Raw genomic sequence first — 447,928 nt, forward strand, 5'->3', positions numbered from 1 at the left:
GGTTGACCACCCGGTCGAAGGCCGCCGCGATCAGGAAGGCGGCGTCGGGCTGCGCATGGCGCACCTCGATCACCTGGCCCAGGCCGCCGCGCACGGCGCCGATGCCGCCGGAGTCGACGCGAAATTCCTTGCGCTCGAACACGATGGGCGCCTGCGTCTCCAAGATTTCGAGCGACACGTTGCGCACGCCGCTCGGGTAGGCGGTGACCGAAAGCCCGTCCTTGCCGGGCCGCGCGCCGGTGCCGCCGGTGGAAAAGCTGATGACGTTGAAGCGCGCGCCGCGGCGCACGGCCTCGGCGTCGGCCTGGCCGGTGCCCGCGAGCACTTCGCCGCCGACCAGCTGCAGGTTCCACAGCGACGAGGCACCCTCGGCCGGCACGCGGTCGGCCCGGGCCTGGCGCAGCGCGCCGAACACCGCATCGGGCAGCAACTGGCCGACGACATGGCGCGCCGTCACGGCGGCGGGGTGCAGCGCATTCAGGATGCAGCCCGCGGGCGCTTCCACGCGAATGAGCGCGAGCGAGCCCGCGTTGTTCGGCACGTCCGAGCCCACGAGGCAGCGGATGCCGAAGGAGGTGTAGGCGTCGGTGTACGCCTTGACCACGTTGATGCCGCGCGCCACCGTGCCCGAGGTGCCCGCGTAGTCGACCACGATGCCGTCGTCGGCAATGGTCACCGACACCTGCAGCGTGATGGGCGCGTCGTAGCCGTCGGCCACCAGCGTGTGGTGCCAGGTGCCGCGCGGCCAGTCGCGCAGCGCGTCGCGCATGGCCTGGGCCGAGCGGGCAATGACGAAGTCGCCCAGCGCCTCGAGGTCGTCGAACTTGAACTCGCGCAGCAGCGTGCGCAGCCGCCGGCCGCCCACCTCGTTGCAGGCCACCAGCGCGTACAGGTCGCCCTCGACCTGCTCGGGGTCGCGCACGTTGGCGCGGATGATCGCGCGAACGGCCGCATCCACCGTGCCCTGGCGCACGAAACGCAGGATGGGCAGGAACAGGCCTTCGTGATAAATCTCGAGTCCGTCGGGGCTGGAGCCGATGCCGCCGATGTCCACCACGTGCAGCGTGGAGGCGAACAACGCCACGGGCTTCTTCGCTTCGCCTTCGCCATGGAAGACGGGCGTGACCATCGTCATGTCGAACAGGTGGCCGGTGCCCTTCCACGGGTCGTTGGTGAGGAACACGTCGCCGTCTTCCATCGTGTCGATGGGAAAGCGTTGCAGAAAGTGCTTGACCGATTCGGCCATCGAGTTGACGTGCCCCGGCGTGCCGGTCACGGCCTGCGCGATCATGCGGCCGTCGGGCAGGAACACGCCCGCCGACAGGTCGCCGGCCTCGCGCGTCGATGTGCCGAAGGCGGTGTGGATCAGCACCTGCGCCTGTTCCTCGACCACGGAGAGCAGCCGGTTCCATGCGAGCTGGTTGCGGATGAGCTGGCTGCTGGCCAGCGCCTTGGGGGTGGGGGTGGTGCTCATGCAGCGGTTCCTGCGAAATCGTTGGTGGGGGTGGTGGCGGCCTGTGTGACCAGCCCCGCCTTCAGGTCGCGCGCCACCCGTGCGGGGTCGCGCTCTGCCGGGTTGCCCAGACCCGCGCCGCCGGGCGTCTCGACCACGAGCACTTCGCCGGCCGGAATGACCTGGCGGCCCTTGCCGCGCAGCACGGTGCCCGAATGCTTGAGCCGCGCGGCGCCCGGTGCGCCGTCGCCGCCACCGAGCGCGCCGCGCGCGGGAAAGCGGATGCGGTCCCAGGTGGCCGACAGCACCATCGGGTCGCCGTCGGCGTTCTCGATCTCGATGACCTGCCCGAGGCCGCCGCGCGATGCGCCTGCACCACCCGAGTCGGGCCGGTACTCCTTGCGGCGGAACAGCAGCGGGGCCTGCGTCTCGAGGATTTCCAGCGACACGTTGCGCACGCCGCTCGGGTAGGCCGTGGCCGAAAGCCCGTCCTTGCCCGGCCGCGCACCGGTGCCGCCGGTGGAAAAGCTCACGATGTTGAAGCGCCGCGCGCGCCGCAGCGCGTCGTTGGGCCCGCCCTCGATCGGCTGTCCGCCGAACAGGCGGATGTTCCACAGCGAAGACGCGCCTTCGGCCGGCACGCGGTCGGGCCGCGCCTGGCGCAGCGCGCCGAACACCAGGTCGGGCAGCATCTGCCCGATGGCCGCGCGCGCCGCCACCGCGGCCGGCGGCAGCGCATTGACGATGGAGCCCTCGGGCGCGACCACGCGAATGGGGGCGAGCGAGCCCGAGTTGTTGGGCACGTCCGCGCCCACCAGGCAGCGGATGCCGAAGGAGGTGTAGGCGTCGGTGTAGGCCTTGGGCACGTTGATGCCCCGCGCAATGCTGGCCGACGTGCCTGCAAAGTCGACCAGGATGCCGTCGTCGGTGATGGTGACGGCCGCATGCAGCTCCAGCGGCGTGTCGTAGCCGTCCACCGTCATGTGGTTGCGCCAGGTGCCCTTGGGCCATTCGCGCAGCGCCTCGCGCATGGCCAGCCGCGAGCGCTCGACAATGTAGTCGCCCTGCGCCTGCAGGTCGGCCAGCCTGAACTCGCGCAGCAGGCGCTGCAAGCGCACCGCGCCCACGGCGTTGCAGGCCACCAGCGCATGGAAGTCGCCCTCGACCTGTCCGGGCTCGCGCACGTTGGCGCGCACGATGTCGAGCACGGCCGCTTCGATCACGCCCTGGCTCACGAAGCGCAGCGGCGGCAGGAACAGGCCTTCATGAAAGATCTCCAGCGCATCGGGCCCGGCGTTGACGCCGCCGATGTCGACCACGTGCACGGTCGACGCGAAGAGCGCCACGGGCTTGGCTTCGTGGAACACCGGCGTGACCATGACCACGTCGAACAGGTGGCCCGTGCCTTTCCAGGGGTCGTTGGTGACGAACACGTCGCCGTCGCGCATGGTGTCGATGGGAAAGGCGCGCAAAAAGTGCAGCACCGAATCGGCCATCGAATTGACGTGGCCCGGCGTGCCGGTGACGGCTTGCGCCACCATGCGCCCGTCGGGCAGGAAAACGCCGGCCGACAGGTCGCCGGCCTCGCGCGTCGGTGTGCCGAAGGCGGTGCGGATGAGTGCCTGCGCCTGTTCCTCGACCACGGCGAGCAGGCGGCTCCAGACCAGTTGCTGGCGCAGTTGTTGGCGTGCGGGCGCGGTGCTCATCGGTATGCCTCCCTCCCCTTCCGGGGGAGGGCCGGGGTGGGGGTGCGCGGCGCTTGTTCTTGCGCTGCGCCAGTCGGGGAAAGCCCCCATCCCAGCCTTCCCCCAGCGGGGGAAGGAGCTAGACCGTACTTGCTCATGCGGCGGCCTCTTCGGTGATTTCCGCTTCGGCGTGGCGCACGGAGGCCGTGTCGTCCAGCACCAGCGCGCCCAGCCGCGTCGCGCGCGCCTCGAAGCCCGCGATCACGTGCGTGGTCGTCTCGTCTTCGACGATCAGCGCCGGGCCTTCGATCCACTTGCCCGCGCCCAGCGCGCTGCGTTCGTAGACGGGCACCTCGGCCCACCGGCCCGCTTCGGCGTCGTACACGCGGCGCGTGCCCGAGGGCGCCGCGCGGCCGGTGTCGGCCACCACCTCGTCGGGCTCGGGCGCCGCACGGCCGCCGGCTTCCACCGCGACCGACCAGCTCACCGCCTCGGCCGCGATGTGCGGCAGGCTGCGGCCGTACAGCGCGGCATAGCGTTCCTCGAATCGTTCATGCAAAGCCGTGCTCGCAGCCGCGTCGAACGGGCCTTCGGGCAGCTCGACCGGAATCTCGTGCCCCTGGCCGGCATAACGCATGAACGCCTGGCGATGCCGCACCAGCGCCGCACCGGGCGCGGCGCGCAGCACCACGTCGTCGGCAGTCGCCGTCAGCTCGCCGAGCAGCCTGTCGACCGCCGCATGGTCGATGCGGTCGAGCCGCTGCGCCAGGCTGCGCACCGTCTGATAGGCCACAGGCGCCCACAGAAAGCCGAGCGCCGAGCCCACGCCGGCCGAATTCGGAATCACCAGCCGCGCCACGCCGAGCTTGCGCGCGAGCAAGGCCGCATGCAGCGGCGCCGCACCGCCGAAGGCGATGAGCGTGCTTTCTTCCGCCACCTTGCCGAGTTCGGACGCATGCACGCGCGCGGCGTTGGCCATGTTCTCGGTGACGATCTCGATCACGGCCTGCGCGGCCGATTCCACGTCCAGGCCGGTCTGCGCGGCAAGGCCCTGCAGCAGCGCGTCGCGCGCACGCTGCGGGTCGAGCCGCACCTTGCCGACCGCGAAGCGCGCCGGGTCGATGGTGCCGAGCGCGGCGTGCGCGTCGGTCACCGTGGGCAGCTCGCCGCCCAGGCCGTACGCGGCCGGGCCGGGAGAGGAGCCTGCGCTGTCGGGACCCACCTGCACCACGCCCAGGTGGTTCACCCGCGCGATGGAGCCGCCGCCCGCGCCGATCTCCACCATCTCGATCACCGGAATGCGGATCGGCAGGCCCGAGCCTTTCAGGTGCCGGTGCACCCGGCCGAACTCGAAGCTGCGGCTGATCTGCGGCTGGTAGTCGTCGATGAAGCAGATCTTGGCCGTGGTGCCGCCCATGTCGAACGAAAGCGCGCGCGTGGCGCCGATCTGCTCGGCCACCTGGCGCGCCAGCACCGCGCCGCCGGCGGGGCCCGATTCGACCAGCCGCACCGGCTCGTCGATGCCGGCCTGCAGCGTGGTGATGGCACCGCCCGAAGTCATGAGGAAGGGTTCCGCGCGCAGGCCGCGCGCCGTGGCGCCTTCCTGCAGGCGGCGCAGGTAGCCCGCCACCTGCGGCTGCACGTAGGCGTTGGCGCTGATGGTCGACAGGCGCTCGTACTCGCGGATCTCGGGGCACACGTCGGAAGCCAGCGACACCCACAGGCCGGGCGCGTGTTCGCGCAGCAGCTCGCGCACGCGGCGCTCGTGCGCGGGGTTGGCATAGCCGTGCAGAAAGCACACCGCCACGCTCTCGATGCCGTCGGCCAGCAGCTGCCTGGCCAGCACGGCCACCTGCGCTTCGTCCAGCGGCGTGATCACGCGGCCGGCCGCGTCCACGCGCTCGACCACGCCGTGGCGCCAGTGGCGCGGCACCAGCGGCGCGGGTTTTTCGAGGAACACGTCGTACTGGGCAAAGCGGTCTTCGAGGCCGATTTCCACCAGGTCGCGAAAACCGTGCGTGGTGAGCAGCGCCGTGGGCGCGCCCTTGCGCTCGATCAGCGCGTTGGTGGCCAGCGTGGTGCCCAGGATCAGCAGGTCGACGTCGGGCCAGCCGGCGCCGGCCTGCTGCAGCACTTCTTCGACCCCGCCGAGCACGGCCTGCTCGGGCGCGGTCGGGGTGGTGAGCACCTTGAGCGTGTGTTTCTCGGCGCCGCGCAGCAGCACCACGTCGGTGAAGGTGCCGCCGACGTCGACGGCGACGCGCACGCGCGCATCGAGTGCTGCGGGAGATGGGTTGGAGTTCGAGGACATGAGGGAAAGGTGTTCTTGTTGAATGGAATCAGCGCTGCGCCGTGGCGGCCGCAAAGGCCTGCGACAGGTCGGCCATCAGGTCCGCCGGGTCTTCGAGCCCGATGTGCAGACGCACCACCGGCGCGTCGCCGGTCCATTGGCGGTGCTCGCGCAGCCGCTCGGGCTGGGCGACCAGTGCCAGGCTTTCGTAGCCGCCCCACGAAGCGCCGATGCCGAAGAGCGCGAGCGCATCGACGAAGGCGTTGGCCGCGGCTGGCGTGGCATGGCGGAACTCGAAGGACACGAGGCCGCTGGCGCCGCTGAAGTCGCGCTTCCACAGCGCATGGCCGGGGTCGGAGGGCAGCGCGGGATAGAACACGCGCGCCACCTGAGGCTGCTGCTGCACAAACCCGGCCACCTCGGTGGCATGGCGCTGGTGCTGCGCGAGCCGCACGGGCAGCGTGCGCAGGCCGCGCAGCGCGAGGTAGGCGTCGTCCGCGCCGATGGTGAGGCCGAGCGCCTCGTAGGCGGTCGAGAGCTTGGCGGCCAGCGCCGGGGTGTCGACCACCACGATGCCCTGCATCAGGTCGGAGTGGCCCGAGATGTACTTGGTGGCCGCCTGAATCGAGATGTTCGCGCCCAGCGAAAGCGGTTGGTGGAACCAGCCGCCGCTCCAGGTGTTGTCGGTGGCGACCGTCACGCCGCGGTCGCGCGCGATGGCGGTCAGCGCCGGCAGGTCGAGCACTTCGAACAGCAGCGAGCTCGGCGATTCGAGGTACAGCAGGCGCGTGTTCGGCCGGATCAGGCTCGCCAGGTCGTCGTGCGCGGGCGAGAAGTACTCGACCTCCACGCCCAGGCGCTGCAGCAGCGTGCTGTCGACGCGCCGCAGCGGCGCGTACACGCCGTCGGCCACCAGCGCATGGTCGCCGGGCGACAGCAGCGCGAGCAGCACCAGCGTGATGGCCGAGAGGCCCGAGGGCGTGAGGAAGGCGCGATGCCCGCCTTCGAGGGCCGTCACCGCGTCTTCGAGTGCGCGGTGCGTGTCCAGGCCATGGCGTCCGTAGGAGGCCACGCGTTCGCCGGCGCTGCGGCGGTGGTGGTAGTCCGCGTGCGCGGCGGTGTTCTCGAAGCGCACGGTGCTGGTCCGCACCACGGGCACGTTCACCGGGCCGCTGCCGTCGCGCAGCGCAGGCGCGCCGGCGTGCAGCAGCCTGGTGCGCGCGCGCAGCGTGTCGCCCTCGCTCATGCCGCCACCTTGCTCGGCTTGAGCTGCGTGGCGTTGTAGTTGACGACCGCACCGGTCTCCAGGTTCACGCCGATGCGCTGCGACAGCGTTTCCAGCGGCCGGCCGTACAGGTGGAAGTGCAGCGTGGGCTGCTCGCCGATCACGTGGATGCTGTGCAGGTCGTCGGCCAGGAAGCCGATGGACGTACCGGGCTGCACCGTGACTTCGCGGTCGAGTTCGAGCGTGGCCACGGCGGGGTCGCTGCCGTCGTCGGTGCGGCGGTAGACGCGGTTTTCTTCCTGGCCCTCGACCGCCACGATGGTGGCCCAGGTCGTGTGGTTGTGGGGAATGGAGGTCTTGCCGGGGTTGATGGAGTTCAGGTAGAGCGCCACGCCGTCTTCACCGTCCGCGGGGTTGAGCCGGTAGCGCGTGGACGCGCCCACGCCCTCGGTGATGGCGGGCGGCGGAAAGTCGGCGCGCGTGAACAGCGCGGTGTGCGACGCCAGTTGTTCGAGCCGCGCCGTGATGCGCGCGAGCACTGCGCGGTCGAAGGGCTGCGTGGACGCGATGGAGGCGATGGATGCGATGGCGCGCACGTCGTTCAGGGCCTGGTCGACGGCCGCGCGGCGTTGCGTGGCGATGTCCGCAGAAGTGGAGGAGGTGGCGAGGGTGGAGGTTGCTGTTGTCATGGTTCTCGGGAGAGCAAGGTGGGTTCAGAGTGCGAAGCGCAGCCGCTCGAAGGGCAGCACCTCGGGGAAGGGGGCCGGCAGGGCGGCGGGCGCCAGCGAGGCGCGGGGGCCTTCGCCCAGCGCGCGGTGCAGGAAGGCGCGGGTGCGCTCGCTCTCGGGCGCGCCGAAGATGCGCGCGGCCGGCCCGTGCTCGACGATCACGCCGGCCTCGGTGAAATACACCTGGTCGCTGATCTCCTCGGCAAAGCGCATCTCGTGCGTCACCAGCACGCAGGTCAGGCCGTCGCGCACCAGGTCGCGAATGACGGTGAGCACTTCGCCCACGGTCTCGGGGTCGAGCGCGGAAGTCACCTCGTCGAACAGCATCAGCTCGGGCCGCATGGCCAGCGCGCGCGCAATGGCCACGCGCTGCTGCTGCCCGCCCGACAGCTCGCCGGGGTAGGCCGCCTCCTTGTGCGACAGGCGCACCTTGTCGAGCAGGGCGCGCGCATCGCGCTCGGCGGTGGCGCGGTCGCGCCCGGCCACGCGGGTGGGCGCGATCACCAGGTTCTGCAGCACCGTGAGGTGCGGGAACAGGTTGTACTGCTGGAACACGAAGCCCACGCGCTTGCGCAGGGCAATCAGCTCGGCCTCGGTGCGCAGCGTGTCCACGCGCGTGTCGGCCACGCGAATCTCGCCGTGCTGCGGGCGCAGCAGCCCGGTGATGCAGCGCAGGATGGTCGACTTGCCCGAGCCCGAAGGCCCGATGATCGACACCGCCTGGCCGCGCTGCACGTCGAGGTCGATGCCGCGCAGCACCGCGTTGTCGCCGAAGGCAAGCTGCACGCCGCGCAGGGCGACGAGGGGAGACGATCGGGCGTTGGTGTCAATGGCGGGCATGGCGGCGCTCCAGCGCGCGCGTGGCGCGGGCAATCGGGTAGCAGTAGGCGAAGAACACGCCGAGCAGCGTGAAATAGACGAGCACCGTGAAGTCGGTGCGCGCCACGGTGTTGCTGGCGATCTGCGCGGTGTCCACCACGTCGTGGGCGCCCACCAGCGAGGCGAGCGCCGTGCTCATGGTGATGCTGGCGTACAGGTTCATCCACGGCGGCAGCATGCGGCGCAGGCACTGCGGCAGCACGATCAGCCGGAAGATCTCGGTGCGGCGAAAAGCCAGCGACTGCGCGGCCTCCCACTGCGCGCTGGGAATCGACTGGATGGCGCCGCGAAAAATCTCCGCCACCACCGCGCTGGTGGGCAGCGCCAGGCCCAGCACCACCTTGATCCAGTCGGGAAAAGGCACCGTCCACCTGACGATGTGCAGCTCGAACGGAAACACGTAGGTGGTGAAGTAGATGAGCACCAGCACCGGCGCATTGCGAAAGAACTGCACGTACCAGCGCGTGAGCAAGCGCAGCGCGCGCACCGGCGAGAGCGACAGCGCCCCCACCACCAGGCCGGCCAGCGTGCCCAGCGCCATGGCCAGCACGCTGATCTCGATGTTGGTGAGCAGGCCCCACAGCAGCGCGGGCGTCCATTGCCACAGAAAGACGAGCGCCACCGGCGTGGTGCCCGTGGCGACCCAGGTGGCGATCACCGCGAGCACGGCCGCGAGCGCAATGCGCCACGGATGCCGGCGCAAACCGAAGCACGTGCCGAAGCGCCGTGCGGACACGGCGCGCACCGCCAGCGCGCTCACCGCGGCTTCATTGGCCATAGCCGGGCATCCTCAGTCGGCCTTCGAGCCAGCTGCCGGCCCGGCTGACCAGCCAGGTCAGCGCGCCGAAGTACAGCAATATCAACAGCAGCAGTTCGAGCACGTTGTCGCGCTGCGTCCAGATCATGATCGACTCGTAGGTCACGTCGCCCACCGCGATGGCCGAGGCCACCGCCGTCATCTTCACCAGGTCGACCAGGTTGTTGACCAGCGAGGGCAGCGCGAAGCGCACGGCCAGCGGCAGCTCCACCCGCCACAGCAGCTGGCGCTGCGAAAAGCCCAGCGAGCGTGCCGCCTCGAGCGTGACCTGCGGCACCGCCTCGATGCCCGCGCGCAGCGCCTCGGCATGGAAGGCGCCCTTGTGGATCGCCACCACGATCACCACCCAGACGAAGGGCGTGAGCGGGTTGCCGCCCACGCCTTCGAGCTGTCGCGTGATGAGCATGTTCAGCACCAGGAACGCGCAGTACAGCTGCACCAGCGTCGGCGTGTTGCGCGTGACCTCCACGAAGGCGCGCGCGGGCAGCGCGAGCCAGCCTCGGCCCGAGGTCAGCGCCGCGGCCATCGCCACGCCCGCCGCAAGGCTGCACGGAACGGTCAGCAGGCAGAGTTCGAGCGTGACGACCAGCCCGCGCAAAAAGGCCTGCCGCTCGCCCAGGTCGAGCAGGAATGCGTAGTTCAGGCCCAGCGGCTTGATGGCCGCCACCGCCTGTGCGAGCAGGCCGGGGTCGCTCATGCAGCGGCCTTCAGCGCGGCGACCGCGCGCGCGATGCGCTGCACGGCGTCGGCCAGCACGGCATCGCCGGCCGCGATCGACAGGCGGATGTAGGGCGACAAGCCGTAGGAAGGCCCGTCGACCACCGCCACGCCCTCGGCTTCGAGCAGCCAGTCGACGAAGTCGGTGTCGCTGGCAATCGCGCGGCCGTCGGGCCGCAGGCGGCCGATGAGCGCGGCGCAGTTCGCGTACACGAAGAACGCGCCCTGCGGCGGCAGCACGGCCAGGCCCGGCACCGTGGCCAGTGCTTCGGTCACGAGCGCGGCGCGGCGTGCATAGGCCGCGCGCGCCTCGCCCACGAAGCGCTGGTCGTTCGACTGCAGCGCGGCCGCGGCGGCCGCCTGCCCGATGGCGTTGGCGCCCGAGGTGGCCTGCGACTGGACGACCGTCATCGCGCGCGCCAGCGGCTCGGGCCCGGCGCCCCAGCCGATGCGCCAGCCCGTCATGGCGTAGGTCTTCGACACGCCGTTGACCAGCAGCGTGCGCTCGCGCAGGTCGGGCGCGGCGTGCAGCAGGTGCGGCGGCGGTGCGTCGCCGAACCAGATGTGCTCGTACACCTCGTCCCACAGCACCGCCACGCGCGGGTGCCGGCGCAGCACGGCGGCCAGCGCCTCGAGTTCGGGCCGGCTGTAGATGGCACCGGTCGGGTTGCCCGGCGAATTCAGCACGAGCCAGCGCGTGCGCGGCGTAAGGGCCAGTTCGAGCGCTTGCGCGGTCAGCTTGAAGCCGCTGGCCTCGTCGCACGGCACGATGACAGGCGTGCCGTCGTTCACGCGCACGATGTCCGGAAACGAAGGCCAGTAGGGCGCGGGCACGATCACCTCGTCGCCGGCGTCCAGCGTGGCGGCGAAGGCCTGGAACACGATCTGCTTCGCGCCGTTGGCCACCACGATCTGCGCGGGCGTGTAGGCCAGGTCGTTCTCGCGCCTGTACTTGGCCGCGATGGCCTGGCGCAAGGCGGCGGTGCCGGGCGTGGCCGTGTATTTGGTCTGGCCGCGCGCGAGTGCGTCGGTGGCGGCCTGCTTGATGTGTTCGGGCGTGTCGAAGTCGGGCTCGCCCGAGGTCAGCGTGAGCACGTCGCGCCCTTGGGCCACCAGTGCGGCGGCGCGCGCGCTGGCCGCGGCGTTGGCCGAGAGCTTCACGCGCGATGCGCGTTGGGAGAGCGCCAGGGCGGGGTTCGCGGGCGTGTTCAAAGCGGCGCCTTCGCGAACCTGGCCTTCAGCTCATGCAGCAGCGGCGTGGGCGTCATGCCGTTCTTTTTCTCGACCTCGATGAGCCAGCCGGTGCGGTGCCAGTTCTGCACGATGCGGTCGATGGCGCTTTGCGTGTCGGCCTCGCCCTTGCGCACCCAGATGACGGAGGGCGAGGGAATCAGGTCCGACGGCGAGACGATGGCGTAGTCCTTCCAGTCGGCGTTGCCGGCGGCAAGTTCGCGCAGCGTGGGGCTCACGTGCACGGCAGCCACGCAGTTGCCGCCCTTGAGCGCCAGCAGCGATTCGGGCTGTCCGCGAAATGCCTTGATCTGCGCGCCGTACTGATCGGCCAGCGGCTTGGTGAAGTTGCTGCCCTGCGACACGCACACGGGCTTGCCGCGCAGGTCTTCCCATTTCGAAAGGCCGCTGTCCTTGCGCGCGATGGCCGCGCCGCCCACTTCCTCGAACGGCGTGGGCACGAACGAGAGAATTTCGCTGCGCTCCTGCGTCCACTGCATGTTGGCGATGAGGATGTCGACCTTGCCCTGCTGCAGGAACTGCACGCGGTTCGACGGCTGCACCTGCACGGTTTCCAGCCCGACGCCCAGGCCCTTGGTGACGCCCTCGGCCAGCTCCACGTTGTAGCCCACGGGCTTCTGCGTCGCGGGGTCGATGGTGCCGAAGGGCGGCCCCGACAGGATGACGCCGACGGTCAGCTTGCCGCGTTGCTTGATCTTGTCGAGCGTGGCGTCGGCGTGGGCCGCGCTTGCGGTTGCTGCCAACAGGAAAGCAGACAGCAGTGTGGGTAGAAAACGGTGCGTCATGGCGTTGTGTCGAGAAGAGGGGAGGTCTGTGGGGCGCTCACGCCGACGGGGTGCCTTGCTCCGCGAATGTCCTCCGGGGCTGCGCCCCTCCTCCTTTGTTTCGCTGCGCAAGGCACCCCATCGACGTGAGCGTCTTCAGGGCGGTCGTCGATCAGCGAAGAACCCGGCGTTCTTCGCACGCGCCCCGAACAAAAAAATCAGGGCGCGGCGCGCAGCTTCGCCTGCAGCTCAGGCAACAGCGGCTGCGGCGGCTCGATGTGGTTGCGCTTCTCGGTCTCGATCAACCAGCCCGTGCGGTGCCACTGCTTCACCACCTTGTCGACCGCCGCGATGGTGTCGGCCTCGCCCTTGCGGGTCCAGACGACGGAAGGTGCGGGCAGGATCTCTTCGGTGATCGGCGCTGCATAACCGGCCCATTCGGCGTTGCTGCGCAACAGCGGCTGGATCAGCGTGGAATCGTGCACGGCCGCCACGCAGTTGCCGCCGCGCAGCGCCAACAGCGATTCGGACGACGTCTTGAAGCCGCGCACCTGCGCACCGTACTGCTCCTGCAGCGGCTTCACGAAACTGCTGCCCTGCGACGCGCAGACGATCTTGCCGCGCAGGTCTTCCCACTTGGCGATGCCGCTGGTCTTCAGCACGGCGGCCGTGCCGCCCACGCGGTAGAACGGCGTGGGCACGTAGCCCAGGATCTCGCCGCGGTCGGCGTTGTATTCCATCGAGGCGATCAGCAGGTCGACCTTGCCCGATTGCAGGAACTGCACGCGGTTCGACGGCTGCACCTGCACCAGCTCGACCTCGGTGCCCAGTTGCTTGGCCAGGTCGCGCGCCAGGTCGGGGTTCCAGCCGATCAGTTGCTGCGTGGCGGGGTCGATCGAGCCGAAAGGCCCGCCGTTCACCATCACGCCGATGGAGACCTTGCCGCGCTGCTTGATGCGGTCCAGGGTTGCGTCGGCATGGGCCGCGCCCGCGCCGATGCACAGCAGCGTGGCCAGGGCGATGGCGATGCGGGAAGAAGGAAAGAAGGGGCGCGGGCGGAAAGTCATCGAATGGGAAGCCTGAAAAAAGGCGTAGCGAGGCAAGCGGCAATCTTCCAGGGCCGCGCCCGCGCCCACAACGAACGCCTTCGACTATCGATATGCGGTTTTCAGTGCGAACTTGGGTGCGCACCCTCGGGCACGCGGAACGCGGCCAGTTCCTCGGGCGCGCACTGGGCAATGAGGCCCAGTTCCCAGTCGAGGTAGCGGCGCGCGGCCTCCAGGTTGCCGTCGTGGCGGTCGTGCACGAAGAGCAGGTAGTCGATGGCCTCGGCATCGGGCGGCGACGCGGGCGTGGCCTGTTGTGCCCAGCCCGCGGACTCGACCGCTTCGGCGCGCGCCCACCAGAGCTGCTGCCACCCGGCCTCTCGCAGGTCTTGCGCGGCCAGGCGTGCGGCGGTTTCGTCGGGCGCGATCAGCAGCACCGGGTGCTGCAGGTCGCCGCCCGTCGCGGCCTGCGCATCGGCCACCACGCGCGGGCGAATCGACCAGGCCGCGCCGCGTGCATGTCGCGCGCGGTAGGCGGGCGAGGGCCGCAGGTCGAGCACCGCGGGCGGCGCGTCGGTGTCGTCGCGCCAGGCGGAGAGCGCTTCGGCGTCCGCGCCTGCCACCACCGGCGGCAGCCGCACGGGCGCACGCACGGGCACGCGCAGGTCGGCGGCCAAACCGTCTTCGACCAGCGCTGCATCGAAGCCGAGCCGGCGCAGCCACAGGGCCACCACCGGCGCGCGCACGCCGTCGTCGTCCAGCACCAGCACGCGGGCGTGGCGCACGCCGACCTGCAGGTCGGTGGCCTGCAGCAGCTGGCCGCCGGCCGCATGGCGCGCGCCCTGCAGGCCGCCCGCCGCGAATTCTTCCGCCGTGCGCACGTCGAACACGAAGGTGGTGCGGGTGCCGTCGTCGAGCCAGGCCTGCGCCTCGGTGGCGGTGAGCACCGGCACGTTGGCGCGCCGGGCCGCCGCCGCGGCGTCTTCGCGCGCGGCCTGGCGCTGCGCCGCATCGGGCGGCGGTGGCAACGCCCGGGCGCTGCCGCGTTCGAGTTCGAGGCCCGCGAGTGCCCACCCCTGCGTGCCGTTCTCCAGCGCGAGCACCGGGTTCGGCACGCCCAGGTCGCGCAGGATCTGCGCGCCGACGATGCTGCGCGTGCGGCCCGCGCAGTGCACCACGATGGTCGTGGTCGCGTCCGGCACCAGCGTGCGCCAGCGCAGGGCCAGCTCGCCGTTGGGCACGGGAATGGCGCCGGGCAGCGTCATCTTGCGGTGCTCTTCGAGCGTGCGGCCGTCCAGCAGCACCAGCGGCTCGCCCGTGCGCTGTCGCTCGGCCAGTTCGCGCGCGCCGATGTGCGGCACCTCGAAGGCGTGTTCGGCGATTTCGCCGAAGGTCTTCGAGGGCAGGTTCACGCCCTTGAACAGCGTGTGGCCCGCGCCTGCCCAGGCCGGTGCGCCGCCGGCCAGCACCGACACATCGTCGTAGCCCAAGGCCGCGAGCCGGCCGGCCGCGCGCTGCGCCAGCGCCGGGCCTGCATCGCCGTCGTCGAACAGCACCGTGCGGGTGGCGCGGCGCGGCACCAGGCGCGCCACCTCGGTTTCGAGGCGGCTGTAGCCGGCATGCACCGCGAAGAAGGGATGGCCTTCGCCGTACTGGCCGTGCTCGCGGATGTCGAGCAGCGCGAGTTCGCGGCCGTCCTGCAGCCATTGGTGCAGCGTGGCGGCGGAGATCGCCGTCGCCGGGGTGGACGTGGCCGCCGCGGCGGGCTGAATGATTTCTGCGGTGAGGGACATGGGTGCGCTTGAAGAGAGATCGGCGGCACCATAGCCCCGCGGTCACGGGCGTGGCTACGAAGACTTCCGCATAAGCAAGCACGAAAGCGGTCTGCCGCCCCGATGCGCCGCCGGCCAGCTCAAGCTGGCATTCGCGGGGCCCGGATATCGCCGAGGATGCGGGCCGAATCCTGTGCAGGCGGAAGCCCGAACGCGCGCGCATATTCGCGGCTGAACTGGTTGGGGCTTTCGTAGCCCACCTCGAAGGCGGCCGCGGTCACGTTGCGGCCGCCGGCCACGAGCAGCGTGCGGGCCTGCAGCAGCCGAACGCGCTTCTGGTACTGCAGCGGGCTGAGCGCGGTCACGGCCTTGAAATGCCGGTGAAAGGCCGACACGCTCATCGCCGCCTTCTGTGCCAGGGTCTCCACCCGCAAAGGCCGCGCGAAGTTGCGCCGGATCCACTGGATCGCCAGGCTCACCCGCGCCATCGCGGTGTCGGGCGTGGCGATGTCGCGCAGCATGCCGCCGTGCGGTCCCTGCAGCACGCGGTAAAGAATCTCCCGCTCGTAGGCGGGGGCCAGTGCCGCGATGTCGGCCGGGCTGTTCATCAGGCGCAGCATGCGCACCCACGCGTCCATCAGCTCCGGCGTGACGGCGGCGACCGAGAAGCCTTCCCGGTCGTAGGCTTCGGCAGCTTTGGGCAGGTCGGTCAGCAGGGCCGACACGATGGCCGGGTCCAGCGTCAGGCTGACGGCGAGGTAGGGCTGCCCGGTACTGCTCGCGCGCACCTGGCCGATGGCGGGCAGGTCGATCGACATCACGAAGTAGGTGGCCGGGTCGTAGTGCAGCGTGCGGTCGCCCACGGTCATCGACTTGCTCCCCTGAAGAATCAGGTTGACCATCGGTTCGTAGACCGCCGCGAGCTGGTGCTCGGGGATCGCGCCCTGCACCATCGCCACGCGCGGGATGCCGGTTTCCGTGCGCCGGTTTTGCGCTCCAGCGGCCAGCGCCCTGAGCTCCTTCAGTTGTTCCTTCATGGCGTGCATCAGACCGCAAGGAGACGCTCGGCGCAAGAAAAAGCAGGAACAGGCAGCCTTGAGGCAGGAACCGGTGGGCTCGAAAGTGCTGTGCGGCCTATCGTCCAGGCTTACCTCATCGGACCTGGAGCAACACATGAAAGTCATCCTCATCACTGGCGCAAGCCGCGGCATCGGCGCCAGCACCGCCCTCGAATGTGCCCGCCGCGGCATGGGCGTCATCCTTACCTGGAACAGCAACCCGGCTGCAGCCCGCGCGGTGGTCGAGCAGATCGAAGGCGTCGGCGGCAAGGCCGTGGCGCTCGCGCTGGACGTGGGCGACGCCGCGAGCTTTGCCGCCTTTCGCGACAGCGTGCAGCACGCACTGGCATCGACGTGGGCGCGCACGACATTGGACGGCTTGGTCAACAACGCCGGCTACGGCCTCTTCAACCCGATCGAGACGGTGACCGAAGCGCAGTTCGACGGCCTCATGAACGTCCATCTGAAAGGCCCCTTCTTCCTGACCCAGGCGTTGCTGCCGCTGATGGCGCAGGGCGCGAGCATCGTGAACCTCACCAGCGCGACCACGCGCGTGGCCACCGCGGGCGTGGCGCCGTACGCCGCCTTCAAGGGCGGCCTGGAGGTGCTGACGCGCTACATGGCCAAGGAGTTCGGCGAGCGCCGCATCCGGGCCAACGCGGTGTCGCCGGGCGCGATTCGCACCGAGCTCGGCGGTGGTCTCACCGACGCGTTCGAAGCGGTGCTCGCAGCGCAGACCGCGCTCGGCCGCGTGGGCGAGGCGCAAGATGTGGCCCGCGTCATCGCCCACCTCCTGTCCGAGGACAGCGGCTGGATCAACGGGCAGTCGATCGAAGTCGCCGGCGGCTACAACATCTAGAACAGCGAGGCTTTCACATGCTCGACCATGTCTTTCTTTCCGTGGGCGACCTCGGCCGCTCCATCGCCTTCTACACGGCCGCACTCGCCCCCCTGGGCATCACCGACCGGCTCGACTACGACGGCAGCGACGGCCCGCCCGGGCACCCGGACCTCAAGGGCTTCGGCGCCAGGGGGCGCGTGTTCTTCTGGCTGCGCCAGGGTGTGGCGCAAGGGCAGGCGGTTCACGTCGGGTTCGTGGCGGCGGGCACGCGCGAGGTCGATGCGGCCTACGCCGCGTCGATAGCGGCCGGCGCCACCGACAACGGCGCGCCGGGCGCGCGCCTGCACTACGACCCGCGCTACTACGCCGCCAATGTGCTGGACCCGGACGGCTACAGCCTCGAGTTCGTCTACAAGAGTTGGCAGAACGCCTGATTCGTCGCGGCTGCGCCCGGCACGCCGATCACCGGCGCAGCGTCTCGGCCAGGAAGGCCTCCACCGTGCGCGGTGCGCGACCGAGCACATCGACGACCGTGCCTGTCACGGGCGCGGCTTCGCCCGCGGCGATGAGTTCGGCGAACTGCGCGTGCACGCGCGCGATGTAGGGCGACGGTGCGTTCGCGGCCTGGCGCTGCTGCAGTGCTTGCGCGGACAGCGGCGTGGCGACGATGGTGCGGCCCGTGAGCGCGGAAGCGATGCGCGCAATGTCGTCGTAGCCCACGGCCGTGGCGCCCGTGAGCACCCACGGCGCGGGTGAGGCCCCGGGTGCGCTGTTCTGTTCGAACAGCGCCTCCACCGCCACGTCCGCAATGTCCCGCGCATCGATGAAGGCCACGCGTGGATCGCCCGGCGGCGCATGCAGCACGTCGCCGGCCGCCAGCTCCGCGGCCACGCGCGCCAGCATCACCTGCAGCCAGGCGTTCGGGCGCAGCACGCGGTGCGCGATGCCCGTGCGCGCCAGCGCCGCCTCGATCTGGCCGTGCGCGTCGCCCGACAACGATCGCCCCGGCGGCGCGATGGTCCAGTGCGAGCCCGACAGCTTGACGATGCGCTGCACGCCGGCTGCCGCGGCGGCTTCGATCACCGCGATCTGTTGCGCCGCCAGCGTGGGCGTGATCGGCGACAGCAGGAAGAGATGCGACACCTCTCGCAGCGCATGGCGCAACGCAGCAGCGTCGTCGAAGTCGGCGACGGCCGCCTCGGTGCCTTGCGCGCGCAGCGCGCCGGCCCGTGCCGCATCGCGCGTCAGCGCGCGCACCGTGGCGCCGCGCGCCAGCAGGCGGGGCACGAGCAGCTGGCCCAGGCGCCCGGTCGCGCCCGTTACGAGGATGCGGGGCGTTGCACTCATGCGGCGGTCGCCCATGCAGCGGGTTCGGAGGTTTCGGCAGTCTCAGTGACGGCCTTGTGCGCTGCCTGCGCCAGCAGCGTGCGCAGCGGTGCGTGGTCGACCCAGGCATCGAGGTCGAAGTCGGCGGGCAGGAAGCCCCATTCGAGCAAGAAGTCCTTGAAGTGCCCGATGGCCGCGACCAGCGGTGCGTCCAGGCCGATGCCCAGGTGCCTGTGCACCTCGGGCCCGTTCGATGCCAGCACCGCCTCTTCGCTGGTGGAGATCTCTTTGGCCACGAAGCGCAGGGTCTCGTCCGGGTGCGCCTCGGCCCAGCGTCCCGCGCGCGCCACCACGTCGAGCAGGCGCACCACCAGGTCGGGGCGCTGCTGCGAGAGCGCGTCGTCCACCGTCAGCACGCGCGGCGTGCCGTTGTTGATGCGCACCTTCGGGTCGGGGTGGTTGCCGAACTCGGCCACCACCTGCGCGCCGATCAGGTTCGCCACCACCACGCCTTCGGCGCCCTTGAGGAAGATGGCGTCCACCTCGCCGCCGACCAGCGCCTCGACCTCGCGAAAGTACGGATGGCGGCGGCGCAGCCCGAACAGGCTGGGCTCTCCCTGCGCAAGGATCACCGACTCCTCGATGGGCAGCTCCACCAGCGTCAGGTCCTTCGTCGTCAGGCCGGCCAGCGACAGTCCGGAGACCACGCCTTTCAGCGCGGTCGCGCGGTGAAAGTCGATCAGGTCGTTCACGCGGCGCGGCACCGCGAAGCGCCGGCCGGCGAGCTGCTCGATGGACGCGATGCCGCGCCCCGGCAGCGTGACGATGGCCTGGAACTCGTCGGTCCAGGTGATGGCCACCAGCCGCGTGGCGCGCCCCTTGGCGCGCGCCCAGATCGGCGGAATGTTGCCGCCCTGGCGAAAGGACCACGCCAGGTGATGGTCGAAGTGGCTCTCGCGCACGCTGCGGTCCTTCGAGTCGATGATCGATTCGATGGCGATGCCTTCCTCGGCGAAGGTCTGGGCCAGCCAGCCCTGGCGCGCGGCGATGCCCAGTGGGGAAGGCACGGGGCAGCGGGTGTACCAGAGGACGTCGGGGCTTGTGGGGGGAGTGGATGAAGTCATGGAATGTTCTCCTGTCTGGTTGACCGGTGCGTGTCGAATTTGCTCCTTCCCCCTCTGGGGGAAGGCTGGGATGGGGGCAGGCAGAGCGCCCGGTGGATACGCCGCTTGCCCCCACCCCAGCCCTCCCCCGGAAGGGGAGGGAGCAAGACGGGTGCGTTCACGCGGCTGTCCACGCACTGGCCAGGTTCCCCGCAATCCCGTCCGCACTCACCGTGTGCCCGCGCACGCGGCGGTCCGCGATGGTGTAGTTGTCCAGCGCCAGCAGCGTGATGTCGGGCAGGTCGCGCACGATGTGACGCTGGAATTCCGTGAAGGCCGCGCGGCGGCGCCCCTCGTCCACCTCGACGGCGGCGGCCTCCAGCAGCCGGTCGACCTCGGGGTTGTTGTAGCCCGAGCCGTTGGAGAACGGCAGCCCCTTCTTGAAGTTCTTCGACCAGTACAGCCGCTGGATGCCCACCGTCGGGTCGAAGGTGTTGCTCATCACGCTCACGTGCAGGTCGAAGGCGCGCTCGGTGTACACGCGCCGCACGTAGGTGGCGAAGTCCTGCGAGTTGATGGTCACCTCGATGCCGATGCGCCCCAGGCTCTGCTTCAGGTACTCGGCGGTGCGCAGGCCGCCTTCGATGGGGATGGGCGTCACGGCCAGCTTCAGCCGCAGGTTGGGCCCGGCCTTGCCCCGCGTGAGGCCTGCGGCGTCGAGCAGGGCCTCGGCCTGCTTCACGTCGTGCGGCAGCACCGGCAGGTCGGGCACATAGAACTTCTTCAGCGCCGGGTGCACCGGGCCGGGAATCAGCCGGCCCTGGCCGTACCACACGGTCTTCTGAATCACCTGCCGGTTGATGGCGTGCGCAATGGCCTGGCGCACGCGCAGGTCCTGCAACGCGGGGTTCTCCAGGTTGAACTCGATGCGCGACACGTTGTTGATGTACTGGTAGCCGTTGGGTTCGAACACCAGGTTCGGCTTGGCGCGCAGCCGCTCCACGTCACCCAGCGGCACGGGCGTGCCGGGGCTCAGGTGCACCTCGCCCTTCTCGATGGCCGCGGCGCGCGCGGCGGCGTCCGGAATGAAGCGCACGATGAGCCGGTCGACATAGGGTTTGGGACTGTCCCAGTAGTCGGGATTGCGCTCGTAAGTCACATGGCTGCCGCGCACCCACTCCTTGAAGACGAAGGGGCCCGTGCCGACGGGCGCGTTGTTGGCCGGGTTGGCGTCGGCCTTGCCAGTGTCGTACAGGTGCTTGGGCACGATGGGCGACTCGGAGGCCGACAGCGCCGTGAGCAGGTAAGGCACGGGTTTGGACAGCACCAGCACCGCGGTGTAGGCGTCGGGCGTGCGCACCTCGGCCACGCTCGAGAAGGTGGCGCGCCCGCGCGGGTGGTACTGCTTGAGCAGGCCGATCGAATGCGCCACGTCGGCCGAGGTGAAGGGCTTGCCGTCGTGCCACTTCACGCCCTTGCGCAGCGTGAAGGTGTATTGCAGTCCGTCGCTGCTCACGGCCCACGCGGTGGCCAGCTGCGGCTGCGGCGTCAGGTCGAAGTCGTAGGTCAGCAGGCCTTCGGCGGTCTTGGCCGAGATCAGCACCGACGCGCCCGCCGAATGCGCGATGGTGGTGAGCGTGGGCGGCTCGGGCTCGATCAGCACGGTGAGCGTGCCGCCGCGCACGGGCGCGATGCCGGTCGTTGCCGCGGGGGCTTGGGCCCATGCGGATGGGAAGCCGGCGAGGCCGGCAAGGCCGAGGCTGGCGCCGCCCTGAAGCAGCAGTCGGCGGGGAAGGTCGGGGTGGTTCATGCGCTGGCTTTGATGTGGATGTCGGCGAAGTTGCCCGAGAGCCCTTCGGCGCCGACCGTGTGGCCGCCGATGCGCCGGTTGGCGACCGTGACCTGCGCGACGGCCACCAGGCCGATGGTTGGCAGCTCGGTGGCGATCACGCGCTGGAACTCGCTGAAGAGCGCGCGCCGTTTCGAGGCGTCGTTCTCCACGGCCGCGGCTTCGAGCAGCCGGTCGACCTCGGGGTTGTCGTAGTGCGCGCCGTTCGAAAACGGCACGCCGGGGCGGAAGTTCTTCGACCAGTAGAAGCGCTGGATGCCCACCGTGGGGTCGAACATCTGGCTCATGCCCTGGTTGTTGAAGTCGAAGTCGCGCTCGGTGTACACGCGCTTGATGTAGCTGCCGAACTCCTGCGTGCGCACGGAAACGTCGATGCCCACGCGCGCCAGCGCCTGCCGGATGTACTGGCCCACGCGGTTGCCGCCGCCGTCGAACACGTCGTGGCTCACGCGAAAGCGCACCCCGTCGGTGCCGCGCGGAAAACCGGCCTCGTCCAGCAGCGCCTCGGCGCGCTTGCGGTCGAAGCGCGGCACCGCCACCTTCGGGTCGTAGAAGCCCTTGAGCACCGGCGAAATGGGCCCGGGCGCGGCCACGCCGTAGCCGTACCACACCGTCTTCAGGATCACGTCGCGGTCGATCGCATGCGCCACGGCCTGGCGCACCTTGGCGTGCCTGAAGTAGCGGTTGTCCAGGTTGAACTCGATGCGGGTGGTCGAGTTGTTGAAGTATTCGTTGCCGCGCGTGTCCAGGCTGAGGTGCGGCACGTCCTTCAGGCGGTCGAGGTCGGGAATGGGCACGGGCGTGGCGCCCGCCAGGTCGACCGTGCCGCTCTCCAGCGCGGCGGCGGCCGCGGCGGGGTCGGGAATGAAGCGCACCACCAGCCGGTCGATGTACGGCTTGCCCGCGTCCCAGTAGTTCGGGTTGCGCTCGTACAGCACATGGCTGCCGCGCACCCACTCCTTGAAGACGAAGGGGCCCGTGCCGATGGGCGCGTTGTTGGCCGGGTGGCTGGCCAGGTCCTTGCCCTCGTAGAGATGCTTGGCCACGATGGGCGACTCCGCCGCCGCGAGCGCGGTGAGCAGGAACGGCGCGGGCTTGCTCAGCACCAGCACGGCGGTGTGCGCGTCGGGCGTGCGCACCTCGGCCACGCTCGCGAAGGTGGCCCGCCCGCGCGGGTGCGAGGCCTTCAGCGCGAGGATCGAGAAGGCGACGTCGGCCGAGGTGAAGTCCTGGCCGTCATGCCACTTCACGCCGCGACGCAGCCTGAAGGTGTACTGCAGGCCGTCGGGCTGCACCTCCCACGCCACGGCGAGTTGCGCGCGCGGGCGCAGGTCGAAGTCGTAGCTCAGCAGGCCTTCCACCGCCTTGGGCGACACCAGGAAGGTGCCCGCGGCGGAGTTGACGAGACCGACCAGCGTGGGCGGCTCCAGCGCGGTGAGCAGGGTGACGACGCTGCCCGGCGTGTGCCGCGGAGGGGCGGCCGGCGCCGGCGTCGCGGCGCGAGAGAGCGCGGGTGCCGCGAGCGGCAGGCCCAGCCCGCCGAGCAGGCGCCGATGAAAGCGCCTGCGGTCGATCGGCGGCGTGGGGCTCATGCCGCCGTGTCCACGTCGTAGCCGGGTGGCGCGACGAAACCGCCGTACACCTGTTCGAGCAGGTGCGCGAAGGCGATGGTCGTGCGGTCTTCCAGGTACGGGCCCACGGCCTGCGCGCTCACCGGCAGGCCCTGCGCGTCGAGCCCGATGGGGAAGCTGGTGGCCGGCAGGCCCGGCAGCACGGGCAGGCCGGCCCAGTGGAACAGGTCGAGAAAGCGCACCTCGCGCGTGCCGTCCTCGAACTCGACCGGGTAGGTGCGCGCGTCCTTGGGCTCGCTGTGGTTGTGGGTAAAGGCCGGCAGCGGCGCGACCGGGGTCACGACCACGTCGAAGGTTTCGAACAGGCGCTCCCACTGGTGGCGCAGCGCATGGCGGGTTTCGTTGTCGCGCAGCCATGCGCCATGGCGCAGCGTGGGCGCGCGCAGCCAGGCGGCGTCGGCGCTGTCGTCGTCGGCGGAAAGCGCTTCGAGCCGCTTCTGCGCCGCGTCGCTCAGTGCCGGCGGCGACGCCAGCGACGAGCCCAGCAGGCTGCGGTACACGCGGTGCTGCAGCGCCAGGTCGGGCAGCAGGCCGGCCGGCACTTCGGCCGTGCGGCTCACCTGCACGCCCTGCGTGCGCAGGCGGTCCACCACGCGCTCGACCACCTGCTGCTCGTGCAGGCTGCGTTCGGTGCCCGGCCACTGGTCGATGACCAGCACCCGAAAGTCCTGCAGCCGCGTGTGGCGCGCGGGCGGCAGCGTGGCCGTCCAGGCCTTGGCGGCCAGCGGCTCGCGGTTGAGCAGCAGGTCCAGTGCCAGTTCCAGGTCGGCGGCGGTGCGCGCCAGCGGTCCGGCCACGGTCAGGTCGCGGTCGGCCACGCGGCCCGAAGGCACGCCCGTGCCGCCCAGCGCGACCAGCCCCGCGGTCGGCTTGTGGCCGTACACGCCGTTGAAGTGCGCGGGAATGCGGATCGAGCCGCCGATGTCGGTGCCCAGCTCCAGCGCCACGTAGCCCGCCGCCAGCGCGGCGGCCGAACCGCCCGACGAGCCGCCCGGCGTGCGCGCGAGGTCCCACGGGTTGTTGCTCACGCCGTAGATGGCGTTGTAGCTCTGCAGGTCGGCCAGCGCGAGCGGCACGTTGCTCTTGCCGATGATCACGGCGCCGGCTTCGCGCAAGGCGGCCACGGCCTGTGCATCGGCCTTGGCGACGTTGTCGGCATAGGCCGGGTTGCCGCTGCTCGTGACGAAGCCGGCCACGTCGAACGATTCCTTCACGGTGATCGGCACGCCCAGCAGCGGCCGGCGCTCGCCGCGTGCCAGGGCGGCATCGGCTTCGCGCGCCGCGGCGCGGGCGCCTTCGTCGTTGCGCACCACCACCGCGTTGATGTCTTGGTCGAAACGCTCGATGCGCGCGAGCACGTGCTCGAGCAGGTCGACGGCCGACACGCGGCCGTCCGCCAGCGCCTGTGCTTGCGCGCGGGCGCTCGCATAGGTCAGTGAATGCAGATGGGGGGGCTTGAGGTCCTGGGTGGTCATGGCGGTTCCTTGGGCGTTCGTTGTCTTGTGCGCGCCGTCTTACTTGCGCGGCTCGATCCAGGTGTCGGCCAGGTCGCCGGCCATCAGGTCGATGCTGTTGTTGAGGTTGTGCACGCGTGCGCTGTACACCTGGATCAGGGGCACGCTCACCAGCGGCAGCACGGGCAGCTCGCGCCCGACGATCTGCTGGACCTGCTTGAACTGCGCCGCGCGCTTGCCGGCGTCGAGTTCCACGGCGGCCTGTCGGAACAGCTCGTCGACCTGCGGGTTGTCGTAGTGCGCGCCGTTGATCCAGATCAGCGGGTTGCGCACCCCGTCGCCCCAGTAGAAGCGCTGCACGCCCACCGTCGGGTCGAACAGGCGGCCCAGGCCGTTGATGTTGATGTCGAAGTCGCGCGTGCTGTACACGCGCTTCAAGAAGGTGGGCAGGTCGCCGTCCACCACCTCGACCTTGATGCCCACGCGCGCCAGCGCCGAGCGCAGGTAGTCGGTGGTGCGCTTGAACTCCGCGCCGGGGATGTAGCTCAGGCGCAGCGAAAAGCGCTGGCCGTTGGCCTGCCTGGGCTGGCCCGCTTCGTCGAGCAGGCGGTTGGCGGCTGCCACGTCGAAGGGGTAGCGGAAGGTGCTGTCGTCGTAGTAGTCGCTCAGCACGCGCGGCACGGGGGAGTTCACCACCTCCACGCGCTTGTAGTAGATGGTGTTGCGAATGAAGTTGCGGTCGATGGCCTGTGCGATGGCGTGGCGCACCTTCACGTTGGCCAGCACCGGATTCTCGAGGTTGAACTCCAGGAACGAGGCGTTGTTCAGGAAGCCGTCGTAGGTGTCGTCCACCTTGAGCTTCGGGTTCGCGGACAGCCGCTCCAGGTCGGCCAGGCCCACGCCTTGCGCCACGTCGACTTCGCCGGTTTCCACCGCGGTGGAAATGGCGGCCGGGTCGCGCACGAACTTCACGATCACGCGGTCCAGGTGCGGGTAGCCCTGGCGCCAGTAGGTCGGGTTCTTGCGCAGCACCAGGTGGCTGCCGCGCACCCACTGCTCGAACACGAACGGGCCGGTGCCCACGGGCGCCGTGGTGTTGGGGTTGCCCAGCGGCTCGCCGTCGGCGTAGCGGTGCGCCGGCACGATGGGCAGCTCCGCCGACGACAGCGACTTCAGCAGGAAGGGCGCCGGCTTGGACAGCACGATCACCGCGGTGAGCGGGTCGGGCGTGTCCACGCGCTCGACGTTGGCCAGCGTGATGCGCCCGCGCGGGCCTTGCTTCTTTTGCGTGAGCACGGAGTAGCGCACGTCTTCGGCGGTGAAGTCGCGCCCGTCGTGGAACTTCACGCCGGGGCGCAGCTTGAAGCTGTACTTCAGGCCGTCCGCGCTCACCTGCCACGCGGTGGCCAGCAGCGGCTGCGGGGTGAACCTGGCGTCGTAGCGCAGCAGGCCTTCGGTGACCTTGGCGCTCACGTTGCGGTTGTCCGTCTTGGTGTCGAGGAAGGACACGAGCGACGTGGGTTCCTGCGACACGGCATAGGTCAGCGTGCCGCCTTGCACGGGCGCCTGCGCAGCCGCCGTGAAAGGCAGGGCCGCCAGCGCCAGGTGAACCAGCCGGCGGTCGAAACGGAGTTTCTTGAGCAATGAAGGAAGCAGCAGAGAGAGCATGAAATGGAGCGCCGTACCGGCAGATGGAAGTGGTTGAAAGTCCAACCGATGGTCTTGGAAATTCACGCTCGCACTTAGCATTTTTTCGATCTTCGAAATGCGATGCGCCGTGAAAGCGAGATGCGAGATCGAAACGACAAATCCGAGTTTGGTTATGCGAAAAGCAACGCCCGCGCGAGCCTATATTCGCCACCCTCGACCCCTTCAGGAATTGCAATGAACGCCGTCCTCCACGCTGCGCCCGACCCGGCGCAGGCACCGGAACTACAGGCCCTGCTGCAGCGCCTGCCCGCGCTGGCCGCATCCATCGCCGAAGGCGCGGCGCAGCGCGAGCGCGACCGCACGCTGCCCTTCGAGGCCTTCGCGCTGTTCCGTGCCTCCGGACTCGGCGCGCTGCGCGTGCCGCCGGAGCGCGGCGGCCCGGGCGGCACCATCGAAGACCTTGTGCAGGTGGTGGCCACGCTCGCGGCGGCCGACTCCAACGTGGCGCATGCGCTGCGCACCCACTACAACGCCATCGAGCTCTGGACCAGCGCGCTGCCCGACGCCAACAGCGAGCGCCAGCTGGCGCGCGTGCTCGACGGCGCACTGTTCGGCGGCGCCTTCACGGAACTGGGCACGCCGCGTTCGGGCACCGTGACCACCGCGCTGGAGCGGCAGGGCGACAGGCTGGTGCTCAACGGCAGCAAGTACTACGCCACCGGGACCGCCTTCTCCGATTTCGCCAGCATCGCGGTGCGCGACGAAGAGGGCCGCGACGCGAGCGTGATCGTGCCCACCGGGCGCGAAGGCCTGCACGTGAAGGACGACTGGGACGGCATGGGCCAGCGCCTCACGGCCAGCGGCAGCCTGGAATTCAACGGCCTGGAGGTCCACCCCGACGAGGTGGTGCACGCGGCGCAACGCAGCCTGCAGCGGCGGCATGCGTCGTCGCTGCGGCAGCTCTACCTGGTGGCGGTGGCCGGCGGCATCGTGCGCAACGTGTTCAGCGATGCATTGCACTACGTGCGCCAGCACGCCCGGCCGGCAGCGCACAGTCCGGCGGCCTCCGCCCGCGAAGACCATTTCACGCAGTGGGTGGTCGGCGACCTCGCCACCCACACCCACGCGGTGGACGCGCTGATCGCGGACAACGCGCGGCGCCTCGACCGTTCGGCGAACGCGCTGCGGCGCGGCGACGACGAAAGCGCCGTGCAGCTGGTGCTCGACGGCGCGCTGGCCACCGCCAAGACCCAGCTCGCGGTCAGCCGCATCGCGCTGCAGGCGGCGGAGCGGCTGTTCGACGCGGGCGGCGCATCGGCCACCTCGCGGCAGCACAACTTCGACCGGCACTGGCGCAACCTGCGCACCATCTTCAATCACAACCCGCTGCAGCAGAAGGCGCGCGTGATTGGTGACTACCACCTCAACGGCACGACCACGCACCTGGAAGAAGGCAGGGTTTTCTGAGCGCCGCGCGCATTGCACTTTCGTGAATGTCGATATGCGAATTCCGGGCGTGCCAACGGCGCGTCGGCTCGCCAGAATCGATGAACCCCTGAGGTAATTTCCGTATGTCCATATCCAACCGGCCCGGCGCCATTGCCGGGTGGGAGCGCTTCGTCGCGCCTACCGAATTCAGCGAGAGCCCGATTTCGCAGGCCTTTCGCCAGCCCGTGCTGCTGGGCCTGTTCCTGCCGATCCAGGCGGGTGGCTGGAGCGCGTCGACCCTGCCGCGCACCACCGACTGGCGCTTCGACTACAACAAGAACCTGGTGCTCAAGGCCGAGTCGCTCGGCTTCGACCTGGTGTTCGCGCTGTCGCAGTGGCTGCCCAAGGGCGGCTACGGCGGCGTGTTCGACGGCAACGCGCTCGACTCGTTCATGACCACGGCGGCGCTCACCGCGGTGACCCGCCGCATCATGCTGATCTCGACCATCCATGTGCTCTACGGCCCGCTGCATCCGCTGCACCTGGCCAAGTACGCGGCCACGCTCGACCACATTTCGGGCGGGCGCTGGGGCATCAACGTGGTGACGGGCCATCGCGCGGTGGAGCACGAGATGTTCGGCTCGCACCGCATCGAGCACGACCGGCGCTACGCGCTGGCGGCCGAGTTTCTCGAAGCGGTGCAGCGCCTGTGGGCCGACACCGAGAACTGGTCGTTCCAGGGCGAGTCGCCGTGGAAGCTCGATGGCGCCTTCGTTTCGCCCAAGCCGAACTTCGGCCGCCCGGTGCTGGTGAACGCCACGGGCTCCGACGCGGGCATTGCCTTTGCGGCGCGCTACTCGGACATCGTTTTCATCACCAGCCCGAGCGGCTCCGCCTTCGCGAGCGCCATCGAGGCGCTGCCCGCGCACACCGCGCGCGTGAAACAGGCCGCACGCGACGTGGGGCGCGAGGTGCGAACGCTGCTCAACCCGATGGTGGTGAGCCGCGAGACCGAGCGCGAGACCTGGGACTACCACGACGCCATCGTCGCGCACCTGGACGCCGACCCCAAGACCAGCTTCAACCGCTTCGACAGCGACGCGCACGCCTGGCGCGGCCGCGTGGGCAACGACGCGCCCAAGCGCCGCGCCATCGGCGGAAACATCGAGGTCATCGGCACGCCGGAGCAGGTGGTCGAGCAGTTCGTGCAGCTGAAGCGCGCGGGCGTCGACGGCCTGCAGCTGAGCTTTTTCGACTTCAAGCCCGACCTCGAATTTTTCGGCGACCGCATCCTGCCGCTGATGAAGCAGGCGGGGCTGCGCTTTTGAACGCCATTTCCTTCAACCGACGCCACACCGCGAAAGCCTTTACTTCATGAGCACCATCGACTACCGACCCCTCGGGGGCAGCGGCATCCTCGTGTCGCCGCTGACCCTGGGCACCATGATGTTCGGCGGCCAGACCGACCGCGCCACGGCGCAGCGCATCACCGACCGCGCGCTGGAGCAGGGCGTGAACTTCATCGACACCGCCAACGCCTACAACAAGGGCGAATCGGAAACGGTGGTGGGCCAGCTGGTGGCCGCCCATCGCAACCGCTGGGTGGTGGCGACCAAGTTCGCCAACGCCGACCCCGACATCGCCGGCCCCAACAACAGGAGCACCGGGCGCCACGGCATCGTGCAGTCGGTCGAGGCCAGCCTGAAGCGACTGGGCACCGACCACATCGACCTGCTGTACCTGCACCGCGAAGACCGCGCCACGCCGGTGGCCGAGACGGTGCGCGCGTTGGGCGACCTGATTCGCGCGGGCAAGCTGCGCAGCTACGGCCTGTCCAACCACCCCGCCTGGAAGATCGCGGAGTTCGCGCGCACGGCCGACGCGCTGAACGTCGACCGTCCGGCGGCGAGCCAGCCGCTCTACAACCTGGCGAACCGGCAGATCGAGGCCGAGCACCTGCCCGCGGCCGAGTACTACGGCCTGGGCGTGGTGTCCTACAGCCCGCTGGCGCGGGGCGTGCTCACGGCCAAGTACGAGCCGGGCAAGGCACCGCCTCCGGGCACGCGCGCCGGACGCGACGACAAGCGCATCCTGCAGACCGAATGGCGGCCCGAATCGCTCGAAATCGCCCAGCGCGTGAAGCAGCACGTGGAAGGCCGGGGCATCACGCCGGGGCAGTTCGCGCTGGCCTGGGTGCTGAACAACCGCCTCGTCACCTCGGCCATTGCCGGCCCGCGCACGCTGGAACAGTGGGAAGACTACGTGCCCGCGCTGCAGTACCGCTTCACCGAGGAAGACGAGGCGCTGGTCGACGCGCTGGTGACCACCGGGCACGCGTCGCTGCCGGGCTTCAACGACCCGAGCCATCCGTTTTACGGGCGGCTGCCGCGGCATCGCACGACGGCATGAACGCCGTGCTTGCCTCGGTGAGCCAGCGGCCGGCGGACCACCGCACCGCGCGCGCCGTGCAGGCGGCGCAGGTGCTGGGCTCCGACGCCGACGTGCTGCAGGCGGCCCGCCGCGTTGCGCAGTCGATCGCCGAAGGCGCGGCCCTGCGGGACCGCGAGCGCATCCTGCCCGCGCGGGAGCTCGACGTGGTGTCGGGCGCCGGCCTGTGGGCCATGAACGTGCCGCGCGGCCACGGCGGCGCGGGCGTGTCGTATGCGACCGTGGCGCAGGTGTTCGCCATCCTGTCGGCGGCGGACGCATCGATCGGCCAGGTCCAGCAGAACCACAACAGCGCGGTGTTCTGGCTCTCGACCGTCGGCAGCGCGGCGCAGAAAGACTTCTTCCTCGGCGAGATCCTTCGCGGCTGCCGCTTCGGCAATGCCAACGTCGATGCGGCGCCCGTGCAGCCCACCGTCATCGCGCGCACCGCGCGCGGCCATGTGCTCAGCGGCGAGAAGGTCTATGCGACGGGCGCGCTCTTCGCCCACTACGTCACGGTCATCGGCCAGAACGAGGCGGGCGAAAAAACGGTCGCCATCATCCCGGCGGGCACGCCGGGCCTCACCATCGAGGACGACTGGCAGAGCTTCGGCCAGCGCACCACCGCCAGCGGGCGCGTGCGGCTCGACCGCGTCGAGCTGCCCGAGTTGTGCGTGCTGCCCATTCACCGCGCCTACAGCGAGCAGCCGATGGGCGCCGTGTCGCAGCTCAGCCATGTGGGGATCGACCTGGGCATCGCGCAGGCGGCGCTGGACGACACCGTGCGCTTCCTGCGCGGGCCGTCGTCGATCAGCCAGCCGGCGGGCTCGCCGCGCGCGGTGACCGACGCGCTGGTGATTGCGCAGGTCGGCGAGATCCAGACCCGCATCCATGCCGCCGAGGCGATGACGCTGCGCGCGGGCCTGGCGGTGGACGCCGCCATCGCCGAGCCCGACAAGCCGCGCAAGGCGGCCGCGTCGCTGGCGGTGGCCGAGGCCAAGTGGCTCACGTCCGAGGTGGCGCTGCACGCGTCGAGCAAGCTCTTCGAGCTGTGCGGCACGCGCGCGGCGCAGCACCCGCACGCCTTCGACCGCCACTGGCGCAACGCGCGGGTGCACACGCTGCACGACCCGGTGCGCCACAAGCTCACCGTGGTGGGTGACCACCTGCTCAACGGCATCGGCCCCGAAAGCGCCGGCGCGCTCTGACGCCACACACCCTTCGCACCATGATCTTCCGACGGCATGTCGCCCTTGCGGCCGGCGCCGCGCCCGTCGGCCTCTGCCCGCGCCTGGAGCGCCAGCGGCTTCAAGGGGTCTCCCTTGACGCTGGCCTACGACCCTGAGCTCAGGCCTCCAGCGCCAGCACCGCGAAGCTCGCGAGCCAGTGCTCGCCCATGTAGTCGCCCGCGATGTGGGGCAGCCCCGCGGCGAGGTGGTCGTCGGCCGCCTGCAGTGCCACCGCACGGCGCGCATCGCCATCGGGCAGCGCCGACGCGATGCCGCGCCAGCACCAGGCGCGGCTGAGGTTCAGGCCGTCGAGGTGCGCGAGCTTGCCGTCGGTGCGATCGGAAACGCTCGCCGGGCGAAAGAGGGTGGCCGGCTCGTGCAACGCGATGCGCGGCAGGAAGCGGTCCAGCCAGGGAACGAATTCGTCGGCCGGCAGAAGGCGCCGCATGCATTCGGCCTCGATGAGCGCGGAAGACTGAAAGTCGTCACCGCTGGGTTCGCCCCAGGCCGGGCAATCGGTGTCGTCGCCGTACCAGCGCCTGCCGGTGCCCAGCAGCAGGTCGGCCAGCGCGGTGTCGGACGTTGCCTGCGCATAGTCGGCGGCCATGCGAAGGCCGAAGGCCGTATTGAAATGGGTGCCGACGCGCACCGGGTAGGTGGACAGGGGCAGGAAGTCGCGGTAGCGCTGCGCGAACACCTCGGCCAGCGGTGCCAGCGCAGTGGCCCACCGCACCGTGGGGTGCTGCGCAAGTTCCGAGGCCAGCTTGAGCAGCCAGCCCCAGCCGTAGGGCCGCTTGAAGCCGCGGGCCGTGGGTTGCGCCAGGTAGGCGCATTCGACCGCGACCTTGTCGTGAACCAACTGCTGGTCGAACAGGCGCTCGATTCTTTCTGCCGGCGCCATGCCTGGAAAGCGCCGCAGCAGATACGCCAGCATCCAGTAGCCGTGCACGCAGGAGTGCCAGTCGTAGCTGCCGTAGAACACCGGGTGCATGTCGCTCGGGGTGCGCGCGTCCAGCGGACCTGCCAGCGTGTGGTCGGGCTTGTTGGGGTACTCGCGGGTGACATGGCCGAGTGCGATGTCGGCGAAGCGTGCGGCCATGTCCGCGGTGAGGGTCTGTGGCATCGGTTGCTTGCGTGGTGTCGTTGCCGCACATCCTCGCAGAAGCGGGCAGCCCCTTGCATGCGGCCTTGCTCCCAAAACACATAAGCAACCGCCAATTCATCGCTTGGGCGACGCACGCCGCGCCACTAACCTGCGCGGCGTTACACCAACTTTCTTCGAGGGAACCCAACGATGCCGATTCCATTTCAACGCGCGCTGTCCGTGATGGTGCTTTCTGTCGCCGGCCTGGGCGCCTCCGTGCATGCGCAGGACGTGCTGCGCGTGGCCGCCTCGCCGGTGCCGCACGCCGAGATCCTCGAATTCATTCGCCCGCAGCTCAAGGCGCAGGGCGTGGACCTGGAGGTCAAGGTCTTCAACGACTACGTGCAGCCCAACCTCGCAGTGAGCGACAAGCAGTTGGACGCCAATTTCTTCCAGAACCGGCCGTACCTCGATTCCTTCAACAAGGACCGCAAGACCGACATCGTCGAGGTGCCGAACAGCGACGTGCACATCGAGCCCTTCGGTGCGTACTCGCAGAAGATCAAGAAGACTTCCGAGCTGCGCGACGGCGCGGTCATCGCGATACCGAGCGACCCGTCGAACTCGGGCCGCGCGCTGTCGCTGCTGGCCAGGCAGGGGCTCATCAAGCTGAAGGACGCGTCGAACATCAAGTCGACCGCGCGCGACATCGTCGCCAACCCGAAGAAGCTGGTGATTCGCGAGCTCGAGTCGGCCCAGTTGCCGCGTGCGCTGCCCGACGTCGACCTGGCGCTGATCAACACCAACTACGCGCTCGAAGCCAAGCTCGATCCGGCCAAGGACGCGCTCTTCATCGAGAGCGGCCAGAACTCGCCCTACGCCAACTTCATTGCGGCGCGCAAGGACAACGCGGCCTCGCCGGCGGTGAAGAAGCTGGTCGCGGCCCTGCACACGCCGGAGGTGCGCAAGTTCATCCAGGACAAATACAAGGGCGCGGTCATTCCCGCGTTCTGAGCGCCGCGTGCGCGTCCCGGCGTGAGGGCGCCGCGGCTTTTCGACTCTCGACTCCACACAACAGCGACAGGTTCACATGAAGCAATGGAAAGGGGCACGCTCGGTCGTGCGCCACGCGGCGGTTGCCGTGCTCGCGGTTTTCACCGCATGGACGGCAGCGGCGCAGCCGCGCGCGGGCGGCACACTGACCTGGCTGGTCAACCCGGTGCCCGCATCGATCGTGCCGCTGACCACCACGGCCGGCGGCAACGCCGAGATCGGTCCGAAGATCGTCGAGGGGCTGCTCACCTACGACTACGACTTGAAGCCCAAGCCACTGCTGGCCACCGCCTGGTCGCAAAGCAAGGACGGCCTGCAATACACCTTCACGCTGCGCAAGGGCGTGAAGTGGCATGACGGACAAGACTTCACCTCGGCCGACGTCGCGTTCTCGATCCTCACGCTCAAGCAGGTGCACCCGCGCGGGCGCGGCACCTTCGCCAACGTGGTGGACGTGAAGACGCCCGATGCGTACACCGCCGTCATCGTGCTGAGCAAGCCGTCGCCGTTCTTGCTGACCGCGCTGGCGGCCACCGAATCGCCGATCGTGCCCAGGCACCTGTACGAGGGCACCGACATCGCGTCGAACAAGTACAACAGCGCGCCGGTGGGCACCGGGCCCTTCGTCTTCAAGGAGTGGGTGCAGGGCAGCCACATCATCCTGGAGCGCAACCCGAACTACTGGGACAAGCCCAAGCCCTACCTCGACCGGGTGGTGGTGCGCTTCGTGCTCGACTCGGCGGCGCGCGCGGCCGCGCTGGAGTCGGGTGCGGCCGACCTGGCCAACGGCACGGGCGGCATTCCGCTGTCGGACGTGGAGCGCTTCGGCAAGCTGCCGGGCGTGCAGATCGACACGCGCATCTCGCCGTACCTGGGCAGCCACCAGCAGATCTACTTCAACCTGGACACGCCGGCGCTGCAGAAGATCGAGGTGCGCCGCGCCATTGCGCAGGCCATCGACGTGAACGCCTTCGCGAAGACGGTGTGGTACGGCTACGGCACCTTGTCCGCATCGCCCATCGGCAAGGGCATCGGCCGGTATCACGATGCGAGCATCCAGCCTTACCCCTTCAACCCGAAGGAGGCCGAGGCGCTGCTGGACGCGGCGGGCTTCAAGAGAGGTGCAGGTGGCGCAGGCGGCACGCGGCTGAAGCTGCGCGTGCTCTACAACCCCTTCCAGGAACGGCGCGCGGCCGACTTCGTGCGGCAGTCGCTCGGGCGCATCGGCATCGACGCGGCGGTGGAGAGCTACGACTTCGCCACCTACGTGACCAAGGCCTACACCGAGCGCGCCTTCGACATCACGCTGGAGAGCCTGACGAACCTGTTCGACCCCACGGTGGGCGTGCAGCGCGTGTTCTGGTCGAAGAACTTCAAGATCGGGCTGCCGTTTTCCAACGCGGCGCACTACGTGAACCCCGAGGTCGACAGGCTGCTGGAAGCCGCCGCCGTCGAGGTGGACGAGGCCCGGCGCCGGCAGCTCTTCATCGACTTCCAGCAGGCCGTGCACCGGGACATTCCGTCGATCGAGCTGGGGGCCAACCCGGCCATCACCGTGGCGGCGAAGAAGGTGCGCGACTATGCGCCCACGGGCGAGCACATTCGCGGCAGTTTTGCCGACCTGTACTTCCAGCCTTAGCGGGCGCAACCCCGCCGCTCAGCGGCAGGCCCGAATGAGGCTGTGCAGCTCCGCGTCGCGGTCGTGCTCGTGGGCGCTCGCGTAGCGCGGCTCGGGGTACACCGCCAGGTTCACCACCACCAGCTGTTCCTGGCGGTGCACGTAGATGCGCTGGCCCGAATGGCCCATGGCCATCATCGCGCCGTCGTCGCTCAGCCACCAGCCCAAGCCGTAGCCGGTGAGGCCCAGCGAAAGGCGCGACGGATGAAAGCTCTGCGGAACCTCGAAGGCCCGGCGCGCCGCGCTGTCCACCCAGCCGGGCGCGAAGAGTTCCGTGCCGTCGACGAAGCCGTCGGCCGCCACGAGCGACGCGAAGCGGGCCATGTCGCGCAACGACATGCCGGCCCGGCTGCCTGCGATTTCCTGGCCGTTGTCCGACTCGAGCGTGTAGTAGCCCTCGTCTTCCATGCCGCAGGGCTGCCAGATCTTCTCGGACATGCAGTCGGCCAGCGTGCGGCCGGTGGCGGCGCTGATCACGCAGCCCAGCAGGTAGGTGTCGCCGGTGTTGTAGTGCCACACGGTGCCGGGCGCGTGCACCGAGGGCAACTGCTGCAGCATGCGCAGCACGCCGCCCGGCACCTTGTCGGCCAGCGACTTGCTGTAGCGGTTCACGTCGGACTGCTTGTCGGCATACACCTCGGACCACGCGACGCCCGAGGACATGGTCAGCAGGTGCCGCACCGTCACCCCCGCATAGCCCGAGCCGGCGAGCTGCGGCAGGTAGTGCACGACGGGGTCGTCGATGGACGCGATCGCGCCCTCGCGCAGCGCCGCGCCCACCAGCATCGCCGTCATCGATTTCACCGTGGACATGGTGCTCCAGCGCTCGCCCGGCGCGAACCCGAGCCCGTAGCGCTCCAGCACGACCCGCCCGGCGCGCATCACCAGCAGGCCGGCCACGCTGTTGCGGTCCATGAAGTCTTCCACCGTGCGTGCGTCGCCCGCGTGCGTGTAGTGCAGTTGCAGTTCGGGGCCGCGCGGCAAGGCGCGCACGGCATCGGCGCGGCGGATGGCGCGGGTGGCGAAGAGCTGGTCGACGATGCGGTAGCCGTACGACTGCAGGCACGGCGGCCACAGCAAGAAGTCTTCGCTGCGCGGCAGGTGCGTTCTCGGCTGCGACAGGGCCGCGGCGGTGTCTTGCCGCTCAGTCATTGCTGATGCCCAGGCGCGTGATGACCGGGCCCCACACGGCCGCCTCCTTGCGCATGGTCTGCGTCACCGCGTCGGGGCCGAGCGCGGTGGGCGGGTCCATGTAGAGGGTGTCCATGCGTTGCCGCAAGGAGGGGTCGGCCCAGAACTTTCGCGTTTCTTCGGTGAGCAGCGCAATCGCCGCGCCCGGGGTGCCCCTGGGCACCATCAGGCCGTACCAGCCGCCCGCGGGAAAGTCCTTCAGGCCGGCCTCGTAGACCGTGGGAACGTGGGGCATGGCCGGCGAGCGCTGGCTGCCGAAGACCACCAGCGGCACGACCCTGCCGCCTTTCATTTGCGGCACCACGCTGACCACGGCGTCGGACACGAGCTGGGTCTCGCCGCCGATCAGGCCGACCATGGCGGGCGCCGCGCCCTTGTAGGGCACATGCGTCATCTGCAGGCCGAAATGCTGCGCCAGGAATTCGACATTCAGGTGCGTCGAGTTGCCCTTGCCGGCCGACCCGTAGTTGAGCTCGCCGGGCCTGGCCTTGGCGCGCGTGACGAGCTCGTCGAGCGACCGGATGCCCGATGCGGTGTTGGTCACCAGCACCTGCGAGGTGCCCGCGAGCATCGACACCGGGTCGAAGTCTTTCAGCGGGTCGTACGACAGCGACTTGTACGAGAAGGGGTTGAGCGACATGTTCGACGTGCTGCCGAACAGCACCGTGTAGCCGTTGGGCGGCTGCTTGGCCACGTAGGCCGCCGCCACGCCGCCGTTGGCGCCCGGCTTGTTGTCGACCACCACGGGCTGGCCCAGCGACTTGCCCGCATGGTCGGCCCAGGCGCGCGCCAGTGCGTCGGCGGCACCGCCCGCGGCCACCGGCACCACCAGCGTGATGGCCCTGGACGGGTAGGCCTGCTGTGCGTGCGCAGGCGCGCAGGCCAGCATGAGCAGGCCGAGCATCGGGCCGGTGGGCCAACGGAATGAAGTCATTGAAGCGCCTTCTGGGCATGGGATGAACGCGATGCTAAGAAGCCGAAGACAGAACGTCCAATGCATAATTATTTGCAAATGCATTACTTGCACTCATAAAAAGAAGGCCGGTCCCACCATGAATCTCCAGCAGTTCGAGCACCTTCTCGCGGTGGTGGACACGGGCTCTTTCAGCCGTGCGGCCGACAAGCTCTTTCTGACGCAACCGGCATTGAGCCGCAGCATCCAGGCGATGGAAGACGAACTGGGCGGCCCGCTCATCGAGCGGGGCGGCCGTCACAAGACGCTCACGCCGCTGGGCGTGCTCGTGGCCGGGCGGGCCCGGCGCATCGGGCTGGAGCTGTCGGAGCTCAAGCGCAGCGCCACGCTGCTGGCCGACCTGGCGGTGGGCTCGGTGAAGCTGGGGCTGGGCCCCGCACCCGCCTCGGTGCTGGCCGTGCCGCTGCTGCAGCACATGGCAGCGCAGTACCCGCACATCAAGGTGGTGCTGTCGGGCGGGCCCGCGGAGCTGCAGCTGCAGGGCTTGCGCAGCCGCTCGCTCGACGCGCTGGTGGCCCACCGCCGCTCGCTGCCGCCGCACGACGACCTCGACATCACGCTGTTTCCTGAGATGCGCATCGGCTTCGTGTGCCGGCGCGGGCACCCCCTGTTGCGGGCCGGCCCGCTGTCGTTCGCGAAGCTGCGGGCCTATCCGCTGGCCGCCAACGGCAACGGCCTGAGCGACGAGATCGTGCTGAGCCTGAATGCCTACTTCGGCGATGCGGTGCATTTCAAGGACGCGCTGCAGTTCCAGTCGGACGACACCGCTTGCCTGCTGGAGCTGGTGCGCAGCAGCGACACGGTGTTTCTGGGGGTGGTCGAGGTGGCGCGCGCGCTGATGGACCAGGGCACGCTGGTCGAGATCAAGCTGCCGCGCCGCCCCCGGTTGACCTCGCAGTTCGCGTTCATCACGCTCGAAGGCGTGGCCGAGGCGCCCGCCTTGAAGATGGTGCGTGCCTTCTGCGCCGAGCGCATGCACGACCGGGTCTAGCTGTCGGCGAAGTCCTCGCTGCCGATCATGGCCTGCACCCGGGCCGCGAGCTGGGTGCGGTTTTCGACATGCAGCTTGCGAAACGCATTGCCCAGGTGGAAGCGCACGGTGGGCAGCCCCACGGCCATGCGCTTGGCGATGAGCTTGTCGGGGCACCCCGAGACCACCAGCGCCGCCGCCTCGGCCTCGCGCTGGCTCAATGCCGACTTGCGCCGCAGCAGCTCGCCCACGCCCTCGTGCGCCCTGGTCGAGGCGCTTGGGCCCGCCTCCCATTTGAAGCGCGCCAGCGCGCCCGCGAAGGCGGGTTCGACCAGACGCAGCGCCTCGATCTCGTTCGCGTCGAAGTTGCCGCGCTCGCGGTGGCGCCAGATGCGCATGTCGCCGGTGCATTCGCCGTCGGCGAAGACATAGACGTTCACGCCCCAGTGCATGCGGTCGCGTTTCAGGAAGTCGTTGAAGAACTCGGTGCGCGACAAGTCTTGCTGGCAAAGGATCTGCGTGGCCAGCGTGGGGTGGCGCCGCTCCATCATCGGAAAGGTCAGCGGGTCGACGAAGCGGTAGTACTCGTCCCAGCTGCGCAGGTTCTCCACCGACATGTTCAGCGCCTTCACGCGCGCGAAGCACTGCGCGGCGGCGTCCCAGGTGAAGGACACGTAGGTGTCGGCGTGCAGCAGGTCGAGCATGGGCAGCGCCAGGTCGGCGCGCAGGGCGTCGGGGTCGGTCGCTTCGGCCAGCAGCCGCATGACGTCGCCCAGGGCGCGCGTCTGTGTCGTGGAGAGGTGCATGGCGGGGGTCAAGCAAAGACCGTGCGAACTTCAGTGGTGGCGATGCTAGCCCCGGCAATCTGCCCGGGTATCGGGGCCGACCCGTAGGCCCCCTATCTATCGTGCTAGGTGTGAGCGGGCCCCGCGATTCCTAGCATCCACCGGATCGATACGGGAACTCACATGAACCTCACACAACTGGGCGTCGCGCAACTGCGGCGCGAACTGCGGTCGGGCGCGGTGCGCAGCATCGACGTGGCCGACGCGCTCATTGCGCGCACCGAGGCGCACGCCGCGCTGAACGGTTACGTCGCCTTCGATGCCGAGGGCCTGCGCGCCCAGGCCAGGGACGCCGATGCGCGCATCGCGGCGGGCGAAGACCTGCCGCTGCTGGGCGTGCCGGTGGCGTTGAAGGACAACATCGATGCGGTCGGGCTGCCCAGTTCGGCGGGCACACGGGCGCTGCTCGGCCTGCATCCCCCGCAGGACGCCGAAGTGGTGCAGCGGCTGCGCAAGGCCGGTGCGCTGATTGCCGGCAAGGCGAACATGCACGAGCTGGCGATGGGCATCACCACCAACAACGGCGTGACCGGCGCCGCCCGCAACCCGTGGGATGCGTCGCGCATTCCGGGCGGCAGCAGCGGTGGCTCGGGCGTGGTGGTGGCGGCCGGCCTGGTGCCCGCGGCCATCGGCACGGACACCGGCGGTTCGGTGCGCGTGCCCGCCGCGCTGTGCGGCGTGGTCGGCCTGCGCCCGACGACCGGGCGGGTGCCGGGGCGGGGCATCGCGCCCATTTCGCTGACCCGCGACGCCGCCGGGACCATTGCGCGCAGCGTGGAAGACTGCGCCCTGCTCGACGGCGTGCTCAGCGGCAGCGCACAGCCGCTGGCGCCTGCGTCGCTGCAAGGCGTGCGGCTGGGCCTGCCGGGGCCGGGCTTCTGGGAAGGGCTGGAGCCTGGCGTGCACAACGTGGCGCAAGAGGCCATCGAGCGCCTGCGCACGGCGGGCGCGCAGTTGGTCGAGGTGCCGCTGCCGGCGTTGGCGGGCTTCAACGAAGCGGCGGGTTTTCCGATTGCGCTGTATGAATTCGTCAGGGACATGGGCGACTACCTGCAGTACGCGCAGCGCGGCGTGAGCCTGCGGCAACTGGTGGACGCCATCGGCAGCCCCGACGTGGCCGCCATCGTGCAGCCGCTGCTGGGCGAAGGCGCGGTGCCCGAGGCCGTGTATGCGCAGGCACTGCAGGCGCGGCGCGGGCTGCAGGCCGTCTATGCCGAAGCCTTCGCCGCGCATGGCGTGCGTGCGCTGCTGTTCCCCACCACGCCGCTGACCGCCGCGCCGGTGGGCCGCGACGTGACCGTGCTGCTGAATGGAGAAGCGCTGCCCATCTTTGCCGCCTTCATCCGCAACACCGACCCGGGCAGCAACGCCGGCATTCCCGGCGTGACCCTGCCCGCCGGCCTGGCAGGCGGGTTGCCGGTGGGGCTGGGCCTGGACGGTCCGGCCGGCAGCGACCGCGGGCTGCTGGCGCTGGCCGCTGCCGTCGAGGCGGTGCTGCCGCCTTTGACATCCGCGCCCTGGATGCGCTGAGCGCGCCCGGCCCGATTCCGTCTTTTTTTATTGCAACCAGGAGTTCCCATGGACCGTCGTACCTTTCTCCACGGCATTGCAGCCGCAGCGGCCGCAAGTTCCGCCGGCGTGCGGGCGGCCTCGCCGCTCAACGTGGCCGTGATGCTGCCGATGAGCGGGCCGGCCGGGCTCTTCGGTCCCTCGGCCAAGGCCTGCGCCGAGCTGGCCGTGCAGACGATCAACGCACGCGGCGGCGTGCTGGGCCGCACCCTCAAACCGCTGTTCGGCGATGCCGGGTTGCCGCCCGCCGAGGCCTCGCAGACCGTGCTGAAGCTCTGGAAGGGGCAGGGGGCGCAGGCGGTCGTCGGCATGCACGACAGCGCGGTGCGCGGCGCGCTGGTGGGGCTCTTCAAGGGGCAGGTGCCGTACTTCTACACGCCGGTGTACGAAGGCGGCGAATGCGCGCGCGGCACCTACGTGAACGGCGAGACGCCGGCGCAGCAGCTGGCCCCGGTCATTCCCTGGCTGGCGGCGGAGCGCAAGCCGAAGAAGTGGTACCTGATCGGCAACGACTACATCTGGGGCCGCAACACCAACGCCGCGGCCAAGGGCTACATCGCGCAGACCGGCGCGCAGGTGGTGGGCGACGAGTACCTGCCTTTCACGGCCGACAACTTCGACTCCAGCCTGGCGCGCATCCGCGACAGCGGGGCCGACGCGGTGCTGGTGTCGCTGGTGGGCGGTGCGTCCGTCACGTTCAACAAGGCCTTCGCGAGCTTCGGCCTGGCCGACAAGGCGATTCGGCTGGGCTCGCTGCTCGAGGAGAACACGCTCGCCGGCATCGGCCTGGCCAATGCGCGCAACCTGTATTCGAGCGCGGGCTACTTCGCCAACATCGAGACGCCCGCGGCCAAGGCCTTTTCGGACGCGTACTTCAAGCGCTTCGGCGCGCAGGCGCCCGCGCTCAACGGCCTGGCCGAGTCGGTATACGAGGGCTTCCTGATGCTGGAGGCCATTGCCGCGCGCGCCAAGTCGCTCGACGTGGCGAAGATGGAGCCCGCCAGCGAAGGCGCGACCTACAGCGGCCCGCGCGGCACCGTGACCATGCACGCGCGCCACGTCGACCAGGACATCTACCTCGCCGACGTGGGCGACAAAGGCTTTCGCGTGGTGAAGACCTTCCCGCACATCGCGTCCGGCCAGACCTGCAAGGTGTGAGCGCGGCCATGGACACCAGCTGGTTGCTGCACGCGCTGAACCTGGCCTACGCGCTGGCGACGCTGGGCCTCACCACGCTCGGGCTGGCGGTGGTGTTCGGCCTGCTCGGCGTGATGAACATGGCGCATGGCGAGTTCGTGATGCTGGGCGCCTATGCGGTCGTCACCGTGCAGTCGTGGGGCTGGCCCATTGCCACGGCCATGCCGCTGGCCATGGGGGTGTGCGGCGTGCTGGGCTACGCGGTGGAACGCTGGCTGATCCGCCCGCTGTATGCGCGGCCCTTCGACACGCTGCTGGCCACCTGGGGCCTGGCGATGGTCATGCGCAAGACGGTCGAGGCGGTGTACGGGCGCGGCTACCGCAACATCGAAAGCACGCTGGGCGCGCCGGTGTCGCTGGGCGGCGTGCAGTACCCGGGCTACCGGCTGGCGCTGATCGCGCTGTCGGTGGTGCTGATGATCGGGCTGGCGCTCTGGTACCGGCGCAGCACCATGGGGCTGCGCGTGCGCGCGATGACGGGAAACCCCGTGCTCGCGCAGGCGCTGGGCATCGACACGCGCCGGCTCGCGTCGCAGACCTTCGTCATCGGCGTGGTGCTGGCCGGCGCGGCGGGCGTGCTGCTGGCGCCGCTGGTGCGCATCGAGCCCGGCATCGGCGTCGACTACCTGCTCGATTCCTTCTTCGTGCTGGTGGTCGGCGGGCTGGGCACGCTCGGCGGCTTCGGCGGCGGCGTGGGCGTGATCGGCGGCACGCAGTCCGTCGTCAGCAGCCTCTCGGGCCAGGCCAGCGGCTACGCGGTGGTGCTGGTGTTGTCGATTCTCTTTCTCTGGTTGAAACCGAATGGACTCTTTGGACGCCGTTGATTCTTCGCTGGTGGCCCGGACGGCACTTGCGCCTGTCTCGCCTGCCACGCCCGCGCGGCGCTGGCGCCTGCCCGTGCCCGGACCGTGGCTGCTGGGCGCGGGGCTGGTGGCGCTGCCGTTCGCGTCGAACGACTTCATCGCCTACCAGATCGCGCTGTTCCTCATCTACGGCATCGCGACGCAGGGCGTGGCACTGTGCTGGGGACGGTTGGGCTTCCTGCCGCTGGGGCATGCATTGTTCTTCGGGCTGGGTGCGTACCTGGCCGGCGGCCTGCTCAAGGCGGCGCAGCAGCAGCCGGCGTGGTTCGCGGCCTTGCCGCTCGCGTTGCTGCTGCCCGCGGCGCTGGCCTACCTGACGGCGCGGCTGGTGTTCGCGCGCAGCCACCGCAGCGGGCCGTTCTTCTCGCTGATCACGCTGGCGATGACGATGCTCGGTTTCCTGGCGGCACAGCAGTGGAGCGCGGTCACGGGCGGATTCAACGGCATGGCCGACATTCCGGAGTTGCCCGGCACCGAGCGCTACAGCACCTTCTACTGGGTGGTGGCCGTGTGCGCGCTGTGCACCACGCTGCTGCTGGCCGGCGTGCTGCGCCGGCCGCTGGGCCTGTTGTGGAGCGCGCTGGCGCAGAACGAAGAGCGCCTGCAGCTCTTCGGCTACGCCACCGACCGCATCAAGGCCGTGGCGTTTGCGTTCTCCGCGATGCTCGCCGCGCTGGCCGGTGCGCTGTTCGCGATGCACCAGGGCATCGTCACGCCGCTGACCATGGGCTTCGTGCTGTCGACGGAGTTCGTCATCTGGGCGGCGGTCGGGGGCAAGGCGAGCCCGCTGGGCGCGCTGTTGGGGGCGGTGTTCGTGGGCTATGCGTCGTCTGAATTGCGCGACCACTTCGCCTACTGGGAAGTGGCGGTCGGCGCGATCTTCATCGGGGTCGTGCGTTTCCTGCCCGACGGACTGGCGGGGCTTGCCGCGATGGGGCGCCGGTTTTCCGGGCGGACCGACGATGCGCCCGCGCCGCCCAGAATGCCGGCACCGCCGGTGCAAGCGCAGGCCGGCAACGTGAGCCTCGCGTTCGAGCAGGTCGCTTGCGCGCAGGGGGGCGTGCGCATCCTCGACGGCCTTGCGTTCGACCTGCAGGGCCCCGGCCTGCGCTGCGTGATCGGTCCCAACGGCGCGGGCAAGACGTCGGCCTTCAACGTGATGACCGGCCGCCTGCCGCTGCGCGCCGGGCGCATCCTGCTCGACGGCGTGGACATTTCGGGCGCCACCGCCTGGCGCGTGGCGCGGCAGGGCGTCGGGCGCAAGCTGCAGATTCCGTCGGTGTTCCCCGGCCTGAGCGTGAGCCAGAACCTGGACGTCGCGTTGTGGGCCGGACGCCTGCGGCCGGCCGCAACGCTGCAGCGCGGCGCGCTCGCCTGGGACAGCGCCCTGCGCGGCGAACTGCTCGACCTGTTCCCCGCGCTGGCCAGGCAACTGCATGCGCCGGCGGGCAGCCTGTCGCAGGGCGAGCGCCAGGCGCTGGAGTTCGTGATGACCATGCTGCCGCAGCCGCGCCTGGTGCTGCTCGACGAGCCGTGCGCGGGTCTCTCGCCCGGCGAGACGCACCACATGATCAAGGCCATCAAGACGGCGACCGGGCGCCTGGGCGCGGCCGCGCTGGTCATCGAGCACGACATCAGCGCGGTGGCCTCCATCGGCGGCGAGGTGTACGTGCTGCACCAGGGCAAGCTGCTGGCGCGCGGACCGCTGGCGCAGATCCAGTCCGACCCGGCCGTGCGCGCGGTCTATGCGGGAGCACGCAAATGAGCGCGGCCTTGCTCGACTTCTCCGGCGTGGTCTGCGGCTACGGCGACACCATGGTGCTGCGTGGCCTGAGCGGCGCCGTCGGCCCTGGCCGCGTGCTGGGCGTGCTCGGGCGCAATGGCGTCGGCAAGACCACGCTGATGCGCGCGCTCACCGGCTTCCTGCCGCTGAAGCAGGGCCGCGTCGCGCTTGCCGGACGCGACCTGGCGCGCGTGCCGCCGCCGCAGCGCCTGGCCGCGGGCATGGCCTACGCGCCGCAGGAGGACGTGGTCTTCGGCGACCTCAGCGTGAGCGAAAACCTGTGGCTGCACCTGCGCGGGCGAGACCCTGCACGCTATGCCGACGGCCTTGCCGAATTTCCGCGGCTGGCCGAGCGCATGGGCCAGCGCGCCGGCTCGCTCAGCGGGGGCGAGCGCAAGCTGCTGTCGTTCACGCGCACCCTCGGGCTGCGCGCACCGCTCTGCGTGCTCGACGAGCCGACCGAGGGCGTGCAGCCCGAGAACATCGAGCGCATGGCCACGCTGGTGCGCGCGCGCAAGGCAGAGGGCGCCGCATTCGTCATCGTCGAGCAGAACCTCGAGTTCCTGTTGCAGGTGGCCGACGACATCTTGGCCATCGACCACGGCGAATGCTCGCTCGCGGGCGCCGCCGCCGACCTGCCGCGCGAGACGCTGGAGCGGCACCTCGTGGTTTGACCTTGCGCCGGTGCTTGCGAAGCGCTGAGCGTTCGGCGGCCTAGAAAGCAGGCATCGCGCCCAGCGCCTTGGCGGAACGCGCGAGCCCTTCAAGAATCCTGCCCGATACCGCCGTCGGAAAGTGCGGCGGCAAGCGCGCGCCGATCCGGTCGATCACGCCCGGCGTTGCCGCGAGCACGCGCTGGATGAGGTTTTCGGCATCTGGCCCGTAGTGGCACTTCTGCGCCATCGCATTGAAATGGCGCCGCTGGACGGTCTTGAAGGGGTAGTGCTTGCTCTTGCCTATCAAGGCCATGGCCAGCTTGGCCTCGTGCTTGGAAAACTGGTTCGGCCCGCTGCCCTCCACAGGCCAGATGGACATCACGTCGTAGATGGGTGTCAGCCGGTAGCGGCCCCTCGGCAGCCAGGCGATGCTGAAGTTCTTCGCGTGGCCGTCGGGTGCGCCGAGCATCCAGAAAAGCAACTGCGCGGTGAGCAGCGTGGCCAGGTCTTGCCGGGCGTCGAGCGAGCTCCTGAGCACGTCCGCCAGGTCGATCAGTCCGGGTCCGCCGTCGGCCTCGTACTTCAGGTGCGACGGCTTGCCCAGGGCCTGGCAGAAGTCTTCCTGCGGCAGGCGCAGCCACCAGTTGCCCGATGAGTGCAGCCTGCGGTCGAAGCGCTCGACAGCCAGCACTTTCTGCGACCCGAAGCGCAGCATGGCCGTCAGCGGCACGGGAACTCCGTACTCCTGCAGGATGTTCAGGCAGAGCCACTCGTTTTCCACCGAGGTGGTGAAGTCGGCCTTGCGATGACCGACCAGGCCCAGTGGCAACTTCAGGATGTGCGTGGTGGGCGTGGAACCGTGCGGGCGCACCCATTGGCCTTCGTGCCAAAGCAGCGCCGTCTTCTCCTGGGCGCCGGCCAGGGAAATGCGCAGTTCGTCTTCGGGTGCGGTTTGCGCTGCGAACCTGCCCGGATCGACAGTTTGCTGCAGCAGCCTTTCGACATCGGCCTCGGTCATCGGCTCGCCCTCGATGTGCTCTGCATGCGCTGGACCATCGTCCTCGCCCAGCAACTGGATGGCGCCCACGCAATCGCGGCCGATGGCTTGCAAAAGATCGAACGGCTGCGTCGTGCGCGTCCTGAAGCGGCTCGCGATGCGCTCGCGAATGGGCTGGCTGTCGGGCAGCAGGTTGTCGAAGTAGTTCTGCACGACCGGGCCCTTGTGGGTCAAGCCGCCGACCAGCGGCAACGACAGCGAAAGCGGGCGCGCTGCCTGCGAAGCAATCCAGGCGTCGTCGTAGAGCAACTCGTCGGCCCCGCGCTCTGGAATGCGCCAGATGCCGACACGTTCGCCGTTGGCCCAGATGGAGAGCGCCGGTATGTTCGGTGTGCGCGCCACGCTCACCACTCCGAAGCAGGTGGAGGCTCGTTGACGACATGCCGTGGGCCTAAACGGTCTGCGTCGGTCGAGTAAGCTGAAAACATCGCCGGGTTCTTCGAGTCGACCAGCATCTCGAGGTCCAGTACGCCGAAAAGGGCCAGCAGTTGTTCCAGGCTCACCGAGCCGGGGTTCAGCTCCATGTGGGACATGCGGCTCTGGCTGATGCCGAGCCGCTCGGCCAGCTTCACCTGGGAGATGCCCGCTTTCTTGCGGGCGGCCTTGAGAATGAAGCCTAGCTGCGAAGGGACCGAGAGGACTTGCTGCATGAGGTTACCGATGTGGTTGGTAACCTTTATGTTATCGATGTGATGGGTATTTGTCAAAGTACCTATCAAATAGGTAATTTGAAGAATACCCATTTAATGGGTATGCAACCTGGGCGGTTGTGACGCACATCGTCGTCGTGCAGGAAGCCCTGCAGAACTCACGCCGCGATGCGCATCGACACTTCCACGTCCCCGCCGAACGGCGTGGACATGTAGCCGCCCTTCGGCGAGCGCACGCGCGCAAGGTACTCGGGGCTGTGGTCGGCGTTGTCGGCGACGACCAGCGCGCCCGGGCGCAGGCGGCTTTCCACCAGCGCCAGGATGTCGGGGTAGAGCGCCTTGGCGCCGTCCAGCAGCAACAGGTCGATGGTGTCGGGCAGGTCGGCGGCGAGCGTCTTCAGCGCATCGCCCACGCGAATTTCCACCAGGTCGTCGAGGCCGCCGGCCTTCAGGTGGGCGCGGGCGCGCGCTACCTTGGAGGGCTCGAACTCGGTGGTGACGAGGCGGCCCCCGCCGTTGTCGCGCAGGGCAGCGGCAAGGTGCAGCGTGGAGATGCCGAACGACGTACCGAACTCGACGATGCTGCGCGCGCCGCCGCTGCGCGCCAGCATGTAGAGCAGCGTGCCGGTCTCGCGCGACACCGGCAGCGGCAGGTCTTTCAGGCGGGCGTAGAAGTCGAGGTACTCGGTCTTGCTGTGCATGAGGCGGGTGCGCTCGGCGGACGAGAGCGCGGAAAGCGCGGCGCTCGTCGCGGGCGATGCCTCGGCGGTTTCCCGGAACAGGCGCTCCAGCAGGGGCGCGAGCGGTGCGGTCGTCAGTGTGGTCATGGTGAATTTCCTTCTGTAGATGAATACGGAAATAATATGAAGGAACCTTCACATTTCCTATTCGCGTTGAAAGCCGTACCCCATGACCGACCGCCGAAGCGCACCGATCTCCTCGAGAAGAAAGCCCAAGCAGGCCCGCTCGACCGACCTGGTGGCGGCGATTCTCGAAGCAGCCCTTCAGGTTTTGGCGAAGGAGGGCGCGCACCGCTTCACCACCACGCGCGTGGCCGAGCGCGCCGGCGTGAGCGTGGGCTCGGTCTACCAGTACTTTCCGAACAAGGCCTCGATCCTGTTCCGGTTGCAGAGCGACGAATGGCGCCAGACGGGCGACATGCTCGGCGGCATCCTCGAGGATGCGGGCAGCCCGCCGCTCGCGCGCCTGCGCACGCTGGTGCACGCCTTCGTCCGCTCGGAGTGCGACGAGGCCTCGATGCGGCTTGCGCTCAGCGACGCGGCACCGCTGTACCGCGACGCGCCCGAGGCGCTGGAGGTTCGGGCGTCCGGTGAGCGCACGGTGCAGGCTTTCATGCGCGAGGCGCTGCCGCAGGCCTCGCAGGCAATGCGGGCGATGGCCGGCGAACTGGTCACGGCCACGCTCGGCGCGGTGGGCAAACAGTTCTCGGAGAACCCGCGCACGCCCGCGCAGATCGATGCCTATGCCGACGCCATGGCCGACATGTTCTGCGCCTACCTGCAAAGCCTTGCGCCGCCCGGGCGCCGGCGACGCGCCCGGGGCTAGCGCCCGGCCTTCAGCCGCGCGGCCGCCGAGTGGTGGTCCGCGCCCACGGTCTGCACCGTGCCCGCACGGGCGAGCCCGAACGGCGGCATGTTGACGTAGATGTTCTCGTAGTTGCCGGGCGATATCGCATAGGTCTCGTGCCAGATGCCCACCGAGCCGTCGGTGCCGACGGCCTTGTTGAACGCCTTCCAGGCGGGCAGGTGCTCTGCCTGCTTGTCTTTGGCGTACGCCAGCAGTTGTTCCATGGAGCGCCAGTACTGCAACATCAAGGTCGTGCGGCCGACCCACATTTCGCCGTGCAGAAATCCGCGCTCGGGCTGGCGGTCGAGTTCCTTGAGCATGCGCGGCATGGCGGCGATCACGGGCAGCCATTTGTGTGCCTTCAAGGGCTGGTTGATGCGCATGCCGATGAGGAAGACGACGAAGTCTCCTTCGAGCGTGGCGGTAATGCGTTCGCGGCGGATCATGGTGGGCGAGCTCCTGAGGCTGCATCGAAAGGGTTGACTGCGTGATCCTGCCACGCGAAGTGCCAGGCCGATGCGACGCGGCGTACGCGGGCGGCGCGAAATGCCTGTGTCGAACAAGCATCGCGTCGAGGCACGTCAAGGCGCCGCGTCGAACACCCCCTTGCGCAACTGCAGCGCGACGTCGAAGAACGAGGCCAGCACGCGGCTCTCGCGCCGGATCTGCAGGCAGTAGAGGTACGTTTGCGTGACCGCGGGGTCGCCCTCGATGCGCACGGTGCGCAGGCGCTCGTCGGGAATGAACTCGGCTTCCGACACGGCGCCGATGCCGATGCCGCGCGCGGCCGCTTCGCGGATGGCTTCGCGGCTGCCGATCTCCATGGCCACCTTCGGCCGCACGCCGGCGCGTGCCAGCGCCTCGTCGAGCGCGCGCCGCGTACTGGAGCCGCTTTCACGCTGGAGCAGAGGTTGGCCATGCAGTTCCTCCAACCGGATCTCGCCGCGGTTGGCAAAGGGGTGGTCGCGGTGCACGAACAGAATGAGCGCATGCCGCGCATAGGGCGTGGCGCTGAAGCCCGGCGCCTCGTGAAAGCGCGCCAGCACGCCGATGTCGACCGCGTACGTTTCCAGGTCCTTGAACACCGCGGACGAATTGCCCATGCGAATGGACACGTCGAGCCGCGGGTAGCGCTTGCGGTAGGCGTCGACCATCTCGATGACATGAAAGGGGCCGACGGCGCCGAGCCGCAGTTCGCCGGACTGCAGGTCGCCGCTGTCGTGCAGCAGGTTGTACGAATCGAGTTCCAGCGCCGCGATCTGCCTTGCGATGGGCAGCAGCCGCTCGCCCACGCTGGTGAGTTCGATGCGGTGGCCCTGCCGATGGAACAGCACCACGTTGTGTTGCCGCTCCAGCGCCTGGACCTGGGTGGTGAGCGTGGGCTGGCTCAAGCCCACGGCGCGCGCTGCGGCGCTGAAGCTGTTGTGCTGCGCAACGGCAAGGAAGGCGCGGAGTCTGGCTGCTGACATCCATAGATTGTGTGAATTGACATGTGACAAATCCGTGATCGTTTTGATATGCGGCTGTCACATGGCGTTCTTAGCCTTGCGGTAGTTCTTCAAGCCCCCCTCACACCTCCACCCGACGGACAACGCCATGACTTCTCCTTTTTGCCTGCGCCGAAGCCTGATTGCCCTGACCCTTGCCGCGGTCGGGGCCGCCGCCATGCCCGCGCTGGCCGCGCCACCCCTCACCATCGGCCTGATCCCCGCCGAGGACTCGCAGGCCATGATCGAAAGCAGCCGCCTGGTGCTCGACAGCCTGCAGCAGCAGCTGGGCATGCCGGTCAAGCCCTTCGTCGCCACGGACTACAACGGCGTCATCGAGGCCCTGCGCTCCAAAAAGCTCGACGTGGCCTACCTCGGCCCGTTCTCCTATGTGCTGGCCAACCAGGTCGCGGGCGTGGAGGCCTTCGCGGTCGCCGTCACCAAGAAGACCGGCCAGAGCGCGTACAAGAGCGTGATCATCGCGCGCAAGGACAGCGGCCTGGCCAAGACCGCCGACCTGAAGGGCCGCACCTTCGCCTTCGTCGACCCGACCTCGGCCTCGGGCCACCTGTTCCCCAAGGCGGGCCTGCTGCAGGCCGGCTACGACCCCGAGACCTTCTTCAGCCGCGTGATCTTCTCGGGCTCGCACGATGCCAGCATCCTGGCCGTGGCCAACAAGAAGGTCGATGCCGCGGCCGTGGCCGACCGCATTCTTGCAAGCGCCATCGCCAAGGGCCAGGTGAAGGCCGACGAGCTGGAAATCGTGTGGTCGTCGAACCCGATTCCCGAGTCGCCGATGGTCTGGCGCAAGGACCTCGACCCCGCGCTGAAGGCGAAGATCGCCAAGGCCCTGGCCAACGTCAAGGACCTGCCGTGGGGCGACCAGGGCGTGCTGAACGGCTTTGCGCCCACCAACGACGCGGCCTACGACGTGGTCCGCGACACCGCCAAGGCGCTCAAGCTCGACCTGCGGAGCATGAAGTGATCCGCATCCGGCAACTCACCAAGCGGTATGGCGACAACGCCGTGCTGCGCGGCGTGGACATGGAGGCGGCGCCGGGCGAATTCGTGGTGGTGCTCGGCGAATCGGGTGCCGGCAAGTCGACCCTGCTGCGCTGTGTGAACCGCCTGGCCGTGGCCGACGGCGGAGAGCTGAACGTGGCCGGCATGGACGCGGTGGGGTGCTCCGACACGCGCGCGCTGCGCCAGCACGTGGCCATGATCTTCCAGCACCACAACGTGGTGCCGCGCCTGAGCGCGTTGAAGAACGTGCTGACCGGCCGCCTGGGCGCGGTGTCGACGCTGGCGTCGGTCTTGCACTTCTTCAGCCGCGAAGACATCGCGCTGGCGCACGAATGCCTGGCCCGCGTGGGCCTGTCGCACAAGGCGCACGAGCGCACCGATTCGCTGTCGGGCGGCCAGATGCAGCGCGTGGGCATTGCGCGCGCGCTGGCGCAGCGGCCACGGGTGATCCTTGCGGACGAGCCGGTGGCGAGCCTCGATCCGCAGACCTCGCGCAAGGTGCTGCAGTACCTGCACGATGCCTCGCGCGAGCTGGGGATCACCGTGCTGTGCAACCTGCACCAGGTCGACTACGCGCGCGAGTTCGCCGACCGCATCGTCGGGCTGGCGCAAGGCCGCGTGGTGTTCGACGGCGCGCCGCAGGCCATGGGCACCGACGACATCGACCGCATCTACATGCCGCAGCCCGCGCTCGACAGGAAAGACGCGGCCGCCCCGGCTGCACTGCCGATGCCCCTGGTGGCAGGCACCCAAGGTTGACCATGAAGAATCCCTCCAATCCCTCTGCCTCCTACGCCTGGACCGGCCCGCTGCCCGAAGGCCGCCGAAGCTGGTTCAACCTGCTGGTCTGGCTGTGCGTCGTGGCCTGGGCGCTGCAATGGAGCGCCGAAGGCGCGCAGCTGAGCTGGTCGGAGCTCGCGGGCGGCCTGCCGCAGATCCTCGACTTTCTGGGCCGCACGCTGCCGCCCGACACGCACATCCTGGGCCGGCTGGTGGCGCCCGCGCTCGAGACGGTGCAGATCGCCATGTGGGGCACGCTGCTGGCGGTGCTGCCGGCCATTCCGCTGTCGTTTCTGGCGGCGCGCAACCTTCAGAGCAACCGCTGGGTGTACCAGAGCACGCGGCAGGCATTGAACGTGGTGCGCAGCATCAACGAGCTGATCCTGGCGCTGGTGTTCGTGTCGGCCGTCGGCCTGGGGCCGTTCCCCGGCGTGCTGGCGCTGGCATTGCACGGCGCGGGCATGCTGGGCAAGTTCTTCGCCGATGCCATCGAGGAAATCGACCAGGGCCCGCTCGAAGCCCTGCGCGCGACCGGTGCACGGCCGCTGCAGGTCATCGTTTTCGGCGTGCTCCCGCAGGTGGTGACGGCGTGGATCGCGGTGGTGCTCTACCGCTTCGAGGTGAACCTGCGCTCCGCGACCGTGCTGGGCATGGTGGGCGCGGGCGGGCTCGGCTTCGAGCTGGTGAGCAGCCTGAAGCTGTTCCGCTATCCCGAGACGGCCACCTGCATCATCGTCATCACCGTGATGGTGATCGTGGCGGACACGCTGTCGAGCCAGCTGCGCCATCGCATCCAGCGCAACGGGCGGCATTGAGCGAACCATGTGGACTTACTTCAACCCCGTCGACGTGCATGCCGGCTGCGGCTCGCTGGAGGCACTGCCCCGGCTGCTGGGCCGGCGCCGCGCGATCCTCGTCGCGTTTCCCGAGGCGATCGCGCTCGGGCTGGTCGATCGCATCCGCGGCTTGCTGGGCGAGCGGCTCGCCGCCGTCGAGACCGACGTGCTCCCCAACCCCGACGTCGCATGGCTGGGCCCGATGTACGAGCGCCTGTGGCGCGACCACGCGGACGTCGACTGCGTCGTAGCGCTCGGCGGCGGCAGCGTGATCGACTGTGCGAAGGTCATGCTCACGCGCACGGCCGCCGGCCGGTTCGACGAACTGCTGGCCCTCATGGAGGGCGCCCAGCCCGCACCGGGTGGGCGCCATCGCCAACTGCTGGCCGTTCCGACCACGGCCGGCACCGGCAGCGAGGTGACGCCGTGGGCCACCGTGTGGGACCAGGCGCGCGCACGCAAGCTGTCGCTCCACCTGCCGTGGACGTGGCCGCAGGCGGCCATCGTCGATGCCGACCTGATGCTGAGCCTGCCGCGAGCGGCCACCCTGGCCAGCGGGCTCGATGCGCTGTCGCACGCGCTCGAATCGCTGTGGAACGTGCACCGCAATCCGGTGTCGGCCAGCCTGGCGGTCAGCGCGGCGCGCAGCATCGTGGCGACGTTGCCGCAATTGCTGGCGCAACCTGGCCGGGCCGAACTGCGCGAGCGCATGGCCACCGCGGCACTGCAGGCCGGGCTGGCCTTCTCGAACACACGCACTGCGCTCGCACATTCGCTGTCCTACGACATCACGCTGCAGCACGGCACGCCGCACGGCATTGCCTGCTCGTTCAGCCTGCCTCGCATCATGAAGCTGGCGGCGGGGCGCGACCCGGTGCTTGACGCGCTGCTGCTGTCGGTGTTCGATGTCGGCCACATCGACGCCGCCGTCGCTTCTCTTTCCGCGTTTCTCGAAGGCCTGGGCGTGAGCGTCGATCCCGCGAGCTACGGCATTGCCGAAGCGGACTGGAGCGACCGCATCGCGCAGGCCCTGGCCGGGGCACGCGGGCGCAACTTCATTGCCGCGGCCTGAACTCTCAACCTCCACACCTCCTGCACTGACACCATGAACACATCTTCGACCCACACCCCCCTGCCATCGCACCGGCTCCAGGCCGTCATCTTCGACTGGGCCGGCACCCTGGTGGACTTCGGTTCGCTGGCCCCCACGCAGATCTTCGTGGAATCGTTCGCGAGCTTCGGCATCGAGATCAGCCTGGCCCAGGCGCGCGGGCCCATGGGGCTGTCCAAGCGGGACCACATCCGCACCTTGCTGGAAGAGCCCGCCATCAGCGCCCAGTGGCAGGCACGCTTCGGCGCGCTGCCCGGCGCGGGCGACATCGATGCGCTGTACGAGCGCTTCATGCCCATGCAGATCGAAAAGGTGGGCGCCTATTCGAAGCCCATTCCCGGCGCCGTCGACACGCTGGCGTGGCTGCGCGCGCAGGGCCTGAAGATCGGCTCGTGCTCGGGCTACCCGCGCCAGGTGCTCGACGTGCTGCTGCCGCTGGCCGCCCAGGCCGGCATCGTGCCCGACCATGTGGTGGCGGGCGACGAGCTTGCCGCCGGCGGCCGCCCCGGGCCCTACATGGCGCTGGCCAATGTGCTGGCGCTGCAGGTGAGCGACGTGCGGGCCTGCGTCAAGGTCGACGACACCACGCCCGGCATCGAGGAAGGCCGCAATGCGGGCATGTGGTGCGTGGGGCTGACGCTGTCGGGCAACGAGGTCGGCCTGACCGAGGAAGCGCTCGGCCGGCTCGCGCCCGAGGAAGTGGCAGAACGCCGCCAGGTGGCGGAGCGCCGGCTGCGCGCTGCCGGAGCACATTTCGTCATCGACAGCGTGGCCGACCTGCCGCGCGTGATGCACGAGATTGCGCAGCTGCACGGCGGCTGAGGCGCGCGGAGGCGGTGGGGGTCGGCTTGCGGCCCGCTCGCTCGCCGCCGCCGCGAGTGCCTTGGGCATATAGCACTCATATGCGCATGGAAATTGCGGTGCGTCGGGGCTGCATTACCCTGCGCATCCAAGATGAAAAAAGCCTACCGCGCCTCCCTCCTGCGATTCGACGCCGCCGGCCAGCCCGTTTTCGATGAAGACGGCCTGCTGGTGGTCGCCCCCGACAGCACCGGCCGCCATCGCGTGCTCGATGCCGGCAGCCACGCCGCTGTCGCGCCGCGCCACACCGACGCCGAAACGACCCACCTGCCCGGGCGCATCCTCGCACCGGGCTTCGTGGACATGCACATCCACTTTCCGCAGACCGACATCATCGGCTCGCCCTCGCCGGGGCTGCTGCCCTGGCTCGAAAACTACACCTTTCCCGCTGAAGCCAGGTTCGCCGACCCCGCGCATTCGAACGAAGTGGCCGACGTGTTCTTCGACGAGCTGCTGCGCAACGGCGTGACCACCTCGCTGACCTTTGCGACCTCGCACGTGGCCTCGGTCGACGCCTTCTTCGAGGGCGCGCAGCGCCGCGGCCTGCGCATGATCACCGGCAAGGTGCTGCAGGACCGCAACTCGCCCGACGGCGTGCGCGACCAGACCGAGCAGAGCCTGCTCGACACCGAGGCGCTGATCCGCAAATGGCACAACGTCGACCGGCTGGGCTATGCCATCACGCCGCGCTTCGCGCCCGCGAGCACGGACGCGCAGATGCGCGGCGCGGGCGAGCTGGCCGCCAGGTACGCCGACACCTGGATCCAGTCGCACGTGGCGGAAAACCGCGACGAGGTGGCGTGGGTGCGCGAGCTGTATCCGCAGTCGCGCTCCTACCTGGACGTGTACGCCGGCTTCGGCCTGATGCGCGAGCGCGCGGTGTACGCCCATTGCATCTACCTGGACGACACCGACCGCGCCCTGCTGCGCGACACCCGGACGGCGGCAGCCGTCAGCCCGACCAGCAACCTGTTCCTGGGCAGCGGCTTCTTCGACTTCGGCGCGGCCGACCGTGTGGGCTACCCGTACGGTCTGGCCAGCGACGTGGGCGGCGGCACCAGCTTCAGCCCGTTCCACACCATGATGGCCGCCTACTACGTCGGCCGCGAAGGGCAGACCAAGACCGGCCTGAGCATCGCGCCCTCGGAACTCTGGTGGCGCCACACCGGCGGCGCGGCGCGCGCGCTGGGGCTCGACGGCGTGGTCGGCAACCTGCAGCCGGGCTGCGAGGCCGACTTCCTGGTGCTGAATCCGGGCGCCACGCCGCTGCTGGCGCGCAAGACGAAGCTGGCGAACACGCTGGAAGAAATGCTCTTCGCCATGATCGTGCTGGGCGACGACCGGCTGGTGGAACGCACGGTGATCTCGCAGGCGGGTTGAAGGGCGCCGGGGGAAGGCGCGCAGGGCGCCCATGCCACAATTCGGCCCCGATTCCCCCGCAGCAGCAGCGAGCGCATATGAGCATCAAGAGCGACAAATGGATCCGGCGCATGGCCGAGCAGACCGGCATGATCGAGCCCTTCGAGCCCGGCCAGGTGCGCGAGGCCGCCGGCCACAAGATCATCAGCTACGGCACCTCGAGCTACGGCTACGACATCCGGTGCGCGCCTGAATTCAAGGTGTTCACCAACATCCACAGCACGGTGGTCGACCCGAAGAACTTCGACGAGAAGAGCTTCGTCGACATGCACGGCGACTACTGCATCATTCCGCCGAACAGCTTCGCGCTGGCGCGCACCGTGGAGTACTTCCGCATTCCGCGCAACGTGCTGACCATCTGCCTGGGCAAGAGCACCTATGCGCGCTGCGGCATCATCGTCAACGTGACGCCCTTCGAGCCCGAATGGGAAGGCTACGTGACGCTGGAGTTCAGCAACACCACGCCGCTGCCCGCCAAGATCTACGCCGGCGAGGGGTGCGCGCAGGTGCTGTTCTTCGAGAGCGACGAGGTCTGCGAGACCAGCTACAAGGACCGCGGCGGCAAGTACCAGGGCCAGCGCGGCGTCACATTGCCGAAAGCCTGACGCAACCCCGGGCCGGCCGCTGACGCCCGGTTACCCCGCGGGGCGCGGCGCCAAGTACCATCCTGCGAACGCCGGCAAACACGCCAGAACCCCCCCGAAATAAGCCGGCAAGGAGAGCGCGATGAGATGGGAAGGCAATGATCAATCGGACAACGTCGAAGACCGTCGCGGCGAGGGCGGCGGCGGTGGCGGTGGCGGCAGCTTCTTCGGCGGGCGCAGCATCGGCATCGGCACCATCGCGGTCGCGCTGATCGCGGGCTGGGTGTTCGGCATCAACCCGCTCACCGTGCTGAGCATGTTGAGCGGCGGCGGTGGCCCCGCCCAGGTGCAGCAGCAGCCTCAGCAGGGCCCGGCGCCCAAGCCGCCCTCCGGCGACCGCGAGGCGGCCTTCGTCTCCACGGTGCTCAAGAACACCGAAGTGGTGTGGACGGACATCTTCAAGAACAACGGCGGCACGTACCACGCGCCGCGCCTCGTGCTGTTCCGCAACGCCACGCCCACCGCCTGCGGCACCGGGCAATCGGCCATGGGGCCGTTCTACTGCCCGGGCGACCAGAAGGTCTACATCGACCTGGCTTTCTACGACACGCTGAAGAACCAGCTTGGCGCGCCGGGCGAGTTCGCGCAGGCCTACGTCATTGCGCACGAGGTCGGCCACCATGTGCAGGACGAACTCGGCGTCACCGCCAAGGTCGACGGCATGCGCAGCCGCCTGAGCCAGACGCAGAACAATGCGATGAGCGTGCGCGTCGAGCTGCAGGCCGACTGTTTCGCGGGCGTGTGGGCCCACCATTCGCAGGAATCGAAGAAGTGGCTCGACCCGGGCGACATCGAGGCCGCGATGAACGCCGCGCAGAAGATCGGCGACGACGCATTGCAGCGTTCCGCGGGCCGCGCGGTGGTGCCCGACAGCTTCACCCACGGCACCAGCGCGCAGCGCCAACGGTGGTTCGGCGCGGGCTACCAAGGTGGCGACATCAAGGCGTGCGACACGTTCAATGCACGCAGCCTTTGAGTTGCATGCGCTTGAAACGGGCATGAATGCTCACTTTGTTGCTATTGAATAAGTAGCAATTTCGCCGGCACGGGCGTTGTCATGCCGCCGTCACTGCCGTTTTTTGCGGCAGTGCGACAATAGAAGGCTTAATGACAAGCTCCTTCTCCAATCTGATGCTGGCGGAACCGCTGGCACGCGCCGTAGCCGAAATGGGCTACGAGACCATGACACCCATCCAGGAGCAGGCCATTCCGGTCGTGCTTTCGGGCCAGGATGTGATGGGCGCCGCCCAGACCGGTACCGGCAAGACGGCCGCGTTCTCGCTCCCGTTGCTCCAGCGCATGCTCAAGCACGAAAACGCCTCGACCTCGCCCGCGCGGCATCCGGTCCGGGCCCTCGTGCTGTTGCCCACGCGTGAACTCGCCGACCAGGTCGCGCAGCAGGTCAAGCTGTACGCCAAGTACACCAACCTGCGCAGCACGGTCGTGTTCGGCGGCATCGACATGAAACCGCAGACGCTGGAACTCAAGAAGGGCGTCGAAGTGCTGGTCGCCACGCCGGGTCGGCTGCTCGATCACATCGAAGCCAAGAACGCGGTGCTCAACCAGGTCGAGTACGTGGTGCTCGACGAAGCCGACCGCATGCTGGACATCGGCTTCCTGCCCGACCTTCAGCGCATCCTGAGCTACCTGCCCAAGCAGCGCACCACGTTGCTGTTCTCGGCCACGTTCTCGCCCGAAATCAAGCGCCTGGCCGGCAGCTACCTGCAGAACCCCGTGACGATCGAAGTGGCGCGGCCGAACGAAACGGCCTCCACCGTCGAGCAGCGTTTCTTCAGCGTGAGCGACGACGACAAGCGCCGCGCGCTCACGCAGATCGTGAAGCAACGCGGCATCACGCAGGCCTTCGTGTTCGTCAACAGCAAGCTCGGTTGCGCGCGCCTGGCACGTTCGCTCGAACGCGACGGCCACCGCACCACCGCGCTGCACGGCGACAAGAGCCAGGACGAACGCCTGAAGGCGCTCGCCTCGTTCAAGGCCGGTGAAGTCGACCTGCTGGTGTGCACCGACGTCGCGGCCCGCGGCCTCGACATCAAGGACGTGCCCGCCGTCTTCAACTTCGACATTCCGTTCAACGCCGAAGACTACGTGCACCGCATCGGCCGCACGGGCCGTGCCGGCGCGTCGGGCTTGGCCGTGAGCTTTGCCAGCGGCGGCAACGACGCGCGCCTGGTGGCGGACATCGAGAAGCTGATCAAGAAGAAGATCGAGCTCGAACCCGTCGAGTTCGAGGAAGACCGCCCGCGCGGCCGCATCAACGACGGACGCCGCCACTGGCGCGAAGAAGGCGAAGCCGGCGATGCGCGCGACGTGCTCGACCAGCCGCGCGAACGCAGTCCGGCCCCGAGCGGCGTCGGCGGCGACGCCCGACGCGGCGGCGGACGCCCGCACCGCGCGCCGTCCGCGTCGCGCGATCCGTTCTTCGACAAGCCTTACGAACCCGGCGCGCCCGACGCCACCCCGGCGTGGGAAGCCTCCGCAAAGGCCGGTCCTGCACGCGGCGTGTCCAGCAACATCAAGAGCAAGCGCAAGGTGGCGGCGCTGTTCAAGAGCGCCGAGCCGAGCTGATGCGTATGAACTGCGGCGTCATGCGCCACAGTTCGATCGATCACCTCCACCCGCGGTGCCAGCCGTATTGCGGGTGGTGCCAGCCCCAGCCATAGCGCGGGTGGTAGGCCCACGCGAACCCGATGCCGGGCGATACATAAGTAGGCGCAACGTAGGCAACGCCCGGAGGTGCGGCGTAGACGGGTTGAGCCGGTGCCACCACGCAGCCGGTCAGGGCGGCTGCCAGCGCGGCGGCAGACAGGGCAAGAACAGGGAATCTCATGGCGAAGGTCCTGGGAGTTGTTGTCGGTATGCACAACCAACGTCCCGCCGCTTCGCCGGATGACGGCCCCGTCCCCCTTTACCCGGGCGCAACAGTGTCACCGTCCTGTTGTCATCCTTTCAAGCCGCTTTCGCTCGCGTTGCCTGTGCGTCAGACGACGTTGAAATGATGCGTGCCGTCGCGCCCGAGTTGTGCGACCAGGCCGTACTCCCAGTCCAGGTAAGCCTGCATCGCTTCGGCGGGCGCATCCGTGCCTTCGTAGGGCCGGCGGTAGCGGTCGGTGCGCGGCGTGGCAAGACGCGTCTCGCCGGTCTCTGCCTCGAGGCCTGCGGCGAACCATGCCGTGTTGCCGCCGGTGAGCACCAGCACCTGCGCATCGGTCTTGCCGCGCGCATCGAGCAACGCACGCAGGTCCGCGGCGGCATAGCGTGCGAGCAGGCTGCTGCCGCAGGTCAGCACATAGCGCGGTGAAGGCGGGATGAGCGCATCGATCGCGCCCGCAAGCTGCGCGCGAATCGCATACCAGGCGCCCGGAATGTGCCGCTTCACGTAGTTGGCGCTGGTGGTCACGTCGATCAGCGCCGTGCCCCGTTGCTTCAGCAGCGCGGCAAGTTCCACGGGCGTGATGTTGTCGAACACCGCAGCGACCGGCGGATGCGCCGCGGCAGGCGCCGCGGTCTCGGTGAAATCAGCCGCAGTCGGAACCGCGTCCGGGACATACACCTCCCAGCCCATCTGCGCGAGCCACGACGCGCTCATCGACGCGCGCACGCCGTCGTCGTCGGCCAGCACGATGCGTGCGCCGCGCACCGGCACCTGGTGGTCGGTCTCCTGCACCAGCTGCCCGCCGGGCGCGCTGGCAAAGCCGGGCAGGTGGCCCGCCGCGTATTCCTCTGGGGTGCGCACGTCGAAGCGGTACACGGTGCGCCCGGGGGCTTCGAGCGTCTGCAGCGCATCGAGCGCGATGCGCCGCACGCCGGCCAGGTCGGCCACGCGGCGCGCATCGGCCTGCGCCTGCGCGCGGTGTGCGTCGGACACCGCGGCGGGTGCCTGGCGTGCGGCCCCGTGGTCCAGCACCTGCCCCGCCAGCTTCCAGCCGATGGTGCCGTTGCGCAGCGCGGCCACCGGGTTCGGAATGCCCGCGTTCACCAGCGACTGCGTGCCGATGATGCTGCGCGTGCGGCCCGCGCAATTGACGATCACCTGCGTGGCCGGATCGGGCGCCAGCTCGCGCACCCGCAGCACCAGTTCGGCGCCGGGCACGCTGGTGGCCGACGGAATGCTCATCGTCTGGTATTCGTCGAAGCGGCGCGCATCGAGCACCACCACATCGGCCTTGCCGTCGACCAGCGCCTTCACCTCGGGCGCGGAGAGCGAAGGCGTGTGCCGCTCGTGCTCGACCAGTTCGCCGAACGACTTGCTCGGCACGTTCACGTCGCGGAACAGCTCGCCTCCCGCCTGACGCCAGCCTTCAAGGCCGCCCTCGAGCAGGTGCACGCGGGTGTAGCCCAGCGCGGCGAGCGTCTTCGCCGCCAGCGGCGCGAGATCGGCGCCGCCGTGCTCACCATAGAGAACGATCAGCGTGTCGCGCCGCGGAATGCGCCGCCAAGCCTCGATCTCGATGCGCGACAGCGGCAGGTTCGCGGCCCACAGCGGGTGCTCCTGCGCGAACGGGTCTTCCTCGCGCACGTCGAGCAGGGCGGTTTCGTCGCGTGCGACGAGGCGCGCGCGAACCGCGGCGAACGAGAGAACGGGAAAGGCGGCAGTCGTCATGCGGATGTGGAAGCTCTGAGTTCGGCGCTACGGTCCCACAGGTTGGGCAGCAGCGCGTTGGAGTAGCCGGAGACGAAGGGCTTGCGGCCGCCCTCCGTCGGGTAAGTATGCCGCCGCACGGCGCCGATGTTCGCGCCGTACACGTGGATGCTGATCGACACGCGCTCGTCATGCGCGTTGTGCACGCGGTGCAGGTCGCCGACGGTGGGCGACACAGCTTGCACGTCGCCCGCGTCGAGCCGCACCGCCGCGCCGTGCGGTTGCGCATGCCCGTTGCCGTCGAGCGCAAAACCCTGGCTGTATTCCGCGCCGCGCAGCATGCCGATCAGCCCCCACACCGTGTGGTCGTGCACCGGCGTGGCCTGACCGGGGCCCCAGACGAAGCTCACGACCGAAAAGCGCTCGGTGCTGTCCGCGTGCAGCAAGAACTGCTGGTAGCGCGCGGGGTCGGGTTGCGCGAAGGCCTCGGGCAGCCAGTCGTCACGGGACACGAGCGTGCGCAGCAGCGCGCCGCCTTCGGCCAGGATGCGAGGCTCGTCAGGCGCGCGGTCGAGCAGCCGCCCGAAGGCCCCGACGAATTCGCGCAGCGGCGCGACCGACAGCGGCCCGCTCACGCCGCGCCCTGTTTCAGCGAGGTGCGGCCAGACGCTCGGGAGAACAGCAGACCGGTCATGCGGCGGCTCCCGAAGACAGCAGCGCACGCTTGCCCGCCGCCACCAGGATCGCGTCGTTCTGCGGCGTGTGGATGCGGCTGCACAGCACGTCGCGGTAGTGCCGCTCCAGTGGGTTCTGGCGCGTCAGGCCGTGGTTGCCGCTGAGCTGCAGCGCCAGCTCGACCACGCGCACGGCATTGCCGGTGACGGTGTACTTGAGCAGCCCGCTGTCGGCGGAAGCCTGTGCGCGGCCGCTGTCGACCGCAGCGGTCGCATCGTCGATCAGCACGCGGTTGGTGCGCAGCAGCGCCTCGATCTCGCCCACATGCTCCTGCACGCGCGGCAGGCTCGCCAGCGGCGCGCCCAGGCTGCCCGGCGCGCGCTGGTTCAGGAAGCCCACCAGCCAGTCGCGCGCGGACGCGGCCACGGCGTCGTAGAGGCTGCACAGCAGCACCGTCATCCACGCCTGCTGCGTGGCGTGGGCGTCGATGTCGGTCTGGCTGCCCGCGTCGGGCGCCCAGTCGGCCGGCGCGCGCAGGTCGACCGCATGCTCGAGGCCGATGGCGACGTTTTCGAACACCACCTCGTGGCTGCCCGAGGCGCGCAGGCCCAGGTGGTCCCAACTGGCGATCACGCGCACGCCGGGGGCGTCGCGCGGCACCAGGAACACGCCGGTGCGCGGCACCGCCTCATCCGTGCGGGCCCATACCGACAGCCAGCTCAGGCCCTCGATGCCGGTGGTGTAGAGCTTGTGGCCGTCGATCTTCCAGCCCTCGCCGTCGCGGTGTGCCACGGTGGCCGGCAGGCCGCCGCGCGCGGGCGAGCCCAGCGCGGGCTCCACGCGCAGCGCGTTGATCAGTGCGCCGCGCTCCACGGCGTCGCGCGTCACGCGCTCGCGCAAATGTGCCGGCCAGCGGCTGTCGGTGCGCGTCAGTGCGTGGTGCTGCAGGTAGGTCATCGTGAGAATCAGCGCGGTGGCAGGCTCGCCGCGCGCCACCGCCGCGATCACGCGCCGCGCCGTGGCCAGCGTGGCGCCGCCGCCGCCGTGCTCGGCGGGCGCCACCAGGCCGATGAGCCCGTGCGCCTGCAGCGCCGCGAAGTTTTCGCGGGGAAAGGCGCCGCTGCGGTCGTGGTCGGCCGCAGTGGCGGTGAACTGGGCCGTGAGGCGGGCCAGCGCGGTGTCGTCCACCTTGGCGGAAGAGGGGGCTTCGGTAGTGGCCGGCGCGCGGCGCAAGGGGAGTGCACTCATGGTTCCCGCACGGTAGCGGCCCGCTCGGGGCCGGAAAACGACGCATCCTGCATATGCAAACTCGTTTTTCTGAGTTCGCTTCCGGGCCCTGGCTCGGTACGGTTCGCCCCATGAACCCAGATGTCTCCCTGGACCGCCGCCGCCTGCTGCAAGCGGCCGCCGCACTCGCAGCCACCGGGGCCGCCGGTTGGTCACGGGCCGCCACGCCTGCCCGCGACCTGTCGGGTGTCACGCTGCGCGTGGGCACCTACAAAGGGCTCTGGCGGCCGCTGCTCACGGCCTCGGGGCAGGCGAACACGCCCTACAAGATCGACTGGCGCGAACTCAACAACGGCGTGCTGCACATCGAGGCCATCAACGGCGACGCGCTCGACCTGGGCTCGGGCAGCGAGATTCCGCCGGTGTTCGCGGCGCGGCAGAAGTCCAGCGTGCGGCTGGTGGCCGTGACGCACGAAGACCTGAACAACCAGGCCACGCTCGCGCGCAAGGACGCGCCCATCCGCACCATCGCCGACTTCAAGGGCAAGCGCGTGGGCTACGTGCGCGCCACCACCTCGCACTACTACCTGGCCAAGCAGCTGGCCGAGGCGGGCCTGTCGTTCAGCGACATCCAGGCCGTGAGCCTGACACCGTCCGACGGCCTCTCGGCCTTCGCGCGCGGCGACCTCGATGCCTGGGCCATCTACGGCTACAACGGCCAGCTGGCACGCACGCAGTACGGCGCGCGCACCATCAAGACCGGCGTGGGGTACCTGTCGGGCAACTTCCCCATCTACGCCAACCCGCGCGCGCTCGACGACGCATTGCGCCGCGCGGCGCTGGGCGACCTGCTGCAGCGCCTGCAGCGCGCCTTCGCATGGATCAACGGCAACTTCCTGGCCTATGCGCGCGCGCAGTCGGCCGAAACGCGCGTGCCCATCGGCGACATCGTGGAGCTGTTCAACGGCCGCAGCGGCGACTACAGCCTGGGCCCCGTCAGCGACGCGGTGGTGCGCAGCCACCAGGACGTGGCCGACACCTTTCTGAAGATCGGCGTGCTCGACGGGCCCGCCGATGTGAAGCCCCTGTGGGACCGCAGCTTCGAGAGCCTCCTGCGTTTGCCCGCCGCCTGATCCCGCCTTCCACTCGAAAAAGGAAAACACCATGAGCCAGCCACAGCAAGACGGCGTCGAATTCATCGGCATGATCCAGGGCCAGAAGGTCTCGGAAATCCACGCGGCCAAGGGCCCGTCGCTCGACCGCGACTATGTGCGCGCCTTCGCGCAGGCCCACGAGCAGGCCGGCTTCGACCGCGTGCTGGTGCCCCACCATTCGACCAGCCCCGACGCCACGCTCACGGTGGCCTATGCCGCCTCGGTGACCGAGCGCATCCACTTCATGCTGGCGCACCGCCCCGGCTTCGTGGCGCCCACGCTCGCGGCGCGCCAGTTCGCCTCGCTCGACCAGTTCAGCGGCGGCCGGCTCGGCGTGCACTACATCTCGGGCGGTTCCGACGAAGAGCAGCGCCGCGACGGCGACTGGCTCGACCACGACCAGCGCTATGCCCGCACCGACGAATACCTCGAGGTGCTGCACAAGGTGTGGACGGCCGAGAAGCCGTTCGACCATGAAGGCGCGCACTACCGCTTCGAGAATGCGTTCTCCGAGGTGAAGCCGCTGCAGACGCGCAACGGCAAGCCGCATGTGCCGGTGTATTTCGGCGGTGCGTCGGAAGCCGCGATCCCGGTCGCGGGCAAGTACGCCGACGTGTACGCGCTGTGGGGCGAGTCGCTCGACCAGGCGCGCGAGCTGACCACGCGCGTGCGGGCCGAGGCTGCGAAGCATGGCCGCAGCGTGCGCTTCTCGGTGTCGTTCCGCCCGATCGTGGCTGACACCGAAGAGGCCGCATGGGCGCGCGCCGAAAACATCCTGGCCGAGACCAAGCGCCTGCGCGTGGTGCAGGGCTACAACCGCGGCGGGCCGCAGCAGAGCGAAGGCGCCAGGCGCCTGCTGGCCGCGGCCGACAAGGGCCCGCGCTTGGACAAGCGGCTGTGGACGGCGGTCGCGCAAGAGATCGGCGGGCGCTCGAACAGCACCGCGCTGGTGGGCACGCCCGAGCAGGTGGCGGATGCGCTGCTCGACTACTACGACCTGGGCGTGACGACCTTCCTGATTCGTGGGTTCGATCCGCTGGAGGACGCGCTGGACTATGGGCGCGAGCTGATTCCGCGCACGCGCGAGTTCGTGGCGCAGCGCGCTGCTTCCATTCGCAAGGCCGCCTGACCGGTCTTTGTCTTTCTCCCTCCCCTTGCGGGGGAGGGCAGGGGTGGGGGCTCGCAGCCTTTGGCACTGTCACAGCGTTTGAAGCCGTCGTGCCCCCATCCCAGCCTTCCCCCGGAAGGGGAAGGAGCAAAACCGAAACCGAAATCGAAGACCCGATACGAGGAATCCCCATGAGTGCCGTCCTTTCCATCGACCGCCACGCGTCGCTGAAACTCAACCCGAACCCGCAGCAGAAATACTGGTTCGACCCCGTCCCCCCGCGCCCCACCGTGCAGGCCGAGCGCCGCCACCGGCAGGAGCGCCTCGCGGGCGCCTTCCGCCTGTTCGCCCGCTTCGGCTTCGCGCAAGGCCTGGCCGGCCACATCACCGCGCGCGACCCCGAGCTGACCGACCACTTCTGGGTCAACCCGCTGGGCATTCATTTTTCGCGCATCAAGGTCTCCGACCTGCTGCTCGTCAACGCGAAAGGCGAGACCGTCATCGGCGACCGCCCGCTCAACAAGGCCGCCTTCGCCATCCACGCGGCCATCCACGAGCACAACCCCAAGATCATTGCCGCGGCCCACACCCACTCGACCTACGGCAAGGCCTGGTCCACGCTGGGCCGCAAGCTCGACACCCTCACGCAGGACGCCTGCGTGTTCCACGACGACGTGGCGCTGTTCGACGACTTCACCGGCATGGTGGTCGACACCAGCGAGGGCGAGCGCATCGCGCAGGCGCTGGGCGACAAGAAAGGCGCCATCCTGAAGAACCACGGCATCCTGACGGCCGGCCCCACGGTGGAGGCCGCCGCGTGGTGGTACATCGCGCTGGACAACGCCTGCCACACGCAGCTGCTGGCCGAAGCCGCCGGCAAGCCGCAGCCCATCGACGAAGACACCGCGCGCCACACGCACGCGCAGATCGGCGGGCCCGAGGGCGCCATCCATTCCTTCGACAGCCTGTACGAAGGCCTGGTCGAAGCCGAACCCGAGCTGCTGCTGTGAGCGCGCGCCTTTCACGACGCAGCGTGCTGCGCGCAGGCGGTGCCGCCGCCGTGGTCGCCTCGGGCGGGCTGATCGCCTCGCAGGCCTTCTCGCAGCAGGCGCGCAAGCTCACCTTCGCCTGGAACGCCGCCGCGTTCTGCCTGTCGCCCGTGGTGGTGGCGCAGGAGCGCGGCTACTTCGAGCGCAACGGCCTGCAGGTCGACCTCATCAACTACACCGGCTCCACCGACCAGTTGCTGGAGTCGCTGGCCACCGCCAAGGCCGACGCGGCCGTGGGCATGATCCACCGCTGGCTCAAGCCGCTGGAGTCGGGCTTCGACGTGAAGATCGTCGGCAGCTCGCACGGCGGCTGCGTGCGGCTCGTGGGCGCGAAGAGCGCGGGCGTGACCGACATCGCCAGCCTGAAGGGCAAGAGCATCGGCGTGTCGGACATCACCAGCCCGGGCAAGAACTTCTTCTCGATCCTGCTCACGAAGAACGGCATCGATGCGGACAAGGACGTCACCTGGCGCCAGTACCCGGCCGACCTGTTCGACATCGCGGTGAAGAAGGGCGAGATCCAGGCCATTGCCGACGGCGACCCCAACATCTACCTGATCGAGAAGCGCAACAAGGGCGCCTACGTCGAGGTGGCGAGCAACCTCACGGGCGAATACAAGGACAAGGTCTGCTGCATCGTCGGCGCGCGCGGCGAGCTCGTGCGCAAGGACAAGGCGAGCGTCGCCTCGCTGGTGCGCGCCATTGCGCAGGCCTCCGACTACGTGGCCGAGAACCCGAACGAGTCGGCCAGGCTCTTCGCCAAGTACTCGCCCAACGTGCCGGTGGAAGACCTGCGCGCCCTGCTCGGGACGCTCACGCACAACCACCACCCGCTGGGCCGCAACCTGCGCGACGAGGTGGAGTTCTACGCACGCGACTTTCGCGGCGTGGGCGTGCTCAAGAAGAGCACCGACCCGGCGCGCTTCGCGGAGCACGTGTCTTTCGATCCATTGGCATGAAAAGCAGCAATTCCATGACCCACAGTTCACGCCGCCGTTTTCTCGTCCAGGGCGCCTCGGCCGCTGCCGCGGTGTCACTGCCCGGCGCGGCCTTCGCGCAGGGCCGCCCGGTGCTCAAGGCCGGCGACCAGAAAGGCGGGCTGCGCGCGTTGCTCGAAGCGGCGGGCGGCCTCGACGGGCTGGGCTACGACATCCAGTGGTCGGAGTTTCCGGCTGCCGCGCCGCTGGCCGAGGCACTGAACGCCGCCGCGGTCGATTCGGGCCCCATCGGCGACGCCCCGCTGATCTTCGCGCTGGCCGCCGGCACGCGCGTGAAGGCCATCGGCGCCAACCGCTCCGACTCGTACGGCACGGCAGTGCTGGTGCGGCCCGATTCGCCGCTGAAGACCGCCGCCGACCTGCGTGGCAAGAGCATCGCGACCAACCGCGGCTCCATCGGCCACTACGTCACGCTGAAGGCCATCACCTCGGCCGGCCTCAAGCCCGAGGACGTCAACATCCGCTTCCTGGCGCCGGCCGACGCCAAGCTCGCGCTCACGCAGGGGTCGGTCGATGCCTGGGCCACCTGGGAGCCCTACACCGCACTGGCCGAGGTCAGCCACCATGCGCGCGTGCTGGTCAGCGGGCGCGGGCTGCTGCCGGGCCTGAGCTACCTCGCGGCGACCGACAGCGCCATCGCGGCCAAGCGGCCGGTGCTGCAAGACTTCTTGCAGCGCGTGGTGAAGGCGCAGATCTGGTCGTACCGCAACGCCGATGCCTACTCGGCCGCGCTGGCCCGCATCATCGGCATTCCGCCGGAGGCCGCGAAGCTGCAGTTCGAGCGCCGGCAGCAGAAATGGGTGGCCATCGATGCGCAGGTCATCGCCGACCAGCAGGGCACGGCAGACTTCTATCGGCAGGTGGGGCTCATCAAGCAGCCGCTGGATGTCAAAGGGACTTTCGATACCGGGTTTGGCGTGGCCGGGTGACTTTGCGTGTCGGGTCGCCGTCGGGTGGCGCGCCCTTGCCGCCGGCCCTTCCCTCGTCCGGCAACAGTGCCAGCAGCGCCTTGACCAACGGCGACTCGTCCGATTTTCGCCAGACCACCAGCGTATCGACGTAGGTCTTCTCACCCCTCAACGACCGGTAGACCACGCCTTCGCGGTGCAGCGCCTTCACGCAGGCCGGCACCAGCGCAATGCCGACGCCGCCCGACACCAGGCTCACGATGGTGTTCATCTGCCGCGCCGGAAACATCAGCGGGCTGAAGCCGCGCCGCATGCAGGTCGAGACGATGGCATCGAACATCTGCGGACCGATGTGGCGCTCGAAGCCCAGAAAGCGTTCGTTCGAGAACTTCTCCAGCGCCACGGGCCCCGCGCCCGCGAGCGGGTGCGCCTCGGGCAGGGCGAGGATCAACGTGTCCTTCTGCACCAGCCGCGAGCCGAGCGTGGCCGGCATGTCGGTCGGCTGCAGCACCATGCCCACGTCGAGATGGCCGGCCTCCACGTCGGCCACGATCTGTTCGGTGATGCCTTCGCGCAGCGCCACGCTGGCCCGCGGGTGCGCCTCGTTGAAGCGCCGCAGCGTCGGCGGCAGGAACGAATAGGCGGGCAGGCTGATGAAGCCGACCGCGATGGAGCCCATGACGCCGGCTGCGCCGTCGTGCGCACGGCGACGCATGGTTTCCAGGCCCGCGAGCACGGCGCGCGCATCGTGCAGTGCGTCTTCTCCCGCGCGCGTGATGGCGATGCGGCGCGAGGTGCGCTCGAACAGCGCCACGCCCAGTTCGTCTTCCAGCTCCTTGATCGCCAGGCTCACGGGCGGCTGCGACAGGTGCAGGCGTTGCGCCGCACGGCCGAAGTGAAGCTCTTCGGCGACCGCGACGAGGCAGCGGAGGTGACGCAGCTCCATTGATCTGAATCCTGTATTGATCGATCTGAATTGTAGATTTGTTGCTATGAATTTCCAATCCTAGACTTTGCCCGAAGGCGCCGGCGATACCCCTGCCGCGCACCCAGGAGACAAAGACATGATCGAGAAAACGACGGCCCTGCCACGAGCACGGACCGTGGTTCACCCCGGCCCCTACGGGCCTGTGCGGATCGCCCACATGCACGCCGACAAGGGCCGGCACTTTCGCCTTTCGCTGCCGGCGGGGCGCACGCTGTACGACAGCCTCGTGCAGGCGCTGGCTGCCGAGGGCGTGGCCAGCGCATCGATGACGCTCATCGACGGCGAACTCGAGCACCTGAGCTTCTGCATGGCGCTGCCCGACCCCAGCGGCCGCGTGCTCGCCACCTACGGCGCGCCCGAGGCGCTGCGCGGCGCACGGTTGATCTTCGGCAACGCCACGCTGGGCCGCTCGGCCGACGGCACCCCCGTCGTGCATTGCCACGGCGCGTTCTGCGAAGCCGACGGGCGGGTGCGCGGCGGGCACATCCTGAGCGAGCGCACGGTGGTCGGTTGCATCCCCGTCACCGTGGTGGTGACCGCGCTCGACAGCTTCGAGCTGCGCGTGTCCTACGACGAGGAAACACGCATGCCGCTGATGCGCCCCGAAGCACGGGCGGTCGCCCATGTCTGAGGTGCGCCTGCTGGAGCGCGGCCGCATGGGCCGCGTGGCCTACGCCCGCATCGGCCCCAACGAAGACCTGGTGCAGAGCGTCGAAAAGCTCTGCGTGGCGCAGGGCATGCGCAACGCCTTCGTGCGCGGCGCGCTCGGCAGCCTGATCGACGCCTGCCTGGAGCGGCCCGACGGCACGTGCCAGGTGATCCGCGGCCCCGCCGTGGAAATCGTGAGCCTGGCCGGCGAGGTGCGCCTGCAGAGCGACGGCACGCTGCGCGCGGCCCTGACGGGCGTGGTCGCCGACACCAGCGGCCATGTGTATGGCGGTCCGTTCGTGGCCGGCGCCAACGCTGTTTGCGTCACCTTCGAGATCACGCTCGAAGAGTGGCTTCCTTCCGACGATTCCTGATTTCGAGAACCCCAAGACAACCATGACAGACAAACCCTCTTCCCCCCGCGTCGCCGTCGTCACCGGAGGCGCGCGCGGCATCGGCCTGGCCATCGGACAGTGGTTCCTGGCGCACGGCTACCAGGTCGCGCTGCTCGACAACGACCACGCCACGCTCGACGACGCCGTCGCCGAACTCGCCCTGCCCGAACGGGTGCTGGGCGCGCACTGCGACGTGTCCGACCCGGCGCAGGTGGCCGCCGCGGCCAAGGCCGTGGTCGGTCGCTTCGGCCGCGTCGATGCGCTGGTCAACAACGCCGGCGTGGCGGTGTTCAAGCGCATCGCGGAAACCACCTTCGCCGACTGGCGCGCGGTGCTGGGCACCAACCTGGACGGTGCCTTTCTCTGCACGCAGGCCTTCGGTCCGTCGATGGTCCAAGCCGGCAAGGGCGCGGTGGTGAACGTGGCGTCGATCTCGGGCCTGCGCGCCAGCACGCTGCGCGTGGCCTACGGCACCAGCAAGGCGGCGCTCATCCACCTGACCAAGCAGTACGCGGTGGAGCTCGGCAATGCGGGCGTGCGCGTGAACGTGATCGCGCCCGGCCCGGTCGAGACCGAAATGGCCAAGCTGGTGCACAGCGTGGCCATCCGCTCCGACTACGTCGACGCCATTCCCCTGGGGCGCTACGGCAGCGTCGAGGAAATGGCCAGCGCGGTCGGCTTCCTGTGCAGCGACGCGGCGAGCTTCATCAACGGCCAGGTGATTGCGGTGGACGGCGGCTTCGACGCCGCCGGCGTCGGCCTGCCGACGCTGCGCCGGGGAGTTCCCGCAGCCGAAGCCAACATCGCCTGAGGAACAAGCACCATGAGCAACGACAGCTGCATCATCGGCTGGGGCCACACGCCCTTCGGCAAGCTCGACGCGGCCGACAGCGAGCAACTGATCCGCGACGCGGTCGCGCCCGCGCTGCAGACCGCCGGGCTCGAGGCCGCGGACATCGACGGCATCTTCGTCGGCCACTTCAACAGCGGCTTCCTGCCGCAGGACTTCAGCGCGTCCCTGGTCGCGATGGCCGTGCCCGGCCTGCGCCACGTGCCCGCCGTGCGGCTGGAGAACGCCTGCGCGACGGGCTCGGCAGCCATCTGGGCCGCGCTGGACGCCGTGCAGAGCGGCCGCGTGCGCCACGCGCTGGTGGTGGGCTTCGAGATCATGAACGCGGTGCCCGGCCCGGTCATCGCGCAGACGCTGCTGCGCTGCTCCTACGTGAAGGAGGAAGGCGCGACGCCCGCGGGCTTCGCGGGCGTGTTCGGCCAGATCGCGGGCGGCTACTTCGAACGCTTCGGCGACCAGAGCGATGCGCTCGCGGCCATCGCGGCCAAGAACCACGCCAACGGTGCGCACAACCCGTATGCGCACATGCGGCGCGACCTGGGCTTCGACTTCTGCCGCACCCCGTCGGACAAGAACCCCTTCGTCGCCGGACCGCTCAAGCGCTCGGACTGTTCGCTGGTGTCCGACGGCGCGGCGGCGCTGGTCATCTCGGCCGCCCCCGTGGCCTCGGCCACGGTGCCTGCGGTGCGATGGCGCTCGCACACGCAGGTCAACGACTACCTGCCGCTGTCGCGGCGCGACCCGACGCGCTTCGAAGGCGCCGCGCTGGCCTGGCGCCGTGGCCTGCAAGCCGCGCAGCTCACGCTCGACGATCTCGGCTTCGTCGAGACGCACGACTGCTTCACCATCGCCGAGCTGCTGGAGTACGAGGCCATGGGCCTGGCGCCGCACGGGCAGGGCGCGCGCGTGATCCTCGACGGCATCACGCGCAAGGACGGCCGGCTGCCCGTGAACCCCTCGGGCGGCCTGAAGTCGCGCGGCCACCCCATCGGCGCGACGGGCGTTTCGCAGCATGTGATGGCCGCGATGCAGCTCACCGGCACGGCCGGCGGCATGCAGGTGGGCACGGGCAAGCCGGGCGCCGTGTTCAACATGGGCGGCGCCGCCGTCGCCAACTACCTCAGCGTGCTGGAGGCGGCGTGAGCCACGCGCAGGCGGCGAACCTGTCGGTGTTGCTGTCGCAGACGGCGGCGCTGTTTCCCGGACGCGCCGGCCTGATCCTCGAAGACCGCAGCTGGACCTGGCAAGAGATCGACACGCGCGTCGATGCGCTCGTGCAGGGCCTGCGCGCGCTGGGCTTGCAGCCTGGACACAAGTTGCTCGTGCAGTCGCGCAACAACCTTGCGCTGTTCGAAAGCTGCTGGGCCGCGTTTCGCATGGGCGCAGTGTGGGTGCCGGTCAACTTCCGGCTCACGCCGCCCGAAGTGGCGTACCTGGGCAGTTCGAGCGAAGCCGCGGTGATGCTCGCCGAAGACGGCTTTGGCGCGCATGTCGATGCAGTGCGCGCTGCCAGCGCGCATTTGCGGCACGTCGTCACCATCGGCGCGCCGCGCCCGGGTGAACACGGCTACGAGGCGCTGATCGCCGCCCATGCCGGCGCGGCAAAGTCCGTTGCCGATATCGAGGCCGACACGCCGCTCTGGTACTTCTACACCTCGGGCACGACCGGCAAGCCGAAAGCGGCCGTGTTGACGCACGGCCAACTCGCCTTCGTCGTCGCCAACCATCTCGCCGACCTGATTCCCGGCACGACCGAGCGCGACTGCTCCATCGCCGTGGCGCCGCTGTCCCACGGCGCGGGCATTCATGCGCTGCTGAACGTCGCGCGCGGCGCGGCCACGGTGCTGCCGTCGTCGGACAGGCTGGAGCCGCGCACCTTCTGGTCGCTGGTCGAGCGCCACAAGGTCAGCAACGTGTTCACGGTGCCGACCATCGTCAAGATACTGGTCGAAGACCCGTCGGTCGACGAGTTCGACCACCGCTCGCTGCGCTACCTGATCTACGCCGGTTCCCCCATGTACCGCGCCGACCAGAAGCGGGCGTTGCAGAAGCTGGGGCCTGTGCTGGTGCAGTACTTCGGCCTTGGCGAGGTGACGGGTTGCATCACGGTGCTGCCGCCGTCGATGCACTCGGCCGACGACGCCGATGCCAATGCGCACATCGGCTCCTGCGGCCGGCCGCGCACCGGCATGGAGGTCGCGATTCTCGACGGGCAGATGCAACGGCTGCCGGCCGGCGCTGTGGGGGAAATCTGCTGCCGCGGACCGGCCGTGTTCGCGGGCTATTTCAACAACCCCGAGGCCACGGCCAAGGCGCTGCGCGGCGGCTGGTTCCACACCGGCGACCTGGGGCGCATGGACGCGCAGGGGCTGCTCTACATCACGGGCCGCGAGTCCGACATGTACATCTCGGGCGGCTCCAACGTCTACCCGCGCGAGGTCGAGGAGATATTGCTGACGCACCCCGCCGTGCGCGAGGCCGCCGTGCTGGGCCTGCCCGACGCCAAGTGGGGCGAAGTGGGCGTGGCCGTGCTCGTGTGCGACCGCGAAGGCGTGACGCCCGAGGACATCCTGGGCCACCTCGACGGCCGCTGCGCCAGGTACCGCTGGCCGCGGCACGTTTTTTTCTGGGAGTCGCTGCCCAAGTCAGGCTACGGCAAGGTCACCAAGAACGAAATACGACGGCTCCTTTCGGAGCGCGGAGAGATCGGGGAGGCTGCCACGCACTGAACCTGCCCTTTCTCCCCGGACGATCGAATTCAGAACAAACCAAAACCAAGACAGCGAGACAAAGAATGAACATCAACCGCCGCACCGTGCTGCGCACCGCCGCCGCAGCTTCCAGCCTCGCACTGCCCCTGCGCCACGCCTTCGCGCAGAAGAACGTCTTCAACTACAAGTACGCCAACAACCTGCCCGTCTCGCACCCGATGAACATCCGGGCCAAGGAAATGGCCGACGCCATTCGCGCGGAGACCAACGGGCAGGTCGACATCCAGATCTTCCCGAACAACCAGCTGGGCTCCGACACCGACGTGCTGAGCCAGTTGCGCGCGGGCGGCGTCGAGTTCTTCACGCTGTCGGGGCTCATTCTGTCGACGCTGGTGCCTTCGGCCTCCATCAGCGGCGTGGGCTTTGCGTTCGCCGACTACGCCAGCGTGTGGAAGGCGATGGACGGCGACCTGGGCAGCCACATTCGCACGCAGATCGCCAAGTCCAACATCGTGGCCATGGACAAGATCTGGGACAACGGCTTTCGACAGATCACGTCGTCGAACAAGGCGATTGCGACGCCGGCCGACCTGAAGGGCTTCAAGATCCGCGTGCCCGTGTCGCCGCTGTGGACCTCGATGTTCAAGGCGCTGGACGCCGCGCCCACGTCGATCAATTTTGCCGAGGTGTATTCGGCGCTGCAGACGAAGATCGTCGACGGGCAGGAGAACCCGCTCGCCATCATCTCCACCGCCAAGCTCTATGAAGTGCAGAAGTTCTGCTCGATGAGCAACCACATGTGGGACGGCTTCTGGTTCCTGGCCAACAAGCGCGCATGGGACAAGCTGCCGCCCGAACTGCAGGCCATCGTCGCGAAGCACATCAACGCCGCGGCCCTGAAGGAGCGCACCGACGTGGCCGAGCTCAACGGCAACCTGCAGAAGGAGCTCGCGGCCAAGGGCATGCAGGTCAACCAGCCCGACCCCGGCGCCTTTCGCGACCAGTTGCGCAAGGCCGGCTTCTACGCCGAGTGGAAGGCCAAGTACGGCGACGAAGCATGGGCGTTGCTGGAGCGCAGCGCGGGCAAGCTCGCATGAGCGCGCCGCGCCCGGCGGCGCGGCCGCCCGCGCGGCGCGCAGGCACCCCGACGGCGCAAGACGCGGCCGGCGCGCACGGCCACGGCGATGCGGCCAACGAGGCCAACCCGGCCTCGTTCACCTCGCGCACCGAGCGGCTGCTCGGCACGCTGGTGGACGGCGCGGCCGGCGCGCTGGTGCTGGCCGACGTGGGGGTGCTGCTGGCGGGCGTGGTTGCGCGCTTCGTGCTGCACAAGCCGCTGATCTGGTCGGACGAACTCGCGTCGATGCTCTTCATCTGGCTCGCCATGCTGGGCGCGGTGGTGGCGCTGCGGCGCGGCGAGCACATGCGCATGACCGCGGTGGTGTCGAAGCTGTCGCCGCCGCGGCGCCGCTTTGCCGAGGCGGTGTCGCTCTACGCGGCCCTGGCCTTCCTGGCGATGGTGGCGTGGCCTGCGTGGGAATACGCGTCGGAAGAGCGCTTCATCACCACACCGGCGCTGGACATCTCCAACGCGTGGCGCGCCGCCGCGCTGCCGGTGGGCGTGGTGTTGATGGCCGTGTTCGCGGCGCTGCGGCTGTTGCGCGACTTCGACTGGAAGACTTCGGTGCAGGCCCTGGCGATCGTCGTCGTGCTCATCGCGGCCTTCACGCTCGGCCGCGCGGCGTTCGAAGACCTGGGGCGGCTCAACCTGCTGGTGTTCTTCGTCGGCGTGGTGCTGGCCTGCGTGCTGTGCGGCATTCCGATCGCGTTCGCGTTCGGCCTGGGCACCTTCGGCTACCTGGCGCTGACCACCGACACCGCGCTGCCCGTGATCGTCGGGCGCATGGACGAAGGCATGTCGCACCTCATTTTGCTGGCGGTGCCGCTGTTCGTGTTCCTGGGCCTGCTCATCGAGATGACGGGCATGGCGAAGGCGATGGTCGCTTTCCTCGCGAGCCTGCTGGGGCATGTGCGGGGCGGGCTGTCCTACGTGCTGGTGGGCGCGATGTACCTGGTGTCGGGCATCTCGGGCTCGAAGGCGGCGGACATGGCCGCCATCGCGCCCGCGCTGTTCCCCGAAATGAAGAAGCGCGGTGCCGCCGAGGGCGAACTGGTGGCGCTGCTCGCGGCCACCGGCGCGCAGACCGAGACCGTGCCGCCCAGCCTGGTGCTCATCACCATCGGCTCGGTCACGGGCGTGTCGATCGCGGCGCTGTTCACGGGCGGGCTGCTGCCGGCCGTCGTGCTGGGCCTGATGCTGTGCGTGGTGGTGTACCTGCGCAACCGGCACGAAGACCTGAGCCAGGTCGCACGGCCCGCGATGCGGCAGGTGCTGAGGCTGGCGCTGGTGGCGCTGCCCGCGATGGCCTTGCCTTTCGTGATTCGCGCGGCCGTCGTCGAAGGCGTGGCCACGGCGACCGAGGTGTCGACCATCGGCATCGTCTACGCCGTCGTGGCCGGGCTCGTGGTGTACCGCCAGTTCGACTGGCGGCGGCTCGGCCCGATGCTGGTGGCCACCGCCTCGCTGTCGGGCGCGATCCTGCTGATCATCGGCACGGCCACCGCCATGGCGTGGGGGCTGACGCAGTCGGGCTTCTCGCGCTGGCTGGCCGAGGTCATGGGCAGCCTGCCGGGCGGTGCGCCGATGTTCCTGGCCGTGTCGCTGGTCACCTTCGTGGTGCTGGGCTCGGTGCTCGAGGGCATACCGGCCATCGTGCTGTTCGGGCCGCTGCTGTTTCCAATTGCTCGGCAGCTGGGCATCCACGAAGTGCACTACGCCATGGTCGTCGTGCTGTCGATGGGGCTGGGCCTGTTCGCGCCGCCGCTGGGCGTGGGTTACTACGCGGCATGCGCCATCGGCCGCGTGCGGCCCGACGAAGGCATCGGGCCCATCGCCGGCTACATGCTGGCCTTGCTGGTCGGCACCATCGCCGTGGCGGCCATTCCGTGGCTGTCCATCGGGTTCCTCTGACATTCACAGCGTTCAGCACCCCAAGGAGAAAAAGCATGGAGACAAAGACAAGCATCGCCCGCAAGACCGTGGCCGTGGACGGCGACGTCAGGCTGAGCTACCTGGAGGCCGGCACCGGGCCGACCCTGGTGCTGATACCGGGCTGGTCGCAAACGGCCGAGCAGTACAGGCACCAGCTCGAAGGCCTGGCGGGCCGGCACCGCGTGATCGCCTTCGACCTTCGCGGCCATGGTGACTCCGACAAGCCCGGGCGCGGCTACCGCATTGCGCGCCTTGCCACCGACCTGCAGAACGCGCTCGTCGCGCTCGACCTGACGGACGTCACCATCGTCGGCCACTCCATGGGATGTTCGGTGCTGTGGTGCCACTTCGACCTGTTCGGCGCGGGGCGCATCGCCCGCTACGTGTTCTGCGACCAGGCGACATGCCTCACGCGCAATCCCGAGTGGACCGAACAGCAGGCCGCCGACTACGGCCCCATCTTCACGGCCGACAGCGTGACCGAGACCGCCAATGCACTGCGCGGCCCGGGCGGGGTGGAGGCCACGGTCGGCTTCCTGCGCTCCATGGTCACGGCCGACATGCCCGCCGAGGACTTCCAGTGGATCGTCGACATGAACATGAAGATGCCGCGCGCCGCGGCGGCCGACCTGCTCTACAACCACTGCCACCAGGACTGGCGCGAAGTGCTGCCGCGCATCGACCGGCCGACGCTTTTCGTCGGCGGCAAGGGCAGCCTGGTGCCGCACAGCTGCATGCGGTGGGAGGCGACCCAGGTGCCCGGCGCCAGGGTCGAGATCTTCGATGACGGGGAGGCAGGCTCGCACTTCATGTTCATCGAGAACGCGCGGAAGTTCAATGCGTTGCTGGCAGGGTTCGCGGGTTGAGGCCGAAGGCCGCAGGCGTGCGGCGTGCGGTGGGTACTTGTTCAGAGCGATGGAACGAAGCGCGAAATCAAAATCGTAGCCAAGTCCAAGTCTCGCGTAGATGCGTCCCCTGCAAGCGGCACAGCCATGGCTAGAGTCGTTGCATGACTTCAGCCACCGACACCCTCTACGCCATTGCACCCGCCCCGGTCCACTCGCTGCCCATCCAGGGCGAGCGCGCGCGCTTCCCGGTCAACCGCATCTTCTGCGTGGGCCGCAACTACTCCGAACACGCCCGCGAAATGGGCCACAACCCCGATCGCGAGCCGCCGTTCTTCTTCATGAAGCCGGCCAGCGCCATCGTGGCCGACGGCGGCGAGTTCGCCTACCCCACGCTGTCGAACGACGTGCACCATGAAATCGAACTCGTGGTGGCGCTGAAGACCGGCGGTTCGAACATCGCCGCATCGGCCGCGCTCGACCATGTCTACGGCTACGCCGTGGGCCTGGACATGACCCGGCGCGACCTGCAGGGCGAGGCCAAGAAAATGGGCCGCCCCTGGGACACCGGCAAGGCCTTCGACGGTTCCGCGCCTTGCGGCGAACTGGTGCCCGTGGCCAAGGCCGGCCATCCGGCAAAGGGCGAAATCCGCCTCGAAGTGAACGGCGCCCAGCGCCAGGTCGGCGACCTGGCCGGCATGATCTGGAACGTGCCCGACACCATCGCCTACCTGTCGACCCTGTTCACGCTGCAGCCCGGCGACCTGATCTTCACGGGCACCCCCGCGGGCGTGGCGGCCATTCAGCGCGGCGACCGCATGCGCGGCACGGTGGCGGGCGTCGGCGCGCTGGAGGTCGTGGTCGTCTGACCTCTCTCCGTGAGGTTCGTGCATCGGACCTGTAGGGCCGCAAGTTGGCGTACCCTCGCGGGCTGCAGCCTGCCGGACCCAGTGACACGCCAGCCCCGATGCGCCCCTCTTCCTCCACGTCCGTTCGCACCTACGGCATGCACGAGCGTGCCGACCACCTCGACTTCGACATCCGCTTCCAGGGTGCGCGCAACGAGCTCACGCTGCCGCACCGGCATGCGTACTTCCAGATCCAGGTCGGCATCGAGGGCCGCTCGCAGCAGGCCATCGGCGGCGAGGTGCGCCCCTTCGGGCCGCGCCACCTGAGCTTCGTGCTGCCGTACCGGGTGCACGTGATTCCGCACCCGCCCGAGGCGCTGTACTGCATCGTCAACTTCGACCAGCGCTTTCTGTGGCCCGAGCTCGAGGTCGATGCGCTCGACCTCGACGACGTGTCGCTCGCGCGGCATCCCGACCTCGCACCCTTCCTGTTCCAGGAGTACGTCGACTTCGCCTTCGACGAGGCCGACTTCGCGCGCATTCGCGGCTGGCTCGACGAGCTGCATGCGCTGAACACCGGCCGCAACTTCGGCGCCAAGATCGCGATGCGCGGCATCGTGCAGCAGATCATCGGCCTGGCCTGCATGCGCCAGGAGCAGGCGCTGATGCGGCTCGCCCTGCAGCACAACGGCAAGACCTCGCAGCGCGACGCGTTGCAGCGCGTGGTGCGCTATGTGCGCGACAACCTCGACAAGCCGCTGTCGCTGACCGACGCGGCCGCGGCCGCGTTCCTGTCGCCCAACTACCTGGCCAACCTGCTGCGCAAGGAAACCGACCGCACCTTCACCGACCTGGTGACCGAGCGGCGCATCGAGCGCGCGAAGGAGCTGCTGTCGTCCACCTCGCTGCTGGTGCGCGAGATTGCGCACCAGTGCGGGTTCACGGACGAGGCCTACTTCAACCGGCGGTTCCGGCAATGGGTGGGCAGCACGCCGCGCAGTTTCCGGCGCGACCATGTGGCGAGCGCGCGCGGTTAGCGTTTGGTGGTCGACGGTCAGCTGCGCCCGGCTGCGCGCGCCAGCTGCGACAGGCGCTTGACCAGCGGCTCGAACAGCTCCGCCGACGTGTTGCCATAGCCCAGCACCAGCCCGTTGTCGGTGGCCAGCGGCTGCATCGCGAACCCTGACAGCGCAGAGGGCGCGATGCGATGGCGCAGCGCTTCGGCAGCGATCTTTCGGTCGTCGAACTGCGCGGGCAGCCGCACGGTCAGGTGCAGCCCGCAGTAGCCGCCCTCTATCTCGTGCGGCACCTCCAGGTGCGTTTGCAGCGCCAGCCGCAGCGCCTGCTGCCGGTCGCGGTACAGGCGGCGCATGCGGCCCAGGTGGCGGCTGAACTGCCCGCTCTCGATGAAGTCGGCCATGGCGAGCTGCTCGTGGCGGTGGCCGCCGCGCAGCATCTCTTCGAGCGGCACGCGCACGCTGGGCACCAGCCGTTCGGGCAGCACCAGGAAGCCCAGCCGCAGCGACGGGAACATCGTCTTGCTGAAGGTGCCGACGTAGAGCACGGGCGCATCGGCCACCAGCCCCTGCATCGCGCCGATGGGCTCGCCGGTGTGGCGGAACTCGCTGTCGTAGTCGTCCTCGATGATCCACGCGCCGTGCGCGCGTGCCTGCGCGATCAGGTCGAGCCGGCGCGCGATGCTCAACACCGAACCGGCCGGGTACTGGTGCGACGGCGTGGTGTACACGAGCCGGGGCGCCTGTTTGCGCCAGTCTTGCGCGCTCGCGCACAGGCCTTCGGCGTCGACCCGCACCGGCACCACGCGCATGTCGCCCGCATGCATGGCGGCCTTCACGCCGCGGTAGCCCGGGTCTTCGACCCAGCCGGTGTCGCCGGGGTTCGACAGCAGCCGCACGCACAGCGTGATGGCCTCCTGCGCGCCTTCGGCAATGACGACCTGGTGCGGCTCGCAGCGCACGCCGCGTGCCACCGACAGGTGCCGCGCGATGGCCGCGCGCAGCGCCGGCTCGCCCAGCGGATCGCCGTAGCCCAGCGCGGTCGCGCCGGCGTTGCGCAGGGCGCGGTCGAGCGCGCGGCGCCAGGCGGCCAAGGGAAAGTGCGACAGCGCGGGCACGCCGGGGCGCAGCGCCGCTTCCATGTCGGCACGCGATGCGCTCGGCTGGAGCTTTGCGAGGCGCAGCGCCGTGGCGGGAACGCCGGCCGGCATGCCGGCGCGTCTGGGGAGCGGGGACGAGAGCGCGGTCACGCGCGTGCCCTGGCGGTCGGGTTGCACATAGCCTTCGGCGGCCAGGTGCTCGTAGGTCGCGGTGACGGTGTTGCGCGAGATGGCGAGCGCTTCGGCCAGCGCGCGCGAGCCGGGCAGGCGGCTGCCGGGTGCCAGGCTGCCGTCGAGGATGGCGCGCTTGAGTCGCTCGTGCAGCTGGCGCTGCATCGAGCCGGCGTCGCGGTCTTTCAGCAAGGAGGATTCGAGCAGCGCTGTGGCGGAAAGACGAGGGGAGGGGGCAGGGCGTGGCACCATGAAATCGATCATTCGTGGCGCTTTCGTTGGAGCCACGTTGTGGGTACTTTACGTGCTCCGGCCCTGCCGTTTCCATTTTTTCCTGAAAGACACCCGCATGCCAGCCCGCCACAACGAATTCGGCCAGTCCATCGGTCCCGACGTGCCCGATTGGACGCCGCGCGCCCTGCCGCCGCGCCAGAGCGTCGAGGGCCGCTTCTGCACGCTGGAGCCGCTCGATGCGGCCAGGCACGCCGACGACCTGCATGCCGCCTATGCGCAGGCGCCCGACGGCCGCGACTGGACCTACCTGGGCGTCGAGCGGCCCGCCGACCTGGAGAGCACCCGGGCCTACGCGCGGCGCGCCGCGCAGAGCGCCGACCCGATGCATTTCGCCGTCGTCGACAAGCAGAGCGGCCGTGCGGTCGGCACGCTGGCGCTGATGCGCATCGACGCGACCCATGGGGTGATCGAAGTGGGCAGCGTCAATTTCTCGCCTCTGCTGAAGCAGACGCCCGTGTCCACCGAGGCGCAATACCTGCTGATGAAGCTGTCGTTCGACACACTGGGCTACCGCCGCTACGAATGGAAGTGCGACAACTTCAACGAGCCCTCCAAGCGCGCTGCACTTCGATTGGGCTTCCAGTACGAGGGACGGTTCCGGCAGGCGGTGGTCTACAAGGGGCGCACGCGCGACACGGCCTGGTTCTCGATCGTCGCGGGCGAGTGGCCCGCCTTGCGCACCGCCTTCGAGCGCTGGCTCGCGCCCGAGAACTTCGATGCGCAAGGCCGCCAGCGCATGTCGCTGGACAAGTTCCGCCTGCCGTCCTGAGCCGGCTGCATTGCAAAAAAGGCAAGGGTGGCGCTGGAAATCGGCAATTGTTCAAAAGCGCGGGCTTGCCTAGACTGCCGCTGAACCGTCACAAACTGGACCGCCCCATGTCTTCACAGCCCCGAACCTCGCGCGGCCCGCTCGCGCTGCTCCCCCTGGCCCTGCTGGCGGCTGCCTGCATGGCCGGCACGGCCGGCGCGGGCGAACTCTCCGCGGCCGATGCCGAGCGCCACGCGCAGGCCACCTACCGCGAGTACTTCGAACTGCTGTCGCTGCCCAACGACGCCATATCGCCGGAGGACATCCGCAAGAACGTCGAGTGGCTGGAGCAGGCCTTCCGCAAGCGCGGCTTCACCACGCAGCAACTGCCCAACGACGGCAAGCCGATGCTCTACGCCGAGTACCCGGGCAGCGACCCCGCGCGCAAGACGGTGCTGTTCTACATGCACCTGGACGGCCAGCCGGTCATTCCCGCGCAGTGGGCGCAGAAGAGCCCGTGGACGCCGGTGCTCAAGCGCAAGGCGGCGAACGGCGACTGGGAGGAGATCGATTCGGCCCCGCTCTTCAGCGGCCCGCTCGACCCCGAATGGCGCGTGTTCGGCCGTGCGTCCGCCGACGACAAGGCGCCGATCATGATGATGCTCGCCGCCATCGACGCCTTGAAGGCCGGCGGCGCTCAGCCGGCGGTCAACGTCAAGGTGATCCTCGACAGCGAGGAAGAGAAGGGCTCGCCTTCCATCGGCAAGGTGATGCAGGCGCACCGCGACCTGCTGCGCTGCGACGCCATCGTGATCCACGACGGCCCCATGCACGCCACCAACCGGCCCACGCTGGTGTTCGGCAACCGCGGCGCGGCCAAGGCCCAGCTCACGGTGTACGGCGCCAAGGTGCCGCTGCACAGCGGGCACTACGGCAACTACGCGCCCAACCCGGCGCAGCGCCTGGCCAACCTGCTGGCCTCGATGAAGAACGACGACGGCCGCGTGACGGTGGCCGGCTACTACGACCACGTGAAGATCGCCGAGGCCGACCGCAGGATCATGGCCGCGGTGCCCGACGACGAGGCCGCGCTCAAGCGCCGGCTGGGCATTGCCCGCACCGACAAGGTCGGCGCCAACTACCAGGAAGCGATGCAGTACCCCTCGCTGAACGTGCGCGGCATGGCCGCTGCGGCGGTGGGCGACAAGGTGGCCAACATCGTGCCCGACAAGGCCGTGGCCGAGATGGACCTGCGCACCACGCCCGACTCCGACCCGGCCTACCTCGGCCAGCTGATCCGCAAGCACATCGAGCGCCAGGGCTACCACCTGGTCAAGGGCGAGCCGACGGACGAGGAGCGCGCCCGCCACGACAAGCTCGCGAGCTTCTCCTACCAGAGCGAGGGCGGCGACGCGGCGGGCTCGCAGATCAACTCGCCCGTCGGGCAATGGGCCTACAGGGCGCTGAGCGAGACCTTCGGCGCCAAGCCCGAGCCGGTGCGCATCCGGATGATGGGCGGCACGGTGCCCACCGCCGAGATCGTGCGCGTGCTGCCGGTGCCCTTCGCGATCATTCCGCTGGTGAACGCCGACAACAACCAGCACGCGGCCAACGAGAACCTGCGCATGGGCAACTACGTGAGCGGCGTGCGCACCGTGTACGGGCTGGTGACGCAGGCGTTCTGATGCCGTCTGGCGGAGTGCCTTGGCCGAAGTCCTTCGGGCGAGTGCTTCAACCGGCCTTGCCGGGCTTCTGCGCCTGCTCGCACTCGACCTGGATCAGCTCGCGCTCTTCCAGCGTCGCGCCGATGCGCACCGCGCTCAGGCAGCCGCCCCACACGCAGCCTGTGTCGGTCGAGAGCAGGTCGGGCCGCGAGAGCCAGCCCAGCGTCGACCAGTGGCCGAAGGCAACCGTGGCCTTGAGCGTCTTGCGCCCCGGCACGTCGAACCAGGGCATAAAGCCTTCGGGCGCGGTGGCGGCGCTGTCCTTGGCCTCGAACTCCATCAGGCCGTCGGCCGTGCAGAAGCGCAGCCGCGTCAGCGCATTGACGATGGCCCGCAGCCGGGCGCTGCCCGTGAGGCTGTCCTGCCACTGCGCGGGCTCGTTGCCGTACATCGTCATCAAAAATTCGCCCAGCGCCGGGCCGCGCAGCACCGATTCGACCTCCGACGCCAGCACCAGCGTGTCGCTCACGGTCCACTGCGGCAGCACGCCCGCATGCACCATCAGCAGGTCGCCGGTGCCGATGCGCATGTGCAGCGCCATGTGCTGCTGGCGCACCCAGTCGAGCAGCGCCTCGCTGTCGGGCGCGGCCAGCAGTTCGGCCAGCGTGTCCTTGCGCCCGGCCTTGCGCGCGCCGTGCGCCACGCCCAGCAGGTGCAGGTCGTGGTTGCCCAGCAGGCTCAGCGCGGCGGCGCCGTAGCCCTGCACGCGGCGCAGCACCGCGAGCGAATCGGGGCCCCGGTTCACCAGGTCGCCCAGCAGCACGAAGGTGTCGCGGCTGGGGGAGAAATCGATCTTTTGCAGCAGCCGCCCGAGGGGGGCGTCGCAGCCCTGCAGGTCGCCAATCAAGTAAAGTGACATTCCTTCATTCTCTCCCTCAGTTCATGGATGTTCTCCTCCTGGCCTTGTTGACCACGCTCAACGCGTTGTTCGCAATGTCCGAAATGGCCCTTTCCACCAGCCGGCGCGCACGTCTCGCAGCCTTGGCCGAAATGGGAGACACCGGCGCGGTGGCCGCGCTGAAACTGATGGAGTCGCCCACGCAATTCCTCTCGACGGTGCAGATCGGCATCACCTCCATCGGCATGCTGAGCGGCATCGTCGGCGAGGCCGCCTTCGCCGCGCCGCTGGCCGTGTGGATGGAAAGCGTGGGCATGGGCGCCGGCACCGCCAGCGTGGCGTCCACCGCCTGCGTGGTCACCTGCATCACCTTCTTCACCATCATCTTCGGCGAGCTGGTGCCCAAGCGCATTGGCCAGCTCTACCCCGAGCCGGTGGCGCGCTGGGTGTCGCGCCCCATGCGCGGGCTGGCCAAGGCCGCCAAGCCCTTCGTGTGGCTGCTCGCGGGCGCCACGGCCACCATGCTGAAGCTGCTGCGCATCGACGCCAACGCGGCGCGCCACGTCACGGAAGAAGAAATCTCGGCCAGCCTGGAAGAAGGCGTGGACGCCGGCGTCATCGAACACCACGAGCACCAGATGGTGCGCAACGTGTTCCACCTGGACGACAGGCGCCTGTCGTCGCTGATGATCCCGCGCGCCGACATCGAATGGCTGGACGCCTCGTTCACCGTGTCGCAGGCGCTGCAGAAGGTGGCCGACGCGGCCGCGCTCAACCTCGTGCATTCCTGGTACCCGGTGTGCCGCAACTCGCTCGACGACGTGGTCGGCGTCATCAGCGTGGCGCACCTGCTGCGCCTGGGTTCCGCGCGCCCCGGCGCGCTGGGCCCGGAAGCCTTGCCCGCGGTGTTCGTGCCCGAAACCCTGACCGGCATGGAACTGCTGGAGCAGTTTCGCGAGCGCGCCGGCCGGCTGGTGTTCGTGGTCGACGAATACGGCGTGGTGCAAGGCCTGATGACCCCGCGCGACCTGCTCGAAGCCATCACCGGCGAGCTGCAGCCCGGCATGCAGACCGACGCCTGGGCTCGCGAGCGGCCCGACGGCGTGTGGGAGCTCGACGGCCTCATGCCCGTGTCGGAGCTGCGCGCGCGCCTGGGCATTCGCGAGCTGCCCGAGGAAGAGCGCGGGCGCTACAACACCGTGGCCGGCCTGCTGATGTCGGTGTCGGGCCATCTGCCGGAAGTGGGCGAGCTGATCGACTGCGCCGGCTGGTGCTTCGAGATCGTCGAGCTCGAAGGCCGCCGCATCGACCGTGTGCGGGCATCGCCCGACCCGGCGGCGCCCAGGGACGCGTAGGGCGCGGCCGGATGCTGTCGCTGCTCGCACTCAGCTGCCCCCAATGTTCCGCGCCGCTGCCGCGTGCGGCACGTTGGCGCACGGTCGACTGCAGCTACTGCGGCGCCACCATCGTGCGCGGCACGGAAACCGTCGAGCGCGAGAGCTTTCGCGCCGCGCTGCGCCGCGCCAACGCCGACGTGCCGGGCGGACGCATCCTGACCTGGCGCGGCGCGCGCTACCGTGTGCTCGCGCCGCTGGCCACCGGCGAACACAGCGAGGTGCTGCTGGCCGAACGGCTGGGCGCACTGCCCGAGCGCGTCACGCTCAAACTCGCGCGGGATTCGGCCGCCGGAAAGGTGCTGCTGCGAGAGGCCACCGTGCTGCGGGCCCTGCAAGACCTGTCGGTGCCCGGCGCGGCCTACTTCACACGCCGCTTGCCGCAGCCGCTGGGCACGGGCCTCGCCGAAGGCCTGGGTGATGGCGCCCGCCAGGCGCTGGTGCTGCGTCACCCGACCGGTTTCTGGGGCAGCCTGCAGGACGTGCAGCAAGCCCAAGCCCAAGGTGCCCAAGGCATCGACCCGCGCCACGCGGTGTGGCTCTGGCGCCGCGTGCTCGAGGTACTGGCCTTCGTGCATGGCGCCGGCTGGACGCACCGCGACCTGTCGCCCGCGCATGCGCTGGTGCATCCGCGCGACCACGGCGTGCTGCTCATCGGCTGGTCGCGCGCGCAGCACGCCACCGGCCCGGCCCATACCGCCGCCGTCGCGCGCGACCTGATGCAGGCGGCCTGGACCGTGCGCGCCGTGCTGCATGGCGTGCTAGACGCAGGCTTGGGCGAGCCCGGCGTCGGCATCCACACCCCCGCGCCGCTCGCGGCCTTGCTGCGCCAGTGCAGCGAAGACGCGGCCACCTGCGAACGCCTGGGCGCGCAAGGCATCGAGCAAGCGCTTTCCGCCGCGTCGCGCGAAGCCTTCGGCCCATCGCGGTTCGTGCCTTTCGATCCCGCGCCGCGCGCCGGCAACTGAACAACAGCTACCAAGGAGGTCATTCATGGGCTACGGAAACTACTCGCACGCCGCACACACGGCGCTGATTGCCGACCGCGCCGCCAAGCCAGGCGCTGAGGTCTTCACGCAACGCGCCACGCACGCGCTGATGAATCCGCACGGGCTCAAGGTGCGCGAGTCGCGCGACAACGCCGACCACCCCAACTCGCTGGGCATCGTGTTCGCGCTCGACGTCACCGGCTCCATGGGAGACATTCCGCAGACCCTGGCGCGCCGCGAGCTGCCCAATTTCATGAAGCTGCTGACCGACTGCGGCGTGCCCGACCCGCAGCTCATGTTCATGGCCATCGGCGACGCCACCTCCGACGGCGCGCCGCTGCAGGTCGGCCAGTTCGAGTCGACAGCCAACCTCATGGACCAGTGGCTCACATGGAGCTACCTCGAGGGCGGCGGTGGCGGCAGCGGCGAAGAAAGCTACGAGCTGGCCTTTTATGTCATGGCGCAGCACACCGACATGGACTGCTGGGTCAAGCGCAAGAAGCGCGGCTACCTGTTCGTGACCGGCGACGAGCTGCCGTACCCCGCCGTCTCGCGCCACCAGATCGAGGGCCTCATCGGCGAGAAGCTCGACGAGGACATTCCGATCGAAGAGGTCATCGCTGCCGCGGCCGAGACCACGAATTTGTTCTTCCTGATTCCCGACGCCCAGCGCCGCCGCCGCTGTGAGCCGCGCTGGCGCGAGCTGCTGGGCGATCACGTCATCTGCATGGACTCGCCCGACGACGCCTGCGCCGTGGCGGCCGGCATCGTCGCCCTCACCGAGAAGGCCGTGCCCAGCCTCGAGGCGCTGGCCGGCGTGATGAGCGGCACCGGCATGGCCAAGGAACGCGTGGGTGGCGTGCTGCACGCGCTGGACGCCTACGCCGCGCTGCTCGACCCCAGCGCTTCGCGCCGCGCACCGCCGGCCGTGGCCGCGGCGGCCGCCGGCCCGCGCTCGTCGTGGTGGAAGCGCCTGTTCGGCTGATGGCCGGGTGACCGCCACCACCGCAGGGGCCACGCGCTACGTCTCGTTGCTGGGCCTGGGCTTTGGCGACTGCGGCAAGGGGCTCTTCGCCGACCACCTGTGCGGCGCGTTGCAAGCCCACACCGTGGTGCGCTTCAACGGCGGCGCGCAGGCCGGGCACAACGTGGTGCTGGCCGACGGGCGGCACCACACCTTCTCGCAGTTCGGCGCCGGCAGCTTTCATGCGGGCGTGGGCACGGTGCTGGCGAGCCCGGTGGTGGTGCACCCCACTGCGCTGCGGGTCGAAGAGGCTGCATTGCGCGCAGTGGGCGTGCAAGACGCCTTCTCGCGCCTGCTGATCGACGCGCGCTGCCGCGTGACCACGCCGTTCCACCAGGCCGCGGGCCGGCTGCGTGAATGGTCCCGGGGGGAGGGCGCGCACGGCAGCTGCGGCGTGGGCGTCGGCGAGACCGTGCGGCACGCGATCGGCTCGCCAGACGACGCGCTGCACTACGGCGACTTGCTTCGCCCCGCTCGCGCGCTAGAAAAACTGCAGGCCTTGCGCACGGCTCTGCTGCGTGAGCTTGCCACTGCAGTCCCTTTGCATGCCGATGCCGCGCAAGAGCTCGCCATGCTGCACGACAACTCGCTCGCTCAGCGCTGGCTCGACGCCGTGGCGCCCTGCCTGGCGCAGGCGCCGCCCGCCGCTGCGGACCGCATCGCCGAGCGCCTCGCGCGTCCGGGCGCCGTGGTGTTCGAAGGCGCGCAAGGTGTGCTGCTCGACGAGTGGCGCGGTTTTCATCCGCACACGACGTGGAGCACGGTGTCGACCGGCGCGGTCGAGGCGGTGCTGCGCGATGTGGGCATCGGCGCGCGCGTGCAGCACCTGGGCGTGCTGCGCAGCTACCTCACGCGGCATGGCGCCGGACCGCTGCCCACGCACGATCCTGCGCTGGACGCACGGCTGGCCGAGCCGCACAACGCCAACGAAGGCTGGCAGGGCGCGTTCCGGCGGGGGCATCCCGATGCGGTGCTGCTGCGCTATGCGCTGGAGGCAGTGGGGGCGGTCGATGGGCTGGTGGTGAGCCATCTCGATGCGGTAGAGGGCACGGGCTTGCGCTGGTGCTCAGGGTATCGTAGTGCGGATGGCCTGCGCGTGGACACATTGCGTTGCAGCGATGTGCCCGATCTCGCTCACCAGCAAGGGCTGACGCAACAGCTGCGCACGGCGCAACCCCTGTACGAGCCCGGCGCCATCGCCACGCCGCAGGCATGGATCGAACGTGTCGAAGCCCTCAGCGGCCTTGCAGTGCGTTACGGGGGCTTCGGGCCGACGCGCGATACGGTGCGCGTGCTGCGGACATTCGCGCGTTTTTGAAAGTTTTTTGTGTCCTACAACATTCCCTTGATCGCCGGGGCCGTGCTCAGTGCCATTGCGGCGCTGCTGCACCTCTGCATCATCGTTGGCGGGCCTGCCTGGTACAGGTTCTTCGGGGCTGGGGAACGCATGGCCGCAGGCGCGGCTGCGGGGCACTTGTATCCGCCGGTCGTCACGCTGCTGATCGCGTGCGTGCTGGGCGTCTGGTCGGCGTATGCGCTTTCGGGGGCCGGGGTGCTGCAGCCGCTGCCATTGCTGGTGTTCGTGCTGCCTGCGATCACGGCGGTGTACCTGCTGCGGGGGCTCGTGGCGCTGGGGCTGTTCGTCTTCGACCGGCGACGGCTCAATGCTTTCTGGGTCTGGAGTTCGGTGGTTTGCCTGGTGTTCGGAGTCGTCCACCTGGTGGGGCTGATTCAGGTGTGGGACGGACTTTGAGCGCTTGTGCCTGAGGCATTCAAACAGCCAGCAGCGGTGACGAAAAACAGAGTAGAGGAGCACGACATGAAGAAATTCGCGGTTTCGGACGTGGAGGTGGGAAAGCCCTACGAGACGCTGGACGCGCAGACCGGGATTCGGAACCTGCTGTCCAAGCCCATGGAGGCCATGCACTGCGCGACCGCTCGACTGGTCTCGTGCGATACGCAGCATGCTTTCGTGAAGGCGGCGCACGACGCCTTCTACGATCACCATCCATTACTCATCCGGCCGGACGACATCTGGTTCTGCATTGCCCAGGGCTTTGCAATCCACGTGGGGCAGAACGCCGAGGCCCTCAGATCCCGCTTCGTTTCGCACCAAGGCAAGCAAACACTCGTCGTCGAAAGAGCAGATTTCGTTCTCGGCCAACCGAATCCGTGGCCTGAAGTTTTCGATGCCTTCTCGGTGCAGATCGGCGATCAGGTGGGCGAGATGAAGGACATCGTCAGTGCGCGGTTCTCGACCACCACGCTCGCCGAAGCAGCGGCTTTCGACGTTTGCCTGATGGACTCCTTCAAGGGCTACTTCGACTACGAGCTGCGGTTCGGGTGCGGCATTCCGGAGATCCGATTGCTTGGAACGCCGCAAGACTGGGCCTCGATGATCCCGCGCCTGAAGCGCCTTGCCGCTTACGGGCTGGAAACCTGGGGCGAGACACTTTGCGCGGTCATCGAAAAGATGGAGCGCGCGGCCGCGGGAGAGGTCGATGCCGATTTCTGGCGCTCGTTCTTTCGGGACGAAAGCGGCTCCGGTCCGGCGGAATTGACCGGCTGGATCGTCACGCTGTTTCCTTATCTGATCGTCAATTGGCAAACCGGAGAACTCGGCCCCAACGAGTACCTGGGCAGCTGGAAGGCGCGTTTCGACGCGGCGAACGCGCGAACCAGCGGACTGCGCATGGACGTTGCCGCGCAAGGCCCTGGCATCGGCGCGGTGCCGCAGGCGCTGGCCAGCGCGCCCGTGAGATGCGTCGACATGCGAACCGGCCTGGAGCAAGAGTTGCGGCTCGTGGCGGGCATGTTCGGGGTTGCCCAAGACAGCGCCACCGGTGCACTGTCTCCCGCGTTCGGGTGGGCCGTGGTGTACGACATGCCGCTATTGAATGCCGTGCCCGTGCGGGTCGTCGACGAAGTCACAGGGACGCCTGTCGAACCGCAGTAGCGCGGCCGGTCCATGTACCGGGCGGCAACGCGTCGCTATCGGTCAGGTCCCCAAGCTCGCCTTCACACGCTTGCGACATGGCGTTACATTTGTGTCCCAGGAGGCACGACATGACCGGGTTTTGGCGCAGAAGCGAGGCTAAGTCGCAGACGGAACAACCTGCAAAGGCGCAACCGCTTGCAGATGGAGGCGCACAACTCGCACCGCAGGCGCATTGGTCGGCCCAGGTGTTCGACGACATCGAATGGCGCCGCTTCGAGGCGCTCTGCGAAGCGCTGTTTGCACAGGCTGGCGTTCGCACGGAAAGCCAGTCGCACGGTGCCGATGGCGGCATCGACATCTGGCTTTACTCAGCCAACAGCCCCAAGCCGATGATTGTTCAGTGCAAGCACTGGAAGCGCAGCCCCGTCAGGGTGCAGCACGTGCGCGAGTTCTTCGGCGTGCTCAAGTCGCATGACCTGCAGTACGGCACTTTCGCTACGAGTTGCACATTCACTGCCGACGCACTGGAATTCGCGAAGACCAACGGCATCAACGCCCAAGACCGCCACGGATTGCTGCAGTTGATTTCCAGGCGTACGTCCGAGCAGCAGAAGGCGCTCCTGGCAGTCGCCTACGAAGGCGACTACTGGCGCCCGACGTGCGTCAAGTGCGGCGTGAAGATGGTGGAGCGGCAGCCGAAGGAGGGCGGCACGCCGTTCTGGGGCTGCACCAACTTTGCGAAGCTGCGTTGCATGAACAAGATGAAGATGGCGGCCGCTTAGCCGCTCGCCATCGGTCCAAACATTGTTCTATGCGTCGTTCATGAACGTCACCACGCATACCCGTTGACTGGCATGTCAGCCGGCGTCCATTTGCTGGTCGATCTGGAGAATGTCCAACCGTCTCCGCAAGAGGTGGAGGCCTGGCTTGGCGAAACTGGCAAGGCATGGGTTTTCTACGGCCCGCACCAGCACAAGAAGAAGGCGGGCTTCGAGGCCGGCAGCCCACGCTCCACGCTCGTTCCGATCTCGCGCACAGGCGCGAACTCGTTGGACTTTCATCTGATCTTTTATCTGGGCTACCTGGCGGCCAGGTATCCCAAGTACCGCTTTGTCGTTCTCGCCAAGGACACCGGCTACGACCCTCCAATCGCACACGCACGAACATTGGCGTTTTCCGTCAAGCGACTGCAGTCGTTGTCCCCTGCAGTGCAACCGTCGGGCGCACCGAAAAAATCTGCTGCGTCGCAGACCGAAAAGAAGGGACCGGCTGCACCCCCGAAGAAAAAAGCGGTCGCGTCTTCCAAGGTATCAGGCGCGCAAAAGACCAAGGGCGGCGCAATGCCCAAGGTGCAGGTCGCGCAACAAGTCGCTGCCAAGAAGGCGCGTGCCCCGAAGTTGCCGATTGCGGTCTACCGCGACCTCTTGACGGATCTGCGGGGGCCGCACCGGCCCGGCAGTCTTGCGGCACTGCAACGCCACATCCAGACAAAGTTCGGGCCGACTGCCATGCCGGAAAAAGTGCAGATGCTTGTGGAGCGGCTGCTGACGACCGATGTGATCCATGTCGCAGGCAGCAAACTGGTCTATGGGCCCCCACACGTGTGGAAGCCAAGTGGAAGCGGCTGTCAGTGACAGAGGCACGCCGCCAGCCTCAACCCTTGCGAAACATCACTTGACCCTGCGCCGCCCGCGCCCGCAACTGCCCGCACCCGCCCTCCACATCCTGCCCCGCCGAATTGCGCAGCTTCGTCAGGATGCCCCGCTCATGCAGCGTGCGGGCCATCTGCTCGCAGCGCTCCCACGACGGGCGGTTGAACGCCACGCCGTCCACCGCGTTGAAGGGAATCAGGTTCAGCACGCCGTATTTGCCCGACAGCAGCCGCACGATGCCGTCGAGCTCTTCAGGCCCGTCGTTCACGCCTGCCAGCAGCGTCCACTGGTATTGAATCGGGTAGCCGGTGGCGCGCGCATAGCGCTCGCCGGCTGCCACCAGTTCCTCGGGCGTCATGTTCGGCGCGCGGGGCAGGAGTTCCTTGCGCAGATCGGCATTCGTCGTGTGCAGCGAAAGTGCCAGCGCGGGCCGCACGCGCGCCTGCAGCAGCCTGTCGAACACCCGCGGGTCGCCCACGGTGGAGAACACCAGGTTCTTGTGGCCGACGTTGCCCACCGTGCCGAGCAGGTCGATCGCCTCGATCACGTTGTCCAGGTTGTGGGCCGGCTCGCCCATGCCCATGAACACGACCTTGCGCACGGGACGTCGCATGCGCGCGAGGGCGACCTGGGCGATGATTTCGGCGCTGCCCACCTGGCGCAGCAGGCCGTCCCGGCCCGTCATGCAGAACTGGCATCCGACCGCGCAGCCCACCTGCGACGACACGCACAGGCCGTCCCGGGGCAGCAGCACGCTTTCCACGGTCTGGCCGTCCGCCAAGGCGACGAGCAGCCGCTCGGAACCGTCGGCGCCGGGGTGCACGGCATGAATGCGCGCCAGCCCGGCAAGCTCGGCTTCGATGGCCGGCAGTGCCTCCATCAGCGACGACGGGAAAAAGCTCGCCGGCAGGCGACGGCCGCTGTCGCGGGGCAGCGCGTGCGACCACAGCCGCAAGATCCGCTGCTCGTGGCTGGGGCCTGCGCCGGCGTCGCGCAGGCGTCGTTTCAGTTCGTGGATTCGCATGGGGTGAGGCTCGGGAAGCCGCCGATTGTGCCCGTCTGCCACGGTGCGCGCCGCGCCGAAGCCGCCGCAGTGCCCCATTCATGGGAGGTCAGAAGCACTCGTTGATGCAAGACTCGCTCCCCCGGTTTCAAGGTAGCGCGCATGCCCAGTCTCTCCCTTTACATCACTCGGCGGTTTCCCATCAAGTTGCAGGCGGACATGGTGCGCCACGAGGTCAGTTTCCTTCCCGATGGGTCGAAGCGCGCCATGACTCCGGACCTGACCCTCGACGAATGCCGCCAGATCGTCGACGAGAACGTGCTGACGCCAGCCGCGGGCAATCACCGCCACGTTCGGTTCGTCGGTTTCGAGCAGGCACGGGTCGACGAGCTCGGTGCCTGCTTCGACACCGCGCTGGCGATGCTCACCGAAGCCCGGCGGCATGTGGGCCTTCATACCTGGCGGGGCAAGACGCCCTACGAATCCGTCTTCGGCGCGCATGCATGGCACGGCAGCAGTGCCACGCGCAAGGCCGGACTTGCGCTGGGCAACGCGAATGCCGAATCGGGGTTCGCCTCGCGCGCGAGCTACGTGCGCAGCAAGATCGACCAGATGGCGACTGACATGAGCGATGCGCGCTGGCTGGTCTGCAAAAGCAACGATGCCGACGACGTCGCGGCGTTGAAGGGTGGCGTGGGCGGCTACCTGATGGAGATCGGCGCGGGGTTTCCGCTCGGGCCGGCCGGCCACTACCACGCCGGCGCGCTGATTCACGAGGTGGGTCACAACCAGGGGCTCGCCGACGTCTGCGACCAATGCCAGCATCACAGACAGTTGCTCGAGAGCGCCCACTTCATGCCGCACGCGGATGCCAACATTCCGCAATGCACGGGCAACAAGCCCCATGGGCACATGGCGGAGTTGGGCAGGGGGCACTTCATCGGTGCGAAACAAGTCAAGCGCCTTGCGGAGAATCACAAGAACGCCACTGTCTACAACACGGACTCGTACCGCTGGTACTGCTACGCCTTCTGCAAGAGCGAGGTGGACGCCGGCATCGCTGAGCACAAGCGCCTGTTGCCGCCCAAATGAGGCCGCGCCGGCCGCCGCTCACCACGCCGCGCCGTTCCCCTGCAGCGCCCGCTTCGCCAGCAGGAAGGTCGCCGCGTTCCAGCTCTGCCCCGCCATGCCCATCGGCGCCAGCGTGCGCCCATGGAACCACTCCGTGAAGCGCCAGCCGTCCAGTGCGTTCGCCCGCGCCAGCCGCTCGAGCTCGGTCCATCCCTGTTCGTGCAGCCCCAGCCGCGCCAGCGCCATCACCCAGAACCCACCCACGAACGGCCAGATTCCGCCGTTGTGGTACTGATGCACGATGTTCTGCTGATGCCGCCCCATGTACGCGCGCCACAGTTCATGCTGCTGAGACAGCGGGTGCAGCACCACGCGCACCGGGTAGGGGTCGCACGCACGCGCCGCGTTCACGGTCTGCACGATGCGGTGTGCCATCTCGGTATCGGCCAGGCCGCTTTGTATGGCCAGCACGTTGCCGAACACGTCCCCTTCGTCGCCGACGACCGCGAGGTTGACGAAGCTCAGGTACAGCCCGGGGTCGCGCCGGCCGCGCCGCGCATAGTGCCGCAGCAGCCGCGCCCGGTGGTACTCGGGCAGGTCGCGCTGGAACGGGTTGAACAGGTGGTTGAAATGGTGCTGCGTGGCCTCGGCCTGGTCGAGCGCGAAGCGGCGCTTGACGTCGTACCAGAGCGCGTTGGTGTACAGCACGTAGCCCGAGCGCGGCATGATGTCGGCCCAGTCGCTGGCCTCGTTCTGCTGCAGCAGCCGAAAGTGCTGGTGCTCCTGCGCATGCAGCCATTGAATGGCGCGCGCCACCTCTTCATGCCAGTGCGACGCGCCCACGCTGCCGTGCCGGCGCACATGGTCCACGGCAATGAGCCACCACAAGGTGGCGTCGATGCAGCCCAGGTACCAGAAGTCGGCGTCCTGTCCTTCGGGGTCGACGTACTTCGGAATCTGCCCGTTGGCAGCCTGCTGCGCCGCGAGCGCGTCGAGGCTGGCCACCGCGCCTTGCTCCAGCGCGCGAACGCCGCTGCCGCACATGGCCATCACGCAGATGGCGGCGTCGCGCCCGAAGATGCGCGTGTAGCGCCTTGCCACGGCGGCCTCGGTGCGGCTGGCGGCCAGGATGCCGTGCGGTGTCAGGTTGCTTTCCAGCAGGTCGAGCGAGGCCTGGGTGCAGGTGTCGATGAGTGCGAGCGTGGAGGGGGCGGAGTTGGTCATGGGTCGTCTGTCGTCGCGCACCGGTGTGCCGGCTCGGAAAATTCCCTGCGGTGCATCGGGTGTCCGATTGTCGGACCCCGCGACGCGCACGGCATGCACCCGGTGCTGTCCGAACGCATCCCGAACGTACCCCGAGCGCAACGATTGACGCGACGGCCTGGCGCCGTCAGGCTCGCGTCATGCGCGCGGCCCGATCATCCCTTCGCTGGCGCGCGCGCCCACCGAGACGGGAGCAGGAAAAAATGACGACAGCTTGCTGGGCCGATGCATCGCGGCGCGATCGGCAGGGCGCTTTTCGTGCCCACGCGTCGGGCCGCCCGCTGCTCGCGGCGTTGATGCTGGTTCTTTCGTTGTTGATGACTGCGTGCGCCAGCCTGCCGCCGCAGGTGCCGACGCAGCCCGTCGGCGCCATCACCGATTTCCAGACCACGCCTTTGGGCACCCTCACGCAGAGGGTGCTTCCGCCGGACAGCCGCTCGGGCTTTCGCCTGCTGCCTTACGGCCCCACTTCTTTCGCCACCCGCATGGAACTGGCCCGGCTCGCCACGCGCAGCCTCGATGTGCAGTACTACCTGCTGGCCGGCGACAACACCGGCCGCGCCCTGATGGGCGCGCTGCGCGACGCGGCGCAGCGCGGCGTGCGCGTTCGCCTGCTGGTCGACGACCTCTACACCACTGGCGAGGACGACCTGCTGCTCGCGCTCGCCAGCTACCCGAACGTGCAGGTGCGCCTGTTCAATCCGTTCCCGGCCGGGCGAGGCAGCGACGTCACGCGCTTCGTCAGCTCGGGCTTCGACTTCGCCCGCGTCAACCGGCGCATGCACAACAAGCTCTTCGTGGCCGACAACGCCGCCGCCGTGGCGGGCGGGCGCAACATGGCCGACGAGTACGTGATGAATGCGGCGGGCAGCAATTTCGTCGACATGGACGTGTTCGCGGCCGGACCGGTGGTGCGCGACCTGTCGAGCGAGTTCGACCACTACTGGAACAGCGAGGTCGTCTACCCCGTGGGGCGCATCGCCGGCACCTCGCTCACGCAGGCGCAGTTGCGGCAGAAGTTCGACACGCGGGTCGCCGACGCCAGACCGCCGCAGGCGCCGCGCATTCCGGCGAACGGCAAGATCCACGACCCGCAGCCCGGCGAACCCGTCGAGCTGCCGCTGGACCTCGTGCCCATGATGAACCTGCCCTTCGAGCTGGCCGACCGCGCGCTCGGGCCGCTGCTGTGGGCCGACGCACGGGTGCTGTTCGATCCGCTCAGCAAGACGCTGGGCCTGAACGAGCGCGAGAACTCGCTCAAGGGCACCGTCACGGAAGGCGTGATCCGCTGGTTTCGCACGGCGCGCAGCAGCATCAAGATGGTGTCGCCGTACTTCGTGCCGTCGGACGCCTCGGTGGCCAGCCTGGCCGGCGCGCAGGCCGAGGGCGTGAGCGTCGAGCTGATCACCAATTCCCTGGCATCCACCGACGAACCTTGGGTGTACGTGGGCTACTGGCCGCACATCCACGAGCTGCTCAAGGCCGGCGTGGGCATCTACGAACTGAGCCCCACCTTGAGCGTGAAGCGCGGCAAGCTCGGCATCTTCGGCCACCGCACGGGCGCGCTGCACATGAAGACCGGCATCGTCGACCGCAAGCAGGTGTTTCTCGGCTCGATGAATCTCGACCCCCGCTCGGCGCGGCTGAACACCGAGCTGGGCCTGATCATCGACAGTGCCGAGATGGCCCGGCAGCTGGACAGCTTCTCGGACGCGGGCAGCTCCTACCGCCTGCGGCTGGACGCCAGCGGCAAGAACGTCGAATGGGTCGAGCAGGACAACGACGGCACGGAAACGGCCTACGACGTGCCGCCCGAGACCACGGCGTGGCAGCGCTTCAAGCTGCGGCTGGTGGCGCCGTTCATTCCAGTGGACGAGCTGTAGCGCCCACGGACCGCGTTCACACGTTGCTGGTCGCGCGCACTTCCTCGATGCTGGTGTGCCCGGCCAGCACTTTCTCGATGCCGTCCTGGCGCAAGGTGCGCATGCCCTCCTGCAGCGCGGCCACCTGCAGCTCTTCCGCGCGGGCACCTGTCTGCACCATGCGGCGCAGGGTCTTGGACATCACCATCAGCTCATGGATGCCCACGCGCCCCTTGAAGCCCGTGTTGCCGCAGTGCTTGCAGCCGGCGCTGGTGTGGCTGTGCAGCTTGCCGTCGTGGCCCAGGCGCTGCAACCAGTCGTCGTGCACGGCCTTGCGCCGCGCGGGCGCGTCGTCCTGCGAGCCGAAGGCGTGCATGTAGTCGTCCAGCAAGACCTCGACCGCTTCGGCGCTGGCGGGCTTGCTGGTCGTGCATCGCGTGCACAGGCGGCGCACCAGGCGCTGGGCCAGCACCGCGAGCAGCGAATCGGCGAAGTTGAACGGGTCCATGCCCATGTCCAGCAGCCGCGTGACGGTTTCCGGCGCGCTGTTGGTGTGCAGGGTCGACAGCACCAGGTGGCCGGTGAGCGACGCCTCGATGGCGGTGCGGGCGGTTTCGCCGTCGCGGATTTCCCCGACCATGATCACGTCGGGGTCCGCGCGCACGAACGCACGCAGCGCCTTGGCAAAGGTCCAGTCGATGCGCGGGTTGATCTGCACCTGCCGCAGGCCGGTCTGGGTGATTTCGACCGGGTCTTCCGCCGTCCAGATCTTTCGCTCGGGCGTGTTGATCTGCATCAGCGCCGAGTGCAGCGTGGTGGTCTTGCCCGAGCCCGTGGGGCCCACGCACAGCACCATGCCGTAGGGGCGCTCGACCGCCTTCGTGAGCTGCGCAAGGTTGTTCGGTGACAGGCCCAGCTGGGCCATGGGAATGGGCTTGGCCGAGGCCAGGATGCGCATCACCACGTCTTCAAGGCCGTTGTTGGTGGGAATGGTCGCCACGCGCAGCTCGATGCGGTGCTGCGGCGAGTACTTCGCAAAGTTGATCTTGCCGTCCTGCGGCATGCGCTTTTCGCTGATGTCCAGGTCGCACATGATCTTGATGCGCGCGACGACGGCCGCGCGGTAGCTCGGTGGCAGCTCCAGGTAGGTGTAGAGCAGGCCGTCGCGGCGAAACCGGATGCGGGTCTTTTCCTGTCCGGGGTAGCTTTCGATGTGGATGTCGGAGGCGCCCTCGCGGTGCGCCTCCAGGATCATGCTGTTGATCATGCGCACCAGCGAGTTGTCCGACTGCTCGATGGGCGCGTCGGTGGTGGGCGCCGCAGGGCCTTCCCGCTCCAGCGTCTGCAGCAGCTCGGTGGTGCCGGCCATGTCGAACTCCAGCGGCCGCATGGGGTCGAGGTTGGACGCAAAGGCGCCGGCACCGCCGAGTGCGGTGTCGCCGATCTTCTCATAGGCCACGTGGAGCACGGCGTCGAGGTCCAGGCACTGGCCGATGACGGGAATCACCTTCGCCTGCGCGATGAACTCCACCTCTTCGAGCGCCGAGTGCCGGCTGATCGGGTCGTCGATGGCCACGATGAGACGGCCTTCGTGCAGCATCAGCGGCATGACCTGCAGGCGCCGCGCCACACCGTGGCCCACCTTGCGCAGCGCCTCGGCAGCGGCCGGAAACAGCTGCAGGTTCACCAGCGGGTAGCCCATCTTGCGCACCAGCGCGGTCTGCAACTGGCCCTGGGTGACGATGCCCATGCGCACCAGCGTCTCGCCCAGCGGTATTTGCGGCGCGCGTTGCTGCTGCGCAAGGCCTTCGCGCAGCTGGTCCTGGCTGACCATGCCCAGGGATGTCAGCGCTTCGCCGATCCGGGCAATCGGCATGCGGCTCTGGGCCGCGATGGCGCTCAAAAGCTGTTCGGGCAGGACGACTTCGATGGGGGACATGGGCTCTTCTCCTGTCTTGATGGCGTGGGCGTGGCGCACCGAACTGCGGCGCGCCGATGGTGCATCGTAGGGCGAGGCGGGAGAACCCGCCATCCGTGCAGCGCTTGAGTACCCAAGTTCTCAGCGACCGACAGGTGGCGCGCGCCAGGGCCTTTGGCGCAGCGCGTCGACGCTCCCACGCGTACAGCCCGCCGCGCGTGGGCAGCCCAAGGGTGATGCAGTTGTGCGCCGGCAGGCGAGTGCCTTGCAAGGGAGCGGGCCGGTTTGACATCGACGCCGAAAGATTCATGAATCTGCCTCACCAGTGCATGCGCATTCGGATGGCTAGTCGGGGGAGTGCCGCGTCGCCAGAATGACGTGAACACACAAGGAACACACCATGGACTATCGAAGACTGGGCCGCAGCGGCCTGAAGGTGTCGCCGCTGTGCCTCGGCGCCATGATGTTCGGCGGCGAGACCGACGAGGCCACGTCTGCGCGCATCGTCGCCAAGGCGTTCGACCAGGGCATCAACTTCATCGACACCGCCGACGTGTACCACGCGGGGCGCTCCGAAGAAATCGTCGGCCGAGGGTCCGAACGAGCAGGGCCAGTCGCGCCGGTGGATCGTGCAGTCGGTCGAGGCGAGCCTGCGGCGCCTGAAGACCGACTACATCGACATCCTGTACTTCCACCGCGCGCTGGCCGATGTGCCGCTCGAAGAGGGCCTGCGCGCCATCGGCGACCTGATCCGCCAGGGCAAGCTGCGCTACTACGGCGTGTCCAACTTCCGCGGCTGGCGCATTGCCGAGATCGCGCGCATTGCCGACCAGCTCGGCATGGACCGCCCGGTGGTCAGCGAGCCGCTCTACAACATCGTCGACCGCACGGCCGAGGTGGAGCAGCTGCCGGCGGCGGCGCACTACGGCCTGGGCGTGGTGCCGTACAGCCCGCTTGCGCGCGGCGTGCTCAGCGGCAAATACGCGGTGGACGCACCGCCGCCGCCCGACAGCCGTGCCGGCCGTGGGGACAAGCGCATGCAGCAGACCGAGTGGCGCCCGGAATCGCTGAAGATCGCGCAGGCCGTTGCCGCGCATGCCAAGGCGCGGGGCACCACCTCGATCGCGTTCGCGCTGGCATGGGTGCTGCACAACCGGCTGGTCAGCGCCACCATCGCGGGGCCACGCACCGAAGCGCAATGGGACAGCTATGCCGATGCGCTTCGCCTGGAACTGGGCCCGGACGACGAGAAGTTCGTCGACGGCCTGGTGCCGCCGGGCCATGCCTCCACGCCCGGCTACTCCGACCCCGGCTATCCCGTCGAAGGGCGGGTGGCCGGCTGAGGCCCGCGCGCTTTTCTCCACCTTTCATTCCCCTTTTCGAAAGCACCACCCCATGACGCTTGCCCATGCCTACGCGGCCCGGTCCGCCACCACGCCGCTGGCGCCCTTCACCTTCGAACGCCGCACGCCCGCCGCACGCGACGTGGCCATCGACATCCTCTATTGCGGCGTGTGCCACTCCGACCTGCACACCGTGCGCAGCGAATGGGGGCCGGCCGCCTACCCCTGCGTGCCGGGGCACGAGATCGTCGGGCGCGTGCGCGCGGTCGGCAGCGACGTGTCGAAGTTCAAGGTCGGCGACCTCGTCGGCGTCGGCTGCATGGTCGACAGCTGCCAGCACTGCCAGCCCTGCAACGACGGCCTGGAGCAGTACTGCGACAACGGCATGACCGGCACCTACGACAGCCAGGAGCAGGTGTCGCGCGCCAACACGCTGGGCGGCTACTCGGACCACATCGTGGTGTTCGAGAAGTTCGTGCTGAAGATCTCGCACGACGAGAAGTCGCTGGCCGCCGTGGCGCCTTTGCTGTGCGCGGGCATCACCACCTATTCGCCGCTGCGGCAATGGAAGGTGGGCCCGGGCTCCAAGGTGGGCGTGGTGGGCCTGGGCGGGCTGGGCCACATGGGCGTGAAGATCGCGGCGGCCATGGGCGCGCACGTGGTGCTGTTCACCACCTCGCCCGGCAAGACCGAGGACGCGAAGCGCCTGGGCGCCGCGCAAGTCGTGGTCTCGAAGAACGAGAACGAAATGGCCGCGCACCGCAACAGCTTCGACCTGATCGTCAACACCGTGGCGGTGTCGCACGACCTCGACCCCTTCGTGCAGCTGCTCAAGCTCGACGGCACGCTGGTGCTGGTGGGCGCGCCGAGCACGCCACATCCGTCGCCCGGCGTGTTCGGCCTGATCACCAAGCGCCGCCGCATCGCGGGCTCGATGATCGGCGGCATTGCCGAGACACAGGAAATGCTCGACTTCTGCGCGGCGCACGGCATCGTCTCGGACATCGAGACCATCGCCATGCCGAAGATCAACGAGGCTTACGAGCGCATGCTCAAGAGCGACGTGAAGTACCGCTTTGTGATCGACATGGCCACGGTGGCGCAGTAGTTCAGCTTGCCGAAGGCGCTGCGGGCCGCAGCCGGCGAGGGGCCGGGTGGCGGGGGCTGCGTGTGCATCGTTGCGTCCTTGGCGGTTGTCAAAGCATAGCCTTTGACATCTGCGGTTGCAGTTCGCGGCCCGAATCTCCTTGCGTCCTACGCCGATCGCGCCGCCCATGGCAAAGCATCGAAGCAATGCATAAATTGATACTTGTGACAACACTGGGGTTGAGTGCGTCTTGCGCACTCGTGCAGGCCGAGCCGATCAAGGTGCCGGTCGACAGCGACGACAAGGGCACCGTGTACGTGGCGCCCAACGTCAACCCGACCGAGCAGGCTGCCACCGTCAACGGTGCGACCGTCGGCGTGCAGCGGGCCGACGGCAGCGGCACCTACATCGGCACCGACACCTCCACGCCGCGGCCGACCTATTCGCTGGGCGCCAGCACGGGCGGCAACGTGTCGCTCAACGGCGGCGTGTCGTCCGACGGCAAGGCCAACAACGGCGTGAAGGCCGGGGTGACCATCAAGTACTGAGCGTTGCTCAGACCGAGGTGCCGTACACGATGAAGCCGTCGTGGGTGGCCACCTTGTCGTAGAGCAGGCGACCCGCAGCGTTGGTCACATGCGTCTGCCAGTACACGCGGTGTCCGCCCGCGCGCTTGACCCGGTCGTACACGCCCTGTATCAGCTGCCGCCCCACGCCCCGTCCGCGCTCCGAGGGCAGCGTGAACAGGTCCTGCAGGTAGCAGGTCGGCTCGATGCGCGTGGTGCTGCGGTGGAACAGGTAGTGCGTCAGGCCGACCAGCTGCCCATCGCGCTCGGCGACCAGCGCATGCACCGGCTCGTACGCATCGAAAAAGCGCTGCCAGGTGATCTGCGTGATTTCTTCGGCCAACGCGGTCGGGCCCTCGCGGCCATAGAAGGCGTTGTAGCCGTCCCAGAGCGGCTTCCATGCCGTGTAGTCGTCCGGCGCCGGAGGGCGAATCGAAAGGGAAGAGGTCGTCATGCGTGTGCTGCCTGCGCGTTGAAAAAGCGAAGGCCAGATTGCAACACGAATCGGCTTCTCGCTCGGGGATGCGGGCTCGCCGCACGCACGCGAGCAGCTACCATCGCCCCAGCGCGAACCGTGCCGCAAACCTCCAGATGACCGTTTCAAACACCCCGATCGATGACCCCGTCATCCAGTCCGAAGCATCCATCTCTCGCATGGGTGAAAAGTGTCCTTGAGACCTGACGAGACAGTCGCCGCCGGCCGCAAGGAAGCCTATCGCGAGCAGACGCTCAGGCGCCTGCAGCTCACCGCCGTCGAGATGGGCGTGACGGCGGTGCTGGGTTCGGCGGTCGCTCTGCTGGCGCGGCTGCTGATACCCACGCCAGAGTACGTCTGGCTGCGGGTACTGCTGCTGCCGCTGACGGCGTTGTTCGCCTGGATCATCGTCAAGGCGCCTTCGGTAAGGGCTTACGGTGTCGCCTGCATGGCGACCATTGCCACCGTCAGCCTCAACAGCTACCTGGGCGCGCTGGGCACCGACCGGCCGCTGATGTACTTCCTGCCGGCGGCCACCATCATCGTGCTGGCCACCAGTTTCTTCTGGATCACGTGGGGCCAGTGGATCGGCGGGGCGCTGGCTTGCTATGCGCCGTTCGTGCCCTTCGTGGTCGACCACACCGCAAACCGCACCGACACCGTGTTCAGCCTGCTGTTCGCGGCGATGGCGCTGGTCACGGGTTTCGTCAGCCACCTGCGAATGCAGGACTACCAACGCCGCGCGTTCGATCAGGAATGCCGGCTGGCCGAGCTCTCCGTCACCGACACGCTCACGGGTGCCCGCAGCCGGGCCGAGTTTCTCCAGCAGGCTGAAAACGCCGCGGCCAGCGCCCGTGTGTCTGGCGCGCCGCTCACGCTGCTGTACCTGGACATCGACCATTTCAAGCGCCTCAACGACGCGCACGGCCATGCGGCGGGCGATGCGGTGCTGCGCGGCATGTCTGACGTGCTGCAGCAGGCCTTGCGCGACAGCGACGTGTTCGGCCGACTGGGCGGAGAAGAATTCTGCGTGCTGCTTCCCGGCCAGGGCGAAGACAAGGCCCGGGCGCTGGCGGATCGCTTGCGCATCCTGCTGGCGGCGGTGCCGCGGCCCGACGGGCAGCTCACCGTCTCGGCCGGCATTGCCGGCATGCGCGGCGGCGAATCCGTTCTGCAGACCCTGCACCGGGCGGACCTCGCGATGCTCCAGGCCAAGCAATCCGGCCGCGATACGGTGTGCGTCGCAAGCTAAGCACGGTAACGGCCGTTGTGATTTTTGCGTAGCGGCCCAAGCGGCCAGCCAGGATTTCTGGCATGTGTTTGTTCCTGCGCCGCAACGCGCCTTGACACGGGAAGAGCCTTCAGGGCGCGAAGAATTCCCTCAGCGCGCGTTCAGGCAAGCGCCCCCGCAGTCCGATGGCGACCACACCGGCGCGCGCGTCGCCTGCAGGCGGCAATGCCTTGCGCAGTGAGCCGTGGCGGCCGGCAAATTGCACCTCCGACCATTCGGCTTCGCCGGTTCGCAGCAAGCCCTTAAGCCGCAGCACGCCCGGCGGCATCCGGCGCAGCCAGGCGCGCAGCGTGGCCGCGGCAATCACGGCGTCGGGTTGCACGCTCCAGGTCTGGAACATGGCGCCGTGGTCGGGAGCGCCATGGTCGTGGTGCGCGTGACAGTCGTGGCCGCAGGCATGCGCCACTTCGGGCGGCACTGCTTCCGCGTGCAGCGACCCGGACAGCAGCGCCAGCGGCACCGCCGATTCGGTGGTCTGGATGCACGGCGTGTCGGGCACCGTCGCCTCGACCCAAGCCATCGCCGCAGCCAGCGCCCCGGCGGACGCCAGGTCGGCCTTGTTCACCACCACGAGGTCGGCCGATTTCAGCTGCCGCACCAGCGTGTCGGCCAGCATCGGGTCCTGGGCCTGCTGCGCCGCCGCGCTCGCATCCACCAGCACGATCACGCCTTCCAGGCTCAGTTCCGGCGCAGCCATGCCGATCTGCGCGATGCGCCAGGGGTCCGACACGCCGCTCGCCTCGATCACCACCGCGTCGAACGGCGGGCTCGCCTCGATCACGCTCACCAGCGCGCGCCCCAGGTCGTCGCCGATCTGGCAGCACACGCAGCCGTTGGTCAGCGCGGTGGTGTCGCCGTGCGTGGCGGCGATCAGGTCGGCGTCGATGTTGAGCGCGCCGAAGTCGTTCACCAGCACCGCCATGCGCAGCCCGTCGGCCTCGCGCAGCCAGCGGTTGAGCAGCGTGGTCTTGCCCGCGCCCAGGAAGCCGCCGATGACGGTGAGGGGCAGGCGCTTCTTGTGTGAGGTCGTCACGCGGTCTTCAACCCCTCAGCCTCTTTGTGCCTCGAACACGCGGCCCGACAGCACGGTGCCCCAGACGCGCGCGTCCTTCAGGGCCATCGGGTCCATCTCGAGCGGGTCGTCTTCCAGCACGCAGAAGTCGGCGCGCTTGCCGCATTCGATGCTGCCGATTTCGCCGTCGAGCTTCAGCGTCCACGCCGCGCCGAGCGTGACGGCGCGCAGCGCCTGCGCCACGGTGATGCGCTCGGCCTCGCCCAGCAGCCTGCCCTTGGGCGTGACGCGGTTCACGGCGCACCACGCGGTGAACAGCGGCCCCAGCGGCGTGACCGGCGCGTCGGAATGAATGGCCAGCGGCACGCCCGCGGCCAGCGCGCTGCCGCAGGCGTCGAGCCGGTTGGCGCGGTCGGGGCCCATGGTCATTTCGTAGTGCTGGTCGCCCCAGTACCAGATGTGATTGGCGAACAGGTTGGCGCACAGGCCCAGTTGCGCCATGCGGCGGAACAGCGGCGCATCGATCATCTGGCCGTGCTGCAGCGTGTGGCGGTGGTCGGGGCGCGGTGCGCGCGTGAGCACGCGCTCGATGGCGTCGATGGCCACCTCGCTGGCCTCGTCGCCGTTGGTGTGCGTGTGGATCGTGAGGCCGGCGCGGTGGTAGGTTTCGAAGTCGGCCTCGTACTGCGCGGGCGCGGTCACCCAGATGCCGTTGGGCGCGCCGTTGAAATGCCCGGGCCAGCGCAGCCGCGCGGAAAAGCCCTGGATCGAACCGTCGAGCATCATCTTCACCAAGCCGTAGCGCAGGCGGTCGGTGTTGCGCGGCAGCAGCGCTTTCACATGCTCGGCGCCCTGCGGTGCACCGTGCGTGCCATGGAAGGCCTGGAACGCAGGCAGTATGCGCACGCCGAAGCCGTCGTCCTGCGTCACCTTTTCCAGCACGCCGCAGTCTTCGGGCGTGAGCTTGTTGACGAGGTCGGTCGCGGTGGTCACGCCCTGCAGGCAAGCCAGCCTGGCGAACGAGCGCACGCCGGCCTCGGTCATCGGCGCGAGCAGGCCGGCATTGCCGATCTTGCGCAGCACCAGGAACATGGCGGCCGGCTCCTGCAGCTCGCCGGTGGGCTCGCCTTCGAGGCCTTCGCCGGCGCCTTCGCCGAACTTGACCACGCCTTCGACCTCGTTGTCGCTTGTGATCTGCGCAATGCCCAACATCGCGCTGTTCACGTTCATCAGGTGTCCGTTGGCATGGCCGATGACGACGGGCCGCGTGGCGCTCGCACGGTCGACGTGCTGCACCGTCATGCGTTCGCCGCCGAAATAGATGGGGTCGAAGCCCCAGGCGACGAGCGGCTCGGTGTCGGGCACGCCGTCGGCGTTCATTTGCGCGGCCACTTCGGTGAGGCGCGACACCACCTCGTCCATGGAGCGCAGGCCGCTCCACACCTTGCCCGCCGGGTCGCGGCGGTCGAACCAGCCGAGGTACGTCCAGTCCCACATGCTGCCTTCCTTCAGGTGGCAGTGGCCTTCGACGAGGCCGGGCATCAGCACCTTGCCTGCAAAGCGTTCGTCGAGCGTGAACGATCCCCAGGCCTGCATGTCCGCCAGCGTGCCGACGGCCAGCACGCGGCCGTCGCGCACCGCCACGTGCGTGGCGTGCGGCTGCATCGGGTTCATGGTGAGGATCTTGCGGGCCGTGTAGACGGTGGTGGTTGCGTTGTTGGGGCTCATGGCGATTCTGGAAGCGAAAGGGGCGGGCGCGCCAGGCCGTCGACCACGTCGACGCGCCGGCAGCGCACCCAATGATCGGGCGCGACTTCGCGCAGCGGGGGCAGCTCGGCCGTGCAGGCCGGCTCCGCCACCGGGCAACGGCCGGCAAAGCGGCAGCCCTTGGGCGGGTCGATGGGGCTCGGTGGATCGCCGCTCAGCTTGATGCGGTGCGCCGCGCGCCGGCGCCCGCCACTCACGGTCGGCACCGCCGACATCAGCGCCACGCTGTACGGGTGCAGCGGGCGCGCGAAGAAGCTGCGCCGCGGCGCGCGCTCGACGATCTGCCCCAGGTACATCACGGCGATGTCGTCGCAGATGTGCTCCACCACGGCCATGTCGTGCGAGATGAACAGGTAGGTCAGCCCCAGCTCGCGCTGCAGCCGTGCGAGCAGGTTCAGTATCTGCGCGCGAATGGCGATGTCCAGCGCCGACACCGGCTCGTCGCACACCACCAGCTCGGGGTTGGTGGCCAGCGCCCGCGCGATGTTGATGCGCTGGCGCTGCCCGCCCGAGAACTGGTGCGGAAACAGGTGCTGCTGCTCGGGCCGCAGGCCCACCGCCTCGAACAGCTCGGCCACGCGGCGCGTGCGCTCGTCGGGCGTGCCCACGCGCATCAGGTCCAGCGGCGCGCGCACGGCGGCGCCCGCGCGCTCGCGCGGGTTCAGCGAGGAAAAGGGGTCCTGGAAGATGATCTGCATGCGCGTGCGCGCCTGGCGCAGCGCCTCGCCCTGCAGCGCGCCCAGGTCGGTGTCGCCCAGCCGCATGCGGCCCGATGTGAAGGGCGCAAGCCGCATCACCGCCAGCGCGGTCGTGGTCTTGCCCGAGCCCGATTCGCCGACCACCGCCAGCGTGCTGCCGCGGCGCACCTCGAACGAGACCCCGTCCACCGCCTTCACCACCTCGGGCGTGCGGCCCCAGCCGGTCTTGCCGCGCGGAAAGTGCACCTTCAGGTCATCGACCGAGAGCAGGGTGTCGGTCTTGCCGATGAATGTCATGCGGCCACCTTGTCGCGTTGTTCGAGGGATTGCGATGGCGCTTCGGCATGCAGCCAGCAGGCCGCGCCGTGCGGCAAGCCTGACGCCACCTCGCCATGCACCGCGAACATCGGCGGCACCTCGAGCGCGCAGCGTGCCATCGCACGCGGGCAGCGCTCGCGAAAGGCGCAGCCCGTGCCCAGCTCCCAGATGGACGGCACCACGCCCGCGATCTCGGCGAGATCTTCGCGCGCACCGTCTCCATAGGCGGCGCTGCTGCCCAACTCCGGCAGGCAGTCGATCAGCCCGCGCGTGTAGGGATGGCCGGGCTCGGACAGCACCTGCTCGGTGGTGCCCTGCTCGATCACGCGGCCCGCGTACATCACCATCACGCGGTCGGCCATTTCGGCGACCGCGCCCATGTCGTGCGTGATGAGCACAATGGCCGTGCCCTTCTCGCGCTGCAGCTCGCGCAGCAGGTCGAAAATTTGCGCCTGCACCGTCACGTCGAGCGCGGTGGTGGGCTCGTCGGCAATCAGGATGTCGGGGCGGCAGGCCAGCGCCATGGCGATCATCACGCGCTGGCGCATGCCGCCGGAGAGCTGGTGCGGGTACTCGTCCACGCGCCGCTCGGGCGCCGGAATGCCCACCTGCCGCAGCATCTCGATGGCGCGCTGGTGCGCCTCGCGGGCGTTCATCCCCGCATGCAGCTGCAGCGACTCGCCGATCTGGTCGCCCACGGTGAACACCGGGTTCAGCGATGTCATGGGCTCCTGGAAAATCATCGAGATGCGGTTGCCGCGCACCTCGCGCATGCGCGCTTCGCTGGCCTGCATCAGGTCTTCGCCCTGGAACAGCACGCGGCCCTGGCGAATGCGCCCCGGCGGCGACGGAATGAGCCGCAGCAGCGCCAGCGCCGTCATGCTCTTGCCGCAGCCCGACTCGCCGACCACGCACAGCGTTTCGCCGGCGCGCACCTCGAAGTCGACCCCGTTGAGCACCAGCGCCTGGCCGCGGCGGGTCTTGAACTCGACATGCAGGTCCTGCACGCGAAGCAATGCTTCGTTGTGGGTTGCCATCAGCGCTCCCTCAGCTTGGGGTTCAGGGCGTCGTTCAGGCCGTCGCCGATCAGGCTGACCGCCAGCACGGTGACGAAGATCGCCGCACCCGGGAAGGCCACCGCCCACCAGCAAGACAGCACGTACTGCCGGCTGGAGCCGATCATCAGCCCCCAGCTCATCTGGTTCGGGTCGCCCAGCCCCAGGAACGACAGCCCCGCCTCGAACAGAACGGCCGCGCCGATGGCCAGCGTGGCCGACACCACCAGCGGCGGCAGTGCGTTGGGAAGAATCACCTTCCAGATGATGCGCGCGTCGCGCGCGCCGATGGCCCGCTCGGCCCGCACGAACTCCAGCCCGCGGAACTTCATGAACTCCGCGCGCGTGAGGCGGGCGGTGCCCGTCCAGCTCACGATGCCGATGGCCAGCGTCACGGTCACCAGCGTGGGCGAGAACAGCGTGACCACCACCATCGCGAACAGCAGCGCGGGCAGCACCTGGAAGAACTCGGTCAGCTTCATCAGCGCCGCGTCGACCTTGCCGCCGTAGTAGCCGGCAAACGCGCCCAGCGTGATGCCGATGGCCACCGACAGCAGCGCGGCCACCGCGCCCACCAGCAGCGTGGCGCGCCCGCCGTAGATCAACGCGGTGAGCACGTCGCGGCCCAGGTAGTCGCTGCCCAGCCAGGCGTCTTCGCTGAAGGGCGGCGTGAGCGGCGCGGTCTTGATCTCGAACGGGTCGGCCGGGTAGAACCAGGGCCCGGCGATGGCCACCACCAGCACCGCCAGCAGCATCGCCATGCCGACGATGGCGGCGGGGTTGCGCAGGAACATGCGCAGCGCCTCCACGCCCGGGTGTTCCACGCGCACGGCGGGTGCGGCAACGGAAGGCATCGCAGTCACCTTGTTCATGAGGCCTTGATCCGTGGGTCGATGAAGCGATAGCACAGGTCGGTGAGCTGGTTCATCACCACCACCACGACCGAGGAGAACAGCAGCACGCCGAGGATGGTCGGGTAGTCGCGCCGCAGCACCGACTCGAAGGCCAGGCGGCCCAGGCCCGGCCAGTTGAACACCGTCTCCACCAGGATGGCGCCGGCCAGCACGTTGCCGAACTGCAGCCCCAGCACCGTGACCACCGGCAGCAGCGCGTTGCGCAGCGCATGCTTGTAGAGAACCACGCGCTCGGCCAGGCCCTTGGCGCGTGCGGTGCGAATGAAGTCCGAGCCCAGCACGTCGAGCATCGACGAGCGCGCCAGCCGGCTGTATTGCGCCAGGTACACCAGGCTGAGCGTGAGCGTGGGCAGCACCAGGTGGTAGGCCACGTCGATCATGTCCGCGAGCCCGCCGGTGCCGCTCGAGTCGATGGCGCGCATGCCCGACACCGGCAATATCGGAAACACTGAGGCCAGCAAGATCACCAGCATGATCCCCAGCCAGAACACCGGCGCCGCGAAGCCCACCAGCGACAGCACGGTGATGAACTGCGACAGCCAGCCGTTCGGCTTGCGCGACGACAGCACGCCCAGCGCCGTGCCCGCGAAGAAGGCGAGCAGCACCGAGCTCAGCACCAGCAGCAACGTGGCCGGCACGCGCTCGGCGATCAGGTGCGTCACCGGCAGGTTGAAGAAGTACGAATAGCCCAGGTCGCCTCGCGCCACCTTGCCCAGGTACACGCCCAGCTGCACGGGCAGGGATTTGTCGAGCCCGTACTGCGCGCGCAACTGCGCCATCAGCTCGGGCGACATGCCGCCGCTGGCCCCGGCAATGGTTTCCACCGGGTCGCCCGGCGCGGCGTGCACCAGCACGAAGTTGAGAACCACCACCGCCGTCACCAGGCCCAGCGCCTGCAGCAGTCGCGATGCGATGTAGCGCAGCATGCCCATGACCCGCGCCTTACTTGAAGTACACCTCGTCCATGGGCGACATCGGCCCCCAGATGGTGGTCGGCACGTTGCCGAGCTTCTTGCTGGTGATGGTGTGGTACGGCACCTGGTTGATGAACGCGATGGGCAACTCGTCGGTCACGATCTTCTGGAAGGTGGCGTAGTAGGCCTTGCGCTGCGTGGGGTCCATCAGGCTGCCGGCGGTATTGAGCAACTCGTCCACCTTCGGGTTGGCGTACGACTGGGTGTTGGTCCAGACGATGGGCTTGATGTTGGTCGACAGGTAGGTGCGGTGCACGCCGATGATCGGGTCGCCCCAGTTGAACACCGTGTCCATCGACAGGTCGAAGTCGTGCGAGGCCAGCCGCTTGGCCCAGGCCGGAAAGTCGGCCGAGGCGCGCACCTCCACCGTGATGCCCACCTTCTTGAGCTGCCCGCGAACGTATTCGGCCACGTTCTTCTGCTGGTCGTCGGCGCCGGGCAGGTAGTCGATGGTGAGCTTGAAGCGCTCGCCGCCGGCCCCGGCCTTGTAGCCCGCGGCGTCGAGCATGTCGGCCGCCTTCTTCAGGTCGAGCGGGTAGCGCACCAGGTCAGGCACCGCGAACGGGCTGCTGCCCACCAGCGGGCCGTCGGACACGGTGGCGAAGCCGCCCATCAGCGCCTTGGTGATGAAGTTCTTGTCCAGCGCGGTGGCAATGGCCTTGCGCACCTGCACGTCGGACAGCGGCTTCTTCGCCGTGTTGAAGGCCAGCCAGTTGAGCGCGCCGATGCCGTCGTAGCCCTTGGGCGTGAGCGACACCTTGGGGTCGTTGGCCAGGCGCTTCAGGTCGGTGGGCAGCGTGGCGAAGGGCACCATCTGGATGTCGCCGCGCTCCAGCCCGAGGATCAGGCTGGCCGAGTCGGGCGTGATGTTGACGATGATCTTGTCGAGGTAGGGCCTGTTCGGCAGAAAGAACTTGTCGAAGCGCTCCAGCACCACGCGCTGCGCGGGCTTGAAGTCGGTCACGCGGAAGGGGCCCGAGCCGATCACGTCGGTGCTGTTGCGCGGATGGTTCTTCAGGTCCTGCCCGTCGCCGTAGATGTGCTTGGGAAGAATGGGGCACAGCGCGGGCGACATCGCGAGAACGATGGCCGGGTGCGGCACGCTCATGCGCACGATGGCGGTGTAGGCGTCGGGCGTTTCCACCTTCTCCACCGGGCCCATCATGGTGGTGAACGGGTGGTTGGCCTTGATGGCCATGATCGAGAAGGCCACGTCGGCCGAGGTGACGGGCTTGCCGTCGTGGAACACCGCGTCCTTGCGCAGCTTGAGCGTGAGCGACTTGCCGTCGTCGGCCAGCTTCCACGACTCGGCGAGGTAGGGCTGCGGGTTCCACTTGTCGTCGAAGCGCAGCGGGCTCGCGAAGATCTGCGTCGAGGGCAGGGCGGTGGCAATGCCCGACTGCACCGCGCCGTTCAGGTGCCGGGGCGTCTGCGTGCTGCCGATGACCAGCGTGCCGCCGCGCTTGGGCTCGTCGGCCGCGAACGCGGACAGCGGCAGCAGCCCGCTCGCGGCCATGAGCGTGGCGGAAAGCAGCGTGGTGCGGCGCGTGAAGACCGCATCGGCCGCGAGCGAAGGAATCGAGGGCAGCGAGGGAAGCGTGGGGATCGGCATGACAGGACCTCAGGGAGTTCGACACAGGCAATCGGTTTCGGTCCGCGGCGTTGCATGACCTCGGTGTCGAAGATAGGCGCTTGGTGCGCGCCGGCGAAGAGCCAACGCCGCGCGAGTCACAGGGCCAGAAGGCACGGGTTTGCCCCGTTGTGCGACGGGGCCGTGCGCCACATCGGGGAATGCGCGTGCGCGGTGCGTTTCCCGATGAGGCGAGGCGCCGCGCTGCCTACTTCTCGTCGCGCAGCCAGTACCACTTGTAGAGCATGCGTTGCCCCATGCGCCGGAACGGCGCGAACGCGCGCGACTCCACCATGCCCAGCACGTTGGGAAAGGGCAGCGGCGAGCCGTAGATGGGCAGTTCGAACACGTCCTTGCCCGTGTCCTTGCCCGCCACCCGCTCGGCCAGCCGCTTGCCGGCCCAGGTCGAGAAGGACACGCCGTTGCCGCCGTAGCCCACCGCGTACCAGACCTTGCTGTGCGCCTCGGGCTGCGTGATGCGCGGCATCATGTCGTGGCTCATGTCGACCCAGCCCCACCACGAGTAGTCGATGCGGATGCCCGCCAGCGGCGGAAACTTGCGCGCGATGGCGTCGGTCAGCAGCTTCAGGTGCACCGGGTCTTCGGCGTCGGCGCCGGTCACCGCGCTGCGGCTGCCGATCTGCAGCCGGTTGCCCTCGAGCAGACGGTAATAGAAGCGCAGCGTGCGTGTGTCGGTCAGGAAGGTCTTCGAGCGGAAGCGGGTGGCCTGCAGCTCCGCATCGGTGAGCGGCCGCGTGACCACCGAGTTCGACAGGATCGGCATGAGCCGGTTCTTCAGCAGCGGGCTCAGCGCCTGCCCCGTGTAGCCGCCGGTGCACACCGCTACGCGGCGCGCGCGCACCACGCCGGCCGGCGTCTGCAGGTGGTGCACGCCGTCGACGGTGTGCCAGCCCTGCACCGGACTGGAGGTGTGCACCTTCACGCCCAGCGCGCGGGCGCGCTGCATCAGGCCGAAGGTGAACTTCAGCGGGTGGATGCCGATGCCTTCGGCCTCGAACATCGCGCCCACGGTTTCGCGCTCGTCGCAGTAGTTCTCGCGCACCTCTTCGGCGCTCATCATGCGGGTGGCGTAGCCGAACTTCTCGCGCATGAGCCGCGCCTCGGCGTCAAGCACCGGCAGCTTCTCGGGCCGGTGCGCCAGGTAGAGGTGGCCGCCGTCGTACGCGTCGCAGTCGATCTGCGTGGTCAGGTGGCGAAAGTTCTCGAAGCCGCTGCGAATCTCGGCGTCGAGCCGCCTGGCGGTGTCCATGCCCCAGCGCTGGATCCATTGCGAGCGCTTCAGGCGTCCGCTCGCGTTCTGCCCCTGGCCGCCGCTGCGGCTGGAGCAGCCCCAGGCGGCCTGGTTGGCTTCGAGCACGGTGGCGCGAATGCCGTGCTCCTGCGCCAGGTAGAGCGCGGTCGACATGCCGGTGGCGCCCGAGCCGATGATGGCCACGTCGACATCGATGTCGGTCACCAGCGGGCCGTCGTCTTCCGGTGGCGTGCCGGCGCTGGCCACCCACCAGGTCGGTGCATAGGCGCGGCCCGCGCCGGGGTCGGGTGCGTGCAGCGGGTCGTACTGCGGGTCGTAGGGGCGCATGGGCACCTGCAGCGGCTGCGGCTCGAACGATGCGGCGTCGATGGCTGCGCTGGCGGTGGCGAACTGCACGGTGCCTGTCATGGTCATGAAGGGCTCCAGGAAGGAAAAAGAAAGGGTTCGGCTCAGTTCGCGGCGGGCAGGTTGGGCCGGGCCTTGCGGAACACGTTCTTCAGGTGGATCTTTGCGCCCCGGAAGGTGAACACGTCGATGCCGTCGGTCTCGATGCGGCTGCCGTCGGCGGCGGTGCCGGTGAAGGTCCATTGCGAGGTGCCGAAGTCGCCATGCACAAAGTGTTGGCCGTTCACCCACTGCGCGTCGGGCACCGCGGCCCACGCGGCGGCGAAGGCCTTGCGCACCGCCTCGGTGCCCACATTGCGCGTGCCGCAGGCGTCGGGGCCGGCGGCGGTCTGGAAGATGCAGTCGTCGGTCATGAAGCCCATGAGCGCGTCGATGTCGTGGCGGTTCCAGGCGTCGCTGAAGGCGGCGAGGGTGTCGGTGGTCACGGTAGAGGCAGAAGATTCGGTCACGCGGGAGCTCCGGAAATTGATGGGCAAGCGTAGGCAGCCCGCTGCCCGCGCGATAGGGCCAGTTGGGGGGATTCGACCGAGCCAGAGCGCCGGCCAAAGGGCACGAACGGCATCGGCTGCCCTAAACTGCGGCGCACCATGCCCCCGAACCCGCGAGCCACTCAATGGGCGCAGCTCTTCGCGCTGCCCGACCAGCCGGCACTGCCGTTGCAAGCCCGCTTGCGCACCGCCGTGGTTCAGGCCATCCTCGAAGAACACCTGAGCCCCGGCGCGCCCTTGCCTTCGTCGCGCGAGCTCGCGGCGCTGCTCGGGCTGAGCCGCAACACGGTCACCTCCGCGTACCTGCAACTCATCGACGAAGGCTTCCTGGAAGCGCGCCCGCGCAGCGGCGTGTTCGTGGCGCGCAACGCGCGGCCGGTGTCCGCCGCACATGCGGAGCCGCTCGTGAGCCGCAGCGGGCAGGCCAGCCAGCCGCCGGACTGGTCGGGGCGCGTGCTGCGCTCGCTGATGGACAAGCCCACGCTCTCCAAGCCCGACCGGTGGCGCGACTACCCGTACCCCTTCGTCTACGGCAACTACGACCCGCAGCTGTTTCCCACCGAAGACTTTCGCGAGTGCTGCGCGCGCAGCCTGGCGCGCTCGCAGCTGCCGCACTGGACGCCCGACTTCGAAACCGACGACGTGCCCGACCTGATCGAGCAGATCCGCACGCGCCTGCTGCCCAAGCGCGGCGTGTTCGCGCTGAAGGAAGAAATTCTCGTGACCATGGGCGCGCAGCACGCCTACTACCTGCTGGCCGAGGCGCTGTTCGACGAGCAGACGCGCGTGGGGCTCGAAGAGCCGGGCCATCCGCATGCGCGCAACAGCTTCTCGTTGCGCCAGCCGAAATGGGTCGAGGTCGATGTCGATGAAGACGGGCTGGTGGTCGATGCGCTGCCCGCCGCCGACTACCTGTTCGTGACCCCGTCGCACCAGAGCCCCACGACGGCCACGCTGAGCCTGGAGCGCCGGCAGTGGCTGCTGCGCAAGGCGGAGCTGCAGGACTTCGTGATCATCGAGGACGACTACGAGGCCGAGAACCTGTACGAAGGCAAGCCGATGCCCGCGCTCAAGAGCCTGGACAAGACGGGGCGGGTGATCTACGTGGGGTCGGTGTCCAAGAGCCTGTCGCCTGCGCTGCGGCTGGGGTTCATCGTGGCGCCGCGCGCGTTGATCAAGGAACTGCGCGTGATTCGCCATGCGATGGTGCGGCACCCCAGCGCCTTCCTGCAGCACGCGTACGCGCTGTTCCTGTCGCTGGGGCATCACGAGTCGCATGCGCGGCGGGTGAACCACGCCATGCAGGAGCGGCTGGCGCTGGCGGCCCAGGCGCTGCGCGACCATTTGCCCGATTTCGAATTCCGGCTGCCGTCGGGCGGCGCGTCGATCTGGGTGCAGGCGCCGACGTGGGTGGACGCGACCGAGCTGTCGCTGATGGCGCGCAACCATGGCGTGCTGATCGAGGCGGGGGACGTGTTCTTTGCCAAGCCGCCGTACCCGTGCCCGTTCTTCCGGCTGCGGTTGTCGTCCATTGCGGCAGCGCAGATTCCTGCGGGCATCCGGGCGTTGGGGCTGGCAGTCGAAGAGCTGGCGTTGGCGCGGGGCGAAACGCGGCCGGCGGGTGGCCGCACGCACTGAGCCTTGCGGCCCCGGCTGAAGGCCGAAGCGCACCGCTGGCGTGCGGCGCGCACCAGAACGAGGGTAAGTCCCGAGCCACTGGCTCTACGCACGCACAAGCGCTGGCACTTCCTGGCTGGCGGTGTTGGGTGCAAAGTCCGCTGCGAGATTCACCCTCCAGGAGAAAACAGATGACCTTGTCCCGACGTCTTTCCCTCCAGTGCGCAGCCCTCGCGGCGGCAATGACCCTCGGTGGCGCAGCCTTCGCGCAGACCAAGGAGGTCACCTTCGCTCACCAGGACATGCTGGTGCCGCTGCGCCTGGTCATGGAGTCCGGCGAGGTCGAGAAGGCCACGGGCTACAAGATCAACTGGCGCATGTTTTCGGGCGGTGGCGACGTGATTCGCGCCATGGCGTCGGGCGACGTGCAGATGGGCGAAACCGGCTCCAGCCCGCTGACGGCCGCGGCCAGCCAGGGGCAGGACATCAAGCTGTTCTGGATCTCCGCCGACATCGCCGACGCCGAGGCGCTGGTGGCGCGCAACGGCTCCAACATCAACAGCATGAAGGACCTGGCCGGCAAGAAGGTGGCCACGCCGTTCGTGTCGACCGCGCACTACCAGTTGATGGCCGGCATGAAGATGGACGGCGTCGACCCCAAGAGCGTGAACGTGATGAACCTTCGCCCGCCCGAGATCGCGGCGGCGTGGGAGCGCGGCGACATCGACGCCACGTTCATCTGGGACCCGGTGCTCTCCAGGATCAAGGCCAACGGCAAGACCATCGCCACTTCGGGCAGCATCGGCAAACGCGGCGCGCCCACGTTCGAAGGCATCGTGGTCAACGCCAAGTGGGCTGCCGCCAACGAGCCGTTCATGGTCGCGTTCGTGAAGGCGCTGAACCGCGCCAACGACGAATACAAGGCCACCGGAAAGAGCTGGACGCCCGACTCGCCGCAGACCAAGGCCATGGCCAAGTGGACCAAGGCCGACCCGAAGGACGTGGGGCCTGCAATGGCGCTCTACACCTTCCCGACGATGGCCGAGCAGCTCTCGCCTGCGTGGCTCGGTGGTGGTGCTGCGAAGGCGATGGCGAACACGGCGGCCTTCCTGAAGGAACAGGGGCGCGTGCAGGAGGTGAAGCCCGACTACAACGCTTTCGTGACCACTGCTTATGTCGAGAAGGCGATGGGCAAGTAGGGGGTGCTGTCGGTTGGACACGCCGCTGTTCAGGGCGTAGCTCACGCCGACGGGGTGCCTGTCGATCAGAGCGGTCGTTGACCGGGGCAAACCAGCAGCGTGCCCACGTGCGAAGAGCATCGGGTGCTCCCCGCAGCGAAATAAAGGAGGAGGCCGAAGGCCGGGGGACATTCGCGGAGGGGAGTACCCGGTGTTCTTCGCACTCGCCCTGAACGTGCAGCCTCGAACACTCAACGGAGAAACGAACATGCCCACGCTAGACATCCGGGACCTCACGGTCAACTACGCAGTCAAGGGCGGCACGCTGCAGGCGCTGGCCCCGGTCAACCTCACCATGCACGACGGCGATTTCGTCGTTGCGTTGGGTGCGTCAGGATGCGGCAAGACCACGCTGCTCAACAGCATCGCCGGCTTCCTGCCGCCCTCGACGGGGGAGATATTGCTGGACGGCAAACCGGTGGTCGGCCCCGGGGCCGACCGTGGCGTGGTGTTTCAGAAGCATGCGCTCATGCCCTGGCTCGACGTGCGCGACAACGTGGCACTCGGCCTGCGGCTGGCTGGTGTGGGAAAGGCCGAGCGTGACCGCATCGCCGAAGAAAAGCTTGCCCTTGTCGGCCTGGAAAAGTACGCCGGCCGTGCCGTGTACGAACTCTCCGGTGGCATGCAGCAGCGCGTGGGCATTGCGCGCGCACTGGCCAGCGACCCCGCCGTGCTGCTGATGGACGAACCCATGGGCGCGCTCGATGCGTTCACGCGCGAACAGGTGCAAGAGATTCTTCTGCACGCCTGGTCCAAGTCCAACAAGATGGTGTTCTTCATCACGCACTCGGTGGAAGAGGCGCTGTTCCTGGCCACCCGGCTGATCGTGATGAGCCCCAGCCCCGGGCGCATTTCGCATGTGTACGACGACGTGCCCTTCTCGCGCCAGTTCCTGTCGCACGGCGATTCACGCAAGGTGAAGTCCGAGCCCGAGTTCATCCGCATGCGCGAAGAAGTGCTGTCCATCATTCACCACCGCGAGGCCGTCCATGCCTGAGGTCACCATCGCATCGCCCCGTGTGGTCAACGCTGCCATGACGCCACCGTCCAAGCCCGCCGCCACGCCGCCGCCCGCAGCCGGCACCAAGCTCAAGACCAGCGCCTTCAAGGTGCCGGGCGAAGGCTCCAGCGTGGTCATCAGCGTGGTGACCGTGACATCGCTGATCGCGCTGTGGTTCCTGGTCACCAACATGGGTTGGGTCAAGCCGCTGTTCCTGCCGACGCCGCAGGCCGTGTTCCAGCAGTTCTACGAATACCTGACCGGCCAGGCCAACGACAAGCCGCTGTGGCAGCACTTTCTGGCGAGCATGTTCCGCGTGTTCTCGGCCTTTTTCCTGGCCTGCGCCACCGCCATTCCGGTGGGCATTGCCATGGGCATGAGCCGCTTCTGGCGCGGCATTTTCGATCCGCCGCTGGAGTTCTACCGGCCGCTGCCGCCGCTGGCGTACCTGCCGCTCATCATCATCTGGTTCGGCATCGACGAGCTGCCCAAGGTGCTGCTGATCTTCTTGAGCTGCTTCGCGCCGCTGGCACTGGCCGCGCGCTCGGGCATGCGCAGTGCGTCGCAAGAGCAGATCAACGCGGCGTACTCCATGGGCGCGAGCTACATGCAGGTGATTCGCCATGTCATCCTGCCCTCGGCCCTGCCCGACATCCTGGTGGGCATGCGCATCGCCATCGGCTTCGGCTGGACCACGCTGGTGGCCGCCGAGATGGTGGCGGCCAGCGTGGGGCTGGGTCAGATGGTGCTGAACGCGTCGAACTTCCTGCGCACCGACATCGTCATCATGGGCATCATCGTCATTGGCGTGGTGGCTTATCTGTTCGACCTGCTGATGCGGTGGCTCGAGCGACGGCTGGTGCCCTGGAAAGGGCGCATGTAGGCGCAGCAGAGATCGGCGACAGCGGCGACACCTGCAATGCGGGCGGCAAGGTCGGCATCGCCTGGCCGGCCGGCGCCATCGACTGCTCCAGAAAGTCGAGCATCGCGCGCATCGCGGCGCTGTTGTGGCGGCGCTGCGAGTAGGCCGCATACAGCCAGTGGTCGCGCGGCATGTGCTCGCGCAGCACCGGCACCAGCGCGCCGCGCTCCAGGTGCGACTGCGCCAGCGGCTCGGGCACGTAGGCCACGCCCACGCCGCGCAGCGCCAGCTCGATCAGCGCCACGGCGTCGTTGGCTTCCATGCGGCTGTGCACTGTCACGTCGTGCGGCTTGCCGTCGGTCTCGAAGGGCAGGTGCGTGGTGGGCATCGACGAATAGCTCAGCATCTCGTGGCGGCCCAGGTCCGCGGGCACCTGCGGCATGCCGCGCTGGGCCCAGTAGGCCGGCGTGGCGCACACCACCATGTCGTACTGCACCAGCCGGCGCACGATCAGGTTCATGTCGTCGATGCGCCCGCCGGTCAGGTGGATGTCGATGCCTTCCTCGATCAGGTCGATGTCGCGGTTGGTGAACACCAGGCTCACGTACACGTCGGGGTAGAGGCGAATGAACCCGGCAATCACGTCGGACAGCCAGCCCGCGATCAGGCCGTTGGGCGCGCTCATGCGCAGCCGCCCGCGCGGGTGCGAGCCGTGGGCCTGCAGGTCGTTCAGGGTGTTTTCGGCCATGGCCACCAGCTCGGTGCTGCGGTCGAGCAGCACCTGGCCGGCGTCGGTCAGGCTCAGGGAGCGGGTGGAGCGGTTGAGCAGGCGCACGCCGCTGCGCTCTTCGAGCTCGGCCACGTAGCGGCTGACCGTGGCCTTGGACATGCCCAGCGAAATCGCCGCGCGGGAGAAGCTGCGCCGGAACGCGACTTCGCGGAATGTTTTGATGAGATCGAGGCCGTCCATAGATGGGCGGATTGTTCCAGCTTCCGGGGCTGGGGTCTTTCCGCGGGGCATCGCAGGTTTCCCCCTCGAAGCGGCGATGACTGCGTGGCTATACTGCCGCCGTCACGCCAAAAAAAGAGCGTGATCGGGATTGGTCTCCTGAAGCATCTCTGCGACGAAAGCCGCAGTCACCCGCAAGGTCTGCGGCTTTGTCGTTCGTGCCTCCAGTTTTGGCGGCTCGACGGGCGGGCGCAAGCCCGGCCGGTTCTCGCAAGAGGTGCCCGGTAGACCAACTCGTCGAGCTGCCGCCTCCGATTGGTCTCGGGAGCGGTGGTTTCAGTAAACCGCACCTCTTGGAGGCCATTCATGGCTCATGTTCCCCCGTTCCCCGAATCTTCTTCGGCAACCGCCCGCGCCGAAGCGCTCGCGCTGCAGGCATGCGACGGCGTCGACAGCCTTCGCGTCGTGCAGCGTGCGTATGCGTGCATCGAAAAGCTCATCGATCCGCAGCGCGTGCAAGACACGGAAGAGGTCTGTCCGAACCGGTCCGAACTCAGTGCGCTGGTGCAAGTGGTCAATGAAGAACTGCATCGACGGATCGAGACGGCCGATGCCGCGGTGCGGTCGCTGCGCGTTGCTGTGAGCGAAGGCGGGGCGACATGAAGACCTTCGATGCCGATTTGACGTATCGGCTCTCGTCCGAGGAGTGAGGGGTTTTGAGGTCACAAACTGTGACCTCAAAACGCAGGCCAGAGCATTGCGCTCTATGCGTTCAACGAACAGGGCGTAGCGACGTTGTCATCGGTGCTGCGCTTGGCAGGCGCAGTCAGGCAAGCACTTTCAAGCCGTGTTTTTCAACGACGGAAAGCAACTTGAGCGCCATGCCGCTGGGCCGCTTGGTGCCGGCCTCCCACTTTTGAACAGTCGATTCGCTGGTGTTCAGATAGCGCGCGAAAACCGGCTGACTGACATGCGCAGCTTCGCGAATCAGCTTGATCTGCTTGGGCGCGAAGGCTGGCGGAGCGACGAGGCAGGTTTCGTCGAACTCGCGCATGGTGGCCTTGTCGATGGCGCCAACTTTTCGCAAGGCGCTCGCAGAAGCGTGAATGGCCTCGAAAGCATCGCTCTTGAACTTAGGCTTTGTCGTCATGGCATATCTCCACAAAATGTTTGTCGCTCACCAATTGAGCGATCTGTAAATCCGTCAGCCCGGCGTAGCTCTTTGCCAGCAAACGAAACGCAGCCAGTTCGTCGTCTTCGATGTTGTCGCGATCCTTCTTGGCGAACAGGTACTCGTAAATCCAATACCGTCCGCCTTTGGCGAGCACGATGGAGCGATGCATGTTGTCGTTCAACCGCTTCTTGAAGACACCGCCGCCCAGGTCGTCTGCTTGCCCAGCCATCACTTGGTCGATGGCCTCGCACAAATCCTCATCGCTGATTCGAGCCTTCTTCGCATCCTTCCCGAACCTGGTCGTCTTGAAGACGCGCGTTTTCTTTTTCTGCTGCATGTTTTAGTGTATCACCGGGTGCTACTTTTCCAGGGCAGGCACCTCGCAGCAGGTCAATTCACGGGAGAGGATTTTCGACTCAAGGCCAGCTTGGCACGCGGCGAGAGGGTTGCATGAATCCTTGTTCAGAGCGCGCTACTTCGGCCGGCGTAATCGCACCGGCCCACCCTTGGACGTCGCATCCACCTCGTCAGCCCCCCGCGTGACCCGCAGCGTTCCCTGGGCCGCCAATTTCGCGGCCACCTGGCGCACGGCAGGCATGAGAGCGCGCCAACCAGGATCGTCGCTCGCCAGCGCGCGCGCAACCTCCGACGGGCAGATCGAAGCGGACGCATCGCGCCGGTCGAGCAGCGCAAAGATGGTCTGCTCGACCTTCGGGTCGGTCGCAGCAACGGACGCATCGCTCGTCATCGCGGTGCGCCCTACAGCGACTCCGGCCGCGCGCGCATGCCATCCGCAGTGCTTCGAATCGCGGCCCGCTCCTCATCGCTGAAGCGCTGCAGGTTGCGGGTCATCATGACCGTGCGCGGGTTCTTCTCCAGCAGCGGCTCGTGCCGCGCCACGAAGTCCCAGTACATCACCGTCATCGGGCATGCGCCTTCGCCGCTGCGCTTGGCCGGCTTGTAGCGGCAGCCGTCGCAGTAGTTGCTCATGCGCTTGATGTAGGCGCCGCCCGCCGCGTAGGGCTTGGTCACGAAGCGCGCGCCGTCTGCGAAGAGCGACATGCCCACGGTGTTGGGCAGCTCGACCCATTCCACCGCGTCGACATACACCGACAGGTACCACGCATGCACCTGCACCGGCGCCACGCCGAAGGTGAGCGCGAAGTTGCCGGTGACCATCAGCCGCTGGATGTGGTGCGCGTAGCCTGTGCGCAGGGTCTGGCCGATGGCCTGCTTCATGCAGTTCATGCCGACCTTGCCGGTCCAGTACCAGTCGGGCAGCTTGGTGTGGTGCCCGAGCGCATTGGCCTCGGCCAGTTGTGGCATTCGCCACCAGTACACCCCGCGCATGAATTCGCGCCAGCCGAGTATTTGCCGCACGAAGCCTTCCACCGACTCGATGGACACGGCGCCCGCGCGCCACCGCGCGACCGCCGCATCGATGACCTCGCGCGGGTCGAGCAGCTTCAGGTTCAAGGACGACGACAGCAGCCCGTGGTACAGAAAAGGCTCGTCGGTCCACATGGCGTCCTGGAAGCGGCCGAAGTCCTGCAGCCGCACGGCCATGAAGTCGTTCATTGCCACGAGGGCCTGCTCGCGCGTGACAGGCCAGTCGAACTGCGCCGCGCTGCCGTAGTGGTCGCCGAAGTGCGCCTCGACGTCGGCCAGCACCTCGCGCGTGAGGGCATCGGGCGCGAACGAGGGCGGCGGCGGCAGCATGCCCGGGCCGTTGCGGCCGAAGGCGCCGCGGTTGTCGTGGTCGAAGTTCCATTGGCCGCCTTCAGGTTGGCCGCTGTCGTCCAGCAGCACCTGGTGCTTGGTGCGCATGCGCCGGTAGAAGGCCTCCATCACCAGGCGTTGCTTGCCCTGCGCGTGCTCCGCGAACTCGGCGCGCGACGCCATGAAGTGCAGGTCGTCCCGAACCACCAGCCGCACGTTCGCCGCCTGGCAGACCCTGGCGATCGCCTGTTCGAGGCGCCATTCCCCGGCATCGACCGTCACGACCGCGCCGGGGCGGTGGCGCGACAAGGTGTCGGTCAATGCGTCCTCCAGCGAGGCGAAGGGGTGGGTGCCCAGCTTCAGGTAGTCGAGGGGCATGCCGCGCGCGGTGAGCGCCTCGGCGAAGTGGCGCATGGCAGACAGGAAGAGGGCGGTGCGCATCTTGGTGCTGGGCACATGCTGCGACTCTTGCGGCACCTCGGCCATCCACACACGGTCTTGCGCGGGGTCGAAGCCTTCGAAGGCGACGCTGGTAAGGCTCAGTTGGTCTCCGAGGACCACGATCAGGTTGCGCATGAGGGGTACCGATGTACGGGCCGAAAGATGTCGGCATCGGTTGTATCGTAGCCAAGGTCGCCCCTGCGCGCCGGGGTTGCTGCGTCAGGGTTGTCGCGTCAGGGTCGTTCGCCCGCCGGCACCCGCCGTTCGTTGTCAGCCCGTTCGTTCAGCCAGCCGATCAGGGCGGTCTTGTCCATGGGCGGGGCGATGAAGTAGCCCTGGCCTTCGTCGCAGTCCATGGCCAGCAGCGCGCGCAGGGCGGCCGCGTCCTCGATGCCTTCGGCCAGCACGTGCAGGCCGAGCTTGCGGCCCAGCTGCGCGATCATCTCGGCAATGCGCGCGCCTTGCGCTTCGCCCAGACGGCGCACGAAGGTGCCGTCGATCTTGATGCGGTCCAGCGGCAGCCGCTCGAGGTAGCTGAGCGACGAATAGCCGGTGCCGAAGTCGTCGATGGCGATGGAAATTCCCTTGGCCCGCAAGGCCGCCAGGGTGGACTCCAGCAGCTGCGTGGGCAGCGCGGCGACGGACTCGGTGATTTCCAGTTCCAGGTGATGGCCCTGCAGCCGGCTGTGCGCGAGCGCCGCGCACACGGTGTCGTAGAACGCCGGGTCTTGCAGCTGCACGCTCGACACGTTGACCGCCATGCGCAGCGGCGCGCGGTCCGCGTCCAGCAGTTCGCGCATGGCCATGCAGGCGGTGGACAGCACCCATTGCCCCAGCGCCACGATCAGGCCCGAATGCTCGGCCACCGGAATGAAGCGGTCCGGCGGTATGAGGCTGCCGTCTTCGGCACGCCAGCGCACCAGGGCCTCCAGGCCCACCAGCGCCTGGGTGTTCAGGTTGACCTGCGGCTGGTAGACCAGAAAAAGCTGCGCGTTGTCGATGGCCGCGCGCAGGCTGGACAGCAGCAGGGCGCGGTCGCGCGCCTCGGCGCCCATGTGGGCCGAGTACTGCAGGTGCTGGCCCCGGTGGTCGCGCTTGGCGCGCTTCAGGGCGATGGTGGCGTCCTTGACCAGGTCGGCGCCGGCCTGCGCGTCTTCGGGCAGCAGCACGTAGCCACAGGTCAGCGACACCTTGTGCGGCACGCCGTCCACCGCCAGCGGCTGGCGCACGCAGTCCAGCAATTGATGGGGCGACACCTGCTGCAAGGGCCCGAGCACGCCGAAGGTGTCGGCGCCCAGGCGGGCGAGCAGCACGCCGGCCGGCAAGGCGTCGGCCAGGCGTTGCGCCACTTTCTGCAGCACGCGGTCGCCGAAGCGGTGGCCCATGACGTCGTTGGCGGCACTGAAGTCGTCGATGTCGACCAGCGCCAGGATGTGCTCCCGCATGCCTTGTCGTGCGCAGTCGTCCACCTTCTCGACGAAACGGGTGCGGTTGGGCAGGCACACGAGCGGATCGAAGTAGGCGTATTCATGCAGCCGCTCCATCAGGCCGCGCTGGTGCAGCAAGGTGCCCAGGTGCAGGCAGAGCATGTCCAGCAGTTGCCGGTCGGGCGCGTGGTGCGTACCGGTGGTGTCGATGAAGACGGCCATGGGCTGCTCGCCCTTGCGGCCGATGTGCAAGGCCAACCCGCCGCCTTCGGCGCCCTCGCCGCAGGTGGTGCAGCCGGACGCCAGAGCGCGGCGCAGCAACTGCGCCGCCGGCTGCTCGGTCACCGCGTCCAGCGGCAGGTCGAGCAGGGGAGCGAAGCGCCCGGTCGCCGCCAGCACCCGGTAGCCGTTCGATGGCGTCGGCTGCGGCGCTTCCGGTGCGCAGACCAGGCCGTCGCCGCGAGCGCCCCACAGGGCGGTGAGCTGCGCGATGACGCCGCGGGCAAACGCGCGCAGGTCGGTCTCTTCCAGCAGCGAGGCGCTGGCGCGCACGACGAGTTCGAGCACGCGCCGATCGGACGCCCCGCCCGGCGCGCAGAGCGGCCAGAGCGCATCAGGCTCGCGCTTCATGCCAACTGCGCGTGCGCCTGGCCGGATGCAAGCGCCACCTGGTTGCGCCCGCCGCGCTTGGCGACGTACAAGGCTTCGTCGGCCAGGCCGTAGGCCTCGTCGAAGCTGCTGCCGTGCGGCAGCCAGCTCACGCCGAAGCTGGCGGTGACGCCGCTGCCGTCGGGCAGGTCGAACGCAAAGCCCTCGATGGCGCGCCGCAGTGCCTGCGCAACCTGCCCGTCGGCGTCGCTGCCCGGCCCGGGCAGCACCACGGTGAACTCTTCGCCGCCCACGCGGCCGATCTGCGCCGCGGCCGGCGCCGCGTTCTTCAGGCAGGTGACCACGCCCTGGATGACGCGGTCCCCCGTGGGGTGGCCGAAGCTGTCGTTGATGCGCTTGAAGTGGTCGATGTCCAGCACGATGAGCGCGAGGTCATGGCGCTCGAAATGGCGGTTCACCAGCTCGATGACGGCCGCCCGGTTGAGCACGCCGGTCAGCGGATCGTGCGTGGCGCGGTACTCGAGCTCGGCGGCCAGCACCTGCAGGCGCAGGTTGAGCTGGTTCATCTCGAGCTCGGCGCGGTCGCTGCGCCGCACCAGCCGGCGCGTTTCCCGCAGGAGCCGCTCGTAGACGGTGAGCAGCTCGCCCAGGGCCTGGCGGCAGGGCGAGGGCTGCCCGTTCGAAAGGGGGGCGCAGTCGTCGTAGGCGGCGCGGGCGGCTTGCAGCGCCTGGTGCTCGGCATCGAACAGGTCCGGGGGCGTGCCGGTGGCAGGGGAGGTGTCCATTCAGGTGGGCCTCACGGGATGGCTGGCGAAGTCGATCGCGGGAAAGTCTTCGCTGAGCTCCTGGCCGAATTCGAGAATGGTGTCGTCTTCTTCGTCGTGGTACCAGTTCAGGGCCACGCGGTTGCCCGCTTTCACGGCGTCGTTGAGCGCCGCAATCAGGTTGAACAGCATCTTGGTGCTGGAGCTGTTGAAGTAGGCCAGCGCGATGTTGACCTCGATGCGGCTGCCGCTCTGGCCGGCCAGGTAGTCCTTCAGGCGCGCGATGATTTCGCCGTAGAAAGCCGCGGCGTTCTCGGGATAGGACTCGCCGCGCAGGCTGAGCGTGCGGGTGTCGAACCTGAAGTCCACCTGGGGGGAGCTGGGCGTCGGGGCAATGTAGAGGTTTTCCATCTGTGATCTCGATTCGTTGCCGGGCGTGGCGCGCATCAGATTGCGGCCTTCAGGTAGAACACCGGGGGGCCGCCGGCGGTGTCGGCCGCGTCGAAGTCGAACTCCAGCGGCTCCCGTGCATCGCGCGCGACCGTCAGAAGCCCCATGCCCGCGCCTTTGCTGCCTTCGGGCGTTTCCTCGCGCAGCGTCTGGCGGTAGGCCTGCTTGATCTCGTCCATCGTCATGCTGCGCAGCATTTCGAGTTTCACGCGCAGCGCATGGGCGATGTCGGGCTCGACCGGGTTGGCGCACAGCAGCAAAAAGCCGCCGTCGCTCTCGCGGCGGATGCACACCGAGCCGTGGCGCAGTTCGCCGCTTTGCAGGCTCGCGGGGGTCAGCGTGTCGGCCGAGTAATGAATGATGTTCTGCGCCATTTCCACGAACGACGAGAACAGCCTGCGCCGCGTGGGCCCGGCCACGCCGGCCACCTCGAGCTGCAGCTTCACGGCGTCGGACATGGCGGCCACGATGTGCTGCGAAAAATAGCCCACGTAATAGAAGATGACCTGGTGCTGCCGCGCCAGGTTGAAGAAGGAGCCGTACTTGTCGGCGATCGGGGGGAAAGGCATGGGTGAACTCCCCGTGTCAGGTGCGGAAGCAGAAAAACGTCAGGTCGTCTCGGCGGTGGTGCTCGCCCTGCCACAGCCGCAGCGCCTCGCGCACGGCCTCGTTGATCTGCGCGGCCGTGCGCTCGCGCTGCGCGAGCAGCAGTTCGCGCACGCGCCGCTTGCCCAGCGCAATGGCGCGCGGCCCGCCGACCTGGTCGACCAGCCCGTCGGTGCTCACGAACACCACGCTGCCGGCGGGCAGCGTCAGTTCCTGGTTGCTCCAGGCAAAGTCGAACTCGCTGTCCATGTAGCCCACGCCCTTGCGCTGGCCTTCGACCACCTCCACCGCATCGGCGTCGGGGCGCAGCACGAACAGCGACAGCCGCGCGCCGGCGAACACCAGCCTGCCGTGCGCGGGCTCGAACCAGAAGCATGCGGCGTCCATGCCGTCGTCGGAGCCCGGCGTGGCGTCGTGCTCGCCCATCTGGCCCAGCATCTGCTTGATGCTGCGGTTGACGCTGCCCAGCAGCAGCGCAGGGTCGCGCGCGCCGTGCTGCTCGATGGCCTGGGTCAGGCTGCTGGAGGCGATCAGCGTCATGAAGGCGCCGGGCACGCCGTGCCCCGTGCAGTCGGCCACGGTGGCGAACCAGCCGTCGGCCGCGGTGCTGAACTGGTAGAAGTCGCCCCCGACCACGTCGCGCGGCTCCCACACCAGGTGGGCCTCGGGACAGGCGCGCGCCAGGGCGTCGAGCGAGCTGCGCAGGGTCGACTGCTGGATCACGCTCGCGTATTCGATGCTGTGCATGATCTGGCGGTTGCGCGACACCTGCAGGTCGGCCACCACGCGCATGAGCTGCAGGCCGTTGCCCACGCCGGCGAACTGGCCGTCGCGGGTGATGATGAAGCCGTCGGTCAGGGCCTTCTCGCCGTATTCCACGGTCTTGAAGGTCAGCGACTCCAGGTCGAGCGCCGCATCGACGATCAGCGGGTCCTTGTCCATGAAGGCGATGCAGCTCTTGCGGCCGTACAGCTCCACGCGGAACGGCTGGCTCATCTGCGACAGGAAGATGTTGCGGTTGATCAGGCCGATCGGCTGCTGCCCCTCCACCACCGGCAGGCTGACCAGGTCGCGGTGCCGGCTGAAGACGTCCATCACCTTCTCGTTCGTCTCCTCGGTCGTCATGCACGGCACCGTGGTGCAGAGGTCGCCCGCGCAGGGCTGGCGAAACCGGGGCCGGAAATCGCTCAAGTACTCGGAGGTTTCGGGCATGGGAAACGGTGTTCACGAAATAAATGTGAACTTATGTTATGTTTTTAACATTTCGTATCCATGACAACCGGTGGCTGTCGCCGCGCCAAGAATGCAACCGCCTCATCCAAAACCGACACCGCCGCGTACAGGTGCCTATGGCACGCGCATCGACGTGCCCCCATTCGAGGAACAGAGTCATGCCGCAGGACATCGCATTCGCCATTCGCTGGGTCGAAAAGGGCCTGGTGCCCGACACCGTGGTCCGCCGCGGCATTCGCCGCCTGCTGAAGGAACGGCTCACTGAGTTGCATGCGGGCAACGCCCTGGCCGTGGCCGACCTGACGCAAGACTTCGTCGCCGGCATGGGCAAGGCCCACCTGGCGCCGCTGCCCGAAAAGGCCAACGAACAGCATTACGAAGTGCCCGCCGCCTTCTTCGGCGAGGTGCTGGGAAACCACCGCAAATACAGCAGCTGCTACTGGCCGGAAGGCACCCAGACGCTGGAGCAGGCCGAGTCCGCCGCCCTGGCCGCGACCTGCGAGCGTGCCGGCCTGGTCGACGGGCAGGACGTGATGGAGCTGGGCTGCGGCTGGGGCTCGCTCACGCTGTGGATGGCCTCGCACTACCCGAACAGCCGGATCACCGCGCTGTCCAATTCCAATTCGCAGCGCGAGTACATCGAGACGCAGGCGGCCCAGCGCGGCCTGCGCAACGTGCGCGTGCTGACCCGCGACATCAACGTGTTCGACACCGACCAGCGCTTCGACCGCGTGGTCTCGGTCGAGATGTTCGAGCACCTGCGCAACTGGCCGCAGGCCTTTGCCAACGTGGCGCGCTGGCTCAAGCCCGGCGGCCAGTTCTTCATGCACGTGTTCGCCCACCGCGAGGCGCCGTACCCGTTCGAGGTGCGCGACCCCAGCGACTGGATGAGCAAGTACTTCTTCTCCGGCGGCATGATGCCCAGCGACGACCTGGCCCTGCACTGCCAGGACGACCTGCGCCTGCTGCGCCGCTGGCGCTGGGAAGGCAGCCACTACCAGCGCACGGCCGAGGCCTGGCTGCGCAACATGGACGAGCGCCGCGACACGCTGCGCCCGCTGTTTCAGGCCACCTACGGCGCCGACGCCAACATCTGGTGGACGCGCTGGCGGCTGTTCTTCATGTCGGTGGCGGAGCTGTTCGGTTTCGACCAGGGCCAGCGCTGGTGGGTGAGCCACTACCTGTTCGAGCGCCGCGCATGAACAGTTCCATGGACGTGGCCCTGGCGGGCCTGGCACTGACCGCATCGCTCGCATTCCTGACCTGGGTGGCCAGCCTGGTGCGTCGCGACGTGAGCCTGATCGACCGCATGTGGCCCTTGTGCATCGTGGGCGCGGGCATCGTGTATTTCGCGTTGCTGCCGGTGCAGACGCTGCGCGGCCTGTGCATGGCGGTGATCGGCGCGGCGTGGGCGGTGCGGCTGTGCCTCTACATCACTTGGCGCAACTGGGGGCACGGAGAAGACCGGCGCTACCAGGCGATCCGCGCGCGCAACCAGCCGAACTTCGGCTTCAAGAGCCTTTACCTGGTGTTCGCGCTGCAGGCGGTGCTGGCCTGGGTCGTGTCCGCGCCGTTCCTGCCGGGCATGACGGCGCCGCGTGCGCTGGGCGTACTTGACGCGCTGGGCATCGTGCTGGCGCTGTTCGGCACCTTCTTCGAGGCGGTCGGCGACGCGCAGATGGCGCGCTTCAAGGCCGACCCGAAGAGCAAGGGCCAGGTGATGGACCGCGGCCTGTGGCGCTACACCCGCCACCCCAACTACTTCGGCGAAACCTGCGTCTGGTGGGGCCTGTGGCTCATGGCCATGGGCGGGGCGGGCTGGGGCGGCGCGTGGAGCGTGGTGTCGCCGCTGCTCATGACCTGGCTGCTGCTGAAGGTGTCGGGCGTGCGCATGCTCGAAGTCGACATCGGCGAGCGCCGCCCCGCATACCGCGACTACATCGCGCGCACCAATGCCTTCGTGCCGGGGCCGGTGCGCAACAACCGCAAGGCGTCATGAGAAAAAACAAGCACTGGGTACTCGCGCTGGCCGCACTGGCCGGACTCTGCAACGAGGCGGCCACCGCCGCGGCCGCCGGGCCCGCCGGCGGCGAATGGGACTTTCGCGTGCTGCTGGACGACTCGCCCATCGGCGAGCACCGTTTCGCGCTGGCCACCGCGGGCGACGAGCGCAAGCTCACGAGCGAAGCGCGCTTCGCGGTCAAGCTGCTGGGCGTGACGGTGTACCGCTACCAGCACAACGCCACCGAAATGTGGCGCGGCGACTGCCTCAAGCGCCTGAGTTCGAAGACCGACGACGACGGCAACCCCGAGCGGGTGAACGCCGAGGCGGCGGGCGACAACGCGCTGGCCGTGACCACGCCCAAGGGCACGCAGTCGCTCGAAGGCTGCGTGATGAGCTTCGCCTACTGGAACCCCGCCATTCGCACGCAGGACAAGCTGCTGAACGCACAGAGCGGCAAGTTCGAGGCGGTGAAGGTCAGCCGCGCCGGCAGTGGCACGGTCGAGGTGCGCGGCCAGCAGGTGGCGGCCATGCGCTGGCGCATTGCGACCGACGCCCAACCCATCGACGTCTGGTATTCGCAGCAAGGCGAATGGCTGGGGCTCGATTCCACGGTCAGCGGGAACCGAAAGCTCAGTTATCGGCTCAAGTAGGCATGCATCAGTACCTGCAAACCCTCTGCAATGCCGAAAGGGAAGCGATGAACGTCTCTAAATTCCAGTTGCTCGACAGCTACTTCGACGCAAGGCTCCTGGAGCCGCGCCAGGACACTGATGTGGCCGACCGGGCCCGGCGCGCGCGGCGCATGGCGCAACGGCTCAACGAGCTGGCCTACCCGGTCTTTTGCGAGTTCGCCGACTACTTCGATACCAAGCTGGGCGATGCGGCCGAGTGCTACGTCGACCGGGAAGAAGGGCTGAACCGCGACATGCCGCCCCACGTCGGCTTTCGCTGGGGGCCGCAGGGCGGGCGGCTCAACGAGGTGGTGTTCACCGGCAACGTCGAGACCGGCGAAGTGCACGCCACATGGCGCTGCTGGCGCAACGGCATTCCCGCGCTGGGCGACAAGACCCTCGACCCGTTCTGGTCGCCCGAGCTGGTCCATTCGATGCTGCAGGAGCTGATCTTCCAGTTCCCGCCCGTTTGATCGGGCATTGACCGTGCGCATCGCCCTGGGCGCCGCGGCCGTTCTGGCGCTGGCCGTGCTCGTGGGCGTGGTCTATGAGCAGGCCGGCCGCTTCCGCGCCGCGCGCGATTTTCCGCCGCCGGGCCGGATGGTCGACGTCGGCGGGCGGCGCATCCAGCTGGACTGCCGGGGCTCGGGCTCGCCCACCGTGGTGTTCGAGGCGGGTCAAAGCGTGGACGGCGCGCTGAGCTGGTCGGCCGTGCAGCCGAAGGTGGCCGCGCACACGCGCGCCTGCGCCTACAGCCGCGCAGGGCTGATGTGGAGCGACCCTTCGGATGGGCCGTCCAGCGCGAAGCAGGTCGCGCAGGACCTGCATGCCGCATTGACCCGCGCGGGCGAGCACGGCCCCTTCGTGATGGTGGGCCAGTCCATCGGCGGACCTTATGTCGTTACTTTCACGCGGTACTTCGGCGCCGAGGTGGCGGGGCTGGTGCTGGTCGACCCCTCGCATCCGGACCAGGCGGCGCGCGTTGCCGGCTACATGACGGAGTCGCGCTCGCTGCTGTCGCGCGTCGTGCTGAACCTGGGGTGGTCGGGCCTTTTGCGCGTGGCGGCCCCGGTGCTGCTGCCGCAGGCGCCGAACCAGACGGCCCGCGACGCGCAGGCGGTTCGCGCCTTCGCGCCGCGGTCGTTCGGCACGCAGCTCGCCGAGGGCGACGCGACCGACCGCACGCTGGCCGAGGCGGGCGCCTTCCGCGACCTGGGCAACCGCCCGCTGGTGGTGCTCACCGCCATGGCGCCCTACACCGAGGGCGAGTTGCGCGGCATGAAGATCACGCCCGGGCAGGGGGCTCAGGTGCAGGCGCTGTGGAAGCAGATGCACGACGACATCGCAAGCTGGTCCACGCGCGGCACGCACCGGCTGTTGCCCGGTGCGGGGCACGACATCCAGTTCGACGACCCCGATGCGGTGGTCGATGCGGTGCTGTCGGTCGTGCAGCAGGTGCGCGCGGCCGCCCCCGCCACGGCCTCACCGTGACGCCACGGCCACGGGCGCATCGGCTGGTGAAGGCGCTCGCCCGATCATCCACGCGCACACGGCGGACACAGCGCCCGCGAACAGCACATACATGCAGATCTGCCACGGCTGGCCGCCGCCCGACTTGAGCAGCGCGGTCGCGATGATGGGCGTGATGCCCGAGGCGAAGATGCCCGAGAACTGGTAGACGAAGCTGATGCCCGTGTAGCGCACCTTCGCGTCGAACAGGTCGCAGAACAGCGCCGCCTCCGGCCCGTACACCGACGCATACAGGATGCCGAAGGGCACGACGATCGCGAGCCAGATCAGCAGCACGTTGCCCCCGCTGTGCGTCATGAGCCAGAAGCCGGGGAAGGCCGACACCGCCGTGATGATCGATCCCCACATGTACACCTTGGGGCGGCCCAGCCGGTCGGACATGCGCCCGAAGAAGGGAATGAAGAAGATCATCACCACCGCCGCGGCCATCACGCCCAGCAGCGCGTCGGTGCGACTGATCTTGAGCGTGCCGGTGAGGTAGTTGATGGAGAACACGCCGAAGATGTTGAAGAACACGCCGTCGATGTAGCGCGCCCCCATGCCCTTCAGCACATTGCCCGGGTAGCGCCGGATCATGTCCATGAACGGAATGCGCAGCTCGGCGTTGCGCGCCTTCACGGCCGCGAACTCGGGCGTTTCCTGCACGTGCAGGCGGATGTACATGCCCACCATCACCATCAGCCCCGAGATGAGGAAGGCGATGCGCCAGCCCCAGGCCAGGAACTGCTCGTCGGTGAGCAGCGACGACAGCAGCGCCACCACGCCCGAGGCCAGGCACAGGCCGATGGCCAGCCCGATCTGCGGCAGCGAGGCATAGAAGCCGCGCTTTTCCTTCGGCGCGTACTCGTACGCCATCAGCACCGCGCCGCCCCATTCGCCGCCCAGGCCGATGCCCTGTGCAATGCGAAGCAGCAACAGCAGGATGGGCGCCGCGATGCCGATCTGCGCATAGGTGGGCACCAGCCCGATCAGGAAGGTGGCCACGCCCATGATCATCAGCGTGATGACCAGCATGCTCTTGCGCCCGATCTTGTCGCCGAAGTGGCCGAAGATCACGCCGCCCAGCGGCCGCGTGACGAAGCCCACCGCAAAGGTGGTGTACGCCAGCATGACCGACACCACCGGGTCGCTGCCCGGGAAGTACAGCTTGCTGAACACGATGCCGGCCACCACGCCGTACAAGAAGAAGTCGTACCACTCGATGGTGGCGCCCACCAGGGCCGAGATGACCACCCTGCGAATCGCTTTCTCGTCGGTTGCGCTCATGTGTTTGTCTCCAATGCGTTGTTGTCGTGGCGGCCTCTGCGGGCCTTTTTTCAGGAAGCCCTGGCGTCCTCTCTGATCAGGTCGACGGCCTTCTCGGCCATCATCACGGCGGGTGCGTTGGTGTTGCCCGACACCAGCGTGGGCATGGCCGAACAGTCGATCACGCGCAGGCCCGCGATGCCGTGCACGCGCAGGCGCGCGTCGACCACGGCGAGCGCGTCGCTGCCCATGCGGCAGGTGCCGGTGGGGTGGAAGATGGTCGCGCCGTTGTTGCGGCAGAACTCGAGCAGGTCGTCGTCGCTGGCCGCGGCGGGGCCCGGCTTCACCTCGCGCTTCACGTAGGGGCGCATCGCGGGCGATTCGGCGATGGCGCGCGCCGCCTTCACGCCGGCCACGGTGGTCGCGCGGTCGAGTTCGGTGGCCAGGTAGTTGGGCTGCATCTCGGGCGGCTCGGCCGCGTCGAGCGAGCGTATGCGGATGTGCCCGCGCGACGCCGGCCGCAACTGGCACACCGACATGGTGAAGCCCGAGTACGGATGCACCTTGCCGCCCGCCATGTCTGCCGACAGCGTGGCCACGTGGAACTGGATGTCGGGCGTGGCCGCCACGGGCTTGCCGCTCGGGTCCTTCAGCGCACGCATGAAGCAACCGCCCTGGTTGATGCCGACCGCCAGCGGGCCGGTGCGGTGCAGCAGCCATTCCATGCCCATGCCCACCTGACCGAACCAGGAGTTGAGCTGGTCGTTGGTGGTGATGGGCTTGGTGCACTCGTAGCCCAGGCGAATCTGCAGGTGGTCCTGCAGGTTCTCGCCCACGCCCGGCAGGTCGTGCACCAGCGGAACACCCACGCGCTCCAGCAGCGCGCGCGGCCCGATGCCCGAGAGCTGCAGCAACTGCGGCGACTGGATGGAGCCGGCCGCGAGCAGCACCTCGGCGCGGCAGCGCGCGGTCTTCACCGCGCCGCCTTGCCGGTAGCTGATGCCGACTGCGCGCCGGCCCTCGAACACCAGCTTGCCGGCCAGCGCTCCGGTCTCGATGCGCAGGTTGGGCCGTCGCTTCACGGCAGGCGTCAGGTAGGCCGTGGCCGTGCTGCAGCGCCAGCCCTTGTGCGTGGTCAGCTGGTAGTAGCCCGCGCCTTCCTGCGCGGCGCCGTTGAAGTCGCGGGTGCGCGCCACGCCGACCTGTTCGGCGCCGCTGATGAAGGCCTCGATCAGCTCGTGCTTAGCGGCGATCTCCGACACCTTCAGCGGCCCGTCGCCGCCGTGGAAGGCGTCGCCGCCTCGCTGATTGCCCTCGGACTTGATGAAGTAGGGCAGCACGTCGTCGTAGCCCCAGCCGGCGTTGCCGAGTGCGGCCCAGTGGTCGTAGTCCTCGCGCTGGCCGCGGATGTAGATCAGCCCGTTGATGGCGCTGGAGCCGCCCAGCGTCTTGCCGCGCGGCCAGTAGATGCGCCGGCCGTTCATGTTCGGGTCGGGGTCGGTCTCGAAGCGCCAGTTGTAGGTGGGGCTCCACATCGTCTTGCCGTAGCCGATGGGCAGGTGGATCCACAGCGAGCGGTCGGCCGGGCCCGCTTCGAGCAGCAGCACGCGGGTGGCCGGGTCTTCGCTGAGCCGGGCGGCCAGCACGCAGCCGGCGGAGCCGGCGCCGACGACGATGTAGTCGAACTCTTGTTCAGGCATTCGGCAAGGTCCGGGAGGATCCTGTGGTGAGGGAGTGGAACAATCGCAGGGCTCGGCCGCATCCTAGGCCAATGATTTTCGGAACGCAATGTTCCACTTTTAAGGTTTACCCGCATGCCCCGTCCCGCGAGAGCCGCTGCCGCCTTGATGTCCGCCGAGGAGCCCGAGCCCGGTTCCGGTTCCGGCTCTTCCGCCGAGCGCAGCCTGCGCCTGCTGGCGCTGCTGGCCGACGAAGGCCGCGCCCTCACCCTGGCCGAACTGGCCGCGCAACTCGGCCTGCCCAAGGGCACCGCGCACCGCATCTGCACGCAACTGCTGGCCACCGGCTTCCTGGCGCGCGACGTGGACGAGCGCTCCTTCAGCGTGGGCCCCGCGTTGCGCAAGCTGGCTTTCGACACGCTCAACCACGGCGTGGTGCGCGGCTTGCGGCACGAGGTGCTGTCGGAACTGGTGCGCCAGGTGGGCGAAACCTGCAACCTCACCACGCTCGACGGCGCAGGGGTGCTCTACCTCGACCGCGTCGAGGCGCAATGGCCGCTGCGCCTTTCGCTCGACGTGGGCTCGCACGTGCCGTTGCACTGCACGGCCAGCGGCAAGCTGTTTTTGGCGCTGATGCCGAACAAAGAGCGCGATGCGCTCGTCGACCGCCTGCCGCTGGAGCGCATGACGGCCAACACGCTGACGACAACCGATGCGTTGCGCGCCGAGTGCGAGGCCATTGCGAAGCGCGGCTACGCGTGCGACCGCGAGGAGTTCATCGCCGGCCTGGTGGCGGTGGCTGTCCCGGTGCGCGATGCAGCGGGCGCGGTGCGCGCCGCGCTGGCCGTGCATGCGCCGACGGCGCGCATGTCGATGGACGATGCATTGAAGCGCATCGATGCGCTGAAGACCGCTGCGGGCAAGATGACCGCACTGCTCTGAGCCGCACGGTCCGCGCGCCCGCAGAGACGGCTGCTTCACCGGGCGGCGAAAAATTTCTTGTGACCGACGTCGTGGGTCGAGAATCCGGCCTGTCCGAAATGGGGAACGCCATGCTTAACGTCGTCGACGCCATCCGCAACTTCAACACAGGCCGCGACCCCGAGCGCCTGGCGATGAAATACGCCAACCTGCGCAGCAACGCCTTCGTCTTCCTGCGGGGCACCTGCCATCTCTTCTACGACCGCTTGCCGAAGGATGCGCTCTTCGCCAAGGCGCCGGCGGGCTGGCTCTGCGGCGATGCGCACCTGGAGAACTTCGGCAGCTACAAGGGCGACAACCGGCTTGTGTACTTCGACCTCAACGATTTCGACGAGGCGGCGCTGGCGCCCGTCACCTGGGAGCTGGTGCGCTTCCTGTCGAGCATTCTGGTGGCGGGCGACAGCCTGTGCGCGACCGGCGATGCCGATGCCCTGTGCAAGGCGTTCCTCGACGCCTATGCCGACGCGCTGGTGCTCGGCAAGGCCCGCTGGGTGGAGCGCGACACCGCGGACGGGCTGATCCAGCAACTGCTGGACACCCTCAAGGCGCGCACGCGGCCGGCCTTTCTAGACCGGCGCACCGACAGGAAGGGGCGCGGCCGTGTCATTCGCTGCGACGGCAAGCACGCGCTGAACGTGAACGACGACGCGCGTGCGAAGGTGACGAAGCTCATCGACACCTTCGCGGCCTCGCAGGACAAGCCCGGCTTCTTCAAGGTGCTCGACGTGGCGCGGCGCATCGCGGGCACCGGCAGCCTGGGGGTCGAGCGCTACATCGTGCTGGTGGAAGGCAAGGGCTCGCCCGACGGCAACTACCTGCTCGACCTGAAGCAGGCGCTGCCTTCTTCGCTCGCGCCGCACCTCACGCTGCAGCAGCCCGCGTGGCCGTCGCAGGCACACCGCGTGGTGGGGCTGCAGCGGCGCATGCAGGCGGTGTCGATGGCGTTCCTGCACCCGATCGTGGGGGCCACGGCCACGTCTGCCTCCTACGTGCTGCGCGGCCTGCAGCCGAGCGAAGACCGGGTGAGCCTCGATGCCCGCCGCAACAGCCTCGCGCAGATCAGCGGGGTCATCCGCGAGATGGGGCAGCTCGTGGCGTGGGCGCAGCTGCGCAGCGCGGGGCGGCAGGGCTCGGCCGTTGCCGACGTGCTGGTCGATTACGGGGGCTCGGCCAAGTCGTGGCGCAACGACCTGCTCGAAGCCGCCCACGAATGCGCCGCGCAGGTCGAGAAAGACTGGAAGGCCTACAGCGCAGCTTTCGATGCGGGAACGATGGCCTCGTGAGCGGACCGGCGGGGGGCTCAGGGTCGGCGCAGGGGTCAAGTCCACCCGCTGGCCACCGCCCGCACCACGCTGACCGTCGCGAGCGCAATCAGCAGGTTCAGCACATGCCGCCTGAACTGCGCCGGCGACACGCCCTTGAACGAGCGCTGCCCGTACCAGATGCCCGCGAGCATCGCCGGCGCGAGCCACAGCGCCCACTTGAGCGTGTCCGGCCCCAGCAGGTTGCCCGAGGCGTGCGCCGAAGAGGGCATCAACGCCGCGCAGATCAGCGACACCACGTCGCTGAACAGCAGCAGCGCAATGAGCGTGGCGCGCAACGCGGCCGGCGCCATCTTCGCGGTGCTCAGCAGCACCGCGACGGCAATGCCGCCGATGGCCGCCACGCCGTTGATGAACCCCGACGCCAGGCCCGCGGCCAGCCGCACGCCGCGCGTGGGCACCAGCGTGAGGTGCGCGCCCCCGCGCAGCAGCAGCGCTGCCGCCATCAGCAGCACACCGATCAGCAGGCGCAGCTGCGTCTCGGGCAGCCACGCGAGCAGCGCCACGCCCAGCGGAATGCAGACCAGGTTGCCCAGCATCAGCCAGCTCAACCACGGCATGTCGATGTCGCGCGCAATGCCGCGCAGCTGGCTCAGGCTCGCAAGAATCTCCAGCATGAAGATCGCGGGCACCACCAGCGCGGGTGACACCACCAGCGACATGCCGGCCACCGTGATGGCCGAGAAGCCGAAGCCCGCGAAGCCGCGCACGATGCCGGCCGCGAACACCACGCACAGGCTGTAGGCCAGCGTCGCCGGGCCCAGCGGCGGCACCAGCAGTTCGGCCGCCGTCATGCCTCGAACAGCGGCAACAGCTTCAGGCGCTGCACCTTTCCGGAAGGGCCGCGCGGCAGGTCGCGCACGAAGCGGTAGTGGCCGGGCGTCTTGTAGCGGCCGAGCGCGGCGGTGCTGAACTCGCGCAGTTCTTCCTCGGTGCAGGCGCAGCCTTCGCGCAGCACGATGCACACGCCGACTTCCTGGCCGTAGTGGCGGTCGGGCACACCCACGGCGGCGGCTTCGCGCACGGCGGGGTGGCGCAGCAGCGCCTCGTCGATCTCGCGCGGCGCGATGTTCTCGCCGCCCTTGATGATCAGTTCCTTGATGCGCCCGGTGACGAAGAAAAAGCCGTCCGCGTCGCGGTGCCCCAGGTCGCCGGTGCGCAGCCAGCCGTCGGGCGTGAAAGCGGCGCGGGTGGCTTCCTCGTTCTTGTAGTAGCCCAGCATCACCTGGGGCCCGCGGATCACGAGCTCGCCGGTCACGCCGTCGGGCACGGCCGCCAGCTTCGCATCGACCACGCCGGCCATGCAGCCCGAGGCGCGGCCCACCGAGCCGAGCTTGCGCGCGGCCGGGTCCATCGGGTTCGAGAACGAGGGCGCGGCCGTCTCCGTGAGCCCCATGGTCTCGACGATGCCGATGCCGAACGTCCGCTCGAAGGCGCGGTGATGCTCAGGCGGCAGCGCGGCCGAGGCCGAGCGGCAGAAACGAATGGCCAGCGTCTGCGCCAGCGGCGGCTTCGCACCTTCGAGCAGGTACGAGATCATGGTGGGCACCACGTTGATCCAGCTGCACTGCGTGTGCGTGGCCTGCGCCCAGAAGCGGCCGGCCGAAAACTTCGGTGGCATCGCCAGGCTGCCGCCGTGCGCCAGCGGCGCAAGCATGGTCACTGCAAAGGCGTTGATGTGATACAGCGGCAGCACCGCGAGCACGCGGTCCGACGGCTGCAGCGCATGCTCGGCGCTGATGGCGTGCGCATTGGCCGCCAGGTTGCGCTGCGTGAGCATCACGCCCTTGGGGCTGCCGGTGGTGCCCGAGGTGTACATCAGCAAGGCGACGGCGTCGGGCGAGGGCGCCGAGGCAGCCGCCGCCATCTCTTCTTCACCAGGCAACGCATCGCCTTCAGGGTCGGCCACGATCACCTTCACCGGCCGGTCGAAGCCGTGCACGATCTCGCGCACGCGCGCTTCCCATTCGGGCGCGACGCAGACCACGCGGCAGTCGGAATGCGCGAGCACGTAGCGCATCTGCTCGGGCTGCGACAGCAGGTTGACGGGGTTCACGCAGAAGCCCCCGTGCATCGCGCCCAGCAGCACCCGAAGGGTCTGCAGGCCGTTGGGCATGACGACCGAGACCGTGTCACCCGCCTGCATGCCATGGCCCTCCAGCACCGCGGCAACACGGCGGCACGCGCGCGCGAGCTCTCCGAAGGTGAGGTGCCGCTCGGACTCGGTGGCGCGCGCATACACCGCGTTCGGCTGGCGAAGCGCCTGCTGCTCGATCAGCGCATGAACCGTGAGGGCTGCCGCCATGCTCAGTTCGCTCCGTGCGCGCTGAAGAACGCGCCGAAGATTTCGTCCTCGGTCGGCACCACCTCCGGAATCGGCCGCGACACGCGCGTGATGTTGAGGTAGTGGCGGTAGTTCATGTTGTCCGAGAAGTTGTTCTTGCCCCAGGTGCCGCAGCCCATCGACAGCGAGAATGGCAGGCCGTTGTCGAAGCTGCCGCCGGCGGCGATGCAGTGCGCCTGGTCGACGATCACGCGAGCCACCGGCAGCGTGAGACCGAGCGTGAGCGCGCGTTCGGGCACCGCGCTGTGCAGGCCCACCGAGTGGCCCGCGCCTTCGTAGGCGTAGATGCGCGCGACGGTGGCCATGGCGTGCGCGAAGTCGCTCGCGGCGTACACGGCGAGCACCGGGCTGAGCTTCTCGCCGGAGAACGGGTGCTCGTGGCCCACGCCGTCTTCGGCCACCATGAGGATGCGCGGGTCGGCTTCTGCAATCGCTTGCCACGCCGCGCGGTTGGCGCCGTCCAGCGCCGCCGCGCGTTCGGCGATGGCGCGCGCCGACTGGCCGATGACGGCGGGCGAGAGTTTTCCGTCGGGCCACATCAGCGCCTGCAGCGCGGCTTTCTGCGGGGCAGCAAGCATGACCGCGCCCCGGTCCTTCAGCGCGGCGAGCATCTGCGCGCGCACTGCATCGACGATGACCAGGCTGTTCTCCGACGAGCAGCTGGTGGCGTTGTCGAAGGTCTTGGAGCGCACGATGCGGTCCGCGGCGGCCACGACGTCGGCCGTCTCGTCGACGATGCCGGCCACGTTGCCCGCGCCCACGCCGAAGGCCGGCGTGCCGCTCGCATAGGCCGCGCGCACGTTGGCCTGCGAGCCGGTGGCCACCACCAGGTCGCACAGGCGCATCAGCTCGGCGGTCGATTGCTTGTTGACGGGCGAGGGCAGCAACTGCACCAGGTCGCGCGGCGCGCCGATGCGGTCGAACTGCGCGTGGATGAATTCGATGAGCCGCGCCGCCGTCGACCAGCCCTTGGGTGAGGGCGCCACGATGACCGCGTTGCGCCCCTTGAGCGCATTGATGATCTTGTTGGCCGGCGTGGCGCCCGGGTTGGTCGAGGGCGTGACGGCGCACACCACGCCCACGGGCCGTGCGATCTCGACGATGCCGCGTGCCGGGTCTTGCGCGATCACGCCGACCGAGCGCGCCCCGTGCAGGTCGCGCAGCAGGCCGAAGGTCTTGCGGTGGTTCTTGCGCACCTTGTCCTCGACGTTGCCCACGCCGGTGTCGGCCACGGCCAGCTCTGCCAGCTCGCGGTTGCGCGCCGGCTCGACGATGGCCCAGCCGGCCGCGACCACGGCGGTGTCGACCTGCGCCTGCGACCAGGTTTCGTAGATGCGCTGCGCGGCGCGCGCGCGCGCCACCAGTTCAGCGATGGGGGAAGAGGGGGAGGGGTTCGCATGTTCCATGGCGTCTGTCCGTGTCGGTCAATCGACCTTGATGCTGGCCTCTTTGGCCAGCTTTTGCCAGCGCACGAGTTCGGTGGTGACGACCTTGCCCAACTGTTCGGGCGTGCCGCCGACGCCTTCGCTGCCTTGGGCCAGCAGCTTGTCGCGGATGTCGGGTTCCTTCACCACGGTGTTGATCACGCGGTTGAGCTTGTCGATGGCGGGCTGCGGCGTCTTCGCGGGCACGAACACGGCGTACCAGGAGTCGACGTCGAAGTCGGCAATGCCGGCCTCCTGCATGGTGGGCACGTCGGGGAAGGCCGCGCTGCGCCGGGTGGTCGACACCGCGAGCGCCTTCAGCTTGCCGGCCTTCACGAACTGCGCCGCGGCGGGAATGGACACCCACAGCAGCGGCACCTGCCCGCCCATCACGTCGGTCACGGCCGGTCCGCCGCCGCGGTAGGGAATGTGCGTCATCTGCGTGCCGGTGCGCAGCTTCAGCAGCTCGCCGGCCAGGTGCCCTGGCGAGCCGTTGCCGACCGAGGCGAAGGAGATGCTGTCGGGCTTCGCCTTGGCCATGGCCACCAGCTCGGCCACCGTGCCGGCCGGGAACTGCATGTTGGCCACCAAAATCTGCGGCAGCGAGGCGACCATGGCGACCGGCGCGAAGTCTTTCGCGGTGTCGAAGCCCAGCTTGTTGTAGATGGCCGGGTTGATGGTGTGCGACGACAGCGTGAACAGCACCGTGTAGCCGTCGGGCGTCGACTTGGCGACCAGTTCGGTGCCGATGGAGCCGGCCGCGCCGCCGCGGTTGTCGATGAGCACCGGCTGGCCCAGCAGCGTCTGGAAGCGCTCCTGCACGATGCGCGCGATGACGTCGGTGCCGCCGCCGGGCGGGTAGGGCACGACCAGGCGGATCGGCTTGGTGGGGTAGTCGGCGACGGTGTCGGCGTGTGAAGCCAGGGGCGCCAGCATCGCGGACATCGTCACGGTGGCCAGCAGGCCGGCGCGCAGCCAGGGAGCGGGGAGCAGCGTCATTCGAGTCTCTTTTTCTTCGGGGTGTTCGCCACGGGGCCTGCCGCTGCGCTCGCGCGGTATCCCAGCGTGATGCTGGCGTCGCGCGCGCAGGCCGTGATGCGCCCTGCCAGCACGCGGGCCTGCGTGCGCGCGAAGCGAATCGACGGCACGCTCATGCCCACGGCCGCGACCGCTTCGCCGCGCGCATTGAACACCGGCACGCCGAGGCCGCACACGCCCAGGCGCCATTCCTCGCGGTTCTCGGCATGGCCGCGTGCGCGCGTGCGCGCCAGTTCCAGAAGAAGCAAGTCGATGTCGGTGATGCTGTTCTTGGTGTGTGCCACCAGCAGGCCCAAGCGCTGCCGCAGCGCGTCGGCATCGAGCGACGCGGCCGCCAGCAGCGCCTTGCCCGAGGCCACGCAGTACGCCGCCGCCCGTCCGCCGACGCGCGAGTACGCGGCCACGGGCAGGGGGCTGTCGAACTTGTCGAGGTAGACGATGTCGGCGCCGTCGAGCACCGCCAGGTGGATGGTCTCGCCCGTGGCCTGCGCCAGCGCGGCCAGGTGCGGCCGCAGCAGCGCGCCCACATCGGCCGCTTCACCGACCAGTGCGCCGATTTCGAAGAGTTTCAGGCTCGGCCGGTAGGCACTGGTGCCGGGGTCTTGCACGGCCCAGCCGCACTCCACCAGCGTTTGCAATGTGCGGTGCGCGTTGCTGCGCGCCATGCCGAAGGCCTGGGCCAGGTCGGTGACGCGGCAGTCGCGCTGCTGGCGCGCCATCCATTCGAGGGCGGCAAGGCCCTTGGCAAGCGTGGAGTCCATGGGGTCGTCTCTGGTGTTCCAAATGTTGGAACAACGTTCTTGGATTTGAAACGCACTGTAGGAAGGTCAGTGGCGCTTTGTCAACCAGGGACTTGGATGCAGTGCCAAACGCTTCAGCGCCGATAACGCCCAGCCATCAGTTCGATCACTTCGCGAAAGATCGTGTTGCCGCTGGAGGCCGCGAGGTCGAGCACATGGCTGCGGCTGTAGTACGGACTCAGGTCCAGGCCCACGCCGATGCCCGCGATGGCGATGTCGCCACGCTGCTCCTGGCGCGCCACCACGTCGCGCAGGTGGTGGTCCAGGTAGTGCGCGTCGTTGGCCAGGTGGGTGGCGCTGTCCATCGGGGAGCCGTCTGAAATGACCAGCAGCAGCTTGCGCGCCTCGCTGCGCGCGCGCAACCGCGAGCAGGCCCAGTCGAGCGCCTCGCCGTCGATGCCTTCGCGGAACAGGTCGGGCTTGAGCAAGGCGGCCATGGCCGGGCGTGCGCGCCGCCAGGGTGTGGCCGCAGCCTTGAAGACGATGTGGCTGCGTTCGTTCAGGCGCCCGGGGTGGGCCGGGCGGCCCGCGCGCACCCACTCGCGCTGCGGGCGTCCGCCGTTCCAGGCACCAGTGGTGAAGCCCAGCACCTCGCTCGCCACGCCGGCCTGTTCGAGCGCGCGCGCGAACACGTCGACCATCATCGCCACCGACTCGGCGTGCTCCTTCATCGAGCCCGAGCAGTCGATGAGAAAGCTGACCATGCAATCTGCCACCGGTTCCATGCGCTCCGTGCGGAACAGGCGGCGCTCGGTGGGCGCGGCGACGAGCTGCGCGAGCCTGCGGCCGTCGATCAGGCCTTCTTCCTGCCCGCCGCTCCAGCCGTCGCGCTCGGGCTCGGCCAGCAGGGCGCGCAGCTCGCGCGCCAGGCGGGCGATGTTCACGCCCTGCGCGGCGATGCGGCGGTCCAGCTTGTCGCGGTGCTCTGCCAACACCTCCTTGCGCGCCAGCGTGGCGGCGTCGTGCTCGCGGTCGCAGGCGGTGCTGAACACGCGATAGGCGCCGCCCGCACCGTCGAGCACCGCGCTGCGGCCCGACTCCGCCGTGGTGAAGCGCTCGATCACCTCGCGGTCCATGTCCGTGACCAGGCTGAACACGCTGCGCTTGTCGTCCACGTGCGGGTCGCGCGAGTCGCTGCTGTCTTCGCCGGCCTCGTGCAGCATCGCGGCGACGGTGCGCGCGATGGCCAGCGCATGCACCGCGTAGGCGGCCTGGTCGGTGCGGTCGCGGCGCAGGCCCGCCAAGGCGTGGCCGATCAGCGGCGCGAGTGCGAAGCGCGTGGCTTCGAGCATGTCTTCGGTTTCTTCCACCACCTGCTGGCCGCTGACGCGGGCGCGGCAGATCTGCGCCACGGCGTACAGCAACAGGCCGCGTGCGGTGTCGGTCAGGCCCGAGTGATGGAAGGCCAGCGACCACTGTTCATGACGGTGCCGCAGGTTGCGGTGCATGCCGGCCATGACCTCGGGCGCCATCGCCTCGACGCGGAACTGCTCGAGCATCTCGAACAGCATGCGTTCGACGGGTTCTTGGGGGCGCAAACTGTCGTGCAGCGCCGCCTTCGATTCGGTGAGCCGCAGCGCCAGGCCGTCGGCCACGCCGCGGAACGAGGCGAAGTCGTCCGTGTCCGGCGACGGATGCAGGTGCGGCGCGAACCACGGGAGCACCACACGTCCGCGATGCAGCCGCCGTCCGCGAAAGTGCAGGTCTCGCTCGCCGCTGAAGGCCCGCACCACGCCTGCGCACAGCTCGGCCACCAGCTCTTCCTGGCGCACCTTGCGCTGCATCGCGCTGGCTGGTGCAGGCGCCTCGCTCATTCGGGCGAGCCTGCCGACAGCTGGTGCGACTCCTGCAGTTCACGGTCGAAGCAGCGCTGGAAATACTCGGCGACCAGGGGCCGCTCGGCGTCGTCGCACTTGTTGACGAAAGACAGGCGAAACGCCAGCGCCGGGTCCTTGAAGATCTCGACGTTCTCGGCCCAGGTGATGACGGTGCGCGGCGACATCAGCGTCGACAGGTCGCCCGCGGCGAAGCCCTTGCGGGTGAGGTCGGCCACCGCGACCATCGAGGCGACCAGCCGGGTGCCGGCCTCGTCGGCCAGCGACGGCACGCGCGCCTGCACGATCGCGATCTCTTCGGCGGCCGGCAGGTAGTTGAGCGAGGCGACGATGTTCCAGCGGTCGATCTGCGCATGGTTCAGGCGCTGCGCGCCGTGGTACAGCCCGTTGAGGTTGCCCAGGCCCACCGTGTTGGCCGTGGCGAACAAACGAAAGAGCGGGTGCGGGCGCAGCACCTTGTTCTGGTCCATCAGCGTGAACTTGCCGTCGCGCTCCAGGATGCGCTGGATGACGAACATCACGTCGGGCCTGCCCGCGTCGTACTCGTCGAACACCAGCGCCACGGGCCGCTGCAGCGCCCAGGGCACGATGCCCTCCTGGAACTCGGTGACCTGCTGGCCTTCGCGCAGCACCACCGCATCCTTGCCCACCAGGTCGAGCCGGCTGATGTGGCCGTCCAGGTTCAGGCGCACGCAGGGCCAGTTCAGCCGCGCCGCCACCTGTTCGATGTGCGTCGACTTGCCGGTGCCGTGCAGCCCCTGCACCATCACGCGCCGGTCGCGCGTGAAGCCCGCGAGGATGGCGAGCGTCACGTCGGGGTTGAAGCGGTACACCGCGTCGACCTCGGGCACGTGGTCTTCGAGGCCATCGAGTCCGTCGCGATGGCTGAAGGCGGGCACCTGCAGGTCGGTGTCGATGCCGAACACCTCGCGCACGCTGAGCATTCGGTCCGGCCGGAGGTCTGCGGTATCGGTCACGGTGGGCTTTCTGTGAATTCTGTGAATTCTGTGGAAGAAGTCAGGCCTGCGCGCGGTCGGCGGCCGCGTCGGTGCCGATGCGGCTGAGCGCGAGCGCCGCGCGTTGCAGCGCGGGCAGCAGCGCCTTCGCCTTGGCTGCGTCGAGCCGCATCACCGGCGCCTGCACGGCAATGCACAGGTTGGAGGGCGCATCGTCGCCGGACGGCACCCGCGTGGCGATGCACAGCAGGCCGGGCAGGAACTCTTCATGGTCGATGGCGTAGCCGTCCTTGCGCACGCGCTGCACTTCTTTCTCGAGCGCGTCGGGGTCGGTCAGCGTGCGGGGCGTGTACACCTCGAGCGATGCGTTCGACAGCAGCCGGCGGCGCTGCGCCGGGCTCATCTGCGAGAGAAAGACCTTGCCGCTGGCCGAGCAGTGCACCGGCACGCGCGAACCCGGGTGCAGGTAGAAGCGCAGCGGCGCGGCGGTTTCCACGCGGTCGAGGTACACCACCTCGCTGCCCGACAGCGCCGTGAGGTTGCAGCTTTCGCCGATTTCTTCCACCAGTTGACGCAGCACCGTATGGCGCGCACCGTGCAGGCTGTCGTTGAAGAGCAGGTTTTCCGAAAGCCGCCGCAGCCGCGTGCCGATGCCGTAGTGGCGCCCGTCGCCTTCGCGCTGCAGCAGGCCCGCGCCTTCGAGCTGCTGCAGCATGCGGTGCAGCGTGGGCTTGGGCAGGCCGGTCTGCTCGACCAGGCCTTGCAGCGAATGGCGCTGGTCCTTGGCGGCCATGACTTCGAGCAGCGCGAACAGGCGCATGGTGGGCGAGTCGCCGTCCAGGCCCGCGGGTTCGGCGGTGTCGGTGGCTTCGGATGCTGCCGAAGGGAGCGCTTTGACGATCTTCATGGCGCGGATCATATGCGCTTTACAAAAAAAGAGACGTGGCGTATCGAATTTTGTAAATTGTTTGACGGGAGGCCAGCGGCGTCCTATATTCCGCCGAAACGAATTTCTGGAATTTTGGAACAAGGTGTTCCGACTTTCAACTTTCAACCAACCGCCCCATCCCATCAGGAGACGACTTCCATGAGCCAGAAGCAACCCGCCGCCCCCGTTCGAGCCTCGCGCGAAGCCGTCACCGGCGTGCAGAAGATGACCCCCTCCGAGGCCTTCGTCGAGACCATGGTCGCCAACGGCGTGACCGACATCTTCGGCATCATGGGCTCGGCCTTCATGGACGCGATGGACATCTTCGCGCCCGCCGGCATCCGCCTGGTGCCGGTGGTGCACGAGCAGGGTGGCGCGCACATGGCCGACGGCTATGCGCGCGTGTCGGGACGCCACGGCGTGGTGATCGGACAGAACGGCCCTGGCATCAGCAACTGCGTGACGGCCATTGCCGCGGCCTACTGGGCGCACAGCCCGGTGGTGATGATCACGCCCGAGACCGGCACCATGGGCATGGGCCTGGGCGGCTTCCAGGAGGCCAACCAGCTGCCGATGTTCCAGGAGTTCACCAAGTACCAGGGCCATGTGAACAACCCCAAGCGCATGGCCGAGTACACGGCGCGCTGCTTCGACCGCGCCATCTCCGAGATGGGCCCGACGCAGCTCAACATTCCGCGCGACTACTTCTACGGCGAGCTCACCACCGAGATCCCCAAGCCGATGCGTGTGGAGCGCGGCGCGGGCGGGGAGAACAGCCTGAACGCGGCCGTCGAACTGCTGGCCTCGGCCAGGTTCCCGGTGATTCTTTCGGGCGGGGGTGTCGTGATGGGCGACGCCGTGGAAGAGTGCAAGGCCCTGGCCGAGCGCCTCGGCGCGCCGGTGGCCAACGGCTACCTGCGCAACGACTCGTTCCCCGCGAGCCATCCCCTGTCGGCCGGCCCGCTGGGCTACCAGGGCTCCAAGGCCGCGATGAAGCTCATCGCGCAGGCCGACGTGGTGCTGGCGCTCGGCTCGCGCATGGGCCCCTTCGGCACGCTGCCGCAGCACGGCATGGACTACTGGCCGAAGGACGCCAAGATCATCCAGGTCGAGGCCGACCACACCAACCTCGGGCTGGTGAAGAAGATCACCGTGGGCATCCACGGCGACGCCAAGGCCACGGCCAAGGAACTGCTCAAGCGCCTGCAGGGCAAGACGCTGGCCTGCGATGCCACCAAGGCCGAGCGCGCCGACAAGATCAAGGCCGAGAAAGCCGCGTGGGAGAAAGAGCTCGACGAGTGGGCCCACGAGCGTGACCCCTACAGCCTGGACGCCATCGAGGAAGCCAAGGGCGAGAAGACGCCCACCGGCGGCACCTACCTGCACCCGCGCCAGGTGCTGCGCGAGCTCGAAAAAGCCATGCCGCCGCGCGTGATGGTGTCCACCGACATCGGCAACATCAACGCCATTGCCAACAGCTACCTGCGCTTCGAGGAGCCGCGCAGCTTCTTCGCGCCGATGAGCTTCGGCAACTGCGGCTACTCGCTGCCGACCATGATCGGCGCCAAGTGCGCCGCGCCCGACCGCCCGGCCGTGGCCTATGCCGGCGACGGCGCCTGGGGCATGAGCATGTCCGAAATCATGACCGCGGTGCGCCACGACATTCCGGTGACGGCCGTGGTCTTCCACAACCGCCAGTGGGGCGCGGAGAAGAAGAACCAGGTCGACTTCTACAACCGCCGCTTCGTGGCCGGCGAGCTCGAAAGCGAAAGCTTCGCGGGCATCGCCAAGGCCATGGGCGCAGAAGGCATCGTGGTCGACAGGCTCGAAGACGTGGGCCCGGCGCTGAAGAAGGCCATCGACATGCAGATGAACGAAGGCAAGACCTGCGTGATCGAGATCATGTGCACGCGCGAGCTGGGCGACCCGTTCCGCCGCGACGCGCTGTCCAAGCCGGTACGATTCCTCGACAAGTACAAGGACTACGTCTGAACGCATGACCGATTCGCTGCTGACGCTGAACGCGGGCTCCTCGTCCATCAAGGTCGCACTGTTCGGTGCGGCGCAACCGGGCGGCGACGGCGCGTTGCCGTCGGCACGCTGGTCGGGCCAGGCCGACGGCCTGGGCGCGGGCCTGAAGGCGCGGCTGCGCGTGCACGACGCGCAGGGGCAGCCGCTGCTCGACGAGGCGCTGGACGGCGCGCAGGCCTCGCACCAGGGCGCGCTCGCCGCCCTGCTCGAGTGGCATGCGCACGAGGCCGGCAGCGGGCGCATCGCGGCGGTGGGGCATCGCATCGTGCACGGCGGCACGGACTTCGTGGCGCCGGTGCGTATCGATGCCGCATTGCTCGACGAACTCGCCAGGTTGGAACCCCTCGCGCCGCTGCACCAGCCGCACAACCTCGCGGGCGTGCGCGCGGCGATGAAGGCGTTCGAGGGCGTGCCCCAGGTGGCGTGCTTCGACACCGCCTTTCATGCGGTGCAGCCCGAGGTCAACCGGCGCTTCGCGTTGCCGCGTGCCCTGCATGAGGCGGGCGTGCGGCGCTACGGTTTCCACGGGCTGTCGTACGAATCGATCGTTGCGCAGTTCACCGCCCTCGCGCCTGCGCTGGCGCAAAAGCGCGTGATCGTCGCGCACCTGGGCAACGGCGCATCGATGTGCGGCATGGTGCGGGGCCGCTCTGTCGCGACAACCATGACTTTTTCGCCGCTCGACGGGCTGACCATGGGCACGCGCTGCGGCCACATCGACGCGGCCGTGGTGCTGTACCTGCAGCGCTCGCGCGGCATGTCGGCCGACGAGGTCGAGACGCTGCTGTTCCGCGACTCGGGGCTGCTCGGCCTGTCGGGCGTGTCCAGCGACATGCGTGCGCTGCATGCCTCCGCGGAGCCTGCGGCGGCCGCGGCCATCGAGCATTTCGCAGAGCAGGTCGTGCAGCACATGGGCAGCCTTGCGGCCGCACTGCGTGGTGTCGATGCCATCGTGTTCACCGGGGGCATCGGAGAGAACGACGCGCCGCTGCGGGGGCGCATTCTTGAAGGCTGCGATTGGCTGGGCGTGAAGGTCGACGCGGCTGCCAGGGACGGCGCCGCTGCCCTTCTCACTACAGCAGGAAGCCCCGTCAGCGCATGGGTGCTGCGCACCGATGAAGAAGCGGTGATCGCCCGGCACACCGCGCGCGTGCTGCACGCGGGCTGATCACTCAACGCGCCGTGGCCGCGCGCGGCACGCTGGCGCCGCAGTGGCGAAGAAAGTCGGCCGTCGCCCTGCCCAGCAGCTTGTCGCGGTGCATCACCGTAGCGAGCTTGCGCACACCCGCGGGCAAGCGCGTGCGCAGCTCGACCAGGTGCCCGTCTTCCAGCGCCTGCGCCACCGTGTAGCGCGACAGGCAGGCCAGGGCCGTGCCCGAGGCCACCACCCGCTTGATGGCCTCGGTGCTGCCGAGCTCGAAGCCGACGATCACCTGTTCGAGGTTCTGGATCAGCCATGCGTCGGTCACCTGCCGGGTGCCCGAGCCGTGTTCTCGCAGCACCCACGTGGCTTGCGACAGCTGCCTGTGCGTGGCCACGCGGCCCGCCAGCGCATGGCCCGGCGCGGCCACGATCACCAGTTCGTCGCTGCGCCAGGCGCGCACCACCAGGTCGGGGTGCGTCTGCGGTCCCTCGATGAATCCGACGTCGACGTCGAAGCCCGCCACCGCCTCGATCACGTCGCGCGTGTTGGCGATGTGCAGGTGCACCTGGCTCTGCGGATGCAGCGCCGTCCACTGCGTCATGCGCTCGGGCAGCAGGTATTCGCCGATGGTGAAGCTCGCCGCCACGCGCAGCGGTGCCGCATGCTCGCCGCTGAACAGGGCCTGCACTTCGCCGGCCTGGTCGAGCAGCGCCTGGGCCTTGGGCAGCAGGGCGCGGCCGTTCTCGTTGAGCACCAGCCGCCGGCCGATGCGGTCGAACAGCAGCACGCCGACAGAGCCCTCCAGGTCGGCCAGCGCGCTGCTGGCGGCCGACTGGGAGCGCGCGATGCGGTCGGCCGCAGCGCGCGTGCTGCCGCCGCGCGCGGTGGCCACGAACACCTCGAGCTGGCGCAGGTTCAGGCGCAGTCTCTGCGCTGGAGATTGATCTGTTTTTCCGGTCATGGTGAAAGATATTCTGCGCTTTTCCGATTGATGACGGACCCCTAACATCGGCTTTGTCACGAATGAAAACAAAGGACCGTCCGTGTTCAAGTTCCTGTCTCGCGAGCCGGTGCACGATCCGCTGTCGGCACCCACGCCCACGGCCGAGACCACGGTCAAGACCACCACCTGCTACATGTGCGCGTGCCGCTGCGGCATCCGCGTTCACCTGCGCGACGGCGAGAAGGGGCCCGAGGTTCGCTACATCGACGGCAACCCGGATCATCCGCTGAACCAGGGCGTGATCTGCGCCAAGGGCTCGTCGGGCATCATGAAACAGGTGTCTCCCGCGCGCATCACGCAGCCGCTGCTGCGCAAGGCGGGCAGCGAGCGCGGGGCAGGCGAGTTCGAGCCGATCAGCTGGGAGCGCGCCTTCGACATGCTGACCGAGCGGCTCGGCAAGATCCGCGCGACCGATCCGAAGAAGTTCGCGCTGTTTACCGGCCGCGACCAGATGCAGGCGCTCACGGGCCTGTTCGCGCGGCAGTTCGGCACGCCCAACTACGCGGCGCACGGCGGCTTTTGCTCGGTGAACATGGCCGCGGGAATGATCTACACCATCGGCGGCAGCTTCTGGGAGTTCGGCGGACCCGACCTGGAGCGCGCCAAGCTGTTCGTGATGATCGGCACGGCCGAAGACCACCACAGCAATCCGATGAAGATCGCCTTAGCCAAGTTCAAGCGGGCGGGCGGACGCTTCATCTCCATCAACCCGATTCGCACCGGCTACTCGGCGATCGCGGACGAGTGGATTCCGATCAAGCCCGGCACCGACGGGGCGCTGTTCATGGCGCTGCTGCATGAGCTCATCGGCAACGAGCTGGTGGACCATGCGTTTCTCAAGCGTTTCACCAATGCGCCGCAGCTCGTGGTGCTCGACGATTGCGACCGGCAAGGCCTGTTCGCGTTCGACCCTGACCCTGAGCGCGGGCCACCGGGCGACGGCCGCAACCCGCACAACAAGCTGGTGTGGGACGCGGCAAGCGGCAGCGTGAAGAACGCCTACCCCGAAGGCATTGCCGACGGCTGCGACCCTGCGCTCGAAGGCCACTACACGCTGGCCGACGGCACGCGCGTGGCGCCGTCGTTCCAGTTGCTGCGCGAGCGCGTGGCCAGCTGCACGCCCGAGTGGGCGCAGGCCATCACCGGCATCGACGCGGCGCGCATCCGCCAGCTGGCGCGCGAGATGGGCGAGACGGCGCTCAAGCAGGCCTTCGAGCTGCCCATTCCATGGACCGACGCATGGGGCAAGAAGCACCCGAGCACGCAGGCACGCCCCGTGGCCTTCCACGCGATGCGGGGCCTGGCGGCGCACTCCAACGGCTTTCAGACGGTGCGCGCGCTCGCCGTGCTGATGAGCGTGCTCGGCACCATCGACGCGCCGGGCGGCTTCCGGCACAAGGCGCCGTATCCGCGCCACATCGTGCCGAACTACCGGGCCTTCAACGACCCCGGCATGATCCAGCCGAACACGCCGCTCAACGCCGCGCCGCTGGGTTTTCCGGCCAGCCCCGATGAGCTGGCCATCAACCCCGACGGCTCGCCCATCCGCATCGACCATGCGTTTTCGTGGGAGCACCCGCTGTCGGCGCACGGGCTCATGCACAACGTGATCACCAATGCGGTGAAGGGCGACCCCTACCGCATCGACACGCTGATGATCTTCATGGCCAACATGGCGTGGAACTCCAGCATGAACACCATGGGCGTGCGCGAGATGCTCAACCGCAAGGACGAGAAGGGCGAGCACATGATTCCCTTCCTGGTGGTGTGCGATGCCTTCCAGAGCGAGACCGTGGCCTTCGCCGACCTGGTGCTGCCCGACACCACGTACCTGGAGCGGCACGACGTGATGGGCATGCTCGACCGGCCGATCTCGGAGTTCGACGGGCCGGTCGATTCGGTGCGCGTGCCGGTGGTGCCGCCCACGGGGGAGTGCAAGCCCTTTCAGGAGGTGTTGATCGAGCTGGCCTCGCGGCTGAAGTTTCCGGCCTTCACCACGCCGGACGGCGGGCGCAAGTACACGGGCTATCCGGACTTCGTCGTCAACTTCGAGCCGCAGCCGGGCATCGGTTTTTTGATGGGCTGGCGCGGCAAGGACGGCACCGAGCACCTGCGCGGCGCGCCGAACCCCAGGCAGTGGGAGGCCTATGCGCAGAACAACTGCGTGTTCCAGTACCACATGCCCGAGACCATGCACTACATGCGCAACTGGAACCGGGAGTACCTGGACTTTGCAAAAGACAAAGGCTGGCGCCAGCGCAACGACCCGGTGCAGCTGGCGCTGTACTCGGACACGCTGCAGAGCTTCAGGCTCGCGGCGCAGGGCAAGAGCGCGGGGCGCCAGCCGCCCGATGCGTTGCGCGAGCGCATCGACACGTACTTCGATCCGCTGCCGTTCTGGTATCCGCCGCTGGAAGAAGCCGCGACCGATCTCGATGCCTTTCCGCTCAATGCGCTCACGCAAAGGCCGATGGCGATGTACCACTCGTGGGACTCGCAGAACGCGTGGCTGCGGCAGATTCACAGCCACAACTACCTGCATGTGAATCCGCTCACGGCCGAGGCTGCCGGCATTGCGGACGGCGGGTGGTGCTGGGTCGAGAGCCAGTGGGGCAAGGTGCGCTGCATGCTGCGCTACAGCGAGGCGGTGGAGCCCGGCACGGTGTGGACGTGGAACGCGATCGGCAAGGCCGACGGGGCCTGGCAACTGGCGCCGGGGTCGGACGAGGCGCGCAAGGGGTTTTTGTTGAACCATCTGATCAGCGAAGAGCTGCCGTGCGAAGGCACGGCGAGCGGACGCATCAGCAACTCGGACCCGATCACCGGGCAGGCGGGGTGGTACGACGTGCGGGTGCGCATACGGCCTGCCGAAGCGGGCGAGCCCGAGGAGACGTTTCCGCAGATGGCGAGCATGCCGAGTGTGCCGGGGGTGTTGGGGAAGGCGGCGAGCGTGTTGACGTACTTTGCGGGGAGGGGGAAGAAATGATGCAGTGGCTCAAGGACTTGATGGCCCCGGTATTGCTCCCTCCCCTTCCGGGGGAGGGTTGGGGTGGGGGCACGACGGCCTTCATCGAGCCGCGGCTTCCAGTTCCAACGCCGCTGCCCCCACCCCAGCCCTCCCCCGGAAGGGGAGGGAGCAATACCAACACCCAACGCGCCGAGCCCGGCGAAACCCTCGCCAAGCAACTTGCCCTCGTCATCGACCTCAACGTCTGCGTCGGTTGCCACGCCTGCGTCACCTCCTGCAAGCAATGGAACACCTCCGGCAGCGCCGGTCCGCTGGCCGACGAGCGGCCCTACGCCGCCGACCCCACCGGCACCTTCTTCAACCGCGTGCAGACCTACGAGGCCGGCGCCTTCCCCGCCACCGAGACCATCCACTTTCCCAAGAGCTGCCTGCACTGCGAAGACCCGCCGTGCGTGCCCGTGTGCCCCACGGGCGCGAGCTACAAGCGCAAGGAAGACGGCATCGTGATGGTCGACTACGACAAGTGCATCGGTTGCAAGTACTGCGCATGGGCGTGCCCCTACGGCGCGCGCGAGCTCGACGAAGAACGCCAGGTCATGACCAAGTGCACCCTGTGCGTGGACCGCATCTACGACGAGCAGTTGCCCAAGGAAGACCGCAAGCCCGCCTGCGTGAAGGCCTGCCCTACGGGCGCGCGCATCTTCGGCGACGTGAAGGACCCGGACTCCGATGTCTCCAAGGCCATCCGCGAGCGCGGCGGCTACCAGCTGATGCCGGAGTGGGAAACGAACCCGGCCAACCAGTACCTGCCGCGGCGCATCACGCGGCCGACGCGGGCACCGGAGTAGCCGCATGCATCCCGCGTTTTCGATCCTTTTCTTCACCACGCTGGCAGGTGCCGCGCAGGGGCTGGTGTTCACGCTCGCGCTGGCTGCGCTCTTCGGACTGGAACTGGCGCCAGGCTTCCTGGGCGTGGCACTGGGCGTTGCCGAGGCGTTGCTGGTGGCCGGCCTGGCCGCGTCGTTCATGCACCTGGGCCGCAAGGCACGCGCATGGCGTGCGGTGCTGATGTGGCGCACCTCGTGGATGTCGCGCGAGGTCATCGTGCTGCCGGCGTTCATCGCGCTGGTGGCGCTGTGGTGGCTGTCGCTGCACTTCGGTAGGGCTGCGCCGTGGTCGTGGCTGTTGCCGCTGGGGGTGCTGTGCGGCGCGGTGCTGCTCTGGTACTGCACCGCGATGATCTATGCGTGCCTGCGCTTCATCGAGGAATGGGCGCATCCGCTGACCGTCGTCAACTTCACGCTCATCGGCCTGTCGTCAGGGCTGGTGCTGGCCTGTGCGATGGCGGCGCTGGCCGGCGAAGCGCGCTTCGTGCAGGTGTTCGGGCCGTGGGCGCTTGCCGCCACGCTGGCCGCATGGGCCGCGCGCGGCAGCGCATTGAAACGCAACGCCGGTCTGCGCCACAAGTCCACGCTGCAGTCGGCCACCGGCATCCGCACGCACAAGCTGGTGCAGAAGTCGATGGGCATGTCGGCCGGGTCGTTCAACACGCGCGAGTTCTTTCATGGCGCGTCGCTGGCCGCGCTGCGGAACATGAAACTGGGGTTCCTGCTGCTGGCCTTCGCGCTGCCCGCGCTGTTGTCGGTGTGGGGCATTGCCAGCGCAGGCATGCTGCCGTGGCTGCTCGCCGTGGCGGTGCAGGCGCCGGGCCTGCTGGCCGAGCGCTGGTTCTTCTTCGCGCAGGCGAAGCACCCGCAGAACCTGTACTACCAGGTGGTGTCGTAGGCCTTGCGGCCTGGCCCGTTCGTCAGTTCTTCACCAGCCCGCCGTCGACGATCAGGTTCTGGCCGGCCAGTTTGCTACCCGCCGGCTGCGCCGTGAGGTTCGTCGTGCGCTTTTCTTGCACCAAGTCCTACGCCCGCCCCTGCTCACGAACAGTCAGATGGAGGCACCATGCAAGAAAGCCTTCTGGACCACACGCTCCTTCTTCTTCAGCAGCATGCTTATGCAAGGGTGCTGTGCGAGTTTCATCGCATCGAGGAGGCACGGTGTCGGGCCGTCGATGTGGCGGCCCATGGCAGGGTCCGGGCGCAGGTTCGACTGGCAGTCTGCGAGCGTCGTCTGGCGGCGTGCCGGGCCCAACTGACCGATCCCGACAAGGCGGCGGCTGTTCGGGTGGCGCGGGCGCTGTACCTGCGGTTTCTGCTGAGCAGCGCGGGTTCCCGGTTGCAGCCTTGGTGCGACGGCGAAGACTTGTCGCACATGCCGCGTTCGCACATGTTCGAATGGATTGCGCACGACTACGAGCAATTCGAACTCGCTGCGCTGGAAGACGCAATGACACCCGCTGAAACGGGCTTGTACGCACGTTCCCTCGAGGGCGTGGACGACTGAAGTCCGGGTGGTTCCTGGGCGGCGCTACCAGCGCTTCCACCAAGGGTTGCGCGCCTGGCGCAGTTCCAGGTGGCGGGTGTCCAGTTCGTGCCTCGGCGGCGGTGGCGCACCCGCCAGGCGCCTCACCTCGACCTCCAGCGCATGTGCGATGCCACGTGCGTTGTGATCGCCTCGCAAGGCGCGCTTGCGCCACTCCGCGGCGAGGGCCGCAAGGCCGTTCTGGTCCAGGTTTTGTGCTTCCACCATGGGCGAAGAGTCTTCCATGCGTACCGGCGCGTGCTTGTAGGCGCAACGGTCGAGCGGGCGTGCGAAGAAATTACATGGGGCTACATCTTGGCCAGCGGGCGAGTTCGCTACAATTGAGAACCATTCGTATTAATCCAGGGCGCAGTTCATTCCACTGCGCGGAGAACCCATGCCGGCCGCCGAGTTCGTGTTGCAGCGCGAGGTGCAATCGCTTTACAGCAATCACCACGGGTGGCTGCACGCCTGGCTGCGCAAGAAACTGGGCTGCTCGCACCACGCGGCCGACCTGGCGCACGACACCTTCGTGCGGGTGCTGAGCAAGACCGGGCCCGTGGCCGCGGCCGAACCGCGCGCCTACCTTGCGACCATCGCGCACGGGCTGGTGGTCGACTTCCACCGGCGCCGCGCGCTTGAACGCGCCTATCTCGAGACCTTGGCCGCGCTGCCGGAGCCGCAGACGCCGTCGCCCGAGGAGCGCGCCCTGGTGCTGGAGGCGCTCACCGCCATCGACGCGATGCTCGACGGCATGAAGCCGCCGGTCCGCCAGGCCTTCATCCTGTCGCAGCTCGACGGGCTGACCTACAAGGAGATCGCCGCGCAGCTCCACGTGACGGTGCGCACGGTCAACAACTACATGCTCAAGGCGCTGGAGCACTGCTACCTGCTGGCACCGTGAAGCCCGTGTTCGAACGCACCCCGGGCAGCGGCGGCATTGCGCTGCAGCCACCCGGCGAAGCCGATGTCCGCAGGCACGCAATCGCCTGGTACGCGCGCCTGTGCTCGGGCGAGGCGACACAGGCCGACCGCGAGGCGTGGCAACGCTGGTACCAGGCGCATCCCGACCATCAGCGCGCCTGGCAGCGGCTCGCCTCGATGCAGACGACGCTGCGGCGCGTGCCCGGGCACATCGCCGCGCCCACCTTGCGCACGGCCCAGCCCGAGCGGCGCCGCGTGCTGCGCGGCCTGGCGGTGCTGGCCTCCGGCGGCTCGCTCGCGTACCTCTCGTGGCAGGTGGCGGACACGGGCGATGGGCAAGGCGGCTGGCGCGCGTGGCTGGCGGACTACCGCACGGGCACCGGCGAACAACGTGCCGTGCGGCTCGCCGACGGATCGCGGCTGATGCTGAACACCCGCACCTCGGCGGACGTCGCCATGGACGCATCGCATCGGCTCGTGACGCTGCGCGACGGCGAGATCCTTGTCGAGACGGCCAAGCCGCAAGCGCCCGCCGCCAGGGACGCGCGGCCGTTCATGGTGGCAACGCCGCAGGGCCGCATCCTTGCGCTGGGCACGCGCTTCACCGTGCGCACCCAGGGCGAGCGCACGGCCGTCACGGTGCTGGAAGACGCGGTGGAGATTCGCGCCGCGCAACGGCCCGGGCAGGTGGTGACGCTGCGCGCGGGCCAGCAGCTGAGCTTCGGCACCGACGGCATCGGCGAGCCGGGCCCGGCCGATGCCGGCGCGGCCGACTGGGCGCAGGGCAGCCTGGTCGTGAACGACTGGCGGCTCGACGAGGTGGTGGCCGAACTCTCGCGCTACCGGCGCGGGCGGCTGGTGTGCGACGCGGCGGTGGCGGGCATTCGCGTGTCGGGCGCGTTTCCGCTGGACGACACCGACAAGGCGCTGGCCGTGCTTGCGCGGGCGTTTCCGGTGCGGGTGAGCGGCATGACGCGCTACTGGGTGTCGCTGGTGCCGGCCTGAGCGCGGGGCTGCTTTTGCCGCGTCTCACAAATATCTTCGCCGTTTCTTTCATCTTTTTCGGTTTCGTTCGGCCTACCAATAAGAACCATGGCGAGTGCCATGGACAGCCCTCCATGCCGAAGGAAGCCCGAATGCCCGTGCACCCGTACCCGTACCTGTATCCCAACCCCGTTCGCAAGGCGCTGTGCCTGCTGGCAGCCGCCCTTGCGCTGCCGCTGGCGGCCGCTGCCGCCGAGCCCGCTGCCGGTGCCCCTGCCCAAAGCGCCGCAGCCAAGGCCTACCGCATCGATGCCGGACCGCTGGCGTCGGTGCTGGGGCGCTTCGCCGCGGCCTCGGGCGTGGCGCTGTCGTTCGACCCCGGGAGCACGAGGGACCTGAAGTCCGGCGGCCTGCAAGGCAGCTACACGGTGCGCGCGGGTTTCGCAGCGCTGCTGTCGGGCACGGGCCTGGAGGTCGTGGAGGGTGGCGCGGGCGAGTTCACGCTGCGCAAGGCCGCACCGCCCGCGGCTGCCGCGGCGGACGCCGAAGACGCCGACGGCACGCTGCCCGCGGTGCGCGTGGTGGCCCGCGCGGCGCCCGCGCCGTCGGACGCCGACGACCGCTACCAGCCCACGCCCGACGCATCGACCCTGCGCACGACCGCGCCGGTGCTGGAAATTCCGCAGGTGGTGAACGTGGTGCCCGCGCAGGTCATTCGCGACCAGCGCCCGCGCAACATCGACGATGCCCTGGCCAACGTCAGCGGCATCAACCAGGGCAACACCCTGGCCGGCACACAAGACACGATCATGAAGCGCGGCTTCGGCGGCAACCGCGACGGCTCGATCATGCACAACGGCATGCCGCTGGTGCAGGGACGCGGCATGAACGCGGCGGCCGAGAGCGTCGAGGTGCTCAAGGGCCCGTCGTCGCTGCTGTACGGCCTGATGGACCCGGGCGGCGTGGTCAACGTGGTCAGCAAGAAGCCGCAGTTGCGCCAGCACACGTCGCTGTCGCTGCTGGGCTCGGGCTACGCGGGCGGGCGCAACGGCAGCGGTGCCACGCTGGACACCACCGGCCCCATCGGCGAAAGCGGCCTGGCCTACCGGCTGGTTGCCGACCATGTCGACGAGGACTACTGGCGCAACTTCGGCAAGCACCGCGAGACGCTGGTGGCGCCGTCGCTCGCCTGGTACGGCGACGACACGCAGGCCGTGTTCTGGTACGAGTACCGCAAGTACGTGACGCCCTTCGACCGCGGCACCGCGCTCGACCCGCGCACCCAGCGCCCGCTCGCGCTGCCCAAGACGCAGCGGCTGGACGAGCCCTCCAACGAAATGACCGGCCAGACGCACCTGGCGCAGCTGTCGGTCGACCACCAGTTCGGCGGCGGCTGGGCCGGGCATGTGAACCTCAGCTACAACCGCGAGACCTACGACGCCAACCAGCTGCGCGTGAACGGCATCAACACCACGCGCGGCACGCTCACGCGCAGCAACGACGCCACGCACGGCGCGCTGAGCACCGACAGCTACGCCACGGCGTACGTCGACGGCACGCTCGAGGCGGCCGGCATGCGCCACGACCTGCAGTTCGGCTGGGACGCGGAGTACCGCAAGATCTACCGCGCCGACCTGCTGCGCCAGGCGACCACGCGCACCTTCAGCTACATCTTCCCGGTGTACGGGCTGGAGGTTCCGTCCAGCACGGTGTCCGCGAGCGACAGCGACCAGACCGACCGCCTGCACAACCAGTCGCTGTTTCTGCAGGACTCGATTCATCTGAGCGACCGCTGGATCGCCGTGGCCGCGCTACGCTACCAGGCCTGGAGCCAGCTGGCAGGGCGCGGGCGTCCGTTCAAGGTGAACACCGACACCGACGGCTCCAAGGTGCTGCCGCGCGTAGGGCTGATCTACAAGTGGAGCGACGCGGTGTCGCTGTACGGCAGCTACACCCAGTCGCTGAAGCCGGCCTCGACCATTGCGCCGCTGTCCAGCGGCTATGTGCTCGATGCATCGGTGAAGCCTGAAGAGGCCAAGTCGTGGGAGGTGGGCGCCAAGCTCGACCTGCCGGGCGGCATGACGGGCACGGTGGCGCTGTTCGACATCCACAAGAAGAACGTGCTGGTCTCGCAGTTCAACGACGTGACCAAGCTGACCGACTGGCGCACCTCGGGCGCTGCCCGTTCGCGCGGCCTGGAGGTGGACGTGGCCGGCCAGCTGAGCAAGAACTGGAGCGCGATTGCAAGCTACGCCTACATCGATGCCAAGACCACGGAAGACCCGTTGTATGCCGGCAACCGGCTGTGGAACGTGGCGCGGCAGACGGCGTCGGTGTCGGTGGTGTACGACTTCGGCCAGGTGTTCGGCGGCGAAGGCCGGCTGCGCCTGGGGGGCGGTGCGCACCATGTGGGCAAGCGCGCGGGCGATTCGGCCAACAGCTTCGAGTTGCCGGGGTACACCACTGTCGATGCCTTCGCCACCTACGACACGCGCCTGTACGGCAAGAAGGTGAAGTTCCAGTTGAACGTGAAGAACCTGTTCGACAAGACCTACTACCCGTCGGCTGCGAACACCTATTTCATCTCCATGGGCGATGCGCGGCAGGTTTCGGTTCTGACCACGTTCGAGTTCTGAGGATGAAGGCCGTGTTTCATCCCGAAAAAATCAACCGGCGCCTCGCCGTCTTCCTGCTGGCGTGCGGCCTTGGCGCCGGCGTCCATGCCGCGCAGCCGGCGGGCCAGGAACGCAAGTTCGTCGTGATGCTGGTGCAGCGCGACGGACCGAACCTGCCGATCGACGAGAAGGTCAGGCAACACCTCGAGAGCCGCGGTTTTGCCGTGGCATTGCAAGACCAGTCGGCCGCGCCTACCGTGGCGGCCGGCGCGGACCTGGTCGTCATCTCGTCCAGCGTCGCGGCCAAGGACGTGAACCCTGCCTGGCGCCAACTGCCCGTGCCGCTGCTCACCTGGGAAAACGACCTGCTCGACGACCTCGCCATGACCGGCAAGCGCCACGACACCGACTTCGGCGAGGCCGCGAAAGAACGCTACGTGTGGCTCGTCAATGCGCCGCATCCGATGGCGGCGGGTTTGCCGGCCGGTGTGACCAACGTCTACGTCAAGCAGGCCGGCATGAGCTGGGGCAAGCCCGGGCTGGGCGCCACCACCATCGCCACGCTCTACGGCCAGCCCGACAAGGCGGCGATCTTCGGTTACGAGAAAGGCGCCACCATGGACTACGAGTCGCTCGCGCCGGCGCGCCGGGTGATGTTCTTCCTCGGCAACGACACCTTCACCAACCTCTCGCCCGCGGGCCGGCTGCTGTTCGACGCGGCGCTCGACTGGGCCGCCGGCATCCGCTGAAACATCAGATGAAATTTCCCTCGCTGCGCCAGCTCTGGTTCCAGCTGCACTGGTTCGTCGGCATCACCGCCGGCACCGTGCTCGTCGTCATCGGCCTGAGCGGCGCGGTGCTGTCGTTTCGCGAGGAAATCATCGATGCCCTCAACCCGCACGGGCGCCATGTGCCGGCGCAGGCCGTGCAGCCGCTCGCGCCGCCGCAACTGCTGGCGGCCGTGCGGCAGGCGTGGCCCGAGCGCCAGGTCGGCACGCTCGCGCTGTTCGCCAAGCCTGGTGCTGCGGCACGGGTGATCTTCGCGCCGCCGAAGGGCGAGCGGCGCGGCAACACCGTTTACCTCGACCCCTACACGGCCACCGCGCTGCCGACCCTGGCTGGCGCGGAGTTCTTCGAATGGGTCGAGGCGCTGCACCGCTGGCTGCTGTTGCCGCGAGAACCCGGGCGCGTGGCCACGGGCGTGCTGGCCGCCGGGCTGCTGCTGCTGTCGCTGTCCGGCCTGTACCTGCGCTGGCCGCGCCGCGTGCGCGACTGGCGTGCGTGGCTCACTTTCGACCCCGCGCTCAAGGGGCGCTCGTTCCTGTGGGGCCTGCATTCGGTGATGGGCACCTGCGCGCTGCTGATGTACCTGGTGTTCACCACCAGCGGGCTGTACTGGGCCTTCGACGGCCTGCGCGATCGCGTCGATGCATGGGCGGGATACCCGCGCGTGGCCGCGCAGCAGGCGCGCACGTCGGCGCCGCGCGTGCGCAACATGGCGCGCGACGATGCCGCCGCGGTGGACATCGCACCGGCATGGGCCACCTTCGAGCGACACGCCAAGGAGACCGGCGGCTGGAGCGAAGTCATCCTGCGCCTGCCTGCTGGCGCCGCGCCGTCGGTGCTGTTCACCTGGCTCGACATGGCGCCTGCGCACGAACGCGCGCGCAACCGCATGACGGTGAAGCTGCCCGGCGGCGACGTCGCGCAGGACGAACGGCATGCCGCCAAGTCGGCCGGCGGACGCTTCCTGGCGGCCATCTATCCGCTGCACATGGGCACCTATTTCGGCCTGCCGGGACGCATCGCGATGATGCTGGCGGCCTTGATGCTGCCGGTGTTCTCGGTGACCGGATGGCTGCTGTACCTGGACCGGCGGCGCAAGAAGCGCGTGGTGCGCGCCGCAAGGGCTGCGCTGTCTGCAACGGTGCGACCCGCCGATGCTGCCGCGTCCGCACCGGAGCGCGTGCTCGTCGCCTTCGCGAGCCAGTCGGGCACGGCCGAAGGCATTGCGATGCGCAGCGCCGCCGCCCTGGAAGCGGCCGGTCTGCCCGTGACCGTGGCATCGATGGCGCAACTCGACCCCGCGCAGCTGCGCGATCACCAGCGCCTGCTGATCGTCGCCAGCAGCTTCGGCGAGGGCGGCCCGCCCGACGCCGCACGGCGCTTTGCACACCGGCTTGCGCAGGTCGGCGGCGAGGCGCTGTCGCACCTGCGCTATGGCCTGCTCGCGCTGGGCGACCGGCACTACGATCGCTTCTGCGGCTTCGGCCACACGCTCGACCACGCGCTGGTCTCGGCCGGCGCGCAGTCGCTGTTCCCTATGGTCGAGGTGGACAACGGCGATGCCGGGGCGCTGGCCCTGTGGCGGCGGCAGCTGGGCGCGTTGCAGGGTGTGTCGACGGGCGCCGGCCGGCCGCTGGACGACGCGGTCGATGCCGTCGAGCCCTTCGCGGTGTGGACGCTGGCCGCGCGCCGCCTGCTCAACCCGGGCAGCCTGGGCCACCCGCTCTACGAGATCGAACTCGCTGCCGGGCAGGGCGGCTTGCCGAACTGGCAACCCGGCGCGCTGGTCGAACTGCGGTCGAGCCCCGCGGTCGCACCACGGCGCTACTCGGTGGCGTCGGTGCAGACCGAGGGGCACCTGCGGCTGCTGGTCCGCCAGGTGCGCCGTGCGTCGGGGTTGGGCCTTGTCTCGGGCTGGCTCACCGCGCAGGCGGCGCCGGGTGCGCAGGTGGAACTCCGGCTCGTGGCCAATCCCGGTTTCGAACTGGTGGCGGACGAGCGCCCGTGCATCTTCATCGGCAACGGCTCGGGCTATGCGGGCCTGCGGGGGCATCTGCGTGCGCGCGTGGAGCAAGGGCATCGCCGCAACTGGCTGCTGTTCGGCGAGCGGCAGCGCGCGCACGACGCCTTCTTCGCGCAGGAGGTGGCGCAATGGCAGGCGCAAGGCCGCATCGAGCGCGTGGACCTCGCGTTCTCGCGCGACCAGCCCGAGCGCATCTACGTGCAGGACCTGCTGCACCGCGCCTCTGCCGAATTGCGCCGCTGGATCGACGAAGGCGCGGTGGTCTTCGTGTGCGGCAGCCTGAACGGCATGGCCGGCGGGGTCGATGCCGTGCTCGAGGACATGCTGGGGCGCGCCGCCCTCGACGACCTCGTCGCGCAGGGCCGCTACCGCCGGGACGTCTACTAGGTACTGGACCGGCCCACTCGGACGGGCCAGGTTGGTTAGCATCGGCAGCCCATTCCGCCGCAGCCGCCAGGCGCCTCTTCGATGACCCCACCGCGGCCCTTTCTCGACATTCGCAACCTGAGCACGCGGGGCCGGCCGCCGGTCGACCTGCAGGCGCAGCGGGGCGAGTGCATCTGCATCATGGGCCAGTCCGGTTCGGGCAAGAGCGTGCTGTTGCGGCTGGTGGCCGACCTCGATCCCGGCGAAGGCACCGTGCTGCTCGACGGGGTGGACCGCAACGCCGGCTCCGGCCCCGCATGGCGCCGGCGGGTGGTCTACCAGGCGGCGGAACCCGCGTGGTGGGGTGCGACGGTCGCCGAACATTTTCCCGACGGCATGCGCGAATCGCTTGCCGGCTGGCTCGGCGAGGTCGGGCTGCCGGGCGACATCCTCGCTGCCGACATCACGCGCCTGTCCACCGGCGAACGCCAGCGGCTGGCGCTGCTGCGGTCGCTCGCCCGCGAGCCCCTGGTGCTGCTGCTGGACGAACCCACAGCCTCACTCGACCCCGCCACGACGCTGGCGGTCGAGGCCTTGCTGTCGCGCCGGCTCGCGCAGGGCCTGGCGATCCTGATGGTCACGCATTCGGTAGAGCAGGCACAGCGCATCGGGCACCACCGTTTCGACATGGCCGACGGCCGGTTGCGTGGCGCATGAACACGATCCATCTCCACGCCACCGACCTGATGCTCGCCACCTTGCTGGTGCTGCTGAATGCGGGCGCGTCGCTGCTGCTTCACCTGCGGCTGCATCGGCAGGTGCTGTGGGCCGCCGCGCGCATGGTGGTGCAACTGCTGCTGGTGGGCCTGGTGCTGCGCTTCGTGTTTGCCGCGGCCTCTCCGGCCGCGACGCTCACGCTCGTGGTGCTGATGATCCTGGCGGCCGCACGCGAGGTGGCGGTGCGGCCGGCGCAGCGGCTGCAGGGCGGTCGCAACTTCGCCATCGGCGCGGCGGCGGTGGGCGTGTCCAGCGTGGCGACCGTGGTGCTGGCGCTGATGACGGCGATACAGCCGCACCCTTGGTACGACCCGCGCTACGCCGTTCCGCTGATGGGCATCGTGCTGGGCAGCGTGCTCAATTCCGCCAGCCTCGGGCTCGACAGCTTCTTCGAAGGCGTGACCACGGGGCGTGCGCGCATCGAGGCGCAACTGGCGCTGGGCGCGACCATTCACGAGGCGCTGGCGGAGCTGATTCGCGCGTCGATCCGTCGCGGAATGATCCCGATCGTCAACCAGATGTCGGCCGCCGGCATCATCACGTTGCCCGGAATCATGACGGGCCAGCTGCTGGCCGGCATGGACCCGATCGAGGCCGCCAAGTACCAGATCCTGTTGCTGTTCCTGTTGACCGGCGCTGGCGGTCTGGCCGCCGCGGGCGCTGTCTACATGGCCGCGCGGTCGATGACCGACGAGCGCCAGCGGCTGCGCTCGGACCGGCTGCACTGAGCGCGAGCCAGAGGCCGCACGAGGCCGCAAGATGCGCGATGGCCGCCCCGGAACGCCTCGTTGGAGGGCGAAGATTTGGCTAATTTAGCCATTTTTGCCATAATGGCGTCAAAGGAGCATCCCATGGCCGCCGTCCTGCCCAGCCTCAACGAACTGCCGCGTCAAAACGCCTCCCACGTCAAGAACCGCTGGGGCGACGTGGTGCGCCAGGTGCAGGAGTCCGGCAGCGTGGCCGTCACCAACCATTCGACGGTCGAAATGGTGCTGCTGACCGCGGCCACCTACAACCAGCTGGTGGAAGACGCCCAGGCGCTCAAGGCGCGCGAGCAGTCGGTGCTCGACGAACTCGGCCGACGCTTCGACGCACGGCTCGGCGTGCTGCAGCAGCCGGGCGCGGCGCAGCAGGTGGGCAGCTTGTTCGCGGCCAAGGGCAAGCTGGGGCGCCGCCCCAAGGCGGGTGACACCTTCTGATGGCGGCGGCCGAGCGCCCTTTCATCCTGGTGCTGGCCGGTGTCAATGGCGCTGGCAAGAGTTCGGTGGGCGGGGCCTTGCTCGCCGAGCACGGGCTGAGCTGGTTCAACCCCGACACCTGTGCCCGCGAGCTCATGGCGCAGCTCGGCTTGACGCCCGAAGACGCGAACGCCCGCGCATGGAACCTCGGCCGTGAGCGGCTGGAAGCAGCGATCGCGCAGGGCACCAGCCATGCGTTCGAGACCACCTTGGGCGCGAACACGATTCCCGCATTGCTCGCCGGTGCGGCGGCAACCCATGACGTGGTCATGATCTTCTGCGGGCTTTCCTCGCCGGAGCAGCACATCGCCCGCGTGCGCGCGAGGGTGGCGCATGGGGGCCACGACATTCCGGAGCCCAAGATCCGCGAACGCTGGGTGGCGTCGCGCGCCAACCTGATTCTGTTGATACCGACGCTGGCACGGCTGCAGGTGTTCGACAACAGTGCCGAAGCGCCGCCCGGCGGCGAGATCGACGACCCGGTATTGGTGCTAGAGATGAGCGGGGGGAACATCGACTTTCCGCAGCCCGATGACGCTGCGGCGCTGGCGGCGACACCGGGATGGGCACGCCCCATCGTTCAGGCCGCCATCGAGTTGCAGCGCTGAAGGGCCCGCAATTCAGATGCGCTGCGTTCGAAGCCTTGGCGCGCCGCCGTTGGCCATCTGGCGCAGCCACTCCAACTGGCTTTTCTCTTGCGCGTCGCGCAGGCTCTTCGCGGCGCGGGCCGCGGCATAGCTGGCAAACAGGGCCTCGATCGCCCGGTGCCAAGCCTGCATGGCCGGCCCGGGTTCCGAGGGCTGCGCCGGTGTCAGCGACGGCTCGGCAGGCGCATCCGGCACCGCGAAGCCGTTCTTGCGCAGGATGATGGCTTTCTGGATGGATGTAAGCATGAAGAAGGCATTGCGATCTTCGTGCCAGCTTTGCCCAGCGCCGGCATTCAACGGCATCAGCTGCAGGAAAGCTTCATGGCCTCGATGCGGCCGCCGAAGCCCAGCTTGCGCACCAAGCCGCCTTCGCGGCTGTTCGGCGCGAAGCTCACCGTGCGGTCCTTGAACATGGCGTGCTCGTATACCTCGAGGGTGGCGCGCGGGCCGACGCTCACGCTGTCGATGTCGCGCTTGAGCTGGCGTGCGGTGCCCTTGTCCATGCTCTGCACCTGCGCGGGGCCGACCAGCGTGACGAAGTCGCCCTGGAAATCGCGTTCCGAGTAGAACTGCGCCCAGCAGCCCGAGGCCAGGGCCGGGTCCTGGATGCGCACGGGCACCAGCAGGATGGTCGGATCGGGCTGGTTGTCGATCCCCGACGCGGTGCTCGCCGTGGGTGCATTGCTGGCGCATGCACCGAGTGCGAGTGCACCGGCGATCAGCAGGGTGCGGGAAACGAGGGAGCGGGAGGCAGAAAATTTCATGGGTCTGTGCCAGGGGCAAGCTTGCGGTTTCGAAGCCTGACACCCTACCGACCCACGGCGCGGCGAGCGTAGGAGGCAGCCCCAAAGGGCCGTGGCCGCGGCCCGCAACACGGTGTGCGCGGCACCGTCAGATCACATCCGCCGGGCCGACCACCACGCGGGCGTATTTGCCCATGGCTTCCGGGTCGATGCCCAGCCATCGGGCCACCTGCTCGAGCGGCGTGCCGCGGCGCAGCTGGCGCAGCGCAAAGGTGTGCCGCAACCGGAACGACCCGCCGTCGGCCGCTTCCACGCCCGCTTCTTCGAGCACGGCCTTGGCCGCCTTGTAGTGCGCCTCCTTGCTCCAGGGCTTGCCGCTGAGCGTCGAAGGGAGCAGGTTGTCGCCGAGGATGCGCGCCTCGGAGCGGACTTCGAGCCAGTGCTGCAGCAACTCGCCGGCCCATGGCGCGATGGGTGTCTCGCGCGGCGGCAGGTTGCCGTTGCCCGGCACAGCCACTTTCCAGGGTCGCCCGTGCACGCGCCCGCCGGCGGACACCGGCGCAGACAGCGTCAGTGCGCGCACGTCCCCCGGAGCGAGCCCGCCACCGAGTTGCAATGCCACCGCGGTGCGGTTGCGAAGCTGCTGCCAGCTGAAGGCGCGGTGGGCGTCACGCCGCGGTCCTGAAAGACCGGGCCGCGGGCGCGCTTCGGAAAGAAAGGTGATCAGCCGCCGCGCCTCGGGCACCGAGAGAAAGTCGGGCAAGGGGTCGGACTGCGCCGCTTCGGCGTAGCGGATGTCCGGATGCACCGCGAGCCAGTCGAACGCCGCGGTGTTGGGCGGCGCGCCGGTTTCAGCGGCGTGGTGGCGCAGCACCCGGTCGATGAGCCGCAGCAGGCGCAGCGCGTGTCGCGGCGAGAGCGACTGGTCGGCCGCCTTCATGCCGAAGCGCGCGGCCTGGAACGCCTCGAGATCGCGCATGTCCAGCGTGTCGAGGTCGACGACCGGCGACTGGCCCAGGCACCACGCGACAAAACTGCCCCACATGTCGCGATAGACCGCGATCGATCCCGACTGCCGCAGCGAACCCGCCGCGCGCTGGTCTGCCAGCCAGCGGTCGAAGGCCAGGCGATGGGTTTCGTCGGAGTGGGGGGCGAAGAGGGGAAGGGTGTCCATAAATACACTAACGGCCTGCGTTTTGGCTTTGGATAGCTGGGTTTCGTGCAACTCAGGATACAGAACGTTTCCCGTTAGTGTATTTAAGAAGCCCTGGCTCTGCCACGCCTTCAGCTGTCGTCGACGGTTCGGCCCGTTTCGAAAGACAGCGGCTTGGGCCCCTCGGCTCAGACCGGGCCCAACGGCAGCGCCACGCTGAAGCGGACGAACCCGTCGTGCCCCGCACTGTCCAGGTGCGCATGGCCCCCATGCATCCGCGCGATCCGATGCACCAGATACAACCCAAGTCCGGCGCCAGGCGCCTGCGCAGCCTGACGCCCGCGAAAGTACTTTTCGAACACGCGCGCCACTTCATCGGACGGAATCGCTTCGCCGGGGTTGTTCACGCCGATGCGCAACACGTCGAGCGGGGCCCGCACGATGTCCAGTTCGATCGCGCGACCGGCCGGCGTGTGCCGGTCCGCATTGGCCAGCAGGTTGCGCAGCGCCACGCGCAGCAGCCCCAGGTCGCACACCAGGTGGAGCGGGAGTTCGCGGGCCTGCAATGCGATGCGCCCGTCCGGCCAGTCGGCCGCCAGGTCCTCGAACAGTTCCATCAGTTCTTCCCGCTCGCAGGGGCGCGGCTGGAAGTGCGCATGGCCGGCTTCCATGCGGTCGGCGGTCAGGTACTCGTCCACGAGCGCGGCCATGCGTTGCACGGCCGCGCGCAGGTTCATGCAGCGTGCCAGGGTCTTCTCGCGCGCCGCATCGAGATTCCTGGCGATCTGCTGCGCCGTGGTGCTGATGATCGCCAGCGGCGTGCGGAACTCGTGCGAGACCATCGCCACGAAATCCAGTTGCGTCTGCTTCGCGCGGCGCTCGGTCTCCAGCGCGGCGCGCAGGTCAATCTCGAGCCGCTCGCGCTGCTCGATCTCCTTGCGAAGATCGGCCGTGCGCCGTCGCACCTCTTCTTCGAGCAGGTCGTTCTGCCTGCCGACGACCTGCACCACGCGCGCTTGCGCGGCCTCTTTGTCGCGGCGCAACTGGTCGTAGCGCCGGCTCAGCCGCATGCTCATCAGCAGCATGTGGAGCAGGGTGCCCAGGGCCGCGGCGTTCTGGGTCCAGGCATTGGCGGGCAGCCAGCCCATGTTGCGCACGAAGCTCACCAGCACACCCGTGTAGTAGATGCCGAAGATCAGCAGGAACGCGCGCGCCTGGCCCTCGTCACGCGGCAGCAGCCACAGCGCCGCGCCGATCAGGCACACGATGCTCAGCATCGCCGCCGACTGCATCGCGAACATGGCCGGCCCGTTGTACCCGGCCAGCACCAAGGCGGCGGCCACGGCGCACAGCAGGGTCACCGCATGCAGCACGGCGCGGGTCGGGTGCGGCCACCGCCCGTCCACGTTCAACTGCATGACGGCAAAACGGATGCCGATCGCCAGGGCGCTGCACATGGACAGGCTCAGCACCGTGTCGGACAGCCATACCGGCATCACGAGCAGTTGCTGCGCGAGTCCCGAGGTCAGCAGTTCGACCAGCAGCGCGTTGGACACGTACAGCAGGTACCACGCGCTCAGCCGTTCGCGGCTCATTTGCCAGAACAGCGAATGAAAGGCGATCAGCAGCAGGCCGAACCCGAAGCCGAGTCCATAGCAGAGGTACTCGCGCCGCGCCGCGCTGCCATAGGTCTCGGGCGTCGCGAAGCCGATGGTGGTCGACATCGCGTTCTTGGTCTGCAGGCGCAGCAGCAGCGGCGTCGGCGACGGGTTGTCGAGCAGCAACGGCAACTGCACGTTGCGCGCATCCACCGGCCAGTGCCCGCGTCCGGTGTCTTCGCCCGCGTGCTGCGCCTGCCGCCATTGCCCGGCTGCGTCCTGGCGGTACAGCCGCACATCGTCGAGCAGCGCATTGCCGAACTGGACCAGCCACCGGTCGGGCGCGTCGGCGGGCCGCTGCACATCGAGGCGGATCCACAGGGTGTCGGTGGTGTAGCCCGCGTTCACGGCGCCGGACAGCGCTTGCCAGCCCGTGGCGACCGCCGCTGCGTCGGCGCCGAGCCGGCCTGCGGCGTCGCGCAGCACCGACAGATGGCCATGGCTGTCGACGCTCGCGCGCGGGTCCAGCAGCAGCGGCGAGGCGTGGGCCGCGTTCGGCGAGACGATGCCCGACACGGCCATGAAGCCACACACGCACAGACACAAGACAAGCCATTTCATCGGCGCGGATTATCCCCGGCGTCCCCCTAGAATCCGCGGCTTTCCCCCGCTTCGCGGCGTGCACGCGCCAACCTTGTCCCGCGCTCAGAAATGCTCAGGTCCATCTTCCTCGCTGCCCCTAACCTGTTCGCATGCGTGATGTGATCCTGCTGGAAGACGAGGCCGTGCTTCGCGAAGAGTTGAGCGAGTTTCTCGTCGGCAACGGTTACCGCGTCGATGCGGAGGGCTCGCTCGAAGGCTTCAGGCGCCGCTACGACCCGCGGCGCCACGGCATCGCACTGGTGGACCTGGGCCTGCCCGACGGCGACGGCCTGGTGCTCATCCGCGAACTGCGCGAACGCGGCGAGCGCCTGGGCATCGTCGTGCTGACCGCGCGGGGCGGGTCCCGCGACCGCGTCGAGGGACTGGACATCGGCGCCGACTACTACCTGCCCAAGACCGCCGACCTCGACGAACTCGCGGCCACCCTGACGGCGCTGTCGCGCCGGCTGGGGGACGAAAGCGCCACGATGCCGGCCGACGACGCATGGGTGCTCGAACTGGGGGCGCGCCGACTGTCGGCGCCGGGCTTTGCACCCATCGCACTGTCGCAACAGGACCTCACGGTGCTGCACGAGCTGATGCGCGGTGCCGGCGACATCGCCAGCCGCCAACAGATCGTGACGGCGCTCGGCGAACACTTCCTGAGCTACGACCAGCGTCGCCTGGACACCCAGATCCGCCGGCTCCGGCGCAAGGTCAGCGAGGCCACCGGACTGACCCTGCCGCTGAACACCGCGCGCAATGCCGGCTACTGCTTCCACGCCAGGGCACTGATCCGGCCCTGATGCAGCGCGCGGGTGCCAGCGCGCAAGTGCCTCGGGTCAGCGCGCTCAGAAACGCTCAGTTTCGAGCGCGACGTTCGCCTTAACCTGTCGGCCAGGCGCGAGGCAGCACAACAGGTCGAACGCGCGGTCAGGAGCAATCGCCTTGAGGTCTGAAAAAGTGATGCATTCCAAGGGTGCTGGCGGCGGTGTCGCCGATACGCCGGGTCTCGTGGAGCGGGCCATGAGACAGCGGGACGTCGACCTGGAACTGGCCGTCGCGGCCCTGCGCGACGCCACCGACGATGCGTCCGCCGCCGTGCATTCGCTGATGCACCTGGTGCGCCGCAAGACGACGCTCAAGCCACGCCGGCGCAAGGAGCCCGAGACTCGCGCGGGCACGGGCACGCCCCACACGCTCACTGTGGCCCAACAGCTCCACCAGATCACCTGCCGGCTGCGCCTGCTCGAATCGTCCGTCCTTCGTCCGCCCCTGCGCTAGCCGCAAGCGCTGCCGTCAGCGCGTGCCCGGCGGCAATGCAAACTGAACCTGCGGCGGCCGCTGCGGATACACGGAAGTTCCGAAGGTGTTCCCCATCCGCGTGCTGGTCGCCGCGCGGTTGAACAGGCCCAGCTGGTTCGAAGGGCGCAGCACGATCGCTTCGGAGGCCAAGCCCGGCTGCGCATCGCCGGGTCCCTGCGGCGGCAACTGCGGCCTGGGTTGCAGCTTGTGCGTCAGGCACTCGAAGGAGGGTGCGCGCACGCCGTTCACCGTGACCTCCGCGCAACTCGCCTCGGCGTCCGCCTCGGCCGTCCCGGGCTGCGCTGCGGCCGCGCCGCCGCCAACGACCAAGGCACACACCCACGCGACGACCACCCTGCAGCGAACCCTCATGACGCATTCCTCCATGGGGGCGCATGCTAGCCGCGCACCAAGTCGGCAAGAAGACGGCGCGGCGACGGCCGCGGCACATGCGAACAAAACGTCACATGTCGGTCATCCCGCGCCGTTAGCCTTCGGCGCAAGCACCCGCAGGGCGAGTTTGCAGACGGCTGCGGACGCCGCATTCCATCAGCCAGCCTTCTTGCCATCGATCTCCGCCCCATGACACGCAGTTCCGCACCCGGCGGCGTCACGACCTTGCCCTGGTGCCTTCTGGTCCTCGCCCTCATGATGGGCGCGCGCCTTGCCGTGGCGCAGAACGTGGCGGCGTCGGACGACGTCAACGCCAAGGTGCTGCAGTTCGACCTGCAGGCGCAGCCGCTCGAGACGGCGCTGGCCCTGTTCGGCCGCATCACCGGCCATTCGGTGCTGGTGGCCAGCAGCCTCACCGCGAACCGGCAGGCCGCCGCCGTGCATGGCGAGTTCGCGCCACGTGAAGCCCTGCGGCGCATGCTCGACGGCACCGGGCTCGTGGCGCGCTACAGCGCGACCGACGCCTTCACGCTGATGCCGGAGCCTGCAACGCAGTCCGCCCCGCTCGAAGGCCGCGAGCGTGCGAGCGCCGCCGTCGCGGAAACCGCCCGCGCCCAGTCCAGCTATGCGCAGGTGCTGCAGCATTCGATCACCCGCGTGCTCTGCATCGCCCAGCCCGACGCCTTCGGCCGCTACCGCCTCGCGGTGCAGCTGTGGATCGACGCGACCGGGGCGGTGGAAGATGCGCGCCTGCTCGAAGGCAGCGGCAGCCGCGAGCGCGACCTCGCCGTGCTGTCCAGCCTGCGCTCGCTCGAGATGGACACCGCGCCGCCGGCCGCGCTGCCCCAGCCCGTCACGCTGCTGCTGACCCCGCGCCCGGACCCGGCGCGCGACTGCCGCCCCTTCGTGTCGCGCGCGCCGTTGCGCGCGCGCTGACCGCATCGAGGGCCACGGAATGCCGGACTCCATCAGGGCCTCGTTGCGCGCGCTGTTCCTGGCGCGCTATGCCCATTTCAGGAAGCACCTGCAGATCCGCCTCGGCTCGGAAGACCTGGCCAACGATGCGCTGCAGGAGGCCTACCTGCGCGTGGAGAACACCACCGTGCGCCACGCTGTGCGCTTTCCCTCGGCCTACCTGTTTCGCATTGCCCTCAACGTGGCGGAAGACCAGCGAAAGAGCAACGCCCGGCTGCTGAGCGTCGGCGAGGTCGAGGAGCTCTACGACATGGCCGACGAGCTGGCCGACCCGGCCCGCGGCGCCGAGGCCCGCAACGAACTCGAGGCCCTGGAGCGCGCGATGGCCGAACTGCCGCGCCGCCGCCGCGCCATCGTGTATGCGGCCCGTGTGGACGAAATGCCGCACAAGGACATCGCCACGCGCTACGGCGTGTCGGTGCGCACGGTCGAGAAGGAATTGCGCGCCGGCCTGGAGCATTGCTGCGAGCGCCTGGGAAGAAATTTTGTCCAGCGCTTCGGTCCCGGCGCCGGAAAACAGTCCAAGCGTGATGGCAGTTGAAAAAACCGAACCCTCCGCACAAGGCGAAGCGATGAAGACCCTGCAACGCGAAGCGCAAGCCTGGGTGGTGCGGCTCGGCTCGCACCAGGCCACGGAAGACGACGCGCGCGCCTTCAAGCGCTGGTGCGCGCAAAGCCGCACGCATGCGCAGGTGTTCACCCAGGCGCGAGAGGTGTGGCAGCAGATGGCGCCGGCCGCCCTGCACGTGCGCCAGGAAGAGGAACGCGCCGCGCGCCGGCGCATGCCCGTGGCGGGGCGCCGCGCGCTGCTGGGCGGCGCGGTGGCTGCGTCGGTCACTTACCTGGTGGTGTCCCCGCCGCTCGGCCTGTGGACTTCGGTGGCCGAGTGGAGCGCCGACTACCGCACCGCCACCGGGGAGCAGCGCGAGGTGGCCATCGGCGACGGCGTGGTGCTGCAGTTGAACACCCGCACGCGCGTCAACATGCCGCACGAGGGCCGCGAAGGCATCGAACTGGTGGCCGGCGAGGCCGAGGTGCTTGCCGATGCATCGAGCGTCACGCGCGTCCGCGTGGCCGCCGAAGGGGGCACGGTGTCGGCGGTGCGCGCGCGCTTCAACATCCGCAACATCGACGGCGAGGTGTGCGTCACCTGCCTGGCGGGCGAGGTCGACGTGGTGCGCGGCGCGCAGCGCGCCCGGCTCGACGCGGGCCGGCAGCTGCGCTACGACGCGGCCGGGCTGGGCCCGGTGGCGGCGGTCGACACCGGCGCGGTCAGCGCCTGGCGGCGCCGCCAGCTGGTGTTCAACCAGGTGCCGCTGGCCGACGTGGTGGCCGAGGTCAACCGCTACCGCCCCGGGCGGCTGGTGCTCACCAGCGAGGCGCTGGGCCGCAGCAAGGTGCAGGCGAGCTTCTCGATCGACCGGCTCGACGACGTGGCCTTTCTGGTGCGCGACGTCTACGGCGCGCAGCTGACGCAGCTGCCCGGCGGCATCGTGCTGCTGGGCCTGGCCAAGGCGTGAGCGCCCGGGGCGGCGCTCTGTGAAGATTTCGTGACATGGTGCAGTCGCGCCGCCGCTTCGCTGTCATAGCTCGGTAGACCACGGGCCGCCCGCCTTCCGGGCGCGGGCTTCGTGGCATCGATTCGAGCAATGAAACACGAACCCATGGAAGTCCGCATGCAACGCAGCAGCACGGTGTCCCGGCGCAACAAGAGCCCTTCTTTCTTCCATCCGCAGGCCCGCCTCACACCGCTGGTGCACGCCATTGCGCTGATGCTGGCCGCCGGCGCGTCGGTGCAGAACGCGCAGGCGCAGCAGGCTTTCAGCGCCGGCTGGATGGCGCAGAAGAACATGGCGCAAAGCACCGCCACCGCCACCGGCCGGCTGCCCAACGGCATGCCCGCCTCGATGCTCACCAGCCCGCAGGCGCAGCAGCAGCGCGCGGCCGAACAGCTGCAGCGTTCCATCGGCAACCTGAACATCGCCGCGCGCGGCATCGCGGCGCAACAAGCCGCCCAGGAGGCGGCACGGCGCGCAGCGCTCGAGGGCGGGCAGGGCGTGCCCGACGGGCTGGCCGAGGGCGGCCTGCAGGTCGACACCCGCAGCCTCACGGCAGGATGGGCCAACGCCAACGCACCGGTGCAGTCGCAGTCCGGCGGGCGCACGCAGGTCACGGTCGCGCAGACCGCAGACAAGGCGATATTGAACTGGGAGACCTTCAACGTCGGGCGCAACACCACGCTGAAGTTCGAGCAGCAGCCGGGCTGGGCGGTGCTCAACCGCGTCAACGACCCGAAGGCGCGCCCATCGCAGATCCAGGGCCAGGTCCAGGCCGACGGCACGGTGATGGTGGTCAACCGCAACGGCATCGTGTTCAGCGGCAGCAGCCAGGTCGACACGCGCAACCTGCTGGCCTCGGCCGTGGGCATGACCGACGCGCAGTTCAAGCGCGGCATCTACAGCCAGGCGCTGGGCACCGGCTTCGTGCCGACGCTGGCCAACGACCTGAACGTGAGTGCCACCGCTTCCACCAACGGCAACGCCACGGGCGACGTGGTCGTCGAGGCCGGCGCGCGCATCTCCACGCGCCAGCCGCAGACCGTGACCGAAGGCGGCGGCTATGTGCTGCTGGCCGGTCGCGAGACGCACAACCGCGGCACCATCGTCACCCCGAACGGGCAGACCACGCTCGCCGCGGGCGACAGCTTCGTGATCCGCAGGGGCCTGGGTACCGACAGCAACCAGCAGTCGAGCACGCGCGGCAACGAAGTCGTGCCGGCGCGCAACAAGGACAGCAGCGCCGGCCGCGTGAGCAATGCGGGCCTGATCCAGGCGCTGGCCGGCGACATCACGCTGACCGGCCACACGGTCGAGCAGTCGGGCGTGCTGCTGTCGAGCACCAGCGTCACCACGCGCGGCACGCTGCACCTGAACGCCGCGGGCGACGCCGATGCGCGCGTCACGCTGGCACCCGGCAGCGTCAGCGCCGTGCTGCTGGACGACAGCAACGCCACCGCGCTCGACGTGCAGCGCGACGCGCTCATCAAGGACTCGGCCAACCTCTCGGACGGCGCCTACAACCGGCGCGACCAGTCGCTGGTGCAGATCGCGTCCAGCGGCAATGTCGAATTCCTGTCCGACTCGATGACGCTGGCCACCGGCGGCCAGGTCAACGTGAACGCGGTGCGCCGCATCCAGCTGGCCGAGCGCGCGGCCATCGACGTGGCGGGCGCCGTGGGCGTGCGCGTGGCCATGGCGTCGAACAACGTCGAGGTCAACGTGCAGGGCAACGAGCAGCGCGACGCACCGGGCAACCGCGACAGCAAGAACCTCAACAACGCCACCCTCTGGGTCGACCGCCGCTACCTGGTGCGCGTGCCCGCGGGCACCAACGGCTACACCACCGACCGCTGGTACACCGGCGGCGGCCTGCTCGAAGTCAGCGGCTACCTGAACACCGGCGGCCACGGCATCGGCGAATGGGCCGCGTCCGGCGGCACCGTGGCCTTCGGCGGCGGCGAGCTCGTGACGCGCGCCGGCTCGGCCATCAACGTGTCGGGCGGTTCGCTCGACGTGCAGACCGGCATGCTCAAGCAGAGCTGGCTCATGGGCAAGGACGGCCGGCTCTACAACCTGTCGCGCGCACCGGGCGACATGCTCTATGAGGGCGTGTACCGCGGCTTCGAGAACCCGCACGCGCGCTGGGGCAAGAACACCACCGAGTTCTTCTACAACCCGTTGATCGGCGCGCGCGAGCTGCTGGAAAACGGCTACACCGTGGGCCGCGACGCGGGCCGCGTGATCGTGGGCACGAAGTCGGCCGTGCTGGAAGGCGACATCGAGGCCACCGTGTTCCAGGGCGACCGCCAGCGCAACGCGCCCGACGCGGCGCTCGACGGCTACCGGCAATTGCAGACGGCCGCGCCGCGCGCGGGCCAGCTCGTCATCGGCCAGTTGCGCCCGGTGTTCGACACCGACACCGGCATGCTGCGCGACAGCCCGCAGGCCGCGGCCGAACGCATCGACATCGGCGCCGTGCAACGCATGGCCGACAGCCTGCGGCTGGAAGACGCGCTGCCCGAAGAACTGAACGGCAAGCTGAAGATCGACGCCGGCTGGCTCAACGGCCTGGCGCTCGGCGGCGTCAAGGCCTATGCCAACGGCGGCATTTCGGTCGACGCCGACGTGGCAGTGGGCTACGGCGGCAGCATCGCGCTGCACGCGACGCAGGTCGACGTGAAGGCCAACCTCAGCGCGCGCGGCGGCAGCATCGCGCTGGGCAACATGGTCGCCCGGCTGCCGGTCGGCAGCACGACCGGCTGGCTCGACCAGCCCATTGCCACCCAGCCGCCCGAGGGCTACACGCCGGGCGTGGACGTGAGCGCGGGCGTGGTGCTCGACACGCGCGGCTTCTGGACCAACCTGCGCAGCAACCCCGCCGACATCGCAGGCCTGCCGTACCTGAACGGCGGCAGCGTTTCCATTGCCAGCACGGGCGACGTGCGGCTGCACGCGGGCACGGTGATCGACACCTCCTCGGGCGCCGCCATGATGGCCGACGCGTCGCTGCAGGGCGGGCGCGGCGGGGACATTTCGCTCAAGTCGAACCAGTACGACGACACCGGCCGCGGCGCGGGCGCGCTGCTGCTCGACGGCGAGCTGCGCGGCCACGGCATGAAGGGCGGCGGCACGCTGAGCATCGACACCGGCATCGGCGTGGCCATCGGCGGCGGCGTGCTCCTGAACCCCGGCCGGCTGTCGGCGGGCGAAGCGGTGCCGGTGCACCTGACGCTGGCGCAAGCCTTCACCATTCCCGCGGGCACCGTGCTGCCGCAGGACTTCAGCTACGTCACGAACACCGTCGCGCCGGGCGAGGCGATGAAGATCATGCCGGTGTTCTCGCCCACGCGCACCTACACCCTGCCCGCCGACTGGGTGGTGCCGGCCGCGACCGTGGCCTGGGAATACGTGTACGTCTTCAGCAAGGCCGGCAACATCTACGGCAGCGGCACCGCGGTGCCGGCGGGCACCGAGCTGGTCAACATCACCGGCAAGATGGCGCCGGGCTACGTGGTGCCCGCCGCCGCGTTCCCCAACGGCATGCCTGTGCCCGACTACACCGCCACGGTGGCCGCGGGCACGCCCTTCGCGCGCGACGTGGCGCTGGCCGAGGGCGCCCTGCTGCTGGCCGGCAACCGGCTGCCGGCCGACGTGGCGGTCAAGCCGCTGCTGGTGCTGGACAACAGCCTGTTCCAGAGCGGCTTCTCGCGCTACAGCGTGAGCGCCCAGCAGGGCGTGCAGGTGGCCGGCGGCGCGCGGATCGACGTGGCCATGCCCGTGCTGCGCGCCGACCCGGCCGCGGCCCGCGCCACGCCCACCGGGGCCGATCCGTCGGCGGTGCTGCAGCGCTGGCTGCCGCCGGTGTGGCAAGAAGACCCGCTCAAGGGCGTGCTCACGCAGCGCGCCGGCGCCGACCTGGCGCTGAGCGCGGGCTCGGTCTACAGCCAGGCGCCGCTGGTGGTGGGGCAGGGCTCCGCGATCTCGGTCGACCCGGGCCGCGCGCTCACGCTCACCGGCAACGGGCAGATCACCATCGACGGCACGCTCAACGCCTGGGGTGGCCGCATCGGCGTGCTGCCGGGCGCCCTGGGCACAGGGAACGACGTGAACCGGCCGCCCGGCGCGGCCAATGCCACCTCCATCTGGATCGGCGAGCACGCGGTGCTGGACGCCGCAGGCCGCGCCGACACGGCGGTCGATTCAAAGGGCCGCGTCTACGGCCGGGTGGGCAAGGGCGGGCGCATCGAGATCGGCGCGGCCTACAGCGCCGACGCGCGCATGGTCGACGCGGCCGACGCCTTCGTGGTGCTGCGCCCCGGCGCGCGGCTCGATGCGTCGGGCGCCTCGGCGACCCTCGACCTGCCCGGCCGCGGCAAGGTGGAGGTGGCCAGCGACGGCGGCCTGATTTCGCTGGCCTCCTACCGCGGCATGTTCCTGGACGGCAGCCTGCGCGCAGCCGCCGGCGGCGCGGGTGCGGCCGGCGGCACGCTGGCGCTGAGCCTGGAGACGCCCAACTACGGCGTGGTCGGCAGCCAGGACCTGAAGGGCATCAACGTCGACGACGCGGTGCGCGTGCCGCGCGAATTGGTGCTTGCGCAGTCGCAAGGCGACAGCGGTCTTTCGGCCGGCCTGAAGGCCGGCGAGCGTGAGGCCGCGCTGGCCTACGGCCACGCCCGCATCGGCGTGGACCGCATCGCCGCGGGCGGCTTCGACAACCTCTCGCTGATGGCCAACGGCCTGGTGAGCTTCGACGGCAGCATCGACCTGCGCCTGGGCCAGAGCCTGCGGCTCACGGCCAGCGCCATCGACCTGGCCGAAGGCGCCGCTCCGGGCGCGCAGGTCAACCTGGCCGCGCCCTACATCCGGCTGGCCGGCAGCACGCGCACGCAGGCCGACAACTACCTCATGCCGAACCCGGTGCGCGGCTCGAAGAACGGCGGCATCGGCAGCGGCGCGCTCGGCCTGCCGCTGGTGGCGCAGGGCTCGCGCCTGTCGCTCGATGCGCAGCTGATCGACATCGTGGGCCTGGTCAACACCGGCGCGCGCGGCACCATCGTCCAGAACGCGGCCGATCCGCTGAAGGTCGAGCGCAAGGCCTTCGACCAGATCGTGATGCGCAGCGGCGGCGACCTTCGCCTGTCGCAAGCGGCCACCTTCTACACACCCGGCAACCTCACGCTGGCGGCCTCGCAGATCTACCCCGCCATGAACGACAGCGGCGCCTTCTTCGTGGGCGAGCGCGGTGCCTTCGATCAGTACGGCACGCTGGTGCGCGACTTCGACCCGGCGCGCAGCCTGAACATCGAGCGCATCGACCCTTCGGCCCCGCTGCCCGCGCAGCCCTACTCGGTGTTCGGCAGCCTGCGCTTCGTCTCGGCCACGGTGAACCAGGGCGGCGTGGTGCGCGCACCGCTGGGCGAGATCACGCTGGGCGCCACTGCGGCGGCTTCGCTCACCGGCGAGGTCAACCTGCTGCCCGGCAGCGTCACCTCGGTCAGCGCCAACGGCCTCACGATGCCCTACGGCGGCACGCTCGACGGCCTGAGCTACCTGCACGACGGCAAGGACGTGGTGTGGAAGGGCGTGGGCAACGACCCCTCGGTCACGCTGGCCGCGCATGCGGTGAACGTGCGCGAAGGCGCGGTGCTCGACCTGAGCGGCGGCGGCGAGCTCAAGGGCGCGGCGTTCCTCGCAGGGCGCGGCGGCTCGACCGACGCGCGCATGAACCCGCTGGTGCAGACCACCGCGCGCGGCACCTTCACGCTGCCGGGGCTGGCCACCAACCCGGTGTACGCCATCGTGCCCGGCACGCAGGCCGGCTACGCGCCGCTGGTCGCCGAGCACGGCGCGGGCGACCCCGCGCTGGGCCGCCAGATCACCATCGGCGCGGGCGTGCCCGGCCTGCCCGCCGGCACCTACACGCTGCTGCCCTCGACCTTTGCGCTGCTGCCCGGCGCGTTCCGCGTCGAGCTCAACGGCCTGGCGCCGAACCTGCCGCCCTCGGGCGTGACAGTGCCCATGCGCAACGGCTCCTACGCCGCAGCGGCGCAACTCGGCACGGCCAACACCGCCATCCGCGACACGCTGCCCACGCAGGTCTTCCTGACGCCCGCCGGCACGCTGCGCAGCTACAGCCAATACAACGAAACCGGCTACGCCGACTTCGCGATCGCGCAGGCACAGCGCAACGGCGTGCCGCGCCCGCTGCTGGAGCGCGACGCCAAGATGCTGCGCCTGGACCTCGCCTTGCCCACCAGTGCCGGTGCGATCGGCGACGCGCCCGCGCTGCGCTTTGCCGGCCGGGCCGACTACACGCCGGGCGAGGGCGGCTTCGGCGGCAGCGCGCTGCTGGTGGGCGGCTACCGCACCAGCTACGAAGTGCTGGCCGACGGCGCCGCGCCCACGCCGGAGTTCAAGGGCGTGTCGGTCCACGTGGGCGCGCTCAACGCCATCGCCGCGCCGCGGCTGGGCATCGGCGGCCTGCCGAGCGTGAGCTACCTGGACTACCTGGGCACCTCGCAACGCGCCAACATCGCGAGCTTTCTCACCGGCGCCGCCGACATCGTGCTGCGCGAAGGCGCCGTGCTGCGCGCGGGCGAAGTCTTTCTGGTCACCAACACCAAGGCCGGCGGCATCGTGGTGGAGCAGGGCGCGGGCATCAACACGCTGGGCCGGGGCCGCGCGGCCTGGGACTCGCGCGACGGATTCGTCTACGCACCGGGCGCGTCCAGCGTGCTGGCGGTGTCCAACGGCTGGCTCGACCTGCTGGCGCCCGGCTTCAGCACCTCGCCCGACGCCGGCGCGGGCCGCATCGACATCGGCGCCTGCGCCACCGGCTCGCTGTGCCACGGCGTCACCCGTCTCTATTCCGAAGGCACCATCGCGGCCTCGACCGACCAGAGCTTCGAGCTGCGCGACGCCTCGCGCTACGGCACGCGCAACCTCGTGCTGTCGGTGGGCGGCATCAACGTCGGCAGCGAGGCCGCACTGGCCGCCGCCGCCGCGCGCAACGCCCTGCCGCCGGGCCTCACGCTGAACCAGGGCATCCTGGACCGGCTGCTGCGCGGCGACCCCGCGAGCGGCGCGCCCGCGCTGGAGAACCTGGTGCTGACCGCGCGCGACGCGGTCAACTTCCACGACTCGGTCGAGCTCTCGACCATCGACCCGGCCACCGGCCGCTCGTCGCTCGAGCGGCTGGTGCTGGGCACGCCGGCCATCTACGGCGCGGGCGGTGCGGATGCGCTGGCGCGCATTCACACCGCCATCCTGGTGTGGAACGGCGCCGCCACGTCGCCGGGCCTGGTGGCCGCGGGCGGGGCGGGCACCGGCAGCGGGCGCCTGCAGATCGACGCCAACCAGATCGAATTCGGCTACGGCCCCGGCAGCCGGCCCGACACCGTGCACGGCATGGACCGGCTGGTGCTGGGCTTCGGCGAGGTGGTGCTCAACGCCAGCGAGCGCGTCACGGCCAACCACACGGGCTCGCTGTCGGTCTACCAGTCGCAGGGCGCGTGGGACGACGCGCTGAAGGGCTACGCCTTCAGCGGCGGCAACCTGCGCATCCAGACGCCGCTGCTCACCGGCCAGGCCGGCTCGGTGCAGAAGATCAAGGCGGGCGGGGACATCGTGCTGGGCGCCCCGGCAGGCGCGGTCGCGCCCGCGCTTTCGGGCCAGGCGCTGGCCGATGCGCTCGGCGCCGAAATCGCCCTGGACGCCGGCGGCAGCCTGGTGCTGGCCAGCCGCATCGCGCTGCCCAGCGGCAAGCTCACGGCTTCGGCCGGACGCGACCTGCGGCTGGACGACGGCGCGCAGCTCGACCTGGCGGGCCGCCGCATCGACTTCTTCGACGTGCCCAAGTACAGCTGGGGCGGCGACGTGGTGCTGGAAAGCCGCGCGGGCGACGTGCGCCAGTCGACCGGCTCGCGCATCGACCTCTCGGCCGAGCAGAACCGCGCCGGCAAGCTCACGGTGCTGGCGCTGGGCGAAAGCGCAGGCACGGTCGCGCTGAACGGCGCCATTGCGGGCGCCAGCAGCGGCGGCTACGACGCGGGCGGCACGCGGGTGCCGTACGCGGCCGGCGGCGCCGACATCCGCGGCCAGCACATCGACGACTTCGCGGGCCTGAACCGCCGCCTCACCGAAGGCGGCGTCTTCGGCAGCCGCAGCTTCCAGCTGAAGCAGGGCGACCTGGTGCTGGGCAACGAACTCAAGGCACGCGAAGTCAGCGTGTCGGTCGACGCCGGCCGGCTGGCCGTCACCGGCACGGTCGACGCCAGCGGCGAGCAGGCCGGCAGCATCCGCCTGGCCGCGCGCGACGGCGTGACCGTCGGCGGCGCGGCCGTGCTCGACGCGCACAGCCGCGTGCTGCGCGTGGACAGCTACGGCCAGCCGATCGAGGCGCCCAACCGCGCCGTCATCGAGATCAACGCGGGCAGCGGGCGGCTGGTGCTGGAGAACGGCGCGCGCATGGACGTGCGCGCGGGCACCGACGGCGCGGCGCAATCGCTGGGCACGGTGGAACTCAGCGCGCAGCGCATCGGCGGTGCGCGCGGCAACGACATCGCCATCGACGCGGGCGGCCAAGTGCGCATCGACGGTGCGCGCAGCGTCACCGTGAACGGCTTCTGGAGCTACAAGGACGCCGACTACGGCACCGACGCCGCGGCCGACGGGCGCCCCTACCAGGTGGTGAACCAGGCCTACCTGGACGCCAAGCATGCCGACAGCACCGCCTTCATGGGCAACGTGCTGGCCAACGGCGACCTCATGAACAGCCGGCTCGCGGGCCTGCGTGCCTACGGCGACGCGTTCCACCTGCGCCCCGGCGTGGCCGTGGTCAGCGCCACGCCCGACGGCGACCTGCACGTGGACGGCGACATCGACCTGTCGGGCCACCGCTATGCGAGCGTCAACCCGCGCACGCAGCAGACCGGCACCTACGGCTCCGGCGAGTCCGGCGCCCTGGTGCTGCGCGCGGGCGGCAACCTGAACGTGTACGGCAGCATCACCGACGGCTTCGACACGTCCGTGCTGCAGCCCACGCCGAGCGACAACGGCTGGGTGCTCGTGAAGGGCCGCGTGCCCTGGGGCGGGGACGTGGTCGTGCCGCGCGGCGGCATGGCCGAGCTGGCCGACGGCACCTTCTTCCAGTCGGGCCGCGCGCTCAACTACGCCTTGCCGATGCAGGCCATGAGCCTGCGCGCAGGCACGGTGCTGGCGGCCGCCGCCACGCTGGCCGACGACTTCGTGCTGCCCGCGGGCACGGTGCTCGGCGGCGCGGTGCGCGACGCGGCGGGCAACGTGCTGCACGCGGCGGGCACGGTGCTGGCGCAGGCCGTCACGCTGCACAGCGGCATGAAGCTGGACGCGGGCAACCGCCTGCCGGGCGACGCCCGCGTCGCCGCCATGACCTGGCCGGCCGGCGTGCCGCTGCCGTTTCCGGCCGGCGCCGTCAACGACACCCCCAGCCCCGACTACAACGGCGACGGTGTGCCCGACAGCCTGCCCAACGGCGTGATCCTGGCCGGCTCGCTCAAGCTGGCCAAGGGCGCCGTGGTGCCCGCCGAGACGGTGGTCAAGCTGCCCGGCGACGTGGACTTCGTCAACCTGCGCCCGACCGACGCCAACGGCAACCAGGGCCGCAACCTGGCGCTGGCGCCGATGCTGGCCGAGGGCTCGCAGTCGTGGTCGATGCGGCTGGTGGCCGGCGCCGACACGCAGGCCGCCGACACGCGCGCGCTGCGTCCGCGCGGCGCAGGCGGCTTCCAGGGCCAGTTGCTGATGGCCGACACGCACTACGGCATGGGCAGCGGCCTGACGCTGCAGGCGCCGGTACCGGGCGTGGCGGGCCAGTACTACTGGATGGGCGACTCGCTGAACCAGATCGGCGCGGCGCCCGGCACGCTTGTCAACCTGGACGAGTGGGGCGGCGAAGAGGCCGTGTGGGCCATCAACGACTGGGGCCTGGGCAACCTGGTGACCTGGGCGCCCGAGGGCTCGCCGCCCAAGACCGTGCCGCTGCCTGCCACGCAGCAGCTCTTCAGCGTGCTGCGCACCGGCACCGGCGACCTCGACCTGCTCTCGGGCGGCGACTTCACGATGAGCTCGCCCTATGGCGTGTACACGGCGGGCACACAGGCCCGTGGCGTTGCCGCGGCCTACAACCTGCCGCGTTCCACGGTTGCCGGCACCGTGCTCGGCGCCGACGGCGCGGCCTACGAGCCCTTCGTCGACGGCGGGGCGCAAAGCCTGTACCGCGCCTGGTACCCCGAGCACGGCGGCAATGTGCTGGTGCGCGCGCAGGGCGACGTGCGCGGCGACCTGATCGGCCAGCGGGGCAGCCAGTTCCGCCCCGATGCCATCGGCAACATCCGTCCGATGCCCGCGAGCGCCGACGTGGGCAACTGGCTGTGGCGCCAGGGCACCGGCAGCGCGGTGGCCGGCCCCGACGGCGTGCCCACCGCGTGGTGGGTCAACTTCGGCAGCTACGTGAGCGGCCCCAGCACGTCTTACGACCTGTTCGGCAGCGCCCCGTTCATGACGGGTTTCACCGGCATCGGCACGCTCGGCGGCGGCAACCTGGTGCTGGAGGCCGGCGGCGACGCGGGCATGCTGACCCGGCGCATGGACCTGCTCGGCAACTTCGTGTCGCGCAGCTCGGGCCTCAACCTGGTGGTGGGCGGCACCGGGCGCGTGTCGGCCGACGGGCAGCGGCTCACGCTGACGGGCGGCGGCGACCTGGACGTGCGCATCGGCGGACGGCTCAATCCGGTGGCCGAGCTGCGCTCGTTCCCGAACACCACGGACACCACGCCTCAAAGCATCTACCAGGGCGCACGGTCCGACCTGAACAGCACCTTCGTCAACCTGCGCGGCGCGCTGCGCGTGGAGGCCGGCTCGGTCGGCGGCATCGAGCTGCGCTTCGACCGCGCCGACCCCGAGGAGTCGCGCGCCTACCAGGTCTACACGGCCACCTCGTCCATCGCGGGCGGCGGGCCGGTGCTGGTGCCCGGCGACGCGGCCGTGCGCATCGACGCGCGCGGCGACCTGGTGCTGGGCAGCGTGGGCGACCCGGGCCGGGTGACGCAGGTCAACAACGGCACGCCCTTCGTGGGCGAGGGCGTGCAGCGCCCGGGCGAGGGCTTCAGCTGGTTCTCGCTGTGGACCCCGGCCAGCGGCATCGACCTGTTCAGCGCCGGCGGCAACCTTGCACCGTCGACCGCCATCGTCGGCGACCGCCCGCGCAGCAACGGCCAGGCCACCGACGGGCGCTACGTGGTGCCGTCGATCTTCCGCGCGGTCGCGGCCAGCGGCAGCCTCTACTACGGCAACTCGAGCGCCGGCACCGTCGACGGCAGCAACAAGGCCGTGCAGTCCCCCGGCGGCGTGATGCTGGCGCCTTCGCCCGTGGGCCCGCAGTTCTCCCATGCGGGCGCGGGCCAGCTGGAGCTGATGGCGGGCGACTCGATCTATGCCGGCGGCTACGCTTTCACGCAGTCGGGCGCCGACCCTGCCGGCTTGCCGAGCCCGTTCAACCCGGGCTTCAGCGGCAGCCTGGAGCGCAGCTGGTTCGGCCCGCGCAAGCTCAGCAACGTGAGCCCCGACGCGCTGGCGCCCAGCGTCTTTCTGGACAGCTTCATGCCCGGGGACGGCTACCAGCAATATCCGCTGTTCAGCCTGGAGTCGCCCACCGCATCGGGCAGTTCGGTGCCTGGCCAGCAGCCCGCGCGCTTCTATGCGCTGGAGGGCGACGTGGTGGGCGTGCGCACCGGCTCCATCGTCTACCGCGGGGCGGGCAGCAGCGGCGGCATTCCGGGCGCGCTGCCCACCTGGTATGAAGGCGGCGGTCCGGTGGCGTTGCGCGCGGGGCGCGACATCGTCAACGCAGGCACCGGCCTGGGCGAGTACGAAGAGCTGCCCGTCGAGGCGCGGGGCTGGACCACGCAGATCAACCGCGCCGACGCCAGCGCGCCGCTCAAACCCATCGCGGTCGACGCCGGCAGCGCGCGCGGCAACCTGATCGTGCACAACAACCCCGACGACGTGTCGGTGGTGTCCGCCGGGCGCGACGTGCGCTACAGCACCTTCTACGTGGCGGGCCCCGGCCTGCTCGAAGTGACGGCGGGGCGCGACGTGTACATGGCCGACAAGGCCGAGCTCAAGAGCATCGGCGCAGTCGCGAACATCAGGCCGGGAGACCGCAGCAGCGGCGCGGGCATCGCGGTGGCCGCGGGCGTGGGGCGCAACGGACCCGACTTCGCGGCCTTCGCCGCGCGCTACCTGGACCCGGCCAACCTGGCCACCGCGGCCCAGGCACTGGCCGACCAGCCCGGCAAGGCCGTGGCGGTGTACAGCGACCGGCTCACGCTGGCGCGCTGGCTGCAGGCGCAGTTCGGCTACGGCGGCGACGAGGCCGGCGCGCCGGCGTTCCTTGCGGGCAAGCAGGCCGAGATCGACGGTGCCTACCGGCAGTCCGCCGGCGGCAGCAGCGGCGCGCCCAACCGCGACCTGCAGCGCGAGTACGGACTGACCAGCCAGCTGCACCTGGTCAACTGGCTCGAAGAACGCTTCGGCGACGGCAAGCGCAACGGCCTGGGCCTGCGCTTCGATGCCGCATCGACGGATGCGCGCGCCTTCTTCGCCGCGCTGCCGGCCGAGCAGCAGCGCGCCTTCCTGCGCCCGGTGTACTACGCCGAACTCAAGGCCGCGGGCCGCGAGTACAACGCCGCGGGCGGGCCGCGCGAGGGCAGCTACCTGCGCGGGCGCGAAGCCATCGCCACGCTGTTTCCCACGCACGACGCGCAGGGCAAGGCCATCGAGCGCCAGGGCGACCTGACCATGTTCAGCAGCGCGCTGTACTACGAGAACTACGTCGACCGCATCGCCACGACACGCGCGAAGCCCGGCGTGAAGTACCTCAGCAAGGAAGAGTGGATCGCCATCGGCAGCCCGGGCTACAGCGTGCCGCACTACGAGGTGAAGGACGCGGGCATCCACACCGACTTCGGCGGCGACATCCGCCTGATGGTGCCGGGCGGGCGCACGCTGGTGGGCGTGGACGGCGGCTTCGTGCCGGGCGAAGGCTCGGGCGTGCTCACGCAGGGAGCGGGCGAGATCGAGATCTTCTCGAACGGCAGCATCCTGCTGGGCCAGAGCCGCATCTTCACCACCTTCGGCGGCAACATCCTCGCGTGGTCGGCGCAGGGCGACATCAATGCCGGGCGCGGCTCCAAGTCGACCGTGGTCTACACGCCGCAGCGTCGCGCCTACGACGACGTGGGCCTGGTGAGCCTGTCGCCGACCACGCCCAACACCGGCGCGGGCATCGCCACGCTGAACCCGCTGCCCGAGGTGCCGCCGGGCGACATCGACCTGATCGCGCCGCTGGGCACCATCGACGCGGGCGAAGCCGGCATTCGGGTGTCGGGCAACGTGAACCTGGCGGCGCTGCGCGTGGTGAACGCGGAAAACATCCAGGTGAAGGGGCAGTCGGTGGGCATTCCGGTGATCGCGGCGGTGAACGTGGGTGCGCTCACCAACGCCAGCGCTGCGGCCTCGCAGGCGGCCACCGCCGCGCAGGACGCGGTGCAGCGCGAACGCGCGACACAACGCCAGGCGCTGCCCTCGGTGTTCACGGTGCGCGTGCTCGGCTTCGGCAACGAAGGCGAGGGCGGCGGCAGCAGCACCGCGCCGAAGGAGCGCGAGCAGCGCGCGGCCTACGACCCCAAGGGCGTGGTGCAGGTGCTGGGCGCCGGCACGCTCACGACCGCGCAGATGCAGTCGCTCACGCCGGGCGAGCGCGAAGGGCTCCAGCGCTGAGCCCGGCCACGCGCACGCAAGACGAAGGGCCGCCTGCAAGGGCGGCCCTTTTTTCTTGATGAAGTTTTAGTGACAAACGACAGTCGCCGCGCGCGCCGCGCGTCTAGATAACCGTACGCAGCAGCGACATGAAGGCTCTCCATCATGGGCTGCTGCACAGCGAATCATCTTTGAGAACGAGCTGCAGATGCATGACATGAAGAAGAGCGGTCCACCGATGTGCTGGAGAGCGGTGTGGCTGGCAGTGATGGCCTCGGGCGCGCCGTGCGCGGCCTTCGCGCAGGCGACGGCGCCGGCCGCGCAGGCCGCACCGATGGAGGCGCCCACCACGCCCACCACGCCCGCGACAGCCGCGCCGCCCGAAGCGCAGCGCAAGGTCGACATTGCCGAGTACATCGTGCGCGGCAACACCGTGCTCGACGCGCGCGCCATCGAGCGCGCCGTCACGCCGTTCCTGGGCCCCGAGCGCACGCTGAAGGACGTGGAGGCCGCGCGCGACGCGCTGCTCGCGGCCTACCAGGCGGCGGGCTACCAGTCGGTGTACGTCGACCTGCCCGAACAGCAGGTGGCGCAGGGCATCGTGTTCCTGCAGGTCAACGAGACCCGGGTGGGCCGCCTGCGCGTGGTGGGCGCCGAGTACAACTCGCCGCTGGACGTGCGCGACCAGGTGCCCGCGCTGAAGGAAGGTGGCGTGCCCAACTTCACGCAGGCGCAGACCGAGCTCGGCGCGCTCAACCGCGGGCCCAGGCGCCAGGTGATGCCGCTGGTGCGCCAGGGCAGCATGCCCGGCACCATGGACGTGGACCTGAAGGTCGACGACAGCAGCCCGTGGCGCGCCAGCGTGGGCCTGAACAACGACTACAGCGCCGACACGCGCAAGCTGCGCGCCAGCGCCTCGCTGGGCCACGACAACCTCTGGCAGCTGGGCCACAGCGCCTCCATCAGTTTCTTCGGCGCGCCGCAGGACCTGAGCCAGACCCAGGTGTTCTCGGCTTCGTACAACGCGCCGTTCGCCGGCACCAACTGGGCGCTGGAAGCCAGCGCCTACGTGTCCGACAGCAACGTGGCCACCGTGGGCGGCACCAGCGTGCTGGGCAAGGGCCACTCGGTCGGGCTGAAGGCGATCTACACCGTGCCCAACACCGGGAACTGGTGGCACGCGTTCAGCGCGGGCGTCGACTTCAAGAACAACAAGGAGGCGCTGCAGCTCAAGGGCTCGGGCGACACCGTGCCGCTGAAGTACGCGCCCATCACGCTGTCCTACACCGGCCTGCGCCAGACGGAGAAGAGCCAGTACGGCGTGGGCCTGTCGCTGGTGGCGGGCACGAGCAGCTCGTTCCAGTACGGCAGCGACGCGGCAGCGTTCGACTACAAGCGCTACAAGTCGTCGCCCAGCTTCATGGTGCTGAAGACCGACTTCAACGGCACCCACACCTTCGACGGCGGCCAGCAGGTGGCCTTTCGGGTGAACGCGCAAATGACCGACTCGCCGCTGGTGTCCAGCGAGCAGATCGCCGGGGGCGGCATGAATTCGGTGCGCGGCTACCTGTCGGCCGAAGCCACCGGCGACTACGGCGTGGTCGGCTCGCTCGAGCTGCGCAGCCAGCCGCTCACCTTCCTGGGCAGCACGGTGGAGAACTGGCGCGTGTACGGCTTCGTGGATGCCGCGCGGCTGCGCCTGAAGAGCCCGCTGCCCGAACAGACGGACAAGTTCCAGCTCGCCTCGGTGGGCCTGGGCACCACCTTCAAGGTGGGCAGCTACTTCTCGGGGCGCGTGGACATCGGCTACCCGCTGAAGGACGGTCCGCGCACCAAGCGGCACGACCCGAACGTGAATTTCAGCCTGACCGCGAGCTACTGACGGCGCGGCGCAACGTTTTCTTTTTTTCCATCTTTTCTCTCTACGAGTCTTCCGGAGACACCTGTCATGCGACGCATTCTTTTCGTTGTGCTCACTCTGCTGAGCACGCTCCTGCCGGGCCTGGCCCATGCCTGGTGGCAAGCCGAGTGGTCCTACCGCAAGCCCGTCACCATCGACGGCGGCCCGCAGGCCGGCGCCATCGGCAGCGATGCCGGGCGCGTGCCGGTGCTGGTGCGCCTGCACACCGGCAACTTCAAGTTCGAGGGCGTGAGCGAGACCGGCGCCGACCTGCGCTTTGTCGCGGCCGACGACAAGACCGTGCTGAACCACCAGATCGAACAGTTCGATCCGCTGCTGGGCATTGCGCTGGTGTGGGTCGACGTGCCCAACGTCTCGGCCGGCACGCCGCAGAAGCTGTGGATGTACTACGGCAACCCCAAGGCCCCGGCCTCGGGCAACGGCCAGCGCAGCTTCGACCCCGACTACACGCTGGTCTACCACTTCGCCGAAGGCGCGGTGCCGCCGCGCGACACCACCGCCTACGGCAACAACGGCCAGACCACGGCGGTGCCGGTCGAAGGCACGGTCATCGGCAAGGGGGCGCAGCTGGGCAACGGCGCGCTCATGCTGCCGGCCACGCCGTCGCTGGCGGTGCAGGCCGGCGGCACGCTCACCTTCTCCGCCTGGGTCAGGCCCGACCAGCTCGGCGCGCGCCAGGCCCTGTACGCCCGCCGCGACGGCGCGGGTGAACTGGTGGTCGGCATCGACCAGGGCGTGCCCTTCGTGCAGGTCAACGGCCAGCGCAGCACGCCGGGCCAGCCGGTGCAGGCCGGCCAGTGGTCGCACATCGCGGTGAAGGCCGAGGGCGACAGCGTGGCACTGTACGTCGGCGGGCGCCCCACCGTGTCGCTGGCGGCGAAGCTGCCGGCCATGAACACGGCCGCCGCCATCGGTGCCGATGCACCGGCTGCAGCGGTTGCGACGCAAGGCACAGCCGCCGCCGCCGCATCGTTCGCACCTTTCACCGGCGCCATCGACGAAGTGCGCCTGTCGAAGGTGGCGCGCGCCGACGCGCTGCTGCTCGCCGATGCCGTCTCGCAAGGCGCCGAGTCGCGCCTGACCGTGTTCGGCGCCGACGAGCAGCAGGCCGGCAAGAGCCACTTCGGCTTCATCCTGGCCGCCATGCCGCTGGACGCCTGGATCGTGGTGGGCCTGCTGGGGCTGATGATGGCCGTGTCGTGGGCCATCATGATCGCCAAGGGCCGCCACTACGGCGCCACCTCGCGCGCCAACGGCACTTTCATCGAACACTTCCGCGAGGCCGCCGGTGCGCCGCTGGACCGGCTGGCCACGAACAACACGGTGCCGCAGGAGGTGCGCGCCGACTCGTCGCTGTGGCGCCTGTACGAAGTGGCCATCGGCGAGATGCGCCGCCGCCATGACCGCGGCTACGACCTGAGCGCCGTGTCGAGCGCCACCATCGGTGCCATCCGCGCGGCCATGGACGGCGTGATGGTGCGCGAGATCGAGCGCATGTCCAAGCGCATGAACTGGCTGTCGACCACCATCGAAGGCGCGCCCTACGTGGGCCTGTTCGGCACGGTGATCGGCATCATGCTGGTGTTCGTGGTGGCGGCCATGGCCGGCGCGGTGGACATCAACTCGGTGGCCCCGGGCATGGCGGCCGCGCTGCTGTGCACCGCCGCCGGCCTGGGCGTGGCGATTCCCGCGCTGTTCGGCTACAACTGGCTCGCCTCGCGCTCGGACGCCATCACGGCCGACATGGCTGTGTTCGTCGACGAGTTCGTCACGCGCCTGGCCGAAGAGCAGGGCGAGGGCCGCACGCTGCCTTCGGCACCCGCCCTGGCACCGGCACGGGCCTGAGGAGCGCACGACCATGGCAACCCCGGCCAAGTTCGCGCCCCGCAGGCGCACCGGCGGCATCAACATCACGCCCTTCGTGGACGTGCTGCTGGTGGTGCTGGTGATCTTCATCCTCACCAGCAACGCCAGCATTCCCGGCATCAAGGTCGACCTGCCCAAGGCCAGCGCCTCGGTGGCGCTGGAGAAGCCCAAGACCAAGGCCATCACCATCGACAACGCGGGCAACGTGTTCCTCGATGCGTACCCGGTCACGCTGCCCGAGCTGGAGGAGCGCCTGCGCACCGAGAAGGCGCTGTCGCCCGATTTCCCGGTGATCGTGCGCGGCGATGCCAGCGTGCAATACGCCAAGGTGATCGACGTGCTCGACCTGCTGCGGCGCATCGAGCTGAACCAGATCGGCCTCGTGACCGGCAAGCAGAAGTGAGGAACGCAGCGTGAAACCTCGCGACCCGCGTTCTTCCACACCGGCAGGCCCCTCGGGTGCCCGGGCCGGGCTGTGGCGCCGCTGGGGTGGATGGGCCATCGGCCTGGCGATGGCCGCCGCGCTCGTGGCGCTGGTATGGCACCTGCTGTCGGACACCGCGAGCACCAAGCGCGTGGTGGCCGACGCACCCATGCTGATGCTGCCGCCCCCGCCGCCACCGCCGCCCGAGCCCGAGAAGCTGCCCGAGCCCGAGCCGGAAAAGGTCAAGCCCGAAGTGGTCGAGAAGGAGCCCAAGCCGGTCGAGCCGCTGGAACCCCCGAAGGACGACGCGCCGCCGAGCCCCTCCAAAGACCTGGGCGACCCCGTGACCATGGACAGCGCCGGCCAGGCCGGCAACGACGCCTTCGGCATCCAGGCCGGCAGCGGCGGCGGCATGAGCGGCACCGGCGGCGGTGGCGGCCTGGGCAGCGGCTCGTACGCGCGCTATGTGTCCAGCCTGCTGCAGCAGGCGCTGTCGCGCGACCCGCGCACGCGCCAGCTGGTGTTTGACGACATCCAGATCGACCTGTGGCTGGGCGCCGACGGCAAGACCAGCCGGGTGCAACTGGTGCGCGGCACCGGCACGCCGGACATCGACGAAGCGGTGCTCACGCTGTTGCGCGGCCTGGACCGCGTCGACGAGAAGCCGCCCGCGTCGCTGCGCTTTCCGATGCGCGTGTCCATGCGAGGGCGCCGGCCATGAACCGCAACGCCGACTGCACCGCCCAAGCCCCGTCCGATCCATTCAATCCTGTGAACGAAGCGATGAACCATCTCAAGAACCTTTCGAGCCGGCGCGCCATGCCGGCCCTGCGCCAGTGCGCGCTCGCGGCGGCCGCGGCCTGCGCGTTCGCCTTCACGGCCGGCCACGCCGCGGCTCAGGCGGCCCCTGCCGACACCGCCATGGTCCGGCTGATTCGCGGCCTGATCCAGAGCGGCACGCTCGCCAAGGACGTGGGCGAGGCCCTGCTGGCCCAGGCCCAGACCGAAGCCATGGCCGCGCAGCAGGCGCAGCGCATGCCGGCGTCCGCCACCGCGGCGTCGGCCGCCACCGCAGGCGGCATGCGGCTCGAAGCCGGCGACGTGCGCGTGCCCTACATCTCGCAGACCGTGCGCGACCAGATCCGCGACGAGGTCAAGGCACAGGTCATGGCGCAGGCCAAGGACGAAGGCTGGGCCGCGCCCAACGAAACGCCGGAGTGGAGCAAGCGCATCCGCGTGGAAGGCGACGTGCGCGTGCGCAACGAGTCGCGCGGCTACGCGGGCAACAACAGCAACATCGAGATCAACTGGTCCGAGCTCAACAAGGGCGCGGGCTACGACGTCAACCCCAACACCAACCTGTCGCTGCCGTCGATCCTCAATACGCAGCAGGACCGCCGCAACCTGTTCCGTGCCCGCGCGCGGCTGGGCGTGTATGCCGACCTCACCGAGAACACCAAGGCCGGCGTGCGCCTGGCCTCGGGCAGCGACGAGAGCCCGGTGTCGACCACCCAGACGCTGGGCGGCGGCCTGAGCAAGAAGAGCGTGTGGCTCGACCAGATGTGGATTTCGCACAAGCCCGTCGACTGGCTCACGGTGACGGCCGGGCGCTTCGGCAACCCGTTCATGTCCACCGACCTGGTGTACTCGAACGACCTGAACTTCGACGGCATTGCCGCGCAGTTCGAGAAGAAGCTCGCGTCGAACAAGGACCTCACGCTGTTCGGCACGCTGGGGCTGATTCCGCTCGAATACTCGTCCGACAACGCGCCCAGCCGCAGCCAGGAAAAGATGAAGAGCGAGAACAAGTGGCTGTTCGGCGCGCAGATGGGCGCCGACTGGAAGATCGACGAGGACAACCGCGTGCGCGGTGCGCTGGCGTACTACAACTTCCGCAACATCAGCGGCCAGGTCTCGCAGCCCTGCGCGCTGTATGCCGGCGCCGACGGCTGCAGCACCGACTGGTCGCGCCCGGCCTTCATGCAGAAGGGCAACACGCTCATGCTGCTGCGCGACATCTCGCTGGACCCGCTCAACCCGGCCGGCACGCCGCAGCCGCAGTACGTGGGGCTGGCCTCGAAGTTTCGCCTGATCGACCTGAACCTGCGCTGGGACACGGCGGTGGCGGGCAACAACCTGCGCCTGGACGCCAACTTCGTGAAGAACACGGCGTACGACGCCAAGGACATCTGGAACCGCGCAGGCAGCCGCGGCGCCATCGTCAACAACTTCGGTGCCACCGGCGGCACGGGCCAGGCCGACTTCAAGAGCGGCGGCAACGCCTACCAGGTGCAAGCCACCTACGGCAAGCCCGCGCCCACCGCGCGCGGCGACTGGAACGTGCTGGCGGGCTACAAGCGCATCGAGCCCGATGCGATGCCCGACGGCTACAACGACTCGACCTTCCACGGCGGCGGCACCAATGCGCGCGGCTACTTCCTGGGCGGCTCGTACGCGATCGACAAGAACATGTGGTTCACCGGCCGCTGGATCGCGACCAAGCAGGTCTACGGACCGCCGCTGGCCATCGACACCCTGCAGCTTGAATTCAATGCGCGCTTCTAGAAAGGAGCCAGCCGTGTCCAGAGCAAACACAATTCCGGCGCTGCTGCTTGCGCTGCTGGCGGCCACCGCCGGCACGACGCATGCGCAGGCGCCCGGCGGGCAGAGCATGGAAGAGCGGCTGCGCGCGCAACTGCGCGTGACCACCACCCAGCTGCAGCAGGCGCAAAACGAACTGGCCGCGCTGAAGGCCGGGCAGCCCGCGGGCGCGCCTGCCGTCGCGGCAACGCCCAAGCCGGAACTCGACGCGCTGAAGAAGGAGCTTGTGCAGAGCCAGTCGCAGCTTGCCGCCGAACGCCAGGCGCGCGAGGCGGCCAGCGCCGGCAGCCAGCAACTGCGCCAACAGGCACAGGCCACCAGCGAAAAAGCCACATCGCAGATCGCGCAGTACCGCAACGCCTACGACGATCTGCTGAAGATGGCACGCGCGTCGGAGGCCGAGCGCCAGCGCCTGTCGGGCGAGGCCGCGACGCAGCGCACCGCCCTCACGCAGTGCGAGGCGAAAAACGTGCAGCTGTATGCCGTGGGCCAGGAGATCCTGAAGGCCTACGAGACGATGGACGTGGGCAGCGTGCTGGCCTCGCGCCAGCCCTTCGCCGCGCAGAGCCGCGTGAAGTTCGAGCAGATTGCGCAGGAGTACGGCGACAAGCTCTACGCAAGCAAGTTCGACGTGCGGGCGGTGGGTGCGCCTGCGCCCACTGCACCGGCTGCATCCGCTGCGCCGGCCGCACCCACTGCACCGGCTGCACCCGCAGCGGGAGAGAAGCAATGACGCGCCTTCACCCGTCTTCTTCGGCCGCCGCGCTGGTGCTGCTGGCGTTGTCGGTTGGCGCCGCCAACGCACAGGCGCCCACGCCTTCGCCCGGCCAGGCCGTCGTGGCACGTGCCGGCGACCTCACGGTCACTCAGGACGAAGTCGCAAAGCTCCTGCTGGGGCTGCCCGAGGCCGAGCGTGCCGCCGTCAAGGCCGACCGCTCGACGCTGGACGGCTGGCTGCGCCAGCGCCTGCTGAGCGAAGCCGTGCTGCGCGACGCGCGTGCCAAGGGCTGGGCCGACAAGGCCGAAGTCAAGGCGAAGGTCGACGACGCCACGCGCGAAATCACCGCGCGCCTGGTGAGCAGCAGCTACCTCGATTCGGTGAGCCAGGTGCCGGCGGGCTTTCCGTCCGATGCGGACGTGAAGGCCGCCTACGAGCAGGGCAAGACCGGCTACAACCTGCCGGCCGCGTACCGCGTGGCGCAGATCTTCCTGGCCACGCCCGACCCGAGCCCTACCGCCGTCGCCAAGGTGCGCGAAGAAGCGAGCCGCCTCGCACGCCAGGCCCGCCGCGGCGATTTCGCGGCCGTGGCGCGCGCCAGCTCGCAGGACCAACGCAGCGCCGAGCGCGGCGGCGAGGTCGACACGCTGCCGCTGGCGCGCATGCTGCCCGCGCTGCGCGACACCGTGGCCGGGCTCAAGCCCGCGCAGGTCAGCGAACCGGTGCAGTCCGAGGCCGGCTTCCATGTCGTGAAGCTGCTCGACGTGGTGCCCGCGCGCACCGCCACGCTGGAAGAAATGAAGCCGCAGTTGCAGGCCGCCTTGCGCCAGCAACGCCAGCAGCAACTGGTGCAGGCCTACCTCGCGCAGATTGCGCCGGCCACCACGCTGAGCATCGATGCCGCCGCGCTCGACGCAGCGCTCAAGAAAACCAATTGAACCAACCGAACCACACACAGGGCCAACCATGAACAACTCCACCACGCCTGCCGAAGCCACCGACATCACGACGGCACCGCACCCCGACATGCTGGACGCCGTCACGCCCGAACAGGTGTCCGACGCCATCAAGGCGGCCGGCGGCGCCGTCACCACCATCGAGCAGGACGGCGTGCAGCGCCTGCACAGCGCCAGCCACGGCATCGGCTTCCAGGTGATGTGGGGCAACCCCGTCACCACCACGCAGTACACCGACTTCACGCTCAGCTGCCCGCTGCACGTGCAGGGCGGCACGCTGCCCGAGGCGGTGCTTGCCGCGTGGCACCGCACCAAGCGCTTCGCGCGCGTGGCGCAGCACGGCGACTTCGTGGTGCTGGAGATGGACGTGGTGGTGGCCGGCGGCGTGAGCCCGGCCTACCTGGCGTTCGCAGTGCGCCTGTGGATGCAGATGATGGGCGAGTTCTTTTTGCACCTGCGCAACTACGGCCCGGCCTCCGAGACGCGGCCGGAAGCCGCGAACGCGCAGGCCACGGCCCAGGGCGAAGCAGCGGCCGCCTGACGATGCGCGGCACGCCTCGCAGCGGCGGCATGGCGACGGGGGCGCGCTTTGTGCTGCCCGCCGACATCCACGATTCGCCGACCAGCCGCGCCATTGCCGCCACCGGCCGGCAGGCGCAGCGCGCACGCCGGGCAGAGACCGTGCGCTACAAGCAGCGCGCGGCCTTGATCGCGCTGCTGGCGCAAACCATGGCCGAGTTGAACATCTCGATGGCGGAGCTGGGCGCCGCGCGGCGAGCCCACGCCGGCAACGCGCCGTCGCACGACGGCGGCAGTTGAGCGGCAGCAGCGCCCTTCAGCGCGGCGTGCGCTGCGCCGGATCGTAGAAGAAGGTCTCGGCCACCAGCCGCTCGCCCTCCCAGCGCTGCCAGGCCACTTCTTCCATGTGGGTGGCGGTGCCGTCGGGCCATTCGAAATCGAACACCCAGCGGATCGCGACATGGTCACCCTGAACCAGCGCCGGCCGCACGCAGCGCGACGCCATCGAGCGGGCCCTGGCGTGGATCGCGTGCTCGCGCGCCATGGCCGTGTCGCGCCCGACGCGCGGCGCCGACTGGTTCTCGCTCACCGCAGCGTCGGGGGCATAGAACGCCTGGACGGCTTCGGCATGGGCGTTGGCTTCGACGAGCGCGATGAAGCGTTCGAGCGTCTCGGGTGTGGGCATGGCGGGTTCCTGGAAAAAGGGGAGGGGGATCACTCTGCCTCGTCGCACCGGGAACGTCGATTACCTGCGCGTCATGGCCGCCTTCAGGCGCGGGCCTATGCTGCGCCATGCACAACGACGCCATGAATCCGGCCTTCCAGTTGGGCCAGCGCCTGCGCGGCTGGCGGGAGCGGCGCGCCCTGAGCCAGATGGCACTGGCGCTGCAGGCCGAAGTGTCGACGCGGCACCTGAGCTTCGTGGAAACGGGTCGCGCCCAACCCGGGCGCGACCTGATCCTGCGGCTGGCCGAAGAGCTGGAGATTCCGCTGCGGGAGCGCAACCTGCTGCTGGCCGCCGCCGGGTTCGCGGCCGTGTTCGAGCAGCGGCCTTTCGACGATGCGTCGTTCGATTCGGTGCGCGCCATCATCGACGTCACGCTCGCGCGGCACCGGCCGTTTCCGGCCTACGTCATCGACCGGCACTGGAACGTGGTGCGCGGCAACGGCGGCGTGCCGGCGCTGTACGAAGGCATCGACGCCTCGCTGCTGGAAGCGCCGACGAACGTGGTCCGCCTGATGCTGCATCCGCTGGGCATGGCGCCGCGCGTGCAGCACCTGCCCGCCTGGCGCTCCCACTTCATCGTGCAGATGCGCCGCCAGTTCGACCTGACGGGCGACCCAGGGTTGGGATCGCTGCTGCGCGAGGCCCTGGCCTGGCCGGGCGGCATGGCGCCGGTCGACGAATCGACCGGCGGGCCCGCCATGACGCTGGACATCGACACGCGCATCGGCCGGCTGTCGTTCATCAGCGCCATCACGGTGTTCGGCAGCCCGGTGGACGTGACGCTGCAGGAGATTGCGCTGGAGGTGATGCATCCGGCGAATGCGTTCACGGATGCGGCGGTGCGCCAGGCCGAGGCGGCGCGTGCGCCGCGCCGCGAGGCACGCACGTAAGTCAATGCGACGGCCGTTCAGGGCGCTTTTTCATCGGCTATCCTGAAAGACACAATTTATCTTGAGCCTGGAAAGAACCGATGGAAGAAGTGAAGATCCTGCAAATCATGCCCGCCGACGGATGGGTCGCTGTCTACGACGGCGGCGACGACGGTGAAATGGAAGAAGCCCTGGCCTGCTTTGCGCTGGTGTCGGTCGACTACAAGAACGGCGACGGTCCTCAGACGGAAGTCCGCGGCATGGCGCCCGACGGCAAGACCATGGCGTTCGTGGAGGACACCGAAAATTTCCTTACGGTTCGCCGTGCCGAAGAAGCGGAAGAAGACGAGGACGAGGACGAGAGCGAAGACTGAGGGCCGAGGCCGCTCCTCGCCCTTTACAGCGCGGCCCACTCCACCTGCCCGCTGAGCCAGCAGCCGACCACGTCGCCGTGCGGCCCGAACCGCGCCTGCAGTTCGATGGCCGAGGGGTTGCCCATCGCTTCGCCCTGCCGGACGGTGGTGACCACCGGCGCGGCCGGTGTTCCAACGGGCACGGCATCGGTGGCGCTCAGGTAGCCCCACAACGCGGCCGCTGCAATGCCGGTGGCCGCATCTTCCGGATAGCCCGAGGAGCGCGGGAACTGCCGCGCCGCGACCACCGTCTTGCCATCGGCGGCGGCTTCCACGGCGTAGGGATAGAGCCCCGTCGAATCGATGGCCGCGCACGTGGCCTCGACCTGCGCCAGCAGGGGCGTCAATGCATCGAGCGCCGCGATGGTCGGCATGCGCACCAGCGTCTTGACGCGGCTGGTGGCGGCGTTCACGACCTGCGGGTTCCGCACCGTCGGCTGCCGCGGATTCAGCACCTGGCACACCCGTTCCCCGAAGTGCGCATCGAGGGTCGACAGCCGCACCTTCGGCTGCGAGATCCACACGCGCCCACGCGACGCGTCCCACCGGGCGTCGACCACGCCGCTCAGGGTGCGCACCCGCGCGAGGGGCGTGGTCCATTCGCCCCATTCACGCAAGGCCCACAGCGCGCCGACCGTGGCATGGCCGCACATCTCCATCTCGTGGTTGGGCACGAAGAAGCGGAAGGTCCAGTCGATGCCGGGCTCGTTCGGCGCGAACACGAAAGCCGACTCGTGGCCGTGGCGACGGGCCACGGCCTGCATGTCGGATGAGGCCATGCCGGCCGCGCTCCTCACCAGGGGAACCGGATTGCCACCGCAGGGGCCGTTGACGAAGACGCGCAGGCCCGCGACCTGTGCGGATGGTGGAGGGGTCATGTTCATGTGACGCGGTCTCCTTCGGTCAGTCGGCCGTCGCGCCAGCGGCCTGGGCGATGCCGCGCCAGAAGGGCGCGTCGCGCGCCACGGTGGCCTGCATGGCCGCCGACGTGCCGGGCGTCGCGTTCACGCCCTTGGAGGCCAGGTCCGCGGCAATCGCGCGGTCGCTCAGCACGGCGGTCAATGCGCGGTTGAACTTGTCCACGACCTGCGGCGGCGTGTTCTTCGGAAAGGCGAAGCCGTACCAGAGCGCCTGGTCGAACCCGGGCACGCCGGCCTGCGCGAAGGTCGGCACGCCCGCGAGCAGGGCGTTCGGCGCGGTGGTGGCGACGGCCACGAGCTTGTGGGCGTGGATGTAAGGCGCCAGGCCGACGGGGTTGTCGAACATGAACTGCACCTGCCCGCCGATCAGGTCGGTGTAGGCAGGGGCCGCGCCGCGGTAGGGCACGTGCACCAATGGCGCCTTTGCGACATCCTTGAACTTCTCGCCCAGCAGATGCGACACGGTGCCGGCGCCGACCGACGCAAAGCTCGCACCCTCGGGCCGGGCGCGCAGCGCGGCGATGAACGACTTCATGTCGGTCGCCTTCAGTTGCGGGTTGGCCACGAGCACATAGGGCGAGGTGCCGATGAAGCCGCCGTACGCAAAATCTTTGACGGGGTCGTAGGACAGTTTCTTGTAGACCCCCGTGCTCACGGCGTGCGTGCTCGTGGTCGCGATGCCGACCGTGTAGCCGTCGGGGTTGGCCCGCGCGACCATGCCGGAGCCGATGGTGCCGCCGGCGCCCGCGCGGTTGTCGATGACCAGTTGCTGGCCCAACTGCTTTTGCAGCGCCACCTGCACCGAGCGCACGACGAGGTCGGTGCCGCCGCCGGCGGGGAAGGGGACGATCACCGTGATCGGCTTGGTGGGCCACTCCTGCGCGAAGGCGCAAACGCCCGAAAGGGCCGGCACGGCGAGCGCCAGCGGTGCGAGATGTCGTGCCGCCGTGCGGGCGGCGCGCTGAAAGGTTGCGGGCATGGGTCGACTCCAAGGGTGTGTGGGCCGATGCTAGGAACACCCGTCGCAGGGCACGAACCCGGACGCGACGCAGGCCGATCCAGGGCGCGACAGGGCCGGCGCCGCGTGCTCAGTGCGGGATGGCGCGCAGCAGCCGGCCCAGGTGTCCGCTGCTCGCGAAGCCCAGCTGCACGCTGGTCTGTGCGAGCGTCTGCCCCTGCGCCATCAGCTCGCGCGCACGCCTTGCGAGCAGGCGGCGGCGGATGTCGATGGGCGACGCACCGAACTCCTGCCGGCAGGCGCGCTGCAGCTGCCGCTGCGAAACGCCCAGTTCGCAGGCGACCGCATCGACGAGCGGCACCTGCTGGTCCCACTCGAGCGCGAAGCCGAAACGGCGCACCATCTGCTGCCCGAGCGAGGGCCGGGCCGCGTCCGGCAGCAGCGGCAGGCTGCGCCCCACCGCGAGCTGCATGACGATGGCCTCGACCAGCGGCTCGGCGCTGCGCGGGTCCAGCGCGGCGGACACCAGCGCGTCGAGCATGGCGAGTGTGGCGCCGTCGAGCCGGAACGCACCGAAGCTGCCTCGGTCCTTGAGCACTTCGGGGGCGAGATAAAGCTCGCCGTGGCGTTGTTTCTGGGTGCTGGCCCGGGTGTTGTGCGCGGTGGCCGCGGGCAACAGGATGGCTGTCGAGCGAGACAGTTGCACGCAACCCGTGGCTGCATCCTGCATGCGCCCACCGTCGACCCACGCCGTCTTCAGGCCACCGGTCTGCGGCCACAGAAGCATCGCGCAGTCGTGCAGGTGCCAATCGCAGTGGTAGCGCGACTGGCCGCTGTAGCGCAACGCGAACCCGCGCGGTGCGGTCAGCGCGAGCTTGGGCGAAAGATAGGCATGTGGCGTCACGGGGGCAGCCTCCGGGGGGAAAAGGCAAGAAACCTCTGGCTTGCAATTATCGAACCGGGCTCCGTGAAGTCACTGACGGGCCGAGGCCGCGCCGCGCCCATCAGCGTGTGACGAATGACAAAAAGAACTCGTCCGTTCAACGAAGGTGTCTTGAATGCACGCCGTCGAGTGTGACTTCCTGCATATTTTTGGCCTTTCAATGCGTTGAATGCGACAAAGGTTACTTTTGAATGTGAATTCAAAGGCTCTGCAAAAGTCAATTAATTACAGTTCGCCTCCGCCCAGTAATAAAAACCTGCGGCAGGCAGCAAGGCATCGATTGATTTCAATGGTTGCCAATGCACATTCTCCCTTTTCGGGCAATTTAAGTGATTGATCGACGCGCCTTCACAGGGCACGTTCATATTGGAACGCCAATGATTAAAGAGTGGACGTCGCGCAATGTGGCGCTGGTGGACGGCGCGGAGGCACAGCGCGTTCAGTTGCGTCAAAGGCTTGAACGGGGCGGGTATGCGCCTGTGGTGTTTTCCGACGCCGCAGGACTGCTGGCTTCATTCGGCCTCGGAAATCGGTTCGACCTTGTCCTAGTGGTGGAAGACGATGCGTTGACGTGGTGCCAGCTGTCTGCCGTTTGCCGCGTGCTTCGCGTGCCCGCGTTTCTGCTGATCCAGGAATCGGACTGGAAGAAACGGATGGCAAGGGACCAGGATTTTCTGGCGTCGCCGCTCTTCGACTTCGCGCTCCTGAACACCGATGACTCCGAGCTCTACACCCGAATGTCCACGCTGCTGCTGCGCGCGGGCGATCGAGAAGACACCGTCGAGCGGCTCGAACCGGCGAAGCAGACGACGGTCGGCGGCTATCGGTTCGTCGAGGGACTGCAGCTCGTGGTGTACCAGGGGAAAGAAGTTCGCCTTGCATCGCGCCAGTTCGAGGTCGCGTTCGAGTTGTTCCGCAACCTGGGCGGCATGGTGGAGCGAAAGCGGCTGTGGACGTCGCTGTGGGGCGAGTACTCGCCGCGCAAAGGCACGCGGGCACTGGATGTCTGCGTGGCCAACGTGCGGAAAAAGCTCGACCTTTACCCCGAGAACGGATTCGTGCTGCGCGCTGTCTACAAGCGCGGCTACCAGCTGCAGGTCATTCAATCGCGCGCATTCGCTGCGCTGGAGGCCGAATGAACTGTTCATTCGGCCTCCAGCGCCGCCTGTCGCCCACGCGGAAGTGCCCGTGCACTCGGCGCTCCCCGATCAACGCATCGCGCCCCATGGGCTGCGTCTGGTGCTGTCGGGGGAGGGCGGCTGCAGGTTCGATCTGGCGCCGGGCCTGACGCTGACGCCCCCAGGCCCAGTCGATCTGCCAGCACCTGAAGCTCGACGTGGCACACGACGCCAGATGACGCCCCGCATTTCGTTGCTCGTCAGGGCCTCCGGCACCCAGGGCTTGGGACAGGCAGGGCTGGCGGGCTCGCTCAGGCGCCGCTTTCCGGTGGTAACGCCGACTCCAGCGCCTTGACTCGATTTGCCCGCCGAGCGGATCGGGCGTCCCGCTCCTGCCCGCTGCTCGCCATTCGGATGCGTGCGCATTACGCAATTCGTGCATGGACAGCAATCGAGAAAAAAGTAACTTTTAAAGAAATTTAAAAACGCCAGATTCCTTTCTAGTGTGAGCTTTTTCGCATTTTTCAAAATCACTAGATTCAAATGCGTCAAATTTCACTTTCAAAGAAATTCTCAGAGCGACGCGCGGACAAATGTTACTTAAGGTTCATATTTCGAGGTGGCCTTTCGCATGCCATATGGGCTTTGTGCCGACCCAAGCCAGCTTCGATTGATTCAAGCCCAACCCCTTTGGGAACTTTTTCACAAATCCAGCTTGAAAAGCCGGGCCAATTCTGGAAATCAAATGATCGGAAGATGGACTCCATGCCAAGTGGCACTGATCGACAGCATCGACAGCCAGCGCGTGCAGTTGCACGACAGGCTCGGAAAAGGCGGCTGCACGCCGGAGCTGTTCGCCGATGCATCCGGCCTTCTGACCGCGCTGAGTCGCGGAATGCGGTTCGAGCTGCTGGTGCTGGTTGAAGACGGCACCCACGCATGGAGGCAGCTCTCGGCGGTGTGCGGCGTGATCGGCATGCCCGCGCTTCTGCTGGTAAGAGAGCCTCGGAGCGATCAGTCGGCGCAGTGGCAACAGGACGTTCCCGATTCGCCGCTCTTCGATTTCGCGTCCATCGAGAGCGAGAACGGCGAGCTGTACAGCCGGGTCTACAGGCTGCTGCATCGCGCCAGTGAATTCCGCGAACCCTCCGCGGAGGCCAGCGACACGGTGTTCGGCGACTACGAATTTCACGAGAGCCAGCACGCCGTGATGCACGCAGGACGAAGGGTGCAGTTGCAGCGTCGCCAATTCGAACTCGCACAAGAGTTTTTTCGCAATCCGGGTCGCGTGCTGGAGCGTCAGCAGCTGTGGACTTTGCTATGGGGCACGGCGTTTCCGACCGAGGGCGGAAGGTCGCTCGATGTGTGCGTGGCCAGCGTGCGCAAGAAGCTCCAGCTTTGTGCGGAAAACGGCTTCGCGCTGAATGCCGTGTATGGGCGCGGCTACCAGCTTCGGGCAGTGCGGCCGCTGAGCGCATCAGCAACACCACCCTACGCCGCGGCGCCAACGCGCCTCGACTTCGTACCGCGTTCGTTTCCACCGCCCAAGCAGGCGGCTCCGGCTCCCTCGCCGCGCTGAATCGCCGACGTGGCGCGCCTGCGTGGCAGCTTCGGTACAGCCCAGAAGCTGAATCTCGGCGTGGGTGTGGGATGCGCGTAGTGAGCATCGCGAGCGAACAAAAACTCCAGGAAAAGAAAAAAGTGACAAGGACGAAGGCTTTCAGGATATCTGCCGCGTTGAGGGCAGCGCGCGGGGCCGCTTCACTGGCTGGGTGCGGGGGAGGCGAGAGCGGCGTTGCTGGTTTTCCGGTGATGGCGCAACAAGCAGCCGCAGCGCCGTCGGCGTCGATTCCTGAGCCGGAGCCAGTCCGCGAGCCGGAGCCAATCGCTGCCTCTGAGCCGGTCCCTGCGTCGGAGCCAGTCCCTGCGCCACCCGTGGCGATAACGCCAACAGTCACCCAAGTCATATTGACCGGCAAAGCCACTTACGACTCGGTGCCCAACCTGATCGGGCCGCTTGTCTACGCCGACACGGTCGTCAAGCCGGTGCGTGCCGCATCGGTGGAAGTCGTCGACGGCAAAGGTGCCGCAGTGGCCACCGCCACCACCGGCGAAGACGGCACCTACACGGTCACCGTGCCTGCCGGAACGATGCTCAAGGTTCGCGTTCAAGCGCGTCTTCTTCGCAGCGGCGGCGCGCCCTCCTGGGACGTGAGCGTGCGCGACAACACAAAGGAAAACGCCTTGTATTCGATGGACTCCGTGGCGTTCGCGTCCGGCACCGCCGCGCTCAGGCGCGACCTCCACGCAGCCTCCGGCTGGGATGGCGTCTCTGCCTACAAGAGCGTGCGCGTCGCTGCGCCCTTTGCCGTGATGGACACGGTCCACGCCGCGATGCAGAAGGTCCAGTCCGCGGCACCCGCGACGAAGTTCCCGGCGCTGAAGGTGTTCTGGAGTCCCAACAATCGACCGGCCAACGGCGTGAAAGCGGACGGGGAGATCGGGATCAGTCACTTTGTCCAAACCCTCGACGGCCCGGCGCTGTACATCCTCGGCAAGGAGGATGTCGATACCGATGAGTTCGACTCGTCCGTGATCGTCCACGAATGGGGCCACTACTACCAGGCTGTTTTCAGCCGTGACGACTCGCCGGGCGGCCTGCATGCGGGGAACGACCGCCTCGACCGGCGGATCGCGTTCTCCGAGGGATGGGGCAACGGCTGGTCGGGCATCGTGCTTGGGCGCAGCAACTACACGGATTCGTCCACGCCAGGTCAGGCGCAAGGCGGCAACATCGACCTCTCCCAAGGACCGACGGACAACCCGGGGTGGTATCGCGAGTTCACCGTCCAGTCGATCTTGTGGAACCTGAATGCGCAGGTCGGTTTCAAGCCGATCCACGACGCATTGACGAGCGAGCGATTCAAAACGCGCGCCGCGCTCACCTCCATTCACTCCTTCGTCGACGCATTCAATGCCGTGGCGCCTGCCAGCATGCCGGCCCTGGCAGCGTTGCTTCGTCCGCAGGGCATCAGCGATGCGCCCGACAACCCGTTCGGTTTGTTGGAAACCAATGCCGGCACGCCACCAGTGGCCAATGCCCTGCCGATGCACATCGAGGCGCAGGTGGGGGTTGCCAAGGCGACCTGTGTGTCGAATGAGGCAGGCACCAGGAACAAGTTGGGCAACGTCAGCTACTTCCATTTCACTGCGCCGCAGTCACGCGACTACCCCTTGGTATTGCTGCCGAGCACCGAGGGCACCAGCATGGATATCTCCGTTTTCCGCGGCGGCGCTCTTCCCCAGTTCACCATGGGTACGCCGGGTGCATCTTCTACCCCCAATGTGGCTTTGACCGCCGGCGCCGACTACATCGCAGCCGTTCGGGACCTCAATGGCACTGCGGCGTGCTTCAGCCTCACCATTCAGTAAGGAGAACAGCCATGATCAAAATTCGCACAAGCCCCGGTCTGGCGGCTGCCATCGCCGTGCTGTTCGCGACCGCTTCGCTGCCGTCCCACGCCACCACGCCGGCTCCCAGAAAGACCAACGACTCCGGGGTCACCATGACTTACAGCGTCGGCGCTGCGCCGCAGCTCGGGCGGGCGACGCCCGTCGTCCTGCAGTTCCACGGCGTGACCCATGCCGACGGCGCTGCCGTGCAACTGAGTGCCGAGTCCGGCCTCTCCATCCAGGGGCCGCCTGGCTTCGCGTTGCCTTCCGGCAAGCGCACCACAGTCACCGTGCCTGTGTTGAGCGAATCGGAAGGACGCTCGTATCTGAACGTCTTCATCACCCAGGGCGGCGGCAGGAGCGCCATCTCCATTCCGATCCAGACCGGCACGACGGCTGCACGCATGAAACCGTCTGGCGAGCTGCAGCGCAACTCACGCGGCGAGAAGATCATTTCGATGCCTGCGAAGTAGGGGATGCCGACTCGACACCCCCCGAGCACGCCTGAAGACCTGGCGTTGATCAGACAGAGTTTCGGCGTGACGACGGTCTTTTCGTCGTGGCCGAACGAGCTTCTGGAACGGTTGCTGCCTGCGTCAAGGCTGCGTCGGCACCTGCGGGGCGACCTGGTGCACAGCGAAACGCTGGACGCGCCGGAGATACTGACAGTGGTGTCGGGTCACATCATGGTGGCCCGGTTGAATTCGGGCGACTCGTACGCGCCCATCGCCATTCTCGGACCGGGCTTCGTCATCGGCATTCCGCGCGGACTGAACCCGGACGATGAAGCATTGCATGCCTACCATGCGCACGACGATGCGGTCGTGATCCACATTCCGGCAGAGGCGGTTTTTCATACGCTGGGTACCAAGGCGCAGCTCTGGAAAAGCATGGCACGGATGCTGTCGAGACAGCATCGCCAGATCGTCGCCACGGTGCTGGACCAGCTCACCGGAAGCACGCGCCAACGGCTCGCGGCCGCGATCGGCGGGCTCGCCCGGATCTACGGCATGGAAGACGGCTCGCTGCGCCTGCGCCTGAGGCTCTCGCAGGAAGACCTGGCCGCGATGCTGCAGGTGACACGCCGGTCCATCAACAGGGAGATGCGAGTGCTCGAAGAAATGGCGCTGCTGCGCTCGGAGTACAACGGCGTGACCATTCTCGATTTGTCGGCACTGCACAAGTTGGCAAACAGCACGACAGAGATCAGCGCCTGACCGTACCTCGATCTCCAGCGATGCCCGCGCCGACGATGACGAGATCGACCCGCACTCAATGCTCCTGGTGCGCCTGGACCGGAGGCGCGGCGCTGTGGCTCTCGACATTGCGGGCTGGCCGCTTCGCACCTGGAAACGCCGCGGCGAATGTCCCCGCCATGCCCGCACGGAACGAGAGAACGACGATGAAGAAGACGAAGCCCTGGACCACCGTGACCCAGTCCTGCAACCCAGCCATATAGGTCTCCATGCCGATCAGGGTCAACGCGCCCAGCACCGGCCCGATGATGGTGCCCAGCCCGCCAACCAGCGTCATCAGCACGAACTCGCCGGACATCTGCCAGGTCGCGTCGGTGAGGGTTGCGATCTGCACTGCGATGGCCTTGGTCGCGCCCGCGAGCCCCGTCACGCCGGCCGAGAAAACGAACACCGCCAGCTTGTAGCGATTGACGTTGTAGCCCAGCGACACGGCGCGCGGCTCGCTGTCGCGGATGGCCGCGATGATTCGCCCGACAGGCGAATGGACCAGTCTTGCGATCACCAAAATGGAAGCCGCACAGATCAGCAGCACGAAGAAGTAGGTCGAGATGTCGCTCTTCAGGTCCCACACACCGAAGGCCACGCCGCGCGGAATGTTCTGCATGCCGTCCTCGCCGTTGGTGAAGGGCGCCTGCACGCAGAAGAAGTAGACCATCTGCGCGAGCGCCAGCGTCGACATCGCGAAGTAGATGCCTTGCAGCCGGACGGCGATCACGCCCACGATGCCGCCCAGCACGACCGACGCAGCAGTTCCCGCAAGGATGGCCCACTGCGGCGCCATGCCAAGGACCGTCGCCACGTGCCCGGACACATAGGCCGAGAACCCGAAGAACATCGCATGGCCGAACGACAGCACGCCCATGTACCCGAGCAGCAGGTTGACGGCGCTGGCGGCGACGGCGAAGCACAACACCTTGATGAGAAACACCGGGTAGACGAAGAACGGCGCCGCCACCAAGGCCGCGACCGACACCGCGAGCACCAACCACGTCGAAGGCCCGCTGCGCTTCTTCGTCGAAGACGCCTGGCTGGTCATGGCACCGGAGAATTTCTGCGTGATCACGCCCTTGCCGAAGAGGCCTTCGGGCTTGACCAGCAACACCGCCGCCATGATGATGAAAACGACCGTGTCGGCCAGTGGCGCATAGAACACCTTCATCAGTCCTTCCGAGAGACCGAGCAGGTAGCCCGTGATGATCGCGCCCTTGATCGAGCCCATGCCGCCGATCACCACGACGGCGAAGATCACGACGATGAGGTTGGAGCCCATCGCCGGGCTGACGTTGTAGATCGGTGCAGCGAACACCCCCGCCAGTCCCGCGAGTCCCACGCCGAAACCGTAGACCAGCGTCACCATCAGCGGCACGTTGATGCCAAAGCCGCGCACGAGGTCAGGTCGTTCCATGGCGGCGCGCAGGTAGGCGCCGAGCTTGGTCTTCTCTATCACGAGCCAGGTGCCCAGGCACACGGCGAACGAAGCGAACAGTGCCCATAACCGGTAGTACGGCATGTAGCCCAGGTCGGTGCGAAAGCCGCCCGGCATCGGGTTCTCATACGGCAGGCCGGCAGCGCCGAAGCCTTTGCGGTAGAGCCCTTCGATGATCAGCGTGATGCCGAAGGTCAGCAGCAACCCGTAGGTGTGGTCCAGGTGGTAGAGCCGGCGTACGAAGAGCCGCTCCATCAGCATGCCACTCGCGCCGACCGCGAGCGGCGCAAGGACGATGGCGAACCAGTAGTTGATGCCGGCCCACTGCAGCAGCATCCAGGCTGCAAACGCACCCATCATGTACTGCGCGCCATGCGTGAAGTTCACGACGTTCAACAGGCCGAAGATGATCGCCAGTCCCAGGCTCATCATCGCGTAGAAGGAGCCATTGATCAGCCCAAGCAGGACCTGCCCGACGAGCGCTTGAGGCGAGATACCCAGAGTTTCAAACATGTTCAGATCCCTAGGTGCGCCTGGACACGCGAGAGGTTGTGGTTGATCTCGCTGCGCGAGAGCTCGTCGACGATGCGGCCGGTTTCCATCACGTAGTGCCGGTCGGCCAGCTCGCAGGCAAAGCGCAGGTTCTGCTCGACCAGCAGGACGGTGAAGCCGCGCTCCTTCAACTGCTGGATGGTCTTGCCGATGAGCTTCACGATCACGGGCGCGAGACCCTCGCTCGGTTCGTCCAGCAGCAGGAACTTCGCGCCGGTGCGCAGGATGCGGCCGATGGCCAGCATCTGCTGCTCGCCGCCCGACAGCTTGGTGCCCTGGCTGGCGCTTCGTTCGTGAAGGTTGGGGAAGAGCCGGTAGACCTCGTCCACGCTGAAGCCGCCTTCGCGAATCACCGGCGGCAGCGTGAGGTTCTCCAGAACTGACAACTGCGAGAAGATGCCGCGCTCCTCGGGGCAGTAGGCCATGCCCAGTCGCGCGATCTGCTCGGGCAGGCGGCGCGTGATGGCCGTGCCTTCGAATTCGATGGAGCCCGACTTCTCCTCGATGAAGCCCATCAGGCACTTCAACGTGGTCGACTTGCCCGCGCCGTTGCGGCCCAGCAGCGTGACGACTTCGCCGCGCTTCAGGTGGAAGCTGATGCCGTCCAGCACCTGGTTGCCCAGGTAGCCAGCGCGCAGGCCCTTCACATCGAGGACCAAGGAGTTCGTCTCAGTGACCAATGTAGGCCTCCAGCACACGCGCGTCTTCGGCAACGGTTTCATAGGAGCCTTCGGCGAGCACCTCGCCGCGGCACAGCACGGTGACGACATCGGACAGCTTCTGCACGACCTTGAGGTTGTGCTCGACCATCACGATGGTGTTCTTGCCGGACTGTTCGGCGATGAGGTCGGTCACGCGCGCCACGTCCTCGATGCCCAGTCCCGCCATCGGCTCGTCGAGCAGCGCAAGCTCCGGCTCCAGCGCGAAAGTGGTCGCGAGTTCGAGCGCGCGCTTGCGGCCATAGGGCAGCTCGCCGGCCGCCACATGCGCATACGCACTCAGGCCGAAGCGCTTGAGCAGGTCGGCCACGCGGTCTTCCATCTCGCTCAGGCATGCGGTGGACCGCCAGAAGACTCTTGTGAATCCCGCCATCCGCTGAAGCGGGATGCACAGGTTCTGCGATGCCGTGAGGTGCGGGAACACGGCCGAGATCTGGAACGAGCGCACCACGCCCTGGCGTGCGAGTTGCGCGGGCCGGGTGTGCGTGACGTCCAAGCCCTTGTAGGTGATGCTGCCTGCATCGGCTTCGAGAAAGCGGGTAAGCAGATTGAACAGGGTGCTCTTGCCCGCGCCATTCGGGCCGATCACCGAATGGATGGTGTTGCGGCGTACGTCGATGTCCACGTTCTTCACCGCGGTGAAGCCCGAGAAACTGCGGGTCAGGCCTCTTGCGACAAGAATCGGCTCGGCATCCATGTCGCTTGCAGTGGCTGCGTTCATTTCTTCTGGATGCTCGCCTTGTCCACGAGCGGGCATTCGCTTTCGCTGAGGGGCGAGAGCGCCTCGCTCGCCGGGATGATGGTGTCGACCTTGTAGTAGTCCCACGGATACTTGGAATCGGCCTTCGACTTGACCGTCACCAGCAGGAAGTCGTGGCTCAGCTTGCCGTCGGGGCGCAGCATCGCGTTCTTCACGTACATGTCGTTGACCGGCGTACTGCGCATTTTCTCGTCGACCACGTCGGTCGCATCGCTCTTGGTGGCGACCACGGCTTTCAGGTAGTGGCTCGCGGCCGAGTACATCGAAGCCTGCGTGGCCGTGGGCATCGCCTTGAAGCGCTCGAAGAAGCGGCGGCCGAAGGCACGCGCCTGGTCGTCCTTGTCCCAGTACCAGGCAGTGGTGGCCGACAGGCCTTCGATCACGTCGAGGCCGGCCGCATGCACGTCGGATATCTCGAGGATGGTGGCGACCGGCTTCTGCTTGCCGTTCTGCATGCCGAACTCCTTCCACTGCTTCATCGAGTTCACGAGCTGCGCACCGCCGTTGGCAAACATCACGGCCTTCGCGTTCGAGCTCTGCGCCTGCAGCAGGAAGGAGCTGTAGTCGGAGGTGGACATCGGGTGATAGGTCTCGCCGACGCTCTTGCCGCCATTGGCCGCGAGGATTTCCTTGGCGACCTGCACCGCGTTCTTGCCGAAGGCGAAGTCGGCCGCGACGAAGTACCAGGTGTTGCCGCCGCTCTTGAGGATGGAGCGAACGGGACCGGACACCAGCGCGTAGGAGTCGTGCAGCCATGAATAGCCGGTTTTCACGCACTGCTTGCCGGTGAGTTCCGTCGTGCCGATGGCGCCGTACATGCCGACCTTGTTCTTCTCCTTGATCACCGTCTGGATGCCGAGCGCCACGGCCGAATTGCTCACGTCCATGATCGCGTCCACGTGATCGACATCGAACCAGCGCTTGGCGATCGTGACGCCCAGGTCCGCCTTGTTCTGGTGATCGGCCACGAGCACCTCGACCTTGATGCCGCCGAGCTGGCTCTTCATGTCCTCCACCGCCATCGTCACCGCGAGCGCCGAGCCGGGGCCGCTCAAGGCAGAGTAGGGACCGGACTGATCGTTGATCACGCCGATTTTCACGACACCGTCGGAGATCTGGGCAAACGCCGGCGCGGCAGCGAGCAGGGCGGCTGCCAGCAATGCGGCTGCAGACAGGGATCTGCGGCTCGAGGAGGATGTCATGACGTTTCCTTTAAGGAAGGGGATCGAGGGATTTCATTGCCTGCGCGGCCTTGGCCGAGGCCTCGCGTCTCCTGATCAGCATGGGCTCAGCCATGGTGCGCACCTCTTCGACCAACGCGGCGGACGCGACGCGTGGGTGGCCGCTCTCGAAGGGCGGCTGGGGGTCGTATTCCATGAAGAGCTGGATCCTCTTTGCTTCGTGTTCGCCGCGCAGCACGGCCAGCACACTGAATGCAAAGTCCAAGCCAGATGTGACGCCGCCACCGGTGATCCGGTCACGGTCGATGACCACGCGCTCGTCGGTCGGCACCGCGCCGAACTGCGCGAGCTGGTCGAACGAGAGCCAGTGGGTGCTGGCCTTGTAGCCCTGCATCAGGCCTGCAGCGGCCAGAAGCAGCGAGCCGGTGCAGACGGAGGTGACGTACTTCGCGCCGACCGCCTGCTTCCGAAGGAAGGTCAGCACTTCGACATCGTCCATCAGCGCAATCTGCCCAGGGCCGCCCGGGATCATCAGCACGTCGAACTGAGGCGCGTCGGCAAAGCTTGCATCGGGAATCAGCTTGAGGCCGGTGTCGCCGGTCACGGTGTCAGTGGTCTTCCAGACCAGCTGGACCTTGGTGTTACTGGCGCGCGAGAGGATCTCGAACGGGGCCAACACGTCCAGCGAGGTGATCTGCGGAAAGACCAGCATGCCGATGCGCAACGGCGCGGATGGCTGTTGTGGTGCATTCATGACTTGAGCCTTTCAATGGCGGCCCGGGCGAGCGACACACCTTTTTCGTTGCGACCACGCACGATCGCTTCCCGCTCGGGCCCGGCCGCCGCGGGCGAGCCGCAGTCGAACGGAGGCTGGGGGTCGTACTCCACGCCCAGCTGGATCAGCCGCGCCGCTTCTTCGCCGGCCAGCTCCGCTGCGAGCGTGAGCCCGAAGTCGATGCCCGAGGTCACGCCGCCGCCGGAGATGCGGTTGCGGTCGCGCACCACGCGTTGTGCCACGGGCTTTGCGCCGAGCTCGGGCAGCAGGTGAAGCCACGACCAGTGGCATGCGGACTCGTAACCGTCGAGCAAGCCCGCAGCGCCGAGCACGATCGAGCCGGTGCAGACCGACGAGATGTAGCGCGCCTGCGCTGCCTGCTTTTGCAGAAACGCGATCGTGACCGGGTCGTTGATCAGCGGTACGACCCCCACGCCGCCGGGCACGCACAGCACGTCGAGCTGCGGGCAATCGGCAAAGTTCGTCGTCGGGTTGATGCTGAAGCCCGCATCGGTCATCACCGGTTCCATCGCCTTCCACACCAGGTGGATCTTCGCGCCCGGTACCCGGCTCAGGATCTGCACCGGGCCGGTCAGGTCGAGCTGCGTCACGTCGGGGAAGAGCAGAAAGCCTATATGCAGGGTGATGGTGGGTGTCGGGGTCACGCGTCGATGTCCTTGGTTGTTTCGGCAATTGCTTCGTCATTGACGTCTGTTCAAGGCTCGATTCTGTGGAGACGGTCTCTTGGCGTAAATGACAAAACAAAGCTAATATTCGCCAATGTCATCGCCCCGACACGTCGTGATCCTCGCCTTTGCGGGTGTGCAGATCCTGGACGTTTCAGGCGCGGCGTCGGTCTTCGCGGCAGCCAACGATGCGCATGGCGCGCCCTTCTACAAGGTGCACATCCTCTCGGCCGAAGGCGGTGTCCTGCAAAGCAGCAGCGCGGTCGAACTGGGAACGCGGCCGATCAGAAGCGTGCCTGCGTCGAACGTCGACACGTTGCTGATCGCAGGCGGCGACCACGTGGGACTGATGGCGATGGCGCACGACAAGGCGGTGCAGCGCTGGGCGGTCAAGGCATGCGGCAACGCCCGGCGCTATGGCTCGATCTGCACGGGCACCTTTGCGCTCGCGCAGTTCGGCCTGCTGCGCGGCAAGCGCGTGGCCACGCACTGGTCCACCTGCTCGCAACTATCGGAGGCGTATCCGGACACCGAAGTGGACGTGAACGCGCTGTACGTCAATGACGGCAACATCTGGACGTCGGCGGGCGTGACCACCGGGATCGACATGAGCCTGGAGATGGTGGCTGCCGACCTGGGCGGCGAGACGGCGAATGCGATCGCCAAGCGACTCGTTCTGTACGCGCGCCGGCCCGGCTACCAGTCGCAGTTCAGCCCGGTGCTCGATGCCCAGACGCATGCCGACGCGCCGTTCTCGGCGTTGATCCACTGGATGCGCGAGCACCTGTCGGAGACGCTGGATGTGCCAAGTCTCGCGGCACGCGTCGCGATGTCGGACCGTACCTTCCTGCGCAAGTTCACCCGCTCGACGGGCGAGACGCCGGCGCATTTCGTCGAAACGCTGCGGCTGGACCACACGCGCAACCTGCTGGCAGTGGGCGTATCGCTCAAGGAGATCGCGGCGAAGACCGGCTACTCGACAGCGGCCCAATTGTCCAAGGCCTTCGACCGGCGATTCGGCATGACGCCGCTCCTGTTTCGGGAACTGCATTGCCGGCGTGACGCAGCGTGATCAGGTGCAGTGCGTCAGCTCTTGACCGGATGCCTCTCGCAGTAGGCGCCGCCTGCGCAAGACGTCGGCACATAGAGTTCGCCCTGGATGCGCCAGCCCGCGTCCGAACGCAGCCATTGCGCCATGTAACTTCCGCTGACTCGCACGGGGCCATCCGGGTCGGTCCAGGTGGCGACCCAGTCACCGGACTCCAGCGCGACCTTCCATGCCGCCATGACATGCACCGTTGAAGGCGTACGTGCATAGGTCGTGTCCGGGCGCCTGGCAAACTGCGCTTCGTAGAAGCGCCGATTCGCTTCGATGCCCGAAAGCTGCAGCGACATCGAGCCGAGCACGTGAACCTCTTCTGTCCAGAAGCTGGCGATCGTGTCGACATGCTTGCGAACGATGGCCGCGTTGGAAGTCGCTCTTGCCGCGCGGATGAGTTCTTCGTCCGTCATGTCTCAGGCCTGCACGGTGTCGCGGCGTGTGATCACCTGTCCCTGGCGCGCACCGGTGTGCTTGCCGAACTGCCACGTGACGGCGCCATTGACGATCACCACCTCGATGCCTTCGGCAGGCGTGTCGGGCTTCTCGTAACTCGCCGTGTCTCGCACGCACGTCGCATCGAAGATCACGAGGTCCGCATGATGCCCAGCCTTCAGCGTGCCACGCTCATGCAGCCCGAAGTTGCGCGCGGTGAGTCCCGTCATCTTCCACACGGCCGTCTCCAGCGGAAACAGGCCCACATCGCGGCTGTAGTGGCCAAGCACGCGAGGGAAGGTGCCCCACAGGCGCGGGTGTGGCTTGGTGCCCAGCGGAATGCCGTCGGAGCCGATCATCGTTTCGTCGAACGCTAGCACGCGTTGTACGTCGTCCTCGTCCATGATGAAGTAGATCGCGCTGCCCGGCTGCAGGCGGCGCGCGGCCTCTTCCTTGCCTACGCCCCATTCGGCCGCGATGTCGTCCAGGTCCTGCCCGGCGCGTTCGGGATGCGGCTCGCTGCTGGCGATCAGCACCCGGCCACCCAGCATGCCGCGGTCGGTGCGCAGCGCGGTGGAGCCGGCGGTGTAGGGGTAGCAGTCGAGCGACACGCACTGGTGCTTCATTGCCTCGCGAATGACGGGCAAGGTCAGCTTCGTCTTGCCGAAGTTGGCCTTGTGCATGGCCTTGTGGTGCGACACGACCACCGGCACATCGAGCGCGCGGCCGATGGCGAACGTCTCTTCAAGTGCCTCCATGATCTGGTCGGACTCGTCGCGCATGTGAGTCACGTACAGCGCCTTGCGCGAACTCAGCGGCCTGCTCACCTCGATGATTTCCTGCGTCGTCGCCTTGGTCGCGGCCGGATAGAAGGTGCCGGTGGACAAGCCGATGGCGCCGGCCTGCATGGCTTCTTCGACATGCGCGCGCATGGCGGCGATTTCAGCGTCGTTCGCGGGGCGGTCGATGTCGTCCATCGTGAGAGCGCGCAACGTCGAGTGGCCAACCATCGCGGCCACGTTGACAGACGAGGGCGCGGCGCGCAGCGCGTCGAGGTAGGCGGCGAAGGAGGTGAAGCGGCCTTCGGCGGGCGAGTCGAGCAGGCTGAGTGGCATGGGCAAGTCCATGCCTTCGCGCAACGGCGCGGCGCTGATGCCGCAGTTGCCGGCGACCACCGTGGTCACGCCTTGCGAAACCTTGAAGGGCATCGTGGCGTGCGAGAGCACCGCCTGGTCGTCGTGGGTGTGGGAGTCGATGAAGCCCGGGGCGACGATGCGGTCGGTGGCGTCGATCTCATGTGCAGCGGTAGCGCCGCCGAGGTCGCCAATGATGGTGATACGACCGTCGGTGATCCCGACATCTGCTGAGAATCGGAGCGCTTTCGTGCCGTCGATCACGGTGCCGTTGCGGATGAGCAGGTCGAAGTGGTGGGGTGCGGTCATGACTCATTCTCGGCACTCGTTTTGCTGGCGTAAACGACAAATGAACTCCGAAATCCGCCAAGTGACCTTGCCCCTGGAATCCTTACCCCATAGCCAAGCTCATGAACTGCACCGGGCTGACGTAGGTCAGCCTTTGAAGCGCGCGGCAATGGGTTGACGAGCATCGACGCTTTTTCGTGGTGGGCGACTCATGCTATTTTTAACACAATGAGTGTTATGTTAATTAAATGCATTCCTGGCGATCCCCAGACATCGACCGCACCGTCGACGTAGACGCCGCCGTCGCCGTCGCCGTCGCCGTCGCCGTCGCCGTCGCCGCGGAATACCTGCCGGACGGCTTGCAGTTTTACGACTTCTGCTGAAGGAAAAATCCGCCGTCGATCTAGTGGTTTTCCTTGTGAAAAGAGGCGTACATAACGCCAAGTGAGGTAGATATTCGTCAATACACTCTACCTGCCGCACGGTTAGTAAATTAGCTTGGAGGCAGGGCGCAGGTCGATGCGGACGCCCGGAAGACATTTGGCCAACCTCCGCCGACCCAGGAGACAAGCATGCAAAAGCCACATTGATACGTTGCCCTGCCGGCAACGCATGGCGCCACTGGCCGACCAGGCTGCGCTCATGCGAGTCGGGCCATTTCTGGCGTCGACTTGCCCACGGCCTGTGTTCGTGGTCGTCGCGCCCGACAACCCATCACGTTCATCACTTAAAACGAAAATGAAACTTGCAATCGTCGGGATCGCAGCGCTTCAAGCTGCAAGCCTCGCCTCCGCGCAATCCTCCCTTACGCTCTTTGGCATCGCAGATGCAGGCATCAGCCGCTATGAGGCTACGGCGCGAAATCCCATGACCGGAGGAACAATCACACAGCGGCAATCGGGACTGTCGTCAGGCGGAAACTCGACGAGCCGACTGGGGTTTCGAGGTACCGAGGATCTAGGCGGTGGCCTGTCGGCCGGTTTTTGGCTCGAGAGTGCAATCGCGCTGGACACCGGCTCGATCGGCGGCCCGTCCACGGCTGGCGCGCCCTCTGCGACGGCCTTCTTCAATCGCAGGTCGACGCTGTCGCTCGCGGGAGGTTTCGGCGAACTGCGGCTGGGACGCGACTACAACCCGACCTTCTACAACGACGCAATTTTCGATCCTTTCGGCAACAGCGGCGTCGGGTCCAGCGTTTTGTTCACGCTGGGAAACTCGGCCGCCGTGGGCAACTCGAACTACGTCCGTGCCAACAATTCGGTCAGCTATTTCCTGCCCTCCGCGCTCGGTGGCGTCTATGGCTCCTTCATGTACGGGATGCCCGAGAACACCAAGACTTCGGGCGTCGGCGTTGCAGACGGGAACGACCGGTCGGGCGCCTACATCGGCGGCCGTATCGGCTACGCGGCGGGCTCCCTGGACCTGGCCATCGCCCATGGCGAGAGCAAGGCAAGCGACACCGAGGCGCTGCGGCGCGAGTTCCGCACGACCAACATCGGCGTCTCTTACGACTTCGGCCTGGTCAAGGCCTTCGGGGAGTTGTCCCGCACGCGAGACCAGCGCCGAACACCCTTGATTGCCTCGGAAATCCACTTCGATGGCTATCTCGTGGGCGCCAGCGTGCCTGTCGGCGTCGGCCTGATCCGCGTCTCCTATTCGGCAGTTCGCTACAAGTCGGACGAAGGCATCACGGGTGCCAGCGCGCCACGGGTCAACAAACTCGCGATCGGGTACACCCACAACTTGTCCAAACGCACGGCCGTCTATGTCACTGCCGCGCGCATCAACAACAAGAACGATGGCGCGTATGCCGGCAGCTTGCCGAACGCCGCCGTTGCCACCGGAGGGACGGCTTCCTTCTCCGGCGCGGCACAGGGCTACCTTGCGCAAAAGGCAACGGGCTACGACGTTGGCATCCGCCACGCTTTTTGAGTCCGCGTCGAGGGTCGGGTACGCGAGCGCGCTCTGACGTCTTTCGATCTTGAATCAAGAGGGCGCGCGGTTCACGATTTCCGACTGCGGGCTCCTTCGGAAAATCACAGATGTGATTGTCTGTCGCCAATGCGCCCATTCACTTGTCGGCCGGCAGGTTGATGGGCATGATGACAAACAAGCCAGCTCCCTGCCCGCGCCATCGCAGGAGAAGCCACCAAAAACACTTTAGGAGACATGCATGACACCTGCGGCCAACGCATCCAGCCTTCAATCCAAGGCAACGTCCGAAAGCACCAGACTCGATGTGATCATCGTCGGTGGCGGATTCGGCGGCATGTACGCCGTGCACAAGTTCAACAGTTTGGGGCTGAAGCTGCAGGCCTTCGAGGCTGGAAGCGACGTGGGCGGCGTCTGGTACTGGAATCGCTACCCTGGTGCGCGCGTGGATCTGCCCAGCATCGACTACAGCTATTCCTTCTCCCCCGAAATCGAACAGGAATGGACCTGGTCCGAGCAGTACGCCGCGCAGCCCGAACTGCTGCGCTACATCGATTTCGTTGCCACGCGGCTCGACCTGCGCCGCCATTTCCAGTTCAACACGCGCATCGACAGCGCCATCTGGGACGAGCACCGCCAGGTCTGGACCGTGACGACCGCACGCGGCGAGCGCTACGAGGCGCCCTACTGCATCATGGCCACCGGCCCGCTCTCGGTACCGAAGAAGCCGGAGATCGAAGGCCTGGATCGCTTCAAGGGCCAGCTGCTGCATGCCGCGCGCTGGCCGCACGAGCCGGTGGATTTCACGGGCAAGCGCGTCGGCGTGATCGGCACGGGCTCGACCGGCATTCAGATCGTGCAGGAAGTAGGTCGTCAGGCAGGTGAGCTCTTCGTGTTTCAGCGCACGCCCAGCTTCACGATGCCCATGCGCAACGTGCCGATCGAAGCGGAGTACATGGCCGAGGTCAGGCGCCATTACGCGGGCATTCGCGAAGTGGCGCGCAACAGCGTGATCGGTGGGGCGCGACCGTTGTCCACGCGCGGCTTCTTCACGGTCACGCCGGCGCAGCGCCAGGCATTGCTGGAAGACTCCTGGAAACAGGGCGGCCTGGCGATGCTGGGGACATTCGGTGACCTGATGGTCAACGAAGAGGCCAACGAGCACGTGGCCAACTTCGTGCGCGCAAAGATCTCCGAGGTCGTGACCGACCCGGCCACCGCCGAAAAGCTGAAGCCGCAGGGCTACCCCATCTTCGCGCGACGCCCCTGCCTGGACACCGGCTACTACGAAACCTACAACCTGCCGAACGTGCACCTCATGGACTGCATCGCAGACCCCATCGTGGAGGCGACCGAGAAAGGCATCCGAACGGCCGCGGGCGAGACAGAACTGGATGTCCTGATCCTCGCCACCGGCTACGACGGCCTGACGGGTGCATTGCTGGCCTTCGACGTACGGGGTCGCGATGGCCGAACGGTCCAGGACAAGTGGAAGAACGGACCGCGTTCGCATCTGGGCATCATGCTGGAAGGCTTCCCCAACCTGTTCATGACCACGGGGCCCAACGGCCCCGCCGCGCTGGCCAACATCATCCGCATGAGCGAGAACGACGTGGACTGGATCGCGGATGCCATCCTTTACCTGCGCAAGAATGGCCTGGGCAGCATCGAGCCTACCCGCAAGACAGAAGATAGCTGGATGGAACTGGTGCACACGCTGGCAAGGCCTTCGCTCATCAACAAGGCCAAGACCTGGTGGGTGGGCGCCAACGTCGAAGGCAAGCCGCAAGGCCTCACGCAGTTCATCGGCGGGTTCATGAAATACCGCGAGCATTGCGCCGCGGCGGCAGCCAACGGCTACGCCGGTCACCAGATCGAACCCGCGCGCAACGAGACGCAGGGCATTGCCGCCTGATCGCCTCCCGGTCCAGAGGACGCAGCCCCGTCGGCTTCCTCTCGGACCCTACCCGGGCAGCGTGCCACGCGGCTGCAGGGAAGCGACGGCATGGCGCAGCACCGCTGCGTACCGCTCGCGGCTTTCGCGCACGCGCTCCAGGCTTCCCCCCAAGCCGAGGACCACGGGTTGCCCATGGATGGCGACGGGCACCAGCGCGCACATCGTCGCGCCGTCGGCGAAGGGCACGCCTTCGACATGAATCTGCGATTGCCCCTTGATCGACAGGATGCGCTCGACCGTCTCGGCCACGTCCACGCGCTGAGCCGGCTCGGTGATCGCGATATTGGCACGCCGCACCAGGCGCTCGATCTGCTCCGGCGTGCGTGTGGACATCAGCAACCAACCCAATGAGGACTTCACCGCCAGTCGCATGGTGCCCTCTTGCGTGTAGAAGCGCATGGCATGCGTGGACTGGATGATGCGCACGTGCTGCACGTAGACATCGTTGAGCACCCCCAGCGAGACGGTTTCGCCCGTGGCGTTGTGAACGTCGCGCATGGCCTCGAGCAGCTGCTCGTTGCCCCCCAGCAGCGCGGGCTCGATCCACTCACCGAGTGCAGCCACTCTCAGCGTAGGAAAGTACAGGCGCTGCACACGGTCGTAGTTCAGATAGCCTTCGCTCGTCAGGCTCTTGAGCAGCGCGGTCGCACTGGATTGCGGATAGCCGAGTGCATCGACGATTGCCTTGAGCGAACGTGGCACGCGTTCGCTGCGAAAGTACTCCAGCAGTTCGAGCACGCGCGAGGCCGACTTGACGGTCATGGGAGTGACGGGCACGGCATGCGCTCACGGCTTCAGCGAAGCCAGCAGTGCATAGACAGGGTCGCTGTCGCACAGCGACCCCAAAGGCTGGCGCACCGGTCCGAAGTGCTCGGCCTCGCTGAGCCCGGGAGCACCCAACTGGCGCAGCCAGTCGTACACCACCGTGCGCGCAGCAATGCGCCACTCGTCGCCCCGCTTCTCGAAACGGTCCACGTAGCGCCCCGCGAGGAACACCTCGCGCGCGACCCCCTGGGCATCCCGGTCCCGCTGCAGCGCGAGAAAGTAGGTCTCGACGCCCGCCTGCGTCCCCGCGAGCGTGATCGACATGTTGGCAATGTTGTGAATCGAACGCTCGCTGTCCGATGCCAGCTTTTTCAGCGCCCAATCGATGAAGCCGGTCGCGCTCCCCTGATAAGGGCCATGCCGGTCGGTGGCGTCCGGCCAATAGGCGCTGCGCAAGGCGGCTTCGTCCTGGCGGTCTATCCCTCGGCAATAGCGATTCATGCATTCGCGGATCGCCTCGCGGTCCATCAGTTCAGCAACCTGGCGGCTCAGCTCCAGACTCGGCATAGGGTATCTCCTTAGCATTTTTTGACGTCTAATTTTACTTGCCGACCGGTAGAATTCAAAGCAGAAATGGAGACTGAATTCATGAAGACCCGTTTAGAAGGCAAGGTAGCCCTTGTCACCGGCGGCGCCCAGGGCATCGGGCGCGCCATCTGTGAACATTTCGCTGCCGAAGGCGCCGTCGTCGGCGTGCTCGACATCAAGGGCGAGAACGCTGAAAAAGCGGCTCAGGCGCTGCGCGACCAGGGCTCGCAAGCCCATGCCTATGCAGGCGACGTGGCCCAGCGGGCAACCTTCGAGGCCGCCGTGCACGACCTCGAGCGCCGATGCGGCCGCTTCGACATCCTGGTCAACAACGCCATCTGGGTGCGCTACGGCCCCATCGATGCCATCACCCCGGAAACCCTGGCTCGGATGACCGGCACCGGGTTCCACTCGGTCATCTGGGGCATTCAGGTCGGCGCAGCGGCGATGGCGCGTTCAGGTGGAGGGGCCATCGTCAACATCGCTTCGGCAGCGAGCTTTCTCGGCATTCCGTCAGGCATGGTCTATTGCGGCGTCAAGGCCGGGGTCCTCGGGCTGACGCGCTCGGCCGCAGTGGACCTGGGCCCGCAGAACATCCGCGTCAACGCCATCTGCCCGGGCTCCGTGGTGACGGAAGGCGTGCGCATCAACGTCCAGCCCGACATGGAGGCCAAGCGCATCGCACGCACGCCGCTGGGGCGGCTGGGCCACGTGAACGACATCGCGTCGGCCGCCTGCTTCCTCGCCTCCGACGAGAGCAGTTTCGTCACAGGCGAGTCGCTGCTCGTCGATGGCGGCGTGACGCACGCCCTGCTCTGAGAGCACGTTCATGCACTCTCTTCAGCCTTTGTTCTTTCCAGGCTCCGTGGCGCTGATCGGCGCCTCGTCCGACCCCGAGCGCATCGGCGGTCGCCCGCTGCGCTTCCTGCTGGAGGCAGGATTCAAAGGCAACCTGTATCCGGTCAACCGCAGCGGCGCGGCCGAGATCCAGGGCTTGCCGGCCTATACCAGCCTGCTGGAGGTGCCAGGCCCCGTGGACCACGCCATCATTGCCGTTCCCGTCCCCGGCGTCGAAGCCGCTCTCAGGGAATGCGCAGCCAAAGGCGTGAAGGTGGTCCAGGTTTTCACCGCAGGTTTCGCCGAGGTGGACGCCGCGGGCGGCGAACTGCAGGCGCGTCTGGTGGCCATCTGCCGTCAAGCCGGCATGCGCATGGTCGGGCCCAACGCGCTGGGCCTGCTCAATCCTTCGCAGAACTTCTACGCAACCTTCTCCACCGCGCTCAACGGCCTGCGGCCCAAGCACGGGGTCATCGGCTTGGCGACGCAGAGCGGCGCCTTCGGCTCGGCCACCTACGGCATGGCCACGCTGCGCGGCATCGGGTTGTCGCGCGTCATCGCGACCGGAAACGAGGCCGACGTCGACGTTGCGGAGTGCATCGACTATCTCGCCGAAGATCCCGACACGCGCGTGATCTGTGCCGCACTGGAAGCCTGCAAGGACGGCGCCCGCCTGCGCGCTGCACTGCGAAAGGCCGCCGCCGCCGGGAAACCGGTGGTCATCATGAAGATCGGCAGCACCGACGTGGGCGCGGCCGCGGCCGCGACCCACACCGGTTCGCTCGCCGGCAACGACAAGGTCTATGACGCCGTGTTCGCCGAATGCGGCGCGCACCGCGCCCATTCGGTGGAAGAGATGCTCGACATCGCGCACCTCTGCGCCGTCGCCGGCACCCTGCCCGTCGACGAGAGCATCGGCATCATGACCGGCTCGGGCGGTATTGGCATCCTGATGGCCGACAACGCAACCGAGCTGGGCATGAGCTTGCCGGCACTCACCGACGATGCGTCCGCCGCGCTGCGCGAGCTGCTGCCCTACGCGGTGCCGGCCAATCCCTTCGACACGACGGCCCAGGTCACGTCCGTTCCCGATGGTGTGGCCCGGACCGTCGAGATCATGCTGCGACCCGATGCAAGCTACGGCAGCCTCTTCGCCTACCTTGCACACGTGGGCCTGTCGCCCCAGCGCTTCCAGTCGACCGAGGACCGTCTGATCGCCATCCACAAGGCGCACCCCGATCGCGCGCTGGTGGTGGTGATGCTGTCCGACGAAGGCGTATCGCAAAGGCTCGAGGCAGCCGGGGTCGCGGTGTTCGCCGACCCGACACGCGCCGTGCGTGCCGTGGCAGGTGCCGCGCGCATGGCGCGCTTGCGTCGCGACATGCGCAGCGCCGACGTCGCCGTGCCGCCAGCCGCGCATCGGCTCCCCGCAGTCGCCACCGAAACGCAAGCCAAGGCGCTGCTCGGTGCCGCCGGCATCCCGGTGCTGCCAGAGAAGGCCTGCACCAGCGCCCACGAGGCCGTGGCCGCGGCGAATGCCATGGGTTACCCGGTCGTAGCCAAGATCGTCTCGGCCGACATCCCGCACAAGACCGAGGTCGGCGGCGTGATCGTGGGCCTGCACGACGCCGAGGCCGTCTCCGCCGCCTACGGCACCCTTCAGGCACGTGCGGCCGAACGCGCACCCCGGGCCCGCATCGACGGCGTGCTGATCGCGCCCATGGTGCGCGGCGGCGTGGAGACCATCATCGGCATCCACATGGACCCGGTGTTCGGCCCCATGGTGATGTTCGGCCTTGGCGGGACGGCGGTCGAGCTCTACAAGGACGTGGCCTTCGCCTCCGCCCCGCTCTCCCCGGAGCAAAGCCTGGCGCTGGTGAATTCGGTGCGTGCATCTGCCCTCCTCCAAGGTTGGCGCGGCGGCCCGGTGTACGACCTGCAGGCCCTGACCCGCACGCTGAGCAAGCTGTCGCAGTTCGCGGTGCAACACGCCAGCCAACTGGCCGGCATCGACATCAATCCGTTCGTGGTGCAGACCGAGGGCGGCGTCTGCCTCGATGCGCTGATCTCCACCCGCTGAACGACGAGGACGGCCACCATGGAGCTCCAGCACATCCAACAGCCCTTTCTCGAGAAATGCGCGCATGGCTTGCGTGGCCGCTGAAACCGCCTTCCTTCGCCCTTCGCCCTTCGTCTGTCGCATAGCACCCGCCCCATGTTCCCAAGCAAGCCGAGCGTCGCGAAAGCGGCCACCAATCCGCTCGACTCGCGCGAGAACCAGCTGCTCGCGATCGCGCGTCGGCTGTTCGCCGCGCATGGCTACGATCGCACCTCGCTGCGCGAGATCGCCGACGCGGCGCACATCACCAAGGCTGCGCTCTACTACTACTTCCCCACCAAGGATGCGCTGTACGAGCGCATCGTGCTCGAGTCCATCCAGCTCCTGCACGACGAGGTCGCACACGCGGTTGCAAAGGCCGCGGGACCGACGGCGCGCGTCAGAGCGTTCATGGAAGCCTCGGCGCACGTGCAAGACCATGGGCGCGACCGCTGGATCGCGGGTTCCAACGCGTTCTGGCAGAACGCCACGGATGGGCTGCGCATGGCGGCGCTGAAGCTGCGCGACAGCTACGAGGGCTTGCTGCGCCAGTGCATCGCCGATGGCATCGCGGCAGGCGAGATGCGCGCCGTCGACCCGGCGATGGCTGGAAGATTGCTGCTCTCGTCACTCAACCACATGCCGCGATGGCACCGGCCTGGTGGCTCGCTCAGTGCGGTCGAAGTGATGCGGCAGTTCCTCGACATGCTCCTGCACGGGCTCGCCATCGACAGGCAGGCCGCCTGCGCTTCATCGCCCGGGACATCCGCGCCGATCTAGCGGCTTCGGCTGCCCGCCGCATGAAACCACGACATGAGTTCCAGACCCAATTTTTTTCCCCCATCACTTACCTGTCGGCCAGTCACTCTGTTTCGAATCTTCCTTTCGCCATGACCTCCAGCATCCCCCACCCGCTGCCCGCAGCAGGCGCCGTCGACACACCGAGGGTGCTCGCAGTCGACGGGGGCCGCAGCGACCACTGATGAACGCCGCGGCACCACAACACCACACCCAAGGAGAACCCCCATGCAAGGCTTGATGCAACAACACCAGCTGCTGCTGTCGGGCGTGCTCGACCACGCGGCCGCATTCCACGGCGAACGCGAGATCGTCTCGCACCTGGTCGACGGAAGCATTCACCGCAGCAACTGGCGCGAGGTGCAACAACGCTCCAAGCGCCTGGCCAACGCACTGACAGCGCTCGGTGTGCAGGCAGGAGACCGCGTGGCGACGCTGGCCTGGAACACGCACCGCCACGTGGAGCTGTATTTCGGTGTGTCGGGCATGCAGGCGATTCTTCATACGGTGAACCCCCGCCTGTTTCCGGAACAGATCGCCTACATCCTGAACCATGCCGAAGACGGCTATGTGTTCTTCGACAACAGCTTTGCTGAACTTCTGGCCACCATGGCGCCGCAACTCGCGCACGCCAAGGGCTTCATCGCCATGTGCCGGCGCGACCAGATGCCCACGGTCGACCTGCCCAACCTGATGTGCTACGAGGACCTGCTGGACGCCGCGTCGCCTGACTACGCCTGGCCGCGCTTCGACGAGAACACGGCATCGTCGCTTTGCTACACCTCGGGCACCACCGGCAACCCCAAGGGCGTGCTCTACAGCCACCGCTCCACGGTGCTGCATTCCTTCACCGCCTGCGCAACCGACGGCCTCGGCCTTTCGGCACGCGACAGCGTGCTGCTGGTGGTGCCGCTGTTCCATGTCAATGCCTGGGGCATTCCCTATGCCGGGGCGATGTGCGGCGCCAAGCTGGTCCTGCCCGGACCCCATCTCTCGGGCGAGAACATCTATGGCCTGCTTCGCGACGAGCGCTGCAACTTCTCGCTGGGCGTGCCCACCGTCTGGCTGGGCCTGTTCGAGCACATCGAGCGCCATCGCGCATCGCTCGACCTGTCCGAGATCACGCTGCAGCGCGTGGTGGTCGGCGGCTCCGCCTGCCCACGCGCGATGATCGAAAAGTTCGAGACCTTGTTGGGCGCGTTCGTCATCCATGCCTGGGGCATGTCCGAGACCAGCCCGCTGGCCAGCATCGGCACCCTGCTCGACAAGCACCGCGACATCGACCTGCAGCAGCGCTTCGACCTGCAGGCCAAACAGGGCCGCGCGATCTACGGCGTGGACCTGGAGATCTTCGGCGAGGACGGCCAGCCCCTGCCCCACGACGGCAAGGCCTTCGGCGACCTGAAGGCGCGCGGCCCCTGGGTGGCCAGCGGCTACTACCGCGCCGAGGGTGGCAGCGTGCTGGATGCCGACGGCTGGTTCGCCACCGGCGACGTGGCCACGCTGGACACCGACGGTTTCGTGCAGATCACCGACCGCAGCAAGGACGTCATCAAGTCCGGCGGCGAATGGATCTCTTCGATCGACCTGGAAAACGCGGCGATGGGGCACCCCGCCGTCCAGGAAGCCGCGGTGATCGGCGTGGCGCACTCGCGCTGGCAGGAACGCCCGCTGCTGCTCATCGTTGCGAAAGCCGGCCAGCGTGCCACGAGCGCGGAAATTCTGGCCTTCATGGACGGCAAGGTCGCCAAGTGGTGGATGCCCGACGACGTGGTCTTCGTGGAATCCCTGCCGCACACCGCCACAGGCAAGCTCCAAAAACTCAAGTTGCGCGAGCAATTCCGCGCCCACACGCTTCCCACGGACCGGGCCTGAATCCGCAGCGCCCGGCCCCGGCCCACTTTCAGCTCCCATGACCACTCTCGACGAAACCCAGAGCATGCTGCGCGACAGCGTGCAGGAATTCAACCAACGCCAGCCGGCGCCCGCTCGCATTCGCCTGCTGCGCGACCAGCCAGTGCCGCTGGACCGCGCGGTCTGGCGCGCCATGGCCCAAGCCGGCTGGCACGGCGTGCTCGTTCCCGAAGCACTCGGCGGCCACGGCCTGGGCCTGGCCGAAGCCACGCTGATCGCCTGCGAGCTCGGCCGAGCCCTCGCGCCCGAACCCTTCGTGGCCAGCAGCTTGCTGGTGGTGCAGTGCCTGTTGCCGCTCGCGGCCGAATGCCATGCCGCCAAGAGGCTGCTCGCGGAGGTTGTCGCAGGCGACACGCTCGTGGCGCTGGCCTGGCAGGAAAGACCCGGCGTGCTGGACGTCGACAGCAGCCTGCTGCAGGCGCATCGGCAAGAGCAGGGTTGGCAGTTGAGCGGCGCGACAAAGCGCTTCGTGCCGCTCGCCGGCGCGGCCGACGGCTTTCTGGTCTACGCGCTGCAACAGGGCATCCCCGCTTTGTTCTGGATTGCCGCCAACGCCCAGGGGCCGAAAGTGCAGAGCACGCGCACCGTGGACGGCACGGACTTCGGTGAGCTGGACTTCGCCGGCCTCACGCTGCCTGCCGACGCCCTCATCGCACAGGGCCCGGCCGTGCAGGCGGCGGTGGCTCAGGCGATCGAACTCGCGCGACTGGCATCGGCCTTCGAACTGGTGGGCGTGGCCGAACGTGCGCTCGCGGACACGGTGGCGTACACCTCGCAGCGCATCCAGTTCGGCAAGCCCATCGCGTCGTTTCAGGTGCTGCAGCACCGCATGGTGGACATGTGGATGCAGTGCAAGCTCGCGCGCGCATCGGCAGAAAATGCACTGCTGGACTGGCGGGAAGCAAAGGACCCGGCGCAGCGCATCCAGTCGCTGCGCGCTGCGCGCGCACGCGCCGGCAGCGCAGCGCTGATGGTCGGCAAGGCGGCCATCCACCTGCATGGCGGCATGGGCATTGCCGATGAAACGGACATCGGTCTGTGCCTCAAGCGCGCACTCACGCTGTCGGCCTGGCTGGGCAATCCGCTGTGGCAACGCGGCCAGTTTCTGCAGGAGTTGCAGAAGACGGGCCGCGTGCACCAGGCCGGCACCAGCACCGCCGAGGAACTTGCCGACGGTGGAGCCGTCGACCAACTTCCCGATGCCGAATTTCGTCGTGTGCTGGCCGGCTGGATCGCCGCCAACTATCCGCCCGAGAAGCGCTTCATGAAAAAGCGCGCCTACTACGCTGACATCTCGGACTGGTACCAGTCGCTGTCCAAAAGAGGGTGGCTCGCGCCTTCCTGGCCCAAGTCGCACGGCGGCATGGGCCTGTCACCCACCAAGCAGGTGATCTACGCGGAAGAGATGGCGCGCCACGGATGCGCGCGCATCCCCGACCATGGCCTGGCCATCGGCAAGCTCCTGCTGATGCACGGTACGCCCGAGCAGATCGGCCATCACCTGCCGCGCGTGCTCAGTGGCGAGGTGATGTGGTGCCAGGGTTACTCCGAGCCCAATGCGGGCTCGGACCTTGCCAACCTGCGCACGCGGGCCGACCGCGAGGGCGACGACCTGATCGTGAACGGCCAGAAGATCTGGACCACGCTGGGCCCCGGCGCCGACTGGATGTTCGCGCTGGTGCGCACCAGCAAGGTCGAAGGCGCGAAGCAACGCGGCATCACCTTCCTGCTGATCGACCTCAAGACGCCCGGCGTGAAGGTGCGCCCCATCGTCAACCTCAAGGGCGAAGGCGAGTTCAGCGAAGTCTTCTTCGACGACGTGCGCGTGCCCGTCGCCAACGTGGTGGGCCGCATCGACGACGGCTGGAACGTTGCCAACTCGTTCCTGCGCGAGGAGCGCATCTTCTTCGGCACGCCCCGGCAGTGCGAAGGTGCGCTGGCACAGCTCGACCGCCTCGCACACGCCACGCAGGCGCTGGACCAGGCCGACTTCCGCGACCGCTATGCGCAGCTGGTGCTGGACGTGCGGGACCTGAAGGCCGCCTTCGAGCGCTTCATGGGCCTGCTGAGTGGCGGCGAGGAGCTCGGTCCCGACGTTTCCTATCTCAAGGTCTGGGGCACCGAGACCTACCAGCGCATTGCCGACGAACTCGTGCAGTTCGCGGGCGACCAGGGCGCGCAGAGGGACGACGTGGTGATCGACGGCATGGCGATCGACGTGATGGGCCAGTACCTGGACTCGCGCATGCCCGCGATCTTCGGCGGCTCCAACGAGATCCAGCGAAACATCCTGGCCAAGCAGATCCTGGCCCTGCCTTCGGGCAACCCCAGAGCCTGAGCGTCGGCAACACGCGGGCTCGGCGCCCTCTTCCTCAACTCAAAAGACATCGGAGACAGACATGAAGAGCAAGGCGACTTTCGCAACCGGCCTGCGCGCAGGCCTCGCAGCCATGGCGCTGGCCTTGGCCACCGGCGCAGCCCAGGCCCAGATCTCGGACGACGTGGTGCGCATCGGCATCATGAACGACATGAGCGGCCCCTACTCGGGCAACGGCGGACCGGGCTCGGTGCTGGCGGCACGCATGGCGATCGAGGACTTCGGCGGCAAGGTCAACGGCAAGGCCATCGAGCTGATCACGGCGGACGACCAGAACAAGCCCGACGTCGGCCTGAACGCCGCACGCAAATGGCTCGACACCGAGAAGATCGACACCATCGTGGGCGGTTCGGCCACGTCCATCGCCTTCGGCGTGCAGACCCTGATGAAGGAGAAGCAAAAGCCGTATCTGCTCGCGGGCACGATCTCGTCCGACTTCACGGGCAAGGCCTGCTCGCCGATGAGCGTGCAGTTTCTCAACGACAGCTACGCGCTGCCCAAGGCCGGCGTGCAGTTGCTGATCGACAAGGGCATCAAGGACTTCTACTTCATCACCGTCGATTACGCCTTCGGCGCCGCGCTGCAGGCCGAGGCCGCGCGTTTCATCCAGGCCGCGGGCGGCCGGGTGGTGGGATCGGTCAAGCACCCGCTGGGCGCGACCGACTATTCGTCCTACCTGTTGCAGGCGCAGGCCAGCGGCGCCAAGGCGATCGTGATCCTGAACGCAGGCCTGGACCTGTCGAACTCGCTCAAGCAGGCTGCTGAATTCCGCATCACGCGCGGGGGTCAGACGCTCAGCGTCTTCGGCATGACCATCAACAGCGTGACGGCCATGGGACTGGACGTGGCGCAAGGGCTGAACATCACCGTGCCCTTCTACTGGGACCAGAACGAGGCCACGCGCGCATGGAGCAAGCGCTTCATGGAGCGCAGCAACGGCGGCGCTGTGCCGACCTACATCCAGGCCAGCGTCTACAGCGCAGTCAATCACTACCTGAAGGCCGTGAAGGAAGCCGGCACCGACGACGGCCCCAGGGTCGTGGCCCGGATGAAAGCCACGCGCGTCAACGACTTCATGACGCAGAACGCTCCGATCCGCGAGGACGGCCAGGTCATGCGCGTGGTCTACCCCGTGCAGGTCAAGACGCCGGCCGAGTCCAAGGCCAGGTACGACTTCTACAAGCTCGGCCCGGCCATTCCCGCGGAGCAGATATTCCGACCGCTCGCCGAAGGCGGCTGCGAGTTCGTCAAGAAGTAATTCCATCAAAAAGAGCCAGGAGACAGACATGAAGCTACAGATCAATTCCAGGTGCCGCCCTTGCTTGCGGGTCGCGGCCGTGGCGCTCGCTCTCGCAGCGGGTGCAGCGCACGCACAGATCTCGGACGACGTGGTGCGCATCGGCGTCATGAACGACGCCAGCGGGCCCTACTCCGGCGCGGGTGGGTCGGGCTCGATCCTGGCCGCGCGCATGGCCATCGAGGACTTCGGCGGCAAGGTCAACGGCAAGGCCGTCGAGCTGGTGTCGGCAGACGACCAGAACAAGCCCGACGTGGGGCTGGCCGCCGCGCGCAAATGGATCGATTCGGACAAGGTCGACACCATCGTGGGTGGCTCCGCATCGTCGATCGCGCTGGGCGTGCAGACACTCATGAAGGAAAAGCAGAAGCCCTATCTGATCTCAGGCTCGATCTCCTCCGAGTTCACCGGCAAGTCCTGCTCGCCCATGAGCATCCAGTTCCTCAACGACAGCTACGCGCTGCCCAAGGCCGGCGTGCAACTGCTGATCGACAAGGGCATCAAGGACTTCTACTTCATCACGGTGGACTACGCCTTCGGCGCCGCCATGCAGAGCGAAGCCACGCGCTTCATCCAGGCCGCGGGCGGCCGCGTCGTCGGATCGGTGAAGCATCCGCTGGGCGCCACCGACTATTCGTCCTACCTGTTGCAGGCCCAATCGAGCGGTGCCAAGGGAATCGTGATCCTGAACGCGGGCCTGGACCTGTCCAACGCGCTCAAGCAGGCCGCTGAATTCCGCATCACACGCGGTGGGCAGACGCTCAGCGTCTTCGGCATGACCATCAACAGCGTGACGGCCATGGGCCTGGACGTGGCGCGAGGGCTGAACATCACCGTGCCGTTCTATTGGGACCAGAACGAGGCCACGCGCGCCTGGAGCAAGCGCTTCATGGCGCGCAGCAACGGCGGCGTTCCCCCCACGTACACCAATGCGGGCGTCTACAGCGCCGTGGCGCACTATCTCAAGGCGGTGAAGGAAACCGGCACCGACGCAGGGCCCGCGGTGATCGCCAGGATGAAGGCCACCCGCGTGAACGACTTCATGACGCTGAACGCGCCGATCCGCGAGGACGGCCAGGTCATGCGCGTGGTCTACCCCGTGGAGGTCAAGTCGCCCGCCGAGTCCAAGTACAAGTACGACTTCTACAAGGTCGGTGCGCCGATCCCGGCCGAACAGATCTTTCGCCCGCTGGCCGAAGGCGGCTGCGATTTCGTGACGAAGAAGTGAGCCGCGCCGCACCCGCCATGGCACAACTCTTCACTCCCTGCACGTTGCGCGGCATGCGTGCGCGCAACCGGGTGGTCATTCCGCCGATGCAGCAGTCCAGTGGCGTGGACGGCATGGCCACGGACTGGCACCTGGCCCATCTCGCACGTTTCGCGATGGGCGGCGCCGGCATCGTGTTCGTCGAGTCCACCGCCGTGGAAGCGCGTGGACGCAACAACCATGGGGACATCGGCCTGTGGAACGACGAACAGATCGGCCCCTTGGCGCGCATCGCCGACGTACTGCGCCAAGGCGGCGCGGTGCCCGCGATCCAGCTCGGCCACACCGGCCGCAAGGCCAGCACGCAGAAGTGGTGGAACGGGAACGGGCCTCTGACCGCGGCCGATGCCGCGCTCGGTGAGCCGCCCTGGCAAGCGATAGGCCCCAGCCCGTTGCGCGTTGGCCCTGCCTGGCCCACGCCGCAGGCCCCCGACACGGACGAGGTCGAAGCGCTGGTACGAAGCTGGGCCGACGCCGCGCGGCGCGCACGGGAGGCCGGCTTCGAAGCGCTGGAGGTACACGGCGCTCACGGTTACCTGATCCATCAATTTCTATCGCCCGTCGCCAACCAGCGCACGGACCGCTTCGGGCTGGACCGCCAGCGGTTCGCGCTCGAAGTCGCCGAGGCCGTTCGCCGCGAGTGGCCCGACGACCGTCCGCTTTTCTGGCGGGTGTCCCTGGCGGACGTGGTCGACGGCGGACTGGAATTCGAGGACATGGTCGACCTGCTGCGCGGCTTGAAGGATCGCGGCGTCGACGTGGTCGACTGCTCCTCCGGCGGCGGAATCTCGAGCTACCCCACCCAGGGCCGCTCGGTGTCCGACAGCCTGACGTTCCGCGCGGAACTGGCGGGCCGGCTTCGATCGGCCACGGGCCTTCAGGTCATGGGCGTCGGCCTGGTGATCGATCCCCGCACGGCGGAGGGCTATCTCCAGGCGCAACAGGCCGACCTGATCGCCGTGGGCCGTGAAGCCCTCTACAACCCCAACTGGGCGCTGCATGCCGAAGCGGCCCTGGGCCAGAACCAGGACTACGCCACGTGGCCCCAGCCCTACCGCGTGCACCTGTCGCGCCGCGCAGCGGCGGCCAATGCACTTCGCAATGCAGAAATGGCAAGGAGCACCACCTCATGAACGAGACATCTCCCCGCATCGAGATCCTGGGCGCCCATCGCGATCGCCTGGGGGAATGCCCTTTGTGGGATCCCCGCGAGCAGGCGCTGTACTGGATCGATTCGAAGGCACGCAAGGTGCACCGCCTGCGTGGCGACGCACGCGTCGAGTGGGCCGCGACCAGCGACATCGGCTCGATCGCGCTGACGAAGCGTGGACGCCTGGTGTTGTCGCTCGAAGACGGATTCCACCTCCTGGACCTGGGCAGCGGCGCGACGCGCCGCCTCGCCGAAGTGCAGCACAAGGGGCCTTCGATGCGGATGAACGACGGCCGCACCGACCGCCAGGGCCGCTTTGTGGCCGGCTCCATGGTCATGGGACGCCACGACCGCGACGGCGCCTATTACCGCCTCGAACGCGACGGCAGCGCGACAGTGCTTTTCGATGGCATCGCGCTTGCCAACGCCACCTGTTTCAGCCCCGACGGCCGCACGCTGTATCACGCCGACAGCTTCAGCGACGAAGTGAGCGCGGTGGACTACGACCCGGCGACCGGCGCCACAGGTCCGCGCCGGGCGCTGTTCAACACGCGGTCCCATGGATCGGCGCCCGACGGCACCACGGTCGACGCGGACGGCAACCTCTGGGTGGCCCTGGTTCAGGCGGGAAAGGTCGGCTGCTTCACGCCCGAAGGACAGCTGCTGCGCCTGGTCGACGTTCCCACGCCCTTTCCCACCTGCCCCTGCTTCGGTGGGCCTGCGCTGGATGTGCTGTATGTCACCAGCATCAGCAACAGCGGCAACCTCATGAGAAGCGAGCACCCCGATGCGGGCGCCGTCTTCGCCATCCACGGCCTGGGCGTGCATGGCCTGCCCGAAGTGCTGTTCGACGACGAAGGAATCACGTGACCACCACCACCGGCCCCGGCCCTGCAGTCGTCGACGTGATCCTGCGCACCGACGGACTGAGCAAGCAGTTCATGGGCTTCCACGCGGTGCGCAACGTCTCGCTGGCGATCAGGCGCCACAGCATTCATGCGCTGATCGGCCCCAACGGGGCCGGCAAGACCACCTGCTTCAACCTGCTGACCAGGTCCATTCCCGCGAGCGCGGGCCGCATCCACTACAACGGCCGCGACATCACATGCAGCGATCCGGCCGGCGTGGCGGCCAGCGGCATGGTCCGCTCGTTCCAGATCTCGGCCGTGTTCGGACACATGAGCGTGCTGGACAACGTCCGCGTGGCGCTGCAGCGCCGGGCCGGCGGCACCTTCGCCTTCTGGCGCAGCGACAAGGTCCTGGACCGCCACACGCCGCGCGCGAGGGACCTGCTCGCTTCGGTGAACCTGGAACGCTACGAGCGCGAGGCGGCGGCCGATCTGTCCTACGGCCGCAAGCGCGCGCTCGAGCTGGCGACCACGCTGGCCCTGGAGCCCGAAATGATTCTGCTCGACGAGCCGATGGCGGGCCTGGGCCACGAGGACATCGGCCCGGTCACGCGCCTCATTGCCGAAGTGGCGCGGCAGCGCACGGTCCTGATGGTCGAACACAACATGAAGGTCGTGGCCGAACTGTGCGACCGCATCACGGTTCTGCAAGCCGGCGAAGTTCTGGCCGAAGGCAGCTACGAGCAGGTGTCCGCGGACCCCCGCGTGCGGGAAGCCTATGTCGGGGGAGGCGCGCATGCCTGAGAACGACAACCGGCCCTGCCTGGAAATTCGCGGCCTCACCGGCCACTACGGCGAGACGCAGGCGCTGCACGGCATCGACTTCGTGGTGCATCCCGGCGAAGTGGTCTGCCTGCTCGGGCGCAACGGTGCCGGCAAGACCACGACGCTTCGCGCCGTCGTGGGGCTGCTCGCGAAGCGCCAGGGCCACATCGCGGTGAATGGCCGTTCCACGGCCGGCATGGCACCCGAAGACATCGCCCGCCTGGGCGTTGCCTACTGCCCCGAGGAGCGCGGCATCTTCGCAAGCCTGGATGTGGAAGAGAACCTGCTGCTGCCACCCGTGCTGATGCCCGGCGGCATGACGGTGGACGAGGTCTACGCGCTCTTCCCCAACCTGAAGCTGCGCCGCCGCAGCCCGGGCACGCGGCTGTCCGGCGGTGAGCAGCAAATGCTCGCGATCGGCCGCATCCTGCGCACCGGCGCCAAGCTGCTGCTGCTCGATGAATGCACCGAGGGCCTGGCGCCGGTGATCATCGACAAAATCGGCGAGGCCATTGCCGCGCTGCGCCAGCGCGGCTTCACGGTCCTCATGGTGGAGCAGAACTTTCGCTTCGCCTCGGGCGTCGGCGACAGGTTCTACGTGGTCGAGGAAGGCCGCGTGATCGAGCACTTCGACCGCCAGGCCATTGCAAACGACCGCGCGCGCATCGAGGCCCTGCTGGGCGTCTGAGCGCCGGCCATCGACGAAAAAGAACGAATTCCTGGAGACAACGACGATGCCCGACACCTTGTTCGGATACCCCATGGCCGCCATTTCAGGGCAGCTGCTGGTCGGCATGATCAACGGCTCGCTCTATGCGCTCATGAGCCTGGGCCTGGCCATCATCTTCGGCCTGCTGCGCGTGGTGAACTTCGCGCACGGCGCACAGTACATGCTCGGCGCATTCGTGGCGTGGGGGATGCTGGAGTACCTGGGCCTCAACTATTGGTGGGCGCTGGTGCTGGCGCCGCTGCTCGTGGGTCTTTCAGGCATCGCGCTGGAGCGCTTGCTGCTGCGCAGGCTCTACCACCTCGATCACGTCTACGCACTGCTGCTGACCTTCGGCTTCGCGATGATCCTCGAAGGGAGCTTCCGCTACAAGTTCGGCGCCACGGGCCAGCCCTACCCCAACCCCATCGCGGGCGGGCTGGACACCGAGATGGCCTTTTTCCCCTGGTACCGGATCTGGGTGATCGCGGCCTCGCTGGGCGTCTGCCTTGTCACCTGGTTCGTGATCGAACGCACCAAGCTCGGCTCGTACCTGCGTGCCGCCACGGAAAACCCGAACCTCGTGCGCACCTTCGGTGTCCGGGTTCCGCGCATGCTGATGCTGACCTACGGGTTGGGCGTGGCGCTGGCCGGGCTGAGCGGCGTGATGGCCGCGCCCATCTACCAGGTCAATCCGCTCATGGGCTCGCAACTCATCATCGTGGTGTTTGCCGTCGTGGTGATCGGTGGCATGGGCTCCATCGTGGGCGCCATCGTGGCGGGCTTCGCGCTCGGGGTGATCGAAGGCATCACCAAGGTGGTCTACCCGGACGGTGCCGGCATGGTCGTGTTCGTGATCATGCTGCTCACGCTGGCGGTGCGCCCCAACGGGCTCTTCGGCAGCACCAGATGACAAATTCTCAGGAGAATCTCCCATGACGGAAACCTCGTCCCGACTCGTGCGCCATCGGTGCCTGCTTCTGGCGGTCGGCGCCCTCATCCTGCTGGCGGCTCCTTGGGTGGCCTACCCGATTTTTCTCATGAAGCTGCTGTGCTTTGCGCTGCTGGCCGCTTCGCTGAACCTTCTCGTGGGCTATGTCGGACTGCTCTCGTTCGGCCACGCCATGTTCTTCGGCTCGGCGGCCTATGGCGCGGCGCATGCCGTGAAGGTCTGGGGCCTCGACCCGGCGTTGGGCGTCCTGTTCGGCGTGGCCGTGGCCGCGTCGATCGGTGCCATCACCGGCTTGCTGGCCATTCGCCGTGCGGGCATCGCCTTCTCGATGATCACGCTGGCCAGCGCACAGCTGGTGTATTTCATCGCGCTGCGCGCGCCTTTCACGGGCGGCGAGGACGGCATCCAGAGCGTGCCGCGCGGCCACCTGCTCGGGGTCGTCGACCTCTCGAACAACATGACGCTCTACTACGTCGTCATGCTGACGGTGGTCGCGGCCTTCTGGCTGGTCTGGCGCATCGTCCATTCGCCTTTCGGCCAGGTGCTCACGGCCATCCGGGACAACGAGCCGCGGGCCATCTCGCTGGGCTACCGCGTGAACCGCTACAAGCTGCTGGCATTCACGCTGTCCGCGGCGCTGGCCGGCCTGGCCGGCGGCATGAAGAGCATCGTGTTCCAGATCGCGACGCTCACCGACGTGAGCTGGGTCACCTCCGGCGAGGCCTTGCTGATGGGCATCGTGGGCGGGCTGCAGACCCTTCTGGGGCCCGTGGCCGGCGCCATCGTGGTGGTCACCATGGCCAACTCGCTGTCGTCCATCGCCGAGGCCGTGCTGATCGTGCAGGGCGTGGTCTTCGTGCTGGTGGTGATGCTGTTCCGCCGCGGCATCGTCGGCGAAATCAATGCGTTCCTGGCGCGGCGCACGGGCCGCAACACCGCACCTTGAGAACCGGAAACACCGCCATGAACATTCTTTCAAGCAACGAACGGCTCCTCGAAGGCCGCCTGGCACTGGTCACCGGCGCCGCCGCCGGCATCGGTCGGGCCATCGCACTGCACTACGCCCAGGCCGGCGCGCGCGTGGTGATGGTCGACCTGCGGGCCGACGACTGTGTCGCCACGGCGCGCAGCATCCATGACGCGGGCGGCCAGGCATGGTCCTTTGCGCTCGACATCACCGACGTGCCTGCGTGCGCGGCCCTGGCCGAACGCGTCGGCCGCGAGATCGGGCCGGTCGACACGCTGGTCAACAACGCCGGCATCCTGATCCGCTCAGGCATCGATTCGCCCGAGGTGCACAGCAAGCTGCGCAAGGTTTTCGACGTCAACGTGATGGGCGGCTTCAATGTGCTGCACGCGTTCCTGCCGGCATTGCGCCAGACGCGCGGCAACGTGATCAACATCGCCTCGGGTGCCGCCTTCATTGCGCAGGGCGGCTGCATCGGCTACTCGAGCTCCAAGGGCGCGGTGAAGATGCTCACGCAGAGCATGGCCGTGGACCTGGGGCCAGACGGAATCCGTGTCAACGCCATCGCCCCGGGCGTGATCGAAACGGCGATGACAGATGCGACCCGCGCAGACCCGCAAAGGCTAGAAGGCTTTCTGCACCGCACGCCGCAAGGCCGGATGGGGTTGCCCGACGAGATCGCCGCACCCGCGGTGTTCCTGGCCTCCTCGATGGCCAGCTACATCAACGGCGTGACACTGCCCGTGGACGGCGGCATGCTGGCCAACTAGGGCCGCAACCGGGGCCGCGGCAAGCGCGGCCCCGTGCCTTGTCCTCAGCGCCCCTGGAACACAGGCGGGCGCTTCTCGGCGAAGGCGCGCATCGCCTCGCGCGAATCCTCGGTCTGGCCCAGTTCGGCGGTCATGTTCTGCTCGAAGCGATAGCCGTCGCGCAGCGTCATGTTCTCGATGGTGGCGGCCGAATTCTTGGCCGTGCGGCTGGCGACCGGGCTCTTGGCGGCGATGCGCGTGGCCATCTCCATCGCGGTGGCCATCAGGTTCTCGAGCGGCACGCAGGCTTCGACGATGCCGCGGCGATAGAGCTCCGCGCCACTGATGCGGTCGCCCGTGAGCATCATGCGGCGTGTCAGCGAATGGCCGCAGACGCGCATGGCGTGCCGGCCACCGCCCATCAGGCCCACGTCGACCTCGGGCAGGCCCAGCGAAGCGTTTTCGGAACACATCAGGATGTCGCAGGACACTGCGATGCCCAGGCCGGCGCCCAGCGCCGGTCCGTTGATGGCCGCGATCACCGGCTTCTTGCACTCGATGATGGAATAGCTCAGTTCGCGCGCGCGGCGCGAATGGGCCCAGCGCTCGCCCGGCTCGAAGGTCTTGTTGGCGCGGCCCTTGATGTCGGCGCCGGCACAGAAGATCTTTCCGGCGCCGGTCAGCACCACCACGCGCACGTCGTCGCGGTCGCTCATCTGGTCGAAGGCCGCGATCATCTCGTCCATGAGGCCGGCGGACACCGCGTTCACGGGCGGCGCGTCGATGGTGATCACGGCGACGAAGTTCTCAACGTCAAGTTTCAGGTACTGCATGGGGTCTCCTTGGGTTTGTCGGGCAGTGGTCTATCGAATTTCAGGAAGGGGTGGCGTGCGGCCTGCGCGCCTCGCTCAGCCGCATGGATGCGAGGCCGTCGATGACGAGGCACTGGCCGGTGATGCCGTTGTTCGGCGCGGCCAGCATGCTGACGGCATGGGCCACGGCCTCGCGGTTGCGCGGCGTGTCCTGGCGCTCGGCCGTGAACTCGCTGGCCACCAGGTTCACGCACAGGCCCTCGGGCTGCAGCTCCAGGGCCATGGAGCGTGTCATGCCCACCAGGCCGGCACTTGCGGCCATCTGGTGGACACCGCCCCAGGCACCCTGGTGGCCGCGCGAGCCGACGTGCACGATCTGCGCGCCCTTGCGCAGGTGCGGCAACACGGCTTGCGCGGTGCGGACGACGACCAGCAACTGGGCGTCGAGCGCGGCCGCGAAGCTGGCGTCGTCGATGTCGTCGAACAGAAGGTTCGAGCGTGTGGCGGGTGTGAGCGTCACGAGCGCATCGAGCGACGGCGTGGCGGCCAGTGCGGCCAGTGCGGCCTGAAGCGCCGATTCATCGCCGCTGGCAACCGCCTGCACGTCGAAGCCGTCACGCTCGAGACGCCGCAGGATCGCCTCGGCAAGCGCCTCCTGGGCGCCGACGAGCAGCAGCCTGCTGCCTTGGGTATCGGTAGATGTAGACGACATGGAAGTGAGGAATTGGGACCTTGAAGCGGCGGCGATCACAGCGGCGGCATGCCCACGCTCTTGCCGCCGTCGACAAAGAGCACCTGGCCATTGCATTGCGCCGCATGCGCGGAGGCCAGGAACGACACCGCGTCCGCGATGGTGCGGGGACTGGCCGCGGCGCCCGCAGGCTCGCGCTGTTCGAGTGCACGGCGCATCTCGGGTGTGTAGCCCTCGAGCATGCGGGTGTCGACCATGCCGGGCGCGACGGCATTGACCGTGATGCCGCGCCAGCGCAGCTCGATGGCCATGGCGCGCACCATGCCCACCACGGCGGCCTTGCTGGCCACATAGTGCGCGGCGCCCGCGCCCCCCAGGTACCCACGGGAGGCGATCTGCACCACACGACCGCCCGACGGCATGCGGCGCACGGCCTCCTGCGCGACGATGAAGCTTCCCAGCAGGTTCACGCCCATCATGTGCCGAAGGCGCTCGGCGTCGAGCTCGCGAAACGGGATCATGGCCGAAGCCACGCCGGCGTTGTTCACCACGACTTCGACCGATGGCAGCCCGGCAAACAGCGCCTTGACGGCCGCGCGATCCTGCACGTCGAGTGGCGCCGCCTGCACGGCCAGGCCCTCGGCGCGCAGGCGCTCGGCCTGGGCCTGCACCACTTCGCCGTCGCGGTCTGTCGCCACCACCCGAAGGCCGTCGCGCGCAAGCTGTTCGGCGATCGCCAGGCCGATGCCTCGCGCGGCACCCGTGACCACTGCGCAGCGTGTTTCAGCAGAAGATGAGTTCGCGGCGTCCATGGTCATTCCAGCACGATGTTCGCCTTGCGCATAACCTCGCTCCACTTGCTGCGTTCCGCGGCCACACGGCGGCCCAGTTCCTCGGGCGTGCTGCCGACCGGAACGACGCCCACGGCGGCGATGCGGTCGTGCACCGAGGGCGTGGCCAGCGCTTCGTTGATCAGCTTGCTCAGACGCTCGACGATGAGCTTCGGCGTGCCGCTGCGCATGGCGATGTAGTTGATCGCGGTCATGTCGTAGCCCGCAAGGGTGGCGGCGATGGGTGGGATGTTCTCAGGGATTCCGGGCAAGCGAACAGCCGAAGACATGCCGATGGCACGCAGTCTTCCCGCCTTGACCTGGGGCAGCGCCGCCGCACTGCTGACGAAGGTGACATGCACCTGGCTGCCCATCACGCCCGACAGCGCCGGGCCTTCACCGGTGAAGGGAACCATGGTCATGTCGGTGCCGGCCAGCAGGTTGAAATACGCACCCATCAGCTGCCCCTGCCCGCCGATGCCTGCAGTGGCGTAGTTGATGGTCCCGGGCTTGGCCTTGGCCGCCGCCACGAGGTCCGCCACGGAGTGAATGTCCAGCTTCGGGTCGACGACCAGAAGATAGGTTGCCGCCACGGTCTGGCTCACAGGTGCGAAATCGGCGACCGGGTCGTACCGCACCGACTTGGGCGCGAGGTACTGCGCCGCGGGGGTGCACCACACGATGGTGTAGCCGTCCGCCGGCTGCTGCAGGGCGTAGCCCACGCCCACCGTGCCTGCGCCACCGGGCTTGTTGTCGACCACCACGGGCTGGCCCAGCTTCTCGGCGAGAGCGGCCGAGAGGATGCGGGCCACCGCGTCTGAGCCGCCGCCCGGAGGAAAAGGAACGATGAGGCGCACGGGACGGGTGGGCCACGAGGCTTCGGGGCCCGAGGCCCAGGCTGCGCCAGGCAGGGCGATGCAGGCCAGCGCAACGGCCAGCGCGTCGCGGCGGCGAAGCCTCTGGCACTGAGTGAAAGTAGGGGTCATCTTGTCTCGTTGTCTTGTGGTGATCGTTGCCCGCGCAAGGTGGCTGCGGCGCTTCTTTTCTACTGCAGCACGATGCCTGCGCGCTGGAGCGTTTCCTGAACGCGCTTGCGTTCTGCTGCGATACGGCGGCCAAGCACCTCCGGCGTGCTGCCCATGGGCGAGACGCCCAGGCCCAGCACCCGCTCGCGCACTGCGGGGGTCGCCAGCACGGCCTGGAGGGCCTGGCTCATCTTGTCGACGATGGCTTGCGGTGTCCCGGCGCGCGCAGCCATGTAGTTGATGGCCACCAGGTCGAAGCCGGGCACGCTGCTCGCGACCGCGGGGATGTCCGCCGGCACGCCCTCCATCGGCAAAGCGGCCGAGACACCCAGCGCGCGCATGCGACCGGATGTCACCTGGGGCAGCGCGCCGGCACCGCTGATGAAGGCCATCTGCACGTCGCCGCGCATCAGCGCCACCACGGCGGGGCCTTCGCCAGTGAAGGGAATCGGCGTCAACTCGCTGCCGGTGGCAAGGCCGAAAGATGCAGCCATGAAGTGGCCGAAGGTGCCCGTGCCAGCCGTGCCGTAGTTGACACTGCCCGGCTTGGCGCGCGCGGCGTCGACCAGTTCGCGCACGGTGTGCCAGGGTTGCTGGTTGCCGACGACGAGCAGGTAGGAGGCCGACACCAGCATGCTCACCGGCACCAGGTCCTTGACAGGGTCGTAGCGCACGCTGCCGGGGGGCATGATCTGCGCCGAGGGCGTACACCAGATGAAGGTGTAGCCGTCGGCGTGCGCTTGCAGCCCGACCGCCACGCCCATCGTGCCCGCAGCGCCCGCGCGGTTGTCCACGATCACCGGTTGGCCCAGCTTCTCGCTCAAGGCCTGGGCCACGATGCGCCCGACCGTGTCGGAGCCGCCGCCCGGCGCCGCGGGCACGATGAGGCGGATGGGCTTGCTGGGCCACGCATCCTGCGCCGCGCCGGCAAGCGACACGGACAACCAGCCCGCGCCAAGCACGCCTCCCAAGAGGGCTGCGCGAATGGCCTTGAGCAACGTGCGCCTCATGGTGCCGCCAACAACTTTTCCGCCAACGCCCGCGCGGCGCGGTAGTCGCCCTTCCCGCTGTCGGCGCGTGGCAAGTCCTCCACCACCAGGAAGTGCTTGGGCATCTTGTAGCCCGCCAGATGCGGCGCAAGGCCTGAACGCATGGCCTGTGCGTCGACGGATGCGCCACGTGCACGCAGCAAGGCGACGATCACATTGCCCCAGCGCTCGTCGGGCACGCCCACCACCAGCACGTCGTCCACACCCGGCAGGCGCTTCAGGGCCTCTTCGACCTCTTCCACGTAGATCTTCTCCCCACCGGAGTTGATGACCAGGCTGCCCCGGCCCAGCAATTGCATGGAGCCATCCGCGTGGCGGCGAACGCGGTCGCCCGGCAAGGCGTAGCGTGCGCCATTGATGGTGCGGAACACCTCGGCGGTCTTCTTCGGGTCGCCGAAGTAGCCCTCGGGCAGCGGTTCGCCGCGCCCAAGCCAACCCTCGCCCTCCTGGCCTGCGGGCACGATGCGGCCGTCGTCCCCCACCATCACCGTGTGCGGGCCCGGCTCGAAACGGCCCGTGGGCGTGGCTCGGTCCCTGGTGGTGATGGCATACCCCAGGCCTGCGGCTTCCGAGGCGCCGTAGATGTCGGCAAGCACCACCGAGGGCAGGTGACGCAACAAGCCGGCCTTGATCTCTTCGCTCCACATCAGGCCCGCCGAGCTGATGACCTTGAGCGAGGACAGGTCGTAGCGACCGGGCTGCTCGTCCAGCGCGGCCAGCATCGGGCGGGCGAACACGTCGCCCACGATCAGGGTCCGCGTGGCGCGCTCGCGCTGCGCCAACTGCCACAGCTCATGCGGATCGAAACTGCGATGCGCCAGCAGCAAGGCAGTGCCGCCATTGAGCAACTCGGCCAGCGTGCTGCTGATGCCCGCGCCGTGCATGAGCGGACAGGCGGGCAGCACGCGTCCCGGTGCGGCGTTGCCGGCCACCATATCGAGATGCTCGCGCAAGTCGGCGGGGCGTCGCTGCACCAGCGGCGATTCGAGTTGGCACGCACGGTAGTGGTTGCCGGGCCAGATCACGCCCTTGGGCCGGCCCGTGGTGCCGCCGGTGTACAGCAGGAGCGGATCACGCTCGTCGCGCGGCAGCGTCAGGGGGCTGGCATCACCCACCGCCGCCATGGCCTGGAAGCTGGCCGTGGCTTCGCCCTGCCCCTCGCCATCGAGGCAGATGCGCGAGCGCAGCGACGGCATCCGCGCCGCAAGAAGGGCGACCAGCGGCGCGAACTCTTGCTGGTACAGCAACGCCGTCGCGCCGGCGTCCTCGAGAACGCCGGCCACCTCGTCGACGGTGTACCGGTAGTTGAGGTTGACATGGATCAGGCGAGACTTGAGGCAGGCGACGAAGCCCTCGATGTAGCCCGGGTGGTTGCGCGAGAGAAAGCCCACGCGTTCGCCCGCTTCGTGGCCGGCCGCGAGCAAGGCGCGCGCAACGCGATTGCTGCGTGCGTCGAGTTCGCCCCAGCTCACCGTCTTGTCGCCCTGCACGATGGCCGCACGGTCGAAGGGCACACACGCTGCGACACCATCGAAGATGTCCGCCAGATTCCAGCCGGGCGCAGCGACGGCGCTCATGCGCTCAGCTCCGCGCGGACGGAAACTGCCGGCGTCTCGCGCGCGGCCGGGGCCGCCGCATCCGTCAAGGCGATGAAGCGGTCACGCTGGAAGTCGGCGTTGCCGTAGGCCGTGTCGATCATGGTCAATCGCTTGAGGTAGTGGCTCACCGCGAGTTCGTCGCTGGTTCCCACGCCGCCATGCAGTTGCACCGCCTGGTAGCCTACGTAGAGACCGCATTGCCCCACCCGTGCCTTGGCGGCAGCAATCGCTCGCTGGCGTTCGGCCGGGGGTGCTTCCAGCCCGTCCAACGCCAGTTGCAGCATGGAGCGCGACTCTTCGCAGGCAATGCTCATGTCGACCATGCGGTGCTGCAAGGCCTGGAAGCTGCCGATCGTGGTGCCGAACTGCTTGCGTACCTTGAGGTAGTCGAGCGTCATTTCGCTGACCGCGTCCATCGCACCGCAGGCTTCGGCCAGGCGCGCCGCGATCGCGTGGTCGACGGCGTATTCCAGCAGTGCGAGCCCTTCGTGCAGCGGCCCCAGCAGCGCAGACGCAGGCAGCTCCACGCCGTCGAGCTGAAGCTGGCCGATGTGCTGATGGTCGGGAGTGCGAAAGTCGGTTCGCCGCAGGCCCGACGCATTCGCAGGCACGAGGAACAGCGAGAGGCCCGAATTCGCACTGCCCTCGGCGTGCGCGGTTCGCGCAGGCACGATGAACCAATGCGCCGTGCTGGCGTCGGGAACCCATGACTTGGCGCCGCTCAGGCGAAAGCCGTTGCCCGCCGACACAGCGCGCGTCGTCACGCTGTCCAGACGGAAGCGGCCGCCGGCCTCGGCCAGCGCGGTGGCGATGCGCACGCTGCCGTCCGCGATGCCCTCGAACAGCTTGCACTGTTCGGCCGTCCCCGCGCGTGCCAACAGGCGCACTGCCAGCACGCAGGTGCTCACGAAGGGCTCGCGCAGCAGGCCGCGCCCCAGCCCCTCGGCCACGATCATGGTCTCGGCGGCTGAAGCGCCGAAGCCACCATGCGCCTCGGGAATGGCCAGCGCGAGCCAGCCCATGTCTGCCATGCGGCGCCAGTTCTCATCGTCGCAGGCGGTGCCCGCAGCGGTGAGCTTGCGCCATTGTTCGAAGCGTCCGTATTCGCGCACGAAGCGGTCCACGCCGTCGGCCAGCATCTGTTGCTCGGGGGTGTAGTGGGAGTGCATCTCTTAAAGACCCAGTGCGCGTCGCGCGATGATGTTTCGCTGTATCTCGTTCGAGCCGCCGTAGATGCTGGTCACCCGGCTGTGCAGGTAGGCCGTCATTGGCCCCGATCGGTCCAGGGGAACCGTGCCTGGCGCATCGCCCGCCGCGGCAAAGAGGGTGGCGTCATAGCCCAGGGTCTCGACCCACAGCTCTGTCGCGCGCTGCAGCAGCTCGGACCAGCGCAGCTTGAGCATGGAGCCACGCGGCCCCGTTTCCACACCTGCAACGTTGTCTGCGAGCATGCGCAGGCCCATCTGTTCGATGGCCTGCACTTCGATTTCCAGCTGCGCGAGCTTGGCGCGGAACACAGCGTTCGCGTACAGACAGCCATCCCCATCGGGCGTGCGGCGGGCCAGTTCCCGCACTTGGTCCAGCTGCCTGGCGAGCCGAACGCCCAGGGTCGCCGTCAAGGCGCGCTCGCGGTCCAGCAGCACCTTGCCATAGCTCCAGCCGCGACCCTCTTCGCCGAGCAACTGGCCGACCGGCACCCGCGCTTCGTCCAGGAAGACTTCCGACACATGCGCCTGCTCGTCGAGCGTATGGAAGGGCCGCACGGTGATGCCGGGCGTGTCCATGTCGATCAGCAACAGCGAGATGCCATCTTGCTTGCGCGACTCGTCGCTGGTGCGCACCAGGCAGAACATCCGGTTGGCGGTATGGGCATAGCTGGTCCAGAGCTTCTGGCCGGTGACCACGTAGTGATCCCCGTCGCGCACGGCGCGGGTGCGCAACCCGGCGAGGTCGGAGCCGGCTTGCGGCTCCGAGTACCCCTGGCACCACCAGTCTTCGCCCGACAGGATGCGCGGCAGGTAGCGCGCCTTCTGCTCTGCGGTGCCATAGGTGAAGATGATCGGGCCGATGAGTTCCAGGCCCTGATGGAACTGAGGCGGTGCGTCGGCGGCCGCGGTCTCCTGCTCGAAGATGTGAATCTGCACCGGCGACCAGCCCGTGCCACCATGTTCGCGCGGCCATGTCGGCGCCCCCCAGCCCTGCCGGAACAGGGCGTCCTGCCATTCGCGAAACCCTGCCGGCGTGGCGCGCATGCCCGAACGCACGCGCTTGCGCAGCGCATCGGGCACGCTCTGTTCACAGAAGCGACGGACCTCCTGCCGAAATGCGCGGTCGTCTTCGCTTTGATCCAGTCTCATCGTCATTTACCTGTCGATCGGTTAGCACATTGCATAGAATTCACGTTCTTCGCTTCGCGGCAAAATTAACTGCCGTCGACATGTTTTACCTGCCGACCGGTTAATAGTACCGCCAAAATCCAACGGCACACAAGCGTCATGCCTCGTGGATAACCCGGGCAAGCCGCTGACCAGCTACTGAGCCGAGTTACCCTCGCAGGCTCTGTCCTCACGAAAGCAATGTCATGGCACCCCGCGCAAGTCCAGCCAAAACACCATCGGAGTCCTTGCTGAACCACGGCAGCCGCGAAGATCAATTACTGAGCATCGCGCGCCATCTGTTCGCAAACAGAGGCTTCCACGCCACATCGCTTCGCGACATCGCCGAAGAAGCAAAGATCACAAAGGCCGCGCTGTACTACCACTTCCCGAACAAGGACGAGTTGTACGAGCGGGTGGTGATCCGGTCGCTGGATGCCCTGGTCCAGATGGTCGCTGCCGATGTCGCGCGAGCCAGCACGCCCACAGAGCGCGTCCGTGCATTCATGCGGTCTTCAGCGCACTTCCTCGACGAGCATCGGGAAGATTGGCTGGCAGGCGCCAATGCGTTCAGAGAGGCGGGGCAAATCGAGCGCAGGGGCGTGGCCCTCCATCTGCGGGATTCCTACGAGAAACTGCTGCGCCGCTGTGTCGCCGAAGGAATCGAGACGGGCGAGTTCCGCGAGATGGACCCGGCCATGACGACGCGCTTTCTGTTGTCCGGGCTGAACTACGTGACCCGTTGGCATTCGCCTCAGGGCAAGATGAGCGTGAAGGAAGTGATGAGTGAATTTGTCGACATGTCGCTGCTGGGCATGACATCGCGCGAACCCCTCACGCAGCGGCCCGCCGCAGGGCAGGCACCGCAAGCGGGAACGCCATCGGCTCCTCCCAAGCCTGCGGCCAAACGTGCTCGCAAGAAGGCGGTCCCAGCGCGCTGATCGTGGAGGTCGCGCGCTTTTTTTTGCACTCGAAAACTACCTGTCGACAAGTAATAAAAGAGGGATCCGATGCATCGAGCGCATGCGGGCATTGCCACCCCGAGGGCCGAATGGTTGGCGTTGCACCGCGAGGACATCATCGATCCGGAGCTCCCCATCGTGGATGCGCACCATCATCTGTGGGTGCTGCCGACGTCGACGTATCTCCATGCGGAACTGACGCAAGACCTTCGGAGTGGCCACAACATCCGCTCCACGGTCTTCGTCGACTGCCATTCGCACTACCGGACGGATGGCCTCGACGCATTGCGGCCTGTCGGCGAAACGGCTTTCGCGGCGGCGCAAGCCGACGCCAGCGCAAAGATCGACGGGAACACCCGATGCTGCGCCGCCATTGTGGGCTGGGTCGACTTGTCGCTCGGTGATCTGCTGAGTTCAGTTCTTCAGGCGCACGTCGAGGCCGGAAAGGGCCGGTTTCGTGGCGTGCGCGCGCGTCCGACCTGGCATGCAGACCCTGCGGTACACCCGGCCGGCGCCGGCCGAGAAGGAGTCCTTCGTGATGCCTTGGTGCAGCAAGGCGTACGCCGTCTGGGCGCCATGGGGTTGTCGCTCGATCTTTGGGTCTATCACACCCAGCTCGGCGATGTGGTCTCGCTCGCGGCGAATTGCCCCGACACGCTCATGGTGCTCAACCATTGTGGCGGTCCATTGGGCATCGGACCCCTGGCCAACCAGGGCGCGGAAGTGTTCGATGACTGGCTTGTGCAGCTCCGCGCGCTTGCACGGCTTCCCAATGTGCGAATCAAGCTTGGAGGACTGGCCATGCCGCGCATGGGCTTCGGTTTGGACCGACTCGCGCGCCCGGCGGACTCTGCAACGCTCGCAAGCCTGTGGAGGCCTTGCTTCGAGGCCTGCATCGAAGCGTTCGGGGCTGACCGCTGCATGTTCGAGAGCAACTTCCCTGTCGACAAGACCGGTTGCAGCTACGCCGTCCTCTGGAATGCCTTCAAGCGCGCCACAGTGACATGCAATGCCTCTGAGCGGAGTCGCCTTTTCAGCGGCACGGCTGCGCTGACGTATTCCATAGACCCTTGACTGCTCGCAACCCTCTGTGAATCGTTTCGCGCAGCGTAAGGATCCCACGCGGTCCTTAATTGATCCCAGGAGTCCGGGCGGGTAACTTCGATTCCCAGACACGGCGCCCTTTCTCCCCCTCTTGTGTTCCGGGCGCCGTCATCGGGAAAGCAAAGTCCATGACCACCTGGGACACCGCGCAACGCGCACGCAACGCACGGCTGCAAGCCGGCGCGCCTTTTGCCAAAGGCAAGCACGTCGCGGCCAGCGATGCCACTGCTTTGCTGGAGGCCGTGCTCCAGCCGGGCGACCGCGTCTGCCTGGAAGGCGACAACCAGAAACAGGCCGAGCTGCTGGCCGCCGCGCTGGCGGCCGTCGACAGCGCCAAGGTGCACGACCTGCACATGGTGCAGTCGGGCGTGGTGCTGCCCGAGCACCTGGACGTGTTCGAGCGCGGCATTGCCAAGCGGCTGGACTACGCCTACTCGGGCCCGCAGTCCCGGCGCATCGCCAAAATGCTGTTCGGCGGAAAGATCCAGCTCGGCGCGGTGCACACCTACCTGGAGCTGTTCGCGCGCTACTTCATCGACCTCACGCCGCAGGTGGCGCTGATCGCGGCCGTGAGCGCGGACCGCGAAGGCAACCTCTACACCGGGCCCAACACCGAAGACACGCCCACCGTGGTGGAAGCGACGGCGTTCAAGGACGGCGTGGTCATCGCGCAGGTCAACGAGATCGTCGACAAGCTGCCGCGCATCGACATTCCGGCCGACTGGGTGCACTTCGTGGTCGAGAGCGGCAAGCCTTTCTACGTGGAGCCGCTGTTCACCCGAGACCCCGCTGCCATCACCGAGACGCAGATCCTCACCGCCATGCTGGCGATCAAGGGCATCTACGCGCCCTACGGTGTCAAGCGCCTGAACCACGGCATCGGCTTCAACACGGCGGCCATCGAGCTTTTGCTGCCGACCTACGGCGAGCGCCTGGGCCTGAAGGGCAAGGTGGCCAGCCACTGGGCGCTCAACCCGCACCCGACCCTGATTCCGGCCATCGAATCGGGCTGGGTGGCGCAGATCCACAGCTTCGGCTCGGAGGTGGGCATGGACGACTACATCCGCGCGCGCCCCAACATCTACTTCACCGGGCCCGACGGGTCGCTGCGATCGAACCGCGCGTTCTGCCAGACGGCGGGGCTCTATGCCTGCGACATGTTCATCGGCTCCACGCTGCAGATCGACCTGCAGGGCAACTCCTCGACTGTCACCACCGACCGCGTGGCGGGCTTCGGCGGCGCACCCAACATGGGAAGCGACGCGCGCGGCCGGCGCCACCCCAGCGCCCCCTGGCTGCAGGCCGGCAAGGAGGCCGACCCCGACAGCCCGCCGGCGCTGCGCCGCGGCCGCAAGCTGGTGGTGCAGATCGGCGAGACCTTCGGCGACAAGAACGCGCCGCTCTTCGTGGAGCACCTCGACGCCCTGCGCCTGGCAGAGAAGCTGAGCCTGGACCTGGCACCGGTGATGGTCTACGGCGACGACGTGACCCACATCGTGACCGAGGAAGGCATTGCCAACCTGCTGCTGTGCCGCAGCCGCGACGAGCGCGAGCAGGCCATCCGCGGGGTTGCCGGCTACACCGAGATCGGCCGCCGACGCGACGCGAAGATGGTGCAGCGCCTGCGCGAGCGCGGGGTCATCCGCCGCCCCGAAGACCTCGGTATCGACCCGATGGACGCCGACCGCCGCATGCTCGCGGCGCGCTCCATCAAGGACCTGGTGAAGTGGTCCGGCGGCCTGTACGCGCCGCCCTCCAGGTTCAGAAACTGGTAAGGAAACACAGCGATGGAACAACTCAATTTTCGACATGCCGCGCGCCAGCGCGCCGCGGGGTCCCGGTCCCAGGCCATCGTGGGCGTGGTCGCCTCCGGCAACCTGGAAGTGCTGGTGGAGCGGCTGCTTCCCGACAGCGAATGCGAAGTCGACATCCGCACCGCGGCCGAGGGCTTCGGCGAGGTCTGGCAGGCCGTGGTCCAGGATTTCGTCGAACGCCGTTCGCCGGGCGGGCTGAGGCTGTCGGTGAACGACGGCGGTGCCCGCCCCGACACCGTCGCGCTTCGGCTGGCACAGGCGGTGCGCGCCGTGGAAGGAGACCCGTCATGAGCGCCCTGGTGCACAACGACGACCAGCGGGTTGCGGCCAGTTGGTACGAAGCGTCCGCGCGCCAACGCCTGGACGGCCTGCTCGACGCGGGCAGCTTCGAGGAATTCATCGGCCCCGAACTGCGCGAGACCAGCCCGCACCTGCCGCTGTTCGACCTGCCGCAACAGTTCGACGACGGCATGGTCGTCGGCCGCGGCCGACTCGACGGCGCGCCGGTGCTGGTGGCCGCGCAGGAAGGCCGCTTCATGGGCGGTGCCTTCGGCGAAGTGCACGGCGCCAAGCTCACCGGCCTGCTGCGCGCCGCGCGCGACATCGGCACGGTGCCGGTGCTGATCCTGTTCGACACCGGCGGTGTGCGCCTGCAAGAAGCCAACGCGGGCGAACTCGCGATCGCGGAAATCATCCGGGCCCTGCTGGATGCGCGCCTGGCCGGCGTGCCGGTGGTGGGCCTGGTCGGCGGGCGCGCCGGCTGCTATGGCGGCGGCGGCCTGATCGCGGGATGCTGCTCGGCGCTGGCCGTCTCCGAGCAGGGCCGCATCAGTGTGTCCGGCCCGGAAGTCATCGAGACCAACCGCGGTGTCGAAGAGTTCGATGCCAGGGACCGGGCGCTGGTGTGGCGCACCATGGGCGGCAAGCACAGGCGCCTGATCGGCGGCGCGGAACGCTTCGTGGACGACACCATGGCCAGCTTTCGCGAGGCGACAGGCGCGCTCGCCAGGGGCGCCACGGCGCTGAGTCTCGCCACGCTCGTGGCGGAACAAGCCCGCCTGGAGCGGCGCATCGAGCGATTCGGCGCGAGCGCCGACGCGCTGGACGTCTGGCAGGCGCTGGGCGCGCCCGAGCCCGCGGCCATTCCGGGCATGCCCTTCGAGGAATTCGTCGCACTGGCCCACCAACTGGAGGCACCCCACCATGACGCTCGCTGAAATCCTGGCCTCGCTCTTTCCAGAGGGCCACGACGTGGTGCTCGAGGGCGGCCTTCTGTCGGGCACGGGCCGGCGCGCCGACGGCACCGACATCGCGGTCGTCGGCGTCGACGGCCGGGCTGCCATCGGCATCGACGAGGCGGCATGGCTCGCGCGCAAGGTGCTCGACACCCTGGAAGCGGGCGGCACCACACCCATCCTGGTGCTGATCGACAGCGACAGCCAGCGCATGAGCAAGCGCGACGAGATGCTGGGGCTGAGCGAATACCTGGCGCACCTGGCCAAGTGCCTGAACCTTGCGGACGCGCGCGGCCATGCGACCGTCGGCCTGCTCTACGGTCACACCGCGGCGGGCGCTTTCATCGCCACCGCGCTGTCCACCCGCACGCTGGTGGCGCTGCCGGGCGCGGAGCCGATGGTGATGGACCTGCCGTCCATGGCGCGCGTGACCAAGCTGCCCCTGGAGGTGCTGCAGGAAAAAGCCAGGTCCACGCCGGTCTTCGCGCCGGGGCTGGACAACCTGATGCAGACCGGCGCCGTGGCTTCGATGCTGGACCCGCAACGTCCGCTCGCCGGCCAGCTCGACGAAGTGCTGCAAGGCCTGGCCGCGCAGGCGACCGACGCGTCTGACCTGCGCGATGCCCTCGGCCAGGAACGCAACGGCCGCCCCAAGGCGGCGGAGATCGCAAGGCGCGTGTATGAACTTGCCCGCCCTGCCCCCTGACGCGCGCTGGCCGCGGCACCAGCTGGTGCGGGTCGATCCGCACCCCTGGGCCGCGCTGCTGGGGTCGCGCGAAGATCTGGCGGGCGAGCCCTTGTTGGAAGGCTGGGCGCAGCGCGGCTGGCCGCTCATCGTGCGGCGCCGCATGCCCGGCGAAGCCGGCTGGCCGCCGTCATGGCTGGCGGTCGGGCTGCCCCTGCCCCCCAGTGCCGGCAAGCGGCGCATCGCATTGAAGCTGCAGATGGCGGACGTCGCATCGACCGCGCCCCTTCCCGGCCTGCGCGATGTCGTCTCGTCGGCGCCGCTGGCCTGGCAGCCGACCCTGCAAGCGCTCCTGGCCGCTGCCGGCCGCCACGAGGTGCACACCCGTGTCTTCGGCAGCCTGGCGTGGCAATGGCTGACCGGCCTTCCCTATCTCGGCCACGGCTCGGACATCGACCTCACGTGGACGCTGCCCCGCCGGGCGCGCATCGACGGCTTTCTGGCGGAGCTTGCCGCCATCGAATCGGCAGCACCGATGCGGCTTGACGGCGAACTGGTGCGCCCGGACGGCGCGGGGGTCAACTGGCGCGAGCTGCACGCCGGCGCCGACGAGCTGCTGCTCAAGACCACCGGCGATCCGGCCTTGTGTTCGCGCAACGCATTCGACGAGGCTTGCCCATGAAAGCCACAGTCGCCGGACACATCCCGTCGCCTGCGCAGAACATCGCGGCACTGGCCGCGCACAGCCTGCGCCTGGAGGTGCGGACCTGGCCCAAGCCGGGCCTCGTGAGCCATGTCGACACCGGCAGCCACACGGACATGGACGCCGGCACTTTCGAGCGCAGCGCGTCGGCCCTGCGGCCTTTCTTCGCCGAACTCTTCGAGGCCGGCGCGCGAAACCACGACATGCCGGCCCTGCGCAAGATCGGCCTGCGCGCCGAATGCGCCATGGTGGGCGCGACGGGCGGCGTGAACACCCATCGCGGGGCCATCTTCGGCATGGGCCTGCTGTGCGCGGCGGCCGGCCTGCGCGACAGCGGCGGTGTCGGTGCGCGCATGTCGCTGGGCGACACCGTGTCGCGGCGCTGGGGGACGGACATTCTGGGCGGCCCGCGGCCCAGCGACAGCCACGGCGAAGCCGCCAAGCGGCGCTACGGCGCGGGCGGCGCCAGGCAGGAAGCCGCACAGGGGTTTGCCAGCGTCTACGACATCGGCCTGCCGGCCTTGCGCCTGGGCGCACGCCTGGCGCCTGACGATGCGCAAGCGGCAAGGGTGCAGTGCTGCTTCGCGTTGATCGCCGTGCTGGAAGACACCAACCTGCTGCATCGCGGCGGGCCGGCCGGCCTGCGCTTCGCGCAACGCAGCGCGCAAGCCTTTCTGGCCGCGGGCGGTGTCGGGCAACCGGGCTGGCGCCAGGCTGCCGAGCAGGTTCATCGCGCCTTCGTGGCACGCCGGCTCAGCCCGGGTGGCGCGGCGGACCTGCTGGCCATGAGCGTCTTCGCGATGGCGCTGGAACCGGGGGCGGGCGCGTGATCTCGATCATCCTGCTCTGCGAACCTCGCCCTGCGCCATGACGCTCGCCATCCTGTGCCCCGGGCAAGGCGGCCAGCACGCCGACATGTTCGCGTTGACGGGCGAGGCCGCCGAGGCCGCCGGGCTCTTCACACATGCCACCGCCCTGCTCGGCCACGACCCGCGCTCCTGGGTGCGCGACGCCGGCCCCGAGGCGCTTCATGCGAACCGGCCGGCGCAACTGCTCTGCACGCTGCAGGCGCTGGGCGCGGCCGCCGCGCTGAAAGACGCCTTGCCGCCGCGCTGCAGCATCGCCGGCTACAGCGTGGGTGAAGTGGGCGCGTGGCACCTCGCGGGCCTGATCGACGGCCACGACACGCTGAACCTCGCCGCCGCGCGCGCCGACGCCATGGATGCCGCGCGCCAGGGGGAGCAAGGCCTGCTGTTCGTGCGGGGGCTGGACCGGGCCGGCATCGACCGGCTGTGCGCGCACCGAGAAGCCGCCGTGGCCATCGTCAACCCCGGCCACGCCTGGGTGCTGGGCGGCCTGCGTGACGCGCTCACAGCCATCGCGCCGGAGGCCCTGGCGCAGGGCGCGGCGCGGGCAGTGCCCGTCGACGTGAAGGTGGCTTCGCACACACGCTGGATGGCGCAGGCCACGGACGCGTTCAGGCGGGTGCTGGCCGGCGCCCGCATCGCATACGCGCCGCGTCCCGGCGCGCGTCTGTTCAGCGGCATCGACGGCGAGATGGTGCTGAACGCAGCGCAAGGCGCCGAAAAGCTCGCCCTGCAGATCTCGCACCCTGTCCAGTGGGCCGCCTGCCTGGAAGCCTGCATCGAAGCCGGCACCACCGCCTTCTTCGAACTCGGCCCGGGGCGCGCACTCAGCGAGATGGTCGCCGGCGCATACCCGGGCGTGGAAGCGCGCAGCCTCGACGATTTCAAGACCCTGCAGGGTGCGCGCGACTGGCTCCTGCGTGCCGGGTCACGCGAATAGAAGCCGGCCCGCAACGGCCGAACGCCCCGTCAGGGCAGCAGCTTCACCGGTTCGCCGGCCGCCTGCAGGCCCTCGTCGTTGCCGCGCGCGAAGTCCGCCCAGATGCGGCGCATCCGCTGGCCGAGGGGTTCGATGTCGTCCCAGCTCGCGCCGGCCAGCGCGGGCGCCGCGTGCCACGCATCGGCGCTGCCGAGCAAAAACGGCAGATCGATGCAATGGCAGGCGCCCAGGCCGGTGCCCGGTGACTGCCAGTCGAAACGGAAGAGTGAGGCACGCTTGCCCGGGGCGCTCATGTCGCGCGCCAGGCTTCGGGCGCCGCCTTCGAACAGCCCATTCATTTCGCGGGTGGCGTCCGCATGGCGTGTCTCGGTGCCCGGCGCCGGCGCGACGTGCGCCTGCAGCAGCACGAAAGGCAAGGCATCGTCCTTGCACCATCCCGCGGCGATGTCGACGGCCGATCCGATCGGTGCGTCCGGCGAAATCGGCGCCCACACGGCCAGCTGGTTCAGCGTGGCGGCCAGCCGGCCCTGGGCCGCGAGGATGGCGTCGACGCCCGCGCTTCGGGGGTTCTGCCCGAGTTCGGCGATGAACATCCGCGAGATCCTGTCGCCCTCGGCACGCGTGCGCGCCATGCCGTTGGCCCCGCTGTGCAGGATGGCGCGGTGAAACAGGCTCCCGCCGTGGCCCCATGCCAGCATCGCGACGATCGAGAAGCCGCCCGCGGACTGGCCGAAGACCGTCACGTTCTGCGGGTCGCCGCCGAAGTCCGCGATGTGCGCCTGGATCCATGTCAGCGCGGCCACCTGGTCGGCCATTGCGAGGCTGGGCCCGGTGTCCGAAGGAAACTGCAGGTAGCCGAAAACGCCGAGCCGGTAGCTCAGCGAGACCACGACCACGCCCTGCTCCGCGGCCAGCTTGTCGCCGTCGTGCCAGGGCAGCTCGCCGCCGCCGGTCACGAAACCGCCGCCGTGGATGAAGACCATCACCGGCCTCCTGCCTGCAGTGCCAGAGGTGCCTGCGGTGCCCGGCGTGAACACCGACAGCACATGGCAATGCTCGTCCTGCGCCATGGGCGCGAGCGGGCCCTGCACGATCTCGAGGCGCGATGGCGCCTGCGGACAGATCGGGCCGCGCGCCGCGTGGCGCACGCCGTCCCACGGTTGCACCTCGGGTTGTGCGAAACGGTCTGCCTTCGCATACCGGATGTTGCGGAAGATGTCGACGTGGGTCATGGGACGTGTCCTTGAAGTGTTGGGGGAAAACCGATCCAGAACACCCACTTTGCCGGCCCATTGCCACGCAATCAATCAAGCACTGCCGGGGAAAGTTAGCCTCGGCCTAACGGACCGGGATCGGGACCGGGATCGGGACCGGCGGCCCTCAGGCCATCTCGCCCTTGTGGGTGCGGCACACCGCCAGCAGGGCGAGCAGGTTGGGGTCGCGCTCGCGCGTTCGCAGGAAGGCGAGCCCCAGCGCCTGGCGCATCAGGTACTTGGGCTGCAGCGCAATCAGCTGCACCGTCTGCGAGAACACGTCGCGCACCACGCGCCCCGGCAGCAGCGTGCAGCCGATGCCGCCGCTCACCAGGTTCATCAGCGAGAAGATGTCGCCGGTCTGCATCACCACGTTGGGCGTGAAGCCGGCGATGCGAAACGCCTCCACGAAGCCGTTGTAGGTGGCGAAGCCTTCCTTCAGGCTCACGAACTTCTCGTCGGCGCAGGTGCTCAGGTCGATGCTCGCCTGGCCTGCGTAGCGCGAACCCGCGGGGGCTGCGAAGTGGATGTCGTCTTCGAACAGCGGCTCCGACACCACGTCGGCCTCGCCCTCGGGCTGCGCCATCAGGGCCGCGTCGATAGAGCCTTCGCGCAGCTTGTGCAGCAGCTCGGCGTTGGAGCCCAGCACCAGTTCGGTCTGCAACTCTGGCTTGCGCATCTTCATGCCGATCAGCGCCGCCGGCACCGCACGGATGGTCAGCGAATAGAGGGAGCCGATGCGGATGCGGTCCGCCGAATAACCGGCCAGCTCGCGGGTGGCGCGCACGCCTTCGGACATCGTGCGCAGCACCTCGCGCGCCACGTCGGCCAGCGCATGCGCAGCGTCGGTCGGATGCAGGTTGCGGCCTTCGTGGCGGAACAGCGCGCAGCGCACCCCGGACTCCAGCGAATGCAGGGCCCGGTGCACGCTGACGGTGCTCACGTCCAGGCGCTCGGCCGCGCGCGCGAGGTTGCCCGTTTCCATGAACGCGATCAGCGTCTCGAGCTTGCGGAAGGTGATCTCTTCATCGATGCGGATTGGCATGATCGGTCCAGGATGTCGTGCAGGCTCGTAGTGTGCGCGCCGGCACACCGCCATTCGGGTCGCGCTCCCGTGTGCGAAGAAAGGCCAGCACCAGGGTCCGGTGCATCCGGTAGCAAGGCTGAAGCGGAATCAGCCGCACGTTCTGAGGGAACACGCCGGCTTCCATCGACGCGAGCAGTGTCTCCAGCTTTCTGGAGGTGATTTCTTCATCGACACGGGTGTGCATGCGAGCCCCACGGATCAGGAAACGAAAGCTGGCACGGGACGCGCGCGGTGGTGCGTCGTCTCCCGCTGGAAGGCCGCCCCCAGGCGCAGCAGCAAGTGCTCGTTGAAGGGTGCGGCCACCAGCTGCACCGACACCGGCAGGCCTTCGGCGCTGAAACCACCGGGCAAGGCGATGGCGCACAGGCCGTAGTACCCCACGAAGCGGGTCATGCGGCTGGGCGCGGGGTCGTTTTCGTCGAGCGTGGCCAGTGCCGGGGCGCAGACCGGCACCGTCGGCAGCAGCAGAACGTCCAGCTGGCCGAAGATCTTCTGGAACTCGTGGCTGCGCCTCTGCCGCGCCAGAAGCGCATCGCGGTACTGCGCTGCCCCGATGTGCGCGCCCCGCCGAATCCGCGCGCGCGAAGCCGCGTCGCCGGGCGCGGCGCACCGGCTCAGCGCTTCGCCGTGGCGCGCATGGGCCTCCGCGGAAATGATGGCACCGGAGGCTTCCTGGTCCGCCGCCAGGTCGAACGCCGGCAGCGCACCGCCGGCCTCCACGCATCCGAGCGACCGGAGCACCTCGCAGGCGGCTTCGACGGCCTGCCGCACCGGGGCGGCCGTGCCTTCGCCCAGCGTCTGCGCGAGCAGGGCGAAGCGCACGCCGGCCACGCCACTGTCGAGGCCGCGAAGAAAGTCCTCCCGCACGGTGCCCAGCGTTGTCGCATCGCGCGGGTCCGGCCCGTGCATCGCATGCAGCAGGTGCGCCGCATCCTCTGCGGTCCACGCCATCGGGCCCACGGTGTCCAGGGTTTCGCTGAGCAGGTCCACGCCATGGCGGCTCACGCGGCCGGCCGTGGTCTTGAGCCCGGTCAGTCCGCAGAACGCCGACGGAATGCGCACCGAGCCGCCGGTGTCGGTGCCGATGGCGCCGGCCGCCAGCCCCGCCGCCACCGCCACGGCGGACCCGCTGCTGCTGCCGCCGGGCGCGCGGTGCACGGCGGCGTCCCAGGGGTTGCGCGGCGTGCCCATGCCCTGGTTCGTGCCCCAGCCGCCGTAGGCCAGTTCGACCATCTGGGTCTTGCCGAGCAGGATGGCGCCGGCTTCCTGCAGGCGCAAGGCGACGGTGGCCGAATGGTCCAGGGGCGGCCTGTGGTCGTGGATCGACGAGCCGGCGCGGGTCAACCGGCCGCGCACGTGCAACAGATCCTTGAGCGCAAGCGGAATGCCGTCGAGCGCACCCCACGGCTGGCCCGCGTGCAGGCGGCACTCACTGGCCCGGGCCTGCCGCAATGCGTCTTCGAACCAGACCTCCACATAGGCGTGCAGCGACGGGTCCAGCCTGGCGATCCGGGCCAGGTACGCCTCCATCGCTTCCACCGGCGACAGCACGCGCCGGCGAAAGGCGTCCGCCAGCTCGCACAGCGACATCTCGCAAAGGTCTGTGCCCGAGGCCTGTCGCATGCTCATTCGGACAGCTTGAGCCCGCGCGACTTGACCAGCGCCGCGGTCCTGGCGATCTCGTCGGCGATGAACTGGCGCGAGCCGTCCACGTCGAGCTTCATCGCATCGATGCCCAGGTCCTGGAAGCCCTTGACCACCGCCGGATCGGCCAGGGCATAGGCAACGGCCGACGCCATGCGCTCCACCGCGGGTTGCGGCGTCCTGGCCTCGAGCAGCAGCCCCTGCCACAGGAAGTACTCGAACCCCGGCAGGCCGGACTCGGCGATCGGCGGCACCTCCGGCGCCAGGCGGATGCGCTGCTTGCCGCTCACGCCCAGCAGCGTCAGCTTGTCGGGCCCGAAGCCGATCAGGTCGCTGTCGACCACCACCGTCTGCTTGAGGTAGTCGGCCATGGGGCACGAGATCAGCCGCGCGACCACGTCGGTCTGGCTGCCGGGGGTGAACGGCACGATGATGCGCACCGGCCGGCCGCCGCCGACCTGCGCGAATGCTGCGGGAACCGCCTGCAGGGCGAGTGCCGCTGCACCCAGTGTCAGCAGGAGTCGGCGTTGTAGTGGCGATGGCTTTTGCATGGGGAGCGCTCAGGGCAGTGCGTGGATGGAGAAAGGTGGGCCGAAGTGGGCGGGTGCCGCTTCAATCGAACAGGTCGGGATCGCTGCGGCAGACCGCGTCGTAGATCGGCTGGAAATGCAGCCACGCGGAGAACGGCGTGCCCAGGTGGGTGGACGAGTGCATCGCGGCTTCGGGGCTGATGAGCTTGAGCGGATGCCCGGTCGCCTCGGCCTTGAGCTGGATCTCGCAGGCACGCTCGGCGGCAATGAACCACCACACCGCTTCGTCCACGCTGTCGCGGCCCGCGGAAAAAAGCCCGTGGTTCTGGTGAATGACGATCTTGTTCTGGCCGAACACCGCGGCCACCTCCTGCCCGGCGTCGCGCTCCACCACCACGGCCCCGGCCTGCTCGGTGATCAGCGCATGGTCGCTGTAGAAGCTGGCCGCCGTCTGGGTGATCGGGTCGAGCCTGCGGCCCAGCGCGGCCCATGCCATGCCGTTGGTGGTGTGGGCGTGGCAGGACGCCAGCACATGCGGGTTGGCCTCGTGGATGGCGGCGTGCAGCACGAAGCCCGCGCGGTTCACCGCCCAGGCGCCCTCGCGCACCGTGCCCGTGTGATCGACCAGCAGCAGGTCCGAGACCTTCACGCGGCCGAAATCCATGGCGAAGGGGTTGGTCCAGTAGAGGTTGGTGTGCTCCGGGTCCCGCACCGTGATGTGGCCGGCAAAGCCGTACTCGTAGCGAAAGCGCGCGAAGACCCGGCAGGCCGCGGCCAGCCGCTGCTTGCGGTGCAGGCGCTCCTCGGCCAGCGTGGCGAAGGTGGGCGGCTGCGGAAAATGCAGGCCGGCTTGTTCGGGTTCGTAGACAGAGCGCTTCTTCATCGGCAGTTCCTTGACGTCGGGGACCTCCCCGCGGACGGCAAAGTGTCGTGTCCGGGTGCGCCTGCACGCCAATCAAAAAACAGCGGCCAGCCATAAGCCCGGCTGATGGCCGGTGTTCGAAAGCTGCGAAAAAATTGCCGGCGGGTGACCCGCCTCGAACGCTCAGCGCTGCGTGAAGGCGCTGCGCAGCTGCGCGAGGAAGTGCTCCAGCATGCGCGAGCGCGGTGCGGTCTTGTGCAGCAGGAGCAGCGTTTCCAGCTCGATGCGCGGCAGCAGCGGCCGTGCCACCAGCCCGGGCAGCGGCAGCGCGTCGAGCAGCTCCAGCTCCACCAGCGCGACGCCGGCGCCCTGGTAGGCCAGCGCCATGCCGGTGATCGACAGGCCGACCTGCACCGCGATGTTCGGCAGCACGCCCGCCTCATGGAACGCGCGGTCGATGTAGGGGCGCATCAGCGCCTGCGGCAGGTAGGTGATGAGCGGGTGGTCGGCCAGCTCGCGCACATGCACTTCGGCGCGCGACGCGAGCGGATGGTCGCTGCGCATGACGCAGCCGATCTCGTTGTGGCCCAGCACCTCGGCGCTGACCTCGGGGTGCATCACCGGCGCATAGGCGATGCCGATCTCCGCCTCGCGGTTGGCGACCCGGTCCAGCACCAGCGGGGACGCCAGCGCCTGCAGCGAGATCTGCGTGCCCGGTCGCTCGGCCAGCAGGTCGGCCACCAGGCGCGCGAGGCGGCCGTTGGCGATGGGCGACGACGCCGCGATCGACAGCGTGCCCAGGCGCCCGCCCGCCAGGTCCTGCGTGAGCCGCTCGATGGCCTCCAGCCTGCCGAAGATGCCGGCCACGTCGGGCATCAGCGCGTGGGCCTCGGGCGTGGGCTGCAGCCTGCCGCCCGTGCGGTCGAAGAGCTTCATCCGCAGGCGGCTCTCCAGGTGCTTGAGCACGCTGCTGATCGCGGGCTGCGTGACGTTGAGCATGCGCGCGGCGCCGGTGACCGAGCCGGTGCGCATGATGGCGTGGAAGACCTCGATGTGCTTGAGATTGATCAAGGTCGCTGCCGTGAAAAGGCAAGGGGCATAAGCTGGCTTTATGGCTTGCGATGATCTTCTGAATATGCCGCGGCGCCGGTGCTGCCTAGACTTTCCGCCATCACGACAAGTACACCGAAAAGGCTCTCATGGCGCACCTCATTGCAGCGAATTCAAGTCCGGGCGAGGCCGAGCGATCGGTACGCACGGTGGCCATGGCGAGCTTCATCGGCACGGCCATCGAATGGTACGACTTCTTTCTCTACGGCATTGCGTCGGCGGTGGTTTTCAGCAAGTTGTTCTTTCCGAACTACGACCCGATGGTCGGCACGCTGATCTCGTTCGCCACCTTCGCGGTGGGGTACCTCGCGCGGCCGTTCGGCGGCGCGTTCTTCGGTCACATCGGGGACCGCGTCGGGCGCAAGTCGGTGCTGGTGGCCACCCTGCTCATCATGGGCGTGGCAACCACGCTGGTGGGCCTCTTGCCGACCTACGCGCAGATCGGCATCTGGGCGCCCATCGCGCTGCTGGTGCTGCGGCTCGCGCAAGGCATCGCCGTCGGCGGCGAATGGGGCGGTGCGGTGCTGATGGCCGTGGAGCATGCGCCCGCCGGCAAGCGCGGGCTGTACGGCAGCGCCGCCCACATGGGCGCGCCGGCGGGCCTGATCCTGTCCACCGGCACCTTCGCGGCCTTTGCGCTGCTGCCGCATGACGCGTTCATGGACTGGGGCTGGCGCATTCCGTTCCTGCTCAGCGTGGTGCTGCTGTGCGTGGGCCTGTTCATCCGGCTGAAGATCACCGAGTCACCCGCGTTCGAGAAGATGAAGGCGCAAGGCGGCGCGGCGCGCCAGCCGGTGATGGAGGTGCTGCGCCGTCCGGGCAACATCATTCGCGTGGCGCTGCTGCGTTGCATCGACGGCGTGGGCTCCAGCACCTACTCGTTCTTCGGCGCAACCTATGCCGTGGGGCACCTGGGCTTTTCCACCAGCACCAGCGTGCTGGGCAACGTGATCGGCGGTGCCGTCGGGCTCATCTCCGTGCCGGTGGCGGCGCGGCTGTCCGACAGGTTCGGCCGAAAGCGCGTGTACATGGCGTACGTGGCCTTTGCCATCGTCATCGTGTTTCCGGCCATCTGGCTGATCAACACCGGCATTCCCGGCATGTTCTGGCTTGCGATGGCGCTGGGCCTCGGCATTGCCAACTACGGCCAGTACGGCTCGGTGTCCGCGTACTTCGCCGAACTGTTCGACACCAAGGTGCGCTATTCGGGCGCCTCCATCGGCTACCAGCTGGGCGGCGCCGTCTTCAACGGCACCGCGCCGCTGATTGCCACCGGCCTCATGGCGTGGGCGGATTCGCTGTGGCCCATCGGCGTGTTCATCGCGCTGGCCGGCATCGTGAGCCTGGTCACTGCAAGCCTGACGCCGGAGACCTACCGCAAGGACCTGACGGCGCAGGGCACCTCGCGGGACACCTTGCGCAACACCTCGCCCGACGCGGGTGGCATGCCACCGACTTCCTTTTCAACCTCCCCCGAAAGCAGGCCATGAAGCTCCTTCACCTCGATTCCAGCGTGCTGGGCCCCGCGTCCGTGAGCCGCCAGCTCTCGGCCGAAATCGTCGCGCGCCAGAAAGTCCTGCACCCGGGCATCGCGGTGACCTATCGCGACCTGGCGGCCGACCCGGTACTGCATCTTTCCGCCGCCCACATGGCCGTGTTGCAGGGCGGCGCACAGCCGGACGCCGCCATTGACGCCGACCTGCGCAAAGGCAGTGCCTACCTGGAAGAGCTGTTCGCCTCGGACATCCTGGTGGTCGGCACGCCCATGTACAACCTGACGATCCCCACCCCGCTCAAGGCATGGATCGACCGCATCGCGCTGGCCGGCAAGACCTTCCGCTACACCGCGAACGGCCCGCAAGGCCTGCTGCACCAGAAGAAGGCCTTCATCGCATCCTCGCGGGGTGGCGTCTATTCGGCGGGAAGCCCCGCGGCGGCGCTCGAGCACCAGGAAACCTACCTCGTCGGGCTGCTCGCATTCCTCGGAATCACCGACGTGACGGTCGTGCGGGCGGAAGGCATCGCCTTCGGTCCGGAGGCCCGCCAAGCCGCCGTCGGCCAGGCGCTCGCGCAGATCGCGGCCCTGACCGCCTGACGCGCGCGCTCGATGGGCAGGCCGGCGCGCTGCTCGACAAGGACGGCCCCTCGTGCTGCACAACATCGTCAAGCAGCCTTGAGAAGGCTCAGAACATCGTGTTGCCGTGAGGCATCTTTTCGGGAACCGGCTGCATCACGTCCCAGTGCTCGACGATCTTGCCGTTCTCCAGGCGAAAGATATCGACGATGGCTGTGGCAGGCGCACCCGGCTGCGGCTCCGAGCGCACGTGCAGAACGACCAGATCGCCTTCCACGACGACGCGCTGGACCACGGCCTTGAGCCCCGGGTTGGCCTTTTGCAAGTACCCGCCGATGAAGCCCTTCAGGCCCTCGACACCGTCCGGCGACCGCGGGTTGTGCTGGATGTAGCGGGGCCCGATGAACGCCAGCGCCGCGCCGATGTCCTTCTGGTTGATGGCCGCCTCGTAGAAGGCAAGCACCACCTGCTTGTTGGACGTCTCCTGCGGCGTCAGTGCATGCGCCGGTGCGGATGCGAGAGCGAACAGGCCGACGAGCACGGCAGAGAAAGTGGACCGGCGCCAGATCGTCGATCGATGGTCTGCGGATGGGGTCTCGAAGTCGGACACAGGCGGCACGGCCTGGTGTGGTGGAAGTCGCTGCATGTCCATGGGCGGGAAGAGAGAGAAGTGAAAAATCCATCTTCCGGCGCGAATGTGTCCACCGCGTACCCGAATCATGTCGAAGCGGACACACAAGCCCATCGACCACCGCCGCCTTCACTGCCGCGCGAAGACCACCTCGGCGCGCAGGCCGCCCTCCGGCCGGTTGCTCAGCACCACCTGCGCGCCCTGCCTGAGCGCCAGCTCGCGCGCGATGTGCAGGCCGAGGCCGGTGCCGCCCGTGTCGCGGTTGCGCGACGGCTCCACCCGGAAAAAGGGCTCGAACACCGTCTCCAGATGCGCCGGCGGAATGCCCGGCCCGCGGTCGTCCACCACGATGCGGATCTGGTGCGGTGCGGTGTGCACGGACAGCTCCGCCGCCCCCGCGTAGCGCACTGCATTGCCCACCAGGTTGCCGATCACCCGGCGCAGCGCCGCGGGCTCGGCACGCACCACCTCGGCAGTGCCGCCGTGCGATTCCCCCGCCACGCGCACCGCCTGCCCCTGCTCCGCCATGTCGTCGGCCAGCGACTGCACCAGGGCCGCCACGTCGGTGTCCTGCAAGGCCTCGGGCGTACCGAGCACATCGCCGCGGAACACACCGAGCACCGTGTCGATCAGCCGGTCCATCTCGCGGATGTCGTCGACGGCGCGCTCCCGCAGGGCCGGGTTCGACGCGCCGTCCATCGCGTCCAGCCGCATGCGCAGCCGGGTGAGCGGCGTACGAAGGTCGTGCGACATGGCCGCGACCATCAAGTCCCGGGTCCTGAACTGCTCATGCAGCCGGCGCGCCATCGCGTTGAACACCCGCGCGGCATCGCGGACCTCGCGCGTGCCGCCGCTGTCGTCGAGCACCGCGGGTCTTCGTCCGCCGGTCACCGAGTGGCCCAGCGACTGCGATGCGGCGACCAGGTCGCGCATGGGCTTCGACAACCACCGCGAACCGAGCCAGGCCGCCAGCGCGATGACGGCGATGCGAAGGCCGTAGTCGAGCAGCAGGCCCTGCAGCGGCAGGACGGCGCCCTCAAAGGGGGCGGCGTCTTGCGCGGCACGCGCGTCCGGAACGCCCGGCGTGGGCGGCAAGCTCGGCAAGGCGGAGGCCGCGCCGAACGACGAAGCGCGGTCCGACGGCACATAGATGGCGTGCACGCTCAGGTAGCCCGCCAGGTGGCTCACGACCAGCGCGACCCACATCAGGAGAAACAGCCGCTTGGCCAACGTGTCGCGCAGCATCGCCTTCATGGCCGCACCTGTGCGTCGAACAGATAGCCTTCGCCGCGCAGCGTGCGGATGAGGCTGGGGCCCTGCGCGGATTTCGCGGATTGCGCGAGCTTCTGGCGCAGGCGCGAGACGGCGAGATCGACGCTGCGGTCGTTCACCTCCACGCCCGGCGCCCGGGTGAGGTCGATGAGCTGGTCGCGCGTGAGCACGCGGCCCGGCCGATCGACGAAGGCCGACAGCAGGCGGAACTCGGCCTGCGACAGCGACACCAGCACGCCCTTGGGCGAGGTCAGTTCGCGCCGGACCCGGTCGAAGCGCCAGCCGTCGAAGGCGGCGCTGTGCGCGGCGGCCGGCCTCAACGGCTGCCCTGCCTTGCGCACACGGCGCAGAACGGCATGGATGCGCGCCACCAGCTCACGCGGCTCGAAAGGCTTGCCCAGGTAGTCGTCGGCGCCGGTTTCCAGGCCCAGCACGCGGCTGGCGGGGTCGCCGTGCGCGGTCAGCATGATCACCGGCACGTCGTGGCGCTGCTGGATCCAGCGGCACAGCGCCAGGCCGTTCTCGTCCGGCAGCATCAGGTCGAGCACCACCACGTCGAAGGCTGCCGCGGCCATGCGGGCGCGGGTTTCGCGGCCGTCTGCGGCCGCCGAGACCGTCATGCCGAAGCGCTGCAGCAGGGCCTGCAGCGCGTCGCGGATTTCAGGGTCGTCGTCGACGACCAGGCAATGAGTCATGGCACGCCCTCAGGGTGAGCTGGAGAGAACGGGAGCAGCGGGAGCGCCGGTCGGGCGAGCGCCCCGGCCCCAGGTAGCCCAAGTAGCCCAGGGCCGACAGCGTGAAGCACAGGATCGAGCACTTCGCATGCCTGTGCCATGGCGAGCAGGCGTGCATCGCTGCCACGCGGGCCCACCAGCTGGAACGCCACCGGCAAGCCGTCGATCGTTCCGCATGGCAACGTGATGGCCGGCAGCCCTGCCGCATTGACGAAAGGCGTGAAGACCGCGTCTGCGCGCGGCCCCACGGGCATGTCGTCGATCCGCTGCGGATGCGGCTCGTCGGCCGGCCATGGCAGGGCGGCCGTGGCCGGCGTCAGGATGAAATCATTGCGGTCAAACACGTCGGCAAGCGCCTGCCGCAGCCGCGGCATCGCCTCGGCCAGCTCGAACAACGCCGTGGCCGACAACGCATGACCGTCCCGGTAGAGCGCCCGCGCGGCATCGCCGCAAAGAGGGAGCAGCGCTTCGAGGTTCTCGCGCGGAAACAGGTCCGGCCAGTCGTCCGCCTTGTCGAGCATCCAGGCCAGCCCGGTGGCGGAGAGCCGGGGCCACAACGCATGGACCTGTTCGGCCCATTCGGCGCCGGCGTCTTCGGTGACGAGGTGCCCCATCTCGCCCAGCCGCGTGGCAACGCGGCGCGTGGCGGCGATCAGGCGCTTGTCCACCGGCCGTGCGCCGAGTCGCGGCAGGAACAGCAGCCGTGCGGCCGGTTCGCACGCGGCATCGAGCGCACGCGCACAGAGGGTGGCCAGCAGCAGCCGCAGATCGGCCACATTGCGCGCCAGGCCGCCCACCACTTCATGCCCCAGAAAGAGATCCGGCAGGCCGTCGGCGCGCGGCACCAGCCCGGCGGACGGCTTGAACCCGACGACGCCGCAATAGGCGGCCGGTCTGCGAATCGAGCCACCGCCATCCGTGGCCACGGCCAGCGGCGCGTAGCCTGCCGCCACGGACGTCGCGGCACCACCGGAAGAACCCCCGGGCGTGAGCCGCGTGTTCCACGGGTTGTGCGTCACGCCGGTGAGCGCGCTCATGGTGAAGCCCTGCAAGGCGAATTCCGGCAGGCTGGTCTTGCCCAGCACGACCAGTCCCACTTGCCGGCAACGCGCCACCGGCAACTCGTCGAGCGGCCGAGGCGCGCGCGACAGGAGCCGGCTGCCCCAGCGTGTCGGCAGGCCTGCCGCATGGAGGTTGTCCTTGAGGGTGAGCGGTACGCCATCCAGGGGACCCAAGGGCTGGCGATCTCGCCATCGCTCGGCGCTGGCCCGCGCGGCAGCAAGAGCGCCTGGCGCATCCACGCATGCCATGGCATGCAGGTGCGGTTCACATCGTTCGATGCGCTCCAGGCAGTCCTGCACGGCGTGAACGGGAGAGAAGGCGCCGTCGCGGTAGCCCTCCGCGAGGGCGCGGGCCGTGAGGCGCCACAGCGCTGGAGCCTTGGTCATGGAGGGCTTACTGCGGCAGCTCGCCGGCCGGCTTGCCCAGCCACTTGACGGAGAGCTTGTCTGTCTCGCCGCTCTTGCGTGCCTGCATGATGATGTCGTTGACCTTTTGGCGCAGCGCCTCCTCGCCCTTGGCCACGCCGACGAAATTGGGGGAGTCCTTGAGGCCGAACTTGTAGTCGATGCCCGTCTGCGGATTGCGCGTCGTGATGCTGGCCGCCGTGGCGATGCTGGTGGCGATCAGTTGCGTCTGGCTGGAGACGTAGGCCGACACGGTGCCGGCGTTGTCCTCGAAGCGGCGAACCTCGGCGCCAGCGGGTGCCACCTTGGTCAGCTCCTGGTCGTCCACAGAGCCGCGCGTCACCGCAATGGTCTTGCCGGCCAGGTCCGCGGGCACCTTGACCGCCGTGGCCTTCGGGCCGAACACGCTGATGAAGAACGGCGAATACGCAACGGTGAAGTCGATCACTTTCTCGCGCTCGGGATTCTTGCCGAGGGTGGAGATCACCAGGTCGACCTTTTTTGTCTGCAGGTAGGCGATGCGGTTGGCCGTGCTCACCGGCACCAGCTCGACCTTGACGCCGAGCTTCTCGGCGATGTAGCTGGCCATGTCGATGTCCAGGCCGCGCGGCTGCATGTCGGCGCCCACCGAACCATAGGGCGGAAAGTCGGTCGGAATGGCGATCTTGATGAGCTTGGACTGCATGACCTTGTCAAGCGCGGACTGCGCCTGGGCGGTGCCTGCAAACGCCGTGAGTGCGGCGGCGGCGAACAGGCTGATGCGCACGACGTGCCGTGCAGGCATGCGGCGGATGTAGCGAGAAGAGGTCATGAGAGCTTTCCGGTAAGGGTGGAGAGAGTGCGGGCGCGTTTGGGACTGCTTGGCGAGCGCGCGGGCATCGCGCGTTCGCAAGGCGGGGTGGTTGTCGAGGCAATCGGCTGAACCGGCTTCAGCGCCTGGCGCAACTGGTCGAGCGGGTCGTCGGAACTCGCGGGCACGCGCAGCTTGCTGTCCCAGCTGCCAAGGTGTTCGCCCAGGCGCTGTTCGGCCAGGACGATGTCGCCCGCCTCCAGCGCCTCGACGATCTGGGTGTGCTCGGCACAGGAGCGCGTGGCCTCGCGCTGCGACTGGTGGCGCATGGCCACCAGCATCGTTCTGGCTGTCAGGTCGCGCAGCGCTTCGGACAGCATTGCGTTGCCCAGGCAGTCGGCCAGGCACACATGGAAGTCGCCCAGCAGAAAGCTGCGCAAGCCGGCATCGTCGTCCCGAATGGATTCCGCTTGCCGCTCGACATGCGCGCGCAGGCGCTTCACCATGGCCGGCGAGACTGCCTTGATGCGGCGCAGCACGGAGGTCTCGATCACCTCGCGCGCCTCGAAGGCCTGGCGCGCCTGCTCCGCCGTCAGTTCGACGACATACCAGCCGCGACGCGCACTCGACGCGACCAGGCCACGCACGGCCAATTCAGTGAGCGCTTCGCGAACGACGGTACGGCTGCAGTCGAACAACGTCGCCAGCGGTTGTTCGCCAAGCCGGTCGCCGGCACCCAGCTTGCCGGCCAATACGGAATGAAGGATGCGTTGCGCGATCTCGGATGAACTTGCCATGCTTCATGCCAAGCACAACCTGTGCCACTGGTATTCAAGTCTGCTCTGTTCTGGTATTCCAGATTCATGACATCTGATATGCACAAAACCAGGGCGGCGCGCGCCGGGATCGTGCGCGACGCACAAGTTGGTACATCCGATTCGAACGTCATGAGCTGCCAACCGGCCCTCCGGACGGCTTTGAATCTCGCGGCAGGGCGGGTGTTTACCCTGATCCAGACCCACCGCCTTCAACTTGCGCAATCGGCTGCCGATACATGGGCAGGCATTCGCATTTCCACCGCCCGTCTCAGCTTGCTCGCGGTCCCATTCGCTCGTGCCACAAATGTGCAACGCCAGCCCGGTACATTGCCTGCGAAAGCATAAAAAGCCCCATGTCATCTCGCGTCTGGTCAGAAACTATCTACATCGCCCCCGGCAACCCGGACTGCCGCGTCTACGCGATGCCATACCCCATGCGTCCCGACCAGCGACCTTCGGACATGCCCTTGAAGGAACAAATGGACTGGCGCGAGGTGGCCAAGCTGGACCGTGGATGGGACCTGGTCTACATCGAGCCGGCATACGCCCACCTGGCCGCGAACCTTGTCGGCCGCCTGAGCGGTTCGCACTTCCAGGTCACCCGTCACGCTGATTGACCGGCGAGCTTGCCGCGCGCTCGTGCCCTGCGGCCTTGATCGCCGGCGGCTAGCGGCTGAAGTTCGACAAATCGATGCGCCGTATGAGGCGCTGCTGCTCGATGTGCTCGCAGCGAAGAAACAGGCCCGTCACGCTGAGCCCGAACGCCTGCGCGAGCTTGCGCACCGTGACGAGCGAGACGATCACCTTCGCTCTTTCGATCTCTCCCAGGTAGGAGCGATTGAGGTCCGACAGCGCTGCCAGCTGTTCCTGCGACCAGTCGCGCTCGGTGCGCAATTGACGTATGGACACGCCGAAACTCTCCACGAGGGTGTCGCTCATCGGTGCGGCGTGCGGACGAGCCCGCCGAGAAAACGGACCCGAACCCGGTTGCCATCCTGCATGTCCCTCAGAGCTTGGCGATCGACACTTCGGTGGCCTTGACCAAGGCGATCACATCGGAGCCGACCTTCAACTGGAGCTCGTCGATCGAGCGCGTGGTGATGGCCGAGGACACGATGCCCCAGGCGGTTTCCACGTCGACTTCCGAAAGCACCTCGCCGCGGTTGATGGCGCGGACCTTGCCCTTGAACTGATTGCGAACGTTGATGGCTTGAATGGTCATGGGGGCCTTCCTTGGGGCTGGATGAACTGGATGCGCAGCGACGCGGCACGAAACCCGGATTCTGGGTCTGCATGCCGAGAGCGAGAACGACCGAGTTCCCGCTTCCATATCTGGAAAACGTCTAAGCGACGCGTTCCACCATTGCCCCCCGGTGACTGCACGCACGCGATCGCGCTGCAGCCGCGCCCGTTCAGCCGCGCGCAGGAAACACCGGCTCGCCCAGGTTCAGCATCAGCCGGTTGGCCCACGCGAAGATCGCCACCGCATGCACGGTGTCCAGGATTTCGAGCGGGGTGAGACCGGCGGCGCGCACGGCATGCAGATGCGCCGCGCCGAAGCCGCCCGGCTCGCGCGTGAGCGCGATCGACAGTTGCACGATGGCGCGTTCCCGTGCCGTGGTGCCGGCCGTGTCCGGGTCGGTAAAGACCTGCGCGATCACGTCGTTGCGCCGCGCGAGCTGCTCGAAGCGCTGCGCGTGCACCGAGGCGCAGTACACGCAGCCGTTGACGCGCGACACCACCGCGCTGGCCAGCTCGCGCTCTGCACGCGACAGGCCGCCCGGCGCGTACATGATCGCGTTGAACACCGTGGCGCGCTCCTGCAGGATGCGCGGCTGGTGCACCAGCAGCAGGTAGTAGTCGGAGCTGCGCGCCTTCGGATGGCTGCTGTCGAGCACCCGCACCTGCTCGGCCGAGGCCTGCGTCAGGTCGATCACCGGCAACCAGGCCTTCCAGCCCAGCGTCTCGCTGGTGTAGCCGTCGATGCGCAGCGGCTCGCCCGGTGGCGGCAGCGTGGCCGGGTGAACGAAAGGCGCCGCATTTTCTTCCACGCCCGGCACAGCGCTGTCGCCGCCCAGCGCGGCCAGCGCCTGCAGGCCCGCGACCACGCGCACCTGGTACGCCACGAAGGCGATCAGCTGCGCCAGCGCCACGACCTCGGGCGTCGACAGCCCGGCGGCGGGCAGCTTCAGCAGCGCTTCGCGGTCGCCCTCGACCGGACGATCGGTGAGCGTGCGCGTGAACGCGAGCATTGCCTGCAGGCGCGGGTCGCCGCCGAGCGATTCGACCGGTGCACCGTCGGCGGCCGCCTGCTGCGCCGCACTCAGCGGCGCCAGCGCATCGAGCCGCGCGCGGTAGTGCGCCTGCAGCGCGGCGCTGCCCGCGCTGCGCGCGATGGCATGGGCGGCCAGCAGCCGCTCGGCCAGCGGCGGGCCCGACAGCTGCAGGTCGAACAGGGCTTCGTAGCTGCCCTGCGTAGCCGCCACCACCTTGTCGCGCTGGTGGCGCACCGCGTGGGCGGCGCTGCCGGCGGCCAGCGGCACGGCCGCATCGACAAGGTCGGCGGTGGCTGAAGAAAGATGCGGATCAGTCATGGTGGGTGTCTCCGGAGGATGCGTTGCGTGCGGCCACGGCCTGCTGCAGGAAGCGCAGCACGCCCTGCCAGGAGGCCTCGTCCGCATGCGCGTTGTTCGCGGGCGTGCCGCCCGAGGTGCTGCGCCGGCCCGACACCGGATGCGCATAGCCGAGCTGCGTGGTCGGCACATAAGGAAACAGGATCGAATGGCCGGCGCCCTCGAAATCGAGGTGCTCCACCGCGTGCGGATGCGCGAACTGCGCAAGACGTCCGGTCACCATGCGGCTGTAAAGGCTGGAGGGCCACGAGCCGTCGTCGGTGGCGGACAGCAGCAGCACCGGGCCGCGGATCCGCTCGACCTGGATGCGCGCGCGCTCCACGGCCTCGGGGTCCTGCAGCGCGGTCAGCAGCGCGTCGGCATGGCGGCGCGGCTCCGGGCCTTCGTCCCAGGGCGCCCAGGTGGCGGTGCGGTTGTGCGCCCACACATGCGGCAGCGGCTGCCCCCGGAAGATCCAGGCCGGGCCCTCGCGGCCGAGCGCCGGGTCGCAGGCGTTCTGCGCGCAGTGCACCACGGCGCCGGGCACGTAGCCGACCACGGCCGAGACCGATTCCGGAAACAGCGTGCCCAGCAGCAGCACCAGCTCGCCGCCGCGCGACTGGCCGCTCAGCGCGACGAAGCCCTGTGCCGGCTGCAACGTGCGATGCAGCCAGGCCAACGCGGTCTCGAAGTATTCGAGCCTGGTGTTCGAGATGTAGTCCGACAGGCCCGGCGCCTTGAAGTACGCGAGCGCGAAGGCTGCATAGCCGTGCGAGGCGTACAGCGCGGCGCGCGGCTCGTTGATGCCGCCGCCGGAGCCGTTCAGGATCATCACGGCCGGATGCGGCCCCGGTCCCGCGGGCAGGTAGAGCGTGCCGACCAGGCCTTCTTCGCGCACCTCGCGGCGCGTCACGCCCTCCCCCGCCAGGCGCTGCACGAAGCCGCCATGCGCTTCGGCCGCATCACCATGGCGGCGCACCGTGATGTCGGTGCGCAGCGCGGCGCCCGGCTCGGCGCCGAACTGCTCGCGCGCGCCCGGCGTGTCGGGCACCTGCGACCAGACCAGGCCCATCGCCGACACGCCCTCGTAGCTGCCCGCGAGCGGCGCGTCGCGTTGCAGGTCGACCGTGCCCTGCGCATCGGCCGCGAAACGCGCCGATGCGCGCCATGGCACGCCCGCACCGCGCACCGTGATGCTCGCAACCTCGATCTGCTCGCCCGGCGCCAGCCCTTCGACCGCGATACGCCGCGGCACGTCGATCAGCGCGTCTTGCGGCGTGATGCTCAGCACGTGCACGCCCTCACTTGAGCCTGGTGACCTGCATCGCCGTCGTGCGGTCGCTCAGCAGCGGCTCGACCTTCAGTCCCTTCTTCGCGGCCCAGATGTTCTGGTAGTGGTACAGCGGGATCTGGCCCACGTCGTCGGTCACCAGCTTGGCGGCGTGGCGGAAGATGGTTTCGCGGCGCTTGGCGTCGAATTCGACGGTGGCGGCGTCCAGCGCCTTGTCGACCGACTCGTTGCTGTAGCGGCCCCAGTTGTTGGAGCCGCGGCCGCGCCTGGCGTCGGGCGTGGTCAGGGTCTGCAGCAGGCCGTAGCCGGCCTCGCCGGTGCCGTTGCCCCAGGCGATCACGCTGACCGCGAAGTCGTTCTTGTTGGCGCGGCTCGAGTACACGGCCCACGGCACCACCTCGACCTTGGTCTTCACGCCGATGCGGGTCCAGAACTGCGCCACGGCCTGCACCGTCTCGGGCGCCTGCGGGTAGCGGTCGCCCGGCACGTGGATCGCAATCTGGAAGCCCTGCGGAAAACCGGCCTCGGCCAGCAGCTTCTTCGCCTGCTCGGGGTTGTAGGCGATGTCCTTGACGTCGGGGTTGTAGCCGAAGCTGCCCTTGGGCATCCACTGGTTGGCTTCGGTCACGGTGCCCTGCAGCACGCGGTCGACGATGGCCTTGCGGTTGATCGACAGCGACAGCGCCTGGCGCACCTTGACGTCGAGCAGCGGGTTCTTGTCCAGCGGCTTGCCCGCGTTGTCGGTGATGAACTCGTTGGGGCCGGGCTTGAAGCTCGGCTGCAGCAGCAGCACGCGCAGGCCAGGGTACGTGTACACACTGACCTTCGGGTCCTTGCGCAGCTTCTCGACGTCGGTGACGGCCACCTTGTCGATCACGTCCACGTCGCCCGCCAGCAGCGCCGCGGTGCGCGCCGCGCCGTTGTTGATGAAGCGGTAGTTCACCTTCTCCCACGCCGCCTTCGGACCGTAGTAGCCGGGGTTGCGCTCGAACACCGTGCGGTCGCCCGGCACGTAGGAGACGAACTTGTAGGGGCCCGTGCCGACCACGGCGCGGCCCGCGTTGTAGTCCTCGGTCTTGGACTTCTCGCCCACGTGCTTGCTCACGATGTAGATCGACGAGATCTCCAGCGGCAGCATCGGGTTGGGCGTGTTGGTCTTGATGATGAGCGTGGCCGGGTCCTTGGCCGTGGCCGACTCGACCGTGCGCAGCGCACCCGAATACGAGGCCACGCTGCCCGGCACGTTGCGCGCGCGCTGGAACGAATACACGATGTCATCGGCCGTGAACGGCGTGCCGTCCTGCCACTTGATGTCGGTGCGCAGCTTGAACTCCCAGGTCTTGTCGTCGAGCGTCTTCCAGCTCGATGCCAGCGCGGGCTCCAGCTTGCCGCCGTCGCGCGAGTTGACGACGGAGTCCCAGAAATGCAGCGCGAGCGAACGGTCGCCCGCGTGGTTGTTGAGCTGCGGGTCGACCGAGGAGATCGGGTCGGCGAAGCCGATGGAGAGGGTCTGGGCCGAGGCACCGACGCCGGTGGCGAGCAGCGCGGCGGCAACGATGGGAAGCAGGCGGTTCATGAAGATCCTTTGGCGAATGCGGTAAGCGGTAAAGGCGGAGAAAGTCAGTTCGTGTCGTACAGATGGCAGGCCGTGGCATGCCGGATCGCGATGCCGCGCAGCTGCGGCACCTCGGTGCGGCAGCGCGGCATCGCCTGCGGACATCGCGGATGAAAGTGGCAGCCCGAAGGCGGCGCGATCGGGCTCGGAATCTCTCCCCGAATGGCGCTGAAGGTGGTGCGCCGCGCGTCGATGCTCGGAATCTCGGCCAGCAGCGCCTGCGTGTACGGATGGGCGGGCCGTGCGAACAGCTCGGCCACCGGCGCGCTTTCCACCACGCGGCCCAGGTACATCACGACCACGCGGTCGCACAGGTGCTCGATCACGCCCAGGTCGTGGCTGATGAACAGATAGGCCAGCCCGAGCTGGTCGCGCAGGTCCATGAAGAGGTTGAGGATCTGTGCCTGGATCGACACGTCCAGCGCGGCCACCGCCTCGTCGCACACCAGCATCGACGGCTGCACCGCTAGCGCGCGCGCAATGCCGATGCGCTGGCGCTGGCCGCCGCTGAACTGGTGCGGGTAGCGATGGCGCAGCGCGGGGTCGAGCCCGGCGCGCCGCAGCTGGGCGCACACGTAGTCGTCCTGCCCGGCGGCATCGGTCAGCCCGTGCAGCAGCGCGGCCTCGCCCACGATGCGCGAGACGCGCAGGCGCGGGTTCAGGCTCGCATACGGGTCCTGGAACACCATCTGGATGCGCAGCCGCGCCGCGAGCTGCTCCTCGGCCGACAGGCTCGCCACCGGCTTGCCGCCGACGACCACCTCGCCCTCGGTCGGCGTGAGCAGGCCCGCGGCAATGCGGCCCAGCGTCGACTTGCCGCAGCCCGATTCGCCGACCAGCCCGACCACCTCGCCGGGCCGCACCGACAGGTCGACACCGTCCACCGCGTGCGTGACCACCGGCGGCTTGCTCAGGCCGATGCTGCGCAGCGTGCGGCCCACCGCGCCGGGCGGCGGCGTGGCGCCGAAGCGCTGCGCGACCTGTCGCAGGTCGATCAGCGGCACATCCTGTTCCTGCGCCGGCACGCGCGTCGTTGCGGGCAACGCGACCGGCACCGCAGGCGCGAGCTTGCCGCGCTGCGGATGAAAGCAGCGCACCTCGTGCCACGGCGCATCGTGCCGGGGGCGCGACACCTCGGGCCGCTGCTCGCAGGCGGCGTCCGCGTGCGGGCAGCGCGGCGCAAAGGCGCAGCCGGCCGGCATGTCGAGCAGGCTCGGCGTCATGCCCTGGATCTGCCGCAGCCGCGCGCCGCGTGCGTTGGCGCTCGGCAGGCTGTCGATCAGACCGCGTGTGTACGGATGCTGAGGATGGTCGAGCACGTCGGCCACCGTGCCGTGTTCGACGATGCGCCCGGCATACATCACGGCAATTTCGTCGGCCAGGCTCGCCACCACCGAGAGGTCGTGGCTGATCCAGATCAGCGAGGTGCCGGTCTCGCGCACCAGCTTCTGCACTTCCGAGAGGATCTGCGCCTGGATCGTCACGTCCAGCGCCGTGGTGGGCTCGTCCGCGATGATCAGGTCGGGTCCGTGCAGCATCGCGATGGCGATCGCCACGCGCTGGCGCATGCCGCCCGACAGCTGGTGCGGGTACGCGCGCAGCCGCTCCTCGGGGCTCGAGATGCCCATGCGCCCCAGCGTGTCGCGCGCATGGCGGCGTGCTTCTTCGGTGGACACGCGCCGGTGCGCCTTCACCGCCTCGATCATCTGCGTGTCGACGCGCAGCACCGGGTTGAGCGTGGCCATCGGGTCCTGGAAGATCATCGCGATGCGGTTGCCGCGCAGCTCGCGCCGCTCGGTGGCCGGCAGCTGCGTGAGCTCGCGGCCCTGGAACAGCACCTGCCCGCCCTCGACCCGTCCGGGCGCGTCGACCAGGCCCATGATCGAGAAGCCGGTCACCGACTTGCCCGAGCCCGACTCGCCCACCAGCCCCAGCACCTTGCCGCGCCCGAGGGTGAACGACACGCCGTCGACCACCGGCAGCACGCCGGCGCGGGTGTGGAAGCGCGTTTGCAGGTTGCGCACTTCGAGCGTCGGCACCACAAGGTCTTGCACAGGAACGGCGCTCATTTCTGCAACCTCGGGTTCAGCACGTCGCGCAACTGGTCGCCCACCAGGTTGATCGCGACGATGGCGGCCAGCAGGGCGACGCCGGGGAAGAAGCTGATCCAGTACTCGTTGGACAGCAGGTACTGGTAGCCGTTGGAGATCAGCAGCCCGAGCGAGGGCTCGGTGATCGGCACGCCCAGCCCCAGGAACGACAGCGTCGCCTCCAGCGTGATGGCGCGCGCGATCTGCAGCGCGCCGATCACCAGCAGCGGCGGCAGGCAGTTCGGCAGGATGTGGCCGGTGACGATGCGCCAGCGCGGAATGCCCTGCCCCTGCGCCGCGTCCACGTACTCGCGGCGCGCCTCGACCAGTGCCTGGCCGCGCGCGGTGCGCGCGTAGTAGGCCCACTCGAGCAGCACCAGCGTGAGCATCACGTTGCCCACGCCCTTGCCGACGTAGGCCAGGATCATCAGCGCCATCAGGATGGTCGGGAACGACAGCAGCAGGTCGACCAGCCGCATCAGCAGCGCGTCGACCTTGCCGCCCGCATAGGCCGCCACCAGCCCGACCAGCGTGCCGACCACCGCGGCGATGAGCGCCGAGCCCACGCCCACCGTCAGGCTGATGCGCAGCCCGTAGACGATGGCCGAGTACAGGTCGCGGCCCTGCCCGTCGGTGCCGAGCCAGTAGGTGTAGCCGCCCTCGCTGCTGTGCGAGCCCGGCGGCAGGCGCGCGTCGAGCACGTCGAGCTGCAGCAGATCGTAGGGGTTCTGCGGCGTGATCCAGGGCGCGAGCAGCGCGGCCAGCACCACGACGGCGAGCAGCACCAGCCCCCCGACGGCGATGCGCGAACGCAGGAAGTCGGCGGCCACGCGCCACCAGATCGAGCGTTCGTCGTAGCTTTTCAATGCGTTCATTTCGCGCCTTCCAGTCGCACGCGCGGGTCGAGCAATTTGTAGAGCAGGTCGACGACGAGGTTCAGCGTCACGAAAATCACCACCACCACCATCAGGTAGGCCACCACCACAGGCCGGTCGAGCGAGTTGATGCTGTCCAGAATCAGCTTGCCCGCCCCCGGCCAGGCGAAGATGGTCTCGGTGACCACCGCATAGGCGATGGTCGCGCCCAGCTCCAGCCCCAGCACCGTGACCAGCGGAATCATGGTGTTGCGCAGCACATGCATCAGCACCACGCGCGTGGGCGTGAGGCCCTTGGCGCGCGCGAACTTCACGTAGTCCTGCGGCAGCACCTCGCGCACCCCGGCCCGCGTGAGCCGCAGCACCAGCGAGATCTTGAACAGCGCCAGGTTGAACGCCGGCAGCAGCAGGTGCTGCCAGCCGTCGAGCGTGAGCCAGGACCACTGCACGCCGAACAGCTCGCGCGTGGCGCCGCGCCCGCTGGCGGGCAGCCAGCCGAGCTGCACGCTGAACACCATGATGAGCATCAGCGCGACCCAGAAAGCCGGCAGCGAGAAGCCGACGATGCTGGTCGCCATCAGCGTGCGCGACACCGGATGCTCGGGCTTCATGCCTGCAAAGAGCCCCAGCGGCACGCCCACCACGATGGCCATCAGCAGCGCCGCGAAGGCCAGCTCCATCGTTGCGGGCAGGCGCTGCAGGATGAGGCGCACCGCGTCCTCCTGGTAGACGAAGCTGCGGCCCAGGCTGCCGTGCAGCGCGCCGTCCACGAAGGCCAGGTACTGGCGCCACAGCGGCTGGTCGAGCCCGAGCCGGGCGATGGCGGCAAGGCGCTCCTGCTGGTTCATGTCCTCGCCGATCAGGATGTCGATCGGGTTGCCGATGGCATGCAGGCCGACGAAGACGATCAGCGTCATCGCCACCACCACGAGCAGCGCCTGCAGCAGCCGGCGCAGCAGCCAGCCGGTCATGGCGAACCCTCCTGGTACGGCGGCAGCGCCGAGGGCGTCCATTCGTCGCCGTCGAGCTCGGGCTCGGCATAGCACTGCATGGCGGCGAAGTGTCGCTCGGCATCCTCGCTCAGCAGCTTCGCGGCGAGGCCGCGCGCCAGGCGTTGCGCGCCGTCGGTGATCTGCGGAATGTCGCCGGCCGCGGCACCGTGCGAGAGCGAGGCCGCATAGTTGAAACAATGCACGCGCTCCAGGCCCGGGCAGGCGCCGGGCGTCTTCGGCTGGAACTCGAAGAGGGGCCCGAGGTCCGGCGATTCCGCGAGTTCGCTGTCCGCCGTGCCTTCGGGCGGCGTGAAGCGGTCCTGCCACACGCGCACTTGCGAGGAGAAGGCCGCGAACTCGGGCCGCAGCGCCCAGTCGGTGCGAAAGCCCGTGCTGAACACCACGAAGTCCGCCGCCAGCGGGCCCTTGGCGGTGTCCAGGCGCAGCGCGCCGTCGGCACGCTGCGCCACGCCCAGCACCGGCGTGCCGAGCTGGAAATGCGCGTTCGCATGGCGCGACACGCGCAGCGTGCTGCCGTGCGGCGGCGGCACCTGCTGCACGTTGATGTAGTGGCGCATGCGCCATTTCCACTCGTCCGGCAGTTGCCAGAAACCGTGGACCATGCCCGGGTTGCCCGCGCCCTTGCCCTTGTTGACGCGCGGCAGGTCGGCGCGGCGGATCAGCAGATCGACGCGCGCGGCGCCGGCCTCCAGCGCGGTCGCGGCAGCGTCCATCGCAGAGGCGCCGCCGCCGACCACCGCAACGCGCTTTCCACGCAGGCTCGCGGCGTCCCAGCGTTCCGACGAATGCGCCCAGCGGTCGCGCGGCAGCGAAGCCGCCCAGTCGGGCACCCAGGCGCCGCCCAGGCCGTCGCGGCCGGTCGCGAGCACCACATGGCGCGCCTGCACGCTGTACGGCTTGCCGCCGGCAGCGAGGTCGGCCAGGTCGAGCTGCACCACGCCGTCGGCGCGCGGCAGCACCGCCGTCACCTGCTGGTCGTTGCGCACGTCGAGGCCGAGCACATGGCGGTACCAGCGCAGGTACTCGGCCCACTGCAGGCGCGGGATCTTGTCGAGCGCGTCCCAGGCCGCAAGGCCCCGTTGCGCCTCGAACCAGGCGCGAAAGGTCAGCGCCGGCAGCCCGAGCGCGGGGCCGGTGAGCTCCTTGGGCGAGCGCAGCGTCTCCATGCGCGCGGTGGTGGCCCAGGGGCCTTCGAAGCCGGCGGGCGACCGGTCGTAGATGCGGGCGTGCAGGCCCAGGTGCGTGAGCGTGGCCAGCAGCGCCAGGCCCGCCATGCCGCCGCCCACGACGGTCACGTCCAGCAGCACCTCGCCTTGCGCCGGGTTCGACGGCACCCAGCGTCTGGCCGGCAGGCCGAGCCACGACAGGTCTTGCCGCAGGCGTGCCTCGAGCGCGGCCAGGCCGATGGGCGCGGCCGTGATGGGTTGTTCGGTGGGGGCGTTCATCGCAGGGGTTTTTTCAGGAAGGGCTGTCGTCGCCGGCCACGGCATCGCCGTCGCCGGGATCGTCATGGTCGGTGCCGTACAGGGTGCGCAGCAGCGCGGCATGGGCCGACGCGTCGTGCTGCACGAAATGCGGCAGCGCACGGGCGGCGGCCAGCAGCGCGTCGATCAGCGCGCGCACCGGCGGCGTGATCGGCTTGGCCTGCGGCGTGACCACGCCGAAGACGAAGGGAATGTTCGTGTCGAGCGGCCGCACGGCCAGGCCTTCGAGCGGCGCGCCGCAGGCGGTCAGCGGCTCCAGCACCGCCACGCCCAGGCCGGCGCGCGCCAGCGCCTGCGCATTGACCGAGGAGTTGGTCTCGATCAGCGCTTCCCTGCGCGCCGGGCTGTGGCCGGCACGTGCCAGCGTCGCGTCGAGCCGGTGGCGCAGGCGGAAAGGGTTGCTCATGGTGATCAGGCGGCGCTGCGCCAGCGCCGCCAGCGGAACCACCGCGTGCGCGGCGAGCGGGTCGTCATGCGGCAGCACCGCCACGCACGGCATCTCGCCGATCCAGTGCACCTCGAGGCCACGATGCTCCAGCGGCAGGCTGCTTGCGCCGAGCTGCACCGCGCCGCTGAGCACGGCGTGCACGACCTGTTCGGGCGAAGCACTGCGCAACTGGATGGGCACGGCGCCGGCCTGCGCCTCCACGCGCCGCAGCGCCTGCGGAAGGAGCCCGAGCGCCAGCGCGGAGGTGGCCGCCAGCAACAGCGGCTGCGCATTGCCGCGCGCGATCTCGGCCGCGCGCAGGTGAATCTGCTGGAGGCTGCCCAGCGCGCGGTCGACATCCTCATAGAGCAGGAAGCCCTGATCGGTGGGCGTCACGCGCGGGCCGTGGCGGGTGAAAAGCGCATAGCCGATCTCGGCTTCCAGTTCCTGCACCAGGCGGGAGACCGCAGGCTGTGAACGCGACAGCAGCCGCGCCGCGCCCGTGACGCTGCCGGTCGACATGACCGCAGCGAAGGCCTCAAGCTGCCGGAGTTCCATGGGGCTCAGTATCCATTTTCATGATCATCGGGCATTGATCATGTAAATTGCAAATACTTCCTCCTCATAAGCTTAGCCAGGGGTCGTCTAAGTGGGCGCAATGCGCATCGAGCACGGACTGAGCGACGTGCAGGGGAACGGCGACGAGCCTGCCGCCTGCGTCGCCTCCCGCCGAACAGGCGTCGCGGTGACGATGCGCAATTCAACCGCCCGGCGTTCGCAGCGCCGCGCTGCGTTGTGCGAAACGCGCGGCCCATTCTTCGGCCGGCATGAAGCTCGGATCGGATCTGACGACACCTTCGGTCTGCGCCCAGATCGCCTCGTCGGTCTCCTCCAAATCGAGCGGATCGCCGTGGGGCTGGCTCACATACCACGGTGTGTCGAGGTAGACCTCGACCGTGTTGTCCTCCGGGTCCATGCAGTAGATGGAGAGCGCGTTGCCGTGGTTCAGCCCGCGCATCTTCGTCGCGCCGAAGGACAGTGCGCGCCGGCGCGCCTCGCGCAGATGATCGATGGTCCTGATCTTGAACGACAGCTGCATCACGGTGCTGGGCGCATCGGCCCCGCGGCCCCCGGCCAGCACCAGCTGGTGGTGCTGGTCGTCGCGCCCGCTCAGGAACACGAGCTCGTAGCGAAAGGTGCCGCCGACGCCGCGGTCTGTTTCCTGCATGTCGAACACGCCGGTATAGAAGCGCTTCATCACGGCCAGGTCTCGGCAGAAGATGCCGCAGTGCGACAGGTTGGGTATGTAGGGTTCGTTCACGACGGCCTCTGCGGGTTCGGTGAAGGGGGTGGTGTTCAGGGAATCAAAACGAGCTTGCCGAGCGCGCCGCCACGGTCGAGCAGTTCGTGCGCGTGCCGTGCCTCGGCCAGCGGCATGCGGGTGGCACGCGGCGCGCGCACCTTGCCTGCCGCCATCAGGGCGATGGCCTCCTCCATCAATCCGCGACGCTGCGCGATGTCGCTGTCGACGGTGTGGATCGAAAAAGTGCGGATCGCCAGGCTCTTGCCCAGCAGCTTGCGCAGTTCGTCGAAGACATCGCTGGCGGGCGGACCCGAGAGGATGTTGTAGGAGACCGCCATGCCGAAGGGCGCGAGCGACCGCAGGCAGGCGATGAACAACGCCCCGCCGACGTGGTCGAACGCCAGGTCGGCGCCGCGCCCGCCGGTCAGCGCCATCACGCGCTCGGGCAGCGTGGCCGGGTCTGCGCCGATGACCTCGCTCGCGCCGTTCTCCAGCGCGAAGGCGCGTTTCTCGTCGGACGAAGCCGTGCCGATCACGCGCAGCCCGCGCGCACGCGCGACCTGTGCCAGCGCGGTCGCCACGCCGCCCGCCGCGCCGGGCAGCAGGACAGTCTGCGCCGGCAGGTTGCCGTTGCTTGCCAGCAAGGCGATGGCGAGCTGGAAGTTGCCCAGGCTCACGGCGTCCTCGAAGCCGAGCGCCGCCGGCAGCACGAAGGGTGCCGCTTCGCTCACGCAGATGCATTCGGCGTAGCAGCCGCCGCGCTGCGCGAGTTCGCGCGCGCTCACGAGCACGCGGTCGCCGACCGCGAGCCGCGTGACGCCGGTGCCGATGGCATCGACCGTTCCCGCCATCTCGTTGCCGGGAATGGCCGGCAGCGGCGGCATCCACTTGTAGGTGCCGTTGCGGATGAGCACGTCGGGCCCACCCGCGCCGATGGCGGCGGCCTTCACGCGCACCTGCCCCGGGCCGGGCGCGGGCAAGGGCACCTCGACCAGCCGAAGCACTTCGGGGCCGCCCGTTTCGGACAGCTGCACGGCGCGCATGGTGTTCATGCTGTTGCTCTCAGGGGTGGCCATGCTCAGCGCTGCCCGTCGTTCACGGACACCTTGTCGCGGGTCAAACCGCCCAGGCGCGAGTGGATGCGCCCGCCGTCGGCCATCACCAGCGCGAACAATATTTCGTCGGGCCGCGGCGCGTCCTGGATGCCGACCTCGACGGTATTGAAGTGGCTGCGCACGTAGGCCGCGTGGATGTAGTGCAGCGGCACCATCAGCCGGTAGCCGGTGGCAGCCACCGCCTTGGCCGCGGGCACGATGGCCTTGGGCTCGCCGAGCACCTGGCGCATGGCCCAGCCGCCCGCCTCATGCCAGACCGCGCCGTGCTCCAGCTCGCCGTTCACGCCGACGATGGCCGCCTTGCTGTAGGCCTCGACGTTGTCCTTGCCCAGCGTGGCCACCAGCTCCTCGGCCAGCAAGGTGCCCAGGCTGCGCAGTTCGGCCATGAACGGCATCAGGTCGGGCTCGTAGCGCCCGGCATAGGGGTTGCGGATGACCGCGCACGCGGCGGCGATGCGCAGCGGCTTGTCGGGCGGCGGGCCGCCCTCGTGGAAAACGGTCTCGACGGTGAGGCTTCGCTTGCGCAGCGCGATCAGTGACATGGCAGGGTTCTTTCGTTCGTTCATTGCCTGGGAATCTTTGCATCGGCGACCACCTGGGTCCACTTCTCGAGTTCCCGGGCGACCATCGCCTTCATCTCTTCGGGCGTGCTGCCGCGCGCCTCGCCGCCCATGTCCTCCAGCCGCTGGCGCACCAGCGGCGACTGCAGCGCGTGCAGCGTCTCGGCATTGAGCCGATCGACGATGGCGCGCGGCGTGCCTGCCGGTGCCAGCACGCCCGCCCACGAGCGCACGTCATACCCCGCCACGCCCTGCTCCGCAACCGTCGGCACCTTCGGCAGGCCCGGCCAGCGCTGCGGCCCCGTGGTGGCCACGGCCCGCAGCTTGCCGGCCTGGATGTTCGACACCACCGCCGTCGGCGGCGCGATGATGAAAGGCACCTCGCCGCCGAGCAGCGCGGTGACGGAGGCGGCGTCGCCGCGGTAGGGCACGTGCAGTATCGATACGCCGGCCATCTTCGTGAGCAGTTCGCCCGCCAGGTGGTGCGTCGAGCCGATGCCCGCCGTGCCATAGGCGACGGTGCCCGGCGCGGCCCTGGCCGACGCGAGCAGTTCGCCCAGCCCCTGCACCTTCGAATTGGCGTTGACGACGACGAGGAACGGAAAGTAGGTGACGGTGGAAACGGCGTCGAAGTCGCCCACCGTCCTGTAGGGCAACGTGTTGTACAGCGCCCCTGCCACGGCATGCCCACCGGTGGCCAGCAGCAGCGTGTAGCCGTCGGGCTTGGCGCGCGCCACGGTGGCTGCCGCGATGGTGCCGCCCGCACCGGCCTGCGCCTCGACCACCACGGGCTGGCCGAGCGACTTGCCCATCTCCACCCCGATGGCCCGGGCGATCGCGTCGGCGTTGCCGCCCGGCGCAAAGCCCTGGTAGAGCTTGACCGGGCGTTCCGGGTAGCCCTGTGCAAGGGCATGCAAGGCCGGCCATGCGGCGGCCGACGCCGCGCAGGCGGCGAGAAGGGTTCTTCGTTTCAAGTTTGTCTCCAGAGGCGGCGCCGTTTGCGGGCGTCTCGCACGATGCGGGGGGCGAAAGGCGCTTGCTCAGTCCTGCGCCACGACCGGGTTGCGCAGCAGGCCGATGGCTTCTATCTCGACCTCGACCACGTCGCCCGGCTTCATGAAGCGCGGCGGCTTCTTGCTCCAGCCCACGCCGGCCGGCGTGCCGGTGATGATCACGTCGCCCGGCACCAGCGTGAAGATGGTGGACGCATACGCGATGAGCCGCGGAATCGAAAAGATCATGTGGCCCGTGTGGCTGGACTGCACCACCTCGCCGTTCAGGCGTGTCTCGAGCTTGAGCTCGCGGCCCGGTGCAATCTCGTCGGCCGTGACCATCCACGGACCGAAGGCGCCGGTCGACTCGAAGTTCTTTCCCGAGGCGATCTGCTTCGCATGGAACTGCCACTCGCGCACGCTGGCGTCGTTGTAGCAGCTGTAGCCGGCCACGTGCTTCCAGGCGTCGGCCTCGCTGATGTCGCGCCCGCTCTGGCCGATGATCACCGCCAGCTCGCCTTCCCAGTCGAGCGACTCGGACACGCGCGGACGAACGATCGGGCCCTGGTGCGGCGTCTGCGAGCGCCACACGCGCAAGAAGATCGGCGGCTGCTCGGAGAGCTCGCGCTGCATGCCCGCGGCCAGCACCTCCTGGTGGTGGTCCATGTAGTTGCGCACGGCGCAGACGATCTTCTCGGGCTTCGGAATTACCGGCAGGTAATGCACGTCGGACAGCGGCACGTCGGCCGCGAGCCCCGCGACCAGTGCATCGCGGCGCGCGAAGTCGGCGCTGGCGATGAAGTCGGCCAGCGTGGCGTGGCCGGTGCGCGCGGCCAGTTCGACCACGCCGCCGTCGACGACGGCGCCCCAGGTGTCGCGCCCGGCGAGTGAATAGGACATCAATTTCATGCGTTGCTTCTTTCGATTGGGAGACGTTGCACGCCAGGTCGCCATCGACCTGCCGAATGCACAGATTAATGCACGAAGATATTTTTGTGCATAAAACAAGATTGATGCATAGTGGTTTTTACTGAGGCGGCGGCGGGCGGGCGCGGTGCGGGGCTAATGCGAAGTTCGGGCTGCGCATACCGTAAAGTCGTGCGTGCAACGCCGCTCGTTGCCTCCTCGCACTGCCGTTACAGAAAGACCTCAATGCTTGAACTGCTGACCGATCCCCAAGCCTGGATCGCCTTCGCCACGTTGACCGCGCTCGAGCTCGTGCTGGGCATCGACAACATCATCTTCATCTCCATCCTGGTCGACAAACTGCCGCCCGCCCAGCGCGAATTCGCGCGCCGGGTGGGCCTGTTCATGGCCATGTTCATGCGCATCGGGCTGCTGCTGGTGCTGGCCTGGATCGTCGGCCTGGTCACGCCGCTGTTCTCGCTGTTCGGGCAGGAGATTTCGGGCCGCGACCTGATCCTGATCCTGGGCGGCCTGTTCCTGATCTGGAAGAGCACCACCGAGGTTCATCAGTCGCTGGAGGGCGAGCACACGCAGAAGTCCAGCGCGGTCAAGGCGACCCTGGCCTCGGTGCTGCTGCAGATCATGGTGATCGACCTGGTGTTCTCGCTGGACTCGATCATCACGGCGGTCGGCATGGTGGACGACGTGCGCATCATGATTGCCGCGGTGATCGTGTCCGTGCTGCTGATGATGGTGTTCGCCGGCCCGATCGGGCGCTTCGTGTCCAACCACCCCACCATCAAGATGCTGGCGCTGTCGTTCCTGGTGGTGGTGGGCGTGGTGCTGGTGGCGGAGGGCTTCGAGCACCACGTGCCCAAGGGCTACGTGTACTTCGCCATGGCCTTCTCGCTGACCGTGGAGATGCTCAACATCCGCATGCGCAAGAAGTCGGCCAAGCGGCTGGAACTGAACCCGCCCCACATGCCGGGGAACTGAGGCGGGAGGCCGCAAGACCCGGCCTGGCGCAGTGCCTGCTAGCGCTTGCCGGCGCGCTCGGCGGCTGTGGCCAGCACCGCCAGCACGTTGCGCTCGGTGCTCAGAATGTGCTCCTGCAGCAGCGCGCAGGCCGTCTCATGGTCGCGGCGCAAGGTGGCGTCCATGATCTTGCGGTGCTCGTTCGACTTGCGCCGCGCCGTCTTGCGAAAGCGCGCGGAGTAGCGGCGGTAACGCTCCGCCTGGTCGAACAGGCTCGCGCTCCAGGTGCGCATGCGCTCCGACGGACAGGCCGCCAGCAGCGCCGCATGAAAGGCCGTGTGCACCTGCGTCCAGTCGTCGTCGAGCACCACGGGCCCGTCGCCGATGCGGCCTTCGACCTTCTCGAGCCGGTGGTAGGCGCCGACCACCAGCGCCTCCCAGGCGTCGTCGCCGTTCGCGATGGACTCGCGCAGCGCCGGCACGTCGAGCATCACGCGCATGCGGCTGATGTCCGCCAGGTCTTCCGCGGAGATGTCGGCCACCCGGAAGCCGCGCCGTTCGTCGGCGCGAATCAGCCCCTCCTGCGCCAGGCGGCTGAGCGCCTCGCGCAACGGACTGCTCGAAAAACCGTAGGCCGTCTGCAGTTCGTCGAGCTTGAGCTTTGCACCCGCGCCGTAGGTGCCCGAGAGCACGTCCTGGCGCAGCCGAATGAAGGCCTGGTCGACGAGCGGGAGCGCGCGTTCGGCGGTCGATTCTTTTTTGTACATGGTTTCGATTTTATGCATAAACTGCGCCGGCTAAAAACCAGGAGCCAAGCCCATTGACGAACGATCACGACACCACCACGCGACTTGTCGCCATCTCCGGCAGCATCCGCCGCGCCTCGAACTGCACGGCCGTGTTGCGCAGCCTTCAGCCCCGCTTGACATCGATCAAGCCCCGGCGCCGCGGGCCTGCCCATACTGGCTCGCACACCCACTCGCCCCGGAGGCATGCCATGTACCAGCGAATTCTTGTTCCCATCGACGGCAGTTCGACATCGGGCCGCGGCCTCGCCGAGGCCATCCGGCTGGCCAGGCTCACCGGCGGTCGCCTGCGGCTGGTGCACGTGATCGACGAGCTTTCGTTCGCGCTCGGCATGGATGCCTACGCGGGCTATTCCGGCAACTGGCTCGACGAGCTGCGCGCCAAGGCCGCGGCGCTCCTGCAGGAAGGCCGCGCCCAGGCCGCCGCGCAAGGCGTGGAAGCCGAGGTGGTGCTGTGCGACCGCGTGAGGGGCGCGGTGCACGACCAGGTCATCGCACAAGCCGTGGCGTCGCACGCCGAGCTGATCGTGATCGGCACGCATGGCCGCCGCGGCCTGGGCCGCTGGGTCATGGGCAGCAACGCGGAACACATCCTGCGCATGTCGCCCGTGCCGGTGCTGCTGGTCCGCGCGCCCGAGGAACTGGCGCGGGCCGAGTCCGAGCGCTTCTCGCTGCCGGTCGGCGAAGTCGCCAGCCAGTAGCCGGTCCGTCGGCGAGCCGGTCGGCAGCGGCAGCCGGCAGGCCCGCACGTGGAACTTGGAACGGGATCGACGGCATCGGTCCGTCCATGGGTATATTGGCTCGATCCCATGGCTTCCGTGCGCACGCTCATGCCCGACAACAAAACCGACATCGACCCCGAGGTCGACAACATTCGCCACGGCCTGGCGACGCTCCGCTGCCTCCGTGGCCCCGTGGAGGCCAGCACATGATTGCCATCGACTGGCAGGCCTTCACGCCGTGGTCGTCGCTGGCCGGCGGCGTGCTGATCGGCCTCGCGGCGGCGATGTTCGTGCTGCTCAACGGACGCATCGCGGGCATCAGCGGCGTGCTCGGCGGGCTCCTGCGGCCCGCGCGCGGCGACGTGGCCTGGCGGCTGGCTTTCGTGGGCGGGCTGGTGGCGGCGCCGCTGGTCTTCCTCGTGTTCGGTGCCTGGCCGGCGCTGCGCATCGACGCCGGCTGGGGCACGGTGGTGGCCGCCGGCCTGCTCGTGGGCATCGGCACGCGCTACGGCGGCGGCTGTACCAGCGGCCACGGGGTGTGCGGGCTGTCGCGCTTCTCCTCACGCTCCCTGGTCGCCACCGTGGCTTTCATGGCGGCGGGTTTCGCCACGGTGTGGGTCGTGCGCCATCTGGCCGGCGCCTGAAGGAGATCGGCATGTTCGCTCTCGCGTCCTTCTTGTCGGGCCTGGTGTTCGGCATCGGGCTGCTCGTGTCCGGCATGGCGAACCCGGCCAAGGTGCTGGGCTTTCTCGATCTCTTCGGGCGATGGGATCCCTCCCTGGCACTGGTGATGGCCGGGGCCATTGCCGTGGGCGCCGTCGCCTTCTTCGTGGCCGCGCGGCGCCCGCGTTCGCTGCTGGGCGCCCCCATGCAGCTGCTGACCGCGCGCCGCATCGACAGGCGCCTGGTGATGGGCAGCCTCGTGTTCGGCGCCGGCTGGGGCCTGGCTGGCTTCTGCCCCGGCCCCGGCCTCGTCGCGCTCGGCATGGGCGAGGCCAAGGCGCTGGCCTTCGTCGCGGCCATGCTGGTGGGAATGATGGTGTTCGAGTGGGTCGAGCGCCGCCGACGTTCCGCTCGCGCCCGGCCGCGGGCTCAGGCGTAGGACCGCAGCCGCATCGAGAAGTCGGCCAGCGGTGCGATGCCGCTGTCTTCCGCGCGTTCGCACCAGTCCTGCAGGCGCCGCACGAGCTGTTCACCCGTGGCGCCCGAGCGCGCCCACAGCACCGTGAGTTCGCGCCGCATGGCGTACATGGTCACCAGCGCGTGCGAGGCGCCCAGCGCCGCCAGCATCTGCGCCTGCCGGGACGCGTCGAGCGCCCGTTCGTCGGTGCCGAGCCAGCGCTTCACGCCGCGCAGCGCACGCGCCTCTTGCGGCGACGCTTCGCGCAGCCGGCCGACCTCGCGGGCACAGGCCGTCTTCAGCGAGCGCGTGTAGCTCGACAGCACGTCGTAGTGATGGCGAATGACCGCCTGCACCGTGTCGATGTCGACGACCGGCCGGGGCGCCACCAACCGCGGCTTCGGCGCCAGGTGCTTGACCTTCGCCAGGCCCAGCGCCTGCAGCGTTCGGATGTAGAGCCAGCCGATGTCGAACTCGTACCACTTGCTCGACAGCTTGGCCGAGGTCGGAAAGGCGTGGTGGTTGTTGTGCAGCTCCTCGCCGCCGATCACGATGCCGATCGGAAAGATGTTGGTGCTGGCGTCGGCCGCGGGCCAGTTGCGGTAGCCCCAGTAATGGCCGATGCCGTTCACCACGCCGGCCGCCCAGAACGGAATCCACGCGATCTGCGTGAACAAGATCAGCGCGCCGGGCAACACGCCGAACAGCGCCATGTCGAGCACGCCCATCAGCACGATGCCCAGGACCTGGTGGCGCGTGTACAGCCGGCGCTCGATCCAGTCGTCCGGCGTGCCGTGGCCGTAGCGCGCCAGCGTTTCCTTGTTGGCCGCCTCGTGCGCGTACAGCGCCACACCGCCCCACAGCACGCGGTTCAGGCCGTACACCTGCGGGCTGTGCGGGTCTTCGGGGGTCTCGCACCTGGCGTGGTGCTTGCGGTGCACCGCGGCCCACTGCCTGGTGACCATGCCCGTGGTGAGCCAGAGCCAGAAACGGAAGAAATGGCTGACCGCCGGATGCAGCTCCAGCGCGCGGTGCGCCTGGTGGCGGTGCAGGAAGATGGTGACCGACGCGATGGTGACGTGCGTGAGCGCCAGCGCGACGAGCACGCAGCCCCACCAGGGAAGATCCAGAACGCCGGAAAAAAGCAGTGAATGCATGCGTGCCTCTTGAACGAAGCGGCGATTCTGCGCAGCCGGGCGCGGGCAACCTTTGCGCCAGATCAAGCAGGGCGCCGCACGCCGCCAGCCGGCGCTCGGCGCATCCACCACACCGCCGGAAACCGGCGCTGGCAGCCTCGCTCGACCGGGCTTCTTCACAGGCATGCGTGCTACGCTCCCCCGGATTCCCGACGTTCCCCCTCTCGCATGAAACCCGCACCCCACATCGCGGTGCTCGACGACGAAGTCGACATCACGCAGCTCCTGGCCACCTATTTGCAGAGCCACGGCTTTCGCGTGACCCAGTTGCACAACGGCCGCGACCTCATGGCGCTCATGGCCGCCGACCCGGCCGACCTGGTGCTGCTCGACCTCGGCCTGCCCGGCGAAGACGGTTTCTCCATTGCGCGGCGCATGCGCGAAAGCTGGCGCTGCGGCCTCGTCATCGTCACCGGCCGCGGCGACGCGGTGGACAAGGTGGTCGGCCTGGAGGTGGGCGCCGACGACTACGTGACCAAGCCCTTCGACCTGCGCGAGCTGGTCGCGCGCGTGAAGGCGGTGCTGCGGCGCATCACGCCCGAGGCGCCCGCTGCTCCCGCTGCCCCCGCCGCCCCGGTGCCCGACCCCGAAAAGCTGCGCTTCGCCGACTGGCAGCTCGACACCGCCGCGCGCCGCCTCGTCGACCCGCAAGGCCGGGACGTGACGCTCACCGGGGGCGAGTTCAACCTGCTGTGCGCCTTCGCGCGTCACCCCGGGCGCGTGCTGTCACGCGACTTCCTGCTCGAACAGACCCGCGGGCGCGAGGCCGCACCGTTCGACCGCACGATCGACGTGCAGGTCGGCCGGCTGCGCAGGAAGATCGAGGCGGATGCGGACGAGCCGCAGCTCATCAGGTCGGTGCGGGGCGCGGGCTACATCCTGGTGCCGCCGGTGTCCCATGGTTGACGCGGCGCACCCGCCTTTCCTGCTGTCGCTGCCGACCGGCATCGAGGAAGGCAGCGTGTTCCGCTCGCTCTTCATCGCCTACCCCGACTCCCTGCTGCTGGTCGACCAGGCCGGCGCCATCATGCTGGCCAACCCCTCGGCCGCCGCGCTGCTGGGCTATGCCGTCGACGAGCTGATCGGCCTGAACGTCGACGTGCTGGTGCCCGACAGCATCCGCCCGCGCCATGCCTCCTACCGCGAGGCCTACGGCCGTGCGCCGCGTCCGCGCCCCATGGGCACGCACATGGAGCTGGTCGCCAAGCGCAAGGACGGCAGCGAGGTCATGGTCGAGATCGCGCTCAGCCCGCTGCAGGACCACGGCCTGCCCTTCGTGGTGGCCGCCATTCGCGACATCGGCGCCTACCCGCGCGTGAAGCAGGCGCTGCAGCGCGCGCGCTACAGCGACCACCTGGCGCAACTGGGCCGGCTGGCCGTGGACACGCGCGACCTTCAGGTGGTGCTCGAGCAGGTGCCGCACATCGCCGCCGCGGGCCTGGAGGTCGAGGTCGCGATGGTGCTGCTGCTGCAGGACAACGGACTCGAGTTCCGCGTGGCCAGCGGCGTGGGCAACGTGGTGGGCGAGGAAATCGGCGCGCGCATCGCCAACCGCCCCGACACGCCACCGGGCTACGTGCTGTCGCAGGGCCGCCCGGTGGTGATTGCGGACTACCGCGAGGAGCGTCGCTTCGCCGTGCCGCCCAACTACCTCGACGCCGGCCTGGTCAGCGCGCTCGCGGTGCCGCTGTCCGACCGCGGCCGCGTGATCGGCATGCTCTCGGTGCGCTCCCGGCAGGCCAAGCGCTTCGGCGACGAAGAGCTGCGCTTCCTGGAGTCGCTGTCCAACCTGCTGGCCACCAGCCTGCAGCGCGTGCGCACCGAAGAGGCGCTGGCCCACGCCCAGCGGCTGGAAAGCGTCGGCCAGCTCACCGGCGGCATCGCGCACGACTTCAACAATCTGCTCACCGTGATACAGGGCAACCTGCAGGTGCTCGAGGAGCTGCCCGCGCTGGCGCAGGACGCCCACGCGCAGCAACTGGTGGGCGCCGCCATGCGCGCCAGCCGGCGCGGTGCCGAGCTCACCGGCAAGCTGCTGGCCTTCTCGCGCCGGCAGATGCTGCAGCCCGACGTGGTCGACACGCACGCCCTGCTGCATTCGCTGGCCGACATGCTGCGCCGCACGCTGGACCAGCGCATTCACATCGCCATCGACACCGGCCCGGCCTGCCCGCCGGTGCTGGCCGACCCGGTGCAGCTGGAGTCGGCGCTGCTGAACATCGCCATCAACGCGCGCGACGCCATGCCCGAAGGCGGCACGCTGCACTTTCGCTCCCGGGACTGCGGCATGCTGCCGCCCGCGTTGCGCACGGAGCGCAACGACCCGAACGCCCATGCGCACGGCCGCTTCGTCGCCATCTCCGTGTCCGACAGCGGCACCGGCATGGCCGACGACGTGAAGGAGCGCGCCTTCGAGCCCTTCTTCACCACCAAGGAAGCGGGTCGCGGCACGGGCCTGGGCCTGAGCACGGTGTACGGTTTCGCCAAGCAGTCGAAGGGCGCGATCGCCATCGACAGCCAGCCGGGCGCGGGCACCACGGTGACGCTGTACCTGCCGCAGCTGGAACGCGGCAGCCGCGCCACGCCGCCGGCCGCTCAGGAAGAGCGAGCCGACGCCTTCATTCCCCCTGGCCTGCGGGTGATGCTGGTGGAAGACGACGCCGAGGTCCGCAAGGTGGTGCACACCTTCCTGGTCACGCTGGGCTGCAAGGTGGAATCGGCCGCCAGCGGCGAAGAGGCGCTGTCGGTCATGCGCACCGGCCCTGCCCCCTTCGACCTGCTGCTGAGCGACATCGCGCTCGGCGCGGGCATTCGCGGCACGCAGCTCGCCACCGAGGCGCAGCAGCTGTTTCCGCGCCTGGCGATCCTGCTGATGTCGGGCTTCTCGTCGGAGCTGCTGGACGCCGACCGCGACATGCCGCCCGGCTGGGAACTGCTGCCCAAGCCCTACTCGCGCGGCGAACTCGCGCGCGCCATCGCGCGGTTGCTGGGCTGAAGCCTCACTGCAGCATGGCAGGGGCCGGCACAGCCGCGGGCATCGGCACGGCCACCGGCGCCAGGCAGCGCTGCACGAAGGCCGACAGCGCCCGCACGTCGGGAATCTGCACGTCGCGCCGGCCCTTTTCGGCAAAGCCGATGACCTTGTCGCGCGCCAGCCGCGACAGCGCCCGGCTCACGGTCTCCAGCGTCATGCCCAGGTAGTTGCCGATTTCGGCGCGCGTCATGCGCAGCGTGATCTGGTCGGTGCGCATGCCGCGTTCGGCCAGCGACTCGGCCCAGTAGCGCAGGAAGTCGGCCACCCGTGCGTCGGCCGGCAGCGTGCACACCGACATCAGCGAGTCGCGGTCGCTCGCTATCTCGCGGCTCATGGCGGCGTGCAGCACCTGCAGCAGGTCGGGATGCACCCGGCTGGCGGCAATCAGCGCGTCGTAGGAAACCACCCAGACCTCGCCCGTGTCCATGGCCACCGCGTCACAGCCGTAGCAGCCGCCGGCAATGCCTTCGAAGCCGAGCCAGTCGCCGCGAAACTTCAGCCCCACCACCTGCTCGCGGCCGTCGGCCGTGAGGTTCACGATCTTGTAGAAGCCGGAGTTCAGGATGTACAGGTGCTCGAAGCGCTCCCCCGCCTGGTAGATCACGTCGCCGGTGTGCACCAGCCGGCGCTGGGGCTGCAACTGCGCGGCCAGGCGCTTGAGCGTGTCGGTGGTGTTCTCGGTGGCGGTGAAATCAAGCATCTGGAACTCCTTGGGCGCAACGGGGGTGTCGCGTGTCGATGAACCGATGCTAGGAAGCGCACGGCAACGCAGCGACAACGCAGCGCATCGGCCGGTAACGCTCGGTGAATGCCCCGTGTCCGGTGTGTGTCCGGGGTGTATCGGCGGCGGTGCGGCGCCCGCCCTTCCGAAAGGCCTGCCGCTCAGTGCGACATCAGCACCGGCAGCGTCATCGACTGCAGCATCGACAGCGTGGCGCCGCCCATCACCCACTCGCGCGCGCGGCTGTGGCCGTAGCAGCCCATCACCAGCAGGTCGGCGCCGAGGTCGGCGGACAAGGAGAGCAGGCGGTTGCCGACGTCGCCCTCGTCCTTGTCGCCGAAGTGCAGCGTCGGCTCGACGATGCCCTGGGCGCGCAGGTAGCCGCGCAGGCCCTCCAGCGAGACCTCGGCTTCGCGTCCGTACGACACCGCATGCACGCGCGACGCGGTGCGCAGCCACGGCAGCGACGCCGTCACCGCGCGTGCCGATTCGCGCGTTTCCTTCCAGGCCAGCAGCACCGTGTGGCCGATGGGGGCCACCGGGCCCACGCAGGGCAGCACCAGCGCGGGCCGGCCGCTTTCGACCAGCACGCTGGTGAGGAAGTCGGTGGGCAGCTCGGCGTCGAACGGGTCGTTGCGGTCGCGCTGGCCCATCACCACCAGGTCGGCGTAGAGCGCGCGCCGGGCGAAGCCCCAGGGCGCATCGGGCATCGGCTCGCGCCAATGCATGCGCTGCGAGCCCGCGCTTTCGGCCGCGAAGGCCGCATGCATGCGGTCGCGCGCGTCCTTGTCGATCGACTGCATGATCGCCACCGCCTCGGCCGCGCCTTCCAGCGCGAAGGGGTAGCGCATCAGCGACGACAGCGTGCACGGCTGCGCCGTGACCTGTGCGTCGAAGGTCTCGGCCAGCTGGCGCGCGAGCCGGATGCGCTCCACCGCGCGCGCCGAGCTGTCGAGGTGAAGCAGGATGGATCTGGGGGTCTGCATGGAGAAGCTCCTTGGGGAACATGGCGAACGTAGGCAACGGCACGGGCCGATGGCGCCACCTTAGGCCGCGCCCTCGCCGCGCCGCTTGCGCTGCATCAAGCCCGCGACGCGCCCACGTCCTTACGCTCGCGAATCACACCGCTTTTGCGCCACCGCTTTCCCGAGGAACACCCCATGCCCCCCTTCACCCAGGCCACCATCGTCGGCAGCGGCATCGGGGCGCTGAGCGCGGCCGTGCTGCTGATTCGCGATGCCGGCATGCACGGCTCGCGCATCCGCATCCTGGAGGAGTCGCCGCTGCCCGGCGGCGCGCTGGACGGCGCGGGCGACGCGAAGCAGGGCTACGTGACGCGCGGCGGGCGCATGTTCACCGACGAGACCTACACCTGCCTGTGGAACGTGCTCGACAGCATCCCGTCGCTGAACACGCCCTCGCGCACGGTGCACGACGAGGTGCGCGACTTCAACGGCCAGGTGCACTCCCACGCCAACGCGCGGCTCATCGACCGGCACCGCCGCATCCTGGATGCCAGCGACCTCGGCTTCGACCTGCAGGACCGGCTGGAGCTGATGCGCCTGCTGGCCATGCCCGAGCGCGTGCTGGGCACCCGGCGCATCGAGGAGTGGTTCTCCTCGCACTTCCTGGACACCAACTTCTGGGCCATGTGGCGCACCACCTTCGCGTTCCAGAACTGGCACAGCGCGGTCGAGCTCAAGCGCTACATGCTGCGCTTCCTGCAGGAGCTGCCGCGCATCCACACGCTGGGCGGCGTGCGCCGCACCGAGCTCAACCAGTACGACACCATCGTGCGCCCGATGGTGCGCTGGCTGCGCGCGCACGGCGTGCTGTTCGAGTTCGGCACGCGTGTGGTCGATGCGGACTTTGGCGGCACCGGCACGGACACCGGTGAGCACGGCGAACAAGGCGAACGCGGTGGCCTGCGGCTGCGCACGCTGCACTGCGTGCGCGACGGCCTGCCGGTGTCGTACAACCTGGGGCCGCAGGAGTGCGCCCTGCTCACCCTCGGCTCCATGACCGCCGACTCGCGCAACGGCGACGACCACCAGGCGCCCGAGCTGGTGCGCGTGCCGCACGACGGCGCCTGGACGCTGTGGCAGAACCTGGCGCGCAAGGCCCCGGGCCTGGGCCGGCCGGCGGCCTTCTGCGGCAATGTGGACGAGAGCAAGTGGGAGTCTTTCACGCTCACCATGCGCAGCCCGCTGCTGCTGCAGCGCATCCAGGCCTTCTCGGGCAACGCGCCCGGCACCGGTGGCCTGATGACCTTCAAGGACTCGAGCTGGCTGATGTCGATCGTGGTGCCGCACCCGCCGCACTTCGACGCGCAGCCCGACGGCGTGTTCACGCTGTGGGGCTACGGCCTGCTGCTGGAAACGCAGGGCAACTTCATCGACCGCACGATGGCGCAGGCCACGGGGCAGGAAATACTGACCGAGCTGCTCCATCACCTGGGCTTCGAGGACATCCTGGACGAGGTGCGGCGCACCACCACCGTGGTGCCGGTGATGATGCCGTACATCACCAGCGAGTTCGAGTGCCGCGCCCCGACGGACCGGCCGGCCGTCATTCCGCACGGCGCCGAAAACTTCGCGCTGCTGGGCCAGTACGTGGAGATTGCGGAGGACGTGGTCTTCACCGTCGAGTACTCGGTGCGCGGCGCGATGCACGGCGTGTACGGGCTCATGGGTGTGGACAAGGAAGTGCCGCCCATCTACCACGGCATTGCCGACCCGAAAGTGGCGCTGGCCAGCCTGCGCACGCTGATGGGCTGAAACCACGAAGCGACCGGGAGCGCACCGATGTGCCTGAATCTCTTGCGGACGCTGGCCGAGGCGGCGCCGCCTTTCACGGTGCGCGACCCCATCGGCATCGACCGGCTGCGGGTGCTGCAGGCTGCGGGTCTTGTGGAAGCCTGCCTTCCATTGCCTGCAGACGGGGACGGCATGCCGGGGCACGATGCCGCCGCTGTGCTGGCGATCACGGCACGTGGGTGGAAGGTGGTCGGCGGCCACGTTGTCGATGAGGCGCTGCCGGGCAACTGGCTGGGTCACGGACTGAAGCCGCGAAGAGACCGGGAACAGCCTTGACGCAGGAGTGACCCGGCAAAACCGCAGCGACCATCGCACGGCGCTGAACTCAGGCTCAACCGACCCCTCGATCGGCGTACCCCCCTGCTACAGTGCGCCAAAGGCTCTTCGATGCGGATCGGCTTTCGCCGGCGATTGCAGACTCATCGCACCGATGCACTCCGCTTTGCCTTTCGGTATCCGTGATCCGGGGCGCTGGTATCGCACTGCTGCGGCAAGCCCGTCTACCGCGATGGCGGCATGACCGAGCACCCCGCGCCATGGCGCCTGCCGCGCGCAGCCCGCATCGCAGGCACCGTGCTCGCCAGCGGCATCGCCCTTTGGGTCCTGATCGGTTACGCACTGGACGTGCCGGGCATGTGGCGCCCCCTAGGCAACCTGCCCGCCACCCACCCCTACTCGGCGCTGTGCCTGCTGATGCTCACGATCGCGCTGGTGCCCGGCAAGACGACCGGGCTTCCCCGCACGGTCGCGCGGATCGCCGTGGTGCTCGCGCTCTGCCTCGTGTCGATCCGGCTGCTGGTTCCCCTGACCGGCGACCGGCTCTTCAGCGCGTTGACGCCGTTTCGCGGCACGCTCGAAGCGCATCGGCAGGCCACGGGCAGCCACATCACGATGCCGCTGAACGTCGCCTGGACGCTGTTGCTGCTGTGCCTTGGAGAGATTGCGCGGCGCATGCGGCGCCCGCTGGTGTCGCAGCTCCTGGCCACGGCTTCGCTGGCCGTGCTCTTCGTGGCCCTCACCGGCTACCTCGGCGGACTGCGGGTCTTCCAGGGGGCCATGGCGCCCTGGACCGTGGCGGCGACCGCCGCGCTGGCCCTCGCACTCCTGTTGGCGACGTCGCGCAGGTCCTTCATGAGAGCCCTGACGGCCGGCTCCGAGCCCGGCCGCCTGGCACGCCGGCTGCTCGGCAGCACCACGCTGCTGTTGGCGGCAGCGGTCTGGCTCGTGTCGAGGCGGCTGGACAACCCCGGCTTCCGGCTGCCGCCGGACGGTGTGCTGCTGGTCTATCAAAGCGCATTCATCGTCGCGCTGATCTGGGCCGTGGTCACCATCGTCACGGTGCGCGCCCATGGCGTGGACCGGGCGCGCGGCATTGCCGAACGCCTGACACGGCGAGCGGCCGACCACGACGCGCTGACAGGCCTGCTCACGCGCAACAAGATGATGGACCTGCGCCGGAGTGGCACCGCGGCCGTGGACGCGTCCGCGAGCGAGGTGCTGATCGACCTGGACGGCTTCCGGGCGGTCAACGAAGCCTTCGGCCCTGAAGAGGGCGACCGCGTGCTGGTCGAAGTCGCGACGCGGCTGCGGGCCGCGGCGAACGGCGCGCCGGTGGGCCGCATCGGCGGCGATGAATTCGCCATCTGCTGCGCGGACCTGAGTGCCGAACAAGCCGAGCAGCTCGGCCATGCGGTCAGCCGCTCGCTGGCCCGGCCCTACGAGGTGCGCGGACGCAGCTTCATGCTGGCGGCGAGCGTGGGTACCGCGCATGCGCAGGAGGCTGCCGGCGCCAACCTGGCACAGGCGGCCGACCTGGCGATGTACGTGGCCAAGGCCCGCGGCGGCAACCGGGCCGTGGCGTTCGCGAACGACATGCACGACACGCGCCGGCAGGAGGTCGAGCTCGAGCAGGACCTTCACCTGGCCTTGGCCAAGGACGACGAACTCTGGCTGTCGTTCCAGCCCGTGGTGGGCGTGGCCGACCGAAGGATCATGGCCGTGGAGTCGCTGGCGAGGTGGCGTCACCCGCGGCTCGGCGCCATTGCGCCCGACCGGTTCATCCCCCTGGCGGAACGCAAGGGCCTGATCGCGCCCCTGGGCCGCAAGCTGCTCGGCCTGGCGGTCGCCCAGGCGGCGGCGTGGGAGCGGGCAGCACCCGGCGAATGGCCGGTGATCAACCTGAACGTGTCACCCGCCCAGTTCGCCGCCGGCGATGTGGTGGCGGACCTGCTGGCGCTGCTGGCACAGCACGGCCTGCCGGCCGGGCGCTTCTGCATCGAAGTGACCGAGGGCGTGTTCGCCGACGCGCATGCCGTCGCCGCGCTGGAGCGGGCGCGCAAGCACGGATTCATGGTGGCGATGGACGACTTCGGCGTGGGCTACTCGACGCTGTCGCAGCTGCCTCGCATGCCCCTGACCTCGGTGAAGCTGGACCGCAGCTTCATCGTCAACGCCGGCGAGAGCGCGGGCGACGCCGCGGTGTTCAGGTCCATCGTCCAGCTCGCGCACGCACTCGAACTGCTGGTGGTCGCCGAGGGCGTGGAGACGCAGGAACAGTTCGACCTGACCGCCAGTTGCGGCTGCGACGGAGTGCAGGGCTACTTCATCGCGCGGCCGATGGCGCCACCGGACTTCGACCGATGGAAAAGCGACGCTGCCGCCGCTTGACCGGGCGCAACAACGCGCCCGCGCACAGACCGCGCAGGGCCTGGCCTGCCTGCATCGCCGCCTTCTAGTCCGGCAGCGCCGCGAACCAGTCCCGCGCCGAGTGCCCCTGGTCCGGCCCCAGCATCGAGAAGCCGCCGTCCACCGGAATGTCCGCGCCGGTCACGAAGCGTGCCGCGTCCGAGCACAGGAACAGCACCACCTGCGCCACGTCGTCGCCGTCGCCCACGCGGCCCAGCGGGTGCATCGGCGCGCCGACGCGGTCGGCCAGCGCGCGGTCGGCGCCGGCCATGCGCGACAGGGCGTCCGACCAGGTCCACCCCGGCGACACCGAATTCACCCGCACGCCCTGGGGCGCCAGGCTGGCGGCCTGGTTGCGCGTGAGCTGCAGGATGGCAGCCTTGGCCGCCGGGTAGAGCGCCCTGCCCGCCGTGCCGAACTTGCCGCCCACGCTGCCCATGTTCACGATGGCGCCGCGCTGCGCCGCCAGCGCGGCGGCGGTCTTCTGCACCAGCATCGCGCCGGAGACCAGGTTGACGTTCAGCGCGCTCAGCCACTCGCCGCGCGCGGCAGCCAGCCCGGCGTCGCCATAGACCACCGCGTTGTTGACCAGGAAGTCGATGCGCCCCTCCACCCGCAGCACGTCGGCCACCAGGGCGTCGAGCGCGTCGTCGCTGGCGATGTCGCAGGCCACGAAGCGGCAGCGCGGGCCCAGCTCGGCCGCCAGTGCCTGGCCGCGCGGCACGTCGATGTCCACCGCCAGCACCCGCGCACCCGCCTGCACGAAGGCACGCACGATGGCGCTGCCCAGCATCGCGGCCGCGCCGGTGACGATCGCGACCTTGTCTTGCATGTTCATTGCAACCCTTTCATCTGCGCGACGGCGTCGTCCACCCGGACCACGTCCGCGAGCATCGCCAGATTTTCCAGGCTGGCCGCATGCAGGTGCGCCTGCGCGGTGCTGCAGGCGTCGGCCACCACCGCCACGCTGTAACCCAGGTCGCTCGCATGGCGCGCGCCGTGCTCGACCACGTGGTTGGTTGCGATGCCCGCCACGTACAGCCGGCCCGCCCCGGTGGCGCGCACCACCTCCTCGAGCCCGCTGGCCCAGAAGGGGTTGTTGCGCTTGTGGGTGACCACGGCCTCGCCGGGCAACGGCGCGAGCTCGCTGTAGAACTCGGCGCCCCAACTCCCCTCCTGCACCGCGCCTGTTTCCGCCACGCGGCGAAACAGCACGCAGTTGCGCAGGCAGTCCGCGTAGCCCGGCGCGAAAGCGATGCGCACGAAGATCACCGGCACGCCGCTCGCACGCGCAGCCGCGACAAGCCGCACGGCCGAGGCGATGAGCCGCGGGCGCGCCGGGTCGTCGGCGGCCACGCCCACGCGCACCTTGCCGTCGGCGTGCAGCACGTCGTTCTGGTAGTGCATGGCCAGCAGCGCGGCCTTCACATGAACACCTGCAGGGCTTCGTGCGGTGCGTCGCAGTTGACGAGGTCGACGCGCTTGGTCTGGATGCGAAAGCCGCCCCCCGCCTGTTCGTCCTTGCGCAAGGTGTGCAGCACGCTGCCACCGAAAACACGCTGCTCGGTCTTGCGCCACTCCAGCAGCAGGAAGGTCGAGCGCACCGTGCAGCCTGCCTCGTCGCGCGATTCGAGCGCGATGTTGCCCAGCACGTGCACGGTGCGCGTCGCGGGCTGCTGCGAATAGGCGCGGGCCTGCTCCAGCCGCCGTGCGCGCATGGAGCGCAGCAGCGCGTCTTCGCAGAACAGCGAGGCATGGTCGAGGTGGTCGGTCTGCCCGTGCACCAGCGGCACCCAGTACAGGCCGTCGGGCGTGAAGAGCTGCTGCCATTCGTCCCAGCGGTGCTCGTCGAGCAGGCGCGCCTCGTGGTGCAGGAACTGCGTGATGCCTTGCTGCTCTTGCCAGTCGATGAAGTTCATGCCTTGTCTCCCGCACCGGCATCCGCGCCGGCACCCATGTAGGAAGCCCAGGCCGCGAACATGTTGCGCGAGGGCATCTCGCTGTTGCCGTTGGACGCGCGCCCGCCCGGCAGCGGCTGGTCGCGCCCGGCCGCGCGGTGCATGCTGACCCAGTCGCCGCCGTCCGAGCCCAGGCCTTCCTGCACGCGGTTGTAGGCCTCCAGGTCGTCTGACATCACATTGGACGAGGGCGAATTGACGATGTTGGTGTACTTCAGCGTGCGCTGGAAGGTGGCCTCCGGCGCGCCCTTCAGGCGGAAGCTGAAGATCTCGACCAGCGTGCGGTCCACCGACAGCGGCCGTATCACCCGGATCTGCTGGAACGAGGTGTGCGGCGAACAGCTCGGGTAGACGATGGTGTTGTGACGGTTCACGCGCAAGATCTCTTGCGTGCGCTGCGCGCCGTGTGCCGCCTCCAGCGAAGCCACATAGGCCAGGCTCACCGGGTCGGTCGGCGGCACGAAGATGCCTTCCATGAAGCCGTGGCCGTTGTCGTAGCCCTTCAGCTCCAGCTTTTCCCAGAAGTCGAGCGGCTCGCCGTTGCCGTCGACGATCACCACCTCGAAGGGCTTGGGGCTGCCGGCGGGCATGGCCTCGTACTCTTCCTTGGCCGCGCGCCAAGAGGATTCGTGCGTGGCCACCGCATGGATCGTGTCGTGCAGGTTCTCGAAGAAGATCTTCCAGTTGTTGCGCTGTATCACGCGCTGCACGCCGCCGGCCACCTCCACCTCGCCCGCGGGCGCGCGGTCGCAGAAGTTGTCGAGCGACGTGGCCACGCCACCCAGAAAGTCTTTCAGCCCGGGGCCTTCGGCCGCGAGGCTCGCGAACACGAAGCCGCGGTGCGTGGCCACGCGCGCCACCTTGCGCACGCCGTACTGCGGGTCTTTCAGGTCGAGCGCGGTGTCTTCGTAGCCGCTGCGCAGCGGCACCGACAGCAGGCTGCCGTCGCACTTGAAGGTCCAGCCGTGGTACAGGCAGCGCAAGAACTTGCCCGCGCTGCCGCTGCCGTCGGGCACGATCTTCGCGCCCTTGTGCGGGCAGCGGTTGAACAGCACGTGCACGGCGCCGTCGGTGTGCCGCAGCATCACCACGGGCTCGCGGCCCAGCCGGGTGGTGAAGTAGTCGCCCGGGTGGGGCACCTGGCTTTCGTGGCCGACGTAGAGCCAGGCCTGGCCGAAGACGCGGTCCATCTCCAGCTCGAAGAGGGCGGGGTCGGTGTAGACGCGCTTGTGCACGCGGTCGGGCTGCACCAGCGCCTGGACGTCGATCGGGGCCGTGGAGGCGATCGGAACAATGGGGATCACGTGGGTCATGGCAGTCATGGGATTCATGGGATTCATGGGGATGGGCCTCCTGAAGCGTCGTCAGATGTCGAGCACCAGGTGCGGCGTCTTCGCGCGCGACACGCAGGTGCAGATGGTCTTGCCGTCCGCCTTCTCGCGCGGACTGAGGTTGTGGTCCCGGTGGTCGGGCACGCCCTGCACCACGTCGACGGCGCACACGCCGCAGTCGCCCTGGCGGCAGTCGTACAGCGGGTCGAGCCCGGCGGCGATGAGCACGTCGAGCAGGCTTTGCTCGGGCGCCACCGTCAGCGTCATGCCCGAGCGCAGCGTGCGCACCTCGAAGGGCGCATCGCCGGCCTGCTCGAGCGCGCCCGCGAAGAGCTCGAAGTGCACGTGGTGGTCGGGCCAGCGCAGCGCCCGGGCGGTGTCGACCACCGCCTGCACCATGCCGCGCGGGCCGCACACGTGCAGGTGGCGCCCCGGCACGGGCGCCGCGAGCACCGCGCGCAGGTCGAGCCCGCGCGCAGGGTCGCCGCCGTCGTGCACCAGCGTGCCGCCGAGCGCGCGCACTTCGTCGATGTAGGCCGTGGCTTCTTCGCTGCGGGTGGCGTAGAAGAAATCGAAGGCCCGGCCTTCGGCAGCGAGTGCGCGCGCCATGCAGAGCAGCGGCGTGATGCCGATGCCGCCCGCGACCAACAGCGGCGCGGCGCCGCCCGTGTGCAGCGCGAAGTCATTGCGCGGCGCGTGCGCGCTCAGCTCGGCGCCCTGCACCAGTTGATGCATCCAGGCCGAGCCGCCTACGCCTTGCGGCTCGTGCAGCACCGCGATCTCGCAGCGGTCCGATCCGTCGTGCGGCTTCACGAGCGAGTACGCGCGCTGGCCGCTGCGCCCGTTCGGCTGCATCACCTGCACGCTCAAATGCGCGCCGGGCGCGAACGGCGGCAAGGGCGCGCCGTTGGCGCTGCGCAGCACGAAGGCCTTGATGGCCGGCGTGAGCGCGGTCACCGAGTGCACGACCAACGCCAGGTCTGTCTCCAACTCCGGCATGTCGCCCGCGCCTTTCATCCGAGCGGCAGCGCCGGATCGGCGATGGTCAGCGCGGTCGACTTTTCCCAGCGCGGCATCAGCGTGTTCGACGCCAGCGTCTCGTCCACCAGCTTGCGCGCGGTCTGCACGCCGGCCACCGGCAGGCCCTTCGGGTCGAGCAGACCGATCTGCACCAGCACGCTGGCCTGGTCCCAGTAGATGTGCTCGTGAAAGAGCTTGTCGCCGCGGAACTTGACGATGGCGACCAGCGGAATCTCCACCGCGCGGCCGGTGGGTGCGATGCCCGGCAGCAGCCAGTCGATTTCCACCGTGTGGGTGAAGCAGAAAAGCATTTCGTCGACGATCTGCGTCGCGCCCACGGTGCGCGAGATGGGCGTGAGCCGCGTGTCCGGCGGCGTGGTCGGAATGAAGTGGTGCTTGTAGAAGCGCGACAGCTCCTTGGCGCCCACGCCGCCGGTCATGGTCGGAATGTGGTTGACGTAGGGCTCGCTCACCATCGTGCCCATGGTGGCGACCACGTCGCGCGTGGCGAACTCGTACTCGCAGTGCTTGTCCCACAGCGCCGACAGGTCGTACACCGGGCCGATCGCCTCCTTGAACAGCGCCATGGCGCGCTGGTGCGCCATGAGCGTGGAAGGCTTGTCGAAATGCTCGCCGCCGGTGCGCGCGAAGGCGTGGTCGACGCCGGGGTACACGAACATCTGCGCGCCCGGCTTGCCGGCAAAGGCTTCGAGCACCTGGGCACGCGCCTCGGGTGGGCAGAACTGGTCGAGCTCGGCGAAGTGCAGTGCGATCGGGCACTCGATCTTCGGAATGAGGTCGAGGGCGCCTTCGATGCCCACGCCGTAGTAGCCGACTGCCGCATCCACGCCCGAGTGCGCCGCCGCCATGTAGGCCAGCTTGCCGCCCAGGCAGAAGCCCAGCGCGCCAACCTTGTCGGTGCAAGCCGGGTGCGCGCGCAGCGCCTTCACGCTCGCCGTGACGTCGGCCACGCCGGCCTCGATGTCGAACTTCTGGAAGAAGCCGAAGGCACGCTGCCAGTCTTCGGGCGAATAGCCCAGGTCGACGTTCGGCTCCATGCGCCAGAACAGGTCGGGCGCGAGCACCACGTAGCCTTCCTGCGCGTAGAGGTCGGCCACCTCGCGCACGTAGTCGTTGATGCCGAAGATCTCCTGGCACAGCACGATGCCGGGGCCGCGCCCCGAGGCGGGCAGCGCCAGGTAGCCGCGAAAGGTGTGCGTGCCGTCGCCGGCCGGAATGTCGATGTAGGTGCTCATCGTGTGTCTCTGGAGTGGTGGGGTTCGGCGGCGATTCTGTGGACCGCCCGCCCCTGCTGTCTGTCCGTTTCGTGCAGCCCGCCCCGCTGCACGAAACGGATAGCGGCGTGCCGCGGCGGCCCACAGACTGCGGCCTGCATCGCACCCACGTTCAACGAATTTCCCCTATCGAGGAGCTTGTTCACCATGTCGCAGGAATTTTCCAGAACCGCCCTGTGCGCGCTCGCCGTCATGGCTTGCACGCTGGCATCGCCCACGCTGGCCCAGGCACAGACCGTGAAGGTCGGCCTCGCCATGGACCTGTCGGGCCCGTTCGCCGTCGGCGGCGCGGAGGCCAAGGCCGGTTTCGCCGTGGCGATGAAGCAGCTGGGCGGCAAGCTCGGCGGCGTGCCGGTCGAGTACGTGGAGGCCGACACGGCCGGCAACCCCGAAACCGCGCGTCAGGCGGTCGACCGCATGCTGATGCGCGACAAGATCGACCTGTTCACCGGCCCGGTCGGCTCGTCGGTCGCGCTGGCCGTGGGCCCGCCGCTGTTCGCGGCCAAGGTGCCTTATCTGTCGAGCAACACGGGCCCGAGCGACTATTCGGGGGCGCGCTGCAACGCCTACTTCTTCGGGGCTTCGTACCCCAACGACGCGTACCACGAGGCGGCCGGCAAGTTCGCCTCCGACAAGTCGTTCCGGAAGGTGGCACTCATCGCGCCCAGCTACCCCGGCGGCAAGGACGCCATCACCGGCTTCAAGCGCACCTACAAGGGCACGGTGGGCGACGAGCTCTACACCAAGCTCGGCCAGCTCGACTACTCGGCGGAGCTGGCGCAGATTCGCGCGTCCAAGCCCGACGCGCTCTACTTCTTCCTGCCCGGCGCCATGGGCGTGAGCTTCATCAAGCAGTTCGTGGGCGCGGGGCTGTCGAAGGACGTGGCGCTGATCTCCACCGCGTTTTCCGCCGACGAGGACATGATTCCGGCAGTGGGTGAGCCGATGCTCGGCCTGTTCAACACGGCGCACTGGTCCTTCGACCTGGACAACCCGGCCAACCAGCGCTTCGTGGCGGCGTTTCGCGAGCAGAACAACGGACGCAACCCCTCGTTCTACGCAGGCCAGGCCTACGACGTGCTGATGGCCATGGACGCGGCGGTGCGCGACGTGGGCGGCAAGGTGGCCGACCGCCCCGCGCTGCTGAAGGCGATCAAGGCGGCCAACTACAAGTCGGTGCGCGGCGACTTCCGCTACGGCGCGAACAACTTCCCCATCCAGAACTACTACCTGCGCGTGATCGGCAAGGACGCCAGCGGGCGCATTGCCAACAAGGTGATCGGCACCGTGCTGCAGAACTACCAGGACACCTCGGCTGCGTTGTGCCCGATGAAGTCCTGAGCGCTTCGGCTTCGGTTGCGTGCCGGGCGCCGCGCGGTCAGTGCCTGGCGACCGGTGTGCGCGCGGCCCCCGACGAGGTGTCGCGCGGCAACTGCCCGAAGCGCTCGCGGTAGCAGGCGGCGAAGCGGCTCAGGTGCGAGAAGCCGCAGTTCAGCGCTACCTCGGTCACGCTGGCGCCGTCGTTGCGTGCCAGCTGCGCGTGCGCCGCGTCCAGCCGCATGTTGCGCAGCACCTCGCCGGGCGACAGGTCGCGGTAGCGCCTGAACAGCAGGGCCAGGCCGCGGCGCGTCAGGCCCGCGGCCTGCGCCACGTCTTCGAGCGAGAGCGGCATGTCGAGCCGCTCGCGCATGAACTCCTCGGCCCGTCGCAGTTGCCGCAGGCCGGCTTCCTCCGAGCCGCGCCGCACGGCGGCGTGCCGCTGCAGCACCGAGTTCGGCCGGTGGCACAGCAGGTACAGCATGAGGTTGTCTTCGCAGTGCGCGAGCCAGCGGGGGTCGTAGGCCTCGAACTCGCTCGACGGCAGCAGCGACGCCAGGCCCGCCACCATGCGGCACCACTGCGTGCCGGCGGCGTCGTCCAGGCGAAAGGGCATCTCGAAATCGATTTGGCCCACGGCGTCGGTGCCGCGCAGGGCGAAGGCATTGCGCGCCACCTCCTGCAAGCGGCTGAGCTCGATCTTCAGCATCAGCTGTTCGCAGTCGGCATGCCAGCGCAGCCGCACCGGCTTGTGCGCGGAAATGACCGCGCCCTGGCCGGGATGGATCTGCAGCGTCTGCCCGCCGGTGTGGATGTCGGCATGCCCGCGCAGCGGCATCTGCACCAGCACGAAGTTGCCGAGCGCGTCAGGCTCGATGTCCACGTCGCAGCCGTAGCGCAGGATGCACAACGACAGTGCGCTCAGCTCGGCGCGGCAGAACACGGCGTCGACGTCGCCGCGCCCCCACACGCTGCGGTGCGGCTTGAGCTCGCGGGACACGCGCGCATGGGTCTCGTCCGCCTCGCGCGAGCGGAAGACCTCGCGTCCGTACAAGGGGGAAAGCTGCTGGCTCGACCATGCGTCCATGGACACTCCTGCGGATCAATGTGGGGGGAACCGACTCTGCGGGTCGATGCCGGAAATCTACGTCCGTGCGCCGCCCGCCGCCATGGGAGTTGCCCGGGCGGCAAGGCCCTTGCCGCAAGAAGCTTGCCCGCGCAGGCAGGTGCCGCCCGAATGAGCCGGTTGCCTGGCGGGGCCTTTTCGCGCAGGTCAGAATGACCGCCCGCCCATGAACCCGCCCAGCCTCCTCACCGCCCTGCTCCCCCTGATGGCCGACCTCGCGCAGGACCTGCCCGAAGCCGAGCGCCACCGCCGCCTGCTGGAGACACTGCGCGTGCTGCTGCCCTGCGACGCCGCGGCCATGCTGCGGCTGGACGGCGACTGGCTGGTGCCGCTGGCCGTCGACGGCCTGAGCCGCGACACGCTCGGACGCCGGTTCCGGGTGACCGAGCATCCCCGGTTCATGCAACTGCTCGCAGCCCCGGCCCCGGTGCGCTTCGCGGCCGACTGCGGCCTGCCCGACCCCTTCGACGGCCTGGTGGACGGCGTGCAGGGCCACCTGCCGGTGCACGACTGCATGGGCTGCGCGCTGCGCGTCGACGGCCGGCCCTGGGGCCTGCTGACGCTGGATGCACTGGACGTCGGGCGCTTTTCGCACGTGGAGCTCGACGTGCTGCAGGCCTTCGCCAGCCTGGCCGCCGCCACGGTCGCGCTGGCTACGCGCATGCACGGCTTGGCCGTGCGCGCGGAAGACGAGCGCCTGCGTGCCGACAGCTACGCCCAGGCCGCGGACCATGCCGCGCGGCAGCTCGTGGGCCACAGCGCCGCACACAAGCGGCTGATGAAAGAAATTGCGCTGGCCGCGCCCACCGACCTGTGCGTGCTGATCCAGGGCGAAACCGGCACCGGCAAGGAGCTGGTGGCGCAGGCGCTGCATGCGGCGTCGACGCGCGCCAGGCGGCCGCTGGTCAGCATCAACTGCGCGGCGCTGCCCGACAGCCTGGTCGAGAGCGAACTCTTCGGCCACGTGCGCGGCGCCTTCACCGGCGCGGTGACAGACCGGCGCGGCAAGTTCGAGCTGGCCGACGGCGGCACGCTGTTCCTCGACGAGGTGGCCGAGCTGCCGCTGCAGGTGCAGGCCAAGCTGTTGCGCGTGCTGCAGGGCGGCCAGCTGCAGCGCCTGGGCTCCGACCGCGAACACCACGTCGACGTGCGCGTGATCGCGGCCAGCAATCGCAACCTGGCCGAAGAGGTGCGCGCGGGCCGCCTGCGCGCGGACTTCTACCACCGCCTGAGCGTGTACCCGCTGCAGGTGCCGCCGCTGCGCGAGCGCGGGCGCGACGTGCTGCCGATCGGCGGCTTCTTCCTCGAAGAGGCACGCTCGCGCATGGGCCTGGGCGCGGTGCGGCTCGACGCCGGCGCGCAAGCCGCGTTGCTGGCTTACGACTGGCCCGGCAACGTGCGCGAACTGGAGCACCTGCTGGGCCGCAGCGTGGTGAAGGCGCTGGGACGGCATGCGCAGCGCCCGCGCATCCTGACGCTGGGGGCAGACGACCTGGGACTGGGCGCGGCGGCGGCGGCCGGTGATTCGCCTGGGCACCAGACCGTGGAGGCACACGCCCGCCTCGCCGACCCCACCGACATCCACGGCGCACCGCCGGACAGCGCCCAGGGTCTCGGCCTGCGCGATGCCGTGGCGGACCTGGAGCGCCGCATGGTGCTGCAGGCGCTCGAGCAGCACGGCCAGCAGTGGGCTGCCGCCGCGCGCGCCTTGCGCATCGACCCGGCCAACCTCGCGCGCATGTGCAAGCGGCTGGGCATCGCGCGCGGCTGAGGCCCGATGCCCGGTTACTCGAGCGCCGAGGCCGGCCCGAAGAACTCGAAGCGCGACTGCGCGTCGGGCACGCCCCAGCTGCGCAGCCCGCGGCGCACCTGCTGCATGAAGGGCTTGGGCCCGAGGAAATAGGCGTCGACGTCGCGCGTGTGCGTGGGCAGCCAGTCGTTCAGGCGGTCCAGGTCGAGCCGGCCGACGGCGTGCGGCGCGGGCGCTGCCGCGTCATCGCCCGCCTCGTCGTAGCAATAGAAGCGCTGCAGCCGGGGGTGGCGCGCGGCGGCCGCGTCGACCTGCTCGCGGAAGGCATGCACGCCGCCGTTGCGCGCGCAATGGATGAACACCACCTCGCGCCCGGTGGCCAGCGCCTGCTCCAGCATCGCGAGCGTGGGCGTGATGCCGACGCCGCCGCTGATGAGCACCACCGGCCGGCCGGTCTCGGCCAGCACGAACTCGCCCGAGGGCGGCGTCAGCCGCAGCGTGTCGCCCACCTGCACGCGGTCGTGCAGGTGGCCGGACGCCACGCCGCCCGGCTCGCGCTTCACGCTGATGCGGTAGGTCTTGCCGTTCGGCGCGGCCGACAGCGAGTAGTTGCGGCGGATGTCCTTGCCGTCCACGTCCACGCGCAGGCCGATGTACTGGCCGGGCACGAAGTCCATGAGCGCGCCGCCGTCGGCCGGCGCGAGGTGGAACGAGGTGATCTCGGCGCTCTCGGGCACCTTGCGCAGCACGGTGAACGCACGTTCGCCGCGCCAGCCGCCGGGCGCGCCGGCCTGCGCGTCGTACAGCTGCTTTTCGGCACCGATGAGGATGTCGGCGAGCTGGCCGTAGGCGGCGGCCCAGGCGTCGATCACTTCGTCGGTCGCCATCCCGGCGCCCAGCACGTCGCGGATCGCGCGCAGCAGGCAGGCGCCGACAATCGGGTAGTGCTCGGGCATCACCTGCAGCGCCACGTGCTTGTTGACGATCTGCGCGGCGAGCGGGCCCATCGCTTCCAGGCGGTCGATGTTCTTCGCGTACATGAGCACGCCGTTGGCCAGCGCGCGCGGCTGGTCACCCTTGGCCTGGTGGGCTTCGTTGAAGAAGGGGCGCACTTCGGGATGCTCGGCCAGCAGCATCTTGTAGAAGTGCGTGGTCAGGGCTTCACCACCCTGTTCGAGCAGGGGCACGGTGGACGAAACGATGGCGCGTTGGGCGGCGGTGATCATGGAAGCTGGGTCTCGGTTGGATGTGAGCCTTTTCCATTGCAACCGCCATGCCGTGCGCAAAGTCTTTTCGAATCAATGACTTGGCGTTGTCGATGGTCGAATTGACGTGTCGTATGTCAAAGTCATTTCGACCTTTTCATGTCGAAGTGACAAGCCCCGCAGGAGGGCTCGGCCCGGCCCACCCGGAACGGCTCGCGCACCTGCACCCATTCCGCAGGCGCGGCGAAAGGCGGGCTGCTCAGAGCCTGGCAGCCACCACCTGCCGCACCGCATCGACCAGGGCCCTGGCGGCCGGTGACGCCAGCGCGCCCTTGCGCTGCGTGATGCCGATGCGCCGCCGCGTGCTCTCCAGCGGATGGTTCAGCACCACCAGCGCGCCGGTGTCGATCTCGTAGTGCAGCTGGTGCGCCGACATGGCGGTCACCATGTCGCTTTGCAGCAGCAGGCCGCGCAGCAGCGCCAGGTCGCCGGTTTCCACCGTGGGCAGGGGGGCCGGATGGCCGGCTTCGCGGAAGGCGCGCTCCAGCAGCTCGCGCGACGGCGAGCCCGGGCGCGACAACACCCACTGCGCACGCTGCAGCGCCGCCCGCCCGATGCGCGGCAGCCCGGCCATCGGATGGCCGGCGCGCACGATGAGCGAGATGCGGTCTTCGAACAGCGGCTCCTGCACCAGGTCCCTGGCGTCCTCCGGCGGGCGCAGCGCACCGATGATGAAGTCGATGTCGCCGCTGCGCAGCGCGGCGGCCAGCGCCTCGTACGGGCTTTCGACGGTGCTCACGTGCAGCCGCGGATGCCGCGCCACCAGCGCCGCGATGGCCGACGGCAGGATCAGCGTGCGCGACAGCGGCAGCGCGCCCACCGCCACGCGGCCCTCGACCGCGCCGCGCAGCGCCGCCAGGTCCGATGCGATGCTGCGCAGCTCGGCCAGCGCGCGCTTGCAGCGAAAGGCCAGCAGGCTGCCTGCGCGCGTGGGCGTGACGCCGCGCGCCGTGCGTGTGAACAGCGCGCGGCCGGTGCGCGACTCCAGCTCGCGCACCAGGGCGCTGAGCGCCGGCTGCGTCACGCCGAAGGCGGCGGCCACGGCGGGCATGTTGTGCAGCTCCGACAGGCTGGCGAACAGCGCGAGGCGGCGCGCGCTGAACATCGCCGCCAGCAGGCTGCGCGCCTCGACGGCCTGGCCCGGCCCCCCCGGGTCGCTGCCCGCCAGCTCCTGGCAGGCCGCCGCGAACTCCTGCTCCACCCGTTGGGCGCGCACGCGCACCGCCTCGCCGTAGACGTTCATCAGCATGCCGCGGGCCTTGCGCTCGAACAGCGACACGCCCAGGCATGCCTCCAGTTCCGCCACCGAGCGCGTCACGGCCGAGGCGACACGAAACAGCGTGCCGGCCGCCTGCGTGACGCTGCCAGCGTCGGCCACGGCCGAGAAGGCCTGGAGATGCCGCAGGTTGAGCTGCAATGCGCCGCCCGCGCTCGTCGGCTTCCCGGTATCGATAAGTTTCTTTGCAGCCATGCAGCGATTCTGCCAACCACTGACAAATGCAAGCAGCTCGTTCACTGGCAAGGGTTAACCCCACATCGATAAACAGATAAGAACGCAGTGCTTGTGGAACTCAACCCGCACGGCGCCCTGCGCGCCCACACTGGCTGCATGCCTTGCGAACCCCTCCTCGATCTGATTTCGCTGCCCTGCACCTGGATGCGCGGCGGCACGTCGAAGGCGGCCTTCTTCCATGCGAAGGACCTGCCCGGCGACCCCGCCGAGCGCGACGCCACGATCCTCGCGGCCATGGGCCATCCCGACGAGCGACAGATCGACGGCATCGGCGGCGGCCATCCGCTGACCACCAAGGTTGCGATCGTCTCGCCGTCCACCGACCCGCGCGCGGATGTCGACTACCTCTTCGGCCAGGTCGTGGCCGCCGCGTCGCGCATCGACTACGCACCGACCTGCGGCAACATCCTCTCGGCAGTCGGCCCCTTCGCGCTGGACCAAGGCCTGGTGCCGGCGCAAGACGGCCAGTCGGTGGTGCGCATCCGCATGGTGAACACGGCCTCCTATTGCGACGCGGTGGTGCAGACACCCGGCGGCCGCGTGCGCTACGGCGGCGACACGGCCATCAGCGGCGTGCCCGGGCACGGCGCGCCGGTGGAGCTGCGCTTCTCCGACATCCTCGGGTCCAGCTGCGGCGCGCTGCTGCCCACGGGCGAAGCACGCGAGCGCATCGACGGCATCGAGGTGACCTGCATCGACAACGGCATGCCGGTGGTGCTGATGCGCGCGGCCGACCTGGGCGCCACCGGGCGCGAGACGCCGGCCGAACTCGATGCCGACGCTGCGCTGAAGGCGCGCATCGAATCGGTCCGCCTGCAGGCCGGCAAGCGAATGGGCCTGGGCGATGTCAGCGCCAAGGTGGTGCCCAAGGTGACGCTGGTGTCGGCCGCGCTGGCCGGCGGCACGCTGAACACGCGCACCTTCATTCCGCGCAAGTGCCACGACGCCATCGGCGTGCTGGGCGCGGTGTCGGTGGCGTCGGCCTGCGTGGTGCCGGGCACCGTGATGGAAGGGCTGTGCGCCATCGCCCCGGCGGCAACGCCCGGCCCGGCGCAACGCATGCACGACCTGTCGGTGGAACACCCGACCGGCGGGTTCATCGTGCGCCTGCTGATGGACGCGAGCGGCCGGCACATTGCCGGCGCCGCGCTGCTGCGCACCGCACGGCCGCTGTTTCGCGGACACGTTCTGGTGCCCCGCGAAGCCAACCCTTCACCCCGAACGGAGACCCCGTGATCATCGATTGCCACGGCCACTACACGACCGCCCCCGCCGCGCTGGAAACATGGCGCAAGCGCCAGATCGCCAGCCTGGGCAACCCGGCCGAAGCGCCCTCTGCCGCCTCGTTGCGCATCAGCGACGACGAGCTGCGCGAATCCATCGAGCAGAACCAGTTGCACAAGATGCGCGAACGCGGCAGCGACCTGACGATCTTTTCGCCGCGCGCCAGCTTCATGGCGCACCACATCGGCGACTTCGAGACCAGCGCGACCTGGGCCGCCCTCTGCAACGAGCTGTGCCACCGCGTGGCGCAGCTGTTTCCCGACCACTTCGTGGGCGCCGCCATGCTGCCGCAGTCGCCGGGCGTGGACCCGCGCACCTGTATTCCCGAGCTGGAGCGCTGCGTGAAGGACTACGGCTTCGTGGGCATCAACCTGAACCCCGACCCGTCGGGCGGGCACTGGACCTCGCCGCCGCTGTCCGACCGCCACTGGTACCCGCTGTACGAAAAGATGGTCGAGCACGACATTCCGGCCATGGTGCACGTGAGCACCAGCTGCAACGACTGCTTCCACACCACCGGCGCGCACTACCTGAACGCGGACACCACCGCCTTCATGCAGTGCCTCGCCTCCGACCTGTTCACCGACTTCCCCACGCTGCGCTTCGTCATTCCGCACGGCGGCGGCGCGGTGCCCTACCACTGGGGGCGCTTTCGGGGCCTGGCGCAGGAGATGAAGAAGCCGCTGCTCAAAGACCACCTGCTCAACAACATCTTCTTTGACACCTGCGTGTACCACCAGCCGGGCATCGACCTGCTCACGCGCGTGATTCCGGTCGACAACATCCTGTTCGCGAGCGAAATGATCGGCGCGGTGCGCGGCATCGACCCCGAGACCGGCTTCCCCTACGACGACACGCGCCGCTACATCGACGCCGCCGCCACGCTGGACGCCGCCGCGCGCCACCAGATCTACGAAGGCAACGCGCGCCGCGTGTACCCGCGGCTGGACCGCGCACTCAAAGCCAAGGGCCTCTGACCATGACCACCGCTCACCCCTTCCAACAGCTCGGCGTCGTGCATCGCACCATCGAACGCGCCGACCCGGCCGCCGTCGAGAAGCTCTCGCGTTTCGGCGTGTCCACCGTGCACGAGGCGCTGGGCCGCCTCGGGCTGATGCAGCCGCGCATCCGCCCCATTCACCCCGAGGCGCGTTGTTGCGGGCCGGCCGTCACCGTGCTGCTGCAGCCCGGCGACAACTGGATGCTGCATGTGGCGGCCGAGCAGATCCGCCCCGGCGACGTGGTGGTGGCCGCCTGCACCAGCGACAGCACCGACGGTTTCTTCGGCGACCTGCTGGCAAGCTCGTTCAAGGCGCGCGGCTGCAAAGGCCTGGTGATCGACGGCGGCGTGCGCGACGTGCGCGACCTCCACGCGATGAACTTTCCGGTCTTCAGCCGCGCCATTCACGCCAAGGGCACCATCAAGGCCACGCTCGGTTCGGTCAACGTGCCGGTGGTGTGCGCGGGCGCGCTGGTGCACCCGGGCGACGTGATCGTGGCCGACATCGACGGCGTGGTGGTGGTACCGGCAGCGCGCGCGCGGGAGGTGGCCGATGCGGCCGAGGCCCGCGAGTCCAGCGAAACCGCCAAGCGCGCGCGCTTCGCGGCCGGCGAGCTCGGGCTGGACATGTACGGCATGCGCGAGCCGCTGGCCCGGGCCGGGCTGCGCTACATCGACTGAAGCAGAGGCACAGGAGACACACACCATGGCTCGCATCATCGGCGCCGTCGCGTGCTCGCACACGCCCACCATCGGCTTCGCCTACGACAGGAACAAGCAGCACGACCCGGTGTGGGCGCCCATCTTCGAGGCCTTCGCGCCGGCGCGGCGCTGGCTGGAAGACAACCAGCCCGACGCGCTGTTCTTCATCTACAACGACCACGTCAGCTCGTTCTTCTTCGACCACTACTCGGCGTTCTCGCTCGGCGTGGGCGAGCGGCATGCGGTGGCCGACGAAGGCGGCGGCGCGCGCGACCTGCCCGCGCTGGCCGGCCATCCTGCGCTGGCGCAGCACATCGGGTGCTCTCTGGTGGCCGACGAGTTCGACATGTCCTTCTTCCAGGACCGCGCGCTGGACCACGGCGTGTTCTCGCCGCTGTCGCTGCTGTGCGCGCACGAACCCGCGTGGCCGGTGCCGGTGATTCCGCTGCAGGTGGGCGTGCTGCAGTCGCCGGTGCCCTCGGCGCGCCGCTGCTGGCGCCTGGGGCAGGCGCTGCGCCGTGCCATCGAAAGCTACCCCGACGACCTGAAGGTGGCCATCGTCGCCACCGGCGGGCTGTCGCACCAGGTGCACGGCGAGCGCGCGGGCTTCAACAACACGGCCTGGGACGCGCAGTTTCTGGACATGATCGAGAACGACCCGGTGCGCCTGACCGAGATGACGCAGGCCGAGCTGGCCACGCTCGGCGGCATGGAAGGCGCCGAAGTGATCATGTGGCTGGTGATGCGCGGCGCGCTGTCGTCGAACGTGCGCAAGACGCACCAGAGCTATTACCTGCCGTCGATGACCGGCATTGCCACCGCCATCTACGAGAACCTGGCGAGCCCGCCGGTTGCGGCCGAGGTGCAGCGGCACCGCCGCCACATGGACGAGCAACTGGCCGGCGTGGAGGCGCTGGCGGGCAGCTACCCGTTCACGCTGGAGACCAGCGTGCGTGCGTACCGGCTGAACAAGTTCTTGCATGGCATGACGCGACCGGCCCACCGCGCGGCCTTCCTCGCGGACCAGGAGTCCGCCTTCGAGGCGGCCGCGCTCACGCCGCAGGAACGCGAACTGGTGCGCCGGCGCGACTGGCGCGGCCTCATTCACTACGGCGTGATCTTCTTCATGCTGGAGAAGCTGGGCGCGGTGCTGGGCGTGTCGAACCTGCACATCTACGCCGCCATGCGCGGCCAGTCGCTCGAAGACTTCCAGCAGACGCGCAATGCGCCCGGCGCGCTGTATTCGGTGGCCGGCAAGGACGCCGCGCCGCAGGCCTGGGACACGGCGCCTGAAACGCCCGCCCGTTGAACACGCAACACACAAGGAACCGACCATGAGACAACTTCTTCGCACCGCCGCGTGCGCCCTCGCCGGCCTGCTGGCACTCGGCGCCCTGAACACGGCGGCAGCGGCCGACACCTACCCCTCGAAGCCGGTGAAGATTCTCGTCGGCTACAGCGCCGGCGGCGCGGTCGACGCCATCGCGCGCTCGGTCGGCCAGCGCATGACCGCCACGCTGGGCCAACCCGTCATCGTCGAGAACAAGCCGGGCGCGGGCACGAACATCGCGGTGAAGGCGCTGACCAGCGCCGCGCCCGACGGCTACACGCTGCTGCTCGCGGCCAACGCGCTGGCGGTGAACCCCTCGCTGTTCGAGCCCGCGCCCTACGACCTCGAGCGCGAAGTCGTGCCGGTGGCACTGGTCGGGCGCGTGCCGGTGGTGTTCACCGTGCGCGAGGGTTCGGCCATCAGGACCGTGGCCGAACTGGTGGCCGCTGCCAAAGCCAAACCGGGCAGCGTGACCGTTGCCACGCCGGGCAACGGCTCGACGCCGCACCTGGCGATGGAACTCTTCCAGCACACCGCCGGCCTGCAGCTGCGCCATGTGCCCTACAAGGGCGGCGCGCAGGCGATCACCGATGTGCTCGGCGGGCATGTGGACGTGGTCGCGGTCAACGCGCTCGAGGTGCTGCCGCTGGTCAAGGCCGGCAAGCTGCGCGTGCTGGCGGTGATGAGCGCCGAGCGCTCCGCCGTGCTGCCCGGCGTGCCGACGGTGGCGGAGTCGGGCTACCCCGGCTTCGAGGCCAGCGTGTGGTACGGCTTCGTGGCACCGGCCGGCACGCCCCAGCCGGTGCTGGCCGCAGTGCACGCCGCGGTGCAGAAGGCGCTGGCGTCGAGCGAGGTGCGCGAGCAACTGGCCGCGGCGGGCGGCGTGACGCTGGCCGGTCCGCCGGAGCAGTTCGCCAGGCTGCTCAAGAGCGATGCGGCGCGCTACGGCAAGTTGATTCGCGAGGCGGGCATCAAGCTCGACTGACAACCGGCAGGCCGCTCACCGAGAAGAAGAATCGGGCGACACGCGTGGCACCACGTGCCTCGCCCAGGCGCTGGCCGTGCTCAGCCCGCGAAGAACGTCGACAGCCGCGCGTTGACCTCATCCGCACGCTCGTACTGCGCCCAGTGCCCCGCCCCGTCGACGACCGCGCCCTCCCGCCCCGGCCCTTCGGCCACCAGTTGCGCCACCAGCGGGCGCGGGTCGGCGGTGACGTCGTATTCGCCCCAGAGCAGCAGCGTGGGCACGCCCAGCCCGCCCAGCGTGCCCAGCGCCTGCTGCAGGCCACCCGACTGCGACACCTCCTTGCTGCGAAAGCGCGTGCCGTGGCACGAGATGTCGTGGATCTCGAAGGCCAGCGCGTCGATGGCCGTCTTGTCGTGCAGCATGAGCGCGGCCAGGTTGTTCAGCAGCGCGGCGCGCTCGGCCTCGCGGTCGGGGGCCGCGCGCCAGTTGATCATTTGCGCCGTCATGCGCCGCATGGTGCCGTGGCCGCCGCTGCCCACCAGCGCGAAGCGGCGAACGGCGCCGCGCTGCACCGCGAAGCGCGCGGCCGTGAGCCCGCCGAAAGAAAAGCCGCCCAAGTCGATGGGCGTGCCCGCGCCTACGAGCTGGTCCAGCGTGCCGCCCAGCGCGGCCAGCAAGGGCGGCAGCGAGTCTTCGCCGGGGGCCACGCGGGCCACGGCGTCGGACTCGTTGAAGCCCGGCATGTCGGGCAGCCACAGCGTGCGGCCGGCCGAGAGCGCCTCGGCGTTGCGCAGCCAGTGCATCCAGCTGCCGTGGCCGCCGTGCAGCAGCACCAGCGGGGGTTGCGCGGTGTCGGTGCCGAAGCGGCGCCAGCGCACGCGCACGCCTTCGTGCACCGGGTCGTGGTGGGTGGACAGCGCGTCGATGCGCGCGATGACGTCGCGGGCATCGGCGTCGACCCCGACTTGGGGTGGCGTCATGGCCACATCCGCTGCAGCTCGCGCTCGCCGTCCAGAAACTGGTGCTTGAGCGCGCCCAGCACGTGCAGCGCGAAGATCGCGTACAGCACATAGCCCGCCCAGGTGTGCACGCCGCCCAGCACGGTGTGCCAGGTTTCCTTCACCGCCGGCTCGATGGCCATGATCCAGCCGATGCGCGGCCATTCGAACATGCCGAAGAGGAACATCGGGTTCGCGCCGGCGTCCTTCCAGGCCGAGTCGTGCATCCAGCCCGACAGCGGCAGCAGAATCATCAGCGCATACAGCGCGCCGTGGGCCGCATGCGCCGCAAGGCGCTCGAGCGCGCCGAACGAGCCCGGCATGGCCGGCGGCCTGTGCGTGGCGCGCCACAGCAGGCGCAGCAGCACCAGGCCCAGCACCGTGATGCCGATCGACTTGTGGGTGTCCACGGCCGGGCGCACCCAGTCGTCGGGGTAGCGCTCGACCAGCAGGATCAGGGCGATGTTGACGGCCATGAGCACGGCGATCAGCCAGTGCAGCGCGATGGCGGTTCGGGTGTAGCGGGTTTGTGCGAGCATGCGGGGAATTTTCGGGCGGGAGCCGACTCAGTCAGTGGCGCGTGCGATTGTCCCGGGTTTGTTCGGGCCTTTCGAAACCGCAGGCCGAGTTTTTGCGTATCAACGACCAGTCGCCCGGGCACCCTCTCTTGAACGATCCACTCCACAGCGCCTTCCTGGCCGCGTCGCCGCGCCTGTCTCCCCCCCGCACGCCCCTGCGCAGCTGGCTGATCCACGGCGGCGTGCTCGTGCTGTGGGTGCTGCTGTTCGCCATGGCGTTCAAGGTCGGCAACGTGCGGGCCTGGTCGGTGGGCGTGGCCTATGTGGTCTACGACACGGTGCTGCTGCTGTTCGTGGCGTGGATGACGCTGCCGATCCTGCGGCGGCAGCCCGCACCGTCCGCCGCGGCCGTTGCCGCGGGCACACGGCGCACCACGCTGGGCGTGATCGTCGCCTCGCACAACGAGGCCGCCGTGCTCCCCGTCACGCTGGCCGCCCTGCTCGGCCAGAGCGACCTGCCCGACCGCATCGTGGTCGCGGACGACGGCTCCAGCGACGGCACGGCCGAGCTGCTGGCCACGCGCTACGGCCTCGTCGCGCCCGCATTGGGCGAGCTCAGCGCGGCCAGCACCACGCACCCGTCGCTCTACTGGCTGCGCCTGCCGCACGGCGGCAAGGCGGTGGCGCTGAACGCGGCCATCCTGTGCGTCGACACCGACACGGTGCTCACGGTGGACGGCGACACGCTGCTCGACAGCCAGGCCATCGGCGCGGTGCGCCGGGCCTTCACCGAAGAGCCGAACCTGGTGGCCGCCACCGGCGTCATCACCCCGGTGTGCAGCCGCACACTGGCCGGGCGCTGCTTCCAGTGGTTCCAGACGTACGAGTACATCCGCAACTTTCTGTCGCGCTATGCGTGGATGCGGGTCAACGGGCTGCTGCTGATCTCGGGCGCCTTCGCGGGCTTCCGGACCGATGCGGTGCGCACGGTGGGCGGTTTCGACACCGACTGCCTGGTGGAAGACTACGAACTCATTCACCGCCTGCACCACCACGCCCGGGCGCACAGCCTGCCGTGGACGGTGCGCGTGCTGGGCGACGCGCAGGCGCACACCGACGCACCCAGCAGCACCGGCGCCTTCCTGCGCCAGCGCCGCCGCTGGTTCGGCGGCTTCTTGCAGACGCAGTACTGGTACCGCGCCATGGTCGGCGACCGGCGCTACGGCTGGCTCGGCGTGGCGATGCTGCCCGTGAAGGCCATCGACACGCTGCAGCCGCTGTACGGCCTGGCGGCGTTCGGGCTGCTGCTGATGTACCTGGTGCGCGGCAACTTCGGCGTGCTGGCGCCGGTGGCCGGGGTGATCGGCGCGAAGATCGTGCTCGACCTGGTCTTTCACCTGTGGTCGGTGTACCTGTACCGGCGCTGGATCGGCCAGCATAGCGAGGCGAACATGGCGCAGGCCTTCCTGGCCGCGCTGGTCGAACCCTTCACCTTCCAGATCCTGCGCCACACCGGCGCGGCCTGGGGCTGGTGGACCTTCCTGACCGGGCGCGGCACCTGGGGGCGGCAGACGCGCGTCGGGCTGGTGGACGCCGAAGGCGTGCAGCGGCGCGGCAGCTGAACTTCAGCCGCCGAGTTTCACAGGCCGAAGCCGCTGCGCCGGCGTAGCGCGGCACTCGCTTCACCGGCCAGCACCTCGACGAACGCGGCCGCCAATTCCGGCGCCTGTGCGCGGCTGCACACGGCCGCTGTGTACACCGTACTCAGCGCGTGTTCGGCGGGCAGTTCGCCCACCAGCCGCACGCCGGGCGTGTACATGATCTCTGTCAACTGCGTGCAGCCGAGCATGCCTTCGCCCTCGCTGCGCGCAAGCTCGCGCATGGCGGTGGCGCCATTCGGAAACTCGTGGATCCGGCCGGCCAGCGCCTCGACGAGCCCCAGCGCCTTCAGCATGCCGGCGATGTGGATGCCCGCGCTCGACTTGGTCATGTCAGGCACGTAGAGGCCGCGCGCGGCCGACAGCGTGGCCCTCAGCGCGTCGCCGCTGCCGACCGCCACCTCGGGCGTGCCATCGCGCACCGCGACGCCCGTGGCCACCGGGCCGATCGCGCGCGCGCTGCCGGAGACCACGTGGCCCTGCGCCGCGAGCTGTTCGATCAACGACGCCGAAAGCACCAGCAGGTCGCAGGGCTTGCCGGCGAGCAGCTTGTCGCGCATGGTGCCCACGGCACCGAAGGTCGGCGCAAGGGTGCAGGCGTGCGCCTGCTCGAAATCGTTCTGCAGTCCGGTCACCACGGCCTGCGCGGCGCCGCCGCTGAAGAGGGTCAGTTTCATTGTTGTTCCATCGATGTCAAAAGAAAAGGAGACACAGGCAGCGCCAGTTTCAGGCGTCCATGTCCTCCATGGCCTGCACGATGCGCTCGGGCAGCATCGGCAGGTCGCGCACGCGCACGCCCAGCGCGTCGAACACCGCGTTCGCGATGGCCGCGGCGGTCGGGCCCAGCGAAGCCTCGCCCGCGCCGAGCGAGGCGAAGCCGTCGGCCAGGAGCACCTGCACGTCGATGTGCGGCACATCGGGAAATCGCAGGATCGGGTAGTCCTCCCAGCCGGGGTCGCGCATGCGCGTGCGGTCGAAGTGCGCGGCTTCCATCAGCGCCCAGCTAGTGGCCTGCAGCGCGCCGCCCTCGATCTGCTGGCGCACGCCGTCGGGGTTGACGGCCAGGCCCACGTCCACCGCGATGTGCAGCCGCCGCACGTGCACCCGCTCATCGACTTCCACCTCGGCGACGACGGCGCAGTACGCACCGGTGTTCTTGTAGCGGGCAAAGCCGACGCCCCGGCCGCGGCCCTCGCCCGCCGGCACCTCGCGCGGCTGCCATCCGGCCTGCGCCGAGACGGCCCGCAGCACTGCCACGGCACGCGGGTCGTCGAGCTGGGCGATGCGGTAGTCCAGCGGGTCGGCGCCGCTGCAAAGCGCCAGCTCGTCCATGAAGGACTCGATGGCGAACACGTTCGCGAAGGCGCCGAGCGCGCGCAGCGCCGAAGTGCGCATGGGCACGTCCAGCACGCGCCGGCAGACGACATCGAAGCGGGGAAAGGCGTAGATCGGGTCGGCATTGCGGTCACCGCCACCGCCCGCGGCACGCGGCGCGTCGGTCGACGCCACGTGTTCGAAGGGCTGCGCGAGGTACCAGCTGCCCAGCAGCGTCGGCGTGGCACCGCGCCCGGGGCGCAGGCCGTGGCCCGGGCTCCAGGACTGGTGCCGCCACGCGACCACGCGGCCCGCCGCGTCGAGATCGGCCTCGAGGTCGATTGCCATCGCCGGGCCGACGGGCGACCAGCACAACTCGTCCGCGCGCGACCACTGCACCCGCACCGGCAGCCCGGCACAGGCGCGCGCGAGCCAGGCGGCGTCGAAGGCCGCGTCGTCCGCGCCGTTGTGGCCGTAGCAGCCAGCGCCCTGCACGTGCTGCACGCGAATGCATTCCGGCGGCAGGCCGAAAGCGATGGCGAGGTCCTTGCGCAGGTTGTAGATGCCTTGGCTGTGGCTCCAGACCTGCAGCCCGTCGTGCACCGACAGCGCGAGCGCGCACGAAGGACCGATGGACGCATGGCGGATGAAAGGCTTCGAGTACGACGCGCGCACGGTCCGTACGGCCGGCGCGGCGGTCTTGTCCGAACGCGAGCCGAATTCGAGCGCGGTGGACGGCAGCGATTGCAGCCAGGGCCGCAGCGCCGCTTCGTCGGGCAGCCGCTCGGCCTCGGTCCACACCGCCAGCCTGGCGAGCCGCGCGGCGACGCGCTCGGCCAGCGATTCGGTCTCGGCCACCACACCGAGCTGCGAGCCGTCGCGCAGCACGGCGAGCACGCCGCCCCAGGCGCGCACTTCGTCGAGCGGGCATTCCACGAGCTCGGCATGCGGCGATGGCGGTCGCACGATGCGCCCGTGCGCCATGCGCGGCAGCACCATGTCGTGGATGAACATGAATTCGCAGAAGACCTTCTCGGCAATGTCGTCGCGCGGCTGCACGCGCCCGACGATGCGGTAGTCGCCCGCCTGCTTGGGCATGGCAAGCGCGGTGGCGTCCACGTCCAGCAGCGCCGGGCCGGCAGCTTCGGCGATCTCCCAGTAGTCCGAAATGCGCCGCTCGCCATGGAAGATCTCGCCGCCGGCCACGCGCAAATCGGCCGAAGCGATGCCGTGCAGCGCCGCCGCCCATTCGAGATGGAGGGCACGCGCCTGCGCGCACACGTGACGCAGCGCGGCGCCCGAATGCTGCACCGACAAGCTGCCCGAGGTCATTGCCTCGTCGGGGCTGAGGCCGGTCGCGGCGGGCACCAAGCGCACCTGCGCCAGCTCGAGGTCGAGCTCTTCCGCAGCGATCTGCGCCAGCGCGCCGAGGATGCCCTGGCCGAGCTCGACCTTGCCCGAGTGCACCGCGACATGGCCCGCGCGGTCGATGCGCAGCCAGGTGGACAGCCGCGGATTGGCCTGCAGGCTCGGCGGCAGCGCGGCCGTGCCGCTCATGCGGCACGCCCCTGGCCCATCGCCGCAGCCGCACGGACGATGGCGCGCATCACCCGCGGGTGCGTGCCGCAACGGCACAGGTTGCGCGCCATGCCTTCGCGTATCTCGGCATCGGCGGGGCATGGGTTGCACTGCAGCAGCGCCACCGCCGAGACCAGCATGCCCGAGGTGCAGTAACCGCACTGCGCCGCCTGCTCCGCCACGAAGGCGCTCTGCACCGGGTGCGGCGCGGCGCGCGTGCCCAGACCCTCGGCAGTGCGCACGTGCTTGCCGGCGACCGACCACATCGGCGTGTCGCAGCTGGGCACCGCACGGCCGTCGAGCAGCACCATGCAGGCGCCGCACTCGCCCGCGCCGCAGCCGAAGCGGCTCGCGCGCAGGCCGAGGTCGTTGCGCAGCACGTCGAGCAGCGTGCGGTCGGGCTCGACCGCCAGCACGCGCGCCACACCGTTGACGGTGACTGCGATGGCGTCGCCCTGCGCCATCAGTCCACCGTGATGTGGGCCGACTCGACGATCTTTCGCCACTTCGCGATGTCCTGGTTCAGGTACTGCGTGAAGGCCGCTGGCGACATTGCCATGCCGTCGATGCCGCTCCTGGCCCACAGCGTGCGCGTGGCCGGGTCTTGCACCACCTTGGCGATCTTCTGGTTGAGCAGATCGACGATCGGCTGGGGCGTGCCCTTGGGCGCGAGGATGCCGAGCCAGATCGTCGCGGTGTAGTCGGGCAGGCCCAGCTCGGCCATGGTGGGCACGTCGGGCATCACGCTGGAGCGCGTCTTGCCGGTGGTGGCGAGCGCACGCACCTTGCCGGTGGCGATCAGGTCGGTCATGGTGCCGACGGCGTCGAACATCATGTCGACCTGGCCGCCGAGCACGTCGGTGCGCGCGCCGCCGCTGCTCTTGTAGGGGATGTGCACGACGTCCACGCCCGCCATGCTCTTGAAGAGCTCGCCGGCCATGTGGTACGGCGTGCCCGTGCCCGAAGAGGCGTAGTTGAGCTTGCCCGGGCTCGACTTGGCCTGGCGGATGAGTTCGGGCAGCGTCTTGGGCGCGAGGCCCGAGCGCACCACCAGCACCAGAGGCGCCTCGTTCACCGGCGCCACCGCCGTGAAGTCGCGCATCAGCTCGTAGGGCTTCTGGCGCAGCAGCGACTCGTTCACGGTCTGCGTGTTCGACATCATGAGCAGCGTGTAGCCGTCGGGCGCGGCCTTGGCCACGAACTGCGTGCCGATCACCGCGCCCGCGCCGGGCCGGTTCTCCACGATGAACGACTTGCCGGTTTCGCGGCCCAGCTTTTCAGCGAGCACGCGGGCGTACACGTCGGCCGAGCCGCCCGGCCCGAAGGGCACGACGATGGTCACCGTGCGCGACGGGTAGGCCGACGCGTCCTCGGCATGCGCCGCGGCGCCCTGCCCCAGCGAAAAGGCGGCGAGCGCCAGCGCGGCGAGCCCGCGCACCGATCCTTGCTTCCACATGGCTTGTCTCCTTGTGTTCTTGTGTGTGCTGCTGTGCAGGGGCGCTCAGCCGACCGTGTTTTCCAGCACGCCGATGTGCTGGATCTCGATGCGCACGGTGTCGTTCGTCTGCAAAAACTTCGGCGGCGTGAAGCCGATGCCCACGCCGGCCGGCGTGCCGGTCGCGATCAGGTCGCCCGGCATCAGCGCGATGCCGGCCGAGATGGTCTCGATGAGCGTGGGAATGTCGAAGATCAACTGCGCGGTGTTCGCGTTCTGCCGCAGTTCGCCGTTGACCCAGCACTTCACGTCGAGGTTGGCCGCGTCGAGTTCGTCGGCCGTCACCAGGTACGGGCCCATGGGGCAGAAGCCGTCGAGCGCCTTGCCCAGGAACCACTGGCGGTGCAGCTTCTGCAGGTCGCGCGCGGTGACGTCGTTGACGATGGTGTAGCCGAACACGTGGTCCAGTGCGTCGGCCTTGCGGATGCCGCGCCCGCCCTTGCCGATGACGACCGTGAGCTCGGCCTCGTAGTCGAGTTGCTTCACCACGCCCTTGTGCGGTGGGATGGTGTCGCCGGGCCCGATGACCGAGGTGAAGGGCTTGGTGAAGACCACCGGCGCCTCGGGCGCGTGCTCGCCCTCCTTGGCGCTGCTGTCGAAGCCCGACTTGCTGAACTCGGCTGCATGTTCGGCGTAGTTCTTGCCCACGCAGAAGATGTTGCGGCGCGGCTGCGCGATGGGTGCCAGCAACTTGGCACCGGCCAGCGGCTGGCCTTCGCCTTGGGCGACCAATTGGTTCTTCAGCTCGCCGAAGCGTTCGATCAGCTCGACCAGGTCGCCGGCAAAGCCCGGCACCAGGTCGGCGAGGGGCCAGAAGCGTTGCGCCTGCGTGTCGACCAGCACGGGAACGGCGCGATCGACCAGGGAAACGGATGCGAATTTCATGGGAGTGGAAGGCGTCGTCGCGACGGCAGAATAAGACAGTTGCGGGAAGCGCAATGTAGAACCAAAATGAACCATCATCAATACCAATTCCTCAAATTTAAGGACCAATTGGTACTACTAACAGCATCTACCGGGAGCAGCGAATGAGCGAGCACGAGGCCATGACGGCAGCGCCCGGAGCGTCGGCCCTGCAGCCCAAGGCCGAAGGGGCGAAGGCCCTGTCGCGCTACCTGCGCGAAGGCATTGCGAGCGGCACGCTGCAGGCGGGCGTGAAGCTGCCCGCCGAGCGCGAGCTGAGCGAGCGTTTCGGCGCCTCTCGCGGTGCGGTGCGCCGCGTGCTGTCGGGTTTTCGCGAGCGCGGGCTGATCACGCAATCGGTCGGCAGCGGCACCTTCGTGGCGGCAACCGCCACGCCGGCCTCCACGGCGGGAACGGCGGCGCTGCTGCCGGTGCCCTCGCTGCATGTCAACGTGAGCCCGGCGGAGCTGATGGTGGCGCGCCGGCTGATAGAGCCGTTGATGCCGTCGCTGATCACGCGCAACGCCACGGCGGCCGACTTCGCGGCAATGCAGCACTGCATCGAGCAATCGGAGGCGGCCGAGACCATCGAGGGCTTCGAGCACTGGGACGGCGAGTTGCACAAGGCGCTGGCGGTGGCCACGCACAACGGCTTCTTCGTGCACATCCTGGAACTGACGCAGCGCGTGCGCGACCAGGGCGAATGGGGGCGGCTCAAGGCCAAGTCGCTCACCGGGCCACGGCGCGCGCAGTACGAGCAGCAGCACCGTGCGCTGGTCGAGGCGCTGCGCGATCGCGACGAAGCCGGAGCGCAGCGCGTGCTGGTCCAGCACCTGGACCAGATCCAGCGCAACCTTTTCGGGGACTGAACGGGCCGCGCCTTCTTCGCGTTCCTACGCGGCTGCCGCGCCGAAGCGGAAGCTGGAGACGACCAGCCCGCCCATGAAGGCGTCCTCGTGGTAGACGCGCTCGCCGGCCTCGGCCTCGGCCGCGCCGACGGCCACCATCAGCGGGATCAGGTGCTCTTCGCGCGGATGCGCCACGCGTGCGGACGGCGCCGCGGCCCAGTCGAGCAACTGCGCGCTGCGCCCGGTGCTCGAACCCTTGACCACCGCGGCGTCGAGCCAGTCGTCGAAGGCCTTCGACACGCCGTGCGCCTGCGGGCCGAAGTTGCGCAGGTTGTGATAGCTCAGGCCACTGCCGACGATCAACACGTTTTCATCGCGCAGCGGCGCAATGGCGCGGCCCAGCGCCAGATGCTCCGCCGGGTCGAGCCCGCGGCGCAGCGACAGCTGCACCACCGGCACGTCGGCCTTCGGGTAGATGGCGGCCATCGGCGAGAACATGCCGTGGTCGTAGCCGCGCTCGGGGTCGATCTGCACCGGCAGGCCGGCCGCGGCAATGAGCGACTGCACGCGCTGCGCGAGTTCGGGCGAGCCGGGCGCGTCGTAACGCACGTCGTAGGTGTGCGCGGGGAAGCCGCCGTAGTCGTAGATCATGGGCGGCCGGGGGTTGCCCTGCACCGCGAAGACGGGCGCCTCCCAGTGCGCCGACACCATCAGGATGGCGGCGGGCGTGCGGCCGATCTGGCGCGGCATGTCTGCCAGCGAGGCGGCGAGCTGGTCGTAGGTGGCGCCCATTTCCTTCTTCATCCAGGGCCAGGGGCCGCCGCCGTGCGAAATGAAGTACGTGGGCAGTCGCGATGTGTTCGTGTTGTCGTGGGTCAAGTCGATGCTCCTTGAAAGCGTTGGACCGACTTTAGACATTTCCCCCAAGGAAATCGACAGGCCAGGATGCAACGAATCGGTTCCTGCCAAGAAACATTGAAGGCTCCTGGCGCCACGGCTGAGGGTCGCCGAGTTGCGCGAACGGCAGCTGCGCCCACCTTTCGTGGGCTCGGCGGCAAGTCAGCTGATACACTTTTCAGGCGTTGTCAGGTGTCCTGGCGCCCCGTGGAAACGGCGGGGTGGCCAGGGTGAAACGGGAAGTCGGTGCGCAGCGGTGATGAACACCGCGCCATGCCGACGCTGCCCCCGCAACGGTAAGCGAGTCAAAAGCAAAACCCCGGGATCCGGTCCCACGCCACTGTGTCACGAACGGCACGGGAAGGTGGTTTTTGCAGGAGAGCCGATGGCCCTCCGCTCGCAAGCCCGGAGACCGGCCTGACGACCAGCGCATGACCTTGCGGTGGGCGAGGATCGGCGGGCGACGCATGGCGTTCGGCTCGATGCATCCTCGCATCCGTCGCAGCGCATTCACGCAAGCCTCCCGATTTCTCCCTCCCGCCGGGTCTTACCGACCATCTGTCGCGCGGCGGGCGCGGAGGAACCATCATGAACGAGCGAGCCATCGCTCCAAGCAGCACTGCGCAGGCAGCGTGCACGCCGGGAACCGTGTGGTTCGTCGGCGCGGGTCCGGGCGACCCCGAACTCATCACCGTCAAGGGCCGCGGCCTGGTCGAACGCGCCGGGGCCATCCTGTTCGCGGGCTCGCTCGTGAGCGAAGCCGCCACGCGCTGGGCGCCGCCCGGCTGCGCCATTGCCGACAGCAAGGACATGACGCTCGAGCAGATGTCCGCCTGGCTCATTGCGCAGGCCGCGCGCTGCGCCACCGTGGTACGCCTGCAGACCGGCGACCCGGGTCTGTACGGCGCGCTCATCGAGCTGGTGCAGCCGCTGGATGCGGCGGGCGTGCCGATCGGCGTGGTGCCGGGCGTGTCTTCGGCCATGGCCTCGGCGGCGGCGGCGGTGGAAAGCCTCACGCTGCCCGAGGTCACGCAGACCGTGATCTTCACGCGCGTGGAAGGCCGCACACCGATGCCCGAAGGCGAATCGCTGGAGGCGCTGGCCGCGCACCACAGCACGCTGTGCATCTTCCTGAGCATCACGCTCATGGGCAAGGTCACGGCCGCGCTGGCGGCCGCCGGCTGGTCGCCCGACGCACCCGTGGTGGTGGTGCACAAGGCGAGCTGGCCGGGCGAAGAGAAGATTGTGCGCGGCACGGTCGCCACCATCCAGGCGCTGTGCCGCGAGGCGCGCATCGTGAGCCAGTCGATGATCATCGCCAGCCCCACGCTGGGCGCACGGCAGTGGACCACGCTGGCCAAATCCAAACTCTACGACGCGAGCTTCACGCACCGCTTCCGGCGCGCGAGCGTTCCCGTCGAAACCCTCCTTCAGGACACCCCATGAGCACCGAAACCGTTCTTCTGGTGGGCCACGGCTCGCGCGAAAAATCCGGCAACGACGAGATCGAGGCCTTTGCGGCGCAGTGGCGCGAGCGCCAGCCGGGCTGGCGCATCGAGGTCTGCTTCATCGAGTTCTCCGAAGTCACGATGAGCGAGGGGCTGCGCCGCGCGGCCGAGGGCGCGCCGCGCGTGGTCGTGGTGCCGCTCATCCTGAATGCGGCGGGCCACGTGAAGATGGACATTCCGCAGGCCATCGACGGCGCGCGGCTGAAGTTCCCGATGGTGCAGTTCCTGTATGCGCCGCACCTCACGGCCTGCGACCCGATCCTGGCCATCTTGCGGCGGCGCCTGAAGGGCGCGATGCAGGCGCTGGACATGCCCGACCCCACCACCACCGGCGTGGTCATTCTGGGCCGCGGCTCTTCGGACCGACAGGCCAACGGCGACATGGCGAAGATGGCGCGCTGGCTGCTGGAGGAAACCGACCACGAGCTGGTGGACCTGGCCTTCACCGGCATCACCTACCCGCGCCTGGAGAAGGCCGTGCAGCGCCAGAGCCTGCAGGGCATGAAGCAGGTGGTGGTGCTGCCGTACTACCTGTTCAACGGCACGCTGGTCGAACGCATCGCGCGCCAGGTCGAGAACCTGAAGGCGCAGTACCCGACGATCCGCTTCGTCTCGACCCGGTACTTCGGCTTCGAGCCCGAGATCTTCGGGCTGCTGGAGCAACGCGTGAACGACCTGCGCCGCGGCGCGCCGATCGCGCTCATGCCTTGCGACGGCTGCAAGTTCCGCGACTTCGCGGTGGAACACGGCCTGGGCGGCCACCACCATGACGATGCGGTGCCCCACAGCCATGGCGACGACCCTGCGCACGCGCATCCCCACCCGCACGCGCATCCGCACGATCACGACCACGCACACGACCACGCACATGACCACGCACATGACCACGCACATGACCATGCGCATGACGACGCGGCGCCGGCACCGCGATGAACCCGACGCCTTCCATGGCGGCCAACGTCGTCACCGAGCAGCTCACCGCGGCGGGCCGCGCCATCGAGCATGACTCCTTCGCGGTGATCGACCGCGAGGTGACCTCGCACCCCTACACCGCCGACCAGTGGCCCGTGGTGCGCCGCATGATCCATGCGAACGCCGACTTCGACTTCAACGGCCTGACCGACTTCCACCCCGACGCGATCGACGCCGCCATTGCCGCCGTCCGTTCGCGCGAGAGCCGCGTGGTAGCCGACGTGGAGATGATCTGCGTGGGCCTCTCGGCCCCGCGCCTGGCCCACTTCGGCATGGGCACGCACCAGTTCATCAGCGACGAGGACGTGATCGCGCAGGCGAAGGCCGAAGGCACCACGCGCGCCGTGCAGGCCATGCGCAAGGCGCACCGCCTGGGCCTGGTCGACGGCGCGATTGTCGGCATCGGCAATGCACCGACCGCGCTGATCGAGATCGTGCGGCTGATCCACGAAGAAGGCGCGCGCCCCGCGCTGGTGGTCGGCATGCCGGTCGGCTTCGTCTCGGCGGCCGAGTCGAAGGACCTGATGGCGCTGGAGGCCGGCGTGCCCTGGATCGTGATTCGCGGGCGCAAGGGCGGTTCCACGCTGGTGGTGGCCGCGATCCACGCGCTGCTGGGCCTGGCGGAGGCGCGCGAGCACACCGCATGATGGACAAGGGCGCGCCCCGCGGCACCCGCACCGGTTTCACGACCGGTGCGTGCTCGGCCGCGGCGGCGCGCGCGGCGGTGATCGGGCTGGTCACCGGCCGGGTGCCCGAAGAGGTCGAGTGCCTGCTGCCCAACGGCGACCTGGTGCGCTTTGCCGTGCAGGACGGCCGCGTCGACGGCGCGCTCGCGCATGCGATGGTCATCAAGGACGCGGGCGACGACCCCGACTGCACCGACAAGGCCCATCTCACCGCCGACGTGCGCGTGCTGCCCGAACTGGCGGGGCAGGTGCTGCTGAAGGGCGGCACCGGCGTGGGCACCGTCACCATGCCGGGGCTCGGCCTGACCGTGGGCGGGCCGGCCATCAACCCGGTGCCGCGCCGCAACATCGAGGCGAACGTGCGCGCGGTGGGCACGCCCCTGCTCGACGAAGTCGGCCTCGAAGTGGCCATCTCGGTGCCGCAGGGCGAGGAGATGGCCAAGAAAACGCTCAATGCGCGCCTGGGCATCCTGGGCGGCATTTCCATTCTGGGCACCACCGGCATCGTCAAGCCCTATTCCACCGCCGCCTACCGCGCGAGCGTGGTGCAGGGCGTGCAGGTGGCGGGCACGCTGGGCCACGGCGTGGTGGTGCTCACCACCGGCGGGCGCACCGAAAAGTTCGTGATGGCCGAGATGCCAGAGCTGCCCGAGCCGGCCTTCGTGCAGATGGGCGACTTTCTGCGCTATGCGATGGGCGCGGCTGTAAAGGCCGGGCTCAAGAAGGTCGTGATCGGCGGCATGGTCGGCAAGCTCACCAAGATCGCGCAGGGCGAGACCATCACCCACGCCGGGCGCGCCGAGGTCGACACCGGCCTGCTGGCCGACCTGGCGGCGGGGCTGGGCGCGCCGAGCGACGTGTGCGACGCGATTCGCGGCAACGAGACCGCGCGCTATGCCGGCGAGCGCATGGACGCGCTCGGCCTCGGCACGGCTTTTCACACGGCGCTGGCGCAGCGCGTCATCCAGACGCTGCGCACGCGCTACCCCGACCAGTTCGAACTGAAAGTGCTGGTCTGCGACTTTGATGGTCGAAAGATCGCGGAGGCCTCCTGAACAACGACAACATGACGAACAAGTGCCGCATCCTCGGCGTGCTGGACGACGGCGACGCGAGCCTCGGCCGCGGCGCGCTGGCGCATCTGCAGCAAGCGCAACTGGTGATCGGCGCCGCGCGCACGCTGGCCCTGTTCGCCGCGCACATCGCACCCGGCGCGGTGCAGCGCGACCTGGCCGGCGGGCTGTCGCAGGTGCCCGAATGGATTCGCGAAGCGCAGGCCGAGGGCCAGCGCGTGGTGGTGCTGGCCACCGGCGATCCGCTGTGCCACGGCATCGCGGCCTTCCTGGCGGCGCGACTGTGCCTGGAGGCCATCGAGGTGCTGCCCAACGTGTCGACGCTGCAGCTGGCCTGCGCGCGCCTGGGCCTGCCGTGGCAGGAGATGAAGTTCGCCTCCGTGCATGCGAAAGACGCGGGCGACTGGCTGCCGGGCTCGCCGCCCGCGCACGGCCTGTATGCGCTGCTGCGCGACATTCGCCAGCACGACCGCCTGGCCGTGCTCACCAGCCCCGACAACACGCCCGACCGCATCGCGCGCATGCTCGTGGCCGAAGGCCTGGCCGACGACTTCGAGATGGCCGTGGCCGAGCGCCTGTGCCAGCCCGAGGAGCGCGTGGTCAGCGGCATGCGCATCACGGCCGCGGCGCAGATGCGCTTTGCCGACCCCAACGTGGTGCTGCTCTGGCGCACCCGGCTGCGCGCGCCGCAGGTGCTGTTCGGCCTGCCGGACGCCAGCTTCGAGCAGCGCCATCCCGAGAAGGGCCTGATCACCAAGAACGAGGTGCGCGCCGTGTCGCTCGCGCGCATGCAGCTGCGCGCCGACAGCGTGGTGTGGGACATCGGCGCGGGCTCGGGCTCGGTCGGGCTCGAGGCCGCGCGGCTGTGCGCGCGCGGCCATGTGTACGCCATCGAGAAGAACGCCGACGACAGCGCCATCGTGGCGCGCAACCGGCAGGCCATGGGCATCAGCAACCACAGCCTGGTGCACGGCAAGGCGCCCGAGGGCCTGTCCGCGTGGGCCGACCCCGATGCGGTGTTCATCGGCGGCTCCGGCGGCGAGCTGGCCGAGCTCGTTGCGCTGGTGCTGCGGCGCCTGCGCCCGGGCGGCTGGCTGGTGATGAACTTCGTGACCATCGAGAACCTCGCGGGCGCGGTCGAGGCGCTGAAGGCGCAGGGCGCGCGCTGGGACGTGCTGCAGCTGCAGGCCTCGCGCAGCAAGCCGATCCTGCACATGCACCGGCTGGCGGCCGAGAACCCGGTGTGGCTGGTCTGCGCGCAGGCCGGCGTGGTCGGCCCCGAGACGGGAGCGGCGGCATGACGGCGCCCGGCATGCTCCACGGCGTGTCGCTGGGCCCCGGCGACCCCGACCTGATCACGCGCCGCGCCTGGTCGCTGCTGACCCGCGCCGACGCCATCTGGACCTACCCCGTGCGCAGCCTGCGCAAGGAAAGCTACGCGCTGGACATCGCGCTGCGCGCCGGCCTGTCGACGCCCGCGCAGCACCAGGCCCTGCTGTTCCCGATGACGCACGACACCGAGAAGCTCGCGCGCCACTGGCTGAAGGCCGCCGAGACCGTGCAGGCGATGCTCGCCACCGGGCAGGACGTGCTGTTCCTGGTCGAAGGCGACGCCTCCACCTACGCGAGTTTCTGCTACCTGGCGCGCGTGCTGCGCGAGCTCGACCCGGCAGCGCGCATCGAAGTGGTGCCCGGCGTGACTTCTTTCAACGCGGCCTGCGCACGGTTGCAGCTGCCGCTGTCCGAGCAGGACGACACCGTGGCCATCGTGCCCGCGGCCTACGGCATTGCGGCGGTCGAGAAGATGCTCGACGACTTCGACACGCTGGTGCTCATGAAGGTCAAGCCGCTGCTCGACGACCTGATCGACCTGCTGGCGCGGCGCGGCCTGCTCGAACACAGCCGCTTCATCGAAAAGGCCGGCTCGCCGGTCGAACGCATCGTGCACGACGTGGCCAGCCTGAAGGGCACCAAAGTCAACTACCTGTCGCTGCTGCTGGTGAAGAACCCGGGCCGCGAACGCGGCGAACTGGTGCGCGGCTGCCGCAAGAAGACCAGCACTGAAATCGAAGAGGAACAGACGAATGACGAATGAAGCCGCACCCCGCGTGGTGCTCGTGGCCATCACCAAGCACGGCGCGCAGCAGACCGCCGATTTGGCGCGCCTGCTGCCCGAGGCCAGCGTGTGCGTGGCCGAGAAGTTCGCGCCGCTCATGGCCGGGCTGGCCAACCCCGTGCGCGCCTATGCGGGCGCGTTTCGCGATGAAATCGCCACGCTGTTCACGGACTTCGACCAGGTCGTGTTCTTCGTGTCGCTCGGCGCCGTGGTGCGCCTGATTGCGCCGCACCTCAAGAGCAAGGACGAAGACCCCGGCGTGCTGGTGGTGGACGACGCCGCGCAGTTCGTGATTCCGGTGCTGTCGGGCCACGTGGGCGGCGCCAACGCGATGGCCGAGCAGGTCGCCGCGCTGCTGGGCGCGACCGCCGTGCTGACCACCGCGTCGGACGTGGGCAAGACCATTCCGGTGGACATCCTCGGGCGCGAGCTCGGCTGGAAGGTGGAGGCGCCCAAGATCAACATCACGCGCGTCTCGGCCCATGTGGTGAACGGCGAACCCGTCGCGGTGGTGCAGGAGGCCGGCAGCCCCGACTGGTGGACCCGCCCGACGCCGCTGCCGGCCAACATCCACCGGTTCGCGCGCTTCGACGAGGTCGACCTCGAACGCTTCAAGGCCGTGCTGTGGATCACGCAGGCCGAGGTGAGCGCCGAGCGCTGGAGCGCGCTGGCGGAGCGCCTCGTGGTGTACCGGCCGCCGCAATGAGCGCGGTGCGCTATGCCGTCGGCCTGGGCTGCGACCGCGGCACGCCGCAGGCCACGCTGCAGCAGGCGCTCGACGAGGCGCTGGCCGGCATCGGTGCGCAGGCGGACCAGGTGGCGGCGGCCGCCAGCATCGACCTGAAGGCCGACGAGCCCGGGCTGCTGGCGCTGGCCGCTGCCCACGGCTGGGCCATGCATTTCTACCCCGCCGCGCAACTGGCGCAGGTGCCCGTGCCGCACCCGTCGGAAACGGTGCGCAGGCACACCGGCACGCCCTCGGTCAGCGAGGCCGCCGCGCTGCTGGCCGGCGGCGGCCTGCCGATGACGGCGCTGGTCGTCACCAAGCACAAACACCGCGGCGCCGACGGGCGCCACGCAACGGTCTCCATTGCGCTCATGTCGCGCATGTCGCACTTGTCCTGAACCCACATCACCCCCGAACGGAACCCGCTATGAACGCCTCCACGCACCCCACGCGCCGCGTGCCGACCCCATGAGCGGCAAGATCTCGCTGGTCGGCATCGGCCCCGGCAGCCACGACCACATGACCCAGCGCGCGCTGGCCGCCATCGCCGAGGCCGACGTGGTGGTCGGCTACAGCACCTACATCAAGCTGGTGGCCGACTTGCTCGAGGGCAAGGAAGTGATCCGCAAGGGCATGACCGAAGAGCTCGACCGCGCGGTCAACGCGCTGGAGCGCGCCCGCGAGGGCAAGAAAGTCGCGCTGATCTCCAGCGGCGATGCCGGCGTGTACGGCATGGCCGGCCCGACCTACGAGGTGCTGTTCCAGGCCGGCTGGACGCCGGACTCCGACATCGCGGTGGAGGTGGTGCCCGGCGCGTCGGCCATCAACGCCTGCGCGGCGCTGGTGGGCGCGCCGCTCACGCACGACTTCTGCTCGATCTCGCTGAGCGACCTGCTCACGCCCTGGCCGGTGATTGCACGGCGGCTCGACGCGGTGGCGGCGGCCGACTTCGTGGTGGCGCTCTACAACCCCAAGAGCGGGCGGCGCACCCAGCAGATCGTGCAGGCGCAGCAGCTGTTCCTGCGGCATCGGCGGGCGGACACGCCGGTGGCCGTGGTCAAGTCGGCCTACCGCCGGCGCGAGCGCATCGAGTTCACCACGCTGGCCCACATGAGCGAGTGCGACATCGGCATGCTGACGACCGTGCTCATCGGCAACAGCCACACCTTCCTGCAGCACGGCCTGATGGTCACGCCGCGCGGCTATGCCAACAAGTACGACCTGGACGACGGCGGCAGCACGCGCAGCGGCGAGAAGCCCGGCCGCTCGCTGTCCACCGGCCTGCTGGGCTGGATGAGCAACCTGCGCGCCGACCATGCCGAGGGCGTGAGCATCGCCGCGCTCGCGGCACAGCACCGCCTGCCGGCCGACTACATCGAGGCCGTGCTTGCGGCACCCGTCGAAGAAGAGGCCGCCGTGCCCGTGCCGGTCGAGCCGGTCGAGGAGGCACAGGAATGACCGAGGTCGTCAAACCGAAGATCGGCGTCTACAAGCGCCACCTGCTGGTGTGCACCGGCCCGCGCTGCAGCCCCGACGGCGCATCGCAAGACCTGTTCGACAGCCTGGGCGACAAGTTCAAGGCGGCCGGGCTGAACGAGGGCGAACTGCGCGTCAAGCGCAGCCGCGTCGGCTGCTTCGCCGCCTGCAAGGGCGGGCCGGTGATGTGCGTGCAACCCGACGGCACCTGGTATTACAACGTCACCCCGCAGAACATGGACCGCATCATCGACCAGCACCTGTTGGGTGGCAAGGTCGTGGAAGACCTTGTGTTCCATCAGGGGCCCAGCCTGATAAGTTCGAGCTAGATCGCGCCGGGTCCGGGCATGGGGCGTCGCGAGCCGTTCACCCCCTTTTTGCGGACACTCACATGGACCGAATGACCAGCCTGCGGGTGTTTCGCGAAGTCGTCGAGGCCGGCAGCTTCGTGGCCGCGGCCGAGCGGCTGGGCATGTCGCCGCCCATGGCCAGCAAGCATGTCGCGCAACTCGAGAAGTCGCTCGGCGCGCGGCTGCTGCACCGCTCCAGCCGCCACCAGAGCCTGACCGAGGCCGGCACCGCCTGGTATGAGCAAAGCCGCCGCGCGCTCGACCTGCTCGACGCAGCCGAGGCCGCCATCGGCCAGACGCACGACACGCCGCGCGGCCAGCTCAAGGTGAGCGCGCCCGTGTGGTGTGCCACGCCGCGCTTTGCGCGCGTGCTGGCCGACTACCGCGAGAAGTACCCCGAGGTGCTGGTCGACATGCACCTGGAAAACCGCAAGGTCGACCTCGCGGCCGACGGCTACGACCTGGCCCTGCGCGCCACGCAGGAGCCCTCGCCCGCGCTGATCGCCCGGCCGCTGTGCCGCGTGCCCTTCTACCTGGCGGGCACGCCGGCCTACGTGAAGCGCATGGGCGGCCTTCCAGCCCTGCCCGCCGACCTGGCGAAGCTGGGCGCCATCGTGCCGAGCTACGTGAACCTGGAAAACCTGGCGCTGAAGGGACAGGGCGGGCGCATGTTCCCGTTGCGGCTGGCACCGGTCATGCGCTCCGACGACACCACGCTCACGCTGCATGCGGTGCACGCGGACATGGGCATCGCCTTCATGCCGCTGTGGCTGATCGAGGAGGACATTGCGCAGGGCCGGTTGCTGCGGCTGCTGCCGGGCTTCGAGTCGACACCCGTCACCTTGTTCGCCGTGTACACGAGCCGGCAGTACATGTCGCCCAAGCTGCGCACCTTCATCGACTTTCTGGGCGAACGCCTGAAGGTACCCATGAACAACGCCTGAGTGCGCCGCCCCGGGGCGCCATGCGAGTGCGGCATCATGGCGGCCTCCGGCCACCCTGAAGCACTTGCGAGGACCTCCTTGATGATCATCGGTATCGACCTGGGCACCACCCACAGCCTGGCCGCCGTCTGGAAGGACGGTCGCCCTCACCTGGTGGTGAACGCGCTGGGCGCCTGCCTCACGCCGTCGTGCGTGAGCATCGACGAGGACGGCAGCGTGCTGGTCGGGCAGGCCGCGCGCGACCGGCTGCAGACGCACCCCGCGGTGACGGCGTCGCTGTTCAAGCGCTACATGGGCAGCGACAAGAGCTTTCTGCTCGGCGCGCGCAGCTTTCGCGCCGAGGAACTGTCTTCGCTGGTGCTGCGCTCGCTCAAGGCCGATGCCGAGGCCATGCTGGGCGAGCCCGTGACCGAAGCGGTGATCACCGTGCCCGCCTACTTCTCCGACAGCCAGCGCAAGGCCACGCGCATCGCGGGCCAGCTCGCCGGGCTGCAGGTGGAGCGGCTGGTGAACGAGCCCACGGCCGCCGCACTGGCCTACGGGCTGCACCAGGACGAGGACGCGACCCAGTTCCTGGTGTTCGACCTGGGCGGCGGCACCTTCGACGTGTCGATCCTCGAGATGTTCGAGGGCGTGATGGAGGTGCGCGCCACGGCGGGCGACAACTTCCTCGGCGGCGAAGACTTCGTCAATGAGATCGTCCAGCTGTTCTTCGCCGAGACCGGCCTGCCCGAGGCCGCGCGCGCCGACGGCGGCTTCATGCAGCAACTGGTGGCACGCGCCGAGCGGGCCAAGCGGGCGCTGTCGGACAGCGAGAGCGCCACCCTCACGCTCTACTGGCAGGACCGCGAGCACACGCTGGCGCTAACGCAGGAGCGCTTTCGCGCCATCAGCGAGCCGCTGCTGGCCCGGCTGCGCGGGCCGGTCGAGCGCGCGCTGCGCGACGCCAGCATTCGCGCGGGCGATATCGACAACGTGGTGCTGGCCGGGGGCGCGACCCGCTCGCCTGTGGTGCGGCAGATGGTCACGCGTATGTTCGGGCGCTTTCCCGCGATGGACATCAACCCCGACGAGGTGGTGGCGCTCGGCGCCGCCGTGATGGCCGGCCTGAAGGCGCGCGACCTGGCGCTCAAGGAAGTGGTGATGACCGACGTGTGCCCCTACACGCTGGGCGTGGAGACCGTGCACCGCATGCCCGGCGGCGGCGAGGTCGACGGCTATTTCTCGCCCATCATCGAGCGCAACACCGTGGTGCCGGCCAGCCGCGTCAAGCGCTACGTTCCGGTGCGCGAGGGCCAGCGCATCCTTGCACTGGAGATCTTCCAGGGCGAGGCGCGGCTGGTGCGCGACAACATCAAGCTCGGCGTGCTCGAAGTGCCGCTGCCCACCGGCCCGCGCGCCGAAGCCAGCGTCGAGGTGCGCTTCACCTACGACGTGAACGGTCTGCTGGAGGTCGAGGCCACCGTCGTGGCCACGCACGAAGTGCACCGGCTGGTGATCCAGGGCAACAGCGGCGTGCTGAGCGAACTGGAGATCGCCGCGCGCCTCGGCCAGTTGGCCGAGCTCAAGATCCACCCGCGCGACAAGGCCGAGCACCGCGCGCTGGTGGCGCGGGCCGAGCGCGTGTTCCAGCAGTTGCGCAGCGATGCCCGCGAGCGGCTGGGCGACGAAATATCCCGCTTCGAACTCACGCTCGAATCGCAGGACGAGCGGCAGATTCGTCCGGCGCGCGAGCGGCTGCGCAAGGCCGTGGGCTTTTTCGAGCGCGACAGCCACTTCGATCCGGACTTCGTGTTTTGAGCGCCGTGACAGCGGCTTTCGAGCGCCTCGGCATCGCGGCGACCCGCGACGTCAAGACCATCAAGCGCGCCTATGCGGTGGCGCTGAAGGCCATCGACCAGGCCAGCGAGCGCGAGGCCTTCGAGCGGCTGCGCCAGGCCTACGAGCAGGCGCTGGCCTGGGCCGCTCGGGCGGACGATGCGGATGACGACCTGGACGGCGAGGAGGAAAAGGAAGAGGAGGAGGACGAGGAAGACGACGAGGACCAGGACGATCACGATCACGATCACGATCACGATCACGATCACGATCACGATCATCAAGGCGACTTCGACCGCCCCGGGCACCACGTGCCCGCGCCGCCGCCGGTCGATCCGCGCCGCATGGATTCGCCCTCGCCGTTGACGTCGCCCCCCGTGCAGCCGCCCGCCGCGCCCACCATCGTCGCGCCAGGCCCGGACGAAGCACACCAGGCCCTGCGCCACTGGACGGAGCAGTTGCGCGACGCGCCACCCGAGGCCGTCGCGGTCGTGTTCGAAGCGGCGCTGGCCGACCCGCGGCTGCTGCACCTCGACAGCCACGCGCAACTCGAGGCCCGCATCGCCGACCTGCTGCACGGCGATGCGGCCGGCCGGGCCGTGCTGTTCGACACCGCAGCCCTCCGCTTCCATTGGACCGATCGCAATGCCCGGCCTTTCGCCGGCGCCGATGTGGCGCACTGGATCTCGCGCGTGGTCAACCAGGGCCTGCAGTGGCATGCGCAGGCGCCGGCAGCCATCGCCCTGCAGCAGCAGGCGCTGGCCACCGCCGCGCGCGTGGCCTCGCCCGAGCCTGAGCAGACGCGCCGCTTTGCGCAGGCCCTCGCCGACATGGCGCGCGACTTTCCGGACTGGTTCGCGTTGCACCTCGGCACGCAGGGCCACGCCCACCTGCCGTCGTGGCTGGCGTTGCACGCAAAGCTCGCGCCCCGGTGGGCGCGCCAGATCGAGCGGAAGCAACGCTATTTCGGCACGCGCGGCAAGACCCTGCGCACGCTGCTGGGCGGCTTTTTCGTGCTTGTGCTGGCCACGGCCGTGCTCTCCGGCGTGATGACCCGATGGCTCGGAAACCCAGCGCCGCCAGCCTTGGCGGTGGCCGTGGGCGACATCAACGGCAAAGTCGGCGTGGGCGGGCCTCCCGCCACGCCCGAAGCCGTGCTGGCCTACGAATTCACCGGCGCCGTGACGCTCGACAGCTGCGAGAGCGCCGAGGAGTTCGTGCACGAGTCCAACTGGCTGCAGGTCGGCGACAGCGATGCGGTCGCGCTGCTCGCCACCCGCGCCATGCGCTGCCAGGACAAAGGCTTGTGGTCGCGCAAGGACGACACGCTGATGACCTGCCTGCGTGCCGAGCGTGCCGCCGCGCTGGGGGCAGGCCGGCCAGAGGATGCACAACGCTGCCTTCGGCCCGAAGCGGGAAGCCGATAGGGCACCTGCGCTGCCACAGCATGCGGTGGAGAACCGAGGCTCGCACCCTCAGTACGGCGTCTCTCCGGGCTTGATGATCATCGAAGGCCCGCCCGCAACGCCGTTGATGGTCGTTCCGGCGTTGTGGATCGACGGGAAGTAGGCCTGCATGTTCTGCGGGAACGGCGCGGTGGGCTTTGTCAGGCTCTCGAGGTGGGTCAGTTCCTCCGCGCTCAAGGTGATCTCGATCGACTTCAGGTTGTCCTCGAGCTGAGTCACGCGGCGCGCCCCGATGATGGTCGACGTGACGCCCGGGCGCATGCGCACCCAGGCCAGCGCGATGCGCGCGACAGTGCTCTCGTGCGCCTTGGCGATTTTTTCCAGCTCGTCGATGAGCGCGTACGTCTTCTCGTCGAGCGGGACCATGCCACCGCGATCCGACTTCAGCTCGCCCTGGTTCTTGCGCGTGTACTTTCCGCTGAGCGCGCCGCCCTTGAGCGGCGACCACGGCGTGATGCCCAGGCCCAGCTCCCTGGCCATCGGCACGAGTTCCGCTTCGACGCTGCGCTCCAGCAAGGAGTACTCGATCTGCAGTCCGATGAACTGCGACCAGCCGCGGAAACGCGCAATGAGGTTCGCCTCCACAACCTTCCACGCCGGCGTGTCGGAAATACCGATGTAGCGCACCTTGCCTGCGCGCACCAGGTCGTCCAAGGCCGCCATCGTTTCGTCGATCGGCGTGTGCACGTCCCAGTTGTGCAGCCAGTACAGGTCGATGTAGTCCGTCTGCAGGCGACGCAGCGAGTTTTCGCACTGGCTGACGATCGCCTTGCGACCCGAACCGCCGCCGTTGGGATCGCCGAGATAGAGATTGCTGCTGAATTTGGTCGCAAGAACAAGGCGATCCCGGCGCGAGGCGTGGCGCCCGATGTGATCGCCGATGATCGATTCCGAATGGCCCGCCGTGTAGCCGTTCGCCGTGTCGATGAAGTTGCCGCCAGCCGCAATGAAGCGGTCCATGATCTGCTGGCACTCCTCGACCGAAGAACCCCAGCCGCGGCCTTCCCCGAAGGTCATCGTGCCCAGGCACAGGGGGCTCACGCGCAGGCCCGAGCGGCCCAGGGTCACATAGTTGTCCAGGGACATGGAATTTTCTCCTTGTTGCAGTCGGTGGTGGTTTGCTGCAGAGCCAGTTCTTCAAACAACCGCGCTCTGCCATGACAGCCTTCATTGGGTCACACCTTCGGTCGAACCCGCTAGACCGAAACCGTCAAATCCATGCACAATCCCACCAATTTCATCTTGATTCGGCATGTGACACTCGCACACAGATTGCCGACACCGAAGCAATGACCACAAGTTCACTGGCTGAATTGCGAGCGCTCATCCACAAGCATGCCGGGCCGGACTCGAGGCCGCTGCGGCAGCTGCCCGGCGTCTATCTGGGCATCGAGGAAGGACCCACGCCACCCTGCCAGCTCGTCGTCGAACCCATCCTGTCTCTGGCCGCCCAAGGCGCCAAGCGGATCGAGGTCGGCAAGCAGACATTCAAATACAGCGCCGGTCAGTTCCTCGTCGTGTCTGTCGATCTGCCGGCGGATGCCAATGTCGTGGAGGCAACGCCAAAGCAGCCCTATCTCGGTTTTGCCATGACGCTGCGAGCGGAAGCCATCGCCGGCTTGCTGCTGGAGTCCGGCGGCCCGCGACCGGACAGCAACGATCGGCCGGGCATCGCCGTGTGCGACCTGTCGAGCGATCTTGTGGACGCCGTGGTTCGTCTTGTGCGCATGCTCGACCGACCCTCGGACATCCCGGTTCTGGGCCCGGCCCTCGAGCGCGAAATACTCTGGCGGCTGATCAACGGGCCGCAAGGTGCGATGGTTTGTCAGATCGGCTTGGCCGACAGCAGAATGGCGCAAGTCGGGCGGGCAATTCGCTGGTTGCGCGGCCACTTCGCCGACGCGGTACGAATCGAAGAGCTTGCGCAGATCGCCGGCATGAGCGGCACCTCGTTTCACCGGCATTTCCGCAGCGTGACTTCGATGACGCCGATTCAATACCAGAAGCAACTCCGCCTCCAGGCGGCACGCGCACGACTGCTGGCGAAGAAAGAGGACGTCGCCGAAGTCGGTCTCGCGGTCGGCTACGACAGTCCCTCCCAGTTCAGTCGCGAATACCGCCGGATGTTCGGCAAGTCGCCAGGCCAGGACGGCGCGGACTTGAGGGGCACTCAGCCGCTCGCGCGAGCCGCGACGCCCGGCGTCTAGATTTACCGACACGCGTTTTTCGTAAGCAAGGCTGTGGGTGTCGGCATGCCCGTGACGGTGGCGGTCGATGCCGGCGGCACCAGCGCGCACATCACCGGCCCGCCCCCCGACCGACAGCCACCGGTCGGTGGGCGCGGGCTTGGGTGCATTGGCTTCGTCTTTGGCCTTGCCTGGCCGGCGCCGCTACAGGCAAGAGCGATGAAATTTTCAAGGAGGCCGAATGGCTCAAGCCTGGTCGCCCTCGATGGCGCTTGTCGACCCAGCGCCCGCAGCCCTGACGGCACTGGCGAATGCGGTGATGGCGCGCTGAATGTCCGGCACGGATGCCGTCACGAAGGACAGGCGCACCGCTCGCTCATCGCCTCCATTCGCGTAGAAAGCGCTGCCCGGAACAAAAGCAACACCTCTCTCCAGCGCCAGCGGCAGCACCGTGCGCGCGGCAATGCCTGCAGGAAGCCGCGCCCAGATGAACATCCCGCCGCCCGGCATGTTCCATTGCATCGCATCGGCCGAAGATTTTCCGTCGGTGCCGAACGCCTGTTGAAGCGCGCCGAGCATGGCATCGCGTTGCGCCTTGTAGCGCTCGCGGATCGCGGCGATGTGTCGATCGAGGAATCCGTCGCGCATGACCTCGGTCACCACGTGCTGGTTGAATGTGGGCGGCTGCAGATCCGCACCCTGCTTGGCCAGAGCGAGCTTTTCAATGATCTTCTTCGGAGCCACTGCAAAGCCGAGTCGCATGCCGGGCGCGAGCACCTTGGAAAACGTTCCCAGATAGATGCAGTTCTCGGGGCTGCGTGCCGCCAGTGGAAGCGGCGGTGCTTCGTCGTACCAAAGCTCTCCGTACGGGTTGTCCTCGACCAGCGGCAGGCCCAGCGTGCGCGCGACATCCGTGAGCGCGTTGCGTTGCCCGTCGCTCATGGTTCGACCGGTGGGGTTCTGGAAGGTCGGCAGCAGATAGAGAAATCGGGCTGCGGCGCTCGAACTGCCGATGCACCTGGTCAGGTCATCGAGATCGATGCCGTCGGCGCTGCAACGAACCTCCTGAATCTGCGGCTGCGACGCGGCAAATGCCTGAACTGCCCCTGGATATGTCGGCTGCTCGACCAGCACGCGGCTACCGGGATCGACGAACGCGCGGGCAACCAGGTCCAGGCCCTGCTGGGACCCGTTGGTGATCAGCACCTGATCGGGCTCGACGGACCAAGGCAGCATGTGTGCCACGGCTTCACGCAACTCCGGCAGCCCCTCGGTCGCAGAATACTGAAGCGCTTGAGGCGCATCTCCGCGTGCCAGCACACGCTGGCAGGCTGCTGCGAATTCGGCGACCGGAAAGGTCTCCGGCGAAGGCACGCCCGCCGCGAGACTCACGATGTGAGGCGAGCGGGCGACGATCTTGTTGAGATCGCGAATGATCGACGGGCCGACGGTCTGCATGCGTGAAGCCAGGGTCCAGTTCATGGGGAGTTCCTTGTGGGGAAAGCTGCGCCACCAGGGGCGCTGCGGAAACGATTCTTCGATGGATTGCGCCGTTGTCCGGCGCGTCGCTATTCGGGTGTTGCAACGACGCAGCACGCATTGCCGGGCTCCACGCGACCCGGCTGCCTGCGCGCGTAAATCAGACCGCTGCGCCTGAACCTCAATTCGGCCGGCGCCTTGGCAGGATCTGTCAGGAAATGGATCAGGCCCGCAAGCGCACCTTCCTCGACGTGATCGCCTGTCTTGTGGCGCGGCTCGAAAACCCCGGTGTCGGTCGCGAGCACGTACGCTTTCTGATCGACGATTCGGCAGAACTTGCTGCTCTGCACTTTCGGCTGTTGTTCCCGGCAGCCGGCCAGAACGCCCCAATGCGCGAGCACGCGACGTACACCGCTGCGGCATAGGTCGAGCGCGTGCCGGTCGACCGTGCCGGCTCCCGCCATTTCCGTCGCCACGCAGACCAGGCCGGCGGCGCTGGCCGCTGCCACGCTCAGCCGGGTGTCCGGGGAAGCGCTCATCAACACATTGGTGTCGGCACCGAAAGCCAGTGCCGCACGCATGCATTGCGCGTCGCGTTCCGCGTCACCCGTGGGCTGGATCAATGTGCTCGGCACAATGTCCAGCGAAGAGCCTCCCGAGTGCAGGCTCAGAAATGCATCCGCACGAGGGATGAGTTCATCGCTGACATAGGCCGCGATCTGTTGCGAGATCGTGCCCGCGTGGTCGCCTGGAAAGACGCGGTTGAGGTTCTTTCCGTCGATGGGCGACGTGCGAAGACCGGCTGCTACCGCCGGCGCATTGATGGCGGGAATGAAGATGAGACGCCCACGGACATCGGCCGGCTCCAGCGCCCTGATGAGTTCGCCGAGCACGATGGGGCCTTCATACTCATCGCCATGATTTCCCCCTTCGAGAATGATCGTCGGGCCCTCCCCCCGGGCGATGACCGCAAGGGGCACTCGCACGGTTCCCCACGCATCGTGATGCGGCGAATGCGGCACATGAAAGAAGCCGACCTGCTTGCCCGGAAGATCGAGATCGACGTCCGAGAACACGGTGGCGCAATCTGCAGAGAGTGCTCGTACACCTCGGCGACCGGGCTTTCGTTCAGGAGGGAAACTGGTGGCGTGCATGGAGAAAAGGCAACAGGGGATCCGGCATCGTATGAATGCCTTCCCGGGGGCACAACTGCCGAATACTGATCCTTCCTATACCCTGCAGGTATGCCCATCGATCTTCGTCAACTGAAGTACTTCGAGAGCGTTGCGCGCTTCGGAAGCATTACGCGCGCCGCCCTTGAGCTGCACATCGTGCAACCGGCGCTGTCGCGCCAGATTTCCATGATCGAAGAAGAACTCGGTCAACGCTTGTTCAATCGCTTGCCCAGGGGCGTCGTACTGACGCGCGCCGGCGAAGAACTCCTCGACTACGCCAACCAGATGCTCAAGATGGCGGCTTCATTGCCCGATCGAATCGGCGGAGCGGCCAACGGATTGACCGGGAAGCTGCGGGTCGGTGTGATGCCCGGCTACAGCTGGCTGCCTTCGCTGTCGGCGTCCATCCGTTCGATGTGGGAGGCTTCGCCGAACGTCAAGACGGAATTGATCCGGTTGTTGTCGGGGCGGCAGATCGAGATGCTCAAGCGTCGCGAAATCGATGTGGGCGTCATGGCCTGGCGCTCCGCCTTCGATCCTGCGCTCACCGGAATGTCTGTCTACAAGGATCGCATGGTCGTTGCCATCCCGCGGGATCGGCCAGTGGCGCGCAAGCGCTTGTTGCGCCTGCAGGACCTGAGCGAGGAGACCTTCCTGCTGTTTCCGCGCGAGCGCGCGCCCTACCAGTACGACCGCCTGATGACCTCGTTTTCCGCCGCAGGTTTCCAGCCCAGGCAGGGCAATGTCATCATTTCCGACATCCCCACGTCGATCGATCTTGTAGACGCGGGATTGGGTTGCGGCATCGCGCCTGTCTCCAGTGCTCGCAGAAAGCTGCCGGGGGTGGTATTGCGCGAGGCCATCGGGCTGGACTTCTCTTACGACCTTGAGCTGGTCTGGCGCTCGGACGAAGAGGACCCCCTGGTCAAGGCGTTCGTTCGGAGATGGCAACTCGCCATGCCATTGACTCAGCACGCTCGAGGCTGATCAGGCACATACCGCCTGGAACCACGGCGCGCGTCGCGCAGCGGGCACGCGGGCCGGTCCCCTGACCGGTCCCGGCGCCAGCCGCGAGACATCAAGCGTCGATGCGCACCACGAGCTGCGTGCCCGTGTAGGTCGGGGTGACCTTGAAGCCCGGCACGACGATCGAAGAGAAGCGCCCGATCAACGCGCCGCTGCTGATGACCGTGAAGGTGTCGCCCACGCTCGGCGTGGCACCTGCCTTGAAGCTCAGCGTCAGAGTGCCGTCCAGCGCCGCGACGCCTGCCACGTTCAGGCGACCGCCGCCGTTGCCGGCGAGGTTCAGTTGCAGCGTCGCGCCCGCCAGTTGCGTGTAGGCGCCCGCCATGGTGACGGTCGAGGCCGCGTTGCAGACCAGCGTGCCGCCGCCGGCATACACATCGCCCTTGCCGAAAGCCGCAGCCGAATCGGCCTGCAACGTGCCCGCCATGAGCTGGGTGCCGCCCGCAAAGCTGTTGCTGCCGCCCAGGGCCAGCGTGCCGCTGCCCTTCTTGGTGAGCTTGCCGCCGCCGACGATGTTGTTGCGCCAGCTGTCCATGGCGTTGAAGCCGCCGAGGCTCGCGTCCATCGTCACGACCACGTCGCCGTTGAAGGCGCCGTAGCCGTCGGCCGCGTCGAACAGGTTGATGCGGCCCCAGCCTTCGGCATCGTCCATCACCGGGTAGCCCGAGGGCACAGCCGTGGTCTTGAGCACCACGCGGCGCTGCATCGCGTCGAGGTACGGCAGGCGCGTTTCGAGCAGCACCTCCGCGCCCTTCGGCACGACGGCGGCCTTGGTGGTGTCGGCCACCTGCTTGAAGCCGAACGTGAGGCGGCGCAGGTAGTCGGCCTTGCTGGCGTCGTGGTCCGCAAAGCGGTCGGCCGCCACCCCCTGAGAATGGGCGAAGTCGTTGAAGGCGGCGGCATCGCGCGCGCCCACGGCGGCGGTCAGCACCGATTGCGCCTGCGCGTAGGCCGCGCTCTTGCGGCTGACGTTCGCGCCGGTGGCCAGGCTGGCAGCCGCCACGGCATGGCCCTGGATGCGCCCGCCCACCACGTCCAGCGGCGAATGCATGCCCGCGACGATGCGGTTCTCGCCGAGTTCGAGCCCGCGCGCCACCATCTCCTGGAAGCGTTGCGGCACCACATAGGCAAAGGCCAGCGACTTGCGCACGGCTTCGGCCGTGTGGCCGCTCACGAAGCCGCCGTCGGTGGCGGGCGTGCTGCTCTTGGCGGGTTCGAGCGCGGGCACCACCTTCACGCTGGCGCTCCAGCGCCAGGGGCGTGCGTACTTGAAGAATCGCTTGGCGGGTTCGGTGGAACCGTTCTCACCAATGTTGTTGAGCAGATCCACCACCGTGCCGAAGCTCGGGTTGGCTGCGCCGCCCACGCCGACATCGTTGCCCCCGTCGTTGTAGAGCACAGTCGTGGCGTCGGGCGCGATGGCGGTGATGGTCGTGCTCTGCTGCGTGGCGCTGCGCCAGGCGCCGGTGAGCGGGCCCATGCCGTCGCTGATGCTGTAGCCCTTGCCGCGTCGGTCGTCGAGGTAGGCGGCCAGTTCCTGTGCGCTGGTGCGCGCGTTGGTGCGGTCGATCACGTACTGGATGTTGCTGTTCAGCACCGACGTGTTGAGCTGCTTGCCGTCGGTGGTGTCACCCGGAATGCCGCTCCAGTTGGACGCGACGACGGCCGGAAAACTACCCTGGGCAGGTGCCGGTGCGCCCGCGTCGACCAGCAGGGTGCTGGGCTGCCAGAAGTCGAGGAAGCCCGACACCACGCGCACGCCTGCGTTGGTGTCCTTGGTCGCATAGCGCGCGTCGCCACGCTGGTTGCTGGCGACGTTGTCGATGAACGGGGGCACCGCCAGCTGATCGGGCACGGGCGCGGAGTCGGTAAAACCGATGTCCTTGGGCGCACCGGCCGCGACCACGGTCGACGGGTTGGCGGCAGCAGGCTGCGTCGCGACGACGGGGAACGACACGCCCCCGCCACTGCCGCCACCGCATGCCGAAAGGCAAAGGGCCGCGAGAACGTTGATGACCAAGGGACTGCGCGATGAGACGATCGATTTCATGAATGGCTGTGAAAGGAATGAAGATGCAGTCGGACTGCACCGCCGCACTGCGGCTGATTTCACTCTATCTATTCATTAAGTCATCTCCATTAAGAAAGCCGCGCTTCCAATGGAAACCGGCGTCGTTATTGGTTTTGAATACAGCTTTGCAGGCGGTCTCGCTCCATCAGTCTCCAGCGCGCAGGCTCTCGAACGCCATCGCGACAAATTGCTCTGGCTTGACGAAGTCGCGGCACAAAAAGTTTGGCGACGACCCCGCGAAGTTCAAGCCGGGATCGACGAAGCAGACGGCCCCGATGCTGTTTGTGGAATACCACCTCTAGGGAAATACGCCAGTCCCTCGGATGCCGAATCTGAACTGAAGGAAGATCGCCGAGCGATGCAACGCCGAGCTGAGCCATCGCCACCTCGACCTCCTCGGCAAGAAGATCGATGGTGTAGCGAGCACGGTCGCGTCCCATCGCGGCCAGGCCAGTGAGAAAGGTCCGCCCGGCGAATGCAGCGTTCGCTCCCAGTGCCAGCGCCTTGGCGATGTCGGAGCCGGATCGAATGCCGCCGTCGATCAGTATCGATGCACGTCCACCGATCGCGTCGGCAATGGCCGGCAACACGTCGACGGACGCAGCGCCTGCATCCAACTGCCGGCCGCCGTGGTTGGAGACAAAAACGCCGTCGGCACCAACGTCCAGGGCGCGAAGAGCGTCGGTGGTCGACATGATCCCTTTGAGAATCAGCCTTCCCGGCCAGGCACGGCGGATGGATCGAAGATCGTCCCAGGAAAAGCAGCCCACCACGTTGTCCCGGACAAACGCCGACACTTCGTGAAGCGACGCATTCCCGGAATTCCGCAGAGACTGCGCCACCCAACTCGCGCAACGGCCCGTACACGATCCTGTCGGATGCTTCGTGAGAGAAATCCTCTTGCCGCGAAGGCACGATCACGAAGTGAAGGCAACCAATGGCACTTCGGCATGGAGGCGCACATCGCGGTCTGCAGGTGCGATTCATCACCATGCACACCATCGGCCCTCAGCGCACGCCAATTTGTGACCTGTTCAGACCTTCCCGGACTGCGCTCTGGCAGTGCCGCCCCGCGCGCCGCAAGCCGGCGGATCGCGGCGGTGATTCGGCTTCGGTGTTCTCGGGCAAGGCCTGACGAAAGCACCCGGGTCCGCCGATGGCGCAGTGATGCGGCCGGTAGTGATCGGTTGTCGAGATTTTCAATATTTCCGCAAAATTTTTGTCCAGACAACTCCATAGGGAGATTTTTCAAGAACATTTGTCAATCAACGACCGCGGCTAAAGTCCTGAGCTCTCTGGGAGACCGTCTACTTGTTCCGCTTCTTCGAAAAACTGCTTCACCCCTACCCTGCCGCCGAACCCACGCTCCCGCCGCAGGGCTTCTTCGCCTTTCTCTGGGCCTGCACGCACGGCGTGCGCGGCAAGATCGCGGCCATGGCGGTGCTCACCGCCGTCATGTCGATCTTCGAGGCGGCGCTGTTCGCCATCCTCGGGCGCATCGTCGACTGGCTCGGCGGCCAGGTGCCCTCGCGGCTGTGGGCCGAGCGCGGCGACACGCTGCTGTGGCTGGCCGGCTTTCTGGTGCTCAGCATCGGCGTGGTGGCGCTGCAGACCATCGTCAAGCACCAGACGCTGGCGGTGAACCTGCCGATGCGCCTGCGCTGGAACTTTCACCGGCTGATGCTGGGCCAGAGCATGGCCTTCTACCAGGACGAGTTCGCCGGGCGCATCACCGCCAAGGTGATGCAGACCGCGCTTGCGGTGCGCGAAACCGTGTTCGTGCTGGCCGACGTGCTGGTGGCCATGGGCGTGTACGTGGCCACCATGATCATCCTGGTGGGCGTGCTCGACGCGCAACTGGTGTGGCCGTTCGTGATCTGGCTGGCGCTGTACATCGCCGCGCTGGTGTACTTCGTGCCGCGCCTGGGCAAGGTCGGCAAGGCGCAGGCCGATGCGCGCTCGCTGATGACCGGGCGCGTGACCGACGCCTACACCAACATCGCCACCGTCAAGCTGTTCTCGCACACGCAGCGCGAGGCCGGTTTCGCGCGCGACGCCATGCGCGAGTTCATGCACACCGGCTACGGCCAGATGCGCCTGGTGAGCGCCTTCGAAATCGTCAACCACGCGCTGAGCATGGGCCTCACGGCCGGCATGGCGGGCATGGCGCTGTGGCTGTGGTCGACCGGCGCGGTCGGCGTGGGCACGGTGGCCGCGGCCACCGCGATGGCGCTGCGGCTGCAGGGCATGTCGCACTGGATCATGTGGGAAATGACCAGCCTGTTCGAGAACATCGGCACGGTGCAGGACGGCATGAAGACGCTGTCGCGCCCGCGCACCGTGCTCGACGCGCCCGGCGCCACGGTGCTCGCGGTGCCGCGCGGCGAGGTGCGTTTCGAGCATGCGAGCTTCAGCTACGGCCTGAGCAACGACGACGGCGGCCGCCGCGTCATCGACGACCTGAACCTCACGGTGAAGCCCGGCGAGAAGATCGGCCTGGTCGGCCGCTCGGGCGCGGGCAAGTCGACGCTGGTGAACCTGCTGCTGCGCTTTCACGACCTGGAGAGCGGGCGCATTCTGATCGACGGGCAGGACATCGCGCATGTCACGCAGGACTCGCTGCGCAGCCACATCGGCATGGTCACGCAGGACACCTCGCTGATGCACCGCTCGGTGTCCGACAACGTGGCCTACGGCCGGCCCGACGCCACGCAGGCGCAGATCGAGGCGGCCGCCCGGCGCGCCGAGGCGCACGACTTCATCCAGACGCTGGGCGACGCGAGCGGGCGGCACGGCTACGAGGCGCATGTGGGCGAACGCGGCGTGAAGCTGTCAGGCGGCCAGCGCCAGCGCGTGGCCATCGCGCGCGTGATGCTGAAAGACGCGCCGATTCTGCTGCTCGACGAGGCCACCAGCGCGCTCGACTCCGAGGTCGAGGCAGCGATCCAGCAAAGCCTGTACACGCTGATGGAAGGCAAGACCGTGATCGCCATTGCGCACCGGCTGTCGACCATCGCGGCGATGGACCGGCTCATCGTGCTCGACGAAGGCCGCGTGGTGGAAGAAGGCGATCACCGCACGCTGATGGCCCAGGGCGGGCTGTATGCGCGGCTGTGGGCGCACCAGAGCGGCGGTTTCTTGGGGGAAGACTCCGGGGAACAGGCGCTGCGCGCCTGAGCGCCGCGCAGCCGGGTCCGCTGTGGGCCTGCCTCGTCCGGCTCAGGCCGGGACCGAAGGCACGGAAGACTCGGCGGGCGGCCCGAAGAGTCCGACCACGCGATAACTCTCCATCATCGCGTCGAAGAGCGAGATGTCGGAGCGGCTCCTGGCGATGAGTTGCGCGCCGGCAATGGCCGCGAAGATGGCACGCGCGCGCGGCTCGCTCTCGTCGGAAGTCGTGACGCCCGCAGCGCACAGCACCTTGCCGAGCCATGCCAGGTTGATGTCGGTGAAGGTCTGGACTTCCTTCTTTACCGCCTCGGGCAGATCCTCGTGTTCAGCCGCCATGAAGCTGCACAGGCACAGCCGGTTTTCGTTTTCCAGCGAGATGCGAAACACGCTGGGATATTCGCGCAGGCAGGCCAGCGGATCCGGCGTGCTCGCGGACAGGGCCTCGAGCGTGGCCGCCGTGTCTTCCCAATACCGCTTCGCCACCGCGGCGCCCAGATCGGCCTTGCCCGGAAAGTAGTAGTGAATGCTCGAACTCTTGATGCCGACGTCCTGCGCGAGATCACGAAAGTTCAGGCCGCTGTAGCCGCGCACCTGCGCGGTTCGCCTGGCGGCCGCCAGGATCGCTTCCCGAGAGTTCAAGCTCACGTCAATGCCTTGCTGTCTTGCGTTCTGTCCGGAGCGACAGATGCGTTGGGTGCGATTTTAGTCACACATTATTTATCTATCAAGTGATAGATAGAGGTTGACCGACGCCTCTCGACTCCCTAGCATCCGCCGTCTACCAACTGATAGATAGAAAGACCCGTCATGCAATCCGACATCACCCGTTACGACGCCACCCGACTGGCCGAACTCATCCGCAAACGCGAGCTTTCTCCGGTCGAGGTCGTGCAGGCCCACCTCTCGCGCATCGAAGCCGTCAACCCCCAGGTCAACGCCATCGTCACGCTCGCGGACAACGCGCTGGCGGCGGCCAAGGCGGCCGAGGCGGCCGTCATGGCCGGCGCCGCGCTAGGCCCCCTGCACGGGGTGCCGTTCACCGTGAAGGATTCGATCGACACCGCAGGCGTGCCGACGCAACGCGGCTCGCCCATCTTCAGGGGCCGGACGCCCGACACCGATGCCACCAGCGTCGCGCGCCTGAAAAGCGCTGGCGGAATCCTGCTGGCGAAGACGAACCTTCCCGAGTTTTCCTACTGGATCGAGAGCGACAACCTGCTCTCCGGCCGGACCAACAACCCCTGGAACCTGGAGCGCACGCCCGGCGGGTCGAGCGGCGGCGAATCGGCTGCAATCGCGGCCGGCATGTCCCCGCTGGGCCTTGGCACCGACCTGGCGATTTCCGTGCGCGGGCCGGCCGCCCAGACCGGCATCACGTCACTCAAGGCGACCCATGGGCGCGTGCCCATGACGGGCATCTGGCCACGGGCGCCGCGTCGCTTCTGGCACGTCGGGCCCATGGCGCGCAGCGTTCGCGATGTCGCGCTGGCCTACTCCCTCATCGCGGGACCGGACGGGGCCGACGCTTTCGCTTCGAGCAGCGGTCCTTTCGTGGCCGGTTTCGGTGCCTCGCTGGCGCGTCCGTTGCGCGTCGGCTGGCTGGTCGAACCCGGCTTCGGGCCGATCGATCCCGAAGTCGCGGCGACTGTCCACGCGGCGGCCGCGGCGCTCGAGAGCCTGGGTTGCATCGTGGAGCCGGTGCGCATTCCGGCGCTCGAGCGGGACTTTGCCCTCGACGTCTTCAATCGCCTTCACGTGATGGAGATGAAGCCCGCGTTCGCGCAAGCCACGGCCGGTCGGGGCGACGACGAGATCTACCTGATGGCCAGGACCATGCTGGCCACGCCCGACACGTCGATGAAGGACTACATCGAAGCCGAGCAGGCCGCCGAGCGGCTGAGGGACGGCTTCGCCGACTACTTCGAGCGCTACGACGTGCTGGTCACGCCGGTGCAGCCGATTCCGGCGCAGAAGCACGGCGTCACGGAATTCACGATCAACGGCCAGAAGGTGAACGCCACCTACCTCCAGGGCTCGACGGTGCCGCTGAACCTGACGGGCCTGCCGGGCATGTCGATCAGGTTCGGAACCAGCCGCGACGGCATGCCGATCGGGGTGCAGCTGGTGTCGACATGGCTGGCTGAATCGACGCTGCTGCACGCCGCTGCACTGCTCGAATCGGTCAGCCCGGTGCGCGGCCTGCATCCGGCGATCTGAGCCCGGGGGGCAGGTCAGACGATGCCGCGCCCTCCCCTGCGCACCGGCCACTTCGCCACCGTGCCGCGCTGCATCGACTCGAGCACCGTCTGCGTGAACACGTTGATGCTCACGTGCCGCGCGAGGTAGTGCTCCAGCACCAGGCCCAGCAGGTAGGGGCTGGTGCCCGAAAAGCCCTCTTCGTCCACGCTCAGCGTGCACTGCACGCCACGCCCGTAGATGAGCGGCCCCGCGCCCGGCAGGCGCCGCGTCACTGGTTCGATGCGCGAGCCGACGAGGCTGTCGATCTGGCGGCCCAGCACGTCGTTGTCGGCGGTGACGAACAGCCGCAGCATGCCGCGCAGCGCCTGGGCGCCCTCGCGGTGCGGCATGTCGGCCAGCGGCAGGTGGTTGAAGCCCAGCTGGCGAATCAGGCGCCAGGCGATTTCGCGTTGCGCGAACGGCGACTTGGGTGTGCTCGGCGGGCGAATGAGGCCCACGGCCGACACCGGCACCGAGTCGGCCACCGCCAGGTCGGAGTGCCCGTTGCGCGGCACCAGGCACGGCAGGTCGCGGTTCGTGAGCATGGCCTTCACCGACAGGTAGCGCAGGCTGCCGGGGTACGGCGCCTCGTGCTGGTCGACCAGCGACAGGAACACCTCGGTGCCGATGTACGGCGTGCGCGTGCCGTACTTGCGCGCCGTGTCGGACGCGAGCCGCTGCTCGCGGCGCACCGAGAAGTAGCGCCCGTAGTTGCCCTCGTCTTCATTGAGCGTCTGGTAGAGCGGGCGAAACTCCAGCTCGGCCGTGGTCTGCGCCTGCTGCCCCGCGATGCGCTGCACCGAATAGACCTCGAAGTCGAGCGGGCGCGAACGGTCGGGCACCAGGTGGAACTCGGGCTGCGCCTCGTCGAGTTCGATGCGGTCGGTGCGCCGCTCGAACAGGTTGACCACCGGCGTGCTGAACAGCGCGAACTGGCCCGCGTCGACCAGTGCGCCCAACGCGCCCGGCGGCTTGCTCAGCAGCACCACGATCTCGACCTCCTTGCCGTGCACGCGCGCCAGCCCCGGTGCCAGCTGCGTCAGCGTGAAGAAGTAGAAGCGCTCGGGGCACGCGAAGTACTCGTGCAGCAGGTTGTGGCCGTGAAAGGTGTTCCATTCCAGCGGCAGCAAACCCTCGCCGGGCGCCAGCCCTTCGTGCACCAGCGCGCCGTCGGTCACCACGTGCGGCCGGTCGGCCAGCTTGCCCGGCTCGCCGACGAAGGTGGCCACCGCCGAGGTGTGCAGCAGCTCGAACAGGTGCGAGGCCACCTGCTCGTTGCCGCGCAGGTAGATGGGCAGCCGGTCGAGCCCCGCCAGTGCGCTGAAGTTCATTTCGCCCGCGATGCGCAACCGAAGGCGCAGCGCGCCCGCCACCTGCACGTGCGGCGGCACGTAGCGCTCCAGCGCGGGAATGTCGGGCGGCGCGCCGGTCAGCCTGGCGTCGACGATCTCGAAGGGCCACAGCGTCACGTCCTGGCTCGAGCGAAATTCGCACGGCGTTTCCTCGCCGGTCGGCACGCGCGCATGGAAGGCCGTGCCGCGCGGCACCACGAAGCCGCGCGTGAAGTCGCCCTCCTTCACGCTGGGGTGAAGTTGCGCCACGGCCATCGACGGCGTGGGGCTCAGGTAGTTGGGGTAGAGCACCTCGAGCAGGCGCTGCGTGAAGCGCGGAAACTCCGCGTCCAGCTTGATCTGCATGCGCGCCGAAAGGAAACTGAAAGACTCGATCAGCCGCTCCACGTACGGGTCGGCCACCTCGATGCCGTGCATGCCCAGGCGCCGGGCGATCTTCGGGTGCGACCGGGCGAACTCGCTGGCCGCCTCGCGCATGTAGACCAGCTCTTTGTTGTAGTAGTCGAGGAGTCGGGGGTCCATGGAATCGGGGTCCCTGAAGTGAAGCGATGGGGTGAAGGGGGAACGCGTCAGCGCGCAACGCGCAGCACGCTCATACGGTTGGTTTCGAGATCGACCGCGCTCTGCACCATGAACTCCAGCGGGTAGGGCCGCTGATGGATCATGGCGCGGATCTCGAACAGCAACACGTTGTATTCCTCGGCCGCGCTGCCGCCTTCCTTCATGAGCGGCACCACCGACACCGTCTCGGGAATCAGGCGCGGCTCGTAGTCGTGGACGGCGCGGCGGATGATGCGTTCGATGTCCGCCCACTTGCGCTGCGACAGGTAGCTGCCCGCCAGCGGCGGCACGCCGAAGTTGAGGGTCGACGAGGCCGCTTCGGCATGGCGCTTGCGGTCGATCAGGTCTTCGGCGTTGGTGGTGTTGAGCAGGAAGGCCAGGTCGCGCTGCACGATGTCGCGCAGCTGCGCGGGCGTGACGGTGTAGTCCGAAGGCAGTTCCGAGGTGCGGCTGGGCGCCTCGTCACGCAGGCGGTCGAAGAGCGTGGGAAGCAGGTGCGCATCGACGCGCGTCGGGGTGGCACCGGGCACCCGTGGCGAGCGTGCGCCGGGGTGGGCGGGATGGCCCGGGCGTGGGCCGATGAAGGTGATGTGCTCGGTGGGTCGCATGGCCGTGCCTTTGCTGGGAGGGCCAGAGTCTTGCGTGGATGCACGCGGCCTATTGCAAACAATGGTCACATCTGGCGCACGTCCACGAGAAAAGCGGACAAACCGGGGAAATGTCATGGCAACTCGCTTCGCGAGTCCTACACCACACGCCGCCCCTTGCCGACAGTCAAGAAGCCCGTGCGAAACGAAGCTATGCACATATTCAACATACAGGAGCCCTCGCGTGAATTCCATCATCTACATCGTCGGTCTGGTCGTGGTCGTGGTTGCCGTGCTTTCGTTCTTCGGCCTTCGCTGAGAGACCTGGCACGCGCCACCGACTCTTGCACCTTGGGAAACGGGGCCGCTTGCGGCCCCGTTTCTCATGGGGGCGCCCGCGACGCGGCGGGCATAATTTGCGCGCCCTGACCCTGCGCGGGGCCTCCTCAGCGAAGGGCCCCTGTTGACCGACACCGCGTTGCGCGAACCTGCTTTTTCCGATGCGGTGATCACCGAGGCTGTTCGATGGGCCGAGCAGAACGGCCCACTGGACGACGCGCAAGCCATGCGCACCGCCGCCTCGCACAGTGCCGGCAGCCATGCGCGAATCACCGAGCGCGCGCTTCTCCTCGGCGAACGCCTCGGCCTCCAACCCGAACTGACCCGTGCCCGTCAATGGGCGCCGTGGGTGCTGCTCGGCATGGTCGCGCTGATCGTGCTTGCGGGTCTCGGCCTGGCGGGCAACGTGGTGGGCGGCGGCGAGCGCCATATCAACGTGATCGTCGCGCTGGTCAGCCTGCTGGGCCTGCACGCGCTCACGTTGCTGGCCTGGCTGGCCGGCCTGTGGCTGCCACCGGGCACGTTCGGCATCGCGTCGCTCGGGTGGATCTGGCTGTCGCTCACCGCGCGGGTGGCGGGCGGCAAACGCGGACAGGCGCCGCTGCTGGTGCGCGCCGCCACCGGGCTGCTGTTGCGCGCCAGGCTGCTGCCATGGGCTTTCGGCCTCGTGAGCCACGGCATCTGGTCGCTGTCGTTCGCGGTGGTGCTGGCCGCGATGCTGTTCGCGCTCGCGTTTCGCAGCTACACGCTGAGTTGGGAGACGACGATTCTCGATCCCGCTTTCTTCGTGCAGGCCGTGCACGCGCTCGGCTGGGCGCCCGCGAAGCTCGGCTTTCCGGTGCCCGACGCCACCACCATACTGGCCGCAGCACCCGGCGCAGCCCATGCAGGAGGCCAGCGCACCTGGGCGCTGTGGCTCACCGGCTGCATCGTGGTCTACGGCCTGCTGCCGCGCGTGGCCCTCGTGCTGTTTAGCGCGGCCATGTGGCGCAGCCGTCGCAAGGCGCTGCAGCCCGACTGGAGCGAGCCCTACTACCGCAAGCTGCTCGCACGCTTCGCCGCGATGGCCCCGGCGACCATCGTCGACGCCGACCCCGGCCGCGCGCACGACGCCACACCCGCGGGCCTGTCCGATTCGCAACTGCAGGACATGCTGTTCGTCGTCGGCTTCGAGCTGCCGCCCGACATGCCCTGGCCGCCTTCCGCCCTGCCCGCCGCAGCCCTGCAGGTGCAACGCATCGACGGCAGCGCGTCGTCGCGCCGCGCGCTGCTCGACCAGCTGGCGCGCGTCCATCCGCGCACCGTGCTGCTGGTCTGCCACGCCGCATCGAGCCCCGACCGCGGCACCGAGCGCTTGCTGCGCGAAGTGTTGGCGCATTGCGGCGAATGCCGGCTGTGGCTGGCCGATGCGCCCAACGCCGGCGCCACGCAGCGCTGGCTCGACTGGCTGCACGGCACCGGCCTGCAACGCATCGCGGCCGGCGACAGCCTGGCCACCGCCCTGCGCCCGACCGCCGCCACCACCGCGCCATGACACAGCCGCCCATCCGCATCGCCGTCGTCGGCCACACCAACGCGGGCAAGACCTCGCTGCTGCGCACGCTCACGCGGCGCGTGCACTTCGGCGAAGTGTCGGACCGCCCCGGCACCACGCGCCATGTCGAATCGGTCGACCTCGAGGTGGACGGCGCGGCCGCGGTGCGCTTCTTCGACACGCCCGGCCTCGAAGATGCCGTTGCGCTGCGAGAGCACCTCGCCGGTTTCCAGATGCCAGGCACGCAGGCCACGCCGCCCGAGCGCATCCGCCAGTTCCTGCAAGGCCCCGAGGCCCACGGCGTGTTCGAGCAGGAGGCCAAGGTGCTGCGCACCATGCTCGACATCGACGCTGCCTTTCTCGTCATCGACGTGCGCGAGCCGGTGCTGCCCAAGTTCCGCGACGAGATCGAGCTGCTCAACTCCTGCGCGCGCCCGGTGCTGCCGGTGCTGAATTTCGTGCGCGACATCGCCAGCCGCGAGACGGCGTGGAAGGAGCTGCTGTCGGCTTACGGCCTGCACGTGCAGGTGCGCTTCGATGCGGCAGCCCCTTTCGTCGGCGCCGAGCAGGACCTGTACAACGACCTGGCCACGCTGCTGCGCGAGCACCGCGAGGCGCTGCACGGCGTGATCGATGCGCTGAACGCCGAAGCGGCCCGGCGCCGGCAGTCGGCCTGCACGCGCATCGCCGAGCTGCTGGTCGATGCCGCGGCGGTGCGCCGAACGGTGTCGGCCACCGAGTTCGCCGACGCGGTACGCCGGCAGGCCCTCGTGGCCGCCTTGCAGAAGACGGTGCTCGACAAGGCCCAGCGCTGCACCGACGACCTGCTCGCGCTCTACGGCTTCCGTCAGGGCGACGCCGACGAGGCGCCGCTGCCACTGGTCGAAGGCCGTTGGACACTCGACTTCTTCAGCCCCGAAGCCATGAAGGACGCGGGCCTGCGCCTGGGCAAGGGCGCGGCCATCGGCGCGGCGGTGGGCGTGGTGGCCGACCTGGCCGTCGCCGGCATCTCGCTGGGCGCCGGCGCGGCCTTGGGCGGCGCCATCGGCGGCGCGGTGTCGCAGGGCTGGGGTCCGCTCGGGCGCAAGATCGCCAACAAGCTGCGCGACATGCACGAGCTCACGGTGGAAGACGGCGTGCTGTTCGCGCTGGTGGCCTGGCAGCTTCAACTCGCGCAGGCGCTGGAGCAGCGCGGCCATGCGGCCACGCAGCGCATCGGCGCGGACGCGCCCGCCGGCGGCGATTCGCAGACCCAGGCCGCGGCGACCGCCGTACGGGCCGCACAGCCGGCGCGCAACCATCCCGACTGGGAAACAGGCACCGGCTCGGTCGCCGGCCGCATCTTCCGGCGGCCGTCGCCGCAGCGCGAGGCGCTCGTTGCCGACCTGTCGCACGCGCTGCGAAGCGCTTTCGCAGACGCCTGACAGCGCCCGGGCCGGTGCGCGCCGCAGAGCAGGATGCGGCCTCGGTCCGGGAGGTCGTGTTCTGCTGCTTCTCACCCAGCGACCTCGCCGTGTACGAAGCCGCATTGCGCGGTACCCCCGCACAATGACCGCATGACCGACTTCTACGACGAACTCGCGCCGCTCTACCACCTGATCTATCCGGACTGGAACGAGAGCATCCGCGTGCAGGGCCGCAAGCTCGCACGCCTCATCGAGACAGAATGGCCCGCGGACGGTGCAAACGCGGCGCCCCGCAAGGTGCTCGACGTGTCGTGCGGCATCGGCACCCAGGCGCTCGGGCTCGCGGCGCTCGGCCATGCGGTGACCGCGTCGGACCTGTCGGCCGACGAGATCGCACGCGCGCGCCGCGAGGCCGGCGTTCGCGGCCTCGACATCCGCTTCTCGGTGTGCGACATGCGCGAGGCGCACACCCACCACGGCGGCGGCTTCGACCTCGTGATGTCGTGCGACAACTCGGTGCCGCACCTGCAGACCGACGAGGACCTGCTCGTCGCGTTCCGGCAGATGGTCGCGTGCCTGCGACCGGGCGGCGGCTGCGTGGTCAGCGTGCGCGACTACGCGAACGAGCCGCGCGGCACCCACCTCGTGAAGCACTACGGCGCACGCGTGGAGAACGGCCGGCGGCATGTGCTGTTCCAGGTGTGGGACTTCGACGACGAAGGCCGGGGCGCGCACTACGACCTGAGCTTTTTCTTCGTCACCGAAGACCTCGCCACGCAGGCGGTGAGCACGCGCGTGATGCGCTCGCGCTACTACGCGGTGTCGACCGTGCGGCTGTGCGAGCTCATGCGCGACGCGGGGCTGCAGACCGTGCGGCGCATCGACGACGCGTTCTTCCAGCCCGTGCTGGTGGGCACGCGGCCCGCGGGTTAGCCGGCAGGCCAAAAGGCGGTCCGGCCCTGCTACGATCCGCCTCCCCGGGGTCTCAGCCTCCCGGTCTGCAAGGTCAGACGGGGTCCCGTCCAAGTGCTGGCAACCCGACCTGAGCTTTCCGTGGACACCGCACGCACCGACACACCCACTGCACCCCCAGTACCCCAAGTACCTGCTGCACCCCTGCAACCCGTTTCCTGGGCCGAAGCCTTCCGCTTTTGGCTCAAGCTCGGTTTCATCAGCTTCGGCGGCCCGGCGGGGCAGATCGCCATCATGCACACCGAGCTGGTGGAACGCCGGCGCTGGATTTCGGAGAAGCGTTTTCTTCATGCGCTCAACTACTGCATGCTGCTGCCCGGCCCCGAGGCCCAGCAACTGGCCACCTACATCGGCTGGCTGATGCACCGCACCTGGGGCGGTGTGGTGGCCGGCGCGCTGTTCGTGCTGCCCTCGCTTTTCATCCTGATCGCGCTGTCGTGGGTCTACATGGCCTACGGCAACGTGCCCGTGGTGTCGGGCATCTTCTACGGCATCAAGCCGGCGGTGACCGCGCTGGTGCTGCACGCGGCGCACCGCATCGGCACGCGGGCGCTGAAGAACCCGTGGATGTGGGGCATCGCGGGCGCGGCCTTTGTGGCGATCTTCGCCTTCGACACGCCGTTTCCGGCCATCGTGATCGGGGCCGGGCTGATCGGCCACTTCGGCGCGCGCTGGGCGCCGGGCGTGTTCGCACTGGGCGGCGGCCATGGCAGCGCCAAGGCGGGCTGCGGGCCGGCCCTGATCGACGACGACACGCCCACGCCGCCGCATGCGCGCTTCACCCGGCGCCGGCTGGCCACGGTGCTCGCCGTGGGGCTGGTGCTATGGGCACTGGCCATGGGCGGGCTCGTCGCCGCGCAGGGCTGGCACGGCACGCTGGCGCAGATGGGCGCGTTCTTCACCAAGGCGGCGCTGCTGACCTTCGGCGGCGCCTATGCCGTGCTGCCCTATGTGTACCAGGGCGCGGTGGAGCAGCACCGCTGGCTGAACGGCACGCAGATGATCGACGGCCTCGCCCTCGGCGAAACCACGCCGGGCCCGCTGATCATGGTGGTGGCCTTCGTCGGCTTCGTCGGCGGCTGGCTGCAGCAGGTGGCCGGCGCGGGCGCGCCTTTCATGGGCGGCGCGCTCGCGGCCACGGTGGTGACCTTCTTCACCTTCCTGCCCTCCTTCGTCTTCATCCTGGCGGGCGGCCCGCTCATCGAGGCCACGCACGGCAAGCTCGGGTTCACCGCGCCGCTCTCGGCCATCACTGCGGCCGTGGTCGGCGTGATCCTGAACCTGGCGCTGTTCTTCGCCTACCACGTGCTGTGGCCGAAGGGCTTCGGCGGGCACTTCGATGCCGTCTCGGCCGTCATCGCCGTGGCGGCGACCGTGGCGCTCTTCCGGTTCAAGGTCGGCGTGCTGCCGCTGCTCGGTGCCTGCGCGGCCGTCGGCCTGCTGGTGACGCTGGTGCCCGGCTTGCGCTGAGCGCCGGGTTCTGCGTGCAGCTCAGTGCGGGTGCGCGTGGTGCGCGTCCGGCACATGCGGATGCGCATGGTGCCGCGGCAGGTGCCGGTGCGGATGGCTGTGCTCGCCGGCGGGCATCGCGTCATGCACGTGATCGTGGTGCCCGTCGTCGTGCCGGTGCGCGTGCTCATGGTCGAGCAGGTCGTGGTCGTGCGCGTGGCCGTGCGATTCGGCCAGGTGCAGCACCACGCCGGCCAGCATCAGCACGCCGCCGGTCGCCATGCCCCAGCTCAAGGCCCGGTCGCCCAGCCCGATGGCGACCAGCGCGCCGATGAAGGGCGCGAACGCGAACACCGAGCCCGTGCGCGCCGCGCCGAAGGCCCGCTGTGCCAGCAGGTACAGCCGCAGGCTCAGGCCGTAGCCGCTGGCGCCGATGGCCAGCAATGCCAGCGCGGCCAGCCCGTGCGGCAGCGGTTCCCCGGCCACCAGCGCCAGCACGAGCGTCGCGCCCGCACCCAGCGCCGACTTGCCGAGCACCACCTGCCCCGGATCCCGCTCGGCCAGCGCACGCGACAGCGTGTTGTCGATGCCCCAGGCCGCCGTGGCCGCCAGCACCGCGAGCAGGCCCAGCAGCTGCACACCGCCGCTCAGCCCCCTGTCGATCACGAGCACGAGGCCGCCTGCGAGCAGCAACAGCATCGCGACCCAGACGCGGCGGTCCATCACTTCACGGTACAGCGCGCGCGCCAGCACCGCGGTGAACAGAGCCTCGAGCGCAAGCATCAGCGAAGCGCTGGTGCCGCTGGTTTGCTGCAGGCCCCACACGAGTGCGACCGGCCCGATGACCGCGCCGAACAGCGCCATCCACGAGAGCCGCTTCAGGTCGGCGCGGCGCAGCGCCGCTTCAAGCGCCACGGGCCGGCGCAGCCAGGCGCCCATGCAGGCGGCGCCGGCATAGAGCAGCGCCGCCGTGGTGAACGCGCCCAGGCCCTCGCCCGCGCGCTGCACCAGCGGCGTACTGATGCCGAAGAGCGCCGCCGCAAGCAGGGCCAGCAGGCCGCCGCGCAGGGCAGGCAGAGGAGGAAGGTTCATGACGTCGTTCTCGCAAAAGGCAGGGGCGTCGCGATTCTGCATGGCGCCCGCGCATGCGGACAACCCGGTCACCGTCGCGTCACGGGCCGAACCTAGCATCCGCCGGCTTTCGATCTCCTTCCAACGCACACGCGAGACCGCCCATGACACAGATCGTTTCTGCGCCCGCTCCCCGCCCGGTTCGCGCCGTTCTTGCGGCCATGGCCTTGATCGGCGGCTGCCTCGTGATCGCCGCCTGTGGCGGCGGCAGCGGCAACGGCGTCGCGTTCCCGGTGCTTCCGCCGGCCCCCGCGCCTGCACCGGCGCCCCCGGCGCCCGCACCCGCGCCGCTGGGCACGCTCGACGGCTCGGTGCCCCTCGTCATCGGCCACCGCGGCCTGCCGGGCCTGTACCCCGAGGAAACGAAGACCGCCTACGAAGCCGCGGCCGACGCCGGTGCCGATTCGCTGGAAACCGACCTGCACCTCACGAAAGACTGCGTGCTGGTGGCGCGCCACAACCCCTGGCTCAGCGACAACACCAACGTGGCCGACGTAGCCGCCACCAACACCGCCGTCGCGGCCCGCAAGCGCACCGTGCCGGGCGTGCTGGTCAACGTGAAGTACCCGGCCATCGCTGAAAACGGACCGGCCCAGTACAAGAGCGACCTGACCGACCCGAACGATCCGAAGTCGGTGCTCAAGTCGCTCATCGTCGACGGCGAGGACCACACCAACGACTGGTCGATCACCGACTTCACCATGGACGAGCTGCGCCAGTGGATCCGCGGCACCACCTACGACGCCAGGGACCAGCGCCCGACCGAGCTGAACGGCAAGCTGCCGATCCTGAGCTTCCAGGAAGTGATCGACATCGCCCGGGCCAAGAGCGCCTCCACCGGCCGCGCGCTCAGCGTGTACCCGGAAACCAAGAACCCGATCTGGAACAACGCGCAAGCCATTGCCAACGGCTGCGGCCCGGCGGGCAGCCATCCGCTGGAAGACGCGCTGCTGAAGGTCATGAACTTCAACGAGCTCAACCGCAAGGACGCACCGATCTTCGTGCAGAGCTTCGAGCCCGAGAGCCTGAAGTACCTGCGCTCGGCCGGCATGAAGGCGCGCGCGGTGCAGCTGGTGGACGGCAACGACGTCAACTACCAGACCGGCGAGATGATCTACGTGACCAACGACGTCTACACCTTCGTCGACGGCCGCCCCTACAGCTGGACCCTGGCCGGCAATCCGAAGTGGTTCGGCGAGATGCTCACGCCCGCCGGCCTGGCCGAGGTGAAGACCTATGCCGACGGCATCGGCCCGTGGAAGCCGCAGGTCATGGCCCACACCGTGGTGCCGTTCGCCGCGGGCAAGGGGTTGGCCGACGTGAACACCGTCAAGCCCACCGCCCTGATCGCCGACGCGCACAAGGCCGGGCTGTTCGTGCACAGCTACACCTTCCGCAACGAAGCCAAGTACCTGGCCGGCGTGTACAAGGGCGACCCGGCGGCCGAGTACCTGGCGTACTTTCGCGCCGGCATCGACGGCGTGTTCTCGGACTTCGCGAACACGGCCTTCGCCGCGCGCAAGACCTACCTGAAGGAAACGGGCCGCTGAGGCCCCGCCCCGCACGCACACCCCCATGTACCCCGGCGAACGACTCAACGGCTACAGCCACCTGCTCGGCCTGCTGCTCGCGCTGCCCGCGGCGGCGGCACTGCTGGCCAAGACCGTGCCCACCGGCGACCCCGCGCGCATCGCGGGGGCGCTGGTGTTCTCGCTGTCCGCCGTGGCGCTGTACGCGGCCTCCACCCTCTTCCACAGCACGCGCGGACGCCTGAAGCGCATGTGGGAGCGGGCAGACCATTGCGCCATCTACCTGCTGATCGCGGGCACCTACACGCCCTTTGCGCTGGTCACGTTGCACGGTGTGTGGGGTGGCGGATTGCTGGCGGTCATCTGGAGCGCGGCGCTGTTCGGCATCTGGCGCGAGCTGAGGCCGGCCAGCGGAACTGCGCCGAAGAAGCCTCCGCTGTCGCTCTACATCGGCATGGGCTGGCTCGGCGTGCTGGCCGCCGTGCCGCTGGCCGCGCGGCTCGACACCGCCGGGCTGGCGTGGCTGCTGGTCGGCGGCGTGCTGTACACGGCGGGCACGGTGTTCTATCGCAACCGGCAAGGCTTTCGCCATGCGCACGGCGCCTGGCACCTGTTCGTGCTGGCGGGCACGGCGAGCCATTACGTGGCTGTGGGCTGGTTCGTGCTGTAGGCCGCACGGGCCGGCACGCAAAAGGCCGGGAAGGCCTTGCCCATCAGCCGTGCTTGACGAGGTTCTTCAGCACCAGCGGACCGCCCAGCGCCAGCAACGCACCGCCCTCGGCGATCTTGCCCAGGGCGATGGGCGCGAAGCCCAGCGCGTCCACCAGTTGCGCGACCGCCGCGCTGGCCGCTTCATCGTTGCTCGCCACGAACATCACGCGCTTGCCGCCGTTTTCCGCGGGGTTGGCCGCCAGCAATTTCGCGGGCAGCTGGTTGAAGGTCTTGACGACTTTCGCGCCTGGGAATGCGGAAGCCACCACATCGCTGGAGAGCTGGCCCTTTAGCTCTTCCGGTGCAATGCCGTAGGTGTTCATCGCGTCGACGACGATCCTGCCGGCCCAGCCGGTCGTGGCCGCGCTCGCCACCGCTGCGTGCGCGCGAAACGGCACGGCCAGGATGACCACGTCCGCCGCGAGTGCGTCGGGCAAGGTGCTGGCGGTGACGTGGCTGCCGAGTTCGTCGGCCAGCGCGGCGAGCGAGTCGGGGCCGCGGGTGTTGGCAATGGCCACGTCGAGGCCGACGCGGGCGAAATGGCGGGCAAGTGCGGTGCCGACGTTGCCGGTGCCGATGATGGAATAGGTCATGAAGTGCTTTCCGTGAGGGGTTGTGAATCGATGGGGGAATGGTGAGCGCCTTGCATCGATCTGAGAAGCCGGTATATTGAGATTCGAACCATCTCCCTATGAGATGGATCAACCCCACCATGCTCGACGGCGTTTCACTCGACCAGCTCCGGACCTTCATCGCGGCCGTGGACGAAGGCAGCTTCTCCGCCGCGGCCCGCAAGCTCAACCGCGTGCAGTCGGCCGTGAGCGGCTGGGTCGGCAGCCTGGAGGCGCAGATCGGCGTGGTGCTGTTCGACCGCTCCGGCCGCTACCCGAAGCTCACGCCCGAGGGTGTGCTGTTGCTGGCGGACGCGCGCCACATCGTCTCGGGCGTGGACACGCTGAAGGCGCGGGCCCGGCTGATGTCCTCGGGCCTCGAAGCCGAGCTCTCGGTGGTGGTCGACGTGTTCTTCCCCACCGCCGCCGTCACGCGGGCCGCGAAGGCGTTCGCGCTCCAGTTCCCCCTCACGCCGTTGCGGCTCTTCGTCGAAGGTCTGGGCGCCGCCTACCAGCCGGTGATGGACGGCCGGTGCAGCCTGGGCCTTCTGGGTGCCCTGCCGGTCGCGTTCCCTTCACTGACCATCGAACGCCTGGGGCAGGTGTCGTTGGTGACTGTCGCGGCGCCGGAGCACCCGCTCGCGGCATGGAAAGGGCAGATACCGAAAGACGCCCTCGCCAGGCATGTGCAGCTGGTGCTGACCGACCGGTCGCCGTTGCTCGCGGGGCAGGACTTCGGCGTGCTGTCGCCCTCGACGTGGCGCTTGGCCGACCTGTCGACCAAGCACGCGTTCCTGAAGGACGGCGTCGGCTGGGGCAGCATGCCGCTGCACATGGTGGCGCAGGACATCGCCGCGGGCACGCTGGTGCTGCTCGACGCGCAAGACCTGCCGCGCGAAGGCACGCCGTTGACCATGTCGGCCGTGTACCCCGCGGCCACGCCGCCCGGGCCGGCGGGCCAATGGCTCATCGCGCGGATGAAGGCATGGTGAGCGCATTGCGCCACGCGACCCGACGCGTGCGAGGCGCTGGGCCGTTGCCCCGGCCGCCTACCCCGCCCTGAACGGGTCAGCCCTCGCCCGGCGGAAAATCGGCGCCCAGCGTCGTGGCCTCCCACGCATCGAAGTCGCCACGCATGAACTCGAGCTTCTTGCGCGCCAGGTCGAGCGCCGCCTTGCCCAGCACCAGGCGCAGCGGCGGCTTGTCGGACAGCGCGGCGTCGATGATGGCCTGCGCGGCGCGCACCGGGTCGCCGGCCTGGTTGCCGCTGCGCGCGGCCGTCTGCCTGCGGCGCTCGCCCGCGGTGGCGTCGTAGGCCTCGATGCGTGTGGCCGACTGCTGGATGGAAGGCCCCGCCCAGTTCGTGCGGAACGGACCCGGCTCGACGATCAGCACGCCGATGCCCAGCGGCTTGAGCTCCACCGCCAGCGATTCCGACAGACCTTCCACCGCGTACTTGGTGCCGTGGTAGTAGCCCGTGGCCGCAAAGCTCGCAAGCCCGCCGATGGACGACACGTTCACAACCAGGCCGTTGCCCTGCGCGCGCATCACCGGCAGCACGGCCTTGGTCATGTCGATCAGGCCGAAGACGTTGGTCTCGAACATGTCGCGCACTTCCTTGTCGTCGCCTTCCTCGATGGCGGCCAGGTAGCCGTAGCCCGCGTTGTTGACGAGCACGTCGATGCGCCCGAAATGCTGCCGCGCCTGCGCCACCACGTGCGCGATCTGCTCGCGGCGCGTCACGTCCAGCGGCAGCACCAGCGCACGATCGCCATGGCCCTGCGCAATGTCGGCCACCTGGGCGGGGTTGCGCGCGGTGACCACGGCGCGCCATCCGCGCGCCAGCACCAGCTTGGCAAGTTCGCGGCCGAAGCCGGTGGAGCATCCGGTGATCAGCCAGACGGGGTCGGTTCGGTTCATCATCTTTGAAACTCCATGAAACAACAGGTGGTGCGAGGGGGAAGAGGCTTCGCGGCCGCACAGGCTACGCCGGATCGATGACCCTGTCCTGCGCGCGAGAACCGGCGTGGGCGCGGACTGCGAAGCGCCGTGCCGCAGTCCACCCACGACCGGCAGGCGTCAGGCCTGTGCCCTTGCAAACTCCACCGGCAGTTTGCTGAACTGCTTCTTCACCGCCGCCGCGGGCGCGCCGCCCACCACGATGCGCGCGAATGCATCCAGCGGGCTGAAGAACGCGGGCCGCAACTTCCCGAGCTTGCTTTCGTCGACGATGAGAAAGCTCTCCGACGCACTGCGTATCGCCGCCTGCTTCACCGGCACTTCATGAAAGTTGGAGCAGCTCGCGCCGCGCTCCAGGTCCAGCCCGCCGGCCGAGATGAAGGCCTTGTTGACGCCCAGCTTGTTCAGGTACTGCAGGCCTTCGTCCGAGAAGAAGGTGGCCGATGACGGGTGGTACAGCCCGCCCATCAGCATCAACTGCGTGTGGGGGCGCCGGCTCAGCACCGCCGCGATGTTCGTGGAGTAACACACCACGCTCAGCGGCATGTCGGGCGGAAGCGCTTCCGCGAAATGGACCATGGTGGTGCCGCAGTCGATGAACAGGCTGTCGTGCGGCTGCACCCACCCGGCCGCGCGCTCGCAGGCCAGGCGCTTGTTGGCGGCATGCTGGTCGCTGGCCTCGTCGAGCGAGTAGCGATCGGCGCCCGGCAGCGTGGTCGCCAGCACATAGCCGCCGAGGGCGGAAAGCGGTGAACCGGCCGACGACAGGTCGCGGCGGATGGTCATCTCGGTCACGTCCAGGCGCTGGGCGGCCTGCTTGATCGGCAACGGGCCGCCGGCCTCGACGAGCTCCTGCATCTTGGCCAGGCGCACGGCCCGGGCTTCGGCTCCGGCGGTTTTTCGCATGTTCGGGTTCCTTGGGTCCAGGCGCTCGAGTATCGGGCATCGGCTCGCATCAAAATGTTATTTTAAAAACATCTTGCCTAAATAAATGTTGTTGCAATAACATCCAATCCAACACGCCGCCGGCCCCGCACGACGGCACGCACGAGACACACCACCGCCGCATCGCAGCGCGACGCGGCCACGGAGACAAAAGACATGCCCTTTGCCTGCCTGCCGCACCCGCGGCGCCCGCGCACCACCGCGCTCCCCACGCCATGACATCCACTTCACTCGTTCGCGCCAGCGGCGCGGTGCGCTCGCGCCCGGCGCCACCCGCCACGGCGCTCGCCGCGGCCGCATCCGCAACACCAGCACCGGCTGCACCGGCTGCACAGCCCCACACTGCCGCACGCAACACCGCGCAACCCTTCGACAGCGGCTGGTTCGAAGGCATCCGCATCAACCTCTCGGCCGCCGAGCGCCGCGTGGCCACGCTGCCCGGTCGCCGCTCGGTCAAGAAAGACGCGCAGGCCGGCTGGCTGCTGAAGGCCATCACCTGCATCGACCTGACCACGCTCAACGGCGACGACACGGCCGAGCGGGTGCGCCGGCTCTGCGCCAAGGCGGTGAGCCCGGTGCGCCCCGACCTGCTGGCCGCGCTGGGCTTTGCAGACCGCACGCTGCACACCGGCGCGGTGTGCGTGTACCACCGCTTCGTGTCGACGGCGGTCGAGGCGCTCGCGGACACGGGCATTCCGGTGGCGGCGGTGTCCACCGGCTTTCCGGCGGGGCTGATTCCGCACGAGCTCAAGCTCAAGGAGATCGAAGCCTCGGTGCGCGACGGCGCGGCGGAGATCGACATCGTCATCACCCGCGAGCACGTGCTCACCGGGCAATGGCAAAAGCTCTACGACGAGATGCGCGACTTTCGCCTGGCAGCCGGCGAAGCGCATGTGAAAGCCATTCTTGCCACGGGCGAGCTGAAGACGCTGCGCAACGTGGCGAAGGCCTCGATGGTCTGCATGATGGCCGGTGCCGATTTCATAAAAACCTCCACCGGCAAGGAAGGCGTGAACGCCACGCCGCTGGTCACGCTGGTGATGCTGCGCATGATCCGCCAGTACGAGGCCCGCACCGGCTTTCGCGTGGGCTACAAGCCGGCCGGCGGCGTTTCCACCGCGAAGACGGCGCTCGACTACCAGGTGCTCATGAAGGAAGAGCTGGGCCGCCCCTGGCTCGAACCCGGGCTCTTCCGCATCGGCGCCTCCACGCTGCTGGCCGACATCGAGCGCCAGCTGGAGCACCACGTCACCGGCCGCTACTCGGCCTTCAACCGCCACCCGATCGGATGACCCGATGAGCAGCCAGAACAACACGACCACCCGCAGCGTCGCACGCTATTTCGACACCATGGACTACGGCCCCGCGCCAGAGAGCGACACCGACGCGCGCCAGTGGCTCGCGCGCCATGCGGTGGGCTTCGGCCACTTCATCGACGGGCACTTCACTGCGGCGACCACCGGTGCGCATTTCGAGACCTTCGAGCCCGCCACCGGCCAGCGCCTGGCCCGCATCGCCCAAGGTTCCGCGCAGGACGTGCACGCCGCCGTGGCCGCCGCGCGCACCGCGCAGCCCGGCTGGCTCGCGCTCGGGGGCCATGGCCGCGCACGCCACCTCTATGCACTGGCGCGCCTGGTGCAGCGCCATGCGCGCCTGCTGGCCGTGGTCGAGGCGCTGGACAACGGCAAGCCGATCCGCGAGACCCGCGACCTCGACGTGCCGCTGGTGGCGCGCCACTTCTATCACCACGCCGGCTGGGCGCAGCTGCAGGAGCGCGAGTTCGCGGACCAGGTGCCGCTGGGCGTGGTCGGCCAGATCATTCCGTGGAACTTTCCGCTGCTGATGCTCGCGTGGAAGATCGCGCCCGCGCTCGCGCTGGGCAACACGGTGGTGCTCAAGCCCGCCGAGCTCACGCCGCTGAGCGCCCTGCTCTTCGCCGAACTCGCCGCACAGGCCGGCCTGCCGCCGGGCGTGCTGAACGTGGTGACCGGCGACGGCGCCACCGGCGCGGCGCTGGTCGCGCACGAAGGCATCGACAAGATCGCCTTCACCGGCTCGACCGACGTGGGCCGAATCATTCGCGAGGCCACCGCCGGCTCAGGCAAGTCGCTCACGCTGGAACTGGGCGGCAAGTCGCCCTTCATCGTGTTCGACGACGCGGACAGCGACGCCGCCGTGGAGGGCGTGGTCGACGCCATCTGGTTCAACCAGGGCCAGGTGTGCTGCGCCGGTTCGCGGCTGCTGCTGCAAGAGGGCATTGCCGACGACTTCATCGGGCGCCTGAAGCGCCGCATGCAGAGCCTGCGCGTGGGCTCGCCGCTGGACAAGGCCGTCGACATGGGCAGCCTGATCGACCCCACGCAGCTGGAGCGCGTGCGCGCGCTGGTGGCCACCGGTGTGCGCGAAGGCGCCAGCTGCTACCAGGCGCCGGGCGCGCTGCCGCCGGGCGGCAGCTTCTTTCCGCCGACGCTGCTGACCAACGTGCACCCCGCCTCCACCGTGGCGAGCGAAGAAATCTTCGGCCCCGTGCTGGTGACGATGACCTTCCGCACGCCCGACGAAGCCGTGGCGCTGGCCAACAACACGCGCTACGGCCTGGCCGCGAGCGTGTGGAGCGAGACCATCGGCCTGGCGCTGGGCATTGCACCGCAGCTGCAGGCCGGCGTGGTGTGGGTCAACGCGACCAACCTGTTCGATGCGGGCGTGGGCTTCGGCGGCTACCGCGAGTCGGGCTACGGCCGCGAAGGCGGGCGCGAGGGCTGCTACGAATACCTGAAGCCGCGCGCCTGGGCCGAGCGCAAGCCGCGCTCCATGCAAGCGACCGCAGAAGCCGCGAACGAAACGACCAAGGCGCAGGCCAAGCCGTCGTCCACGCTTCCGGCCATCGATCGCACGGCCAAGCTGTTCATCGGCGGCAAGCAGGTGCGCCCGGACGGCGAACTGTCGCACCCGGTGTTGGCGCCCAGCGGGCAGCGCGCGGGTGAAGTCGGCACGGGCAACCGCAAGGACATTCGCAACGCAGTCGCCGCCGCGCGCTCGGCCGCCGGCTGGTCGAGCGCCACGCCGCACCGCCGCGCGCAGGCGCTGTACTACCTGGCGGAAAACCTCTCTGCCCGCGCTGAAGAATTTGCCGCGCGCATCGCCAGCCTCACCGGCGTGGCCGCACGCGCCGCGCAGGCCGAAGTCGATGCGTCCGTAAGCCGCCTCTTCGCCTACGGTGCGTGGGCCGACAAATACGAAGGCACGGTGCACGTGCCGCCGTTGCGCGGCGTGGCGCTGGCCACCGTCGAGCCCATGGGCGTGGTCGGCGTGGTGTGCCCGGACGAGGCGCCGCTGCTGTCCTTCGTGAGCCTGTTCGCGCCGCTCATGGCCATGGGCAACCGCACGGTGATCGTGCCGAGCGAGAAGCACCCGCTGATCGCCACCGACTTCTACCAGGTGCTCGAAACCTCCGACCTGCCCGCCGGCGTGATCAATCTCGTGACCGGTCCTGCAGCGAGCCTGGCCCAGACACTGGCCGAGCACGACGACGTCGATGCGCTGTGGGCCTTCGGCACCAAGGAGCTTTCGCGCAACGCCGAGCGTTTGTCGGTGGGCAACCTCAAGCGCACGCTCGTCGACCACGGCCTGGCCACCGACTGGTCCGACGCAGCCTCGGCCGAAGGCCCGCTGTTCCTGCGGCATGCCACGCAGGTCAAGAACATCTGGATTCCCTACGGTGAATGAACGTGCGAACGAACGTGGCGCGCACACCGAAACCAAGGGAAATCCCCGAATAGCAAACGTTTGCGCAAACGTTTTCCTTACTGAAGAATTGCAGCCACAAGAACAGTTCCATTTGCAGGAGACCACATGCTGAAGTCCATCCATCCGCTGCTCAACGCCGACGTGCTGTACGCCCTGCGCGCCATGGGCCATGGCGACGAACTGGTGCTGTGCGACGCCAACTTTCCCGCCGACTCGGTGGCACGCCAGACCACGCTGGGCCGGCTGCTGCGCATCGACGGCGTGGGCACGACCGAAGCGGCGCGCGCCATCCTGTCGGTGCTGCCGCTCGACGAAGCGGTGGACGACCCGGCACGGCGCATGGAAATCATGGGCCAGCCCCACGAGATTCCGCCGGTGCAGCAGGAGATGCAACGCGAGATCGACGCAGCCGAAGGCCGCTCGCGGCCGTTGGGTTCCATCGAGCGCTTCGCCTTCTATGAAGCGGCGCGCCGTGCCTACTGCGTGATCGCTACCGGGGAGCGCCGCTTCTACGGCTGCTTCGTGTTCAAGAAGGGCGTGATCGCCCCGGAGGCCTGACGCCATGGCTGTCGCACCTTCGCATGCCGCACAGGCGCCACACCAGCGCGGCGTGGCCGTGCTGGGCATCTTCGTGGCCGACCTCGCATTCCGAGCGGCCAGCCTCCCCGGCGTGGGCCAGACCATCGCGGGTTCCGGCTTTGCCATGGGCCCCGGTGGCAAGGGGTCGAACCAGGCCGTGGCAGCGGCGCGGGCGGGCGCGGGGGTGACGTTCATCTCCAAGCTCGGACAGGACGCCTTCGGTGCCAACGCACTCGCGCTGTGGGCGCAGGAGGGCATCACGCCGCGCGCACCCCAGGTGAGCACGCAGCCGACCGGTGCAGCCTTCATCTACGTGCACGAGGTCACCGGCGCCAACGCGATCATCGTGGTGCCCGGTGCCGCGGCCCTCATCGACGCGGACGACGTGGAGGCCGCTGCCGATGCCATCCGCGGCGCGCGCGTGTTCGTCACGCAGCTGGAGCAACCCGCGGGCGCCGCGCGGCGCGGGCTCGAGCTGGCGCGCGCCGCCGGCACCGTGACGGTGTTCAACCCCGCGCCCGCCCTCCCCTTCGACGACGCGCTGTACCCGCTGTGCGACTACATCACGCCCAACGAGCACGAGGCCGCGGCGCTGAGCGGCATTGCGGTGGAAACCATCGACGACGCGCGCCGCGCAGGCGACTTCTTCCTCGCCAAGGGCGTGGGCTGCGCGCTCATCACCCTGGGCGACAAGGGCGCGCTGCTGCACAGCGCCAGCGGCTCGGTGCACATCCCCGTGTTCAATGCCGGTGCCGTGAAGGAAACCGCCGGCGCGGGCGACGCCTTCAACGGCGGCTTTGCGGCGGCGCTCGCCGAAGGCGCCTCGCCGCTGGAAGCCGCGCGCTTCGGCTCCGCGGTGGCCGCCATCTCCGTCACGCGCGCCGGCACCGCACCGTCGATGCCCACGCGCGCCGAAGTCGATGCGCTGATGAACCGCGCCAGCGGAAGGGCCCTTGCATGACCTCCCGGTTCTCCGACCGCGAACTGAACTTCCTGGTGGCCATCAACGTCGTGATCCTCGTGGTTGCGACCGTGCTCTCCAGGGGCGACTTTCTCGACGTCTACAACTTCCAGTCCATGGGCGGCCAGCTGCCCGAGCTCGGCCTGCTGGCCATGGGCGTGGCGCTGTCGATGATCTCGGGCAACGGCGGCATCGACCTGTCGGGCGTGGCCCTGGCCAACCTGGCCGGCGTGGTGGCGGCCACCGTGGCGCCGATGCTCGTGGCGTCCGATGTGTCGCCCTGGCTCTACACCGGTTGGTTCGCGGTCATCGCGCTGGCGGTGGGGTTGGGCGGCGGGCTGCTCAACGGCTTGCTCATCGCGCGCGCCGGGCTCACCCCCATTCTCTGCACGCTGGGCACGCAGTTGCTCTACACGGGCCTGGCGGTCGTGCTCACCGGCGGCTCCAGCCTGCGCGTGGGCAGTGCCGAGCCGCTGTCGGCCATCGGCAACGAGATGGTGCTGGGCGTGCCCATTCCGTTCGTGATCTTCGTGGCCATGCTGCTCGGCGTGGGCTGGCTGCTCAAGCAGAGCCCGTTCGGCATCCGGCTGTTCCTGCTGGGCACCAACGCCAAGGCGGCGCGCTACGCGGGCATTTCGCAAAGCCGCATGCTCATTGCCACCTACGCGCTGTGCGGCGTGCTGGCGGCGGTGGCGGGCGTCGTCATCGCAAGCCGCACGGCCAGCGTGAAGTCGGACTACGGCAACTCCTACCTGCTGATCGCCATCCTCATCACGGTGATGGCCGGCGTGCGGCCGCAGGGCGGCTACGGGCGCATGGTGTGCCTGTTCTTCTCGGCCGTGGCGCTGCAGCTGCTGTCGAGCACCTTCAACCTGCTGGGCATTTCCAACTTCTTCCGCGACTGCGCCTGGGGCCTGCTGCTGCTGTTCTTCCTGGCATCGGCGCGGTTCAGCCTGGGCGACCTGCGCAGCTTCATTTCCGTTTCGCGCACCAGCGCACCGCCGCATCAGCCCCCTCCTGGCGCGACGCAACAACGAACCACCGAGGGCTAGGAGACAACAATGCTGAAGAAAACAAAGATCGCCTGCACCGTACTGGCCCTGGGCACCGTGGCCTTCGCCTCGGCGCTGCATGCGCAAGGCAAGCCGCAGGACATCGTCACCGTGGTGAAGATCACCGGCATCAGCTGGTTCAACCGCATGGAAGTGGGCGTGAAGGAGTTCGGCGCCAGCACCCCCGGCGTGGCCACGCGCCAGATCGGCCCGGCTCAGTCGGACGCCGCGCAGCAGCAGCGCCTGGTCGAAGACCTGGTGGCCAAGAAGGTCGACGCCATCGCCGTGGTCTCGATGGACCCGCCCACGCTGGAGCCCGTGCTCAAGCGCGCCATGGAGCGCGGCATCAAGGTGGTCACGCACGAGGCCGACAACCAGAAGAACACCATGGTCGACATCGAGGCCTTCGACAACACGGCCTACGGCGCGCGCATCAACGAGCGCCTGTCCGCCTGCATGGGCCAGCAGGGCAAGTGGACCTCGCTGGTCGGCTCGCTGGGCAGCCAGTCGCAGGTGCAGTGGGCCGACGGCGGCGCGACCAACGCCAAGAAGTACCCCAAGATGACGCTGGTCGACGCCAAGAACGAGTCGCTCAACGACGCCGAAAAAGCTTACGGCAAGGCCAAGGAAATGCTGCGCAAGCACCCCGACCTGAAGGGCTTCCAGGGCTCGTCGTCGCTCGACGTGCTGGGCATCGGCCGCGCGGTGGAAGAAGCCGGCCTGCAGGGCAAGATCTGCGTGTACGGCACGGGCCTGCCGAGCGAGGCGGCCAAGTTCCTGGAGTCGGGCGCGGTCGGCGGCATCGCCTTCTGGGACCCGAAGGACGCCGGCATCGTCATGAACAAGGCGGCCAAGATGCTGCTCGACGGCAAGACCATCACCGACGGCGCCGACATGGGCGTGCAGGGCTACAACAAGGTCTCGGTCAAGAAGGGCCCGGGCGTCGGCATCATCGTCACGGGCCAGGCCTGGGTCGAGGTCGACAAGCAGAACTACAAGAAGTACGCCTTCTGATATTCGCGAAAGCTTCGAGCACATGACTCTTTCCGCACCCCTCGCGCCTTCCACGCGGGCCCCGGTGCCCGGCACCGGGCGCCGTGTCTTCCTCGAAGTACAGGACGTGCACAAGCGCTTCGCGGGCGTGCACGCGCTGCGCGGCATCGACCTGACGATCGAGGCCGGCGAGATTTATCACCTGCTCGGCGAGAACGGCTGCGGCAAGAGCACGCTCATCAAGATCATCTCGGGCGCGCAACCGCCGAGCCAGGGACGCATCGTGATCGACGGGCGCCCGCACGAATCGCTGTCACCGCTGGAGGCGCTCACGCTCGGCATCGAGACGGTCTACCAGGACCTGTCCCTGCTGCCGAACATGAGCGTGGCCGAGAACGTCGCGCTCAGCGAGCAGCTGGTCGCCACCGGCGGCAAGCTGGCGCGGCGTTTCGACCGCAAGGCGGTGGCCGCCACGGCAGTGCGCGCGCTGGCCACCGTGAAGCTGCCGACCGATGCGGCCTTTCTGGCGCGCCGCGTCGACGAGCTGCCCATCGCCACGCGGCAGCTGGTGGCCATTGCGCGCGCCGTGGCCACGCGCGCGCGCATGGTCATCATGGACGAGCCCACCACCTCGCTCACGCAGAAGGAGGTCGACAACCTCGAGCGCGTGGTGGAGGCGCTGCGCGCGCAGGACGTGGCCGTGCTGTTCGTGAGCCACAAGCTCGACGAGTGCATCGCCATGGGCGGCCAGGCCATCGTGTTCCGTGACGGCACGAAGGTGGCGCAGGGACCGATCCGCGATTTCACCAAGGCCGAACTCGCGCACTGGATGACCGGCAAGCAGCTCGACGGTGCGCGCTACCGCCACCAGACGCACGGCGGCGACGCCCTGCTCGAGGTCGATGCGCTGGGCCGCGGCGCGCAGTTCAGCGACGTGAGCTTCACGCTGCACAAAGGCGAGATCCTGGGCATCACCGGGCTGCTCGACTCCGGCCGCAACGAGCTGGCGCTGGCGCTGGCCGGCGTGCAGGCCGCGGACCACGGGCGCATGGCGCTCGACGGCAAACAGATCACGCTGAAAACACCTTCCGACGGCATTCGCCAGGGCATCGGCTACGTGCCCGAAGACCGCCTGAGCGAAGGCCTGTTCCTCGACAAGCCCATTCGCGACAACATCGTGACGGCCGTGCTGAGCCGGCTGCGCGGGCGCTTCGGCGCGCTCGACGGCAAGCAGTGCCAGGCACTGGCCGAGCGCACCGTGCGCGAGCTGCAGATCGCCACGCCGGACGTCGACCGCCCGGTGCAGTCGCTGTCGGGCGGCAACCAGCAGCGCGTGCTCATCGGCCGGTGGCTGGCCATCGACCCGCGCGTGCTGATACTGCACGGCCCGACCGTGGGCGTGGACGTCGGCTCCAAGGACACCATCTACCGCATCGTGCAGCGGCTGGCCGAGCAAGGCCTGGGCGTGATCCTGGTGAGCGACGACCTGCAGGAGCTGCTGCAGAACTGCGACCGCATCCTGCTGATGCGCAAGGGCCGCATTGCCAACGACTTCGACGCGCAGGGCCTGGCCGAGAGCGAGCTCTACCACGCGCTGGTTTCCGACACCCCCACCCCTGCTTCCCCCGCATTCTCATGACGGCATCCACCATGCAAGCGCCCACCACGCCCGCGCCTTCTTCCGCGGTGCAAGCGGCACCCAAGCCACCGAGCTCCTGGCGCGGGTGGCTCGCGCAACGCCCCTCTGTCTTCACGCTGGCGCTCATCGTGCTGGTGTGCCTGGTGGTGGGCGCCATCAACCCGAGCTTCTTCCAGCTGCCGGTGCTGATCGACATCGTGCGTGCCTGCACGGTGGTGGGGCTGTTCGCGCTGGGCGTGCTCATCGTGCTGGCCGCGGGCGGCATCGACGTGTCGTTCGCGGCCATTGCGGCACTCACGATGTACAGCATCACCAAGCTGGTGCTGAACTACTTTCCGGAGACGCACATCGCGGTGTTGCTGGTGGCGGGCGCGGCCAGCGGCGCCTTGCTGGGCGTGCTCAACGGGCTGCTGGTGCACTGGCTGAAGGCGCCCTCGCTCATCGTGACCATCGGCACGCAGTACCTGTACCGCGGCATTCTTCTCACCTTCGTGGGCACCGTGTTCTTCATGAACGTGCCCGCGCCCATGGACGCCTTCGGCAAGCTGGCGCTGTGGCGCTTCGACACCCCGCAGGGCCTGCACGTGGTGCTGCCCGCCACGGTGCTGGTGCTGGCCGGCGCCGCGGTGTTGACGTGGTGGCTGTTGAACCGCACGCTCATCGGCCGCGCGGTGTACGCCATCGGCGGCAGCCTGGCCATTGCGGAGCGGCTGGGCTACAACCTGCGCACGGTGCACGTCTTCGTGTTCGCGTACGCGGGTTTCCTGTCGGGGCTGGCGGGCATCGTGCACGTGTCGAGCACGCGGCTGGCGAACCCCTTCGACCTGGTGGGCAACGAGCTGGACGTGATTGCCGCCGTGATTTTGGGCGGCGCCCGCATCACCGGCGGCAGCGGCACCGTGGGCGGCACGCTGCTGGGCGTGGTGCTGGTCACGCTGATCAACAACGTGCTCATTCTGGCGGGCGTGCCGAGCACCTGGCAGAAGGTGATCATCGGCGCGTTCATCCTGGTGGCGGGGGCCTGCTTCGCGATGCGCAAGCAGGGCTGAGCAGGCCCGCGAAGTTCCGCCAGAACGGCTTACCTGACGACCTTGCCGCTCGCGACGTCGGTCACCGAGCCGTCGACCAGGCTGATGCGGTAGATCTCGCGCGTCACGTTGCCCGAAAAGGCCAGCTCGACGATCGACACGTCGCGAAAGGTGGTGTCGATGCCCTGGGGCAGCGCGGTGTTGAAGCGGGCCGCCACCTGGTTCATCGACGCCTGCAGCGCCGGGGTGAACGGCGCCATGCTGTAGACCAGCGTGTTGTGCGGGTTGTGCGAACGCAGTTCCTTGCCGTCCTTCACCACGTTCACGCCGCTCACGCCCACCGTCTTCACGAGGTCTTTGCCGGCGTCGCCCATCCGGGCGTAGACAGGGCCGGTGACGCGCGGCAGCGGGCCGTCGCGCAGCGGCGCCATGGCGGCGGTGGTCACGGTGTTGTAGGCCATCATGTCCTCGAAGCCCTGGCCGGTCTTCACGATGCCGAGGTCCAGCCACCAGGGGCGGCCCGCGTCCTTCGCGGCCTCGGTCGTGTAGAAGTTCTTCAGCGTGAGCTTGATGGGCGCCGGCGGCTTGGGCAGTGCCTTGAGCATCTTCTGCGGCGTGGTCGGGTCGGCGCTGTGGATGTGCACCACCGTCACGTGCGGAATGTTGAAGTTCTGCGCCTCGGCCTGCAGGCCGAGGCCCACCAGGTCTTGCCGCAGCGCCGGGTACACGCGCGCGTCGAGCACGTCGTTGACCTCTTTCGGCAGCTTGTAGACCACGCCGTAGGTCGTCTTGTGCGCACGGAACTCGGGCTGACCGATGCTGCTGTTGTCGATGGCGGTCGCGGAGGGGGCAGAGAGGGCAGAGGGGGAGGTGGGGGCGAAGGTGCCGCACGCGGTGACGAGCGAGCCGAGGGCGATGGCGCAGGCCAGGGGCCTGAGGGTCTTGAAGGGGCGGATCATTGCAATTCCATTTGCAGGATAAAGGCATGACGGCGAGCCGTCACGACAAGGCACGGTCGGGCTGCAGTTGAAGCAAGCACCGACCGCAAATGGGATGGAAGGGATCGCGGGGTTTCAGCGACCTTCGCAAGGCGTTGCGTAGCCGCGTTTGTAGTTATTGCAATGATTTCCACAATCACCATTTATGCCACTATCGTGCGCGACGGACATGACGTTTCCTTGACACCCTGAACAGCGCCCCTGCGCCTTGTCAGCCGGCGAGCGCGGCCACCGCGATGCGCGTTGCCGACGCAATGACGTCGTTGCGTCCCTTGGCGTCTTGCTGCGGAAACGTCAGGTACACCGACAGCACCAGCGGCGCACCGGCCGGCGGCCAGACCACGCCGGTGTCGTTGGTGCTGCCGTACGAGCCCGAGCCCGTCTTGTCGCCGACCTTCCAGCCTGCGGGCACGCCGGCCAGGAAGCGTTCGGTGCTGGTCGTGTTGCCCAGCAGCCATGTCTTCAGTTGCTCGCGCTGCGCCGCACCCAATGCATCGCCCAGCGCCAGCCGCTGCACGCTGTCGGTCATGGCCGCGGGCGTGGTGGTGTCGCGCAGGTCGCCGGGAATGGCGGTGTTGAGCTCGGGCTCCGTGCGGTCGAGCCTGAAGGTCGCGTCCCCGATGCGGCGCGAGAACGCCGTCACTTCCGGCGGACCGCCGAGCAGTTTCAGCAGCACGTTGGCCGCCGTGTTGTCGCTGTACTGCACGGTGGCTGCGCACAGTGCGGCCACGCTCATGCCGGCGCCCACGTGCTTCTCGGTGATCGGTGAATAGGCGACCAGGTCGCTCTTGCCGTAGCCGAGTTGCCGCGACAGCAGGCCGGCGTCTTTCGCGCTGCGTTCGAGCACGGCGGCCGCCAGCATCAGCTTGAAGGTGCTGCACAGCGGAAAGCGCTCGTGCGCCCGGTGCTGGATGCGCGCGCCGCTGCCCGTGTGCAGCGCGGCCACGCCCAGGCGGCCGCCGCAGGCGCGCTCCAGTTCGGCGAGTTGCGCTTCGAATGAAGACTGCGGGCCGTTGCGAGACCAGGCAGTGCATGCGCTGGCCAGCGGCAACACGGACGCGGCCAGCAGCAAGGTGCGGCGCTGTACGGATGACTTCATTTCGTTCTTCTTTCCTTGGGGCGAGTGGATGGGACGAACGCATCGTAGGAGCGCTGCCTTCGATGTTCCAGCCAGCCGCCGGTGCGCGGCGTCCCGGGTGTATCGGCTGTAACGGCGCGCAACAGTCAGGCGGGCCTGCGCACTGTCAAAGCGCTGTCACTTGGCGAACGCAAGATCTGCGGCATTCGAGGTGTTTGTGCTTTTTCTTGCAATTCGATTGCAAGGCCGCATTCACCCGCTGACACACAGATTCCGGGAGAACCACATGATCAGAAGAACGACCGCGCGCGGCGCGTCGGCGGCGACCAGCGTGTGCGCCCTGCTGCTGCTTGCAGCGTGCGGAGGCGGCGGAAACGGAGGAAACGGCGGCGGCTTCTCGCCCCTAGGCGCACTGCCGACGGCGAGCACGGGCAACCAGCCTGCACCCAGCGTCAACCAAGGCAAGAGCGGTCCCAAGGCCCTGGTGGTCGAGATCGACGGCCTCACCCATGCGGCGCTTCGCGATGCCATCGCGCAGAACAATGCCCCGGCGCTGCAGTCGTTCCAGCTGGCACCGGCGTGGACCGGCGGTGCCAACGGCACGCTCACCGAGCAACGCCTTACCGACGGCCCGGGATGGGCCACGCTGCTGACAGGCACGTGGGCTCAGCGCCACGGCGTGCGATGGGACACCGCCGACCAGCGCATCGACGCCGGGCGCGCACCGTCGGTCTTCGCCATGGCCAAGCAGAACGCGGCGGCCGGCTACAAGACCGGCGCCATCACCGCCAACGCGGTGTACCCCTTGCTGCTGGCCAACGAGCCCGGCAGCGTGGACACCGCCTTCGACTGCGCGGGCTCTGACGGCTGCGTGACGGAGCACACCGCGCAGCGCATCGATGCGGGCGACGATCTGGTCGTGGCGCAGTACGGCGCACCGGGCGCTGCGGCAGGCTCCGGCCTTGCGAGCGACGCCTACCGGCGCGCGGTGGCCGACACCGCCACGGCCGTCGGCCAATTGCTGGCACGCATCGCGCTGCGCACCGCCAACGACGCCAAGGAAGACTGGCTCGTGATCCTCACCACGGGCCACGGCCTGGACGGTTTCGGCGTCACCACCGGGCTGCAGTCGGCCGACAACAAGACCGTCTTCATCGCGAGCAACAAGAGCCTTGCGAGCCTGCCCGGCATCGGCTCGGCGGCCCCGGCCGACACCACGCTGTTGCAGCTTGCCGCGGCCACCGACATCGCGCCGACCGTGCTGCGCCACCTGGGCGTCGTGCCCGCGGCGGCCGACTACCGCTTCAATGGCCAGGCCCTGCAGGCCGCGACGTCGCTGCGCGGCCTGTCGGCCAGGACGGGCGCGGACAAGGGCAGCATCGAACTCTCGTGGACGCTCGCGGGCGCCACGGCCGCATCGGTGCAAGTGCTGCGCGACGGCAAGCCCGTGGCCACGCTGCCGACGGGGTCGATCCGCTACACCGACCCCATCGTGGCCGCGAGCGACGGCATCTACACCTACCAGTACACCGTCGTCGCCGGCGAGGCCAGCGTGGCGCTGCCCGCGCAAATCGCGTACGTCAAGCCGTTGCCTCCGGAGCCGCCGGCAACGCTGGCCACCACGCTGGTGAACGGGCTGGTCGACTACTACCCGCTCGACACGCTGCCCGGCACCGACACAAAGAACGCATCGACGCTTGCGCCGTGGGCTGCGGACGCCAACGGCGGCACGCTGGTCGACGACGGCTTCCAGGCCGCGTACAAGGCCAAGGCGCTGCGCGTGGACAGCACCGTGAAGAACGCCGGCGGCACGGCCGGCTACCGCCTGGTGCAGAACAGCGACGTCACCACCGCGCCCGCCGTCACGGCCTTCACCATCGGCTTCTGGATGCGCACCGACAACACCTGCACGCAAGGCGTGAGCAACGGCGGCACGGTGATCGGCAACAAGAACTACACCACCGGCCTCAACGCGGGCCTGGCCATCGGCCTGTTCGACAGCTGCGAGATCCGTTTCAACGTGGGCACGGGCAGCGAGCGCGCCGACAGCAACGGCTACAACCTGAGCGCAGGGCAATGGGCCTACGTGGCGGTGGTGATCGACAAGACGGCGCTCACGATGAAGGGCTACGTGATGGACCCCGTCAGCGGCATCCAGACCAACGGCGTCGCCATCACGAGCGCGCTGCTCGGCAAGCTCGGCGGCCTGGGCAACGGCCTGGGCCTGAACGAGGACGGCACCGGCCTCTACTACAAGCGCGAGACCAGTTCGCCGCGCGGCGCGATGGACTTCAACGAGTTCGCGATCTGGAACCGCGCGCTCACCAACAGCGAAATCACCAGCATCTTCAAGTCGGGCCAACCGCTGTCGACGCTGCCCGGTCTGTGAGCCGCGCTTGCCTCTGCGCCCACCTCCTCGACCGTTTCCCCGACCGTTTCCTGGCGCTTCTTGCGCCTTCCCTGTTCCAGAAAAACTGCACAACAAAGGATAGACCCATGACATCTGCACCCCTGAGCGCGCGCCTGCTGGCCGCGCTGATCGTGGCCTGCGCGCTCTCCGCTTGCGGCGGCGGCAGCGGCGGCGGCGGCTTCACCGGTGGCTTGCCCACCACGCCCGCCGCTCCCACCGCACCCCCCGCCGACGCCGGCACCGCGCCCGTGAAAAGCTGCGCACCCTGAGGCCCACGACATGAACGACCAAACCCACAAGCCCATGAACTCGCGCCGCAAGTTCCTCACCGGTACCGCCACCACGGGCGCCGCCGCACTCGCCATCTCGGCGTTTCCGCCGAGCATTCGCCGTGCGCTTGCCATTCCCGCCAACAACACGACGGGCACGATCATGGACGTCGAGCACGTCGTGATCCTGATGCAGGAGAACCGCTCGTTCGACCACTACTTCGGCACGATGATGGGTGTGCGCGGCTTCGGCGACCGCTTCACCATTCCGCTGCCCAACGGCCTCAACGTCTGGCAGCAGAGCGACGGCAACGGCAAGCCGGTGCTGCCCTACCACCTCGACCAGAGCCTGGGCAATGCGCAGCGCGTGAGCGGCACGCCGCACAGCTGGGGCGACGCGCAGAACGCCTGGGACGGAGGCCGCATGAACCAGTGGCCGCGCTACAAGACCACCGCATCGATGGGGTACTTCCAGGAGGCCGAGGTGCCGTTCCAGTACGCGCTGGCCAACGCCTTCACGGTGTGCGACAGCTACCACTGCGGCATGCACACCGGCACCAACTCGAACCGCCTGTTCCACTGGACCGGCACCAACGGCCCGTCGGGCCAGACGAGCAGCGGCCCGGCCCGTGTCTCCTCGATCGACAACACCTGGGAAAACCTGCGCTCGCCGTGGAACCCGACGACCAACCCCGGTGTCGACTCGACCCAGTTCGGATGCAACTGGAAGACCTATCCGGAGCGCCTGCAAGAGGCCAAGATCAGCTGGATCGTCTACCAGAACCTGCCCGACAACTACACCGACAACCCCCTGCACGGCTTTCAGCAGTACCGTGTGGCGAACAAGCTGTCGGGCAAGAACGACATGCGGTACGACGGTGACGCCAGCCCGCCCGCGGGCGTGACGGTGCCGGCGTACGACGCCGCCAGCGACGACGCAGGCAACCCGCTGTACAAGGGCGTGGCCAACACCATGCCCGACGGCGGCTTTCTGGGCACTTTCAAGCAGGACGTGCTCAACGGCAAGCTGCCGCAGGTGTCGTGGATCGTGGCGCCGCAAACGTACTCCGAGCACCCAGGGCCATCGAGCCCGGTGCAGGGCGGCTGGTACATCCAGGAGGTGCTGAACGCGCTGACCGCCTCGCCCGACGTGTGGAGCAAGACGGTGTTCATCGTCAACTTCGACGAGAACGACGGCTACTTCGACCACGTGCCCTCGCCTTCCGCGCCGTCGCTCATCAATCCGACAGACCCCAACAGCGCCGCCGCGGGAAAGACCACGCTGTCGGACGCCGACGTCGCGTTCGAACGCCACAACTACCCCCTGGTCGGCAGCACCACGCCGCCTGTGGACGGCCGCGTGTACGGCCCTGGCCCGCGTGTGCCGATGTACGTCATTTCGCCCTGGAGCCGCGGTGGCTGGGTCAACTCGCAGGTGTTCGACCACACCTCGGTGCTGCGTTTCCTGGAAGCACGCTTCGGGGTGAAGGAGCTGAACATCTCGCCGTTCCGCCGTGCGGTGAGCGGCGACCTGACGAGCGCATTCAACTTTGCCACGCCCAACACCGAAGTGCTGCCCACCTTCGCCGGCACCCGCACCAAGGCCGACGCGGACAAGCTGCGCGCCGACCAGCAGGCGCTGGCGCAGATCGTGCCGCCGGCCAACGCGACGCTCCCCAAGCAGGCCACCGGCACGCGCCCCTCGCGCGCGCTGCCCTACGAGCTGCATGTGAGCGCACGCGCGGATGCGCTCAACGGCGCGATGCGCCTGGTCTTCTCCAACACCGGCAAGGCCGCCGCCGTGTTCCACGTGTACGACAAGCTGCACCTCGACCGGCTGCCGCGCCGCTACATGGTCGAGCCCGGCAAGATGCTGGACGACGTGTGGAGCGGCACGGCGGACACCGCCGGCAACTCTTACGACCTGTGGGTGCTCGGGCCCAACGGCTTTCACCGCCACTTCAAGGGCAACCTGGACACGCTGCGCGCCGGCAACGCACCCATCCCCGAGGTGCGTGTGTGCTACGACATCGCCAACGGCAACGTGTACCTCGAGATGCTCAACGGCGGCACCAACGCCTGCGGCTTCACGGTGCGCGCCAAGGCCTACCGCAACGACGGCCCCTGGGGCGCGAGCGTGAACGGCGGTGCCAAGGCCGAGCAGCTGTGGACGCTGGAAGGCAGCGGCCACTGGTACGACTTTGCCGTCAGCTGCGATGCCGACCCGACCTTCTACCGCCGCTTCGCCGGCCGCGTGGAAAACGGCAAGCATTCGGTGAGCGATCCGGCCATGGGCCGCGCCGATCTCTGACATCGGCAAAAATGGCGCAAGTTGCGCGCCGGTTCCAGGCCTGTTCCAGGCCCGGAACATGCAGACCGGGACGGCCGTCGCACTGACGCCGTCCCTTTTTCAATTTCTACACGCCAGCATTCATCCATGCTCCAAGACGAACGATTCCTGCGCATCCGCAGCCTGCTCGCCACCTTCTCGCGCCTGAGCGTCGAGCGCATCGTGCAAGACCTGGCGGTGTCGCGCGAAACCGTGCGGCGCGACCTGCTCGAGCTCGAAGGCCTGGGCGAGCTGCGCCGGGTGCACGGCGGCGCCATCGCCACCAGCGCCGAGCCCGAGCCGCCGCTGGCGGTGCGGCTGGTGGCGCGGCAGCGCGAAAAGCGCGCCATTGCCAAGGCCGCCGTGGCGCTGCTGCGGCCGGGGCAGACGGTGTTCATGGACGCGGGCAGCACCATGTCGATCTGCGCGGAAGAAATTGCCACGCTCAGCGGCATGACCGTCATCACCAACTCGCTGAACATCGCGCTCAAGCTCGCGGGCGCGGGCGAGGGGCGGCTCACGGGCAACCGGACCATTCTGCTGGGCGGAGAAATCGACGTGAAGGCGCAGGCCACCTGCGGCGACACCACGGTGGAGGCCATTCGCCGCTACCGCGCCGACGTGGCGCTGCTGTCGCCGGTGGGCCTGCATGCCAGACACGGCGCCATGAGCTTCGAGCACCACGAGGCCACCGTGGCGCGCGCCATGGCCGAGCAGGCACAGCAGCTCATCCTGCTGGCCGACCACGCCAAGATCGGCCAGGCCAGCCGCGTGAGCTATGCGCGCGCGGCGGACATCGGCGTGGTGGTCACCGATGGGAAGGCGCGCGACCTTCCCGGCATGGCGGCGCTGCGCAAGGCGTGCGAGCGGGTGGTGCTGGCCTGAAGCGCCCGCGCAGCCCGGGCGCTCACGACGGCCATGCTGCAGGGCGTGGCACGTCGGCGCGACCGTCGGCCCATGCAATGACCTTGGCAAGCGGCGCCGGGCGCATGAAATAGAAGCCCTGCAGCAAGGGGCTGCCCAGTGCGCGCAGCGCGTCGAGTTCTTCGCCGGTTTCCACCCCCTCGGCCACCACTTCGATGTACAGCGACTGGCCCAGGCGAATCACCGCGTCCACCATCAGGCGGCTGCCGGGGGACGAAGCCAGGTTGAGAATGAAGCTGCGGTCTATCTTCACCTGGCGCACATGCTCGCCGCGCAGCGACGCAAGCGACGAATAGCCGACGCCGAAGTCGTCGATCACGATGGCGATGCCGGCCTCCGCCAGCACCCGGAGCCGGTCTTTCGCGGCCGACGTGTCGAGCGCCACTTTTTCCGTGATCTCGAGCTGCCGGCGGTGCGTGGACAAGCCATGCCTTGCCAACGTCTCCAGCACGATGGCGTCCACCGGCAGCTGCGACATCTCCCGTGGGGACACGTTCATGGCGACGGGCACGTTGTCGAACCGCCTGCCGGCCGAGTCCAGATGCCGCAGGCCTTCGCACACGTCGTTCAGGATATGGCGCAGCAGGCGTTCGGCCAGGCCGGTGTTCGCCGCCGCAAAGATCACGTCAGACGGCGCCACCCATCCGTGCCTGGGATGCTCCCAGCGCAGCAGCGCTTCCAGGCTGTGCAGGCGCTGCCCACCGTCCGCCAGGATCGGCTGGTACCACACGCAGATGGCGTGCGACGCGATGGCGTCGGCCAGGTCGCGCTCGATGTCGCGGCGGCTCAGCAGGCGGCTGTGCAGTGCGCCGTCGAAGCGATGCCAGCGGTTGCGCCCCAGGCGCTTGGCCTCGTAAAGGGCCTCGTCCGAGAAGCTCAGCATCTCCGCCACAGGGCAGTCGTGGCCCGTGCAGATGCCCACGCTCACACCGAGTTGGCCGCCGTAGTGCGATGTCGCCTGGCCGATCGACTCGATCAGCGCCAGCGCCACCGCCTCGGGTGCGTCGTGCGTGCCGCGGGGCGCGTAGAAGACGGCGAACTCGTCCCCGCCCCAGCGGCCCACCACCGCGTCGTGCACCGCAAGCTCGCGCTGCAGCCACCGACCGACGTCCTGCAGCACCTGGTCGCCGGCCCTGTGGCCGAATGCGTCGTTGACCGCCTTGAAACCGTCGAGGTCGAGCATCAGCGACGCGCCATTGCGCAAGCGTGGCGCCGCAGCGAGAAAGCCCTCCCGGTTGAGCAGGCCGGTCAGCGAGTCGTGGTTGGCCCGAAAGTCCAGTTCACGCGCGGCGCGGCTGGACTGCGCATGCGTGCGCCGCAGCTCCGAGGCCAAGAACAAGGCCTCGTTCTTGATCTGGCTGCCGGCCCGGAATGCACGGTCCCCGCGCATCGAGGCGTGGACCAGCGCAGCGAGGTACACGAGCACCATCACCGCCAGCGCCGTGTGATGGAAGCCGCCCGCCCATGCCAGCCACGCCGCCACCACGCAGAGCGTGGGCGTGACGAACGCCACCGGCACCGGTGCATAGGCCGCGCTGTAGATGACCGAGCCTGCGCACACACCGCATACGACGGTCATGAAGAACAGCGTTTCCGATGGCACGTCGCCCCGGCAGAACAGCGGCAACAGCGCCCACACGCAACCCGACACCAGCGAGGAAAAGGTGACCAGGCGCAGCTGCCGCGCGGTTTCGCGTTCGTCCAGCCCGCCCGGATGCCGGCGCGACGATGCGCTCACGGCGCGGCATACCCAGAAGCGGCCGGCGTTCGACAGGGCGACCAGAAGAAGCCAGCCGAGCGGCAGAACCCAGCCGTTCGACGCGTAAAGCGCCACCACGGCGGTTGCCGTCGCCACGGCCATGCTCGAAGGCACCACGGCACGCATGCTGCGCTGTACGGAATGAAGCTGATCGCTGCGCACCCTCTGCGCGAGCCCGACGGTGGCGGGCATGGGAGAAGAAGTGTCGTTGCTGCGAGTGGGGGCGACCATGAATTGGAGAAGGAATGCCACGGGGACATCCGCACCTCAAAGCGCCATTTCGTACCGGAAACGATGCGCCGCGCCTCGTCTTTTTGCCCCTTCGCGCCGTCGTCCCTGTCCGACAGGCGCGTTGCGGGTCGCGGCCTGTGCGCAGCTGCGCGCTCCGTCGTCCGCGCGACCGCGCATGGCCTGAAACTGCCACCGTTTGGCCAGGAAGCCCCGCATTCGGCGTCGTGCGGCTTGCGGCTGAACTGGCGCGCAAGGCTGGGGAGTTGTTTCAGATGAGCGAGCAGGCACGAACGGAGGTGCCCGAGGCCGGCGACTGCCAGCCGGTCTGGCGGGCTGCAACGGTCGCTGCTCGCTGCGCGGAAGGAGCGGCCCTGCTTGCACGGAATACGCGCTGCCGATACAGCCGAAGCGCATTTCCGGCGACCGCTATGCTCCCGCCACATGCCGCCCTCCAACAAAATCCCTCGCACGCCCCGCGGCCTGCTGCCCCTGCTTGTCTGCGCCCTGTGCGTGGCCTTCTCAAGCCCCACATCGGCTGCCCCGACCTGCACCGAAACCGCCACCCGACTCCCCTCCCCCTCGCGCGCCCTCGCCATGGCCGCCTTCGCCGTGCAGGAGCACCAGGCCTTCGGCGCCCAGACCATGGACGCCGAAGGCCGCATGACCGAAGCCGGGGACTCCGAGGCCGAGGACACGCGCCGCACCGTGCCCGGCCTTGCGCCCTGGCAGCGGGTGCTCGGCTACTGGCAGGCCGTCGATCCGCGGCTGCCCACGCAGGTGCGCTACGGCGCGCTGCGCCCGGCCAACCGGCACCTGCTGATGCAGGCGTTGAACGAGGCGACGGCCGGGCGGCTGCAAGGCATGGGCGTGGGCCCGGACGAAGGGCTGGAGTCCACCGAACTGCGTGCCGTGCAGGTCGCGCTGGCCCGCGCCTCCATCATCGACACGCCTTGGTCCGCCGCATTCATCAGCTGGCTCGCACGCCAGGCCGGGCTGGCAGACGAAGAGTTCGTTTTCTCGGAGGCGCATGTCGACTACGCCGGGGCGGCGTGGCAGGCCGGCGTCGAAGAGGCGGCAGGCCGGCCCACGCGCTACGCCCTGCGCGCCTGCGACATCACGCGCACGCCGCCGCGCGTGGGCGACCTGGTGTGCCAGGCGCGCGGTGCGGGCGCCGGGCTGGACACCTTCGACAAGATCGGCGAAGTGCTGGCCACGCGCGACACCGGCGGCGAGGCGCTGCCGATGCATTGCGATGTGGTGGTGAGCGTCGATGCCGCAGGCTTCGACACGGTGGGCGGCAACGTGCTGCAGTCGGTCACGCGGCGCCGGCTCGACTTTGCGCCGGGCACGCAGTGGCTGGACCCGAGCTACCTGCCCGAGGGATGCACGCCGACGCCTGGCGCGGCTGGCTGCATCGATCGCCACATGAGCCGCCAGCCTTGGTCGCTGTTGCTGCAGTGGCGATGATCGACTGAAAAAACCAGATTACTTGTAGAACGCCTCGACGGTGCCCTTGAGCTTGAGCAGCAGGGGCTTGCCCTTGCGGTCGACGGTCTTGCCGGCGGGCACCTTGACCCAGCCTTCGCTGATGCAGTATTCCTCGACGTCGAGGCGTTCCTTGCCGTTGAAACGAATGCCGATGTCGTTCTCGAAAGCGGCGGCCACATGGTGCGGGCTGCGCGGGTCGCTGGAGAGGTGGTCGGGAAGGGGTGGGCGGGAAGTGGCTTCTGTCATGGCGCGTGATGATAGGGGCTCCAGCGCGCCCTGCCGCGCCGGGGCCTGCCGATCTGTCGTTCTTGCCCTTCTATCGCCGCTTCTTCTTCGAGCGCCGCGGCGGCGGCTTGGGCCCGAAGCCCAGCGCAGCGCGGGCCAGCGCGTCGGCTTCGCCGTTGCGGTGGCGCGGAATCCACTGCACGCGCGCGTCATCGAAGCTGCCTAGCAACGCGCGGGCGGCGCCGAACAGGGCGGCAAGGCGGGCGATGGGTCTGGCTTCGACCGTACCGAGCTGCTCGACCAGCGTGCTGTTGTCGCTGTACGCCCGCACGGCGGTCACGCCGCGCTCACGCAGGTCTTGCAGCGCCAGGGTCAGCGCCAACAGCTCGGCCTCGTTGTTGCAGCCGGTGGTATGGGTGGCCTGGGACAGCGTGTGGCGCGTGCCGTCGGGCGCGGTGATGACGGCGCCGACGCCCATGCGGCCCGGGTTGGGCATGGCGCTGCCGTCGCAGTACACGGTCCACGGCGTGCCGGCAGGCACGGTTTCGCTCGCGCTCACGCCCATGCTGCGTGCCGCTCAGCAGTTGCTGCGCTGGATGCCCGCCAGGTTCTGGCAGGGCCGCTTGCCGGGGGGCGGGCCGGGGTCGCGCAGGTGGGGTGGCGGCCGGCGAATGGGGCGCACGCCGTCGTAATACGGGTCGCGGTCGGGGTCGGGTCCCAGGATGTAGACGGGCGGCGGGTCTGCCGCGGGCTGGGTGTCGGGGGGGTAGCGCGGAATGACTGCCGGGGCGGAAGGCGGGTTGGGCCGGTTGCCGGCCACCTGGCTGCGCGGTGGCTGCTGGGGCGTGGCGACAGGTGCAGGCGGCACGTCGTCCCGGCGCGTTTCATCGGGCGGCGGCGGCGTGAGGATCTGCACGGGCCGCGCCTGCTTGCTTCCCGGCGGGCAGGCGACATTGGTGTACGAGATGGCCCCGCTCGCGTCCGTGCACCGAACCACGTCCGCGTGCGCGCCCAGCGCGGCCGCGAAGATCGACAGGAAAAAGGCCAGGGAGCGCATCGGTCGCATGGGGGTGGGCGATGGGGGGTGACGGAAGTTGCGCCAACTGTAGCCGCAGCGAAGCCGCCCGGCGACCCCTGTGCGCACGCCCCCACTCAGCGCATCGTCATTCAGGCTCGATGCCGGCCGCGCGAATCACCACGCCCCACTTGCGCGATTCGTTCGCCTGGAACTGCGCGAGCCCCTCGGGCGTGCTCGTGACAGCCTCGCCGCTGGTGCTCGCCTGGTAGGCCACCACGGCGGGCGCGGCAGAAACCTTGATCATCATTTCATTGAGCTTTTGCGTGACGGCGGCGGGCACGCCCGGCGGCAGGTACACCGCCGTCCAGTACGACATGTCGTAGCCCTTCACGCCGGCCTCCTCCACCGTCGGCAGCGCCGGCACCGCGTCCAGGCGCTTGGTGCCGCTGACGGCCAGCGCGCGCAGCTTGCCGCCCTTGACCTGGGGCAGTGCGGTGGGTGCATCGGCGAACATGAAGTCGACCTGCCCGCCCAGCAGGTCGGTGATGGCCAGCGGGTTGCTCTTGTAGGGCACGTTGACCACGTCGATGCCCGCCATCTGCTTGAGCAGTTCGCTGGCCACGCGGCTCGACGAGCTGCCGCTGCCGAAGTTGAGCTTGCCGGGCGCCTTCTTCGCCGCCGCGACCAGCTCGGCCACCGACTTGATCGGCGAATCGGAATTCACCAGCAACAGCATGTGCCCCTTGGACAGCAGCGTGACCGGGGTGAAGTCTTTCACCGGGTCGTAGGGCAGCTTCCTGAACAGGTGCTCGTTGGCCGCGTGCGTCGTGTTGGTGGTCATGAGCATCGTGTAGCCGTCGGGCGCGGCCTTGGCCACGTACTGCGCGGCGATGAAGCCGCTGGCCCCTGCCCGGTTGTCCACGATGACGGGCACCTTGTACTCGGCGCCCAGCGCCTGCGCCATGCTGCGCGCCTGCTGGTCGGTGCCGCTGCCCGCGCCGAAGGGCACGACGATGGTGATGGGCTTGTTGGGGTACGCCTGAGCGTGCACGGGGCCGGCGGCCAGCGCCATCGCGCAAAGCGCCGCCGGAGCAACCAGTCGGAAGAAGAAAGTCGGCACGGTTTGTCTCCTGTGGAATGTTTTTTCTGTGGTGTCTTCGCCTGGCTCAGTGCCGGAACCCGGCCAGCGTGCCGGCCCGCATGAGCTTGCCCGGCAGCGGGTGGCCGACGATCTCTTCGGCCAGTCGTGCGCAGTCGATGAGCGCGTCCAGGTCCACGCCGGTCTCGATGCCCATCTCCTCGCACATGAAGGCGAGGTCTTCCGTGCAGATGTTCCCGGCCGCGCCGGTGTGGCCCGCGAACGGGCAGCCGCCGAGCCCGGCGCAGGCGCTGTCGAAGGTGTCGATGCCCATCTGCAGGCCCATGAGTGCATTGGCCATGGCAGTGCCGCGCGTGTCGTGCAGGTGCAGGCCCAGCCGCAGGTCGGGCCAGCGCTCGCGCACGGCCCCCACCACCGAGGCGATGGCGTTGGGCTGGGCCCAGCCCACGGTGTCGGCGAGCCGGAGAATGGGCAGGCGCAGGCCGAACTCGGCCATCGCGTCGAGCATCTGCGCCACGCGCTCGACCACGGTGGCGGGCGCAATGGCGCCTTCGAGGTTGCAGCCGAAGGCCGTGGTGACGATGCCGCGCGTGACCGGAATGCGGTGGTCGACGCAGTAGGCCAGCGTTTCGCGCTGGGCGTCGCGCAGCGCGGCCAGGTTCTTGCCGCTGTTGCGTACCGAAAAGGCCTCCGACGCGTTGGTGGTGATGGTGCCTTCGATGTCGAGTTGCGTGCGCATGGCGCGCTGCATGCCGCGCAGGTTGAGCCATATGCCGGTGTAGCGCACGCCCTCGCGCTTGCGGATCGACTGGGCGACCAGTTCGGCGTCGGCCATGCCGGGCACGCGCTCGGGGCTCACGAAAGACACGCACTGCACCTCTTCGAGCCCCGTGCCGGCCAGCGCCTCGATCAGGCGCACCTTGTCGGCCGAGGCGATGTGCCGGGCTTCCATCTGAAAGCCCTCGCGCGGGCCTTCCTCGTGCAGATGAACGCGTCGTGGAAGGTCAGACATTCGTGTTTCCTTGTCGTGGCTGTTGAACGGGTGCGCCGAACTCCGCGTTGTGCTGGCCCAGCCGGGGCGCGACCGCACGGTGCGACGGGCGCACGCCGTCGATCGACAACGGCAATGCGGTCAGCCTGAAGTCTTCGCCCGGCACGGCCTGCAGCATGCCCAGCGCCTGCACCTGCGGATGCGCAAGGGCCTCGGGCACGGTATGCACCGGCGCGCAGGGCACGCCGGCCGCGGTGAAGCGCGCGGTCCACTGCGCACGGGTCTGCGCGCGCAGCAGCGGCACGATCTGCGCGAACAGCGCGGCCTTGTGGCGCAACCGCAGCCGGTTGGTGGCAAAGCGTTCGTCGGTGGTCCAGTCGTCGCGGCCGAGTTCGTGGGCGAACTTGGCGAACAGCCGGTCGTTGCCGCAGCACACGAGCAGCGGCGCGTCGGCGGTGTCGAAGGATTCGTAGGGCACGAAGCCCGGATGGCCCGAGCGGTGGCGCTCCGGCAGGCGGCCTTCGTTGGCGTAGGCGTCGGCCTTCTGTCCGGTCCAGACCAGCGCCGTTTCGAGCAGCGACGCGCTGACCACGCCGCCCTTGCCCGTGGCATGGCGCCGCTGCAGCAGCGCCAGCGCGCCGATCACCGCCCACATGCCGGTGCCCTGGTCGCACACCGAGGCCCCGGTGCGCAGGGGCGGATCGTCCGGGCCGCCGTTGATGCTCGACAGGCCGCTGAAGGCCTGTATCAAGGGCTCGTAGCCTGGCTGCGTGCTGAGGGGCCCGGTGTGGCCGAACGCAGAGATTTCGCAATAGATCAAGCGCGGATGGCGTGCGCACAGCGTGGGCCCGTCGATGCCCATCGAGCGCGTGACGCCGGGACGCAGGTTGTGGACGAGGATGTCGGCGTCACCGGCGAGCCGTTCGAACACCGCCATGCCTTCCGTGCTTTTCAGGTCGATGGCGACCGACTTCTTGCCGCGGTTGAATACATGAAAGTTCAACGCATCGCCGTGGCGAAAGGCCGGCCCCATGTGGCGCGCGTCGTCGCCGCCCTCGGTGCGCTCGAGCTTGACGACGTCGGCCCCCAGGTCCGCAAGGATCGCGCCGGCGAACGGTCCGGCCAGCACCTGCCCGAGTTCCAGCACCCGGATGCCTTCCAGTATTTTTTGCATGTCCAGCACCCTGGGGCGGGCCCGTCTCCTTGTTCAATGGCAGCCAGTCTGGGCTTCGGCCATTGATCTGGGAAGACGAATATTCCTATATCTGTGATAACTTGAACGGATCAATCCGACCCGGATGCGCCCATGCGAATCGACATCACGCTGCAGCAGCTGCAGGCCTTTGCCGAGGTGGCCAGGACCACGAACTTTCGCGCGGCCGCGCTCGCGCTGCACGTGTCGCAACCGGCGCTGAGCCGCACGATCCGCATCGTCGAGCAGCTGGCCGGCGCGCGGCTGTTCGACCGCGACACGCGGCATGTGGCGCTCACGCCTGCGGGCCGTGAGTTGCTGCCGATCGCGCTGCGCATCCTGGAGAACTTTCACAGCTCGTTCAGCGAGCTGTCGCAGTTTCTGGAAGGCCGCAGCGGGCATCTCACCATCGCCGCGCTGCCCTCCACGGGCGTGGCGTTGCTGCCCCATGCCATCGCCGGATTCCGCCAGAGCCACCCGGAAGTGACGTTCTCGTTGATCGAGGGGCCGGCCGACGAAGTGCGCGCGGCCGTGGACGAGGGCCGCGCCGACTTCGGCATCACCGTGCGCCCCGGTCCGCAGGAGCCCATGCTGTACCGCCACCTGATCGACGACCCCTTCGTGCTGCTGTGCCGGCACGACGATGCGCTGGCGGGCCGGGCCTCGGCGGCATGGTCGGTGTTCGCGACACGGCCTTTCATTGCCAGCGGCTTTCACAGCAGCATCCGCCCGATCACCGACGCGGCCTTTCTGCAGCGCGGCCTGCAGGTGGTGCCGGCGCTGGAATACCCGAGCGTGGCCGCGGCTGGCGCGCTGGTCGCCGCGGGGCTGGGCATCACGGCACTGCCACGGCTGGCGCTGCAGCTCACGCGCAACGACGACCTGGCGACGGTGCCGCTGCAGCGGCCGGCCATGTCACGGCCCATCGGGCTGGTGACGCGGGCGGGCCGGTCGCCGTCGCCGGTGGGGCGGGCGTTCATGGACCTGCTGCAGCACGGCGGCGCCCGGCGCTGAAACCGAGCGCTGAAGTTGAGCTTTCAGGCTGCGGCATGATCGCGGGCATGCAGAACACGCCCCCTCGTCCGCTTGTCATCGTCAAGGTAGGAAGCACCTTCGAAGCCCTTCGCGCGCGGCGCGGCGACTTCGAGCACTGGATCGCCGACGGGCTCGGTACGCAGGCGCTGCCGATTTTGGTTGTAGACCCGCGCCGCGGCGACACATTGCCCGATGCAGGCGCGGTGTCGGGCGTGGTGGTGACGGGCTCGCACGCCATGGTGTCGCACCGCGAACCGTGGAGCGAGACCACCGCCGCCTGGCTCGCGCAATTGGTGGCGCGCCACACGCCGGTGCTGGGCATCTGCTACGGCCACCAGCTGCTGGCGCACGCGCTGGGCGGCGAGGCGGGCAACCATCCGCAGGGCGCGGAGGTCGGCACGGTGACCGTCACGCTCGACGGGGCCGCCGCCACCGACGAACTGATGCGCGGCCTGCCCGCGCAGTTTGCGGCGAATGTGGTGCACTGGCAAAGCGCGCTGCAGCTGCCCGAAGGCGCGGTGCGGCTCGCCGGCAACGACCATGAGCCGGTGCAGGCCTTCCGCGTGGGCAAGAATGCCTGGGGACTTCAGTTCCATCCCGAGTTCGACGCCGACACCATGCGCGCCTACATAGACATGCTGGCCGATGATCTGCACAGCGAAGGCGCGGACCCGGTGGCGTTGCGCGAGCGGGTGACGTCGACCGACACGGCGGCCGGGCTGCTCGGGCGCTTTGCGCAGATCGTCGAAGCGCACCAAGGCGTCTGAACGGGCCTGCAGCGGCGCGCGCGGCACCCCAGGCCTGCCGAGTTTTCGTCGGACCGCGACTACAAAAGGCGCCACGCGCTTGGGTTAAGGTGCCGTCCATCCACCGTTTACCAGACCTCCCCCTTCATGACCACGCCTTCCCCCGTCCGCAAGCACTTCTCGATGATCCGGGAGTTCCACCTGGCCGATGTGTTCACGCTCGGCAATGCGGCCTGCGGGGTGGGTGGGGTGTTCCTGGCGATGGCGTTCATGGCGAGCCAGTCGCTCACGCAGTTCCTGTGGGCGGCGGCACTGGCGCCGGCAGCCTTCATCTTCGACGTGTTCGACGGGCGCATCGCGCGCTGGCGGCAGACGCAGTCGGCGCTCGGGCGTGAGCTCGATTCGCTGGCCGACATCATCTCCTTCGGCGTGGCACCCGCCGCGCTGGGCTTCGCGGCCGGCCTGAACGGGGGGTGGGACTGCGCCATCCTCGTGTACTTCGTGTGCTGCGGCGTGAGCCGGCTCGCGCGCTACAACGTGACGGCGGAGTCGCTGTCCGAAGGCGCGAACAAGGTGAAGTACTTCGAGGGCACGCCCATTCCCACCAGCGTGGTGCTGGTCGGCGTGCTGGCTTGCGCGGCCTGGCAAGGCCACATCGGCAGCGCGCTGTGGGGCGGCGCATGGGTCGTCGGGCCGTGGCAGTTGCATCCGCTCACGCTGATGTTCGCGTTGTCGGGCACGCTCATGATCAGCAAGACGTTGCGCATTCCCAAGTTCTGAGCCGCGCAAAAACCAGGGACGCCACGCCCTGAGGTTCGGCTGGCCAGCGCACGGCGTGCCGCGCTGGTGACAGCATGCGGCGAAGGGCGCGCCTTTTAATCGGATTCCCGTCCTTTCAAAGAACAACACGCCCGCACCATGACATCGAACAAGAACGCATCGCGCTGCCGGTTTTCACCGACGGCGCTTCCCCTCTCCCTGGGCCTGGTCACCCTGCTCGCCGCCTGCGCCAGCGCGCCGCCGCCAGGCGGGCGCCACGTGACCATCGAGCGCACCACCTTCGGCATCGCACACATCACGGCGCCCGACTACGAGGGTCTGGCCTACGGCAGTGCCTACGCGCACGCGCAGGACAACGTCTGCCAGACCGCCGAGCACCTGCTCACGCTGCGCGGCGACCGCTCGCAGTTCTTGGGCGCGCAGAGCACCGGCGAGCTGGGGCTGGGCCGCATGCCGAACGCACAGATCGACCTGTTCATCCGCTACCACATGGACGACGCCGCGCTGGCGCGTGCCGGCGCCAGCACCGGCCCCGACGTGAAGGCCGCGCTGCGCGGCTACGTGGCGGGCTACAACCGCTACCTGCAGGACGCCGGCCCCAACGGGTTGCCCGCCGCCTGCCGCGGCAAGCCATGGGTGCGGCCGATGACCATGGCCGACCTGTCGCGCGCCACCGAGCAGTCGATGATCCAGGGCGGCCTGGGCGCGCTGGCCGGCGCGGTGCTGGCTGCCGTGCCGCCTGCACCGGGCGCAAAAACCGGCGCCGCGCCCGTAGCGCTGAAGGAAGCCGTCGCCGAAATCGGCCGCCACAGTTTCAACGCCAACCCCGACGGCGGCGAACTGGGCTCCAACGGCTGGGCCTTCGGGCGCAACGCCACGCCGGACGGCAAGGGCCTGCTGCTGGGCAACCCGCACTTTCCGTGGAACGGCACCAACCGCTTCTGGCAGATGCACCTGACCATTCCCGGCCAGCTCGACGTGATGGGCGCCACCGGCGGCCTGAGCCCGGTGGTGTCGATCGGTTTCAACAAGGACGTGGCCTGGACACACACGGTGTCCACCGGCAAGCGCTTCACGCTGTACGAGCTCAAGCTCGACCCCGCCGACCCGACCGTGTACTGGGTCGACGGCCAGCCGAAGAAGATGGTCGCGCGCACCGTGGTGCTGCCGGACGCCGCCACCGGCGGCAGCGGCGCACCCGCGCAGCACACCTTCTATGCGACCGACTGGGGGCCGGTGATCTCGCTGCCGCGCGCCGGCCTGGGCTGGACCGCGCAGAAGGCCTATGCCATCCGCGACGCCAACACGCTCAACGTGCGCTCGGCCGAGAGCTGGATGAAGATGGCCCTGGCCCGCAATGTGGCCGAGTTGCGCGCCGCCATGGGCAACCGGGGCATGCCGTGGATCAACACCATCGCCGCCGACCGCGACGGCAACGCCATGTACGCCGACCTGTCGGTGGTGCCCGACGTGTCGGCCGACATGCTGCGCACCTGCGCGCCCTCGCCCGCCGCCGCGGCGCTGCTCAACGCCGCCGGCCTGCCGGTGCTCGACGGCTCGCGCAGTGCCTGCGCCTGGAACCGCGACGCCATGGCCGCCGCGCCCGGCATCATCCCGCCGACGCGCATGCCGGTGCTGGTAACGCCCGACTACGTGCAAAACAGCAACGACAGCTTCTGGCTCGCCAACCCGAGCGTGGCGCCGATGGCGGGGGTGTCTCCGCTGGTCGGCCCCATCGGCGTGCCCCAGCGGCTGCGCACGCGCAGCGCCATCATGGAAATCGAAGGCCGCCTGGCAGGCAGCGACGGCCTGGCGGGCAACCGCATGGGCGCGAGCGAGCTGCGCAGCGTGATCTTCCGCGACAAGAATCTGGCCGGCATGCTGGTGATGGACGACCTGCGGGCCGCCTGTGCCGGCGCGGGCACGTCGCTCAGCGCCGAGCAGGCGCAGGGCTGCCGCGTGCTGAGCGCATGGGACCGCACCAGCAATGCCGATTCGAAGGGCGCCGCGCTGTTCCGCGAGTTCTGGCGCAAGGCCAAGGACATTCCCAAGGTGTGGCGCCAGCCCTTCGACCCCGCGCAACCCGTGACCACGCCGGCCGGCCTGGACATGGCCACGCCCGCCACGCGCGAGGCCGTCTTCAAGGCGGTCGGCGACGCGGTGACCACGCTGCGCACCGCCGGCTTCGCGGCCGACGTGGCGCTGGGCGTGCCGCAGTCGCGCCTGGTGCGCGGCCAGCAAATCGCGCTGCACGGCGGCGACGAGTTCGAGGGCGTGCTCAACAAGCTCGAGTCGCAGGGCCAGTCGCTCATCGACCCGAAGGGCTACAACGTCAACTACGGCAGCAGCTACATCCAGGTCGTGACCTTCGATGCGAGCGGCCCGGTGGCCCAAGGTTTGCTCACCTACGGCCAGAGCAGCGACCCGGCCTCGCCGCGTGCCTACGACCAGCTGCCGCTGTTCGCGGCCAAGCAATGGCATGCGCTGCCGTTCCACCCGGCCGACGTGCAGGCCCAGCGCGAAGGCAAGCCTTTGCAGCTGGCCTACTGAGCCGGCCTATTGATACGGAACCCATGTCCACACAGAACCCTCCCTCCCACACCACCGCTGGCGGCCTCGACCAGCTGGTGCGCCTTGCGCAGGCGCAACCGCTCGCGCCGGCCTGCGACCACTTCTACTTTCTGCGCCACGGCCAGACCGGGCGCAACGCGCTGCGCGTGTTCCAGGCGCCCGACGAGCCGCTGAGCGAACTGGGCCTGCAGCAGGCCGCGCATGCCGCGCAGCTGCTGGCGGGCGAGCCGATTCGCACCATCGTGTGCAGCGACGCGCGGCGCGCCTTCGACACCGCGCACACCGTGGCCGCCGCGCTGCGCCTCACGCCCACGGCGCACGAAACACTGCGCGAGCGCAACTTCGGTGCGCTGATCGGCACGTCGTCGGCGAACATCGACTGGGCCTGCGAGCCCGAGGGCGGCGAAACGCTGGCGCAGTTCGTCGGCCGCAAGCGCGCGGCGCTCGACGCGGCCCTGCGGCAACCCGCGCCGGTGCTGGTGGTGGCGCACGGCGGCACGCTGTATGTGCTGGCCGCGCTGCTGGGCGTGCCCGTCGATTTCACGGTGCTGGGCAACGCGCAGCCATTGCGTTTCCAGCGCACCGGCCCCACATGGGCCGTTACGCCGCTGCTGCGGCATGCAGACGGCGAGGCCTCCCTAGCGTAAGACAGGCAACCAGCCCCAAACGCCCGGAACCCGCCAAGCCGTCCACCCAACGAACAGCCACCCACCATGGATTTCAAGGACTACTACAGCGCTCTGGGCATCGACCGCACCGCGTCCGACGACGAGGTGCGCAAGGCCTACCGCAAGCTCGCGCGCAAGTACCACCCCGACGTCAGCAAGGAGCCCGACGCCGAGAAGCGCATGCGCGACCTCAACGAGGCGAAGGACGTGCTGGGCGACAAGGAAAAGCGCGCCGCCTACGACGCGCTGGCCGACCGCGTGGCGCGCGGTGGCAGCGCCGAAGGCGGCTTCAAGCCCCCGCCGGGCTGGGACGAAGGCTACGAGTTCCACCGCGGTCCGCGCCAGGGACCGGCCGACCATGCGGACTTCAGCGAGTTCTTCTCGTCGATGTTCGGCGACGCCGAGCGGCGCGGCGCCGCGCGGCAGAACTTTCGCGCGCGCGGCGAAGACCACCACGCGGCCATCGAGATCTCGCTGGAAGACGCGCTCAACGGTGCCGAGCGCGAGATCACGCTGCGCGCGCAGACCGTCGACGCGCAGGGCCATCCGAAACTGGAGAACCGCACGCTCAGCGTGAAGATCCCCCCGGGCATGCACCCGGGCCAGTTCATCCGGCTCGCGGGGCAAGGCATGCCCGGCCACGGCGGCGAAGCCGCAGGCGACCTGTACCTCGAGGTGCGCATCACCCCGCACAAGCTGTACCGCGTGGAAGAGCGCGACCTGTACATGACGCTGCCCGTCACGCCCGCCGAGGCGGCGCTGGGCGCGCAGGTGGAGGTGCCCACACCCACCGGCGGCGTGGTCGAGGTGACCGTGCCGCGCAACGCGCGCAGCGGCCTGAAGCTGCGCCTGAAGGGCCGCGGGCTCGCGGGCAAGACGCCCGGCGACCTGTACCTGCTGCTGGACATTGCAGTGCCGCCCGCCGACACCGAAGAAGCGCGCACGGCCTACGAGCAACTGGCGCAGGCCACGGCATCGTTCAACCCACGCCAGCATCTGGGAGCCTGAGCATGGTGAATTTCACTTTCACGACCGCCACCGCCATCAGCGCCTCGCAGCCGCTGGCGGCTGCCGAACTGGCGCATGCCGTGGGCGCCGACACCGCCTGGGTCGTGCAGCTGGTCGAGGTCGGCATCCTGCACATCGAGACAACCGACACACAGCCCGAGCGCTGGCAGTTCTCCAGCGCCGACCTGCAGCATGCGCTGGAGGCGCGCCGGCTGGAGCGCGACTTCGGCGTGGGGCTGGACGCGGCCGCGCTGATTCTCGACCTGCAGCACGAGGTGCGGCGGCTGAAAGCCACGCTGCAAGTGCACGGCCTGCGCTGAGCTTCCGGGTGCACAACCAGACCGATGAGCAACAACAACACCGACAAGATCCGCTGCGCCTGGGCCCAGACCGACCCGCTGCTCGCGGCCTACCACGACGCCGAATGGGGCGTGCCCGAGCACGACAGCCGCGCTCTGTGGGAAAAGCTCATGCTCGACGGCTTTCAGGCCGGGCTCTCGTGGCTCACCATCCTGCGCAAGCGGGACGCTTTCCGCACGGCGTTCAAGGGCTTCGTGCCGGAGAAGGTCGTCAAGTTCACCGAGGCCGATGTCGACCGGCTGATGCAGGACGCGGGCATCGTGAGATCGCGCGCGAAGATCGAGGCCACCATCGGAAATGCACGCGCCTACCTGGCCATGCAGGCGGCGGGCGAAGACTTTTCGGCATTCGTCTGGGGCATGGCCGGCGGCAAACCCATCGTCAACCGCACCGGCAGCGTGCCGACGAAGACGCCGCTGTCGGAAGAGATGTCGGCGGCGCTGAAGACGCGCGGCTTCAAGTTCGTCGGGCCGGTGATCGTCTATGCCTGGATGCAGGCCACGGGCATCGTGGACGACCATTCGCACGATTGCCACCGGCACGGAGCCAGTCCCCCACGCAAGCTCAAGCCCGAATGAAAAAACCGGACGCTGCTGTCGCAGGGTCCGGTTCTTGGCGGGTGACTGAAGCAGCTTGCGCCGCCTTCAATTACAGGCCTGCTTGGCGCGTGAAGGTGCGGCCCTTGGCTTGTGCAGGCACCACGCTGCCGGCGAACGATTCGCGACGCAGGTTCTGGCCAGGTGCGTGGGCAGCAGCCACGGCTTCGGTGCGAATGGTGGCGCGGTCGGCCGAAGCGGTCAGGGCAGGAGCGACGGTCGACGACACGCCGTCACCGTATACGTTGCCGGCGCGAGCGGCGGCGACGGCTTGGGGAGCCACGTCGGCACGGCTGTAGCCGGAGGTGATGGCTTGCACGCCTTCGTAGGTCTCTGCATGGGCGCCAGCGGCGGCGAGCAGGGACAGGGCAGCGGCGGCGAGGATCTTCGAGGTCTTCATATCAATTCCTTATTAACTTGGCTTTTGTGTGGCGCAAGTGTGCACGACGATTCCTAGGGAAAACCCTATTCAATCGAATCGCAGTGTTCACGAAATTGAAACAATGAAGAGGAACTTTCCGACAACGCTAAGCCAACTGTCCTTTCTGTGTGCCGAACGGCAATGATGTGCTTGCAAAGCAAGCACATTTCATGCCATTGGCCAGACACTCATGACCGCGGCCAGCCTCGCACCAGCGTGCGCAGCGCGACCCCGCCGCTGCCCTTGACCTCGGCGCGGTAGGTGCCCACCAGCGCCTCGCGCTCGGCGGCCGCCTGCGGGTCGTTGCGCCACGCCAGCAGGGCAGCCACGTCGGCATCGGGCAAGGCCGCGATGAGCGCCTGCGTGATCTGCTTTTCGAACTCGCGCGCCACGGTCATCAGGTTGCGCGGGCGCGTGGAGGTGACGCCGCGCGACCACAGCGTGTCCAGTGCCATGTCGAGCGTGCTGTCGGGCAGGCCGCTGAGCTGGCCGCCGTTGCCGCGCGCCAGTTGCTTGACCACGGCGCTCATCAGCAACTGGCTGGAAAAGTCGATCTCGCGCACCTCGCCCACCGCCATGCGTTCGAGCAGTTCGGCGCGTGCGGGGTCGGCGGGACGTGCGCGCTCGCGGTTGAAGAACTCCGCCTTGCCGGCTTCGCTCATGGCGGCGTAGTCGGTGCGCAGCTTCGCGAAGCGGGCCACGGCGGCTCGCACCTCGGGGCTGGGCGCGGCGCCGCCCTTGCCTGCGGCATCCACTTCCTGCTGGATGGCGGCCACCGAGGCCTTGGCGTTGAATGCGCGCGAGGCCGCCGCGTCCAGCGCCTTGAGCGCCTTGCCGGCGATGGCCGCGTCGTCGGGGTCCAGCAGCTCCTTCGCGCCGCGCGCCACAGTGCCGGGCGCGTACGACGCCTGGTAGCGCGCCGGCACGCCTTCGAACTGAAGCAGCGCCTCGGCACGGCTTTGCGCCCAGCCCATCAAGGGGGCCAGGAACAAAAGGACAAACAGGGAGAAACGAGGCGCGGAGGACGAGGAAAGGCGGTTCAGTGCAAGCATGGCGCCATTATTGGCGCGCACGCGTCGCCCCGGAAATTGGCCCTCGCACCGCGACCCGGCGCGGTCAAGCCGCCGCGAGCTCCACCTGCTTCGACTGGCTGAGAGCCTGCCGGGGATCGAGCTTCTTTAGGGGTTGGGTCCGGTATTGGTCTTGGTCTTGGCTCCTTCCCCCTCTGGGGAAGGTCGGGATGGGGGCATGCGTCGAACAAGCGCCATGCTTCATTCGACGCCGTCGAGCCCCCACCCTGGCCCTCCCGGCGGGGGAGGGGAAAACACACTAGAACCGCGTCCCCACCGACAGCCGCACCATGTTCTGCGCCGTGAAGTTCACCTTCGGGTCGTACGCCGCGCGAACGAACCAGCGCGGCCAGTCGTAGGTCACGGTGAGCCCGGCGCGGCGGATGAACTGCCCGTCGATCGTGCCCTGCTTGGCCAGCAGGTCGACGGTCAGGCGCTGCCGCTCGGGCAGCGGCATGCGGTAGACCAGGTGCACGTCCTGCTGGTCGGGGTTCAGCCGGTTGTCGCGAATCAGCGAGAGCGACAGCGCGGTGCCGTCGGTCCACTTGTAGCCCCCGTACACGGTGTACGAGTCGTTCGGATCGAAGTTCAGGTTCGCGTAGTTGCGCAGGTTGGTGCGACCCAGCCCCGTGCCGACGAACCAGCTGTCGCCCGTTTCCACCGCAAGGCTGCCACCGACGAAGCCGCCCGAGGCCACCTGGAGCGACGGCAGTACCCGCACCGGCCCCCAGGTGAAGGTGTGGTCCCAGCCCCCGCGCGGCTGCGCGAAGTCCAGCACCGGCGAGCGGAACCAGCCGATCCACACGTTGCCGTCGCCATAGGTGTAGCGCAGGTTCAGGTCCAGCCCCGGCCCCGCGGGCAGGTCGCCGCCCGAGACACGGTAGGCGCCGACCGTGAGCTTGAACGGCGGCTCGGGCGCGTCGTCGTCCGCCCAGGCGGCGGGCGCGAGGCACAGCAGTGCGACGGCGGCGAATCGGTGGTGTGTGCGTGCCATGGCGCTCAGAACAGGCTCGCGCCGATGTTGATGAGCAAGGCCAGCACCGTCGTGTTGAACAGGTACGCCAGGATGCAATGCACCGAGCCGATGCGCCGCATGGGCTTGGAGACGAAAGCCACATCGGCCGTCTGGCCCGAGGTGCCGATCACCGCCGAGAAGTAGAAGAAATCGCCATATGTGGGAGCCTCGTCGTCCGGAAACTGGAGACCGGGCTTGCGCCCCTGGCCACCGCCCGCGTCGACAGCGTAGTAGTCGTGCGCGTAGTGCAGCGTGAACATCACCTGCGTGAAGGCCCACGACGACACCACCGTGAGACCGGCCAACGCGACGTGCGCGATTTTCTCCAGGCCGTGCATGTCCTTCACCACCGCGAGTTCGCCGCCGATGGCCGCCAGGCTCGCGATGGCCGACACCACCACCAGCACGAGGATGACGGTCTGCCCCTCGTCCTGCATCTTGGCGCGCACGCGCATGAGCTGCTGCGACGAGCGGGTCATCATGACCGCGGCCAGCAACACGTACAGGCAGGCGCCGGTGTTCCAGGCGATCAGCAGGCGCGTGACCAGGTGCGCCTCGACGGCCGAGGGCAACAGCACGCCGGCGGCCACGGCCACGGCCGCTGCGATGAACAGGCGCGGGCGCACGACCATCTGGCGCAGGAGTCGGTGTCTTGGAAGTTTCATGAAGGCTGGGGAATCTTGGAGACGACACGCCGACGATGCGGCGGCAGGGAGCTGGCCTGCGACTGTCGGCGAAGCTGTCTTGCGGCGACCTGACCAGGAGGGCCTTTTGCGGGTCGCTTCGCGCAACCCGTCATGAAAGCCCCGATTTCCCGCGCTGACGGGGGGTACAGTCGGGAATGACTCCAACACCGCCCGCCGTCTCCAGCCCGCCCATCGTGGCTGCGCCCGAAGCCATCACCGAGACCCAGGCGTTCACCCGTGCCTGGGTCCTGTTCTTCGTGCTGTTCGTCGTGGTGATCGGCATCCTGTGGGGCCTGAAGGCCCACTTCGGCTGATCGCGCGCAGCCTCAGGAAGGCTTCTGCACCAGCTTCAGCACGCTGGAGAAATCGAGTGCGCCATGGCCCGCGAGGCTGTGGGCCGCATACAGGCTGCGTGCCAGGCCACCCAGTGGTGTGGCCGCGCGCACGGCGGTGGCGTTCTCTTGCGCCAGCCCCAGGTCCTTGAGCATCAGGTCCGTGCCGAAGCCGCCCGCGTAGTTCTTCGAAGCCGGCGACGTTTCCATCACGCCCGGCATCGGGTTGTATTTTTCCAGCGCCCAGTTGCCCCCCGAACTGCGGCGCATGATTTCCGACAGCACCTTCGCATCGAGCCCGTTGGCCACGCCCAGCGCCAGCGCCTCCGACGTGCCGATCATCAGGATGCCGAGCAGCATGTTGTTGCAGATCTTCGCCGTCTGACCCGCACCGGCCGCGCCGGCGTGGAAGATGTTGGCGCCCATCTTCTCGAGCACCGGGCGGGCGCGCTCCAGGTCCTTGGCGTCGCCGCCGACCATGAAGGTCAGCGTGCCCGCAATCGCGCCGCCGGTGCCGCCCGACACGGGTGCATCGATCATCGCCACGCCCTTGGCGGCGGCCGCTTCGGCCACCTTGCGTGACGTGGCCGCGGCGATGGTGCTGCTGTCGATCACCAGCGTGCCGGCCTGGATGCTGTCGAGCAGCCCGGGCTTGCCGGCGCCGCCAAGAAACAGACCTTCGACGTGCGCGCTGGCCGGCAGCATGCTGACCACCACCTCGGCGTCGGCCACCGTCTCGGCGGCCGACCTGGCGATGGGCAGGCCTTCGGCGCCGAACTTCTTGCAGGCTTCCGCCGAGAGGTCGAAGGCGCTGAGCGTGTGGCCGGCCTTGAGCAGGTTCAGGGCCATCGGGCCGCCCATGTTGCCCAGGCCGATGAATGCGATCTTCATGTGTCTTGTCTCCGTTGTCTTCTGTGAATGGGGTCAGACCAGCGACGCCAGCTCGGCCGGCATCTCGCCACGCGGGCGCAGGTGGTCTTCGATGAAGGCGGGCGTGATCTCCTCGAGCGTGGCCGGGTTCCAGCGCGGGTTGCGGTCCTTGTCCACCAGCACCGCGCGAATGCCTTCGGCAAAGTCCTTGTGCGCGCAAAAGCCCAGCGACGCCCAGTATTCGAGGCGGAACACTTCGGCCAGCGACATGCGGTACACGCGCTGCCAGAGTTCGAAGCTCAGCGCGGCCGAGCTCGGCGCGCCCTTGGCGAAGGTCTTGGCGGCGGTCTGCAGCCAGGCGTCGTCGCTTTGCAGTTCGCGCAGGCGCTTCGCGATGTCGAGCAGGTCGTCGCCGGCCATCAGCGCATTGAGGGTGTCGTAGTGCTCGCGCACCTTCGAGGGCGGCATTTCCGCGCCTTCGCCCGCCTTGGCGAGGATGCGCGACAGCGTGGCGCGGTCGGCCTTGCCTTCGCCGGCCCACGTGGCCGATGCGATGGCGTCGATGACGTCGCCCTTGCGCTCCTGCGGCACCAGCACGTCGGCCAGTCCGCAGAAGATGGTGTCGTGCGCGTTGATGTTCGCGGCAGTGAGCGCCAGGAACAAACCGGTGCGGCCCGGCGTGCGGCGCAGGAACCAGCTGCCGCCCACATCGGGGTACAGGCCGATGTTGATCTCGGGCATGGCGATGCGGCTTTGCAGCGTCATCACGCGGTGCGAGGCACCCGCCAGCAGCCCCACGCCACCGCCCATCACGATGCCGTGGCCCCAGCACAGGAAGGGCTTGGGGAAGGTGTGGATCAGGTGATCGAGCTCGTACTCTTCGCGGAAGAAGTCTTCGGCGTAGGTGTTGCGCTCGGGGCCGCAATCGAGCAGCGTCTGGTAGAGCTGGCGCAGGTCGCCGCCGGCGCAGAAGGCCTTCTCGCCCGCGGCCTGCAGCAGCACGCCGACGATGCCGGCGTCCTGCGCCCACTCGCGCAGCTTGGGCGTGAGCAGGCGAACCATGTCCACGGACAGTGCATTGAGCGAAGCCGGCGAATTGAGCGTGGCCACGCCGAAGCGCTGGCCGCCGGCGGTCTTGATTTCGTCGAAGAGAACTGCGTTGTCGGTCATTGTTTTCAGGTCCTGGATGTGGCGCGTTCAGCGGATATCGCTGTCGCCTTCCAGCAATTTTCGCGCAACGATGACGCGCATGATTTCGTTCGTGCCCTCCAGGATCTGGTGCACGCGCGTGTCGCGCACCAGGCGCTCCAGGGGGAACTCGCTCAGGTAGCCGTAGCCGCCGTGCAGCTGCAGCGCGTCGTTGCACACGTTGAAGCCCGCATCCGTGGCAAAGCGCTTGGCCATGGCGCAATAGGTGCTCGCATCGACGTGCCCCGCATCGAGCTTGCTCGCCGCCAGCCGCACCATCTGCCGCGCCGCGACCAGCTCGGTCGCCATGTCGGCCAGCTTGAACTGCAGCGCCTGGAAGCTCGCGAGCGGCTTGCCGAACTGCTGGCGCTCGTGCAGGTAGCGGCGTGCCGCGTCGAGCGCGCCCTGCGCCGCGCCCACCGAGCAGGTCGCGATGTTGATGCGCCCGCCGTCGAGCCCCTTCATCGCAATGCGAAAGCCCTCGCCTTCCTTGCCCAGCAAATTCTGCGCAGGCACGCGCACGTTGTCGAAGTTGATGGTGCGCGTGGGCTGGCTGTTCCAGCCCATCTTGTGTTCCTTCTTGCCGTAGCTGATGCCGGGCGCATCGGCCGGCACCGCGAAGGCCGAGATGCCGCTCGCGCCCGCGCCGCCCGTGCGCGCCATCAACACCAGCACGTCGGTCGCGCCCGCGCCCGAAATGAAGGCCTTGCCGCCGTTGATGACGTACTCGCCGCCCTGCAGCTCCGCGCGCGTCTTCAGCGAGCCCGCGTCCGACCCGGCGCCCGGCTCGGTGAGGCAGTACGACGCGAGCTTGCGCCCGCTCGTCAGCGCTTCGCCCCACTGCTGTGCCACCGCATCGGTCGCCCAGGTGCCGAGCATCCACGTCGCCATGTTGTGGATCGTGATGAAGGCCGTGGTCGAGGGGTCGACCGCGGCCATCTCCTCGAACACCAGCGCCGCGTCCAGCCTCGGCAGGCCGAGGCCGCCGACGCGCTCGGGCGCATAGAGCCCGCAGAAGCCCAGTTCGCCGGCCTTGGCGATGGCCTCCTTCGGAAAGATGGCCTCAGCGTCCCACTGCGCCGCATGCGGCGCGAACTCGGCCTGTGCAAAGTCGCGCGCGGTTTGCGCAAAGGCGTTCTGTTCTTCGGACAGTTCGAAGTTCATTGTTCGCGACCCTTCCAGCGGTCCAGTTCGGCGGTGCGTTTCCGCGTCGACTTCTCCAGGCACGCGTTGAACACCAGCGGCCAGATGGAGCCGCCCTCGTTCGCCTTCGCAGCCCGCTTGCAGGCGGGGTCGCGGCCCTTGAGCCAGGCGCGCTGCTCGGTGCGCAGCGCGACGCGCATCTGAGGCGAGAGCGTGTTCATCACCTCGCCGTACCGGATGTTGAGCACGGCGTCGGCCGCACGAAAGTCGCGCACCGCGCAGTCGTTCATCTGCAGCTGGTTGCCGTTGGGGTTGCAGTCGATCGCCTCGTCGGCAGCCGCAGCTTGCGCCCCGCCAGCGAGCAAGGCGACCGTCGCCACCGCGCCCCAGGCCGCAACGCGAAGCCAGCGCCTCATTTGAGGCTGATGGTGGTGTTCACACCGTGCGAAACGGTGCTGTCGTCGAACCAGCGTGCCGTCACGGTCTTGGTCTGTGTGTAGAACATGATGACCTGCTTGCCGTACGGGCCCAGGTCGCCGAGCTTGGAAGCGCGCGAGCCGGTGAACGAGAACATCGGCACGGGCACCGGAATCGGCACGTTGATGCCGACCTGCCCGATGTCGATATCTTCCTGGAAGCGCCGCGCCGCGGCACCCGACTGCGTGAAGATGGCCGTGCCGTTGCCGTTCGGGTTGCTGTTGATCAGCTCGATCGCTTCGTCGATGGTCTCGGCCTCGGCCACGCACAGCACCGGGCCGAACACTTCCTGGTCATAGATCGTCATGCCGGGCTTCACGCCGGTGAAGATCGTCGGGCCGACGAAGTTGCCCTTCTCGTAGCCGGGCACAGAAGGCTTGCGGCCGTCGAGCACCAGCTTGGCGCCGTCGGCCTCGCCGCGTTCGATCAGGCTGTTGACGCGGTCGTAGGCGGCGCACGACACCAGCGGGCCCACGTCCACGCCCTTCTCGGTGCCGGCGCCGATCTTCAGCGTCCTGGCCTTGGCGATGAGTTCGGGCACCCAGTTGCGCGCCTCGCCCACCAGCACCGCCACCGACACCGCCATGCAGCGCTGGCCGGCCGCGCCGAAGCTCGCGCCTGCGATGGCGTTGAGCGTCTGCTCCTTGTTGGCGTCGGGCATCACGATGGCGTGGTTCTTCGCGCCCATCATGCATTGCGCGCGCTTGCCGGCCAGCGTGGCGCGGTTGTAGACGTGCGTGCCGACCTTGGTCGAGCCGACGAAGCTGATCGCCTTGATGTCCTGGTGGTCGCAGATGCCGTTGACGATGGCTTCACCGCCGTGAATGACGTTGAGCACGCCGGGCGGAATGCCGGCTTCGAGCGCCAGTTCGCACAGGCGCATGGTGACCATCGGGTCCTGCTCGGAGGGCTTGAGCACGAAGGTGTTGCCGGTGACGATGGCCATCGGGAACATCCACAGCGGAATCATCGCGGGGAAGTTGAACGGCGTGATGCCGGCGCACACGCCCAGCGGCTGCAGCAGCGTGTAGGTGTCCACACCGTTGGCCACGTTGTTGGCCAGCTCGCCGAGCTGCAGGTTGCCGATGTTCGATGCGTGCTCCACCACTTCGAGGCCGCGGAACACGTCGCCCTCGGCGTCGGGCAGGGTCTTGCCTTGTTCGGCCGTGAGGATGGCGGCCAGTTCGCCCATGTTCTCGCGAATGAGCTGCTGCAGCTTCAGGAAGATGCGGGCGCGCGCGCCGATGGGGGTCTTGCGCCAGGTCTTGAAGGCTTCCTTGGCGGAGGCCACGGCGGCATCGAGTTCGGCCGGGGTCGCGAACGGCACGCGGGCCAGCACCTGCTGCGTGGCCGGATTGACGACGTCGCGCCATTCGGTGGTCCTGGATTCGACGAGCTTGCCGCCGATCAGGAGCTTGACGGTGGCGACCTGGGCGACCGGTGCGGTCGGGGCTCGGGGCGTGGTGGTGGTGGCGTCCATGGGTTTTGTCTCCTGTGATCCTGTAGGTTCTGCAAAAGCGGATACCGGTCTGACCGGTTCAGCCGTGCATCCTAGCTTTGCAGATTTGCCATGACAATAGACAAATATGCGCGGGTGCTTTGCAAAAATGCAGAGCCCCAACGGCAAGCAACTGGAGAGACGAAGGCACATGGACTGGGACAACCTGCGCTACTTCCTGGAACTCGCCCGCTCGGGCACGCTGATGAGCGCGGCACGCCGGCTCGAGGTCGACCACACCACGGTCGCGCGCCGCATCCAGGCGCTAGAGAAAGAGGTGGGCGCGCCGCTGTTCTCGCGCGAATCGGGCGGCCACCGGCTCACCGAAGCGGGCCGCCGGCTGCAGCCGCAGGTCGAGGCGATGGAAAGCGCCTTCCGGGCGGTCGAGAGCACGGCGCCGGCCTCGCAGGAAGGGCTGTCGGGCCTGGTGCGCATCGGCGCGACGGAGGGCTTCGGCACCGTGGTGCTTGCACCGCAGCTGGCGCTGTTCGCGGCGCAGCACCCCAGGCTCACCATCGACCTGCTGGCCATGCCGCGCCTGGTGCACCTGTCGCGGCGCGAGGCCGACATCGTGATCTCGCTGGAACGCCCGGCGCGCGGGCCGGTGGTGGTCACCAAGCTGAGCGACTACACGCTGCGGCTCTACGCGTCGAAGAAGTACCTGGCCGCGCACAAGCCCGTCAAGACACGCGAAGACCTGCGCGGCCACACCTTCATCAGCTACGTGGACGACCTGCTCTTCAGCAAGGAGTTGCAGTACCTCGACGAACTGCACCGCCCCGACACCTTCGCGCTGCGCAGCACCAGCGTGCTGGCACAGCACAGCGCGGTGGCGGCGGGTGCCGGCATTGCGGTGCTGCCGGCCTTCATTGCGGAGAAAGACGGCGCGCTGAAGCCGGTGCTGCCCGGACAGGCGAACTTCACGCGCACGTTCTGGATGTCGATGCCTGCGGAGACCAAGCACCTGGGGCGCATGCAGGCCATCTGGGAGTTCCTGCGCGAGACGGCGCAGGCGCAGCGGCCGCTGCTGTTGCCCGACGCCTGAGCTCAGCGCCGCGGCGGCGCGATGTCCGGGAAGTTCTGCGCCACGAAGTCGACCACGAAGGCCTGCGGGTCGATACGCTCGTCGTGCTTTTCCGCATGGTCGAGGTAGCGGCGCCAGAAATGGCGGATCTTGTCGGGCACGTCGTCGGCAAAGCCCATCTGCGTGCCGACCATCTCCTGCCAGGTGCCGCTGGCCATGAACGTCTGTGCGAGCCGGGGCTCCAGCGCTTCGAGCGTGGCGCGCTTCTCGTCGTCGAGCTGGTCGATGGCGTCCAGCACCAGGCAATCCACCAGCCGCAGCAGCGGCCTTCCTTCGTATCTGCTCATCGTCCGTTCCTACGGGTCAAGAAAACATGCGCTTCCAGAGGCCGGGCCGCGGCGGCCGTTCGGCGACTTTGGACTCGGCCTGCTCAAGCAATTCGATCAGTCCAGGCACACGCGGCTTCTTGAGACGCCGCGCATAGTCCAGGTAGCTCTCCTCCTCGTCCACCGTGTAGAACTGCGGCGGCACCGGCAGGCCGGCCACGCCGCCCAGCAGCACGCGCAGCGCGTCGAGCCGGTTCATGCGAATGGCGCTCATGAGGGCGGTTTCGCCCAGAGAGGGAACGATCTCGTTCGCGCCCGCCGAGCCAGCGGCAAGCAGTGGGCCGATGGCGGCCGCGTCGCCGGCCACCGCCGCCGCACCCAGTGCCTCGAGCGCGGCCAGCTTCCCGGGCGAGAGGCTGGCCTTGTACGCATCGCCGCGCTTGTCGTTCTCGTCGCGCGCGTCGCCGCCGGTCATGGTCATGAAGTCGGTCACCAGCGCCACCGGGTCGCCCGCCGCATCGAGCGCCCAAAAGCTGGGGTAGCTGCCGTCACCCCAGCCCGAGCGGAAGATCACCGTGTTGCTCACAGAGCCCGCGCCCAGCGGGTAGTGGTCGACGGTGTCGGCGTCGCCCATCTCGCCGGCGAGCACATCGTCGTAGTAGCTCACGTAGTCGGGGTCGGCGGCTTCGCGCTGGTCGCGCTCGGCCATGGCGGCGGCGGCATCGGTGTCCATGAAGCAGCCGACGCCCGCATCCACCGGGTAGCCGTAGAACTCGCCCTCACCCAAGGTGTCGAGCGTCTCCAGCGACTGCCCGTCGAGCAGCGCCATCTCCCAGCGCAGGTCGGCGGCGCGCACACCGCCGCGCTCACGCAGCCACAGCACCGCCAGAGCGTGCTCACCCTTGTCGTGCAGCACGTCGACGGGGAAGGCGCCGCGTTGCCGCAGTTCGCGCGCAAAAGGCGCGCGCTCGGGCTGCACCAGCGGGTCGCACGCCACGATGCGCCCGCTCGTGAGGTTCAACGGGCCGCAGGGCTTGCGCTGCAGATGGCGCGCGCGCAGCGCCTCGTCGTCGAGAAAAACGGCTTGCAGGTTGTCGATGTCGAAATAAGGCATGCGCCCAGTTTCTCACTCCCCCACACCAGCCGGCCACACGGGCGGATGGCTGCCCGGCGGCATCGAAGGACGCGGCCATGCGGCGGGCGTGCGGGACAGTTGCGCGCCGTGGCGCAGCGCGGCCAGCTTGCCGAAGCCGGAGTCCGAGGTTTCGACGTAGGGCTGCAAGTCGGGCCTGGCGGTCGACAGCCCGCCGGGTACGCGCGCCAGGCTGCGCAACCACTGCCCGGTCTGCGCCAGCGACACCTGCACGTGCCAGCTGCCGCCCTCCTGTTGCTGGCGCCACAGCGCGGCGGCGGCACCGAAGGCGATGAGGTAGCCGGTGGCCTCGTCGAGGATCTGCATGGGCAGCGGCTTGGGCTTGCCGTCGCCCGCAGCCTCGCCCTCGGCGTGGTTGAAGCCCATGGCCGTCTGCACCAGCGAATCGAACCCGCGCCGGCCGGCCCACGGCCCCTGCGTGCCGTAGGCCGTGAGAGACACGCTCACGATGCCGGGCCGCAACCGCGCCAGTTCCGCCGGCCCGAAACCCAGCGATGCGACGCCACCGGGCCGGTAGCCCTGCACGAAGACATGCGCATCGGCGACAAGTCGGCCCAGCGCCGCATGGCCTTCGTCGGTGCGCAGGTCCACATGCGCCGACAGCTTGCCGCGGCTGGTGTCGGCGATGGATTCGATGTTCGGCAGGTGCGGTGAATTGACGAGCATCACGTCGGCGCCATACGCCGCGAGCGCACGGCCGCCCACGGGGCCCGCGAGGATGCGCGTGAGGTCGAGCACGCGCACGCCGGTCAGCGGCCGCTGGTCTTCGCGCAGCGGCGGCAGTGCGAGCGACGGCGCGTCGCCGATGCGTTCGATGGTGAAGAGCGGCTGCGCCGCAACGGCCTGCCCCTGCGGCGTGGCGTCCCATTCGTCGAAGCGACGCAGCGCGGTGGCTACCAGCCCTTGCGCGGCGGCGGCGTCCTCGAATTCATGCGCGCGCCAGGTGGACATCACCGCCTCGGCATCGGCACGCGTGCAGGCGGCGGGGTCCAGCTTCATCAGCCGCAGCGCGCCGTCGCGGTGGTGCGCAAAGTTGGCATGAATGCGCACCCAGCCATCAGCGCAGCGGTACAGCCCCGAGAAGGTGTCCCACAGGTCGGGCACGCGGCCGTCCAGGCTGAACCAGCCGCAGCAATCGAGCGCTGCGTGCTGCATGTCGACGCGGACCTGCTGGCGCGCGGTACCGCGCAGGTGCCCCAGCTCGCAGGCTGCGAGCGCGGCCGCCGCGATGGTGCTCTGCGCGGCGGTGCCGACCGCGAAGGACGACGGCAGCACCGGGTCGGTGCCCGAAAGCCGCGCGTACGACAGGGCGTCCGGTGGCAGGCCCGCCCGCCGCCAGAGGCTGCCCAGAACTTCCATTGCATCCATTGCCATCTCCTTCTTCATCTTTCCATCGCTTCAAAGCAAAAAGGCAGGGCCCGCTCTCGCGGCCCTGCCCATCGTTGTCGTTGCGTTCGCAGCCTTAATGGATCAGCTTGGCGCCGGTCTTGGCCTGCAGCGCGTCGAAGGTGACGCCGGGCGCCAGTTCGACGACCTTCAGGCCCTCGGGCACCACGTCCAGCACGGCCAGGTCGGTGATGATTCGGTCGACCACGCCCACGCCGGTCAGCGGCAGCGTGCAGGCCTCGAGAATCTTCAGGTCCTCGGTGCCGTCCTTCTTCTTCGCCACGTGTTCCATCAGCACGATCACGCGCTTCACACCGGCCACCAGGTCCATCGCGCCGCCCATGCCCTTGACCATCTTGCCGGGAATCATCCAGTTGGCGAGGTCGCCCTTGGCGCTCACCTGCATGGCGCCCAGGATCGACAGGTTGATCTTGCCGCCGCGGATCATCGCGAAGCTGTCATGGCTGCCGAAGATGGCCGAGCCGGGCAGCGTCGTCACGGTCTGCTTGCCGGCGTTGATCAGGTCGGCGTCCACGTTGTCTTCGGTCGGGAACGGGCCGATGCCGAGCATGCCGTTCTCGCTCTGCAGCCACACTTCCTTGGTGCCGGTGTGGTTGGCCACCAGCGTCGGAATGCCGATGCCCAGGTTGACGTAGAAGCCGTCTTCGAGTTCTTGCGCGGCACGGGCCGCCATCTGGTCTTGGGTCCAGGGCATATCAAGCCTCCCGCCGAGCCGCCTCAAGGGAGGCTTGCGCCCCCTTGGGGGGCAGAGAGGACACGGAGTGCCGAACGTGGGGGTACTTCATATCAGGCTCCTTCTTTCTTGTTGGCGGGCACCGTCGGTACGGGCACGTCGGAGGTGGCGGCGGCCTGCGCGATCACGGCCTGGGCCTCGACCTTGGCAGCGTCGGCGTCCACCGGTGCTGCGGCGCTCACGGTGCGCTTCTCGATGCGCTTCTCGGGGTTGGCGTTGAGCACGATGCGGTGCACGTAGATGCCCGGCAGGTGGATGTCGTCGGGGGCCAGCTCGCCCACTTCGACGATCTTCTCGACCTCCACGATGCAGATCTTGCCGGCCATGGCGGCGGCCGGATTGAAGTTGCGCGCCGTCAGGCGAAAGCGCAGGTTGCCCGACTTGTCGGCCACGTCGGCCTTCACCAGCGCCACGTCGGGCACCAGCGAATGCTCCATCACGTAGGTTTCGCCGTTGAACTCGCGCAGTTCCTTGCCTTCGGCCACTTGCGTGCCCACGCCGGTCTTGGTGAAGAAGGCCGGAATGCCCGCGCCGCCGGCGCGCAGCTTCTCGGCCAGCGTGCCCTGGGGCGTGAATTCGAGCTCGAGTTCGCCGGCCAGGTACTGGCGCTCGAACTCCTTGTTCTCGCCCACGTAGGAGGCGACCATCTTCTTGATCTGGCGCGTTTCGAGCAGCTTGCCGAGGCCGAAACCGTCGACGCCCGCGTTGTTCGACACCACGGTGAGGTTCTGCACGCCGGTGTCCTTGAGCGCATCGATCAGCGCTTCGGGAATGCCGCACAGGCCGAAGCCGCCGACCGCGAGCATCTGCCCGTCGGCCACGACGCCCTTGAGTGCCGCGTCGGCGGAGGGATAGATCTTGTTCACTCGGGCTCCTTGATGGATGAATGGGAGTGGGTGGGAAAGCCTTGAACCATACTACGTACCCGCATACGTAGTATTTCGTAATGGTGACCCCTGATGCCTGAGATCGACTATCGGCTGGCTTTCGACCACGCGCCCGTGGGCATGGTGGTGTCGAGCAACCGCACCATCGTCGCCTGCAACCTGCGCGTGTGCGAAATCTTCGGCGCAACGCCCCCGGCGCTGGTGGGGCATTCTTTCAGCATCCTGTACCCCAGCGTGGCCGAATTCGAGCGCATCGGCAAGCGCATGGAGCCCTTCCTGAACGCCAGCGGGCACTACGCCGACAACCGCATGATGAAGCGGCTGGGCGGGCCGCACGGCGCCATGGCCGGCGAAACTTTCTGGTGCCACGTCACCGGCCACGCCATGAACCGCGAGGCGCCGCACGAAGCCGGCATCTGGACCTTCGAGGACCTGGGCTCGCGCCGCGCCGTGAAGGCCGAACTCACGCCGCGCGAACGCGAGGTGGCCGCCCAGGTGATGCGCGGGCTCACGTCCAAGGAAATAGGCAAGGCGCTGGGCATCAGCCACCGCACGGTGGAGTTGCACCGGGCACGGCTGATGCGCAAGTACGCGGCGGCGACGACGGCGGAGCTGGTGCAAAAGCTCATTGCGGGCTGAGCGGTGCCCCGTTCGGACTTCAGTGCGAGCTGACGAAGCCCGAGGACGGCCCGGACACAGCCGCAGCGGTCTATCGAATGCCTGGCTCCGGAATTGGTTCCTTCTTCGTCCTGCGCGCCCGGCTTCACGCCGGATCGTTGCCAAAACGGAAACGCCGCATCCTCGAAAGGGGCGCTTCGGCACACCGATCGAGGCCTATCTTGGAGGCATGCGGGCAAGCCGCCCGCACATCGTCCAAGGAGTCTGAAATGTCCACATCCCTTCATTCCGAAAGAAGCCTGCTGCTGCAAACCCAGGTGACGGCCGCGCGTGCGCATGCGCTGGCCGTGCAGAAGCTGCCGGTGGCGCTCACGCTCTCGGCCATCATCCTGTCGATCATCAACGTCAAGCTGTAGCAGCTCCGAGGCGCGGTCGTCAGTCGGGCTTGATGTCCGCCGCCTTGATGACCTTCGACCAGGCCGCCAGCTCCTGGTCGACGAACTTAGCTAGCGTCGGCGAATCCATGTAGGTCGCGAAGGCGCCCTGGTCGTCCACCTTCTTGCGGAACGACTCGCTCTCCACGATCTTCCTGATCTCCGCGCTGAGCCTTGCCACCACTTCAGGCGGCGTTTTCGCGGGCGCGAACACCGCGAACCACGACTCCACCTCGTAGCCCGGCAAACCCGCCTCGGCCGAGGTCGGCACGTTGGGCATCGACGGATGCCGCTTGCTGCCGGTGTACGCCAGCGCCTTGATGCGTCCGCTCGTGAAGTGGCCGATGACCGAGGGCGGCGTGGTGATGAACATGTCGACGTTGCCCGAGATCAGGTCGTTGATGGCCGGGCCCGATCCCTTGTAAGGCACGTGCGTCATGGGCTCCCTGGCCTGGCGTCCCAGCAACTCACCCGCGATGTGCTGGATCGAGCCGTTGCCCGACGAGGCGTAGAACAAGCCGCCCTCCTTCTTCTTGCCGTAGGCGATGAGCTCCTTCATCGAGTTCACGGGCAGCTTGCCGCTCACCGCGACCACGTGCGGCGCGCGCATCACCATGGCCACCGGCACGAAGTCTTTCGTCGGACTCCACTTGATGTTCGGATAGAGCGACGGGTTGCCGACGTGGTAGCCCGAGTACTGCATCAGCAGCGTGTAGCCGTCGGGCGCGGCGCGCGCCACGAACTCGGCGCCGATGTTGCCACTGGCACCGGGCTTGTTGTCGACCACCACAGGCTGGCCCAACGCGCGCTGCAGCGGCTCGCCGACCAGGCGGGCCATGATGTCGGTGGAGCCGGCCGGCGCCGTGGGCACGACGAAGGTGATCGGTTTCGAAGGCCAGGCGTCGGCGAAGGCGCACGACGCGGCCAGCGCAAGGCCTGCCACAAGAAGGCGGTGAGTGGATGTCATGGTTTGTCTCCGGTGGTTTTATGTTGTCTGTCCTGGGCCACGCACCCTTCAGGGCGCAAGCTCCGAGATCTCGATCAGGTTCAGGTCGGGGTCGCGCACATAGACCGAGCGAATGCGCGCGGTGGCGCCGGTGCGCATCACCGGGCCCTCGAGGATGGGCACGCCCCGGTCCTTCAGCCGCGCGATGACCGCGTCGAGCGGCACGCTGGCAATGAAGCACAGGTCCAGCGAACCCGGCGTGGGCAACTGCGCCTTGGGCTCGAACTCGTGGCCTTTCAAGTGCAGGTTGATCTTCTGCTGGCCGAAGCGAAAGGCCTTGCGGCCGGCGCCGAAGCTTTCCAGCGACATGCCGAGCACATCGACGTAGAAGCGGATGCACGCCTCCTCATGCGCGGTGGTGAGCACGAGATGGTCCAGGTGGTCGATCATGAGAGAAGCTCCTTCTGTTCGCGCGCCAGCGCGCGCTCGACGATGTCGTTGAAGTCCGATGGCGGCGCATGGTGCGCGAGCCTGTGGCCTGCGCGCGAGACCTGGCTCGACAGTTCGTGCCGGAGGAGCGATTGCAGTTCGGCGGCGGCGGCAATCAGGCCGTCCAGGTCCATGCCGGTGTCGAAACCCATGCACTGCAGCATGTGGACCACGTCTTCCGTCGCCACGTTGCCGGTGGCACCGGGTGCATAGGGGCAACCGCCGATGCCGCCCAGCGACATGTCGAGCCGGTAAATGCCGGCCCCGACGGCGGCCACGGTGTTCGCGAGGCCCATGCCGCGCGTGTTGTGGAAGTGGGCGGTCCAGTTCATGACGGGATGCAAAGCGATGACCGCCTCGCACACGGCCTGCACCTGCGTGGGATACGCCATGCCGGTGGTGTCGCACAACGTGATGCCCTGCACCTGAAGCGCCGCGAAACGCTCGATCCAGCCCTGCACCGTGGCCAGCTGCACCTCGCCCTCCATCGGGCAGCCGAAAACACAGGACAGCGACACGTTGACAGGCACTGCGGCCTGCTTCGCCAACGCGACGACGTCGGCCAGTTGCGCGAAGGACTGCTCACGCGTCATGCGCAGGTTCGACAGGTTGTGCGTCTCGCTCACCGACATGACGATGTTGAACTCGTCGATGCGGCTTTCCAGCGCGCGCTCGGCGCCGCGCACGTTCGGTACCAGCGCCGTGTAGACCACGCCGGGGCGGCGCGCGATGCGCTGCATGACCTCCTCGCTGTCGCGCAGCGCAGGAATCGCCTTGGCAGAAGTGAACGAAGTGACCTCGATCTTGGCGTAGCCCAGCGCGCCGAGCCGGTCGATCAGCGCGACCTTGTCGTCGGTGGGAATGAAGCGGCTTTCCATCTGGAAGCCGTCGCGCGTGGCGACCTCGTTGATGTGCAGCCGCATGCCGTTGCCCGCGTTCATGCGACGCTCCTTTCGCCGCGGCGCGCCGGCCAGCCGACGCCCTGCAGGTCGCCGGTGTGCTCGCCGAGACGCGGCGCAGGGTGGGCGATGCGGCCCGGCGTGGCACTGAGCTTGGGCACCACGCCGGGCACCTTCAGCGTGGCGCCGTCGGAGGTGGATGTCTCCACGATCATCTCGCGCGACAGGTACTGCGGATCGCTCGCGATGTCGGCCACGGTGTAGATGCGCCCGACGGGCACGCCGGCCGCATCGAGTGCGGCCAGCGCCTCGTCGCGGCTGCGCTGCTGTGTCCATGCCTCGATGGCGGCATCGATTTCTTCCACGCGCCGCACGCGGCCGTCGTTGTGCCGCAGCGCTTCGTCGTTCTCGAGATCCGCGCGATCGATGGCGCGCATCAGCCGACGAAAAATGCTGTCTCCGTTGCCGGCCACCAGCACGTAGTGCCCGTCGTTGCAGCGGTAGGCATTGGTCGGCGCAATGCCTGGCAGCGCACTGCCGGCGCGCTCGCGCACCGCGCCGAAGGCGTCGTACTCCGGCAGCAGGCTTTCCGTGACGTTGAACACCGACTCGTACAACGCCACGTCGATGAACTGCCCTTCGCCGCCGTGCGCCGTGCGGTGGTGCAGCGCGGTCAGCACGCCGATCACGCCGTGCAGCGCGGAAAGCGTGTCGCCCAGTGACACCCCCACGCGCACCGGCACCCGCCCCGGCTCGCCGCTCAGGTAGCGCAGCCCGCCCATCGACTCGCCGAGCACGCCGAAGCCGGGCTTGTCACGGTACGGCCCGGTCTGCCCGTAGCCCGAGATGCGCAGCATGATGAGCCGGGGGTTCAATGCATGCAGCTGATCCCAGCCCAGGCCCCAGCCTTCGAGCGTGCCGGGCTTGAAGTTCTCGATCAGCACATCGGCCTCGAGCGCCAGCGCACGCACGGCCTGCTGCCCCTCCGCGCTGCGCAGGTCGAGGCACACCGAGCGCTTGTTGCGCGACTGCACCTCCCACCACACCGAGGTGCCGTCGCGCAGCAGCCGCCACTTGCGCAGCGGGTCGCCCACGCCGGCCGGCTCGACCTTGATCACATCGGCGCCGAACTCCGCCAGCGTCTTGCCGGCGAAAGGACCGGCAATGAGCTGGCCGAGCTCCAGCACCTTCAGGCCTTCGAGGGCATTCATGTTTGCGTTTGTCTCCATGTGGGGTTGGCCCCACTCTAGGAACAGATCGCGCGGCGCGGAATTGCTTTGACGGCAGCAGGCCTTCGCGAAACGCGAAGGCCCTCTCGTCCGGCGGCGCCGACACTTGCCCGCTCTCTAGAATTCGCCGATGCCCAAGCCGATCAACCCTGCCCGCGTCGATTTCGTGACACTGCGCCTGTTCTGCGCGGTGGCGCAATCGGGCAGCATCACCAAGGGCGCGCAGGCGTGCCACCTGGCGCTGTCGGCGGCAAGCCGGCGGCTCTCGGACTTCGAGGCGGCCACAGGATCGAAGCTGCTCGAGCGCAGCGCGCAAGGCATCGCGCTCACGCCCGCCGGCCACGTGGCGATGCAGCATGCGATGCGGCTCTTTCAGGGCTTCGAACAGTTCAGCAACGAGTTGGGAGACTATTCGAGCGGCGCGCGCGGCCATGTGCGGCTGTGGGCCAACATGTCGGCGCTGACGGAGTTCCTGCCCACGACGTTGGCGACCTTTCTCGCGCAGCACCCCGACATCCGCGTCGAGGTCGAGGAGCAACTGAGCGGCGACATCGTGCGCGCGCTGGTCGACGGCCTGGCCGACGTGGGTGTGTTCGCCGAGAACACGCCTGCCTACGGCCTCGACGTTGCGCCGTTCCAGACCGACGAGCTGGTGGTGCTGTGCGCAAAGCAACATCCGCTGGCGCGCACACGTGCAAAGCAGGTCGACTTCAAGACCTGCCTCGCGCACGAGTTCGTAGGGCTGAACCGCAGCAGTTCATTGCTGGAACTGACGTCGCGCGCCGCCGAGCAGGCCGGCATACCGATGCGCCTGCGCGTGCAGGTGCGCAGCTTCGACGCGATGTGCCACATGATCGCGGCCAACCTCGGCATCGGCGTGGTGCCGCTGGCGGCTTGCAAGGCGCAGGTGGCCGCGCTCGACCTGAAGGTCGTTCGACTCAAGGAAGCGTGGGCCACGCGGCGGTTGCTGATGGCGACCAGGACGGGAGCTGTTCTGTCGCCTGCGGCGCGACTGTTGGCGCAGCACCTTCTGCGCCCCTGAACGGCACAACGCCCCTACTTCGTCTCGTCAGCGCCCAGCACCGCCCACTCCTCATCGGTGAACAGCCGTGAGCGCGTCAGGAACCGCAAGCCCTCCGGCCCCTCCAGCGAAAACATGCCGCCGCGCCCCGGCACCACGTCGATGATCAGTTGCGTGTGCTGCCAGTACTCGAACTGCGGCCCGCTGATGTAGAACGGCATGCCGCCGATGTGGCCCAGCAGCTTGTCGTAGTCGCCCACGATGAACTCGTCGCGCCCGTAGCACATGGGCGCGCTGCCGTCGCAGCAGCCGCCCGACTGATGGAACATCAGCGGGCCGTGCCTGGCGGCGAGCCTGTCGATCAACGCGAGCGCGGCATCGGTCGCGGTGACGCGCAGGACATCGCCTGTCATCAGAAGAAGCCCAGCTTGTTCTCGCTGTAGCTCACCAGCAGGTTCTTGGTCTGCTGGTAGTGGTCGAGCATCATCTTGTGGTTCTCGCGCCCGATGCCCGACTGCTTGTAGCCACCGAAGGCCGCGTGCGCCGGGTAGTGGTGGTAGCAGTTGGTCCACACGCGGCCCGCCTGGATGCCCTTGCCCATGCGAAAGGCGCGGTTCATGTCGCGGCTCCATACACCGGCGCCCAGCCCGTACAGCGTGTCGTTGGCGATGGAAAGCGCTTCTTCCTCGTCCTTGAAGGTGGTGACCGACACCACCGGGCCGAAGATCTCTTCCTGGAAGATGCGCATCTTGTTGTGGCCCTTGAACACGGTGGGCTTCACGTAGTAGCCGTCGGCCAGGTCGCCTTCGAGCTTCTGGCGCTCGCCGCCGATCAGCACCTGCGCGCCCTCCTGCCTGCCGATGTCGAGGTACGACAGGATCTTCTCGAGCTGCTCGCTCGAGGCCTGCGCGCCGATCATCGTGGCCATGTCCAGCGGGCTGCCCTGCTTGATGGCGGCCACGCGCTTCAGTGCACGTTCCATGAAACGGTCGTAGATCGATTCCTGGATCAGCGCGCGCGACGGGCAGGTGCACACCTCGCCCTGGTTCAGCGCGAACATCGCGAAGCCCTCCAGCGCCTTGTCGAAGAAGGCGTCGTCCTTGTCCATCACGTCGGCAAAAAACACGTTGGGCGACTTGCCACCCAGCTCCAGCGTGACCGGAATCAGGTTCTGGCTCGCGTACTGCGAGATCAGCCGGCCGGTGGTGGTTTCGCCGGTGAAGGCGATCTTGCCGATGCGATTGCTCGATGCCAGCGGCTTGCCCGCCTCCACGCCGAAGCCGTTCACCACGTTCAGCACGCCCGGCGGCAGCAGGTCGCCGATGATTTCCATCAGCACCAGGATCGACACCGGTGTCTGCTCCGCGGGCTTGAGCACCACGCAATTGCCGGCCGCGAGCGCGGGCGCGAGCTTCCACACCGCCATCAAAATCGGAAAGTTCCACGGAATGATCTGGCCGACCACGCCGATGGGCTCGTGGAAGTGGTACGCGAAGGTTTCGTGGTCGATCTCGCTGATGCCGCCTTCCTGCGAGCGGATGCACGAGGCGAAGTAGCGGAAGTGGTCCACCGCCAGCGGCAGGTCGGCCGCCGTGGTTTCGCGGATCGGCTTGCCGTTGTCCCAGGTCTCTGCCGCGGCGAGCAAGGCCAGGTTCTCCTGCATGCGGTCGGCGATCTTGTTGAGGATGTTGGCGCGGTCCGTGGTCGAGGTGCGGCCCCAGGCGCCCTTGGCCTTGTGGGCCGCGTCCAGCGCGCGGTCGATGTCGGCCGCGGTGGAGCGCGGCACCTCGCAGAAGACCTTGCCGGTGACGGGCGTGATGTTCTCGAAGTACTGGTTGTCCGCCGGCGCAACCCATTCGCCGCCGATGAAGTTGCCGTAGCGCTTCTTGAACGGCACGGCGGTACCGAATTTTCCGGGTTCGAGCATGTCCATGTCTTTGTCTCCATGTGCAGGGTGGTGGTGGCGCGACATGCGGCGACCCGCATGAGCAACTGCAAGCCACGTACCCGACGCGATCAGGACAATCCCTGAGTACTTCCGCACGGCTGCAGCGTGTGGCAGCGGGTTTCCATTCGCAATCTGCGACATGCATGCGCGAACATAGCGACTAGAATGTCGCACAAGGCGAACAACCTATCGGAGACACGCATGAACGGTGAAGCTCAGTGGCCATCGGTCAGGGTGGAACAGGCCCGCGAGCTCTTCTTCGGGCAGGGCCGCGACCCGGCGCCGTGGATTGCGCCGCACATCTCGCGCTCGTGGCAACGCAGCCGCCCGGTCGACCACCGGGCCATCGACCCCGAGCCGATGGCACTCGCGCTGCTGCGCGAACGGCGCGAGCAAGCCATGCGGCTGCTGAACTGTGCGCAGCCCGAACTCGACGGGCTGGCCGAACATGCGATCGGCAACGGCTGCGTGGTGGTCCTGTCGGACGCCAGCGGCCTGATCCTCGAGGAGGTCGGCAGCCCCGACTTTTTGCCCAAGGCCCAGCGCATCGCGCTGCAGCCCGGCGTGGAATGGTCGGAGGACCACCGCGGTACCAACGCCATAGGCACCGCGCTGGCCGAACGCGAGGCGCTGATGGTGCTGGGCGGCGAACACTACCTGTCGCAGAACGGCGGCCTGGGCTGCGCGGCGGCACCGATCTTCACCGGCCGCGGCGAAGTGGCGGGTGCACTCGACATTTCGGGCGAAACCCTGCGCGTGAATCCGCATGCGCTGGGCCTGGTGCGCATGGCGGCGCAACAGGTCGAACACCGCATGCTGCTGGCCGAGGCCAGGGGCCACGTGCTGCGCTTCCATGCGCGCCCCGCACTGATAGGCACCGCACGCGAGGGGCTGATGGTGATCGAGGGTGGGCGCATCGTCGCGGCCAACCGGGTGGCGCTCGAGCTCTTCGGCCGCTCGTGGGAGGGGCTGCTCGACCTCGATGCGGAGGTTTTTCTCGGCGAGAACTGGCCGCGCATGGAACACCGGCGCAGCCTGCTCACGCTGCCCGGCGGGCGGCAGATTGCCACGGTGATGGAGCGTTCCCAGAAGCCGGGCAGTTCGAACCCCACCGCACGGCGGACGACCTTGGCACCGGGCCCGGCGCCAGCGGCGGACGACGTGCAGCCGCTGCTCGACAAGGCCGTGCGCGTGCTGAACGAAGGCGTCCCGGTGCTGGTGAACGGCGAGACCGGCAGCGGCAAGGAGGTGTTCTCGCGCCGCCTGCATGCTGCGAGCCGGCGCAGCGCGGGGCCGTTCGTGGCGGTCGATTGCGCCTCGCTGCCCGAGACGCTGATCGAGTCGGAGCTGTTCGGCTACGACGAAGGCGCCTTCACCGGCGCCCGGCGCAAAGGCATGGCGGGCCGCATCCGGGAGGCCCATGGCGGCGTGTTGTTCCTGGACGAGATCGCGGAGATTCCGCTGGCCCTGCAGACGCGGCTGCTCCGCGTGCTCGAAGAACGCGTGGTCACGCCGCTGGGGGGCGGCCAGGGCGTCGCGGTGGACTTCGACCTGGTCTGTGCCACGCACGGCCACCTGCCTGCGCTGGTCGCTGCGGGGCGTTTTCGCGCCGACCTGATGTACCGGGTGGCAGGGTTCACCGTCGCCCTGCCTGCGTTGAGCCAACGCAGCGACCGGCACGCGCTGATCGTGCGGATGTTCATGGAATCGGGCGGCGCGGCCAAGCAGCTTCGGCTGGAGAGCGATGCGCTTGCGGTGCTGGCGGCCTACCGGTGGCCGGGCAACGTGCGGGAACTGCGCAGCACGCTGCGCGCCGTCGCCGCGCTGGCCGATGCGGGGGATTCAGTGACGGCCGCGGCACTGCCTGCCCACTTGCAGGGCATGCACGCGCCCGTGGACACGCCATGCGCATCCAGTGCCTCTGCATTCACCCCGCCACCGCTGAGCGAACCGCTGGTGGCCGTCACGCGCCACGCCATCGACCAGGCGCTCAAGGCTTGCGAGCACGACGTGGCCAAGGCCGCGCGCCGGCTGGGTGTTCACCGCAGCACGGTCTACCGCCATCTCGCGCGGGAGCGCGGCACACCGCCTGCGCACTAGAAGACGCCGGCAAACCGCCGGGACCGGAGGTACATCGCAGCCGGCAATGCAGCGCCTCGCTATGCTCATTAAAATATAACGCGGCATTGCCGCCGCATCGACGCATCCACAACACGCACCCCATGATCACCAGTCAACTTCGCTGCCTCATCGCGCTGGGCGAGACACGGCACCTCGGGCGCGCCGCGCAGGCCAGCCAGGTTTCGCAGCTGGCGCTGATGGAGGCCATTCGCGCGCTCGAGGCCGAATACGGGTGCGCGCTGGTCGAGCCCGGCCCGCGTTTCGAGGGCTTCACGCCGCAGGGCGAGCAGGTGCTGGCCTGGGCGCACAGCGTCCTGCAGAACAGCTCGGACCTGCACCGCGAGCTGCAGTCGGCTCGCCAGGAAAGCGCCATCGCCCCGCTGCTGGAGCGCCGTTCGGTCTCGCCCAAGCGGCTGCGCGCGCCCGGACCGAACCCCGAGCACATCGACCTGATCCTGCAGGCCGCCCTGCGCGCCCCCGACCACGGCGGGCTGCACCCCTGGCGCGTCGTCGAGTTCCGCGAAGGCCAGCGCGCCGCGCTGGCCGACCGCTTCGAGGAGGAAAAGCGCCGCCGCGACCCGCTCGCCTCGAGCGCCGACCTGCGCCGCGCACGCGAACACGCCACACGGCCGCCCGTGTTGCTGGCTTTTGTCGTGGTGCCACGCACCCGCAGCAAGGTGCCGGCGCGCGAGCAGTGGCTGGCGGCCGGGGCCGCGCTGGGCAACCTGTTGAACGCCGCGCACCAGCTCGGCTTCGGCGCCATCATGCTCAGCGGCGAACGCTGCTTCGACCCGGTGCTGGGCGCCGAACTCGGCGTCGAGCCCGACGAATTTCTGGCCGGCTTCGTCAGCCTGGGCAGCGTGGCCGAGTCCCCGCCGGCGCGCAACCATGCGTTGCCCGGCCAGGTGTGGTCCGCGTGGATTGCGCCCACCCCTTCACCGGCCTTGTCTTCGCAACGGCCGATGGAACCCCTGAACCTGGACATTGCCGATGACAAGCCCTGAAGCCCGCACCGAGGCCACCGGCGCCAGGTCCGCGAGCGGGTGACTTTGGCGTCGGGACTGCAAGCCGGACCTACGTGGATGCGCGCTGCGCACCGGCAGGCACAACCAAAGACTGACTTGCCCCGCCCTGCCGCAGCGCCCAGACTCGACGCCTGGCTTTGCTTCAGCATTCATGACACTTCCCAAACCCGTGCGGGGCCTGTCGGCCGTTCCTTCCACCTTGCGGATTCCCCTGGCCGCGCGCGCGTCGGGTGACCGCATGTTTCCCCAGGTGGCCGTGCGCGACGCCTACGCCGCCGGCATTCTGGAAAAGATCCGTGACGACGGGCAGGCGCTGCCGGAAGAGCGCACGACGATCTACAGCATCCTCTCGCGCACGCGCCGCCTGCGCGGCCTGGCGATGAACTTTCTCAAGCAGCACCCCGGCGCGCGGGTGGTGAACATGGGATGCGGCCTGAGCCACTACTTCCAGTGGCTGGACGACGGCAGGTGCCGCATGACCGATGCCGACCTCCCCGAAGTGCTGGCACTGCGCCGCGAACTCATTCCCGAGACGAACGGGCGCCACGACCTGCGCGAACTCGACCTGACCGCCCCCGGCTGGTGGGAGCAGCTGGGGCTGCCGGCCGGGCGCGACGCCGCTCCGGTATTTCTCTTCACCGAAGGCGTGCTGATGTACCTGACCCCCGCGCAGGTGCAGGCCGTGCTCGCCACCTTCGGCGAGCGGGCCCCCGCGGGCTCGGTGCTGGCGTTCGACGCCATGTGCTGGCTGGGAGTCGGACGCGCGAAGCAACATCCGTCGGTGCGTACCACCGGCGCGGAATTCCAGTGGGGCATCCGGCGCGCCGACGAGCTGACGCAGCCGCACCCACGCCTGCGACTGGCCAGCAGCTACCGGGTGCTGCAGGGCATGGGTCTGGCCTACACGCTGTTCGCGCCGATGGTCCTGATGCTCCTGGGTGTCTCGCTGTACGCGGTGTACGAGCTGCGGGCCTCGGACGACGCCGACACATAAACGCACAATTTCGCGAATTGGCGGCTTTGTCCGGCCCGGGTTACGCGGGATGGCTGACGCGGCGCGCCCGCGCGGCGGGTGAAGCTGAGGCGTTGGCCAAGTCGCAGAAAGTCCCTTGCGCTTCGTGCTGCATTAGGATGGTTCCGACGCTCGCTCACGCGGGGCCCGACCGATTTCCCTCCCACAAAGACTCGCAAGATTCGCAACCCTCAAGAACCACATGCTTGATCGCCGATCCTTCCTTGCCGCCGGTGGCGCAGCCGCCGCACTCGCCGCGCTCGGACTGCCCCAGGAGGCGCTGGCCGCCAACGGGCTGCAACTGAGCCAGCCCACGCCCTTCTCCTTCGACGCGCTGCTCGCGCAAGCCAAGGCGCTCGCGGCCCAGCCTTACGTGGCGGCCGCGCCCCTGGCACCCGAGGTTCTGGATCGCATCGACTACGACGCCCACGGAAAGATCAAGTTCGACCCCGCCAACGCGCTCTTCAGCGACGGGCCCGGTGCATTCCCCGTCACCTTCTTTCACCTCGGCCGCTTCTTCCAGACCCCCGTGCGCATGCACGTGCTGGAAAACGCCGACGGCGACGCCTTCTCGCGCGAAGTGCTCTACAACGCCTCGTACTTCTCGATGCCGCCCGACAGCCCGGCACGCGCCTTGCCCCCGGGCGCCGGCTTCGCGGGCTTCCGCTTGCAGGAAAGCCGCCTGGGCGACCAGAGCAAGCTCGACTGGCAGAAGAACGACTGGGTCGCGTTCCTCGGCGCGTCGTACTTCCGCGCCATCGGCGAGCTGTACCAGTACGGCCTGTCGGCGCGCGGCGTGGCGCTCGACGTCGCGGTGCCCGACAAGGCGGAAGAGTTCCCGACCTTCACGCGCTTCTACTTCGAGACGCCGGCCGCGAACAACACCACCTCGATGACGGTCTATGCGCTGCTCGAAGGCCCGAGCATCACCGGCGTCTTCAAGTTCGTCATGCAGCGCAACAAGGCTGTCATCATGGACATCGACGCGCGCATGTTCCTGCGCCGCGACGTGTCGCGCCTGGGCCTGGTGCCGCTGACGTCGATGTATTGGTACTCCGAAACCATCAAGCCCACCGCCATCGACTGGCGCCCCGAGGTGCACGACTCCGACGGCCTGGCGATCTGGAACGGCGCGGGCGAGCGCATCTGGCGCCCGCTGAACAATCCGACGCAGACACGCGCTTCCGCCTTCGCCGATACCAAGCCGCGCGGCTTCGGCCTGCTGCAGCGTGACCGCGCCTTCGACCATTACCAGGACGGCGTGAACTACGAGAAGCGCCCGAGCCTGTGGATCGAACCGCTGGGCGACTGGGGCGAGGGCTCGGTGCAACTCATCGAGATTCCGACCGACGACGAGATCCACGACAACGTGGTCGCCTTCTGGGTGCCCAAGGCCGACGCCAAGGCGGGCGCCAGCTACAGCTTGCAATACCGCCTGCACTGGACCGACCAGGAGCCATTTCCGTCGCCGCTCGCGCGCTGCGTGGCCACGCGCATCGGTCGTGGCGGCCAGCCGGGGCAACCCAGGCCCCAGGGCGTGCGCAAGTTCATGGTGGAGTTCATCGGCCCGACGCTGACCACGGTGCCCTTCGGCGTGAAGCCCGAGGTGGTGCTGACGGCGGCGCGCGGCAAGTTCTCGTACGTCTTTGCCGAAGCCGTGCCCAACGGGGTGCCAGGGCACTGGCGCGCGCAGTTCGACTTCACGCCGGAAGGCAACGAGCCGATCGACATGCGGCTGTACCTGAAGAACGGGGACCAGACACTGACGGAGACCTGGTTGTATCAGTACCAGCCGGGGTGATTGAACGCCGTCGACCCTCAGTTGATCCGTGCATTGGAGAGTTGCATCTCTTCGAAGCGGCTCCCGGTGAAGTCCACCTGCTCGCCCCGCACGTTATCGCCTGAAATCTGCGTGCCCGTGCATCCCAGGATTTTCAGTTGGCTCCAGCGGGCATTGTCGAAGTTCAAGTTGTTCCAGCTGCAGTCCATGAAGCTGCTGCCGCTGAAACTGCCGCGTGCAAACAGGCTGTCGGTGAATGTGCAGCCTTCGAACGTACAGCCGCTGACCGCAATGCGCTGCAGGTCACAGCGGCTGAAGGTGCAGTGGGTGAAGTGGCAAGCTGTCCATGCGGCATCGAGAAAGGTGGTTGCCGAAAAGCCGCTGCCGCTGAATGTGCTGGCCGAGAAGGTGATGAGATTCAGGTCCAGGCCTGCGTAGACATTTGCATCGCTCTGGCCGGCCACGCCTGCAGGCGCGCCGCCCTGGCCCTTGCGCCATTGGTCGTGCTTGAGGATCAGTGTTTGGGCTGACATCGAAATTGGTTCCAGTCGTGTTTCAGGGATTGCAGTGAGAGCGCATGCGCTCAGATGACGTATGTGCGCGTATTCGAGCGCTGGCGGTATTCGGCGCCCGGCGGCAGCAACGCAAAGACCAATGCTCCGCGCGCATCGCACAGGTTGACCACAAGAGCCGGCTCGTCGGTTTCCCAGACGGCAATGCTTGCCAGCCCGATGGCTGCATTCATGCCCGCCGCGCCCATTTCTCCGCCAAGGCATTGGTCCAGCCGAAAACCCGCGCCCACGTCTATCAGTCCACTTTGCGGTATCACCTTGGCCATGCAGCGCGCGAGCAATGCGGTGTCTTTGCCGTCCGGTGCAACGCTGTAGAACAATCGCTTTGGCGGCTGCTGACGCAAGGGGCCGTCCAGCAGGGCTTTCAGCGCGGCCTCGATTGCGTCGGCGCGCACGTCGATCGACAAGCCCGCTTCGAATCGAGCGAATTCAGGTTTGCTCAGCAGCGCCAGCGTCGGCATTTGCGCGTACTGCTCGTACTGGGGTTGGCTCCACAACGCCGGCACGTTCGGCGTCGGTCTGAAATCACCGGGCAAGACACGGTGGTTTGCGCCGCCGTCATGGGCCTCCGACCTCAGGCCGCCGAAGCCGTGCGGGCCACGACCCACCACGCCGTTGGGAAAACTGCTGTCCTGGCTGGCGTCGCGCACATGCAGCGACCACTCGCGCAACCACTCGGCCGCTTCGGGACGCGTCAGCAGCAGGCCCGAGAAGGTGTCGCGCAACTGACCGGCGCGCTTGGGTCGCGCAAGAATTTCCTCCAGCGACTCGCTGCGCTGACCTCGCGGGTTCTCCCAGCCGCCCAGTTCAGCGCGCACCGCGTAGCCGTCTTCGGCCCACACCAGCAGGCTGTTGAGGTCGCCCTGGGTGTCGAAAGCCTCGAAGGCCGAGAGCCAAAGGCCCACCCCTGCTGGCTCGAAACGCGGCCGTCCGTTGAAACGCAGTTGGTGAAACGCCATGCCCGCCGGGCCACTGTGCAATTGCCATGGAACGCCGCGCGTGCTCTCACTGCTCTGGTACGTGCGGCCCCATTCGGCCAGTTCCGGGCCGGCGAGCCGTGTGGGCACCGGAAGCGCCATCAGCGTGGGCAACGGGTAGTTTTCGACGAAGCGGCCGCGCTCGCCGTCCCTGGGACGGTGGGTCAGTGCGGCGCGAAGTGCGGCACTGCGGAACAAGCCCGCGTTGTCATGGCACCTGTCCAGCGAACGCGGCGGGGCGGCAGCGTCTTCGTCGGGCGATGCCCGGCGTTGCACGCGGTCCCACAGGGGGCCGGCGGGAACATGGTCCACGCGCAGCCCCACCCCCGAGACATGCAAAAACCTGGCGGGCGATGCGGCGGCGGGCTGATAGCGGTAGCGTCTTGCCATCACAGCGCTCCCGTCGGGTTCGAAGTCGACCGCGCCGCAGATGCCGGCGCGTTGCCAGCCACGATGCCCGGCGGCATCGTCTTGTCGGCGTCGGGCAGCTTGCCCGTTGCGTAGTACGGGTCGCTCTTCTTCCAGTCGGCCAGGTCGAGCAGGTAGTTCCAGTACGCTTCGTCGTGCCAGGCGTAGCCGAGGCCTACCGTGACGTCGTAGCTGAGGACATCTGCCACTGGCGAGCTGCCGTCGTCGTCGTTGAAAAATCGCAGTATGGCTGCGTGATTGGTCGGTGATACCAGAACCTTGCCGACCTTGTTCCTGCGACGCTTTTCGACTTCTTCCCAGCTTTCGTAGGTCACATGCGTCGGCAGCCCCTTTTCGTCGCGCCGCATGACGGTCTGCCGCTCCTGGTACCTCACGTCGTCCTTGAAGTCTTCCTGTTGTTCGCTGTTTGGTTGTACCGGTGTGCCATCTGGCGTCGTGCCTTCCTGGCCGTCATATCTCACATAGCTACCATCGAATTTTTGAGGCAAATTCAATGGTCGCGGCACCTCCGGTGCATTGACGATGACGCTCTCCACCTCGCCATCCTTTTTGGGTTTCAGATCCCCTTGCACCGGCACGAGCCCAAATATCTTTTCGGGATCGAGCTTCCACATCGCATTGGGCTCGCTGCCATCCAGATAGCGCAAATCTCTTAGTTCGCCCGCAGGTTCGCCATTCGAGTCAGCCGTCACAGGCACGATCTGTTTGTAGAAGTAGGGCAGCGCTATGCCGTTGGGCTTGGTGCCGACGGGCGGGTTGTGCTCGCCATTGGTGCCACGCGCGAAAAGGCGCTGCTGCACGTTCTTTTCCTGGTTGACCTTCTCCATGTAGCGCGTCGGAATGCCGCGCCAGCCCATGCCGGAGACGGCGGATACGCCGATCACGCGGTCGCCGGGGTTGAAGTTGACAAACAGCTTGCCGCGCGTGTCGCTGCGCTCGAACTTGGCATTGCTCCACCACGGCTTGCCGTCTTGCCCGCGAGGGCCGTCAGGGTCTTCGACCTTGCCGCCGATTTCTGCCTGCCACTGCGGCGCGTCGGCGGGCTTGTGGCAATACACGGCGTCGTCGTAGGCGTGCCGCGGCTTGTGTTCGACGGTGCACGCGAACTTGGGCTCCGGCGGCGCCGGGTAGCCCTTGGTGGCCCCGGCCATGATCCTGGCGGCGTTGACGAAGGTGGCAACGCGTGCGGGCTCGGGCTGCACGCTGCGCCTGCCGTCGGCAGCGCTGATGAAATCGGTTTTTGCTGTGTCGAAGCGGTAGGGTGAACTGTTGAGAATCAACGTGTCTGGCCCACGAACGTCATCGCCGAGAAAGAAGAGCGCGCACATCGCGACGATGGTGCCCTGGCTGTGCGAGACGATGTTGATCGGTTCGTTGGGCAGGTTCTTGCGAATGTCCTTGACCAGGTTCGCCAGCCGTCGCGCCGCATGCGCGTAGTAAAGCCGCGGCGGGCAGTCGCACAGCATGCGGCCGACCACGGGGTTGATGGTGTTGACGTCGATCATGCCGAACAGCACATCTTTGCGAAATCCCGTGGGCAGCCAGAAGGAGGTGAGTGCGGAGCCGCCGTTCTGGAATGGGCCACCACCCCAGGCGCCGTCGGTGCGCAGGGGATTTCCGTAGAAGTCGGTCCTGGCGGGGGTGCTGCCGAGCTGGTCTGTGCCCTTGACTATCTTGCGTTCGGTGGGCTGGGTTTGATAGCCCCACCAGAAGGGGATGACGGGGGATCTGATTCGCTTGCCCGATTCGTCGGTCTTGAGATACCGGTTGGCAGTGACTTTGTCCTTGTTGCCTTCTTTGTCAGGAACCAGTCGCTCCAGATCGTCCCTGCCCAGCCTCTGGTTCAATCCTTTTGCAAACTCTTCAGAAGCGTCAAAATACCACTCCCCATCGGAGTTGACCCCGTGTACGAAGATGATGACACCCGGCATCAGGTCCAGCACTCCTACTGTGTGCGTGCGCTCCTTCTGCTTGTCGTCAGTGCCTGTGGATTTTCCTTTGACCCATTGGTGCTTGCCTGGATCAGGTACCACAGGGGTGAGCGAACTCAGGTCTTGGTCCTGGCTCATTTGCTGCTCCTGTTGTCTTGGGCTTTGCATTGCACCTTGGTGTCCAATTGGGCTATGCGGGGCTTGAAGACGAAGTGCTCGTCATTCAGAAATTTCCAGTCGTTGCTTTGAGGCTCGGGTATGGTCAGATCCAGTGTGTACGTGCTTGTAATTCGATACGCAGGGCGGTAACGGGACTGATACGCCGTTGATCCGCCAACCATCAGGTCATCGCTGGTCCCCGGTGACCACACGCGTTTCCATGTCCTGCCGCCATCGATGGAGTAAGGCATCGTGGCAGCCGTGCACCCACCGCCCCCCGAAGAACAGTTGATGCCCCCTCGCGTCACAGGCGCCACCAAATACTGATCGTTGGCGGCGTCGATGATGAGCGTGGTTCGGTTCATCACCGCGTCGAAGGTCACCACTTCCGAACGAATGCCCTTGGCGGTGTCCACGAAGTACAGCATGTTGCCGAAGCATGTCTCGTCGGGCGTAAGTTCAAAGTGCCGGTGATCGTCGATGCGGTAAACCACCTGCGGCGGCTTGGCCGACGCAGCGGGCCGGACTTTGGAAGGGCTGACGGCCTGTGCACAGGCGCACAATCCCAGCACCAGTACGACGGAGGACAACCAGCGCAGGCGGCGGATGCGCGTGCGCTCGTTCTGCTTGTAGTCGATGCCAGTGGATTTGCATTCGACCCATTGGTGCTTGCCAGGATCGAGTACTACAGGGGTGAGCGAACTCAGGTCTTGGCCCTGGCTCATTTGCTGCTCCCGCTGTCTTGGGCTTTGCATTGCACCTTGGTGTCTACGGGGGCGATGCGGGGCTTAAAGGTGAATTTTTCGACGCGCTTCCAGTAGCCCTCGGTTCGTCTTGGGCCGTTGACGCCACCTGTAGTGGTGATGTCTTTGGCTAAATCAATTCCATCGAAAACGACCTCTCGGATGATGTTTTTCTTATCAAACCCGGGTGCGCTGTAACCGATGAATTCGGTCGCTTGATAGGCCATCGATCCGCTGATCATGGTGTCGTGACTGGTTGAAGCTTGCACTCTTTGCCACGTCCTTCCTCCATCGGTGGAATAGGGCATCTTGTCGCCACCGCATCCACCGCCCCCCGAAGAACAGTTGATGCTCCCTCGCGTCACAGGCGCCACCAAATACTGATCGTTGGCGGCGTCGATGATGAGCGTAGTTCGGTTCATTACCGCGTCGAAAGTCACTACTTCCGAACGAATGCCCTTGGCCGTATCAACGAAGTACAGCATGTTGCCGAAGCATGTCTCGTCGGGCGTAAGTTCGAAGTGCCGGTGATCGTCGATGCGGTAAACCACTTGCGGCGGCTTGGACGACGCAGCGGGCAGTACCTTCGGACGGCTGCCGCTCTGGGCACAGGCGCCTAAACCCATAACCAGCGCGACCAAGGTCAGTCGCCACACCGGTCTGAAGTCAATCTTGCTCATGAAACTCTCTCCCTGCGTTGTGTTTGAAGTCGGTCGAATGGACGCCGTGTGTCTCAAGCAATGCATCGCACCGCGCTCAGATCAGAACTTCGGCGCTGAACAGCCGGTCAACGACCGGCACATCATGATTTCCAGCTTCTCAGGGTCAAAAAGATCGCCATCGGGCAGCTGAATCAATCCCTGGTCGTCGCTTTTGAAACGTGCGATCTTCCCGTCGCTCGTTCTGACGGCGACTTCCCCGTTGGGATAAGAAATGCGGAGATTGTTTTGGCCGCTCTTGGCTGACTCGATGCCTGATGCTCGCGATGAATCAACGCTTCTTTCTGGCGCAGACTCCGACGTCTCCTCCGACCTGGGCTCTGGCAAAGAACACCCAAAGAGAAGCGACATGAGCAAAGCACCGCAGGCGATTGGAATCAGCTTCATGTCACTTCCTGTTCCTGCAAGGCTCCAGCTTCTCCAGGCTGGCCATGAACATCGGAAAAAATTGCGGGTCGTTCGGATCGAAACTGCCACGAGGCAACTGCGTTGCCAGATCGCTGCATTGGCTTTTGGTCGGGCCGCCTTCTTTGCTCATGCATTGACCGAAAGCGCTGATCAAGTTGTTCGCCTTTTCGTCTTCCACTCCTGCGGGGACCATGGACTGGATGGCTTTGACAATATCAGCGTGGGTCTCTGGGTATGCGCTTGCGCAAGCGCCTAGAACCCCGAACAAGAACGTGACCGTCTGTGCGTTGCTGTTTTCGGCCATGGCTTGCGCCTGAGCGATAGTGATGTCCGCTTTCGTGGCTCCGGAAAGCAACGCCATGGCCGATATCGCCGTGAGCTGGAAAATCCAGCTCTTGCAGGGGAATGAATGTGGTTTTTTCTTCTTCATATGTCCTCGTGTTTTTGACTTGTCGAGTGCTGGGTGTCGTTCAAGTGATATCGAACGGCTTGTCCTTGTCGAGCTTGGAAATCGCATCACCGCCGGATTGCGCTTCGCTGCCGCCACCACTGGCCTTGACGAGGCTGTAAGCGCGGCCGGGCAAGCCGTCGGCTTTGTCTCCGATGCGGTGCAGCTTGAGCTGCTGCGCCTGGTCGGTACGCATGAAGCTGGGAAAGTCCACGCCGATGGTGCTGGGGCCGCTGATGCGGTAGTTGGCGGTCTGCACCAGGTGTTCGCCTGTCATGCCCCACACGACGCGGCCGCCGGCCATGCGCAAGTAGGTGCCGTCGTCCAGGGCCAGGGTGATGCTCTTCTTCGCCTTGATGGTGATGCCGTCTTCCGTGGACTGGATCGTGACGGCCTTCTCACCGGTGATCTCCACGCTGTTGTGCTGCGCCTGGTGAATGAGCTTGCCTTCGTTGGCGATGACGCGGATGTCGCCGGTGCGCGCGAACTGCCCGATGTCCTTGCCCGCGGTGTGCAGGATCGACTGGTCTGCGTAGTGCTGCTGGTTGTGGCCGGCGACGGTGTCGATGTTCAAACCTGCGTACTGGATGTGGTCCTTGGGTGTGACGCTGGCAATGCCCGCCGCCCCGCTGAAGGCGAGCACCGGTTGGCCGCCCTGCGCATTGCCATGGGCTTTGGATTCGTTGCTGGCGCCGTGACCGAGGGCTTCGGCAGCTTCGCTCAAGGCCTGTTGCGGCGCCGTTTCGCGCGCACCTGCATCGCATTTTTCGGCCGCCCTCGTCAGGTCTCTGGCGATCGCCAGCGCCTGCTCCAGACAGGCGACCAGTTCGTCGCGGCTCAACAGCCCGCCAATGGCGCTCGAGCGCCCGTCCGTCGAGATCAGCAACCCCTTCTCCGCACGCAAGGCTCCCCAACCATCCGTGCGCAGCTCGAAACCTTCACCCCGGTCGTCTTTACGCCCCGCGTTGTCCTCGATGCGCGTGATGTGTCCCAGGCTCAGCTGGCTGTGCTGATGGTCGCTCTTGAGCTGCGCCTGGATCTTGCCGGCCGTGTCGTCGAGCGTGAGATGGTTCGAGCGCCCGGACGCGCCGTTACCGCCTTCCTCGTTCAGCTCCCGGCTCCTGAAACCCGACAGCGCCTGCTGCCCCGGCAACGCCCAAGGCGGCAGGTTGTTCTGGTTGTAGGCGCGCCCGGTGCAGATCGGCAGGTCCGGGTCTCCGCCGAAGAAGTCGACGATCACTTCCTGGCCGATGCGCGGAATCTGGATGCCTCCCAACTGGTTGCCGGCCCACGGGCTCGATACCCGTATCCAGCAGGTGCTGTACTGGTTCTTCTGACCGATGCGGTCCCACGGAAACTCGACCTTGATGCGGCCCAGTTCGTCCGTCCAGATGTTCTGCCCCGCAGGCCCGACCACCAATGCGGATTGCGGACCGCGGGTGAACGGCTTGGCTTGCGTGGGCGCCGGGCGCAGCGGCTCGGCCATCGGGTGTGCGGTGAAATCGACCTCGACCTTCCAGTGCTGTTTTCTGCCGGGTGCGGCATCGCGGATCTGGCTGTCCTGTGCGACATCTTCGATGAGGAGCCGGGTGTCCAGGATCAGGTACTGGACATTTGCTTTCTCACGCAGGTGCTTCGTCAATTGAAAGCTGCAGCCCGGCACCATGCCGCGCAGATTCCCGCTGGCCTTGGCACGGGCACCATGGGTGCGCAGCGCCTGCATGCGCAGCAGGGCCAACTGGCGGCCTTCGCCCTGCGGGTCGTTCGGCTGGACGCTGCCGGCCTTGGGTTGGGCGTAGTGGCTGCCACCCGCACCTGCATGCCATTGATAAACCTCGCCGTCGGCCTGCCCCGTTGGCCTTGGATCGCTGCGGCTGATGCCCAGGTCGGCCCTCGGTCGCGTGTAGTCGTATTCCCGGCTGGCGTACCGCCCGCTCGTCAGTTGGTGGTGCGGCACGAAGCTATGGATGTACTCGGCATCGACCTTCCATCCGGGCGCGTGGTACTCGACCTCCTGATACGCAACGCTATGGTTCTTCTTGTACGCCCCCAAGTTGTCGATGAGCACGAGGCGGTGCTTGTCGCCGCTGTGTTCGAAGAAGTAGCTGATGCCCCACTCCTGGCACAGCCGGCTGAAGAACTCGAAGTCGCTCTCGTTGTACTGAACCTGATAGTCGCGTGTGGGGTAACTCTCGATCAGGCGCTTGTCGACAGGGAAGTCATGGGCGCTCAACAGCTCATCGAGGATCTGGACAACGGTCTTGTTCTGGAAGATCTTGCAGTCGGTGGTGAGCGTGGCCAGATGCAGCCAGGGCCGCAGCGTGAGCGTGTACTGCACATGGCGACCCTCTTCCCCCCACATGGCCGCACCGGTGATCAAGGCCGTGATCTGGCGCACGCCCGCGCCGACGTGATCGACCGACGCACCGACCGCGCCAGGAACAAACTGGCCTGCGCCGTCGAGCTGGATACGGCATGTGATCTCGCAGCCGATGAAGCTGTCCAGATCAAAGTCCACAGCCTGGCTTGCACCAAGGTTCGACCCGTCGGGCGTCTTGAGCATCAACTCGTACTCGAACAGCGAGTTCAAGCCTTCGCGGCCCGACAGGCGAACGGGCTCCAACGCCGGGCGCCCAAGAACCACCGGAATGGCGCTGCTGCTGATGTCGAGCGTGCGCGTTTGCGCACTGCCGAATGCGGACATGTGATGCTCCTCCCTGAAGCCGCCCTTTTGGATCAAGGGTCGAGCGGCGGATTATGGGAGGACCATCGCGACAGCGCGCTCAGGTAAAGATCCGGCAATCATCGCGGCACCCACACCGTGACGAACCGCACGCGCATGGCCGTGATCGGGTCCATCGCCGGATTGTTGGCGATCGGTGAATAGACAAATGCTGCCTGGCCTCTTGGTGCGAACGGGTACCGCGCCCAAACTTCCTTGCATCGACAACGCCGCATCGCGGCAACCTTCAAGGAAGACATCATGACCCTCAAGCTCAGCAACAAGATCGCCCTCGTCACCGGCGGCACCAGCGGCATCGGCCTGGCCACGGCGCAACGCTTCGTGGCCGAAGGCGCCCACGTGTTCATCACCGGCCGCCGCCAGGCAGAGCTCGACGCGGCTGTGAAGGCCATCGGCCGCAACGTGACGGGCGTGCTCGGCGATGTGTCGAAGCTCGAGGACCTCGACCGGCTCTACGCCGCCATCCAGAAAGAAAAGGGCCGCCTCGACGTGCTGTTCGCCAACGCGGGCGGCGGCAGCCTGCTGCCGCTGGGGCAGATCACCGAGGAGCACTTCGACAAGACCTTCGGCACCAATGTGCGCGGCCTGCTTTTCACGGTGCAGAAGGCGCTGCCGCTGATGCCCCAGGGTTCATCGATCGTGCTGAACGCATCGATCACCAGCGTCAAGGGCACGCCGGCCTTCAGCGTCTACAGCGCAACCAAGGCAGCAGTGCGCAGCTTCGCGCGCAGCTGGACGGTGGACCTGAAGGACGCCGGCATTCGCGTCAATGCGGTCAGCCCGGGCGTGGTGCCCACCGCAGGCTACGACCTGCTGGGCCTCACGACGGAGCAGGTCAAGGGCTTCATCGAAGTGCAGGCCCAGAACATTCCGTTGGGCCGGGTGGGCACGACCGATGAAATCGCCAAGGCCGTGGTGTTCCTTGCCTCCGACGACAGCAGCTTCGTCAACGGCATCGAGCTGTTCGTCGACGGCGGCATGGCGCAGATCTGACGGTCAGCGCTTGGCGACCGACACCAGCTCGACTTCGAAGTTCAGCGTCGCGTTCGGCGGAATCACACCGCCCGCGCCGCGCGCGCCGTAGGCGATGGACGGCGGGCAGGTCAGCTTGGCCTTGCCGCCGGGCTTCATCTTCTGCACGCCTTCGGTCCAGCACGGGATCACGCCGTTGAGCGGGAACTCGGTGGGTTCGCCGCGCTTGTAGGAACTGTCGAACTCCTTGCCGGTGTCGGGGAAGGTGCCGCGGTAGTGAACCTTGACCACGTCGGTGGCCAGCGGCGAGGCGCCAGTGCCCTCCTTGAGCGACTGGTAGATCAGGCCGCTGGGCGTGGTCACCGGGGCAGACTGCGCAAAGGCAGCGGGAACAGCAAGAACGGACACGAGCGCGGCACAGAAAAAAGACTTCACGAAACACCTCGAGGGTTGAAAGGCCCCGATTATGGCCAGCGCCCACGCAACCCCTGTAAGGGGATATTCGGTGCCTTCGCTCCGCGTGGCCCTTGGTGGAACAGCCCTTGCTTTGCTGAATGTGCACTGTCACCATTCACGAAGAGAGGAAAGCCCCATGCATTCCACCGAAGCCACGCCAGGCCAATCAACCGGACCGACCCGACCCGCCGCACACACCGGCACGGGCCATCTGAAGAAAGTGCTCGGTCCGTTCCAGCTCTGGGGCATCGCAGTCGGCCTTGTCATCTCCGGTGAGTACTTTGGTTGGAGCTACGGCTGGAACACCGCCGGCACGCTCGGTTTCCTGGTCGCCACGGTGCTGGTGGCCACCATGTACACCACTTTCATCTTCAGCTTCACCGAACTGTCGACCGCCATTCCGCATGCGGGCGGGCCCTTCGCCTATGCGCGGCGCGCCTTCGGGCCCACGGGCGGCTTCGTGGCGGGCTTTGCGACACTTGTCGAGTTCGTGTTCGCGCCGCCGGCCATCGCGCTGGCCATCGGCGCGTACCTCAACGTGCAGTTCCCCGGCATCAATCCGAAGTGGTTCGCGCTCGGTGCGTATGTGATCTTCATCGGGTTGAACTGGGTGGGCGTGGGCATTGCGGCGGCCTTCGAGCTCTTCGTGACCGTGCTGGCCATCTTCGAGCTGCTGGTGTTCATGGGCGTGGTCGCGCCGGGCTGGACCATGGCCAACTTCACGGCCAACGGCTGGGCCGGCGGCAACGTGCTGAACGGGGCGGCCATCTCGGGCATCTTCGCGTCCATACCGTTCGCGATCTGGTTCTTTTTGGCCATCGAAGGCGCGGCCATGGCGGCCGAAGAGGCGCGCGACCCGCACCGCACCATTCCCATCGCGTACACCACGGGCATCGTCACGCTGGTGGTGCTGGCCTTCGGCGTGATGATCTTCGCGGGCGGCGTGGGCGACTGGCGCAAGCTGGCGAACATCAACGACCCGCTGCCGCAGGCCATGAAGACGGTGGTGGGCGAGAACAGCGGCTGGCTGCACATGCTGGTGTGGATCGGGCTGTTCGGGCTCATTGCGTCGTTCCACGGAATCATCATGGGCTACTCGCGCCAGATCTTCGCGCTGGCGCGCGCGGGCTACCTGCCGCGCTACTTCGCCGGCCTGAGCCCGCGCTTCGACACCCCGCACCGCGCGCTGCTGGCGGGCGGCGTGATCGGCGTGGTGGCCATCTTCAGCGACGAGTGGGTGCAGTTAGGCGGGCAGACGCTCACCGCCAACATCGTGACCATGGCCGTGCTGGGCGCCATCGTGATGTACCTGATCTCGATGGCCGCGCTCTTCAAGCTGCGCCGCACCGAGCCGAACCTGCTGCGCACCTACCGCGCGCCCTTCTACCCCGTGTTCCCGGCCATCGCGCTGGGCCTGGGCGTGGTCTGCCTGGGCGCGATGGTGTGGTTCAACTTCATGCTGACCGTGCTGTTTCTCGTGCTGATGGCCGCGGCCTACGGCTACTTCCTGCTGACCTCGGCGCAGCGCAAGGCGGCCGCGCCCGACGACATGCTTTCTTCGTCGGCCACCAACGCCTGAACGGCCAGCGAAAGACGATGCGCTACCGCACCACCATCGCCGGCCAGGCCTTCACCTTCGACGACCTCAGGCAGGTCATGGCCGTGGCCAGCCCCGCGCGTTCGGGCGACTACCTCGCGGGCGTGGGCGCGGCCACCGCGCAGCAGCGCATGGCCGCGCGCCATGTGCTGGCCGACACGCCGCTCAAGCAGTTCCTGACGGAAGCGTTGATTCCCTACGAGAGCGACAACATCACCCGTCTCATCATCGACAGCCACGATGCGCAGGCCTTCGCGCCGGTGTCGCACCTCACGGTCGGCGACTTTCGCAACTGGCTGCTGTCAGACCAAGCGACCACCGCCACGCTGACCGCGCTCGCACCCGGCCTCACGCCCGAGATGGTGGCAGCCGTGTCCAAGCTGATGCGCAACCAGGACCTGGTGTCGGTCGCGAAGAAGTGCACGGTCGTCACCCGCTTTCGCGACACCATCGGCCTGCCCGGCCACCTGGCCGTGCGCCTGCAGCCCAACCACCCGACCGACGACCTGCGCGGCGTGGCCGCCTCCACGCTCGACGGCCTGCTCTACGGCGCGGGCGATGCGGTGATCGGCCTGAACCCCGCATCGGACAGCATGCCCGTGCTGGGCCAGCTGCTGCACATGCTCGACGAGGTGATCCAGCGCTTCGAGATTCCCACGCAGAGCTGCGTGCTCACGCACGTGACCAACACGCTCAAGCTCGCGGAAGCCGGCGCGCCGGTGGACCTGGTGTTCCAGTCGATCGCAGGCACAGAGAAGGCCAACCTTTCTTTCGGCGTGACGCCCGAGCTGCTCGACGAGGCCTATGCGGCGGCGCTGTCCCTGAAGCGCGGCACCATCGGCAACAACGTCATATACTTCGAGACAGGACAAGGCAGTGCGCTCTCGGCCAACGCCAACTTCGGCGTCGACCAGCAGACCTGCGAGGTGCGCGCCTATGCGCTGGCGCGGCGCTACAAGCCCTTCCTCATCAACACCGTGGTGGGCTTCATCGGGCCGGAGTATCTGTACGACGGCAAGCAGATCATTCGCGCGGGCCTGGAAGACCACTTCAGCGGCAAGCTGCTGGGCCTGCCCATCGGCTGCGACATCTGCTACACCAACCACGCCGAGGCCGACCAGGACGACATGGACACGCTGCTCGTGCTGCTGGGCACGGCGGGCATCAACTTCATCATGGGCATTCCGGGCGCGGACGACGTGATGCTCAACTACCAGAGCACCTCGTTCCACGACGCGCTGTTCATGCGCGAGACGCTGGGCCTGAAGCGCGCGCCCGAGTTCGAGGCCTGGCTGCAGCGCATGCAGATCACCGACGGCGCAGGCCGGCTCGCGCCGCCTTCGTCCAACCGGCTGCTGGCCGGCATGAGCGGGCTCGCAGCCCTCGCACCATGAGCGATGCCGTCACACCCAACCCCTGGGCGCAATGGCGCTCGGCCACGCCCGCGCGGCTGGCGCTGGGCCGCGCCGGCGCCGGCATGCCGACCGACGAAACGCTGCGTTTCGGCTGGGCGCATGCGATGGCGCGCGATGCCATCCATGCGGCGCTGGACGTCGATGCGCTCCACGCCGCGCTGACCGCACAGCACTGGCAGGTGGCGCGCGCGCGCAGCCAGGCGGCGGACCGCACCGAATACCTGCGGCGACCCGACCTTGGCCGGCGGCTCGATGAAGACGACGCCACGCGCCTGCTGGGCGACCGGCGCTACGGTTGCGATGTCTGTGTCGTCATCGGCGATGGGCTCTCCTCGCTGGCGGTGGCGCGCCATGCCGCACCGCTGCTGGCCGCCCTGCGCTCGCAGCTGCCAGCGCACACCAGCTTCGCGCCCGTGGTCATCGCCACGCAGGCCCGCGTGGCACTGGCCGACGAAGTGGGTGAACTGTTCGGCGCGGCACTCTCCGTGATGCTGATCGGCGAGCGGCCGGGCCTGAGTTCGCCCGACAGCCTGGGCATCTACCTGACCCATTCACCCAAACGCGGGCGGCACGACGCCGAGCGCAACTGCATATCGAACGTCCGGCCCGAAGGCCTGCCCTGCGAGGCCGCCGCGTTCAAGCTCGCGTGGCTGATGCGCGAATCGCTGAGCCGGGGGTTGACCGGCGTCGCGCTCAAGGACGAGAGCGACCTCGTGGTGCTGCAGCAGCGTGACGTTCAGGCGCCGGGCTTGTCCGGGTAGACGCCTTTCTATATCGATAAATACGCAATAAAATGACTCTTAAGCCGTTTAATAGTCATTTTATTGATGTCAAAAAGCAGTCATAGCCTTTCCGCCCTTCCCTCGCAGACCGTCGAGCCCATTGAAAGGCTCGGCTTGCGCCTTCGCGCGCACAGGGTGCACCGCGAATGGACAGTCGCTGAAATGGCCGAGCGGCTGCTGTGCTCCCCCAACACCCTGCGCGCCCTCGAATCGGGCAAGCCCGGCACCAGCATCGGCCTGCTGGTCCATGCGCTGTGGCTTCTGGGCGAGATCGACTCGCTCGACGGCGTGGCCCCGGCCCCCGCGGGACTGGCCGCGAAACGCCGTGTGCGCAGGTCGGCCGTGCAAGGCGCCGCCGGTGTGATTGCGGAGGGCGAGCGTGACTTCTGACAACGACGAGGGCGAACGCCGCATCTACGTCGGACTCGCGCAGCACACGGGCGAGCAGGTGCAACCTGCCGGCTTGATGAAGGTCGCTCGCCGAGGCGTCGTGGAGTCCGGCGAATTCGCCTACGGCCGCCGCTACCTCGAAGACCCCGCGGCCGCGCCGCTCAACCCGGAGCACCTGCCGCTGCGCGATGCCGCCTTCGTGCTCGCCGAGCGCCGCATCCGCGACGGCGGCGCCATGCCGCTCACGCTGCGCGATGCACTGCCCGAAAGCTGGGGCCGCAAGGTGCTTGAGATCCGCCAGGGCAAGCCGCTCTCGGACATCGATGCATTGCTCCTGACCAACGAGGACCGCATCGGCGCCATGGTGTTTGCCGAAGCGTTGCCCATCCGAAGCGAGGAGCCGCCGGCCACGCTCTGGTCGCTCCAGGAACTCGCCGAAGCCTCGCGCCGCGTCGAGGACGGAATGGACATAGGCCCCGACATGCATCTGTTGCTGCGCGGCGCCAGCCTTGGCGGTGCACGCCCCAAGACGGCCTTTGCGCACGAGGGCCGGCGCTGCATCGCCAAGTTCGCATCGCGCGGGGATGACCACGACGTGGAAGTGATCGAAGCAGCCACACTGTGGGTGGCCGATGCCTGTGGCATCGAAGTCCCGCCCTTTCTGCTGCAACCCCTTGCGTCAGGGCACGCCTTGCTGGTCGAGCGCTTCGACCGCGCGGGGCCGGTGACCGACGAGCG

General features: G+C 68.6%; 407 protein-coding genes, 2 pseudogenes and 1 riboswitch (2 of these 410 running past the window's edge). Of the genes and pseudogenes, 211 read left to right on the plus strand and 198 right to left on the minus strand.

The genetic code is table 11. The features are described 5' to 3' along the window. The 13 genes from ACSFA5_RS00720 to ACSFA5_RS00780 all read right to left on the minus strand — a co-directional run. A protein-coding gene (locus tag ACSFA5_RS00720) for a hydantoinase B/oxoprolinase family protein (RefSeq protein WP_435442084.1) crosses the window boundary here: on the minus strand, positions 1-1,474 show its 5' portion. The gene continues 263 nt to the left of window position 1, outside the view; only the first 1,474 of its 1,737 coding nucleotides appear in the window; it begins with the start codon at positions 1,472-1,474; its stop codon lies beyond the left edge, outside the window. Continuing rightward, positions 1,471-3,159: a hydantoinase B/oxoprolinase family protein gene (locus tag ACSFA5_RS00725; protein ID WP_435442085.1), complete on the minus strand. Its 1,689-nt coding sequence runs from the start codon at positions 3,157-3,159 to the stop codon at positions 1,471-1,473. Before ACSFA5_RS00725 ends, ACSFA5_RS00720 begins: the two co-directional genes overlap by 4 nt. A gap of 133 nt (positions 3,160-3,292) precedes the next feature. Continuing rightward, a complete protein-coding gene (locus ACSFA5_RS00730; protein ID WP_435442086.1) occupies positions 3,293-5,449 on the minus strand; it encodes a hydantoinase/oxoprolinase family protein in 2,157 nt (718 codons plus the stop codon). Positions 5,450-5,477: 28 nt separating this feature from the next. Beyond that, positions 5,478-6,674, minus strand: coding sequence for a cystathionine beta-lyase (gene metC / locus ACSFA5_RS00735; protein ID WP_435442087.1), 1,197 nt, complete (start codon positions 6,672-6,674; stop codon positions 5,478-5,480). Continuing rightward, entirely contained in the window at positions 6,671-7,342 is a 672-nt protein-coding gene (locus tag ACSFA5_RS00740) for a cysteine dioxygenase family protein (RefSeq protein ID WP_435442088.1), read from the minus strand. The genes metC and ACSFA5_RS00740 overlap by 4 nt, the downstream gene beginning before the upstream one ends. 24 nt (positions 7,343-7,366) lie before the next feature. Continuing rightward, complete coding sequence (locus ACSFA5_RS00745; RefSeq protein WP_435442089.1) at positions 7,367-8,221, minus strand: amino acid ABC transporter ATP-binding protein; 855 nt, start codon at positions 8,219-8,221, stop codon at positions 7,367-7,369. Next, the gene (locus ACSFA5_RS00750) at positions 8,208-9,038 is read right to left on the minus strand and encodes an amino acid ABC transporter permease (protein WP_435442090.1); all 831 of its coding nucleotides are present in this window, start codon (positions 9,036-9,038) and stop codon (positions 8,208-8,210) included. The genes ACSFA5_RS00745 and ACSFA5_RS00750 overlap by 14 nt, the downstream gene beginning before the upstream one ends. Continuing rightward, a complete protein-coding gene (locus ACSFA5_RS00755) occupies positions 9,028-9,774 on the minus strand; it encodes an amino acid ABC transporter permease (RefSeq protein WP_435442091.1) in 747 nt (248 codons plus the stop codon). The genes ACSFA5_RS00750 and ACSFA5_RS00755 overlap by 11 nt, the downstream gene beginning before the upstream one ends. Then, entirely contained in the window at positions 9,771-11,006 is a 1,236-nt protein-coding gene (locus ACSFA5_RS00760) for an aminotransferase class I/II-fold pyridoxal phosphate-dependent enzyme (RefSeq protein WP_435442092.1), read from the minus strand. Before ACSFA5_RS00760 ends, ACSFA5_RS00755 begins: the two co-directional genes overlap by 4 nt. Then, positions 11,003-11,830, minus strand: coding sequence for a transporter substrate-binding domain-containing protein (locus tag ACSFA5_RS00765; RefSeq protein ID WP_435442093.1), 828 nt, complete (start codon positions 11,828-11,830; stop codon positions 11,003-11,005). Before ACSFA5_RS00765 ends, ACSFA5_RS00760 begins: the two co-directional genes overlap by 4 nt. 197 nt (positions 11,831-12,027) lie before the next feature. Next, positions 12,028-12,876: a transporter substrate-binding domain-containing protein gene (locus ACSFA5_RS00770; protein ID WP_435442094.1), complete on the minus strand. Its 849-nt coding sequence runs from the start codon at positions 12,874-12,876 to the stop codon at positions 12,028-12,030. A gap of 101 nt (positions 12,877-12,977) precedes the next feature. Then, entirely contained in the window at positions 12,978-14,648 is a 1,671-nt protein-coding gene (locus ACSFA5_RS00775; RefSeq protein WP_435442095.1) for a rhodanese-like domain-containing protein, read from the minus strand. Between the two features lie 119 nt (positions 14,649-14,767). Next, positions 14,768-15,664, minus strand: a complete 897-nt coding sequence (locus ACSFA5_RS00780; protein ID WP_435442096.1) for an AraC family transcriptional regulator — start codon at positions 15,662-15,664, stop codon at positions 14,768-14,770. A gap of 136 nt (positions 15,665-15,800) precedes the next feature. Here ACSFA5_RS00780 and ACSFA5_RS00785 point away from each other — a divergent pair, with 136 nt between their 5' ends. Together ACSFA5_RS00785 and ACSFA5_RS00790 are read left to right on the plus strand one after the other, a co-directional pair. Further along, positions 15,801-16,544 (plus strand): SDR family NAD(P)-dependent oxidoreductase, encoded by a 744-nt coding sequence (locus tag ACSFA5_RS00785; protein WP_435442097.1) that lies wholly within the window; start codon positions 15,801-15,803, stop codon positions 16,542-16,544. Between the two features lie 17 nt (positions 16,545-16,561). Next, positions 16,562-16,960, plus strand: a complete 399-nt coding sequence (locus ACSFA5_RS00790; RefSeq protein WP_435442098.1) for a VOC family protein — start codon at positions 16,562-16,564, stop codon at positions 16,958-16,960. A 28-nt stretch (positions 16,961-16,988) separates the two neighbouring features. Here ACSFA5_RS00790 and ACSFA5_RS00795 read toward each other — a convergent pair whose 3' ends face one another. The 6 genes from ACSFA5_RS00795 to ACSFA5_RS00820 all read right to left on the minus strand — a co-directional run bounded on the left by ACSFA5_RS00795 (position 16,989) and on the right by ACSFA5_RS00820 (position 25,557). Beyond that, positions 16,989-17,873, minus strand: coding sequence for an NmrA family NAD(P)-binding protein (locus tag ACSFA5_RS00795; RefSeq protein WP_435442099.1), 885 nt, complete (start codon positions 17,871-17,873; stop codon positions 16,989-16,991). Then, on the minus strand, positions 17,870-18,976 hold the full coding sequence (locus tag ACSFA5_RS00800; protein WP_435442100.1) for an ABC transporter substrate-binding protein: 1,107 nt from the start codon (positions 18,974-18,976) through the stop codon (positions 17,870-17,872). The genes ACSFA5_RS00795 and ACSFA5_RS00800 overlap by 4 nt, the downstream gene beginning before the upstream one ends. Before the next feature lie 157 nt (positions 18,977-19,133). Further along, positions 19,134-20,765 carry an ABC transporter substrate-binding protein gene (locus ACSFA5_RS00805; RefSeq protein ID WP_435442101.1) on the minus strand — a complete coding sequence of 544 codons (1,632 nt, stop codon included), beginning with the start codon at positions 20,763-20,765 and terminating at the stop codon, positions 19,134-19,136. Next, complete coding sequence (locus tag ACSFA5_RS00810; protein ID WP_435442102.1) at positions 20,762-22,396, minus strand: ABC transporter substrate-binding protein; 1,635 nt, start codon at positions 22,394-22,396, stop codon at positions 20,762-20,764. The genes ACSFA5_RS00805 and ACSFA5_RS00810 overlap by 4 nt, the downstream gene beginning before the upstream one ends. After that, complete coding sequence (locus tag ACSFA5_RS00815; RefSeq protein ID WP_435442103.1) at positions 22,393-23,910, minus strand: amidase; 1,518 nt, start codon at positions 23,908-23,910, stop codon at positions 22,393-22,395. The genes ACSFA5_RS00810 and ACSFA5_RS00815 overlap by 4 nt, the downstream gene beginning before the upstream one ends. 39 nt (positions 23,911-23,949) lie before the next feature. Continuing rightward, the gene (locus tag ACSFA5_RS00820; protein WP_435442104.1) at positions 23,950-25,557 is read right to left on the minus strand and encodes an ABC transporter substrate-binding protein; all 1,608 of its coding nucleotides are present in this window, start codon (positions 25,555-25,557) and stop codon (positions 23,950-23,952) included. 216 nt (positions 25,558-25,773) lie between these two features. On the opposite strand from ACSFA5_RS00820, the gene ACSFA5_RS00825 reads away from it, so the two are divergent. The 4 genes from ACSFA5_RS00825 (at position 25,774) to ACSFA5_RS00840 (ending at position 30,602) form a co-directional block, all read left to right on the plus strand. After that, complete coding sequence (locus ACSFA5_RS00825) at positions 25,774-27,006, plus strand: acyl-CoA dehydrogenase family protein (RefSeq protein WP_435442105.1); 1,233 nt, start codon at positions 25,774-25,776, stop codon at positions 27,004-27,006. Between the two features lie 104 nt (positions 27,007-27,110). Next, a complete protein-coding gene (locus ACSFA5_RS00830) occupies positions 27,111-28,295 on the plus strand; it encodes an LLM class flavin-dependent oxidoreductase (protein WP_435442106.1) in 1,185 nt (394 codons plus the stop codon). A gap of 55 nt (positions 28,296-28,350) precedes the next feature. Next, the gene (locus tag ACSFA5_RS00835; RefSeq protein WP_435442971.1) at positions 28,351-29,376 is read left to right on the plus strand and encodes an aldo/keto reductase; all 1,026 of its coding nucleotides are present in this window, start codon (positions 28,351-28,353) and stop codon (positions 29,374-29,376) included. After that, positions 29,373-30,602: an SfnB family sulfur acquisition oxidoreductase gene (locus tag ACSFA5_RS00840; RefSeq protein ID WP_435442107.1), complete on the plus strand. Its 1,230-nt coding sequence runs from the start codon at positions 29,373-29,375 to the stop codon at positions 30,600-30,602. The genes ACSFA5_RS00835 and ACSFA5_RS00840 overlap by 4 nt, the downstream gene beginning before the upstream one ends. Before the next feature lie 139 nt (positions 30,603-30,741). Here the strand turns inward: ACSFA5_RS00840 and ACSFA5_RS00845 are convergent, their stop codons facing one another. Beyond that, entirely contained in the window at positions 30,742-31,746 is a 1,005-nt protein-coding gene (locus ACSFA5_RS00845) for a DUF2891 domain-containing protein (protein ID WP_435442108.1), read from the minus strand. 171 nt (positions 31,747-31,917) lie between these two features. Between ACSFA5_RS00845 and ACSFA5_RS00850 the strand changes: the two genes are divergently transcribed. Together ACSFA5_RS00850 and ACSFA5_RS00855 are read left to right on the plus strand one after the other, a co-directional pair. Then, entirely contained in the window at positions 31,918-32,721 is an 804-nt protein-coding gene (locus ACSFA5_RS00850; RefSeq protein WP_435442109.1) for a MetQ/NlpA family ABC transporter substrate-binding protein, read from the plus strand. A gap of 76 nt (positions 32,722-32,797) precedes the next feature. Further along, positions 32,798-34,399: an ABC transporter substrate-binding protein gene (locus tag ACSFA5_RS00855; protein WP_435442110.1), complete on the plus strand. Its 1,602-nt coding sequence runs from the start codon at positions 32,798-32,800 to the stop codon at positions 34,397-34,399. 18 nt (positions 34,400-34,417) lie between these two features. Here ACSFA5_RS00855 and ACSFA5_RS00860 read toward each other — a convergent pair whose 3' ends face one another. Together ACSFA5_RS00860 and ACSFA5_RS00865 are read right to left on the minus strand one after the other, a co-directional pair. Further along, positions 34,418-35,590, minus strand: a complete 1,173-nt coding sequence (locus tag ACSFA5_RS00860) for a serine hydrolase domain-containing protein (RefSeq protein ID WP_435442111.1) — start codon at positions 35,588-35,590, stop codon at positions 34,418-34,420. After that, positions 35,583-36,563, minus strand: coding sequence for a Bug family tripartite tricarboxylate transporter substrate binding protein (locus tag ACSFA5_RS00865; RefSeq protein ID WP_435442112.1), 981 nt, complete (start codon positions 36,561-36,563; stop codon positions 35,583-35,585). Before ACSFA5_RS00865 ends, ACSFA5_RS00860 begins: the two co-directional genes overlap by 8 nt. Before the next feature lie 118 nt (positions 36,564-36,681). On the opposite strand from ACSFA5_RS00865, the gene ACSFA5_RS00870 reads away from it, so the two are divergent. Continuing rightward, positions 36,682-37,593 (plus strand): LysR family transcriptional regulator, encoded by a 912-nt coding sequence (locus tag ACSFA5_RS00870; RefSeq protein ID WP_435442113.1) that lies wholly within the window; start codon positions 36,682-36,684, stop codon positions 37,591-37,593. Here the strand turns inward: ACSFA5_RS00870 and ACSFA5_RS00875 are convergent. Beyond that, a complete protein-coding gene (locus ACSFA5_RS00875) occupies positions 37,590-38,378 on the minus strand; it encodes a helix-turn-helix transcriptional regulator (protein ID WP_435442114.1) in 789 nt (262 codons plus the stop codon). The genes ACSFA5_RS00870 and ACSFA5_RS00875 overlap by 4 nt on opposite strands. Positions 38,379-38,540: 162 nt before the next feature. Between ACSFA5_RS00875 and iaaH the strand changes: the two genes are divergently transcribed. From iaaH to ACSFA5_RS00900, 5 genes are read left to right on the plus strand one after another with little or no spacing between them, the layout of a single operon-like run. Then, on the plus strand, positions 38,541-39,947 hold the full coding sequence (gene iaaH, locus ACSFA5_RS00880) for an indoleacetamide hydrolase (RefSeq protein WP_435442115.1): 1,407 nt from the start codon (positions 38,541-38,543) through the stop codon (positions 39,945-39,947). Positions 39,948-39,995: 48 nt separating this feature from the next. After that, positions 39,996-41,144, plus strand: a complete 1,149-nt coding sequence (locus ACSFA5_RS00885; protein ID WP_435442116.1) for a substrate-binding domain-containing protein — start codon at positions 39,996-39,998, stop codon at positions 41,142-41,144. Positions 41,145-41,152: 8 nt separating this feature from the next. Further along, positions 41,153-42,007, plus strand: a complete 855-nt coding sequence (locus ACSFA5_RS00890) for a branched-chain amino acid ABC transporter permease (RefSeq protein WP_435442117.1) — start codon at positions 41,153-41,155, stop codon at positions 42,005-42,007. Further along, complete coding sequence (locus ACSFA5_RS00895) at positions 41,985-43,811, plus strand: branched-chain amino acid ABC transporter ATP-binding protein/permease (RefSeq protein ID WP_435442118.1); 1,827 nt, start codon at positions 41,985-41,987, stop codon at positions 43,809-43,811. The genes ACSFA5_RS00890 and ACSFA5_RS00895 overlap by 23 nt, the downstream gene beginning before the upstream one ends. Beyond that, the gene (locus ACSFA5_RS00900; RefSeq protein ID WP_435442119.1) at positions 43,808-44,503 is read left to right on the plus strand and encodes an ABC transporter ATP-binding protein; all 696 of its coding nucleotides are present in this window, start codon (positions 43,808-43,810) and stop codon (positions 44,501-44,503) included. Before ACSFA5_RS00895 ends, ACSFA5_RS00900 begins: the two co-directional genes overlap by 4 nt. Before the next feature lie 40 nt (positions 44,504-44,543). Here the strand turns inward: ACSFA5_RS00900 and ACSFA5_RS00905 are convergent, their stop codons facing one another. From ACSFA5_RS00905 to ACSFA5_RS00915, 3 genes are all read right to left on the minus strand, one after another. Continuing rightward, positions 44,544-45,884: a type II toxin-antitoxin system HipA family toxin gene (locus ACSFA5_RS00905; RefSeq protein WP_435442120.1), complete on the minus strand. Its 1,341-nt coding sequence runs from the start codon at positions 45,882-45,884 to the stop codon at positions 44,544-44,546. Between the two features lie 2 nt (positions 45,885-45,886). Beyond that, entirely contained in the window at positions 45,887-46,192 is a 306-nt protein-coding gene (locus ACSFA5_RS00910) for a helix-turn-helix domain-containing protein (protein ID WP_435442121.1), read from the minus strand. A gap of 158 nt (positions 46,193-46,350) precedes the next feature. Next, positions 46,351-47,019, minus strand: coding sequence for an O-methyltransferase (locus ACSFA5_RS00915; RefSeq protein ID WP_435442122.1), 669 nt, complete (start codon positions 47,017-47,019; stop codon positions 46,351-46,353). 82 nt (positions 47,020-47,101) lie between these two features. On the opposite strand from ACSFA5_RS00915, the gene ACSFA5_RS00920 reads away from it, so the two are divergent. Further along, the gene (locus ACSFA5_RS00920) at positions 47,102-47,758 is read left to right on the plus strand and encodes a TetR/AcrR family transcriptional regulator (RefSeq protein WP_435442123.1); all 657 of its coding nucleotides are present in this window, start codon (positions 47,102-47,104) and stop codon (positions 47,756-47,758) included. On the opposite strand, the gene ACSFA5_RS00925 is transcribed toward ACSFA5_RS00920, so the two are convergent. Together ACSFA5_RS00925 and ACSFA5_RS00930 are read right to left on the minus strand one after the other, a co-directional pair. Beyond that, the gene (locus ACSFA5_RS00925) at positions 47,755-48,225 is read right to left on the minus strand and encodes a DUF4188 domain-containing protein (protein WP_435442124.1); all 471 of its coding nucleotides are present in this window, start codon (positions 48,223-48,225) and stop codon (positions 47,755-47,757) included. The genes ACSFA5_RS00920 and ACSFA5_RS00925 overlap by 4 nt on opposite strands. 135 nt (positions 48,226-48,360) lie before the next feature. Then, positions 48,361-49,248: a LysR substrate-binding domain-containing protein gene (locus ACSFA5_RS00930; protein ID WP_435442125.1), complete on the minus strand. Its 888-nt coding sequence runs from the start codon at positions 49,246-49,248 to the stop codon at positions 48,361-48,363. Between the two features lie 127 nt (positions 49,249-49,375). Between ACSFA5_RS00930 and phnD the strand changes: the two genes are divergently transcribed. The 9 genes from phnD to ACSFA5_RS00975 all read left to right on the plus strand — a co-directional run bounded on the left by phnD (position 49,376) and on the right by ACSFA5_RS00975 (position 58,526). Continuing rightward, positions 49,376-50,251 (plus strand): phosphonate ABC transporter substrate-binding protein, encoded by an 876-nt coding sequence (gene phnD / locus ACSFA5_RS00935; protein ID WP_435442126.1) that lies wholly within the window; start codon positions 49,376-49,378, stop codon positions 50,249-50,251. Beyond that, positions 50,248-51,048, plus strand: a complete 801-nt coding sequence (phnC, locus tag ACSFA5_RS00940) for a phosphonate ABC transporter ATP-binding protein (RefSeq protein ID WP_435442127.1) — start codon at positions 50,248-50,250, stop codon at positions 51,046-51,048. Before phnD ends, phnC begins: the two co-directional genes overlap by 4 nt. Before the next feature lie 2 nt (positions 51,049-51,050). Then, a complete protein-coding gene (gene phnE, locus ACSFA5_RS00945; protein ID WP_435442128.1) occupies positions 51,051-51,884 on the plus strand; it encodes a phosphonate ABC transporter, permease protein PhnE in 834 nt (277 codons plus the stop codon). A gap of 7 nt (positions 51,885-51,891) precedes the next feature. Then, positions 51,892-52,977: an iron-containing alcohol dehydrogenase PsrA gene (psrA, locus tag ACSFA5_RS00950; RefSeq protein ID WP_435442129.1), complete on the plus strand. Its 1,086-nt coding sequence runs from the start codon at positions 51,892-51,894 to the stop codon at positions 52,975-52,977. Positions 52,978-53,010: 33 nt separating this feature from the next. Beyond that, positions 53,011-53,838 (plus strand): phosphonoacetaldehyde hydrolase, encoded by an 828-nt coding sequence (gene phnX, locus ACSFA5_RS00955; RefSeq protein WP_435442130.1) that lies wholly within the window; start codon positions 53,011-53,013, stop codon positions 53,836-53,838. Between the two features lie 132 nt (positions 53,839-53,970). Continuing rightward, positions 53,971-55,257, plus strand: coding sequence for a guanine deaminase (guaD, locus tag ACSFA5_RS00960; RefSeq protein ID WP_435442131.1), 1,287 nt, complete (start codon positions 53,971-53,973; stop codon positions 55,255-55,257). Between the two features lie 77 nt (positions 55,258-55,334). Next, the gene (dcd, locus tag ACSFA5_RS00965) at positions 55,335-55,901 is read left to right on the plus strand and encodes a dCTP deaminase (RefSeq protein ID WP_435442132.1); all 567 of its coding nucleotides are present in this window, start codon (positions 55,335-55,337) and stop codon (positions 55,899-55,901) included. A 121-nt stretch (positions 55,902-56,022) separates the two neighbouring features. After that, positions 56,023-56,916 carry a KPN_02809 family neutral zinc metallopeptidase gene (gene ypfJ, locus ACSFA5_RS00970; protein ID WP_435442133.1) on the plus strand — a complete coding sequence of 298 codons (894 nt, stop codon included), beginning with the start codon at positions 56,023-56,025 and terminating at the stop codon, positions 56,914-56,916. Positions 56,917-57,047: 131 nt separating this feature from the next. Beyond that, positions 57,048-58,526, plus strand: coding sequence for a DEAD/DEAH box helicase (locus tag ACSFA5_RS00975; RefSeq protein ID WP_435442134.1), 1,479 nt, complete (start codon positions 57,048-57,050; stop codon positions 58,524-58,526). Between the two features lie 40 nt (positions 58,527-58,566). On the opposite strand, the gene ACSFA5_RS00980 is transcribed toward ACSFA5_RS00975, so the two are convergent. The 4 genes from ACSFA5_RS00980 to ACSFA5_RS00995 all read right to left on the minus strand — a co-directional run bounded on the left by ACSFA5_RS00980 (position 58,567) and on the right by ACSFA5_RS00995 (position 62,463). Continuing rightward, positions 58,567-58,788 (minus strand): hypothetical protein, encoded by a 222-nt coding sequence (locus ACSFA5_RS00980; RefSeq protein ID WP_435442135.1) that lies wholly within the window; start codon positions 58,786-58,788, stop codon positions 58,567-58,569. Positions 58,789-58,938: 150 nt separating this feature from the next. After that, positions 58,939-60,561, minus strand: a complete 1,623-nt coding sequence (locus ACSFA5_RS00985; RefSeq protein WP_435442136.1) for a rhodanese-related sulfurtransferase — start codon at positions 60,559-60,561, stop codon at positions 58,939-58,941. Then, positions 60,558-61,175: a cysteine dioxygenase family protein gene (locus tag ACSFA5_RS00990; RefSeq protein ID WP_435442137.1), complete on the minus strand. Its 618-nt coding sequence runs from the start codon at positions 61,173-61,175 to the stop codon at positions 60,558-60,560. The genes ACSFA5_RS00985 and ACSFA5_RS00990 overlap by 4 nt, the downstream gene beginning before the upstream one ends. A gap of 55 nt (positions 61,176-61,230) precedes the next feature. Continuing rightward, positions 61,231-62,463 (minus strand): acyl-CoA dehydrogenase family protein, encoded by a 1,233-nt coding sequence (locus ACSFA5_RS00995; RefSeq protein ID WP_435442138.1) that lies wholly within the window; start codon positions 62,461-62,463, stop codon positions 61,231-61,233. A gap of 110 nt (positions 62,464-62,573) precedes the next feature. Between ACSFA5_RS00995 and ACSFA5_RS01000 the strand changes: the two genes are divergently transcribed. The 5 genes from ACSFA5_RS01000 to ACSFA5_RS01020 all read left to right on the plus strand — a co-directional run bounded on the left by ACSFA5_RS01000 (position 62,574) and on the right by ACSFA5_RS01020 (position 67,680). Beyond that, positions 62,574-63,575, plus strand: coding sequence for an ABC transporter substrate-binding protein (locus ACSFA5_RS01000; protein ID WP_435442139.1), 1,002 nt, complete (start codon positions 62,574-62,576; stop codon positions 63,573-63,575). A gap of 31 nt (positions 63,576-63,606) precedes the next feature. After that, positions 63,607-64,725: an LLM class flavin-dependent oxidoreductase gene (locus tag ACSFA5_RS01005; protein WP_435442140.1), complete on the plus strand. Its 1,119-nt coding sequence runs from the start codon at positions 63,607-63,609 to the stop codon at positions 64,723-64,725. Between the two features lie 170 nt (positions 64,726-64,895). Next, positions 64,896-65,714 (plus strand): class II aldolase/adducin family protein, encoded by an 819-nt coding sequence (locus tag ACSFA5_RS01010; RefSeq protein WP_435442141.1) that lies wholly within the window; start codon positions 64,896-64,898, stop codon positions 65,712-65,714. Further along, entirely contained in the window at positions 65,711-66,712 is a 1,002-nt protein-coding gene (locus ACSFA5_RS01015; RefSeq protein ID WP_435442142.1) for an ABC transporter substrate-binding protein, read from the plus strand. Before ACSFA5_RS01010 ends, ACSFA5_RS01015 begins: the two co-directional genes overlap by 4 nt. 14 nt (positions 66,713-66,726) lie before the next feature. Next, positions 66,727-67,680: an ABC transporter substrate-binding protein gene (locus ACSFA5_RS01020; protein WP_435442143.1), complete on the plus strand. Its 954-nt coding sequence runs from the start codon at positions 66,727-66,729 to the stop codon at positions 67,678-67,680. On the opposite strand, the gene ACSFA5_RS01025 is transcribed toward ACSFA5_RS01020, so the two are convergent. Then, complete coding sequence (locus tag ACSFA5_RS01025; protein WP_435442144.1) at positions 67,640-68,605, minus strand: LysR family transcriptional regulator; 966 nt, start codon at positions 68,603-68,605, stop codon at positions 67,640-67,642. The genes ACSFA5_RS01020 and ACSFA5_RS01025 overlap by 41 nt on opposite strands. 118 nt (positions 68,606-68,723) lie before the next feature. Between ACSFA5_RS01025 and ACSFA5_RS01030 the strand changes: the two genes are divergently transcribed. From ACSFA5_RS01030 to ACSFA5_RS01075, 10 genes are all read left to right on the plus strand, one after another. Next, positions 68,724-69,278, plus strand: coding sequence for a PPC domain-containing DNA-binding protein (locus ACSFA5_RS01030; RefSeq protein WP_435442145.1), 555 nt, complete (start codon positions 68,724-68,726; stop codon positions 69,276-69,278). Continuing rightward, positions 69,271-69,669, plus strand: coding sequence for a PPC domain-containing DNA-binding protein (locus ACSFA5_RS01035; RefSeq protein WP_435442146.1), 399 nt, complete (start codon positions 69,271-69,273; stop codon positions 69,667-69,669). Before ACSFA5_RS01030 ends, ACSFA5_RS01035 begins: the two co-directional genes overlap by 8 nt. 22 nt (positions 69,670-69,691) lie before the next feature. Continuing rightward, on the plus strand, positions 69,692-70,501 hold the full coding sequence (locus tag ACSFA5_RS01040) for an SDR family NAD(P)-dependent oxidoreductase (protein WP_435442147.1): 810 nt from the start codon (positions 69,692-69,694) through the stop codon (positions 70,499-70,501). Positions 70,502-70,513: 12 nt separating this feature from the next. Beyond that, positions 70,514-71,683, plus strand: coding sequence for an acetyl-CoA acetyltransferase (locus ACSFA5_RS01045; protein WP_435442148.1), 1,170 nt, complete (start codon positions 70,514-70,516; stop codon positions 71,681-71,683). Next, positions 71,680-73,269 carry an acyl-CoA synthetase gene (locus ACSFA5_RS01050; RefSeq protein WP_435442149.1) on the plus strand — a complete coding sequence of 530 codons (1,590 nt, stop codon included), beginning with the start codon at positions 71,680-71,682 and terminating at the stop codon, positions 73,267-73,269. Before ACSFA5_RS01045 ends, ACSFA5_RS01050 begins: the two co-directional genes overlap by 4 nt. Before the next feature lie 65 nt (positions 73,270-73,334). Continuing rightward, on the plus strand, positions 73,335-74,348 hold the full coding sequence (locus ACSFA5_RS01055; protein WP_435442150.1) for a TRAP transporter substrate-binding protein: 1,014 nt from the start codon (positions 73,335-73,337) through the stop codon (positions 74,346-74,348). Beyond that, positions 74,345-76,282: a TRAP transporter large permease gene (locus ACSFA5_RS01060; RefSeq protein WP_435442151.1), complete on the plus strand. Its 1,938-nt coding sequence runs from the start codon at positions 74,345-74,347 to the stop codon at positions 76,280-76,282. The genes ACSFA5_RS01055 and ACSFA5_RS01060 overlap by 4 nt, the downstream gene beginning before the upstream one ends. Positions 76,283-76,317: 35 nt before the next feature. Further along, positions 76,318-77,169: an alpha/beta fold hydrolase gene (locus ACSFA5_RS01065; protein WP_435442152.1), complete on the plus strand. Its 852-nt coding sequence runs from the start codon at positions 76,318-76,320 to the stop codon at positions 77,167-77,169. A 143-nt stretch (positions 77,170-77,312) separates the two neighbouring features. Beyond that, a complete protein-coding gene (locus ACSFA5_RS01070; RefSeq protein ID WP_435442153.1) occupies positions 77,313-78,017 on the plus strand; it encodes a fumarylacetoacetate hydrolase family protein in 705 nt (234 codons plus the stop codon). Between the two features lie 98 nt (positions 78,018-78,115). Next, positions 78,116-79,033, plus strand: a complete 918-nt coding sequence (locus ACSFA5_RS01075; protein WP_435442154.1) for a helix-turn-helix transcriptional regulator — start codon at positions 78,116-78,118, stop codon at positions 79,031-79,033. 17 nt (positions 79,034-79,050) lie between these two features. Here ACSFA5_RS01075 and pdxR (ACSFA5_RS01080) read toward each other — a convergent pair whose 3' ends face one another. Next, positions 79,051-80,535: a MocR-like pyridoxine biosynthesis transcription factor PdxR gene (pdxR, locus tag ACSFA5_RS01080; RefSeq protein WP_435442972.1), complete on the minus strand. Its 1,485-nt coding sequence runs from the start codon at positions 80,533-80,535 to the stop codon at positions 79,051-79,053. 97 nt (positions 80,536-80,632) lie between these two features. On the opposite strand from pdxR (ACSFA5_RS01080), the gene ACSFA5_RS01085 reads away from it, so the two are divergent. Together ACSFA5_RS01085 and ACSFA5_RS01090 are read left to right on the plus strand one after the other, a co-directional pair. Then, entirely contained in the window at positions 80,633-81,346 is a 714-nt protein-coding gene (locus ACSFA5_RS01085; RefSeq protein ID WP_435442155.1) for a GNAT family N-acetyltransferase, read from the plus strand. Positions 81,347-81,525: 179 nt separating this feature from the next. Then, positions 81,526-83,010, plus strand: a complete 1,485-nt coding sequence (locus ACSFA5_RS01090; RefSeq protein WP_435442973.1) for a M20/M25/M40 family metallo-hydrolase — start codon at positions 81,526-81,528, stop codon at positions 83,008-83,010. Between the two features lie 46 nt (positions 83,011-83,056). On the opposite strand, the gene ACSFA5_RS01095 is transcribed toward ACSFA5_RS01090, so the two are convergent. Then, positions 83,057-83,908 (minus strand): symmetrical bis(5'-nucleosyl)-tetraphosphatase, encoded by an 852-nt coding sequence (locus ACSFA5_RS01095; RefSeq protein WP_435442156.1) that lies wholly within the window; start codon positions 83,906-83,908, stop codon positions 83,057-83,059. 23 nt (positions 83,909-83,931) lie between these two features. Between ACSFA5_RS01095 and ACSFA5_RS01100 the strand changes: the two genes are divergently transcribed. From ACSFA5_RS01100 to ACSFA5_RS01135, 8 genes are all read left to right on the plus strand, one after another. Further along, positions 83,932-85,242, plus strand: a complete 1,311-nt coding sequence (locus ACSFA5_RS01100; RefSeq protein WP_435442157.1) for a hemolysin family protein — start codon at positions 83,932-83,934, stop codon at positions 85,240-85,242. 11 nt (positions 85,243-85,253) lie between these two features. Continuing rightward, positions 85,254-86,249: a lipopolysaccharide kinase InaA family protein gene (locus ACSFA5_RS01105; protein WP_435442158.1), complete on the plus strand. Its 996-nt coding sequence runs from the start codon at positions 85,254-85,256 to the stop codon at positions 86,247-86,249. A gap of 25 nt (positions 86,250-86,274) precedes the next feature. Beyond that, positions 86,275-87,255 carry a VWA domain-containing protein gene (locus tag ACSFA5_RS01110; RefSeq protein ID WP_435442159.1) on the plus strand — a complete coding sequence of 327 codons (981 nt, stop codon included), beginning with the start codon at positions 86,275-86,277 and terminating at the stop codon, positions 87,253-87,255. Between the two features lie 7 nt (positions 87,256-87,262). After that, complete coding sequence (locus tag ACSFA5_RS01115) at positions 87,263-88,612, plus strand: adenylosuccinate synthetase (protein ID WP_435442160.1); 1,350 nt, start codon at positions 87,263-87,265, stop codon at positions 88,610-88,612. A 9-nt stretch (positions 88,613-88,621) separates the two neighbouring features. Beyond that, entirely contained in the window at positions 88,622-89,047 is a 426-nt protein-coding gene (locus ACSFA5_RS01120) for a hypothetical protein (protein WP_435442161.1), read from the plus strand. A gap of 66 nt (positions 89,048-89,113) precedes the next feature. Further along, positions 89,114-90,250, plus strand: a complete 1,137-nt coding sequence (locus tag ACSFA5_RS01125) for a DUF4419 domain-containing protein (RefSeq protein ID WP_435442162.1) — start codon at positions 89,114-89,116, stop codon at positions 90,248-90,250. 110 nt (positions 90,251-90,360) lie between these two features. Next, positions 90,361-91,014 carry a restriction endonuclease gene (locus ACSFA5_RS01130; protein ID WP_435442163.1) on the plus strand — a complete coding sequence of 218 codons (654 nt, stop codon included), beginning with the start codon at positions 90,361-90,363 and terminating at the stop codon, positions 91,012-91,014. Positions 91,015-91,086: 72 nt separating this feature from the next. Continuing rightward, complete coding sequence (locus tag ACSFA5_RS01135) at positions 91,087-91,866, plus strand: PIN domain-containing protein (protein WP_435442164.1); 780 nt, start codon at positions 91,087-91,089, stop codon at positions 91,864-91,866. Positions 91,867-91,885: 19 nt separating this feature from the next. On the opposite strand, the gene ACSFA5_RS01140 is transcribed toward ACSFA5_RS01135, so the two are convergent. After that, positions 91,886-92,908, minus strand: a complete 1,023-nt coding sequence (locus ACSFA5_RS01140) for an RNA methyltransferase (RefSeq protein ID WP_435442165.1) — start codon at positions 92,906-92,908, stop codon at positions 91,886-91,888. A gap of 141 nt (positions 92,909-93,049) precedes the next feature. Between ACSFA5_RS01140 and ACSFA5_RS01145 the strand changes: the two genes are divergently transcribed. Continuing rightward, positions 93,050-93,979, plus strand: a complete 930-nt coding sequence (locus ACSFA5_RS01145; protein ID WP_435442166.1) for a hypothetical protein — start codon at positions 93,050-93,052, stop codon at positions 93,977-93,979. A gap of 18 nt (positions 93,980-93,997) precedes the next feature. Here the strand turns inward: ACSFA5_RS01145 and ACSFA5_RS01150 are convergent, their stop codons facing one another. Next, the gene (locus ACSFA5_RS01150) at positions 93,998-95,182 is read right to left on the minus strand and encodes an amylo-alpha-1,6-glucosidase (protein ID WP_435442167.1); all 1,185 of its coding nucleotides are present in this window, start codon (positions 95,180-95,182) and stop codon (positions 93,998-94,000) included. Positions 95,183-95,424: 242 nt separating this feature from the next. Between ACSFA5_RS01150 and ACSFA5_RS01155 the strand changes: the two genes are divergently transcribed. Further along, on the plus strand, positions 95,425-97,104 hold the full coding sequence (locus ACSFA5_RS01155) for a phospholipase D family protein (RefSeq protein ID WP_435442168.1): 1,680 nt from the start codon (positions 95,425-95,427) through the stop codon (positions 97,102-97,104). 16 nt (positions 97,105-97,120) lie between these two features. Here the strand turns inward: ACSFA5_RS01155 and ACSFA5_RS01160 are convergent, their stop codons facing one another. After that, the gene (locus ACSFA5_RS01160; protein ID WP_435442169.1) at positions 97,121-99,022 is read right to left on the minus strand and encodes a GspE/PulE family protein; all 1,902 of its coding nucleotides are present in this window, start codon (positions 99,020-99,022) and stop codon (positions 97,121-97,123) included. A 379-nt stretch (positions 99,023-99,401) separates the two neighbouring features. On the opposite strand from ACSFA5_RS01160, the pseudogene ACSFA5_RS01165 reads away from it, so the two are divergent. From ACSFA5_RS01165 to ACSFA5_RS01175, 3 genes and pseudogenes are all read left to right on the plus strand, one after another. Next, a pseudogene (locus tag ACSFA5_RS01165) lies at positions 99,402-100,344 on the plus strand (aldo/keto reductase). A gap of 52 nt (positions 100,345-100,396) precedes the next feature. After that, complete coding sequence (locus tag ACSFA5_RS01170; protein WP_435442170.1) at positions 100,397-101,452, plus strand: NAD(P)-dependent alcohol dehydrogenase; 1,056 nt, start codon at positions 100,397-100,399, stop codon at positions 101,450-101,452. 218 nt (positions 101,453-101,670) lie between these two features. Further along, positions 101,671-101,979, plus strand: a complete 309-nt coding sequence (locus ACSFA5_RS01175) for a hypothetical protein (protein WP_435442171.1) — start codon at positions 101,671-101,673, stop codon at positions 101,977-101,979. 7 nt (positions 101,980-101,986) lie between these two features. On the opposite strand, the gene ACSFA5_RS01180 is transcribed toward ACSFA5_RS01175, so the two are convergent. Then, positions 101,987-102,451, minus strand: coding sequence for a GNAT family N-acetyltransferase (locus ACSFA5_RS01180; protein ID WP_435442172.1), 465 nt, complete (start codon positions 102,449-102,451; stop codon positions 101,987-101,989). Between the two features lie 211 nt (positions 102,452-102,662). Between ACSFA5_RS01180 and ACSFA5_RS01185 the strand changes: the two genes are divergently transcribed. Next, entirely contained in the window at positions 102,663-103,724 is a 1,062-nt protein-coding gene (locus ACSFA5_RS01185) for a GGDEF domain-containing protein (RefSeq protein ID WP_435442173.1), read from the plus strand. 109 nt (positions 103,725-103,833) lie between these two features. Here ACSFA5_RS01185 and ACSFA5_RS01190 read toward each other — a convergent pair whose 3' ends face one another. The 9 genes from ACSFA5_RS01190 to ACSFA5_RS01230 all read right to left on the minus strand — a co-directional run bounded on the left by ACSFA5_RS01190 (position 103,834) and on the right by ACSFA5_RS01230 (position 114,258). Beyond that, the gene (locus ACSFA5_RS01190; RefSeq protein WP_435442174.1) at positions 103,834-104,796 is read right to left on the minus strand and encodes a CobW family GTP-binding protein; all 963 of its coding nucleotides are present in this window, start codon (positions 104,794-104,796) and stop codon (positions 103,834-103,836) included. Positions 104,797-104,811: 15 nt separating this feature from the next. Beyond that, on the minus strand, positions 104,812-106,503 hold the full coding sequence (locus ACSFA5_RS01195; protein WP_435442175.1) for an amidohydrolase: 1,692 nt from the start codon (positions 106,501-106,503) through the stop codon (positions 104,812-104,814). After that, complete coding sequence (locus ACSFA5_RS01200; RefSeq protein WP_435442176.1) at positions 106,500-107,537, minus strand: ABC transporter ATP-binding protein; 1,038 nt, start codon at positions 107,535-107,537, stop codon at positions 106,500-106,502. Before ACSFA5_RS01200 ends, ACSFA5_RS01195 begins: the two co-directional genes overlap by 4 nt. Further along, entirely contained in the window at positions 107,534-108,595 is a 1,062-nt protein-coding gene (locus ACSFA5_RS01205; RefSeq protein ID WP_435442177.1) for an ABC transporter ATP-binding protein, read from the minus strand. Before ACSFA5_RS01205 ends, ACSFA5_RS01200 begins: the two co-directional genes overlap by 4 nt. Next, positions 108,595-109,485, minus strand: a complete 891-nt coding sequence (locus ACSFA5_RS01210) for an ABC transporter permease (protein WP_435442178.1) — start codon at positions 109,483-109,485, stop codon at positions 108,595-108,597. The genes ACSFA5_RS01205 and ACSFA5_RS01210 overlap by 1 nt, the downstream gene beginning before the upstream one ends. After that, the gene (locus tag ACSFA5_RS01215) at positions 109,482-110,459 is read right to left on the minus strand and encodes an ABC transporter permease (protein ID WP_435442179.1); all 978 of its coding nucleotides are present in this window, start codon (positions 110,457-110,459) and stop codon (positions 109,482-109,484) included. Before ACSFA5_RS01215 ends, ACSFA5_RS01210 begins: the two co-directional genes overlap by 4 nt. Positions 110,460-110,469: 10 nt before the next feature. Further along, entirely contained in the window at positions 110,470-112,017 is a 1,548-nt protein-coding gene (locus ACSFA5_RS01220) for an ABC transporter substrate-binding protein (protein WP_435442974.1), read from the minus strand. Positions 112,018-112,339: 322 nt separating this feature from the next. Further along, the gene (locus ACSFA5_RS01225) at positions 112,340-113,818 is read right to left on the minus strand and encodes an NAD(P)/FAD-dependent oxidoreductase (protein WP_435442180.1); all 1,479 of its coding nucleotides are present in this window, start codon (positions 113,816-113,818) and stop codon (positions 112,340-112,342) included. A 35-nt stretch (positions 113,819-113,853) separates the two neighbouring features. Beyond that, the gene (locus tag ACSFA5_RS01230; protein ID WP_435442181.1) at positions 113,854-114,258 is read right to left on the minus strand and encodes a nuclear transport factor 2 family protein; all 405 of its coding nucleotides are present in this window, start codon (positions 114,256-114,258) and stop codon (positions 113,854-113,856) included. Positions 114,259-114,396: 138 nt separating this feature from the next. On the opposite strand from ACSFA5_RS01230, the gene pdxR (ACSFA5_RS01235) reads away from it, so the two are divergent. The 4 genes from pdxR (ACSFA5_RS01235) to ACSFA5_RS01250 all read left to right on the plus strand — a co-directional run bounded on the left by pdxR (ACSFA5_RS01235) (position 114,397) and on the right by ACSFA5_RS01250 (position 119,035). Continuing rightward, entirely contained in the window at positions 114,397-115,935 is a 1,539-nt protein-coding gene (gene pdxR / locus ACSFA5_RS01235; RefSeq protein WP_435442182.1) for a MocR-like pyridoxine biosynthesis transcription factor PdxR, read from the plus strand. A 170-nt stretch (positions 115,936-116,105) separates the two neighbouring features. Then, positions 116,106-117,113, plus strand: coding sequence for a taurine ABC transporter substrate-binding protein (gene tauA, locus ACSFA5_RS01240; protein WP_435442183.1), 1,008 nt, complete (start codon positions 116,106-116,108; stop codon positions 117,111-117,113). Positions 117,114-117,360: 247 nt separating this feature from the next. After that, positions 117,361-118,149, plus strand: coding sequence for a taurine ABC transporter ATP-binding protein (locus ACSFA5_RS01245; RefSeq protein WP_435442184.1), 789 nt, complete (start codon positions 117,361-117,363; stop codon positions 118,147-118,149). A 37-nt stretch (positions 118,150-118,186) separates the two neighbouring features. Beyond that, positions 118,187-119,035 carry an ABC transporter permease subunit gene (locus ACSFA5_RS01250; RefSeq protein WP_435442975.1) on the plus strand — a complete coding sequence of 283 codons (849 nt, stop codon included), beginning with the start codon at positions 118,187-118,189 and terminating at the stop codon, positions 119,033-119,035. On the opposite strand, the gene ACSFA5_RS01255 is transcribed toward ACSFA5_RS01250, so the two are convergent. After that, the gene (locus tag ACSFA5_RS01255) at positions 118,953-119,984 is read right to left on the minus strand and encodes a LysR family transcriptional regulator (protein WP_435442185.1); all 1,032 of its coding nucleotides are present in this window, start codon (positions 119,982-119,984) and stop codon (positions 118,953-118,955) included. The two genes, ACSFA5_RS01250 and ACSFA5_RS01255, sit on opposite strands and share 83 nt — an antisense overlap. Positions 119,985-120,329: 345 nt before the next feature. Here ACSFA5_RS01255 and ACSFA5_RS01260 point away from each other — a divergent pair, with 345 nt between their 5' ends. Then, on the plus strand, positions 120,330-120,626 hold the full coding sequence (locus ACSFA5_RS01260) for a hypothetical protein (protein WP_435442186.1): 297 nt from the start codon (positions 120,330-120,332) through the stop codon (positions 120,624-120,626). Positions 120,627-120,789: 163 nt separating this feature from the next. Here the strand turns inward: ACSFA5_RS01260 and ACSFA5_RS01265 are convergent, their stop codons facing one another. From ACSFA5_RS01265 to ACSFA5_RS01305, 9 genes are all read right to left on the minus strand, one after another. Beyond that, positions 120,790-121,113, minus strand: a complete 324-nt coding sequence (locus tag ACSFA5_RS01265) for a helix-turn-helix domain-containing protein (protein WP_435442976.1) — start codon at positions 121,111-121,113, stop codon at positions 120,790-120,792. Continuing rightward, the gene (locus ACSFA5_RS01270; protein WP_435442187.1) at positions 121,097-121,474 is read right to left on the minus strand and encodes a type II toxin-antitoxin system RelE/ParE family toxin; all 378 of its coding nucleotides are present in this window, start codon (positions 121,472-121,474) and stop codon (positions 121,097-121,099) included. Before ACSFA5_RS01270 ends, ACSFA5_RS01265 begins: the two co-directional genes overlap by 17 nt. 135 nt (positions 121,475-121,609) lie before the next feature. Beyond that, the gene (locus tag ACSFA5_RS01275) at positions 121,610-121,885 is read right to left on the minus strand and encodes a DUF3253 domain-containing protein (RefSeq protein ID WP_435442188.1); all 276 of its coding nucleotides are present in this window, start codon (positions 121,883-121,885) and stop codon (positions 121,610-121,612) included. 11 nt (positions 121,886-121,896) lie between these two features. After that, positions 121,897-123,432 (minus strand): cryptochrome/photolyase family protein, encoded by a 1,536-nt coding sequence (locus tag ACSFA5_RS01280; protein ID WP_435442189.1) that lies wholly within the window; start codon positions 123,430-123,432, stop codon positions 121,897-121,899. Positions 123,433-123,530: 98 nt separating this feature from the next. Continuing rightward, positions 123,531-125,354 (minus strand): putative bifunctional diguanylate cyclase/phosphodiesterase, encoded by a 1,824-nt coding sequence (locus ACSFA5_RS01285; RefSeq protein WP_435442190.1) that lies wholly within the window; start codon positions 125,352-125,354, stop codon positions 123,531-123,533. Further along, positions 125,351-126,118 (minus strand): GGDEF domain-containing protein, encoded by a 768-nt coding sequence (locus ACSFA5_RS01290; protein ID WP_435442191.1) that lies wholly within the window; start codon positions 126,116-126,118, stop codon positions 125,351-125,353. The genes ACSFA5_RS01285 and ACSFA5_RS01290 overlap by 4 nt, the downstream gene beginning before the upstream one ends. Continuing rightward, on the minus strand, positions 126,119-126,508 hold the full coding sequence (locus ACSFA5_RS01295; protein ID WP_435442192.1) for a DUF1987 domain-containing protein: 390 nt from the start codon (positions 126,506-126,508) through the stop codon (positions 126,119-126,121). A 35-nt stretch (positions 126,509-126,543) separates the two neighbouring features. Then, positions 126,544-127,116, minus strand: a complete 573-nt coding sequence (locus ACSFA5_RS01300) for a SiaB family protein kinase (protein WP_435442193.1) — start codon at positions 127,114-127,116, stop codon at positions 126,544-126,546. 16 nt (positions 127,117-127,132) lie between these two features. After that, positions 127,133-128,365, minus strand: coding sequence for a SpoIIE family protein phosphatase (locus ACSFA5_RS01305; RefSeq protein WP_435442194.1), 1,233 nt, complete (start codon positions 128,363-128,365; stop codon positions 127,133-127,135). Positions 128,366-128,544: 179 nt separating this feature from the next. Here ACSFA5_RS01305 and ACSFA5_RS01310 point away from each other — a divergent pair, with 179 nt between their 5' ends. Genes ACSFA5_RS01310 through ACSFA5_RS01330 form a run of 5 tightly spaced genes read left to right on the plus strand, consistent with a single transcriptional unit; the run spans position 128,545 to position 132,553 of the window. Continuing rightward, positions 128,545-129,588, plus strand: a complete 1,044-nt coding sequence (locus ACSFA5_RS01310; RefSeq protein WP_435442195.1) for an SAM-dependent methyltransferase — start codon at positions 128,545-128,547, stop codon at positions 129,586-129,588. Then, positions 129,585-130,385, plus strand: a complete 801-nt coding sequence (locus ACSFA5_RS01315; RefSeq protein WP_435442196.1) for a DUF1295 domain-containing protein — start codon at positions 129,585-129,587, stop codon at positions 130,383-130,385. The genes ACSFA5_RS01310 and ACSFA5_RS01315 overlap by 4 nt, the downstream gene beginning before the upstream one ends. Continuing rightward, a complete protein-coding gene (locus ACSFA5_RS01320) occupies positions 130,382-131,041 on the plus strand; it encodes a DUF6134 family protein (protein ID WP_435442197.1) in 660 nt (219 codons plus the stop codon). The genes ACSFA5_RS01315 and ACSFA5_RS01320 overlap by 4 nt, the downstream gene beginning before the upstream one ends. Before the next feature lie 47 nt (positions 131,042-131,088). Beyond that, positions 131,089-131,535 carry a hypothetical protein gene (locus tag ACSFA5_RS01325; RefSeq protein WP_435442198.1) on the plus strand — a complete coding sequence of 149 codons (447 nt, stop codon included), beginning with the start codon at positions 131,089-131,091 and terminating at the stop codon, positions 131,533-131,535. Positions 131,536-131,548: 13 nt separating this feature from the next. Beyond that, positions 131,549-132,553 (plus strand): alpha/beta fold hydrolase, encoded by a 1,005-nt coding sequence (locus ACSFA5_RS01330; protein WP_435442199.1) that lies wholly within the window; start codon positions 131,549-131,551, stop codon positions 132,551-132,553. Here the strand turns inward: ACSFA5_RS01330 and ACSFA5_RS01335 are convergent. Next, positions 132,545-133,858: an MFS transporter gene (locus ACSFA5_RS01335; RefSeq protein ID WP_435442200.1), complete on the minus strand. Its 1,314-nt coding sequence runs from the start codon at positions 133,856-133,858 to the stop codon at positions 132,545-132,547. The two genes, ACSFA5_RS01330 and ACSFA5_RS01335, sit on opposite strands and share 9 nt — an antisense overlap. Positions 133,859-133,908: 50 nt before the next feature. Further along, complete coding sequence (locus ACSFA5_RS01340) at positions 133,909-135,537, minus strand: GMC family oxidoreductase (RefSeq protein ID WP_435442201.1); 1,629 nt, start codon at positions 135,535-135,537, stop codon at positions 133,909-133,911. Between the two features lie 114 nt (positions 135,538-135,651). Here ACSFA5_RS01340 and ACSFA5_RS01345 point away from each other — a divergent pair, with 114 nt between their 5' ends. Together ACSFA5_RS01345 and ACSFA5_RS01350 are read left to right on the plus strand one after the other, a co-directional pair. Further along, entirely contained in the window at positions 135,652-136,458 is an 807-nt protein-coding gene (locus ACSFA5_RS01345; protein WP_435442202.1) for an IclR family transcriptional regulator, read from the plus strand. A gap of 110 nt (positions 136,459-136,568) precedes the next feature. Further along, on the plus strand, positions 136,569-137,780 hold the full coding sequence (locus ACSFA5_RS01350; RefSeq protein WP_435442203.1) for a DUF2252 domain-containing protein: 1,212 nt from the start codon (positions 136,569-136,571) through the stop codon (positions 137,778-137,780). A 35-nt stretch (positions 137,781-137,815) separates the two neighbouring features. Here ACSFA5_RS01350 and ACSFA5_RS01355 read toward each other — a convergent pair whose 3' ends face one another. The 8 genes from ACSFA5_RS01355 to ACSFA5_RS01390 all read right to left on the minus strand — a co-directional run bounded on the left by ACSFA5_RS01355 (position 137,816) and on the right by ACSFA5_RS01390 (position 147,135). Then, on the minus strand, positions 137,816-138,613 hold the full coding sequence (locus ACSFA5_RS01355) for a sulfite exporter TauE/SafE family protein (RefSeq protein WP_435442204.1): 798 nt from the start codon (positions 138,611-138,613) through the stop codon (positions 137,816-137,818). Beyond that, positions 138,610-140,124, minus strand: coding sequence for an AMP-binding protein (locus ACSFA5_RS01360; protein ID WP_435442205.1), 1,515 nt, complete (start codon positions 140,122-140,124; stop codon positions 138,610-138,612). Before ACSFA5_RS01360 ends, ACSFA5_RS01355 begins: the two co-directional genes overlap by 4 nt. 2 nt (positions 140,125-140,126) lie before the next feature. Beyond that, entirely contained in the window at positions 140,127-141,569 is a 1,443-nt protein-coding gene (gene sauS / locus ACSFA5_RS01365; protein WP_435442206.1) for an acylating sulfoacetaldehyde dehydrogenase, read from the minus strand. An 18-nt stretch (positions 141,570-141,587) separates the two neighbouring features. Then, entirely contained in the window at positions 141,588-142,586 is a 999-nt protein-coding gene (locus ACSFA5_RS01370) for a tripartite tricarboxylate transporter substrate binding protein (RefSeq protein ID WP_435442207.1), read from the minus strand. Further along, positions 142,583-143,386 carry an IclR family transcriptional regulator gene (locus ACSFA5_RS01375; protein ID WP_435442208.1) on the minus strand — a complete coding sequence of 268 codons (804 nt, stop codon included), beginning with the start codon at positions 143,384-143,386 and terminating at the stop codon, positions 142,583-142,585. The genes ACSFA5_RS01370 and ACSFA5_RS01375 overlap by 4 nt, the downstream gene beginning before the upstream one ends. A 113-nt stretch (positions 143,387-143,499) precedes the next feature. Continuing rightward, positions 143,500-145,239 (minus strand): cobaltochelatase CobT-related protein, encoded by a 1,740-nt coding sequence (locus ACSFA5_RS01380; protein ID WP_435442209.1) that lies wholly within the window; start codon positions 145,237-145,239, stop codon positions 143,500-143,502. Then, positions 145,236-146,237 (minus strand): AAA family ATPase, encoded by a 1,002-nt coding sequence (locus ACSFA5_RS01385; protein WP_435442210.1) that lies wholly within the window; start codon positions 146,235-146,237, stop codon positions 145,236-145,238. Before ACSFA5_RS01385 ends, ACSFA5_RS01380 begins: the two co-directional genes overlap by 4 nt. A 40-nt stretch (positions 146,238-146,277) precedes the next feature. Further along, positions 146,278-147,135: an IclR family transcriptional regulator gene (locus ACSFA5_RS01390; RefSeq protein WP_435442211.1), complete on the minus strand. Its 858-nt coding sequence runs from the start codon at positions 147,133-147,135 to the stop codon at positions 146,278-146,280. Positions 147,136-147,303: 168 nt separating this feature from the next. Here ACSFA5_RS01390 and xsc point away from each other — a divergent pair, with 168 nt between their 5' ends. Continuing rightward, a complete protein-coding gene (gene xsc / locus ACSFA5_RS01395) occupies positions 147,304-149,136 on the plus strand; it encodes a sulfoacetaldehyde acetyltransferase (RefSeq protein ID WP_435442212.1) in 1,833 nt (610 codons plus the stop codon). Between the two features lie 4 nt (positions 149,137-149,140). Beyond that, positions 149,141-150,343, plus strand: coding sequence for an acetate/propionate family kinase (locus tag ACSFA5_RS01400; RefSeq protein WP_435442213.1), 1,203 nt, complete (start codon positions 149,141-149,143; stop codon positions 150,341-150,343). A gap of 4 nt (positions 150,344-150,347) precedes the next feature. On the opposite strand, the gene ACSFA5_RS01405 is transcribed toward ACSFA5_RS01400, so the two are convergent. Further along, entirely contained in the window at positions 150,348-151,280 is a 933-nt protein-coding gene (locus tag ACSFA5_RS01405; RefSeq protein WP_435442214.1) for a LysR family transcriptional regulator, read from the minus strand. Between the two features lie 82 nt (positions 151,281-151,362). Here ACSFA5_RS01405 and ACSFA5_RS01410 point away from each other — a divergent pair, with 82 nt between their 5' ends. The 4 genes from ACSFA5_RS01410 to ACSFA5_RS01425 all read left to right on the plus strand — a co-directional run bounded on the left by ACSFA5_RS01410 (position 151,363) and on the right by ACSFA5_RS01425 (position 156,684). Then, positions 151,363-154,308: a molybdopterin oxidoreductase family protein gene (locus ACSFA5_RS01410; RefSeq protein ID WP_435442215.1), complete on the plus strand. Its 2,946-nt coding sequence runs from the start codon at positions 151,363-151,365 to the stop codon at positions 154,306-154,308. Continuing rightward, positions 154,305-155,138, plus strand: coding sequence for a 4Fe-4S dicluster domain-containing protein (locus ACSFA5_RS01415; protein ID WP_435442216.1), 834 nt, complete (start codon positions 154,305-154,307; stop codon positions 155,136-155,138). Before ACSFA5_RS01410 ends, ACSFA5_RS01415 begins: the two co-directional genes overlap by 4 nt. A gap of 4 nt (positions 155,139-155,142) precedes the next feature. Continuing rightward, on the plus strand, positions 155,143-156,075 hold the full coding sequence (locus tag ACSFA5_RS01420) for a dimethyl sulfoxide reductase anchor subunit family protein (protein ID WP_435442217.1): 933 nt from the start codon (positions 155,143-155,145) through the stop codon (positions 156,073-156,075). A 168-nt stretch (positions 156,076-156,243) separates the two neighbouring features. After that, complete coding sequence (locus ACSFA5_RS01425) at positions 156,244-156,684, plus strand: hypothetical protein (protein ID WP_435442218.1); 441 nt, start codon at positions 156,244-156,246, stop codon at positions 156,682-156,684. 24 nt (positions 156,685-156,708) lie between these two features. Here the strand turns inward: ACSFA5_RS01425 and ACSFA5_RS01430 are convergent, their stop codons facing one another. Next, positions 156,709-156,948, minus strand: coding sequence for a hypothetical protein (locus ACSFA5_RS01430; RefSeq protein ID WP_435442219.1), 240 nt, complete (start codon positions 156,946-156,948; stop codon positions 156,709-156,711). Between the two features lie 151 nt (positions 156,949-157,099). Here ACSFA5_RS01430 and ACSFA5_RS01435 point away from each other — a divergent pair, with 151 nt between their 5' ends. The 9 genes from ACSFA5_RS01435 (at position 157,100) to ACSFA5_RS01475 (ending at position 167,023) form a co-directional block, all read left to right on the plus strand. Further along, a complete protein-coding gene (locus ACSFA5_RS01435) occupies positions 157,100-157,606 on the plus strand; it encodes a sigma-70 family RNA polymerase sigma factor (protein ID WP_435442220.1) in 507 nt (168 codons plus the stop codon). Further along, positions 157,603-158,631 (plus strand): FecR domain-containing protein, encoded by a 1,029-nt coding sequence (locus ACSFA5_RS01440; protein ID WP_435442221.1) that lies wholly within the window; start codon positions 157,603-157,605, stop codon positions 158,629-158,631. The genes ACSFA5_RS01435 and ACSFA5_RS01440 overlap by 4 nt, the downstream gene beginning before the upstream one ends. Before the next feature lie 131 nt (positions 158,632-158,762). Then, positions 158,763-161,246 (plus strand): TonB-dependent siderophore receptor, encoded by a 2,484-nt coding sequence (locus ACSFA5_RS01445; RefSeq protein ID WP_435442222.1) that lies wholly within the window; start codon positions 158,763-158,765, stop codon positions 161,244-161,246. A gap of 2 nt (positions 161,247-161,248) precedes the next feature. Then, positions 161,249-161,974, plus strand: coding sequence for a type 2 periplasmic-binding domain-containing protein (locus ACSFA5_RS01450; protein WP_435442223.1), 726 nt, complete (start codon positions 161,249-161,251; stop codon positions 161,972-161,974). An 8-nt stretch (positions 161,975-161,982) separates the two neighbouring features. Further along, entirely contained in the window at positions 161,983-164,421 is a 2,439-nt protein-coding gene (locus ACSFA5_RS01455; RefSeq protein ID WP_435442224.1) for a PepSY domain-containing protein, read from the plus strand. 81 nt (positions 164,422-164,502) lie between these two features. Then, positions 164,503-165,117: an ABC transporter ATP-binding protein gene (locus tag ACSFA5_RS01460; protein WP_435442225.1), complete on the plus strand. Its 615-nt coding sequence runs from the start codon at positions 164,503-164,505 to the stop codon at positions 165,115-165,117. Beyond that, positions 165,114-165,905 carry an ABC transporter permease gene (locus ACSFA5_RS01465; RefSeq protein ID WP_435442226.1) on the plus strand — a complete coding sequence of 264 codons (792 nt, stop codon included), beginning with the start codon at positions 165,114-165,116 and terminating at the stop codon, positions 165,903-165,905. Before ACSFA5_RS01460 ends, ACSFA5_RS01465 begins: the two co-directional genes overlap by 4 nt. Positions 165,906-166,028: 123 nt before the next feature. Further along, complete coding sequence (locus ACSFA5_RS01470) at positions 166,029-166,376, plus strand: type II toxin-antitoxin system prevent-host-death family antitoxin (RefSeq protein WP_435442227.1); 348 nt, start codon at positions 166,029-166,031, stop codon at positions 166,374-166,376. Beyond that, on the plus strand, positions 166,376-167,023 hold the full coding sequence (locus ACSFA5_RS01475; RefSeq protein ID WP_435442228.1) for an ATPase: 648 nt from the start codon (positions 166,376-166,378) through the stop codon (positions 167,021-167,023). Before ACSFA5_RS01470 ends, ACSFA5_RS01475 begins: the two co-directional genes overlap by 1 nt. 12 nt (positions 167,024-167,035) lie before the next feature. Here ACSFA5_RS01475 and ACSFA5_RS01480 read toward each other — a convergent pair whose 3' ends face one another. The 4 genes from ACSFA5_RS01480 to ACSFA5_RS01495 form a co-directional block, all read right to left on the minus strand. Next, on the minus strand, positions 167,036-167,365 hold the full coding sequence (locus tag ACSFA5_RS01480; RefSeq protein ID WP_435442229.1) for a hypothetical protein: 330 nt from the start codon (positions 167,363-167,365) through the stop codon (positions 167,036-167,038). Continuing rightward, complete coding sequence (locus tag ACSFA5_RS01485) at positions 167,365-167,826, minus strand: hypothetical protein (protein WP_435442230.1); 462 nt, start codon at positions 167,824-167,826, stop codon at positions 167,365-167,367. Before ACSFA5_RS01485 ends, ACSFA5_RS01480 begins: the two co-directional genes overlap by 1 nt. A 127-nt stretch (positions 167,827-167,953) precedes the next feature. Further along, a complete protein-coding gene (locus ACSFA5_RS01490) occupies positions 167,954-168,979 on the minus strand; it encodes a tyrosine-type recombinase/integrase (protein ID WP_435442231.1) in 1,026 nt (341 codons plus the stop codon). 167 nt (positions 168,980-169,146) lie between these two features. After that, positions 169,147-171,177 carry a sensor histidine kinase gene (locus tag ACSFA5_RS01495; protein WP_435442232.1) on the minus strand — a complete coding sequence of 677 codons (2,031 nt, stop codon included), beginning with the start codon at positions 171,175-171,177 and terminating at the stop codon, positions 169,147-169,149. 131 nt (positions 171,178-171,308) lie between these two features. Between ACSFA5_RS01495 and ACSFA5_RS01500 the strand changes: the two genes are divergently transcribed. After that, the gene (locus ACSFA5_RS01500; protein ID WP_435442233.1) at positions 171,309-172,004 is read left to right on the plus strand and encodes a response regulator transcription factor; all 696 of its coding nucleotides are present in this window, start codon (positions 171,309-171,311) and stop codon (positions 172,002-172,004) included. Positions 172,005-172,224: 220 nt separating this feature from the next. After that, the gene (locus ACSFA5_RS01505) at positions 172,225-172,482 is read left to right on the plus strand and encodes a hypothetical protein (RefSeq protein WP_435442234.1); all 258 of its coding nucleotides are present in this window, start codon (positions 172,225-172,227) and stop codon (positions 172,480-172,482) included. 15 nt (positions 172,483-172,497) lie between these two features. Here ACSFA5_RS01505 and ACSFA5_RS01510 read toward each other — a convergent pair whose 3' ends face one another. Next, positions 172,498-172,875 carry a hypothetical protein gene (locus ACSFA5_RS01510; RefSeq protein WP_435442235.1) on the minus strand — a complete coding sequence of 126 codons (378 nt, stop codon included), beginning with the start codon at positions 172,873-172,875 and terminating at the stop codon, positions 172,498-172,500. A 210-nt stretch (positions 172,876-173,085) separates the two neighbouring features. Between ACSFA5_RS01510 and ACSFA5_RS01515 the strand changes: the two genes are divergently transcribed. The 13 genes from ACSFA5_RS01515 to ACSFA5_RS01575 all read left to right on the plus strand — a co-directional run bounded on the left by ACSFA5_RS01515 (position 173,086) and on the right by ACSFA5_RS01575 (position 198,532). Next, a complete protein-coding gene (locus ACSFA5_RS01515) occupies positions 173,086-173,832 on the plus strand; it encodes a secretin and TonB N-terminal domain-containing protein (protein WP_435442236.1) in 747 nt (248 codons plus the stop codon). Between the two features lie 19 nt (positions 173,833-173,851). Continuing rightward, positions 173,852-174,412 carry an RNA polymerase sigma factor gene (locus ACSFA5_RS01520; protein WP_435442237.1) on the plus strand — a complete coding sequence of 187 codons (561 nt, stop codon included), beginning with the start codon at positions 173,852-173,854 and terminating at the stop codon, positions 174,410-174,412. 31 nt (positions 174,413-174,443) lie between these two features. Beyond that, positions 174,444-175,391, plus strand: a complete 948-nt coding sequence (locus tag ACSFA5_RS01525) for a FecR family protein (RefSeq protein ID WP_435442238.1) — start codon at positions 174,444-174,446, stop codon at positions 175,389-175,391. 156 nt (positions 175,392-175,547) lie between these two features. After that, the gene (locus ACSFA5_RS01530; protein WP_435442239.1) at positions 175,548-189,248 is read left to right on the plus strand and encodes a filamentous haemagglutinin family protein; all 13,701 of its coding nucleotides are present in this window, start codon (positions 175,548-175,550) and stop codon (positions 189,246-189,248) included. 187 nt (positions 189,249-189,435) lie between these two features. Then, positions 189,436-191,109: a ShlB/FhaC/HecB family hemolysin secretion/activation protein gene (locus ACSFA5_RS01535; RefSeq protein ID WP_435442240.1), complete on the plus strand. Its 1,674-nt coding sequence runs from the start codon at positions 189,436-189,438 to the stop codon at positions 191,107-191,109. 66 nt (positions 191,110-191,175) lie between these two features. Further along, on the plus strand, positions 191,176-192,993 hold the full coding sequence (locus tag ACSFA5_RS01540; RefSeq protein ID WP_435442241.1) for a DUF2341 domain-containing protein: 1,818 nt from the start codon (positions 191,176-191,178) through the stop codon (positions 192,991-192,993). A 13-nt stretch (positions 192,994-193,006) separates the two neighbouring features. Then, complete coding sequence (locus tag ACSFA5_RS01545; RefSeq protein ID WP_435442242.1) at positions 193,007-193,417, plus strand: ExbD/TolR family protein; 411 nt, start codon at positions 193,007-193,009, stop codon at positions 193,415-193,417. Between the two features lie 10 nt (positions 193,418-193,427). Continuing rightward, complete coding sequence (locus ACSFA5_RS01550) at positions 193,428-194,159, plus strand: energy transducer TonB family protein (protein WP_435442243.1); 732 nt, start codon at positions 193,428-193,430, stop codon at positions 194,157-194,159. A 62-nt stretch (positions 194,160-194,221) separates the two neighbouring features. Next, complete coding sequence (locus ACSFA5_RS01555) at positions 194,222-196,003, plus strand: putative porin (RefSeq protein WP_435442244.1); 1,782 nt, start codon at positions 194,222-194,224, stop codon at positions 196,001-196,003. Positions 196,004-196,016: 13 nt separating this feature from the next. Next, positions 196,017-196,772, plus strand: a complete 756-nt coding sequence (locus ACSFA5_RS01560; RefSeq protein ID WP_435442245.1) for a hypothetical protein — start codon at positions 196,017-196,019, stop codon at positions 196,770-196,772. Next, on the plus strand, positions 196,769-197,695 hold the full coding sequence (locus ACSFA5_RS01565) for a peptidylprolyl isomerase (RefSeq protein ID WP_435442246.1): 927 nt from the start codon (positions 196,769-196,771) through the stop codon (positions 197,693-197,695). The genes ACSFA5_RS01560 and ACSFA5_RS01565 overlap by 4 nt, the downstream gene beginning before the upstream one ends. Before the next feature lie 28 nt (positions 197,696-197,723). Further along, positions 197,724-198,254 carry a YbjN domain-containing protein gene (locus ACSFA5_RS01570; protein ID WP_435442247.1) on the plus strand — a complete coding sequence of 177 codons (531 nt, stop codon included), beginning with the start codon at positions 197,724-197,726 and terminating at the stop codon, positions 198,252-198,254. Between the two features lie 2 nt (positions 198,255-198,256). Continuing rightward, a complete protein-coding gene (locus tag ACSFA5_RS01575; protein WP_435442248.1) occupies positions 198,257-198,532 on the plus strand; it encodes a hypothetical protein in 276 nt (91 codons plus the stop codon). Between the two features lie 16 nt (positions 198,533-198,548). Here ACSFA5_RS01575 and ACSFA5_RS01580 read toward each other — a convergent pair whose 3' ends face one another. Then, positions 198,549-198,917, minus strand: coding sequence for a nuclear transport factor 2-like protein (locus ACSFA5_RS01580; protein WP_435442249.1), 369 nt, complete (start codon positions 198,915-198,917; stop codon positions 198,549-198,551). 122 nt (positions 198,918-199,039) lie between these two features. Here ACSFA5_RS01580 and ACSFA5_RS01585 point away from each other — a divergent pair, with 122 nt between their 5' ends. Together ACSFA5_RS01585 and ACSFA5_RS01590 are read left to right on the plus strand one after the other, a co-directional pair. Beyond that, positions 199,040-199,849, plus strand: a complete 810-nt coding sequence (locus ACSFA5_RS01585) for a helix-turn-helix domain-containing protein (RefSeq protein WP_435442250.1) — start codon at positions 199,040-199,042, stop codon at positions 199,847-199,849. Positions 199,850-199,929: 80 nt separating this feature from the next. Next, positions 199,930-200,202, plus strand: a complete 273-nt coding sequence (locus ACSFA5_RS01590; protein WP_435442251.1) for a hypothetical protein — start codon at positions 199,930-199,932, stop codon at positions 200,200-200,202. A gap of 23 nt (positions 200,203-200,225) precedes the next feature. Here ACSFA5_RS01590 and ACSFA5_RS01595 read toward each other — a convergent pair whose 3' ends face one another. From ACSFA5_RS01595 to ACSFA5_RS01605, 3 genes are all read right to left on the minus strand, one after another. Beyond that, positions 200,226-201,125 (minus strand): PhzF family phenazine biosynthesis protein, encoded by a 900-nt coding sequence (locus ACSFA5_RS01595; RefSeq protein ID WP_435442252.1) that lies wholly within the window; start codon positions 201,123-201,125, stop codon positions 200,226-200,228. Positions 201,126-201,144: 19 nt separating this feature from the next. Beyond that, on the minus strand, positions 201,145-202,140 hold the full coding sequence (locus ACSFA5_RS01600) for a Bug family tripartite tricarboxylate transporter substrate binding protein (protein WP_435442253.1): 996 nt from the start codon (positions 202,138-202,140) through the stop codon (positions 201,145-201,147). A 109-nt stretch (positions 202,141-202,249) separates the two neighbouring features. Beyond that, complete coding sequence (locus ACSFA5_RS01605; protein ID WP_435442254.1) at positions 202,250-203,023, minus strand: helix-turn-helix domain-containing protein; 774 nt, start codon at positions 203,021-203,023, stop codon at positions 202,250-202,252. Positions 203,024-203,439: 416 nt separating this feature from the next. On the opposite strand from ACSFA5_RS01605, the gene ACSFA5_RS01610 reads away from it, so the two are divergent. The 5 genes from ACSFA5_RS01610 to ACSFA5_RS01630 all read left to right on the plus strand — a co-directional run bounded on the left by ACSFA5_RS01610 (position 203,440) and on the right by ACSFA5_RS01630 (position 208,850). Further along, positions 203,440-204,201: a winged helix-turn-helix domain-containing protein gene (locus tag ACSFA5_RS01610; protein WP_435442255.1), complete on the plus strand. Its 762-nt coding sequence runs from the start codon at positions 203,440-203,442 to the stop codon at positions 204,199-204,201. Positions 204,202-204,952: 751 nt separating this feature from the next. After that, complete coding sequence (locus ACSFA5_RS01615; RefSeq protein WP_435442256.1) at positions 204,953-205,759, plus strand: winged helix-turn-helix domain-containing protein; 807 nt, start codon at positions 204,953-204,955, stop codon at positions 205,757-205,759. Positions 205,760-206,148: 389 nt separating this feature from the next. Continuing rightward, positions 206,149-207,612, plus strand: coding sequence for a carboxypeptidase-like regulatory domain-containing protein (locus ACSFA5_RS01620; RefSeq protein ID WP_435442257.1), 1,464 nt, complete (start codon positions 206,149-206,151; stop codon positions 207,610-207,612). An 11-nt stretch (positions 207,613-207,623) separates the two neighbouring features. Beyond that, on the plus strand, positions 207,624-208,106 hold the full coding sequence (locus ACSFA5_RS01625) for a hypothetical protein (protein WP_435442258.1): 483 nt from the start codon (positions 207,624-207,626) through the stop codon (positions 208,104-208,106). Between the two features lie 66 nt (positions 208,107-208,172). Beyond that, positions 208,173-208,850 carry a Crp/Fnr family transcriptional regulator gene (locus ACSFA5_RS01630; protein ID WP_435442259.1) on the plus strand — a complete coding sequence of 226 codons (678 nt, stop codon included), beginning with the start codon at positions 208,173-208,175 and terminating at the stop codon, positions 208,848-208,850. Positions 208,851-208,905: 55 nt separating this feature from the next. Here ACSFA5_RS01630 and ACSFA5_RS01635 read toward each other — a convergent pair whose 3' ends face one another. From ACSFA5_RS01635 to ACSFA5_RS01660, 6 genes are read right to left on the minus strand one after another with little or no spacing between them, the layout of a single operon-like run. Beyond that, complete coding sequence (locus ACSFA5_RS01635; RefSeq protein ID WP_435442260.1) at positions 208,906-210,828, minus strand: ABC transporter permease; 1,923 nt, start codon at positions 210,826-210,828, stop codon at positions 208,906-208,908. A gap of 2 nt (positions 210,829-210,830) precedes the next feature. Then, positions 210,831-211,526, minus strand: coding sequence for an ABC transporter ATP-binding protein (locus ACSFA5_RS01640; RefSeq protein WP_435442261.1), 696 nt, complete (start codon positions 211,524-211,526; stop codon positions 210,831-210,833). 10 nt (positions 211,527-211,536) lie between these two features. Further along, positions 211,537-212,283 (minus strand): ABC transporter ATP-binding protein, encoded by a 747-nt coding sequence (locus tag ACSFA5_RS01645; RefSeq protein ID WP_435442977.1) that lies wholly within the window; start codon positions 212,281-212,283, stop codon positions 211,537-211,539. 20 nt (positions 212,284-212,303) lie between these two features. Further along, the gene (locus ACSFA5_RS01650; protein WP_435442262.1) at positions 212,304-213,548 is read right to left on the minus strand and encodes an ABC transporter substrate-binding protein; all 1,245 of its coding nucleotides are present in this window, start codon (positions 213,546-213,548) and stop codon (positions 212,304-212,306) included. A gap of 10 nt (positions 213,549-213,558) precedes the next feature. Continuing rightward, positions 213,559-214,281, minus strand: coding sequence for a DJ-1/PfpI family protein (locus ACSFA5_RS01655; RefSeq protein WP_435442263.1), 723 nt, complete (start codon positions 214,279-214,281; stop codon positions 213,559-213,561). Beyond that, entirely contained in the window at positions 214,278-214,949 is a 672-nt protein-coding gene (locus tag ACSFA5_RS01660; RefSeq protein ID WP_435442978.1) for a DJ-1/PfpI family protein, read from the minus strand. Before ACSFA5_RS01660 ends, ACSFA5_RS01655 begins: the two co-directional genes overlap by 4 nt. A gap of 154 nt (positions 214,950-215,103) precedes the next feature. Here ACSFA5_RS01660 and ACSFA5_RS01665 point away from each other — a divergent pair, with 154 nt between their 5' ends. Then, positions 215,104-216,060: a GlxA family transcriptional regulator gene (locus ACSFA5_RS01665; protein ID WP_435442264.1), complete on the plus strand. Its 957-nt coding sequence runs from the start codon at positions 215,104-215,106 to the stop codon at positions 216,058-216,060. 14 nt (positions 216,061-216,074) lie between these two features. Here ACSFA5_RS01665 and ACSFA5_RS01670 read toward each other — a convergent pair whose 3' ends face one another. The 3 genes from ACSFA5_RS01670 to ACSFA5_RS01680 form a co-directional block, all read right to left on the minus strand. Further along, positions 216,075-216,500, minus strand: a complete 426-nt coding sequence (locus ACSFA5_RS01670; RefSeq protein WP_435442265.1) for a YybH family protein — start codon at positions 216,498-216,500, stop codon at positions 216,075-216,077. Between the two features lie 3 nt (positions 216,501-216,503). After that, the gene (locus ACSFA5_RS01675) at positions 216,504-217,964 is read right to left on the minus strand and encodes an N-acyl-D-amino-acid deacylase family protein (protein ID WP_435442266.1); all 1,461 of its coding nucleotides are present in this window, start codon (positions 217,962-217,964) and stop codon (positions 216,504-216,506) included. Between the two features lie 188 nt (positions 217,965-218,152). Further along, complete coding sequence (locus tag ACSFA5_RS01680) at positions 218,153-218,407, minus strand: hypothetical protein (RefSeq protein ID WP_435442267.1); 255 nt, start codon at positions 218,405-218,407, stop codon at positions 218,153-218,155. Between the two features lie 274 nt (positions 218,408-218,681). Here ACSFA5_RS01680 and ACSFA5_RS01685 point away from each other — a divergent pair, with 274 nt between their 5' ends. Continuing rightward, positions 218,682-219,875 carry a porin gene (locus tag ACSFA5_RS01685; RefSeq protein ID WP_435442268.1) on the plus strand — a complete coding sequence of 398 codons (1,194 nt, stop codon included), beginning with the start codon at positions 218,682-218,684 and terminating at the stop codon, positions 219,873-219,875. A gap of 241 nt (positions 219,876-220,116) precedes the next feature. Then, positions 220,117-221,790 (plus strand): flavin-containing monooxygenase, encoded by a 1,674-nt coding sequence (locus tag ACSFA5_RS01690; protein ID WP_435442269.1) that lies wholly within the window; start codon positions 220,117-220,119, stop codon positions 221,788-221,790. A gap of 48 nt (positions 221,791-221,838) precedes the next feature. Here ACSFA5_RS01690 and ACSFA5_RS01695 read toward each other — a convergent pair whose 3' ends face one another. Both ACSFA5_RS01695 and ACSFA5_RS01700 read right to left on the minus strand, forming a co-directional pair. After that, on the minus strand, positions 221,839-222,609 hold the full coding sequence (locus ACSFA5_RS01695) for an IclR family transcriptional regulator (RefSeq protein ID WP_435442270.1): 771 nt from the start codon (positions 222,607-222,609) through the stop codon (positions 221,839-221,841). Between the two features lie 9 nt (positions 222,610-222,618). After that, a complete protein-coding gene (locus ACSFA5_RS01700) occupies positions 222,619-223,164 on the minus strand; it encodes a nuclear transport factor 2 family protein (RefSeq protein WP_435442271.1) in 546 nt (181 codons plus the stop codon). 81 nt (positions 223,165-223,245) lie between these two features. On the opposite strand from ACSFA5_RS01700, the gene ACSFA5_RS01705 reads away from it, so the two are divergent. From ACSFA5_RS01705 to ACSFA5_RS01770, 14 genes are all read left to right on the plus strand, one after another. Beyond that, complete coding sequence (locus ACSFA5_RS01705; RefSeq protein WP_435442272.1) at positions 223,246-224,004, plus strand: SDR family NAD(P)-dependent oxidoreductase; 759 nt, start codon at positions 223,246-223,248, stop codon at positions 224,002-224,004. A 10-nt stretch (positions 224,005-224,014) separates the two neighbouring features. After that, positions 224,015-226,102, plus strand: a complete 2,088-nt coding sequence (locus ACSFA5_RS01710) for an acetate--CoA ligase family protein (protein WP_435442273.1) — start codon at positions 224,015-224,017, stop codon at positions 226,100-226,102. A gap of 135 nt (positions 226,103-226,237) precedes the next feature. After that, positions 226,238-226,900, plus strand: a complete 663-nt coding sequence (locus ACSFA5_RS01715) for a TetR/AcrR family transcriptional regulator (RefSeq protein ID WP_435442274.1) — start codon at positions 226,238-226,240, stop codon at positions 226,898-226,900. A gap of 246 nt (positions 226,901-227,146) precedes the next feature. Continuing rightward, positions 227,147-228,793: a 3-(methylthio)propionyl-CoA ligase gene (locus ACSFA5_RS01720; protein ID WP_435442275.1), complete on the plus strand. Its 1,647-nt coding sequence runs from the start codon at positions 227,147-227,149 to the stop codon at positions 228,791-228,793. Positions 228,794-228,830: 37 nt separating this feature from the next. Continuing rightward, positions 228,831-231,170, plus strand: a complete 2,340-nt coding sequence (locus ACSFA5_RS01725; RefSeq protein ID WP_435442276.1) for an acyl-CoA dehydrogenase family protein — start codon at positions 228,831-228,833, stop codon at positions 231,168-231,170. Positions 231,171-231,231: 61 nt separating this feature from the next. Beyond that, positions 231,232-232,467 (plus strand): ABC transporter substrate-binding protein, encoded by a 1,236-nt coding sequence (locus tag ACSFA5_RS01730; protein WP_435442277.1) that lies wholly within the window; start codon positions 231,232-231,234, stop codon positions 232,465-232,467. Between the two features lie 28 nt (positions 232,468-232,495). Continuing rightward, the gene (locus ACSFA5_RS01735; protein WP_435442278.1) at positions 232,496-233,734 is read left to right on the plus strand and encodes an ABC transporter substrate-binding protein; all 1,239 of its coding nucleotides are present in this window, start codon (positions 232,496-232,498) and stop codon (positions 233,732-233,734) included. Between the two features lie 17 nt (positions 233,735-233,751). Next, complete coding sequence (locus tag ACSFA5_RS01740) at positions 233,752-234,906, plus strand: oxidoreductase (RefSeq protein ID WP_435442279.1); 1,155 nt, start codon at positions 233,752-233,754, stop codon at positions 234,904-234,906. After that, positions 234,903-235,793, plus strand: coding sequence for an SMP-30/gluconolactonase/LRE family protein (locus ACSFA5_RS01745; RefSeq protein WP_435442280.1), 891 nt, complete (start codon positions 234,903-234,905; stop codon positions 235,791-235,793). Before ACSFA5_RS01740 ends, ACSFA5_RS01745 begins: the two co-directional genes overlap by 4 nt. Before the next feature lie 71 nt (positions 235,794-235,864). Beyond that, positions 235,865-236,575, plus strand: a complete 711-nt coding sequence (locus ACSFA5_RS01750; protein ID WP_435442979.1) for an ABC transporter ATP-binding protein — start codon at positions 235,865-235,867, stop codon at positions 236,573-236,575. Continuing rightward, positions 236,568-237,284, plus strand: coding sequence for an ABC transporter ATP-binding protein (locus tag ACSFA5_RS01755; RefSeq protein WP_435442281.1), 717 nt, complete (start codon positions 236,568-236,570; stop codon positions 237,282-237,284). The genes ACSFA5_RS01750 and ACSFA5_RS01755 overlap by 8 nt, the downstream gene beginning before the upstream one ends. Before the next feature lie 46 nt (positions 237,285-237,330). Further along, positions 237,331-238,215: a branched-chain amino acid ABC transporter permease gene (locus ACSFA5_RS01760; RefSeq protein ID WP_435442282.1), complete on the plus strand. Its 885-nt coding sequence runs from the start codon at positions 237,331-237,333 to the stop codon at positions 238,213-238,215. 22 nt (positions 238,216-238,237) lie between these two features. Then, complete coding sequence (locus ACSFA5_RS01765) at positions 238,238-239,200, plus strand: branched-chain amino acid ABC transporter permease (protein ID WP_435442283.1); 963 nt, start codon at positions 238,238-238,240, stop codon at positions 239,198-239,200. A gap of 17 nt (positions 239,201-239,217) precedes the next feature. Then, positions 239,218-239,991, plus strand: coding sequence for an SDR family NAD(P)-dependent oxidoreductase (locus ACSFA5_RS01770; protein ID WP_435442284.1), 774 nt, complete (start codon positions 239,218-239,220; stop codon positions 239,989-239,991). Between the two features lie 44 nt (positions 239,992-240,035). On the opposite strand, the gene ACSFA5_RS01775 is transcribed toward ACSFA5_RS01770, so the two are convergent. Genes ACSFA5_RS01775 through ACSFA5_RS01810 form a run of 8 tightly spaced genes read right to left on the minus strand, consistent with a single transcriptional unit; the run spans position 240,036 to position 248,338 of the window. After that, the gene (locus ACSFA5_RS01775) at positions 240,036-240,803 is read right to left on the minus strand and encodes an enoyl-CoA hydratase/isomerase family protein (RefSeq protein WP_435442285.1); all 768 of its coding nucleotides are present in this window, start codon (positions 240,801-240,803) and stop codon (positions 240,036-240,038) included. Positions 240,804-240,843: 40 nt separating this feature from the next. After that, a complete protein-coding gene (locus ACSFA5_RS01780; RefSeq protein WP_435442286.1) occupies positions 240,844-241,494 on the minus strand; it encodes an SDR family oxidoreductase in 651 nt (216 codons plus the stop codon). Between the two features lie 35 nt (positions 241,495-241,529). Then, a complete protein-coding gene (locus ACSFA5_RS01785) occupies positions 241,530-242,285 on the minus strand; it encodes an SDR family NAD(P)-dependent oxidoreductase (RefSeq protein ID WP_435442287.1) in 756 nt (251 codons plus the stop codon). A gap of 2 nt (positions 242,286-242,287) precedes the next feature. Beyond that, on the minus strand, positions 242,288-243,289 hold the full coding sequence (locus ACSFA5_RS01790; RefSeq protein ID WP_435442288.1) for a Bug family tripartite tricarboxylate transporter substrate binding protein: 1,002 nt from the start codon (positions 243,287-243,289) through the stop codon (positions 242,288-242,290). A 59-nt stretch (positions 243,290-243,348) separates the two neighbouring features. Beyond that, on the minus strand, positions 243,349-244,338 hold the full coding sequence (locus ACSFA5_RS01795; protein WP_435442289.1) for a Bug family tripartite tricarboxylate transporter substrate binding protein: 990 nt from the start codon (positions 244,336-244,338) through the stop codon (positions 243,349-243,351). After that, positions 244,335-245,954, minus strand: coding sequence for an AMP-binding protein (locus ACSFA5_RS01800; protein WP_435442290.1), 1,620 nt, complete (start codon positions 245,952-245,954; stop codon positions 244,335-244,337). The genes ACSFA5_RS01795 and ACSFA5_RS01800 overlap by 4 nt, the downstream gene beginning before the upstream one ends. Continuing rightward, a complete protein-coding gene (locus ACSFA5_RS01805) occupies positions 245,951-247,144 on the minus strand; it encodes an acyl-CoA dehydrogenase family protein (RefSeq protein WP_435442291.1) in 1,194 nt (397 codons plus the stop codon). Before ACSFA5_RS01805 ends, ACSFA5_RS01800 begins: the two co-directional genes overlap by 4 nt. 3 nt (positions 247,145-247,147) lie before the next feature. After that, on the minus strand, positions 247,148-248,338 hold the full coding sequence (locus tag ACSFA5_RS01810; RefSeq protein WP_435442292.1) for an acyl-CoA dehydrogenase family protein: 1,191 nt from the start codon (positions 248,336-248,338) through the stop codon (positions 247,148-247,150). Positions 248,339-248,556: 218 nt separating this feature from the next. Between ACSFA5_RS01810 and ACSFA5_RS01815 the strand changes: the two genes are divergently transcribed. From ACSFA5_RS01815 to ACSFA5_RS01855, 9 genes are all read left to right on the plus strand, one after another. Then, a complete protein-coding gene (locus tag ACSFA5_RS01815; RefSeq protein ID WP_435442293.1) occupies positions 248,557-249,291 on the plus strand; it encodes a TetR/AcrR family transcriptional regulator in 735 nt (244 codons plus the stop codon). A gap of 69 nt (positions 249,292-249,360) precedes the next feature. Next, complete coding sequence (locus ACSFA5_RS01820; protein WP_435442294.1) at positions 249,361-250,386, plus strand: amidohydrolase family protein; 1,026 nt, start codon at positions 249,361-249,363, stop codon at positions 250,384-250,386. Positions 250,387-250,544: 158 nt separating this feature from the next. After that, positions 250,545-252,191, plus strand: coding sequence for a malonate decarboxylase subunit alpha (gene mdcA, locus ACSFA5_RS01825; RefSeq protein WP_435442295.1), 1,647 nt, complete (start codon positions 250,545-250,547; stop codon positions 252,189-252,191). Positions 252,192-252,203: 12 nt separating this feature from the next. After that, positions 252,204-252,521 carry a malonate decarboxylase acyl carrier protein gene (gene mdcC / locus ACSFA5_RS01830; RefSeq protein WP_435442296.1) on the plus strand — a complete coding sequence of 106 codons (318 nt, stop codon included), beginning with the start codon at positions 252,204-252,206 and terminating at the stop codon, positions 252,519-252,521. Further along, the gene (locus ACSFA5_RS01835; protein WP_435442297.1) at positions 252,518-253,447 is read left to right on the plus strand and encodes a biotin-independent malonate decarboxylase subunit beta; all 930 of its coding nucleotides are present in this window, start codon (positions 252,518-252,520) and stop codon (positions 253,445-253,447) included. Before mdcC ends, ACSFA5_RS01835 begins: the two co-directional genes overlap by 4 nt. Beyond that, entirely contained in the window at positions 253,434-254,171 is a 738-nt protein-coding gene (gene mdcE, locus ACSFA5_RS01840; RefSeq protein WP_435442298.1) for a biotin-independent malonate decarboxylase subunit gamma, read from the plus strand. Before ACSFA5_RS01835 ends, mdcE begins: the two co-directional genes overlap by 14 nt. Beyond that, positions 254,146-254,832 carry a malonate decarboxylase holo-[acyl-carrier-protein] synthase gene (gene mdcG, locus ACSFA5_RS01845; protein ID WP_435442299.1) on the plus strand — a complete coding sequence of 229 codons (687 nt, stop codon included), beginning with the start codon at positions 254,146-254,148 and terminating at the stop codon, positions 254,830-254,832. The genes mdcE and mdcG overlap by 26 nt, the downstream gene beginning before the upstream one ends. Next, positions 254,829-255,683 (plus strand): triphosphoribosyl-dephospho-CoA synthase MdcB, encoded by an 855-nt coding sequence (mdcB, locus tag ACSFA5_RS01850; RefSeq protein WP_435442300.1) that lies wholly within the window; start codon positions 254,829-254,831, stop codon positions 255,681-255,683. Before mdcG ends, mdcB begins: the two co-directional genes overlap by 4 nt. A 37-nt stretch (positions 255,684-255,720) precedes the next feature. Then, a complete protein-coding gene (locus ACSFA5_RS01855; RefSeq protein WP_435442301.1) occupies positions 255,721-256,659 on the plus strand; it encodes an ACP S-malonyltransferase in 939 nt (312 codons plus the stop codon). A 29-nt stretch (positions 256,660-256,688) separates the two neighbouring features. Here the strand turns inward: ACSFA5_RS01855 and ACSFA5_RS01860 are convergent, their stop codons facing one another. The 7 genes from ACSFA5_RS01860 to ACSFA5_RS01890 all read right to left on the minus strand — a co-directional run bounded on the left by ACSFA5_RS01860 (position 256,689) and on the right by ACSFA5_RS01890 (position 263,106). Next, positions 256,689-257,891: a carboxylesterase family protein gene (locus ACSFA5_RS01860; protein ID WP_435442302.1), complete on the minus strand. Its 1,203-nt coding sequence runs from the start codon at positions 257,889-257,891 to the stop codon at positions 256,689-256,691. A 148-nt stretch (positions 257,892-258,039) separates the two neighbouring features. After that, positions 258,040-258,957, minus strand: coding sequence for a LysR family transcriptional regulator (locus ACSFA5_RS01865; protein ID WP_435442303.1), 918 nt, complete (start codon positions 258,955-258,957; stop codon positions 258,040-258,042). Beyond that, a complete protein-coding gene (locus ACSFA5_RS01870; RefSeq protein WP_435442304.1) occupies positions 258,938-259,183 on the minus strand; it encodes a type 2 periplasmic-binding domain-containing protein in 246 nt (81 codons plus the stop codon). Before ACSFA5_RS01870 ends, ACSFA5_RS01865 begins: the two co-directional genes overlap by 20 nt. Before the next feature lie 14 nt (positions 259,184-259,197). Further along, positions 259,198-260,628 carry an amidase gene (locus tag ACSFA5_RS01875; RefSeq protein ID WP_435442305.1) on the minus strand — a complete coding sequence of 477 codons (1,431 nt, stop codon included), beginning with the start codon at positions 260,626-260,628 and terminating at the stop codon, positions 259,198-259,200. Continuing rightward, entirely contained in the window at positions 260,625-261,194 is a 570-nt protein-coding gene (locus ACSFA5_RS01880; protein WP_435442306.1) for a tripartite tricarboxylate transporter substrate-binding protein, read from the minus strand. The genes ACSFA5_RS01875 and ACSFA5_RS01880 overlap by 4 nt, the downstream gene beginning before the upstream one ends. Positions 261,195-261,255: 61 nt before the next feature. Next, the gene (locus tag ACSFA5_RS01885; RefSeq protein WP_435442307.1) at positions 261,256-262,056 is read right to left on the minus strand and encodes a class II aldolase/adducin family protein; all 801 of its coding nucleotides are present in this window, start codon (positions 262,054-262,056) and stop codon (positions 261,256-261,258) included. A 162-nt stretch (positions 262,057-262,218) separates the two neighbouring features. Next, a complete protein-coding gene (locus ACSFA5_RS01890) occupies positions 262,219-263,106 on the minus strand; it encodes a LysR family transcriptional regulator (protein WP_435442308.1) in 888 nt (295 codons plus the stop codon). A gap of 128 nt (positions 263,107-263,234) precedes the next feature. On the opposite strand from ACSFA5_RS01890, the gene ACSFA5_RS01895 reads away from it, so the two are divergent. Continuing rightward, positions 263,235-264,635: an MFS transporter gene (locus ACSFA5_RS01895; RefSeq protein ID WP_435442309.1), complete on the plus strand. Its 1,401-nt coding sequence runs from the start codon at positions 263,235-263,237 to the stop codon at positions 264,633-264,635. Then, complete coding sequence (locus ACSFA5_RS01900) at positions 264,632-265,240, plus strand: FMN-dependent NADH-azoreductase (RefSeq protein ID WP_435442310.1); 609 nt, start codon at positions 264,632-264,634, stop codon at positions 265,238-265,240. Before ACSFA5_RS01895 ends, ACSFA5_RS01900 begins: the two co-directional genes overlap by 4 nt. An 88-nt stretch (positions 265,241-265,328) precedes the next feature. Here the strand turns inward: ACSFA5_RS01900 and ACSFA5_RS01905 are convergent, their stop codons facing one another. The 6 genes from ACSFA5_RS01905 to ACSFA5_RS01930 form a co-directional block, all read right to left on the minus strand. After that, positions 265,329-265,871, minus strand: a complete 543-nt coding sequence (locus ACSFA5_RS01905; protein WP_435442311.1) for a nuclear transport factor 2 family protein — start codon at positions 265,869-265,871, stop codon at positions 265,329-265,331. Between the two features lie 108 nt (positions 265,872-265,979). Further along, complete coding sequence (locus ACSFA5_RS01910) at positions 265,980-267,104, minus strand: sensor histidine kinase (RefSeq protein WP_435442312.1); 1,125 nt, start codon at positions 267,102-267,104, stop codon at positions 265,980-265,982. Next, positions 267,101-267,817 (minus strand): response regulator transcription factor, encoded by a 717-nt coding sequence (locus ACSFA5_RS01915; RefSeq protein ID WP_435442313.1) that lies wholly within the window; start codon positions 267,815-267,817, stop codon positions 267,101-267,103. Before ACSFA5_RS01915 ends, ACSFA5_RS01910 begins: the two co-directional genes overlap by 4 nt. Continuing rightward, positions 267,814-269,304 carry an amidase gene (locus tag ACSFA5_RS01920; protein WP_435442314.1) on the minus strand — a complete coding sequence of 497 codons (1,491 nt, stop codon included), beginning with the start codon at positions 269,302-269,304 and terminating at the stop codon, positions 267,814-267,816. Before ACSFA5_RS01920 ends, ACSFA5_RS01915 begins: the two co-directional genes overlap by 4 nt. A gap of 7 nt (positions 269,305-269,311) precedes the next feature. Next, a complete protein-coding gene (locus ACSFA5_RS01925; protein ID WP_435442315.1) occupies positions 269,312-270,133 on the minus strand; it encodes a transporter substrate-binding domain-containing protein in 822 nt (273 codons plus the stop codon). Beyond that, positions 270,130-270,909, minus strand: coding sequence for a GntR family transcriptional regulator (locus tag ACSFA5_RS01930; protein ID WP_435442316.1), 780 nt, complete (start codon positions 270,907-270,909; stop codon positions 270,130-270,132). The genes ACSFA5_RS01925 and ACSFA5_RS01930 overlap by 4 nt, the downstream gene beginning before the upstream one ends. Before the next feature lie 374 nt (positions 270,910-271,283). Here ACSFA5_RS01930 and ACSFA5_RS01935 point away from each other — a divergent pair, with 374 nt between their 5' ends. Then, the gene (locus ACSFA5_RS01935; RefSeq protein WP_435442317.1) at positions 271,284-271,547 is read left to right on the plus strand and encodes a hypothetical protein; all 264 of its coding nucleotides are present in this window, start codon (positions 271,284-271,286) and stop codon (positions 271,545-271,547) included. Between the two features lie 49 nt (positions 271,548-271,596). On the opposite strand, the gene ACSFA5_RS01940 is transcribed toward ACSFA5_RS01935, so the two are convergent. From ACSFA5_RS01940 to ACSFA5_RS02015, 16 genes and pseudogenes are all read right to left on the minus strand, one after another. After that, positions 271,597-271,869 (minus strand): helix-turn-helix transcriptional regulator, encoded by a 273-nt coding sequence (locus tag ACSFA5_RS01940; protein ID WP_435442318.1) that lies wholly within the window; start codon positions 271,867-271,869, stop codon positions 271,597-271,599. Positions 271,870-271,936: 67 nt separating this feature from the next. After that, a complete protein-coding gene (locus tag ACSFA5_RS01945) occupies positions 271,937-272,152 on the minus strand; it encodes a TOBE domain-containing protein (protein WP_435442319.1) in 216 nt (71 codons plus the stop codon). A 190-nt stretch (positions 272,153-272,342) separates the two neighbouring features. Continuing rightward, positions 272,343-273,524 (minus strand): CMD domain-containing protein, encoded by a 1,182-nt coding sequence (locus tag ACSFA5_RS01950; protein ID WP_435442320.1) that lies wholly within the window; start codon positions 273,522-273,524, stop codon positions 272,343-272,345. Next, a complete protein-coding gene (locus ACSFA5_RS01955; RefSeq protein WP_435442321.1) occupies positions 273,517-274,839 on the minus strand; it encodes an acyl-CoA thioester hydrolase/BAAT C-terminal domain-containing protein in 1,323 nt (440 codons plus the stop codon). Before ACSFA5_RS01955 ends, ACSFA5_RS01950 begins: the two co-directional genes overlap by 8 nt. Before the next feature lie 4 nt (positions 274,840-274,843). Next, complete coding sequence (locus tag ACSFA5_RS01960) at positions 274,844-276,409, minus strand: ABC transporter substrate-binding protein (RefSeq protein ID WP_435442322.1); 1,566 nt, start codon at positions 276,407-276,409, stop codon at positions 274,844-274,846. Positions 276,410-276,453: 44 nt separating this feature from the next. Continuing rightward, on the minus strand, positions 276,454-277,473 hold the full coding sequence (locus ACSFA5_RS01965) for an ABC transporter ATP-binding protein (RefSeq protein WP_435442980.1): 1,020 nt from the start codon (positions 277,471-277,473) through the stop codon (positions 276,454-276,456). 54 nt (positions 277,474-277,527) lie between these two features. Next, positions 277,528-278,517 (minus strand): annotated as a pseudogene (locus ACSFA5_RS01970) (ABC transporter ATP-binding protein); the annotation flags it as partial. Further along, the gene (locus ACSFA5_RS01975) at positions 278,514-279,413 is read right to left on the minus strand and encodes an ABC transporter permease (RefSeq protein WP_435442323.1); all 900 of its coding nucleotides are present in this window, start codon (positions 279,411-279,413) and stop codon (positions 278,514-278,516) included. The pseudogene ACSFA5_RS01970 and the gene ACSFA5_RS01975, both read right to left, overlap by 4 nt. Then, positions 279,410-280,384 (minus strand): ABC transporter permease, encoded by a 975-nt coding sequence (locus ACSFA5_RS01980; RefSeq protein WP_435442324.1) that lies wholly within the window; start codon positions 280,382-280,384, stop codon positions 279,410-279,412. The genes ACSFA5_RS01975 and ACSFA5_RS01980 overlap by 4 nt, the downstream gene beginning before the upstream one ends. After that, entirely contained in the window at positions 280,381-281,871 is a 1,491-nt protein-coding gene (locus ACSFA5_RS01985; protein WP_435442325.1) for a SidA/IucD/PvdA family monooxygenase, read from the minus strand. The genes ACSFA5_RS01980 and ACSFA5_RS01985 overlap by 4 nt, the downstream gene beginning before the upstream one ends. A gap of 13 nt (positions 281,872-281,884) precedes the next feature. Then, complete coding sequence (locus ACSFA5_RS01990; RefSeq protein WP_435442326.1) at positions 281,885-282,895, minus strand: LysR family transcriptional regulator; 1,011 nt, start codon at positions 282,893-282,895, stop codon at positions 281,885-281,887. Between the two features lie 202 nt (positions 282,896-283,097). Next, the gene (locus ACSFA5_RS01995) at positions 283,098-283,658 is read right to left on the minus strand and encodes a VOC family protein (RefSeq protein WP_435442327.1); all 561 of its coding nucleotides are present in this window, start codon (positions 283,656-283,658) and stop codon (positions 283,098-283,100) included. Between the two features lie 35 nt (positions 283,659-283,693). Then, positions 283,694-284,692 (minus strand): zinc-dependent alcohol dehydrogenase family protein, encoded by a 999-nt coding sequence (locus ACSFA5_RS02000; protein ID WP_435442328.1) that lies wholly within the window; start codon positions 284,690-284,692, stop codon positions 283,694-283,696. 26 nt (positions 284,693-284,718) lie between these two features. Further along, on the minus strand, positions 284,719-285,297 hold the full coding sequence (locus ACSFA5_RS02005) for an amino acid synthesis family protein (RefSeq protein ID WP_435442329.1): 579 nt from the start codon (positions 285,295-285,297) through the stop codon (positions 284,719-284,721). Positions 285,298-285,317: 20 nt separating this feature from the next. Beyond that, the gene (locus tag ACSFA5_RS02010; protein WP_435442330.1) at positions 285,318-286,289 is read right to left on the minus strand and encodes a tripartite tricarboxylate transporter substrate binding protein; all 972 of its coding nucleotides are present in this window, start codon (positions 286,287-286,289) and stop codon (positions 285,318-285,320) included. Between the two features lie 66 nt (positions 286,290-286,355). Next, positions 286,356-287,216 carry a fumarylacetoacetate hydrolase family protein gene (locus tag ACSFA5_RS02015; RefSeq protein WP_435442331.1) on the minus strand — a complete coding sequence of 287 codons (861 nt, stop codon included), beginning with the start codon at positions 287,214-287,216 and terminating at the stop codon, positions 286,356-286,358. 243 nt (positions 287,217-287,459) lie between these two features. Between ACSFA5_RS02015 and ACSFA5_RS02020 the strand changes: the two genes are divergently transcribed. Next, complete coding sequence (locus ACSFA5_RS02020; RefSeq protein ID WP_435442332.1) at positions 287,460-288,209, plus strand: TerC family protein; 750 nt, start codon at positions 287,460-287,462, stop codon at positions 288,207-288,209. A 38-nt stretch (positions 288,210-288,247) separates the two neighbouring features. On the opposite strand, the gene ACSFA5_RS02025 is transcribed toward ACSFA5_RS02020, so the two are convergent. Next, the gene (locus ACSFA5_RS02025; protein ID WP_435442333.1) at positions 288,248-288,973 is read right to left on the minus strand and encodes a GntR family transcriptional regulator; all 726 of its coding nucleotides are present in this window, start codon (positions 288,971-288,973) and stop codon (positions 288,248-288,250) included. A gap of 212 nt (positions 288,974-289,185) precedes the next feature. On the opposite strand from ACSFA5_RS02025, the gene ACSFA5_RS02030 reads away from it, so the two are divergent. The 3 genes from ACSFA5_RS02030 to ACSFA5_RS02040 all read left to right on the plus strand — a co-directional run bounded on the left by ACSFA5_RS02030 (position 289,186) and on the right by ACSFA5_RS02040 (position 290,818). Further along, positions 289,186-289,695: a universal stress protein gene (locus ACSFA5_RS02030; RefSeq protein ID WP_435442334.1), complete on the plus strand. Its 510-nt coding sequence runs from the start codon at positions 289,186-289,188 to the stop codon at positions 289,693-289,695. Between the two features lie 230 nt (positions 289,696-289,925). Beyond that, positions 289,926-290,360: a YeeE/YedE family protein gene (locus ACSFA5_RS02035; protein WP_435442981.1), complete on the plus strand. Its 435-nt coding sequence runs from the start codon at positions 289,926-289,928 to the stop codon at positions 290,358-290,360. Positions 290,361-290,371: 11 nt separating this feature from the next. Next, positions 290,372-290,818: a DUF6691 family protein gene (locus tag ACSFA5_RS02040; protein WP_435442335.1), complete on the plus strand. Its 447-nt coding sequence runs from the start codon at positions 290,372-290,374 to the stop codon at positions 290,816-290,818. On the opposite strand, the gene ACSFA5_RS02045 is transcribed toward ACSFA5_RS02040, so the two are convergent. Next, entirely contained in the window at positions 290,809-291,993 is a 1,185-nt protein-coding gene (locus ACSFA5_RS02045) for a DesA family fatty acid desaturase (RefSeq protein WP_435442336.1), read from the minus strand. The two genes, ACSFA5_RS02040 and ACSFA5_RS02045, sit on opposite strands and share 10 nt — an antisense overlap. 207 nt (positions 291,994-292,200) lie before the next feature. Here ACSFA5_RS02045 and ACSFA5_RS02050 point away from each other — a divergent pair, with 207 nt between their 5' ends. Together ACSFA5_RS02050 and ACSFA5_RS02055 are read left to right on the plus strand one after the other, a co-directional pair. Next, positions 292,201-292,938: a response regulator gene (locus ACSFA5_RS02050; RefSeq protein WP_435442337.1), complete on the plus strand. Its 738-nt coding sequence runs from the start codon at positions 292,201-292,203 to the stop codon at positions 292,936-292,938. Beyond that, positions 292,931-295,027 carry a PAS domain S-box protein gene (locus tag ACSFA5_RS02055; RefSeq protein ID WP_435442338.1) on the plus strand — a complete coding sequence of 699 codons (2,097 nt, stop codon included), beginning with the start codon at positions 292,931-292,933 and terminating at the stop codon, positions 295,025-295,027. Before ACSFA5_RS02050 ends, ACSFA5_RS02055 begins: the two co-directional genes overlap by 8 nt. 4 nt (positions 295,028-295,031) lie before the next feature. On the opposite strand, the gene ACSFA5_RS02060 is transcribed toward ACSFA5_RS02055, so the two are convergent. After that, positions 295,032-295,766 carry a Crp/Fnr family transcriptional regulator gene (locus ACSFA5_RS02060; RefSeq protein WP_435442339.1) on the minus strand — a complete coding sequence of 245 codons (735 nt, stop codon included), beginning with the start codon at positions 295,764-295,766 and terminating at the stop codon, positions 295,032-295,034. Between the two features lie 182 nt (positions 295,767-295,948). Next, on the minus strand, positions 295,949-296,773 hold the full coding sequence (locus ACSFA5_RS02065; RefSeq protein ID WP_435442340.1) for a universal stress protein: 825 nt from the start codon (positions 296,771-296,773) through the stop codon (positions 295,949-295,951). 174 nt (positions 296,774-296,947) lie between these two features. On the opposite strand from ACSFA5_RS02065, the gene ACSFA5_RS02070 reads away from it, so the two are divergent. The 3 genes from ACSFA5_RS02070 to ACSFA5_RS02080 all read left to right on the plus strand — a co-directional run bounded on the left by ACSFA5_RS02070 (position 296,948) and on the right by ACSFA5_RS02080 (position 301,270). Beyond that, positions 296,948-298,564: an oleate hydratase gene (locus tag ACSFA5_RS02070; protein WP_435442341.1), complete on the plus strand. Its 1,617-nt coding sequence runs from the start codon at positions 296,948-296,950 to the stop codon at positions 298,562-298,564. Between the two features lie 27 nt (positions 298,565-298,591). Further along, positions 298,592-298,879: a hypothetical protein gene (locus tag ACSFA5_RS02075; RefSeq protein WP_435442342.1), complete on the plus strand. Its 288-nt coding sequence runs from the start codon at positions 298,592-298,594 to the stop codon at positions 298,877-298,879. A 240-nt stretch (positions 298,880-299,119) separates the two neighbouring features. Next, a complete protein-coding gene (locus ACSFA5_RS02080; protein ID WP_435442343.1) occupies positions 299,120-301,270 on the plus strand; it encodes a putative bifunctional diguanylate cyclase/phosphodiesterase in 2,151 nt (716 codons plus the stop codon). 64 nt (positions 301,271-301,334) lie between these two features. Here the strand turns inward: ACSFA5_RS02080 and ACSFA5_RS02085 are convergent, their stop codons facing one another. Genes ACSFA5_RS02085 through ACSFA5_RS02110 form a run of 6 tightly spaced genes read right to left on the minus strand, consistent with a single transcriptional unit; the run spans position 301,335 to position 306,853 of the window. Beyond that, positions 301,335-302,126, minus strand: coding sequence for an SDR family oxidoreductase (locus tag ACSFA5_RS02085; protein WP_435442344.1), 792 nt, complete (start codon positions 302,124-302,126; stop codon positions 301,335-301,337). Beyond that, positions 302,123-302,716, minus strand: a complete 594-nt coding sequence (locus ACSFA5_RS02090) for a cysteine hydrolase family protein (RefSeq protein WP_435442345.1) — start codon at positions 302,714-302,716, stop codon at positions 302,123-302,125. Before ACSFA5_RS02090 ends, ACSFA5_RS02085 begins: the two co-directional genes overlap by 4 nt. Further along, on the minus strand, positions 302,713-303,207 hold the full coding sequence (locus ACSFA5_RS02095) for an aromatic-ring-hydroxylating dioxygenase subunit beta (protein WP_435442346.1): 495 nt from the start codon (positions 303,205-303,207) through the stop codon (positions 302,713-302,715). The genes ACSFA5_RS02090 and ACSFA5_RS02095 overlap by 4 nt, the downstream gene beginning before the upstream one ends. Continuing rightward, positions 303,204-304,559, minus strand: a complete 1,356-nt coding sequence (locus tag ACSFA5_RS02100; protein WP_435442982.1) for an aromatic ring-hydroxylating dioxygenase subunit alpha — start codon at positions 304,557-304,559, stop codon at positions 303,204-303,206. Before ACSFA5_RS02100 ends, ACSFA5_RS02095 begins: the two co-directional genes overlap by 4 nt. 51 nt (positions 304,560-304,610) lie before the next feature. After that, on the minus strand, positions 304,611-305,594 hold the full coding sequence (locus tag ACSFA5_RS02105; RefSeq protein ID WP_435442347.1) for a PDR/VanB family oxidoreductase: 984 nt from the start codon (positions 305,592-305,594) through the stop codon (positions 304,611-304,613). Further along, positions 305,591-306,853, minus strand: coding sequence for a dienelactone hydrolase family protein (locus tag ACSFA5_RS02110; protein WP_435442348.1), 1,263 nt, complete (start codon positions 306,851-306,853; stop codon positions 305,591-305,593). Before ACSFA5_RS02110 ends, ACSFA5_RS02105 begins: the two co-directional genes overlap by 4 nt. Positions 306,854-307,039: 186 nt before the next feature. On the opposite strand from ACSFA5_RS02110, the gene ACSFA5_RS02115 reads away from it, so the two are divergent. After that, complete coding sequence (locus ACSFA5_RS02115; RefSeq protein WP_435442349.1) at positions 307,040-308,233, plus strand: ABC transporter substrate-binding protein; 1,194 nt, start codon at positions 307,040-307,042, stop codon at positions 308,231-308,233. A gap of 37 nt (positions 308,234-308,270) precedes the next feature. Here the strand turns inward: ACSFA5_RS02115 and ACSFA5_RS02120 are convergent, their stop codons facing one another. Continuing rightward, positions 308,271-309,296, minus strand: a complete 1,026-nt coding sequence (locus ACSFA5_RS02120; RefSeq protein ID WP_435442350.1) for an AraC family transcriptional regulator — start codon at positions 309,294-309,296, stop codon at positions 308,271-308,273. 205 nt (positions 309,297-309,501) lie between these two features. Here ACSFA5_RS02120 and norR point away from each other — a divergent pair, with 205 nt between their 5' ends. Then, a complete protein-coding gene (gene norR, locus ACSFA5_RS02125) occupies positions 309,502-311,106 on the plus strand; it encodes a nitric oxide reductase transcriptional regulator NorR (RefSeq protein ID WP_435442351.1) in 1,605 nt (534 codons plus the stop codon). Between the two features lie 14 nt (positions 311,107-311,120). On the opposite strand, the gene hmpA is transcribed toward norR, so the two are convergent. Continuing rightward, positions 311,121-312,311: an NO-inducible flavohemoprotein gene (hmpA, locus tag ACSFA5_RS02130; protein ID WP_435442352.1), complete on the minus strand. Its 1,191-nt coding sequence runs from the start codon at positions 312,309-312,311 to the stop codon at positions 311,121-311,123. A 238-nt stretch (positions 312,312-312,549) separates the two neighbouring features. After that, positions 312,550-313,821 (minus strand): LysR substrate-binding domain-containing protein, encoded by a 1,272-nt coding sequence (locus tag ACSFA5_RS02135; protein WP_435442353.1) that lies wholly within the window; start codon positions 313,819-313,821, stop codon positions 312,550-312,552. Between the two features lie 138 nt (positions 313,822-313,959). Here ACSFA5_RS02135 and ACSFA5_RS02140 point away from each other — a divergent pair, with 138 nt between their 5' ends. Genes ACSFA5_RS02140 through ACSFA5_RS02160 form a run of 5 tightly spaced genes read left to right on the plus strand, consistent with a single transcriptional unit; the run spans position 313,960 to position 319,164 of the window. Continuing rightward, on the plus strand, positions 313,960-315,099 hold the full coding sequence (locus ACSFA5_RS02140; protein WP_435442354.1) for a 4-oxalomesaconate tautomerase: 1,140 nt from the start codon (positions 313,960-313,962) through the stop codon (positions 315,097-315,099). After that, entirely contained in the window at positions 315,096-316,124 is a 1,029-nt protein-coding gene (locus ACSFA5_RS02145; protein WP_435442355.1) for an amidohydrolase family protein, read from the plus strand. Before ACSFA5_RS02140 ends, ACSFA5_RS02145 begins: the two co-directional genes overlap by 4 nt. A gap of 2 nt (positions 316,125-316,126) precedes the next feature. Beyond that, positions 316,127-316,828, plus strand: a complete 702-nt coding sequence (gene ligK / locus ACSFA5_RS02150; protein ID WP_435442356.1) for a 4-carboxy-4-hydroxy-2-oxoadipate aldolase/oxaloacetate decarboxylase — start codon at positions 316,127-316,129, stop codon at positions 316,826-316,828. Positions 316,829-316,853: 25 nt separating this feature from the next. Beyond that, the gene (locus ACSFA5_RS02155; protein ID WP_435442357.1) at positions 316,854-318,158 is read left to right on the plus strand and encodes a gallate dioxygenase; all 1,305 of its coding nucleotides are present in this window, start codon (positions 316,854-316,856) and stop codon (positions 318,156-318,158) included. Between the two features lie 25 nt (positions 318,159-318,183). Further along, positions 318,184-319,164 (plus strand): Bug family tripartite tricarboxylate transporter substrate binding protein, encoded by a 981-nt coding sequence (locus ACSFA5_RS02160; protein ID WP_435442358.1) that lies wholly within the window; start codon positions 318,184-318,186, stop codon positions 319,162-319,164. A gap of 80 nt (positions 319,165-319,244) precedes the next feature. Here ACSFA5_RS02160 and ACSFA5_RS02165 read toward each other — a convergent pair whose 3' ends face one another. Both ACSFA5_RS02165 and ACSFA5_RS02170 read right to left on the minus strand, forming a co-directional pair. Then, positions 319,245-320,126: an alpha/beta fold hydrolase gene (locus ACSFA5_RS02165; protein ID WP_435442359.1), complete on the minus strand. Its 882-nt coding sequence runs from the start codon at positions 320,124-320,126 to the stop codon at positions 319,245-319,247. After that, positions 320,123-320,683, minus strand: coding sequence for a cytochrome b (locus ACSFA5_RS02170; RefSeq protein WP_435442360.1), 561 nt, complete (start codon positions 320,681-320,683; stop codon positions 320,123-320,125). Before ACSFA5_RS02170 ends, ACSFA5_RS02165 begins: the two co-directional genes overlap by 4 nt. Before the next feature lie 128 nt (positions 320,684-320,811). On the opposite strand from ACSFA5_RS02170, the gene ACSFA5_RS02175 reads away from it, so the two are divergent. Continuing rightward, complete coding sequence (locus tag ACSFA5_RS02175; protein WP_435442361.1) at positions 320,812-322,284, plus strand: glycosyltransferase family 2 protein; 1,473 nt, start codon at positions 320,812-320,814, stop codon at positions 322,282-322,284. Between the two features lie 17 nt (positions 322,285-322,301). Here ACSFA5_RS02175 and ACSFA5_RS02180 read toward each other — a convergent pair whose 3' ends face one another. From ACSFA5_RS02180 to ACSFA5_RS02200, 5 genes are read right to left on the minus strand one after another with little or no spacing between them, the layout of a single operon-like run. Then, positions 322,302-322,997, minus strand: coding sequence for a substrate-binding domain-containing protein (locus tag ACSFA5_RS02180; RefSeq protein ID WP_435442362.1), 696 nt, complete (start codon positions 322,995-322,997; stop codon positions 322,302-322,304). A gap of 49 nt (positions 322,998-323,046) precedes the next feature. Beyond that, positions 323,047-325,191 (minus strand): xanthine dehydrogenase family protein molybdopterin-binding subunit, encoded by a 2,145-nt coding sequence (locus ACSFA5_RS02185; RefSeq protein WP_435442363.1) that lies wholly within the window; start codon positions 325,189-325,191, stop codon positions 323,047-323,049. Then, entirely contained in the window at positions 325,188-325,676 is a 489-nt protein-coding gene (locus ACSFA5_RS02190) for a (2Fe-2S)-binding protein (protein ID WP_435442364.1), read from the minus strand. Before ACSFA5_RS02190 ends, ACSFA5_RS02185 begins: the two co-directional genes overlap by 4 nt. After that, positions 325,676-326,668, minus strand: coding sequence for a tripartite tricarboxylate transporter substrate binding protein (locus tag ACSFA5_RS02195; RefSeq protein ID WP_435442365.1), 993 nt, complete (start codon positions 326,666-326,668; stop codon positions 325,676-325,678). Before ACSFA5_RS02195 ends, ACSFA5_RS02190 begins: the two co-directional genes overlap by 1 nt. A 45-nt stretch (positions 326,669-326,713) precedes the next feature. Then, the gene (locus tag ACSFA5_RS02200; RefSeq protein WP_435442366.1) at positions 326,714-327,592 is read right to left on the minus strand and encodes a fumarylacetoacetate hydrolase family protein; all 879 of its coding nucleotides are present in this window, start codon (positions 327,590-327,592) and stop codon (positions 326,714-326,716) included. 143 nt (positions 327,593-327,735) lie between these two features. Here ACSFA5_RS02200 and ACSFA5_RS02205 point away from each other — a divergent pair, with 143 nt between their 5' ends. After that, positions 327,736-328,479 carry a FadR/GntR family transcriptional regulator gene (locus ACSFA5_RS02205; protein ID WP_435442367.1) on the plus strand — a complete coding sequence of 248 codons (744 nt, stop codon included), beginning with the start codon at positions 327,736-327,738 and terminating at the stop codon, positions 328,477-328,479. Positions 328,480-328,503: 24 nt separating this feature from the next. Here ACSFA5_RS02205 and ACSFA5_RS02210 read toward each other — a convergent pair whose 3' ends face one another. Beyond that, a complete protein-coding gene (locus ACSFA5_RS02210) occupies positions 328,504-329,337 on the minus strand; it encodes a DODA-type extradiol aromatic ring-opening family dioxygenase (RefSeq protein WP_435442368.1) in 834 nt (277 codons plus the stop codon). A 191-nt stretch (positions 329,338-329,528) separates the two neighbouring features. Continuing rightward, positions 329,529-329,790: riboswitch (cobalamin riboswitch) on the plus strand. Positions 329,791-329,943: 153 nt separating this feature from the next. Between ACSFA5_RS02210 and cobM the strand changes: the two genes are divergently transcribed. The 13 genes from cobM (at position 329,944) to ACSFA5_RS02275 (ending at position 342,452) form a co-directional block, all read left to right on the plus strand. Beyond that, positions 329,944-330,801, plus strand: a complete 858-nt coding sequence (cobM, locus tag ACSFA5_RS02215; protein ID WP_435442369.1) for a precorrin-4 C(11)-methyltransferase — start codon at positions 329,944-329,946, stop codon at positions 330,799-330,801. Then, a complete protein-coding gene (locus ACSFA5_RS02220; protein ID WP_435442370.1) occupies positions 330,798-331,796 on the plus strand; it encodes a sirohydrochlorin chelatase in 999 nt (332 codons plus the stop codon). Before cobM ends, ACSFA5_RS02220 begins: the two co-directional genes overlap by 4 nt. Beyond that, positions 331,793-332,482 carry a precorrin-8X methylmutase gene (locus ACSFA5_RS02225; RefSeq protein WP_435442371.1) on the plus strand — a complete coding sequence of 230 codons (690 nt, stop codon included), beginning with the start codon at positions 331,793-331,795 and terminating at the stop codon, positions 332,480-332,482. Before ACSFA5_RS02220 ends, ACSFA5_RS02225 begins: the two co-directional genes overlap by 4 nt. Continuing rightward, positions 332,479-333,576 (plus strand): cobalt-precorrin-5B (C(1))-methyltransferase, encoded by a 1,098-nt coding sequence (locus ACSFA5_RS02230; protein WP_435442372.1) that lies wholly within the window; start codon positions 332,479-332,481, stop codon positions 333,574-333,576. Before ACSFA5_RS02225 ends, ACSFA5_RS02230 begins: the two co-directional genes overlap by 4 nt. Before the next feature lie 11 nt (positions 333,577-333,587). Further along, complete coding sequence (cbiE, locus tag ACSFA5_RS02235; RefSeq protein WP_435442373.1) at positions 333,588-334,895, plus strand: precorrin-6y C5,15-methyltransferase (decarboxylating) subunit CbiE; 1,308 nt, start codon at positions 333,588-333,590, stop codon at positions 334,893-334,895. Further along, complete coding sequence (gene cobI, locus ACSFA5_RS02240) at positions 334,892-335,689, plus strand: precorrin-2 C(20)-methyltransferase (RefSeq protein WP_435442374.1); 798 nt, start codon at positions 334,892-334,894, stop codon at positions 335,687-335,689. Before cbiE ends, cobI begins: the two co-directional genes overlap by 4 nt. Beyond that, entirely contained in the window at positions 335,679-336,416 is a 738-nt protein-coding gene (locus ACSFA5_RS02245) for a cobalamin biosynthesis central domain-containing protein (protein WP_435442375.1), read from the plus strand. Before cobI ends, ACSFA5_RS02245 begins: the two co-directional genes overlap by 11 nt. After that, positions 336,413-336,835 carry a cobalamin biosynthesis protein gene (locus ACSFA5_RS02250; RefSeq protein WP_435442376.1) on the plus strand — a complete coding sequence of 141 codons (423 nt, stop codon included), beginning with the start codon at positions 336,413-336,415 and terminating at the stop codon, positions 336,833-336,835. The genes ACSFA5_RS02245 and ACSFA5_RS02250 overlap by 4 nt, the downstream gene beginning before the upstream one ends. Before the next feature lie 70 nt (positions 336,836-336,905). Then, positions 336,906-337,895, plus strand: coding sequence for a precorrin-3B C(17)-methyltransferase (gene cobJ / locus ACSFA5_RS02255; protein WP_435442377.1), 990 nt, complete (start codon positions 336,906-336,908; stop codon positions 337,893-337,895). Continuing rightward, the gene (locus tag ACSFA5_RS02260; RefSeq protein WP_435442378.1) at positions 337,892-338,242 is read left to right on the plus strand and encodes a (2Fe-2S) ferredoxin domain-containing protein; all 351 of its coding nucleotides are present in this window, start codon (positions 337,892-337,894) and stop codon (positions 338,240-338,242) included. Before cobJ ends, ACSFA5_RS02260 begins: the two co-directional genes overlap by 4 nt. Before the next feature lie 62 nt (positions 338,243-338,304). After that, positions 338,305-339,207, plus strand: coding sequence for a LysR family transcriptional regulator (locus ACSFA5_RS02265; RefSeq protein WP_435442379.1), 903 nt, complete (start codon positions 338,305-338,307; stop codon positions 339,205-339,207). A gap of 81 nt (positions 339,208-339,288) precedes the next feature. Beyond that, entirely contained in the window at positions 339,289-341,007 is a 1,719-nt protein-coding gene (locus tag ACSFA5_RS02270) for an Hsp70 family protein (protein WP_435442380.1), read from the plus strand. Next, the gene (locus tag ACSFA5_RS02275) at positions 341,004-342,452 is read left to right on the plus strand and encodes a J domain-containing protein (RefSeq protein ID WP_435442381.1); all 1,449 of its coding nucleotides are present in this window, start codon (positions 341,004-341,006) and stop codon (positions 342,450-342,452) included. The genes ACSFA5_RS02270 and ACSFA5_RS02275 overlap by 4 nt, the downstream gene beginning before the upstream one ends. 48 nt (positions 342,453-342,500) lie before the next feature. Here ACSFA5_RS02275 and ACSFA5_RS02280 read toward each other — a convergent pair whose 3' ends face one another. Continuing rightward, complete coding sequence (locus tag ACSFA5_RS02280; RefSeq protein WP_435442382.1) at positions 342,501-343,577, minus strand: aldo/keto reductase; 1,077 nt, start codon at positions 343,575-343,577, stop codon at positions 342,501-342,503. 203 nt (positions 343,578-343,780) lie between these two features. Here ACSFA5_RS02280 and ACSFA5_RS02285 point away from each other — a divergent pair, with 203 nt between their 5' ends. Next, positions 343,781-344,698, plus strand: a complete 918-nt coding sequence (locus ACSFA5_RS02285; protein WP_435442383.1) for an AraC family transcriptional regulator — start codon at positions 343,781-343,783, stop codon at positions 344,696-344,698. A gap of 225 nt (positions 344,699-344,923) precedes the next feature. Here ACSFA5_RS02285 and ACSFA5_RS02290 read toward each other — a convergent pair whose 3' ends face one another. After that, the gene (locus ACSFA5_RS02290) at positions 344,924-346,159 is read right to left on the minus strand and encodes an aminotransferase-like domain-containing protein (protein ID WP_435442384.1); all 1,236 of its coding nucleotides are present in this window, start codon (positions 346,157-346,159) and stop codon (positions 344,924-344,926) included. Between the two features lie 86 nt (positions 346,160-346,245). Then, on the minus strand, positions 346,246-347,232 hold the full coding sequence (locus ACSFA5_RS02295) for a succinylglutamate desuccinylase/aspartoacylase family protein (RefSeq protein ID WP_435442385.1): 987 nt from the start codon (positions 347,230-347,232) through the stop codon (positions 346,246-346,248). Between the two features lie 168 nt (positions 347,233-347,400). On the opposite strand from ACSFA5_RS02295, the gene ACSFA5_RS02300 reads away from it, so the two are divergent. After that, positions 347,401-348,318 (plus strand): LysR family transcriptional regulator, encoded by a 918-nt coding sequence (locus ACSFA5_RS02300; protein ID WP_435442386.1) that lies wholly within the window; start codon positions 347,401-347,403, stop codon positions 348,316-348,318. Between the two features lie 91 nt (positions 348,319-348,409). On the opposite strand, the gene ACSFA5_RS02305 is transcribed toward ACSFA5_RS02300, so the two are convergent. Beyond that, complete coding sequence (locus ACSFA5_RS02305; protein ID WP_435442387.1) at positions 348,410-350,407, minus strand: acid phosphatase; 1,998 nt, start codon at positions 350,405-350,407, stop codon at positions 348,410-348,412. A 125-nt stretch (positions 350,408-350,532) separates the two neighbouring features. Beyond that, the gene (locus tag ACSFA5_RS02310; protein WP_435442388.1) at positions 350,533-351,270 is read right to left on the minus strand and encodes an alpha-hydroxy-acid oxidizing protein; all 738 of its coding nucleotides are present in this window, start codon (positions 351,268-351,270) and stop codon (positions 350,533-350,535) included. Positions 351,271-351,739: 469 nt separating this feature from the next. On the opposite strand from ACSFA5_RS02310, the gene ACSFA5_RS02315 reads away from it, so the two are divergent. After that, complete coding sequence (locus tag ACSFA5_RS02315; RefSeq protein WP_435442389.1) at positions 351,740-353,605, plus strand: ABC transporter ATP-binding protein; 1,866 nt, start codon at positions 351,740-351,742, stop codon at positions 353,603-353,605. A 42-nt stretch (positions 353,606-353,647) separates the two neighbouring features. Here the strand turns inward: ACSFA5_RS02315 and ACSFA5_RS02320 are convergent, their stop codons facing one another. After that, a complete protein-coding gene (locus ACSFA5_RS02320; RefSeq protein WP_435442983.1) occupies positions 353,648-354,250 on the minus strand; it encodes a TetR/AcrR family transcriptional regulator in 603 nt (200 codons plus the stop codon). Positions 354,251-354,406: 156 nt separating this feature from the next. Between ACSFA5_RS02320 and ACSFA5_RS02325 the strand changes: the two genes are divergently transcribed. After that, a complete protein-coding gene (locus ACSFA5_RS02325; protein ID WP_435442390.1) occupies positions 354,407-355,816 on the plus strand; it encodes an amidase in 1,410 nt (469 codons plus the stop codon). A 14-nt stretch (positions 355,817-355,830) separates the two neighbouring features. Here the strand turns inward: ACSFA5_RS02325 and tssF are convergent, their stop codons facing one another. Together tssF and tssE are read right to left on the minus strand one after the other, a co-directional pair. Further along, complete coding sequence (tssF, locus tag ACSFA5_RS02330; protein ID WP_435442391.1) at positions 355,831-357,711, minus strand: type VI secretion system baseplate subunit TssF; 1,881 nt, start codon at positions 357,709-357,711, stop codon at positions 355,831-355,833. Between the two features lie 47 nt (positions 357,712-357,758). Then, the gene (tssE, locus tag ACSFA5_RS02335; RefSeq protein WP_435442392.1) at positions 357,759-358,358 is read right to left on the minus strand and encodes a type VI secretion system baseplate subunit TssE; all 600 of its coding nucleotides are present in this window, start codon (positions 358,356-358,358) and stop codon (positions 357,759-357,761) included. 442 nt (positions 358,359-358,800) lie between these two features. On the opposite strand from tssE, the gene ACSFA5_RS02340 reads away from it, so the two are divergent. The 4 genes from ACSFA5_RS02340 to chrA all read left to right on the plus strand — a co-directional run bounded on the left by ACSFA5_RS02340 (position 358,801) and on the right by chrA (position 364,058). Then, entirely contained in the window at positions 358,801-360,210 is a 1,410-nt protein-coding gene (locus ACSFA5_RS02340; protein WP_435442393.1) for a DUF2868 domain-containing protein, read from the plus strand. Then, positions 360,207-361,634: a GTPase/DUF3482 domain-containing protein gene (locus ACSFA5_RS02345; RefSeq protein ID WP_435442394.1), complete on the plus strand. Its 1,428-nt coding sequence runs from the start codon at positions 360,207-360,209 to the stop codon at positions 361,632-361,634. Before ACSFA5_RS02340 ends, ACSFA5_RS02345 begins: the two co-directional genes overlap by 4 nt. A 132-nt stretch (positions 361,635-361,766) precedes the next feature. Further along, the gene (locus tag ACSFA5_RS02350; RefSeq protein ID WP_435442395.1) at positions 361,767-362,549 is read left to right on the plus strand and encodes a class I SAM-dependent methyltransferase; all 783 of its coding nucleotides are present in this window, start codon (positions 361,767-361,769) and stop codon (positions 362,547-362,549) included. A 120-nt stretch (positions 362,550-362,669) separates the two neighbouring features. Continuing rightward, positions 362,670-364,058, plus strand: a complete 1,389-nt coding sequence (gene chrA, locus ACSFA5_RS02355; protein WP_435442396.1) for a chromate efflux transporter — start codon at positions 362,670-362,672, stop codon at positions 364,056-364,058. A gap of 21 nt (positions 364,059-364,079) precedes the next feature. Here chrA and ACSFA5_RS02360 read toward each other — a convergent pair whose 3' ends face one another. Further along, a complete protein-coding gene (locus ACSFA5_RS02360; RefSeq protein WP_435442397.1) occupies positions 364,080-365,129 on the minus strand; it encodes a DMT family transporter in 1,050 nt (349 codons plus the stop codon). A 143-nt stretch (positions 365,130-365,272) separates the two neighbouring features. On the opposite strand from ACSFA5_RS02360, the gene ACSFA5_RS02365 reads away from it, so the two are divergent. Continuing rightward, positions 365,273-366,718 carry a glycerophosphodiester phosphodiesterase family protein gene (locus ACSFA5_RS02365; protein ID WP_435442398.1) on the plus strand — a complete coding sequence of 482 codons (1,446 nt, stop codon included), beginning with the start codon at positions 365,273-365,275 and terminating at the stop codon, positions 366,716-366,718. A 25-nt stretch (positions 366,719-366,743) separates the two neighbouring features. After that, a complete protein-coding gene (gene trhA, locus ACSFA5_RS02370) occupies positions 366,744-367,367 on the plus strand; it encodes a PAQR family membrane homeostasis protein TrhA (protein WP_435442399.1) in 624 nt (207 codons plus the stop codon). A gap of 43 nt (positions 367,368-367,410) precedes the next feature. On the opposite strand, the gene ACSFA5_RS02375 is transcribed toward trhA, so the two are convergent. Continuing rightward, positions 367,411-368,001 (minus strand): NADPH-dependent F420 reductase, encoded by a 591-nt coding sequence (locus tag ACSFA5_RS02375; protein WP_435442400.1) that lies wholly within the window; start codon positions 367,999-368,001, stop codon positions 367,411-367,413. 119 nt (positions 368,002-368,120) lie between these two features. On the opposite strand from ACSFA5_RS02375, the gene ACSFA5_RS02380 reads away from it, so the two are divergent. Next, positions 368,121-369,011: a LysR family transcriptional regulator gene (locus ACSFA5_RS02380; protein ID WP_435442984.1), complete on the plus strand. Its 891-nt coding sequence runs from the start codon at positions 368,121-368,123 to the stop codon at positions 369,009-369,011. A 76-nt stretch (positions 369,012-369,087) separates the two neighbouring features. Here ACSFA5_RS02380 and ACSFA5_RS02385 read toward each other — a convergent pair whose 3' ends face one another. Then, complete coding sequence (locus ACSFA5_RS02385; RefSeq protein ID WP_435442401.1) at positions 369,088-369,942, minus strand: oxidoreductase; 855 nt, start codon at positions 369,940-369,942, stop codon at positions 369,088-369,090. 156 nt (positions 369,943-370,098) lie between these two features. Continuing rightward, positions 370,099-370,884: a DeoR/GlpR family DNA-binding transcription regulator gene (locus ACSFA5_RS02390; RefSeq protein WP_435442402.1), complete on the minus strand. Its 786-nt coding sequence runs from the start codon at positions 370,882-370,884 to the stop codon at positions 370,099-370,101. Between the two features lie 254 nt (positions 370,885-371,138). Here ACSFA5_RS02390 and deoC point away from each other — a divergent pair, with 254 nt between their 5' ends. The 8 genes from deoC (at position 371,139) to ACSFA5_RS02430 (ending at position 380,943) form a co-directional block, all read left to right on the plus strand. Beyond that, positions 371,139-372,215 carry a deoxyribose-phosphate aldolase gene (deoC, locus tag ACSFA5_RS02395; protein ID WP_435442403.1) on the plus strand — a complete coding sequence of 359 codons (1,077 nt, stop codon included), beginning with the start codon at positions 371,139-371,141 and terminating at the stop codon, positions 372,213-372,215. Positions 372,216-372,219: 4 nt separating this feature from the next. After that, positions 372,220-374,649, plus strand: a complete 2,430-nt coding sequence (locus ACSFA5_RS02400) for an aldehyde dehydrogenase family protein (RefSeq protein ID WP_435442404.1) — start codon at positions 372,220-372,222, stop codon at positions 374,647-374,649. A 126-nt stretch (positions 374,650-374,775) separates the two neighbouring features. After that, positions 374,776-375,228, plus strand: coding sequence for an RbsD/FucU family protein (locus tag ACSFA5_RS02405; RefSeq protein ID WP_435442405.1), 453 nt, complete (start codon positions 374,776-374,778; stop codon positions 375,226-375,228). 4 nt (positions 375,229-375,232) lie between these two features. Then, entirely contained in the window at positions 375,233-376,210 is a 978-nt protein-coding gene (locus tag ACSFA5_RS02410) for a ribokinase (protein WP_435442406.1), read from the plus strand. Continuing rightward, complete coding sequence (locus ACSFA5_RS02415) at positions 376,207-377,262, plus strand: ABC transporter permease (protein WP_435442407.1); 1,056 nt, start codon at positions 376,207-376,209, stop codon at positions 377,260-377,262. The genes ACSFA5_RS02410 and ACSFA5_RS02415 overlap by 4 nt, the downstream gene beginning before the upstream one ends. 9 nt (positions 377,263-377,271) lie before the next feature. Then, the gene (locus ACSFA5_RS02420) at positions 377,272-378,276 is read left to right on the plus strand and encodes a substrate-binding domain-containing protein (protein ID WP_435442408.1); all 1,005 of its coding nucleotides are present in this window, start codon (positions 377,272-377,274) and stop codon (positions 378,274-378,276) included. Between the two features lie 22 nt (positions 378,277-378,298). Continuing rightward, entirely contained in the window at positions 378,299-379,894 is a 1,596-nt protein-coding gene (locus ACSFA5_RS02425) for a sugar ABC transporter ATP-binding protein (RefSeq protein WP_435442409.1), read from the plus strand. Next, positions 379,891-380,943: an ABC transporter permease gene (locus ACSFA5_RS02430; RefSeq protein WP_435442410.1), complete on the plus strand. Its 1,053-nt coding sequence runs from the start codon at positions 379,891-379,893 to the stop codon at positions 380,941-380,943. The genes ACSFA5_RS02425 and ACSFA5_RS02430 overlap by 4 nt, the downstream gene beginning before the upstream one ends. Positions 380,944-380,972: 29 nt before the next feature. On the opposite strand, the gene ACSFA5_RS02435 is transcribed toward ACSFA5_RS02430, so the two are convergent. Then, positions 380,973-381,881, minus strand: coding sequence for a hypothetical protein (locus ACSFA5_RS02435; protein ID WP_435442411.1), 909 nt, complete (start codon positions 381,879-381,881; stop codon positions 380,973-380,975). Positions 381,882-382,131: 250 nt separating this feature from the next. Next, positions 382,132-383,019 carry a class A beta-lactamase gene (gene bla / locus ACSFA5_RS02440; RefSeq protein ID WP_435442412.1) on the minus strand — a complete coding sequence of 296 codons (888 nt, stop codon included), beginning with the start codon at positions 383,017-383,019 and terminating at the stop codon, positions 382,132-382,134. Between the two features lie 265 nt (positions 383,020-383,284). Here bla and ACSFA5_RS02445 point away from each other — a divergent pair, with 265 nt between their 5' ends. From ACSFA5_RS02445 to ACSFA5_RS02460, 4 genes are all read left to right on the plus strand, one after another. Next, positions 383,285-385,387, plus strand: a complete 2,103-nt coding sequence (locus ACSFA5_RS02445; RefSeq protein WP_435442413.1) for a LamG-like jellyroll fold domain-containing protein — start codon at positions 383,285-383,287, stop codon at positions 385,385-385,387. A gap of 107 nt (positions 385,388-385,494) precedes the next feature. Then, positions 385,495-385,677 carry a hypothetical protein gene (locus tag ACSFA5_RS02450; RefSeq protein ID WP_435442414.1) on the plus strand — a complete coding sequence of 61 codons (183 nt, stop codon included), beginning with the start codon at positions 385,495-385,497 and terminating at the stop codon, positions 385,675-385,677. 34 nt (positions 385,678-385,711) lie between these two features. Beyond that, on the plus strand, positions 385,712-387,988 hold the full coding sequence (locus tag ACSFA5_RS02455; RefSeq protein ID WP_435442985.1) for a phosphocholine-specific phospholipase C: 2,277 nt from the start codon (positions 385,712-385,714) through the stop codon (positions 387,986-387,988). A 126-nt stretch (positions 387,989-388,114) separates the two neighbouring features. Then, positions 388,115-388,891, plus strand: coding sequence for a DeoR/GlpR family DNA-binding transcription regulator (locus tag ACSFA5_RS02460; RefSeq protein WP_435442415.1), 777 nt, complete (start codon positions 388,115-388,117; stop codon positions 388,889-388,891). A gap of 22 nt (positions 388,892-388,913) precedes the next feature. Here the strand turns inward: ACSFA5_RS02460 and ACSFA5_RS02465 are convergent, their stop codons facing one another. Then, a complete protein-coding gene (locus ACSFA5_RS02465; protein WP_435442416.1) occupies positions 388,914-390,920 on the minus strand; it encodes a putative bifunctional diguanylate cyclase/phosphodiesterase in 2,007 nt (668 codons plus the stop codon). Between the two features lie 594 nt (positions 390,921-391,514). On the opposite strand from ACSFA5_RS02465, the gene ACSFA5_RS02470 reads away from it, so the two are divergent. Next, positions 391,515-392,387, plus strand: coding sequence for a DUF2272 domain-containing protein (locus ACSFA5_RS02470; protein WP_435442417.1), 873 nt, complete (start codon positions 391,515-391,517; stop codon positions 392,385-392,387). Between the two features lie 18 nt (positions 392,388-392,405). Here ACSFA5_RS02470 and ACSFA5_RS02475 read toward each other — a convergent pair whose 3' ends face one another. The 6 genes from ACSFA5_RS02475 to ACSFA5_RS02500 form a co-directional block, all read right to left on the minus strand. Continuing rightward, positions 392,406-392,654 carry a DUF3297 family protein gene (locus ACSFA5_RS02475; RefSeq protein ID WP_435442418.1) on the minus strand — a complete coding sequence of 83 codons (249 nt, stop codon included), beginning with the start codon at positions 392,652-392,654 and terminating at the stop codon, positions 392,406-392,408. A gap of 70 nt (positions 392,655-392,724) precedes the next feature. Then, positions 392,725-393,192 (minus strand): ribonuclease HI family protein, encoded by a 468-nt coding sequence (locus tag ACSFA5_RS02480; protein ID WP_435442419.1) that lies wholly within the window; start codon positions 393,190-393,192, stop codon positions 392,725-392,727. Between the two features lie 18 nt (positions 393,193-393,210). After that, complete coding sequence (locus tag ACSFA5_RS02485; protein WP_435442420.1) at positions 393,211-393,690, minus strand: hypothetical protein; 480 nt, start codon at positions 393,688-393,690, stop codon at positions 393,211-393,213. Positions 393,691-393,796: 106 nt separating this feature from the next. Continuing rightward, on the minus strand, positions 393,797-394,723 hold the full coding sequence (locus tag ACSFA5_RS02490) for a Bug family tripartite tricarboxylate transporter substrate binding protein (protein WP_435442986.1): 927 nt from the start codon (positions 394,721-394,723) through the stop codon (positions 393,797-393,799). Between the two features lie 94 nt (positions 394,724-394,817). Then, a complete protein-coding gene (locus ACSFA5_RS02495; RefSeq protein ID WP_435442421.1) occupies positions 394,818-395,762 on the minus strand; it encodes a hydroxymethylglutaryl-CoA lyase in 945 nt (314 codons plus the stop codon). Next, positions 395,755-396,915: a CaiB/BaiF CoA transferase family protein gene (locus ACSFA5_RS02500; protein ID WP_435442422.1), complete on the minus strand. Its 1,161-nt coding sequence runs from the start codon at positions 396,913-396,915 to the stop codon at positions 395,755-395,757. The genes ACSFA5_RS02495 and ACSFA5_RS02500 overlap by 8 nt, the downstream gene beginning before the upstream one ends. A gap of 132 nt (positions 396,916-397,047) precedes the next feature. Here ACSFA5_RS02500 and ACSFA5_RS02505 point away from each other — a divergent pair, with 132 nt between their 5' ends. From ACSFA5_RS02505 to ACSFA5_RS02540, 8 genes are all read left to right on the plus strand, one after another. After that, positions 397,048-397,947 (plus strand): LysR family transcriptional regulator, encoded by a 900-nt coding sequence (locus ACSFA5_RS02505; RefSeq protein WP_435442423.1) that lies wholly within the window; start codon positions 397,048-397,050, stop codon positions 397,945-397,947. A gap of 47 nt (positions 397,948-397,994) precedes the next feature. After that, positions 397,995-398,735: a glutamine amidotransferase gene (locus ACSFA5_RS02510; protein WP_435442424.1), complete on the plus strand. Its 741-nt coding sequence runs from the start codon at positions 397,995-397,997 to the stop codon at positions 398,733-398,735. Positions 398,736-398,861: 126 nt separating this feature from the next. After that, positions 398,862-399,494, plus strand: a complete 633-nt coding sequence (locus ACSFA5_RS02515) for a CDP-alcohol phosphatidyltransferase family protein (protein WP_435442425.1) — start codon at positions 398,862-398,864, stop codon at positions 399,492-399,494. A gap of 138 nt (positions 399,495-399,632) precedes the next feature. Continuing rightward, a complete protein-coding gene (locus ACSFA5_RS02520) occupies positions 399,633-402,044 on the plus strand; it encodes a penicillin acylase family protein (protein ID WP_435442426.1) in 2,412 nt (803 codons plus the stop codon). Between the two features lie 23 nt (positions 402,045-402,067). Beyond that, the gene (locus tag ACSFA5_RS02525) at positions 402,068-402,712 is read left to right on the plus strand and encodes a histidine phosphatase family protein (protein ID WP_435442427.1); all 645 of its coding nucleotides are present in this window, start codon (positions 402,068-402,070) and stop codon (positions 402,710-402,712) included. Between the two features lie 66 nt (positions 402,713-402,778). Further along, complete coding sequence (locus ACSFA5_RS02530; protein ID WP_435442428.1) at positions 402,779-403,741, plus strand: DnaJ C-terminal domain-containing protein; 963 nt, start codon at positions 402,779-402,781, stop codon at positions 403,739-403,741. A 2-nt stretch (positions 403,742-403,743) separates the two neighbouring features. Then, entirely contained in the window at positions 403,744-404,061 is a 318-nt protein-coding gene (locus ACSFA5_RS02535) for a chaperone modulator CbpM (protein ID WP_435442429.1), read from the plus strand. Positions 404,062-404,085: 24 nt separating this feature from the next. After that, entirely contained in the window at positions 404,086-404,679 is a 594-nt protein-coding gene (locus ACSFA5_RS02540) for a DNA-3-methyladenine glycosylase I (RefSeq protein ID WP_435442430.1), read from the plus strand. A gap of 70 nt (positions 404,680-404,749) precedes the next feature. Here ACSFA5_RS02540 and ACSFA5_RS02545 read toward each other — a convergent pair whose 3' ends face one another. The 4 genes from ACSFA5_RS02545 to ACSFA5_RS02560 form a co-directional block, all read right to left on the minus strand. After that, positions 404,750-405,097, minus strand: coding sequence for an alpha/beta hydrolase (locus tag ACSFA5_RS02545; protein ID WP_435442431.1), 348 nt, complete (start codon positions 405,095-405,097; stop codon positions 404,750-404,752). A 209-nt stretch (positions 405,098-405,306) separates the two neighbouring features. Then, positions 405,307-406,170, minus strand: a complete 864-nt coding sequence (locus ACSFA5_RS02550; RefSeq protein ID WP_435442432.1) for a hypothetical protein — start codon at positions 406,168-406,170, stop codon at positions 405,307-405,309. 277 nt (positions 406,171-406,447) lie between these two features. Continuing rightward, complete coding sequence (locus ACSFA5_RS02555) at positions 406,448-407,182, minus strand: hypothetical protein (RefSeq protein WP_435442433.1); 735 nt, start codon at positions 407,180-407,182, stop codon at positions 406,448-406,450. A gap of 5 nt (positions 407,183-407,187) precedes the next feature. Further along, entirely contained in the window at positions 407,188-407,868 is a 681-nt protein-coding gene (locus ACSFA5_RS02560; protein ID WP_435442434.1) for a DUF1345 domain-containing protein, read from the minus strand. A gap of 176 nt (positions 407,869-408,044) precedes the next feature. Here ACSFA5_RS02560 and ACSFA5_RS02565 point away from each other — a divergent pair, with 176 nt between their 5' ends. Continuing rightward, the gene (locus tag ACSFA5_RS02565) at positions 408,045-408,203 is read left to right on the plus strand and encodes a hypothetical protein (protein ID WP_435442435.1); all 159 of its coding nucleotides are present in this window, start codon (positions 408,045-408,047) and stop codon (positions 408,201-408,203) included. Positions 408,204-408,215: 12 nt separating this feature from the next. On the opposite strand, the gene mmsB is transcribed toward ACSFA5_RS02565, so the two are convergent. The 5 genes from mmsB to ACSFA5_RS02590 are packed head-to-tail and all read right to left on the minus strand — an operon-like array spanning position 408,216 to position 413,379. After that, on the minus strand, positions 408,216-409,112 hold the full coding sequence (mmsB, locus tag ACSFA5_RS02570) for a 3-hydroxyisobutyrate dehydrogenase (RefSeq protein ID WP_435442436.1): 897 nt from the start codon (positions 409,110-409,112) through the stop codon (positions 408,216-408,218). Between the two features lie 33 nt (positions 409,113-409,145). After that, positions 409,146-410,261, minus strand: coding sequence for an enoyl-CoA hydratase/isomerase family protein (locus ACSFA5_RS02575; RefSeq protein ID WP_435442437.1), 1,116 nt, complete (start codon positions 410,259-410,261; stop codon positions 409,146-409,148). A 27-nt stretch (positions 410,262-410,288) separates the two neighbouring features. Continuing rightward, positions 410,289-411,443, minus strand: a complete 1,155-nt coding sequence (locus tag ACSFA5_RS02580; protein WP_435442438.1) for an acyl-CoA dehydrogenase family protein — start codon at positions 411,441-411,443, stop codon at positions 410,289-410,291. Further along, positions 411,440-411,838 (minus strand): lysozyme inhibitor LprI family protein, encoded by a 399-nt coding sequence (locus tag ACSFA5_RS02585; RefSeq protein ID WP_435442439.1) that lies wholly within the window; start codon positions 411,836-411,838, stop codon positions 411,440-411,442. Before ACSFA5_RS02585 ends, ACSFA5_RS02580 begins: the two co-directional genes overlap by 4 nt. Beyond that, positions 411,835-413,379, minus strand: coding sequence for a CoA-acylating methylmalonate-semialdehyde dehydrogenase (locus ACSFA5_RS02590; RefSeq protein ID WP_435442440.1), 1,545 nt, complete (start codon positions 413,377-413,379; stop codon positions 411,835-411,837). Before ACSFA5_RS02590 ends, ACSFA5_RS02585 begins: the two co-directional genes overlap by 4 nt. 169 nt (positions 413,380-413,548) lie before the next feature. Here ACSFA5_RS02590 and ACSFA5_RS02595 point away from each other — a divergent pair, with 169 nt between their 5' ends. Next, the gene (locus ACSFA5_RS02595; RefSeq protein WP_435442441.1) at positions 413,549-414,442 is read left to right on the plus strand and encodes a LysR family transcriptional regulator; all 894 of its coding nucleotides are present in this window, start codon (positions 413,549-413,551) and stop codon (positions 414,440-414,442) included. Positions 414,443-414,444: 2 nt separating this feature from the next. On the opposite strand, the gene ACSFA5_RS02600 is transcribed toward ACSFA5_RS02595, so the two are convergent. The 5 genes from ACSFA5_RS02600 to ACSFA5_RS02620 form a co-directional block, all read right to left on the minus strand. Continuing rightward, positions 414,445-414,768, minus strand: coding sequence for a hypothetical protein (locus ACSFA5_RS02600; protein WP_435442442.1), 324 nt, complete (start codon positions 414,766-414,768; stop codon positions 414,445-414,447). Between the two features lie 16 nt (positions 414,769-414,784). Continuing rightward, positions 414,785-415,861 (minus strand): DUF4241 domain-containing protein, encoded by a 1,077-nt coding sequence (locus ACSFA5_RS02605; RefSeq protein ID WP_435442443.1) that lies wholly within the window; start codon positions 415,859-415,861, stop codon positions 414,785-414,787. A gap of 12 nt (positions 415,862-415,873) precedes the next feature. Then, on the minus strand, positions 415,874-417,268 hold the full coding sequence (locus ACSFA5_RS02610; RefSeq protein WP_435442444.1) for a CoA transferase: 1,395 nt from the start codon (positions 417,266-417,268) through the stop codon (positions 415,874-415,876). Between the two features lie 94 nt (positions 417,269-417,362). Beyond that, positions 417,363-418,001, minus strand: coding sequence for a 3-oxoacid CoA-transferase subunit B (locus ACSFA5_RS02615; protein WP_435442445.1), 639 nt, complete (start codon positions 417,999-418,001; stop codon positions 417,363-417,365). Positions 418,002-418,093: 92 nt separating this feature from the next. Then, the gene (locus tag ACSFA5_RS02620) at positions 418,094-418,906 is read right to left on the minus strand and encodes a CoA transferase subunit A (protein WP_435442446.1); all 813 of its coding nucleotides are present in this window, start codon (positions 418,904-418,906) and stop codon (positions 418,094-418,096) included. A gap of 93 nt (positions 418,907-418,999) precedes the next feature. On the opposite strand from ACSFA5_RS02620, the gene ACSFA5_RS02625 reads away from it, so the two are divergent. Then, complete coding sequence (locus ACSFA5_RS02625; protein ID WP_435442447.1) at positions 419,000-419,566, plus strand: LuxR C-terminal-related transcriptional regulator; 567 nt, start codon at positions 419,000-419,002, stop codon at positions 419,564-419,566. A gap of 248 nt (positions 419,567-419,814) precedes the next feature. After that, positions 419,815-419,961 carry a hypothetical protein gene (locus ACSFA5_RS02630; RefSeq protein WP_435442448.1) on the plus strand — a complete coding sequence of 49 codons (147 nt, stop codon included), beginning with the start codon at positions 419,815-419,817 and terminating at the stop codon, positions 419,959-419,961. Positions 419,962-419,980: 19 nt separating this feature from the next. Here the strand turns inward: ACSFA5_RS02630 and ACSFA5_RS02635 are convergent, their stop codons facing one another. From ACSFA5_RS02635 to ACSFA5_RS02650, 4 genes are read right to left on the minus strand one after another with little or no spacing between them, the layout of a single operon-like run. Continuing rightward, on the minus strand, positions 419,981-420,946 hold the full coding sequence (locus ACSFA5_RS02635) for a Bug family tripartite tricarboxylate transporter substrate binding protein (RefSeq protein ID WP_435442449.1): 966 nt from the start codon (positions 420,944-420,946) through the stop codon (positions 419,981-419,983). A gap of 48 nt (positions 420,947-420,994) precedes the next feature. Then, positions 420,995-421,375 carry a VOC family protein gene (locus tag ACSFA5_RS02640; protein ID WP_435442450.1) on the minus strand — a complete coding sequence of 127 codons (381 nt, stop codon included), beginning with the start codon at positions 421,373-421,375 and terminating at the stop codon, positions 420,995-420,997. Beyond that, complete coding sequence (locus ACSFA5_RS02645) at positions 421,372-422,355, minus strand: hydroxymethylglutaryl-CoA lyase (protein WP_435442451.1); 984 nt, start codon at positions 422,353-422,355, stop codon at positions 421,372-421,374. The genes ACSFA5_RS02640 and ACSFA5_RS02645 overlap by 4 nt, the downstream gene beginning before the upstream one ends. Continuing rightward, complete coding sequence (locus ACSFA5_RS02650) at positions 422,352-423,524, minus strand: CaiB/BaiF CoA transferase family protein (protein ID WP_435442452.1); 1,173 nt, start codon at positions 423,522-423,524, stop codon at positions 422,352-422,354. Before ACSFA5_RS02650 ends, ACSFA5_RS02645 begins: the two co-directional genes overlap by 4 nt. A gap of 148 nt (positions 423,525-423,672) precedes the next feature. Here ACSFA5_RS02650 and ACSFA5_RS02655 point away from each other — a divergent pair, with 148 nt between their 5' ends. After that, entirely contained in the window at positions 423,673-424,584 is a 912-nt protein-coding gene (locus tag ACSFA5_RS02655) for a LysR family transcriptional regulator (protein ID WP_435442453.1), read from the plus strand. Between the two features lie 14 nt (positions 424,585-424,598). On the opposite strand, the gene ACSFA5_RS02660 is transcribed toward ACSFA5_RS02655, so the two are convergent. Together ACSFA5_RS02660 and adh are read right to left on the minus strand one after the other, a co-directional pair. Continuing rightward, on the minus strand, positions 424,599-424,976 hold the full coding sequence (locus tag ACSFA5_RS02660) for a DUF779 domain-containing protein (protein WP_435442454.1): 378 nt from the start codon (positions 424,974-424,976) through the stop codon (positions 424,599-424,601). Continuing rightward, positions 424,976-426,496: an aldehyde dehydrogenase gene (gene adh / locus ACSFA5_RS02665; protein WP_435442455.1), complete on the minus strand. Its 1,521-nt coding sequence runs from the start codon at positions 426,494-426,496 to the stop codon at positions 424,976-424,978. Before adh ends, ACSFA5_RS02660 begins: the two co-directional genes overlap by 1 nt. A 216-nt stretch (positions 426,497-426,712) precedes the next feature. On the opposite strand from adh, the gene ACSFA5_RS02670 reads away from it, so the two are divergent. From ACSFA5_RS02670 to ACSFA5_RS02685, 4 genes are all read left to right on the plus strand, one after another. Next, positions 426,713-428,611: a sigma-54-dependent Fis family transcriptional regulator gene (locus ACSFA5_RS02670; RefSeq protein ID WP_435442456.1), complete on the plus strand. Its 1,899-nt coding sequence runs from the start codon at positions 426,713-426,715 to the stop codon at positions 428,609-428,611. 122 nt (positions 428,612-428,733) lie between these two features. Further along, complete coding sequence (locus tag ACSFA5_RS02675) at positions 428,734-429,636, plus strand: nitroreductase (RefSeq protein ID WP_435442457.1); 903 nt, start codon at positions 428,734-428,736, stop codon at positions 429,634-429,636. 172 nt (positions 429,637-429,808) lie between these two features. Then, the gene (locus ACSFA5_RS02680) at positions 429,809-430,651 is read left to right on the plus strand and encodes a class I SAM-dependent methyltransferase (RefSeq protein ID WP_435442458.1); all 843 of its coding nucleotides are present in this window, start codon (positions 429,809-429,811) and stop codon (positions 430,649-430,651) included. A gap of 220 nt (positions 430,652-430,871) precedes the next feature. After that, positions 430,872-432,470 carry an OpgD/OpgG family glucan biosynthesis protein gene (locus ACSFA5_RS02685; protein WP_435442459.1) on the plus strand — a complete coding sequence of 533 codons (1,599 nt, stop codon included), beginning with the start codon at positions 430,872-430,874 and terminating at the stop codon, positions 432,468-432,470. Positions 432,471-432,487: 17 nt separating this feature from the next. Here ACSFA5_RS02685 and ACSFA5_RS02690 read toward each other — a convergent pair whose 3' ends face one another. The 8 genes from ACSFA5_RS02690 to ACSFA5_RS02725 form a co-directional block, all read right to left on the minus strand. Next, positions 432,488-432,982: a pentapeptide repeat-containing protein gene (locus ACSFA5_RS02690; RefSeq protein WP_435442460.1), complete on the minus strand. Its 495-nt coding sequence runs from the start codon at positions 432,980-432,982 to the stop codon at positions 432,488-432,490. Between the two features lie 50 nt (positions 432,983-433,032). Next, entirely contained in the window at positions 433,033-434,388 is a 1,356-nt protein-coding gene (locus tag ACSFA5_RS02695) for a hypothetical protein (RefSeq protein ID WP_435442461.1), read from the minus strand. Continuing rightward, on the minus strand, positions 434,388-436,496 hold the full coding sequence (locus tag ACSFA5_RS02700) for a T6SS effector phospholipase Tle3 domain-containing protein (RefSeq protein ID WP_435442462.1): 2,109 nt from the start codon (positions 436,494-436,496) through the stop codon (positions 434,388-434,390). Before ACSFA5_RS02700 ends, ACSFA5_RS02695 begins: the two co-directional genes overlap by 1 nt. After that, positions 436,493-437,242 (minus strand): T6SS immunity protein Tli3 family protein, encoded by a 750-nt coding sequence (locus ACSFA5_RS02705; RefSeq protein ID WP_435442463.1) that lies wholly within the window; start codon positions 437,240-437,242, stop codon positions 436,493-436,495. The genes ACSFA5_RS02700 and ACSFA5_RS02705 overlap by 4 nt, the downstream gene beginning before the upstream one ends. Then, positions 437,239-437,940: a T6SS immunity protein Tli3 family protein gene (locus ACSFA5_RS02710; protein ID WP_435442464.1), complete on the minus strand. Its 702-nt coding sequence runs from the start codon at positions 437,938-437,940 to the stop codon at positions 437,239-437,241. Before ACSFA5_RS02710 ends, ACSFA5_RS02705 begins: the two co-directional genes overlap by 4 nt. 81 nt (positions 437,941-438,021) lie before the next feature. Then, positions 438,022-438,366 carry a hypothetical protein gene (locus ACSFA5_RS02715; RefSeq protein WP_435442465.1) on the minus strand — a complete coding sequence of 115 codons (345 nt, stop codon included), beginning with the start codon at positions 438,364-438,366 and terminating at the stop codon, positions 438,022-438,024. A 1-nt stretch (position 438,367) separates the two neighbouring features. Then, positions 438,368-438,817, minus strand: a complete 450-nt coding sequence (locus ACSFA5_RS02720; RefSeq protein ID WP_435442466.1) for a hypothetical protein — start codon at positions 438,815-438,817, stop codon at positions 438,368-438,370. 40 nt (positions 438,818-438,857) lie between these two features. Then, positions 438,858-441,539, minus strand: a complete 2,682-nt coding sequence (locus tag ACSFA5_RS02725) for a type VI secretion system Vgr family protein (protein ID WP_435442467.1) — start codon at positions 441,537-441,539, stop codon at positions 438,858-438,860. Between the two features lie 279 nt (positions 441,540-441,818). On the opposite strand from ACSFA5_RS02725, the gene ACSFA5_RS02730 reads away from it, so the two are divergent. Next, on the plus strand, positions 441,819-442,571 hold the full coding sequence (locus ACSFA5_RS02730) for an SDR family NAD(P)-dependent oxidoreductase (RefSeq protein ID WP_435442468.1): 753 nt from the start codon (positions 441,819-441,821) through the stop codon (positions 442,569-442,571). 3 nt (positions 442,572-442,574) lie between these two features. Here the strand turns inward: ACSFA5_RS02730 and ACSFA5_RS02735 are convergent, their stop codons facing one another. Then, positions 442,575-442,985 carry an FKBP-type peptidyl-prolyl cis-trans isomerase gene (locus ACSFA5_RS02735; protein ID WP_435439336.1) on the minus strand — a complete coding sequence of 137 codons (411 nt, stop codon included), beginning with the start codon at positions 442,983-442,985 and terminating at the stop codon, positions 442,575-442,577. Positions 442,986-443,142: 157 nt separating this feature from the next. On the opposite strand from ACSFA5_RS02735, the gene eat reads away from it, so the two are divergent. The 5 genes from eat to ACSFA5_RS02760 all read left to right on the plus strand — a co-directional run. Next, the gene (gene eat, locus ACSFA5_RS02740; RefSeq protein ID WP_435442469.1) at positions 443,143-444,585 is read left to right on the plus strand and encodes an ethanolamine permease; all 1,443 of its coding nucleotides are present in this window, start codon (positions 443,143-443,145) and stop codon (positions 444,583-444,585) included. 17 nt (positions 444,586-444,602) lie between these two features. Continuing rightward, positions 444,603-445,997, plus strand: coding sequence for an ethanolamine ammonia-lyase subunit EutB (locus ACSFA5_RS02745; RefSeq protein ID WP_435442470.1), 1,395 nt, complete (start codon positions 444,603-444,605; stop codon positions 445,995-445,997). Continuing rightward, positions 445,994-446,779 carry an ethanolamine ammonia-lyase subunit EutC gene (gene eutC, locus ACSFA5_RS02750; protein ID WP_435442471.1) on the plus strand — a complete coding sequence of 262 codons (786 nt, stop codon included), beginning with the start codon at positions 445,994-445,996 and terminating at the stop codon, positions 446,777-446,779. The genes ACSFA5_RS02745 and eutC overlap by 4 nt, the downstream gene beginning before the upstream one ends. A 66-nt stretch (positions 446,780-446,845) precedes the next feature. Further along, positions 446,846-447,190, plus strand: a complete 345-nt coding sequence (locus ACSFA5_RS02755; protein WP_435442472.1) for a helix-turn-helix transcriptional regulator — start codon at positions 446,846-446,848, stop codon at positions 447,188-447,190. Beyond that, positions 447,180-447,928 carry the 5' portion of a type II toxin-antitoxin system HipA family toxin gene (locus tag ACSFA5_RS02760; protein ID WP_435442473.1) on the plus strand. It continues 505 nt past the right edge of the window, so 749 of the gene's 1,254 nt are visible here — the first part of the coding sequence; it begins with the start codon at positions 447,180-447,182; the stop codon falls past the right edge of the window. The genes ACSFA5_RS02755 and ACSFA5_RS02760 overlap by 11 nt, the downstream gene beginning before the upstream one ends.

It is taken from the genome of Variovorax monticola (assembly GCF_051216855.1).
Lineage (GTDB): Bacteria > Pseudomonadota > Gammaproteobacteria > Burkholderiales > Burkholderiaceae_C > Variovorax.

What these genes read in the sequence shown, in the direction of transcription:
- ACSFA5_RS00925 (WP_435442124.1), bottom strand. Translation starts at nt 48,225, where the DNA reads ATGATCCGCCGCGAACGCATTACCGCCACGCTCGAAGGAGACTTCGTC.
- ACSFA5_RS01610 (WP_435442255.1), top strand. Translation starts at nt 203,440, where the DNA reads ATGATTAAAGAGTGGACGTCGCGCAATGTGGCGCTGGTGGACGGCGCG.
- ACSFA5_RS02110 (WP_435442348.1), bottom strand. Translation starts at nt 306,853, where the DNA reads ATGAGCACCTACATCGACATTCCGGCCGGCGACGGCACGCACACCTTT.
- ACSFA5_RS01095 (WP_435442156.1), bottom strand. Translation starts at nt 83,908, where the DNA reads ATGTCACTTTACTTGATTGGCGACCTGCAGGGCTGCGACGCCCCCCTC.
- ACSFA5_RS01950 (WP_435442320.1), bottom strand. Translation starts at nt 273,524, where the DNA reads ATGACTGATCCGCATCTTTCTTCAGCCACCGCCGACCTTGTCGATGCG.
- ACSFA5_RS01990 (WP_435442326.1), bottom strand. Translation starts at nt 282,895, where the DNA reads ATGGAACTCCGGCAGCTTGAGGCCTTCGCTGCGGTCATGTCGACCGGC.
- ACSFA5_RS01430 (WP_435442219.1), bottom strand. Translation starts at nt 156,948, where the DNA reads ATGGAAGACTCTTCGCCCATGGTGGAAGCACAAAACCTGGACCAGAAC.
- ACSFA5_RS02135 (WP_435442353.1), bottom strand. Translation starts at nt 313,821, where the DNA reads ATGGCTGCAAAGAAACTTATCGATACCGGGAAGCCGACGAGCGCGGGC.
- ACSFA5_RS00870 (WP_435442113.1), top strand. Translation starts at nt 36,682, where the DNA reads ATGAATCTCCAGCAGTTCGAGCACCTTCTCGCGGTGGTGGACACGGGC.
- ACSFA5_RS01870 (WP_435442304.1), bottom strand. Translation starts at nt 259,183, where the DNA reads ATGCACACCCGTGTCGATGAAGAAATCACCTCCAGAAAGCTGGAGACA.
- ACSFA5_RS02645 (WP_435442451.1), bottom strand. Translation starts at nt 422,355, where the DNA reads ATGAACGCGGGCAACGGCATGCGGCTGCACATCAACGAGGTCGCCACG.
- ACSFA5_RS01700 (WP_435442271.1), bottom strand. Translation starts at nt 223,164, where the DNA reads ATGCCGAGTCTGGAGCTGAGCCGCCAGGTTGCTGAACTGATGGACCGC.
- ACSFA5_RS02365 (WP_435442398.1), top strand. Translation starts at nt 365,273, where the DNA reads ATGACACAGATCGTTTCTGCGCCCGCTCCCCGCCCGGTTCGCGCCGTT.
- ACSFA5_RS00995 (WP_435442138.1), bottom strand. Translation starts at nt 62,463, where the DNA reads ATGAGTGCACTCCCCTTGCGCCGCGCGCCGGCCACTACCGAAGCCCCC.
- ACSFA5_RS01670 (WP_435442265.1), bottom strand. Translation starts at nt 216,500, where the DNA reads ATGACGGACGAAGAACTCATCCGCGCGGCAAGAGCGACTTCCAACGCG.
- ACSFA5_RS01740 (WP_435442279.1), top strand. Translation starts at nt 233,752, where the DNA reads ATGGCACAACTCTTCACTCCCTGCACGTTGCGCGGCATGCGTGCGCGC.
- ACSFA5_RS02200 (WP_435442366.1), bottom strand. Translation starts at nt 327,592, where the DNA reads ATGAAATTCGCATCCGTTTCCCTGGTCGATCGCGCCGTTCCCGTGCTG.
- ACSFA5_RS01285 (WP_435442190.1), bottom strand. Translation starts at nt 125,354, where the DNA reads ATGAAGCGCGAGCCTGATGCGCTCTGGCCGCTCTGCGCGCCGGGCGGG.
- ACSFA5_RS02460 (WP_435442415.1), top strand. Translation starts at nt 388,115, where the DNA reads ATGCTCCAAGACGAACGATTCCTGCGCATCCGCAGCCTGCTCGCCACC.
- ACSFA5_RS00915 (WP_435442122.1), bottom strand. Translation starts at nt 47,019, where the DNA reads ATGACCACACTGACGACCGCACCGCTCGCGCCCCTGCTGGAGCGCCTG.
- ACSFA5_RS02705 (WP_435442463.1), bottom strand. Translation starts at nt 437,242, where the DNA reads ATGAGCCAGGGCCAAGACCTGAGTTCGCTCACCCCTGTAGTACTCGAT.
- ACSFA5_RS01570 (WP_435442247.1), top strand. Translation starts at nt 197,724, where the DNA reads ATGAACAACTCCACCACGCCTGCCGAAGCCACCGACATCACGACGGCA.
- ACSFA5_RS01815 (WP_435442293.1), top strand. Translation starts at nt 248,557, where the DNA reads ATGGCACCCCGCGCAAGTCCAGCCAAAACACCATCGGAGTCCTTGCTG.
- ACSFA5_RS02490 (WP_435442986.1), bottom strand. Translation starts at nt 394,723, where the DNA reads ATGGCGCTGGCCGCCGGCCCCGTGCACGCTCAGGCGTACCCCAACAAG.
- ACSFA5_RS02565 (WP_435442435.1), top strand. Translation starts at nt 408,045, where the DNA reads ATGACTCCAACACCGCCCGCCGTCTCCAGCCCGCCCATCGTGGCTGCG.
- ACSFA5_RS00975 (WP_435442134.1), top strand. Translation starts at nt 57,048, where the DNA reads ATGACAAGCTCCTTCTCCAATCTGATGCTGGCGGAACCGCTGGCACGC.
- ACSFA5_RS01940 (WP_435442318.1), bottom strand. Translation starts at nt 271,869, where the DNA reads ATGAGCGACACCCTCGTGGAGAGTTTCGGCGTGTCCATACGTCAATTG.
- ACSFA5_RS01215 (WP_435442179.1), bottom strand. Translation starts at nt 110,459, where the DNA reads ATGGGCATGCTGCGCTACATCGCATCGCGACTGCTGCAGGCGCTGGGC.
- ACSFA5_RS02755 (WP_435442472.1), top strand. Translation starts at nt 446,846, where the DNA reads ATGTCAAAAAGCAGTCATAGCCTTTCCGCCCTTCCCTCGCAGACCGTC.
- ACSFA5_RS02205 (WP_435442367.1), top strand. Translation starts at nt 327,736, where the DNA reads ATGAGCGAGCACGAGGCCATGACGGCAGCGCCCGGAGCGTCGGCCCTG.
- ACSFA5_RS01915 (WP_435442313.1), bottom strand. Translation starts at nt 267,817, where the DNA reads ATGACTCATTGCCTGGTCGTCGACGACGACCCTGAAATCCGCGACGCG.
- ACSFA5_RS01305 (WP_435442194.1), bottom strand. Translation starts at nt 128,365, where the DNA reads ATGCCCGAAACCTCCGAGTACTTGAGCGATTTCCGGCCCCGGTTTCGC.
- ACSFA5_RS02160 (WP_435442358.1), top strand. Translation starts at nt 318,184, where the DNA reads ATGAGACAACTTCTTCGCACCGCCGCGTGCGCCCTCGCCGGCCTGCTG.
- ACSFA5_RS02120 (WP_435442350.1), bottom strand. Translation starts at nt 309,296, where the DNA reads ATGGACGCATGGTCGAGCCAGCAGCTTTCCCCCTTGTACGGACGCGAG.
- ACSFA5_RS01045 (WP_435442148.1), top strand. Translation starts at nt 70,514, where the DNA reads ATGAGCAACGACAGCTGCATCATCGGCTGGGGCCACACGCCCTTCGGC.
- sauS (WP_435442206.1), bottom strand. Translation starts at nt 141,569, where the DNA reads ATGGAACATGCGAACCCCTCCCCCTCTTCCCCCATCGCTGAACTGGTG.
- ACSFA5_RS00980 (WP_435442135.1), bottom strand. Translation starts at nt 58,788, where the DNA reads ATGAGATTCCCTGTTCTTGCCCTGTCTGCCGCCGCGCTGGCAGCCGCC.
- ACSFA5_RS02405 (WP_435442405.1), top strand. Translation starts at nt 374,776, where the DNA reads ATGCTGAAGTCCATCCATCCGCTGCTCAACGCCGACGTGCTGTACGCC.
- ACSFA5_RS02245 (WP_435442375.1), top strand. Translation starts at nt 335,679, where the DNA reads ATGACGAATGAAGCCGCACCCCGCGTGGTGCTCGTGGCCATCACCAAG.
- ACSFA5_RS02230 (WP_435442372.1), top strand. Translation starts at nt 332,479, where the DNA reads ATGATGGACAAGGGCGCGCCCCGCGGCACCCGCACCGGTTTCACGACC.
- ACSFA5_RS01370 (WP_435442207.1), bottom strand. Translation starts at nt 142,586, where the DNA reads ATGACGCTGCTCCCCGCTCCCTGGCTGCGCGCCGGCCTGCTGGCCACC.
- ACSFA5_RS02140 (WP_435442354.1), top strand. Translation starts at nt 313,960, where the DNA reads ATGCCTTGCGAACCCCTCCTCGATCTGATTTCGCTGCCCTGCACCTGG.
- ACSFA5_RS01835 (WP_435442297.1), top strand. Translation starts at nt 252,518, where the DNA reads ATGAGCGCCCTGGTGCACAACGACGACCAGCGGGTTGCGGCCAGTTGG.
- ACSFA5_RS00785 (WP_435442097.1), top strand. Translation starts at nt 15,801, where the DNA reads ATGAAAGTCATCCTCATCACTGGCGCAAGCCGCGGCATCGGCGCCAGC.
- ACSFA5_RS01900 (WP_435442310.1), top strand. Translation starts at nt 264,632, where the DNA reads ATGAAGCTCCTTCACCTCGATTCCAGCGTGCTGGGCCCCGCGTCCGTG.
- ACSFA5_RS02650 (WP_435442452.1), bottom strand. Translation starts at nt 423,524, where the DNA reads ATGAATGCCCTCGAAGGCCTGAAGGTGCTGGAGCTCGGCCAGCTCATT.
- ACSFA5_RS02690 (WP_435442460.1), bottom strand. Translation starts at nt 432,982, where the DNA reads ATGTCAGCCCAAACACTGATCCTCAAGCACGACCAATGGCGCAAGGGC.
- ACSFA5_RS00860 (WP_435442111.1), bottom strand. Translation starts at nt 35,590, where the DNA reads ATGACTGAGCGGCAAGACACCGCCGCGGCCCTGTCGCAGCCGAGAACG.
- ACSFA5_RS01490 (WP_435442231.1), bottom strand. Translation starts at nt 168,979, where the DNA reads ATGGACACCCTTCCCCTCTTCGCCCCCCACTCCGACGAAACCCATCGC.
- ACSFA5_RS00765 (WP_435442093.1), bottom strand. Translation starts at nt 11,830, where the DNA reads ATGACGCACCGTTTTCTACCCACACTGCTGTCTGCTTTCCTGTTGGCA.
- ACSFA5_RS02680 (WP_435442458.1), top strand. Translation starts at nt 429,809, where the DNA reads ATGACACTTCCCAAACCCGTGCGGGGCCTGTCGGCCGTTCCTTCCACC.
- ACSFA5_RS01265 (WP_435442976.1), bottom strand. Translation starts at nt 121,113, where the DNA reads ATGACGACAAAGCCTAAGTTCAAGAGCGATGCTTTCGAGGCCATTCAC.
- cbiE (WP_435442373.1), top strand. Translation starts at nt 333,588, where the DNA reads ATGACGAACAAGTGCCGCATCCTCGGCGTGCTGGACGACGGCGACGCG.
- ACSFA5_RS02595 (WP_435442441.1), top strand. Translation starts at nt 413,549, where the DNA reads ATGGACTGGGACAACCTGCGCTACTTCCTGGAACTCGCCCGCTCGGGC.
- ACSFA5_RS01495 (WP_435442232.1), bottom strand. Translation starts at nt 171,177, where the DNA reads ATGAAATGGCTTGTCTTGTGTCTGTGCGTGTGTGGCTTCATGGCCGTG.
- ACSFA5_RS01530 (WP_435442239.1), top strand. Translation starts at nt 175,548, where the DNA reads ATGCAACGCAGCAGCACGGTGTCCCGGCGCAACAAGAGCCCTTCTTTC.
- ACSFA5_RS01580 (WP_435442249.1), bottom strand. Translation starts at nt 198,917, where the DNA reads ATGCCCACACCCGAGACGCTCGAACGCTTCATCGCGCTCGTCGAAGCC.
- ACSFA5_RS01380 (WP_435442209.1), bottom strand. Translation starts at nt 145,239, where the DNA reads ATGAGCGAGGCGCCTGCACCAGCCAGCGCGATGCAGCGCAAGGTGCGC.
- ACSFA5_RS02415 (WP_435442407.1), top strand. Translation starts at nt 376,207, where the DNA reads ATGACCTCCCGGTTCTCCGACCGCGAACTGAACTTCCTGGTGGCCATC.
- ACSFA5_RS02410 (WP_435442406.1), top strand. Translation starts at nt 375,233, where the DNA reads ATGGCTGTCGCACCTTCGCATGCCGCACAGGCGCCACACCAGCGCGGC.
- ACSFA5_RS00775 (WP_435442095.1), bottom strand. Translation starts at nt 14,648, where the DNA reads ATGTCCCTCACCGCAGAAATCATTCAGCCCGCCGCGGCGGCCACGTCC.
- ACSFA5_RS02575 (WP_435442437.1), bottom strand. Translation starts at nt 410,261, where the DNA reads ATGACCGACAACGCAGTTCTCTTCGACGAAATCAAGACCGCCGGCGGC.
- ACSFA5_RS02250 (WP_435442376.1), top strand. Translation starts at nt 336,413, where the DNA reads ATGAGCGCGGTGCGCTATGCCGTCGGCCTGGGCTGCGACCGCGGCACG.
- ACSFA5_RS01565 (WP_435442246.1), top strand. Translation starts at nt 196,769, where the DNA reads ATGACGCGCCTTCACCCGTCTTCTTCGGCCGCCGCGCTGGTGCTGCTG.
- ACSFA5_RS01435 (WP_435442220.1), top strand. Translation starts at nt 157,100, where the DNA reads ATGCCGGCCGCCGAGTTCGTGTTGCAGCGCGAGGTGCAATCGCTTTAC.
- ACSFA5_RS01085 (WP_435442155.1), top strand. Translation starts at nt 80,633, where the DNA reads ATGCCAGCCCGCCACAACGAATTCGGCCAGTCCATCGGTCCCGACGTG.
- ACSFA5_RS00865 (WP_435442112.1), bottom strand. Translation starts at nt 36,563, where the DNA reads ATGACTTCATTCCGTTGGCCCACCGGCCCGATGCTCGGCCTGCTCATG.
- psrA (WP_435442129.1), top strand. Translation starts at nt 51,892, where the DNA reads ATGTGGACTTACTTCAACCCCGTCGACGTGCATGCCGGCTGCGGCTCG.
- ACSFA5_RS02360 (WP_435442397.1), bottom strand. Translation starts at nt 365,129, where the DNA reads ATGAACCTTCCTCCTCTGCCTGCCCTGCGCGGCGGCCTGCTGGCCCTG.
- mdcA (WP_435442295.1), top strand. Translation starts at nt 250,545, where the DNA reads ATGACCACCTGGGACACCGCGCAACGCGCACGCAACGCACGGCTGCAA.
- ACSFA5_RS01710 (WP_435442273.1), top strand. Translation starts at nt 224,015, where the DNA reads ATGCACTCTCTTCAGCCTTTGTTCTTTCCAGGCTCCGTGGCGCTGATC.
- iaaH (WP_435442115.1), top strand. Translation starts at nt 38,541, where the DNA reads ATGAACCTCACACAACTGGGCGTCGCGCAACTGCGGCGCGAACTGCGG.
- ACSFA5_RS01905 (WP_435442311.1), bottom strand. Translation starts at nt 265,871, where the DNA reads ATGGACATGCAGCGACTTCCACCACACCAGGCCGTGCCGCCTGTGTCC.
- ACSFA5_RS01000 (WP_435442139.1), top strand. Translation starts at nt 62,574, where the DNA reads ATGAACCCAGATGTCTCCCTGGACCGCCGCCGCCTGCTGCAAGCGGCC.
- ACSFA5_RS01195 (WP_435442175.1), bottom strand. Translation starts at nt 106,503, where the DNA reads ATGAGCCCCAACAACGCAACCACCACCGTCTACACGGCCCGCAAGATC.
- ACSFA5_RS01585 (WP_435442250.1), top strand. Translation starts at nt 199,040, where the DNA reads ATGAATCCGGCCTTCCAGTTGGGCCAGCGCCTGCGCGGCTGGCGGGAG.
- ACSFA5_RS02725 (WP_435442467.1), bottom strand. Translation starts at nt 441,539, where the DNA reads ATGTCCGCATTCGGCAGTGCGCAAACGCGCACGCTCGACATCAGCAGC.
- ACSFA5_RS02030 (WP_435442334.1), top strand. Translation starts at nt 289,186, where the DNA reads ATGTACCAGCGAATTCTTGTTCCCATCGACGGCAGTTCGACATCGGGC.
- ACSFA5_RS01180 (WP_435442172.1), bottom strand. Translation starts at nt 102,451, where the DNA reads ATGACGACCTCTTCCCTTTCGATTCGCCCTCCGGCGCCGGACGACTAC.
- ACSFA5_RS02550 (WP_435442432.1), bottom strand. Translation starts at nt 406,170, where the DNA reads ATGCTTGCACTGAACCGCCTTTCCTCGTCCTCCGCGCCTCGTTTCTCC.
- ACSFA5_RS01065 (WP_435442152.1), top strand. Translation starts at nt 76,318, where the DNA reads ATGGAGACAAAGACAAGCATCGCCCGCAAGACCGTGGCCGTGGACGGC.
- ACSFA5_RS01345 (WP_435442202.1), top strand. Translation starts at nt 135,652, where the DNA reads ATGCCCCGTCCCGCGAGAGCCGCTGCCGCCTTGATGTCCGCCGAGGAG.
- ACSFA5_RS01355 (WP_435442204.1), bottom strand. Translation starts at nt 138,613, where the DNA reads ATGACGGCGGCCGAACTGCTGGTGCCGCCGCTGGGCCCGGCGACGCTG.
- ACSFA5_RS01975 (WP_435442323.1), bottom strand. Translation starts at nt 279,413, where the DNA reads ATGAACGCATTGAAAAGCTACGACGAACGCTCGATCTGGTGGCGCGTG.
- ACSFA5_RS00800 (WP_435442100.1), bottom strand. Translation starts at nt 18,976, where the DNA reads ATGACTTCATCCACTCCCCCCACAAGCCCCGACGTCCTCTGGTACACC.
- ACSFA5_RS01300 (WP_435442193.1), bottom strand. Translation starts at nt 127,116, where the DNA reads ATGCCTTTCCCCCCGATCGCCGACAAGTACGGCTCCTTCTTCAACCTG.
- ACSFA5_RS02390 (WP_435442402.1), bottom strand. Translation starts at nt 370,884, where the DNA reads ATGCGAAAAACCGCCGGAGCCGAAGCCCGGGCCGTGCGCCTGGCCAAG.
- ACSFA5_RS02470 (WP_435442417.1), top strand. Translation starts at nt 391,515, where the DNA reads ATGGCCGCCTTCGCCGTGCAGGAGCACCAGGCCTTCGGCGCCCAGACC.
- ACSFA5_RS01025 (WP_435442144.1), bottom strand. Translation starts at nt 68,605, where the DNA reads ATGGAGCTGCGTCACCTCCGCTGCCTCGTCGCGGTCGCCGAAGAGCTT.
- ACSFA5_RS02610 (WP_435442444.1), bottom strand. Translation starts at nt 417,268, where the DNA reads ATGGATGCAATGGAAGTTCTGGGCAGCCTCTGGCGGCGGGCGGGCCTG.
- ACSFA5_RS01980 (WP_435442324.1), bottom strand. Translation starts at nt 280,384, where the DNA reads ATGACCGGCTGGCTGCTGCGCCGGCTGCTGCAGGCGCTGCTCGTGGTG.
- ACSFA5_RS01290 (WP_435442191.1), bottom strand. Translation starts at nt 126,118, where the DNA reads ATGGACACCTCCCCTGCCACCGGCACGCCCCCGGACCTGTTCGATGCC.
- ACSFA5_RS01320 (WP_435442197.1), top strand. Translation starts at nt 130,382, where the DNA reads ATGAGAAAAAACAAGCACTGGGTACTCGCGCTGGCCGCACTGGCCGGA.
- ACSFA5_RS01885 (WP_435442307.1), bottom strand. Translation starts at nt 262,056, where the DNA reads ATGAAGAAGCGCTCTGTCTACGAACCCGAACAAGCCGGCCTGCATTTT.
- ACSFA5_RS01895 (WP_435442309.1), top strand. Translation starts at nt 263,235, where the DNA reads ATGGCGCACCTCATTGCAGCGAATTCAAGTCCGGGCGAGGCCGAGCGA.
- ACSFA5_RS02045 (WP_435442336.1), bottom strand. Translation starts at nt 291,993, where the DNA reads ATGCATTCACTGCTTTTTTCCGGCGTTCTGGATCTTCCCTGGTGGGGC.
- ACSFA5_RS01260 (WP_435442186.1), top strand. Translation starts at nt 120,330, where the DNA reads ATGGCTCATGTTCCCCCGTTCCCCGAATCTTCTTCGGCAACCGCCCGC.
- ACSFA5_RS01110 (WP_435442159.1), top strand. Translation starts at nt 86,275, where the DNA reads ATGGGCTACGGAAACTACTCGCACGCCGCACACACGGCGCTGATTGCC.
- ACSFA5_RS01200 (WP_435442176.1), bottom strand. Translation starts at nt 107,537, where the DNA reads ATGACATTCATCGGCAAGACCGACACCCTGCTCTCGGTCGATGACCTG.
- ACSFA5_RS02260 (WP_435442378.1), top strand. Translation starts at nt 337,892, where the DNA reads ATGACCGAGGTCGTCAAACCGAAGATCGGCGTCTACAAGCGCCACCTG.
- ACSFA5_RS01060 (WP_435442151.1), top strand. Translation starts at nt 74,345, where the DNA reads ATGAGCGCGCCGCGCCCGGCGGCGCGGCCGCCCGCGCGGCGCGCAGGC.
- eat (WP_435442469.1), top strand. Translation starts at nt 443,143, where the DNA reads ATGCATTCCACCGAAGCCACGCCAGGCCAATCAACCGGACCGACCCGA.
- ACSFA5_RS02730 (WP_435442468.1), top strand. Translation starts at nt 441,819, where the DNA reads ATGACCCTCAAGCTCAGCAACAAGATCGCCCTCGTCACCGGCGGCACC.
- ACSFA5_RS01880 (WP_435442306.1), bottom strand. Translation starts at nt 261,194, where the DNA reads ATGCAAAAGCCATCGCCACTACAACGCCGACTCCTGCTGACACTGGGT.
- ACSFA5_RS01295 (WP_435442192.1), bottom strand. Translation starts at nt 126,508, where the DNA reads ATGGAAAACCTCTACATTGCCCCGACGCCCAGCTCCCCCCAGGTGGAC.
- ACSFA5_RS01135 (WP_435442164.1), top strand. Translation starts at nt 91,087, where the DNA reads ATGTCAGCCGGCGTCCATTTGCTGGTCGATCTGGAGAATGTCCAACCG.
- ACSFA5_RS01075 (WP_435442154.1), top strand. Translation starts at nt 78,116, where the DNA reads ATGCGCCCCTCTTCCTCCACGTCCGTTCGCACCTACGGCATGCACGAG.
- ACSFA5_RS01985 (WP_435442325.1), bottom strand. Translation starts at nt 281,871, where the DNA reads ATGAACGCCCCCACCGAACAACCCATCACGGCCGCGCCCATCGGCCTG.
- ACSFA5_RS01865 (WP_435442303.1), bottom strand. Translation starts at nt 258,957, where the DNA reads ATGCCAATCCGCATCGATGAAGAGATCACCTTCCGCAAGCTCGAGACG.
- ACSFA5_RS02225 (WP_435442371.1), top strand. Translation starts at nt 331,793, where the DNA reads ATGAACCCGACGCCTTCCATGGCGGCCAACGTCGTCACCGAGCAGCTC.
- ACSFA5_RS02555 (WP_435442433.1), bottom strand. Translation starts at nt 407,182, where the DNA reads ATGGCACGCACACACCACCGATTCGCCGCCGTCGCACTGCTGTGCCTC.
- ACSFA5_RS02635 (WP_435442449.1), bottom strand. Translation starts at nt 420,946, where the DNA reads ATGACATCCACTCACCGCCTTCTTGTGGCAGGCCTTGCGCTGGCCGCG.
- ACSFA5_RS02190 (WP_435442364.1), bottom strand. Translation starts at nt 325,676, where the DNA reads ATGGCGCAGGGCGACGCCATCGCAGTCACCGTCAACGGTGTGGCGCGC.
- ACSFA5_RS01635 (WP_435442260.1), bottom strand. Translation starts at nt 210,828, where the DNA reads ATGTTTGAAACTCTGGGTATCTCGCCTCAAGCGCTCGTCGGGCAGGTC.
- ACSFA5_RS02165 (WP_435442359.1), bottom strand. Translation starts at nt 320,126, where the DNA reads ATGACGCCACCCCAAGTCGGGGTCGACGCCGATGCCCGCGACGTCATC.
- ACSFA5_RS02465 (WP_435442416.1), bottom strand. Translation starts at nt 390,920, where the DNA reads ATGGTCGCCCCCACTCGCAGCAACGACACTTCTTCTCCCATGCCCGCC.
- ACSFA5_RS02185 (WP_435442363.1), bottom strand. Translation starts at nt 325,191, where the DNA reads ATGAGCGGCACGGCCGCGCTGCCGCCGAGCCTGCAGGCCAATCCGCGG.
- ACSFA5_RS02105 (WP_435442347.1), bottom strand. Translation starts at nt 305,594, where the DNA reads ATGAAAGGCGCGGGCGACATGCCGGAGTTGGAGACAGACCTGGCGTTG.
- ACSFA5_RS02155 (WP_435442357.1), top strand. Translation starts at nt 316,854, where the DNA reads ATGGCTCGCATCATCGGCGCCGTCGCGTGCTCGCACACGCCCACCATC.
- ACSFA5_RS02520 (WP_435442426.1), top strand. Translation starts at nt 399,633, where the DNA reads ATGACATCGAACAAGAACGCATCGCGCTGCCGGTTTTCACCGACGGCG.
- trhA (WP_435442399.1), top strand. Translation starts at nt 366,744, where the DNA reads ATGTACCCCGGCGAACGACTCAACGGCTACAGCCACCTGCTCGGCCTG.
- ACSFA5_RS02530 (WP_435442428.1), top strand. Translation starts at nt 402,779, where the DNA reads ATGGATTTCAAGGACTACTACAGCGCTCTGGGCATCGACCGCACCGCG.
- ACSFA5_RS01145 (WP_435442166.1), top strand. Translation starts at nt 93,050, where the DNA reads ATGCCCAGTCTCTCCCTTTACATCACTCGGCGGTTTCCCATCAAGTTG.
- ACSFA5_RS01760 (WP_435442282.1), top strand. Translation starts at nt 237,331, where the DNA reads ATGCCCGACACCTTGTTCGGATACCCCATGGCCGCCATTTCAGGGCAG.
- ACSFA5_RS01425 (WP_435442218.1), top strand. Translation starts at nt 156,244, where the DNA reads ATGCAAGAAAGCCTTCTGGACCACACGCTCCTTCTTCTTCAGCAGCAT.
- ACSFA5_RS02515 (WP_435442425.1), top strand. Translation starts at nt 398,862, where the DNA reads ATGACCACGCCTTCCCCCGTCCGCAAGCACTTCTCGATGATCCGGGAG.
- ACSFA5_RS01220 (WP_435442974.1), bottom strand. Translation starts at nt 112,017, where the DNA reads ATGGCCGCGAGCGGGCTGCTGCCGCTGTCCGCGTTCGCGGCCGACGAG.
- ACSFA5_RS02040 (WP_435442335.1), top strand. Translation starts at nt 290,372, where the DNA reads ATGTTCGCTCTCGCGTCCTTCTTGTCGGGCCTGGTGTTCGGCATCGGG.
- ACSFA5_RS02695 (WP_435442461.1), bottom strand. Translation starts at nt 434,388, where the DNA reads ATGGCAAGACGCTACCGCTATCAGCCCGCCGCCGCATCGCCCGCCAGG.
- ACSFA5_RS02095 (WP_435442346.1), bottom strand. Translation starts at nt 303,207, where the DNA reads ATGAACTTCATCGACTGGCAAGAGCAGCAAGGCATCACGCAGTTCCTG.
- ACSFA5_RS02615 (WP_435442445.1), bottom strand. Translation starts at nt 418,001, where the DNA reads ATGCCCTGGACCCAAGACCAGATGGCGGCCCGTGCCGCGCAAGAACTC.
- ACSFA5_RS02325 (WP_435442390.1), top strand. Translation starts at nt 354,407, where the DNA reads ATGCAATCCGACATCACCCGTTACGACGCCACCCGACTGGCCGAACTC.
- ACSFA5_RS01650 (WP_435442262.1), bottom strand. Translation starts at nt 213,548, where the DNA reads ATGACATCCTCCTCGAGCCGCAGATCCCTGTCTGCAGCCGCATTGCTG.
- ACSFA5_RS02020 (WP_435442332.1), top strand. Translation starts at nt 287,460, where the DNA reads ATGCTTGAACTGCTGACCGATCCCCAAGCCTGGATCGCCTTCGCCACG.
- ACSFA5_RS01720 (WP_435442275.1), top strand. Translation starts at nt 227,147, where the DNA reads ATGCAAGGCTTGATGCAACAACACCAGCTGCTGCTGTCGGGCGTGCTC.
- ACSFA5_RS02500 (WP_435442422.1), bottom strand. Translation starts at nt 396,915, where the DNA reads ATGCAAAAAATACTGGAAGGCATCCGGGTGCTGGAACTCGGGCAGGTG.
- ACSFA5_RS00795 (WP_435442099.1), bottom strand. Translation starts at nt 17,873, where the DNA reads ATGAGTGCAACGCCCCGCATCCTCGTAACGGGCGCGACCGGGCGCCTG.
- ACSFA5_RS01935 (WP_435442317.1), top strand. Translation starts at nt 271,284, where the DNA reads ATGTCATCTCGCGTCTGGTCAGAAACTATCTACATCGCCCCCGGCAAC.
- ACSFA5_RS01930 (WP_435442316.1), bottom strand. Translation starts at nt 270,909, where the DNA reads ATGGCAAGTTCATCCGAGATCGCGCAACGCATCCTTCATTCCGTATTG.
- ACSFA5_RS01325 (WP_435442198.1), top strand. Translation starts at nt 131,089, where the DNA reads ATGAACGTCTCTAAATTCCAGTTGCTCGACAGCTACTTCGACGCAAGG.
- ACSFA5_RS02720 (WP_435442466.1), bottom strand. Translation starts at nt 438,817, where the DNA reads ATGAAGAAGAAAAAACCACATTCATTCCCCTGCAAGAGCTGGATTTTC.
- ACSFA5_RS01475 (WP_435442228.1), top strand. Translation starts at nt 166,376, where the DNA reads ATGGCGGCGGCCGAGCGCCCTTTCATCCTGGTGCTGGCCGGTGTCAAT.
- ACSFA5_RS01255 (WP_435442185.1), bottom strand. Translation starts at nt 119,984, where the DNA reads ATGGACGGCCTCGATCTCATCAAAACATTCCGCGAAGTCGCGTTCCGG.
- ACSFA5_RS02420 (WP_435442408.1), top strand. Translation starts at nt 377,272, where the DNA reads ATGCTGAAGAAAACAAAGATCGCCTGCACCGTACTGGCCCTGGGCACC.
- ACSFA5_RS01790 (WP_435442288.1), bottom strand. Translation starts at nt 243,289, where the DNA reads ATGACCCCTACTTTCACTCAGTGCCAGAGGCTTCGCCGCCGCGACGCG.
- ACSFA5_RS01785 (WP_435442287.1), bottom strand. Translation starts at nt 242,285, where the DNA reads ATGGACGCCGCGAACTCATCTTCTGCTGAAACACGCTGCGCAGTGGTC.
- ACSFA5_RS01745 (WP_435442280.1), top strand. Translation starts at nt 234,903, where the DNA reads ATGAACGAGACATCTCCCCGCATCGAGATCCTGGGCGCCCATCGCGAT.
- ACSFA5_RS01445 (WP_435442222.1), top strand. Translation starts at nt 158,763, where the DNA reads ATGCCCGTGCACCCGTACCCGTACCTGTATCCCAACCCCGTTCGCAAG.
- bla (WP_435442412.1), bottom strand. Translation starts at nt 383,019, where the DNA reads ATGAAGTCATCCGTACAGCGCCGCACCTTGCTGCTGGCCGCGTCCGTG.
- ACSFA5_RS01860 (WP_435442302.1), bottom strand. Translation starts at nt 257,891, where the DNA reads ATGACCCACGTCGACATCTTCCGCAACATCCGGTATGCGAAGGCAGAC.
- ACSFA5_RS01875 (WP_435442305.1), bottom strand. Translation starts at nt 260,628, where the DNA reads ATGAGCATGCGACAGGCCTCGGGCACAGACCTTTGCGAGATGTCGCTG.
- ACSFA5_RS02745 (WP_435442470.1), top strand. Translation starts at nt 444,603, where the DNA reads ATGCGCTACCGCACCACCATCGCCGGCCAGGCCTTCACCTTCGACGAC.
- ACSFA5_RS01130 (WP_435442163.1), top strand. Translation starts at nt 90,361, where the DNA reads ATGACCGGGTTTTGGCGCAGAAGCGAGGCTAAGTCGCAGACGGAACAA.
- ACSFA5_RS02055 (WP_435442338.1), top strand. Translation starts at nt 292,931, where the DNA reads ATGGTTGACGCGGCGCACCCGCCTTTCCTGCTGTCGCTGCCGACCGGC.
- eutC (WP_435442471.1), top strand. Translation starts at nt 445,994, where the DNA reads ATGAGCGATGCCGTCACACCCAACCCCTGGGCGCAATGGCGCTCGGCC.
- pdxR (WP_435442972.1), bottom strand. Translation starts at nt 80,535, where the DNA reads ATGGTGCCACGCCCTGCCCCCTCCCCTCGTCTTTCCGCCACAGCGCTG.
- ACSFA5_RS01810 (WP_435442292.1), bottom strand. Translation starts at nt 248,338, where the DNA reads ATGACGATGAGACTGGATCAAAGCGAAGACGACCGCGCATTTCGGCAG.
- ACSFA5_RS01225 (WP_435442180.1), bottom strand. Translation starts at nt 113,818, where the DNA reads ATGACCATGACAGGCACCGTGCAGTTCGCCACCGCCAGCGCAGCCATC.
- ACSFA5_RS01920 (WP_435442314.1), bottom strand. Translation starts at nt 269,304, where the DNA reads ATGACCAAGGCTCCAGCGCTGTGGCGCCTCACGGCCCGCGCCCTCGCG.
- ACSFA5_RS01960 (WP_435442322.1), bottom strand. Translation starts at nt 276,409, where the DNA reads ATGAACCGCCTGCTTCCCATCGTTGCCGCCGCGCTGCTCGCCACCGGC.
- ACSFA5_RS02700 (WP_435442462.1), bottom strand. Translation starts at nt 436,496, where the DNA reads ATGAGCCAGGACCAAGACCTGAGTTCGCTCACCCCTGTGGTACCTGAT.
- ACSFA5_RS01415 (WP_435442216.1), top strand. Translation starts at nt 154,305, where the DNA reads ATGATGCAGTGGCTCAAGGACTTGATGGCCCCGGTATTGCTCCCTCCC.
- ACSFA5_RS01595 (WP_435442252.1), bottom strand. Translation starts at nt 201,125, where the DNA reads ATGAACATGACCCCTCCACCATCCGCACAGGTCGCGGGCCTGCGCGTC.
- dcd (WP_435442132.1), top strand. Translation starts at nt 55,335, where the DNA reads ATGAGCATCAAGAGCGACAAATGGATCCGGCGCATGGCCGAGCAGACC.
- ACSFA5_RS02080 (WP_435442343.1), top strand. Translation starts at nt 299,120, where the DNA reads ATGACCGAGCACCCCGCGCCATGGCGCCTGCCGCGCGCAGCCCGCATC.
- ACSFA5_RS01600 (WP_435442253.1), bottom strand. Translation starts at nt 202,140, where the DNA reads ATGCCCGCAACCTTTCAGCGCGCCGCCCGCACGGCGGCACGACATCTC.
- ACSFA5_RS02075 (WP_435442342.1), top strand. Translation starts at nt 298,592, where the DNA reads ATGTGCCTGAATCTCTTGCGGACGCTGGCCGAGGCGGCGCCGCCTTTC.
- ACSFA5_RS01480 (WP_435442229.1), bottom strand. Translation starts at nt 167,365, where the DNA reads ATGCCGTTGAATGCCGGCGCTGGGCAAAGCTGGCACGAAGATCGCAAT.
- ACSFA5_RS01125 (WP_435442162.1), top strand. Translation starts at nt 89,114, where the DNA reads ATGAAGAAATTCGCGGTTTCGGACGTGGAGGTGGGAAAGCCCTACGAG.
- ACSFA5_RS01725 (WP_435442276.1), top strand. Translation starts at nt 228,831, where the DNA reads ATGACCACTCTCGACGAAACCCAGAGCATGCTGCGCGACAGCGTGCAG.
- ACSFA5_RS02510 (WP_435442424.1), top strand. Translation starts at nt 397,995, where the DNA reads ATGCAGAACACGCCCCCTCGTCCGCTTGTCATCGTCAAGGTAGGAAGC.
- pdxR (WP_435442182.1), top strand. Translation starts at nt 114,397, where the DNA reads ATGCCCCCGAACCCGCGAGCCACTCAATGGGCGCAGCTCTTCGCGCTG.
- cobJ (WP_435442377.1), top strand. Translation starts at nt 336,906, where the DNA reads ATGAGCGGCAAGATCTCGCTGGTCGGCATCGGCCCCGGCAGCCACGAC.
- ACSFA5_RS01820 (WP_435442294.1), top strand. Translation starts at nt 249,361, where the DNA reads ATGCATCGAGCGCATGCGGGCATTGCCACCCCGAGGGCCGAATGGTTG.
- ACSFA5_RS01775 (WP_435442285.1), bottom strand. Translation starts at nt 240,803, where the DNA reads ATGCAGTACCTGAAACTTGACGTTGAGAACTTCGTCGCCGTGATCACC.
- ACSFA5_RS00830 (WP_435442106.1), top strand. Translation starts at nt 27,111, where the DNA reads ATGTCCATATCCAACCGGCCCGGCGCCATTGCCGGGTGGGAGCGCTTC.
- ACSFA5_RS00745 (WP_435442089.1), bottom strand. Translation starts at nt 8,221, where the DNA reads ATGCCCGCCATTGACACCAACGCCCGATCGTCTCCCCTCGTCGCCCTG.
- ACSFA5_RS01035 (WP_435442146.1), top strand. Translation starts at nt 69,271, where the DNA reads ATGTCTGAGGTGCGCCTGCTGGAGCGCGGCCGCATGGGCCGCGTGGCC.
- ACSFA5_RS01105 (WP_435442158.1), top strand. Translation starts at nt 85,254, where the DNA reads ATGCTGTCGCTGCTCGCACTCAGCTGCCCCCAATGTTCCGCGCCGCTG.
- ACSFA5_RS02220 (WP_435442370.1), top strand. Translation starts at nt 330,798, where the DNA reads ATGAGCACCGAAACCGTTCTTCTGGTGGGCCACGGCTCGCGCGAAAAA.
- ACSFA5_RS01755 (WP_435442281.1), top strand. Translation starts at nt 236,568, where the DNA reads ATGCCTGAGAACGACAACCGGCCCTGCCTGGAAATTCGCGGCCTCACC.
- ACSFA5_RS02655 (WP_435442453.1), top strand. Translation starts at nt 423,673, where the DNA reads ATGCCCAAGCCGATCAACCCTGCCCGCGTCGATTTCGTGACACTGCGC.
- phnD (WP_435442126.1), top strand. Translation starts at nt 49,376, where the DNA reads ATGACTTCTCCTTTTTGCCTGCGCCGAAGCCTGATTGCCCTGACCCTT.
- ACSFA5_RS02630 (WP_435442448.1), top strand. Translation starts at nt 419,815, where the DNA reads ATGTCCACATCCCTTCATTCCGAAAGAAGCCTGCTGCTGCAAACCCAG.
- ACSFA5_RS01575 (WP_435442248.1), top strand. Translation starts at nt 198,257, where the DNA reads ATGCGCGGCACGCCTCGCAGCGGCGGCATGGCGACGGGGGCGCGCTTT.
- ACSFA5_RS02180 (WP_435442362.1), bottom strand. Translation starts at nt 322,997, where the DNA reads ATGAAACTGACCCTCTTCAGCGGCGGCGCCGCGCAGGCCGTGGTGACC.
- ACSFA5_RS02445 (WP_435442413.1), top strand. Translation starts at nt 383,285, where the DNA reads ATGATCAGAAGAACGACCGCGCGCGGCGCGTCGGCGGCGACCAGCGTG.
- ACSFA5_RS00985 (WP_435442136.1), bottom strand. Translation starts at nt 60,561, where the DNA reads ATGACGACTGCCGCCTTTCCCGTTCTCTCGTTCGCCGCGGTTCGCGCG.
- ACSFA5_RS02660 (WP_435442454.1), bottom strand. Translation starts at nt 424,976, where the DNA reads ATGACAGGCGATGTCCTGCGCGTCACCGCGACCGATGCCGCGCTCGCG.
- ACSFA5_RS00770 (WP_435442094.1), bottom strand. Translation starts at nt 12,876, where the DNA reads ATGACTTTCCGCCCGCGCCCCTTCTTTCCTTCTTCCCGCATCGCCATC.
- ACSFA5_RS02495 (WP_435442421.1), bottom strand. Translation starts at nt 395,762, where the DNA reads ATGTCTGACCTTCCACGACGCGTTCATCTGCACGAGGAAGGCCCGCGC.
- ACSFA5_RS02535 (WP_435442429.1), top strand. Translation starts at nt 403,744, where the DNA reads ATGGTGAATTTCACTTTCACGACCGCCACCGCCATCAGCGCCTCGCAG.
- ACSFA5_RS01715 (WP_435442274.1), top strand. Translation starts at nt 226,238, where the DNA reads ATGTTCCCAAGCAAGCCGAGCGTCGCGAAAGCGGCCACCAATCCGCTC.
- ACSFA5_RS02455 (WP_435442985.1), top strand. Translation starts at nt 385,712, where the DNA reads ATGAACTCGCGCCGCAAGTTCCTCACCGGTACCGCCACCACGGGCGCC.
- ACSFA5_RS02430 (WP_435442410.1), top strand. Translation starts at nt 379,891, where the DNA reads ATGACGGCATCCACCATGCAAGCGCCCACCACGCCCGCGCCTTCTTCC.
- ACSFA5_RS01750 (WP_435442979.1), top strand. Translation starts at nt 235,865, where the DNA reads ATGGGCTTCCACGCGGTGCGCAACGTCTCGCTGGCGATCAGGCGCCAC.
- ACSFA5_RS02710 (WP_435442464.1), bottom strand. Translation starts at nt 437,940, where the DNA reads ATGAGCAAGATTGACTTCAGACCGGTGTGGCGACTGACCTTGGTCGCG.
- ACSFA5_RS02385 (WP_435442401.1), bottom strand. Translation starts at nt 369,942, where the DNA reads ATGATGAACCGAACCGACCCCGTCTGGCTGATCACCGGATGCTCCACC.
- ACSFA5_RS01280 (WP_435442189.1), bottom strand. Translation starts at nt 123,432, where the DNA reads ATGCGCAACCTGATCGTGGTCCTCGGAGACCAACTGAGCCTTACCAGC.
- ACSFA5_RS02585 (WP_435442439.1), bottom strand. Translation starts at nt 411,838, where the DNA reads ATGAGGCGCTGGCTTCGCGTTGCGGCCTGGGGCGCGGTGGCGACGGTC.
- ACSFA5_RS00820 (WP_435442104.1), bottom strand. Translation starts at nt 25,557, where the DNA reads ATGCTCTCTCTGCTGCTTCCTTCATTGCTCAAGAAACTCCGTTTCGAC.
- ACSFA5_RS00805 (WP_435442101.1), bottom strand. Translation starts at nt 20,765, where the DNA reads ATGAACCACCCCGACCTTCCCCGCCGACTGCTGCTTCAGGGCGGCGCC.
- tauA (WP_435442183.1), top strand. Translation starts at nt 116,106, where the DNA reads ATGACCTTGTCCCGACGTCTTTCCCTCCAGTGCGCAGCCCTCGCGGCG.
- ACSFA5_RS02300 (WP_435442386.1), top strand. Translation starts at nt 347,401, where the DNA reads ATGCCCATCGATCTTCGTCAACTGAAGTACTTCGAGAGCGTTGCGCGC.
- ACSFA5_RS02715 (WP_435442465.1), bottom strand. Translation starts at nt 438,366, where the DNA reads ATGAAGCTGATTCCAATCGCCTGCGGTGCTTTGCTCATGTCGCTTCTC.
- ACSFA5_RS01590 (WP_435442251.1), top strand. Translation starts at nt 199,930, where the DNA reads ATGGAAGAAGTGAAGATCCTGCAAATCATGCCCGCCGACGGATGGGTC.
- ACSFA5_RS01210 (WP_435442178.1), bottom strand. Translation starts at nt 109,485, where the DNA reads ATGAACAAGGTGACTGCGATGCCTTCCGTTGCCGCACCCGCCGTGCGC.
- ACSFA5_RS01030 (WP_435442145.1), top strand. Translation starts at nt 68,724, where the DNA reads ATGATCGAGAAAACGACGGCCCTGCCACGAGCACGGACCGTGGTTCAC.
- ACSFA5_RS02435 (WP_435442411.1), bottom strand. Translation starts at nt 381,881, where the DNA reads ATGATCCGCCCCTTCAAGACCCTCAGGCCCCTGGCCTGCGCCATCGCC.
- ACSFA5_RS02605 (WP_435442443.1), bottom strand. Translation starts at nt 415,861, where the DNA reads ATGCCTTATTTCGACATCGACAACCTGCAAGCCGTTTTTCTCGACGAC.
- ACSFA5_RS02640 (WP_435442450.1), bottom strand. Translation starts at nt 421,375, where the DNA reads ATGATCGACCACCTGGACCATCTCGTGCTCACCACCGCGCATGAGGAG.
- ACSFA5_RS00840 (WP_435442107.1), top strand. Translation starts at nt 29,373, where the DNA reads ATGAACGCCGTGCTTGCCTCGGTGAGCCAGCGGCCGGCGGACCACCGC.
- ACSFA5_RS01040 (WP_435442147.1), top strand. Translation starts at nt 69,692, where the DNA reads ATGACAGACAAACCCTCTTCCCCCCGCGTCGCCGTCGTCACCGGAGGC.
- ACSFA5_RS02015 (WP_435442331.1), bottom strand. Translation starts at nt 287,216, where the DNA reads ATGAAATTGATGTCCTATTCACTCGCCGGGCGCGACACCTGGGGCGCC.
- ACSFA5_RS02400 (WP_435442404.1), top strand. Translation starts at nt 372,220, where the DNA reads ATGAGCAGCCAGAACAACACGACCACCCGCAGCGTCGCACGCTATTTC.
- ACSFA5_RS01470 (WP_435442227.1), top strand. Translation starts at nt 166,029, where the DNA reads ATGGCCGCCGTCCTGCCCAGCCTCAACGAACTGCCGCGTCAAAACGCC.
- ACSFA5_RS01460 (WP_435442225.1), top strand. Translation starts at nt 164,503, where the DNA reads ATGACCCCACCGCGGCCCTTTCTCGACATTCGCAACCTGAGCACGCGG.
- ACSFA5_RS00825 (WP_435442105.1), top strand. Translation starts at nt 25,774, where the DNA reads ATGAACGCCGTCCTCCACGCTGCGCCCGACCCGGCGCAGGCACCGGAA.
- phnX (WP_435442130.1), top strand. Translation starts at nt 53,011, where the DNA reads ATGAACACATCTTCGACCCACACCCCCCTGCCATCGCACCGGCTCCAG.
- ACSFA5_RS01450 (WP_435442223.1), top strand. Translation starts at nt 161,249, where the DNA reads ATGAAGGCCGTGTTTCATCCCGAAAAAATCAACCGGCGCCTCGCCGTC.
- ACSFA5_RS01505 (WP_435442234.1), top strand. Translation starts at nt 172,225, where the DNA reads ATGAGACAGCGGGACGTCGACCTGGAACTGGCCGTCGCGGCCCTGCGC.
- ACSFA5_RS01730 (WP_435442277.1), top strand. Translation starts at nt 231,232, where the DNA reads ATGAAGAGCAAGGCGACTTTCGCAACCGGCCTGCGCGCAGGCCTCGCA.
- ACSFA5_RS01485 (WP_435442230.1), bottom strand. Translation starts at nt 167,826, where the DNA reads ATGAAATTTTCTGCCTCCCGCTCCCTCGTTTCCCGCACCCTGCTGATC.
- ACSFA5_RS01705 (WP_435442272.1), top strand. Translation starts at nt 223,246, where the DNA reads ATGAAGACCCGTTTAGAAGGCAAGGTAGCCCTTGTCACCGGCGGCGCC.
- ACSFA5_RS01805 (WP_435442291.1), bottom strand. Translation starts at nt 247,144, where the DNA reads ATGCACTCCCACTACACCCCCGAGCAACAGATGCTGGCCGACGGCGTG.
- cobI (WP_435442374.1), top strand. Translation starts at nt 334,892, where the DNA reads ATGACGGCGCCCGGCATGCTCCACGGCGTGTCGCTGGGCCCCGGCGAC.
- ACSFA5_RS02065 (WP_435442340.1), bottom strand. Translation starts at nt 296,773, where the DNA reads ATGCAGACCCCCAGATCCATCCTGCTTCACCTCGACAGCTCGGCGCGC.
- ACSFA5_RS01945 (WP_435442319.1), bottom strand. Translation starts at nt 272,152, where the DNA reads ATGACCATTCAAGCCATCAACGTTCGCAATCAGTTCAAGGGCAAGGTC.
- ACSFA5_RS01910 (WP_435442312.1), bottom strand. Translation starts at nt 267,104, where the DNA reads ATGAAGGCGATGCTGCGCGACACGTTGGCCAAGCGGCTGTTTCTCCTG.
- ACSFA5_RS02270 (WP_435442380.1), top strand. Translation starts at nt 339,289, where the DNA reads ATGATCATCGGTATCGACCTGGGCACCACCCACAGCCTGGCCGCCGTC.
- ACSFA5_RS01350 (WP_435442203.1), top strand. Translation starts at nt 136,569, where the DNA reads ATGCTTAACGTCGTCGACGCCATCCGCAACTTCAACACAGGCCGCGAC.
- ypfJ (WP_435442133.1), top strand. Translation starts at nt 56,023, where the DNA reads ATGAGATGGGAAGGCAATGATCAATCGGACAACGTCGAAGACCGTCGC.
- ACSFA5_RS01405 (WP_435442214.1), bottom strand. Translation starts at nt 151,280, where the DNA reads ATGACCGGAAAAACAGATCAATCTCCAGCGCAGAGACTGCGCCTGAAC.
- ACSFA5_RS01625 (WP_435442258.1), top strand. Translation starts at nt 207,624, where the DNA reads ATGATCAAAATTCGCACAAGCCCCGGTCTGGCGGCTGCCATCGCCGTG.
- adh (WP_435442455.1), bottom strand. Translation starts at nt 426,496, where the DNA reads ATGGACATGCTCGAACCCGGAAAATTCGGTACCGCCGTGCCGTTCAAG.
- ACSFA5_RS01335 (WP_435442200.1), bottom strand. Translation starts at nt 133,858, where the DNA reads ATGAGCGCAACCGACGAGAAAGCGATTCGCAGGGTGGTCATCTCGGCC.
- ACSFA5_RS00815 (WP_435442103.1), bottom strand. Translation starts at nt 23,910, where the DNA reads ATGACCACCCAGGACCTCAAGCCCCCCCATCTGCATTCACTGACCTAT.
- ACSFA5_RS02280 (WP_435442382.1), bottom strand. Translation starts at nt 343,577, where the DNA reads ATGTCCCTGGACAACTATGTGACCCTGGGCCGCTCGGGCCTGCGCGTG.
- ACSFA5_RS01245 (WP_435442184.1), top strand. Translation starts at nt 117,361, where the DNA reads ATGCCCACGCTAGACATCCGGGACCTCACGGTCAACTACGCAGTCAAG.
- ACSFA5_RS01390 (WP_435442211.1), bottom strand. Translation starts at nt 147,135, where the DNA reads ATGATCCGCGCCATGAAGATCGTCAAAGCGCTCCCTTCGGCAGCATCC.
- ACSFA5_RS02025 (WP_435442333.1), bottom strand. Translation starts at nt 288,973, where the DNA reads ATGCATAAAATCGAAACCATGTACAAAAAAGAATCGACCGCCGAACGC.
- ACSFA5_RS02670 (WP_435442456.1), top strand. Translation starts at nt 426,713, where the DNA reads ATGAACGGTGAAGCTCAGTGGCCATCGGTCAGGGTGGAACAGGCCCGC.
- hmpA (WP_435442352.1), bottom strand. Translation starts at nt 312,311, where the DNA reads ATGATCACCGCCGCCCAACGCGCCATCGTTTCGTCCACCGTGCCCCTG.
- ACSFA5_RS01535 (WP_435442240.1), top strand. Translation starts at nt 189,436, where the DNA reads ATGCATGACATGAAGAAGAGCGGTCCACCGATGTGCTGGAGAGCGGTG.
- ACSFA5_RS00895 (WP_435442118.1), top strand. Translation starts at nt 41,985, where the DNA reads ATGGACTCTTTGGACGCCGTTGATTCTTCGCTGGTGGCCCGGACGGCA.
- ACSFA5_RS00810 (WP_435442102.1), bottom strand. Translation starts at nt 22,396, where the DNA reads ATGAGCCCCACGCCGCCGATCGACCGCAGGCGCTTTCATCGGCGCCTG.
- ACSFA5_RS01010 (WP_435442141.1), top strand. Translation starts at nt 64,896, where the DNA reads ATGAGTGCCGTCCTTTCCATCGACCGCCACGCGTCGCTGAAACTCAAC.
- ACSFA5_RS01500 (WP_435442233.1), top strand. Translation starts at nt 171,309, where the DNA reads ATGCGTGATGTGATCCTGCTGGAAGACGAGGCCGTGCTTCGCGAAGAG.
- ACSFA5_RS01545 (WP_435442242.1), top strand. Translation starts at nt 193,007, where the DNA reads ATGGCAACCCCGGCCAAGTTCGCGCCCCGCAGGCGCACCGGCGGCATC.
- ACSFA5_RS01555 (WP_435442244.1), top strand. Translation starts at nt 194,222, where the DNA reads ATGAACCATCTCAAGAACCTTTCGAGCCGGCGCGCCATGCCGGCCCTG.
- ACSFA5_RS02100 (WP_435442982.1), bottom strand. Translation starts at nt 304,559, where the DNA reads ATGACCCACGTGATCCCCATTGTTCCGATCGCCTCCACGGCCCCGATC.
- ACSFA5_RS01055 (WP_435442150.1), top strand. Translation starts at nt 73,335, where the DNA reads ATGAACATCAACCGCCGCACCGTGCTGCGCACCGCCGCCGCAGCTTCC.
- ACSFA5_RS00790 (WP_435442098.1), top strand. Translation starts at nt 16,562, where the DNA reads ATGCTCGACCATGTCTTTCTTTCCGTGGGCGACCTCGGCCGCTCCATC.
- ACSFA5_RS00885 (WP_435442116.1), top strand. Translation starts at nt 39,996, where the DNA reads ATGGACCGTCGTACCTTTCTCCACGGCATTGCAGCCGCAGCGGCCGCA.
- ACSFA5_RS02675 (WP_435442457.1), top strand. Translation starts at nt 428,734, where the DNA reads ATGATCACCAGTCAACTTCGCTGCCTCATCGCGCTGGGCGAGACACGG.
- ACSFA5_RS01100 (WP_435442157.1), top strand. Translation starts at nt 83,932, where the DNA reads ATGGATGTTCTCCTCCTGGCCTTGTTGACCACGCTCAACGCGTTGTTC.
- norR (WP_435442351.1), top strand. Translation starts at nt 309,502, where the DNA reads ATGAACCCGCCCAGCCTCCTCACCGCCCTGCTCCCCCTGATGGCCGAC.
- ACSFA5_RS01510 (WP_435442235.1), bottom strand. Translation starts at nt 172,875, where the DNA reads ATGAGGGTTCGCTGCAGGGTGGTCGTCGCGTGGGTGTGTGCCTTGGTC.
- ACSFA5_RS02560 (WP_435442434.1), bottom strand. Translation starts at nt 407,868, where the DNA reads ATGAAACTTCCAAGACACCGACTCCTGCGCCAGATGGTCGTGCGCCCG.
- ACSFA5_RS01140 (WP_435442165.1), bottom strand. Translation starts at nt 92,908, where the DNA reads ATGCGAATCCACGAACTGAAACGACGCCTGCGCGACGCCGGCGCAGGC.
- ACSFA5_RS01455 (WP_435442224.1), top strand. Translation starts at nt 161,983, where the DNA reads ATGAAATTTCCCTCGCTGCGCCAGCTCTGGTTCCAGCTGCACTGGTTC.
- ACSFA5_RS01685 (WP_435442268.1), top strand. Translation starts at nt 218,682, where the DNA reads ATGAAACTTGCAATCGTCGGGATCGCAGCGCTTCAAGCTGCAAGCCTC.
- ACSFA5_RS01270 (WP_435442187.1), bottom strand. Translation starts at nt 121,474, where the DNA reads ATGCAGCAGAAAAAGAAAACGCGCGTCTTCAAGACGACCAGGTTCGGG.
- ACSFA5_RS01340 (WP_435442201.1), bottom strand. Translation starts at nt 135,537, where the DNA reads ATGCCTGAACAAGAGTTCGACTACATCGTCGTCGGCGCCGGCTCCGCC.
- ACSFA5_RS01925 (WP_435442315.1), bottom strand. Translation starts at nt 270,133, where the DNA reads ATGACCTCTTCTCGCTACATCCGCCGCATGCCTGCACGGCACGTCGTG.
- tssE (WP_435442392.1), bottom strand. Translation starts at nt 358,358, where the DNA reads ATGCGACCCACCGAGCACATCACCTTCATCGGCCCACGCCCGGGCCAT.
- metC (WP_435442087.1), bottom strand. Translation starts at nt 6,674, where the DNA reads ATGAGCGAGGGCGACACGCTGCGCGCGCGCACCAGGCTGCTGCACGCC.
- ACSFA5_RS02060 (WP_435442339.1), bottom strand. Translation starts at nt 295,766, where the DNA reads ATGCTTGATTTCACCGCCACCGAGAACACCACCGACACGCTCAAGCGC.
- ACSFA5_RS00890 (WP_435442117.1), top strand. Translation starts at nt 41,153, where the DNA reads ATGGACACCAGCTGGTTGCTGCACGCGCTGAACCTGGCCTACGCGCTG.
- ACSFA5_RS00910 (WP_435442121.1), bottom strand. Translation starts at nt 46,192, where the DNA reads ATGCAGCAAGTCCTCTCGGTCCCTTCGCAGCTAGGCTTCATTCTCAAG.
- ACSFA5_RS02625 (WP_435442447.1), top strand. Translation starts at nt 419,000, where the DNA reads ATGCCTGAGATCGACTATCGGCTGGCTTTCGACCACGCGCCCGTGGGC.
- ACSFA5_RS01525 (WP_435442238.1), top strand. Translation starts at nt 174,444, where the DNA reads ATGAAGACCCTGCAACGCGAAGCGCAAGCCTGGGTGGTGCGGCTCGGC.
- ACSFA5_RS01275 (WP_435442188.1), bottom strand. Translation starts at nt 121,885, where the DNA reads ATGACGAGCGATGCGTCCGTTGCTGCGACCGACCCGAAGGTCGAGCAG.
- ACSFA5_RS01400 (WP_435442213.1), top strand. Translation starts at nt 149,141, where the DNA reads ATGACCGATTCGCTGCTGACGCTGAACGCGGGCTCCTCGTCCATCAAG.
- ACSFA5_RS01070 (WP_435442153.1), top strand. Translation starts at nt 77,313, where the DNA reads ATGACTTCAGCCACCGACACCCTCTACGCCATTGCACCCGCCCCGGTC.
- ACSFA5_RS02115 (WP_435442349.1), top strand. Translation starts at nt 307,040, where the DNA reads ATGTCGCAGGAATTTTCCAGAACCGCCCTGTGCGCGCTCGCCGTCATG.
- ACSFA5_RS00755 (WP_435442091.1), bottom strand. Translation starts at nt 9,774, where the DNA reads ATGAGCGACCCCGGCCTGCTCGCACAGGCGGTGGCGGCCATCAAGCCG.
- ACSFA5_RS01375 (WP_435442208.1), bottom strand. Translation starts at nt 143,386, where the DNA reads ATGGACTCCACGCTTGCCAAGGGCCTTGCCGCCCTCGAATGGATGGCG.
- ACSFA5_RS01310 (WP_435442195.1), top strand. Translation starts at nt 128,545, where the DNA reads ATGCCGCAGGACATCGCATTCGCCATTCGCTGGGTCGAAAAGGGCCTG.
- ACSFA5_RS00875 (WP_435442114.1), bottom strand. Translation starts at nt 38,378, where the DNA reads ATGCACCTCTCCACGACACAGACGCGCGCCCTGGGCGACGTCATGCGG.
- ACSFA5_RS02305 (WP_435442387.1), bottom strand. Translation starts at nt 350,407, where the DNA reads ATGAAATCGATCGTCTCATCGCGCAGTCCCTTGGTCATCAACGTTCTC.
- ACSFA5_RS01645 (WP_435442977.1), bottom strand. Translation starts at nt 212,283, where the DNA reads ATGGATGCCGAGCCGATTCTTGTCGCAAGAGGCCTGACCCGCAGTTTC.
- ACSFA5_RS02425 (WP_435442409.1), top strand. Translation starts at nt 378,299, where the DNA reads ATGACTCTTTCCGCACCCCTCGCGCCTTCCACGCGGGCCCCGGTGCCC.
- xsc (WP_435442212.1), top strand. Translation starts at nt 147,304, where the DNA reads ATGAGCCAGAAGCAACCCGCCGCCCCCGTTCGAGCCTCGCGCGAAGCC.
- ACSFA5_RS02085 (WP_435442344.1), bottom strand. Translation starts at nt 302,126, where the DNA reads ATGAACATGCAAGACAAGGTCGCGATCGTCACCGGCGCGGCCGCGATG.
- ACSFA5_RS02600 (WP_435442442.1), bottom strand. Translation starts at nt 414,768, where the DNA reads ATGAGCAGATACGAAGGAAGGCCGCTGCTGCGGCTGGTGGATTGCCTG.
- ACSFA5_RS02375 (WP_435442400.1), bottom strand. Translation starts at nt 368,001, where the DNA reads ATGACCTATTCCATCATCGGCACCGGCAACGTCGGCACCGCACTTGCC.
- ACSFA5_RS02485 (WP_435442420.1), bottom strand. Translation starts at nt 393,690, where the DNA reads ATGCGCTCCCTGGCCTTTTTCCTGTCGATCTTCGCGGCCGCGCTGGGC.
- deoC (WP_435442403.1), top strand. Translation starts at nt 371,139, where the DNA reads ATGACATCCACTTCACTCGTTCGCGCCAGCGGCGCGGTGCGCTCGCGC.
- ACSFA5_RS01005 (WP_435442140.1), top strand. Translation starts at nt 63,607, where the DNA reads ATGAGCCAGCCACAGCAAGACGGCGTCGAATTCATCGGCATGATCCAG.
- ACSFA5_RS02050 (WP_435442337.1), top strand. Translation starts at nt 292,201, where the DNA reads ATGAAACCCGCACCCCACATCGCGGTGCTCGACGACGAAGTCGACATC.
- ACSFA5_RS02450 (WP_435442414.1), top strand. Translation starts at nt 385,495, where the DNA reads ATGACATCTGCACCCCTGAGCGCGCGCCTGCTGGCCGCGCTGATCGTG.
- ACSFA5_RS02350 (WP_435442395.1), top strand. Translation starts at nt 361,767, where the DNA reads ATGACCGACTTCTACGACGAACTCGCGCCGCTCTACCACCTGATCTAT.
- ACSFA5_RS01855 (WP_435442301.1), top strand. Translation starts at nt 255,721, where the DNA reads ATGACGCTCGCCATCCTGTGCCCCGGGCAAGGCGGCCAGCACGCCGAC.
- ACSFA5_RS00730 (WP_435442086.1), bottom strand. Translation starts at nt 5,449, where the DNA reads ATGTCCTCGAACTCCAACCCATCTCCCGCAGCACTCGATGCGCGCGTG.
- cobM (WP_435442369.1), top strand. Translation starts at nt 329,944, where the DNA reads ATGAACGAGCGAGCCATCGCTCCAAGCAGCACTGCGCAGGCAGCGTGC.
- ACSFA5_RS02525 (WP_435442427.1), top strand. Translation starts at nt 402,068, where the DNA reads ATGTCCACACAGAACCCTCCCTCCCACACCACCGCTGGCGGCCTCGAC.
- mmsB (WP_435442436.1), bottom strand. Translation starts at nt 409,112, where the DNA reads ATGAAGATCGCATTCATCGGCCTGGGCAACATGGGCGGCCCGATGGCC.
- mdcE (WP_435442298.1), top strand. Translation starts at nt 253,434, where the DNA reads ATGACGCTCGCTGAAATCCTGGCCTCGCTCTTTCCAGAGGGCCACGAC.
- ACSFA5_RS01515 (WP_435442236.1), top strand. Translation starts at nt 173,086, where the DNA reads ATGACACGCAGTTCCGCACCCGGCGGCGTCACGACCTTGCCCTGGTGC.
- ACSFA5_RS01420 (WP_435442217.1), top strand. Translation starts at nt 155,143, where the DNA reads ATGCATCCCGCGTTTTCGATCCTTTTCTTCACCACGCTGGCAGGTGCC.
- ACSFA5_RS02000 (WP_435442328.1), bottom strand. Translation starts at nt 284,692, where the DNA reads ATGAACACCATGCGCGCCGTGCAGCTGTCCGAAACGGGCGGCCCCGAA.
- ACSFA5_RS02540 (WP_435442430.1), top strand. Translation starts at nt 404,086, where the DNA reads ATGAGCAACAACAACACCGACAAGATCCGCTGCGCCTGGGCCCAGACC.
- ligK (WP_435442356.1), top strand. Translation starts at nt 316,127, where the DNA reads ATGACCACCGCTCACCCCTTCCAACAGCTCGGCGTCGTGCATCGCACC.
- mdcB (WP_435442300.1), top strand. Translation starts at nt 254,829, where the DNA reads ATGAAAGCCACAGTCGCCGGACACATCCCGTCGCCTGCGCAGAACATC.
- ACSFA5_RS01655 (WP_435442263.1), bottom strand. Translation starts at nt 214,281, where the DNA reads ATGAATGCACCACAACAGCCATCCGCGCCGTTGCGCATCGGCATGCTG.
- ACSFA5_RS01765 (WP_435442283.1), top strand. Translation starts at nt 238,238, where the DNA reads ATGACGGAAACCTCGTCCCGACTCGTGCGCCATCGGTGCCTGCTTCTG.
- ACSFA5_RS00845 (WP_435442108.1), bottom strand. Translation starts at nt 31,746, where the DNA reads ATGCCACAGACCCTCACCGCGGACATGGCCGCACGCTTCGCCGACATC.
- ACSFA5_RS00780 (WP_435442096.1), bottom strand. Translation starts at nt 15,664, where the DNA reads ATGAAGGAACAACTGAAGGAGCTCAGGGCGCTGGCCGCTGGAGCGCAA.
- ACSFA5_RS01520 (WP_435442237.1), top strand. Translation starts at nt 173,852, where the DNA reads ATGCCGGACTCCATCAGGGCCTCGTTGCGCGCGCTGTTCCTGGCGCGC.
- ACSFA5_RS02285 (WP_435442383.1), top strand. Translation starts at nt 343,781, where the DNA reads ATGACCACAAGTTCACTGGCTGAATTGCGAGCGCTCATCCACAAGCAT.
- ACSFA5_RS02475 (WP_435442418.1), bottom strand. Translation starts at nt 392,654, where the DNA reads ATGACAGAAGCCACTTCCCGCCCACCCCTTCCCGACCACCTCTCCAGC.
- ACSFA5_RS01205 (WP_435442177.1), bottom strand. Translation starts at nt 108,595, where the DNA reads ATGGCAACCCACAACGAAGCATTGCTTCGCGTGCAGGACCTGCATGTC.
- ACSFA5_RS02590 (WP_435442440.1), bottom strand. Translation starts at nt 413,379, where the DNA reads ATGGACGCCACCACCACCACGCCCCGAGCCCCGACCGCACCGGTCGCC.
- ACSFA5_RS02195 (WP_435442365.1), bottom strand. Translation starts at nt 326,668, where the DNA reads ATGTGGAAGCAAGGATCGGTGCGCGGGCTCGCCGCGCTGGCGCTCGCC.
- ACSFA5_RS01675 (WP_435442266.1), bottom strand. Translation starts at nt 217,964, where the DNA reads ATGACCGCACCCCACCACTTCGACCTGCTCATCCGCAACGGCACCGTG.
- ACSFA5_RS01020 (WP_435442143.1), top strand. Translation starts at nt 66,727, where the DNA reads ATGACCCACAGTTCACGCCGCCGTTTTCTCGTCCAGGGCGCCTCGGCC.
- ACSFA5_RS01780 (WP_435442286.1), bottom strand. Translation starts at nt 241,494, where the DNA reads ATGTCGTCTACATCTACCGATACCCAAGGCAGCAGGCTGCTGCTCGTC.
- ACSFA5_RS00725 (WP_435442085.1), bottom strand. Translation starts at nt 3,159, where the DNA reads ATGAGCACCGCGCCCGCACGCCAACAACTGCGCCAGCAACTGGTCTGG.
- mdcG (WP_435442299.1), top strand. Translation starts at nt 254,146, where the DNA reads ATGAACTTGCCCGCCCTGCCCCCTGACGCGCGCTGGCCGCGGCACCAG.
- ACSFA5_RS01465 (WP_435442226.1), top strand. Translation starts at nt 165,114, where the DNA reads ATGAACACGATCCATCTCCACGCCACCGACCTGATGCTCGCCACCTTG.
- ACSFA5_RS01795 (WP_435442289.1), bottom strand. Translation starts at nt 244,338, where the DNA reads ATGAGGCGCACGTTGCTCAAGGCCATTCGCGCAGCCCTCTTGGGAGGC.
- ACSFA5_RS01770 (WP_435442284.1), top strand. Translation starts at nt 239,218, where the DNA reads ATGAACATTCTTTCAAGCAACGAACGGCTCCTCGAAGGCCGCCTGGCA.
- ACSFA5_RS01315 (WP_435442196.1), top strand. Translation starts at nt 129,585, where the DNA reads ATGAACAGTTCCATGGACGTGGCCCTGGCGGGCCTGGCACTGACCGCA.
- ACSFA5_RS00850 (WP_435442109.1), top strand. Translation starts at nt 31,918, where the DNA reads ATGCCGATTCCATTTCAACGCGCGCTGTCCGTGATGGTGCTTTCTGTC.
- ACSFA5_RS02170 (WP_435442360.1), bottom strand. Translation starts at nt 320,683, where the DNA reads ATGCTCGCACAAACCCGCTACACCCGAACCGCCATCGCGCTGCACTGG.
- ACSFA5_RS00740 (WP_435442088.1), bottom strand. Translation starts at nt 7,342, where the DNA reads ATGACAACAGCAACCTCCACCCTCGCCACCTCCTCCACTTCTGCGGAC.
- ACSFA5_RS01800 (WP_435442290.1), bottom strand. Translation starts at nt 245,954, where the DNA reads ATGAGCGCCGTCGCTGCGCCCGGCTGGAATCTGGCGGACATCTTCGAT.
- ACSFA5_RS02345 (WP_435442394.1), top strand. Translation starts at nt 360,207, where the DNA reads ATGACACAGCCGCCCATCCGCATCGCCGTCGTCGGCCACACCAACGCG.
- ACSFA5_RS02580 (WP_435442438.1), bottom strand. Translation starts at nt 411,443, where the DNA reads ATGAACTTCGAACTGTCCGAAGAACAGAACGCCTTTGCGCAAACCGCG.
- ACSFA5_RS02070 (WP_435442341.1), top strand. Translation starts at nt 296,948, where the DNA reads ATGCCCCCCTTCACCCAGGCCACCATCGTCGGCAGCGGCATCGGGGCG.
- ACSFA5_RS02290 (WP_435442384.1), bottom strand. Translation starts at nt 346,159, where the DNA reads ATGAACTGGACCCTGGCTTCACGCATGCAGACCGTCGGCCCGTCGATC.
- ACSFA5_RS00930 (WP_435442125.1), bottom strand. Translation starts at nt 49,248, where the DNA reads ATGTCAGCAGCCAGACTCCGCGCCTTCCTTGCCGTTGCGCAGCACAAC.
- mdcC (WP_435442296.1), top strand. Translation starts at nt 252,204, where the DNA reads ATGGAACAACTCAATTTTCGACATGCCGCGCGCCAGCGCGCCGCGGGG.
- ACSFA5_RS01155 (WP_435442168.1), top strand. Translation starts at nt 95,425, where the DNA reads ATGACGACAGCTTGCTGGGCCGATGCATCGCGGCGCGATCGGCAGGGC.
- ACSFA5_RS00920 (WP_435442123.1), top strand. Translation starts at nt 47,102, where the DNA reads ATGACCGACCGCCGAAGCGCACCGATCTCCTCGAGAAGAAAGCCCAAG.
- phnE (WP_435442128.1), top strand. Translation starts at nt 51,051, where the DNA reads ATGAAGAATCCCTCCAATCCCTCTGCCTCCTACGCCTGGACCGGCCCG.
- ACSFA5_RS02685 (WP_435442459.1), top strand. Translation starts at nt 430,872, where the DNA reads ATGCTTGATCGCCGATCCTTCCTTGCCGCCGGTGGCGCAGCCGCCGCA.
- ACSFA5_RS00900 (WP_435442119.1), top strand. Translation starts at nt 43,808, where the DNA reads ATGAGCGCGGCCTTGCTCGACTTCTCCGGCGTGGTCTGCGGCTACGGC.
- tssF (WP_435442391.1), bottom strand. Translation starts at nt 357,711, where the DNA reads ATGGACCCCCGACTCCTCGACTACTACAACAAAGAGCTGGTCTACATG.
- ACSFA5_RS01250 (WP_435442975.1), top strand. Translation starts at nt 118,187, where the DNA reads ATGACGCCACCGTCCAAGCCCGCCGCCACGCCGCCGCCCGCAGCCGGC.
- ACSFA5_RS00855 (WP_435442110.1), top strand. Translation starts at nt 32,798, where the DNA reads ATGAAGCAATGGAAAGGGGCACGCTCGGTCGTGCGCCACGCGGCGGTT.
- ACSFA5_RS01735 (WP_435442278.1), top strand. Translation starts at nt 232,496, where the DNA reads ATGAAGCTACAGATCAATTCCAGGTGCCGCCCTTGCTTGCGGGTCGCG.
- ACSFA5_RS01690 (WP_435442269.1), top strand. Translation starts at nt 220,117, where the DNA reads ATGACACCTGCGGCCAACGCATCCAGCCTTCAATCCAAGGCAACGTCC.
- guaD (WP_435442131.1), top strand. Translation starts at nt 53,971, where the DNA reads ATGAAAAAAGCCTACCGCGCCTCCCTCCTGCGATTCGACGCCGCCGGC.
- ACSFA5_RS00750 (WP_435442090.1), bottom strand. Translation starts at nt 9,038, where the DNA reads ATGGCCAATGAAGCCGCGGTGAGCGCGCTGGCGGTGCGCGCCGTGTCC.
- ACSFA5_RS02545 (WP_435442431.1), bottom strand. Translation starts at nt 405,097, where the DNA reads ATGAAGACCTCGAAGATCCTCGCCGCCGCTGCCCTGTCCCTGCTCGCC.
- ACSFA5_RS01170 (WP_435442170.1), top strand. Translation starts at nt 100,397, where the DNA reads ATGACGCTTGCCCATGCCTACGCGGCCCGGTCCGCCACCACGCCGCTG.
- ACSFA5_RS02265 (WP_435442379.1), top strand. Translation starts at nt 338,305, where the DNA reads ATGGACCGAATGACCAGCCTGCGGGTGTTTCGCGAAGTCGTCGAGGCC.
- ACSFA5_RS01160 (WP_435442169.1), bottom strand. Translation starts at nt 99,022, where the DNA reads ATGTCCCCCATCGAAGTCGTCCTGCCCGAACAGCTTTTGAGCGCCATC.
- ACSFA5_RS02005 (WP_435442329.1), bottom strand. Translation starts at nt 285,297, where the DNA reads ATGTCACTGATCGCGCTGCGCAAGCGAAGCCTCACCGTCGAGACCGTT.
- ACSFA5_RS01540 (WP_435442241.1), top strand. Translation starts at nt 191,176, where the DNA reads ATGCGACGCATTCTTTTCGTTGTGCTCACTCTGCTGAGCACGCTCCTG.
- ACSFA5_RS01150 (WP_435442167.1), bottom strand. Translation starts at nt 95,182, where the DNA reads ATGACCAACTCCGCCCCCTCCACGCTCGCACTCATCGACACCTGCACC.
- ACSFA5_RS02505 (WP_435442423.1), top strand. Translation starts at nt 397,048, where the DNA reads ATGCGAATCGACATCACGCTGCAGCAGCTGCAGGCCTTTGCCGAGGTG.
- ACSFA5_RS01360 (WP_435442205.1), bottom strand. Translation starts at nt 140,124, where the DNA reads ATGGCGGCAGCCCTCACGGTTCATGCGCTGATCGAGCAGCAGGCGCTT.
- ACSFA5_RS02380 (WP_435442984.1), top strand. Translation starts at nt 368,121, where the DNA reads ATGCTCGACGGCGTTTCACTCGACCAGCTCCGGACCTTCATCGCGGCC.
- ACSFA5_RS01090 (WP_435442973.1), top strand. Translation starts at nt 81,526, where the DNA reads ATGGCCGGCACGGCCGGCGCGGGCGAACTCTCCGCGGCCGATGCCGAG.